This window comes from Nocardiopsis sp. TSRI0078, assembly GCF_001905145.1.
Classification (GTDB): domain Bacteria; phylum Actinomycetota; class Actinomycetes; order Streptosporangiales; family Streptosporangiaceae; genus Nocardiopsis.
In genome coordinates, this window is the sequence record NZ_LWLB01000033.1 from 1 (window position 1) to 461373 (window position 461373).

At 72.4% G+C, this 461373-nt stretch carries 405 protein-coding genes, 2 tRNA genes, 1 other RNA gene, 3 pseudogenes and 1 riboswitch (1 of these 412 only partly in view); of the genes and pseudogenes, 238 read left to right on the forward strand and 173 right to left on the reverse strand.

Annotation, left to right across the window (positions count from 1 at the left end; genetic code table 11):
- The 3 genes from A6A08_RS19200 to A6A08_RS19210 all read right to left on the reverse strand — a co-directional run.
- Window positions 1–390: biotin carboxylase N-terminal domain-containing protein (locus A6A08_RS19200; protein WP_274534004.1), on the reverse strand; the 390-nt coding region annotated here is incomplete at its 3' end.
- Window positions 391–471: 81 nt separating this feature from the next.
- Complete coding sequence (locus tag A6A08_RS19205) at window positions 472–696, reverse strand: acyl-CoA carboxylase subunit epsilon (protein ID WP_073704015.1); 225 nt, start codon at window positions 694–696, stop codon at window positions 472–474.
- Complete coding sequence (locus tag A6A08_RS19210) at window positions 693–2303, reverse strand: acyl-CoA carboxylase subunit beta (RefSeq protein WP_073704016.1); 1611 nt, start codon at window positions 2301–2303, stop codon at window positions 693–695. Before A6A08_RS19210 ends, A6A08_RS19205 begins: the two co-directional genes overlap by 4 nt.
- 349 nt (window positions 2304–2652) lie before the next feature.
- Between A6A08_RS19210 and A6A08_RS19215 the strand changes: the two genes are divergently transcribed.
- The gene (locus tag A6A08_RS19215) at window positions 2653–5211 is read left to right on the forward strand and encodes a phosphoenolpyruvate carboxylase (RefSeq protein WP_073704017.1); all 2559 of its coding nucleotides are present in this window, start codon (window positions 2653–2655) and stop codon (window positions 5209–5211) included.
- 78 nt (window positions 5212–5289) lie between these two features.
- Here A6A08_RS19215 and A6A08_RS28910 read toward each other — a convergent pair whose 3' ends face one another.
- Window positions 5290–5427, reverse strand: a complete 138-nt coding sequence (locus A6A08_RS28910; RefSeq protein ID WP_242422784.1) for a hypothetical protein — start codon at window positions 5425–5427, stop codon at window positions 5290–5292.
- Window positions 5428–5491: 64 nt separating this feature from the next.
- Window positions 5492–5650, reverse strand: a pseudogene (locus tag A6A08_RS29260) (Uma2 family endonuclease); the annotation flags it as partial.
- A 393-nt stretch (window positions 5651–6043) separates the two neighbouring features.
- On the opposite strand from A6A08_RS29260, the gene A6A08_RS19225 reads away from it, so the two are divergent.
- The 3 genes from A6A08_RS19225 to A6A08_RS19235 all read left to right on the forward strand — a co-directional run bounded on the left by A6A08_RS19225 (window position 6044) and on the right by A6A08_RS19235 (window position 8796).
- Entirely contained in the window at window positions 6044–6904 is an 861-nt protein-coding gene (locus A6A08_RS19225; protein ID WP_073704018.1) for a biotin--[acetyl-CoA-carboxylase] ligase, read from the forward strand.
- A gap of 182 nt (window positions 6905–7086) precedes the next feature.
- The gene (locus A6A08_RS19230) at window positions 7087–8073 is read left to right on the forward strand and encodes an adenylate/guanylate cyclase domain-containing protein (RefSeq protein WP_073704019.1); all 987 of its coding nucleotides are present in this window, start codon (window positions 7087–7089) and stop codon (window positions 8071–8073) included.
- 87 nt (window positions 8074–8160) lie between these two features.
- The gene (locus A6A08_RS19235) at window positions 8161–8796 is read left to right on the forward strand and encodes an MBL fold metallo-hydrolase (protein ID WP_073704020.1); all 636 of its coding nucleotides are present in this window, start codon (window positions 8161–8163) and stop codon (window positions 8794–8796) included.
- A 129-nt stretch (window positions 8797–8925) separates the two neighbouring features.
- Here the strand turns inward: A6A08_RS19235 and A6A08_RS19240 are convergent, their stop codons facing one another.
- From A6A08_RS19240 to A6A08_RS19255, 4 genes are all read right to left on the reverse strand, one after another.
- The gene (locus A6A08_RS19240; RefSeq protein WP_073704021.1) at window positions 8926–9717 is read right to left on the reverse strand and encodes a succinate dehydrogenase/fumarate reductase iron-sulfur subunit; all 792 of its coding nucleotides are present in this window, start codon (window positions 9715–9717) and stop codon (window positions 8926–8928) included.
- The gene (locus A6A08_RS19245) at window positions 9714–11678 is read right to left on the reverse strand and encodes a fumarate reductase/succinate dehydrogenase flavoprotein subunit (protein WP_073704022.1); all 1965 of its coding nucleotides are present in this window, start codon (window positions 11676–11678) and stop codon (window positions 9714–9716) included. The genes A6A08_RS19240 and A6A08_RS19245 overlap by 4 nt, the downstream gene beginning before the upstream one ends.
- Window positions 11679–11705: 27 nt before the next feature.
- Window positions 11706–12518: a hypothetical protein gene (locus tag A6A08_RS19250; RefSeq protein ID WP_073704023.1), complete on the reverse strand. Its 813-nt coding sequence runs from the start codon at window positions 12516–12518 to the stop codon at window positions 11706–11708.
- Between the two features lie 368 nt (window positions 12519–12886).
- Window positions 12887–13831 carry a LysR family transcriptional regulator gene (locus A6A08_RS19255; RefSeq protein ID WP_073704024.1) on the reverse strand — a complete coding sequence of 315 codons (945 nt, stop codon included), beginning with the start codon at window positions 13829–13831 and terminating at the stop codon, window positions 12887–12889.
- 131 nt (window positions 13832–13962) lie between these two features.
- Between A6A08_RS19255 and A6A08_RS19260 the strand changes: the two genes are divergently transcribed.
- From A6A08_RS19260 to A6A08_RS19270, 3 genes are read left to right on the forward strand one after another with little or no spacing between them, the layout of a single operon-like run.
- Window positions 13963–14619: a succinate dehydrogenase cytochrome b subunit gene (locus tag A6A08_RS19260; RefSeq protein WP_073704025.1), complete on the forward strand. Its 657-nt coding sequence runs from the start codon at window positions 13963–13965 to the stop codon at window positions 14617–14619.
- A complete protein-coding gene (locus A6A08_RS19265; RefSeq protein WP_073704026.1) occupies window positions 14620–16566 on the forward strand; it encodes a fumarate reductase/succinate dehydrogenase flavoprotein subunit in 1947 nt (648 codons plus the stop codon).
- Window positions 16563–17309 carry a succinate dehydrogenase/fumarate reductase iron-sulfur subunit gene (locus A6A08_RS19270; protein WP_073704027.1) on the forward strand — a complete coding sequence of 249 codons (747 nt, stop codon included), beginning with the start codon at window positions 16563–16565 and terminating at the stop codon, window positions 17307–17309. Before A6A08_RS19265 ends, A6A08_RS19270 begins: the two co-directional genes overlap by 4 nt.
- Window positions 17310–17379: 70 nt before the next feature.
- Here A6A08_RS19270 and A6A08_RS19275 read toward each other — a convergent pair whose 3' ends face one another.
- The 10 genes from A6A08_RS19275 to A6A08_RS19320 all read right to left on the reverse strand — a co-directional run bounded on the left by A6A08_RS19275 (window position 17380) and on the right by A6A08_RS19320 (window position 24972).
- Window positions 17380–17766 carry a type II toxin-antitoxin system death-on-curing family toxin gene (locus A6A08_RS19275; protein ID WP_073704028.1) on the reverse strand — a complete coding sequence of 129 codons (387 nt, stop codon included), beginning with the start codon at window positions 17764–17766 and terminating at the stop codon, window positions 17380–17382.
- Complete coding sequence (locus A6A08_RS19280) at window positions 17763–17963, reverse strand: Arc family DNA-binding protein (RefSeq protein WP_073704029.1); 201 nt, start codon at window positions 17961–17963, stop codon at window positions 17763–17765. The genes A6A08_RS19275 and A6A08_RS19280 overlap by 4 nt, the downstream gene beginning before the upstream one ends.
- Window positions 17964–18029: 66 nt before the next feature.
- Window positions 18030–18362, reverse strand: a complete 333-nt coding sequence (locus tag A6A08_RS19285) for a PRC-barrel domain-containing protein (RefSeq protein ID WP_073704030.1) — start codon at window positions 18360–18362, stop codon at window positions 18030–18032.
- Window positions 18359–18748 carry a hypothetical protein gene (locus tag A6A08_RS19290; RefSeq protein ID WP_073704031.1) on the reverse strand — a complete coding sequence of 130 codons (390 nt, stop codon included), beginning with the start codon at window positions 18746–18748 and terminating at the stop codon, window positions 18359–18361. Before A6A08_RS19290 ends, A6A08_RS19285 begins: the two co-directional genes overlap by 4 nt.
- Window position 18749: 1 nt before the next feature.
- Entirely contained in the window at window positions 18750–19979 is a 1230-nt protein-coding gene (locus A6A08_RS19295; protein WP_073704032.1) for an NRAMP family divalent metal transporter, read from the reverse strand.
- Entirely contained in the window at window positions 19976–20428 is a 453-nt protein-coding gene (locus A6A08_RS19300; protein WP_242422733.1) for a hypothetical protein, read from the reverse strand. The genes A6A08_RS19295 and A6A08_RS19300 overlap by 4 nt, the downstream gene beginning before the upstream one ends.
- Before the next feature lie 276 nt (window positions 20429–20704).
- Window positions 20705–21340, reverse strand: a complete 636-nt coding sequence (locus A6A08_RS19305; RefSeq protein ID WP_073704034.1) for a GNAT family N-acetyltransferase — start codon at window positions 21338–21340, stop codon at window positions 20705–20707.
- Between the two features lie 52 nt (window positions 21341–21392).
- Window positions 21393–22160 (reverse strand): TrmH family RNA methyltransferase, encoded by a 768-nt coding sequence (locus tag A6A08_RS19310; RefSeq protein ID WP_073704035.1) that lies wholly within the window; start codon window positions 22158–22160, stop codon window positions 21393–21395.
- 126 nt (window positions 22161–22286) lie between these two features.
- Window positions 22287–22673, reverse strand: coding sequence for a DUF3054 domain-containing protein (locus A6A08_RS19315; protein ID WP_073704036.1), 387 nt, complete (start codon window positions 22671–22673; stop codon window positions 22287–22289).
- A gap of 100 nt (window positions 22674–22773) precedes the next feature.
- Window positions 22774–24972, reverse strand: a complete 2199-nt coding sequence (locus A6A08_RS19320) for a S9 family peptidase (RefSeq protein WP_073704037.1) — start codon at window positions 24970–24972, stop codon at window positions 22774–22776.
- A gap of 156 nt (window positions 24973–25128) precedes the next feature.
- Between A6A08_RS19320 and mshB the strand changes: the two genes are divergently transcribed.
- Window positions 25129–25995: an N-acetyl-1-D-myo-inositol-2-amino-2-deoxy-alpha-D-glucopyranoside deacetylase gene (mshB, locus tag A6A08_RS19325; protein WP_199866986.1), complete on the forward strand. Its 867-nt coding sequence runs from the start codon at window positions 25129–25131 to the stop codon at window positions 25993–25995.
- A 38-nt stretch (window positions 25996–26033) separates the two neighbouring features.
- The gene (locus A6A08_RS19330) at window positions 26034–26528 is read left to right on the forward strand and encodes a hypothetical protein (protein WP_199866987.1); all 495 of its coding nucleotides are present in this window, start codon (window positions 26034–26036) and stop codon (window positions 26526–26528) included.
- A 182-nt stretch (window positions 26529–26710) separates the two neighbouring features.
- On the opposite strand, the gene A6A08_RS19335 is transcribed toward A6A08_RS19330, so the two are convergent.
- The 3 genes from A6A08_RS19335 to A6A08_RS19345 all read right to left on the reverse strand — a co-directional run bounded on the left by A6A08_RS19335 (window position 26711) and on the right by A6A08_RS19345 (window position 29777).
- On the reverse strand, window positions 26711–27757 hold the full coding sequence (locus A6A08_RS19335) for a site-2 protease family protein (protein WP_073704039.1): 1047 nt from the start codon (window positions 27755–27757) through the stop codon (window positions 26711–26713).
- 154 nt (window positions 27758–27911) lie between these two features.
- Window positions 27912–29273, reverse strand: coding sequence for a hypothetical protein (locus tag A6A08_RS19340; RefSeq protein ID WP_073704040.1), 1362 nt, complete (start codon window positions 29271–29273; stop codon window positions 27912–27914).
- A gap of 246 nt (window positions 29274–29519) precedes the next feature.
- Window positions 29520–29777 carry a hypothetical protein gene (locus A6A08_RS19345; RefSeq protein WP_073704041.1) on the reverse strand — a complete coding sequence of 86 codons (258 nt, stop codon included), beginning with the start codon at window positions 29775–29777 and terminating at the stop codon, window positions 29520–29522.
- A gap of 182 nt (window positions 29778–29959) precedes the next feature.
- Between A6A08_RS19345 and fdxA the strand changes: the two genes are divergently transcribed.
- Together fdxA and dapC are read left to right on the forward strand one after the other, a co-directional pair.
- Window positions 29960–30280: a ferredoxin gene (gene fdxA, locus A6A08_RS19350; protein WP_014908468.1), complete on the forward strand. Its 321-nt coding sequence runs from the start codon at window positions 29960–29962 to the stop codon at window positions 30278–30280.
- Window positions 30281–30448: 168 nt separating this feature from the next.
- Complete coding sequence (gene dapC / locus A6A08_RS19355) at window positions 30449–31555, forward strand: succinyldiaminopimelate transaminase (protein ID WP_073704042.1); 1107 nt, start codon at window positions 30449–30451, stop codon at window positions 31553–31555.
- Window positions 31556–31572: 17 nt separating this feature from the next.
- Here the strand turns inward: dapC and A6A08_RS19360 are convergent, their stop codons facing one another.
- Entirely contained in the window at window positions 31573–32454 is an 882-nt protein-coding gene (locus A6A08_RS19360; protein ID WP_073704043.1) for a hypothetical protein, read from the reverse strand.
- A gap of 210 nt (window positions 32455–32664) precedes the next feature.
- Between A6A08_RS19360 and A6A08_RS19365 the strand changes: the two genes are divergently transcribed.
- The 7 genes from A6A08_RS19365 (at window position 32665) to A6A08_RS19395 (ending at window position 39404) form a co-directional block, all read left to right on the forward strand.
- Window positions 32665–33501 carry a 2,3,4,5-tetrahydropyridine-2,6-dicarboxylate N-succinyltransferase gene (locus A6A08_RS19365; RefSeq protein WP_073704044.1) on the forward strand — a complete coding sequence of 279 codons (837 nt, stop codon included), beginning with the start codon at window positions 32665–32667 and terminating at the stop codon, window positions 33499–33501.
- A 186-nt stretch (window positions 33502–33687) separates the two neighbouring features.
- Window positions 33688–34752: a succinyl-diaminopimelate desuccinylase gene (gene dapE, locus A6A08_RS19370; protein ID WP_073704045.1), complete on the forward strand. Its 1065-nt coding sequence runs from the start codon at window positions 33688–33690 to the stop codon at window positions 34750–34752.
- Between the two features lie 145 nt (window positions 34753–34897).
- The gene (locus tag A6A08_RS19375; RefSeq protein ID WP_199866988.1) at window positions 34898–35707 is read left to right on the forward strand and encodes a TIGR00730 family Rossman fold protein; all 810 of its coding nucleotides are present in this window, start codon (window positions 34898–34900) and stop codon (window positions 35705–35707) included.
- Window positions 35708–35814: 107 nt separating this feature from the next.
- The gene (locus A6A08_RS27730) at window positions 35815–36363 is read left to right on the forward strand and encodes a hypothetical protein (RefSeq protein ID WP_073704379.1); all 549 of its coding nucleotides are present in this window, start codon (window positions 35815–35817) and stop codon (window positions 36361–36363) included.
- A gap of 204 nt (window positions 36364–36567) precedes the next feature.
- A complete protein-coding gene (locus tag A6A08_RS19385; RefSeq protein ID WP_073704047.1) occupies window positions 36568–37170 on the forward strand; it encodes a hypothetical protein in 603 nt (200 codons plus the stop codon).
- Window positions 37171–37659: 489 nt separating this feature from the next.
- Window positions 37660–37827 (forward strand): DUF3117 domain-containing protein, encoded by a 168-nt coding sequence (locus tag A6A08_RS19390; RefSeq protein ID WP_017570816.1) that lies wholly within the window; start codon window positions 37660–37662, stop codon window positions 37825–37827.
- 92 nt (window positions 37828–37919) lie between these two features.
- Window positions 37920–39404, forward strand: a complete 1485-nt coding sequence (locus tag A6A08_RS19395; protein WP_073704048.1) for a leucyl aminopeptidase — start codon at window positions 37920–37922, stop codon at window positions 39402–39404.
- A 39-nt stretch (window positions 39405–39443) separates the two neighbouring features.
- On the opposite strand, the gene A6A08_RS19400 is transcribed toward A6A08_RS19395, so the two are convergent.
- The gene (locus A6A08_RS19400; protein WP_073704380.1) at window positions 39444–40031 is read right to left on the reverse strand and encodes an O-methyltransferase; all 588 of its coding nucleotides are present in this window, start codon (window positions 40029–40031) and stop codon (window positions 39444–39446) included.
- Window positions 40032–40348: 317 nt separating this feature from the next.
- On the opposite strand from A6A08_RS19400, the gene sigE reads away from it, so the two are divergent.
- From sigE to A6A08_RS19420, 4 genes are all read left to right on the forward strand, one after another.
- On the forward strand, window positions 40349–40963 hold the full coding sequence (sigE, locus tag A6A08_RS19405) for an RNA polymerase sigma factor SigE (protein ID WP_073704049.1): 615 nt from the start codon (window positions 40349–40351) through the stop codon (window positions 40961–40963).
- Window positions 40964–40965: 2 nt separating this feature from the next.
- The gene (locus A6A08_RS19410) at window positions 40966–41634 is read left to right on the forward strand and encodes an anti-sigma factor (RefSeq protein WP_073704050.1); all 669 of its coding nucleotides are present in this window, start codon (window positions 40966–40968) and stop codon (window positions 41632–41634) included.
- Complete coding sequence (locus tag A6A08_RS19415; protein WP_073704051.1) at window positions 41631–42698, forward strand: transcriptional regulator; 1068 nt, start codon at window positions 41631–41633, stop codon at window positions 42696–42698. The genes A6A08_RS19410 and A6A08_RS19415 overlap by 4 nt, the downstream gene beginning before the upstream one ends.
- 470 nt (window positions 42699–43168) lie before the next feature.
- Window positions 43169–44236: a S1C family serine protease gene (locus A6A08_RS19420; protein ID WP_083609196.1), complete on the forward strand. Its 1068-nt coding sequence runs from the start codon at window positions 43169–43171 to the stop codon at window positions 44234–44236.
- A gap of 113 nt (window positions 44237–44349) precedes the next feature.
- On the opposite strand, the gene A6A08_RS19425 is transcribed toward A6A08_RS19420, so the two are convergent.
- Window positions 44350–45489 carry an Mrp/NBP35 family ATP-binding protein gene (locus tag A6A08_RS19425; RefSeq protein WP_073704052.1) on the reverse strand — a complete coding sequence of 380 codons (1140 nt, stop codon included), beginning with the start codon at window positions 45487–45489 and terminating at the stop codon, window positions 44350–44352.
- A 209-nt stretch (window positions 45490–45698) separates the two neighbouring features.
- Here A6A08_RS19425 and A6A08_RS19430 point away from each other — a divergent pair, with 209 nt between their 5' ends.
- Window positions 45699–46937, forward strand: a complete 1239-nt coding sequence (locus A6A08_RS19430; RefSeq protein ID WP_199866989.1) for a CPBP family intramembrane glutamic endopeptidase — start codon at window positions 45699–45701, stop codon at window positions 46935–46937.
- Here A6A08_RS19430 and A6A08_RS19435 read toward each other — a convergent pair.
- Entirely contained in the window at window positions 46917–47381 is a 465-nt protein-coding gene (locus A6A08_RS19435) for a GtrA family protein (RefSeq protein ID WP_073704054.1), read from the reverse strand. The genes A6A08_RS19430 and A6A08_RS19435 overlap by 21 nt on opposite strands.
- Before the next feature lie 233 nt (window positions 47382–47614).
- Here A6A08_RS19435 and A6A08_RS19440 point away from each other — a divergent pair, with 233 nt between their 5' ends.
- Together A6A08_RS19440 and purE are read left to right on the forward strand one after the other, a co-directional pair.
- On the forward strand, window positions 47615–48784 hold the full coding sequence (locus A6A08_RS19440; protein ID WP_073704055.1) for a 5-(carboxyamino)imidazole ribonucleotide synthase: 1170 nt from the start codon (window positions 47615–47617) through the stop codon (window positions 48782–48784).
- On the forward strand, window positions 48781–49356 hold the full coding sequence (gene purE, locus A6A08_RS19445; RefSeq protein WP_199866990.1) for a 5-(carboxyamino)imidazole ribonucleotide mutase: 576 nt from the start codon (window positions 48781–48783) through the stop codon (window positions 49354–49356). The genes A6A08_RS19440 and purE overlap by 4 nt, the downstream gene beginning before the upstream one ends.
- A gap of 100 nt (window positions 49357–49456) precedes the next feature.
- Here purE and A6A08_RS19450 read toward each other — a convergent pair whose 3' ends face one another.
- On the reverse strand, window positions 49457–50032 hold the full coding sequence (locus tag A6A08_RS19450; protein WP_073704056.1) for a TetR/AcrR family transcriptional regulator: 576 nt from the start codon (window positions 50030–50032) through the stop codon (window positions 49457–49459).
- Window positions 50033–50102: 70 nt separating this feature from the next.
- Here A6A08_RS19450 and A6A08_RS19455 point away from each other — a divergent pair, with 70 nt between their 5' ends.
- A complete protein-coding gene (locus A6A08_RS19455; RefSeq protein ID WP_073704057.1) occupies window positions 50103–51680 on the forward strand; it encodes an MFS transporter in 1578 nt (525 codons plus the stop codon).
- On the opposite strand, the gene A6A08_RS19460 is transcribed toward A6A08_RS19455, so the two are convergent.
- The 4 genes from A6A08_RS19460 to A6A08_RS19475 form a co-directional block, all read right to left on the reverse strand.
- The gene (locus tag A6A08_RS19460) at window positions 51668–51928 is read right to left on the reverse strand and encodes a hypothetical protein (protein ID WP_073704058.1); all 261 of its coding nucleotides are present in this window, start codon (window positions 51926–51928) and stop codon (window positions 51668–51670) included. The two genes, A6A08_RS19455 and A6A08_RS19460, sit on opposite strands and share 13 nt — an antisense overlap.
- 160 nt (window positions 51929–52088) lie before the next feature.
- A complete protein-coding gene (locus tag A6A08_RS19465; RefSeq protein ID WP_073704059.1) occupies window positions 52089–53420 on the reverse strand; it encodes a UDP-glucose/GDP-mannose dehydrogenase family protein in 1332 nt (443 codons plus the stop codon).
- A gap of 230 nt (window positions 53421–53650) precedes the next feature.
- Window positions 53651–54328: a YIP1 family protein gene (locus A6A08_RS19470; protein ID WP_073704060.1), complete on the reverse strand. Its 678-nt coding sequence runs from the start codon at window positions 54326–54328 to the stop codon at window positions 53651–53653.
- 22 nt (window positions 54329–54350) lie between these two features.
- Window positions 54351–55850 (reverse strand): LCP family protein, encoded by a 1500-nt coding sequence (locus A6A08_RS19475; protein WP_073704061.1) that lies wholly within the window; start codon window positions 55848–55850, stop codon window positions 54351–54353.
- Between the two features lie 324 nt (window positions 55851–56174).
- On the opposite strand from A6A08_RS19475, the gene A6A08_RS19480 reads away from it, so the two are divergent.
- From A6A08_RS19480 to A6A08_RS19490, 3 genes are all read left to right on the forward strand, one after another.
- Window positions 56175–56417: a TM2 domain-containing protein gene (locus tag A6A08_RS19480; protein ID WP_073704062.1), complete on the forward strand. Its 243-nt coding sequence runs from the start codon at window positions 56175–56177 to the stop codon at window positions 56415–56417.
- A gap of 129 nt (window positions 56418–56546) precedes the next feature.
- Window positions 56547–57542 (forward strand): glycosyltransferase family 2 protein, encoded by a 996-nt coding sequence (locus A6A08_RS19485; RefSeq protein WP_073704063.1) that lies wholly within the window; start codon window positions 56547–56549, stop codon window positions 57540–57542.
- 114 nt (window positions 57543–57656) lie between these two features.
- A complete protein-coding gene (locus tag A6A08_RS19490; RefSeq protein ID WP_073704064.1) occupies window positions 57657–58682 on the forward strand; it encodes a DUF4429 domain-containing protein in 1026 nt (341 codons plus the stop codon).
- Between the two features lie 25 nt (window positions 58683–58707).
- On the opposite strand, the gene A6A08_RS19495 is transcribed toward A6A08_RS19490, so the two are convergent.
- Together A6A08_RS19495 and A6A08_RS19500 are read right to left on the reverse strand one after the other, a co-directional pair.
- On the reverse strand, window positions 58708–59484 hold the full coding sequence (locus tag A6A08_RS19495; protein WP_073704065.1) for a glycerophosphodiester phosphodiesterase: 777 nt from the start codon (window positions 59482–59484) through the stop codon (window positions 58708–58710).
- Window positions 59481–60230 carry a 2-C-methyl-D-erythritol 4-phosphate cytidylyltransferase gene (locus A6A08_RS19500; protein WP_073704066.1) on the reverse strand — a complete coding sequence of 250 codons (750 nt, stop codon included), beginning with the start codon at window positions 60228–60230 and terminating at the stop codon, window positions 59481–59483. The genes A6A08_RS19495 and A6A08_RS19500 overlap by 4 nt, the downstream gene beginning before the upstream one ends.
- A gap of 414 nt (window positions 60231–60644) precedes the next feature.
- Between A6A08_RS19500 and A6A08_RS19505 the strand changes: the two genes are divergently transcribed.
- The 8 genes from A6A08_RS19505 (at window position 60645) to A6A08_RS19540 (ending at window position 67822) form a co-directional block, all read left to right on the forward strand.
- Window positions 60645–61493 (forward strand): ABC transporter permease, encoded by an 849-nt coding sequence (locus A6A08_RS19505; protein ID WP_073704067.1) that lies wholly within the window; start codon window positions 60645–60647, stop codon window positions 61491–61493.
- The gene (locus tag A6A08_RS19510; protein ID WP_073704068.1) at window positions 61493–62380 is read left to right on the forward strand and encodes an ABC transporter ATP-binding protein; all 888 of its coding nucleotides are present in this window, start codon (window positions 61493–61495) and stop codon (window positions 62378–62380) included. The genes A6A08_RS19505 and A6A08_RS19510 overlap by 1 nt, the downstream gene beginning before the upstream one ends.
- Before the next feature lie 177 nt (window positions 62381–62557).
- Entirely contained in the window at window positions 62558–63370 is an 813-nt protein-coding gene (locus tag A6A08_RS19515) for a hypothetical protein (RefSeq protein ID WP_073704069.1), read from the forward strand.
- The gene (locus A6A08_RS19520) at window positions 63367–64092 is read left to right on the forward strand and encodes a DUF5941 domain-containing protein (protein ID WP_073704070.1); all 726 of its coding nucleotides are present in this window, start codon (window positions 63367–63369) and stop codon (window positions 64090–64092) included. The genes A6A08_RS19515 and A6A08_RS19520 overlap by 4 nt, the downstream gene beginning before the upstream one ends.
- Before the next feature lie 33 nt (window positions 64093–64125).
- Window positions 64126–64857 (forward strand): sugar phosphate nucleotidyltransferase, encoded by a 732-nt coding sequence (locus A6A08_RS19525; protein ID WP_073704071.1) that lies wholly within the window; start codon window positions 64126–64128, stop codon window positions 64855–64857.
- A gap of 5 nt (window positions 64858–64862) precedes the next feature.
- Window positions 64863–65912: an iron-containing alcohol dehydrogenase family protein gene (locus tag A6A08_RS19530; RefSeq protein WP_073704072.1), complete on the forward strand. Its 1050-nt coding sequence runs from the start codon at window positions 64863–64865 to the stop codon at window positions 65910–65912.
- Window positions 65890–66660: a CDP-alcohol phosphatidyltransferase family protein gene (locus tag A6A08_RS19535; RefSeq protein ID WP_073704073.1), complete on the forward strand. Its 771-nt coding sequence runs from the start codon at window positions 65890–65892 to the stop codon at window positions 66658–66660. Before A6A08_RS19530 ends, A6A08_RS19535 begins: the two co-directional genes overlap by 23 nt.
- Before the next feature lie 295 nt (window positions 66661–66955).
- Window positions 66956–67822 (forward strand): glycosyltransferase family 2 protein, encoded by an 867-nt coding sequence (locus A6A08_RS19540; protein ID WP_073704074.1) that lies wholly within the window; start codon window positions 66956–66958, stop codon window positions 67820–67822.
- 270 nt (window positions 67823–68092) lie between these two features.
- On the opposite strand, the gene A6A08_RS19545 is transcribed toward A6A08_RS19540, so the two are convergent.
- Window positions 68093–68584: a MarR family winged helix-turn-helix transcriptional regulator gene (locus A6A08_RS19545; RefSeq protein WP_199866992.1), complete on the reverse strand. Its 492-nt coding sequence runs from the start codon at window positions 68582–68584 to the stop codon at window positions 68093–68095.
- A 160-nt stretch (window positions 68585–68744) separates the two neighbouring features.
- On the opposite strand from A6A08_RS19545, the gene A6A08_RS19550 reads away from it, so the two are divergent.
- The 6 genes from A6A08_RS19550 to A6A08_RS19575 all read left to right on the forward strand — a co-directional run bounded on the left by A6A08_RS19550 (window position 68745) and on the right by A6A08_RS19575 (window position 74524).
- Window positions 68745–69923, forward strand: a complete 1179-nt coding sequence (locus tag A6A08_RS19550; RefSeq protein ID WP_073704075.1) for a PP2C family protein-serine/threonine phosphatase — start codon at window positions 68745–68747, stop codon at window positions 69921–69923.
- Between the two features lie 163 nt (window positions 69924–70086).
- Window positions 70087–70959: an STAS domain-containing protein gene (locus A6A08_RS19555; RefSeq protein ID WP_073704076.1), complete on the forward strand. Its 873-nt coding sequence runs from the start codon at window positions 70087–70089 to the stop codon at window positions 70957–70959.
- 19 nt (window positions 70960–70978) lie between these two features.
- Window positions 70979–71374, forward strand: coding sequence for an STAS domain-containing protein (locus A6A08_RS19560; RefSeq protein WP_073704077.1), 396 nt, complete (start codon window positions 70979–70981; stop codon window positions 71372–71374).
- Entirely contained in the window at window positions 71371–71811 is a 441-nt protein-coding gene (locus A6A08_RS19565; protein WP_073704078.1) for an anti-sigma regulatory factor, read from the forward strand. Before A6A08_RS19560 ends, A6A08_RS19565 begins: the two co-directional genes overlap by 4 nt.
- Window positions 71808–72854, forward strand: a complete 1047-nt coding sequence (locus tag A6A08_RS19570) for an ATP-binding SpoIIE family protein phosphatase (protein ID WP_073704079.1) — start codon at window positions 71808–71810, stop codon at window positions 72852–72854. Before A6A08_RS19565 ends, A6A08_RS19570 begins: the two co-directional genes overlap by 4 nt.
- Window positions 72851–74524 (forward strand): PP2C family protein-serine/threonine phosphatase, encoded by a 1674-nt coding sequence (locus A6A08_RS19575; protein ID WP_073704080.1) that lies wholly within the window; start codon window positions 72851–72853, stop codon window positions 74522–74524. Before A6A08_RS19570 ends, A6A08_RS19575 begins: the two co-directional genes overlap by 4 nt.
- A gap of 113 nt (window positions 74525–74637) precedes the next feature.
- On the opposite strand, the gene A6A08_RS19580 is transcribed toward A6A08_RS19575, so the two are convergent.
- The 4 genes from A6A08_RS19580 to A6A08_RS19595 all read right to left on the reverse strand — a co-directional run bounded on the left by A6A08_RS19580 (window position 74638) and on the right by A6A08_RS19595 (window position 79962).
- On the reverse strand, window positions 74638–75243 hold the full coding sequence (locus tag A6A08_RS19580; protein WP_073704081.1) for a malonic semialdehyde reductase: 606 nt from the start codon (window positions 75241–75243) through the stop codon (window positions 74638–74640).
- A gap of 105 nt (window positions 75244–75348) precedes the next feature.
- Complete coding sequence (locus tag A6A08_RS19585) at window positions 75349–76506, reverse strand: glycosyltransferase family 4 protein (RefSeq protein ID WP_073704082.1); 1158 nt, start codon at window positions 76504–76506, stop codon at window positions 75349–75351.
- Between the two features lie 251 nt (window positions 76507–76757).
- On the reverse strand, window positions 76758–78128 hold the full coding sequence (locus A6A08_RS19590) for a nucleotide sugar dehydrogenase (RefSeq protein WP_073704083.1): 1371 nt from the start codon (window positions 78126–78128) through the stop codon (window positions 76758–76760).
- 103 nt (window positions 78129–78231) lie between these two features.
- Window positions 78232–79962, reverse strand: a complete 1731-nt coding sequence (locus A6A08_RS19595; protein ID WP_242422734.1) for a glycosyltransferase family 4 protein — start codon at window positions 79960–79962, stop codon at window positions 78232–78234.
- A 229-nt stretch (window positions 79963–80191) separates the two neighbouring features.
- Between A6A08_RS19595 and wecB the strand changes: the two genes are divergently transcribed.
- The 3 genes from wecB to A6A08_RS19610 all read left to right on the forward strand — a co-directional run bounded on the left by wecB (window position 80192) and on the right by A6A08_RS19610 (window position 85698).
- On the forward strand, window positions 80192–81304 hold the full coding sequence (wecB, locus tag A6A08_RS19600) for a non-hydrolyzing UDP-N-acetylglucosamine 2-epimerase (RefSeq protein ID WP_073704085.1): 1113 nt from the start codon (window positions 80192–80194) through the stop codon (window positions 81302–81304).
- A gap of 328 nt (window positions 81305–81632) precedes the next feature.
- On the forward strand, window positions 81633–83423 hold the full coding sequence (locus A6A08_RS19605) for a hypothetical protein (RefSeq protein ID WP_073704086.1): 1791 nt from the start codon (window positions 81633–81635) through the stop codon (window positions 83421–83423).
- Window positions 83424–83481: 58 nt separating this feature from the next.
- Entirely contained in the window at window positions 83482–85698 is a 2217-nt protein-coding gene (locus A6A08_RS19610; protein ID WP_242422736.1) for a glycosyltransferase, read from the forward strand.
- A gap of 16 nt (window positions 85699–85714) precedes the next feature.
- On the opposite strand, the gene A6A08_RS19615 is transcribed toward A6A08_RS19610, so the two are convergent.
- Entirely contained in the window at window positions 85715–87001 is a 1287-nt protein-coding gene (locus A6A08_RS19615) for a HAMP domain-containing sensor histidine kinase (RefSeq protein WP_073704087.1), read from the reverse strand.
- Between the two features lie 67 nt (window positions 87002–87068).
- Entirely contained in the window at window positions 87069–87737 is a 669-nt protein-coding gene (locus A6A08_RS19620; protein ID WP_073704088.1) for a response regulator transcription factor, read from the reverse strand.
- Between the two features lie 646 nt (window positions 87738–88383).
- On the opposite strand from A6A08_RS19620, the gene A6A08_RS19625 reads away from it, so the two are divergent.
- Window positions 88384–88977, forward strand: a complete 594-nt coding sequence (locus A6A08_RS19625; protein ID WP_073704089.1) for a hypothetical protein — start codon at window positions 88384–88386, stop codon at window positions 88975–88977.
- Window positions 88978–89082: 105 nt separating this feature from the next.
- Here A6A08_RS19625 and A6A08_RS19630 read toward each other — a convergent pair whose 3' ends face one another.
- Entirely contained in the window at window positions 89083–91221 is a 2139-nt protein-coding gene (locus A6A08_RS19630) for a bifunctional UDP-sugar hydrolase/5'-nucleotidase (protein WP_073704090.1), read from the reverse strand.
- Between the two features lie 339 nt (window positions 91222–91560).
- On the opposite strand from A6A08_RS19630, the gene A6A08_RS19635 reads away from it, so the two are divergent.
- Complete coding sequence (locus A6A08_RS19635) at window positions 91561–92121, forward strand: hypothetical protein (protein ID WP_073704091.1); 561 nt, start codon at window positions 91561–91563, stop codon at window positions 92119–92121.
- A 13-nt stretch (window positions 92122–92134) separates the two neighbouring features.
- Here A6A08_RS19635 and A6A08_RS19640 read toward each other — a convergent pair whose 3' ends face one another.
- Complete coding sequence (locus tag A6A08_RS19640; RefSeq protein ID WP_073704092.1) at window positions 92135–93226, reverse strand: serine/threonine-protein kinase; 1092 nt, start codon at window positions 93224–93226, stop codon at window positions 92135–92137.
- Between the two features lie 513 nt (window positions 93227–93739).
- Between A6A08_RS19640 and A6A08_RS19645 the strand changes: the two genes are divergently transcribed.
- The 7 genes from A6A08_RS19645 to A6A08_RS19675 all read left to right on the forward strand — a co-directional run bounded on the left by A6A08_RS19645 (window position 93740) and on the right by A6A08_RS19675 (window position 101666).
- The gene (locus tag A6A08_RS19645; protein ID WP_073704093.1) at window positions 93740–94165 is read left to right on the forward strand and encodes an MmcQ/YjbR family DNA-binding protein; all 426 of its coding nucleotides are present in this window, start codon (window positions 93740–93742) and stop codon (window positions 94163–94165) included.
- Between the two features lie 18 nt (window positions 94166–94183).
- Window positions 94184–96433, forward strand: coding sequence for an ATP-dependent RecD-like DNA helicase (locus A6A08_RS19650; RefSeq protein WP_073704094.1), 2250 nt, complete (start codon window positions 94184–94186; stop codon window positions 96431–96433).
- A 53-nt stretch (window positions 96434–96486) separates the two neighbouring features.
- Window positions 96487–96921: a (deoxy)nucleoside triphosphate pyrophosphohydrolase gene (locus A6A08_RS19655; protein ID WP_073704095.1), complete on the forward strand. Its 435-nt coding sequence runs from the start codon at window positions 96487–96489 to the stop codon at window positions 96919–96921.
- Window positions 96922–97031: 110 nt separating this feature from the next.
- Window positions 97032–98924, forward strand: a complete 1893-nt coding sequence (typA, locus tag A6A08_RS19660) for a translational GTPase TypA (protein WP_073704096.1) — start codon at window positions 97032–97034, stop codon at window positions 98922–98924.
- 91 nt (window positions 98925–99015) lie between these two features.
- Window positions 99016–99681 (forward strand): DUF6758 family protein, encoded by a 666-nt coding sequence (locus A6A08_RS19665; protein ID WP_073704385.1) that lies wholly within the window; start codon window positions 99016–99018, stop codon window positions 99679–99681.
- A 72-nt stretch (window positions 99682–99753) separates the two neighbouring features.
- Window positions 99754–100629, forward strand: a complete 876-nt coding sequence (locus A6A08_RS19670) for a PHP domain-containing protein (protein WP_073704097.1) — start codon at window positions 99754–99756, stop codon at window positions 100627–100629.
- A 113-nt stretch (window positions 100630–100742) separates the two neighbouring features.
- A complete protein-coding gene (locus A6A08_RS19675) occupies window positions 100743–101666 on the forward strand; it encodes an MBL fold metallo-hydrolase (protein WP_073704098.1) in 924 nt (307 codons plus the stop codon).
- A 136-nt stretch (window positions 101667–101802) separates the two neighbouring features.
- On the opposite strand, the gene A6A08_RS19680 is transcribed toward A6A08_RS19675, so the two are convergent.
- Window positions 101803–102711, reverse strand: a complete 909-nt coding sequence (locus A6A08_RS19680) for an alpha/beta fold hydrolase (RefSeq protein ID WP_242422738.1) — start codon at window positions 102709–102711, stop codon at window positions 101803–101805.
- Between the two features lie 146 nt (window positions 102712–102857).
- Entirely contained in the window at window positions 102858–104375 is a 1518-nt protein-coding gene (locus A6A08_RS19685; RefSeq protein ID WP_073704099.1) for a DEAD/DEAH box helicase, read from the reverse strand.
- Between the two features lie 559 nt (window positions 104376–104934).
- Here A6A08_RS19685 and A6A08_RS19690 point away from each other — a divergent pair.
- From A6A08_RS19690 to A6A08_RS19700, 3 genes are all read left to right on the forward strand, one after another.
- Entirely contained in the window at window positions 104935–105618 is a 684-nt protein-coding gene (locus A6A08_RS19690) for a ferritin-like fold-containing protein (protein WP_073704100.1), read from the forward strand.
- A 160-nt stretch (window positions 105619–105778) separates the two neighbouring features.
- A complete protein-coding gene (locus tag A6A08_RS19695) occupies window positions 105779–106090 on the forward strand; it encodes a DUF6401 family natural product biosynthesis protein (protein WP_073704101.1) in 312 nt (103 codons plus the stop codon).
- 270 nt (window positions 106091–106360) lie between these two features.
- Window positions 106361–106603, forward strand: a complete 243-nt coding sequence (locus tag A6A08_RS19700; RefSeq protein ID WP_073704102.1) for a hypothetical protein — start codon at window positions 106361–106363, stop codon at window positions 106601–106603.
- 115 nt (window positions 106604–106718) lie between these two features.
- Here the strand turns inward: A6A08_RS19700 and A6A08_RS19705 are convergent, their stop codons facing one another.
- The 3 genes from A6A08_RS19705 to A6A08_RS19715 all read right to left on the reverse strand — a co-directional run bounded on the left by A6A08_RS19705 (window position 106719) and on the right by A6A08_RS19715 (window position 108896).
- Complete coding sequence (locus tag A6A08_RS19705; RefSeq protein ID WP_073704103.1) at window positions 106719–107510, reverse strand: hypothetical protein; 792 nt, start codon at window positions 107508–107510, stop codon at window positions 106719–106721.
- 276 nt (window positions 107511–107786) lie between these two features.
- Window positions 107787–108425, reverse strand: coding sequence for a TetR/AcrR family transcriptional regulator (locus tag A6A08_RS19710; RefSeq protein ID WP_073704104.1), 639 nt, complete (start codon window positions 108423–108425; stop codon window positions 107787–107789).
- 267 nt (window positions 108426–108692) lie between these two features.
- Window positions 108693–108896 carry a hypothetical protein gene (locus A6A08_RS19715; RefSeq protein WP_242422739.1) on the reverse strand — a complete coding sequence of 68 codons (204 nt, stop codon included), beginning with the start codon at window positions 108894–108896 and terminating at the stop codon, window positions 108693–108695.
- Window positions 108897–109197: 301 nt separating this feature from the next.
- Here A6A08_RS19715 and moeZ point away from each other — a divergent pair, with 301 nt between their 5' ends.
- The 5 genes from moeZ to A6A08_RS19740 all read left to right on the forward strand — a co-directional run bounded on the left by moeZ (window position 109198) and on the right by A6A08_RS19740 (window position 118024).
- A complete protein-coding gene (gene moeZ / locus A6A08_RS19720; RefSeq protein WP_073704106.1) occupies window positions 109198–110361 on the forward strand; it encodes an adenylyltransferase/sulfurtransferase MoeZ in 1164 nt (387 codons plus the stop codon).
- Window positions 110362–110543: 182 nt separating this feature from the next.
- A complete protein-coding gene (locus tag A6A08_RS19725) occupies window positions 110544–110930 on the forward strand; it encodes an SPW repeat protein (RefSeq protein ID WP_073704107.1) in 387 nt (128 codons plus the stop codon).
- A gap of 102 nt (window positions 110931–111032) precedes the next feature.
- Window positions 111033–111359, forward strand: a complete 327-nt coding sequence (locus A6A08_RS19730; protein WP_073704108.1) for an MGMT family protein — start codon at window positions 111033–111035, stop codon at window positions 111357–111359.
- An 85-nt stretch (window positions 111360–111444) separates the two neighbouring features.
- Window positions 111445–114576, forward strand: a complete 3132-nt coding sequence (locus A6A08_RS19735) for an ATP-dependent DNA helicase (protein WP_199867003.1) — start codon at window positions 111445–111447, stop codon at window positions 114574–114576.
- Window positions 114569–118024, forward strand: a complete 3456-nt coding sequence (locus A6A08_RS19740) for an ATP-dependent DNA helicase (protein WP_073704110.1) — start codon at window positions 114569–114571, stop codon at window positions 118022–118024. Before A6A08_RS19735 ends, A6A08_RS19740 begins: the two co-directional genes overlap by 8 nt.
- A 62-nt stretch (window positions 118025–118086) precedes the next feature.
- Here A6A08_RS19740 and A6A08_RS19745 read toward each other — a convergent pair whose 3' ends face one another.
- On the reverse strand, window positions 118087–118419 hold the full coding sequence (locus A6A08_RS19745; protein WP_073704111.1) for an SRPBCC domain-containing protein: 333 nt from the start codon (window positions 118417–118419) through the stop codon (window positions 118087–118089).
- A 122-nt stretch (window positions 118420–118541) separates the two neighbouring features.
- Here A6A08_RS19745 and A6A08_RS19750 point away from each other — a divergent pair, with 122 nt between their 5' ends.
- Both A6A08_RS19750 and A6A08_RS19755 read left to right on the forward strand, forming a co-directional pair.
- Window positions 118542–118784, forward strand: a complete 243-nt coding sequence (locus A6A08_RS19750; protein WP_143181813.1) for a hypothetical protein — start codon at window positions 118542–118544, stop codon at window positions 118782–118784.
- A gap of 93 nt (window positions 118785–118877) precedes the next feature.
- Complete coding sequence (locus A6A08_RS19755) at window positions 118878–119039, forward strand: Txe/YoeB family addiction module toxin (RefSeq protein ID WP_274534054.1); 162 nt, start codon at window positions 118878–118880, stop codon at window positions 119037–119039.
- Window positions 119040–119123: 84 nt separating this feature from the next.
- Here the strand turns inward: A6A08_RS19755 and A6A08_RS19760 are convergent, their stop codons facing one another.
- On the reverse strand, window positions 119124–119672 hold the full coding sequence (locus A6A08_RS19760) for an EF-hand domain-containing protein (protein WP_199866993.1): 549 nt from the start codon (window positions 119670–119672) through the stop codon (window positions 119124–119126).
- A 178-nt stretch (window positions 119673–119850) separates the two neighbouring features.
- Here A6A08_RS19760 and A6A08_RS19765 point away from each other — a divergent pair, with 178 nt between their 5' ends.
- Together A6A08_RS19765 and nudC are read left to right on the forward strand one after the other, a co-directional pair.
- The gene (locus A6A08_RS19765) at window positions 119851–121233 is read left to right on the forward strand and encodes a dipeptidase (protein ID WP_073704114.1); all 1383 of its coding nucleotides are present in this window, start codon (window positions 119851–119853) and stop codon (window positions 121231–121233) included.
- 168 nt (window positions 121234–121401) lie between these two features.
- Window positions 121402–122352 carry an NAD(+) diphosphatase gene (nudC, locus tag A6A08_RS19770; protein ID WP_073704115.1) on the forward strand — a complete coding sequence of 317 codons (951 nt, stop codon included), beginning with the start codon at window positions 121402–121404 and terminating at the stop codon, window positions 122350–122352.
- 45 nt (window positions 122353–122397) lie between these two features.
- Here nudC and A6A08_RS19775 read toward each other — a convergent pair whose 3' ends face one another.
- Both A6A08_RS19775 and A6A08_RS19780 read right to left on the reverse strand, forming a co-directional pair.
- Window positions 122398–122868 (reverse strand): ANTAR domain-containing protein, encoded by a 471-nt coding sequence (locus A6A08_RS19775; RefSeq protein ID WP_199866994.1) that lies wholly within the window; start codon window positions 122866–122868, stop codon window positions 122398–122400.
- Window positions 122869–123016: 148 nt separating this feature from the next.
- The gene (locus tag A6A08_RS19780) at window positions 123017–123277 is read right to left on the reverse strand and encodes a mycoredoxin (RefSeq protein WP_073704388.1); all 261 of its coding nucleotides are present in this window, start codon (window positions 123275–123277) and stop codon (window positions 123017–123019) included.
- Window positions 123278–123534: 257 nt separating this feature from the next.
- On the opposite strand from A6A08_RS19780, the gene A6A08_RS19785 reads away from it, so the two are divergent.
- From A6A08_RS19785 to A6A08_RS19805, 6 genes are all read left to right on the forward strand, one after another.
- Window positions 123535–125661: an ATP-dependent DNA helicase UvrD2 gene (locus A6A08_RS19785; RefSeq protein WP_073704116.1), complete on the forward strand. Its 2127-nt coding sequence runs from the start codon at window positions 123535–123537 to the stop codon at window positions 125659–125661.
- On the forward strand, window positions 125654–126565 hold the full coding sequence (gene tesB / locus A6A08_RS19790) for an acyl-CoA thioesterase II (RefSeq protein WP_073704117.1): 912 nt from the start codon (window positions 125654–125656) through the stop codon (window positions 126563–126565). Before A6A08_RS19785 ends, tesB begins: the two co-directional genes overlap by 8 nt.
- 292 nt (window positions 126566–126857) lie before the next feature.
- On the forward strand, window positions 126858–127220 hold the full coding sequence (locus tag A6A08_RS19795; protein ID WP_073704118.1) for a hypothetical protein: 363 nt from the start codon (window positions 126858–126860) through the stop codon (window positions 127218–127220).
- A 205-nt stretch (window positions 127221–127425) separates the two neighbouring features.
- Window positions 127426–127704 (forward strand): WhiB family transcriptional regulator, encoded by a 279-nt coding sequence (locus tag A6A08_RS19800; protein WP_073704119.1) that lies wholly within the window; start codon window positions 127426–127428, stop codon window positions 127702–127704.
- Window positions 127705–127760: 56 nt separating this feature from the next.
- Complete coding sequence (locus A6A08_RS28300) at window positions 127761–127922, forward strand: hypothetical protein (RefSeq protein ID WP_199866995.1); 162 nt, start codon at window positions 127761–127763, stop codon at window positions 127920–127922.
- 305 nt (window positions 127923–128227) lie between these two features.
- Complete coding sequence (locus tag A6A08_RS19805) at window positions 128228–128800, forward strand: M48 family metallopeptidase (protein WP_073704120.1); 573 nt, start codon at window positions 128228–128230, stop codon at window positions 128798–128800.
- A 137-nt stretch (window positions 128801–128937) separates the two neighbouring features.
- Here the strand turns inward: A6A08_RS19805 and A6A08_RS19810 are convergent, their stop codons facing one another.
- Entirely contained in the window at window positions 128938–129504 is a 567-nt protein-coding gene (locus tag A6A08_RS19810; protein ID WP_073704121.1) for an NUDIX hydrolase, read from the reverse strand.
- Window positions 129505–130944: a zinc-dependent metalloprotease gene (locus A6A08_RS19815; protein WP_073704122.1), complete on the reverse strand. Its 1440-nt coding sequence runs from the start codon at window positions 130942–130944 to the stop codon at window positions 129505–129507.
- Between the two features lie 123 nt (window positions 130945–131067).
- Here A6A08_RS19815 and A6A08_RS19820 point away from each other — a divergent pair, with 123 nt between their 5' ends.
- The 3 genes from A6A08_RS19820 to A6A08_RS19830 all read left to right on the forward strand — a co-directional run bounded on the left by A6A08_RS19820 (window position 131068) and on the right by A6A08_RS19830 (window position 133786).
- Window positions 131068–132135 carry an NAD-dependent epimerase/dehydratase family protein gene (locus A6A08_RS19820; RefSeq protein WP_073704123.1) on the forward strand — a complete coding sequence of 356 codons (1068 nt, stop codon included), beginning with the start codon at window positions 131068–131070 and terminating at the stop codon, window positions 132133–132135.
- A 56-nt stretch (window positions 132136–132191) separates the two neighbouring features.
- Window positions 132192–132629, forward strand: a complete 438-nt coding sequence (locus A6A08_RS19825; protein ID WP_073704124.1) for a molybdenum cofactor biosynthesis protein MoaE — start codon at window positions 132192–132194, stop codon at window positions 132627–132629.
- Window positions 132630–132724: 95 nt separating this feature from the next.
- Window positions 132725–133786, forward strand: coding sequence for a PDZ domain-containing protein (locus A6A08_RS19830; RefSeq protein ID WP_073704125.1), 1062 nt, complete (start codon window positions 132725–132727; stop codon window positions 133784–133786).
- Window positions 133787–133812: 26 nt separating this feature from the next.
- Here the strand turns inward: A6A08_RS19830 and A6A08_RS19835 are convergent, their stop codons facing one another.
- On the reverse strand, window positions 133813–134310 hold the full coding sequence (locus A6A08_RS19835) for a PPA1309 family protein (protein ID WP_073704126.1): 498 nt from the start codon (window positions 134308–134310) through the stop codon (window positions 133813–133815).
- Between the two features lie 275 nt (window positions 134311–134585).
- On the opposite strand from A6A08_RS19835, the gene A6A08_RS19840 reads away from it, so the two are divergent.
- The 3 genes from A6A08_RS19840 (at window position 134586) to A6A08_RS19850 (ending at window position 138151) form a co-directional block, all read left to right on the forward strand.
- Window positions 134586–137585 carry a UPF0182 family protein gene (locus A6A08_RS19840; RefSeq protein ID WP_274534055.1) on the forward strand — a complete coding sequence of 1000 codons (3000 nt, stop codon included), beginning with the start codon at window positions 134586–134588 and terminating at the stop codon, window positions 137583–137585.
- A gap of 168 nt (window positions 137586–137753) precedes the next feature.
- Window positions 137754–137830, forward strand: a tRNA-Met gene (locus tag A6A08_RS19845).
- 244 nt (window positions 137831–138074) lie between these two features.
- Window positions 138075–138151: transfer RNA gene (locus tag A6A08_RS19850), tRNA-Met, on the forward strand.
- 83 nt (window positions 138152–138234) lie between these two features.
- Here A6A08_RS19850 and A6A08_RS19855 read toward each other — a convergent pair.
- From A6A08_RS19855 to hisN, 4 genes are all read right to left on the reverse strand, one after another.
- Window positions 138235–138954, reverse strand: coding sequence for an ABC transporter ATP-binding protein (locus A6A08_RS19855; protein ID WP_073704128.1), 720 nt, complete (start codon window positions 138952–138954; stop codon window positions 138235–138237).
- Window positions 138955–139974, reverse strand: a complete 1020-nt coding sequence (locus A6A08_RS19860) for an efflux RND transporter periplasmic adaptor subunit (protein WP_073704129.1) — start codon at window positions 139972–139974, stop codon at window positions 138955–138957.
- A 9-nt stretch (window positions 139975–139983) separates the two neighbouring features.
- Complete coding sequence (locus A6A08_RS19865; RefSeq protein WP_073704130.1) at window positions 139984–141246, reverse strand: ABC transporter permease; 1263 nt, start codon at window positions 141244–141246, stop codon at window positions 139984–139986.
- Between the two features lie 194 nt (window positions 141247–141440).
- Window positions 141441–142247 carry a histidinol-phosphatase gene (gene hisN, locus A6A08_RS19870; RefSeq protein WP_073704131.1) on the reverse strand — a complete coding sequence of 269 codons (807 nt, stop codon included), beginning with the start codon at window positions 142245–142247 and terminating at the stop codon, window positions 141441–141443.
- Window positions 142248–142383: 136 nt separating this feature from the next.
- Between hisN and A6A08_RS19875 the strand changes: the two genes are divergently transcribed.
- On the forward strand, window positions 142384–142965 hold the full coding sequence (locus A6A08_RS19875; protein WP_073704132.1) for a TetR/AcrR family transcriptional regulator: 582 nt from the start codon (window positions 142384–142386) through the stop codon (window positions 142963–142965).
- 14 nt (window positions 142966–142979) lie between these two features.
- On the forward strand, window positions 142980–143270 hold the full coding sequence (locus tag A6A08_RS19880; protein ID WP_073704133.1) for a DUF2087 domain-containing protein: 291 nt from the start codon (window positions 142980–142982) through the stop codon (window positions 143268–143270).
- A 12-nt stretch (window positions 143271–143282) separates the two neighbouring features.
- On the opposite strand, the gene A6A08_RS19885 is transcribed toward A6A08_RS19880, so the two are convergent.
- Window positions 143283–144170: an NAD(P)-dependent oxidoreductase gene (locus A6A08_RS19885; RefSeq protein ID WP_073704134.1), complete on the reverse strand. Its 888-nt coding sequence runs from the start codon at window positions 144168–144170 to the stop codon at window positions 143283–143285.
- A gap of 96 nt (window positions 144171–144266) precedes the next feature.
- Between A6A08_RS19885 and A6A08_RS19890 the strand changes: the two genes are divergently transcribed.
- The gene (locus A6A08_RS19890) at window positions 144267–144629 is read left to right on the forward strand and encodes a helix-turn-helix domain-containing protein (RefSeq protein ID WP_073704135.1); all 363 of its coding nucleotides are present in this window, start codon (window positions 144267–144269) and stop codon (window positions 144627–144629) included.
- Window positions 144630–144656: 27 nt separating this feature from the next.
- Here A6A08_RS19890 and rsgA read toward each other — a convergent pair whose 3' ends face one another.
- Together rsgA and aroA are read right to left on the reverse strand one after the other, a co-directional pair.
- Entirely contained in the window at window positions 144657–145658 is a 1002-nt protein-coding gene (gene rsgA, locus A6A08_RS19895) for a ribosome small subunit-dependent GTPase A (RefSeq protein ID WP_073704136.1), read from the reverse strand.
- Window positions 145655–146977 (reverse strand): 3-phosphoshikimate 1-carboxyvinyltransferase, encoded by a 1323-nt coding sequence (gene aroA, locus A6A08_RS19900; RefSeq protein WP_073704137.1) that lies wholly within the window; start codon window positions 146975–146977, stop codon window positions 145655–145657. Before aroA ends, rsgA begins: the two co-directional genes overlap by 4 nt.
- A 155-nt stretch (window positions 146978–147132) precedes the next feature.
- On the opposite strand from aroA, the gene A6A08_RS19905 reads away from it, so the two are divergent.
- Entirely contained in the window at window positions 147133–148317 is a 1185-nt protein-coding gene (locus A6A08_RS19905) for a cysteine desulfurase family protein (protein ID WP_073704138.1), read from the forward strand.
- Window positions 148318–148345: 28 nt separating this feature from the next.
- Here the strand turns inward: A6A08_RS19905 and A6A08_RS19910 are convergent, their stop codons facing one another.
- Complete coding sequence (locus A6A08_RS19910; RefSeq protein WP_073704139.1) at window positions 148346–149038, reverse strand: peptidylprolyl isomerase; 693 nt, start codon at window positions 149036–149038, stop codon at window positions 148346–148348.
- A gap of 219 nt (window positions 149039–149257) precedes the next feature.
- Window positions 149258–149665 (reverse strand): PLDc N-terminal domain-containing protein, encoded by a 408-nt coding sequence (locus A6A08_RS19915; RefSeq protein ID WP_073704140.1) that lies wholly within the window; start codon window positions 149663–149665, stop codon window positions 149258–149260.
- 262 nt (window positions 149666–149927) lie between these two features.
- Here A6A08_RS19915 and A6A08_RS19920 point away from each other — a divergent pair, with 262 nt between their 5' ends.
- Together A6A08_RS19920 and A6A08_RS19925 are read left to right on the forward strand one after the other, a co-directional pair.
- Window positions 149928–150746 (forward strand): helix-turn-helix transcriptional regulator, encoded by an 819-nt coding sequence (locus A6A08_RS19920; protein ID WP_073704141.1) that lies wholly within the window; start codon window positions 149928–149930, stop codon window positions 150744–150746.
- Window positions 150747–150825: 79 nt separating this feature from the next.
- Complete coding sequence (locus tag A6A08_RS19925) at window positions 150826–152040, forward strand: amidohydrolase (RefSeq protein WP_073704142.1); 1215 nt, start codon at window positions 150826–150828, stop codon at window positions 152038–152040.
- A 185-nt stretch (window positions 152041–152225) separates the two neighbouring features.
- Here A6A08_RS19925 and A6A08_RS19930 read toward each other — a convergent pair whose 3' ends face one another.
- Complete coding sequence (locus A6A08_RS19930) at window positions 152226–153041, reverse strand: TIGR03089 family protein (RefSeq protein ID WP_073704389.1); 816 nt, start codon at window positions 153039–153041, stop codon at window positions 152226–152228.
- Between the two features lie 261 nt (window positions 153042–153302).
- On the opposite strand from A6A08_RS19930, the gene A6A08_RS19935 reads away from it, so the two are divergent.
- Genes A6A08_RS19935 through A6A08_RS19945 form a run of 3 tightly spaced genes read left to right on the forward strand, consistent with a single transcriptional unit; the run spans window position 153303 to window position 157448 of the window.
- Window positions 153303–155351: a hypothetical protein gene (locus A6A08_RS19935; protein WP_073704143.1), complete on the forward strand. Its 2049-nt coding sequence runs from the start codon at window positions 153303–153305 to the stop codon at window positions 155349–155351.
- A 49-nt stretch (window positions 155352–155400) separates the two neighbouring features.
- Entirely contained in the window at window positions 155401–156336 is a 936-nt protein-coding gene (locus A6A08_RS19940) for a glycosyltransferase family 2 protein (protein WP_073704144.1), read from the forward strand.
- Entirely contained in the window at window positions 156333–157448 is a 1116-nt protein-coding gene (locus A6A08_RS19945; RefSeq protein ID WP_242422741.1) for a glycosyltransferase family 4 protein, read from the forward strand. The genes A6A08_RS19940 and A6A08_RS19945 overlap by 4 nt, the downstream gene beginning before the upstream one ends.
- A gap of 123 nt (window positions 157449–157571) precedes the next feature.
- On the opposite strand, the gene A6A08_RS19950 is transcribed toward A6A08_RS19945, so the two are convergent.
- From A6A08_RS19950 to A6A08_RS19960, 3 genes are all read right to left on the reverse strand, one after another.
- Window positions 157572–158660 carry a CU044_5270 family protein gene (locus A6A08_RS19950; RefSeq protein ID WP_073704146.1) on the reverse strand — a complete coding sequence of 363 codons (1089 nt, stop codon included), beginning with the start codon at window positions 158658–158660 and terminating at the stop codon, window positions 157572–157574.
- A complete protein-coding gene (locus A6A08_RS19955) occupies window positions 158657–159262 on the reverse strand; it encodes an RNA polymerase sigma factor (protein WP_073704147.1) in 606 nt (201 codons plus the stop codon). Before A6A08_RS19955 ends, A6A08_RS19950 begins: the two co-directional genes overlap by 4 nt.
- Before the next feature lie 215 nt (window positions 159263–159477).
- Complete coding sequence (locus tag A6A08_RS19960; protein ID WP_073704148.1) at window positions 159478–160434, reverse strand: lysylphosphatidylglycerol synthase domain-containing protein; 957 nt, start codon at window positions 160432–160434, stop codon at window positions 159478–159480.
- A 142-nt stretch (window positions 160435–160576) separates the two neighbouring features.
- On the opposite strand from A6A08_RS19960, the gene A6A08_RS19965 reads away from it, so the two are divergent.
- A complete protein-coding gene (locus tag A6A08_RS19965) occupies window positions 160577–163204 on the forward strand; it encodes a bifunctional FO biosynthesis protein CofGH (protein WP_073704149.1) in 2628 nt (875 codons plus the stop codon).
- Window positions 163205–163368: 164 nt separating this feature from the next.
- Here A6A08_RS19965 and A6A08_RS19970 read toward each other — a convergent pair whose 3' ends face one another.
- The 4 genes from A6A08_RS19970 to cofD form a co-directional block, all read right to left on the reverse strand.
- Window positions 163369–164640, reverse strand: a complete 1272-nt coding sequence (locus tag A6A08_RS19970) for a glycosyl hydrolase family 18 protein (protein WP_073704150.1) — start codon at window positions 164638–164640, stop codon at window positions 163369–163371.
- 235 nt (window positions 164641–164875) lie between these two features.
- The gene (locus tag A6A08_RS19975) at window positions 164876–166459 is read right to left on the reverse strand and encodes a Na+/H+ antiporter (RefSeq protein ID WP_073704151.1); all 1584 of its coding nucleotides are present in this window, start codon (window positions 166457–166459) and stop codon (window positions 164876–164878) included.
- Between the two features lie 186 nt (window positions 166460–166645).
- The gene (locus tag A6A08_RS19980; protein WP_073704152.1) at window positions 166646–167941 is read right to left on the reverse strand and encodes a coenzyme F420-0:L-glutamate ligase; all 1296 of its coding nucleotides are present in this window, start codon (window positions 167939–167941) and stop codon (window positions 166646–166648) included.
- Complete coding sequence (cofD, locus tag A6A08_RS19985) at window positions 167938–168924, reverse strand: 2-phospho-L-lactate transferase (RefSeq protein ID WP_073704153.1); 987 nt, start codon at window positions 168922–168924, stop codon at window positions 167938–167940. Before cofD ends, A6A08_RS19980 begins: the two co-directional genes overlap by 4 nt.
- A gap of 239 nt (window positions 168925–169163) precedes the next feature.
- Here cofD and A6A08_RS19990 point away from each other — a divergent pair, with 239 nt between their 5' ends.
- From A6A08_RS19990 to A6A08_RS20005, 4 genes are all read left to right on the forward strand, one after another.
- Window positions 169164–170585, forward strand: a complete 1422-nt coding sequence (locus A6A08_RS19990; RefSeq protein WP_073704154.1) for a hypothetical protein — start codon at window positions 169164–169166, stop codon at window positions 170583–170585.
- 231 nt (window positions 170586–170816) lie between these two features.
- A complete protein-coding gene (locus tag A6A08_RS19995; RefSeq protein WP_014908913.1) occupies window positions 170817–171104 on the forward strand; it encodes a WhiB family transcriptional regulator in 288 nt (95 codons plus the stop codon).
- Between the two features lie 315 nt (window positions 171105–171419).
- Window positions 171420–174836 (forward strand): glycosyltransferase family 2 protein, encoded by a 3417-nt coding sequence (locus tag A6A08_RS20000; RefSeq protein ID WP_073704155.1) that lies wholly within the window; start codon window positions 171420–171422, stop codon window positions 174834–174836.
- A gap of 3 nt (window positions 174837–174839) precedes the next feature.
- A complete protein-coding gene (locus A6A08_RS20005) occupies window positions 174840–176447 on the forward strand; it encodes a DUF5719 family protein (protein WP_073704156.1) in 1608 nt (535 codons plus the stop codon).
- A 123-nt stretch (window positions 176448–176570) separates the two neighbouring features.
- Here the strand turns inward: A6A08_RS20005 and A6A08_RS20010 are convergent, their stop codons facing one another.
- The gene (locus A6A08_RS20010) at window positions 176571–176966 is read right to left on the reverse strand and encodes a metallopeptidase family protein (protein WP_073704157.1); all 396 of its coding nucleotides are present in this window, start codon (window positions 176964–176966) and stop codon (window positions 176571–176573) included.
- A 280-nt stretch (window positions 176967–177246) separates the two neighbouring features.
- Here A6A08_RS20010 and A6A08_RS20015 point away from each other — a divergent pair, with 280 nt between their 5' ends.
- The 4 genes from A6A08_RS20015 to A6A08_RS20030 all read left to right on the forward strand — a co-directional run bounded on the left by A6A08_RS20015 (window position 177247) and on the right by A6A08_RS20030 (window position 180886).
- Window positions 177247–177648, forward strand: a complete 402-nt coding sequence (locus tag A6A08_RS20015; protein ID WP_073704158.1) for a DUF3499 domain-containing protein — start codon at window positions 177247–177249, stop codon at window positions 177646–177648.
- A 145-nt stretch (window positions 177649–177793) separates the two neighbouring features.
- Window positions 177794–179161, forward strand: a complete 1368-nt coding sequence (locus A6A08_RS20020) for a phosphomannomutase/phosphoglucomutase (protein WP_073704159.1) — start codon at window positions 177794–177796, stop codon at window positions 179159–179161.
- Window positions 179162–179231: 70 nt separating this feature from the next.
- A complete protein-coding gene (locus A6A08_RS20025) occupies window positions 179232–179408 on the forward strand; it encodes a Trm112 family protein (RefSeq protein ID WP_073704160.1) in 177 nt (58 codons plus the stop codon).
- 158 nt (window positions 179409–179566) lie between these two features.
- The gene (locus A6A08_RS20030) at window positions 179567–180886 is read left to right on the forward strand and encodes a serine/threonine-protein kinase (protein WP_073704161.1); all 1320 of its coding nucleotides are present in this window, start codon (window positions 179567–179569) and stop codon (window positions 180884–180886) included.
- A 7-nt stretch (window positions 180887–180893) separates the two neighbouring features.
- Here the strand turns inward: A6A08_RS20030 and A6A08_RS20035 are convergent, their stop codons facing one another.
- Window positions 180894–182042 (reverse strand): hypothetical protein, encoded by a 1149-nt coding sequence (locus A6A08_RS20035; RefSeq protein ID WP_073704162.1) that lies wholly within the window; start codon window positions 182040–182042, stop codon window positions 180894–180896.
- Between the two features lie 185 nt (window positions 182043–182227).
- On the reverse strand, window positions 182228–182644 hold the full coding sequence (locus A6A08_RS20040) for a MerR family transcriptional regulator (protein ID WP_073704163.1): 417 nt from the start codon (window positions 182642–182644) through the stop codon (window positions 182228–182230).
- Window positions 182645–182772: 128 nt separating this feature from the next.
- Here A6A08_RS20040 and ahcY (A6A08_RS20045) point away from each other — a divergent pair, with 128 nt between their 5' ends.
- A complete protein-coding gene (gene ahcY / locus A6A08_RS20045; RefSeq protein WP_242422743.1) occupies window positions 182773–184209 on the forward strand; it encodes an adenosylhomocysteinase in 1437 nt (478 codons plus the stop codon).
- Between the two features lie 103 nt (window positions 184210–184312).
- Window positions 184313–185575, forward strand: a complete 1263-nt coding sequence (gene ahcY / locus A6A08_RS20050) for an adenosylhomocysteinase (protein WP_073704165.1) — start codon at window positions 184313–184315, stop codon at window positions 185573–185575.
- A 13-nt stretch (window positions 185576–185588) separates the two neighbouring features.
- Here ahcY (A6A08_RS20050) and A6A08_RS20055 read toward each other — a convergent pair whose 3' ends face one another.
- Window positions 185589–186482 (reverse strand): RDD family protein, encoded by an 894-nt coding sequence (locus tag A6A08_RS20055; protein ID WP_073704166.1) that lies wholly within the window; start codon window positions 186480–186482, stop codon window positions 185589–185591.
- A 152-nt stretch (window positions 186483–186634) separates the two neighbouring features.
- On the opposite strand from A6A08_RS20055, the gene A6A08_RS20060 reads away from it, so the two are divergent.
- Window positions 186635–187639 (forward strand): stage II sporulation protein M, encoded by a 1005-nt coding sequence (locus A6A08_RS20060; RefSeq protein ID WP_073704167.1) that lies wholly within the window; start codon window positions 186635–186637, stop codon window positions 187637–187639.
- 40 nt (window positions 187640–187679) lie between these two features.
- On the forward strand, window positions 187680–187931 hold the full coding sequence (locus tag A6A08_RS20065) for a DUF397 domain-containing protein (RefSeq protein ID WP_073704168.1): 252 nt from the start codon (window positions 187680–187682) through the stop codon (window positions 187929–187931).
- A 20-nt stretch (window positions 187932–187951) separates the two neighbouring features.
- Here A6A08_RS20065 and A6A08_RS20070 read toward each other — a convergent pair whose 3' ends face one another.
- Genes A6A08_RS20070 through A6A08_RS20095 form a run of 6 tightly spaced genes read right to left on the reverse strand, consistent with a single transcriptional unit; the run spans window position 187952 to window position 195647 of the window.
- Window positions 187952–189964 carry a tetratricopeptide repeat protein gene (locus A6A08_RS20070; RefSeq protein WP_073704169.1) on the reverse strand — a complete coding sequence of 671 codons (2013 nt, stop codon included), beginning with the start codon at window positions 189962–189964 and terminating at the stop codon, window positions 187952–187954.
- Window positions 189965–189997: 33 nt separating this feature from the next.
- Complete coding sequence (locus A6A08_RS20075; RefSeq protein ID WP_073704170.1) at window positions 189998–191299, reverse strand: DUF58 domain-containing protein; 1302 nt, start codon at window positions 191297–191299, stop codon at window positions 189998–190000.
- A complete protein-coding gene (locus A6A08_RS20080) occupies window positions 191299–192282 on the reverse strand; it encodes a MoxR family ATPase (RefSeq protein WP_073704171.1) in 984 nt (327 codons plus the stop codon). The genes A6A08_RS20075 and A6A08_RS20080 overlap by 1 nt, the downstream gene beginning before the upstream one ends.
- Before the next feature lie 58 nt (window positions 192283–192340).
- Window positions 192341–193546, reverse strand: a complete 1206-nt coding sequence (locus A6A08_RS20085) for a DUF4350 domain-containing protein (RefSeq protein WP_073704172.1) — start codon at window positions 193544–193546, stop codon at window positions 192341–192343.
- A complete protein-coding gene (locus A6A08_RS20090; protein ID WP_073704173.1) occupies window positions 193543–194172 on the reverse strand; it encodes a DUF4129 domain-containing protein in 630 nt (209 codons plus the stop codon). The genes A6A08_RS20085 and A6A08_RS20090 overlap by 4 nt, the downstream gene beginning before the upstream one ends.
- On the reverse strand, window positions 194169–195647 hold the full coding sequence (locus tag A6A08_RS20095; protein ID WP_073704174.1) for a glycerophosphoryl diester phosphodiesterase membrane domain-containing protein: 1479 nt from the start codon (window positions 195645–195647) through the stop codon (window positions 194169–194171). Before A6A08_RS20095 ends, A6A08_RS20090 begins: the two co-directional genes overlap by 4 nt.
- Before the next feature lie 420 nt (window positions 195648–196067).
- On the opposite strand from A6A08_RS20095, the gene mtrA reads away from it, so the two are divergent.
- From mtrA to hpf, 6 genes are all read left to right on the forward strand, one after another.
- Complete coding sequence (gene mtrA / locus A6A08_RS20100; protein WP_017570965.1) at window positions 196068–196745, forward strand: MtrAB system response regulator MtrA; 678 nt, start codon at window positions 196068–196070, stop codon at window positions 196743–196745.
- Window positions 196746–196761: 16 nt separating this feature from the next.
- Complete coding sequence (mtrB, locus tag A6A08_RS20105; protein ID WP_073704175.1) at window positions 196762–198582, forward strand: MtrAB system histidine kinase MtrB; 1821 nt, start codon at window positions 196762–196764, stop codon at window positions 198580–198582.
- Window positions 198579–200465 carry an LpqB family beta-propeller domain-containing protein gene (locus tag A6A08_RS20110; RefSeq protein WP_073704176.1) on the forward strand — a complete coding sequence of 629 codons (1887 nt, stop codon included), beginning with the start codon at window positions 198579–198581 and terminating at the stop codon, window positions 200463–200465. Before mtrB ends, A6A08_RS20110 begins: the two co-directional genes overlap by 4 nt.
- 88 nt (window positions 200466–200553) lie before the next feature.
- Entirely contained in the window at window positions 200554–201396 is an 843-nt protein-coding gene (locus A6A08_RS20115; RefSeq protein ID WP_073704390.1) for a maleylpyruvate isomerase family mycothiol-dependent enzyme, read from the forward strand.
- A 294-nt stretch (window positions 201397–201690) separates the two neighbouring features.
- On the forward strand, window positions 201691–202443 hold the full coding sequence (locus tag A6A08_RS20120; protein WP_378701224.1) for a ComF family protein: 753 nt from the start codon (window positions 201691–201693) through the stop codon (window positions 202441–202443).
- A 697-nt stretch (window positions 202444–203140) separates the two neighbouring features.
- Entirely contained in the window at window positions 203141–203809 is a 669-nt protein-coding gene (gene hpf, locus A6A08_RS20125; RefSeq protein WP_073704177.1) for a ribosome hibernation-promoting factor, HPF/YfiA family, read from the forward strand.
- A gap of 259 nt (window positions 203810–204068) precedes the next feature.
- On the opposite strand, the gene A6A08_RS20130 is transcribed toward hpf, so the two are convergent.
- Window positions 204069–204593 (reverse strand): hypothetical protein, encoded by a 525-nt coding sequence (locus tag A6A08_RS20130; RefSeq protein ID WP_073704178.1) that lies wholly within the window; start codon window positions 204591–204593, stop codon window positions 204069–204071.
- 438 nt (window positions 204594–205031) lie between these two features.
- Here A6A08_RS20130 and secA point away from each other — a divergent pair, with 438 nt between their 5' ends.
- Entirely contained in the window at window positions 205032–207884 is a 2853-nt protein-coding gene (gene secA / locus A6A08_RS20135; protein ID WP_073704179.1) for a preprotein translocase subunit SecA, read from the forward strand.
- Window positions 207885–207998: 114 nt separating this feature from the next.
- Here the strand turns inward: secA and A6A08_RS20140 are convergent, their stop codons facing one another.
- From A6A08_RS20140 to A6A08_RS20150, 3 genes are all read right to left on the reverse strand, one after another.
- Window positions 207999–208493 carry a DM13 domain-containing protein gene (locus A6A08_RS20140; RefSeq protein ID WP_242422744.1) on the reverse strand — a complete coding sequence of 165 codons (495 nt, stop codon included), beginning with the start codon at window positions 208491–208493 and terminating at the stop codon, window positions 207999–208001.
- Window positions 208494–208808: 315 nt separating this feature from the next.
- Window positions 208809–210308, reverse strand: a complete 1500-nt coding sequence (locus tag A6A08_RS20145) for a PTS transporter subunit EIIC (protein WP_073704180.1) — start codon at window positions 210306–210308, stop codon at window positions 208809–208811.
- A gap of 45 nt (window positions 210309–210353) precedes the next feature.
- Window positions 210354–211091, reverse strand: coding sequence for a GntR family transcriptional regulator (locus tag A6A08_RS20150; RefSeq protein ID WP_073704181.1), 738 nt, complete (start codon window positions 211089–211091; stop codon window positions 210354–210356).
- Window positions 211092–211442: 351 nt separating this feature from the next.
- Here A6A08_RS20150 and A6A08_RS20155 point away from each other — a divergent pair, with 351 nt between their 5' ends.
- From A6A08_RS20155 to A6A08_RS20240, 18 genes are all read left to right on the forward strand, one after another.
- The gene (locus tag A6A08_RS20155; RefSeq protein WP_073704182.1) at window positions 211443–212486 is read left to right on the forward strand and encodes an SIS domain-containing protein; all 1044 of its coding nucleotides are present in this window, start codon (window positions 211443–211445) and stop codon (window positions 212484–212486) included.
- 79 nt (window positions 212487–212565) lie between these two features.
- Window positions 212566–212877 carry a PTS glucose/sucrose transporter subunit IIB gene (locus A6A08_RS20160; RefSeq protein WP_274534056.1) on the forward strand — a complete coding sequence of 104 codons (312 nt, stop codon included), beginning with the start codon at window positions 212566–212568 and terminating at the stop codon, window positions 212875–212877.
- 64 nt (window positions 212878–212941) lie between these two features.
- A complete protein-coding gene (locus A6A08_RS20165) occupies window positions 212942–213430 on the forward strand; it encodes a PTS glucose transporter subunit IIA (RefSeq protein WP_073704184.1) in 489 nt (162 codons plus the stop codon).
- A 158-nt stretch (window positions 213431–213588) separates the two neighbouring features.
- On the forward strand, window positions 213589–215274 hold the full coding sequence (locus tag A6A08_RS20170) for a glycoside hydrolase family 3 protein (RefSeq protein WP_073704185.1): 1686 nt from the start codon (window positions 213589–213591) through the stop codon (window positions 215272–215274).
- 188 nt (window positions 215275–215462) lie between these two features.
- A complete protein-coding gene (locus tag A6A08_RS20175; RefSeq protein WP_073704392.1) occupies window positions 215463–216137 on the forward strand; it encodes an HAD family phosphatase in 675 nt (224 codons plus the stop codon).
- Between the two features lie 101 nt (window positions 216138–216238).
- Window positions 216239–216703 carry a DUF6912 family protein gene (locus A6A08_RS20180; RefSeq protein WP_073704186.1) on the forward strand — a complete coding sequence of 155 codons (465 nt, stop codon included), beginning with the start codon at window positions 216239–216241 and terminating at the stop codon, window positions 216701–216703.
- A 250-nt stretch (window positions 216704–216953) separates the two neighbouring features.
- Window positions 216954–217703: a haloacid dehalogenase-like hydrolase gene (locus A6A08_RS20185; RefSeq protein WP_199866996.1), complete on the forward strand. Its 750-nt coding sequence runs from the start codon at window positions 216954–216956 to the stop codon at window positions 217701–217703.
- A 350-nt stretch (window positions 217704–218053) separates the two neighbouring features.
- On the forward strand, window positions 218054–222922 hold the full coding sequence (locus A6A08_RS20190; RefSeq protein WP_073704188.1) for an NAD-glutamate dehydrogenase: 4869 nt from the start codon (window positions 218054–218056) through the stop codon (window positions 222920–222922).
- Between the two features lie 96 nt (window positions 222923–223018).
- Window positions 223019–224137, forward strand: a complete 1119-nt coding sequence (gene prfB, locus A6A08_RS20195; protein ID WP_073704189.1) for a peptide chain release factor 2 — start codon at window positions 223019–223021, stop codon at window positions 224135–224137.
- Window positions 224138–224603: 466 nt separating this feature from the next.
- The gene (gene ftsE / locus A6A08_RS20200; protein ID WP_073704190.1) at window positions 224604–225293 is read left to right on the forward strand and encodes a cell division ATP-binding protein FtsE; all 690 of its coding nucleotides are present in this window, start codon (window positions 224604–224606) and stop codon (window positions 225291–225293) included.
- Between the two features lie 57 nt (window positions 225294–225350).
- Window positions 225351–226262 carry a permease-like cell division protein FtsX gene (gene ftsX, locus A6A08_RS20205; protein WP_206780079.1) on the forward strand — a complete coding sequence of 304 codons (912 nt, stop codon included), beginning with the start codon at window positions 225351–225353 and terminating at the stop codon, window positions 226260–226262.
- Window positions 226263–226335: 73 nt separating this feature from the next.
- A complete protein-coding gene (gene smpB / locus A6A08_RS20210; RefSeq protein ID WP_073704192.1) occupies window positions 226336–226800 on the forward strand; it encodes an SsrA-binding protein SmpB in 465 nt (154 codons plus the stop codon).
- A 23-nt stretch (window positions 226801–226823) separates the two neighbouring features.
- On the forward strand, window positions 226824–228812 hold the full coding sequence (locus A6A08_RS20215; RefSeq protein ID WP_073704193.1) for a penicillin-binding transpeptidase domain-containing protein: 1989 nt from the start codon (window positions 226824–226826) through the stop codon (window positions 228810–228812).
- A gap of 415 nt (window positions 228813–229227) precedes the next feature.
- Window positions 229228–229599, forward strand: a transfer-messenger RNA (tmRNA) gene (gene ssrA / locus A6A08_RS20220).
- Between the two features lie 320 nt (window positions 229600–229919).
- A complete protein-coding gene (locus tag A6A08_RS20225) occupies window positions 229920–230681 on the forward strand; it encodes a CPBP family intramembrane glutamic endopeptidase (RefSeq protein WP_073704194.1) in 762 nt (253 codons plus the stop codon).
- Window positions 230682–230695: 14 nt separating this feature from the next.
- A complete protein-coding gene (locus tag A6A08_RS20230) occupies window positions 230696–231028 on the forward strand; it encodes a PadR family transcriptional regulator (RefSeq protein ID WP_073704195.1) in 333 nt (110 codons plus the stop codon).
- Window positions 231025–231780, forward strand: a complete 756-nt coding sequence (locus tag A6A08_RS20235) for a DUF2812 domain-containing protein (RefSeq protein WP_073704196.1) — start codon at window positions 231025–231027, stop codon at window positions 231778–231780. The genes A6A08_RS20230 and A6A08_RS20235 overlap by 4 nt, the downstream gene beginning before the upstream one ends.
- A 134-nt stretch (window positions 231781–231914) precedes the next feature.
- Entirely contained in the window at window positions 231915–232700 is a 786-nt protein-coding gene (locus A6A08_RS20240) for a class I SAM-dependent methyltransferase (protein ID WP_073704197.1), read from the forward strand.
- A gap of 10 nt (window positions 232701–232710) precedes the next feature.
- Here the strand turns inward: A6A08_RS20240 and A6A08_RS20245 are convergent, their stop codons facing one another.
- From A6A08_RS20245 to nagA, 4 genes are all read right to left on the reverse strand, one after another.
- Window positions 232711–233511, reverse strand: coding sequence for a helical backbone metal receptor (locus tag A6A08_RS20245; RefSeq protein WP_073704198.1), 801 nt, complete (start codon window positions 233509–233511; stop codon window positions 232711–232713).
- A gap of 79 nt (window positions 233512–233590) precedes the next feature.
- On the reverse strand, window positions 233591–234559 hold the full coding sequence (locus A6A08_RS20250) for an aldo/keto reductase (protein ID WP_073704199.1): 969 nt from the start codon (window positions 234557–234559) through the stop codon (window positions 233591–233593).
- Window positions 234560–234758: 199 nt separating this feature from the next.
- The gene (locus A6A08_RS20255) at window positions 234759–235067 is read right to left on the reverse strand and encodes a hypothetical protein (RefSeq protein WP_073704200.1); all 309 of its coding nucleotides are present in this window, start codon (window positions 235065–235067) and stop codon (window positions 234759–234761) included.
- 104 nt (window positions 235068–235171) lie between these two features.
- Window positions 235172–236311: an N-acetylglucosamine-6-phosphate deacetylase gene (nagA, locus tag A6A08_RS20260; protein WP_073704201.1), complete on the reverse strand. Its 1140-nt coding sequence runs from the start codon at window positions 236309–236311 to the stop codon at window positions 235172–235174.
- 627 nt (window positions 236312–236938) lie between these two features.
- On the opposite strand from nagA, the gene A6A08_RS20270 reads away from it, so the two are divergent.
- Entirely contained in the window at window positions 236939–237454 is a 516-nt protein-coding gene (locus A6A08_RS20270; protein ID WP_073704202.1) for an NADPH-dependent FMN reductase, read from the forward strand.
- A 9-nt stretch (window positions 237455–237463) separates the two neighbouring features.
- Here A6A08_RS20270 and A6A08_RS20275 read toward each other — a convergent pair whose 3' ends face one another.
- Complete coding sequence (locus tag A6A08_RS20275; protein ID WP_073704203.1) at window positions 237464–238396, reverse strand: hypothetical protein; 933 nt, start codon at window positions 238394–238396, stop codon at window positions 237464–237466.
- A gap of 252 nt (window positions 238397–238648) precedes the next feature.
- Between A6A08_RS20275 and A6A08_RS20280 the strand changes: the two genes are divergently transcribed.
- The 8 genes from A6A08_RS20280 to thiC all read left to right on the forward strand — a co-directional run bounded on the left by A6A08_RS20280 (window position 238649) and on the right by thiC (window position 252694).
- Window positions 238649–240601, forward strand: a complete 1953-nt coding sequence (locus A6A08_RS20280) for a GDSL-type esterase/lipase family protein (RefSeq protein WP_073704204.1) — start codon at window positions 238649–238651, stop codon at window positions 240599–240601.
- Window positions 240601–242583, forward strand: a complete 1983-nt coding sequence (locus A6A08_RS20285) for a hypothetical protein (protein ID WP_073704205.1) — start codon at window positions 240601–240603, stop codon at window positions 242581–242583. Before A6A08_RS20280 ends, A6A08_RS20285 begins: the two co-directional genes overlap by 1 nt.
- Entirely contained in the window at window positions 242580–242720 is a 141-nt protein-coding gene (locus A6A08_RS28305; protein WP_199866997.1) for a hypothetical protein, read from the forward strand. The genes A6A08_RS20285 and A6A08_RS28305 overlap by 4 nt, the downstream gene beginning before the upstream one ends.
- Before the next feature lie 236 nt (window positions 242721–242956).
- Window positions 242957–244324: a glycosyltransferase family 4 protein gene (locus tag A6A08_RS20290; RefSeq protein ID WP_073704206.1), complete on the forward strand. Its 1368-nt coding sequence runs from the start codon at window positions 242957–242959 to the stop codon at window positions 244322–244324.
- Window positions 244321–248889, forward strand: a complete 4569-nt coding sequence (locus tag A6A08_RS20295; protein ID WP_073704207.1) for an alpha-(1->3)-arabinofuranosyltransferase — start codon at window positions 244321–244323, stop codon at window positions 248887–248889. The genes A6A08_RS20290 and A6A08_RS20295 overlap by 4 nt, the downstream gene beginning before the upstream one ends.
- Complete coding sequence (locus A6A08_RS20300; protein ID WP_073704208.1) at window positions 248886–249938, forward strand: DUF3068 domain-containing protein; 1053 nt, start codon at window positions 248886–248888, stop codon at window positions 249936–249938. The genes A6A08_RS20295 and A6A08_RS20300 overlap by 4 nt, the downstream gene beginning before the upstream one ends.
- A 10-nt stretch (window positions 249939–249948) precedes the next feature.
- Entirely contained in the window at window positions 249949–250800 is an 852-nt protein-coding gene (locus A6A08_RS20305) for an SOS response-associated peptidase (protein WP_073704209.1), read from the forward strand.
- Window positions 250801–250915: 115 nt separating this feature from the next.
- Window positions 250916–251027: riboswitch (TPP riboswitch) on the forward strand.
- Window positions 251021–252694 (forward strand): phosphomethylpyrimidine synthase ThiC, encoded by a 1674-nt coding sequence (thiC, locus tag A6A08_RS20310; RefSeq protein WP_073704210.1) that lies wholly within the window; start codon window positions 251021–251023, stop codon window positions 252692–252694. Its footprint overlaps the riboswitch before it by 7 nt.
- A 65-nt stretch (window positions 252695–252759) precedes the next feature.
- Here the strand turns inward: thiC and A6A08_RS20315 are convergent, their stop codons facing one another.
- Window positions 252760–253581: a class I SAM-dependent methyltransferase gene (locus A6A08_RS20315; RefSeq protein WP_073704211.1), complete on the reverse strand. Its 822-nt coding sequence runs from the start codon at window positions 253579–253581 to the stop codon at window positions 252760–252762.
- 315 nt (window positions 253582–253896) lie between these two features.
- On the opposite strand from A6A08_RS20315, the gene A6A08_RS20320 reads away from it, so the two are divergent.
- From A6A08_RS20320 to A6A08_RS28310, 5 genes are all read left to right on the forward strand, one after another.
- The gene (locus A6A08_RS20320) at window positions 253897–254610 is read left to right on the forward strand and encodes a sigma-70 family RNA polymerase sigma factor (protein WP_073704212.1); all 714 of its coding nucleotides are present in this window, start codon (window positions 253897–253899) and stop codon (window positions 254608–254610) included.
- Window positions 254607–254915 carry a mycothiol system anti-sigma-R factor gene (rsrA, locus tag A6A08_RS20325; RefSeq protein WP_073704213.1) on the forward strand — a complete coding sequence of 103 codons (309 nt, stop codon included), beginning with the start codon at window positions 254607–254609 and terminating at the stop codon, window positions 254913–254915. Before A6A08_RS20320 ends, rsrA begins: the two co-directional genes overlap by 4 nt.
- An 829-nt stretch (window positions 254916–255744) precedes the next feature.
- A complete protein-coding gene (locus tag A6A08_RS20330; RefSeq protein WP_199866998.1) occupies window positions 255745–257109 on the forward strand; it encodes an HD-GYP domain-containing protein in 1365 nt (454 codons plus the stop codon).
- Window positions 257109–258443, forward strand: a complete 1335-nt coding sequence (locus A6A08_RS20335) for an HD-GYP domain-containing protein (RefSeq protein ID WP_083609198.1) — start codon at window positions 257109–257111, stop codon at window positions 258441–258443. Before A6A08_RS20330 ends, A6A08_RS20335 begins: the two co-directional genes overlap by 1 nt.
- A 119-nt stretch (window positions 258444–258562) precedes the next feature.
- On the forward strand, window positions 258563–258859 hold the full coding sequence (locus tag A6A08_RS28310) for a biotin/lipoyl-binding carrier protein (RefSeq protein ID WP_199867005.1): 297 nt from the start codon (window positions 258563–258565) through the stop codon (window positions 258857–258859).
- On the opposite strand, the gene A6A08_RS20345 is transcribed toward A6A08_RS28310, so the two are convergent.
- Window positions 258820–259560 carry a GntR family transcriptional regulator gene (locus A6A08_RS20345; protein WP_073704217.1) on the reverse strand — a complete coding sequence of 247 codons (741 nt, stop codon included), beginning with the start codon at window positions 259558–259560 and terminating at the stop codon, window positions 258820–258822. The two genes, A6A08_RS28310 and A6A08_RS20345, sit on opposite strands and share 40 nt — an antisense overlap.
- Window positions 259561–259704: 144 nt before the next feature.
- Here A6A08_RS20345 and A6A08_RS20350 point away from each other — a divergent pair, with 144 nt between their 5' ends.
- Window positions 259705–261249 carry a sensor histidine kinase gene (locus A6A08_RS20350; RefSeq protein WP_073704218.1) on the forward strand — a complete coding sequence of 515 codons (1545 nt, stop codon included), beginning with the start codon at window positions 259705–259707 and terminating at the stop codon, window positions 261247–261249.
- A gap of 102 nt (window positions 261250–261351) precedes the next feature.
- Here A6A08_RS20350 and A6A08_RS20355 read toward each other — a convergent pair whose 3' ends face one another.
- Window positions 261352–261609, reverse strand: coding sequence for a WhiB family transcriptional regulator (locus A6A08_RS20355; protein ID WP_073704219.1), 258 nt, complete (start codon window positions 261607–261609; stop codon window positions 261352–261354).
- A 301-nt stretch (window positions 261610–261910) separates the two neighbouring features.
- Window positions 261911–262843, reverse strand: coding sequence for a diacylglycerol kinase family protein (locus tag A6A08_RS20360; RefSeq protein ID WP_073704220.1), 933 nt, complete (start codon window positions 262841–262843; stop codon window positions 261911–261913).
- A gap of 74 nt (window positions 262844–262917) precedes the next feature.
- On the opposite strand from A6A08_RS20360, the gene A6A08_RS20365 reads away from it, so the two are divergent.
- The gene (locus A6A08_RS20365; RefSeq protein WP_073704221.1) at window positions 262918–263307 is read left to right on the forward strand and encodes a hypothetical protein; all 390 of its coding nucleotides are present in this window, start codon (window positions 262918–262920) and stop codon (window positions 263305–263307) included.
- Between the two features lie 35 nt (window positions 263308–263342).
- On the opposite strand, the gene A6A08_RS20370 is transcribed toward A6A08_RS20365, so the two are convergent.
- From A6A08_RS20370 to A6A08_RS20400, 7 genes are all read right to left on the reverse strand, one after another.
- Window positions 263343–264101, reverse strand: a complete 759-nt coding sequence (locus tag A6A08_RS20370; protein WP_073704393.1) for an RNA polymerase sigma factor SigF — start codon at window positions 264099–264101, stop codon at window positions 263343–263345.
- 41 nt (window positions 264102–264142) lie between these two features.
- On the reverse strand, window positions 264143–264568 hold the full coding sequence (locus tag A6A08_RS20375) for an anti-sigma factor (protein WP_026122713.1): 426 nt from the start codon (window positions 264566–264568) through the stop codon (window positions 264143–264145).
- A 125-nt stretch (window positions 264569–264693) separates the two neighbouring features.
- Window positions 264694–265185, reverse strand: a complete 492-nt coding sequence (locus A6A08_RS20380; protein ID WP_073704222.1) for a GNAT family N-acetyltransferase — start codon at window positions 265183–265185, stop codon at window positions 264694–264696.
- An 80-nt stretch (window positions 265186–265265) separates the two neighbouring features.
- Window positions 265266–265853 carry a class I SAM-dependent methyltransferase gene (locus A6A08_RS20385; RefSeq protein ID WP_073704223.1) on the reverse strand — a complete coding sequence of 196 codons (588 nt, stop codon included), beginning with the start codon at window positions 265851–265853 and terminating at the stop codon, window positions 265266–265268.
- 164 nt (window positions 265854–266017) lie between these two features.
- A complete protein-coding gene (locus A6A08_RS20390) occupies window positions 266018–266848 on the reverse strand; it encodes an amino acid ABC transporter ATP-binding protein (protein ID WP_073704224.1) in 831 nt (276 codons plus the stop codon).
- Complete coding sequence (locus A6A08_RS20395; RefSeq protein ID WP_073704225.1) at window positions 266845–267810, reverse strand: amino acid ABC transporter permease; 966 nt, start codon at window positions 267808–267810, stop codon at window positions 266845–266847. Before A6A08_RS20395 ends, A6A08_RS20390 begins: the two co-directional genes overlap by 4 nt.
- A 40-nt stretch (window positions 267811–267850) precedes the next feature.
- Window positions 267851–268777, reverse strand: a complete 927-nt coding sequence (locus A6A08_RS20400; RefSeq protein ID WP_073704226.1) for an ABC transporter substrate-binding protein — start codon at window positions 268775–268777, stop codon at window positions 267851–267853.
- Between the two features lie 353 nt (window positions 268778–269130).
- Between A6A08_RS20400 and A6A08_RS20405 the strand changes: the two genes are divergently transcribed.
- On the forward strand, window positions 269131–270354 hold the full coding sequence (locus A6A08_RS20405; RefSeq protein WP_073704227.1) for an NADP-dependent malic enzyme: 1224 nt from the start codon (window positions 269131–269133) through the stop codon (window positions 270352–270354).
- Between the two features lie 106 nt (window positions 270355–270460).
- Here the strand turns inward: A6A08_RS20405 and A6A08_RS20410 are convergent, their stop codons facing one another.
- Together A6A08_RS20410 and A6A08_RS20415 are read right to left on the reverse strand one after the other, a co-directional pair.
- The gene (locus tag A6A08_RS20410) at window positions 270461–271480 is read right to left on the reverse strand and encodes a PadR family transcriptional regulator (protein WP_073704228.1); all 1020 of its coding nucleotides are present in this window, start codon (window positions 271478–271480) and stop codon (window positions 270461–270463) included.
- Complete coding sequence (locus A6A08_RS20415; RefSeq protein WP_073704229.1) at window positions 271481–272332, reverse strand: DUF4097 family beta strand repeat-containing protein; 852 nt, start codon at window positions 272330–272332, stop codon at window positions 271481–271483. It abuts the gene before it with no gap.
- 221 nt (window positions 272333–272553) lie between these two features.
- On the opposite strand from A6A08_RS20415, the gene A6A08_RS20420 reads away from it, so the two are divergent.
- A complete protein-coding gene (locus A6A08_RS20420; RefSeq protein ID WP_083609201.1) occupies window positions 272554–273096 on the forward strand; it encodes a hypothetical protein in 543 nt (180 codons plus the stop codon).
- Between the two features lie 124 nt (window positions 273097–273220).
- Here A6A08_RS20420 and A6A08_RS20425 read toward each other — a convergent pair whose 3' ends face one another.
- Together A6A08_RS20425 and A6A08_RS20430 are read right to left on the reverse strand one after the other, a co-directional pair.
- Entirely contained in the window at window positions 273221–273400 is a 180-nt protein-coding gene (locus A6A08_RS20425; protein ID WP_073704231.1) for a DUF6104 family protein, read from the reverse strand.
- Window positions 273401–273527: 127 nt separating this feature from the next.
- Window positions 273528–277184 (reverse strand): multifunctional oxoglutarate decarboxylase/oxoglutarate dehydrogenase thiamine pyrophosphate-binding subunit/dihydrolipoyllysine-residue succinyltransferase subunit, encoded by a 3657-nt coding sequence (locus tag A6A08_RS20430; RefSeq protein WP_073704232.1) that lies wholly within the window; start codon window positions 277182–277184, stop codon window positions 273528–273530.
- 531 nt (window positions 277185–277715) lie between these two features.
- Between A6A08_RS20430 and A6A08_RS20435 the strand changes: the two genes are divergently transcribed.
- Window positions 277716–278090, forward strand: a complete 375-nt coding sequence (locus A6A08_RS20435; RefSeq protein ID WP_199866999.1) for a BlaI/MecI/CopY family transcriptional regulator — start codon at window positions 277716–277718, stop codon at window positions 278088–278090.
- A gap of 48 nt (window positions 278091–278138) precedes the next feature.
- Here the strand turns inward: A6A08_RS20435 and A6A08_RS20440 are convergent, their stop codons facing one another.
- Window positions 278139–279224, reverse strand: a complete 1086-nt coding sequence (locus tag A6A08_RS20440) for a suppressor of fused domain protein (RefSeq protein WP_073704234.1) — start codon at window positions 279222–279224, stop codon at window positions 278139–278141.
- 197 nt (window positions 279225–279421) lie between these two features.
- Between A6A08_RS20440 and rlmN the strand changes: the two genes are divergently transcribed.
- Both rlmN and A6A08_RS20450 read left to right on the forward strand, forming a co-directional pair.
- On the forward strand, window positions 279422–280519 hold the full coding sequence (gene rlmN / locus A6A08_RS20445) for a 23S rRNA (adenine(2503)-C(2))-methyltransferase RlmN (protein WP_073704235.1): 1098 nt from the start codon (window positions 279422–279424) through the stop codon (window positions 280517–280519).
- A 31-nt stretch (window positions 280520–280550) separates the two neighbouring features.
- Window positions 280551–281024, forward strand: a complete 474-nt coding sequence (locus A6A08_RS20450; RefSeq protein WP_073704236.1) for a hypothetical protein — start codon at window positions 280551–280553, stop codon at window positions 281022–281024.
- Between the two features lie 26 nt (window positions 281025–281050).
- Here A6A08_RS20450 and A6A08_RS20455 read toward each other — a convergent pair whose 3' ends face one another.
- The 4 genes from A6A08_RS20455 to A6A08_RS20470 form a co-directional block, all read right to left on the reverse strand.
- The gene (locus tag A6A08_RS20455; RefSeq protein ID WP_073704237.1) at window positions 281051–281899 is read right to left on the reverse strand and encodes an alpha/beta hydrolase; all 849 of its coding nucleotides are present in this window, start codon (window positions 281897–281899) and stop codon (window positions 281051–281053) included.
- A gap of 200 nt (window positions 281900–282099) precedes the next feature.
- The gene (locus tag A6A08_RS20460; RefSeq protein WP_073704238.1) at window positions 282100–283698 is read right to left on the reverse strand and encodes an ABC transporter permease; all 1599 of its coding nucleotides are present in this window, start codon (window positions 283696–283698) and stop codon (window positions 282100–282102) included.
- Entirely contained in the window at window positions 283695–284618 is a 924-nt protein-coding gene (locus A6A08_RS20465; protein ID WP_073704239.1) for an ABC transporter ATP-binding protein, read from the reverse strand. The genes A6A08_RS20460 and A6A08_RS20465 overlap by 4 nt, the downstream gene beginning before the upstream one ends.
- Before the next feature lie 30 nt (window positions 284619–284648).
- Window positions 284649–285323 (reverse strand): TetR/AcrR family transcriptional regulator, encoded by a 675-nt coding sequence (locus tag A6A08_RS20470; RefSeq protein ID WP_073704240.1) that lies wholly within the window; start codon window positions 285321–285323, stop codon window positions 284649–284651.
- Between the two features lie 176 nt (window positions 285324–285499).
- On the opposite strand from A6A08_RS20470, the gene A6A08_RS20475 reads away from it, so the two are divergent.
- Window positions 285500–286309, forward strand: coding sequence for a carbon-nitrogen hydrolase family protein (locus A6A08_RS20475; protein ID WP_073704241.1), 810 nt, complete (start codon window positions 285500–285502; stop codon window positions 286307–286309).
- A 238-nt stretch (window positions 286310–286547) separates the two neighbouring features.
- Entirely contained in the window at window positions 286548–286790 is a 243-nt protein-coding gene (locus tag A6A08_RS20480) for a hypothetical protein (protein WP_378699274.1), read from the forward strand.
- Between the two features lie 238 nt (window positions 286791–287028).
- Here A6A08_RS20480 and A6A08_RS20485 read toward each other — a convergent pair whose 3' ends face one another.
- Together A6A08_RS20485 and A6A08_RS20490 are read right to left on the reverse strand one after the other, a co-directional pair.
- On the reverse strand, window positions 287029–288537 hold the full coding sequence (locus tag A6A08_RS20485; protein WP_073704242.1) for a CoA-acylating methylmalonate-semialdehyde dehydrogenase: 1509 nt from the start codon (window positions 288535–288537) through the stop codon (window positions 287029–287031).
- Window positions 288538–288766: 229 nt separating this feature from the next.
- Window positions 288767–290053: an aspartate aminotransferase family protein gene (locus A6A08_RS20490; RefSeq protein ID WP_073704243.1), complete on the reverse strand. Its 1287-nt coding sequence runs from the start codon at window positions 290051–290053 to the stop codon at window positions 288767–288769.
- 196 nt (window positions 290054–290249) lie between these two features.
- On the opposite strand from A6A08_RS20490, the gene A6A08_RS20495 reads away from it, so the two are divergent.
- The gene (locus A6A08_RS20495) at window positions 290250–291854 is read left to right on the forward strand and encodes a PucR family transcriptional regulator (protein WP_073704244.1); all 1605 of its coding nucleotides are present in this window, start codon (window positions 290250–290252) and stop codon (window positions 291852–291854) included.
- Window positions 291855–292050: 196 nt separating this feature from the next.
- The gene (locus tag A6A08_RS20500) at window positions 292051–292539 is read left to right on the forward strand and encodes an Lrp/AsnC family transcriptional regulator (protein WP_073704245.1); all 489 of its coding nucleotides are present in this window, start codon (window positions 292051–292053) and stop codon (window positions 292537–292539) included.
- Between the two features lie 55 nt (window positions 292540–292594).
- Here A6A08_RS20500 and gabT read toward each other — a convergent pair whose 3' ends face one another.
- A complete protein-coding gene (gene gabT / locus A6A08_RS20505) occupies window positions 292595–293932 on the reverse strand; it encodes a 4-aminobutyrate--2-oxoglutarate transaminase (RefSeq protein WP_073704246.1) in 1338 nt (445 codons plus the stop codon).
- A gap of 251 nt (window positions 293933–294183) precedes the next feature.
- Between gabT and A6A08_RS20510 the strand changes: the two genes are divergently transcribed.
- The 10 genes from A6A08_RS20510 to A6A08_RS20555 all read left to right on the forward strand — a co-directional run bounded on the left by A6A08_RS20510 (window position 294184) and on the right by A6A08_RS20555 (window position 308208).
- Window positions 294184–295644, forward strand: a complete 1461-nt coding sequence (locus tag A6A08_RS20510; RefSeq protein ID WP_073704247.1) for a PucR family transcriptional regulator — start codon at window positions 294184–294186, stop codon at window positions 295642–295644.
- A gap of 475 nt (window positions 295645–296119) precedes the next feature.
- A complete protein-coding gene (locus tag A6A08_RS20515) occupies window positions 296120–299239 on the forward strand; it encodes a DNA2/NAM7 family helicase (protein ID WP_073704248.1) in 3120 nt (1039 codons plus the stop codon).
- A gap of 123 nt (window positions 299240–299362) precedes the next feature.
- Window positions 299363–300253, forward strand: coding sequence for an Fpg/Nei family DNA glycosylase (locus A6A08_RS20520; protein ID WP_073704249.1), 891 nt, complete (start codon window positions 299363–299365; stop codon window positions 300251–300253).
- A 106-nt stretch (window positions 300254–300359) separates the two neighbouring features.
- Complete coding sequence (locus tag A6A08_RS20525) at window positions 300360–301379, forward strand: LacI family DNA-binding transcriptional regulator (RefSeq protein WP_073704250.1); 1020 nt, start codon at window positions 300360–300362, stop codon at window positions 301377–301379.
- Window positions 301380–301706: 327 nt separating this feature from the next.
- A complete protein-coding gene (locus A6A08_RS20530; RefSeq protein ID WP_083609202.1) occupies window positions 301707–303416 on the forward strand; it encodes an ABC transporter substrate-binding protein in 1710 nt (569 codons plus the stop codon).
- 186 nt (window positions 303417–303602) lie between these two features.
- On the forward strand, window positions 303603–304598 hold the full coding sequence (locus A6A08_RS20535; protein WP_073704252.1) for an ABC transporter permease: 996 nt from the start codon (window positions 303603–303605) through the stop codon (window positions 304596–304598).
- The gene (locus A6A08_RS20540; protein ID WP_073704253.1) at window positions 304595–305506 is read left to right on the forward strand and encodes an ABC transporter permease; all 912 of its coding nucleotides are present in this window, start codon (window positions 304595–304597) and stop codon (window positions 305504–305506) included. The genes A6A08_RS20535 and A6A08_RS20540 overlap by 4 nt, the downstream gene beginning before the upstream one ends.
- Entirely contained in the window at window positions 305506–306456 is a 951-nt protein-coding gene (locus A6A08_RS20545) for an ABC transporter ATP-binding protein (RefSeq protein ID WP_073704254.1), read from the forward strand. Before A6A08_RS20540 ends, A6A08_RS20545 begins: the two co-directional genes overlap by 1 nt.
- A gap of 8 nt (window positions 306457–306464) precedes the next feature.
- Window positions 306465–307373: an ABC transporter ATP-binding protein gene (locus A6A08_RS20550; protein WP_073704255.1), complete on the forward strand. Its 909-nt coding sequence runs from the start codon at window positions 306465–306467 to the stop codon at window positions 307371–307373.
- Window positions 307374–308004: 631 nt separating this feature from the next.
- Window positions 308005–308208, forward strand: coding sequence for a cold-shock protein (locus A6A08_RS20555; RefSeq protein WP_073704256.1), 204 nt, complete (start codon window positions 308005–308007; stop codon window positions 308206–308208).
- Window positions 308209–308300: 92 nt separating this feature from the next.
- Here A6A08_RS20555 and A6A08_RS20560 read toward each other — a convergent pair whose 3' ends face one another.
- From A6A08_RS20560 to A6A08_RS20590, 7 genes are all read right to left on the reverse strand, one after another.
- The gene (locus A6A08_RS20560) at window positions 308301–309869 is read right to left on the reverse strand and encodes a glycerol-3-phosphate dehydrogenase/oxidase (RefSeq protein WP_073704257.1); all 1569 of its coding nucleotides are present in this window, start codon (window positions 309867–309869) and stop codon (window positions 308301–308303) included.
- A gap of 374 nt (window positions 309870–310243) precedes the next feature.
- Window positions 310244–310993, reverse strand: coding sequence for an MIP/aquaporin family protein (locus A6A08_RS20565; RefSeq protein WP_073704258.1), 750 nt, complete (start codon window positions 310991–310993; stop codon window positions 310244–310246).
- A gap of 219 nt (window positions 310994–311212) precedes the next feature.
- Complete coding sequence (glpK, locus tag A6A08_RS20570; RefSeq protein WP_073704259.1) at window positions 311213–312712, reverse strand: glycerol kinase GlpK; 1500 nt, start codon at window positions 312710–312712, stop codon at window positions 311213–311215.
- A 251-nt stretch (window positions 312713–312963) separates the two neighbouring features.
- Complete coding sequence (locus tag A6A08_RS20575) at window positions 312964–313755, reverse strand: IclR family transcriptional regulator (protein ID WP_073704260.1); 792 nt, start codon at window positions 313753–313755, stop codon at window positions 312964–312966.
- 147 nt (window positions 313756–313902) lie between these two features.
- Window positions 313903–314907: a low specificity L-threonine aldolase gene (locus tag A6A08_RS20580; protein WP_073704261.1), complete on the reverse strand. Its 1005-nt coding sequence runs from the start codon at window positions 314905–314907 to the stop codon at window positions 313903–313905.
- A 94-nt stretch (window positions 314908–315001) separates the two neighbouring features.
- The gene (locus tag A6A08_RS20585; protein ID WP_073704262.1) at window positions 315002–315457 is read right to left on the reverse strand and encodes a MarR family winged helix-turn-helix transcriptional regulator; all 456 of its coding nucleotides are present in this window, start codon (window positions 315455–315457) and stop codon (window positions 315002–315004) included.
- A gap of 2 nt (window positions 315458–315459) precedes the next feature.
- The gene (locus tag A6A08_RS20590) at window positions 315460–316092 is read right to left on the reverse strand and encodes a DJ-1/PfpI family protein (RefSeq protein ID WP_073704263.1); all 633 of its coding nucleotides are present in this window, start codon (window positions 316090–316092) and stop codon (window positions 315460–315462) included.
- A gap of 225 nt (window positions 316093–316317) precedes the next feature.
- Between A6A08_RS20590 and A6A08_RS28920 the strand changes: the two genes are divergently transcribed.
- A complete protein-coding gene (locus A6A08_RS28920) occupies window positions 316318–316974 on the forward strand; it encodes a caspase family protein (protein WP_242422745.1) in 657 nt (218 codons plus the stop codon).
- 225 nt (window positions 316975–317199) lie between these two features.
- Complete coding sequence (locus A6A08_RS20605) at window positions 317200–318576, forward strand: GntP family permease (RefSeq protein ID WP_073704264.1); 1377 nt, start codon at window positions 317200–317202, stop codon at window positions 318574–318576.
- A 32-nt stretch (window positions 318577–318608) separates the two neighbouring features.
- On the opposite strand, the gene A6A08_RS20610 is transcribed toward A6A08_RS20605, so the two are convergent.
- Window positions 318609–319334 (reverse strand): FadR/GntR family transcriptional regulator, encoded by a 726-nt coding sequence (locus tag A6A08_RS20610; RefSeq protein ID WP_073704265.1) that lies wholly within the window; start codon window positions 319332–319334, stop codon window positions 318609–318611.
- A gap of 139 nt (window positions 319335–319473) precedes the next feature.
- Between A6A08_RS20610 and A6A08_RS20615 the strand changes: the two genes are divergently transcribed.
- Together A6A08_RS20615 and A6A08_RS28925 are read left to right on the forward strand one after the other, a co-directional pair.
- Window positions 319474–320004, forward strand: a complete 531-nt coding sequence (locus tag A6A08_RS20615; RefSeq protein WP_073704266.1) for a gluconokinase — start codon at window positions 319474–319476, stop codon at window positions 320002–320004.
- Window positions 320005–320104: 100 nt separating this feature from the next.
- Window positions 320105–320779 carry a hypothetical protein gene (locus tag A6A08_RS28925; RefSeq protein ID WP_242422746.1) on the forward strand — a complete coding sequence of 225 codons (675 nt, stop codon included), beginning with the start codon at window positions 320105–320107 and terminating at the stop codon, window positions 320777–320779.
- 28 nt (window positions 320780–320807) lie between these two features.
- On the opposite strand, the gene A6A08_RS20625 is transcribed toward A6A08_RS28925, so the two are convergent.
- A complete protein-coding gene (locus A6A08_RS20625) occupies window positions 320808–321221 on the reverse strand; it encodes a hypothetical protein (RefSeq protein ID WP_073704267.1) in 414 nt (137 codons plus the stop codon).
- 338 nt (window positions 321222–321559) lie between these two features.
- Between A6A08_RS20625 and A6A08_RS20630 the strand changes: the two genes are divergently transcribed.
- From A6A08_RS20630 to A6A08_RS20650, 5 genes are all read left to right on the forward strand, one after another.
- A complete protein-coding gene (locus A6A08_RS20630; RefSeq protein ID WP_073704268.1) occupies window positions 321560–323227 on the forward strand; it encodes an ABC transporter substrate-binding protein in 1668 nt (555 codons plus the stop codon).
- A gap of 168 nt (window positions 323228–323395) precedes the next feature.
- Window positions 323396–324400 carry an ABC transporter permease gene (locus A6A08_RS20635; RefSeq protein ID WP_073704269.1) on the forward strand — a complete coding sequence of 335 codons (1005 nt, stop codon included), beginning with the start codon at window positions 323396–323398 and terminating at the stop codon, window positions 324398–324400.
- On the forward strand, window positions 324400–325461 hold the full coding sequence (locus A6A08_RS20640; RefSeq protein WP_073704396.1) for an ABC transporter permease: 1062 nt from the start codon (window positions 324400–324402) through the stop codon (window positions 325459–325461). The genes A6A08_RS20635 and A6A08_RS20640 overlap by 1 nt, the downstream gene beginning before the upstream one ends.
- A 2-nt stretch (window positions 325462–325463) precedes the next feature.
- Complete coding sequence (locus A6A08_RS20645; protein ID WP_073704270.1) at window positions 325464–326585, forward strand: ABC transporter ATP-binding protein; 1122 nt, start codon at window positions 325464–325466, stop codon at window positions 326583–326585.
- Window positions 326582–327688 carry an ABC transporter ATP-binding protein gene (locus A6A08_RS20650; protein WP_073704271.1) on the forward strand — a complete coding sequence of 369 codons (1107 nt, stop codon included), beginning with the start codon at window positions 326582–326584 and terminating at the stop codon, window positions 327686–327688. The genes A6A08_RS20645 and A6A08_RS20650 overlap by 4 nt, the downstream gene beginning before the upstream one ends.
- Before the next feature lie 60 nt (window positions 327689–327748).
- On the opposite strand, the gene A6A08_RS20655 is transcribed toward A6A08_RS20650, so the two are convergent.
- Entirely contained in the window at window positions 327749–328798 is a 1050-nt protein-coding gene (locus A6A08_RS20655; protein WP_143181814.1) for a tetratricopeptide repeat protein, read from the reverse strand.
- 35 nt (window positions 328799–328833) lie between these two features.
- Entirely contained in the window at window positions 328834–330108 is a 1275-nt protein-coding gene (locus A6A08_RS20660; RefSeq protein WP_073704273.1) for a 26S protease regulatory subunit, read from the reverse strand.
- Window positions 330109–330480: 372 nt separating this feature from the next.
- Here A6A08_RS20660 and A6A08_RS20665 point away from each other — a divergent pair, with 372 nt between their 5' ends.
- The 3 genes from A6A08_RS20665 (at window position 330481) to A6A08_RS20675 (ending at window position 332412) form a co-directional block, all read left to right on the forward strand.
- Window positions 330481–330813, forward strand: a complete 333-nt coding sequence (locus A6A08_RS20665) for a hypothetical protein (protein ID WP_073704274.1) — start codon at window positions 330481–330483, stop codon at window positions 330811–330813.
- Window positions 330814–330977: 164 nt separating this feature from the next.
- Window positions 330978–331784 (forward strand): LPXTG cell wall anchor domain-containing protein, encoded by an 807-nt coding sequence (locus tag A6A08_RS20670; RefSeq protein WP_073704275.1) that lies wholly within the window; start codon window positions 330978–330980, stop codon window positions 331782–331784.
- A gap of 205 nt (window positions 331785–331989) precedes the next feature.
- The gene (locus tag A6A08_RS20675) at window positions 331990–332412 is read left to right on the forward strand and encodes a thiol-disulfide oxidoreductase DCC family protein (RefSeq protein ID WP_073704276.1); all 423 of its coding nucleotides are present in this window, start codon (window positions 331990–331992) and stop codon (window positions 332410–332412) included.
- Between the two features lie 6 nt (window positions 332413–332418).
- Here A6A08_RS20675 and A6A08_RS20680 read toward each other — a convergent pair whose 3' ends face one another.
- Window positions 332419–333303, reverse strand: a complete 885-nt coding sequence (locus tag A6A08_RS20680) for a 3-methyladenine DNA glycosylase (RefSeq protein ID WP_073704277.1) — start codon at window positions 333301–333303, stop codon at window positions 332419–332421.
- Between the two features lie 20 nt (window positions 333304–333323).
- Window positions 333324–335111: a hypothetical protein gene (locus tag A6A08_RS20685; protein ID WP_073704278.1), complete on the reverse strand. Its 1788-nt coding sequence runs from the start codon at window positions 335109–335111 to the stop codon at window positions 333324–333326.
- A gap of 382 nt (window positions 335112–335493) precedes the next feature.
- Here A6A08_RS20685 and A6A08_RS20690 point away from each other — a divergent pair, with 382 nt between their 5' ends.
- A complete protein-coding gene (locus tag A6A08_RS20690) occupies window positions 335494–336918 on the forward strand; it encodes an aldehyde dehydrogenase family protein (protein WP_073704279.1) in 1425 nt (474 codons plus the stop codon).
- 73 nt (window positions 336919–336991) lie between these two features.
- On the opposite strand, the gene A6A08_RS20695 is transcribed toward A6A08_RS20690, so the two are convergent.
- Complete coding sequence (locus A6A08_RS20695) at window positions 336992–338056, reverse strand: serine protease (RefSeq protein ID WP_073704397.1); 1065 nt, start codon at window positions 338054–338056, stop codon at window positions 336992–336994.
- A 162-nt stretch (window positions 338057–338218) separates the two neighbouring features.
- Complete coding sequence (locus tag A6A08_RS20700; protein ID WP_073704280.1) at window positions 338219–339907, reverse strand: CocE/NonD family hydrolase; 1689 nt, start codon at window positions 339905–339907, stop codon at window positions 338219–338221.
- A gap of 422 nt (window positions 339908–340329) precedes the next feature.
- Between A6A08_RS20700 and dxr the strand changes: the two genes are divergently transcribed.
- From dxr to A6A08_RS20735, 7 genes are all read left to right on the forward strand, one after another.
- Window positions 340330–341550, forward strand: a complete 1221-nt coding sequence (dxr, locus tag A6A08_RS20705; protein ID WP_242422778.1) for a 1-deoxy-D-xylulose-5-phosphate reductoisomerase — start codon at window positions 340330–340332, stop codon at window positions 341548–341550.
- Window positions 341551–341571: 21 nt separating this feature from the next.
- Window positions 341572–342924, forward strand: a complete 1353-nt coding sequence (locus A6A08_RS20710) for an RIP metalloprotease (RefSeq protein WP_073704282.1) — start codon at window positions 341572–341574, stop codon at window positions 342922–342924.
- Between the two features lie 294 nt (window positions 342925–343218).
- Window positions 343219–344376, forward strand: coding sequence for a flavodoxin-dependent (E)-4-hydroxy-3-methylbut-2-enyl-diphosphate synthase (gene ispG / locus A6A08_RS20715; protein WP_073704283.1), 1158 nt, complete (start codon window positions 343219–343221; stop codon window positions 344374–344376).
- 254 nt (window positions 344377–344630) lie between these two features.
- Window positions 344631–345743, forward strand: coding sequence for an oxygenase MpaB family protein (locus A6A08_RS20720; protein ID WP_083609203.1), 1113 nt, complete (start codon window positions 344631–344633; stop codon window positions 345741–345743).
- 368 nt (window positions 345744–346111) lie between these two features.
- A complete protein-coding gene (locus tag A6A08_RS20725) occupies window positions 346112–347605 on the forward strand; it encodes an amino acid permease (RefSeq protein WP_073704284.1) in 1494 nt (497 codons plus the stop codon).
- Between the two features lie 229 nt (window positions 347606–347834).
- The gene (locus A6A08_RS20730) at window positions 347835–348644 is read left to right on the forward strand and encodes a carbon-nitrogen hydrolase family protein (RefSeq protein ID WP_073704285.1); all 810 of its coding nucleotides are present in this window, start codon (window positions 347835–347837) and stop codon (window positions 348642–348644) included.
- Between the two features lie 108 nt (window positions 348645–348752).
- Window positions 348753–350462 (forward strand): NAD(P)/FAD-dependent oxidoreductase, encoded by a 1710-nt coding sequence (locus A6A08_RS20735; protein WP_073704286.1) that lies wholly within the window; start codon window positions 348753–348755, stop codon window positions 350460–350462.
- Between the two features lie 184 nt (window positions 350463–350646).
- Here the strand turns inward: A6A08_RS20735 and A6A08_RS20740 are convergent, their stop codons facing one another.
- On the reverse strand, window positions 350647–351111 hold the full coding sequence (locus A6A08_RS20740) for an Lrp/AsnC family transcriptional regulator (protein WP_073704287.1): 465 nt from the start codon (window positions 351109–351111) through the stop codon (window positions 350647–350649).
- A 166-nt stretch (window positions 351112–351277) separates the two neighbouring features.
- Between A6A08_RS20740 and A6A08_RS20745 the strand changes: the two genes are divergently transcribed.
- From A6A08_RS20745 to A6A08_RS20755, 3 genes are all read left to right on the forward strand, one after another.
- On the forward strand, window positions 351278–352915 hold the full coding sequence (locus A6A08_RS20745) for an alpha/beta hydrolase (RefSeq protein WP_073704288.1): 1638 nt from the start codon (window positions 351278–351280) through the stop codon (window positions 352913–352915).
- Window positions 352916–352994: 79 nt separating this feature from the next.
- Complete coding sequence (locus A6A08_RS20750) at window positions 352995–353837, forward strand: GNAT family N-acetyltransferase (RefSeq protein WP_073704289.1); 843 nt, start codon at window positions 352995–352997, stop codon at window positions 353835–353837.
- Between the two features lie 173 nt (window positions 353838–354010).
- Window positions 354011–355234: a multidrug effflux MFS transporter gene (locus A6A08_RS20755; protein ID WP_073704290.1), complete on the forward strand. Its 1224-nt coding sequence runs from the start codon at window positions 354011–354013 to the stop codon at window positions 355232–355234.
- A gap of 98 nt (window positions 355235–355332) precedes the next feature.
- Here A6A08_RS20755 and A6A08_RS20760 read toward each other — a convergent pair whose 3' ends face one another.
- The 5 genes from A6A08_RS20760 to A6A08_RS20780 form a co-directional block, all read right to left on the reverse strand.
- Window positions 355333–356949 (reverse strand): ABC transporter ATP-binding protein, encoded by a 1617-nt coding sequence (locus A6A08_RS20760; protein ID WP_073704291.1) that lies wholly within the window; start codon window positions 356947–356949, stop codon window positions 355333–355335.
- Window positions 356946–357833, reverse strand: coding sequence for an ABC transporter permease (locus A6A08_RS20765; RefSeq protein ID WP_073704292.1), 888 nt, complete (start codon window positions 357831–357833; stop codon window positions 356946–356948). Before A6A08_RS20765 ends, A6A08_RS20760 begins: the two co-directional genes overlap by 4 nt.
- The gene (locus A6A08_RS20770; RefSeq protein WP_073704293.1) at window positions 357830–358765 is read right to left on the reverse strand and encodes an ABC transporter permease; all 936 of its coding nucleotides are present in this window, start codon (window positions 358763–358765) and stop codon (window positions 357830–357832) included. The genes A6A08_RS20765 and A6A08_RS20770 overlap by 4 nt, the downstream gene beginning before the upstream one ends.
- A gap of 47 nt (window positions 358766–358812) precedes the next feature.
- Window positions 358813–360414: an ABC transporter substrate-binding protein gene (locus A6A08_RS20775; RefSeq protein WP_073704294.1), complete on the reverse strand. Its 1602-nt coding sequence runs from the start codon at window positions 360412–360414 to the stop codon at window positions 358813–358815.
- 398 nt (window positions 360415–360812) lie between these two features.
- Window positions 360813–361772, reverse strand: coding sequence for an ATP-binding protein (locus A6A08_RS20780; RefSeq protein ID WP_073704295.1), 960 nt, complete (start codon window positions 361770–361772; stop codon window positions 360813–360815).
- 338 nt (window positions 361773–362110) lie between these two features.
- Here A6A08_RS20780 and A6A08_RS20785 point away from each other — a divergent pair, with 338 nt between their 5' ends.
- Window positions 362111–362671 carry an ATP-binding protein gene (locus tag A6A08_RS20785; RefSeq protein WP_073704296.1) on the forward strand — a complete coding sequence of 187 codons (561 nt, stop codon included), beginning with the start codon at window positions 362111–362113 and terminating at the stop codon, window positions 362669–362671.
- A gap of 111 nt (window positions 362672–362782) precedes the next feature.
- Here A6A08_RS20785 and A6A08_RS20790 read toward each other — a convergent pair whose 3' ends face one another.
- From A6A08_RS20790 to hisS, 4 genes are all read right to left on the reverse strand, one after another.
- Complete coding sequence (locus tag A6A08_RS20790; protein ID WP_073704399.1) at window positions 362783–363631, reverse strand: AMP-binding protein; 849 nt, start codon at window positions 363629–363631, stop codon at window positions 362783–362785.
- Between the two features lie 396 nt (window positions 363632–364027).
- A complete protein-coding gene (locus A6A08_RS20795; RefSeq protein WP_073704297.1) occupies window positions 364028–366541 on the reverse strand; it encodes a LuxR C-terminal-related transcriptional regulator in 2514 nt (837 codons plus the stop codon).
- A 165-nt stretch (window positions 366542–366706) separates the two neighbouring features.
- Window positions 366707–369163 (reverse strand): LuxR C-terminal-related transcriptional regulator, encoded by a 2457-nt coding sequence (locus tag A6A08_RS20800; protein ID WP_073704298.1) that lies wholly within the window; start codon window positions 369161–369163, stop codon window positions 366707–366709.
- Between the two features lie 201 nt (window positions 369164–369364).
- Complete coding sequence (gene hisS / locus A6A08_RS20805) at window positions 369365–370720, reverse strand: histidine--tRNA ligase (RefSeq protein WP_073704299.1); 1356 nt, start codon at window positions 370718–370720, stop codon at window positions 369365–369367.
- 832 nt (window positions 370721–371552) lie between these two features.
- Between hisS and A6A08_RS20810 the strand changes: the two genes are divergently transcribed.
- From A6A08_RS20810 to A6A08_RS20820, 3 genes are all read left to right on the forward strand, one after another.
- Window positions 371553–372167 carry an ATP/GTP-binding protein gene (locus A6A08_RS20810; RefSeq protein WP_073704300.1) on the forward strand — a complete coding sequence of 205 codons (615 nt, stop codon included), beginning with the start codon at window positions 371553–371555 and terminating at the stop codon, window positions 372165–372167.
- 120 nt (window positions 372168–372287) lie between these two features.
- A complete protein-coding gene (gene secA2 / locus A6A08_RS20815) occupies window positions 372288–374594 on the forward strand; it encodes an accessory Sec system translocase SecA2 (protein ID WP_073704301.1) in 2307 nt (768 codons plus the stop codon).
- Window positions 374595–374773: 179 nt separating this feature from the next.
- A complete protein-coding gene (locus A6A08_RS20820) occupies window positions 374774–375043 on the forward strand; it encodes a DUF6406 domain-containing protein (protein ID WP_073704400.1) in 270 nt (89 codons plus the stop codon).
- Between the two features lie 885 nt (window positions 375044–375928).
- Here A6A08_RS20820 and A6A08_RS20825 read toward each other — a convergent pair.
- The 6 genes from A6A08_RS20825 to A6A08_RS20850 form a co-directional block, all read right to left on the reverse strand.
- Window positions 375929–376276, reverse strand: coding sequence for a hypothetical protein (locus A6A08_RS20825; RefSeq protein WP_073704302.1), 348 nt, complete (start codon window positions 376274–376276; stop codon window positions 375929–375931).
- Window positions 376277–376796: 520 nt separating this feature from the next.
- On the reverse strand, window positions 376797–377720 hold the full coding sequence (locus A6A08_RS20830; RefSeq protein WP_073704303.1) for a cytochrome d ubiquinol oxidase subunit II: 924 nt from the start codon (window positions 377718–377720) through the stop codon (window positions 376797–376799).
- A gap of 18 nt (window positions 377721–377738) precedes the next feature.
- Entirely contained in the window at window positions 377739–379007 is a 1269-nt protein-coding gene (locus A6A08_RS20835) for a cytochrome ubiquinol oxidase subunit I (RefSeq protein WP_073704304.1), read from the reverse strand.
- Window positions 379008–379187: 180 nt separating this feature from the next.
- Complete coding sequence (locus tag A6A08_RS20840; RefSeq protein ID WP_073704305.1) at window positions 379188–379856, reverse strand: response regulator transcription factor; 669 nt, start codon at window positions 379854–379856, stop codon at window positions 379188–379190.
- On the reverse strand, window positions 379853–381049 hold the full coding sequence (locus A6A08_RS20845; RefSeq protein WP_073704306.1) for a sensor histidine kinase: 1197 nt from the start codon (window positions 381047–381049) through the stop codon (window positions 379853–379855). The genes A6A08_RS20840 and A6A08_RS20845 overlap by 4 nt, the downstream gene beginning before the upstream one ends.
- 140 nt (window positions 381050–381189) lie before the next feature.
- Window positions 381190–382050 (reverse strand): spermidine synthase, encoded by an 861-nt coding sequence (locus A6A08_RS20850; RefSeq protein WP_073704307.1) that lies wholly within the window; start codon window positions 382048–382050, stop codon window positions 381190–381192.
- Window positions 382051–382213: 163 nt separating this feature from the next.
- On the opposite strand from A6A08_RS20850, the gene A6A08_RS20855 reads away from it, so the two are divergent.
- Window positions 382214–383950, forward strand: a complete 1737-nt coding sequence (locus A6A08_RS20855; RefSeq protein WP_073704308.1) for a proline--tRNA ligase — start codon at window positions 382214–382216, stop codon at window positions 383948–383950.
- Between the two features lie 77 nt (window positions 383951–384027).
- Window positions 384028–384201 (forward strand): hypothetical protein, encoded by a 174-nt coding sequence (locus A6A08_RS28050; protein WP_158069297.1) that lies wholly within the window; start codon window positions 384028–384030, stop codon window positions 384199–384201.
- Between the two features lie 16 nt (window positions 384202–384217).
- Here A6A08_RS28050 and A6A08_RS20860 read toward each other — a convergent pair whose 3' ends face one another.
- Together A6A08_RS20860 and A6A08_RS20865 are read right to left on the reverse strand one after the other, a co-directional pair.
- On the reverse strand, window positions 384218–384670 hold the full coding sequence (locus A6A08_RS20860; protein ID WP_073704309.1) for a ferritin-like domain-containing protein: 453 nt from the start codon (window positions 384668–384670) through the stop codon (window positions 384218–384220).
- A gap of 56 nt (window positions 384671–384726) precedes the next feature.
- Complete coding sequence (locus tag A6A08_RS20865) at window positions 384727–385230, reverse strand: ferritin-like domain-containing protein (RefSeq protein WP_073704401.1); 504 nt, start codon at window positions 385228–385230, stop codon at window positions 384727–384729.
- A gap of 339 nt (window positions 385231–385569) precedes the next feature.
- Between A6A08_RS20865 and rimP the strand changes: the two genes are divergently transcribed.
- The 7 genes from rimP (at window position 385570) to truB (ending at window position 392341) form a co-directional block, all read left to right on the forward strand.
- Window positions 385570–386052, forward strand: coding sequence for a ribosome maturation factor RimP (gene rimP, locus A6A08_RS20870; RefSeq protein WP_073704310.1), 483 nt, complete (start codon window positions 385570–385572; stop codon window positions 386050–386052).
- A gap of 24 nt (window positions 386053–386076) precedes the next feature.
- The gene (gene nusA / locus A6A08_RS20875; RefSeq protein ID WP_073704311.1) at window positions 386077–387090 is read left to right on the forward strand and encodes a transcription termination factor NusA; all 1014 of its coding nucleotides are present in this window, start codon (window positions 386077–386079) and stop codon (window positions 387088–387090) included.
- Window positions 387091–387103: 13 nt separating this feature from the next.
- Window positions 387104–387427 (forward strand): YlxR family protein, encoded by a 324-nt coding sequence (locus A6A08_RS20880; RefSeq protein WP_083609204.1) that lies wholly within the window; start codon window positions 387104–387106, stop codon window positions 387425–387427.
- 214 nt (window positions 387428–387641) lie between these two features.
- Window positions 387642–390554: a translation initiation factor IF-2 gene (gene infB / locus A6A08_RS20885; RefSeq protein ID WP_073704313.1), complete on the forward strand. Its 2913-nt coding sequence runs from the start codon at window positions 387642–387644 to the stop codon at window positions 390552–390554.
- 104 nt (window positions 390555–390658) lie between these two features.
- Window positions 390659–390955 (forward strand): DUF503 domain-containing protein, encoded by a 297-nt coding sequence (locus A6A08_RS20890; protein ID WP_073704314.1) that lies wholly within the window; start codon window positions 390659–390661, stop codon window positions 390953–390955.
- 2 nt (window positions 390956–390957) lie between these two features.
- Window positions 390958–391398 carry a 30S ribosome-binding factor RbfA gene (gene rbfA / locus A6A08_RS20895; RefSeq protein WP_073704315.1) on the forward strand — a complete coding sequence of 147 codons (441 nt, stop codon included), beginning with the start codon at window positions 390958–390960 and terminating at the stop codon, window positions 391396–391398.
- A gap of 55 nt (window positions 391399–391453) precedes the next feature.
- The gene (truB, locus tag A6A08_RS20900; RefSeq protein WP_073704316.1) at window positions 391454–392341 is read left to right on the forward strand and encodes a tRNA pseudouridine(55) synthase TruB; all 888 of its coding nucleotides are present in this window, start codon (window positions 391454–391456) and stop codon (window positions 392339–392341) included.
- A gap of 18 nt (window positions 392342–392359) precedes the next feature.
- Here truB and A6A08_RS20905 read toward each other — a convergent pair whose 3' ends face one another.
- Window positions 392360–393208, reverse strand: a complete 849-nt coding sequence (locus A6A08_RS20905; RefSeq protein WP_073704317.1) for an alpha/beta fold hydrolase — start codon at window positions 393206–393208, stop codon at window positions 392360–392362.
- Between the two features lie 147 nt (window positions 393209–393355).
- Here A6A08_RS20905 and A6A08_RS20910 point away from each other — a divergent pair, with 147 nt between their 5' ends.
- The 6 genes from A6A08_RS20910 to A6A08_RS20935 all read left to right on the forward strand — a co-directional run bounded on the left by A6A08_RS20910 (window position 393356) and on the right by A6A08_RS20935 (window position 399794).
- Window positions 393356–393646, forward strand: a complete 291-nt coding sequence (locus A6A08_RS20910) for a type II toxin-antitoxin system Phd/YefM family antitoxin (protein ID WP_073704318.1) — start codon at window positions 393356–393358, stop codon at window positions 393644–393646.
- Entirely contained in the window at window positions 393643–393927 is a 285-nt protein-coding gene (locus tag A6A08_RS20915; RefSeq protein ID WP_073704319.1) for a type II toxin-antitoxin system RelE/ParE family toxin, read from the forward strand. Before A6A08_RS20910 ends, A6A08_RS20915 begins: the two co-directional genes overlap by 4 nt.
- A gap of 161 nt (window positions 393928–394088) precedes the next feature.
- Window positions 394089–395036 carry a bifunctional riboflavin kinase/FAD synthetase gene (locus tag A6A08_RS20920; RefSeq protein ID WP_073704320.1) on the forward strand — a complete coding sequence of 316 codons (948 nt, stop codon included), beginning with the start codon at window positions 394089–394091 and terminating at the stop codon, window positions 395034–395036.
- A 415-nt stretch (window positions 395037–395451) separates the two neighbouring features.
- Entirely contained in the window at window positions 395452–395721 is a 270-nt protein-coding gene (gene rpsO, locus A6A08_RS20925; protein ID WP_073704321.1) for a 30S ribosomal protein S15, read from the forward strand.
- A 309-nt stretch (window positions 395722–396030) separates the two neighbouring features.
- Window positions 396031–398340 (forward strand): polyribonucleotide nucleotidyltransferase, encoded by a 2310-nt coding sequence (locus tag A6A08_RS20930; RefSeq protein ID WP_073704322.1) that lies wholly within the window; start codon window positions 396031–396033, stop codon window positions 398338–398340.
- A gap of 119 nt (window positions 398341–398459) precedes the next feature.
- Window positions 398460–399794 carry a pitrilysin family protein gene (locus A6A08_RS20935; protein WP_073704323.1) on the forward strand — a complete coding sequence of 445 codons (1335 nt, stop codon included), beginning with the start codon at window positions 398460–398462 and terminating at the stop codon, window positions 399792–399794.
- Between the two features lie 108 nt (window positions 399795–399902).
- On the opposite strand, the gene A6A08_RS20940 is transcribed toward A6A08_RS20935, so the two are convergent.
- The 7 genes from A6A08_RS20940 to A6A08_RS20970 all read right to left on the reverse strand — a co-directional run bounded on the left by A6A08_RS20940 (window position 399903) and on the right by A6A08_RS20970 (window position 406609).
- Window positions 399903–400583 (reverse strand): sigma-70 family RNA polymerase sigma factor, encoded by a 681-nt coding sequence (locus A6A08_RS20940; RefSeq protein ID WP_073704324.1) that lies wholly within the window; start codon window positions 400581–400583, stop codon window positions 399903–399905.
- Between the two features lie 298 nt (window positions 400584–400881).
- Window positions 400882–401544 carry a hypothetical protein gene (locus A6A08_RS20945; protein ID WP_338013135.1) on the reverse strand — a complete coding sequence of 221 codons (663 nt, stop codon included), beginning with the start codon at window positions 401542–401544 and terminating at the stop codon, window positions 400882–400884.
- A gap of 97 nt (window positions 401545–401641) precedes the next feature.
- Entirely contained in the window at window positions 401642–402850 is a 1209-nt protein-coding gene (locus A6A08_RS20950) for a Dyp-type peroxidase (RefSeq protein WP_073704325.1), read from the reverse strand.
- Window positions 402850–403434 carry a copper chaperone PCu(A)C gene (locus A6A08_RS20955; RefSeq protein WP_073704326.1) on the reverse strand — a complete coding sequence of 195 codons (585 nt, stop codon included), beginning with the start codon at window positions 403432–403434 and terminating at the stop codon, window positions 402850–402852. The genes A6A08_RS20950 and A6A08_RS20955 overlap by 1 nt, the downstream gene beginning before the upstream one ends.
- 191 nt (window positions 403435–403625) lie before the next feature.
- Window positions 403626–404099: an Hsp20/alpha crystallin family protein gene (locus A6A08_RS20960; RefSeq protein ID WP_073704327.1), complete on the reverse strand. Its 474-nt coding sequence runs from the start codon at window positions 404097–404099 to the stop codon at window positions 403626–403628.
- Window positions 404100–404129: 30 nt separating this feature from the next.
- Window positions 404130–405686, reverse strand: coding sequence for a BCCT family transporter (locus tag A6A08_RS20965; protein ID WP_242422780.1), 1557 nt, complete (start codon window positions 405684–405686; stop codon window positions 404130–404132).
- A gap of 404 nt (window positions 405687–406090) precedes the next feature.
- A complete protein-coding gene (locus tag A6A08_RS20970; protein ID WP_073704329.1) occupies window positions 406091–406609 on the reverse strand; it encodes a MarR family winged helix-turn-helix transcriptional regulator in 519 nt (172 codons plus the stop codon).
- Between the two features lie 156 nt (window positions 406610–406765).
- Between A6A08_RS20970 and A6A08_RS20975 the strand changes: the two genes are divergently transcribed.
- The 4 genes from A6A08_RS20975 to A6A08_RS20990 all read left to right on the forward strand — a co-directional run bounded on the left by A6A08_RS20975 (window position 406766) and on the right by A6A08_RS20990 (window position 411681).
- Window positions 406766–407938 (forward strand): polyprenyl synthetase family protein, encoded by a 1173-nt coding sequence (locus A6A08_RS20975; protein WP_242422750.1) that lies wholly within the window; start codon window positions 406766–406768, stop codon window positions 407936–407938.
- Window positions 407939–408118: 180 nt separating this feature from the next.
- Window positions 408119–409579: a phytoene desaturase family protein gene (gene crtI / locus A6A08_RS20980; RefSeq protein ID WP_073704330.1), complete on the forward strand. Its 1461-nt coding sequence runs from the start codon at window positions 408119–408121 to the stop codon at window positions 409577–409579.
- On the forward strand, window positions 409576–410553 hold the full coding sequence (locus A6A08_RS20985) for a phytoene/squalene synthase family protein (RefSeq protein ID WP_073704331.1): 978 nt from the start codon (window positions 409576–409578) through the stop codon (window positions 410551–410553). Before crtI ends, A6A08_RS20985 begins: the two co-directional genes overlap by 4 nt.
- A 117-nt stretch (window positions 410554–410670) precedes the next feature.
- Entirely contained in the window at window positions 410671–411681 is a 1011-nt protein-coding gene (locus tag A6A08_RS20990) for a DUF5914 domain-containing protein (RefSeq protein ID WP_073704332.1), read from the forward strand.
- A gap of 367 nt (window positions 411682–412048) precedes the next feature.
- Here A6A08_RS20990 and A6A08_RS20995 read toward each other — a convergent pair whose 3' ends face one another.
- Both A6A08_RS20995 and A6A08_RS21000 read right to left on the reverse strand, forming a co-directional pair.
- Window positions 412049–413704: an FAD-dependent oxidoreductase gene (locus tag A6A08_RS20995; RefSeq protein WP_073704333.1), complete on the reverse strand. Its 1656-nt coding sequence runs from the start codon at window positions 413702–413704 to the stop codon at window positions 412049–412051.
- Window positions 413694–414461, reverse strand: coding sequence for a class I SAM-dependent methyltransferase (locus tag A6A08_RS21000; protein ID WP_083609206.1), 768 nt, complete (start codon window positions 414459–414461; stop codon window positions 413694–413696). Before A6A08_RS21000 ends, A6A08_RS20995 begins: the two co-directional genes overlap by 11 nt.
- A gap of 62 nt (window positions 414462–414523) precedes the next feature.
- Here A6A08_RS21000 and A6A08_RS21005 point away from each other — a divergent pair, with 62 nt between their 5' ends.
- The 3 genes and pseudogenes from A6A08_RS21005 to A6A08_RS21010 form a co-directional block, all read left to right on the forward strand.
- Window positions 414524–415714 carry a lycopene cyclase family protein gene (locus tag A6A08_RS21005; protein WP_073704335.1) on the forward strand — a complete coding sequence of 397 codons (1191 nt, stop codon included), beginning with the start codon at window positions 414524–414526 and terminating at the stop codon, window positions 415712–415714.
- A gap of 255 nt (window positions 415715–415969) precedes the next feature.
- A pseudogene (locus A6A08_RS28315) lies at window positions 415970–416206 on the forward strand (NAD(P)H-binding protein); the annotation flags it as partial.
- A gap of 3 nt (window positions 416207–416209) precedes the next feature.
- Window positions 416210–417382: pseudogene (locus tag A6A08_RS21010) on the forward strand (MMPL family transporter); the annotation flags it as partial.
- Here the strand turns inward: A6A08_RS21010 and A6A08_RS21015 are convergent.
- Both A6A08_RS21015 and A6A08_RS21020 read right to left on the reverse strand, forming a co-directional pair.
- A complete protein-coding gene (locus A6A08_RS21015; RefSeq protein ID WP_073704336.1) occupies window positions 417352–418137 on the reverse strand; it encodes an aminotransferase class IV family protein in 786 nt (261 codons plus the stop codon). The pseudogene A6A08_RS21010 and the gene A6A08_RS21015 sit on opposite strands and share 31 nt — an antisense overlap.
- 341 nt (window positions 418138–418478) lie before the next feature.
- The gene (locus tag A6A08_RS21020) at window positions 418479–419654 is read right to left on the reverse strand and encodes a glycosyltransferase (RefSeq protein WP_073704337.1); all 1176 of its coding nucleotides are present in this window, start codon (window positions 419652–419654) and stop codon (window positions 418479–418481) included.
- Window positions 419655–419905: 251 nt separating this feature from the next.
- Here A6A08_RS21020 and A6A08_RS21025 point away from each other — a divergent pair, with 251 nt between their 5' ends.
- Window positions 419906–420574: a triacylglycerol lipase gene (locus A6A08_RS21025; protein WP_073704338.1), complete on the forward strand. Its 669-nt coding sequence runs from the start codon at window positions 419906–419908 to the stop codon at window positions 420572–420574.
- 68 nt (window positions 420575–420642) lie between these two features.
- Here A6A08_RS21025 and A6A08_RS21030 read toward each other — a convergent pair whose 3' ends face one another.
- Entirely contained in the window at window positions 420643–421350 is a 708-nt protein-coding gene (locus tag A6A08_RS21030) for a GntR family transcriptional regulator (RefSeq protein ID WP_073704339.1), read from the reverse strand.
- Between the two features lie 298 nt (window positions 421351–421648).
- Here A6A08_RS21030 and A6A08_RS21035 point away from each other — a divergent pair, with 298 nt between their 5' ends.
- The 6 genes from A6A08_RS21035 (at window position 421649) to A6A08_RS21060 (ending at window position 426774) form a co-directional block, all read left to right on the forward strand.
- The gene (locus tag A6A08_RS21035; protein ID WP_073704340.1) at window positions 421649–422899 is read left to right on the forward strand and encodes an NRAMP family divalent metal transporter; all 1251 of its coding nucleotides are present in this window, start codon (window positions 421649–421651) and stop codon (window positions 422897–422899) included.
- Window positions 422900–423044: 145 nt separating this feature from the next.
- Window positions 423045–423812, forward strand: a complete 768-nt coding sequence (locus A6A08_RS21040) for a LamB/YcsF family protein (protein ID WP_073704403.1) — start codon at window positions 423045–423047, stop codon at window positions 423810–423812.
- Window positions 423813–423873: 61 nt separating this feature from the next.
- Window positions 423874–424491: an allophanate hydrolase subunit 1 gene (locus tag A6A08_RS21045; RefSeq protein ID WP_073704341.1), complete on the forward strand. Its 618-nt coding sequence runs from the start codon at window positions 423874–423876 to the stop codon at window positions 424489–424491.
- Complete coding sequence (locus A6A08_RS21050; RefSeq protein WP_073704342.1) at window positions 424488–425357, forward strand: biotin-dependent carboxyltransferase family protein; 870 nt, start codon at window positions 424488–424490, stop codon at window positions 425355–425357. The genes A6A08_RS21045 and A6A08_RS21050 overlap by 4 nt, the downstream gene beginning before the upstream one ends.
- A 64-nt stretch (window positions 425358–425421) precedes the next feature.
- Complete coding sequence (locus A6A08_RS21055; RefSeq protein ID WP_073704343.1) at window positions 425422–426204, forward strand: putative hydro-lyase; 783 nt, start codon at window positions 425422–425424, stop codon at window positions 426202–426204.
- A gap of 75 nt (window positions 426205–426279) precedes the next feature.
- On the forward strand, window positions 426280–426774 hold the full coding sequence (locus A6A08_RS21060; RefSeq protein WP_073704344.1) for a ferritin-like domain-containing protein: 495 nt from the start codon (window positions 426280–426282) through the stop codon (window positions 426772–426774).
- Between the two features lie 94 nt (window positions 426775–426868).
- Here A6A08_RS21060 and A6A08_RS21065 read toward each other — a convergent pair whose 3' ends face one another.
- The gene (locus tag A6A08_RS21065) at window positions 426869–428287 is read right to left on the reverse strand and encodes a VWA domain-containing protein (protein WP_073704345.1); all 1419 of its coding nucleotides are present in this window, start codon (window positions 428285–428287) and stop codon (window positions 426869–426871) included.
- Window positions 428288–428447: 160 nt separating this feature from the next.
- Window positions 428448–429056: a hypothetical protein gene (locus A6A08_RS21070; protein WP_073704346.1), complete on the reverse strand. Its 609-nt coding sequence runs from the start codon at window positions 429054–429056 to the stop codon at window positions 428448–428450.
- Between the two features lie 302 nt (window positions 429057–429358).
- On the opposite strand from A6A08_RS21070, the gene A6A08_RS21075 reads away from it, so the two are divergent.
- The 8 genes from A6A08_RS21075 (at window position 429359) to ectA (ending at window position 435125) form a co-directional block, all read left to right on the forward strand.
- Window positions 429359–429673: a hypothetical protein gene (locus A6A08_RS21075; RefSeq protein WP_073704347.1), complete on the forward strand. Its 315-nt coding sequence runs from the start codon at window positions 429359–429361 to the stop codon at window positions 429671–429673.
- Between the two features lie 396 nt (window positions 429674–430069).
- Window positions 430070–431338 (forward strand): diaminopimelate decarboxylase, encoded by a 1269-nt coding sequence (locus A6A08_RS21080; protein ID WP_073704348.1) that lies wholly within the window; start codon window positions 430070–430072, stop codon window positions 431336–431338.
- On the forward strand, window positions 431335–431796 hold the full coding sequence (locus A6A08_RS21085) for a holo-ACP synthase (RefSeq protein ID WP_143181815.1): 462 nt from the start codon (window positions 431335–431337) through the stop codon (window positions 431794–431796). Before A6A08_RS21080 ends, A6A08_RS21085 begins: the two co-directional genes overlap by 4 nt.
- Complete coding sequence (locus A6A08_RS21090; RefSeq protein WP_073704349.1) at window positions 431780–432250, forward strand: 3-aminobutyryl-CoA ammonia lyase; 471 nt, start codon at window positions 431780–431782, stop codon at window positions 432248–432250. Before A6A08_RS21085 ends, A6A08_RS21090 begins: the two co-directional genes overlap by 17 nt.
- Window positions 432247–433764 (forward strand): class I adenylate-forming enzyme family protein, encoded by a 1518-nt coding sequence (locus A6A08_RS21095; RefSeq protein ID WP_073704350.1) that lies wholly within the window; start codon window positions 432247–432249, stop codon window positions 433762–433764. The genes A6A08_RS21090 and A6A08_RS21095 overlap by 4 nt, the downstream gene beginning before the upstream one ends.
- Before the next feature lie 57 nt (window positions 433765–433821).
- Window positions 433822–434082, forward strand: coding sequence for an acyl carrier protein (locus tag A6A08_RS21100; protein WP_073704351.1), 261 nt, complete (start codon window positions 433822–433824; stop codon window positions 434080–434082).
- A 43-nt stretch (window positions 434083–434125) separates the two neighbouring features.
- A complete protein-coding gene (locus A6A08_RS21105) occupies window positions 434126–434530 on the forward strand; it encodes an ectoine synthase (protein WP_073704352.1) in 405 nt (134 codons plus the stop codon).
- A 70-nt stretch (window positions 434531–434600) separates the two neighbouring features.
- Window positions 434601–435125, forward strand: coding sequence for a diaminobutyrate acetyltransferase (ectA, locus tag A6A08_RS21110; RefSeq protein WP_073704353.1), 525 nt, complete (start codon window positions 434601–434603; stop codon window positions 435123–435125).
- A gap of 100 nt (window positions 435126–435225) precedes the next feature.
- On the opposite strand, the gene A6A08_RS21115 is transcribed toward ectA, so the two are convergent.
- The gene (locus A6A08_RS21115) at window positions 435226–436221 is read right to left on the reverse strand and encodes a GlxA family transcriptional regulator (protein ID WP_073704354.1); all 996 of its coding nucleotides are present in this window, start codon (window positions 436219–436221) and stop codon (window positions 435226–435228) included.
- A gap of 71 nt (window positions 436222–436292) precedes the next feature.
- Between A6A08_RS21115 and A6A08_RS21120 the strand changes: the two genes are divergently transcribed.
- The 3 genes from A6A08_RS21120 to A6A08_RS21130 all read left to right on the forward strand — a co-directional run bounded on the left by A6A08_RS21120 (window position 436293) and on the right by A6A08_RS21130 (window position 439394).
- Window positions 436293–437630, forward strand: coding sequence for an MFS transporter (locus A6A08_RS21120; protein ID WP_073704355.1), 1338 nt, complete (start codon window positions 436293–436295; stop codon window positions 437628–437630).
- Complete coding sequence (locus A6A08_RS21125; protein WP_242422752.1) at window positions 437627–438184, forward strand: hypothetical protein; 558 nt, start codon at window positions 437627–437629, stop codon at window positions 438182–438184. Before A6A08_RS21120 ends, A6A08_RS21125 begins: the two co-directional genes overlap by 4 nt.
- A 214-nt stretch (window positions 438185–438398) precedes the next feature.
- Window positions 438399–439394, forward strand: a complete 996-nt coding sequence (locus tag A6A08_RS21130; protein ID WP_242422753.1) for a LuxR family transcriptional regulator — start codon at window positions 438399–438401, stop codon at window positions 439392–439394.
- 50 nt (window positions 439395–439444) lie between these two features.
- On the opposite strand, the gene A6A08_RS21135 is transcribed toward A6A08_RS21130, so the two are convergent.
- Complete coding sequence (locus A6A08_RS21135; protein WP_073704356.1) at window positions 439445–440215, reverse strand: alpha/beta fold hydrolase; 771 nt, start codon at window positions 440213–440215, stop codon at window positions 439445–439447.
- 57 nt (window positions 440216–440272) lie between these two features.
- Between A6A08_RS21135 and A6A08_RS21140 the strand changes: the two genes are divergently transcribed.
- Window positions 440273–440626, forward strand: coding sequence for a MerR family transcriptional regulator (locus A6A08_RS21140; protein ID WP_073704406.1), 354 nt, complete (start codon window positions 440273–440275; stop codon window positions 440624–440626).
- Between the two features lie 54 nt (window positions 440627–440680).
- Here the strand turns inward: A6A08_RS21140 and A6A08_RS21145 are convergent, their stop codons facing one another.
- From A6A08_RS21145 to A6A08_RS21160, 4 genes are all read right to left on the reverse strand, one after another.
- The gene (locus A6A08_RS21145; RefSeq protein WP_073704357.1) at window positions 440681–441649 is read right to left on the reverse strand and encodes an arsenic resistance protein; all 969 of its coding nucleotides are present in this window, start codon (window positions 441647–441649) and stop codon (window positions 440681–440683) included.
- A gap of 317 nt (window positions 441650–441966) precedes the next feature.
- A complete protein-coding gene (locus tag A6A08_RS21150) occupies window positions 441967–443136 on the reverse strand; it encodes a glycoside hydrolase family 1 protein (RefSeq protein WP_073704358.1) in 1170 nt (389 codons plus the stop codon).
- Window positions 443137–443148: 12 nt separating this feature from the next.
- Window positions 443149–445374 carry a glycoside hydrolase family 3 C-terminal domain-containing protein gene (locus tag A6A08_RS21155; RefSeq protein WP_073704359.1) on the reverse strand — a complete coding sequence of 742 codons (2226 nt, stop codon included), beginning with the start codon at window positions 445372–445374 and terminating at the stop codon, window positions 443149–443151.
- Window positions 445375–445384: 10 nt separating this feature from the next.
- Window positions 445385–446008, reverse strand: a complete 624-nt coding sequence (locus A6A08_RS21160) for a TetR/AcrR family transcriptional regulator (RefSeq protein WP_073704407.1) — start codon at window positions 446006–446008, stop codon at window positions 445385–445387.
- A 228-nt stretch (window positions 446009–446236) separates the two neighbouring features.
- On the opposite strand from A6A08_RS21160, the gene A6A08_RS21165 reads away from it, so the two are divergent.
- The 5 genes from A6A08_RS21165 (at window position 446237) to A6A08_RS21185 (ending at window position 453068) form a co-directional block, all read left to right on the forward strand.
- On the forward strand, window positions 446237–447763 hold the full coding sequence (locus A6A08_RS21165; protein ID WP_073704360.1) for an ABC transporter substrate-binding protein: 1527 nt from the start codon (window positions 446237–446239) through the stop codon (window positions 447761–447763).
- A 56-nt stretch (window positions 447764–447819) separates the two neighbouring features.
- Window positions 447820–448761, forward strand: coding sequence for an ABC transporter permease (locus A6A08_RS21170; protein ID WP_073704361.1), 942 nt, complete (start codon window positions 447820–447822; stop codon window positions 448759–448761).
- Window positions 448758–450521: a dipeptide/oligopeptide/nickel ABC transporter permease/ATP-binding protein gene (locus A6A08_RS21175; protein ID WP_073704362.1), complete on the forward strand. Its 1764-nt coding sequence runs from the start codon at window positions 448758–448760 to the stop codon at window positions 450519–450521. Before A6A08_RS21170 ends, A6A08_RS21175 begins: the two co-directional genes overlap by 4 nt.
- The gene (locus A6A08_RS21180; protein ID WP_199867000.1) at window positions 450518–451435 is read left to right on the forward strand and encodes an ATP-binding cassette domain-containing protein; all 918 of its coding nucleotides are present in this window, start codon (window positions 450518–450520) and stop codon (window positions 451433–451435) included. Before A6A08_RS21175 ends, A6A08_RS21180 begins: the two co-directional genes overlap by 4 nt.
- 283 nt (window positions 451436–451718) lie before the next feature.
- Window positions 451719–453068 carry a family 20 glycosylhydrolase gene (locus A6A08_RS21185; RefSeq protein ID WP_242422756.1) on the forward strand — a complete coding sequence of 450 codons (1350 nt, stop codon included), beginning with the start codon at window positions 451719–451721 and terminating at the stop codon, window positions 453066–453068.
- Window positions 453069–453269: 201 nt separating this feature from the next.
- On the opposite strand, the gene A6A08_RS21190 is transcribed toward A6A08_RS21185, so the two are convergent.
- On the reverse strand, window positions 453270–454094 hold the full coding sequence (locus A6A08_RS21190; protein ID WP_143181816.1) for an NmrA family transcriptional regulator: 825 nt from the start codon (window positions 454092–454094) through the stop codon (window positions 453270–453272).
- 91 nt (window positions 454095–454185) lie between these two features.
- On the opposite strand from A6A08_RS21190, the gene A6A08_RS21195 reads away from it, so the two are divergent.
- Both A6A08_RS21195 and A6A08_RS21200 read left to right on the forward strand, forming a co-directional pair.
- Window positions 454186–455142: an AraC family transcriptional regulator gene (locus tag A6A08_RS21195; protein ID WP_073704364.1), complete on the forward strand. Its 957-nt coding sequence runs from the start codon at window positions 454186–454188 to the stop codon at window positions 455140–455142.
- An 82-nt stretch (window positions 455143–455224) separates the two neighbouring features.
- Window positions 455225–456025 carry a class I SAM-dependent methyltransferase gene (locus A6A08_RS21200; protein WP_073704410.1) on the forward strand — a complete coding sequence of 267 codons (801 nt, stop codon included), beginning with the start codon at window positions 455225–455227 and terminating at the stop codon, window positions 456023–456025.
- Window positions 456026–456076: 51 nt separating this feature from the next.
- On the opposite strand, the gene A6A08_RS21205 is transcribed toward A6A08_RS21200, so the two are convergent.
- Both A6A08_RS21205 and A6A08_RS21210 read right to left on the reverse strand, forming a co-directional pair.
- Window positions 456077–456535: a GNAT family N-acetyltransferase gene (locus A6A08_RS21205; RefSeq protein WP_073704365.1), complete on the reverse strand. Its 459-nt coding sequence runs from the start codon at window positions 456533–456535 to the stop codon at window positions 456077–456079.
- A gap of 114 nt (window positions 456536–456649) precedes the next feature.
- Complete coding sequence (locus A6A08_RS21210) at window positions 456650–457276, reverse strand: HAD-IA family hydrolase (RefSeq protein WP_073704366.1); 627 nt, start codon at window positions 457274–457276, stop codon at window positions 456650–456652.
- A 119-nt stretch (window positions 457277–457395) separates the two neighbouring features.
- Here A6A08_RS21210 and A6A08_RS21215 point away from each other — a divergent pair, with 119 nt between their 5' ends.
- Window positions 457396–457632, forward strand: coding sequence for a hypothetical protein (locus A6A08_RS21215; RefSeq protein ID WP_073704367.1), 237 nt, complete (start codon window positions 457396–457398; stop codon window positions 457630–457632).
- A gap of 88 nt (window positions 457633–457720) precedes the next feature.
- Here A6A08_RS21215 and A6A08_RS21220 read toward each other — a convergent pair whose 3' ends face one another.
- The 3 genes from A6A08_RS21220 to A6A08_RS21230 form a co-directional block, all read right to left on the reverse strand.
- Window positions 457721–458557 (reverse strand): TIGR03619 family F420-dependent LLM class oxidoreductase, encoded by an 837-nt coding sequence (locus A6A08_RS21220; protein ID WP_073704368.1) that lies wholly within the window; start codon window positions 458555–458557, stop codon window positions 457721–457723.
- A 107-nt stretch (window positions 458558–458664) separates the two neighbouring features.
- Window positions 458665–459627 (reverse strand): endonuclease/exonuclease/phosphatase family protein, encoded by a 963-nt coding sequence (locus A6A08_RS21225; RefSeq protein ID WP_242422757.1) that lies wholly within the window; start codon window positions 459625–459627, stop codon window positions 458665–458667.
- Window positions 459628–459814: 187 nt separating this feature from the next.
- A complete protein-coding gene (locus A6A08_RS21230) occupies window positions 459815–460771 on the reverse strand; it encodes a LysR family transcriptional regulator (protein WP_242422758.1) in 957 nt (318 codons plus the stop codon).
- Between the two features lie 100 nt (window positions 460772–460871).
- On the opposite strand from A6A08_RS21230, the gene A6A08_RS21235 reads away from it, so the two are divergent.
- On the forward strand, window positions 460872–461373 hold the 5' portion of the coding sequence (locus A6A08_RS21235) for an NADP-dependent oxidoreductase (RefSeq protein WP_073704370.1). 509 nt of this gene lie beyond the right edge of the window; the window shows 502 of its 1011 coding nt (coding positions 1–502); the start codon lies at window positions 460872–460874; its stop codon lies beyond the right edge, outside the window.

Consider the following 461373-nt stretch of genomic DNA (forward strand, 5'->3'; position numbering starts at 1 on the left):
CACCAGCGGGGCGCCGACCCTCTGCGCGATGTGCCGGGCCTGGACCTTGTCGCCCAGGGCGGTGATCGCCGCGGGCGGGGGGCCGATCCAGGTCAGCCCGGCATCGATCACGGCCTGGGCGAAGTCGGCGTTCTCGGCCAGGAACCCGTACCCCGGGTGGACGGCGTCGGCGCCCGTGCGGTGGGCCACGTCCAGGAGCTTGTCGATGTCCAGGTAGGAGTCGGCGGGGGTGGACCCGCCCAGGGTGTGGGCCTGGTCGGCGATCTTGACGTGCAGGGCGTCCAGGTCGGGCTCGGCGTAGACCGCGACGCTGGCCAGCCCCGCGTCGCGGCAGGCACGGGCGATACGCACGGCGATCTCACCGCGATTGGCGATCAGTACTTTACGCACGGTGGTCAATCCTTCTGCTGTGGCGTGGGACGGACAGCGCGCCGGCCGCGCCGTGGGGAGTCCGGGGACGGGAGGGCGGGGTCATCGCGTGCTCATCCGCCAGGTACCGGGCCCGGGCCGCAGGGGGGCGCGCAGCTCCCGTGAGCGGTCCCGCCACCCGGACGGGCGCTCCGGCTCCGGCTCCTCGGCGGCCCGGCGGGCGGCGGCCGCGCGCGCACTGAGCACCGCGGTGAGGACCGCGACCTCCTCGGCGGTCGGCTCGCCGCGCACCACGGCCAGGTGCGGTGGGTTCTCCGGCGCGCTCACAGCGGGATGTTCCCGTGCTTCTTGGGAGGCAGCTGCTTGCGCTTGTTCCGCAGCGCCCTGAGCGCCTTGGCGATCTGGACGCGGGTCTCGGAGGGCATGATGACCCCGTCCACGTACCCCCGCTCGGCGGCGGAGTAGGGGTTGAGGAGGGTGTCCTCGTACTCGCCGATGAGCCGGGCGCGCTCGGCCTCGACGTCGTCGGCCGCGGCCAGGGTGCGCCGGTGCAGGATGTTCACAGCCCCTTGGGCACCCATGACCGCGATCTGCGCGGTGGGCCAGGCCAGGTTGACGTCGGCGCCCAGGTGCTTGGAGCCCATGACGTCGTAGGCGCCGCCGAAGGCCTTGCGGGTGATCACGGTGATCAGGGGGACCGTGGCCTCGGCGTAGGCGTACAGCAGCTTGGCGCCGCGCCGGATGATGCCGTCCCACTCCTGGTCGGTGCCGGGCAGGAAGCCGGGCACGTCCACGAAGGTCAGCACCGGGACGTTGAAGGCGTCGCAGGTGCGCACGAAGCGCGCGGCCTTCTCGGAGGCGTCGATGTCCAGGCAGCCCGCGAAGCTCATGGGCTGGTTGGCCACGACGCCGACGGAACGGCCGTCCACGCGGCCGTAGCCCACCACGATGTTGGTGGCGAACTGGGAGTGGACCTCCAGGAAGTCGCCGTCGTCCAGGACGGTCTCGACGACCGTCCTCATGTCGTAGGGCTGGTTGGCCGAGTCCGGGATGAAGGCGTCCAGGGCCAGGTCGGCGTCGGTGGCCTCGTCGCCGGGGGCGTCCTCGGGGGGCAGGACCGGCGGGTCCTCCAGGTTGTTGTCGGGCAGGTGCGAGAGCAGCGTCTTCACGTACTCGATCGCGTCCTGCTCGTCGGCGCCCATGTAGTGCGCCACGCCCGACCTGGTGTTGTGGGTGCGGGCACCGCCCAGCTCCTCCATGGAGACGTCCTCGCCGGTGACCGTCTTGATGACGTCGGGGCCGGTGATGAACATCTGCGAGGTCTCGTCGACCATCACGATGAAGTCGGTGAGGGCGGGGGAGTAGACGTGGCCACCCGCGGCGGCGCCCATGATCAGGGAGATCTGCGGGATGACACCGGAGGCGTGGGTGTTGCGCTTGAAGATCTCGGCGTACAGGCCCAGCGCGACCACGCCCTCCTGGATGCGCGCTCCGCCGCCCTCGTTGATGCCCACGACGGGGCACCCGTTGGTGAGGGCGTGGTCGAGGACCTTGACGATCTTCTCGCCGTAGACCTCGCCCAGCGACCCGCCGAAGACGGTGACGTCCTGGCTGAACACGGCGACGGGGCGCCCGTCGACCGTCCCGTGGCCGGTGACGACGCCGTCGCCGTAGGGGCGGTTGCTCTCCAGCCCGAAGCTGGTGGAGCGGTGTCGGGCCAGGGCGTCGAACTCCACGAACGAGCCTGGGTCGAGCAGTGCGTCGATCCGCTCCCGGGCGGTCATCTTGCCTTTGACGTGCTGTTTCTCAACGGCTCTGGCCGACCCTGCGTGTACGGCCTCGTACCGGCGTCGTTGCAGGTCGGCGAGCTTGCCCGCGGTCGTGTGGATGTCGATCTCGTCCGCGGACAGTGGTTCAGGGGCTTCGGTGGCCATAACTAGGCAGGTTAACCGCGCGCCGACCGCGTCCGGGAACCGAGCCCTGGGTTACTGGTCGGTAGGTGTGCTTCGGCGCGGTCGGCCCCGGGTCCGCCCCCGGGACCGGTTCCGCACGCGAAACGAGGGTGCGCGCACCGGGAAAACGGCGTGAGGGAATGTGCATCCTTTTCTCATCAGCAACAATTCTTAACGCCCGGGCAAAACATCGAAAATGTGCCCCCGCGCACCTGGCGGCGGGTGCGATCTCTGTAGGGTCGGGGCCATGACAGCGGTAAGCGCAGAACGTGACAGTGCCCGGCAGGAAGTTCCCGAACAACTCAGGAATGACGTCAAACTGCTCGGCGAGATGCTCGGAACGGTCCTCGCCGAAAGCGGTGGCGAGGAGCTGCTCGCCGATGTCGAGAAGCTCAGGCGCGCGGTGATCGGCGCCCGCGACGGATCCGTCACGGGGGAGGAGATCACCGCGATCGTCGCCGCGTGGCCCCTGGAGCGGGCCAAGCAGGTGGCCCGCGCCTTCACCGTCTACTTCCACCTGGCCAACCTGGCCGAGGAGCACCAGCGCATGCGGGCCCTGCGCGAGCGCGACGACGCCGCCAACCCGCCCCGGGAGTCCCTCGCGGCGGCCGTGCGCGCCATCCGCGAGACCGACGGCGAGGAGCGCCTCGACGAACTGGTCGCGGGCATGGAGTTCCACCCCGTGCTCACCGCGCACCCCACGGAGGCCCGCCGCCGCGCCGTCTCCACCTCCATCCTGCGCATCAGCGCCCAACTGGACGCCTGGCACGCCTCCCACGAGGGCAGCACCGCCGCGGTCGAGGCGCACCGCCGCCTGCTGGAGGAGGTCGACCTGCTCTGGCGCACCTCCCAGCTGCGCTACACCAAGCTCGACCCGCTCGACGAGGTGCGTACCGCGCTGTCCGCCTTCGACGAGACGATCTTCTCGGTCATCCCGCAGGTCTACCGGAGCCTGGACACGGCCATCGACCCCGAGGGCGCCGGTGCGCGCCCGCCCCGCGCCAGGCCCTTCGTCCGCTACGGCAGCTGGATCGGCGGCGACCGCGACGGCAACCCCTACGTCACCCACGACGTGACCCGCGAGGCCATGCTCATCCAGTCCGAGCACGTGCTGCGCGGCCTGGAGAGGGCCTGCGACGGGGTGGCCCGCACCCTGACCGCCTACTCCAACCTCACCCCCGCCAGCCCCGCCCTGCTCGACGCGCTCTCCGTGGCCAAGGCCGGACACCCCGCACTGACGGCGGAGGTCGAGAAGCGCTCGCCCAACGAGCCGCACCGCCAGATGCTGATGCTGGCCGCCGCGCGCCTGCGCGCCACGCGCGAGCGCGACGCCGACCTGGCCTACCCCGACGCCGACGCCTTCCTGGCCGACCTGCGCACCGTGCAGGAGTCCCTGGTCGCCGCCGGCGCCCTCCGCCAGGCCTACGGAGAACTGCAGCACCTGGTCTGGCAGGCGGAGAGCTTCGGCTTCCACCTCGCCGAACTGGAGATCCGCCAGCACAGCGAGGTGCACGCCGCGGCGCTCGCCGAGCTGCGCGGGGGCGGGGCCCTCTCCGAGCGCACCGAGGAGGTCCTCGCCACCATCCGGGTCATCGCCTGGATCCAGGAGCGCTTCGGCGTGGAGGCCTGCCGCCGCTACATCGTCAGCTTCACCCGCTCGGCCGAGGACATCGCGGCCGTGTACGAGCTGGCCTCCCACGCGCTGCCGTCCGAGCGCGTGCCCGTCCTCGACGTCATCCCCCTGTTCGAGACCGGCGCCGACCTGGACGCCTCGCCCCACGTGCTCGACGGCATGCTGAAGCTGCCCCCGGTGCACAAGCGCCTGGAGGAGACGGGGCGCCGCGTGGAGGTCATGCTCGGCTACAGCGACTCGGCCAAGGACGTCGGACCGGTCAGTGCCACCCTGCGCCTGTACGACGCCCAGGCCCGCCTGGCCGCGTGGGCGCGCGAGCACGACGTGCGCCTGACCCTGTTCCACGGCCGCGGCGGCTCGCTCGGCCGCGGCGGCGGACCGGCCAGCCGCGCCCTGCTGGCCCAGGCGCCCGGCTCGGTCGGCGGCCGGTTCAAGGTCACCGAGCAGGGCGAGGTCATCTTCGCCCGCTACGGGCAGTCCGCGATCGCCCGCCGCCACATCGAGCAGGTCGGCCACGCGGTGCTGATGGCCTCCACCGACGCCGTCCAGGAGCGCGAGCGCTCCGCCGAGCGCAGGTACCGGGGCCACGCCGACACCATCGCCGAAGCCGCCCAGGAGGCCTACCTGGAGCTGATCAACACCGAGGACTTCGCGGTGTGGTTCTCCCGGGTCAGCCCGCTGGAGGAGCTGGGCGAGCTGCGTCTGGGCTCGCGCCCCGCACGGCGCGGCGCGGCCCGGGGGCTGGGTGACCTGCGCGCGATCCCGTGGGTGTTCGCCTGGACCCAGACCCGGGTCAACCTGCCCGGCTGGTACGGACTCGGCACGGGCCTGGCCGCGGTGGAGGACCTGGGCATGCTCCAGGCCGCCTACCGCGAGTGGCCCATGTTCTCGTCCCTGCTGGACAACGCCGAGATGAGCCTGGCCAAGACCGACCGCACCATCGCCGAGCGCTATCTGGCCCTGGGCGGCCGGCCGGAGCTGACCGAGCGGGTGCTCGCCGAGTACGACCGCACCCGGGAGCTGGTGCTGAAGGTGACCGGGCACAGCCGCCTGCTGGAGAACCGCGCGGTGCTCTCCCGCGCGGTCGACCTGCGCAACCCGTACGTGGACGCGCTGTCCCACCTGCAACTGCGCGCCCTGGAGGCCCTGCGGGGCGCGGAGGCCGACGCCCTGTCCGCACAGGACCAGCAGCACCTGGAGCGTTTGCTGCTGCTCTCGGTCAACGGCGTGGCCGCCGGCCTGCAGAACACCGGCTGACCGCCGGCCGGCCCGTGCGCGAGGGCGCCCCGCACCCGGAAGGGGGTGCGGGGCGCCCTCGCGCACGGGCGGAGCCCGTTACCCGGGGAAACCGCTGGTGTCGATGGTGAGGTCGAACGGCTCGGGGAGGTGGATCTCCTTGCCGAAGGGCACCTGCGTGGCGCTGGTGTACCTGCCGTTCTCCGGGTCGGAGTAGAGGGTGAACTCGCCCCCCACCGGTCTGCGGGTCCCAGCGTTCCACCAGCAGGTACAGGGGGATCCCGGCGTGCGCGTAACCCCGGAGCTTGGCCTTGCGGTCCCTCTCAGCGGTGCTCTTGGACGTCACCTCGGCGACGAGGAGGGCGTCGGCCGCGGAGCGCTCGGGGGAGCGGTCGAGTACACGCCCTGGCAGAACCACGAGGTCAGGGATGTACAGGCTGTTGCGTGTCGGCACCCGCACGTCGATGTTCTGGTGGATGGTGCATTCGCTGACCGCGCTGCCCTCACGGAACTTCTCACGGAAGAGCCGCGTCCGGAGCAGGTCGATGATCTCGCTGCGCTCGTCCTTGGGGGAGTCATGATGCTGATCGCGCCTTCGATGATCTCGGCCCGCCAACCCTCGGGCAGGTCCAGCTCTCGCCAGGCGCGCAACACGACTTCCCAGTGGGACGGCATACCGACTGATGCCTCCGATACCTCCGGGGCCGCTTCCACGATCGTCATCCGTCGCGTCACCTCCGGTAGCTGAATGTGACAGCGCACGGTCACCGACGTGCTGCTTTCAGCGTAACCGGCGGGCTCCTCCCGCACACGGGTTTGCCGGACCGGGTCGCGGCCCTGCTGTAATGGGGACATGGCCAGTGCACCCGACCCCTTCCCGCGGCCCCCGCTCGACGCGGCGGCCCTCGACGCCGCCCTCGTCCACCCGGGCGGCATGTGGCAGCGGATCGAGGTACTCCCCGAGGCCGGTTCCACCAACACCGAGCTGGCCGGACGGGCCCGGCGGGGCGCCCCGCACGGGAGCGTGCTGGTCACCGAGCACCAGACCGCCGGGCGCGGCCGCCTCGGCCGCGGCTTCTCCACACCGCCGCGCGCCGCCCTCACCTTCTCCCTCCTGGTCCGGCCCGGGGTCCCCGCCGCGAGGCTGGGCTGGCTGTCCGCGCTCATGGGCGTGGCCGCCGTCGACGCGGTGCGCCGGGTACCGGGGGCCGGGGCGGCGCTCAAGTGGCCCAACGACGTCATCGTCCCCGAGGGCCTGCGCGCCGATCCCGGGTCAGGCGACGGCAAGCTCGCCGGAATCCTGGCCGAGGCCGACTTCTCCTCGGAAGCGGCGGGCGTGGTCGTGGGGATCGGGATCAACGTCTCCCAGGACCGGGCCGAACTGCCCGTGGACACCGCCGTCTCCCTGCGCGGCGAGGGCTTCGGCGACCTGGACCGGGGCGCTCTGCTCGCCGCCGTCCTGGGCGGGTTCGAGGAGCTGTACACGGTGTGGACCGCCGCGGGGGGTGACGCCGAGGCCAGCGGCCTGGCCGCCCTCTACCGGGGCATGTGCACCACCATCGGCCGCCGCGTGCGGGTGCACCTTCCCGGGGAGCGGTTCCTGGAGGGCACCGCGACCGGTGTCGACTCCGACGCCCGGCTTCTGGTGGAGGGTCCCGAAGGAGAACGGGCCCTGAACGTGGGCGACGTCGTGCACGTGCGTCCCGGCGCTTGACCTGCCCGTACGGGACGACCGGCCGCCCGCGCTGCGGGGGCCGTCCGGCCCCTGGACGGCGCCCGCCCCTGCGGGGGAGCGGACGCGGGCGTAAGCTGGAGGGGAACCCAGTGCCGCGCCACCGGCCGGTGACGAAGTGACTGTTCCCCGTTCCGGCGGGGATGGCCCGTGAAAGAGAACGTATGTCGTCGCGTCCCGACCCGAAAGCGATCGAGTCCGCCCTGCTCGGCGGTGAGGCGGTCTACACCAGGGAGCAGGCGATCGAGCTCGCCGGAGCCGACGCCGAGCTGGCCGGACGCATCTGGCGTGCCCTCGGCTTCCCCAACCAGGGCGACGACACGGTCACCTTCGCCGAGAGCGACGTCGAGTCGCTGCGCATCGCCAACTCCCTGCTCCAGGAGGGCGTCCTGGACGAGGAGGGCGTGGTCCGCTTCGCCCGCGCGATGGGCCAGACCATGGCGCGCCTGGCCGACTGGCAGACCAGCATCCTGAGCACGCTCATCTTCCGGGAGGGCGAGGACTCCGTCAGCCCGCTGATGGGCCGGGTCAAGGAGCTGCTGCCGGACGTCGAGCGGCTCCTGCTGCACATCTGGCGCCGCCAGCTCTCCGCCTCCGCGGCCCGCACACTCGCGGTGATGTCCAACGGCCAGGACAGCGTGCCCAACTACTACCCGCTGATCGTGGGGTTCGCCGACCTGGTCTCCTTCACCACGCTGAGCCGTGAGCTGGACGAGGTCGAGCTGGCCGGGGTGGTCGAGGGCTTCGAGGCCACCGCCGCCGACATCGTCGCCTCCGGGGGCGGCCGCGTCGTCAAGACCCTGGGCGACGAGGTCCTCTACGTGGCCGACTCCCCGGCCGAGGCCGCCGACATCGCGCTGCGCCTGGCCTCGGGCGTCAAGACCCACGTGGAGGTGCCCGACGTCCGGGTGGGCCTGGCCTCCGGCCCGGTCCTGACCCTGCACGGCGACGTGTTCGGCACGACCGTCAACCGCTCCAGCCGCCTGACCTCCTTCGCCCGCCCCGGCACGGTCCTGATCGACGACAACCTCGCCGAGAGCCTCGCCGACGAGGAGGGCCTGCAGGTGGTCAGGGTGCGTGCCCGCCACGCGCACGGTCTCGGACTCATCCAGCCCTACGCGCTGCGCCGCAACTTCGAGCCCGGGGGCTGAACCGTACCCGCCGCACGTGTGCGTCCGGGCGCGGAGGGATAGGCTCGAAGGCGTCGGACCAGCCCGCGAGAGACCAGGTGGTGAGCCGTGAGCGTTCCTTCCCCCGTCCAGCGCCTGCGTACCTCGGGTGTCGTCAGCCTGGAGGGAGGCGAGTTCGGTGTCGAGAACAACGTGTGGATCGTCGGGGACGAGGACAGCGCGATCGTCGTCGACGCCGCGCACGACCACGAGGCGATCGCCCGCGCCCTGGGCGACCGCGAGCTGATGGCGATCGTGTCCACCCACGGGCACAGCGACCACGTCGACGCGGCCGTCGCCCTGGCCGACCTCACCGACTGCCCGATCCTGCTGCACCCCGAGGACGCCGAGCTGTGGCACCGGGTGTATCCGTACCAGGAGCCCGACGCGCCGCTGCTCCACGGTGAGGCGCTCGTGGTCGGCGGCGTGGAGCTGAACATCCTGCACACACCGGGGCACACCCCCGGCGGTGTGTGCCTGTACGCGCCCGAGCTCGGGGCGGTCTTCACCGGGGACACCCTCTGCGCGGACGGACCCGGCGCCACCGGCCAGCCCCTCTCGGACTTCCCGACGCTCATCGCCTCGATCCGCGACCACCTCGCGGGCCTGCCGGGCGACACGGTCGTCCACCCCGGCCACGGCGAGTCCACCACCGTCGCCGAGGCCGCCGAGCACATCGACGACTGGGTCGCCCGCGGCTTCTGACCCGGCACCGCCGAGGTCCCGCGCCACCGCGCCGGATCCCGGCGGGGGAGCGGGCGCGCCGCGGCGCCCCGCGGGGGAGGGGCCCTCCGCCCGCGGTGGCGGCCGCGCACGGCGCCGCCGCGGCGCCCCTCAGGTCCTGTCGGAGTGGCTCCCGACGTTGGGCACCGGCGGGGTGTCCTTCGGACGCACGCCGATCTTCGACCCGAGCCACACCAGCGGGTCGTACTTGCGGTCGGCCACCCGCTCCTTCAGCGGGATCAGCGCGTTGTCGGTGATGTGGATGTTCTCGGGGCACACGTCCGAACAGCACTTGGTGATGTTGCAGTAGCCCAGCCCGAACTCGTCCTGGGCGATGAGCCTGCGGTCGGCGGTGTCCTCGGGGTGCATCTCCAGCTCCGCCACCCGCATGAGGTAGCGCGGGCCCGAGAAGTGCTCCTTGTTCTCCTCGTGGTCGCGGATCACGTGGCAGGTGTTGTTGCACAGGAAGCACTCGATGCACTTGCGGAACTCCTGCTGGCGCTCCACGTCCTCCTGCTGCATCCGGAAGTCGCCCGGCGACTTGTTCGGGTCGGGGGTGAAGGAGGGGATCTCCCGTGCCTTCTGGTAGTTGTACGACACGTCGCACACCAGGTCCCGGACCACCGGGAAGGTGCGCATCGGCGTCACCGTCACCACCTCGTCCTCGTCGAACACGCTCATCCGCGTCATGCACGACAGCCGCGGGTGGCCGTTGATCTCCACCGAGCACGAACCGCACTTGCCCGCCTTGCAGTTCCACCGCACCGCCAGGTCGGGGGTCTGCGTGGCCTGGAGGCGGTGCAGCACGTCGAGCACCACCTCGCCCTCGTTGGCCTCCACCCGGTACTCGGCGAGTCCTCCCTCACCGGAACCGCGCCACACCCTGAACACACGCTCGCTCATGACTGGCCCTCCTCGGCCGCGTCGTCCGCCGCCCCGGCCTCGGGCAGCTCCTCCTCCGTCAGGTACTTGGCCAGCTCCTCGCGTCCGAAGAGGGCGAGCAGCCCGGCGGGGATGTCGGCGACCGGACGCCGGGACAGCGACACCCGTCCGGACGCGTCCGCGCGCACCTCCAGGTTGACCCTGCGCCACTCCGCCGACATGTCGGGGAAGTCGTCCCGGGTGTGCCCGCCGCGCGACTCGGTCCGCTCCAGCGCGGCCGCGGCGACCGCGCGCGAGACCAGGACCATGTTGGGCAGGGCCAGCGCCAGGTGCCATCCCGGGTTGTACACCCGGTCGCCGGGCGCGCTGAGCAGGCGCGAGCGCTCTCCCAGCGCGTCCAGGCGCTCCAGGGCCCGCTCCATCTCCGGGCCGCGCCGGATGATGCCGACCAGGTCGTTCATCGTCTCCTGCAGCTCGGTGTGCAGCGTGTACGGGTTCTCCCCGTCGCCCTGCTTGAGGAACTCCAGGGCGTAGGAGGCGGCCTCCTCCGCGACGCGGTCCACGGTCCGCCTCGGGATCTCTCCGCCGCCGAGCCCGTCCAGGTAGGCGGCGGCGCCCATACCGGCCCTGCGCCCGAACACCAGCAGGTCCGACAGCGAGTTGCCACCCAGCCGGTTGGAGCCGTGCATGCCGCCCGCCACCTCCCCGGCGGCGAACAGCCCCGGCACGTCGGAGGCGGCGGTGTCGGCGTCCACCCGCACCCCGCCCATCACGTAGTGGCAGGTCGGGCCCACCTCCATGGGCTCCGCGGTGATGTCCACGTCCGCCAGCTCCTTGAACTGGTGGTGCATGGACGGCAGGCGCCTGCGGATCTCCTCGGCGGGCAGGCGCGAGGACACGTCCAGGAAGACGCCGCCGTGCGGTGAGCCGCGCCCCTCCTTGACCTCGGTGTTGATCGCCCGCGCGACCTCGTCGCGCGGCAGCAGCTCCGGCGGCCTGCGGTGGCCCGCGGGATCGGAGTACCAGCCGTCGGCCTCCTCCTCGCTCTCGGCGTACTGGGAGCGGAACACGTCCGGCACGTAGTCGAACATGAACCGCCTCCCCTCGGAGTTGCGCAGCACGCCGCCGTCGCCGCGCACCGACTCGGTGACGAGGATGCCCTTCACCGACGGGGGCCAGACCATCCCCGTGGGGTGGAACTGGACGAACTCCATGTTGATCAGGGAGGCCCCGGACCGCAGCGCCAGCGCGTGGCCGTCGCCGGTGTACTCCCAGGAGTTGGAGGTGGTCCGGAAGGCCTTGCCGATGCCCCCGGTGGCCAGGATGACCGCGGGCGCCTCGAAGAGCACGAACCCGCCGTCCACCCGGCGGTAGCCGAACGCGCCGACGATCCGGCCCGGCCTCCCCCCGCCGCCCTCGCCCTCGTCCTCGGTGATCAGCCGGGTGACCGCCGTCTCGGCGAACACCCGGATGCGGGCCTCGGGGTCGCCCAGCTCCGCGGCGTCGGCCTGCTGGAGCGCGACGACCCGCTGCTGGAGGGTGCGGATCATCTCCAGGCCGGTGCGGTCGCCCACGTGCGCCAGCCGCGGGTACTCGTGGCCGCCGAAGTTGCGCTGGCTGATCCGTCCGTCCCCGGTGCGGTCGAACAGCGCGCCCCAGTACTCCAGCTCCAGGATGCGCTCGGGCGCCTCGCGGGCGTGCAGCTCCGCCATGCGCGGATCGTTGAGGAACTTGCCGCCGCGGACGGTGTCGCGAAAGTGCACGCGCCACTCGTCGTCGGCGTTGGCGTTGCCCAGGGCGGCGGCCGCGCCGCCCTCGGCCATCACCGTGTGGGCCTTGCCGAACAGCGACTTGGAGATGACCGCCGTGCGCTTGCCCTGCTCGCGGGCGGCGATCGCGGCGCGCAGCCCGGCTCCGCCCGCCCCGATCACCACGACGTCGTAGGTGTACCGGGTGATCTCGGGCTCTGCTGTGGGGGGCATGTGGTCGTGCCTTCCTCTCCCCTTGGCTCAGTTGATGATGCGGAGGTCTTCGATGGTGCCGCTGGCGATCAGGGCGATGTAGGCGTCCGTGAGCATCAGGGTCGCGATGCTGAGCCAGCCGTAGAGCATGTGCCGGTTGTTCAGCGTGGAGACGCGGCTCCACATCCAGTAGCGGACCGGGTGCGTGCCGAAGCTGCGCAGCCGCCCGCCGAAGACGTGGCGGCACGAGTGGCAGCTGAGCGTGTAGGCCCACAGCATGAGCACGTTGAGGAGCATGATGAGGTTGCCGAGCCCGACGCCGAAGCCGCCGCCGGTCCCGTGGAGGAAGGCGACCAGCATGTCCCACGTGTTGATGCCGGTGATGACGAAGGCGGCGTAGAAGAAGTAGCGGTGGCCGTTCTGGAGCCGCATCAGCGGCCGGGTCTCACCGGTGTAGGTCCGGTGGGGCTCGCGCACGGCGCACGCGGGGGGCGCCAGCCAGATCGAGCGGTAGTAGGCCTTGCGGTAGTAGTAGCAGGTCAACCGGAACAGCAGCAGGATCGGCAGGCTGACCAGGGCGTAGGGGAAGAGCGGCGGGAACTCCACGGGCAGGCGCCCGAACAGCGCCGCCTCGGGCACGCACTGCTGGGCGACGCAGGGAGAGTAGAACGGGGTCAGGTAGTGGTGCTCCGGGACCCAGTAGTGGTCCTGCTGGAACACCCGCAGGGTCGCGTAGACGACGAAGGCGGCCAGGCCCAGCGTGGTGAGGAGCGGGCCGATCCACCAGCGGTCGGTGCGCAGTGTCCGCTGGGGGATGCGCGCCCGGCCGCCTTCGGACTGCGTGCTGTCGGTCGAGGTCACCGTGCTCTTCCACCTCCTGGAAGGCCCCGGCCGGGCGGGTCGCGGTACCCGCCTGCCGTCAGCCGTGGCCGTGTCTGGAGCCCTACGGCTGCGGGGAGGAGCCGTAGCGAACCGGTCTGCAACGCAACGTTAGGCCGTTGTGATCACGGTCACGTCATGGAGCGGGGGGTGCGACGGAGAAGGAGGTGTGAATTACGCCACTTTTGAGCGCTTACTTGGGGGATTTTGACACTTAACAAGAGAGAAAGTCCTTTATGTCTCTCTTGGTCTGTCTGGGGTGCAAGTGGCATGTGGTATATATCCGCCCCAGAGGGTCCGGCGGTCGCCGGCGGCGCGCCCCGACCGCCTCCCCGCGCCGGGGAGCGGGGCTATCCGGCCTCCCCGGTGATCAGCACCTCCAGGTCCGGCCCCAGGTCCTGCGGCGACATCCCCAGCAGGTAGCCGTTGAGGTGGCGGCGGAACGCCTCGGCCGAGTGCGAGGGCTCCACGTCCTTGCGCCGCGCCAGCGCCACAGTCCGCAGCAGGCGCGGCCTGGCCAGCGGCGTCCCGCGCAGGCCCGGCCGGTTCTTGAGCACCATGCTCGGCACCACCGCCAGCCCCAGGCCCGCCTCGACGAACCGCAGCACGGCGTCCATCTCGCCGCCCTCCACGGCCAGCTCCGGCTCGAACCCCGCCGCCCGGCACGCGCGCAGCGTCGCCTCCCGCACGTCGTAGCCGCGCCGGAACATCACCAGGGGGCGCCCCTCCAGTTCGGTGATGCGGATCGACGCCCGCCCGTTGGGAGAGGGCCCCGACATCGGGCTCGCCACCACCAGGTTCTCCCGCAGGATCGGCGTGGTGGAGAAGTCCGGGTCGCTGCTGTGCAGCGGCAGGATGATCAGGGCCAGGTCCAGCTCGCCCCGCCCCAGGTCGCGGATCAGGTCGCGCGAGCCGCTCTCCTCCACCTGCAGTTCGATCCCCGGGTAGCCGGTGTGGAAGTCGGAGAGCACGTCGGCCAGCAGGCCCGCGCACAGCGACGGGGTCGCGCCGAGGCGCACGCGGCCCCTGCGCACCCCGGCCAGCTCCGCCACCTCGCGGCGGGCCGTCTCCAGGTCCGTGAGCATGCGCTGGGCCAGCGGAAGCAGCGCCTCGCCCGCCGGCGTGAGTGTGATGTTTCCCCTGGCACGACTGAATAACGGTGCACCCAACTCCCGCTCAAGGCTGCGGATCTGTTTGCTCAAACTCGGCTGGGCGACGCGGGAAAGCTCTGCTGCGCGGGTGAAATGGCGTGTGCGGGCGACGGCGACGAAGTAGGACAGCTGCTGGAACTGCATGGTTCATAGCCTATGGCTATCGACGCCAGCGTCGTGATGACTTGGACGTCAGACTTAACCCGAATTTAAAGTGGCAGGCTGTGGCGAACAGTACCTTGACCAAGAAGCGGTCTACGGCCTACGGGTCCACGGTGGCGCTCAAGGCAGCGATGGCGATCACCGGGGCGATCCTCGTGCTGTATTTGATCGCGCACATGTACGGCAACCTCAAGATCTTCTCGGGTCAGGAGGCCTTCGACGGCTATGCCCACAGCCTCCGCGAGCTGGGCTACCCGATGCTGCCCGAGGGCGGATTCCTCTGGATCTTCCGACTCGTCCTGCTGGCGAGCGTCCTGATCCACATCTACGCGGCGGTGACGCTGTGGGCCCGTGCCCGCAGGGCGCGCCCCGCGGCGCAGCGCTACAAGGTGAACAAGCGGGTGGCCCGCAGCTACTCGTCCTACACCATGCGCTACGGCGGCGTGCTCGTCGCGCTCTTCGTGGTCTTCCACATCCTGCACCTGACCACGAACCACATCGCTCCCGGCGGTCGGTCCGACAGCCCCTACGAGCGGCTCGTGAACGGGTTCCAGCCCGAGTTCTGGTACGTGACCCTGTTCTACGTCCTGTCCGTGATCGCTGTGGGCCTGCACCTGCGGCACGGCATCTGGAGCGCCCTGGCGACCCTCGGTGCCAACATGTCGCGGCGGCAGGGCACGCTCAACGCCGTCGCCCTGGGTATCGCGCTGATCGTGACCGTGGGCTTCCTGCTTCCGCCTCTGGCGGTCACCTTTGGACTGGTGAGTTAATTGTCTGAGTACGACTTCTTCATCGAGGGCGACCCGATCCGGGACGAGAAGGCCCCCGAGGGCCCGATCAACGAGCGCTGGGACAAGCGCCGCTTCTCGGCCAAGCTGGTCAACCCCGCGAACCGGCGCAAGCTCTCGGTGATCATCGTCGGCACCGGCCTGGCCGGCGCCTCCGCGGCCGCGACCCTGGGCGAGGCGGGCTACAACGTCACCTCGTTCTGCTACCAGGACAGCCCGCGCCGCGCGCACTCCATCGCGGCGCAGGGCGGCATCAACGCCGCCAAGAACTACCGCAACGACGGCGACAGCATCTACCGGCTGTTCTACGACACCGTCAAGGGCGGCGACTTCCGCTCCCGCGAGTCGAACGTCTACCGCCTGGCCCAGACCAGTGTCGAGATCATCGACCAGTGCGTCGCCCAGGGCGTGCCCTTCGCCCGCGAGTACGGCGGCCTGCTCGACAACCGCTCCTTCGGCGGCGTGCAGGTCTCCCGCACCTTCTACGCGCGCGGCCAGACGGGCCAGCAGCTGCTCATCGGCGCCTACCAGGCCCTGGAGCGCCAGGTCGCCGCGGGCACCGTCCAGATGAACACCCGCCACGAGATGCTGGAAGTCATCGTCGTGGACGGCAAGGCGCGCGGCGTCATCGTCCGCGACATGGTCACCGGTGAGATCGAGACGCACTTCGCCGACGCCGTGGTGCTGGCCACCGGCGGCTACGGCAACGTGTTCTTCCTGTCGACCAACGCGATGGGCTCGAACGTCACCGCGACCTGGCGCGCGCACCGCAAGGGCGCGCTCTTCGCCAACCCGTGCTACACGCAGATCCACCCGACCTGCATCCCGGTCAGCGGCGACTACCAGTCCAAGCTGACCCTGATGAGCGAGTCGCTGCGCAACGACGGCCGCATCTGGGTCCCCAAGAAGCACGGGGACACCCGCGACCCGCGCCAGATCCCCGAGGACGAGCGCGACTACTACCTGGAGCGCATCTACCCGGCCTTCGGCAACCTGGTGCCGCGCGACATCGCCTCCCGCGCCGCCAAGAACGTCTGCGACGAGGGCCGCGGCGTCGGCACCAGCGGCCTGGGCGTGTACCTGGACTTCGCCGACGCCATCGGGCGCATGGGGCAGGAGGCCGTCGAGGCCAAGTACGGCAACCTGTTCGACATGTACCAGCGCATCACCGGCGAGAACCCCTACGAGGTTCCGATGCGCATCTACCCGGCCGTGCACTACACCATGGGCGGGCTGTGGGTCGACTACGACCTGCAGAGCTCCATCCCGGGCCTGTTCGTGACCGGTGAGGCCAACTTCTCCGACCACGGCGCCAACCGCCTGGGTGCCAGCGCGCTGATGCAGGGTCTGGCGGACGGCTACTTCGTCCTGCCGAACACCATCAACGACTACCTGGCCGACGGCCCGTTCGAGGCGCTCGACGAGTCGCACCCGGAGGCCGTGGCGGCCAAGGAGCAGGTCACCTCCCGCATCGACAAGCTGCTCTCCATCCAGGGCTCCCGCACCGTCGACTCCTTCCACAAGGAGCTCGGCCACATCATGTGGGAGTACTGCGGCATGGAGCGCAACGAGGAGGGCCTGACCAAGGCCATCGAGCGCATCCGCGAACTGCGCGCCGAGTTCTGGCGCGACGTCAAGGTGCTCGGTACCAACGAGGAGCTCAACCAGGCTCTGGAGAAGGCCAACCGCGTGGCCGACTTCCTGGAGCTGGGCGAGCTCATGTGCATCGACGCCCTGCACCGCCGCGAGTCCTGCGGCGGCCACTTCCGCTCCGAGAGCCAGACCGAGGACGGCGAGGCGCTGCGCCACGACGACGAGTTCGCCTACGTCGCGGCATGGGAGTTCGGCGGCGAGGACAGCAAGCCCGTGCTCCACAAGGAAGCCCTGGAGTACGAGTACGTCGAGATGAAGCAGCGGAGCTACAAGTGAACATCACCCTGCGCGTATGGCGTCAGAAGGGGCCGGACGACGAGGGCCGGCTGGCCACCTACAAGCTCACCGACGTCTCCCCGGACATGTCGTTCCTGGAGATGCTCGACGTCCTCAATGAGAAGCTCACGCTGGAGAACGAGGAGCCGGTCGCGTTCGACCACGACTGCCGTGAGGGCATCTGCGGTGCCTGCGGCGTCGTGATCGACGGCGAGGCCCACGGCCCCGAGCGCACCACGACCTGCCAGCTGCACATGCGCAGCTTCAAGGACGGCGACACCATCACGGTGGAGCCGTGGCGGGCCCAGGCGTTCCCGGTCGTGAAGGACCTGGTTGTGAACCGCAGCGCGTTCGACCGCATCATCCAGGCGGGGGGCTACATCAGCGCCCCGACGGGTACCGCGCCGGACGCCCACGCCAACCCGGTCCCGAAGCCGGACGCGGACCGCGCGTTCGACGCCGCGACCTGCATCGGCTGCGGCGCGTGCGTGGCGGCCTGCCCGAACGCCTCCAGCATGCTGTTCACCGCCGCGAAGGTCACCCACCTGGGCATGCTCCCGCAGGGGCAGCCCGAACGGGCCTCGCGCGTGGTGAAGATGATCAACCAGCAGGACGAGGAGGACTTCGGCGGCTGCACCAACATCGGTGAGTGCGCCGCGGTCTGCCCGGTGGGCATCCCGCTGGACACGATCTCGCAGCTCAACCGCGACCTGCTGGGCTCGCTCAGCAAGGGTGTCGGCTAGTCCGACGGCCCGTGTCGCACGGGGCCGTACTCCCTCGGGAGTGCGGCCCCTCGCCGTCTTTCGGGGCCGGTCACTCCGCGGTCGGCATGAGTCTTCTGAGCCGCTCGGCGATCTCGGGGACGTCCACCAGGTCGCCGGTGGTGACGGCGATGACCAGGTCGTAGGCGGCGTCCTGGTCGGGACTGCCCACCTTCTGGCCGTTGAGGCGAAGGAACACCTTGGCGCTGGTCCAGGCCAGTCTCTTGTTCCCGTCCGACAGGGGATGGCCGATGAGGATCGACTGCATGAGGGCGGCGGATTTCTGCCACGGGTCCGGATAGGCGTCATCACCGAAGGCGGTGGTCCGCGGGCGCAGTAGTGCCGCGTGGAGCTGGCCGATGTCCCTCATCGTCACATACGGGGGAAGGGTCGCGTCGATGATCGCGGAGATGTCGGCCTTCGTGAGGTAACGCGTCACTCGGCCAGCCTCGCCAGCAGTTCGGCGTCCTCTTCGGCGATCTCCAGGGCGTACTGACGCACCTTCTCGGTCTGACGGCGCGCGATGAAGTCCTTGAGGGCGATGACGGCTTCGGTGTTGACGCTGTTGCCGTCCTCCTCGGCGATCTCCTTGATCTGGGCATGTACGTCGTCGGGCAGGCGCAGATGCATGTTCATACCAGGATGGTACCTAAACTTGATATCCGTAGTAGGTACCAACAAAGATCTGGATGATGGTGCTCCTCAGTCCTCGCGGGCGCGCCAGTGCCGGGGCAGGGAACTGTGCTCGACGCCGATCACGACGGCCTCCCCGTCCAGGCGCTCGATGTCCTCCCACTCCACGTAGCGCTCGTGGCGGCGCATCCAGCCCAGGACGTGCCGCCACGGGGTCGGCGGATCCAGCGTGCCCTCGTAGCCGAAGCGGCCCGCGAGCGCGGAGCGGCCCAGGACCAGGCCCAGGACGGTGTAGGCGTCCCCGTCGCGCCGCACGACGACGTCCCGGACCGTTCCGGTCCTCTGCCCGGAGCCGTCCACGACGTGGCGGCCGATCAGTTCGCTGGCCTGGAACGTACTCATCGCCGTGCCCCCGGGATACGGCCGATGAAGTTCCGGCGCAGCCAGTTCTCCAGGGTACGGCTCCCCTCAGGGACGGGCGTGGACAGCCGGGTGGTGGGGGAGAACGCCTCGACGTCGTTCACCGGGATCCGCACGGGTTCGTGCTCTGAGGGCCGCAGCCTGTTCAGCATCGTTCGCCACAGCCTTCCCAGGGGGCCCGTGAGCCTCGGGCCCAGGGCGGCGGAGTCGGTGAGCAGCGCGGTCATGGTCGGCGGACCTCCCTCTTCCCAGGAGAACTCGACGTCGTCGGTCTTGCCCACGTACTGGCCGTCGCGGTCCACGATCTGGCGGTCCAGCACGGTGAAGCCGATCCGGAACACGTCCCCGTGCGCCTGGTCCCTCGACATCTCACTGCCCCGCTTTCGTGTAGACCATCAAGGGGAGGGCGGCGACCGACACCACGACCAGGAGCACCAGGTAGACCGACCCCAGGATGTTAGTGAACCGTGAGTTGACCCGGTCGCCGAGGTAGCCGCGGTCGTTGGCGACCACGAAGATCGGCAGGTAGGTGAGCGGCAGCGCCGCCGCCGACAGTACGAGGCTGTACTCGGTGACCTTGATCGGGTTGATCCCGGTCAGCATGAAGAGGACTCCCACCAGGAGGCTCAGCAGGAGGACGGTCTGGAAGGACGCGGTCCGGGACGGGGAGACGGACTCGCCCCACGACCAGCCGAGGTACTGGGCCACGCTGTAACCCGCGGCCAGCCCCGACTCCAGCGCGGCGCCGAAGGTGGCCGCGAAGAAGCCCACGATCACCACGACCAGGCCTAGCCTTCCCAGCGCCGACACGACCGGGAGCGCGACCTGGTCCAGGTCCGTCACCTGGACCTCGGCGGGCATGAGGAACACCGCCGCGCAGGCCATGATGGCCAGGGCGAGGAGGAGGCCCAGCGAGAAGCCGAAGAAGATGTTGACCCGGGCCGTGCCCAGGTCCTTGGCCGTCCACTCCTCCTCGACACCGCTGGAGGAGAAGAACAGGACTGTGTAGGGGGTCATCGCCGAGCCGAACAGCGCGATCGCGTAGTACCACCAGACCGACCAGTCCTCGTCGGGCGGCGGGGCGAGGGTGGTCGCGCTGGCGAGGAGCCCGCTCCAGTCGGGGCTCAGACGCCACAGGGCCACGCCGAACACGACGAGGGCGAGGCCGAGCAGGCCGTAGGACTTCTCCATCCACTCGAACGGCATCCGCCACAGGACGATCCAGACCAGGACCCCGGCCACCGGGACCCACAGCAGGTAGTGGACGCCGCTGGCCAGTTCGAACGCGAGCGCGATACCGCCCATCTGTGCCGACAGGACCAGCAGGGTGATGAAGTAGGACGCCAGCAGGTTGGCGAGTCCGGCCCGGGCGCCGAGGCGCTCACGGACCAGGTCGAAGGTGGCCCGGCCGCTGACCGCGGTGACGCGCGCCGACATCTCGGTGAACAGCATCAGCCCGATGATGCCCACGGGGAGCACCCAGGCCAGCGACATCCCGAAGCGGGAGCCGACGATGGAGTTGGCGACCAGGTCGCCGATGTCCAGGCACCCGCCGATGGCGGTGAGCAGGCCCAGGGTGAAGGCCGTGACCCACTTCACCGGAGGTCCTTCCGGACCTCGGTCAGGCCGGAGGCGGTCTCCCGGAGGGACTCGGCCGCCTTTTCCCGCCCGGCGCGGTCGCCCCGCCGGATGGCGATGCGCAGGTCGGACAAGCCGCTGGTGGCGGCGCTGGTGAGGCCGGTCATCCTCTCGCGCAGCCCGTCGCAGCGCGGCGTGGGCGGTTGGAGGACCCCGAAGGTGTCGGCGATGGAGCGGGCGGCCCCCTCCGCGTTGCCGACGCTGACGTCGAGGTAGGGCTGGAACGCCTTCTCGTCCTCGGCCAGTTCCGCGACCAGCACGCCCGTGCGGACGACCGCCAGCAGGTCCACGGCGCTCTGCCGGGCGTCGTGGCGGTAGGCCTCCGCGGTCAGGGCCGGAGCGGTGCAGGCGGTGGCCGCCAGCGCGAGGGCGGCCAGAACCCCCGCCAGGGCGGCGCGAGCGCCCCGCACGGGCCGGAGGGTCCGCGCTCCCCGGAAGCGTCCTGGCCGTGGCGGCTCGCTACCGTTCATGGCTCAGGACCCTAGTCACGTGGCTGTCCGTGACATTCTCCATACGCGAAGTGTCTGAATTTCGGTGGTCACCGGGAACACCGGGCTCAGGAGGCGGTCGGGCGGGTCACGCGCCGTGTCTCCTTCTCCGTCACGGGAGGTCCGGACCACCGCCCATGGCGGAACGCGCGGACGCCGCGGGCGGGGTGCCGTCCGGGAGGAGGGGGAGGAGCGGACTCAGGACGGGTCACGCAGCAGGAAGTAGGTGGTCCCCGCGTCCGGGCTCTGCGCCTCGCGGACCACCTGGAAGCCGAACCGCTCGTAGAAGCCGACGGTCTTGTCGTTGAGCGTGTGGGTGAACACCGGGAGCCGCTCGGAGTCCGCACGGTCCAGCCCGCGGGAGAGCAGCCCGCCCCCGATCCCGGTGCCGGTGACCGCGGGGTCCACGCCCAGCGCGGCCAGGTACAGGTGGGGTTCCTGGGGCGCGGCCAGCTTCCACTCGGCGAACACGCGCACGAACGCGGCCAGCCGGGAGCGGCCGATCAGGGTCGCCCAGTGCGGCCAGGTGCGCAGCGACACCAATTGGCCCTCGGGGTTGGCGGTGGGCGGTGCCCACAGCGCCGCGCCGCGCACCACCGGCGCGTCCTCGGTCTCGTCCCGGGCCTCGGTGACCCGGGTGTCGCCGGAGGGGACGTAGCCAAAGCCCGCGGTCAGGGCGAAGAAGCGGCGGGTCCTGGCCACCCGCAGCTCGTCGTCGGGGAACAGCCAGTGGAAGAACGGGTCCTCCTGCGCCGCTCTGCTCAGGACGCGTGCGATACCGGCCACGTCGTCGATCGTGGCGGGGCGGGCTGCTGCTGTGACGATCGAACTCATCCCTGGTTCTCTCCGGGTCGGGGCCTTTCGCCCATGGTAGATCACGGAACTGTCACGACGGTGCGGTGGTGGGCTCCGGAGCGGTGGAGGCGGCGGAGGTGCCATCCGGGACCGGCTGGTCGAACACGTGCGCGCGCACCCAGGCGTGCATGGCGATCGCCGCGGCGGCCCCCGCGTTGATCGACCGGGTGGAGCCGAACTGGGAGATCGACAGCACCGCCCGGCACACCCGCCGTACCTCCTCGGACAGGCCGGGGCCCTCCTGGCCGAACACCAGGACCGCGTCCCGGGGCAGGGGATAGGTCTCCAGCGGTACCGCGCCGGGCAGGTTGTCGATCCCGATCAGCGGCAGCCCGCGCTCGTCCGCCCACGCCACCAGCGCCTCGGTGCCGGGGTGGTGGTGGACGTGCTGGTAGCGGTCGGTCACCATCGCGCCGCGCTTGTTCCAGCGGCGGCGGCCCACGATGTGCACGGCCGCGCACCCGAACGCGTTGGCGGTGCGCACGACCGAGCCGATGTTGAAGTCGTGCGACCAGTTCTCCACGGCGACGTGGAAGGGGTGGCGCACGGTGTCGAGGTCGGCCACGATCGCCTCGCGCCGCCAGTACCGGTAGCGGTCCACGACGTTGCGGCGGTCGCCCCCGGCCAGGAGTCCGGGGTCGTAGTGGTCGCCCTCGGGCCAGGGGCCGACCCACGGGCCCACGCCCACCTCGCGTGCCTCGTCCTCGCCGTCCGCCGGCGCACGGGAGGCGGGCCCGTCCCCCGTGCCGGACGGGGCGGGAGACGGGGCGGCGGACCAGGGTGCGGGATGCTCGTTCATCCGTTCCAGCTTACGAACGTCCCGGGGCGGGACCTCACGAGGTGGTCCCGTACACCGCGCCGGCGGTGGCGGCGGCCGTGGAGGGCGTGCTCCCCGCGTCGGGCGCTCCGCCTCCGGCCCCTCCCGTCAGGGCCGGTGCCGCCGCGTCCGTGCGGTCAGGAGGCGGGCCGCCGCGCGCCAGCCGAGCATGGTCGCGGCCAGGAACAGGGAGGTGACCAGGACGAAGCCGAGCGGGGCGCCCTCACCGGTGAGCAGGCGCAGCACCATCCCCCCGGCCACGGTCACGGCCCACACGAACACACCGGTCGGCCAGACCCGGGCGGGGGCGGTCCAGGCGAGGGTGACCACCCAGCCCAGGGCCGTTCCGGCGGCGAACGGCCACGCGGTCGAGACGATCGGTGCCAGCGCCGTGCCGGTCCCGTGGTCGGCCCTGCCGATCACGACGAAGGCGAGCACGCAGGCCAGGTCGGCCAGCAGGGAGGCGAGGGCGCGTGAGGCCGTGGAGGAACGCATGCGGCCAGGTTACGCGTGGTCCCCCTCGTCCTCCCGGCGGGTCGTGGCGGTGTCCCGGATCCGGTGCCGTGCGCGGGGGCGCGCACGGCACCGGTGGGTCCTACACCTCGACCCGGAGGCCCTCCTTGAGGAACTCCACCTGGAGCAGCACCAGGTTCTCCGCGACCGTCGGGTCCGAGGGCGAGTGCGTCACCCCCGACAGCGGCAGCACCGTGTGCGGACGGCCCGCCGCCATCAGCGCCGACGACATCCGCTGCGTGTGCGCGAACGCCACGTTGTCGTCCGCAAGCCCGTGGATCATCATCAGCGGCCGCTCCAGCTTGGCCGCCTCCGCCAGCAGCGAGCTGCGCTCGTAGGCGCCGGGCCGCTCCGCGGGGGTGCCCAGGTACCGCTCGGTGTAGTGGGTGTCGTACAGCGTCCAGTCGATGACCGGAGCGCCCGCCACAGCCGCGTGGAACACGTCCGGGCGGCGCAGCACCGCCAGCGCCGACAGGTACCCGCCGAACGACCAGCCGTGGATGCCCACCCGGGACAGGTCCAGGCAGTCGAACCGCTCCGCCGCGTCCTCCAGCGCCGCCACCTGGTCCTCCAGGACCGGACCCGCCAGGTCGAGGTGGATGCTCTGCTCCCACTCCACCCCGATGCCGGGGGTGCCGCGGCCGTCCGCGATGAGCACCGCGAACCCCTGCTCGGCGTACCACTGGGCGGTCAGGTACGCGCCGCGCGCGTTCAGCACCCGCTGAGCGTGCGGACCGCCGTAGGGCGCCACCAGCACCGGAAGCGGGCGCTGGTCCCCGTGGTACCAGGACGGCAGCACCAGCGCGGACGGGATCCGCCGCTCGCCGGCGCGCCAGAACTCCACGCGCGGCTCCGGCAGGTCCGGGACCTCGGCGAGGCTCTCGATCTCGGTGCAGGACCGGCGCGTCTCGGTGCCGGCGCCGCGCAGCACCATCGTGCGCACACCCGTGAACTCCATCGACCGGTGCTGTACCACCAGGGTGTCGCCGCGCAGTCGCCCCGAGCGCACCCCGCTGTGCGCGCCCGAGTCCGCGGCCCTCGTGCACCCGTGCCCGGGGACCTCCACCGGCGCGGACAGGCCCGTGTCCAGCTCGACCAGCCACAGCGACACGTCCCCGGGGCTTCCCGCGGGCGAGCCCGAGTACAGGACCCGGTCGCCGTCCACGTCCACCACGCCGCGCACGTACACGTCGGCGGGGCTGACCGGGCGGTCCCCCACGTGGACCCGGCGCTCACCGCCGGCCTCCCGGCCGATCCACACCAGTTCGCCCGAACCGGTGTGGGCGGGCACGCCCGGCATCAGCTCGACCCACACGTCGTCGGTCTCGGTGCGCACCCGCGCGACCAGGCCCGTGGCCGGGTCGGCGCTGAACAGGTCCAGCGTGCGCTGGTCGCGGCTCTGCGCGGTGAACACCAGGGTCGGCGTGCCGTCGGGTCCGGTGGTCCAGCCGACCGTCGCCAGGTAGGGCAGGGCCTCGCGGTCCCACTCCACCCAGACGGGTCCGGGCCGCTCCCCCGTGTTCCGGCCGACCGGGAACACGGCCAGGCGCACGTCCGCGTTGGTCCCGCCGGCGGGCGGGTAGCGCAGGGAGGCCGGCTCCTGGTCGGGGCGGCCGGGGTCGGACACGTACCAGGTGTTCACGTCGGACTCGTCCACGCGCGCGGCGGCGAGGGAGGAGCCGTCCGGGGCCCACCAGAAGCCCCGGTAGCGGCCCATCTCCTCGGCGGCCACCAGCTCGGCCAGGCCCCACGTGACGTGGGGGCCGTCCGGTTCGGCGACCACCCGGTCGCCGTGGCCGGGCTCGGCGCCGGAGACGTCGATGACGCGTACGGCACCGCCGCTGACGTAGGCGACCCGGTCGCCCGCCGGACTGATCCTCGGATCCACGACGGGGGTGGTGGCGGGCAGTTCGCGGGGCGTGGTGTCGTCACCGACGAGGTCCACGTAGAACAGCCGTCCGGACAGGGTGAACACGGCGCGGGTGAACGCCTCGTCCACCGTGTACGACACGATGCCGCCGCCGCTCTCGCGCAGCCTCTCGCGGCGGGCCCGCTCCTCGGGGGGAAGGTCCTCGTCGTCGGCGCCCAGGGTCCTGGGGTCGGCGATCACCGTGGCGGTCCCCGATCCCTCCGTCTCGTGGATCCACAGGCAGGTGGCCGTGTCCACCCCGTCGCGTCCCCGGAGGAAGGCGACGCGGCGTCCGTCCGGCGAGATCTCGAACGCGCGCGGAACACCGGTCGTGAAGCGTTGGGTGCGGGCCTGTTGGCGAGGAAAGCTCATAAGCAGATTGTGTCCCATCGCCGCGGGCACCGGGGCGCGTCACCCGCACCAGGACGCGGGATCGGCCGGAGGAGGCGGACGGGGCGCCCTCCCTTTCCGGGGCGGTTCGCGCGATGCGGGAGGTGCCGCGCGTACGCGGCCGGTATCGTTCCCCACGTGACTGACAGGCGACTGATGATGGTGCACGCGCACCCGGACGACGAGAGCATCGTCACCGGTGCCACCCTGGCCAAGTACGCGGCGGAGGGAGCGGGCGTCACCCTGGTGACCTGCACGCTGGGGGAGGAGGGGGAGGTCATCCCGCCGGACCTCGCGCACCTGGCCTCCGACCGCGAGGACACCCTCGGCGAGTACCGGATCGGCGAGCTCGACAAGGCCTGCCTCGCCCTGGGCGTGCGCGACCACCGCTTCCTGGGCGGCCCGGGCCGCTACCGGGACTCGGGGATGATGGGCGCGCCCGGCAACGACCACCCGAGGGCCTTCTGGGGCGCGGACGTGGAGGAGGCCGCCGCACGGCTGGCGGAGATCGTCCGCGAGGTCCGCCCGCACGTGCTGGTCAGCTACGACGAGCACGGCGGCTACGGGCACCCCGACCACGTCCAGGCCCACCGGATCACCCGCCGGGCCTTCACCCGGGCCGCGGACCGCTCCGTGCCCGGCACGCCCTGGCAGGTACGCAAGCTCTACGCCATCGCCCAGCCGGTCTCGCGCATCGAGGAGTCCATCGCGCGGCTCAACGAGGAGGCGGGACCCTTCACTCCGCCCGCGCGGGTGTCCGACATCGCCCGGGGCACCCCCGACACGGCGGTGACCACCCGTGTGGACGCCACCGGCCACTGGGCGGCCAAGGCGCTGGCGATGCGCTCCCACGCCACCCAGATCACGGTGGAGGGCGAGCGCTTCGCGCTGTCCAACGGCATCGCGCAGGAGATCGACGCCGTCGAGTACTTCACCCTGCTGAGGGGCCCGACACCGCGCACCCACCGCGGGGAGTACGAGACCGACCTGTTCGCGGGGCTGTGACCGCGGCCGGTGGGACGGACCGTCTACCCTCGTCTACCGTGACCACACCTGAGACCGCACCGTCCCCGGAGGGCGAGACCTCCCGGGGGATCCTGTCCCCGGCACTGACCGCGGCCACCCTCGTGGTCCTGCTGCCGCTCGGCGCCGCGGTGGGGCTGTTCTCCGTCACCGGCGCGGGCTGGCTGACCCTCTACTGGGCGGCGGGACCGTGGGCCCGGACCCTGGCGGTCGTGGGACTGCTGGCCTTCCTGGCGCTGCTGTACGCCGCCTGCCGCCTGTGCGCGTGGGGCGGCCGCCGCCCCTCCGCGTCGGTGGCCTTCGCGGTCGGCTTCCTGGCCTCGGTGGTCGCCGTGGTCGGCTACATGCCGGGCGGGGACCTGCTGCTCACCAACCACATCATGCACAACGCCTACCTGTTCGGGGCGATGCTGGTGCTGGTGTTCGCGGTCATCCACAGCGGGGTCTTCGCCTTCCTGACCGAACCGCGGCCCGTGGCGCCCCCGGGCTACCGGAGCATGCGCTCCCCGGAGTAGGCGCCGTGTTCCTTCGGGGCCCCGCTCCGCCCCGTGTCCGGGCGCCCCGAAGGCGGGAACCCTCGGCGCCTCCGGGCGGGTTCACTCGTCCCTCATGAACCCGCCTACGGCACCTCCGGAACCCCGCTGGCACCCGAACGGTGCTTGCTCCGGGGCTCCGCTCCGCTTCGCCCGGCTCCCCGTCAGACCCAGAACTGCAGGAGCAGCTCGCCGTAGAAGGCGATCCCGGCGAACACCGGGTTGGGCAGGACCAGGTCGAACAGGGCGTAGACCAGGTTCACCAGGGCGTCGTTGAGGCCCGGGAACCACAGGACCGCGAACACGGCGACCGATCCGAACAGCGCGTTGGCGCGCGCGGTCCGGATCCACGGGCTCCGTGCCCGGGCGGCCAGCACCTCGAAGCCGTCCAGGCCCGGGACCGGCAGCAGGTTGACCAGGGCGGTGGTCAGGTTCGCGAAGCACAGGAGCGCCATCGCCGAGATCGCCCAGTTGGTGGTGTCGTTGCCCGGGGGCACCAGGACCGACACGGCGGCGGCGAGGGCGGCGGCCAGCAGGAGGCTGGCCAGGGGTCCGGCGAGCGCCACCAGCGCGCGGCGGCCCCGGGACGGGATCCGCGCCCAGTCCACGTAGGTGGGCGGGCCGGTCAGGCCGAAGGCGCCGAGGCAGAGGTAGACCGAGGGCAGGACCAGGCCGGCGAAGGCCTGCCGGTAGGCGAACGGGTTCAGGCGCAGGTAGGCGCTGCCGCGCAGGGACCGGTCGCCCGCCAGGTAGGCGGCCAGCGCGTGCGCGAACTCGTGCACGGCCAGGGAGGCGATCCAGCCGAGCAGGATGAGCAGCGGCGGGATCAGCGGGGTGACGTTCGTGCCGTCGGCGGCCCAGTCCAGTTCGACGGCCTGCCACGACAGCCAGCCCGCGAAGCCGGTCAGGCCCAGCAGCAGGACGAACACCGGGCTGGGCAGGAAGTCGGCCCAGCTCCCGGACGGAGCGCGGCCGGAGTCCCCGCCGGGGTCCCCGTCCACGCCGTCCGCGGAGGGCTCCCCGTCCGGTTGCACCGCGCCCCCCGCCTCCGCTCCGGTCCCGGAGGCGCCGTCGTCGGCGCTCCCCAGGTTCGGACGGTTGAGGGCGTCCTCGGGCATCTGCTCCCACGGGTCGGATCCGACCGCCCCGGCCTGTTCGGGCTCGGGCACGTCGGTCGTCTCCGCCTGCTGCGACGGCTCGGGCGTGGGCATGGTGCTCCTGCTGCTCGCGGGTGGTCCGCGTCCAGATTAGGCCCTGCGGAGCACCTCTCCGCAGCGGGTGCCCCGCGGGGCCCGTGCCGTGTCCGCCGGTCCGCGCCCGACGCTCCCGCCCGCCGCCGGGCCCGGCGGCGGACGGCCGGACCGGCTACACCACGGCCCGGGGGGCCACCGCCGACTGGTGCAGGCAGGCGATCGCGAAGGCCCGGCCCGGCACGGTCAGCTCCCGGCGCCCCGAACCGTCGTCGTCGGTGAGCAGCCCCAGGGCCTCCAGCAGCCAGCTGACCGCCATCACCAGCGCGCGCACCTGGTCCGAGGCCGTCTCCGCGGTCCGCCGGTGCGATGCCGCGTGCCTTCCCGCGGTCACCGGCGGCTCCACCGGGACCCAACCCGACTCGGTCAGCGCCCGCTCGGCCGTCTCCACGTCCGACTCGCCGCGGCGCACGTGGGACCCCGTGCCCTGCGGGGTGCGCGCCAGCAGCATGCCCAGCAGCGTCTCCGCGGCGGCCTGCTCCAGCCCGCCGGTGCGGCACGGCGCCTCGGCGGCCGCCTGCCACAGCGCCTCGGGGTCCTCCCGCAGCTGGCGGCCGCGCCGGGTCAGCACCAGGCGCCGGCCCGACCTGCGCACCGCGCGCATCCCCCGCAACGCCTGGTGCAGGGCGATCAGCTGGGTGGCGTCGGTCTCGCTGCGCGGCGGCTCGGGCGAGGTCCGCCATCCGAAGTCCACGCACATCTGCCGCACCACGCTCGGCGAGATGTAGCCGATCTGGGTGAGCGCGATGCCCTCCGCCGCCAGGTCCAGCAGCCGCTGCAGCGGCGCCATCACCGCGTCCGCGGCGCGCGGCACGTCCGCGCCCGCGATGATCTGGCCCACCAGCGGCCACAGGCGCTGCCGGTGCGGGTGCGCGGACGAGCTCAGCCAGGCCCGTACCCGCTCCTCGCGGATGCGGTCCAGGTGGCTCAGCCCCCGGTTGTCCGGCTGGGTGAGGAAGGAGCGGGCGAACCGCTCCTGCGCGGGGCGCCATCCGCGCTTGCCGGGGCGCACGTCACCCAGCGAGATCGCCAGCTCCAGGGCGGACGCGGTCTCGTGGCGGGCCCGGATCTCCGCGTCGCCGACCGCGGTGCCCCAGGTCAGCTCGGGCAGGTCCGGCGGCTCCACCCCCGACTCCCACATGAGCCGCTCGTACATGGCCAGCCCGGCGGCGTGGTCCTCGGCGTAGACGGTGAGCAGGGTCGCGGTCGCCGGGGCCGAGCAGATCTGCGCGTACCGGTACAGCTGCAGGAGGGAGAAGAGGTTGCCGAGGGAGCGGGCCGCGAACAGCTGGTCCTCGGCGGAGTTCTGGAAGCGGACCGGCAGCTCGTACCAGCAGAACCGCTGGACGGTGTGCTGGTTGAGTCCCTCGATCCTCTGCTCCGGTGCCAGCGTGTCCAGCGCCGCCCGGGCCATGTCGGCCGCCCGCTCGTCCCGTCGGGCCAGTTCGGCGAGGGCGGACGCTACTGCTTCGCGCATGATGGGCGCTCACCACCTCCCCGCGTACCTGGCGCCCGTTCCGCGTGGGTGTGCCGCCGGGGGGCGCGATGCTTCGTTGTCGGTTCCGGCGGGTCGGCTGGGCCCACCCCCGGGACTGTGCGTCTTCTACCCCGCATGGGAGGAAGAATGCCTCTGTTCAGGCGCGACATGCGCGCCGGGCACCGCTCCACCGGGTGGACGGTGCCCTCGTCACGTCAGTGTCGTGAGGTCCGGGACGGCACGGGGTCAGGGCGCCTGCGGAGGGCGCCCGCCGCGACGGCGCGGGGGAACGGGGGGAACGACACGGCTCGCGGCGATGGCCGACTCCACGACCTCCACCGCGGAGCCGTCGCGCCGGCGCACGGTGAGAACGCCGTCGTCCCAGGACTCCACCACACCGACGATATCGGTGAACCCGCCCTCGGGGAGGCGAATTCGTACAGAGACCCGCCGACCGATGTCCTCCGGGGAGATCCGGTGGACGAGACGTCCCCTCATGTGCATGGAAATGCCCCCCGAATGTGCGCTGGGTGTTCTCCGCCGTCATACTAGGAGTACGACATCTGTGCCAATCGCTTGCAGAGCCCGGGAGCGGGGGCAGGGCGCCCGCACGCCGACCCCGCCGAAGGCTCTGAAAGGTCCCCGCCTCCCCCGTGGGTAAGCGGGGGTGAGACAAGGAGTACGACGTGACCTACGTCATCGCGCAGCCCTGTGTTGATGTGCTGGACAAGGCGTGCATTGACGAGTGCCCCGTGGACTGCATCTACGAGGGTGACCGCATGCTCTACATCCACCCGGACGAGTGTGTGGACTGCGGTGCGTGCGAGCCGGTCTGCCCGGTCGAGGCCATCTACTACGAGGACGACCTGCCCGAGCAGTGGTCCGAGTTCTACAAGGCCAACGTCGACTTCTTCGACGACCTGGGCTCCCCGGGCGGCGCCTCCAAGGTCGGCAAGATCGACCGCGACCACCCGATCGTCGCCAAGCTGCCGCCGCAGGCCGAGTAGTCCGGCGGCGCGCCGGGCGGGTCCCGGCGGCCCCTTCCGAGCGGCGCGCGCCCCGATGGCGCAGAGGGGCGCACGCGCGCGGCCCCGAGGCGACGTGTCGCGCCGGCCCCCGTGCACGGGGGCCGGCGCGTTTCTTGTGCAGACCCGAACTGGATGGAGTGTGTACCGATGGCCGAGCGGCGACCCGTGGCGGACCGGCTTCCGACCTTCCCGTGGGACCGGCTGGCGCCGTACAAGCAGAAGGCCTCGGAGCACCCCGACGGCATCGCCGACCTGTCCGTCGGCACCCCCGTCGACCCGGTGCCCGCCCTGCTCCGCAAGGCCGTCGCCGACGCCGCCGACGCGCCCGGGTATCCGCAGACGTGGGGCACCCCGAAGCTGCGCGCGTCCATCGAGGGGTGGCTGGAGCGCCGCCACGGCGTGCGCGTGGCCGAGGGAGCGGTCCTACCCACCGTGGGGTCCAAGGAGCTCGTGGCCTGGCTGCCCACCCTCCTGGGGTTGGGCGCGGGCGACACGGTCGTCCATCCCGAACTGGCCTACCCCACCTACGACATCGGCGCGCGCATCGCCGGGGCGACCCCCGTGGCCTCCGACGGCCTGGCCGCCCTCGGCCCCGCCCCGGTCGGCCTGGTGTGGGTGAACTCACCGAGCAACCCGACCGGGCGCGTGCTGGGCGTCGCGCACCTGCGCAAGGTCGTCCAGTGGGCCCGTGAGCGCGGGGCGATCGTCGCCTCCGACGAGTGCTACCTCGACCTGGGCTGGGACGGCACCGAGCCGGTGTCCATCCTGCACCCGGACGTGTGCGGCGGCTCCCACGAGAACCTGCTGGCCGTGCACTCGCTGTCCAAGCGCTCCAACCTGGCCGGGTACCGCGCGGCCTTCGTCGCCGGCGACCCCGCGCTGGTCGGGGAGCTGCTGGCGGTGCGCAAGCACGCCGGGATGATCGTCCCGGCGCCCGTCCAGGCCGCCATGGGGGCCGCGTTGGACGACGACGCGCACGCCGCCGAGCAGAAGGAGCGCTACCGGTTCCGCCGCGCCAGGCTCCGCGAGGCCTTCGAGGAGGCGGGCTGGCGCATCGAGCACTCCGAGGCCGGCCTGTACCTGTGGGCGAGCCACCCCGACCACGACGCCTGGGGCGCGGTCGCCCACCTCGCCGAGCGCGGTGTGCTGGTGGCCCCCGGCGACTTCTACGGCTCCGCGGGGGCCGGCCACGTGCGTGTGGCGTTCACCGCCACCGACGAGCGGGTGGAGGCCGCGGCCGGGCGCCTGGCCTGAGCCCGCGGGGCCGCGCCCTACTTCAGGACGACGCGGCCCCCGGTGCCGGCGCCCTTGTTCGTGCTCCAGCCCTCGGCGCCGTCCACGCCGTCCGACGCGTGCCACTGCTGGTCGCCGTACGCCACCGAGGCCAGTCCGTACTCCTGGGCGTGGGCCACCGCCCACAGGGCCATCGCCCATCCCAGGTCGCCGGTCCGCGGCTCCTGGTCCCCGGCCACCGGCAGGTCGTCCGGAGCGGTGCCGAACACCCGGGCCATCTCCTCCTCGGCGCCGGCGACGTCCGCGTCGCCGGCCCGCAGCTCCTCCACGGTCTCGGCGTCGTACCAGCAGGTCACCGCCGGTCCCCGCTCGCCGGTGAACACCTCGGCCATCCGCTTGGACAGGGGTTCGTGCTGGTCGTAGGCGTAGCCGTCCGCGCTGTGCTGCACGGCCTGGGCCGCCTCGAACACCGGGATGGTCCTCCAGCCGTCGACCTCCACCAGCTCGTCGTAGAACGAGCGGCTGGAGAACACCGGGTCGAGGATCTCCTCCGGCTCGCCCCACTCCTGCGAGGGGCGCTGCTGGAACAGGCCCAGGGAGTCCCGGTCCCCGTACTCCACGTTGTAGAACGCCGACTCCTGCCACACCGTCGCGTAGGCGACGGTCACGGCCTCCGGCGGCAGGTCCCGGCTGAAGGCCACCCCGCCCACGGTGGTCGCGCTCATGGCCTGTGCGCCCTCCATCGGGTACTTGCCGTCGGCCAGCTCCAGGCGGCACCCCGGCTCCGGGGGAGGGGTGGTGTCGAGCGGCTCGAACGTGGTCAGCACGTAGTAGGCCCCGGCGACGAGGAGACCGCACACGAGGGCCAGGGAGAGGAGGATCTTGACGAAGGCGGAGAGCCTCCGGCGCTTACTGGGCACAGGCGAACCAAAGGTCGGCGACAGGATGGGCGCGCCGCCCGGGGAGGCGGGTCCTTGCCGTCTCCCGTGCCGCGCGAGGGGCGCACGCGGCGCCACCGCCGCATTGTAGTCGCCGCCGCGAGAAGCGGCAGTGCGCCCGTACGGAGGCGATCGGCACATCCGCGGCGGCGGTTCTCCGTCACTCCCGGGGAGCGGCTAACGTGGGTGCACATGACCAGCTCGTACTCCAGCCCGCTGCCCGACCAGATCGACGAACTCTGGGAGAGGCGCGCCGAACTCACGCCCGGCCACGCCGAGGCGCGTGAGACCATCACCGGCGCGATCGACCAGATCGACGAGGGCAAGGCCCGTGTGGCCTTCGTAGACCCCTCCACCGACGAGGTCGTGGTCGACGAACGCGCCAAGCGCTCCATCCTCCTCGGCTTCAAGGTCCTGGACATGCAGGAGTCGCAGGTCGGCGACTTCTACTACCACGACCGCATGCCGCTCAAGACCCGCTTCGACGGTGTCCGCGTCGTCGCGGGCGCCGTCGCCCGCTGGGGCTCCTACCTCGCTCCCGGCGTCGTCCTGATGCCGTCCTTCACCAACATCGGCGCCCACGTCGGTTCGGGCACCATGGTCGACACCTGGGCCACGGTCGGCTCCTGCGCCCAGGTCGGCGAGAACGTCCACCTGTCCGGCGGCGTCGGCGTCGGCGGTGTCCTCGAACCCCCGCAGGCCTCCCCGGTGGTCATCGAGGACGACGCCTTCCTCGGCTCCCGCAGCATGGTCGTCGAGGGCGCCCGTGTGCGCACCGGCGCCAAGCTCGGCGCGGGCACCATCCTGACCTCCTCCACCCGCGTGTTCGACGCCGAGACCGGCGAGGAGCTCCCGCGCGGCGAGGCCCCGGCCTGGTCGGTGTGCGTCACCGCCAACCGCACCAAGAGCTTCCCCGGCGGCGACTTCGGCATGCCGGTGCTGCTCGTGCTCAAGCGCCTGGAGAAGGGCCAGGAGCACGACAAGCTCGCCCTGAACGACCTGCTCCGCGAGCACGGCGTCAACGCCTAGCGGTTCCCGCACCTTCCAGGGGCGCCTCTTTCCGTACACGGGGGGCGCCCCTCGTGTCTTCCGGGGCCGCGGGGGCACGGGGGTGCGCGGGGGCGGGGATGCGGTAGATGTAGGGGCGAAGAGAAGACGCGGCCTCCCGCCCCCGCGGCGCGGCGGCCTTCCGACCTCACCGAAACGGGGCGACACATGCTGGACCTGACCTCGGACGCGGCGGCACTGACCGCCTCCCTCGTGGACATCCGCTCCGAGAGCGGTGACGAGAAGGTCCTCGCCGACGCCATCGAGAACGCCCTGTCGGCCCTGCCCCACCTCGCCGTCACCCGCGACGGCGACGCCGTCGTCGCCCGCACGGACCTCGGCCGTGCCCGCCGCGTCGTCGTCGCCGGGCACATCGACACCGTCCCCATCGTCGACAACGTCCCCTCCCGCACCGTCGACGGCCGCCTCTACGGGTGCGGCACCTCCGACATGAAGGCCGGTGTCGCCGTCCAGCTCAGGCTGGCCGGACTGGTCGCCGAGCCGGTGCACGACCTCACCTACGTCTTCTACGACAACGAGGAGGTCGACGCCTCCCGCAACGGCCTGCTCCGCCTGGCCCGCAACCACCCCGAGTGGCTGGCCGGGGACTTCGCCATCCTCATGGAGCCCACCGACGGCGTCATCGAGGGCGGCTGCCAGGGCACCATGCGGGTGGAGGTCACCGCCAGGGGCAAGCGCGCCCACAGCGCCCGCTCCTGGATGGGAGAGAACGCGATCCACGGCGCCGGTGCGGTCCTGGACGTCCTACGCGCCTACACCCCCCGCGAGCCCGAGGTGGAGGGACTGCGCTTCCATGAGGGCCTCAACGCCGTGTTCATCGAGGGCGGCGTCGCGGGCAACGTCATCCCCGACGAGTGCGTGGTCAAGGTCAACTACCGGTTCGCCCCCGACCTGTCGGTGGCCGACGCCGAGGCGCACCTGCGGGAGGTCTTCGACGGGTTCGAGGTGACGGTGGTGGACGCGGCCGCCCCCGCCCGTCCCGGGCTGGACGACCCGTCGGCCGCCGCGTTCGTCGCGGCCGTGGGGGAGGGCCGGGCCCGCGCCAAGCTCGGCTGGACCGACGTGTCCCGCTTCTCCGAGCTGGGCGTACCCGCGGTCAACTACGGCCCCGGCGACCCGATGCTCGCCCACACCAAGGACGAGTACGCCGAGACGGCCAGGATCCACGAGGCCGAGGAGCGCATGGCCGCCTGGCTGACCGGAGCCCGCTGAGTCCGCCGGGCCGCCCGCCGCGGCCGTGTCCGGCTCCGTGGTCGGCCACGGTCGCGGAGGCCGCGGACGAGGCGGCCGTTTGTGGTCATCGCCGCGTTACGCGTGGTTCAGGTGTGAGCTGGTCCGGCGCGGATAGCTTTACGGCATGACGGAACCAACGGAACCAGAAGAGCGGGAACCGGAAGAGAACGTGCGCCGGGCGGGCCCCCTCACCTACCGGGGCAGCTCCATCCCCAACACGACGACGGACCAGCGGCTCCTCGACCAGCGGGGGCCCACGGACTGGGTGCACACCGACCCCTGGCGTGTGCTGCGCATCCAGTCGGAGTTCGTGGAGGGCTTCGGCCTGCTGTCGGAGCTGCCCTCGGCGGTGAGCGTGTTCGGGTCGGCCAGGATCAGGCCCGGCAACCGCTACTACGACATCGGCGTCGAGATGGGCGCCAAGCTCGCCCAGACGGGGTACGCGACCATCACCGGCGGCGGGCCGGGGATGATGGAGGCCGTCAACAAGGGCGCCCAGAAGGCGGGAGGGCTGTCCGTCGGGCTCGGGATCGAGCTGCCGTTCGAGCAGACGCTCAACGACTACATCGACATGGGCATGACCTTCCGGTACTTCTTCGTCCGCAAGACGATGTTCGTGAAGTACTCCCAGGCCTTCGTGGTGCTGCCCGGGGGCTTCGGCACCCTGGACGAGCTGTTCGAGGCCTCCACCCTCGTGCAGACGAGCAAGGTCACCCGGTTCCCCATCGTGCTGGTCGGCAGCGAGTTCTGGGGCGGGCTGAGGGACTGGATCCGGGACAGCCTGCTGGAGAACGGGCTCATCAAGCCGCACGACATGGAGCTGGTCCAGGTCGTCGACGACCCCGACGAGGTCGTCGACATCATCCGCAAGTCCCACCTGGACATCGCCCGCCAGCACGAGGAGTCGGAGGAGCGGCCCGGCCCCGAACAGTAGGGGAGCGGTACGGCGGGTCGGCGCGTACGGGCCGTCACGGTCCGGGGACCCGCCGTGCCCCTTCCGCGCGGCCCTCCCGGTCGGCCGGGTGTGGCACGATCGTGTCCGTGCCTGTTCTCATCATGGTCCTCGTTGCCGCCGCCGCGCTGGCCGTGCTCGTCGGCGTCGTGTACGTCGTGCTCGGCAAGGGCGGCCAGCTCGCCCGCTTCGAGGCCGACTACCCCCCGCTGGCCCTGCCCGACGACCGTCCCGTCCAGGCCTTCGACCTCGGCCGCCTGATGCTGCCCCTCGCCATGTGGGGCTACCACGTGCGCGCCGTCGACGAACTGCTGCTGCGCCTGACCGCCACCCTGCGCGAGCGCGAGGAGCGCATCGAGGACCTGGAGTGGCGCCTGTCCCGCCTCGACCCGTCGTACGTCCCCGAGGGGACCGGTCCCCGGCCCGGCTCGCGCCTGCCCGGCGACGCCTACGCCCCCGAGAGGGAGGGAACGGCGGGCGCCGGGCGCGGCGCGTCGGTCCCGTCGCGGGCCGACGGCGGAGCGGAGGAGGCCGTGACCGCCGACGGCGGTGCGCGTGAGGCTGACAGCGGTGCGCGTGGGTCCGAGGGCGGTGCGCGTGGGTCCGACGGCGCCCCGGCCAGCGGCGGCAACCGCTGACTCCCGCGGTGTGCGCGCCCGGCCGGGGTTCCCCACGCCGGGGCGCTCCGGCCTGACCTGGTGCTTCTTCGGCATGTGTCCTGCATCACACCAGCGGTGCCGTTCCTGGGCGAATCGGTGCGTTCGCGTGCCCTATTCTCAATCGCTGTACTTGTGTACCCCCGCTTCGCCGGAGCGGGCGCAGCATCGTTGAGGATGGCGAGGATGGACACAGCAGCCGAACTGGAGTCGGGAGCTGGGGACAGGCGCGAACAGCCCGCTTCCTCCGCCACGGCCGTTTCCCCCGTGCAGCAGCTGTCCCTGTGGCCACCGCCCAGGTCCACCCGGCACAACGGCAGGCGCCGCCGCCAGGTCATCGCCTCGGCCTCGGCCGTGCTGGCCGTCCTGCTGATCGGCGGAGGCGCCGCCGCCTGGGCCCTGCTCGCCGAGCCCGCCGACGGGGGAGCGGAGGAGATCACGGCACCGGCCGAGGAGTTCGTCGGATCCTGGTCCGGTGAGATGGTCCAGGTGGACACCGAGGGCGACCACGTCGCCGACTGGCACGCCGAGGTCCGGATCGAGGAGGGCGCCGAGCGCGGCAGCACCGCCTGGACGACCTTCTCCTGCTCCGGGACGCTCGTGCTGTCGGCGGGCGACAGCAACCGGCGCGTCTACCTCTACACGGAGACCGCCGACCCCCAGGAGCGCTGTGTGGACGAGGCCGAGCTGACCGTGTGGCCCGCGGCGGACGGCGCTGGACTGAGGGCGGAGTGGTCGTCGGTCACCCGCGAGGGCACTCGGATGATCTCGACGGGCGACCTGGTCTGAGCGGACCGAATCGAATCCGTCGGTCCGGCTGGACGCGGTCCGGGCCACCTGGAGGCGTCCCCTGCGGAGGAGACCCGACGGGCCCCTCCCCGCCGTGCCCGCCGGTGTCCCCGGGTATGGAAAAGCGCAGGTCGGAGTTGTTGCCGGAGCGTCCTTGACCGGTGCGGTTCAATTCCCCGTCCCGGGGCAGGAGTCCGGTCGGCCCTCGCGCTCTCAGCGGGTTTCGGTCAGGACCGATATAACCTTACTGACCAATGATTCCTCGTGGGTGGGTGCCCGTGACGGCGGTCCGGCCGCTGCCTGGCGCACACACGGGGGCGAACCTCCGAGATAATGGTCGAAGAGTGATTCACGTCCCTTAAGCCACACGGGCACGAGTCACACGGAACCGGCCTACGGTTCCGGAGCCGAGACGGGCCGAGCGGATCGGCGCCGGTGCTGTGGGTCGGCCCCGGTCACCCGCGAGGAACACCTAGAAAGGGGAATGGCATGGCGGCCATGAAGCCGAGGACCAGCGACGGGCCGATGGAGGTCACCAAGGAGGGCCGCGGCATCATCATGCGGGTACCGCTGGAGGGCGGCGGACGCCTGGTCGTCGAACTGACGCCGGACGAGGCGACCGAACTCCGGGACGCGCTCAAGGGCGTCGTCGGCTAGACGCATCCACGTTCTTCCCCCACCGGGCCGGAACGCCCCGACGACCCCCGAGGTCGTAGACCCCCACGACAGCGAACGATTGTGAGCGACCTGTGCCATTCGCCACGGAGATCCGCCCCCGCCCGGGGAGTCTCGCCGAATCCGCCGCGGACCTGCTGGTCCTTCCCGTGCTCTCGGGAGACGGCGGACCGACGGAGGACGAGGGGGTCGCCGACGGCGGCCTGACACAGGTGCTTCCGGCTCCGCTCACCGACCTGTTCGCGCACTACTCGCTCGCCGGGAAACCCGGTGAGCTGGCCCAGTTCCCGGTGCCCCGTGACCAGGGCCTGGCCCGCCTGGCGCTTCTGGGGGTCGGTTCGGGTTCCCCCGACGACCTCCGGAAGGCCGGCGCCGCCCTGTCCCGGGCCGCCCGGGGAAACGAGCGCGTGGCCTTCGCCTGGCCCGGAGTCGGAGGCGACGCCGCGACGGCCTTCGCCGAGGGCGCGCTCCTGGCCTCCTACACCTTCAGCCTCAAGACCGCCGAGACCCCGGCCGGGAAGCGACCCGCCCCGGTGATCGACGTGGTCGGCGCCGGCGACCTCGCCGACGCCCTGGCCCGCGGGACCCGGCTGGCCGAGGCCACCGCCCTGGCCCGCGACCTCATCAACACCCCGTCCCTGTCCAAGGACCCCGAGTGGATGGCCTCCCGCGCCCGCGAGGTCGCCGGGGACTCCGGCCTGCGGGTGCGGGTCTGGGACGAGGAGGAGCTGGAGAGGGACGGCTTCGGCGCCATCCTCGGCGTCGGCCGGGGATCGTCGCGCCCCCCGCGGCTGGTCCAGCTCTCCTACACCCCTGAGAACCCCGCCGCGCACGTCGTGCTGGTCGGCAAGGGCATCACGTTCGACACCGGCGGCCTCTCGCTCAAGCCCAACGACAACATGTCGCTGATGAAGACCGACATGAGCGGCTCGGCGATCGTGCTCGCGGTCCTCTCGGCGCTGTCAGCCGTGGGCGCCCCGGTACGGGTGACCGGCCTGCTGGCGCTGGCGGAGAACGCCTTCTCCGGTGACTCCGTCCGGATCGGCGACGTGCTCACCACCTACTCCGGCACGACCGTCGAGGTGCTCAACTCCGACGCCGAGGGCCGCCTGGTCCTGGCCGACGCCATGGGCTACGCGGTCGCCGAGCTGGCCCCGGACGTGCTGGTGGACGTCGCGACCCTGACCGGCGCGGCGAAGGTCGCGCTCGGTACCGGCACGGGCGCGCTCTACAGCACCGACGACGCGCTCGCCGCCGAGCTGGAGAACGCCGGCGCGGCCTCCGGCGAACCCCTGTGGCGGATGCCGCTGACCGAGGAGTACACCGAGACGACCAGGTCCCGGGTGGCGGACCTGGCCAACATCGGGACCCGCTCCGAGTTCGGCCCCGCCGGGGCCACCGACGCGGCCCTGTTCCTGCGCGAGTTCACCGGCGGTGTGTCCTGGGCCCACCTGGACATCGCCGGTCCCGGCCGGTCGATGAAGGAGGACGGCCTGCTCACCAAGGGAGGCACGGCCTTCGCCACGCGCACCCTGCTGCGCTGGCTCGCCGACCGCTAGCCCGCTGTGCCCGCCCCGGGCCCCGGGGCGGGCGTGCGCTCAGCGGATGGCGGCCAGCAGCCCCTCGCCGACGGGCATCAGCATGGGGATGAACTCCTCCTCCTCGCGTACCCGGCGGATCACCTCGCGCACGGCGGTCTCTCGCGGGTCGGGTACGCGCAGCGGCCCGTCCGGCTCGGAGGAGGCCACCATGGCGCCGTTGAACACCACCATCCCGCCCGGGCGGAGCAGGCGCAGCGCCTCGTCCAGGTACAGGGGATAGGACACCGTGTCGGCGTCCACGAACACCAGGTCGTATCCGCCGTCGGTCAGCCTCGGCAGCACCTGCAGGGCGGTCCCCCGGATCAGCCGGGCGCGCCCGGGTCCGAAACCCGCGCGGGCCAACGCCGAGCGCGCGTAGTCCTGGTAGGCGGCGTTGGTGTCCACCGTGGTCAGGATCCCGTCCGGGGCCATCCCCCGCAGCAGCCAGATCCCCGAGGCGCCGCACCCCGTGCCGATCTCCACCACGGACCGCGCGCCGATCGACGCGGCCAGGAAGCGCAGGGCGGTACCCGTCGCTGCGTCCACCGGCGGCGCCGACGAGCGGCTCCCCGCCTCGTAGGCGTCCGCCAGGGGCTCGTCCTCCATGGCGTTGCGCTCGAACTGAGCCTGTTCGGCGCGGACCCAGGTGATCCGGGCCGCGGTCTCCTCCGGGCTGGCGATGACGGCCTCCCACTGCGGTGTTCCTATGTCTGGTGGGGCTCTGACCAGGAAATGGTCACCCACCGTAGAATGACGGTTGCGGCCAGGTCATGTCCCTGGCAAAAGACTAGCCTGATCCGGACCGAACTCCGAGCGTGGCGACGGGAACTTAATCCACGTCCCCCGGCGTTGAATCGGGATGAACGCACGTTGATCGCCACGAAGCAAACTCCCCCCGACCAGCCTGGTGGCGAATCGACGGGATGAAGGGAGCAGCGGTGCCAGAGTCCGGCCCTGCCGTGGAATTCGAGGCATGGGAACCCCCGAGCTGGGACGAGGTCGTCCGGACCCACTCTCCGCGCGTGTACCGGCTCGCCTACAGGCTGACCGGCAACAAGCACGACGCCGAGGACCTCACCCAGGAGGTCTTCATCCGGGTCTTCCGCTCCCTGGCCAACTACACCCCCGGAACCTTCGAGGGGTGGCTGCACCGCATCACCACCAACCTCTTCCTCGACATGGCCCGGCGCAGGGCCCGCATCCGCTTCGAGGGCCTGGCCGACAACGCCGACGAACGCCTGGAAGGCCGTGAGCCCTCGCCCGCCCAGCGCTACGACGACCGGCACTTCGACGCCGACATCCAGTCCGCGCTGGACGCGCTGCCCGCCGAGTTCCGCGCCCCCGTCGTCCTGTGCGACATCGAGGGGCTCTCCTACGAGGAGATCGCGGCGACGCTCGACGTCAAACTCGGCACCGTCCGCAGCCGCATCCACCGGGGCCGCGCCCAACTGCGCAGGGCCCTGGAGCACCGGCGGTCCCTGGCCGCCGACAGCGAGGCGCGCAGCGGTGGAAACGTGATCAACGGGGAGGCGGAGTGAGTATGGAACACCTCGGAGAGCGTCTCTCCGCGCTCGTCGACGGGGAACTGGGCCCGGCCGAGCACGAGAGTGCCCTCATCCACCTGGCCAAGTGCGAGCCGTGCCGTTTCGAGGCCGACATGATGCGTCGCCTCAAGCGCCGGCTGAACGGCCTGTGCGAGCCCGAACCCGACATGGACTTCATGGGGCGGCTCACCAGCCTGTCCCGCGACCCCGGGCCCTCCGGCCGGGACCCCTTCGACCCGCCGCCCGGCGGCGCGGGCTTCGGGGCCGGCCCGCCCCTGGGCTCCTCGCGCCCCCTCGGCGGCCTTCCGGGGGGCGGACACCCGGCCACCGTGCCCGGAGCCGCCCCGGCGCCCGGTGGCGCGTCCCCGGTCCAGCCCGGACGCACCGAGCGGTCGGACCGCCGACGCTTCGGCGGCGACCGCCTCGCCCACCTGTTCCCGGACTTCCCCGGCGGCCGCTACGCCGTCGCGGGCCTCGCCGTGGCCACGGCCCTGATCGGCAGCGCCTTCGTCGCCGGGGGCGACTCCGAGGAGGCGCCGGTGGTCGAGCCCCGCCTGTCCGACTACGCGTTCGAGCACGCGGTGACCAGCCGCAGCATGCCGGTGGTCGACCCCTCTCCCGCGGCCTCCGACGTCCCGCACGGCTCCTCCGAAACCACCCGGTGAGCGCGGAGGGACACTCCTCCGCGCACTCCGCCCCGGTCGTACTCCTCGTCGTGGTACTGCTGTGCGCGCTCCTGCTCACCGCCGCCACCTGCCCCGGCTCCGCCGCGGTTCCCGCGGAGGGGCCGGACAAGGGGATGCCGGTACTGCGCCGCGCCGCCGCCGCGGAGGACGAGGTCGCCTACTCCGCCGTGCGGGAGATGACCGGACCGGAGGGCGTGGAGGACCGGGAGGTCCGCGTACGCGTGGTGAGCAGGCCCGGAGTCGGCATGGCCCTGGCCCCCGTCGGCGACGAGGGGTCCGCCCTCGTGGTGCGCTCCTCCTCCGCCCTGGAGTCGCTGGACGAGCGCCTGCTGAGCATGCTCCAGGACACCTACGCCGTCTCGGACGCGGGCGTCGCCGACCTGGACGGCAGACGGGCCCGCGTGGTGGAGGCCGAACGCGCCGACGGCACCGTCGCCGGGCGGTTCTGGGTGGACACCGACACCGGCCTGCTCCTGGGCCGGACGGTCTACGGGGCCGACGGAGAGCCCGCGCTCAGCGTCCGCCTCACCGGCCTCGTCCTGGGCGGGGGCCGGTGGCCCGACGGCGAGACCGGGGGAGCGCCCTGGGGGGACGCCCTGACCGAGGCCGAACGCGCCGACCTGCGCAAGCGGGGCTGGTACCTCCCCGAGTACCTGGCCTGGAACCTGCGGCTGGTCGACGCGCGGTCCACCCGGCACGCCGGGCGCCGGGTCGTGCACCTGGTCTATTCGGATGGCTTGTCCCAGGTGTCGGTTTTCGCCCAACGTGGGAAGCTGGACACCGGCCATTCCCCCGCACTCCGGAACGGATACGTCGGAACCGGAACGGGGGGAGACGGCGTCACACCACAACATGACACGATCTTCGGCGGCGACACGGGCCAGTACCAGAGCATGTGGCAGGCGGACGGCTTCGTCTACACGGTGCTCGCCGACGCCCCCGCGGGGCTGGCCTCGTCGGCCGTGACCGCGCTGCCGGAGCCCGGGGGTTCCGGCTTCTGGGCCAGAGTGCAGCGCGGCCTGTCCCGGTTGGGGTTCGTCTAGTCCCTCGCCGAGCCGCGTGTCGACCGAAAGCCAAGCGACATACGGAGCAGGTCTTGAGCGAGGAAAGCGGCCGTCCGGAGCATCGCGGGGAGCCCGGACGGGCGATCCCGCCGGGCGGTGGAACACCCCCTGAGCGTGCCGCGCCGGACAGGGCGCGTGCGCGGGGTCAGGCGCCCGCGGAACACCCCCCGCATCCGGGGCGGGCCGCCGCACCGCCGCCCGGCCCCGGGACCCACGGCGTGCAGGCCCCCCGTACCCCCGCCCCCGGCGGCCCCGTGAACCACACCCCGCCCCCCGGGGCGGGCGGGCAGCGGCCCGGTGTCCCCCCGGCCCCGGGAGCACCCCCGGCCCCCGGTGTCCCCCCGGTCCCCGGTGGCCCCGAGGTCCAGGCCCAGCACGCCCAGCACGCCCAGTACGCCCAGTACGCAGTGCCGCCCCCCGCGGCCCGACGGCGCGGCATCCCGGCGTGGATGGCGCTGTCCGGCATGCTCGTCGTCGCGCTCATCGCCGGTGGCGCGGGCGGTGTCGCGGGCACCTTCCTCAGCGGCTCAGGGACCGCCGAGGCGGAGCCGGAGGAGGGACCGGTCATCAACGAGCCGCCGCCGGAGGCCCCCCGGCGCGACCCCGACAGCATCGCGGGCGTGGCCCAGCGGGTGAGCCCGAGCGTGGTGGCGATCCAGAGCGCCGACCCCCGGGCGCAGGGGGGCGGATCCGGGTTCGTCATCGACGGCGACTACGTGGTGACCAACGACCACGTCTCCTCCGAACTGCAGGCGGACGGCATCGTCGTGGAGTACAGCGACGGCAGCCGCTCCGACGCCTCCGTGGTCGGCGCCGATCCCAGTTCCGACCTCGCGGTGCTGTCGCTGACGGACCCCATCGACGTCGAACCGCTGGAGTTCGGCGACTCCGAGCAGGTCATCGTCGGGGACGAGGTGATCGCCATCGGCGCGCCCCTGGGACTCAACACGACCGTCACCCAGGGCATCATCAGCGCCGTCAACCGCCCGGTCACCTCCGGGGAGGGCGAGAACGCCAGCCGCTTCTACGCGCTGCAGACCGACGCCGCCATCAACCCGGGCAACTCCGGCGGTCCGCTGGTGGACCTGCGGGGGCGGGTCATCGGGGTCAACTCGATGATCGTGACCATGGGCTACATGGGTGAGCCCTCGGGCAACATCGGCCTGGGCTTCGCGATCCCGTCGAGTGAGGTCGAACGGGTCGTGGAACGGCTCATCGAGCACGGGGAGGCCGAGTACGCCGACATCGGGGCCGACATCGACCTGGACAGCCCGATCGCGGGCGCGGTCATCGCCGAGGGCTCCGGAGCGGTGGAGGAGGGCGGCCCGGCCGACGAGGCGGGCCTGCGGTCCGGCGACGTGATCGTCGCCCTGGACGGGGACCGGGTGGACTCGGGCCAGGAGCTGCTCGCGATGCTGCGCGGTCTCAGTCCGGGCGACGAGGTCGAGGTCGAGTACGAGCGCGACGGGGAACGGGACACCGCCACGGTCACACTGGGCTCCTCCGACGAGGACTGATCGGGCGCTCCCCGGCCCCGGCACACGCGTGAGGCCCCCGAGCGGCTGCTCGGGGGCCTCACGCGCGTCCTCTCGCCGGGGCCCGACCGGGACGGGGCCCGAAGGCGAACGGGTCAGCGGCCCGCCGGGGAGATGCCCAGCTGCATGCCGGCCAGTCCGCGCGGCTTGCCGACCAGCGTGTCGGCGACCGAGGTGATCACCTTGCTGGCCTCGGCCTCGGGCTCGGTCAGCACCAGGGGCCTGCCCTCGTCGCCGCCCTCGCGGAGGCGGGTGTCCAGCGGCACCTGGCCCAGCAGCGGGATGTCCATGCCCAGGGTGCGGCTGAGGGCGTCGGCGACCGTGCGGCCACCGCCCTCGCCGAACAGGTGCACCGGCTCCCCGCCGCCCGGCGGGACGTAGTACGACATGTTCTCGATCACGCCCGTGATCCGCTGGTGGGTCTGGGCGGTGATGGCGCCCGCGCGCTCGGCGACCTCGGCGGCGGCCTGCTGCGGGGTGGTCACCACGAGCAGCTCGGCGCTCGGGAGCAGCTGCGCGGTGGAGATGGCGATGTCACCGGTGCCCGGGGGCAGGTCCATCAGCAGGACGTCCAGGTCCCCCCAGAACACGTCCGACAGGAACTGCTGCAGCGCGCGGTGCAGCATCGGGCCGCGCCAGACCACGGGCTGGTTGCCCTGGGTGAACATGCCGACCGAGATGACCTTCACGCCGTGCGCGGTGGGCGGCAGGATCATGTCCTCGACCTTGGTCGGGAAGTCCGTCGCGCCGAGCATGCGCGGCACCGAGTGGCCGTAGATGTCGGCGTCGACGACACCGACCTTGTGGCCCTGGGCGGCCATGGCCGCGGCCAGGTTCACGGTGACGGACGACTTGCCGACGCCGCCCTTGCCGGAGGCGACGGCGAAGACCCTGGTGAGCGAGTTCGGCTTGGCGAAGGGGATCTCCTTCTCCGCCTGGCCGCCGCGCAGCTTGCTCTGCAGCTCCTTGCGCTGCTCGTCGCTCATCACGTCGAGTTCGACGCGCACGGAGGTGACCCCGGCGACCTTGGTCACCGCTTCGGTCACGTCCTTCTCGATACGGCCCTTCATCGGACATCCGGCCACCGTGAGGTAGATGCCGACGTTCACGACACCGTCATCGGCGATGTCGACGCTCTTGACCATGCCTAGGTCGGTGATGGGACGGTGGATCTCCGGATCTTGCACCGTGGCCAGGGCTTTGTGCACCTGCTCGGTGGATGGTGTGGAGGACATGTACTCAATCGTAGGTCAGCGGGACGAGGTCAACGGCCTGCGGTGTCGCTCCGGCGGGCCACCCTGTTCAACCAGGGCGGCGCACGCCGCATTCCGGGGAGCGGGACGGGCGCCGGTCACGTCCACCGGCCTGTGCGTACCGTGGTCGGGTGATAACGGCATGGCCTTAACGCTGGCGATACATGCCCGGATAGTAGTCTCGGCGCACGATGGGAAATGTGCCGCCACCGCCTGGTTCGTCCTGGCCCGCCGCGCCCGAGGGGCCCGAGGGGCGGGCCGCCGGTTCCTACACGCAGGAGCAGACCTGGGCGGGCCCGCCGGGCGGGGGAGGACTGACGCCGCCGGGGGGCCACCCCGTCGCCGGCGCGGATCCGTCCGTGTGGGCCTGGCCGCCGCCGAGACCGGTACGCACCAGCGAGTTCGCCTGCGCGGAACTCCCCGAGGGTGAGTCCTACCACAGGCTCGGCCGCACCTCCCGCTTCCGCTGGTGGACCACGCCGCTGACCCTGGCCGTCTTCGCGGTCCTGGCGTTCTTTCTGTGGATGGCGATCCTCCTGTCCGTGACGATCGTGGCGATCATCGGCGGCAGCGGCCTGGCCCCGGAGTCGGTCACCATCAGCACGATCGCCGAACTGGCCTTCGGCCTGCTGTCGTCGGCGCTGTTCATACCCATCGTCCTCTTCCTCGTGCGCGTGGTGCAGTGGCGCCGGATCGGCTCCCTGCTGTCGGTGGAGGGCCGCCTGCGCTGGGGCTGGCTGGCGCGCTGCACGGTGGTGGCCGTCTTCCCGGTCGCCCTGTGCGCCGCGGCGTTCCTGCCCCTGGCCAAGGCCCTCCACCCGGGCCTGGTGCCCAGCGAGGCGACCGGCGGAACCGAGGTGTTCGCCGCGGCGATGACGGTCATCGTGCTGCTGGTGCCGTTCCAGTCGGCGGCCGAGGAGCTCACCATGCGCGGTCTGCTCATGCAGCTGGTGGGCGCGATCGGCGCCCGGTCCGGCGAGCGGGGCGGCGGGTCGGCGGTGTCGCGGGTGCTGCGCTCTCCGGGACCGGCCATCCTGGCCAGCGGGACCCTGTTCGCGGCGCTGTACCTGGCCACGCACCCGGACGAGGTGTGGACGACCGCGGCCCTCGCGGTCATGGGGCTGGGAACGGCCTGGCTGACCTGGCGCACCGGCGGTCTGGAGGCCGCGGTCGGCCTGCACGTGGTCAACAGCCTCGTGCAGTTCACGCTGTGCGTCTTCGAGGGGCGCATGGAGCAGATCGGCACGGGCCTGGTGGTCGGCTCCGGCCTGCCCCTGGGAGCGGGTTCGCCGCTGATCCTGCTCCTGACACTGGTCCAGGTGGGGCTGTACACGCTGGTGGTGGTGTGGTTGGCGAACCGGCGCGGGGTGCGCCGCAGGAGCGCGGAGGTCCCGGCCGCGGCCCCCCGGCTACGTGGCCGGTTCGCGTGAGGGGTTCTCCGGCTGTTCGGGGAAGACCCACGTCCGGTAGGAGAAGAACCGGAAGAACGTGCCGAGCCCCACGCCCACCACGTTGCCCGCGATGTTGCGCGCCAGCGGGCCGTCGAGGCCCAGCGCGTACACGGAGAAGCCCAGGCAGGCCAGCTGGATCAGCATGCCCACACCGTTCATGGCCAGGAACAGCACCGTCTCACGGCCGTAGCCGGTACGGGTCCGGTCGCCGAAGGTCCAGAACCGGTTGCCGACAAAGGCCACCGCGATGGAGCACAGCGTGCCGACCACCTGGCCGGTGAGGGGGGCCGCCCCCGCCGCGCTCCACAGCAGGTTGGTCGTCCCCAGCTGCACCGCGTAGGCCGCGGCGCCCACGGAGCCGAACCTGCCGACCTCCCGCGCGAGCTTCGCGAGTCCGGGGTGGCGGTCGAGGAAGTCGCGCACGGGACTGTGCCTCCTGGGATGGTCGGGCGGCCCCCACCTCGGAGGGGGCCGCCGGCTGGGGTGCCGACCGGGCGGTGGGGCCTGAGCCCGCCGCGCGCGCACGCCCTAGACTCTAGCCGGGGACCGGAGCAAGGACCCCGGCCGCGGGTTCCGAGCCGAAACCGGCCAGGTCCCGCCGTGCGCGGGGCCGTCCCGTCACCGCGGTTGACGAGCAGCATGTGAGTTGAGGAACTGTGAGCGAGCGTAACCGCACCGTCCCCCGCGTGGGAATGGTGGGAGGGGGCCAACTCTCCAGGATGACCCACCAGGCGGGCATCGGACTGGGCGTGGACTTCTCGGTACTGGCGGCCGGTCCCACCGACAGCGCCGCGCTGGTCTGCGGCGACGTCGCCCTGGGCGACGACCGGGGCCTCGACGACGTCCTGGCCTTCGCCAAGGCCAACGACGTGGTCACCTTCGACCACGAGCACGTGCCCGAGCCGGTCCTGCGCGCGGTGGAGGAGGCGGGCGGCCTGCTGCGGCCGGGCCGGGACGCCCTGCGCTTCGCCCAGGACAAGCTGCGCATGCGCACGCGCATGGCCGAGCTGGGCGCCCCCTCGCCGCGCTGGCGGGCCGTCACCACCCTGGAGCACGTGGTCGGCTTCGCCGAGGACGGGGACACCGGATCCGGCTGGCCGGTCGTCCTCAAGGCCGCCCGGGGCGGCTACGACGGCAAGGGCGTGTGGGTCGTGGACGGCGCGGAGCAGGCCCGCGGGGTCGTGGACCGCGCGGCCGCCGAGGAGGTGCCGCTCCTGGTCGAGGAGAGGGTCGACTTCTCCCGGGAGCTGGCCGTGCAGGTCGCCCGGTCCCCGCACGGGCAGGTCGCGGTGTACCCGGTGGTGGAGACCGTGCAGCGCGCAGGCATCTGCCACGAGGTGATCGCCCCCGCCCCGGACCTTCCCGAGGAGAAGGCCGTCCGCGCCCAGCAGCTGGCCATCGAGATCGCCCAGGCACTGGACGTGACCGGGGTGCTGGCGGTGGAGCTGTTCGAGACCGCCGACGACGTGATCGTCAACGAACTGGCCATGCGCCCGCACAACTCCGGCCACTGGAGCATCGAGGGCGCGCGCACCTCCCAGTTCGAGCAGCACCTGCGGGCCGTGCTGAACCTGCCGCTGGGTTCGCCGCGCACCAACGCCCCCTACACCGTCATGGCCAACCTGCTGGGCGGCGAGGACCCCGAGGTCTACCGCCGCTACCTGCACGTGATGGCCAAGGACCCCGAGGTGAAGGTGCACTTCTACGGCAAGGACGTGCGTCCGGGCCGCAAGATCGGGCATGTCACCGTGATGGGCGAGGACCACCGGGACCTCCTGGAGCGCGCCCGGGACGCCGCCACCTACCTGCGAGGAGACGACCAGTGACCGACAACGCCAACGGGCGGGAGCAGGACCGGGACAGGAGCCCCGCGGGCGATCCCGTGGTGGGCATCGTGATGGGCTCGGACTCCGACTGGCCGGTGATGCGGGAGGCGGCCGAGGTGCTGGGCGAGTTCGGCATCCCCTTCGAGGCCGACGTGGTCTCCGCGCACCGCATGCCGCACGAGATGGTCGCCTACGGCACCGAGGCCGCCGGGCGCGGGCTGAAGGCCATCATCGCCGGTGCGGGCGGCGCCGCCCACCTGCCCGGCATGCTGGCCTCGGTGACGACCCTGCCGGTGGTGGGCGTCCCGGTGCCGCTCAAGTACCTGGACGGCATGGACTCGCTGCTGTCCATCGTGCAGATGCCCGCCGGTGTGCCGGTGGCGACCGTGGCGGTGGGCGCCGCGCGCAACGCCGGCCTGCTGGCGGTGCGGATGCTGGCCGCGGGCGATCCCGGGCTGACCGAGCGCATGGCCCGCTTCCAGGAGGAGCTCAAGGAGCAGGCCCGGGCCAAGGGCGAGCGGCTGCGCCGCGAGGTCGCGAGCGGCGACAGGCCCACCGGGTTCGGTTTCTAGCGGGTACGCGCAAGCGGGACACTGGGTCTTCGAAGGAGGCCGCGGGAGGGGCGGGGAGGGGACGATCCCTCCTTCGCCCCTCACCTTTGCGCCTCGTCTCTCATTCCCGCGCCGCGGGGATCAGGACGCGCAGGCCCTCGATCGCCTGGTCGACGGTCGGGAGGGCCTCGGGGTCGACGAGGTACTGCAGCACGTAGCCGGTGACGAAGTTGTAGGCCATCGATCCCAGCCCGGCGACGGCGGCGGGGTCGACCCGGTCGGGCTCCACGTTCAGGAGGAGGGCGGCCAGTTCCCGGCGGCCCTCCCGGATGCCCCGGGCGAGGTCGTCACGGATGCCCTCGTCGAACTGGGCCTGGGCGTAGGCCTGCACGCTGGCGACGAGGAGGCCGCGCTGTTCGGGCAGTTGCCGGAACAGCGAGTGGAGCAGGACGCGCAGCCTGTTCGGGGGGTCCTCGGCTCGGGAGGCGCTGACGGCGGCCTCGATGGCGTCGCCCCATTCGCTGACGGCCTCCAGCACCGCGGTGTTCATCAGGTTGTCCTTGGACCCGAAGTGGTAGCCGATGGAGGCCAGGTGCGCTCCTGACGCGGCGGCGATGTCGCGCGCGGTCGTGCGGCCGTAGCCCTTCTCCACCAGGCACGTCCTGGCGCCCGCCAGCAGGTCCTCACGTTGGCTCATGGCGCCGATCCTAGCATTTGAACGTACGTACATATTGACGCCGGATTTTGACGTACGTACGATCAACGCCATGCGAACACCACCGAAACCGCCGATCCGGACGCGGGCCGAGCACGCCACCACCCGTACCTGGGCCGGTCTGGCCCTCCTCCTGGTCCCGGCCCTGCTGGTGTCCATGGACATCTCGGTGCTCTTCGTCGCCGCGCCGGCCATCGCCGAGGCGCTCGCGCCCACGGCCACGCAGTGGCTGTGGATGATGGACGCCTACGGCTTCGTGCTCGCCGGGCTGCTCGTCGTGATGGGAGGCCTGGGCGACCGGATCGGACGACGGCGGCTGCTGCTGACCGGGGCCGTTCTCTTCGGCGCCGCGTCCGCGCTGCTGGCCATGGCACCCACGGCGGGACTGTTCATCGCGGGGCGGGCCCTGCTCGGGGTGGCCGGGGCGACCCTGGCTCCCTCCACGCTGTCCCTGGTCCGCGGGATGTTCGCCGACCCCCGGCAGCGCGGTATGGCGGTCGGGGCGTGGACGGTCGCCTTCACCGGCGGCGCGGTGGCCGGGCCCGTCCTCGGCGGCGTGCTCCTGGAGTTCTTCTGGTGGGGCTCGGCCTTCCTCGTCAACCTTCCGTTCATGGTCGTGCTGGTGATCGCCGCGCCCCTGCTGGTCCCGGAGTCGCGCGACCCCGCGGCGGGCGGCTTCGACCTGCCGGGCGCGGGCCTCTCGCTGGCCGCGGTGCTCGCCCTGGTCTACGCGGCCAAACGCGTGGCCGAGCACGGGATCGGGGCCTGGGCGGCCGTCGCCCTGGTGTCCGGGGCGTTCCTCCTGGTGCTGTTCGTGGTCCGCCAGCGCCGTGCCGCACATCCCCTGGTGGACGTCTCTCTCCTCACCCGACCCGCGTTCGCCGCCGCGGTCGGCGGCAACACCGCCGTGTCCTTCGCCGCGGCCGGGCTGGGACTGCTGACCTTCACGTTCCTCCAGACGGTGCACGGCCTGAGCCCGCTCCACGCGGCACTGTGGGCGCTGCCCACGTTCGCCGGTACCGCCTTGGGCGCCGCACTGGCCGGCCCGGCCGCGCCCCGGGTCCGTCCCGGAGCACTCATGGCGGCGGGCCTGGTGACCGGTGCGGCGGGCCTGGCCGTCGTCGGGTTCGTGGACACGGACACGCACCTGGCGGTGTTCGTCGGCGGCTACACCCTGCTGACCTTCGGCATCGGTATCGTCGCGACCCTGGCCAACACCCTGGTCCTGGCCACGGCCCCGCCCGAGCGCGCCGGGGCCGCCGCCGGGATCTCCGAGACCAGCACCGAGTTCGGCGCGGCCCTGGGCATCGCGGTCCTGGGCACCACCGCGGCCACCGTCTACCGCGCCGCCATGGAGCACGAGGCGGACGGGGCCGCGGCCGAGACCGTCACCGGCGCCTTGGCCGCGGCCCCGCGCGCGCAGGATCCGGCGGCCCTGCTCGACACGGCCTTCACCGCCTACACCGCCGGGGTCAACGCCGCCGCCCTGACCGGAGCGTGCCTCCTGGCCGCCTTGGCGCTCCTGACCGCCGTCGCCCTGCGCGGGCTGCCCGCCGGAGGCGGTGAGCCCGCCCCGGAGGCTCGGCGTCCGGGGCGCGGACGCCCCTCGCCCGCGGATCAGCCGAGGTAGTCGGCGTAGCCGCGCGGCACGGCGCAGTCCTCGGCGGGCCGCTGCTCCAGGCAGCCCCACTCCAGGAGGACGCCCACCGGGGCGTGCTCCCCGTCCGCGGCCTCCCCGGCCTCCGCCATCCCCTCGGCGGGGACGAGCACCTGCTCACCGCCGCCGGGCTGCTCGGAGTGCGGCGCGGTCACCGCGTGGGCGGGTGAGGCCGCCAGGAGCAGGACCAGTGCGGCGGTGACCGTCGCGGAGAGCTTCACGGGTGGACTCCGTTCGTCCTCGGGCACCCGGCCGGGCGCCAGGCGCACGCAGATAACTACGGAGAGTAGTGAAGCACGGAGGGGAGGACGACACCGCGAGACCGCCGGAAAAGCCGGACGGCCGGACCTTCGCGGTCCGGCCGTCCGTGGACGCGGCGGGCTACTGGCGGCCCAGCGCCCGGTAGGTCCACCCCGAGGCGCGCCAGTACGTGGGGTCGAGCGCGTTGCGGCCGTCCACGATGCGCTTACGGGCCACCACCTCGGCCAGCTCGTCGGGGTTGGCATCACGGAACTCCGCCCACTCGGTGAGCAGCAGCACCACGTCGGCGCCGCGCGCCGCCGCCAGCATGGAGTCCGCGTAGTTCAGCTCCGGGTGCGCCTCGCGCGCACGCTCCAGCGCCGCCGGGTCGTACACCGTCACCTGCGCGCCCAGCGAGGCGATGGTGGAGGCCACGTCCAGCGCGGGCGAGTCGCGGATGTCGTCGGAGTTGGGTTTGAACGCCGCGCCCAGCACGGTCACCGTGCGGCCGGCGAAGCTGCCGCCGATCAGCTGGCGGGCGATGTCGATGGTGCGCGCGCGGCGGCGCTGGTTGATCGCGTCCACCTCGCGCAGGAAGGACAGCGCGGGCTCCACGCCCAGCTCGTCGGCGCGGGCCATGAACGCGCGGATGTCCTTGGGCAGGCAGCCGCCGCCGAAGCCCAGGCCCGGCCCGAGGAACTTGCCGCCGATGCGGTCGTCGTAGGAGAGCGCCTCGGCCAGCTGGATGACGTCGGCGCCGGCCACCTCCGACACCTCCGCCATGGCGTTGATGAAGGAGATCTTCGTGGCCAGGAAGGCGTTGGCCGAGACCTTGACCAGCTCGGCGGTCTGGAGGTCGGTCACCAGGAAGGGGACGCCGTCGTCGATCTGCTGCTGCCACAGGGCCCGCACGGCCTTCTCCACCCGCGGGGAGTCGGTGCCGATCACGATCCGGTTCGGGTGCAGCGTGTCCTCCACGCCGAAGCCCTCGCGCAGGAACTCCGGGCTCCACCCCAGCTCGGCCTCCTCGCCGGCGGGGGCCAGCGCGGCCAGCCGGGCGGCCAGGGTCGCGGCGGTGCCCACCGGGACGGTGGAGCGGCCCACGACCACGGAGGGCCGGGTCAGGTGCGGGGCCAGCTGGTCCACAGCGGCGTTCACGTAGCGCAGGTCGGCGGCGCCGGAGTCGTCGCGCTGCGGGGTGCCCACGCAGATCAGGTGCAGGTCGGCGAACTCGGCGGCCTCCGCGAAGGACGTCGTGAAGCGAAGGAGCCCGGTCGCGAGCTTGGCGGTGAGCAGCTCGTCGAGGCCCGGCTCGTAGAAGGGCACCTTGCCCGAGCGGAGCATGTCGATCTTGGCCTCGTCGACGTCGAGGCCAAGGACCTCGAACCCCATCTCGGCCAGACAGGCCGCGGTGGTGGCACCCAGGTATCCGGTACCGATGACGGAGACGCGCATACGGTCCGCTTCGATCACTGGTGGTGTCCTTCCTCGCTTTCGCCCGCTCCCGTGTGGTGTTGTGCCCGCTGAAGGCGGTCAACACCCTGTTCCAGGGCAGGAAACGGACATGATTCGGCCTGCGGCTGGTATCCGGGGCGCGGGGAATCACCCTACGCGTCCGGGTGTGGCGCACGACCGAACGCCGCGTGAACAGTCAGGCGCTCAGGTTACCGGTGGGTCGGTGATCTCCGGCACGGGGACGCGGTTCAGCTCCGACGGCCCCGCGGCGCCCCGGCCTCCCCGGGCCCGTCGTCCAGGGGAGTCCACACCGCTCCGCTCCCGCCCCGGCTGAAGGGCGTGGTCGTCTTGTCCGGGTCGCCGTCGAGGCCGCTGCCCGGTGGCGGCGGAGCGGGGTCGGGGACCGCCTCCGGGACGGTGTCGCCGCCCGCACCGTCCCACGGCGGGTCGTACGGATCCGTCCCGCGCTGGTACTCCTCCCGGCTGGTGGCGGCCACGACCCGGCCGCCGGGGGACGCGTCCGCGCCGTGGGCGGCCCGCCACCGGAGGGGCATCACGGCGGAGAACAGCAGCAGAGTCCCCAGCGGCAGTGCCACGGCCAGGCCGGCGCCGGACGGGTACAGGAAACTGTCCCCGTTCAGCCAGGACAGCGCCGGTTCCATGGACGCCGGGTGCACGGACGGCCACAGGCACAGCGCCGTGAGCAGGGCCCCGGCGGCCCCGGCGACCAGCGGTGAGACCCGGGAGGCCACGAGGTAGGCGCACACGGTCCCAACCAGGCACAGCACCACCACCGACAACACCGTCGCCACGGTCACGTCACCCTCCGCGATTCGCGGGATCAGGCCGGCCGACCACGCGGCGGCGACCCACAGCACGGGGGCCAGGGCGACGCCGGCGAGCAGTCCGACCAGGTGATGGAGCACGGTAAACCCTCCTTGCCCGGGATCATCCGCAGATGTTCTCCCGTGCGGTCGAGACGGCCGTGGAACCCTCACCGGAGGAGGGCTCCCCCTTCGGCGAGGCCTCCTCGGTCCCGGTCCGCGGGGCCTCGAACGACGTGTAGTTGAATCCGATCACGATCTGCAGTTCACCGTCCAGGGTGCCGTCCTCCACCGTCTCCGCGCCCGGGACCATCCCGGCCAGGTACTCGGCCTCCTCCCGGTCGCCCGGCCCGTGGCGCACCTGGCTCGTGGAGACGTTGGTGGAGCTCCAGTTCTGCGCCGGGGCGGCCACCTCGAACCCCGCGGAGGCCAGCGCGCCGTCCAGCTGTGCGCCCAGGCCCGGCGCGCCGATCCCGTTGAACACCTGGACCCGGATGTCGCCGGGCCGGGGCCCGGACTCCTCCCCGGGTTCCTGCGAGGGGTCGGTGAGCGGCTCGTCGGCCGCGATCGCGGCGAACAGCTCGCGTGCGGCGGGCTCGTCCCACAGCAGGGCGACGTCCCCGCGCGGCGTCCAGTACTCCGTGTCGGCGAGGGGCACCTGGGTGAAGGTGACCGAGCCCATGCTCAGGTCGCGCATCTGGTAGGCGAGGTCGTTGATCGTGCGGGTGTCCAGCCCCTGGTCCACGGTCACCGACGACAGGGCGCTGTCCACGAAGTCGGTCAGCTTGGCCGGGTCGGAGAGGGTCTCGGTGCTCAGTGCCTTGTCGAGCATCGCGGCCAGGACCTGCTGCTGGCGCTCGATCCGGTCCAGGTCGCCTCGCGAGGTGGCGCGGGTGCGGGCGAAGGCCAGGGCCTCGGTCCCGCCCACCTGGTGCGTTCCCGCGGCCATGTCCAACTGGGCCTTGGGGTCCCTGATCGGCTCGGGCAGGCACACCTCGATACCGCCCAGCGCGTCCACCACGTCCACGAAGCCCTGGAAGTCCACCTCGACGTAGTGGTCGATGCGGACGTCGGTCAGCGACTCCACGGTCCGCACGGCCAGCTGCGGGCCGCCGTGACCGTAGGCGGCGTTGATCTTGTCCGGGCCTTGGCCGGGGACCTCCACCCACAGGTCCCGGGGGATGCCCACGACGGTGACGCGGTCGCGCTCGTGGTTGAGCCGCACCAGCATCATGCTGTCGGAGCGCTGGCCCGGGGCGTGGCCCACGCTCAGCTCCTCCTGGGACTCCTCGCTCATCGCGTCACGGCTGTCGGAGCCGATCACCAGGAAGGTCAGGCCGCCGGTCGACTCGGGGCGGTCGCCCTCGGAGAGCCCGCCGAACACGTCGAACCGGTTCAGAGTCCCCGACATCCAGCCGGTGAGCGCCCAGGAGGTTCCCGAGGCGAACAGGACCAGTACCGAGAACACGCCCATCAGCAGCAGGCCGGTGCGACGGCGACGGGCGGCGCGGCTGGGTACGGTCACCCGTCCGGACCTGGGGGAGCGCTCGGGCGGAAGGGGCTGCGAGCGCTCGCGGTGGAACCCCTCCACCGGTTCGTGCCGTCCCGCGCTGTCGTCGCTCATCGGCGTCCCCGTCCCACCCGATCAACGGTGTCCTTATCTCTAGGTTGTCACCCGTTGCGCCCAAGAGCGCGAGATGTCGACTCCCGGCGTGTTGTCCCTTCCTCTGCGTGTACGTCCTGTACATGGGACGCGACCGAAGGCGGAGCGGTTCCGCGCGCCGCGCCATCCTGAGGCGTATCCGGTATCTCCACGTGACCGAAATCGTGGTTTGAACGGTGAAAATAGGCTGGCTCGGTACGCACCGGACATAAAGCCCGAATGGCTTCGTTTGGTAACCCGTTGCACACCGGCATCCCTCATCTCTTCAGAAACACCGGAGCACCAGTGAGTTACCAGCAGCCCCATCCCGAGGCCGTCTCCAGCAGGAACTGGCTCGTCGCCCTCCTGCTCTGCCTCTTCCTCGGCACGATCGGGGTCCACCGCTTCTACACCGGCAAGACCGGTACGGGCATCCTGATGATCGTCACCTGCGGCGGTGTCGGCGTCTGGACGCTCATCGACCTGGTCATGATCATCGTCGGCTCGTTCAAGGACGCGGAGGGCCTGCCCGTCAAGAACCAGGGCTGAGCACCGCCCGGCCCGGCGGGGTTCCGCCGGGCCGCCCGGGCCGTGCGGGTGCAGTACCGTTGACGCGCGTACGACCAGCAGCCCTGGTCCCCACGCAGTTCCGACACGTCTTGACCCTGGGAAGTGCCCGTGTCCTGGCCGCCTGTCTCCGTCGTCATGCCCGTACTCAACGAAGAGCGCCACCTCGCCGCCGCGGTGGAGCACGTCCTCGCCCAGGAGTACCCGGGCGAACTGGAGGTCGTGCTCGGGGTCGGCCCCTCCTCGGACCGCACCCGCGAGGTCGCCGACGGGATCGCCGCCGCCGACTCCCGGGTGAAGGTGGTCGACAACCCCACCGGTAGGACGCCCTCCGGGCTCAACGCCGCCATCGCGGCCTCCTCGCACGACATCGTCGCCCGCATCGACGGGCACGCCATGATGCCCTCGGACTACCTGCGGGTGGCCGTCGAGACGCTCCGCGAGACCGGTGCCGACAACGTCGGCGGCATCATGGCCGCCGAGGGCACGACCCCCTGGGAGAAGGCCGTCGCCGCCGCGATGACCTCCAAGGTGGGGGTGGGCAACGCGCGCTTCCACACCGGCGGCGAGGGCGGTCCCGTCGACACCGTCTACCTCGGCGTCTTCCGGCGGTCGGCGCTGGAGCGGGTCGGCGGCTACGACGAGGCGTTCCTGCGCGCCCAGGACTGGGAGATGAACCACCGCATCCGCACCACCGGCGGCACGGTCTGGTTCCAGCCGCGCATGCGGGTCTCCTACCGCCCCCGCCGCAACGTGCGCCTGCTCGCCAAGCAGTACTTCCACTACGGCCGCTGGCGCCGCGTGGTCGCCCGCCAGCACAAGGGAACGATCAACCTGCGCTACCTGGCCCCGCCCGTGGCCCTGGCCGGGGTGGTCGCGGGGCTGGTCGGCGGCTTCTTCCTCTGGCCGCTGTTCCTGGTCCCCGCGGCCTACCTGCTCCTGGTCACGGCCGCGTCGGTGCCGCTCGGCCGCGGTCTGCCCGCCGCGAGCCTGCCGATGATCCCGCTCGCGCTGGCCACCATGCACATGTCCTGGGGCGCCGGGTTCATCACCAGCCCCCCCGGACTCGGCTCGGACTCGCGCACCGCGCAGGCCGCCCGTACCTGAGGGCCGTCGCCGCCGGCGGCACGACTGGCCGGTTCCGGTCCCGGTCCGCCCCTCGTACGCGCGGGGGACCTCTGCTAGGCAAGGGAGGGACCGGGAACGGGAGAAGCGGAAGCCATGGACGAGTTGCGCGGCGACCAGGCCGTCTGGGTGTTCGACGGCGAGTCGATCACCATCAGGTACGAGAGCAGGCGCTGGTTCAAGGACCCCCTGCTCAAGCGGATCGGTCGGCTCGAACTCCCCGTGGGCGCGATCGACGGGGTCGGCTTCCGCCCCGGGGCGGGCCGTGGGAAGGGGTGGCTCCTCCAGTTGCGCCTGCGCGACCGGACGGACCCCTACGCGGAGGTCGGCGCCATGCTCCGGGAGAGGTCCCAGCCGTTCCGGCTCACCGGCGAGGCCGGTACCGAGCTGGTCGCCGAGTACCTGGCCGACCAGATCCGGTTCGCCGCCGAACAGCACACCGGCCCCCCGGCCCCCGACACGGGCACCCGCCTGGTTCCCCGGCCGCCCTTCCACGTCCGCACCTCCGAGGGCACCGCGAGCTTCGACGGCTCCGGCGTGCGCCTGGTCTGGTCGGGCAGCGACGCCGGCGGCCGCAAGCGCAAGGTGCAGCGCCGCGAGTACGCCCTCGCCGAGATCACCGGCGCGGAGTGGACGCCCTCCGACGGCTGGGAGCGGGGCTACCTGAGGGTGGTCACCGGAGCCGGCGGCGGAGAGGGCCCCGCCAAGCCCAAGCACGATCTCCACGTCCTCCTCGCCCGGGAGGGGGACGAGTCCCACGACACCCTGCTGATGGCCGCCACCATCACCGCCCACAAGTGGGCCGACGCGGAACGGGGCTCCGGCGGCCCGGAGGGCGGGAGCGCGATCACCAGGCTCGGGGATCCGCGCTGGTGGCTGGACAGGGCCAGGGCCGTCGGCCGGATCGGTGGCGCGGGGGACGGGCGCGCCGAGCCCCCGGCGGCGGAGGGGCCGGCGGGGGACCGCCCGGTGCCGGCAGCCGCCTCGGGCGGGGCGGGCGGGGGCGCCGACACCGAGTGGGTCTTCCGGCAGATCGAGGGCCTGGGCGCGCTGCACGCCAAGGGCCTGCTCACCGACGAGGAGTTCTCCGCCAAGAAGGCCGAGCTCCTCGACCGGATCTGAGGCGCCCGCAGGAGGCGCGAGGCGCTCAGGGGCCCCCGGCGCCGCCGGGCGCCTTGAGGGCGGACACGGCCCCGGGCACGTCGTCCACCACGACGGCGTCCATCCCCGCCTCGGCGAACCGGGCCGTGTCCACCGGGTCCGGACACCACGACAGCACCTCGATCCCGGCCCGGTGCGCCAGGTCCACGGTGTACCCCACCGAGCGGCGGCCCGGACGGGGCGCGTCCCCGGTCAGCCCGAACGAGCGCGCGTCGATCGCCACGACCGGGCACCCCATCGCGGCGGCGCCCGCCACCGCCTGGTCCAGCGGACCGCGTACGAACGGCATCCACGCCGTCGGCACCCCGGGAGCCCCCTCCCGGACGCTCAGCAGGACACCGGGGTCGAAGGAGCAGACGAACACCCGGCGGCGCCGCGCCTCACGGCGCAGGTACGGCAGGAGCAGGGACACCGTCCGCCGTGACGGAGCGTCGACCGCGTCCTCCATCACCGTCTTGACGTCCACGTCCAGGCCGATCCCGTCCGGGAGCGCCGCCAGCCCCTCGTCGAGCCCGGCCAGGCCGGCCTCGGCGCACTCGCGCGCGGTCACGTCCACGACCGCCCGGCCGTCGTCCAGGGCGGCGTCGTGGTGGAGCACCAGTGCCCCGTCCGCGGTGCGGCGCACGTCGATCTCGACCCAGTCCGCCCCGGCCCGCGCCGCGGCGGCGTAGGACTCCACCGTGTTCTCCCGGACGCCGTCGACCACGCCGCGGCCCGCGCCGCGGTGGCCGATCACCTCGGTCGCCTCGAACACCCGGTTCACGCGTCCACCTCCGGCGCGGCCGTGCTCGCGCGCATCCGGCGCAGCAGCGTCTCGGCGACCTCGATGTCGCCCGGGTTCGTCACCTTGATGTTGGCCTCCTCGCCCGGCACGATCCGCACCTCCTCCTCCGGCAGGTAGCGCAGCACCACGCCGCAGTCGTCGGTGGCGACCAGGTCCGGGTCGGCCGCCGCGAGTGCGTAGGCGCGGCGGGCCACGCCGAGCCGGAAGCCCTGCGGGGTCTGCATCCTCCGCAGCTCGGCGCGCGGAGGCACCTGCGTGACCGCCTCACCGCCGGACCGGCCCGGGGCCACCCGCACCACGGTGTCGGCGCTGGGCACCGCCACCCCGACCGCTCCCGCCTCTCCGAGCGCCGCCACGCACGCGCTGATCGTGGCCGGGCTCACGAGCGGACGCGCGGCGTCGTGCAGGAGGACCAGGTCGGTGTCGGCGGCGTGGCCGGCCGCGGCCAGGGCGGCGCGGGAGGTGTCGGTGCGGGTCGCGCCGCCCGGAAGCACCGCGCCGACCTTGGCGAACCCGGCCGAGGCGACGATGTCCCCCACCCTGTCCAGGTACTCCTCCACCATGAGCACCACGATCTCGTCCACGTCCGGGCACGCCTCGAACGCGGCGATCGCGTGCTCGATGACGGGCCGCCCCGCCAGGGGCAGCAGTTGTTTGGGGGAGGGGGCGCCCATCCGCGCGCCGACCCCTCCGGCCAGAACCGCCGCGATCACGCGCGGACGCATGGCCCTGTCTCTTCCGTCGTCCACGGCCCCGTACCCTTTTCCCGTTCTCCGTCGTCGCTCCGGCCGAGGCTAGCGGACCGCCCCGGTCCGCGGTCCCCGCAGGCCACCGGGCCGCGACCGCCGGAGCCGTACCGAGCGAGGGGACAAACCACACATTCGTGACGTGCGGGGTGGCGCGACCCGTCGTTCGCAGCGGTAACCTATGGACGCCTGTATGGCGTGCCCGGTACAGACCTCCCCAGAGTGCGGTCGTGGAACCGGGCGCGGTCCGTGACATCCCCCGGTCGCCCGGACACGCTCCCCCGTCTCGGTACACGTGCGGGGTGGACCGCGTATGTCGGCCGGTGCGCACAGGCGAGTACGAGCACGAGCACGCCTGTCCGGCACACCGTGGACCGGGCGGGACACCGATCCTTGGAGGTGGCGGTGGCGTCAAGGGCGCTGGCCGTCTGGGAGCACCGGAAGGTCGTCGGCCTCCTGGTCCGGCGCGACCTGAAGGTCAAGTACCAGCAGTCCGTACTGGGGTACGCGTGGACGATGTTGGAGCCACTGGCTCTGACGATGGTCTACTTCTTCGTCTTCGGCGTCATCCTCAACGCCAAGCGGGGCATGCCGGAGGAGGCGATGGCCCAGGGCGGCTTCCTGCTGTTCCTCGTGGCCGGGATCCTGCCGTGGAACACCTTCGGGGCGATCATGTCCGAGGCGCCGCGCGCGATGATCACGCACTCCAAGCTGATCACCACGATGAAGGTGCCCCGGGAGATCTTCCCCACGGCCACCGTGGGCACGAAGTTCATCGAGTACCTGCTCACCTGGCCGGTGCTGATCGTCTTCGTGATCTTCCTCGGCGGCAGGCCCTCGTGGGAGGGCGTGCTGATCTGGCTGCCGCTGGCCATCGTGCTGCAGTTCACGTTCGGCCTCGGCCTCACCCTGTTCCTGTCCGCGGTCAACGTGCTGCTGCGCGACGTGGAACGCCTGGTGCGCATCGTCTCGCGCCTGCTGTTCTACGGTTCGGCGATCCTGTTCCCGGCCGCGCTGGTGCTCACCTCCGACGCCGTTCCGGGCTGGGCCAAGACGCTGTACCAGCTCAACCCGCTTCTGGGTATCTTCGAGATGCACCGCGCCGTGTGGTTCGCGGGCTTCGAGGAACTGACCCCGACCACCCTCGCGTTGTCGTCTTCGGTGGTCGGTTCGGTCCTGATGCTGATCATCGGATACTGGACGTTCCGCCGCCTGGAGATGTCCGTCCTGAAGGAGTTGTGATGGCGCAGACGACCTACGGCGCCGGGCTCACCGCCGGGCCGGTCATCGAGGCCAAGGGGCTCGGCGTCAAGTTCGCGGTGAACCGCCGCCGCAAGCGCAGCCTGCGCGAGATGTTCATCCACGGCACCAAGCGCGATCCCAACGCCGAGGGCGACGAGTTCTGGCCGCTGCGGGACGTGACGTTCGAGATCGACCGGGGCGAGTGCGTCGGTATCGTCGGCAAGAACGGCACCGGCAAGTCGACCCTGCTCAAGCTGATCGCCGGGGTGCTCCTGCCCGACGAGGGCGAGGTGCACGTCCACGGCAAGGTCGCTCCGCTGCTGGAGCTGCGCGCCGGGTTCAACGACAACCTGACCGGCCGCGAGAACGTGTACCTGGTCGGCTCCCTGCACGGGATGACCGAGAAGCAGATCGACGAGCGCTTCGACGAGATCATCGACTTCGCCGAGATCAAGTCGAAGTTCGTGGACACCCCGGTACGCCACTACTCCAGCGGTATGAAGGTGCGGCTCGGCTTCGCGCTGATCTCCCAGCTGGAGCACCCGATCATGCTGGTCGACGAGGTGCTCGCGGTCGGAGACAAGGCCTTCAAGGGCAAGTGCTACGAGGCCATCGACCGGATGCTGGCCAACAACCGCACGATGGTCCTGGTGTCGCACAACGAGAAGGACCTGCGCCGGTTCTGCAACCGCGGCCTGTACGTCAAGGACGGCGGCCTCGCCCTGGACACCGACATCGCCGCCGCGCTCGCCGCCTACAACGACGACACCAAGGCCGAGATCGCTGAGCGCGAGAAGCGCGACGCGGAGAGGAAGAAGCGGGCGGAGGAGGCCAGGAAGCAGAAGGAGCAGGGCCGGGACGGAACCGGCGGCGGCCAGACCGCCTGAGCGGTGGCGCGCACCGTCGGAGGACTCCGGCGTCGCGCGCCCTCGTGTTCCGCACCCGCCCGAAAGGGTGCCTACCCCCTCCACCGCGGCTTGTCGGCCACAGGGTGTGTCAGTGTTTGAATCACTACACACCGTGAGAAACGGTGTCTCTCAGCAGAGACTGGGGAGGGCACGTCCATGGTCGACGGCGGCACGGTGACGCGGCTGGCCGCGCGGGTGCTGGAGCGAGGAAACCTCACCCGGGCCGCGGTGACCCGGATCAGCGCCCTGGCGGCGGTCGGCGCCGCGGTCTGGTTCTCCCGGGCCGACACGGTCGGCGGCCTGGCGGGATCGGCGTTCCTGGGCGCCGTCCTGTTCTGCGACGCCGTCCGCGACCGCATGCGCGCCCACCGCCGCGACGCCCTCACCCTGTGGCTCGCGGCGATGCTGTCGAGGCTGCGCGAGTACGCGGTCCACCTCGGGCTGGCGCTCGGCGCCGCGGCCGCCGGGGTCGGCGGCGCGTGGGGATGGGCGGCGGGCGCCCTCATCGCGCTGGCCCTGCGCGACTCGTTCCTGGCGGCCGGATCCGCCCCGGCGGCCCCGGTGCCCGGTCCGGAACCGAGACGGTCCGCCCCCTCCGCCCAGAGGCGAACTGGCGGCCTTCTGGGTGATCTCACGCCACAACCGCCCCAAGGGTCCCGTGTCAACGATCCCGTGCTGACCTCGCGCCTGTTCGGCACCACCGTGGTCACCGCCCCCGGTGCCACGGGGACGCGGTCCGCGGGGGAGCGGGAGAGCAGGACCGAAGGGCGCCTCGAAGACTCCGCGGCGGCCACGTTCGCGCCGGTCCGCCGCCTCCTCTCCTTCTCCCAGCCCGCACGCTTCCTGACCGTCGCGGTCACCGCCACGCTGTGGGACGCACGCGTCGCCTTCGTCACTCTCGTCATCGGCTGTGCCGTCGCGGTCACCGCCCGGCTCGTCGACCCCTCCGACCGAGGAGCGTGCCCGTGAACGCGGGAGGCCGGGAGCACCGAGGGGAGCGGCTCGACCCCGTCCGCCCCGACCTGCGGGTCCTCCGTGACGACAGCCGCCTCTCCCGCCTGCTCGGCAGGATCGCCCCGGGGGCCGTGCCGCCCCTGCCCTCCGCGCTCACCGGCGCCCTGATCGTCGGGACGCTCCTCGCGGCGGAGCACGGACGGCTGACAGGCATTACCCTGTTCGCACCGGTCGCCGCCCTGCTACTGTCCGGACTGGCCTCGGGCCACCCCCACGACGGACGGTTCGACCGGCTCGTGCCACCAGTCCTGCGCCTCACCGAGTACGGGTACCTGGCGGTCCTGGGCCTGGCGTCCGGCGTACCGGGTCCCCTGGTGTTCGTACTCTTGATGGTGGTCGCCTGCCACCACCGCGACGACGTGGCACGTCCCGCGGCCGGAACGGTCCGGCCGCAGGGAGTGCGCACGGCGGCTCTGGGCTGGGACGGCCGCATGCTCGTCACGGCGGTCGGGGGTGCGTTTCACGCGCTCACCCCGGTCTACGGCATACTCGCCGGATACCTGGCGGTGCTGCTCGTCCGCGAGGCCGCGCGTACCTGGAGTGCGACACCCGTGGCCGACGTGCGCGCCGACGCCGCCCCCGGTGACGGCGGCACCGGCCGGGCGGGTTCCGCGGCCACCAGGACAGGCCACGCAGACGGAGGCCGACCGGCCACCGGAACGAACGGGGAGGCGTGAGAGCCTTCCCGACCTAAGGAGGAACACGCCCTCATGCTCGGAATGGTTCTCGCCGCAGGCGCGGGGCGCCGTCTACGCCCCTACACCGACACCCTTCCCAAGGCCCTGGTGCCCGTCGACGGTGAGACGACCATCATGGACATCTCACTGCGCAACCTGGCGGCGGCCGGGCTCACCGACGTCGTCGTCGTGGTCGGCTACCGCGCCGAGGCGGTCGAGGCGCGCAAGGAGACCCTGGAGGAGCGCCACGGCGTCAGGCTCACCCTCAGTTACAACGACAAGGCGGAGGAGTGGAACAACGCCTACTCCCTGTGGACCGCGCGTGAGTTCTTCTCCGAGGGCGTCCTCCTCGTCAACGGTGACACGGTCCACCCTGTGAGCGTCGAGGAAACGCTACTCGCCGCACGGGGTCCGGAACTCCTCCTCGCGGTGGACAACGTGAAAAGCCTCGCCGAAGAGGAGATGAAGGTGACCCTGGACGAGGAGGGACACCTGCGCGACATCACCAAGCTCATGGACCCGGCCACCGCCGCGGGCGAGTACATCGGCGCCACCCTCATCGAGGGCTCCCTGGACGCCCGTCTCGCCGACGCCCTCAAGGCCACCTGGGAGCGCGACCCGCAGCTGTACTACGAGGACGGCTACCAGGAGCTGGTCAACCGCGGGGAGAAGGTCGCCGTGGCGCCCATCGGCAAGGTGGACTGGGTCGAGGTCGACGACCACGACGACCTGGCCAAGGCGAGGGAGATCGCGTGCCGCTACTAGCCCGTATGCTCCCCTCCCCCCTGGCGATCGACGTCCGGCGGGGAGCCGTCGCCTCCCTGGGGACGCTGCTCGCCGACCGGAGGATCGCCACCGAGGGCCGCGTCGCCGTCGCCGTGGGCCCCGGCCAGGGCGAGCAGATCGCCGCGGACCTGGACCTGCCCAACTGCGAGGTCTTCCAGGTGGGCGAGGGCACCGTCGACGCCGCCACCGAGCTGGGCAAGAAGCTCCGCTCGGGTGCCTACGAGGCGGTCGCCGGGATCGGCGGCGGCAAGACCATCGACGTCACCAAGTTCGCCGCGACCATGGCGGGCATCCCCATGGTGGCCGTGGCCACGAACCTGGCGCACGACGGTATCGCCTCCCCCGTCAGCTCGCTGGAGCACGAGGGCGGCAAGCCGTCCATCGGCGTGACCATGCCCATCGCCGTGGTCATCGACGTGGACTACGTCCGGGCGGCCCCCTCCCACCTGGTCCGGTCCGGCATCGGTGACGTGGTCAGCAACATCTCCGCCATCGAGGACTGGGAACTGGCGGGCCGGGTGAACGGCGAGCCGGTGGACGGCATGGCCGTCACCTTCGCCAGGGTCGCGGCCGAGGCCGTGCTGCACCGGCCCGACTCGGTGGACTCCGACGCCTTCCTCACGGTGCTCGCCGAGGGGCTGGTGCTCTCGGGCATGGCCATGTCGGTGGCCGGCTCCAGCCGTCCGGCCAGCGGCGCGTGCCACGAGATCCTGCACGCGATCACCCATCTCCACCCGGGCACCAGCAACCACGGTGAACTCGCCGGGCTGGGTGCGCTGTACGCGTCCTTCCTGCGGGTGCGGCACATGGACTGGCCGAAGGCGCGGATGGGCGAGATCCGCGACTGCCTGGTCCGCCACGAGCTGCCCGTGGTGCCCTCCGACGTCGGACTCGACGAGGCGGAGTTCGCACGGGCGGTGGCCCACGCGCCGGGCACCCGTCCGGGCCGGTTCACCATCCTGGAACACCTGAACCTCTCCGAGGACGAGATCGGACGGAGCGTCAAGGACTATGTCGAAGCCGTCGGTCGCTGAGGTCCGGGCGGGCGGACAGCCCGTCGGCATCAAGGAGAGAACGAACGAGGAGCACTGGGCGGGCCGCCTCTACATGCGCGACCTCTCCCCGTACCTGACCACGCTCTTCGTCCGGCTCGGCGTCCCCCCCAACCCGATCACCTACCTGATGATGGTGTTCGGGGTGCTGGCCGGGGTGGTGGTCGCCTTCGGCGGCCTGTGGTCGGCGATCGTCGCGGCGCTGTTCGTGCAGGTGTACCTGCTGCTGGACTGCTCCGACGGCGAGGTGGCCCGCTATACCGGCCGTACCAGCGTCGCCGGGATCTACCTGGACCGGATCGGCCACTACGTGTCCGAGATCGCGCTCCTGATCGGGTTGGGCGTGCGCGCCCAGGGCGAGTGGGAGGCGGGCGGCTGGGTGGTCCTGGGTATGGCCGCCGCGATCGGTGTCGCGCTGATCAAGGCCGAGACCGACAACGTCGTGGTGGCACGCGCCAAGGCGGGCCTGCCGGAGAAGGTCTCGGACGAGGCGATGCGTCCGCGCTCGTCCGGTCTGAGCCTGGCCCGCCGCGCGGCCTCGGCGCTCAAGGTGCACCGCCTCATCCAGGCGGTGGAGCTGTCCCTGGTCGTCGTGGTGGCGGCCGTGGTGGACGCCCTCCTCGGCGACCTGACGGCCACCCGGGTCCTCGTGGCGGCGTGCGCCGCGGTGGGGGTGCTGATGAGCTTCGCGCACTTCGTGAGCGTGCTCGCCTCGCGGCGCCTCGAGTAGTTCGCCGGGGACACGGGCAACGCGCCAGTGACGATGACGCCATGTACGGGGCTGTGCAGGTTACCCTGTTCACAGCCCCGTCTACCTTTCCTTTATCCTTTCGTTAGTCTGTTCCTGCGAGCGTTGGCATGTGTCAACCTTCCAGCAACATGTCGTCCACTGAACGGTCGCAAGCATGGCCACACCCGTGACTCCGTCCTCGTCTGGCTCCGGAAACCCCGACGCCGAGGTCTCTTTCCGAGTGCCCGGCGACGAGCACTCCCGAGCACCCCGAGCCGAACGGAGCCGCCCCCAGGTGTCCGCGCCCACCCTGTCCTGCGTCCTGCTCACGATGGGCAACCGTCCCGCCGAACTGCGCCGTGCGATCACCAGCGTGTTCGAGCAGGAGGACGTGGACGTCGAGGTCGTCGTGGTCGGCAACGGCGCGGACCTGCCGGAGCTGCCCGAGGGCGTCACGCGGGTGCGCCTGCCGGAGAACGTGGGCATCCCCGAGGGACGCAACCACGGGGTGCGCGCGACCAAGGGCGACATCATCCTGTTCCTGGACGACGACGGCTGGTACCGCTCCACCGACCTGGCCCGCCACGTGCGCGAGCGCTTCGCCGCCGACCCGTCGCTGGGCGCCCTGTCCTTCCGGATCGCCGACCCCGACGGCGGTCCCGACCAGCGCCGCCACGTGCCGCGCCTGCGTGTGGGGGACCCGCGCAGGTCGAGCGCGGTGACCACGTTCCTGGGCGGGGCGTGCGCGATCCGCCGTACCGCCTTCGAGGCGGGGGGCGGCCTGCCCGGCGACTTCTTCTACGCCCACGAGGAGACCGACCTCGCCTGGCGGATCATGGACGCGGGATACGGAATCGAGTACGACGCCGAAGCGGTGATGTACCACCCCGCGGTGGCGCCGACCCGGCACGAGAACTTCTACCGGCTCAACGCCCGCAACCGGGTGTGGCTGGCCCGGCGCAACCTGCCCTGGCTCCTCGCCCTGGTCTACCTGGTGACCTGGATGGGGCTGACCGTGTTGCGCGAGCGGAACCGGACCGCCCTGCGCTCCTGGTTCGCGGGCTTTCGCGAGGGCTGGCGTGAGAACGCCGGTCCGCGCACCCCGATCAGCTGGTCGACCGCCTGGCGGATGGCCCGCGCCGGACGCCCTCCGATCATCTGACCGGGCGCGCGGCCCCGTACCCGCGGCGCACGTGAAGGAGGGGCCGGACACCCGGGAGCGGTGTCCGGCCCCTCCTTCACGCGTGCGGCCAGGGTATCGTTCCGTCGCGGCTAATTGTTGCCGCTTGACAATAGTTGTTCTTGTCGGCATTGTTTGCCCCTGGGGGGCGCCCGCCTCAGAGGCGGTCACGACCCCGGGCGGCGCAGGGACGCGGAGTCTTCCGTTCGCGGGTGCTGCCGGGTCGCCCTTCCGGTTCGTGTACCGGCGACCTCAGGCCGTACGGAAGTTCGGCCGTTCGGAGTCGCCGGAGTGCGCGCCGGAGCGGCTCGCCGCCTCGCTGAAGGACGTGAGTCCTTCCAGCAGCATCGCCCGCTTTCGCGGGGGCATGCGGGCGATGACCTCGTGGAGCTCCGCCTCCCTGCGGGCCCTGAGGTCGCGCAGGAAGGACCGGCCGCTCTCGCTCAGCCAGAGCCTCAGCTCCCGCCGGCTGTTCGGACTCGCCGTCCGACTGACGAAGCCGACCGCCTGGAGGCGGTCGCACAACCTGCTCACGGATGGAGGGGTGGATCCCAGGCGATCGGTCACGGTTCGCAGGTTGACGCCGTCCTCTTCCTCCAGGACGAAGAGGACCTTGAGTTGCGAGGGAGAGACCGGGGAGGAAGCTACCTCACGCCCACGCCCCCAGAGCACTTCCATCAGTTCGGTGAGGGCGGAGGCGGCACGGGCCGCCTCGGCCGTCTGCTCCTGCGATTCAGGACTCACTTTCCACTCTCACAAATCAGTCTGTGAGTCGTACCCGACCGTGATCGGTAATCGGGTATGTCTACGACCATAACGGAACACCCTGTTCCATGCCCGCCGACCGTACCCGTGCCGGTGGGCGGGCATTCCCCATCCGGCACAGAAAACGCAGGTCGACACAGTGAACAGATCCGAGGCCGTAGCGCGGGCTCTGCGCGGTGCCGCATCCCACGAGCTGCTGGCGGTTCTGCGCGGGGCGCTCGCGGAGAACTACGGGGCGGTGTCCGCCGAACTCTTCCTCGCCGACTATGGGCTCAAGGTACTGTGCCATGTCTCCGAGCGGCCCGTGGTGTGCGCCGAGGAGCTCTCCGTGTTCAACAGTGTCGTGGGAAGGGTCTTCGGCGCCCAGGAGGGCTTCCTGGAGGAGGACCCCGAATCCGCCGTCACGGCGGTCCACCTCCCGGTGAGCGCGCGCGGTGACCGTTTGGGCGTCCTCACCGTCGGGCTGAAGGCGGACGACGCCCCCGAGGAGATGCTCGACGACCTGGCGCACGTCGCCAACGCCCTCGGGCACGAGATCCTCGTGGCCGAGCGCGACACCGACATCTACCGGACGGTCCGCCGCAGGGACCGCCTCACCCTGGCCGCCGAGATCCAGTGGGACCTGCTTCCCGGACGCGCCTACGAATGCCCCGAGTACAGTCTCGGCGCCCAGCTCGAACCCGCCTACGCGGTACGCGGCGACAACTTCGACTGGTCCGCGGACCCGGACCGGCTCAATCTCAGCATCACCAACGGCATGGGGGCGGGCATCGAGGCCTCGCTTCTGTCCAGCCTCGCGGTCAACGCCCTGCGCAACGCGCGCCGCGGAGGACTGCCGATCGCCGACCAGGTCGCCCTCGCCGACAAGGCCGTCTACGCTCAGCACCGGGGCGAGCGCTACCTGGAAGTCCTCTCCCTCGGCTTCGACCTCGACACGGGCGAGGTGGAGGTGGTCGACGCCGGCTCGCCCCGCCTCTACGTCCTGCGGGGCGACCAGGTGAACCAGGCCCCCTTCGAGGCGCAGCTCCCCCTGGGAATGGCCGAGGACACGGTGTACACCGCGCAGAGCTTCCGCGTCGAACCCGGGGACCGGCTGGTCTTCGTCAGCGACGGGGTGTTCGACGCCCGGGGCGGTGCGAAGGAGGCCTTCGGCGACAGGGCGCTGTCCCGGGCCGTCCTGGCCACCAGGCTGCTGCCCGCCGTCTCCGTTCCCCAGGAGGTCCTGCGGCACCTGTCCACGTACCAGGGCGGGCAGGAAGCGACCGACGACGCACTCGTGGTCTGCCTCGACTGGAGGGGGAGGCAGACCCGGGAGTAGGCGGGTGGGGACGATCCCCCACCCGCCGCCGCTCCCCACCGGGGCTCCGGGCTTTCCCGGAGCCCCGGCCGACCACCGCCGTTCGTCTGGTACATAGTTGTCAGGCGGCAAGCAACGTGTGCGGTGCACTGTTCCGGTGACACCGAGCGACCACGGGAGACGTATGACTGACGGAGCAACCGGCCGTGCGAGGGCGGGTGCGAAGACCGTGGCGGACCTTCTCAGGCGCCGCGGCGAGCAGATCGCCCAGCGGTGGGCGGACCTTCCCTTCTTCCAGGCCGTGTTCACGGTCACGCGGGACGAGGCCGTCGAGGCCTGCCACGCGGTCGTCGACTCCCTCTCGGCCGTCGCCGAGAGCGGACGCGTCGACGACCTGGAGGCCCCCGGCTTCCAGCCCATCCGGGAACAGCTCATCGCGATGACCGCCTCGCGCGCACGGTCAGGCCTGTCCACGGCCCAGGTGGACCGCGAGGTCGGCGCCCTGCGCGAGGCCGCGCTGGAGCTGTTGGCGGCGGACGCCCCCGAGGAGGCGGGTGAGGCCCGGGTCCAGCTCGTCACGCTGTTCGCGACCCTGCGGGTCATGGTCGTCGACACCATGCTCCAGGAGAACCAGGAGATCGTCCTCCGACAGCGGCAGCAGCTGCTGGAGATGGCGACCCCGGTGATCAAGCTCTGGGACCGCCTCGTCGCGGTGCCACTCATCGGCATGCTCGACAGCGCGCGCAGCCAGGTGGTGATGGAGAACCTCCTGGAGGCCATCGTCGAACACAAGGCCACCATCGTCATCCTCGACATCACCGGGGTGTCGACGGTGGACTCGCTCGTCGCGCACCACCTCATGAAGACCGTCGCCTCGGCACGGCTCATGGGCGCCGAGTGCGTGATCTCCGGCATCCGCCCCGCCATCGCCCAGACCATCGTCCAGCTCGGGCTCGACCTGGGGCCGGTCACCACCCGCGCCAGCCTCGCCGACGCGCTGGAGTGGGCCCTGGAACGCCGGGAAGGCAGGGATCTGCCCACCCGAGGAAACCCCTGAGAGCCGATTGGACAGGTACTTGACCAGCTCTTCCACCATCCCCGTCCTCGACCTCGGGGGGCTGCTGCTCGTCAGTATCCAGGGCGAGCTCCCCGACGACGCGGCCGTCTCCCTCCAGAAGGACGTCACGGCCGCGGTGGCGAACACCGGTTCGCGCGGGCTCATCATCGACATCAGCGCGCTCGACATGGTCGACTCCTTCCTCGCTCGTGTCCTCGCCGAGGTCGCGGCGTCCTCGCGCCTCCTCGCGGCCAGGACGGTACTGGTCGGCATGCGCCCGGCGGTGGCCATCACCCTGGTCGAGCTGGGCCTGAGCCTGCCCGGCATGGACACGGCTCGCACGGTCACCGAGGCGGCGGCCAGTTTCGGGGTCACCATCGAACAGACGGACCGGCCGGGACGGGGCACGTCGTGAACCATGCTGCCCAGGAGTCGATACGTGTACCCATCCGCAAGGACACGGACCTGACGGTGGTCCGTCAGCAGGTGCGCGCCCTGGCGCAGCGGACCGGTTTCGGCCTGGTCCAGCAGACCAAGCTGGTGACCGCGGCCAGTGAGCTCGCCCGCAACACGCTCCTGCACGGGGGCGGGGGAGCCGCGGAGATACGCGTCGTCCACGGCCAGGCGGGCGCGGGGCTGTCCGTGAGCTTCGTCGACTCCGGACCGGGCATCCCGGACGTGGACCTCGCGCTGAGCGACGGCTACTCCACCGCGGGCGGGCTGGGCATGGGGCTGAGCGGCTCCAAACGCCTGGTGCAGGAGTTCGAGATCGAGAGCGGTCCCGACGGAGGGACGAGGGTCACGGTCACCTCCTGGGCCGATCCGTACTCCGTGGGGCACGGTGTCCGATGACCAGGGTCTGGGAGGCTGAGGTCCGCGACGCCACGCGTGTGCCCGAGGCGGCCCGGATCGCGGGCGAGGCGGCGCGCAGTCTCGGCCTCGACGAGGCCAGGACGTCCGCCGCCGTCCTCACCGCATCCGAGCTGGCGACCAACATGTGCAGGTACGCCGGAGGAGGCCGCTTCGTGGCCGAGGCGGCCCATGAGCCCTGGGGGAGGGCCCGTGCGCTGCAGATGCTCGCGCTGGACCACGGCCCGGGCATCCCCGACGTGCCCCGGGCCATGGAGGACGGCTTCTCCACCGCGGACTCCCTGGGCACCGGGCTGGGGGCCTGCGCGCGGGCGGCCGACTTCTTCGAGCTCCAGAGCAGGCCCGGGAGGGGCACGGTCGCCGTGGCCCGGTTCGCCCGGAGCGAGGACCGCTCCCACTTCGACGCCCGGGCCGCGACCGGCGGGGTGCACGTGCCGCTGAGCGGCCACAAGCGCTCCGGGGACGCCCTGGCCTTCCGCAGCGGCGCGGGCCGCCGCACGGTCATGCTGGCGGACGGGCTCGGCCACGGAGACGCCGCCGCGGAGGCCTCGAACCTGGCGGCGCGCTTCGTCCTGCACAGCGGGGGAGAGGCCCCCGAGGTGCTGTTGAGGGGGCTGCACGAGGCGCTGCGCCGCACGAGGGGCGCGGCCGTCGCGCTCGCCGAGATCGACGAGCCCAGGCGCCGCCTCACCTTCTGCGGCGTCGGCAACGTCGGAGCCCGCCTGTACCGCGGCGGGCGCTGGGAGACGCTGATCTCCCGGCCCGGGATCGTGGGGGCCTTCAGCCTGCGCACGCCGCAGCCGGTCCGGTACGAGTGGGCGCCGGGGGACATGCTCGTGTTACACAGTGACGGACTGCCCGGACGGTGGGCGCCCGAGGGCATCGAACGCCTGCGCGACCGCGACGCGGCGGTCGTCGCCGGAGCGGTGTTCCGGGACTCCGGCAGCGCCGCCCGCCTGGTGCGGGACGACACCAGCATCGCGGTGGTCACGCACACCGTACGACCCGACGGGGAGGGACGATGAGGGAACCTTTGCTCGACCTCTCCTGCCACGGCATGGTCGACGTGGCGCTGGCACGGGTGGCCATGGCACGCGTGCTCGATCCGGCGTGCGTCTCCGACGAGGCGGAGCTGGAGTTCCTCGACAGCGCCTCCTCACGCGTGCTGCGGGAGGTCGAGGAGGCGGGGGAGGCCGCGCTGGTGGTGGAGCTGGCCGAGGACGGGCTCGCCCTGCGGGCCACGGTCCGCGACGGCTCCGGCGCGAACCTCTGGTCCTCCACACTCGGTCTCTCCGAGCCCCTGACGGAGGCGGGGGAGGGGGCCGGGGCGCTGAGCCCGGACCCCGAGCTGCTCTCGGCGGAGCTCCTGCGCACCTCCGGCCGGGCCGGTGCGGTGGCCGCGGTGTCGGGCGAGCGCGCACGTGACCTGGAGTGGCACCAGCACGAGCTGGAGGAGACCAACCTGGGAGTGCTCGCGCTGCACGCCGAGCTCGCCGAGGCGAGCGACGAGCAGAGGAGGCTCCTGGCGGCCGAGCGGTCGGCCAGGGACGAGGCGGAGGCCTCGCGCAACAGGCTGACGTTCCTCTCCACGGCCAGCGCCAGGCTGATGACGTCCCTGAACCAGTCGGAGATCTTCTCCCGCCTCCGGGACCTCCTCGTGCCGCGGTACGCGGACTCGGTCCAGGTGTGGCTCCTCGGGGAGGACGGACGGCTGTGCTCCTCCGACGCCGACGAGGACGATCCGCCGGAGGCGGTGCTCCGGGCCGCGGCCCGGAAGCGGTCGGCGGACGCCCTGGCGGAGAGGGGGCACCTGGCCCTGCCGCTGCTCACGGGCACCGACCTCCTCGGCGTGATGCTGCTGCGGCGCGAGGCCGCGGTGGACTCCGACGACGAGGTCGTGCTGGTCGAGTTCTCCCACAGGGTCGCGGTGTCGCTGGACAACGCGCGCCGCTTCGAGCGCGAGCGCGACACGGCCGCCGCCCTGCAGCGCGCGATGCTCACCGACATCCCCCGCACCCCGGGAATGGAGCTGACCGCCCGCTACCTTCCGGCCACGCGGGGGATGAACGTGGGCGGCGACTGGTACGACGTCTTCCCCCTGGGGGACGGCGAGTTCATCGGCGTGGTGGGAGACGTCACCGGGCACGGCATCCACGCGGCGGTGACGATGGGCCAGCTGCGGACGGCCCTGCGCGCGTACGCCCTGGAGGAGCGGAGCCCGGCCGCGCTGATGGAACGCCTGGACCGGGTCCTGGGCCACCTCGAGCCCGACCTGTTCGCGACCGCCGTCATCGTGCGCTTCCGCCCGGGCGACCCGGAGATGGTGATGGCCGGCGCGGGCCACCCGCCGCCGCTGTGGCGGGACGGCGAGGGCAGGGCCAGGGCGGTGGAGCTCCCGTCCGGCGGAATGCTGGGCCTGCCCGTGGAGCAGAGCTACACCGACCACACCATCGAACTGCCGCCGGGCGCGGCCCTGCTGCTGTACACCGACGGACTCGTGGAGCGGCGCGGGGAGTCCATCGACGACGGGATCGCCCGGCTGCTGGAGGGCTTCGGCGGTCCGCCCTACTGGGAGAGCGGCCCCGAGGGCGCGGCGGACGCCCTGCTGGACTCCATGGTCAAGCAGCAGGACTGCGACGACGACGTGTGCCTGCTGGTCCTCCTCGCCGGGGAGGCGCCGAACCCGGCCGGGTGAGGTCCGGGGATCTTGGGGGAGGGGCTCTCGGGGGGTGGACGCGCCGGGGGCCGGGCACCCGGCGGTGCCCGGCCCCCGGCGGGCCGGATTCCCGGAGGTCCGGGTCCGGTGGATCAGATCTCGGTGAAGACCTCGTCGTGCTCCAGGCGCGGCAGGCGGTCGAACCACGCGTCCGGGCCCGGCCGGCCCACGTTCATGACCACGAGCGGCCGCAGCGGGGAGTCCTCGCCGAAGAACTCCCGGCGGACGCCCTCGGCGTCGAAGCCGCTCATCGGCCCGGCGGCCAGCCCGGCGGCGCGCACGCCCACGATCAGGTAGGCGATCTGCAGGAGCGCGTTCTGGTCGGCCGCCTCCCGGCGGGCCTCGACGGGCATCCCGGCGAAGTCGTCCCGCACGGTGGGCGCGATCGGGAAGGTCTTCGGGAAGTGCTCGTGGAAGTCGGAGTCCGAGGACAGGATCAGCGTCAGCGGCGCCGTCAGGGTCTTCTGGGCGTTGTTGCCCGCCATGTGCGGCACGAGGCGCTCGCGGGCCTGGCGGGAGCGCACCACGGTGACACGCAGGGGCTGGTTGTTCATGGCGGTGGGCCCGTACTTGACCAGGTCGTGGATGGCGCGCACCTGCTCGTCGGTCACCGGCTCGTCGGTGAAGCCGTTGGCGGTGCGGGCGTCGCGGAACAGGAGGTCCTGTGCCGCCTTGTCCAGAACCAGCGTGTCAGTCATGTTCTTCCTCGGTCGTGCTCGTGCTGCGGTGGTGCCGGGCCGGCCCGGCACGGGCGTCAACACTTGTTGCGGAGGAAGATATTTCCTGGAACCTAAGATGTGGGTTCAATCACCGACGGGCGCGCCCTGGCGCTGGCGCCCCCTCTGACGCGGGACGACGGGGACCGGGTCGGCGGCCTCGTCCACCCACGCCTCCAGCCGCTTGACGAACAAGCGTGCCTGGACCGGCCAGTGGAAGGACGTCCGCGTGATCTGGTGCCCGGTGCGCGCCAGGCTCCGGCGCAGCTCACCGTCACGGCGCAGCCGCAGCACCGCCTCCGCCGCCGCGGGCACGTCGTCGAACGGCACCACCAGGCCCGCGGGGCCCTCCGGGCGACCGGTCACCAGTTCCTGCGCCATCGGGTTGGGCGTGGTCACCACCGGAAGGCCGTGCGCCATGTACTCCACGACCTTGGTCGGCATCGAGTGCCGGTAGTTCGGGGTGTCGTGCAGCAGGCTCAGCCCCGCCGTGGCACCCGCGCAGATCCGCAGGGCCCGGTCGTTGGGCACGAACCCGTACCAGTGCAGGACGTCCTCCTGCTGGGCCCGGCGCAGCAGCGGCCGCACGCCGACGTCGGCGCCGCCGATCACCTCCAGGCGCACCCCCTGCGGGCGCAGCATGCGGCCCAGTTCCACCAGCTCGTGCGCGCCGCGCGCCTCCGATACCTGGCCCAGGTAGACCACCCGGTCGTCCCCGGGCTCGCGTGCCGGCGCCTCGGGCACCTCGGTGGTGTTGGGCACCACCGGGTGGTCGCAGCGGAAGCGGGAGCGGTAGCCCTCCTCGGCCAGCAGCAGCCGCATCCGGCGCTCGGCGCGCCGCTCGAAGGAGCGCACCACCATGCCCAGCGGGCGCCGCAGCGGCCTGGGCACCCACGCCTTGGTGAGCAGGGCGGCGGCCGTGTCCTCGTGCACGTCCCACACCGTCACCGGGCGCCTGGGCGGCAGGGCCAGCAGGAGCTCGGGGTCGTGGAAGAGCAGCAGGTCGGCCCCGGGGGCCTGTTCGGCGAGCACCGCCCGTGCGGCGCGCAGGGAGGACAGGCGCTCGCGACCGGAGGCGCGCGGCACGTCCACCGAGTGCAGTTCCTTCCACGGGGTCACCCCGCACTCGCGGAACGGCGCCACGTAGGTCACCGTGTGTCCAGCGTCCAGCAGGGCCCGGATCTGGCGGTGCAGGATCCGGGCGTCCTCAGGATGGTGCACAACCGTGGCCACAAGCGCGTGCATCGAGTTCACCTACCTGTGTCACCGTATGGGCAGTTTGTGGCGACCTATGACGATCATCCACTTCGGAAGAGCCGTAGGGGCCTTCCGACACGGTATTCAGCGGGGAAGACGTGCCGAGGAAAGCCCGGTGGCCGGTCGGAGTGCAGCGGGTGAACCTTCGGTCAGGGAAGGGTGAACACGAAAAGGCACGCCGGTGGACACCGCGGGTGTCCGGATCGGCGTGCCCCTCGTGGCGGGTGGACCCGGTCAGGTCACAGGACCTGCAGCCCCTCGCGCGTGGTGTGCCGGCGTACCTGGGCCGGGATCGCCGGCGAGGTGTCGGCCTCGGGGTCGGGGCGGCGCAGCACGCCCCGCGTGTCCAGGAGCAGCCGCGCGTACTCCTCCAACCGCTTGGGCCGGTACTCGCTGTGGTCGGTGAGCAGGATGGTCAGGTCGGCGTCGGCCAGCGCCTGGTCCAGGTCGGTGGACCGGGGCACGTCCACCCCGTCGACCTCCCACGTCTCCACGTGCGGGTCGTGGTAGGTCAGGGTGGCGCCCTTGGCGGCCAGCTTGCGCGCCACCGGCCGCGCCGGGGACTCGCGCTGGTCGGCGATGTCGGCCTTGTAGGTCACTCCCAGCAGCAGCACCTTGGACCGCGACAGAGCCAGACCCGCGTCGTTGAGCAGCTCCTGGGCCCGCTGGATGACGTAGGACGGCATCCGGCCGTTGATCTCCTGGGCCAGCTCCACGAACCGGAACGGGTACCCCAGGGTCTTGACCTTGTACGACAGGTAGTTCGGGTCGATGGGGATGCAGTGCCCGCCCACGCCCGGACCCGGATAGAAGGCCTGGAAGCCGAACGGCTTGGTGGCGGCCGCCGCGATGGAGTCCCACAGGTCGATGCCCAGCTCCTGGCAGAAGACGGCCATCTCGTTCACCAGCGCGATGTTGACGTGCCGGTAGGTGTTCTCCAGCAGCTTGGCCATCTCGGCCTCGCGGGTGCCGCGCGCCCGCACCACCGTGTTCACGAAGGCCGCGTAGAAGACCGCCGCGGCCTCACCGCACTCGGGGGTGAGCCCGCCGACCACCTTGGGCGTGTTGGCCACGCCGAAGGTCGGGTTGCCGGGATCGATGCGCTCGGGCGAGAACGCCAGGTGGAAGTCGGCGCCCGCGACCAGGCCGGACTTCTCCAGCAGCGGGCGGACCACCTCCTCGGTGGTGCCGGGGTAGGTGGTGGACTCCAGGATGACCAGGGTGCCCGGTTGCAGTTGCGCGGCGATCGCGGTGGCCGCCGAGGTGACCGCGCCCAGGTCCGGGCCGCCCTCGGGTGAGAGCGGCGTGGGGACGCAGATCACGATGGTGCGCGTGGTGGACAGGCACGCGGGGTCGGTGGTCGCGGTGAAACCGCGGTCCAGCATCTGGCGGACGTCCTCAGAGGAGAGGTCGTCCACGTGCGACACCGCGTTGTTGAGCCCGTCGACGACGTTGCTGCTCACATCGAGGCCGGTGACCTTCAGTCCCGCGGACACGGCCTCGGCCGCCAGCGGCAGGCCGACGTAGCCGAGACCGAGGACGACGAGATCGCTGACCGCGCCGGCGGACTGCTCGGAAACAGGTGCTGGGTTGGAGGCTGCGGCATCCACTTCGTGGTCACACTCGCATTCATTTCGTGAACGGGCGTAAATAGCGGGGAGTGCCATTGCTCAGTGCGTCGGACGTCTGAGTGTAGGTAGGCGTTGTCCCCGATTACGGGTTCTGGCCTGGTTCGGTCATTTTCCGAATGAGAACCCGATACGCCTGGTTGTAGCGGTATGCGGCCTCGGTCCAGGTGCGGTCCGCGCCGACGAGGCTGCGACCTGCACGGCCGTAGGAAGCCCGCTTTTCACGACTGTAAGCGAGTTTTGTCAGGACATCGGCTAGGCATGCCGATTCGCCCGCAGGAATTAACTCTCCTGTCACTCCCGGTTCCACGATCTCTCGCAAAGCAGGAAGATCACTGGCAACCACGGGGAGTCCGCCCGCCATGGCCTCCACGGGCTTGAGCGGGGTGACCAGACGGCACACCCTCTCGTCCCGCCGCGGCACGGCGAACACGTCCAGCGCGGCGTGGTGGGCGCGTACCCGGTCGGCGGGGACCCGGCCGGGGAAGTGCGCGGCACCCTCCAGTCCCAGGGAGGCCGCCCGGGCGCGCAGCGCGGGCAGCTCCGGGCCGTCCCCCACCACCAGGGCGTGCGCCGACTCCCCGCGCTCGCGCATCAGGGCCACCGCCTCCAGCAGCACGTCCAGGCCCTCGTAGCCGAAGCAGCTGGTGGTGGTGCCCACCACGAACTCCTCCGCGCCGATCCCCAGCTCCCGGCGCACCCCCTCGCCCGGCGGCAGCGGTTCGAGGAAGGAGGCGTCCACCGCGTTGGGGACCACCAGCAGGCGCTCGCGTGCCACCCCCCGCGCCTCGATGTCGGCGCGCATCGCCTCGCCCAGCGTCACCACCAGGTCGGCGGACAGCATGCACTCGGTCTCGCTCGCGCGCTCGGCCCGGTAGAAGGCGTCGTCCACGCTGCGCGAGGGGTCACGGGACAGCCACGACTCCTCCAGGAAGCCCCGGACCTCGTACACCACCGGCAGGCCGAACCTGCGGCCCAGCTCCAGCGCCAGGCGGGCGTTGTGGTGGTTGCTCGCGGCGTGCAGCACGTGCGGTCGCACCGTCTCCACCAGCGCCGACGCCAACCGCACCCCCGCCTCCAGTTCGCGGGCGGAGTCGGCCGGCGCCGTCCACGGGATCAGCCGGTGGTAGGAGACGCCGTCCAGCCGCACCAGCGTGCGCGGATCGGGCACCCCCTTGGTGAGCGGATACCCCGCTCGCGTGGCCACGTGCACGTCCATCCCGGCCTCGCGCTGGGCGACCGCGATCCGGTGGGTGCGCTGGGTGTATCCGGCGTTGGTGTGCGGCAGCGCGTTGGTCACCAGGTGCAGCACCCGCAGCCCCGACCCGGGTGAGGACGGATCACCGGCCACACGCCAGCGTTCACCGGAGGGAACCTCCGGTCGCCGAGCGTTCACCGTGTCGTCGGGCCGCGTTCGGGCATCGCGGGTTAACGTGATCCCGTGACGGTCAGGCGACGTGGACGGGGACGCGGGAACAGCGCGTCCCGTGGCCAGGGCCGTCCGGTACTCCGCGGCCTCCCGGAGGGCACCCTCCGGGAGTCGTTCGACCAGCTCGCGGGCGGTGTCCGCGTCTCCCGCCGCCAGACAGGCCGCCACCAGGCGGCCCACACGGCGGGGAGGGGCGCCGCTCGCCGCGGCGAGCACCGCCTCGCGGGCGTCGTCGCGTCGGCCCTGGTCCCACAGGGCGTAGGCGCGGGCCCGGCCACCCGCACGGGTGGCCAGGGCGCGGGCCGCACGCCGCGGCGGGCCGGGCGCCAGCCGCAGCGCCAGCAGCGGCAGCCGGGCCGGATCGGACCGCAGGTGTTGCCAGGCCAACGACAGGATGAACGTCACCGCCCGCGGCCAGCGGGTACGGGGACGCGGAACCTGGGATTCGGAAGCTTGGGTGTCATGCACGGTCAGTCACACAACCACGCCGACGTGACCATGTGGTGACACCACGGCGACACGGACGGGACGGCTCGGGCAAAGAACGTCGCCGGACCACACCAGCCTCGCCGGTCACGGCGGGAACATCACCCCAACAGAAGGAAACGTGAGAGTCGTGGCAACGAGCGCCCCCCTGGGGAGCCAGGACACAGGGATCGTGCACGTCGTCGGCGCGCGCCCCAACTTCGTCAAGGCCGCGCCCGTCGTCTCCGCCCTGCGCGGGCGCGGCGCCCACCAGTCGGTCGTGCACACCGGTCAGCACTACGACGACCGCATGTCCGCCGTGTTCTTCCGCGACCTGAACCTACCCACCCCCGACGTCGACCTCGGTGTGGGATCGGGCTCCCACGCCGCCCAGACCGCCGCCCTCATGGTGGGCCTGGAGAAGGAGTTCGTCGCGCGCCGGCCCGGCATGGTGGTCGTCTACGGCGACGTCAACTCCACCGTCGCCGCAGCCCTGGTGGCCGCCAAGCTGCAGATCCCCGTGGCCCACGTCGAGGCGGGCCTGCGCTCCTTCGACGACACCATGCCCGAGGAGATCAACCGCCGGGTCACCGACCAGCTCAGCGATCTGTGCTTCGCCACCAGCCCGGAGGCCGTGGGCCACCTGGCCGCCGAGGGCGTCGCGCCCGACCGCGTCCACCTGGTCGGCAACCCCATGATCGACACCCTGCTGGGCAACCTCGACCGCTTCGACGCCGAGGCCCTGCGCGCCCGCCTCGACCTGCCCGAGCGCTACGTCGCCGCCACCCTGCACCGGCCCGCGAACGTGGACGACCCCGACAACGTCGCCCGCCTCACCGAGCGCCTGCACGAGATCGCCGAGATCGCCGACGTGGTCATGCCCGTGCACCCGCGCGGCAGGGCCGCCTTCGACCGGGTCGGCCTCGGCGACCACCCGCGCGTGCGGCTCCTCGAACCCCTCGGCTACCTCGACTTCGTCGCCCTCACACGCGGCGCCGCCGCCGTGGTCACCGACTCCGGCGGCGTACAGGAGGAGACCACCATCCTCGGGGTCCCCTGCCTGACCCTGCGCCCCAACACCGAACGCCCCGTCACCATCACCCACGGCACCAACCAGCTCGTCACGGAGGCCGACCTCCTCCAGGCCGTCACCAAGGTCCTGCACGGGCAGACACCCGAGCGGATCGGCGACGACACCCCGCCCCTGTGGGACGGGCGCGCCGGGGAGCGCATCGCCTCCGTCCTCACCCAGTGGTCCAGGTGAACCCCGATGACACACGAGAACCGCAACCCCGTACCCGAACCCAGACACGCCCGGGAGGGGACCCGGGAACGCGCCGTTCCCGCCCCGGCCCCGCCGGGCGGCCGCGGCACCGTCCCGATCCCCCCACAGCGGTCCAGGTAACCCACCATGGCAAACGTCCTTCAGCCCTCTCCGCCACGACGCCCGGCCGGACCCGCGACACGCCTCGCCAAGGGCATCCGCACCCGGCCGGGCACGCGCCGGGGGTACCGCCCCGCGACGCCGGCCCCACCACGGCCGACCGACGCAGTGGTTTCGCCGATCCGACCAGAACACAAGGTGGCAGACCGTGAAACGGCGTGAACAGAGCCAGACCGAACAGCTCCGTCAGGCGCTGGCCGAGCGCGAGGCCCAGCTCCAGGAGGCACGCGCGCGGCTGGCGGCCGTGGAGGGCTCCACCTCGCTCCAGGTGGGGCGCGCGCTCACGGCCGCCGCGAAGAAGCCCGGTCGGTCCCTGGTCAAACTCCCACGTGACCTCTACCGCCTCTGGCGGCGCAGCGGAACCACCCGGCACACCGAGCGCCGCCGCGGCGTCGAGCCGGTCCGCTCCTTCGACGCGGACCGCCAGGAGGCCCGCCTCCTCACGGGTGTGCCGGGCGGCGGCGAGAACCTGCTCGTGGCCGCCACCGTAGTCGGCCCCGCCATCGCCGAGGCGATCGACCCGTACGTGCACCCGGTGTCCCTGCGGCCGCACGACGCCCAGATCGTCATGGACGGCGTGGACGTGGACCTGGTCCTGGTCTCCGCCTCGGCCGCAGCACCGGGCTCACCGTGGGCGCACGTGGGCGATCCCGCGGTCGTGGACCGCACCCGCGCCCTGCACTGGGTGCTGGAGTCCGCCGCCGCGAGGGGCATCCCCACCGTCCTGATCGACGACGCCCCCGCCCCGCCCGCCCTGCGCGAACTGGGCTTCGACCGGGTCCACAAGGGGGACGCCGGCGTCCCCCTGCACCTGTTCAACCCGGTGGCCGCCCACCTGACGCCCGGGCCCAAGGCGGTGTTCGTGCGCGGCCACCGCGACGAACCCGTCCCGGAGGTCCTCACCGAACTGGACGCGGGCGTGGTGGACGCCGACTCCTCCGGTCTGGCCGACGCGCTGCGCGCCGCCAACGTCGCCGTCGTCCCCGCGTTCCCGAGCGAGGACACGCGCCTGCGCCGCCGCGCCTGGGCGTGCGGTACCCGCGTGGTCGCCCACGCGGCGGTCCCGGACCCGGCCGACCCCGCCGCGGAGGGGCTGGCGGTCACGGTGCCGCGCCTGCGCGCCGAGGAGCCCACGCCCTCCGAACAGCGGGGCATGCTCCGGCAGGTCTTCCTGCGGGAGGCCACGCCGGTCCGCCTCGCCGAGATCCTGGACGGCCTGGACTTCCCTCCCGGAACCCCGGGGGCGGAACTGCCGCTGCGGGGCCGTTCCGTGGCCGTCCTCGCCGACCCGGCGGGGGAGAGCGACGCCGAACTGCTCGCCGACGACCTGCTGGCCGCGGCCCTGAGGCCCACCGAGGTGATCGTGCCCAGCACGGCCTCGCGCCTGCCCGGGATCCGACGGCTGCGGGCTGAGGGCGTCACCGTGCGCACCGCGCGCTTCAGCACCCCGGACACACCCGAGGAGCTGACCCGGAGCACGCCCGACGTGCGGGTCGGCGGCCTCGGCCCGGAGAGGTGGGCGGTCCTGGCCGAGCGGGCCACCGCGCCCTGGGCGCACCTGTGGACCGCACCGGTGGGACGCAGGCGGCTCGCCGACCTGGTGTGCGCGGTCGAGTGCTCGGACGCCGACGCGGTCGGCGCCGTGGACCTCGGCGCCGGAGAGGAGGGCGGCGACACGGGCGGCCGGCCGCAGGAAGGCGGGGCACGCGGGTTCTTCGACCGCCCGAGCACCGGCGGGCAGCAGTACGTCTTCGTCAGCGCGGTCGTCCCGGAGCTGGCCCGTACCGGACTGCTGCGGCGCGGCTGGGATCCCGCGGAGTGGAACCGCCGCGGCACCCGGCTCCTGGCCCTGGGGCCCGACCACGGTACGGGCACCGACCCCGACGCCGAGGACGCCGTGTACAACACCACGGACGCCCCGACCGGTGCGGTCGGTTGACCACCGACCGCCCCGACCGCCCCGCACGGGCAACGAGAAAGCATCCGAAGGGAAGAACGTGAGTACACCGCCTCCGCGCGCACTCCTGTACGGGGACGTGGACCTCAACATCATCGACGGTTCCGCGATCTGGGCGCAGTCGATGGCGCAGGCCCTGGCCGCCGCCGGATGCGAGGTCACCCTGCTGCTGAAGGCGCCCGTGCGCACCGACCGGCTCACCGAGCCCCTCACCAGGGTGCCCGGGGTCCGGCTGCTGAATCCCCACGAGGACAAGGCGCTGCCGGACCTGGGGCCGCGGGGGCTCACCCCGGAGCAGGCCGTGACCCTGATGACCAGGCACCACGAGCGCAGGGCCTTCGACCTGGTGGTCGTGCGCGGCCGCCGCCTGGCCGGCCTGGCCGCGCAGGAGGAGGCGCTGGCGGGACGCCTGTGGACCTACCTGACCGACTTCCCGCACAGCGTGGGGGAACTGTCGGCGACCGCCACCGCCGAGCTCACCGAGATCGCGCTGGCCTCCCGGTTCCTGCTCTGCCAGACCGAGGAGCTGCGCGCCTTCCTGGAGTCGTCGGTGCCCGCCGCCTGCGGCCGGTCGGTCCTGTTCCCGCCCGTGGTGGTCGTCCCCGAGGACGTGCGCGCGGACGGGGAGGTACACGCGCGGGCCCGCCTGGCCTACACGGGCAAGTTCGCGCCGCGGTGGAACACCCTGGAGATGACCGAGCTGCCCGCCGAGCTGGCGCGGCGCGGGGTGGACTCCGAACTCGTGATGATCGGTGACAAGATCCACGCGGAGCCCGCCGACTGGGCCAAGCGCATGCGCAGGGCCCTGGAGGACACCCCGGACGTGGACTGGCGCGGCGGGATGCCGCGTGCCGAGGCGCTTCGCCAGGCCGCCGAGTGCGGCTTCGGGCTGTCCTGGCGCGACCCGTCCATGGACGCCAGCCTGGAGCTGTCCACCAAGGTGCTGGAACTGGGCGCGCTCGGACTGCCGGTGGTGCTCAACCGCACTCCCATGCACGAGACGATGCTGGGCGCCGACTACCCGCTGTTCGCCGGCGCGGACGTCGCCTCGGTCGCCGAGGTGGTGGCCCGCGCCCACAACGACCGCGCGGTCTACGCGGACGCCGCCGCGCGCTGCCGCGACGCCGCGGCCGACCACACCCTGGAGCGGGCCGCCGAGCGGCTGCGCGGCTACCTCACCGAGGCCCTGCCCCCGGCGCCGGCGGGCGCCGACCCGGACCGGCCGCTCAAGGTGGTCGTGGCGGGGCACGACATGAAGTTCTTCACCCGGCTGGCCGAGTACCTGGACTCGCTGCCCGGGCTGGAGGTGCGCATGGACGAGTGGGAGGGGCTGAGCACCCACGACCAGTACCGGTCCCGCGAGCTGGCGGGCTGGGCGGACGTGGTGATCTGCGAGTGGTGCGGGCCCAACGCCCTGTTCTACGCCAAGTGGAAGCGGCCCGACCAGCGGCTGATCGTGCGGCTGCACCGCTTCGAGCTGTACGCGGAGTGGCCGCGCAAGCTCGACATCGACAAGGTGGACGCCGTGGTGTGCGTGAGCCCCCACTACGCCGACCTGACCCGGGAGCTGACCGGGTGGCCCGCCGACAAGGTGGTCGTGGTGCCCAACTGGGTGGACGACGAGCAGTTGGACCGGCCCAAGCTCTCCGGTGTGGAGTACTCGATGGGCATGGTCGGGATCGCCCCGTCGCGCAAGCGCCTGGACCGGGGACTGGACGTGCTGGCGGAGCTGCGGCGCATGGACCCGCGGTACACGCTGGCGGTGAAGACCAAGCAGCCGTGGGAGTACTGGTGGATCTGGAACCGCCCGGAGGAGCGCGCCTACTTCGAGCGCGTGTACCGGAGGATCCAGCGTGACGACCTCCTCGCCTCCGGGGTGGTGTTCGACCCCTTCGGGCCGGACGTGGCCACCTGGCTGCGGCGGGTGGGGTTCATGCTCTCCACCAGCGACGACGAGTCGTTCCACCTGGCTCCGGCGGAGTGCGCCGCCTCGGGCGGCGTGCCCGCGCTGCTGCCGTGGCCGGGCGCGGACACCATCTACGACCCGCACTGGATCCACGACGACGCGGTGGCGATGGCCGAGTCCATCCACGCGACCGTGAGCGAGGGGCGCTTCGCCGCCGAGGCGGAACGGGCGCGCGGGGAGGTCACCAAGGCCTACGGCCTGGGCCGGGTGCGTTCGCTGTGGAGCGACCTGGTGGTGCGGGGCAAGGCTCCCGACCAGGCGCAGCAGTCCACCGCCGGGGCGGGCGCCTGAGTCCCGTCCCGGGAGTTCAGACCGGGCCGGTCATCTTCGACAGGCCGCCCGCCCCGGCGGGCAGGAACAGCGCGAAGGTGGTCGGCCTGGTCTGCACCAGCTCGATCCGCGCGCCCTCGGACTCGGCGATGTGCCGGGCCAGTGCCAGCCCCAGGCCGGTGCCGCCGGTACCGCTGACCTCGCGTTCGAAGATCCGGCCCGCCAGGTGCTCGGGAACCCCCTCGCCCTCGTCGCTCACCTCGATGCGCACGGACTGGTCGGTGTCGAGGCGGCGGATGGTCACCGTGCCCGCGCCGTGTTTGTAGGCGTTCTCCACCAGGGTCGCGATGATCTGCGCCAGGTCGCTGGGGACGGTCATGGCCGTCAGCCCCGACACCCCGGTGACCAGCAGCCTGCGCTGCTCGGCGTGGAAGACCGGCTGCCACTCGGCCTGGATGTGGTTGAGGACGGGGTCGACCTCCACCGCCTCCACCTCGGGGTTCTGGCTCTTGCGGGCCCGCCCCAGCAGGCTCTCCACGGTCTCCACCAGGCGCTCGGTCTGGGCCAGGGCGGCCTCGCCCTCCTCGCGGACCACGTCGGGGTTGCCGGACTCGGCGATGATCTCCTCCAGGCGCATCATCAGCGCGGTCAGCGGTGTGCGCAGCTGGTGCGAGGCGTCGGTGGCGAAGTGGCGCTCGGTGGCGATCAGCCCGGCGATGCGCTCGGCGCTGCGGTCCAGGACCTCCGCCACCCGGTCGGCCTCCGGGATCCCGTAGCGGTGGCCCCACGGCGTGGTCACCCCCGATCCCAGCCGCTCGGCGGTGACCGCCAGGTCGATCAGGGGCAGTGTGAGCCTGCGGGCCTGGAACATCGACAGCCCCACGGCGACGCCGATGGCCAGCAGGGACAGGGAGGCGATCCCCAGCCAGGCGCGGACCACGCTCTGCTGCACGCCCTCGGCGTTCATCCACACCTCGACGAGTGTGCCCCGGCCGGTGGTCGCCGTGGCCTTCAGCATGCTCGGGGAGTCGGGGGCCTCGGGGTCGAGGGCGGGGTCGCCCGCGGTCACCGCGGTGGACGCGTCGGCCGGGGTGATCCGGATGAAGCGGTTCGGGTGGTCCCGGTCGAACTCCGCCAGGTTGAGCTCACCGTGGGCCTCCAGCATGGTGTCGCTCTCGGCACCGATCAACTCCGCCTCGCCCTGGAGCTGGCGGGTGCTCTCGTCGTACACCAGCTTGTACGTGAGCGCGCCCAGGGGCAGCCCGAGCAGCATGACGGCGATGACGGTCACCACCAGGGTGGAGAAAACCATCCGCCTGCGCATGTCACCTCATGTCCGTCCGACCCGGAGGCGGCCGACCGGCGCGGGGCGCCTCGGACCCGGGGCCGTGTCAGTCTCGTTCGAACCGGAAGCCCACACCCCGAACGGTCGTGATGTACGACGGCTGGTTGGCGTCATCGCCCAGCTTGCGGCGCAGCCAGGAGATGTGCATGTCCAGGGTCTTGGTGGAACCCCACCAGTTGGTGTCCCAGACCTCGCGCATGATCTGCTCGCGGGTGACCACCTTGCCCGCGTCGCGGACGAGCACGCGCAGCAGGTCGAACTCCTTGGTGGTGAGCTGCAGCTCGCGTTCGCCCAGCCAGGCGCGGCGGGAGTCGTTGTCGATGCGCACGCCGTGCACGACGGGCACCTCGGCGCCGCCCCGGCGCAGCAGGGCGCGGACACGGGCCAGCAGCTCGGCCAGCCGGAAGGGCTTGGTGACGTAGTCGTCGGCACCCGCGTCGAGGCCGACGACGGTGTCGACCTCGTCGGCGCGCGCGGTCAGGATGAGGATCGGCGTTCCGTGACCCTCGGTCCGGAGCCGACGCGCCACCTCGAGTCCATCCATTTCGGGCAGCCCGAGATCCAGGACCATGAGGTCGATGTCTCCCGCACGGGCACGGTCGAGTGTCTCAATGCCGTTGACGGTCACGTCCACCGTGTAGCCCTCGCGTCGGAGTGCGCGCGCGAGAGGCTCGGAGATCGAGACATCGTCTTCGGCCAGCAAAACGCAGGTCATGGTGCCGATCGTAGGTCCGGGGTCGTGCATTTCCCTATTATGCGCGCCGGATGTGCCAAGGTTGGCCGAAAATACGCTAATCACATATCGGGCAAATCGTCCAATTGGCCACCTTGTACCCTTTCTTTGTACTTGCATGGTGAAACTGGGAAGCCTGTGGTGCGTGTGCTCCAGATGCCGTACCGCTCGGGTCCATGTCTCCCCCGCATGGCCATCGTGTTCGGGAAAGTGGCAGGATTCGTAACAAACAGGCAATAAAGCGGCGTGGAACAGGCGCCGAAACGCGAGGGGCGCCCGTGGCCCGCCGGCGGGCCACCGCCGACGCGCACCGCCTGGTCCGGCACCCCAGACAGCGAGGAGACCGTACGTGAACTCCCACGAAGCGCCCGGGCACGGCGACGGATTCGGGCCGCCACCCCAGCGGCCTCCGCAGGGCCCGCCCCCGGGGTCGCGGGGAGGCCATCCCGGCCAGGGGCGGCGGGGCCCGCTCCCCCAGGGCCCGCCTCCGCCGGGCCCGTCGGCTCCCCAGGGGCCCCAGGGGCCTCCTCCGGGATCTCCGGGGCCGCCCCAGGGGTTCCAGGGGCCTCCGGACCCGCAGGGACCCTTCGGTCCCCCGCCCCGGCCGGGCCGCTACGGCACCGGTCTGGTGGCCGTCCTCGCCGTGATCGCGGTACTGGCGGGGGCCTCCTTCCTCGGCGGCGGAATCGCCCTCGGCGGGATGCTGACCGACCGTGTCGCGGCGGGCGGCGACCCCGGGCCGTCGGAGGAGCCCGGCGTGGCGCCGTCGGAGTCGGCGCCGCCGACCGGGTCCCCGTCCCCCACCGAGGAACCCCCCGTCCCGTCCGACGGGCCCACGGGGGAGCCGGAGCCGACCGGGGCTCCGACCTCGGAGGAGCTCATGTCCTCCGGGGAACTGGTCGACGGGCTGCGCGACGACTTCGGTATCGACGCACGCCAGGACATCACCGACGAGGTCTGCACCCCGTCCGAGGGGGAGGAGTACACCGCCTTCCAGTGCACCTCCTCGATGGACACCAACCTGGTGCGGGTGGCCGCCTTCGCGAGCGACGGGATCGCCATGTTCACCGCGATGGCCATGCAGGAGAGCGAGGAGACCACCGCGGAGGACGTCCAGGACGCCTGCCACTTCGTGCTGGTGTGGTTCGAGCACAACGGCCTGGACCAGGGCGAGCGCGACGACATGGCCGAGGCCGCGCGGGAGATCGCGGGCTGCCTCTGACGAGGCCGGAGCCGGTCCCCCCGCACCGGACGGCCGCCGGACACGGAGGCGGGCCCGCCCCGGGGTCGACACCCGGGGCGGGCCCGCCTCCTCGGCCGCGCGGCTTCAGGAGTCCAGTTCCGCGGCCCCTCCCTCGGAGGCAGCCCTGCGCCTGCGGCCCAGGTAGAGCGCGGTACCGCCCGCGCCGACGGCCACCGCGGCGGCGGCGACCAGCCCGAACAGCGCGCCACCGGTCGTCGGCAGGGAGCCGCCGGCGTCCCCGCCGGGCCTACCGGGCTTGCCGGAGCCGTCTCCCGGATCGGTCGGGTCCGCGGTCGGCGGGTCCGTCGGGCCCGGGGTCGGCGGGTCGGCCGGGTCCGCGGGGTCGCCGCTCGGCGGGTCGGTGGGCTTCCCGCCGCCGTCGCCGTCCGGCACGGTGGCCTGCTCGCCCACCACGATGCGGCCGGAACCGCCCTCGGGGTAGGCGGCCTCGGTGACCTCCCCCTCCAGCGTCCCGGTGAGCAGGTCCTCCAGGGCGCCCTGGTAGGTCGCGCCCACCACGGTGAAGTCCGCGCCGCGGAACGGGTACATGTCGCCGCCCCGGGCGGAGAAGTCGTTGGTCACGATCGTGATCGGGTCGCCCTCCACGACCTCGCCGTCCTCGACGAGCACCGTGCCGTCGTGCAGGACCACGTTGCGGACCCGCTCGCCGGGGGTGAGGACACGGCCCCCCTCGTCGACCACCTGCGCGGTGCGCTCGGGGTCGTAGGCGAAGTTGACCCCGGCGACCTGCATGAACGCGCCGCTGGCCGCGGGCGCGGCGGCCACGCCCTGCTCCAGCAGCTCCTTGACCTGCGAGCGCGGGATGTCCGGGACCACCGCCACCTGGTTGGCGAACGGGGCGATCGAGTAGGTGTCCAGCGAGGTCAGCGGCCCCGCCGGGATCACCGAGGAGTTGCGGATGCCGCCGCCGTTCTGGATGCCGATCCGCGGTGCGGGGACCCCGTACTCGTCGGCGTTGCGGACACCGGTGTCCAGCAGTGCGTCCGCCACCAGGTCGCCCAGGTTGGTCTCCTGGGTGCGCACGCCTGGGTCCCGGACGCCGTTCAGGTCGACCTCGCTCAGGGCCACCTCGGCCTCGGCCAGCCCGGCCACGTACTCGGAGACCGGCCCGGTCACCTGCGCAGCCACCTCGGGGTGGGGTTCGACCGCGTCCTCCTCGACGCCGGAGACCCGGACCGGACCGGAGCGGTCGGAGACCGACACCTCGTCGCCGTCGAAGTTCAGGACCAGGCGGCCCACGTACTTGTAGTTCGACCCGGCGGTGACGATCGGCACCCCGACGCCCTCCGGGTTGGTGGCCATCAGGGGGTAGGCCAGCGGTTCGCCGGTCTCCGGATGCGCGGTGACCTCGTCACCGGGCACCAGGGCGTCGTCCGGGTCGGCCATCACCTCGTGGCCGCCGCCCGCGACGATGGCGTCGACGCCGGTCAGCTCCTGGGCGACCCTCTCCTCGTAGGCGATGTTCTGCAGGTGCGAGATCAGGATGACCTTGTCCACGCCCGCCTCGGTCAGCCGGTCGACCTCGTCCTGGACCGGCTGGACGACGTCGTCCACCACCACGTCGCGCGGGCTGGTGATGGTGGCCAGCGGCGGGTACAGCGCGCCGACGACGCCGACCTCGTGCCCGGAGGCCTCCACCACGGTGCTGGGCGCGATCCGGCCCTTCCCCTCCAGCGCGGCCAGGCGGGGCTCGGCGGACACGTCCACGTTGGCGGCGACCACCGTGGTGTCCCCGTCCAGCTGTTCGAGGAAGTCCGCGTACACGTCCGGGCCGAAGTCGAACTCGTGGTTGCCCATGGAGATCGCGTCGTACTCCGCGTGGTCGGCGGCGACGGCGTCGTAGAAGGGCGCGCCGTCCTCGCGGGAGGCGGCCAACTCCGGGCCCGGAAGGTACATGTCGCCGGAGTTGACGGTCACGACACCGCGCTCGGCGGCCTCGTCGACCCCCGCGCCGATACCGCTGCTCTCGTCGTCGCGCAGCCGGTCGAGCAGCGCGGTGAAGCGGTCGGCGCCGCCGAAGCCGTTCTGCTCGGGGGCGGGCAGCAGCTGGGACTCGGGGTCGTTGGCGTGCAGGATCGTCAGGGTGAAGTCGGCGCCGTCCGCGGGGTTCGCGGGGACGGACGCGCTCGCTGTGGGTGCGAACGGGACCACCAGGGCACTCGTCAGCACCAGTGCGGCCGAGGCGCGCACGAGTCTGGACATCTTTCCGGGGCTCCTTCGGAGGATGAACGTCGTCGGGGGACGAACGGAGGTTCCGCCGGGGCGGGCGGGGGTCGGAGTGGTTCACCCTAGAGGCGGACGGACAAGGGTTCACGTGCCTCGGGGTTACGATTTGCAGAATCTGAGGCACCAATACGGCTTTCTGGCCCGTCCGTATCGCGCTGAGCGGCTCGGCGGCCCCTCGGCCGCTCCGGGTGGGGCGCACGCGGGGCCCGCCGCCCGCCGTGACGGGAGGGTTTCCCGTCCGGTTTCCGCGTCCCCCGCTCCGCGCCCTCTACGATGGAGGGGACAAGCCGGTTCGACACCCCTCGGAGGACGTCCGTGTTTTCCTCTGGCCAGGACCCGTACGACCCCGACGGGACACGGGACGGAGACGGCGTACCGCCGCGGGGGATGCCCGACTTCGGTGCCCACTTCGACGCGCTGCGCCCCGACGCGCCCCTACCCAGGAAGGTGGCGCTCGTCCGCGTCCTGATGTTCGTGGGCGGCGCCTGCGGGCTCGCGCTGTCGGCCCTCTTCCTCATGGGGCTGAGCGTGCCCTCCGAGACCATGGCCGAGGCCATGCGGCAGCAGGCCGACGCCGCCTCCGGGCAAAGCGCCGAGTTCTTCGCCGACGTCGGTGCGGTGCGCGCCATGATGGTCGCCATGGCGGCGATCACCGGTGTGTACGGGGCGCTGTCCACGCTCCTGGCCGCCAGGATCCGCCACCGCACGGTCGGCGTGTTCTGGGGCGTCGTGCTCTTCCAGTCCGCCGCGGGCGCGCTCCTGCTGTGGAACCTGTACGCCGGGGACCTCCTCGCGGTCGTCCCGCTGGGCTTCGCCGCCACGATGGTGGCCCACATGTTCTCCCGCGAGGCCCGCGCCCACTACGGGCTGCTCTGAGCGGCGGCCGTCCTCAGTCCCTCCCGGGGCCGAGCGCGCGGCCCAACAGCCCGCGCCCCTCGCGCGGGGGCAGCGGCGGGCGCACCGCGACCTCCGTCCACCGGCGCTCCAGCAGCCCCCGCACGGCCGCCGCGCCCGACGCCGCCGCGGAGCCGCCGGCCTCCGCCGCGCGCACCCCGCCCTCCGGGCCCTCCAGGGCCAGGGCGGCGCGCAGCAGTTCCGCGGTGTCGGGCCGGTCACCGGGCTCCTTGGCCATCGCGGCCACCACCAGCCGCTCCAGGCCGGGCGGCAGGTGGTCCAGGTCCGGTTCCTCGAACATCACGCGCCGGGCCATCTCCTTGACCCCGGCCCGCCCGAACGGGTCGTGCGCGGCGGCGGCGAAGGCCACCGTGGCCCCCCACAGGAACACGTCGGCCCTCTGCGTCGTGGGCTCGCGCCGGTACTGCTCGGGGCTGATCCACCCCGGCGTGCCCAGCTTGTCGACCTGTTCGGCGACCCGCGCGTCGGGCAGCGACTCCGGCGACGGCAGCCTGAGGTCGCGGTAGGCCCGGCGCATCCTGCGCAGCCGGATCCACTTGGTGGGGTCGGGATCCTCCACCGGGTGCGCGATGCCGAAGTCCAGCAGCTTGGGACCCCCGCCGGAGAGCACCACGTTGCCGGGCTTGAGGTCGCGGTGGACCACCCCGGCGGCGTGGATGGCCCGCAGCGCCTCCGCGATGCCCACGGCCAGCCCCAGCAGCATCCCCCCGCGCAGGCGGCCGTGCCGTTCCACGTGGCGGCGCAGAGTGGGGCCCGGCACGTACTCGGTGATCATCCACGGCGGGTCCGCCTCCACGTCGGCGCGCACGAAGCGCGCCACCGAGGGGCTGTTCACCCGGGACAGCAGGCGGGCCTCGTGCGCGAACCGCTCCCGGAAGCGCCGGTCGGCCGCCTGCTCGGCGTGGACGACCTTGACCGCCAGGTAGCCGTGTACGCCGGGGGAGTCGGCGGCGTAGACCGTGCCCATACCGCCGGAGCCGACCCGTCCCCGCACCCGGTGCCCGCCGACCTCACGGGGGTCGCCCGGCTCCAGGGGGTCGAGTCTGCGTACGCCGCGCGCCTTCATGGGGGCTCCCGTTTCGCTGGTGACACAGGGAACGCTGCTGCGCCGGATCCTATCCGCCTCCGGCACGGTGGCCGGAGGGCACGCATGGTCGCGGATCCCCGCGCGGCGGGAGGTTGCGCCGCAAGGGCGTCCGCCAGTAGGTGCCGGCTTTGGACGGGCCGGAAACGTTGCTGATGTGGAGCGAGGGTCCTGACCTGCGTTGATCTTGTACCTATAGCGAGTGTGGGCGCCCAAACCCGCTATAGGTACAAGATCAACGGCGAACGGGGGCGCTGCCACCGCACGGAGGGTCCTGATCCCGAATCGAAGCCGGGGCCGGTGCCGTGCACGGGCGGAGCGGCGGGACGCCCGACTCCCTCGTGCGGGCCCGGGAGGTCGCCCCGCGGATCGCCGCCCCGGCGGACGGCCCGCACCGAGCGCCCCGCGGGCGGGGCCCTCCACAGGGGCGGGGCGGGCACTCCCGAACGTCGGCGGTCTCTGGCACTGTCGGAGGCGGAGGAAGGGAGCCCCGCCATGACCCCCGAACAGTTCATCGACGCCGCCCTGTGGTTTCCCGAGGCCGGGGAGAGCGAGCCCTTCGGCCCGGGCGCCCTGGTATACAAGGTGGCCGGACAGAAGATGTTCGCCCTGCTCACCGGGGGAGGCGACGGGAGCGGCCCGGCCACGGCCAACCTCAAGTGCGATCCCGACCTGGCCCTGGAGCTGCGGGACCAGTTCCCCGCCGTCACGCCCGGATACCACATGAACAAGAAGCACTGGAACTCCGTGCTCCTGGACGGCACGGTGCCCGAGGACGAGGTCCTGGAGATGCTCAGGCACTCCTACGTCCTGGTGGCCCGGAGCCTGCGCCGGGCCGACCGCGACCGCGTGCTCGCGGTCCTGGGCGAGGACGCGCCGCGGATCGACGGGGCGGCCGCGGAGGCGCCGGAACGTACGTGACCCGGAGAGGACGACCGCGTGCCCGACAAGACCGCCCCACCAGCCGTTGTCCAGGGCGTCCTGGAGCGGATCACCTACGCCAACGAGGAGACCGGGTACACCGTCGCCCGCGTCGACACCGGTCGCGGCGGCGACCTGCTCACCGTGGTCGGCTCCCTCCTGGGCGTCCAGCCCGGTGAGGCTCTGCGCATGCGCGGCCGCTGGGGCTCCCACCCCCAGTACGGCCGCCAGTTCCACGTGGACGACTACACGACCGTCCTGCCCGCCACGGTCCAGGGCATCCGCCGCTACCTCGGCTCCGGGCTGATCAAGGGCATCGGCCCGAAGATGGCCGAGCGGATCGTCGGCCACTTCGGCACCGACGCCCTGGAGGTCATCGAGGAGCACCCCGAACGGCTCATCGAGGTCCCTGGCCTGGGCCCCAAGCGCACCAGGCTCATCGCGGACGCCTGGGAGGAGCAGAAGGCCATCAAGGAGGTGATGGTCTTCCTCCAGGGGGTCGAGGTCACCACCTCCCTGGCCGTGCGCATCTACAAGAAGTACGGCGACGCCTCCATCGACATCGTGCAGAAGGAGCCCTACCGCCTGGCCACCGACGTGTGGGGGATCGGCTTCAAGACCGCCGACACCATCGCCCAGGCGGTCGGCATCCCGCACGACAGCCCGCAGCGGGTGATGGCCGGGATCCAGTTCACCCTCTCGGAGTCCACCGGGGACGGGCACTGCTACCTGCCCGAGGAGAAGCTCATCTCCGCGGCCGTGAAGATCCTCCAGGTGGAGGCCGGGCTGGTGATCGAGTGCGTCGCCGAGCTCGTGGCCACCGAGGGCGTGGTCCGGGAGACCGTCCCCGGGCCCGGGGACGAGCCCGTGCGCGCGGTCTACCTGGTGCCCATGCACCGCGCCGAGGTCGGCCTCACCTCCGGGCTGCGCACCCTGCTCTCCCACCCGGAGGACCGCATGCCCGCGTTCGCCGGGGTGGACTGGGACGTGGCCCTGGACTGGCTGCGCTCCCGCACCCGCGCCGAGCTCGCCGACGCCCAGCGCGAGGCCGTGCGCCTGGCGCTCTCCGAGAAGGTGTGCGTGCTCACCGGCGGCCCCGGCTGCGGCAAGTCCTTCACCGTCGCCTCCGTCGTCACCCTGGCCACGGCCAAGCACGCCAAGGTCATCATGGCCGCGCCCACCGGACGCGCCGCCAAGCGCCTCACCGAGATGACCGGGATCGAGGCCTCCACCGTGCACCGGCTCCTCGAACTCCGGCCGGGCGGCGAGGCCGCCTACGACCGCGACAACCCGCTCGACTGCGACCTGCTGGTGGTGGACGAGGCCTCCATGCTGGACGTGCTCCTGGCCAACAAGCTGGTCAAGGCGGTCCCGCCCGGAGCACACCTCCTGTTCGTCGGGGACGTGGACCAGCTGCCCTCCGTCGGCGCGGGCCAGGTGCTGCGCGACCTGCTCGACGAGGACTCGCCCGTTCCGAGCGTGCGCCTGACCCACGTCTTCCGCCAGGCCCAGCACTCCGGCGTGGTCACCAACGCCCACCGGATCAACGGCGGCGAACCGCCGCATTTCCAGGGCATGGCCGACTTCTTCCTCTTCCCCTGCGAGGAGTCCGAGGACGCCGCGGAGATGACCGTGGACGTGGTCGCCCGCCGCATCCCGCGCCGGTTCGGCCTCGACCCGCGCCGGGACGTGCAGGTCCTCACCCCCATGAAGGGCGGCCCGGCCGGGGCCGCCAACCTCAACACGGCGCTCCAGGCCGCCGTGACCCCCTCGGGCGAGCACATCCCGGAACGCCGCTTCGGCGGCCGCGTCTTCCGCGTCGGCGACAAGGTCACCCAGATCCGCAACAACTACGAGAAGGGCGCGAACGGGGTGTTCAACGGAACCCTCGGCGTGGTCGCGGGCATCGACTCCGTCGCCCAGGAGATCCTGGTGCGCACCGACGAGGACGAGGAGATCGCCTACGACTTCGCCGAACTCGACGAGCTCGCCCACGCCTACGCCATCACCGTGCACCGGTCCCAGGGCAGCGAGTACCCCGCCGTGGTCGTCCCCGTCACCACCAGCGCCTGGATGATGCTCCAGCGCAACCTGCTGTACACCGCCGTCACCAGGGCGAAGAAGCTGGTCGTCCTCGTCGGCTCCCGGCGCGCCCTGGCCCAGGCGGTCCGCAACGCCTCCTCCGGGCGCAGGCACACGGCCCTGGCGCACCGGCTGCGGTCCGCCCGCCGGACGCCGCAGGAGGCCGCCGGCCCGGGCGCCCCCTGACCGCTCCGCCGCCGGGTCCGGGAACGTCGTAGGGCGTCGCTACGCTGGGCACCGTGGAGCAACAGACCCTGATCGTGGTGGGCGCCGTCGTCATCCGCGACGGCCGCGTCCTGGCAGCCCAGCGCGCCGAGCCCGAGGCCCTGCGCGGTCGGTGGGAGTTCCCCGGCGGCAAGGTCGACCCGGGGGAGACCCCGGCCCAGGCCGTGGTCCGCGAGTGCCGTGAGGAACTCGGCGCCGACGTCCGCCCCCTGCACCAGCTCGGAGAGGACGCGCCCTTCCCCGCGCCCGGCCGGGGCCACACGCGCCCCGCCGTGCTGCGGCTGTGGCGCGTGGAGCTGCTCTCCGGCGAGCCCGAGGCACTGGAGCACCTCTCCCTGCGCTGGCTCGCCGCCGCCGGCCTGCGCGCCCTGGACTGGCTCCCCGCCGACGTGCCCTTCCTCGACCTCGTCGAACCCCTGCTCGCGCCGGGTGCGGCCGCCCGGCTCTGAGAGGTCGTGGCCTGCACGTTTCCCCAAGGGGCCGCTATCACCCCATAAACTGGTAACGGGCCGTGGCAATCTGCGGTCTCTTCCCAGCATCAGGAGATCGAGACTTTCCCATGTCCAGCGCTACGCCCGTCGAGGGCTCCGCACGCCGCAGCGACCTCCGCAACGTCGCGATCGTGGCCCATGTGGACCACGGCAAGACGACCCTCGTTGACGCCATGCTCTGGCAGTCCGGAGTGTTCCGGGAGAACCAGGACGTCGACGACCGTGTGATGGACTCCAACGACCTGGAGCGCGAGAAGGGCATCACCATTCTCGCCAAGAACACGGCGGTCCACTACACCACGCCCGAGGGCGAGGACGTGGTCATCAACATCATCGACACCCCCGGCCACGCCGACTTCGGCGGCGAGGTCGAGCGCGGCCTGTCGATGGTCGACGGCGTCGTGCTGCTCGTGGACGCCAGCGAGGGCCCCCTCCCGCAGACCCGCTTCGTGCTCCGCAAGGCACTCCAGGCCAAGCTGCCCGTCATCCTCGTCATCAACAAGGTCGACCGGCCCGACAGCCGCATCGCCGAGGTCGTGGACGACACCTACGAGCTGTTCATGGACCTGGACGCGGACGAGTCGCAGATCGAGTTCCCGATCGTCTACGCCTGCGCGCGCGACGGAAAGGCCTCCCTGGAGCGCCCCGCCAACGGCGCCGTGCCCGAGAACGACAACCTCGTGCCCCTGTTCAGCACCATCCTGGACACCATCCCGGCTCCCGAGTACGTCCCCGGCGCACCTCTCCAGGCCCACGTCACCAACCTGGACGCCTCCCCGTTCCTGGGCCGCCTGGCGCTGTGCCGCATCCAGCAGGGCGAGCTGCGCAAGGGCCAGCAGGTCGCGTGGATCCGCACCGACGGCAGCGTCCAGCAGGTCAAGCTCACCGAGCTGCTCATGACCGACGGCCTGGAGCGCAAGCCCGCCGAGAAGGCCGGCCCCGGTGACATCGTCGCCATCGCCGGTATCGAGGACATCATGATCGGCGAGACCCTCGCCGACCTGGAGAACCCGGTTCCGCTGCCGCTGATCCGGGTGGACGAGCCCGCGATCTCCATGACCATCGGCACCAACACCTCGCCGCTGGTCGGCAAGGTCAAGGGCGCCAAGGTCACCGCCCGCCTGGTCAAGGACCGCCTGGACAAGGAGCTCGTCGGCAACGTCTCCCTGCGCGTGCTGCCCACCGAGCGCCCCGACACCTGGGAGGTGCAGGGCCGCGGCGAGCTGGCGCTGGCCATCCTGGTCGAGCAGATGCGCCGCGAGGGCTACGAGCTGACCGTCGGCAAGCCGCAGGTGGTCACCAGGGTCGTCGACGGCAAGGTCCACGAGCCCGTCGAGCGCCTCACCGTGGACGCCCCCGAGGAGTACATGGGTGCCATCACCCAGCTGCTCAGCGTCCGCAAGGGCCGTATGGAGAACATGGTCAACCACGGCACCGGCTGGGTGCGCATGGACTGGCTGGTGCCCTCCCGCGGCCTCATCGGTTTCCGCACCGAGTTCCTCACCGAGACCCGGGGCTCGGGTATCGCCCACCACGTCTTCGAGAAGTTCGAGCCGTGGTTCGGCGAGCTGCGCACCCGCCCCAACGGCTCCCTGGTGGCCGACCGCGCCGGCGTCGCCGTCGCGTTCGCGATGTTCAACCTGCAGGAGCGCGGCACGCTCTTCGTCGAGCCGGGCACCGAGGTCTACGAGGGCATGATCGTGGGCGAGAACTCGCGCTCCGACGACATGGACGTCAACATCACCAAGGAGAAGAAGCTCACCAACATGCGCTCCTCCACCGGTGACGAGCTGGTGCGCCTGGTGCCGCCGCGCAGGCTCTCCCTGGAGCAGGCCCTGGAGTTCTGCCGTGAGGACGAGTGCGTGGAGGTCACCCCCGAGCACGTGCGCATCCGCAAGGTCGTCCTCGACCAGAAGGAGCGCGGCCGGATGACGGCCAACAAGAAGCGCCAGCAGCGGTAGCGCCTCCGCGCCCGGACGCGGGCGGGCCGCACAGGCGGTCCGCCCGCGTCGCGTTTTCCCGGCGGACGCGTCGGGTAGACCCGTGATCAGCATGAAGTCCGAGCCCACGTGTCCCCGCTGCGGGCGCGCGGTCCAGCCTCCGGGGCTGTGGACCAGCGCCTGGCAGTGCGACGCCCACGGACCGGTGGCGCCCCTGCACCCGGTGCGGGCCCCCGGGACCGCGGCCCTGGAGGCACTCCTGCCCCAGGCGCACGTCCCCGTCTGGATTCCCTGGCCGCTGCCCACCAGCTGGGTGGTCACCGGCTTCGCCGAGTGCGGGGACGAGCGCAGCGGCACCCTCGCCACCGCCGTGGCCCTGTCCGGCCCCGATCCGCTCGGCGGCGTCGGCGAGGCCGTCATCGTCGCCGAGGACCCCGGTGTGGGACTGGGCGCACGCCTCGCCGGGCTGGAGGGACCCGACCCCGGCGACGGCTTCGACACCTCCGCGGCCGACGCCAAGGTGCGCTTCGACGGCCACGAGATCGCGCTGTGGAACCTGGACGTGGGTCGCGACCGGGCCGTCTACACGGGAGAGGCGCTCGCCCACTGGCTGTGGCTGGTGTTCGCCTCCGCGGACACCGGCATGCTCATGTGCGAGATCAACGCGCTGCGCGACCTGCGCGACATCAGGAACGGGGGGATCGCGCTGGAACCGCCCTTCGGCGCGCCCAGCCCCTTCCTGACCCAGAGCCTGGCACCCCGGGACGAAACGGACTGAGCCCGGCCGCGCGGCCCAGCCCGGTCCCACCCGTGCGGGGCGCGGAGACCGGGACTTACGTACAATCGCCCGGTGACACGTATCGACCTGCACTCACACAGCTCGGTCTCCGACGGAACCGACACCCCCGCCGAAGTCGTCGAGTACGCGGTCGCCGCGGGTCTCGACGTGCTCGCCCTCACCGACCACGACACGGTCGGCGGCGTCGAGGAGGCCGCCAAGCACCTGCCCCCCGGGTTCACCCTCGTCCCGGGGATGGAGCTTTCCTGCGCCTACGCCGGGTCCAGCGTGCACCTGGTGTCCTACCTGTTCGACCCCGAGGACTCGGGCCTGGCCGAGGAGCTGCGCCGTGTCCGCTCCGACCGGGCCTCCCGCGCCGAGGAGATGGTCCGCAAGCTTCGCGACCTGGGGGTGGACCTCACCTGGGAGCGGGTGCTGGAGATCGCCGGCGCGGGCCGCGACGAGTACGCCGACGCCAACACGATCGGCCGCCCGCACCTGGCCCGCGCGATCGTGGAGGCGGGCGCGGCCAGGGACGTGCAGGACGCCTTCGACCGGTGGATCGGCTCGGGAGGTCCGGCCTACGCCTCGCGGTACGCGATCGACCCGGTCCGCGCGGTGGAGCTGGTGCGGGCGGCGGGCGGTGTGTGCTCGCTGGCCCACCCGGCGCGGGCGGAGGGCGCCCTCAACGGCGCGGTCCCCCTCGAACTGGTGGAGCGCATGGCCGCCGCGGGCCTGGGCGGGATCGAGGCCGACCACCCCTCGCACAAGCGGACCCAGGCCGCGTACTGGCGCGGAGTGGCCGGGGACCTGGGCGTGGTGGTCACCGGTTCCAGCGACGACCACGGGAGCCTGTCCGGCCACAGGCTGGGGTGCAGGACCACCGACCCGGAGGCCTTCGAACGGCTCATCGCGCCCGCGACGGGGGTACCACTTCTGCGGGGGTGAACCGTGTGTCGGCGCCCCGAAGTCCGGTACGGTACCGACCACTGGGCGGGAGCGCGACAATGGGTCGCAAAGCAACCCCCTCGTAGTCGGACGAAATCGAAAGGTCGGACACCGTGTTCTGGAAGCGGAAGCCGAAGAAGCAGGACGGCCAGGAGGCCACCGACTCCGCTGCGGAGTCCGCGGTGGACCAGGAGGCCACGGAGGAGGACTCCGGGGAGTCCGCCAAGGCCGCCGGGGCCGACACGGCTGATGCGAAGGCCGGGGAGTCCACCGGGGCCGACGCGGTCGAGGAGGCGGACACCGGGACCGACGACGCCGACGCCCCGGAGGAGTCCGTGAAGGAGCCGGCCGAGGCCGACGCGCCCGCCGACGTCTTCGCCGACGAGGGCGAGGAGACCGGGGTGACCGGTCCCGACGCCGACAAGATCACCCGCGTGCGCACCGCCGGGGTCTTCGAGTTCGACGGCGAGAAGCACGACGTCGTCAGCAACACCTGGATCGTCGAGGCCGACGACGAGGGCGTCGTCGTCATCGACCCCGCCCACGACGCCGAGGCCGTTCTGGAGGCCGTCGGGGAGCGCGAGATCTACCTCGTGGCCTGCACCAACGCCTACAGCCCCCACATCGAGTCGGCCATCAAGGTCGCCGAGGAGTCCGAGGCCCCGATCGCCCTGCACCCGCGTGAGATGCGCGCCTGGCGCCGCCACCACGGCGCCGAGCACCGCCCCGAGATCGAGGTGGAGGGCCAGGGCGCCCTCGACATCGGCGACCTGCACATCGACGTCCTGGCCCTGCCCGGCACCGCGTCCGGCACCGTCGGCTACTACATCAGCCAGCTCGGGGTCGTCTTCAGCGGTGACACCCTGCGCAAGGGCGAGCCCGGCATGGTCGGCAGCACCTACATCGACTACACGACGCAGCTCGCCTCCATCGGGGAGTCGCTGCTGTCCCTGCCGCCCGACACCCGCATCCTGCCCGACCGCGGCCCCGCCACCACGGCGGGCGCCGAGAGCAAGAACTTCGACTCCTGGGTCTAGGCGTACTGACCTGAGAGGTGAGGAACGCGGGAGGCGGGCTCCCACCACCAGCACCACGACGACCTGCGCTTCGGCCGCGCCTGACCCGTCCACGGCCGTGCCGCCGTCCCTGCGGCGGCGCGGCCGTGCGTCACGGTCAGCGGGGGCCCACCGACTCCGTCTCGTTCCAGAACGCGGTCAGCGCGCTCGCCGTGGTCTCGGGAGCCTCCACGTTGGGGGAGTGGCCCGCGCCGGGGACCACCAGGCGTTTGGCCTCCAGGCGCTCGGCCATCCGGTCCTGTTCCTCCAGCGGCCACGCCTCGTCGTTCTCGCCGTACAGGACCAGCTTGGGGACCTCCACCCGGGACAGCTCGTCCACGCGGTCGGGCGCGGCCAGCATCTCCTCGGCCATGTGCATGAGGCCCACGGCGCTGCTGGCCAGCAGCCGCTCGCGCAGGAAGCCGCGGATCTCGGCCTGGGGGGTGCGCCCCTGCGCCACGGCGTCGAACTGCTCCTCCCACAGCTCCCGGAGCCGCTCGGGGGTGGGGTTCATGGACACGGAGGCGATGAGGCCGCGCGCGGTGTCCGCGCTCGGGCCGCTCAGGGCACCGGGGCCCGAGCACATCAGGGTGAGCGAGGCCAGCGGCGCCATCTCGACCAGCGCGGCCTCGCGTGAGACCAGCCCGCCGAAGGAGTGGCCCAGCAGGTGGACGGGGCCGCCGTCGCCGACCTGGTCCAGGACCTCGGCGACCACCGCGCCCAGGGAGGACAGGCGGTAGTCCGGGCGCCGTACGCCGGGCGGGAGGACGAGGGACTCCAGGCCCGGCGACTGGTAGGTGCCGGGCAGGTCGATCGCGACCACCTCCCGGCCGGCCTGGGCCAGGCTCTGGAACAGGGCGATGAAGTCCTCCTTGCTGCCGGTGAAACCGTGCACCAGGACAGCGGGGGCCAATTCGGGGCCGCCGGAGGTGGGAAGCGCCCGCAGAGCGGCGACGGGACCGTACGACAGGGTCAGGTCCGCGCGCCGCACGCCCGGGGGCAGGTCGATGAACTGAGGTGTACTCACGTCGGGCCACCCTAGACGATCGGTGGCCCGGGCCGGTCGAACCGGGCCGTGGCCGTGGCCGCGACGGCCACCGGCACCGCGGGGAAGGCCCGTCGCCCGCCCCGCGTCGACCGCGGCGCCCGCACGCGTGAGCGGGCGCCCGTGCGTCAGGTGTTCTCCGGGTCCCGCCGGGCGCCGGCGCCACCGCGGGTCCGGCGGCGTCGCCGCACCTTGCGGGTGCCCTCCTCGGAGGACCTGCCGCCCCCGCGCGCCGTGTCCGGGGAGGCCGGGGCTGCTGCGCCCGCCTTCTCCGCGGAGCCCTCGGCCCCGGCCGCCTCGCGGCCACCGCGGGTCCGGCGGCGCGAGCGGCCCCGGTCACGGCCGCGTCCGCCCTCACCGCGGCCCCGGTCACGGTCGCGGCGACCGCCGCGGTCGCCGCGGGGAGCACCGGTGTCGCCGATGTCCTCGATCTCCTCGGCCTCCAGGCCCGCGTGCTCGTCGCGTTTGTCCGCGGCCAGCTTGCCCTTGGTCCCGGCCGGGATCCGCAGCGCCTCGAAGAAGTGCGGCGAGGTGGAGTAGGTCTCCTCCGGCTCGCTGAAGGGCAGGTCGAGGGCGCCGTTGATCAGCTTCCAGCGCGGCATCTCCTGCCAGTCCACGAAGGTGACGGCGGTGCCGCTGCGCCCGGCCCGGCCGGTGCGGCCGATGCGGTGCGTGTAGGTCTTCTCGTCCTCGGGCGTCTCGTAGTTGACCACGTGCGTGACGTCGTCCACGTCGAGTCCCCGGGCCGCCACGTCGGTGGCGACCAGGATGTTGATCTTGCCGTTGCGGAAGGCCCTCAGGGCGCGTTCGCGCTGGCTCTGTCCCAGGTCGCCGTGGACGGCCGCGACGGCGAAGCCGCGCGCCTTCAGGTCGCCCGCCACCCGGTCGCAGGTCCGCTTGGTCTGGCAGAACACCATGCTCTGGCCGTGGTCCTCCGCCTGGATCAGGCGGGCGAGCATCTCGATCTTGTCCATCTGGTGGGTGCGGAACGCGTGCTGCGTGATCCGCCCCGTGATGGACGAGCCGTCGATCTCGTTGTCGTCACCCGCGCGCACGTGGGTGGGGCGGGTGAGGTACTTGCGCGACAGGGAGACGATCTCGCTCGGCATGGTGGCCGAGAAGAGCATGGTCTGGCGCTCGTTCGGGGTCTTGGTGAGGATGCGCTCGATGTCGGGCAGGAAGCCCAGGTCGAGCATCTTGTCGGCCTCGTCCAGCACCACCGCGGACACCCCGTCCAGGCGCAGGTGCTTCTGGTTCTCCAGGTCCAGCAGGCGGCCCGGGGTGCCGACGACGACGTCGGTGCCCTCCTTGAGGCCGTTGACCTGCGGCTCGTAGGAGCGGCCGCCGTAGACGGTCAGGATGCGGCCGCCGCTGCGCTTGCTGGCGGTGGTCAGGTCCGCGGCGACCTGGATGGCCAGCTCACGGGTGGGGACCACGACCAGGGCGCGGGGCCGCTTGCTCGTTCCGGGGGCCTCCTGCGCCTTCTGGAGCAGGGGGAGGCCGAAGGCCAGGGTCTTGCCGGTACCGGTCCGGGCCTGGCCGATGATGTCGCTGCCGTGCAGCGCGATCGGCAGGGCCAGCTCCTGGATGGGGAAGGGTTCGACGATCCCCTCCGCCTCCAGGGCGTCGGCGAGCTCGGCGTTCACACCCAGGTCGCGGAAGGTCGTCTTCGGTTTGGTCGTCTCGTCTGTGTTGCTCAGGGCTCAAGCCTCCATCTTGGCGGGCCGCAACGTTGGCGTGGCCGCGGCGGGATGCGGTAGTGGTCGGTCCCTCGCCGCCGTACGGGCGCGGCTCACCGCTCGCCTCCGTTGTGAGGCGCCGCGATGGCGCTGCCCTGCCGGATCCGTGCGGCGCGGGGGTTCCCCGCCGCGGAGAGGGACCGTCCCCGTGTTGGACGGGGAGCATCCGTGGTTCGTCGTTGTCCTCGCGCGGCCTGGGCCACCGTGGTGGGGGTCCGCGCCTGTGCGGGCGCCGCCTCCGCGACGCCGCTGCGTGGGAGATCCCCGCGTGTGTGAGGAGAGTTCGTGTCGGACGCACACGCCGGTCATCACGCAGAGTCTAGCTGGTGACGCGCCAGGTGGACATAGCAGTTCACCGGGCTGTGGACGGCATGGACCGTACCCGCTCCCAGCGAGTGCAACCGTGTCAGCGGTTCGTTTAGTCCCCCGTTCGGTGCCCGTGCGGTCGGGCGATACGCTGGCCGGCATGACCCAAGGCCCCTCTGCCAGCCCCGGTGTGATCGATCTGCTCGGGCTGCTCGCCTACGCCGAGCTCGGTTCCTTCTTCCGCCTCGCCGACGACGCGGGGCTGGCCCCCTCCCTGCGGTCCAAGGGCCAGCTGGCCGCCCTCGCCGCCGCCGAGCAGGCGCACTACCAGACGCTGCGGGACCGGCTGGAGGAGCTGGGAGTCGACCCGGAGGAGGCCATGGCGCCGTTCGTGGGCCCGCTGGACGCCTGGCACGCCCGGACCGAGCCGCAGAGCTGGCTGGAGAGCCTGGTCAAGACCTACGTCGGCGACGGTATCGCGGGGGACTTCTACCGCAAGGTCGCCGCGCTGGCCGACGAGGAGACGCGGACCCTGGTGGAGGGCGTGCTGGCCGAGACGGGGCGCGCCGAGTTCGTCTCGGAGACGGTGCGCGCCGCCGTGGGGGAGGACCCCAAGCTGGCCGGGCGCCTGTCCCTGTGGGCCCGCCGCCTGGTCGGCGAGGCGCTCAGCCAGGCGCAGTCGGTGGCGGTGGCCCGCCCCGACCTCGCGGCGCTGCTGGCCAAGGACCCCAAGGCCGCCGATGGCGGCACCGGCCTGGGCGACCTCGCCGCGGTCAGCAGGATGTTCGCCTCGCTGACCGACCGCCACTCGGCCCGCCTGGAGGCCATGGGGCTGTCCGCCTGACCCTCTGGGCGCCGGCTCCAGGTATTACGCAAACTTGGCCCAGACTTGGGATGTCTTGGTCAAGTGCGGGTAATATCCAACGCTTTCGTGACGATTCGTTGGCTGGTGCCCGTAAAATCGGTGGAGCTTCCGTCTCCTGACCACCCGAGTAGGTACTTCCATGCCCAGTGGGACCTCCGTGCGCCATCCGCTGGCCGGACTGACCCGTGACTTCCACCGGATCGGCCCCCTCGACGGGCCGATCGAGCCCTGGATGTGTGCTGAACTGGACCAGCACGCCGCACAGGTGTGCGAAGGCATCACCGCCTCCGGCGACGAGCTCAACGCGCGCACCCTCGGTACCTACCTCCACGGGTTCCTCGACGGCTGCCTCGAACGGGGCTGGGACTCCGAGGCGGTCGAGTACGACTGGGAGACCCTCCGCATCCTCGCGATCTGCCGCCTGGCCAAGGATCGCGGTTTCGTCCGCTAGGTTGGTGACGTCCGCAGGCCGGTACGGTCCACAATCCGAGCTCCTCGTGGCCACCAGCCCTGCCAGTTCTCCGGTGGAAACCCCACGCTGGGCGTACGCTGAGAAGTACCGGTGACTCCCAGCGGCCGAGTCCGGCCCGGCGCACCGTGGTCGAACCAGGGCCCTGCGGAATGCAACGTGGGACTGGCGGCGTTATGGAGGTCCGGTAACCGGACCGGCATGCGCCGTAACTGGCGGAGCGGCTCGCGGAGCCGCAAGAAAGGAAGGCGAATGAGGAGCGGTCGGCATGGGGCGGCGCGCCCACCGGTCGGCGTCCTGATTCAACAGGACCGCGTCGACTTCGCGCTTTTCGCACTGATCTTCGTCGTCGCGCTGGCGTCGATGGTCTTCACCGGGCCCGGGAGTGTCGCCTTCTGGCTGGCCTTCCTCCCGATCATCGCCTCCGTGGTACTGGCCTTCCGGCGGATCGAACAGCTCTCCCGTCTGGAACTGCGGGACTCGGAGTTCCTCTAGGGACCTCGGCGGGGCCTCCCCGGGCGGGCACGGAAAAGCACGCGCGCACGACGAAGGGCGGGACCGGTCGGTCCCGCCCTCACTGGTGTCCGCGGCCGTGTGCCGCGCGGTCCGGTTACGGGGTGGGCGTCTCACCGCCCCCGCCGCGGCGCGCGGCCTGGGACGTGGCCCCCTCGCGCCGCTCCGCGCGCTCGGCGGGACGGCTCATGGCAGCCTCGTGCCCGGCGCGGTAACTGCGCTCCTCGCTGATCCGGCCGGTCTCACGCTCGGCGACGTCCAGCCAGCGGGACCAGCGCGACCGCATCGGTTCGATCATGCCGCCGCCCACGCCGACGACGAGGATGCCGCCGACCGTGGCCAGGACCGTGATCAGGACCGGCATGGTCACGCTCACGGCGACGCCCATCTGGTTCAGCGCGGCGATGACACCGAGCGCCATGATGAACACGGCCGCCACGTTGGCCAGGACCCGGCCGTAGGACAGCCCGCCCAGCGCACCGGAGATGATGTTGTGGACCGCCTTGGCGATCATCGCGGTCACCACGACGATCACCAGCGCCACGATGCCGCGTGGGATCCAGGCGATGACGTCACTGAGCAGCGTGCTGACCGGGTTCGGTCCGAAGACGTTGAACGCGAGCGTGAACACGAACAACAGTCCGACGTAGTAGATGATCTTTCCGCACAGCTCGCTGGCGCTCCAGCGGCTGCGCTCGAAGTACTCGCCCACACCCCCGCGGTGGAGCGCGCGGTCCAGTCCGACGCTGTGCAGGCCCTTGGCGACGGCCTTGCCCACGATCCAGGCGACAAGCCAGCCCAGGACCAGGATCACCAGGAAGCCGATCAGCAGCGGAACGAAGCTGACCACCGCCTCCCAGGCCGTCGTCAGTCCCTGACCCACGTTCATAACGTCTTCACCCCCAAATCGCTTGCTCCGCCGGGGGTCCGAGCAGGGACCAGGCGGATACGGCGAAGAGAAGCGCGTTACTTCTCATTTCGCCGATACCCGTGGGGCGAAAATTGAATCGCCTGTCCCGCGCGAGTCGGGACGGTTACCTTTTCTTTGGGAATTCCTTGCGAAATGATGGGTGGATGTTTTCCGCGTTTCGCGACGGAAGGACCCCATCGCGACGGAAGGACCCCCGGGCGCACTCGGCGCCCGGGGGTCCTTTCCGCGGAACGGTCAGTCCTGTTCCCCCGCCGCGCGGTGCAGGTCCCAGCCGCTGATCCCGCGCCAGGCCAGGCGGGCCACCAGCTGCTCCGCGGCGTCCTTGGGGACGGAACCGTGGTTGTTGAGCCAGTACCGGGCGCTGGTCTCGGCCATGCCGACCAGCCCGATGCTCAGCAGGTGCGCCTCCTCGTCGGAGATGCTGGTGTCCTGCCGGATCACCGCGCCGATCAGCTCGGCGCAGCGCTGGAAGGTCTCCTCGCTCTTCTCCCGCACGGCGGGCAGGTTGCGCAGGTCGGACTCGAACACCAGGCGGAAGGCCTCGCCGTCGCCCGCGACGAAGTCGAAGTAGGCGCGAAAGCTCGCGATGACGCGCTGGCGGTTGTCGTCGGTGCTCTCCAGGGCCTCGCGCTGCTTTTCGACCAGCACCTCGGAGTGCTCCTCGAGCAGGGCCAGGTACAGCTCCAGCTTGCCTGGGAAGTGCTGGTAGAGCACGGGCTTGCTGACCCCGGCGCGGTCGGCGATCTCGTCCATCGCCGCCGCGTGGTACCCGCGTGCGACGAAGACCTCCTGGGCAGCGGCCAGGAGTTGACGGCGGCGCCTGACCCGGGGCAAGCGGGTACCCCGGGCGCGGGCGTCTGAAGGAGCTGTCACACCCACACCCTCCGAACTCGGCATGGCAGATGCACGCCATCACCGGACATCTGCGTGGCTAGTGCCGTCGAACGCCGCCGGTGGCGCGTTCCACAGCTTTCCCCCTCATCTTACTCCGGCGTAGGTTCCCCCCGGGCAGGACGGAGTACGTTCCGGGGCCGCGCGACCCGCTCCGGACACCCGTGGAACAGGCGGTCGGGGACGTGTCGGCGGCGGAGGGCGTCCTGAGAAACTCCGGAGAAAAGCGGGGAACGGATCCGGACGCGGTCACCTTCGTTCGTCGTCCTCGTCCCCGACGTCGAGCGCCTGCTCCACCACGTCCGCCTCGGACGCCTGGTCGAAGCTCTCCGCGGGCGGTTCGTTCCACCCGTTCCCGGCGTCGTCGTCCCCGGCCGGTGTGCGCTGCTCGGCCGCATCGGCCTCGGGCACCTCGGGAACGGGGAGCTCGTCGGCGTCCGGGCGCCGTCTCACGGAACGGTTCTCCTGTGCCACAGGGGCCTCCCAACGTCGTCGCCGACCGTACAGGCGACCACTACCCACCGCCTGGAACGGTACGCCGGCCGCGCGGGATGAACTCGCGGCCGGCGGTGGTTGCCGTAGGGAGGACGTGCGCGGGCGCGTGTGTGCTCCCACACCTCCCGGAGGTGGGAATGGAAAACCCCACCCGTTAGGTTGGGTATGAGTGCAAGCACGCTTCGCGCCCTCCGTCCCCCGCCCGGTGCTCCCTTGGTACGGGTGGTGCGAAGCAACCGAACAGACATGAGGAGTCACCGTGTCGCTGCCGCCGCTGGTGGAACCAGCTGACGAGCTGACCGTGGACGAGGTGCGCCGATACTCGCGCCACCTGATCATCCCCGACGTGGGTATGGACGGGCAAAAGCGCCTGAAGAACGCCAAGGTCCTGGTCGTCGGCGCGGGCGGCCTGGGCTCCCCGGCGCTGCTCTACCTGGCCGCCGCGGGTGTGGGCACGCTCGGCATCATCGACTTCGACGTCGTGGACGAGTCCAACCTCCAGCGCCAGATCATCCACGGACAGAGCGACGTCGGCCGCCCCAAGGCCGAGTCCGCCCGGGACAGCGTCAAGGAGGTGAACCCGGGCACCCGTGTGGTCCTGCACCAGGAGCGCCTGGAGTCGGACAACGCGTTGGAGGTCTTCGCCGACTACGACCTGGTCCTGGACGGGACCGACAACTTCGCGACCCGCTACCTGGTCAACGACGCCTGCGTCATCCTGAACAAGCCGTACGTGTGGGGTTCCATCTACCGCTTCGACGGCCAGGTCAGCGTCTTCTGGAACGAGTACGGGCCCCAGTACCGCGACCTGTACCCCGAGCCCCCGCCGCCCGGCATGGTGCCCTCCTGCGCCGAGGGCGGTGTCCTGGGCGTGCTGTGCGCCTCCATCGGCTCGGTCATGGTCAACGAGGCCATCAAGCTGATCACCGGCATCGGCGACCCGCTGGTGGGCCGCCTGCTCATCTTCGACGCCCTGGAGATGAGCTGGCGCGAGGTCAAGGTCCGCAAGGACCCCGACACCGAGCCGGTCACCGAGCTCATCGACTACGAGGCGTTCTGCGGAGCCGTGTCGGAGGAGGCCACCGAGGCCGCCGCCGGCGCCACGATCACCGCGGGCGAGCTCAAGGAGCTGCTGGACAACAAGCCCGAGGACGTCTTCCTCGTGGACGTCCGGGAGAAGAACGAGTACGAGATCGTCAACATCCCGGGGGCCACGCTCATCCCCAAGGGCGAGTTCCTCAACGGCAAGGCGTTCGAGCAGCTGCCCCAGGACAAGCGCATCGTCCTGCACTGCAAGTCGGGAGTGCGCTCGGCCGAGGCGCTGGCGGCGGTGCACGCGGCCGGGTTCTCCGACGCCGTCCACGTGGGTGGCGGCGTCCTGGCCTGGGTCAACCAGGTCGACCCGAGCCTGCCCACCTACTAGGCGGCGTCCCGCGGGGACGCCCTCCCCGCCGTTCGCGGGGCGGCACCGGAAGATCCCTTCCGGCGCCGCCCCGCGTGTTTTCGCGCCCTCCCGCGCCTGTGGGAGCCGTGACTGGGTAGGAGTCCGTGCAGAGGCCGCCGGCTGACCGCCGGCGGCGGTCCCCGACGCTGGGAGGTGGCTCCATGCGATGGCAGGGACGCTGGGCGGACTGGGCGGCGATCCTCGCCGGTCTGGCCCTGGGACTGAGCTGGCTGTGGCACGGGATGTACGGCTTCGGCGGGGGCGCGATGTTCGTCCTCGGCCTGGCGGTCATCGTGGCCGCCGTCGTCTCCATCACCCGTCCGGGAGCGCTGTCGAGCGAGGCGGGAGTCCTCGCGATCGGTGTCCTGACGTTCGCCATGCCGTGGCTGCTGGGCTTCACGGACCTCACCGCCGCCGCCTGGACGGCGTGGATCCTCGGCGCGGGCATCGCCGCGCTGGGGGCGTTCGGCCTGGTACGGGCGCGCCAGGCGCGCAGGCGCGACCCCGAGCTCGCCTGGGGGTCGCAGGCCTACCAGGTCCACAACTGATCCGAAGGCCCTCCCTTCCGGGGCCGTCCCGCCCACGCGGGGCGGCCCCTCCCCTCACGTCCGAGCCCCTCTCCCGTCGGCGGTCGGCGCTACGCTGCGGGGGTGTTCACGGACGAGGAGGGCGGACCCGACGACTACGCCGAGGAGGTCCTGGCGCTGGTCGAGCGGATTCCGCCCGGACGGGTGATGGCCTACGGCGACATCGCCGAGTACGTCGGCCGGGGAGGGCCCCGGCAGGTCGGCTCGGTCATGTCCTCCTGGGGAGGGGGAGTGCCCTGGTGGCGTGTGGTGCGCGCGGACGGGCGCCCGGCCTCCGGGCACGAGGTCCGAGCCCTGTCCCACTACGCGGCGGAGGGCACCCCGATGCGCCCGGGGAGCGACCGCGTGGACATGCGGCGGGCCCGGTGGGACGGGGAGGGCGGGAGCTGAGGAACCCCCTGTGGCAAGGATGACGTGCGGGATGGTCGCCGACCTCTGGTGAACTGGTGGGGTGAACACATCTCCGTACCGTCTCGTGCGGCGCGCCCACCAGGTGCAGCCGCCGCCGGTGCTGGACGACAACCAGCGGCGCGTGGTCGAGCACGAGGGCGGCCCCCTCCTGGTGCTGGCCGGGCCCGGCACCGGCAAGACCACCACCATCGTCGAGGCCGTCGTCGACCGCATCGACCACCGTGGCCTGGACCCCTCGCACGTGCTGGTGCTCACCTTCAGCCGCAAGGCCGCCCAGGAACTGCGCGAGCGCATCACCGCACGGCTGCGCCGCACCACCCGCGAACCGCTGGCCCTGACCTTCCACAGCTACGCCTACGCCCTGATCCGCCGGGAGTTCCAGCGCATGGGCGACCTGCCGCCGCGCCTGCTCTCGGGCCCCGAACAGCTGATGGAGGTCCGCGAACTCCTCGCCGGAGAGGCCCTGGACGGCGCCGCGGAGTGGCCCGAGCGCCTGCGCCCGGCCCTGGAGACGCGCGGGTTCGCCGAGGAGCTGCGCGACTTCCTCATGCGCGCCCAGGAGCGCGGCATGGGCCCGGCCGAGCTGGAGCGGCTGGGCCGCGAGCGCGACCGCGACGACTGGATCGCGGCCGCCGGGTTCCTGGACCGCTACACCGGCCGTTTCGACATCGCCCCCGTGCCCACGCTCAACTACGCCGAGCTGGTGCGGGTCGCCGCGAACCTGCTCTCCGACCCCGCGGTCCAGGAGCGCGAGCGCGCCGCCCACGAGGCCGTGTTCGTCGACGAGTACCAGGACACCGACCCCGCCCAGGAGGAGCTCCTGCGCGCACTGGCCGGAGACGGCCGGGACCTGGTCGCGGTCGGCGACCCGGACCAGTCCATCTACGCCTTCCGCGGTGCCGAGGTCCGGGGCATCCTGGACTTCCCGCGCCGCTTCCCGACCGCGCGGCGCACCGAGGCCCCCGTGGTCGCGCTGCGCACCTGCCGCCGCAGCGGCCCCGCCCTGCTGTCGGCCTCGCGCGCCCTGACCCGGCGCCTGCCCGCGGTCGCCTCCGCCCGCGGCCACGTCAACGAGCACCGCGACCTGCTCCCGGCCGAGGGCCTGCCCGAGGGCGAGGTCCGCGTGCTGCTGGCCGACAGCGCCACCCAGGAGGCCGCGGTCGTCGCCGACATCCTGCGCCGCGCCCACCTGGTCGACGGCGTCCCGTGGTCGGACATGGCCGTGCTGGTGCGCTCCGCCAGCCGCCAGGTGCCGGTACTGCGCCGCGCCCTGACCGCCGCATCGGTCCCCGTCGCGGTCGGCGCCGACGACCTCCCCGTGGCCGCCGAGCCCATCGTCCGGCCCATGCTCGCGCTGATCCGCTACGGCCTGTCCCCCGAGGAGCTGGACGAGGACGCCGCGCGCGAACTGCTCACCAGCCCCTTCGGCGAGGCCGACACGGTACGGCTGCGCAGGCTCGTGCGGGCGCTGCGCCGCCTGGACCTGGACCGCGCCCACACCGCTCCCGGGGAGGAGACCGCCTACCGGCCGGCCTCCCAGCTGCTCGTGGACGCCCTGCGCGACCCGGCCGAACTCACCCTCGTCGATCCCGAGGTCGCCGCTCCCGCCACCCGTGTGGCCGAGGCGCTGCGCACCGTCCGCGACCTGTCCGCCAGGGGGGCCGACGCCGAACAGGTCCTGTGGGAGCTGTGGCGCGACAGCGGCCTCGCCGACCGGCTCCTGCGCCACAGCCTGGCCGGGGGCCGCCGGGGCGCCGCCGCGGACCGCGACCTGGACGCCGTGGTCGCCCTGTTCGAGAGCGCGGCCCGCTACTGCGACCGGCTGCCCCCCGGCAGCCCCGCCGGGTTCCTGGAGGACCTCGCCGCCCAGGAGATCCCCGGCGACAGCCTCGCCGAGCGCGCGCCCGAGGGCGAGGCGGTGCGCATCCTCACCGCCCACCGCTCCAAGGGCCTGGAGTGGGGCCTGGTCGTGGTCGCCGGAGCCCAGGAGGGCGACTGGCCCGACCTGCGGCTGCGCGGCTCCCTGCTCGGCGTGGAGGAACTCGTCGACGCCGACGTGCACTCCGCCGACTCCTCCGGCGCCGCCCTGGCCTCCAAGCTCCTGGACGAGGAGCGCCGCCTGTTCTACGTGGCCCTGACCCGTGCCCGCCGCACCCTAGTGGTGACCGCCGTGGGCGGGGAGGACACCGACGAGCGCCCCTCGCGCTTCCTCACCGAGATGAACGTCGGCGACCCCGAGCCCGTCAGCACGGGCCTGCGCTGGCTGTCCCTGCCCTCGCTCGTCGCCGACCTGCGCTCGGTGGTCACCGACCCCGGAGCACCCGAACCGCTGCGCGAGGCCGCCGCCGCACACCTGGCCCGCCTGGCCGAGGAGGGCGTGCGCGGCGCCGACCCCTCGGAGTGGTACGCGCTCACCCCCTTCACCGACGATCGCCCCCTGGCCGACGCCGAGGACACCATCCGCGTCTCGCCCTCCCAGGTGGAGAGCTTCACCAACTGCCAGCTGCGCTGGCTCCTCGAACGCGCCGCCGGGGCCTCCTCCGGGGACTCCGCCTCGGCCCTGGGCACCGTCGTGCACGCCGTCGCCGTCCTGGTCGCCCAGGGCAGCACCCCCGAGGAGATCAGCGGTCGCATGGACGAGATCTGGGCGGACCTGGACTTCGGCGGCCCCTGGCAGTCCAGGGCCCAGCGCGACCGCGCCGACACGATGGTCCGCAAGCTCGTCGACTGGGAGGCGGCCAACGACCGCGAGCTGGTCGTCACCGAGGAGGGCTTCCGGGTGGACCTGGGGGGCATCGAGATCATCGGCCGCGTGGACCGCCTCGAACGCGACGACCAGGGCCGCGCCGTGGTCGTGGACATCAAGACCGGCAGGAACAAGGCGGACGACCTGGCCCGCCACCCCCAGCTCGGCGTCTACCAGATGGCCGTCCTCAAGGGCGCCTTCGCCAGGCTCGGCCTCACCGAGCCGGGCGGAGCCTCGCTCGTACAGGTCGGCGAGAAGATCAAGAAGGCACGGGAGCAACCCCAGCCGCCCCTGGGCGAGGACCCCGATCCCGGGTGGGCAGGGACCCTGGTGCGCGAGGTCGCCACCGGTATGGGCGGGTCCCGCTTCACCGCCACACGCAACAAGGGCTGCAGATCGTGCGCCGTCCGCGCCTGCTGCCCGGTCCAGGACGAGGGCAGACATGTCTGAAACCCAACCCCGACAACCCCACTCCCACCCCGAACCGGGCCCCCAGCCCCACCTTCCGCCCCATCCCCGCTTCTCCCCCTCAGAACTCGCCCGCCTCCTCGGCCAGCCCGAACCCACCGCCGAGCAGTCCCAGGTCATCTCCGCCCCCCTGGAACCCGGCGTGGTCATCGCGGGTGCGGGGTCGGGCAAGAGCGAGACCATGGCCTCCCGGGTGGTCTGGCTGGTGGCCAACGGCCACGTGCGCCCCGAGCAGGTCCTCGGCCTGACCTTCACCCGCAAGGCCACCGCCGAGCTGGCCGAGCGCGTGCGCAGGCGCCTGGAGCAGCTGCGCGCCACCGAGCAGCTGCCCGAGGAGCTGCTCGACGGCGAGCCCACCGTGTCCACCTACAACGCCTACGCAGGGCGCATCGTCTCCGACCACGCCCTGCGCGAGGCCGTCGAGCCCACCTCCCGCCTGCTCAGCGAGGGCCAGGCCTGGCAGCTGGCCTCCCGGATCGTCGGCGAGTACGACGGCCCCATGGACCTGATCACGGTCGGGGCCGACACCGTCACCCGCCGGGTCCTGGACCTGTCCGGGCAGATCGCCGACCACCTCACCACCACCGAGCAGGTGCGCGGTATCGGCCGGTGGCTGCGTGCGGCCGTCGACGCCCTACCGCGCAAACCCACGGTGCCCACCCGCAACCTGCTCAACGCCCAGCTGCGCCGCGAGCAGCTCCTGCCGCTCGTGGAGCGCTACGAGCACGCCAAGCACGCCCGCGAGGCCATGGACTTCGGCGACCAGGTGTCCCTGGCCGCCCGCATCGCCCAGAACCACCCCGAGGTCGGCCTCATCGAGCGGGGCCGGTTCCGCGTGGTCCTGCTGGACGAGTACCAGGACACCAGCCACGCCCAGCTCGTGCTGCTGCGCGCCCTGTTCGGCGAGGGCCACCCGGTCACCGCCGTCGGGGACCCCTGCCAGTCCATCTACGGCTGGCGGGGGGCCGTCGCCGCCAACCTCACCAATTTCCCCAACGACTTCCCGGCCGCACCGGGCCGTGCCGCGCCCGTGCGCCGACTGGCCACCAGTTTCCGCAACGGCGAGCACGTCCTGGAGGTCGCCAAGCACATCTCCGAACCCCTGCGCGCCGAGAGCGCCGAGGTGCCCGTCCTGCACCCGGGGCCGGCCCGGCGCGGTCGCGGCACCGTCCGCACGGGCCTGTTCGTCGGGCAGAAGGACGAGGCCGCGTGGATCGCCGAGGAGATCGGGAGGTACCTTCGCGCGGCCCCCGGCGAGCCGGGCGGCGCCGAGACCGCGCCGGACGGGCTGCCCTGGCCCCCGGGGGAGTCCGGCGGCGCCGCGGACGGCGGGATCAGCCCCGGCGACGTCGCCGTGCTGTGCCGCAAGCGCTCCCAGTTCCCGGCGCTGCGTGAGGCCCTGGAGGAGCGCGGGATCCCCGTGGAGGTCGTCGGCCTGGGCGGGCTCATGATGGTCCCCGAGGTCCGCGACATCATCGCGACCCTGCGCGTGGTCCACGACGCCTCCGCGGGCAACGAGCTCGCACGCATCCTCACCGGTCCGCGCTGGCGGATCGGTCCGCGCGACCTCGCCGCGCTCGGCGCCCGCGCCGCGGAGCTGGCCCGCCACACCCGGCGCGACCTCACCTCGCCCGACCCCGGCGAGGAGCCCGAGGACGACGTCCTGCGCCGCACCGTCCTCGACCTGACCGCCGAGAGCGGCAGCCTGGTGGACGCCCTGGACGATCCGGGCCCGGCCTCGAACTACTCCGAGGCCGCCCGCGAACGGCTCGGCCGCCTCGCCGAGGAGCTGCGCACCCTGCGCAAGCTCATCGGCCAGCCGCTGCCCGACCTGATCAGCGAGACCGAGCGGATGCTCGGCCTGGACATCGAGGTGGGCGCCCGCATTCACCGCGACCCCCTGTCCGCGCGTGCGGACCTGGACGCGTTCGTCGACCACGCGGTCCGCTTCGCGGGCAACAGCGAGGACCCCACACTGGGCAGCTTCCTCAGCTACCTCAGGGCCGCGGCCGAGAGGGAGAGCGGCCTGGCCCCCGGCGAGCGCGTCAGCGGCAGCGACACCGTCAAGCTCATGACCATGCACGCCTCCAAGGGGCTGCAGTGGCCCGTGGTGGTCGTGCCCGGCATCAGCGGCGGCAGGTACGCCCCGCTGTTCCCCACGAGCCAGTCCGAGGGCGACATGTGGATCAAGGGCGAGCACCTGCTGCCCTACCGGCTGCGCGGAGACCGGCGGAACCTGCCCGAACTCCTGTCGGTCGACAAGTCGGGTATCGACGAGTTCAAGGCGGCCGAACAGGAGCGCCACCTGCTGGAGGAGCGGCGCCTGGCCTACGTCGCCGTCACCCGCGCCTCCTTCGCCCTGCTGTGCACCGGCCACTGGTGGGGAAGCGACGCCGCGAGCGAGCGCGGGCCCTCACAGTTCCTGGAGGAGATCCGGCAGGCCTGCGGTGACGGCTCCGGTGGCCCCAGGAGGGTCGAGCGCTGGGAGCCCCGGCCCGACCCCGACGACAACCCCTACGAGGAGGAAGAGGACGACACGGCCGTGTGGCCGCCCGAGGAGGACGCCGGTCCGGGCGCGCCGGACGGGGAGGACACCAGCCGGGGCGGGCGGCACGGCCGCCGCGCCGAGATCCTCGCCGGCGCCGACATGGTCGAACGCGCCCGCGCCCGCATGCTCGCGGGGGAGACCGATCCCGAGCGGGAGAGGGCCGCGCCGCCGCCCAAGCTGAGCCGCCGCCTCCAGGGCTGGGAGCGCGACACCGAGCTGCTGCTCGCCCACCGCCGCGCCGAGGAGGCCGGGACCGCGGGGGGGACCGTCCAGGTCGAGCTGCCCGGCCACCTGTCGGTGTCGTCCATGGTGTGGCTGGCACGCGACCCCTCCGCCCTGGCCCGGCAGATCCGGCGCCCGCTGCCCCGCCCGCCCGCGCCGCACACCCGGCGCGGCACCGCCTTCCACTCCTGGCTGGAGCAGCGCTTCGGCCAGCGCGCGGCCCTGCTGGACGAGCTGCCCGGCGCCGCGGACGAGACCGCGGGGGAGGACGAGGACCTGGCCGAGCTCCAGAGCCGCTTCGAGGAGAGCGAGTGGGGCTCGCGCGTCCCGGTGGAGGTGGAGGTGCCCTTCGAGACGGTCATCGGTGACCGGCTGATCCGGGGCCGCATGGACGCGGTCTTCCACGACCCCGGAACGGGCCGCTACGACGTGGTGGACTGGAAGACCGGCCATCCGCCCTCCGGCGACGCCGAGCGCCGCGCCGTGGGCGTGCAGCTGGCCGCCTACCGCCTGGCCTGGGCGGACCTGGCGGGGGTGGAGCCGGAGGAGGTGCGCGCCGCCTTCCACTACGTGCGCGCCGGACTGACCGTGCGCCCCGCGGACCTGCTCGACGCCGAGGGCCTGGCCGCGCTCATCGAGTCCGTCCCCGAACCAGGGTGAGGAAGGGGGCGTCCGGACGCCCACGGGGCCTTCCGCGCCGCGGGCGCCCGAGGGGGCGGGCCCTACCCGGTGGGCAGGGCGTCCATCTGTCCGACCGACTGCTCCAGGCCCTCCACCATGCCCATCCTCGCGAGCTGTTCCCTCTGCTCCAGCGACGCGAGGACCGAGCGCAGCACCATCCGGTTCCCGTCACCGTCCCCGGTGGTCTCCACCCGCGCCGTGGCACTGGGCATGCCGGCGGACGGGGCGCCGTCCTGGTCCGAGAAGCCGTCGACGAACTCCAGGGAGGTCGGCGGGTCGACCGACACGACCTTCCACCAGCCGTGGTGCCCGTCGCCCTCGGGGCCGGTCATGACATAGGCGACGCCGCCGGGAGCCAGGTCGTGCTCCTCCACGGTCGCCGGGCGGGTGGGCGGGTCATCGGGGCGCGGGGCTGGAGGCCGGCCCCCGATCGTGGTGGCGCCTGCCCACCTTGGTACTGCGGTTTATGCCCACACAGGTCAAGGGGATAGGGGAGATGGAACTGGTCAGAACCGGCAGCAGAGGTCGGACCACCCTCGGGGAGAAGCTGGCCACCAGCGAGTACTGCGAAGTGGAGAAGGGCGGGGACGGCACCATCGCCCTTCGTTCTGTGCGTGTCGTCCGTACTGCTGCCCCCACTCCGGAGGACATCCGTCGCCGAAGTGAGGATGTCGACGCCGGGCGCAACGTCATGAGCGCCACCCTCGACGACATCGACCGGATGCTGGGGGACGGCTGAGGAAACCGGCCTTCCACGCCGAAGGCTGGGGCGACTTCATGTGGTGGGTGGAGAACGACCGCCGCACAGCGAAGAAGGTTCGCAAACTCGTCGATGAGCCTCTTCGCACTCCCTTCTCGGGAACGGGAGAAACCCGAGCCTCCCGAACACCTGGGCCCGAACCGGTGGTCACGCCGGATCACCGGTGAACACCGCTTGGTGTACGTGGTGACGGACGAGGAGATCACGGTGGTGAACGCCCGGGGCCACTACTGAGGGGGAGGGGCGCCGGGACCGCTCCCGACACCCCTTCCCGTCCCGCCCGCCCGTGCCCGGTCGGGTCGGCGCCCGAAGGAGCGGTCAGACCACCCCGGAGACGAAGCCGCCCGGGGACCGCGTGTCGTCCCCGAACAGGTACTCCCGCGCCGAGAGCACGAACTCCTCGCGGCTGATGAACCCGTCCTCGTCGGCGTCCACCCCCGCGAACCGCTCCTCGGCGTCGGCGGCCTCCGCGCCGAGGGCGTTCGCGTACCGCAGGAACTCCTCCCGGCTGATCCGGTCGTCGCCGTCGGTGTCGAGCAGGTCGAACACCGCCTCGGCCACACCCTCCGCGGCGTTGAACCGGCTCCGGTCCTCCGACGCCGCGCGCATGGCCGCGACGAACTCCTCCCGCTCCAGGCGCTCGCCCTCCGCGCCCGAGTGGCGCAGCAGCTCCTGCCAGAGCATCTGGTACGACACCCGGATCGCCTGCGCCCGGCGCTCCTGCGGGTCCAGCCCGTACCCGTGGACGTAGCGCTCCACGAGCCGCTGGTAGTCCGCCCAGGTCACGAAGGCGTCGTCGTCGGAGTCGAGCGCGGCGAAGAGCCGTCCGAACCTCTCGGTGATCGGGGCGGCGGGAACGGTGTCCACGGGGATTCCTCTCGTCTGCGGAAGGGGCGGGCGGGTCCCGCCCCGTGCCCTTCGAGTGTCCCGCGGGTGAAAAGGTTCCGTCCCGGCCTCCTCCGGCTGGGAAGGACGCGGCGTCTTCGACGGTTCGTCCAGGTTCTAGGCTCGATTCCGACAAGGACGTCGAGGAAGGACGGGCCATATGGACGTACGCGCCTACATCGAGGCACACCGGGACGAGTTCGTCTCCTCCCTCAAGGAGTGGCTGGAGATCCCCTCGGTCTCCGCCGACCCCGCGCACCACATCGACGTGCGCCGGTCCGCGCTGTGGCTCGCGGACCACCTCACCGCCACCGGGTTCCCCACCGTCGAGGTGTGGGAGACCCCCGGCCTGCCCGCCGTGTTCGCCGAGTGGCCCGCGGCCGACCCGGCCGCCCCCACCGTGCTCGTCTACGGCCACCACGACGTCCAGCCCGTCGACCCGGTCTCCGAGTGGGAGACCGACCCGTTCATGCCCACCGAGCGCGGCACCTCCCTGCACGCGCGCGGGGCCTCCGACGACAAGGGGCAGGTGCTCTTCCACGCCCTCGGCGTGAGCGCCGCACTGGCCGCCTCCGGGGCCGACGCGCCGCCGGTCACGGTCAAGCTGCTCGTGGAGGGTGAGGAGGAGTCGGGCTCGGTGCACTTCGCCGAGCTGATGCGGGCCAACAGGGACCGCCTCGCCTGCGACGTCGCCGTCATCTCCGACACCACCATGTGGGCGGCCGACACCCCGTCCATGTGCGTGGGCATGCGCGGCGTCACCGACGCCGAGATCAGCCTGTACGGCCCCGAGCGCGACCTGCACAGCGGATCCTTCGGCGGCGCGGTCCCCAACCCGCTCAAGGCCATGAGCGACCTGCTGTCCGGCCTGCACGACGAGGACCACCGCGTCGCCGTCCCCGGGTTCTACGACGGGGTGGTCGAGGCCGGCCGGGCCGAGCGCGACCTCATCGCCCAGCTGCCCTTCGACGAGCGCGAGTGGCTGGCCACCGCCGGCTCCACCGCCACCTGGGGTGAGAGGGGGTACACCACGCTGGAGCGGATCTGGCTGCGCCCGACCGCCGAGATCAACGGCATGTGGGGCGGCCACACCGGTTCGGGCGGCAAGACCATCGTCCCCCGATCCGCGCACGCCAAGGTCAGCTTCCGGCTGGTCCCCGGCCAGGAGCCGCTGCGCGTGCAGGAGTGCGTCCGCGCCTACGTGGAGGCCAGCACCCCGGCGGGCCTGCGCGCGGAGACGGAGTTCAGCGGCCCCGGCGTGCGCGCCTGCGCCTCCGACCTGTCCTCCACCGCGCTGAAGGCGGCCCGCTCGGCCATGGAGCGCGCCTTCGGCACCCAGGTCCTGTTCACCCGCGAGGGCGGCAGCGGACCCGAGGCCGACATCGCCGACATCCTCGAGGCCCCGCTGGTGTTCGTCGCCGTCGGCCTGGACGAGGACCGCATCCACGCCCCCAACGAGAAGGTGGAGGTCCCCCTGCTGCTCAAGGGAGCCGAGAGCGCCGCCTACCTGTGGGAGGAGCTCGGTACCGTCGGACTGGACTGAGGCCCCGGGGCGGCCGTGCCCGAGCCCGTCCGCCGAGGGCGTGGAGGGCGGCGGGCGAGGGGCACCGCGACCGTGCGGGCCCTTCTCCGGATGCGCGCGGCCGCCACCGGTGTTATCCCTGTTGGAGACGGACCGTGCCCGGCGGCCCCGCAGACCCCGGAAGGACCCATGGACGCTGACGCGACTCCCTCCCTGTCCCGCTTCTCCGTCGACCCCGCGGCGCACCGGCGCCTGGACGACGCATGGCTGGCCGAGGCGTGGGCGGACCCCGGAACGCGGGTCCTGGTCCTGGAGGGCGGCGACCCCGGCAGCCACGGCTGGCGGGCGCTCATGGCCAGGCAGTCCCGGGCGCTGGTCACCACCGGCCCCGCCCCCGAACTCGTGTTCACCTCCCCGGCCGACGCGCCCGCGGGCGAGCGCTACCTGCTCGGCACCGACGGGGAGCACGCCTACTTCGCGGTGCGCTCCACCGAGGAACCGGCCCCCGCGCCGGGGGCCGAGCCCGCGTCCCTGCGCGAGGTCGGCGCCCTGCTCGGCGACCGCGACACCGGTCTGCTGACCCGGGCCGTGGCCCTCGCCAACTGGAACGCCACCCACGGTTTCTGCCCCCGCTGCGGCTCTCCCACCACGCAGGCCGCCGCCGGACACGTGCGCGTGTGCGACAGGGAGGGCACGGAGCAGTACCCCCGGACGGACCCCGCGGTGATCATGCTGGTGCACCGCGAACGCGACGGGCGCGAGGAGGTGCTGCTCGGCAACAACCCCAAGTGGGACGCCCGCCGGTTCTCGGTGCTAGCCGGGTTCGTCGACGCGGGGGAGTCACTGGAGCAGGCCGTGGTCCGCGAGGTCGCCGAGGAGGTGGGGGTCGTGGTCGAGCGGCCGTACTACCTGGCCTCCCAGCCCTGGCCGTTCCCGCGCAGCCTCATGGTGGGCTACACCGCGCGCGCCGTGGGCGAGACCGAGCGGACCGACGACGAGATCGCCGTCGCCCGCTGGTTCACCCGCCCCGAACTGGCCGAGGCCGTGTACTCCGAGGAGGTCGTGCTGCCCGGCCGGGTCTCGATCGCCCGCACCCTCATCGAGCACTGGTACGGCGCCGAGCTCCCCGGCGGCTGGTGAGGGGACGGCGCCCGGCCCCTCGGCCCGGGCCGGCCGCCCCCGCTCTCAGCGGGGGCCGGCCGGGGAGTCCAGCTCGTCGGGCAGGGCGGTGAGGGGGCTGGTGCTGCTCTCCACCACGTCCCGTGCCAGGTCGGCCACCTTCCTGCCGCGCGAGCGCGCCGAGGAGCGCAGCCGCTCGAAGGCCTCGCGCGGCTCCATCGTGTGCCGCTCCGCCAGGACCCCGATCGCCTGCTCCACCACCACACGCGAGTGCAGGGCGTGCTCCAGCTGCGCGATGGTGTGTCGCAGCCGCTCGACCTCGGACGCCCCCTCGGGGGCGCGGCCGGGCGCCTGCGCGCGCGGGAGCCGCGTTCCCGACTCCCGGGACAGCAGGTCCGCCAGGACCATCGCGCTCACCAGGTCGGGCACCTCCTCGCCGCCGTCCACACGCCACCCCCGCGGGGTGCGGCGGACCACGCCGACGTCCGTCGTGCCGACGTTCGCCGTGTCGGCGACCGCTGTGTCATGAGGCCGCATGTCCTCCCCCAACTCCACACTCCCCGTCGTCATCATCCGAGCCCTCCCAGGCCCGAGCGCCGTCGGAGGGTGCGCCGCCGGAGGCGGGCCCCATGACGGGGCGGCGGCCGCACCCCTCACGGGGCGCGACCGGCGGTCCGCGTCCGTCCTACGACAGCTCGGCCAGTTTCTGCTTCACCTGAGCGAGGGACGGGTTGGTCATCGCCGCTCCGTCAGTGAAGACCAGCGTCGGGACCGTCTGGTTCCCTCCGTTGGCCTCCATCACGAGTTCCGCGGCCTCAGGGTTCTCCTCGATGTTCACCTCACGGCCGGTGATCCCCTCACGGGCGAGCTGGCTCTTGAGCCGTTTGCAGTACCCGCACCACGGGGTGGTGTACATCGTGAACTGTTCGGTCGCAGTGCTCGTCATCTCGCTCACGTCCTTCTTCCTCGTCGACGGTCCGTGGATGTGTCCGGTCATCTCAACACCGAGCGGGCCGGAGCGCTTCCCGCGACCGTGCGACACAACGTGGGACGCCTCACAGGCCCAACTGGTTCTGGAATGTCCGGCACGCCACGTGACCAGCGGTCCGCCGGTGCGCGGCGACCGATCCGCTCCCCGGCACGTCCGATACTTGAGAGACTGGGCCGCCAGACCCATCCGCCCCGACCCGATGCAGGAGCACCATGGACCCCGACCGCGTCCTGGAGGGACTGGACCCGGAGCAGACCCAGGCGGCACGCGCCCTGCGCGGCCCCGTGTGCATCCTGGCCGGTGCCGGAACAGGGAAGACCCGCGCCATCACCCACCGCATCGCCTACGCGGTCGCCAGCGGGGTGGTGTCCGAACAACAGGTCCTCGCGGTCACCTTCACCGCACGCGCCGCCGGAGAGATGCGCGGCCGCCTGCGCGGCCTGGGCGCCCCGCGCGTGCAGGCCCGTACCTTCCACGCCGCCGCCCTGCGGCAGCTGGCCTTCTTCTGGCCGCAGGTCATCGGCGGTGAGAAGCCCACCCTCATCGAGAGCAAGATCCAGGCCGTCTCCCGCGCGGCCCACTCGGTGGGCCTGCAGCCCGACCGCGCCGGCCTGCGCGACCTGGCCAGCGAGATCGAGTGGGCCAAGGTCACCCAGGTGCGCCCCACCGACTACGACAAGGTCGTGGTCAAGGCGGGCCGCCAGCCCCCGATGCCCGCGGGCGAGGTGGCCCGCGTCTTCGAGGCCTACGAGGAGCTGCGCCGCGAGCACAACCTGCTCGACTTCGAGTCGATGCTCGAACTCACCGCGGGCATGATCAACGAGTACCCGGCCATCGCCCAGCGCGTACGCGACCAGTACCGGTACTTCGTCGTCGACGAGTTCCAGGACGTCAACCCGCTCCAGCAGCTCCTGCTGGACGCCTGGCTGGGCGACCGCGACGACCTGTGCGTGGTGGGGGACCCCAGCCAGACCATCTACTCCTTCGCGGGCGCCACCCCCGGCTACCTGACCGGGTTCTCCGCCCGCTACCCGCACGCCACCATGGTCGAACTGGTCCGCGACTACCGCTCCACCCCCCAGGTGGTGCGGGTGGCCAACCACGTCATCGCCCAGGCGCGCGGCACCACCTCCGCCCAGTACCTGACCCTCCAGGCGCAGCGCCCCGACGGCCCCGACCCGATGTACCAGGAGTACGACGACGAGCCCGCCGAGGCCACCGGGGTCGCCCGCAAGATCAGCGTCCTGATGGAGGGCGGGACCCCGGCCAGCGAGATCGCGGTGCTGGTGCGCACCAACGGCCAGTCGGCCGCCTACGAGCAGGCCCTGACCGACGAGGGCGTGCCGTTCACGATGCGCGGCACCACCCGCTTCTTCGAGCGCCCCGAGATCAAGCAGGCCGTGCACACCCTGCGCGGTGCCCGGCACGGCGCCGCGGGGGAGGAGGCCGAGCCCCTGGTGCGCACGGTCCGCCAGCTGCTCGGACAGCTCGGCCTGACCGAGAGCGCCCCCGAGGGCCGCCAGGCCCGCGAGCGCTGGGAGTCGCTGTCCGCGCTCGCCCAGCTGGCCGAGGACATGGCCGCCGGGCCCGGGCCCGAGGGCCGTCCGGCGACCATGGCCGACTTCGTGGACGAGCTGGACATGCGTATGGCCACCGAGCACGCACCCGGCTTCGAGGGCGTCACCATCGCCTCCCTGCACGCCGCCAAGGGCCTGGAGTGGGACGCCGTCTTCCTGGTCGGCCTCACCGAGGGCATGGTGCCGATCATCTACGCCGAGACCGACGAGCAGGTGGAGGAGGAGCGCCGCCTGTTCTACGTGGGCGTCACCCGGGCCCGCGAGCGCCTGATGATGTCGTGGTCCCTGGCCCGCTCGCCCGGCGGCAGGAGGACCCGCAAGCCCTCCCGGTTCCTGGACGGGCTGCGGCCCGCCTCGCCGTTCACCTCCTCCCGGCGCGCCGAGCGCCGCAAGGGCGGTGTGACCCGCTGCCGGGTGTGCGGGACCACCCTCACCGACGCGGCCGAGCGCAAGCTGGGCCGCTGCCTGGACTGCCCGTCCAGCTACGATGAGGCGCTGCTGGAGCGGCTGCGCGACTGGCGCCGTGAGATCGCGCAGGAGCAGAAGGTGCCCGCCTACGTGGTCTTCACCGACGCGACCCTCCAGGCCATCGCCGAACAGGAGCCCACGAGCCTCACCCAGCTCTCGGCCGTGTCCGGTGTCGGAGCCGTGAAACTCGATCGCTACGGTGATGCGGTACTCGCGCTGGTGTCCGGGGCCGAACCGGCGGACGTCCTGGAGGGCCCGGCGGAGGAGAACGGGGAGGAAGCAGCGGATGAGTGATCGCGCCGACGCGCAGTTGCGGGGACAGTCCCTCGCCGACCTGTTGACGGTGCTGGACCTGGAGCGGATCGAGGACAACATCTTCCGGGGCAGCAGCCCCGCGGAGGGGCCGCAGCGGGTCTTCGGCGGACAGGTCGCCGGCCAGGCGCTGGTCGCGGCCGGGCGCACCGTCCCGGTCGAGCGCTACGTGCACTCCCTGCACGCGTACTTCATCCGCCCGGGCGACCCGTCGGTGCCGATCGTCTACGAGGTGGATCGGGTCCGCGACGGGCGCTCGTTCACCACCCGCCGGGTGGTGGCCATCCAGCACGGCAAGCCGATCTTCACCCTGTCGGCCTCCTTCCACAAGGAGGAGCCGGGACTGGACCACCAGATCCCGATGCCCGACGCTCCCCCGCCCGAGGACCTGCCGAGCACGCGCGAACGCCTGCAGGACGCGTTCGGGAGGGTGCCCGGCTTCGTGCGCTGGCACCCCATCGAGCTGCGCCCGGTGGGCCCGATGTCCTACGAGGCCGAGCGCGACCCGCGCCTGCGCACCGAGAACAACCCGGTGTGGCTGAAGGTGGACGGCAAGCTGCCCGACGACCGGCTCACCCATGTGTGCCTGATGACCTACGCCTCGGACATGACCCTGCTGGACACCGTGCTGCTGCGGCACGGCCGGTCCTTCGCGGGCATCTCCATGGCCAGCCTCGACCACGCGATGTGGTTCCACCGGCCCTTCCGCGCCGACGAGTGGCTGCTGTACGCGCAGGAGGCCCCGTCCGCGCAGGGCGCGCGCGGGCTGGCGCGCGGCCTGGTGTACACGCGCGACGGAGAGCTCGTGTGCTCGGTCGTGCAGGAGGGGCTGATCCGCGTGGTGGACGCGGAGGGGTGGTCCGACGCCCTGCCCGGTCCGTCCTAGCGGACGCGCTTTGCCCACCACGTACGAAGGCCCTGGTCACCGACGGTGACCAGGGCCTTCGTACGTGGTGGGGCCGACCGGCCGGTCCGGGCGGGGCGCGGACGCCGGGCGGTAACGCTCCCGAGGGCCGTCCCATTCCCGTGAATCCGTGGCCGGATGCGGACGTTTTCGCAGGTCAAAAATAGGTTGCTCTCTTTGTGGGCCAGTCATAGTGTGTACACCGTCGCAATGACCGCTCCCGGCGAGGGTGAAAGATTCCCGTCGCCCGACCGTGAAGGAGGTGCCCGATCTGATGATCAGCATCACGGAAACCATCGGCTTCATCGCTGGCTCTGCCATGCCGTCGCGTCAGCTGTCCCTGACCGCTGCTTCGGGCACCGCCCTGGGCGGTCGCGTGCGCGTCTTCGCCGCGTTCGGCGAGTGCACCACCACGGGTACCGGCGTCGGCGACGGCGGCACCACCGGTGGGTTCGGAAGCCTCGGCCTCCGTCTCCCGCTGCTGGGGTCCCGGTTCGAGCAGTCCGGCCACGGCAGTGGTGTGCCCGCCGAGGCCCAGCCGGCCCTGGATTGGGCCAAGCCCATGGCGGAGCACGCAGAAGCCACCCAGCGCCGCTACGGCGTACCGGGGGAGTGTCCACGGAGGATTCCGGCCTAGAGCAGGACAGGCCGAGAGTTTCGACCGTGGCCGCGGACCCCGACACAGGGGCCGCGGCTTTCTTTGTATCTCCGTCCGCTTCCTCCTCCCCCAGGGATGAGGAGAGGACGGCGGCATCGCAAGTCCAGGTCCCTCACCGGATCGGTTCCGGTGACCCATCACCGACCGCGTTGTACGAAACGATCAAAGATCTTGGAGGGCACCGATGCTTGCGTCGGTCCTGGAAACGCCCTGGCTGTCCGACACCGAGGTTCCCTGCCGCCTGGAGCCCGACCTGTTCTTCGCGGAGGCTCCCGCCGACGTCGAGGCGGCCAAGGCCGTCTGCGGCGCGTGCCCTGTACGGGAGCAGTGCCTGGCCGACGCGCTGGAGCGCCGGGAGCCGTGGGGCGTCTGGGGCGGGCAGCTGCTCGTCTCCGGGCAGGTCGTGGCGCGCAAGCGCCCCAGGGGCCGCCCCCGGAAGAACCCCGCTCCGGTCGCGGCCTGACAGAGCCCGTACAGAAGACCTCCGAAACCACACATATCCCAAAGGACCGAAGACTGATGACGATGTTGGAACTCATGCGCGTGGTCGAGCAGATGGACGTCGAGACCCGGCACGTGCAGGACAGAAAGCTCACCGCCCGGCAGCTGCGCGCCCGCCAGCGCGAGGAGCGCCGGATGGAACTGGCACTCATGGAAACCGCGTGGTCACGTCTGTGTTGACGTCGCGCCGCGCGGTGGAGTGACGGGACGCCCGGCGTCCTGAACCGGTCCGGGGCCGGACGGGGACCCCTCCAGGAGGGTAACCGTCCGGTCTTTTTTGTGTATCCGAATGATAACCAGGGGGCTTCGGAAACCCTCGTGGTGGCGCGTCACACAGCCGAAAAACGGCGCTGGTCAGAGCGGAATGTGCTACGGGGCCGGATTTTTCGGTCGCGTTGCGAGAATCGGAGATCCGGTGAAACCGGTGACATAACCGAACAAGGCACACCTGTGCGAGAGCGCCTCGCTCGGCTACCGTAAACTTCGTGCCCTCGAACACCAAAGTCGAGGTACGACGCAGTCCTCGTCGCCGACGCACGGTGTCGGCCTACAGGGACGGGGACACCACGGTCGTCCTCGTGCCCGCCACGTTCTCCCGCGCTGAGGAAAAGCGCTGGGTGGGCCGCATGCTGCAGCGGCTGGAGGCCCGCGAGGGGCGCCGCCACCCCGGTGACCGCGAACTCCACGAGCGCGCGCTGGAACTGGCCCGGCGCTACCTGGGCGGCACCGAACTCCCCGACAGCGTGCGCTGGGTGGACAACCAGAACTCCCGCTGGGGGTCGTGCACCCCCGACACCCGCACGATCCGCATCTCCCGCCGCGTCGCCGGAATGCCCTCCTGGGTGGTCGACTACGTCCTCATCCACGAACTCGCGCACCTGTTCATCCCGCACCACGGCCGGGAGTTCTGGGACCTGGTGCGCCGCTATCCCAAGGCCGAGCGCGCCCGCGGCTACCTGGAGGGGTTCAGCGCCGCATCGCGCGGGGAGGCCTGCGACCCGGCCGCCGACGAGGACGACGAGGAGCTCGACACGGCCGAGGTCGCCTTCGAGGAGTGAGGGCGCGCTCCGAGCACGCCCGCGGTGGGTGACCAGCCACAGGGTGCGTGTCGGCGTCCCACAGGGCGTGGAGGCAACGGACGGACGCCACGCCGCCCTCCTGCCGCGGTCATCCCCGCCCCGGCGGTGGGAGGGGGCTAGGCGGTCCGTGCGGCCCCGCGGTGCGCGGCGACCGCCTCGGCGGCGGCACGGACCAGGGCGCGGCACGCGTCGTCGGTGGGTTCGGGCAGGTCGTCGACCGGGAACCAGCCCAGGTCGGCCGACTCGTCGGGGTCGCGCACCAGTACGGCGTCCTCCGGGGCGACCGCCGCGTACTGAACGTCCAGGTGGAGGCTCCCGCCGCCGCAGGGCACCGAGTGCCGGTCCAGCCGGACCGGCTCGGGAAGCAGTGTGATCCCCCCGATCCCCGACTCCTCGGTGGCCTCGCGCAGGGCGGCCGCGCCCAGGGTGGCGTCCCCCGGCTCGCAGTGGCCGCCGGTCTGCAGCCATATCCGGTGGATCCGGTGCAGGGTGAGCACCGCCCGCGAGCCGTCGGCGGACACGATCGCCGCGCTCGCCGTCACGTGGCCGGGCAGGCACTCGCGCCACATGCCGTCCTCGTGCGCCTCCAGGTGCTCGATGTAGGAACGGCGCAGCTCCTCCTGCCGGGCGTCGGGCGCCGTCCACGTGCCCAGCACCGCCCGGGCGTCCGCGTGCAGCGACACCTACGCGCCCTCTCCCCGGCCGTTCCCGGTCCCGTCGTCCTCGCCGCCGTCCCCGGAGTCCTCGTCCCTGCTCTGCCCGGGAGCGTCCCCGGTCAGGGCGGAGATGTCGAAGTCGGCGTCGCCGAACTCACCGGACCCGTGGACGAACGCGTCCGGGTCGTCCAGGTCGTCGCTGGTGGGCATCAGGTCGGGGTGCTGCCACACCGCGTCCCTGCCCTCCACGCCGCGCGCCTCCTCCAGCGCGGACCACAGGACGGAGGCCTCGCGCAGGCGGCGCGGGCGCAGCTCCAGGCCGACCAGCGCGGCGAACGTGTGCTCGGCGGGCCCGCCGGTCGCCCGGCGGCGCCGGGTCGCCTCGGCCAGGGCGTCCGCCTGCGGCAGCCGTCCGGACACCGCGGACGAGACCACGGTGGACACCCAGCCCTCGATCAGCGCCAGGGCCGTCTCCAGCCGGTTCAGCGCCGCCTTCTGCTGCGGAGTGTCCTCGGGCTGGAGCAGCCCCTCGCCCCCGGCCCCGCCCAGGACCTCCTGGAGCGCCTCGGGGTTGGTGAGGTCGATCTCACCGAGCCGGTCCTCCAGCCCGCTGACGTCGAACGACATCCCGTCCGCGTACTCGTTGACCAGGCGGGACACGTGCGAGCGCAGCCACGGCACGTGCGAGTACAGCCGGTGCACGGCGGCCTCGCGCGCGGCCAGGTACAGCCGCACCTCGTCCTCGGGGACCCCGAGGCCCTCGGTGAACCGCTCCACGCCGGAGGGCAGCAGCGCGGCGTTGCCCTCACCGGCCAGCGGCATCCCGATGTCCGCGGTGCCGACCACCTCGCGGGACAGCTCGCCGACGGCCTGGCCCGCCTGGCGGCCGACCATCATGCTGCCCATCTGCTGGATCATGCCCAGCAGCGGGCCCGCGACGGACTGCATCTCCTCGGGCAGGTTCTGCGCCATCGAGTGGACGGTCTTGCTGGTCAGCGGGTCGCACAGCTGCACCCACGAGTCCATCGTCCGCTCGATCCACTCCGACCGGCTCCATGCCTGGGCGGTGTGGACCCCCGAAGGCAGGTCGGTAGCCTGGTCGAGCCACAGGTCGGCGAGGCGCAGCGCCTCCTCGATCTTGGCGTAGTCGGACACCGGCACGCTCGGATCGCCCTCCTGGGCGACCGTCTGGCGCGCGACGTCCTTGGCCATCTCCCAGTTCACCCCGGACGACGGCGCCTCCGCGCCGCCGGTCCCGGGACCGGGCTGGGCCGACATCATGTCGGCGAACTGACGCAGCATGTTGGCCATCTGCTGCGGGTCGCCGAACGGGAAGCCGTCCGGCATTCCGGAGCCTCCTCCGCCCGGGCCGCCGCTGCCGGCACCCGAGCCGGAGTCGCCAGAGTGGCGTCCGGACTCGTCATCGGGATCGTTCGGCATGCTGAAACCGAAAGGCAGGTCGCTCACAATCAGACCTCAGGCAGGATTAGGTTTGGTCTCCACTGTCACGTTAGCTGGGAGTCGCCCGGAGTGAATACCGAAAGCAGCCAGGTTCGCCCAGAGCACAGCCCTCCGGACGGCGCGGGCAGGGTGATCGCCGTCACCGGTGCCGCGTCCGGCGTGGGCCGACTCCTCGTGCAACGCCTGGCCACGCCGGAAGGTTCCGCGGCCCCCCGCGAGGTCGTCGCCATCGACGACGAGTTCGCCGACCTGCGCGGGGTCACGTGGCGTATCGCCGACGTGTGCGACCCCGGCCTCGTCTCCCGCCTCGGCGGGGTCGACGTGCTCGTGCACACCGCCGACGACCGCTCCCTGGAGACCCGCCCCTCCCGGCGCCGCGCGCACAACATCCGCGCGGCCCAGACGGTCCTCACCGCCGCGGCGGCCTCAGGAGTCCCGCGCGTCATCCTCGTCACCAGCACCATGGTCTACGGCGCGGCCCCGGACAACCCCGTGCCGCTCGCGGAGAACGCCCCGCGCGTGTCCGACAACAGCGAGGGGCTCATGGGCGACTTCGCCGAGATCGAGGCCCTCGCCGAGCGCGCCCGCCGCGCCCACCCCAGCCTCACCGTGACCGTCGTGCGCCCGGCGCCGCTCGTGGGACCCGGGCGCGACACCCTCCTCAGCCGCCACTTCTCCGCGCCCCGCCTGCTCACCGTCAAGGGGCACGAGCAGCACTGGCAGTTCTGCCACGAGGACGACCTGGCCAGCGCCCTGGCCTTCTGCGCCGTGCACGGGGTGGACGGCCCCGACGGCGTGGTCGCCGTGGCCAGCGAGGGCTCCCTCCCCCAGGGCGAGGTGGAGAGCGTGGCCGGGATGAAGCACTTCGAGGTCCCCGCCAACCTGGCCTTCGGCGCCGTCCGCCGCCTGCACCAGGCCCGGATCACCCCGGCCGCGGAGGGGGAGCTGAAGTTCCTCGTCTACCCGTGCGTGGTGGACTGCTCGGTGCTGCGCGGCGCCGGGTGGAAGCCCGGCTACGACAACGGGGCCGCCCTCGCGGCCCTGCTGGAGTCCAGGAGCGGCAAGCCCGCCCTGGTGGGCCGCAGCCTGGGCCGCAAGGAGGTCACCATCACCGCGGCCGGTGCCGCCGGCGCCGCCGCCGCGGCCATCGGCACCGCCGCCGCCATCCGCCACCTGCGCAGGCGCAAGGGCGTCTGACCCGCGGCGTGTGACCGTGCCGACATGGGACGACGTCCGATTGGTACGGTCGTGTCGTGGAAGAGATCACTCTCGCGTCCGTACGCGACACTCCCCTCTCGGTGGACGAGGTCCTCGCCGCGGTCTCCGACCCGCGCGCGGGCGGCACCGCCGTGTTCGTCGGCACCGTCCGCGACCACGACCACGGTCGTGACGTCGCCCGGCTCGCCTACACGGCTCACCCGACGGTGGAGGGGCAGCTGCGAGCCGTCATGGAGAAGGTGCTCAGCGACACCTCCGTTCCGGGCCGCCCGGTGGTGAGGATGGCCGCGACGCACCGCGTCGGTCGACTGGAGATCGGTGACATAGCCGTGGTCGTGGCCGCCGCCGCCGAACACCGGCAGGAGGCCTTCGAGGCCTGCCGCCGCCTCATCGACGACCTCAAGGCCCAGGTGCCCATCTGGAAGCAGCAGGACTTCGGAGACGGCCGGAGCGAGTGGGTCGGCTCGCCCTGAGCGGACGGCGCGGGGCGGGCCCTCCCGCGTGCGCACGCGGACGGACGCCTTCGGGCCTTCGTCCGCAATAGGCTGTGCGCATGCTTCGTCGCGTCATGACCCTCGTTGTCGCTCTCGTCCTCCTCGTCGGGCTCGGCATCGGCAGCCTCTTCCTCCCCGTCCCCTACCTGGTGGCCGCGCCCGGCCTCACCGTGGACACGCTCGGAGAGGTCCAGGAGGAACCGGTCATCCGGATCGAGGGCGCGCGGAGCTACGAGCACGAGGGCTCCCTGTCCATGGTGACCGTGCAGTACGCGGGCGGACCCCAGCACCGGCTCGACTTCCTCACCGTCGTCACCGCGTGGCTCTCGCCCACCCAGGCGGTCCTGCCCGAGGAGCTCCTCTTCCCCGCGGGGCGCACGCCCGAGGAGGTCACCGAGCGGCAGACCGTGCAGATGAACGACTCCCAGACCGACGCCACCGCCGCCGCGCTCAACGAGCTCGGCATGGAGTACGAGGCCGTCCCCGCGGTCAGCGGCACCGTCGAGGGCATGCCCGCGCACGGCGTGGTGGAGGAGGGCGACCTCATCCTGGCCGTGGACGGCGAACCCGTGCCCACCGAGGGCGGCGGTGACTCCGGAACCCCCGCGGGCAGCTCCGCGGTCGTGGAGATGGTCGGCGACCGCGAGCCCGGCGATCCGGTCGCGCTCACCCTGGAGCGGGACGGCGAGACCGTCGACGTGGAGGTCGCCACCGAGGAGGGCGAGTCGGGCGGCGCGGCGGTCGGTGTGCTCATCACCGACCGGATGGACTTCCCCGTGGACGTGGAGATCACCATCGGCGACATCGGCGGGCCCAGCGCGGGCATGATGTTCGCGCTCGGGATCATGGACCGGCTCAACGAGGAGAGCCTCACCGGCGGGGCGGCCGTCGCCGGCTCCGGCACCATCACCGCCGACGGCCGGGTCGGCGGGGTCAGCGGCATCCAGCAGAAGATGGTCAGCGCCCAGCGCGACGGGGCCGAGTACTTCCTCGTGGCCGCCGACAGCTGCTCCCAGGTGTCCCAGTCGGCCGCCTACGGGGAGCTGGACGTGGTGCGGGTGGAGACCCTCACCGACGCGGTGGACGCACTGGAGACCATCCGCGACGGCGAGGGCGAGCTGCCCCGCTGCGAATAGCGGGGCGCGGGCGGGGGCGAGGGGCCTCAGTCCTGGCCCGGCTCCTCCTCGACGTCCAGGGTCAGCGCCAGCGCCGAGGTCAGCGCGGGGACCAGGTCCGCGCCGTTGAGCACCTCCGACTCGCTGTCGTGGCTGCGCATGCGCATCGCGCAGTGCCGGGAGCCGTCGCGCAGCACCCCGGCGACCATGCGGATCTCCTCGGTCTCCTTGCCGGAGGAGTCCGGGTCCTCGCCCGGGGTCAGGGTCTCGTCCGAGCCCTTCACCACCAGGCGCTCCATCACCAGCGCGCACCCGGCGACGCCTTCGGGCCACATGATGCGCCCCAGCGCCTCCTCCAGCGGAACGTCGTCCGGCAACTGCTCCTGCTCGACCGGGGTCAACTCGTCGGGGTCCACCGGGGAGTCGATCCCCAGCAGCTGGGCCAGCGCGGGCTCCGCTTCCAGCAGGTCGGCGGTGGGCACCAGGGCGTACAGGCCCAGCGGCCGGTCCCAGCCCTGCTCCGCGGCGTGGCGTTCGAGGTCCATAACGGCTTCGCGAATGTTCGACACGTTTCCATAGTGACCGATGTGGAAACCCCTACGCTTCCGTTTCCGGCCAGTAGGGTCGCCACGGGGCCCCGGATGCCACTCCGATACACCAACGATGCAGCCTTGTCATGCGTGCGAGGGTGGTTTCGGGAACCCCGGGGCCACCGTTTAAGTTTTCAGTAATAGAGCGCCACACGCGCACCGAACGCACCTACCAAGCCAAACGAGGGGGAGGCGTGAGCTTCCGATCGCCCGGCGCACCACCTGCGCGTATGCCTCGCCGATCAAGGTTGCTCGCGCCAGTCGCAGCGACCGTGGTCGTCATCATCGCGGGGCTGATGCTCGCCGCGAACTTCTGGACCGACTACAAGTGGTTCAGCTCCGTCGGATACACCTCGATCTTCCTGACCGAGCTGTGGACCCGTGTACTGCTGTTCGCCGTATCCGGCCTGGTCATGGCCGTCATCGTCGGCGCGAGCATCTTCTTCGCCTACCGCTCCCGGCCCGGCATCCGGCCGATGAGCCTGGAGCAGCAGGGCCTGGACCGCTACCGGCAGTCCATCGACCCGCACCGCAAACTGTTCTTCTGGATCGCCGTGGGCGCCCTCGCCCTGCTGGCCGGAATCGCGGCCAGCGGTGACTGGCGCTCCTACCTGCAGTTCATGAACAGCGCCGAGTTCGGGGTGAACGACCCCGAGTTCGGGATGGACGTCGCGTTCTTCGCGTTCACCTACCCGTTCCTGCGCGTCCTGCTCGGCTACCTGTACGCGGCGGTCATCCTGGCGTTCATCGCCGCGGTGGTCGTCCACTACCTGTACGGCGGCGTCCGCCTCCAGAACGACTCCGGCCAGCGCGCCACCCCCGCGGCCCGCGTGCACCTGTCGGTGCTGCTGGGGGTGTTCGTGCTGCTGCGCGCCTGCTCCTACTGGCTGGACCGCTACGGGCTGGTCTTCTCCGAGCGCGGCTACACCTTCGGCGCCTCGTACACCGACGTGAACGCGGTCAAGACCGCCCTGCTGATCCTCACGGTCATCTCGGTCATCTGCGCCGTGCTGTTCTTCGCCAACATCTACTTCAAGAACACCATGGTCCCCATGGCCAGCCTCGGACTCCTGGTGCTGTCCGCCGTGCTGGTCGGCGTCGCCTACCCCGAGATCGTCCAGCGCTTCCAGGTCGCCCCGAACGAGCAGCGCCTGGAGAGCCCCTACATCGAGCGCAACATCGAGTACACGCGCGACGCCTACGGCATCTCCGACGCCGAGGTGCAGGCCTACGACGCCTCCACCGAACTCAGCGCGCAGGACCTGGTACAGGAGGCCGAGGGCACCAAGGTGCGCCTGGTCGACCCCTCCGTGGTCTCGCAGACCTTCCAGCAGATGCAGCAGGTCCGCGGCTTCTACCAGTTCCCCGACGTGCTGGAGGTCGACCGCTACCCGGACTCCGGCGGCAACCTGATCGACACGATCGTGGCTGTCCGCGAACTGGACGGGCCGCCCTCGGACCAGGACAACTGGCTCAACCGGCACCTGATCTACACCCACGGCTACGGCATGGTCGCCGCCGCGGGCACCCAGATCGACGCTGAGGGCCGCCCGGTCTTCACCGAGTACAACATCCCGCCGCGCGGTGAGCTGAGCGAGACCGTCGGCGAGTACGAGCCGCGCATCTACTACGGCCGCGAGGGCGCCGACTACGTCATCGTCCAGGCCGAGGAGGAGTACGACTACCCCCTCGACTCCGAGGAGGACACCGGCGACGTGCCGACCCCCGAGGACGCCGTGGAGCCCGAGGCCAGCCCGAGCCCGGACGAGGCGCGGGCCCCGGCCGACGCCGACCAGGAGGGCGCGGACCAGGAGGCCCCCGCGCAGCCTGAGGAGGAGGCCCCCGCCGAGGGCGGTGAGGGCGCCGAGGGCGCGTCCGGCGGCTCCCAGGCCTACAACCGCTACGAGGGCGAGGGCGGCGTCCAGCTGAGCAGCTTCTTCGACCGGGTCCTGTACGCGATCAAGTACCAGGAACCGAACATCCTGCTCAACAGCGCCATCGCCGACGACTCGCGCATCATCTACGAGCGCGACCCGGTGGAGCGCGTCGAGAAGGTCGCCCCGTTCCTGACCACGGACAGCCGCCCCTACCCGGCGGTCGTCGACGGCAGGGTCGTGTGGATCGTGGACGCCTACACCACGTCCAACGGCTACCCGTACGCGAAGCCGATCGACTTCACCCAGGCGGTGACCGACACCTTCACGGACGGTTCGGCCCAGCAGGTCGGGGCGCTTCCGGGCAACGAGGTCAACTACATCCGCAACTCGGTGAAGGCCACCGTCGACGCCTACGACGGCTCGGTCACCCTGTACGCGTGGGACGAGGAGGACCCGGTCCTCCAGACGTGGATGGACTCGTTCCCGGGGGCCATCACCCCGAAGGACGAGATGAACGAGGAGCTCGTCGACCACCTGCGCTACCCGGACGACCTGTTCAAGGTGCAGCGCGAGATCATGCGCGAGTACCACGTGACGGACGCCGCCGCCTACTACGGCGGTCAGGACTTCTGGTCGGTTCCCAACGACCCGACCGGAGGTACCGACGCTCCCGAGCCGCCCTACCGCCAGACCATCCAGTACCCGGGTGAGGAGGAGGCCACCTTCTCGCTGACCAGCACGTTCGTGCCGCGCGGCCGTGAGAACCTGGCGGCCTTCATGGCGGTGGACAGCGATCCCCGCTCGGACGACTACGGCCAGCTCAAGCTGCTGGAGCTGCCGCGGAGCACGGTGATCTTCGGTCCCGGACAGGTGCAGAACGCCTTCGACGCCGACGCGGACGTCCGCGAGGTGCTGCTGCCGCTGGAGCAGTCCAACGCGGAGGTGACGCGGGGCAACCTGCTCACGCTGCCGTTCGCGGGCGGCCTGCTCTACGTCGAGCCGCTGTACGTGCAGGCCGGCGGCGGCGGGGCCGCGTCCTTCCCGCTGCTGCAGCAGGTCATGGTCGGCTTCGGTGAGGAGGTCGCGATCGGCAGCAGCCTGCCGGACGCGCTCAGCAACCTCTTCGACGGTGAGGCGCAGCCGGCGGAGGAGGGCTCCGAGGAGCCGCCGCCCGAGGAGGAGGAAGCCGGAGCCGGTGACGGCGGCGGTGGCGGCGGCGGTGGCGACCAGGAGCTCACCGACGCCCTCAACGAGGCCGTCGAGGCCTGGGAGGAGGCCCAGGAGTCGAACGAGGAGGCCAACGAGCGCCTGCGTGAGGCCCTGGAGGCCCTTGAGGAGCAGATGAACGAGTAGTCCGTCGTTCCTCGCTTGGTGCGGGGCGGGGCCCCGGGTCCCGCCCCGCACGCCTGTCTCCGCCCCCCGCCGCGCCCGGTACGGGAGCGTCCGCCGGCCGGGTGGCCCACGCCTCGATCCGCTGATTTGGGTTCTCGCCCGGAGCGCGCTAATGTGGAGACACAACGACGCGGGGTGGAGCAGTTCGGTAGCTCGCTGGGCTCATAACCCAGAGGTCGCAGGTTCAAATCCTGTCCCCGCTACCAGACCCGGACCCGGGAGAAATCCCGGGTCCGTTGGTTTTCCGGGTTTCCGCCTTTTCGGCCTATCCCGGTGAGGATGCGCCCGAAAGGGAGTGTCCACACGGTCAGACCGGGGTTCAGGCCCTGGTAGGCTGGTCTCAGGCCGGTGGGGAAACCGACGGGCCGAAGGGGGAGTCTCCACGGTTTTCCAGACGGAAAGCCGATTTGCTCCCGGAGGTGAGAACCTCTAGAATAGGGGACACAACGACGCGGGGTGGAGCAGTTCGGTAGCTCGCTGGGCTCATAACCCAGAGGTCGCAGGTTCAAATCCTGTCCCCGCTACCACGGAAACACCGGGTGCGAAATCGCACCCGGTGTTTTTTCGTGTCCGCACCGGTGCGCCGCCCGGTTTCCCGGGCGGCGCGCGCTCAGCGGGTGCGGCCCTCCACCAGCTCCACCACGCGGTCGGCCCGCGCGGCCACCTTGGGGTCGTGGGTCACCACGACCACCGCCGCGTCCCGGATCCTGGCCTGTTCCAGCAGCTGCTCCATGATCATGGTGCTGCTGGCGGCGTCCAGGGCGCCCGTGGGCTCGTCGGCGAGGATCAGGGCGGGTTCCCGGCTCAGTGCCCGGGCCAGGGCCACACGCTGCTGCTCACCGCCGGAGAGCTGGTGCGGCTGCGAGTGCAGCCGGTGCCCCAGCCCCACCGCCTCCAGCAGTTCTCGGGCCCTCGCCCTCCGGCGCAGCAGCGGCACGCCGGCGAGCACCATCGGCACGCCGACGTTGGCCAGGGCGGTCCGCCGCTCCAGCAGGTGGAACTGCTGGAACACGAAGCCGACGCCCTCGCCCCGCAGGCGGGACCGAGGCCCCTCGCCCAGGCGGGTGGTGTCCACCCCGTCGAAGGTGTAGGTGCCGCCGCTGGGCCGGTCGAGCAGGCCCAGCAGGTTCAACAGGGTGGACTTGCCCGAGCCGGACTGGCCGACGATCGCCACGACCTCGCCGCGCTCCACCTGGAACGTGCAGTCGTGCAGCACGTCGATCCGGGCCCCCGACACAGTGAAGTGCCGGGTCACCCCCTCCACGCTCAGCAGGGGCGCGGAACCGGGACGGGGCGCGAAGGCCCCGGGGGCCGCCGTGTCGAGGGACACCTACTCCACCTCCATGGGGAGCTCCTCGTCGGGAACGTGCTCCCCGGGAACGTCGAAGCGGGGGTCGAGCGGCACCGGGTCCAGGACCATGTCGCCGACGCTCAGCCCCTTGGTGACCTCGATGAGCGAGCCGTCGGACACCCCGAGCTCCACCTTGCGGGTCTCCTCGGTCCCGTCGTCGGCGACCACCACGACCTCACCCGCGTCGACGTTGCCGCGCACGGCGGTCACCGGGACGACCAGGACGTTCTCCGCCTTGCCGGTGCTGACCGACAGCTTGCCCCGGACCCCGTCGAAGACCTCCAGGTCCGCGGGCACCCGGCAGGACAGCTCCGCGCCGCCGCCACCGCTGCCGGCTCCCTCACCGCCCTCCTCGGGGGCCGCGGGGGCCGCGCCACCGCCGCCCTCGACCGAGCCCAGGGACAGGAACGCGCACTCGGAGGCGGGCGGGCCCTGGTCGATCTGGAGCAGGATGTCCCGGGGCTCCTCGTAGAACCGGTAGAGGTCGTTGGGCGGGATGGAGGCGACGGCGCGGAACTCGTCCGGGGCGACCGTGGCCACCACCGCGCCGGGCTCCAGCACGTCGCCGACCATCACGTCCTCCAGCCCCGACACCGTGCCGGCCGACGGCGCGTACAGGGTGACCTCCCTGGTCGCGGGGGCGGCGGGGGCCTCCGCGCCGTCCCCGGCGGCGGGAGCCGAACCTTCGGGCACCTTCACGTTCACGATCGGCGCCCCGGTGTCGACCTCGGCGCCCTCACCCACCCACAGGTGGGCGACCGTCCCGCCGTTGCGGGCCTTGACCTCCTCGCCGGGCTCGGCCCGGACGACGGCGTCCAGTACCAGCTCGGAGCTGATCTCGCCCAGCGTCACCTCGACCGGTGCGCCCTCCGTGTCCAGGGCGACCTCCTCCGGGGGAGGGACCGCCCCGCCGACCAGACGCGACACCAGCAGGTAGCCGGACCCGAGCAGTCCGAGGACCACGACCAGGACAGCGCCGATGATGATCCACTTCTTCACGTGTGTCTCCTATTCCCGGAGTCCGGCGACGACGGACGCTCGCAGTGCCCGCATCGCGGGGATGATTCCGGCCAGCAGCCCGACCAGCGCGGCGCTGCCCAGGCCGACGAGTACTCCGGAGGCGGGGATGTTCAGGGGGACGCCCTCGGGCAGCGACACGAAGTGCTCCAGCACCGCGCCGCCCGCGAGCACCGCGGCCCAGCACCCGGCGAGGGCGATGAGCCCGGCCACCAGCGACACCACCACCGCCTCCATGACCACGGCCACGAACAGGGTGGACCGGCTCGCGCCCAGGGCGCGGTAGGTGGCCAGCTCGCGGCGGCGCTCGCGCACGGTGACCAGGCCGACGTTGAGCACGCCGAGCAGGCCGGTGGCGAGGGTGATGACGGCGATGCCCATCAGGCCCCAGGACATGTAGGTGATGATCTGGTCGACCTCCTCGGCGTAGTCCGCCCGGTAGGCCGAGATGCTCTCGGGGTCCTCGACGCCCCAGCGCCACGACGCCGACGCCAGGCGGTCGGTGAAGACCTGGCCCCACGGATCCTGCGCCGCCGGGTCCTGGGGGTCGATCCGTACCTGGTAGGTGGTCTGGGAGCCCATCATCGCGAACGGATCGCCCTCCTCCTCCCCCGACCCGCCGGTGTCGGAGGAGGCCCCGAAGAGCAGTTCCTCGGAGGCGGGGGAGCGCAGGAGGTAGGCGCTGTACCAGCCGATGTCCAGCGCGGAGCTCTCCAGGACGCCGACGACGCGCACGTCCATCCACCGGTCGGTGCCGACCTGGATCCGCGTGAGGTCGCCGAGCGCGTCGGCGAGCGGCTGGTTGACGACCATGACCGGCGCCAGCGACCCGGTGTCGGCCTCGGTGAACCAGCGGCCCTCGGCCATGTTCATCCGCCGGATGTCGCCCAGTGAGGGGTCCACGCCGAGGAACTGCACGTCGGGGACCACCGAGCCGCCGGAGCGGACCGTCGGTGCCTGGGAGGGCGAGTGGTAGATCGAGATGTCCTGGCCGCCCGCGCGGAACAGGTCCTCCTCGAAGGCGGCGCGGTCGGTGACCTGGCCGAACACGGTGACCTGGAGGGTGGCCGGGCGGCCCGCGTTGGCCTCGCTGTAGGCGGTGGCGAACCGCTGGCCGAAGTCGCTGGCGGTGACCACCATGATCAGGGCGCCCACACCGACGACGATGCCCGCGCAGGACAGGATGGTCCGGGCGACGTTGGCCCGTGAACCGGCGAAGGCCAGCACGATCCCGGCTGTGAGGGAGCGCAGCATTCGGCCCCTTCCCGTGATGTCTGTGAGATCCGGCCACCGCGAGGGCGGCGCCGGGATACCCGCGGGGGTGGCGGGGTTTCAACAGGCTTATCACTGGGAAAGGCGGATTCGGTTCATCCCGGCGCGGGGAATTTCGGGTCGCTGGCGCCGACCCCGCACCGGGAAGGGGACCGGAATCGGGGAGAGGGTGCGGCTCAGCTCCGGCGCAGGGGGGTGGGGCCTCCGTTGAGCCAGGTCAGCACCTGGTCGTGGATCACGCCGTTGGTGCACACGAGCTGCCCGCCGTCCTCGAAGCCCTCACCGCGCAGGTCGGTGGCCCGCCCGCCCGCCTCCTCCAGGATGATCGGCAGCGGTGCGGCGTCCCACAGCGACAGCTCCGGCTCGGCGGAGACGTCCACGACGCCCTCGGCGACCATCACGTGCGACCAGAAGTCGCCGTAGGCGCGGGTGCGCCACACCGAGCGGGTCAGCCCGAGGAAGGAGTCGAGGCGGCCCTGCTCCTCCCAGCCGGTCAGCGAGGAGAAGCTCAGGGAGGCGTCCGACAGCTCCGACACCTTCGAGACGTGGCAGCGCGCGGCCTTCGACAGGCTGCGGCCCTGCCAGGTGCCGCCGCCCTTGGAGGCCCACCAGCGGCGGTGCAGGGCCGGGGCGGACACCACGCCCACGACGGGGCGGTCGCCCTCCAGGAGGGCGATCAGGGTCGCCCACACGGGCACGCCGCGCACGTAGTTCTTGGTGCCGTCGATGGGATCGATGACCCACACCCGGTTGCTGTTGCCGGTCCTGCCGTACTCCTCGCCCACCACGGCGTCACGGGGACGGGCGCGGGAGAGTACGCCGCGCAGCGTCTCCTCGACCATCCGGTCGGCCTCGGTGACGGGGGTGAGGTCGGGCTTGGTGTCGACCACGAGGTCGAGCGCGCGGAAGCGCTTGAGCGCGAGGTCGTCGGCAGCGTCGGCGAGCACGTGGGCAAGCCGAAGATCATCGTCAAAGGACGCCATGACCGGTAACGCTACCCTCCCGGGCATGAACATGGCCAAAGGGACGCACGCGCGTGACCAGAGCGTTAGCCGCGCCGGAGAGGCGGGGGACGCGGCGGGGGTGCCGCACACGGGGTCGGATGCGAGGATGGGGGACATGGACACCGGAAACGGGCAGAGCCGTGTCGAGGGCGCCTCGGCACGGGAGCGGTTGATGGACGCCGCCTACGCCGAGGTCGTCTCCGGCGGATGGGCCGGCCGGCGCATGGCGGACATCGCGGCGGTCGCCCAGGTGTCGCGCCAGACCCTGTACAACGTGTTCGGCAGCAAGGAGGGCCTGCTCCAGGCCGTGGTGGTGCGCGAGGTCAACGCGCTGCTCGACAGGGTGGTGCGCCTCCTGGAGGAGGGCGGGGACCCGCCGCACGCGGTGAGCCGGGCGACCCGTCTGGTGCTGCTGTCCGCCCGGGACAACCCGCTGCTGCGCGCGGTGGTCACCGGCGACCACGGCCTCCTCCCGGTCCTCACCACGAGGTCGGAGCCCCTCCTGGAGGTCCTGGGCGAGCGCATCACCGACCTGCTGGGCCAGCACTACCCGGACCTGGCGGACTCCGCGGCCGAGGCCGCCGCCGACGTCGCCCTGCGTCTGACGGTGTCGTACTCGCTGCAGCCGATCGACCCGGACGAGGCCGCGGACCGGGTCGAGACGGTCGTGCACGGGATGCTGCTGGTCGGTCGCTGAGGGAGGTGGCGCGCGTGCCGGAGGGGCCGCTGACGGAGCGCGAGCGCCAGGAGGTGCTGCGCTCCCACATGCCGGACGGGCGGATCACCGCGATCCCGGTGCGCCGACCCGCCCGCCTGGTGCTGCTCGACCAGGTCGCCCGTGCCTTCGAGCCCGGGGTCCGCTACAGCGAGGCCGAGGTCAACGCGGTCCTGCGCGGGTTCAGCGCGAACGTGTCGGTGCTCCGCCGCGGGCTGCTCGACGAGGGTTTCCTGGAGTGCGACCGCACCCGCTACTGGCGGTGCGGCGGGACCGTCGAGGTGTAGGCGCGCCGGGCCTCAGCCCCGGGACGCGGAGAGCAGGTCGACGACCCCCGTGCCGTCCTCGTCGCCGTGCCCCCGGGCCAGGCGGCGCTCCATCAGTTCCGCGTACGGGAGCAGGAGCGCGGGGCTCACCCCCTGCTCCTCAGCGGTGCGCAGCAGCGTCCGGTTGCCCCGTACCTGCATGGCGAGGTTGGAGACGACACCGGTGGTGTAGTCGCCGCTCTCCAGCTGCTCGGCGCTGGTGTGGACGCCGGCGGTCATCGCGGTGAGCCAGTCGGAGAGCAGGGCGGCGAACTCCCTCAGGCGCACGTCCTCGCCACGGGCCAGGGCGAAGGCGTGCGCGACCCCGGCGAACATGCCGTTCATCGCGCTGAGCAGGGCCACGTCGTGCAGGTCGGCCAGTCCGGCGTCCTCGCCGACGAACACGGCGCCCGTGGCGGCGGAGAGGGCCTCCCGGTGTTCCCCGAAGGCCTCCCGGGAGCCGCTGTAGAACACGTAGCCGCCCGAGTCCGGAGCGCCGATCATGGGCGGGACGGCCATGATCCCGCCGCTGACGAAGCGGGCGCCGCGTCCGCGCGCCCACTCCGCCCGGGCCCGGGCCTGGCCGGGGGTGCCGGTGGTGACGTTGAACAGGTCCCTGCCCTCCAGGTCGGCGTCGGCCAGGACGGTGCCGACGGAGTCGTCGTCGAGCAGGCAGGTGACCACCAGGCGGCTCGCGGCGGCGGCCTCCGCGGCCGTGGCGGCGACGTCGGCGCCCTCCGCGGCCAGCGGCCCGGTGCGGGCGGGGCTCCGGTTCCAGACGGTCAGCGGGTACCCGGCGGCGAGCCAGGCGCGGGCGAGCGCGGTACCCATGTCCCCGAGCCCGAGCAGTGAGATACGGGACTTCACGGTGTGTTCGGCCATGTCGACTACGCTCGTCGCTCGTTGGAGCACGGACAAGTACGCACCTCGAAGTGGGTGCCCACTTCGGGGTGAGTGTGCAGGTGGGAGGGGGCGGCGATGGCCACCGCGCGAAGGCCCGGCGCGTACCACTGCGGTATCGACGCGGCGATGGACGTGATCGGCGGCAGGTGGAAGGTGCTGATCCTGTGGGCGCTGGAGGAGGGGCCGCGCCGCTTCGGCGCGCTGCGCCGGACGCTCGACGGCGTCACGGAGAAGGTCCTGGCCTCCCACCTGCGCGAGATGGAGGAGGACGGGATCGTGCGCCGGGAGGACTTCGGCGAGGTGCCGCCCCGGGTGGAGTACTCGCTGACCCCGCTCGGCAGGTCCCTGAACGAGGCCCTGGGCCCGCTCGGCGACTGGGGGCGGGCGCACGTCATCGGTACCGCCGCCCCGGCCCCCGGGCGTCCCACGGCCGGCTGAGGCCCGAGGCCCCGCACACCGTCGGCCTCACACCTCGTCGGTCTCGCCCTCGCGGCTGACGAGCAGGCGGCGCAGCGACGCCACCCGGTCCGGGTCCAGAGCCCCGCGCTCCAGGGCGGCCTGGACCGCGCAGTCGGGTGCGTCGGGCTGGTGGGAGCACCCGGGCGGGCAGTCCTCCGCGGCCTCGGCCAGGTCCGCGAAGCCCTCGACGATGTCCTCCGGGGCGATGTGCGCCAGGCCGAAGCTGCGCACGCCCGGGGTGTCGATCAGCCAACCGCCCTCGAACGGCAGCGCCGCGGCCGACGTGGAGGTGTGGCGGCCGCGGCCGGTGACCGCGTTGACGTGGCCCACGGCCCGGTCGGTGCCCGGGACGAGTCGGTTGACCAGGGTGGACTTGCCCACGCCGGAGGAGCCGACGAACACGGTGGTGCGGCCCTCCAGGCGTGCGTGCAGGCCGGTGAGCCCGCTCTCGGGGGCGAGCACCTCGTAGGGCACGCCCAGGGGCTCGTACACGCGCAGCAGCTCGTCCGGGCCGGCAAGGTCGGCCTTGGTCAGGCACAGGAGCGGGTCGAGCCCCGCGTCGTAGGCGGCGACCAGGCAGCGGTCCACGAAGCGGGGCTGCGGGGCGGGGTCGGCCAGGGCGCACACGATCGCCAGCTGGTCGGCGTTGGCGACGATCACCCGCTCGACCGGGTCGGTGTCGTCGGCCGTGCGCCGCAGTACGGACTCGCGCTCCCTGACCCGCACGATCCTGGCCAGGGTGTCGGGCCTGCCGGACAGGTCGCCGACCAGGTCGACGCGGTCGCCGACGACGATGGAACCCCGGCCGAGTTCGCGGGCCTTCATCGCCACGACGGGGACGCCGTCCACCAGGCAGCGGTACCGGCCCCGGTCGACCGCGGTGACCATGCCCTCCACGGCGTTCTCGTGCTTGGGTCGGTTGCGGGTGCGCGGCCGGGAACCGCCCCGGGCGCGCACGCGGATGTCGTCCTCGTCCAGATGGCGCCCTCCGCCCCGCGTGCGGCTCATGCCAGGGCCTCCGCCCACAGGCCCGGGAAGTCGGGCAGGGTCTTGCGCGTGGTGGCGATGTTCTCCACCTCCACACCGGGCACCGCGAGCCCGATCACCGCGCCGGAGGTGGCCATCCGGTGGTCGTCGTAGGAGTGGAACACCCCGCCGTGCAGCGGCCGCGGACGGATGACCAGGCCGTCGGGCAGTTCCTCGGCGTCGCCGCCCAGCCGGTTGATCTCGGCGGCCAGCGCGGCGATGCGGTCGGTCTCGTGGCGGCGCAGGTGCGCGATGCCGGTCAGCCGGGAGGGGGTCGAGGCCAGCGCGGCCACGGCGGCGATGGTGGGGGTCAGCTCGCCCACGTCGCGCAGGTCGGCGTCGATGCCCAGGATCCGGCCGGTGCCGCGCAGGGTGAGCCCCTCGGGGGAGAGCGACACCTCGCCGCCCATGCGGGTGAACAGCGGACGCAGCGCGTCGCCGGGCTGGGTGGTGTGCTCCGGCCAGCCCCCGACGGTCATCTCGCCCCCGCTGACCAGTGCGGCGGCGAGGAAGGGTGCGGCGTTGGACAGGTCGGGCTCCACGGTGATGTCGGTCGCCTTGACCGGTCCGGGCCCGACCCTCCAGGAGTTCTCGGCCGTGGACACGGCGACCCCGACCGAGCGCAGCATCTCCACGGTCATGTCCAGGTGCGGCTGCGAGGGCACGGGCGGGCCGGAGTGGCGCACGTGCACGCCCTCGGTGAAGCGTGCGCCGCTCAGGAGCAGGGCGGACACGAACTGGGAGGAGCCGGACGCGTCCAGGGTCACCTCGCCGCCGCGTACGGCGCCGGTGCCGTGGATGGTCATGGGCAGGGCTCCGCGGCCGCCGTCGTCGATGTCGGCGCCCAGCGCGCGCAGGGCGTCCAGGAGCTCGCCCACCGGCCGCTCGCGGGCACGCGGGTCGCCGTCGAAGCCGACGGTTCCGGAGGCCAGGGCGGCCAGGGGCGGCACGAACCGCATCACCGTGCCCGCGTTGCCGACGTCGACCGAGGCCGGGCCGCGCAGCGGAGCGGGGGTGACCGCCAGGTCCCCGCCCGAGTCCCCCGCCGGGGCGACCCCCACGCCCAGGGCGCGCAGGGCGCCGGCCATCAGCTCGCTGTCCCGGCTGACCAGGGGGCGGCGCACCAGGCAGGGGGTCTCCGACAGCGCGGCCAGGATCAGCGCGCGGTTGGTCATCGACTTGGACCCCGGCAGGGAGATCCGGGCGCGCACCGGACGCCCGGCCGTGGGCGCTGGCCAGTGGCCGCCGGGGGAGGCGGGGTCGGCGGGCTGGACGGGCTGCGAGGACGCGGAGTCAGGCATGACACAAGGTTATCGGGATCGGGGCGGGCGGAGGAGGACGGCCTCGCGCCTGCGGCCGGCACCGCCGGCTCCCCGCCGCGCCGGCGGCGCCGGCCGCACGACGTCGGGGGTACGGGGCCGCGGGCGAACCGGGACGGACGTATCCTTGGTGGGCCATGGTGTATCTGGATCACGCTGCAACGACCGAGGTCCGCCCCGAGGTCGTCGCCGACGTCGCGGCCGAGCTCGGCGCCCTCGGCAATCCCTCGTCCCTGCACGGCCACGGGCGCGCCGCCCGGCGCACGGTCGAGGAGGCGCGCGAGCGCGTCGCCGGGGCGCTCGGCTCCACACCGCACGAGGTGGTCTTCACCGGCGGCGGTACCGAGTCGAACAACATCGCCCTCAAGGGCCTGTACTGGGCGCGCAACGCCGGGGACGCGGAGCCGCGCAGGCCGCGGATCCTCACCAGCGCCGTCGAGCACCACGCCGCCCTCGACCCCGCCCACTGGATGGCCGAGCACCAGGGCGCGACGCACGAGAAGCTGCCCGTGGACGCGCTGGGCCGCGTGAGCCCGTCCTCGCTGCGGGAGGCGATCGAGAGCGGCCCCGGCCCCGACTCGGTCGCGCTCGTGTCGGTCATGTGGGCCAACAACGAGGTGGGCACGGTGCAGCCGGTGGCCGAGCTGGCCGCCGTCGCCGCCGAGTACGGCATCCCCTTCCACACCGACGCCGTGCAGGCCGTGGGCGTGGAGCCGGTCGACTTCGCCGCGAGCGGGGTGAGCGCCCTGACGGTCACCGGCCACAAGCTCGGCGGGCCGGTGGGCGCGGGGGCGCTGCTGGTCGAGCGCGGCCTGAACCCGGTACCGGTCCTGCACGGAGGCGGGCAGGAGCGCGACATCCGTTCGGGAACCCTGTCCGCGCCGCTGCTGCGGGGGCTGGCCACGGCCGTCCACCTGGCGGTCGCCGAGCGCGAGGAACACGCCAAGCACCTGGCGGACCTGCGCGACGAGCTGGAGGAGCGGGTCCTGGCCGCGGTCCCCGACACGGTCGTCAACGGCGACCCCGGGCACAGGCTTCCGGGGATCTCCCACCTGTCCTTCCCCGGCTGCGAGGGCGACGCGCTGCTGATGCTGCTCGACGCCAGGGGCATCTCGTGCTCGACCGGTTCGGCCTGTTCGGCCGGGGTGGCCCAGCCCAGTCACGTGCTGCTGGAGATGGGGGCCGACCCCGACACGGCGCTGAGCAGCCTGCGCCTGTCCCTGGGACGCACCTCCACCAGGGAGGACGTCGCGGCGCTGGCCGAGGCGATCGGCCCGGCCGTGGAGCGCGCCCGGACCGCGCGCGCCAAGCGCCGCCGCTGACGGCGGGAGCCCGCGGTCCCGGCGGCGGTCACTCCGCGCGGTGGACGGTGACCGACTCCAGGACCACGTCCTCCACCGGGCGGTCGCTCGCGTCGGTCTCCACGCCGGCGATGCCGTTCACCACGTCCATGGACTCCTCGTCCGCGACGTGCCCGAAGATCGTGTGCATGCCGTTCAGGTGCGGGGTCGGGGCGACCGTGATGAAGAACTGCGAGCCGTTGGTGTCCGGGCCGCTGTTGGCCATGGCCAGCACACCCGGCTCGTCGAACTCGCGGCCGGACCCGACCTCGTCCTCGAAGGTGTAGCCCGGGCCGCCCCGGCCGGTGCCCCGGGGGTCCCCGCCCTGGATCATGAACTCGTCGATCACCCGGTGGAACACGGTGCCGTCGTAGAACGCGGCCTCGCCCGTCTCCGGGTTGGGCACGCCCTCGCCCTCGGCCAGGCCCACGAAGTTGGCCACCGTGAGGGGGGCGTCCTCGGGGAACAGCTCCACCTCGACGTCGCCCTCGCTGGTGTGCAGGGTGGCGCCCTCGACGCCGCTGACGTCCACGTCGGCCGGGCCGCCGGTCCCCTCGCTCGGCTCGGAGCCGCCGGTCCGCTCCGAGCCGGTACCGCCGCCGTCGGAGGCGTCCTGGGCGTCTGCGCCGTTGGAGCACGCGGAGGTGGCGAACAGGGCGGTGCAGGCCAGCAGGGCCGTCACCGGGAGGGTCAGACGCTTCATCGGTTCACTTCCGAAAGAGGAGGTTCGCAGCGGGGCGGCACACAGCGTACTCGGCCGGGCCGGGTGACACCGCCGCGGGGTCGCGTTCCGTCATTGTGCGGACACAGTGTGCTCCGCTCGCCGGATCACCCCGTGTCCGGACCTCTTCGGACCCCGCCGGACCCCGCCGGACCCCGCCGGACCCCGCCGGACCCCGCCGGACCGCGCCCGGCCCGGGGCTCAGGCGGAGTCCCCGGCCGCCTCGCCGTCGTCCCGTGCCCCGCCCTCCCGCCGCCTGCGCTCCTGCGCCTCCCGGGCGCGCCGCCTCTGTTCCTCCGCGCGCTCGCGGCAGCGGCGGAGGAACTCCTCGTCCTCCTCGGGGGTGGCGGCGCGGGCACGGTTCGGGTGGTCGTACTCGGGAAAGGCCGGGGGAGGGCCGTCGGGGGCGGCCACCGCCGGATCGCGGTGCGGGCGGCCCAGGGCGAACCACAGCAGTGCCCCGAGCTTGGGCAGGAGCAGGACGACCACGGTCCAGGCGGGTTTGGGCAGCAGCCGTACGGAGCCGGCGTCCGAGCCGATCACGTCGAACAGGGCGTACACCCAGACGCAGATCGCCAGCACGGTGAGCAGGAGGAGGAAGTGGGCCACGGGGGACCGTCCAATCGGGGATCGGGGCGCCGTTCTCGGGCATGATGGGAACCGGGCGCCGGGGGACCGGCCGGCCGTGCCGGGCTCCTGACGGCGTCGCCGGCCCTTCCGGGACGGTCAATGAACTACCACGGATCGCCGTGCCCGTCCCGTCGCTTGACCGGCGGCCCGGCACGGTAGAGGGTCGTAGGAACGGCGGCGGGGCCGGTGGCACCGGCCCGAAGGTGTGCCGGTCCGGTCCCGTCGGGCGACGGAGGAGGTTATGGGAGTGAACACTGCACTGCCGTCCGCGATGTGGCTCCCCTTCGCCGCGCAGGTACTGCGCGCGCGTTCCGACAGAGGGCTCTCGCGCGCCGAACTCGCCGCGACGGTGGGGGTGACCGACGACAAGCTCCGCGAGGTGGAGAGTGCCCACTGCAGGCCGGCACGGTCGCTGGTCGAGCGGGTGGACACGGCCCTGGGCGCCGACCACGAGCTGGTCGACGCGTGGGCGATCACCCTCCAGGCCGAGGCCTTCCCCAACGAGTTCGGCGACCAGCGCGAGCTGGGCGTCCACGCCACCCACCTGTGGGAGCACCAGCCCATGGCGGTCCCGGTGTTCCTGCGCACCCGGGAGTACTCGCGCGCGGTCCTGCGTCCGCGCCACCCCGACCTGTCCCCGGACATGGTCGAGGCGATGGTGGAGGAGGAGATGGCCCACCGGGCGGCGATGACCGGGCCTGAGGGGCCCGTGCTGCGGGTGGTCCTCAACGAGTCGGCGCTGCAGCGCCCCCAGGGCGGCGCCGACGTGCTCAACGCCCAGCGCGGCTTCCTCTCCGACCTGATCGAGGCGGGCATCGTCACCATGGGCGTGATCCCCGAGCAGACCTCGCACCACCCGGGGCTGGGTGGCGCCTTCCGGATGATGGACTTCGCCGACCGGCCCAGCATGGTCTACGCGTTCGCGGCCGAGGGCGGCGACCTGACCGCCGACCCCGAGCAGGTGGGCCGCTGCACCATGGTGCGCGAGGCCATCGAGAACGCCACGGTGGAGCTCACGCCGCAGTCGGAGCTGCTGACCGCGCGCTGGCCAGCGGGCTGAGGACCCGGCCCGTGCCGGGCGGGCCCGCGCACCGGCCCGCCCTTGGGGAGACACCCGATGATGGGCTAGGTTGCCCGCCATGGATATCGCGATCACATCCGGATACGTCGTGCCCGTCGACGGGGACCCCATCGACGGCGGCACCGTCCTCATCACCGACGGCAGGATCACCGCCGTCGGCGCGGACGCCGACGTCACGGTTCCCGAGGGCGCCACCGTCGTCGACGCCTCCGGCAGGTGGGTGCTCCCCGGCTTCGTGGAGGCCCACGGCCACATCGGCATCGACGAGGAGGGCATCGGCTGGGCCGGTGACGACACCAACGAGATGACCGACCCCAACGGCGCCCGCATGCGCGCGCTGGACGCCATCAACCCGGCCGACCGCGGCTTCGCCGACGCCCTCTCCGGGGGTGTCACCAGCTCCGTCGTCAAACCCGGCTCGGGCAATCCCATCGGCGGCCAGACCGTGGCCATCAAGTGCTGGGGCCGCAGCATGGAGGACAGGCTGGTCAGGCACCCGGCCAGCGTCAAGAGCGCCCTGGGCGAGAACCCCAAGCGGGTGTACGGCAACAAGGACAAGCTCCCCTCCACCCGCCAGGGCGTGGCCGCGGTCATCCGCGACGCCTTCACCCGGGCCCAGGACTACAAGGCCAAGCGCGAGCACGCGTCGGCCGAGGGCACCCCCTTCGACCGGGACAACACCCTGGAGGTGCTGGTCAGGGTCCTGGACGGCGAACTCCCCTGGTGCCAGCACACGCACCGCGCCGACGACATCCACACCGCGATGCGCCTGGCGGACGAGTTCGGCTACCGGCTGGTCATCAACCACTGCACCGAGGGCCACCTGCTGGCCGACGAGATCGCCGAGCGCGGTATCCCCGTCATCACCGGCCCGCTCATGACCAGCCGGTCCAAGGTGGAGGTGAACAACAAGACCCTCGCCAACCCGGGCATCCTCGACAGGGCGGGCGTCAAGGTCGCCCTGACCACCGACCACCCGGTCGTCCCGATCGAGTTCCTGGTCCACCAGGCCACCCTGTGCGTCAAGGAGGGCATGGACCCCGCGTCCGCGATCCGCGCGCTCACGGTCAACCCCGCCGAGATCATGGGCATCTCCGACCGGGTCGGCTCCCTCAAACCGGGCCTGGACGGCGACGTGGTCGTGTGGTCGGGCGACCCGCTGGACGTGATGAGCCGTGCCCTGCGCGTGTTCGTCGAGGGCCGCGAGGTCTACACCTACGACGAGGAGAGCCGCGAGCGCACCGTGCTCGACGCCTACTACCGGGAAGGCTAGGGGGAACTTCCGGAGTGTTCCGGTCCCGCCGTCGGACCGCGGTCCGACGGCGGGACCGGAAACGTTGCGGGTGTGGAGCGGGAGGTTGATCTCGTACCTGTGGCGGGTCCGGGCGCCCAAACCCGCCACAGGTACAAGATCAACGCCGGTCGGGACCGGCCCGGCGCACCTTCGCGGTCACCGCACTAGGTCAGCTCCACGGTCCGGAAGGGGAACCCGTCCGGGAACGGCGGTCCGCCCGGTCCGCGGACCGCCACGGTGACCTTCTCCATGCCGGCCCTCCTCAGCGACTCCTCCGGACCCGCGGACTCCAGGGGCGTCAGGACGACGGGGGACCCCGCGGCGACCGGGGCCAGCAGCAGCTCCACGCCCTCGCCGAGCACGGTCATCGGTGCGTCGGGCTCGGCGAACAGGCCCACACGGTCCTCGGCGGTCAGCTTCCACCGGTCCGCCAGGTGACGCGCGCCCGCGGCCAGGGCGGCGCCGGTCCGGGGGCCGTGGCCGTCCAGCGCGGGCGCCTCCGGGTCGATCGGATACGGCGAGAAGTGGTCCCCGTACCCGCGCACCTCCACCGAGTAGTCGAGCACCATGGGCGGTACCTCGGCCAACGGCAGGCCGAGCGGGTGCAGGGAGGTGCCCACGACCTCGTCCGCGCCGCTGTCCAGGGCGGCCTCCAGGCGGTCGGCGCCGGCCACCGCGACCTGCGCCCCCTCGGGCGGGTCCGCGTCCGGTCGGACGAACTCCGCCACGGCGCCCACCGACCAGCACGAGAGCAGCCACACCAGCGACTGCCAGTGCACCGGCAGGGCGATCACGACGCGGTCGCCGGGCTGCGCGCCGAGCCCGTCCACCAGCATGTTCGAGGTCTTGGACACCCAGTTGTCGAAGGTGGTGCGGGACAGCTCCACCCGGCCGCCCGAGGCGTCGTAGGAGGTCACGAACGGTCGGGACGGGTCGGCGGACACCAGGGCGCGCCACAGCTGCGCGGGAGTTTCGGACATGACCGCCACTCTAGGACGTGCCCGCCGGACGCGCGCGGGAGGCCGCCGCGCCGACGGCTCCCCGCGGCCCGGCGGTGACCTGGCCGGGGCCGTAAGGCAACGCAACGGTGACGTCGCCCGGACCCCGTGCGCGCCACCGGGTGCTGACCAGCGCACACGCCTCCCGCGGCGGTCCGGACCGGGGGTTCGAAGACGCCCCGCGGAGCGTTCGGGGACACCACGGTGTGTGCGGCGGGTTCCGGGAACTGCCACAGTTACCTCATGCGCTTGCCTCCCGGACGATTCCTCGCCCGTGTCACCGCGCTCCCCGCGATCGCCCTCTCGGCCTGGCTCCTGGTGGCCTTCCCCCTCCTGGCCCTGGGCTCCTTCACCCCGCTGGCGGCCGCCGTCCTCGGGGCGCCCGCCGTGGTGGCGGCCTGCGCGCTCGTACCCCGGCTGGTCCCGGACCCGCCGGAGGAGGAGAACGTGCCCTGGTGGCCGGTCGTCCTCGTCCTGGTGATCGCGGTCGCCTTCGCCGCCGTGCAGGTCGCCTACCACGCCGAGGCCCTGGTCATCCGCCGCGACCCGGCCTCCTACGCCATGTACACCGCGTGGATCGCCGAGAACGGCTCTCTGCCCATCCCGCAGCAGCGGGAGCTCATCGCGGGCGACGACCCCTCGCTCAGCTACCAGAGCCTGGCCCACTACGAGCGCGGCGACGTCATCTGGCCCCAGTTCATGGCCGGGGCACCGCTGGTGACCTCCATCGGCTACTGGCTGGGCGGGCTCGACGGGATGCTCGTGACCACCCCGGTCCTGGGCGCGCTGGGCGTGCTCACCTTCGCGGGGCTCACCGCACGCCTGGTCGGGGCCCGCTGGGCGCCGCCGGCGGCCCTGGTCCTGGCCGTGTGTCTGCCCCAGCAGTGGGTCAGCCGCTTCACCTACAGCGAGCCCCTCACCCAGGTCCTCCTGCTCGGCGGACTGGTCCTGGCCCACGACGCGCTCGTACGGCGCACGCGCATCACCGACCGCTGGTCGTCCGCCCACACGCTGGCCGCCGCGGCCGGACTGGCGTTCGGCCTGGGGCTGGTGGTGCGCATCGACGCGATCCGCGACCTGCTGCCCGTGGTCGGGTTCGTCGGACTGCTGCTGCTCGCCCGGCGCGGACAGGCGCTGCCGCTCCTGGGCGGACTGGCCGTCGGCGCCGGCCTCGGCCTGTACGCCGGATACGGGCTGTCCCTGCCCTATCTGGAGTACCTGTCCGACTCCCTCGACCCCCTGCTGCTGATCAGCGCCGCCGTCATCGCGGTCACGGTCGTGGCCACCGCGGCCCTGTGGCGCCACGGGATCCCGCACGTGGAGCGCGTCCGGTGGCTGCCGGACGTGGTCGCCGCGCTCGTGCTGCTCACCATGGTGCTGCTCGCCGTCCGCCCCCTGCTGTGGCCCGACTACGGGCACGGCAGCGACTTCACCAACGGCTGGGTCGCCTACGTCCAGCAGCGCGAGGGCCTGCCCGTCGAGGGCAGCCGCACCTACTACGACATGAGCCTGTACTGGGTGGGCTGGTACGTGGGCCTGGCCACCGTCCTGTTCGCCTCCCTCGGCGTCGCCCTCGTACTGCGCCGCCTCTTCCAGCGGCGCGACCCCCAGTGGCTGCTGCCCGCCATGCTGCTGGTGTGGACGGTGACCACCACCCTGCTGCGCCCCGCCATCACCCCCGACCACCCCTGGGCCAGCAGACGGCTGATCGCGCTGGTCATCCCGGCGTTCATCCTGTTCGCCGTCTGGTTCCTGGCCTGGCTCACCCGCTACTGCGCGGTCGCCTCCCACCCCGACCGGCACACCGCCCCGGCCCGCGCGTTCCCGGCCGTGGTCGCCGCCGTCACCACGGTGGCACTGGTCGTGCCGACCGTCGCCACCGCATCCGGGATCATGGGCTACAGACAGGACATCGGCAGCGTCGACGCGACGCACCGGCTCTGCGGCGCGCTGCCCGAGGACGCCTCGGTGGTCGTGGTCGACTCCGACATGGCCGGGAACTACATGCCGCTGCTGCGCAACGTCTGCGGCGTGCCCACCGCGGCCATGAACGAACCGACCCCGCAGGACGTGGACCGCGTCGTCTCCGAGATCCACGAGCGCGACCGGGACGCCGTGCTCGCCGCGTCGGACTGGGAGCGGCTCGAACAGCTGACCGACGGCGGGGCGGAGCCCGAGCGGCCCTTCCACGTCGTCGCACGGATGGATCCGAGTACCCTCATGGAACCGCCCACCGGTTCCTGGACCTTCATGGGAAGCGTGTGGGTGTCCGTCCTCCCCGACGGGGGATGAGCCGCTCCCCCCGCCCTTCCCGCCCGACCGCACCCCGCTGAGAAGAACCATGAGCGACACACGCGACGACGTCCCCCGGCAGCACGAGCAGGACCCGCCGGTCCGCGTCACCATCGTGCTGCCCTGCTACAACGAGGAGGCCCACGTCGTCGACGAGGTCAAACGGATCTGCTCCGCCATGGACGGGTCCGGGTACGGCTACGAGCTGCTCGCGGTGGACGACGCCTCCACGGACGGCACCCTGGCCCGGCTGCGCGACGTGGAGGCCCTCTACCCGCACATGCGCGTCATCGCCTTCGGGCACAACGGCGGATCGGGCACCGTCCGCCGGATCGGCAGCCAGCGGGCGCGCGGCGAGTTCGTCGTGTGGACCGACGCCGACATGAGCTACCCCAACGAGCGCATCCCCGAACTGGTCGCCATGCTCGACGCCGACCCCGGGACCGACCAGGTCGTGGGGGCGCGGAGCCAGGAGATGGGCAGCCACAAGGCGCTGCGGGTGCCCGCCAAGTGGGTCATCCGCAAGATCGCCGAAGGCCTCACCAACACGCGCATCCCCGACCTCAACTCCGGACTGCGCGTGTTCCGCCGCGACATCGCCCGTCCCTACCTGCGACTGCTGCCGCCCGGGTTCTCCTGCGTCACCACCATCACACTGGCCTTCCTGTCCAACCAGCACCCCGTCAAGTACGTGCCCATCGAGTACGCCAAGCGGGCGGGCAGGTCCAAGTTCCACTTCGTCAGCGACGCCTACCGGTACATCCTCCAGGTGCTGCGCATGGTGATGTACTTCAACCCGCTCAAGGTGATGATGCCGCCCGCCCTGGCACTGCTCGGCCTCGGCGCGGCCAAGTTCGTCTTCGACCAGGTGCGCCACCCGCTGTACGTCCCCAACAACACCGTCATGATCCTCATGACCGGACTGATCATCGCCGCGATCGGGCTGCTGGCCGACCTGATCGTGCGCTCCCGGGAGAGCGCGTGAGGGCTGTGCCCCGGGTCGCCCTGGTGGGGCCCGCCCACCCGTACAAGGGCGGTGGCGCCCGGCACACCACCGAACTGGCGCACCGGCTGCGGGCGCTCGGCCACCCGACGACCGTGGAGTCCTGGCGGGCCCAGTACCCGGCCGCCCTCTACCCGGGGCGGCAGACCATCGACGCCCCCGAGGGGGAGCCCTACCCCGGCACCCGCCACGGGCTGGCCTGGTACCGGCCGGACGGGTGGTGGCGCACCGGGCGGCGCCTGGCCCGCGACGCCGACCTGGTGGTGCTCACCCTCTTCTCCCCCGTCCAGGTGCCCGCCTACCTCGGCATCCTCGCGGGGGTGCGCTCCCGGCGGGGCGCGGGGGCGCGGGTGGTGGCGCTGTGCCACAACGTGCTGCCGCACGAGCGGCGGGCCGTGGACGTGTCCCTCGTGCGCTCCCTGCTGCGCCGGGTGGACGCGGTGGTCACGCACTCGCCCGAGCAGGCCCGCATCGCCGAGGGGCTGAGGGGGCCAGGCCGCGGGGGCGTGGCGGTCGCCGAGATGCCCCCGCACCTGCCCGAGACCGGCGGCGCCCCCGCGCTGCCGCCGGGCGAGCGGCGGCACCTGCTGTTCCTGGGCATCGTCCGCCCCTACAAGGGGGTCGACCTGCTGCTGAGGGCCCTGGCCGACGGCGCGCCCGACGACGTGGCGCTCACCGTGGCCGGGGAGTTCTGGGGCGGCACCGAAGAGCTGGAGGCGCTGGCCGGGGAACTGGGGATCGCCGACCGGGTGCGGCTGCGGGACGGGTACGTGCCCGCCGGCGAGCTGCCGGAGCTGTTCGCGTCGGCCGACGCCGTGGTGCTGCCGTACCGGACCGCCACCGCCACCCAGAACGTGTGGCTGGCGCACGAGCACGGGCTGCCGGTCGTGGCCACCCGGGCCGGGACCCTCGCCGACCACGTGCGCGAGGGCGTCGACGGGGTGCTGTGCGAGCCGGGAGACTCCGCCGACCTGGCCCGGGCGCTGGGAGCGTTCTACGCGCCCGGCGAGCCCGAGCGGCTGCGCGCCGGGGTCCGCCCGGTGGACGCCGAACCGTACTGGCGGGCCTACACCGGGCGGCTGCTCGGGGCCTGAGGCCGCCCCGCGGGGGAGGACGCGGGGCGGCTGGTCCGGTTTCCGCACCGGCCCGGAGCGATCGGCTGGGGCCGAGGGGGAGAGGGGGCAGCCGGTGGACCCGGGGTCCGGGACCGATCCAGGTCACTGGGGCCGCTCGTCGGTCCAGCCCATGGACTCGTAGAGGTCGTACCGGACCACGTCGCCGGGTCTGTTCCAGTCGGCGTTTGCCTCTGCGGGCTCGACCACGACCAGCTCGGTGGACAGCAGCATCCCCGTCTGCGGGTCGAAGAGGATGCGCTGCTCGTACCCTCCCAGCGGAGATGCGTCGACATCGTAGGCCACACCGACCGCCGGACGTCCGGAGACGTCGGTCACGCCCTCCACGGTGCGGACACCGGCCGCACGCGTGAGCAGGGTGTACACGCCCGCGCGGACCTCGGGCGGAAGCGGGTATTCCAGAACCGGCCTGAGGAGCATGGCCTCGTTCCGGGGCCCGTCAGGGCTCTCCTGGTCCAGCAGCAGCTCCGCCAGTTCCTCCGGGTCCGAGGGCAGCGCCTGGACTTGTCCGAGCGTCAGCACACGTGTGCCGAAGGCGTACTCCGCGGGCTGGTCCTCGTAGGGAGACCCGAGGTCCGACATGTCCTCGGGGACCGCCTCCTCCCCAGTGTCGGGATCGTAGGGCCATCGGGTGGGGCTCCCGTCGCGCTCCCAGGAGTCCCGGTCGTCCTCCCGCAGGAGCGACCAGTCCGTGGACACCGCCCGGCTCGTGATGGTGCCCTCCTCCATGACCGTCCACGTCTCCCAGGTCCGGAGCCCGTAGATCCCGTAGCGGTCCTCCGCGTCGCCCACGCCCCGAGCGTCGCCCTGTACGAGGTGCGTGTACCAGGTCCCGCCGTCGACGTTCTGGGACCGGGCGGCCTCGATGACCGGTTCCATGACCTCCATCACGTCGTCGGTGCTCCCGGAGCCGTCGGAGGACTCGGGAGCAGGCCCCACGGAGACCGTGTCCGGCTCCGTGACGTCGACCGGGCCCAGGACCAGGAAGGCGAACACGGCCGCGGCCGCCAGCACGGCGGCGCCGGACAGGGCCAGGGGGAGCAGGGACACCGGGCGGGCCCGGGACACGGGGCGTTCGCCGTCCGGACGCCAGCCCGTGCGCATGGCCAGTTCCTCGGGTCCGGGTTCGGGGACGTCCGCCCTCATCCGGCGCAGGTGGTCGAGCTCGTTCACCGGTGGTCCTCCTTCGCGGGCGTGGCGGTGGCGGCGAGCGCGGCGCGCACGCGTTTGCGGGCGCGGTGCAGCCGGGAGCGCACGGTGCCCACCGGGATGCCGAGCACCAGGGCGGTCTCCTCGTAGGTCAGCTCTCCCCAGGCGACCAGCAGCAGGGCGTCCCGATCGCCCCTGGAGAGCCGGGCCAGGGCGGAGGCCAGGCTGCCGGACAGCGACGTGGCGTCCACGCGCTCGGCCGCGCGGTCGGCGAAGCTCTCCAGGACGGGGTCCACCCCGGTCCGGGCCAGGGCCCGGTAGTGGCGCGTCTCCGCCCGGTGGTGGCGGCGCACCAGGTTGGCGGCGATCCGCCACAGCCAGGGGCGGGCGTCGGGCCGGGAGGGGTCGTAGCGGTGGCGCTTGCGGAAGGCGATGTGGAAGGTCTCGGCCACCACGTCGTCGGCGTCCGGTCCGCCCAGCCGCCGGGCGGCGTAGCGGTGCAGTGCGGGCGCGTGGCGGCGGAAGATCTCGCCGAACCGCGTCGGCTCCTCCAGTGACCGCTGGATGACGGCCGCGTCGGGTTCCGGGCCGCCGGGCACGGCGGCCCGCGAGGCGGCAGGGGGCATGGGGGATCCAATCGCGTCGGGTCGGGGCGGGGGTGGTCTCACACCCGTACTAGCCCGATCCCCGCGAAAGGGTTCGCGGGCTGTCCGGCCTCGCGTGTGTGATGGTCGGCACACTTCCCACGGGGCGGGTGCGTAAGGGGCGGCGGCCGCCGGGGACCGAGGGCCGGAGTCCGCTCCCGCGCCGGGCGCGCCCCGCCGCCCCGGACGGCGGCGGATCAGGCGGGCGGCGCGTCCACGGTCTCCGGCGGTCGGGGGGCACGCCCCGACAGCAGCACCGACAGTCCCGCCCAGCCCACGTCCGCGGCCGTCATCACGAGCCGTGACAGCATCGCCACCACCAGCGCCGCGCCGGCGTCCACCACCGGTGACAGCGCCACGACCAGCACCGCCTCGCGCACTCCCAGGCCCGCCGGGGCGAACACCACCAGCAGCCCCAGCGTCCACGCCAGCGCGTACGCGCCCACCGCCGGGCCGACCGACCGCAGCGCGTCTCCGCCCGCGGCCCAGGTCAGCACCCACACGTGCAGTCCCAGGGGCGCCCACGCCACCAGGGTCCACCCCACGGCGGCGGCCACGGCCCGGCCCCGCACGTCCAGGGGACCGGCCTCGGCGACCTCGCGGAACCGGGCGAACGGGCGGGCCGCCAGCCGGATCCCCCAGCCCAGCACACGCGGGTGCAGCGCGGCGAGCAGCAGAGGGGCCAGAGCGAGGGCCCACCACCAGCGGCGGGCGGCCTCCGCCGACGACAGCGGCAGCGCCGCCGCCGCGACCGCCAGGCTCACCGCGACCGTCACCGCCACCGCGAGCAGGGTCGCCGCCGCGCCCCGGGACCTGGGCACCCTCCAGTCGCGGGCCAGCTCCACCTGGGCGACGAACGCCCACACCGAGCCCGGCAGATACTTGCCGAGCTGGCCCACGAACATGACGCGGGCCGCCACCCGGTAGGGCAGCGGTGACCCCATTCCGGCCAGCAGCGCGCGCCAGGCGAGCATCTGGGCGGTCAGCCCCGCCATGCCCGCGAGCACCGCCGCGGGCAGCACCCACAGGGGCAGCGACGCCGCGGCCTCTCCGGCCTGCTCCCAGTTCGCGTGCAGGGCCAGCCCCGCGCACGCGCACACCACCAGGAACAGCGCCGCCCGCACCCACGGGTCGCCGCGCAGCCGACTCAGCACGTTGCCTCCCTCCGTACGTGCCGACCCTACGCCGCGCGCGCCACCTCCCCGTTCCCCGCGCGCGGCTCCGCTCCCCCGGCGTTCCCGCGCTGACCGGTGGTGCGTCCGCAGGTGGGAAAGGCAGGGGCGTAGGGTGCGCTCTATGAGTGGTGTGAACGACCCGGCCCCCGGCCCCTCCCCGACCCCGTCCGCCATGCGCAGGGCGCTGGCCCGCGCCAGGGACGGCAAGACCCTCGACGTCACCGAGGCCGAGGTGCTCCTGCACGCCCGGGGCGAGGACCTGGAGGCCCTCCTCGAACACGCCGGAAGGGTGCGCGACGCCGGACTGGAGGCCGCGGGCCGCCCCGGTGTCGTCACCTACAGCCGCAAGGTGTTCGTCCCCCTGACCCGCCTGTGCCGCGACCGCTGCCACTACTGCACGTTCGCCACGGTGCCCGGCCGCCTCGAGGCGCCGTTCCTGTCGCCCGACGAGGTGCTGGAGATCGCCCGGCAGGGTGCCGCCATGGGCTGCAAGGAGGCCCTGTTCACCCTCGGCGACCGGCCGGAGGACCGCTGGAAGCAGGCCGCCGAGTGGCTCAACGCCCACGGCTACGACGACACCCTGTCCTACGTGCGGGCCATGGCCATCATGGTGCTGGAGGAGACCGGCCTCCTCCCGCACCTCAACCCGGGCGTGCTGGGATGGGCCGACTTCCAGCGGCTCAAGCCCGTCTCCCCGTCCATGGGGATGATGCTGGAGACCACCTCCACCCGGCTGTTCACGGAGAGGGGCCAGGCCCACTACGGCAGCCCCGACAAGGACCCGGCGGTGCGGCTGCGCGTGCTGGAGGACGCAGGCCGCTCCAGCGTCCCCTTCACCACCGGCATCCTCCTCGGCATCGGCGAGAACACCAGCGAACGGGCCGAGTCGATCTTCGCGATGCGCGGGGCCGCCCGCCGCTACGGCGGCATCCAGGAGGTCATCGTGCAGAACTTCCGGGCCAAGCCCGAGACCGCGATGATGCACCGGCCCGACGCCGAGCGCGAGGAGATGGCCGCCGCCATCGCCGTCACCCGCCTTGTCATGGGGCCCAGGGCGCACGTGCAGGCACCGCCCAACCTGATCGGCGCCGAGCACGGCGGTGCGGACGAGTACGGGCTGATGCTCCGCGCGGGCATCGACGACTGGGGCGGCGTCTCCCCGCTGACCCCCGACCACGTCAACCCCGAGCGGCCCTGGCCGCAGATCGACGACCTGGCCGAGCGCACCGCCGCCCACGGCTTCACGCTGCGCGAGCGGCTCACCGTCTACCCCGAGTACGTCAGGGCCGGGGAGCCGTGGCTGGACCCGCGCGTGGCCGGGCACGTGGCCGCGCTCGCCGACCCCGAGACCGGCATGGCCCGCGAGGACGCTCCGGTGGTGGGCCGCCCCTGGCAGGAGCCCGAGGCGGTGCTGGTCTCCTCCGGCCGCACGGAACTGCACACGGAGATCGACACCGAGGGCCGCACCGGCGACCGCCGCGGGGACTTCGACGCCGTCTACGGCGACTGGGACGAGCTGCGCTCCGGCGTGGACCGCGAGGGGGCCGTGCCGCGCAGGTTCGACCCCGACATCGCCGCCGCGTTGCGCAGCGCCGAGTCCGACCCCGCGGGGCTGTCCGACGACGAGGCGCTCGCGCTGCTGCACGCCGACGGAGCCGAACTGGAGGCGCTGACCTCCCTGGCCGACCGGGTGCGCCGGGACGCGGTGGGCGACGACGTCACCTACGTGGTGACCAGGAACATCAACTTCACCAACGTCTGCTACACCGGGTGCCGGTTCTGCGCGTTCGCCCAGCGGCGCACCGACGCCGACGCCTACACGCTCTCCCTGGAGCAGGTGGCCGACCGCGCCGAGGAGGCGTGGAGGGCCGGGGCGACCGAGGTGTGCATGCAGGGCGGCATCCACCCTGACCTGCCCGGCACCGCCTACTTCGACATCGCCTCCGCCGTGCGCGACCGCGTCCCGGACATGCACGTCCACGCGTTCAGCCCGATGGAGGTGGTCAACGGGGCGTCGCGCACGAACCTGCCGGTCCGCGAGTGGCTGACCCGTGCCCGCGAGGCCGGGCTGGGCTCGATCCCGGGGACCGCGGCGGAGATCCTCGACGACGAGGTCCGCTGGATCCTCACCAAGGGCAAGCTGCCCGCCAGGGAGTGGATCGACGTGATCACCTCCGCGCACGACCTGGGCATCCCCACCACGTCCACGATGATGTACGGGCACGTGGACTCGCCGAGGCACTGGGTGGCGCACATCAAGCTGCTGCGCTCCCTGCAGGAGCGGTCGGTGGAGCGCAACGGCCGCCGCGGGTTCACCGAGTTCGTGCTGCTGCCGTTCGTGCACACCAACGCGCCCATCTACCTGGCCGGGCTGGCCCGCACCGGGCCGACCGTGCGGGAGAACCGGGCGGTGCACGCCCTGGCCCGCCTGCTGCTGCACGGGCACATCGACAACATCCAGTGCTCGTGGGTCAAGCTCGCCGAGGACACCTGCCGCCAGCTGCTCGCGGGAGGGGTGAACGACGTGGGCGGAACCCTCATGGAGGAGACCATCAGCCGGATGGCCGGGTCGGGGCAGGGCTCGTTCAAGACCATCAGCGACATCCGCGCCCTGGTCGGCCCGACGGGCCGACCCGTCCGCCAGCGCACCACCGCCTACGGGCCGGTGCCCGAGGAGCGTCAGCGCGCCGCCGAGGCCAGCGACGGCGTGGCGCCCAGCGTCCTGCGGCCCACCCTGCCCGTGGTCTGACGCGCCGGGTCCGGGACGCGAGGCGAAGGGGCGAAGCGCCGGGGGACGGCGCTTCGCCCCTTCCTTCGGGGGCGGCGGCCCGTCGCCGAGGGGAGTGTGCGACGGGCCGCCGGGGAGCCGCGTGTAGCGGGAGAGGGACGGGGGTCCCTCCACGCGGCTTCGGGTCAGCAGGTGCCGACGAGCCTCCAGACGCCCCACTCGCCGGTCGTCCCGGGCTCCTCGCCCCGGGTCCACCACTGGGCGCGGTACTCCGAGCCCCCGTGGGAGACCACGTCGCCGCTGGTGTAGACGGTGTCGGAGGACCACGCCGGGGAGGTGCAGTCGCCGGGCTCGTCAGTGGGCTCGTCGGTCGGTTCGTCGGTCGGCTCGTCCGTGGGGCCGCCGTCGCCCGGGCCGCCGGCGAGGCGGGCCGAGATCGTGTCGGCGAAGGCGTAGCCGCTGGTGGCGTCCCAGTTGATGGACCAGGTCATCACGCCGCCGATGGGACCGTACGGGGTGTCCGGCGAGAAGGATCCGCAGTTGGTCCCCGCCTCCAGGCAGTCCAGGGCCCGGACGACCTGGCTGGGCGCCATGTAGCCGCCTCCGGCGGCCGACTGCACGGCGGGCAGGCCGAGGCCCACCTGGTCCGGGCTCAGTCCCATCTCCAGCTGGATGCAGGCCAGCGCGGCGACGAAGTCGGGGGTGCCCTGGGAGTACACCTGGTCGTCGCACCCCAGCATCGAGCCGGAGTTGTAGTACTGCATGTTCACGATGGTGAGGATGTCGGAGATGTTCGACGCCAGCTTGTAGTACTCACGGTTCGGGCTCTGGAAGTCGATGGTCTGCGGCGCCATCGTGATGATCAGGTCCGAGCCGGCCCGGCCGCTCAGGTCGTGCAGCGCGTCGGACATGTACTGGGCGTTGATGCCGTGCTCCAGGTCGATGTCGACCCCGTCGAAACCGTACTCCTGCATCAGCGCGTACGTGGTGTCGGCGAAGTTGCGCGCCTGGGTCGCGTTGGTGACGTCCACGTGCCCGAGCTCGCCGCCCACGGAGATGATCACCTTGCGGCCCTCGGCCTGGACGGCGGCGACGTCGTCGCGGAACTGCTGGTCGGTGTAGCCGCCCAGCTCCTCACTGGCGAGGTCGAACGTGATCCCGCCGTCGAGGGTGGGGTGGTTCTCGGCGAAGGCGACGGCCACCAGGTTGTACTCGGAGGGGATCTCGGACAGCGGCATCACGGTGGAGCCGTTGTCGAAGTTGTGCCAGTATCCGGTGAGCCACTGGCCGGTCTGCTGCGCCTGGAGGGACTCGCTGTCGGACACGGTCTCCACCTCGGCGGGGGCGGGGGAGAGCTGGCCGAAGCCGGCGAGGAGCCCCGCGGTCAGGAGGGCGAAGGCACCGGTCAGCGCGGCCTTCGCACCTCGGGGGGTGGTCCTGCGGCGGTGTTCGAGCATCAGGGGGTGCTCCTTTCGTCGAGCGGGGGAGACGAAGGGGCTCTGGGAGCCATGTAATTGTTAAGAAACCTTAAAGTTGTCCCGAAGCCGCGTCAACGGAAACCGGAAATAAAGTTTGTAGTTTTTCTCCGGGACTCAGTACCGTTCACGAGGCTCAGAAACCCCGCCAGTACCCGGTTTCGGACCGGCCTCGTGCTCCTCGTGCTGATCGCGGGCGCAGGCCCCGGCGCTTTCCTCAGGAACCGTACGGACCCGTTCCCGTGTCGCGGATGTCCAGGTCCCGGCTCATCTCCTGGAACACCTCGTGGTCGATGCCGCCCTCCCGGTACATCGACACCAGCGCGTCCCTACGGGCCTGCGTGATCTGGGCGTGCACGGCCTTGCCGCCCTCCACCCGCTCGCGCGCCCGGCCGTCCTCAGTCTCCATCAGTCCCCGCACATGGGACAGCCGCCGCGTGTACACGCTCCGCAGGGAGTCGGCGGTCCTCTCGTCCACCTCGCCCTCGCGGAGCAGTTCGTCCACCTTGTCCAGAGCCGCGCAGCTCATCTGCTCGTCGGCCCTCAGGAACTCCAGCCGCCGCGCGTCCCCCTCGGACATGCCGAGCCGGCGCAGCAGAGGCGGAAGCGTCATTCCCTGACCCACCAGGGTCCCGAGCACCACGACGCCGGCCACGAAGACCAGCGAGCCCCGGTCGTCGAACGGGTCACCGCCCACCGCGGCGGGCAGGGACAGGGCGATCGCCAGCGACACGGCCCCGCGCATCCCGCTCCACCCGATGACGATCCGCTCGCGCAGGTTCGACACCTCCAGGTGCAGGAACGGCAGGAGCCGCTGTACCGGGATGGCCGCCAGCATCAGCGCCATGCGCAGGACGACCGCCGCGGCCGTCGTCACCAGCGCCACCCACACCAGGTCCAGGAAGGTGAAGCGCTCGCGCACCGCCGCGATCACCGCGTCCAGTTGCAGCCCCAGCACCACGAACAGCATCGACTCCAGCAGGCCCACCAGGGTGCCCCAGACCGTCCGCCCGCTCACCCGTACCCGCGGCGGGAGCAGCCCCTCGCCGCGCGTGCCCAGGTAGATCCCGGCGACCACGGCCGCCAGCACACCGGAGAACCCCGCCATCTCCGCCGGGATGTAGGCCGCGAACGGTGTGACCAGCGCGATCATCAGCTGCGGGGACGGGTCCCGCATGCGGGTGCGCGACCACGACACCGCCAGGGCCACCGCCGCGCCCCAGAGCAGGCCGCCCGCCACGACCCTCACCAGCTCCACCGCGCCCTCCCCGGGCGTGAGGGGGTGCGCCATCGCGGTGAGGGCCAGGCTGAACAGGGTCAGCGCCACCCCGTCGTTGACCAGGGACTCGCCCTCCAGGATGGTCAGCACCCGGCGCGGCGTGCCCGACCGCCTGAGGATCGCCGACGCCGCCACCGCGTCCGTCGGCGCGATCGCCGCACCCAGGGCGATCGCCGCGGGCCAGCCCAGCGACGGCACCATCAGGTGGACGATCCACGCCAGTCCGAGGGCGGTCGCCAGCGTCACACCCACGGCCATCACCGCGATGGGGCGTATCTGCTCGCGCATGTCCTTGGGGGAGGAGAAGAACGCGGCGTTGTAGATCAGCGGCGGCAGGAACACCATCAGGATGATCTGGGGGGAGACCGTCATCGAGTGCATCCAGGGCACGACCCCGAGCGCCATCCCCAGCAGCACCAGCACGACCGCGACCGGAACCCGCAGCCGGCCGGCGACCAGGTGGCCCCCGATCACCGCGAGCACGATCACCAGCGTCGCGACCACGTACTCCTCGACGGACACCCCGCACCTCCCCGTCGGTTCCCCGGCCGAACCAGCATGACGCCGTGCGCCCCACCGGCCGCACTGACGCGCCGGTCCGGCCCCGCGGACGCCTTTCCGAGAACGGGCCCCGCCGTGGAGGAAGCGCGGCGGCCTCCCCGGAACCCGTGTCCCGGGGAGGCCGCCGCACAGGGAGCGGTAGGGGGGTCACCGCACGGCGACGAAGTCCTCCGGATCGCGCGGCGGACGCTCCTTGGGCGCCTCGGCCGCGTACCCCACGGCCACCGCGCCCATCGGCTGCCACTCCGCGGGCACCTCCAGCACCTCGCGCACCACGTCCGCGCAGAACATGGTCGAGGAGATCCAGGCCGACCCCAGCCCCTCCATGGCCAGGCCCACCAGCAGGCTCTGCACCCCCGCGCCCATCGCCACCAGGAACATCGACCGCTCGGCGTCGGCCCGGCGCTCGTCCGGGTACGGATGGGCGCCGTCGGCCACCAGGAACGGCACCACCAGGTACGGCGCCCCGCGCAGCACGTCACCGCGTCTGGTGCGCCGGGCGATCTGCTCCTCGGTGAACCCGTCGCCGCGCAGGTCCGCCACCCACGCCTGGAGCATCGCGTCCAGCAGCCGCTTCCTCGTTCGCGCCGACTCCACCAGCACGAACCGCCACGGGGTGGTGTGGTGCGGCGCGGGCGCCGTCACCGCCGTGGCCACCGCGCGCCGCACGAGCGCCCCGTCCACCGGATCGTCCGTGAACGACCGCACCGTCCGCCGGGCGGGGACCACGTCCCGCGACCCGTACCGGAACAGGTCGGCGTCGGCCGGACGGACCAGCGCCGCGGCGCCCGGCCCGTCCTCCTCGGTGACCAGACCGCCCAGACCGCTGACCACCGCGACCGGGACGCCGTCCGTCTTGCCCTTGACCAGTTCGCCCGCGCCGGCGATCTCGTCGGCCACCGCGTTGACGGTGGCCTCCATCAGGTTTCCGTGGGCGTCGGCCGTGCCCCGCAGGTCCTGCACGGCGGGCAGCCCGGCCGCGCCGATGGCCACGTCCGTCTGCCCCACCCGCCACGGGCGCCCGAAGGTGTCGGAGACGACCACCCCCACGTTCACGCCCAGGCGGGCGCGCAGACCGGCGCGCAGGGCGCGGGCGGAGGCGTCGGAGTCCTCCGGCAGCAGCAGCACCGTGCCGGGCTCGACGTTGGAGGCGTCCACGCCGGCGGCGGCCATGACCAGCCCCTGCCGGGTCTGGACGATCCTCGTTCTCCCCGCGCGGGCGACCACCCGCGCGGTCTCGGCGTCGATCGCCTCCTCGCGGTCCATGCGGCGGGAGCGGCCCTCGGCCTTGCTGACGATCTTGGAGGTGACGACGAGCACGTCGCCGTCGGCCAGCGGGGTTCCGGAGGCCTCAGCGGCGTCGGCGACCAGGGCGGTCAGGTCGTCGCCCGGGCGCACCTCGGGGATGCCGCCGAGCCCGCGTACACGCAGTTCGGCGCTCACCCGCGGTCCTCCCGTCCCTCGGCCAGCTCCACGGCCAGGTCCACGGCGGCCCGTGCGATCGCCTCGGTGGCGGCGGGGTCGCTCATGTACAGCGGGCGCGAGCGCACCTCGACCCCCTCCACGCCGGTGCCCGCGTCGGCCTCGTCCACCAGCCAGCCGTCCAGCAGGTCCGACCCCAGGTGCTCGGCGACCGCGCCCGCGGTGGTCTCCACGCCGATCGCGCTCAGGCAGGCGTCGGCCATGCCGCGCACGGGCGCCCCGCCGATGATGGGGGAGACGCCCACGACGGTCTTGGCGGCCATGGCCTCCCGGATACCGGGGACGTTGAGGATGGACCCCACGCTGACCACCGGGTTGGACGGGGGCAGGATCACCGCGTCGGCCTCGGCGATCGCGGCCAGCACGCCGGGACCCGGCTCGGCCTTCTCCGCGCCGACGCTGACGATCTGCTCGGCGGGCAGCGCGGCACGGTGCCTGATCCACCACTCCTGGAAGTGGATGGCCCGGCGCCCCTGGCCGTCGTCGACCACCACGTGCGTCTCGACCTGGTCGTCGGTCATCGGCAGCAGCCGCACCCCCGGCCGCCAGCGGTCGCACAGCGCCTCGGTGACCGCGGACAGCGGGTACCCGGCCGCGAGCATCTGCGCCCGCACGATGTGGGTGGCGGTGTCGCGGTCGCCCAGGCCGAACCAGGTGGGTTTCATCCCGTAGGCCGCGAGCTCCTCCTTGACGGTGAAGCTCTCGTCGGTCCTGCCCCAGCCCTGTTCCTCGTTGATCCCCCCGCCCAGGGTGTACATCACCGTGTCCAGATCCGGACAGATCCGCAGCCCGAACAGGGTGATGTCGTCACCGGTGTTGCCGATGACGGTGATGCTGCTGTCTGTGGTCCGTTCTTCGGTCGACGCGTCGGTTCCGAGTACGGCCCTGAGGCCCCGGAGGAACCGCGCACCGCCGATACCGCCAGCCGGTACGACTATCCGCATGCGTCCAAGTCTGGCAGGCTGGGGGCGTGTATGGACCGTCTGCCCCACCGGGGCACGGCCCATACGTGACCGTTCCGGTACCGGGAGTCCGCGAACCCCGGGGCGGCGGTCGCCATCCCACCCTTCGGCCCGCCCGGTGTCCCCACGCTCCTGTCCCGGACGTGGCCGATCCACCTGACAGCCCGACGCCGCTTCCACCGACGTGACGGCGAAGTAGCAGCAGCAGAGGGGAACCTCTTTTGAAGAACGAAACACTGGAACGCCTGCGCCTGCCCGGGGCATGGGCCCTGCTCGCGGCCGCGGGCGTACTCATGCTCTCCGGGCTCATCCAGGTCATCGTCCTGTCCAGCGACCTGGGCGCGCGCACGTCCTTCGCCAGCGCCATGTACGGGGCGGGGGCCGGCCACTTCTTCGGCGTGGGACTGACGGTCCTCGTCGCCGCCGCCGTGCTCCTGGTGCTGACCGGCGAGAGGGCCCGTCCCAACGCGTCGCCGGTCGTGCTGACCGCGATGATCATCACAGGTGTGGGCCTGCTCTTCTGCCTGATCACGGTGATCTGCGGGTTCATCGGCGCGCTCAACGTCGGCCACGGTTTCGCCCGGATGCTGGAGACGGTCGCCCAGGGCGCCGTGCTCGGCTTCGTGGGCTTCGCGGTGCTGAAGGCCTACAACGACCCCGCTCTGGTCCCCCGCGCGATGCCGCAGCAGGGTGCCTACCCGCAGCAGTTCCCGCCCCCGACCGGCGCGCAGCAGTCCTTCGCCCAGCCCGGCTACCCGGCGCAGGACGCCGCGCAGCAGCAGGCCGCCCCCGCCCAGGCCGCCGCGCAGCAGGCCTACGGCCAGTACGGGACGGACGCCTCGCAGCAGCAGTACGGCACGGGCGCCCAGCAGGCCTACGGGCAGTACGGGGCGGACGCGGCCGCGCAGCAGCAGGCCGCCTACGGCCAGCAGTACGGCACCGAGGCCGCGCAGCAGGGCTACGACGCGGCGGCCCAGCAGGGGTACGACGCCGCCCAGCAGGCCGCCTACGGCCAGCAGCAGGCCTACGACGCCGCCCAGCAGTACGGCACGGGCGCCCAGCAGCCCTACGGGCAGTACGGCACCGACGCCTCCGGCCAGCAGCAGGCCTACGGCCAGCAGTACGGGGCGGACGCGGCCGCGCAGCAGCAGGCCGCCTACGGCCAGCAGTACGGCACCGAGGCCGCGCAGCAGGGCTACGACGCGGCGGCCCAGCAGGGGTACGACGCCGCCCAGCAGGCCGCCTACGGCCAGCAGTACGGTGCGGGCCCCGCCCAGCAGTACGGCACCGGCGCGCAGCAGGCCTACGGCCAGCAGGGCGAGTACTCCTACGACCCCTCCCAGTACGCCCCGCAGGGCACCGAGCAGCAGGCCTCCTCGGGTGAGCAGGCCGCCCAGGACGCGATCCAGTACGGCTGGTACCAGGGCGCGGACCAGGGCCAGCAGGCGCAGGAGGCACAGCCCGAGGGTGGACTTGATCCTTTCTTTAACTCCGGTGAGAACAACGGTTCCGAGACGCCCGGACAGGGCGGGGGGCCGTACGGAGGCCAGTACGGTTCTGGGCCTGGATACGGCTCTGACCAGCAGGGACAGGGCGGAACCGGCGACCAGCAGGGCTGGTACGGCGGCGACGACAAGCGCTGACCCCGGGCCTTCGCTCCCCGCCGCCTTGAAAGGGTGTGAATTGCGTGGTGATCCACATAACGGACACTCCGGGGCTGTCGTCGCCGGTTTGTCGCGTGATATTCAGGGGACTACCACACAAGGCGCTTGACTCACGGCAAGCGACCCGCGTGTAATTTCAAGGTGGGATTCCACCCGGCCCGGGGGACGAAAAGGGCCGGGGACATCTATGGGGGGCAACAGGAGGTGCGCATGAGCGAGGTCATCCCGCTGGCGCACGGCTCAGACGAAGATCTGGGCTGGCAGGAACGTGCCCTGTGCGCGCAGACCGACCCGGAGGCGTTCTTCCCCGAGAAGGGCGGCTCCACGAGGGAAGCGAAGAAGGTCTGCCAGTCGTGCGAGGTACGTGCGGAGTGCCTGGAATACGCACTGGAGCACGATGAGCGCTTCGGTATCTGGGGGGGACTCTCCGAACGCGAGCGCCGGAGGCTGAAGAAAGCCGCCGGGGGAGATTTCGATTTCCTGGCGGACATGCTCTAGGACCGCGTACAAGGCGCGCGGCCGGGCCACGGGCCCGGCCGCGCGCCTTTCGTGTGGGCGGCCCCTCGCGGCCCCTCGCCGCCCGCGGCGTTCGCGTCGGCCGTGGTCACGCCCGGCTAATGCGCTGATATGGGACGGTCGGGGCGGCGTGTGACGAATAGGCCCCTAATGGTGACGCGTGGCGTATCGTGATGCCCTGACGCCTGTGCCCACGGGCCACGTCCGACGCGCACACGCGCCCGCCGACCCCTCCCGGTCGGACCCCGGACCCGAACGGGACCCCGCCCCTTCTCCCGGAGAGAACCCACCACAGCCGTGCTTGACCAGGATTTCGCCCGCCACGTCGTCACCGCGGTCATCGTGTCCCACGAGGGCGCGCGCTGGCTGCCCGAGACGATGGAGGCGCTCCGGGCCCAGTCCCGGCCCGTGCAGCGCGTCGTCGCCGCCGACACCGGCAGCACCGACGGCAGCACCGACGTCCTGGCCGGGTTCCTGCCCTCCGACGCCGTCGTCGGCCTGCCCGCGCGCACCGGGTACGGCGACGCCGTCCGCGCCGCCCTGGACCTGCCCCGCTCCACCAGGGCCGTGCGCGGCTCCGACGAGGACGCCACCGAGTGGATCTGGCTCATCCACGACGACCTCACACCGGAGGGGGACGCCCTCGCCCACCTGCTCGCCGCGGCCGACCAGGACCCGCGCGCCGCGGTCCTGGGCCCCAAGCTGCGCGACTGGTTCGACCGCCGTCTCCTGGTGGAGGCCGGCGTGACCATCGACGGCGCGGGCCGCCGCGAGACCGGTCTCGAACAGCGTGAGTTCGACCACGGCCAGCACGACGGCACCCGCCAGGTCCTCGCGGTGTCCAGCGCGGGCATGCTCATCCGCCGCGACGTGTGGGACCGGCTCGGCGGCTTCGACCGGGCCCTGCCCCTGTTCCGCGACGACATCGACTTCTGCTGGCGGGTGGGCGGCGCCGGACTGCGCGCCCTGCTCGTCACCGACGCGGTCGCCTACCACGCCGAGGCCTCCGCCCGGCGCCGCCGCCCCATCACCGCGACCCGCAACCACCCGCGCCGGATCGACCGCCGCCACGCCGTCTTCGTGCTGCTGGCCAACCTGCCCCTGGGCGGGATGGCGGCCGCCCTGGTCCGCAACTCCGTCGCCTCGCTGCTGCGCGTGGTGATGTACCTGCTCATCAAGCAGCCCGCCAACGCCCTGGACGAGGCCGCGGCGATCACCCTGGTGTACCTGCGCCCCTTCCGGCTGGTGCGCGCCCGCTTCCGGCGCCGCCGCGACCGCCGCCGCACCTACAGCGCCATCCGGCCCTTCCTCGCACGCGGCGTGGCCCTGCGCCAGTTCCACGACGCGGTCACCGGCGTCCTGTCCGGCGAACCCGTCCTCAACACCCCCGGCCGCCACCAGGCCGTCACCGTCCCGCCCTCCGGAGAGGACGACGACGAGGCGCTCACCGACAGCACGGGCTTCGTGCGCCGCGTGGTGCTCAGGCCCGGGGTGCTGCTGGTCATCGGCCTGACCGCGGTCACGGTCGCCGCCGAGCGCTCCCTGCTCTTCGGGGACCTCCTCGCGGGCGGTGCCCTGCCCCCGGTGGCGGGCACCGCCCGCGACATGTGGGGCCTGTACCTGTCCGCAAGCCCCGACAGCGGCCTCGGCTCCGCCGGAGCGGTCCCGCCCTACGTCGGCCTGCTCGCCCTGCTGTCCACACTCACCCTGGGCAAGCCCTGGCTGGCCGTCACCCTCGTCCTGCTGGGCTGCGTGCCCCTGGCAGGGCTGACCTCCTACCTGCTCGCCCGCCAGGTTCTGGGATTCGGCCCCGCACGCCTGTGGATGGCCGCGACCTACGCGCTGCTGCCGGTGGCCACCGGAGCCGTCGCCCAGGGCCGCCTGGGCACCGCGCTGGTCCACGTCCTGCTGCCGGTGCTGGGACTGCTCCTGGTACGGCTGGTGTCGATGCCGCCCCGGCCCTCCCGCCGGGCGGCCTGGGGGCTGGGCCTGACCCTGGCGGCGGCCACCGCGTTCGTCCCGATGGTGTGGCTGCTGTCCCTGGTCACGGGGCTGCTGGTGGCGGTGGCCTTCGGACACCTGGGCCGCCGGATCTACGTCAGCATCGCGCTGGGCCTGGCCGTCCCCGTCGTGGTGCTGCTGCCGTGGTCCCTCGAACTGCTCGTGCACCCCACCCTGTGGCTGCTGGAGGCCGGACTGCACCGGCCCGAGCTGTCGGAGCCGGGTGCCACCCCGCAGGAGCTGCTCATGCTCTCCCCGGGCGGCCCCGGCACCCCTCCGTTCTGGGTCACCTCCGGATTCGCCGTCGCGGCCCTGTGCTCCCTGCTGCTGCTCCGCAACCGCATGATGGTCGCCGCGGGATGGTCGCTGGCCCTGTTCGGCATCCTGATCGCCGTCCTGACCAGCCGACTCGTCATCGAACCCCACTTCGGCGGGCCCCCCGCCCCGGTCTGGCCGAGTGTGGCCCTGTCCTTCGCCGCCACGGCGGTGCTGCTGTCGGCGGCGACCGCCGCGCGCTCCTTCGGCGACATGTTCCGCCTCGGAGGGCTGCGGCGCGTCTTCGCGCTGGCCGTGGCCGTACTCGCCCTGGCCACTCCGCTCTGCGCCTCCGCCCTGTGGGTGGTCGAGGGCGTCCGGGGCCCGATCACCAGCCGCGCCACCCCCGTCTTCCCCGGCGCGCTCTCCAGCTCCGGCGGGGACGGGACCGAGCCGCGCACCCTCGTCCTCACCTCCGACGGACGGGGCGGTGTGGACTACACGGTGGCGCGCGGACGCGAACCGCGCCTGGGGGAGGAGCGCCTCGTTCCCGAACCGGAGGTCCGCAGGGCCCTGGACCGGGCCGTGGCCGAGCTCACCGCGGGCCAGGGCGGCGACCAGACGCACACCCTGGCCGACCTCGGCATCCGGTACGTGCTCTACCCGGACCCGCTGGTCAGCGAGTCCGGCGGCGTCACCATGGTCGACACCCTGGACGGCACACCCGGCCTCACACGGCAGTCGCTGTCCCGGCACTACGCGCTCTGGCGGCTGAACACGCCCACCGGCACACTGCGCGCGGTCGCCGAGGACGGCGTCGAGGCCGAGGTCCTCGCGGTGGAGGGCTCGGGGAAGGACATGACCGCGCGGATCGCCGACGGCGGCACCGGCAGGCGGCTCGCGCTGGCCGAGAGCGCCGACAGCGGCTGGCGGGCCACCCTCGACGGCGCCGAACTGGCCCCGGTGGACACCGAGAACGGCACCCAGGCGTGGACGCTGCCGGCACGGGGCGGCGAGCTGCGCGTCTGGCACACCGACTACGTGCACGCGGCCTGGCTCCTCACGCAGGGGGTCCTGTTCCTGGTGGTGGCCGTCCTCGCCGCGCCCGGCGTGCGCACCGAGGAGGAGGCGCGGCTGATCGACTCCACGCCCGCGCCCCGGCCGCGGCGCCCCGCGGGGCTGCGCGTGGCCTCGCGCCGGGGCGCGCGGGCCGCCCGCAGGGGTGCGGAGGCGAGGAGCGCGGGCCGCGACGCGGACGCGGTGCCTGAGGGAGCCGGCGGTCCCGTGACGTCCGAGCGGCCGGCCGTGGCCGCCGGCGCCGCCCGGGACGGTGGCCGCCGCAGGGGTGCCCGCGGCACCAGGCGCGCGCCGGGGCGGCGGCGCGCGGGCGGCGGGCCCAGGAGGGGCGGCAGGAACGACGGGGGCGCCGGGGCGTCCGGGACCGAGCGGGGGGAGTAGGGCGTGCGGCTGATCGTGGAGAACCGGTTCGCGCTGTTCGGACTGGTCGCGCTGGCCCTGGCCGCGCTGTTCGGTATCGCGTTCGCGGTCAGCCCGGTGACCGCCGAGCTGGGCGTCACCGAGCCGGGCACCGTACGCCCCGACCACGCGGTACGGGTGTGCCCCGCGCCGCACGAGGAGGGGGAGAGCTCCGTGACCGCGTTCGCCCCGAGGGTGAGCCGCGACGACGAGGGCGGACTGAGGGCCGAGCAGGTTCCCGCAGCCCCGGAGAACGAGGGCGGGGACGAGGACGCGGGCCCCGAGGACGCGGACGGGGAGGCCGGGACGGGCGAGGCGGCCGGAGCCGGGCAGGGCCGGTCCGTCGGCGAGGAGATGACCGAGCCCGGCCACGTGTGGAGCGCCGACACCGGCGGGGCCGCCGCTCCCACGGCCGTCCGCGCCGAGGGCGCCCTGGCCTCCGGGCTCGACGCCGCCCAGACCACCCTGTCCGACGGCTCGGTCACCGAGGTGCGCTGCGCCGCGCCCTCCATCGGGACCTGGTTCGCCCTGCCCGGAGGCGACGACACCGAGGGAATGCGGATCGCGTCGCTCACCGCGCACCTGGCCAACCCCGAGGGCTCCCGGGCCACGGTCAGCGTGGACGTCTACACCGAGGGCGGTCCCTCCTACTCGGCCGAGAGCCGGGGCATCTCCCTGCCCGCCGGCCAGTCGACCGAGCTGGACCTGACAGAGCTGATCCAGAGCACCAGCGCCATCGGCGTCCACGTGCGCACCAGTACCGGGAGGGTCGCCGCCTCCCTGCTCGCCGAGCACGCCTCCGGCCCCGCCGACTGGGTTCCGCCCACGGCCGCGCCCGCCCGGGAGCACGTGGTCCCGGGAGTCCCCGGAGGCGGTGGACGGCGCCGCCTGCTCGTGGCCGTGCCCGGCGACGAACCCGTCGAGGTGCGCGTCCACGCCGTCGCCTCCGCCCCGGAGGAGGGGGAGGAGGCCCCGGAGGGGGACGGGGACCCGGGGAGCGCCGGGGACCCGGTGGTGCTCAACGTGCCCCCGGCCGCCTCCGCCTGGCTCACCCTGGAGAGCGTCCTGGGCGGCGAACCGGGCACGGTCGTGCTGGAGTCGGACGCACCCGTGGTCGCCGGCGTCGCCGCGGAGGCGGTCGCCGGCGAGGGCGAGGACGTCGAGGTGGTCGAGACCGCCTACACGTCCGCCGTGCCGCCGCTCGGCTTCCCGCTGGACACCACCGCGGTCCTGCCCGACGTCCCCGCGGGGGCCGGGACCGAGCTCGTCCTGGGCGCGGTCGGAGGCGACGCCATGCTGATGGCCACACCGATCGGCGCGGACGGAACGCAGGGGGACGCCGTGCGCCTGGAGGTCGCGGCGGGCGGCACCGCGGTGTTCGGTGCCGGGGACGACGGCTGGACGGCGCCCGCGGGCACCGACCCGGAGGACGGCTACACGGTCCGCCTGGAACTCCTGGAGGGCTCCGCGCCCGTCCACGCCGCCCGTGTGCTGCGCGACGGCGACGGGCTCAGCGTGCTGCCGGTACGGCCCGCCCCGGTGCGGACCGCGCTCCCGGCGGTGCGCGACAGCATGGTGGGGATCGTCCCGTAGGGAGCCGCACCGGGCACGCGGGGCCCGATGAAGCGGGGCCGCGCCGTCGGCCGCGGGCACCGCTTCATCGGGGCACACGGGAAGCCTGCTCCGTCCGGGGCCGGGCGGAGCAGGAGGGGCCGGTCAGCCCTCGGGGTCGACCGACTCGGGTTCCACACCGAGCAGGTTGGCGACCTCCTCGACGACCGTCTCGTGGACGAGGAGGGCCATCTCCTCGGGGTCCTTCGTCCGGATCTCCACCGGGCGCCGGTACACCACGATGCGGGCCCGGCCCGAGGGATCGGTCTCCAGGCGGGAGAAGGGGATCGCCTCGGTCAGCGGTCCGCGGTGCGGGACCGGGGGGACGTCCTCCACGAGGAAGTCGACATTGGCCAGTTCGCGCGCCCACAAGCGCTCCAGGCGTTCGACGGCGTCCAGGACAAGGTCGTCGAACGCCTGCGCTCGGCTGCGGAAAACCGGCAGGTCGGACGGCACGAGAGGACCGCGGATGCCTCGGCCGCGGCGGTCCCGGCGCCGCACTCGGTCTGGTTGGCCACTGGAAAGGCGCACTCGTCGCACACTTCGAGACTAAGCCATCACACGCCCCGCGCGTAGTCCTATCGGAACCGAAAGCGGTTTCGGGGGCCCACAGGGCGCCTTCCGGGACCGGGTGGGCCGAGGCGGCACAGGCGTCGCGGAGGCGGCGAAGCGGTGCGCACGGGCATCGAAGGGGCGCACCCGGGCGCTGGAGGGGCGGAAACGGACCAGCTCATGGAACGATGCTGGCGTGTCCCTCAGTAAAGGCATACAGTCGAACGCTGTGAGCCCTGTTCGACGCTGCTCCCGTACCGCCTGCAGGCAGCCTGCCGTCTTCACGCTCACGTACGTCTACGCAGACTCGACGGCCGTCCTCGGCCCTCTCGCCGCCTACGTGGAACCGCACTGCTACGACCTCTGCGCCGTGCACGCCGACCGGCTGACGGCCCCGCGCGGCTGGGAGGTCGTCCGGCTCCCGGTGGAGACGGCGGGCGGTGGCCCCGGCAGCGACGACCTGGAGGCCCTCGCGGACGCCGTACGTGAGGCGGCCCGCCCGCCTGCCCGCAAGAGCCCCTCCGGCGACGAGGTCGGCGAGGGCACCGAGACGCTGCGCCGCGGACACCTGCGCGTGGTCAAGTCCGACCCCGGCCGCGGCGAGCAGCAGACGCCCCGCCGCCCCGGCTGAGGTCCGGGGGGAGGGCTCCCGGTTCCGAGGGGGCCGGCGGTGGTGCCGACGGGGGACCGCGGGAACGGCTTGCTAGTTTTGTAGCGTGCGCGGCCCGGCCGCGCGGGACCGAACGTGGAGCAGAACCGAACTGGCCGGAGAAGACGTGGCTGACCTCGCAAGCATCTTCAAGGCATACGACGTGCGCGGAGTGATCCCCGACACCCTCAACGCGGACATCGCACGGGCGATCGGGGCGGCCTTCGCCCGGGTGGTCGGCGGCGATGCCGTCGTGGTCGCCCACGACATGCGTCCCTCATCTCCCGAACTGGCCACCGCCTTCAGCGAGGGCGTCACCAGCCAGGGCCTCGACGTGGTGTTCACCGGACTCGGCTCCACCGACCTGCTCTACTACGGGTCGGGCCACCTGGACCTGCCCGGCGCCATGTTCACCGCCAGCCACAACCCGGCCGAGTACAACGGCATCAAGATGTGCCGGGCCGGGGCGGCGCCCATCAGCGGCGACACCGGCCTGGACGAGGTCCGCCTCCTGGCCGAGGAGAGCCTGAGCAGCGGGGGAGTGCCCGCCCACGACGGCCCCGCGGGGACCGTCACCGAACAGGACCTCCTCCCCGGGTACGCCGCCTACCTGCGCGAACTGGTCGACCTGTCCGGCATCCGGCCGCTCAAGGTGGTCGTGGACGCGGGCAACGGCATGGGCGGCCACACCGTCCCCGCCGTCCTGGAGAAGGGCCTGCCGCTGGAGGTCGTCCCCCTCTACTTCGAGCTGGACGGCACCTTCCCCAACCACCCGGCCAACCCCCTGGACCCCGACAACCTCGTCGACCTCCAGGCGAGGGTCCGCGAGAGCGGCGCCGACATCGGCCTGGCCTTCGACGGCGACGCCGACCGCTGCTTCGTCGTGGACGAGAACGGCGACGCGGTCCCGCCCTCGGCCATCACCGCGCTGGTCGCCTCCCAGGAGCTGGACCGCGAGCCGGGCGCCACGGTCATCCACAACCTCATCACCTCCAAGGCCGTGGCCGAGATCGTGCGGGAGAAGGGCGGCAAGCCCGTGCGCACGCGCGTCGGCCACTCCTTCATCAAGGCCACCATGGCCGAGACCGGCGCGATCTTCGGCGGTGAGCACTCCGCCCACTACTACTTCCGCGACTTCTGGCGGGCCGACACCGGTATGCTCGCGGCGATGCACGTCCTGCGGGCGCTGGGCAACGACGACCGCCCGCTCTCGCGGATCGCCGAGGCCTACTCGCGCTACAGCGGATCCGGCGAGGTCAACTCCAGGGTCGACGACGCCCCCGGGCGGATGGCCGCGGTGCGCGAGGCCTTCGCCGGCAGGGACGGCGTCACCGTCGACGAGCTCGACGGGCTGACCGTCTCCCTGCCCGACGGGTCGTGGTTCAACGTGCGCGCCTCCAACACCGAACCGCTGCTGCGGCTCAACGTCGAGGCCCCCGGCGAGGACTCCATGGCCGCCCTGCGTGACGAGGTGCTGGCCATCGTCCGCGCCTGAGCGGGCATCATGGTGGGGGAGGGAGCCGCACGGAGGCCCTTCCCCGCCCACCACCACGAGGAACGAGAACATGAGCACGAAGATCGACGGCTGGCTGCTGGAGATCCTGGCCTGCCCGCAGAGCCAGGCCCCGCTGCGCCACGACCCCCAGACCGACGAGCTGGTCTGCGACGAGAGCGGCCTGGCCTATCCCATCAGGGACGGCATCCCGGTCCTGCTGGTCGACGAGGCGCGGAAAATCGGTTGAGACGAAAAGGGAACGCCGTGGGCGTTCCGGCAGTCATAACGGGTGCGGCAGGGTAGAAGGCCCCCTTCGGGCCATGGCGGGACGCATCCCCGCGTTCCCCGCAACCCGTACCCTGTTCCTGCGCTCCCCGCCCACGACGACCTCCCTGGAGGACACCGATGCCAGGTCCCGAATCGCTACAGCCGAGCGACCCCTCCGCGTTCGGCGAGTACAGCGTGACCGGACGCCTGGGCAAGGGCGGGCAGGGCATCGTCTACCTCGCCGAGGACGCGGACGGGGAGCAGTACGCGGTCAAGGTCCTCAACGACCAGTGGTCGCAGGACAGCGACCTGCGCAAGCGGTTCGAGAAAGAGGTCCGTGCCGCCCAGAAGGTCGCCTCCTTCTGCACCGCCGCGATCATCGACGCCCAGCTCGACAGCGACCCGCCCTACGTGGTCAGCGAGTTCGTCCCGGGCAAGGACCTGCAGGAGACCATCGCCAAGGGCAGCACGCAGAAGGGGTCCACCCTGCAGCGGCTCGCGGTCTCCACCGCCACCGCCCTGGTCGCCATCCACAAGGCGGGCATCGTCCACCGCGACTTCAAACCCGGCAACGTGCTGCTCGGCCCGGACGGGCCCCGCGTCATCGACTTCGGCATCGCCCGGGTCGACGACGGCACCGCCACCATGACCAACTCGATCGTCGGCACGCCCTCCTACATGGCGCCCGAGCAGATCGAGGGCCGCGGCATCACCGACAAGTGCGACATCTTCGCCTGGGGCTGCGTCATCGCCTTCGCCTCCACCGGCCGCGCCCCGTTCGGCTCCGACACCGTCCCCGCGGTCGTGCACCGCGTGGTCAGCGCGCCGCCGGACCTGAGCGGCATGGACGAGGCACTGCGGCCGATCGTGGAGTCCTGCCTGGACAAGAACCCCGACAACCGGCCCAACGCCCAGACGCTGCTCATGCGCCTGCTGGGCCACGAGGGGCCGGACGACTCCGCGCCCTCCACCGACGACGCCGTCAGGCAGGGCGAGAAGATCGCCCAGACCGGCCTGATCACCGGCGGCCAGCTGCCCTACCGCCCCCAGCAGCCGCCCACCGGGCCGCAGGCGGGCGCCGCCGCCTACCCGCCGGGCACCTCCAACCCGAGGCCGGGCATGCCGGGCCACCCGGGAAGCTCCGACCCCCGCCACGGGTTCGCGCACCCGGGCACCTCCAACCCGAGGCCGGGCGTACCCGGCCACCCCGGTACGTCCAACCCGCGTCCGGGCGCGCCCGCCTACCCGCCCCCGCCGCACGGGCTGCCCCCCGCCGCGAACCCGATGGCCACGGGCATGAACCCGAACCAGACCTACGCCCGGCCCGGAGTACAGCAGCCCGTGCCGCGCCCGGCCCAGCAGGACTCGGTGCTCCAGCAGAGCTGGGTGATCCCCGCGGTCCTCATCACCATCGTGATCCTGCTGCTGGTACTGCTCCTCATCGCCCTCAGCAGCTGACCCGGCCTCACCCCCGGGTGAGCTCGTTCATGGCGCGGGAGACGGCCTCGTCCACGAGGTCGCGCACCTGCGGCCAGCGGTCGTCCACGCAGTCCGTGGGCATCACGGTCACGCTGTCGGCACCGGACATGCCCAGCGCGTCGCGTACCCCGTCCGGGGTGGCCATGCGCGCGTCGGCGGTGACCGCCAGGACCCCCGTCCGGGGCCGGCCCACCTCCTGCACCACCACGAACAGGCACAGCGACACCTCGTCCACCACCAGTTCCAGCGCCGTCCACCAGTGAGCGGCGCCCGGGGTGAGCAGTGACCGGGCCACGGTGTCCTCCGTACCCCCGGGCTCGGCCTCGTCCGAACCGCCCGAGTACACCGAGGTGCGCGCCCCGGGGTCCAGCGCCCGCAGGATCAGGGCGACCGACTCCCTGCGCGAGCGCACGTAGTCCAGTACGCGGCGGCGGGTCACCGCGGCGAGCGGGGACACCGGCGACCGCGGCTCGGGAACGGGCTCGGGGGTCCAGCTCAGCTCGTCGAGCAGCGTTCCGGTCACCAGCCGCGCGAAGTGGCGCACCACCCCGGCGAGGCGCTCGTCGGGGTCCGCGGCGGTCCGCGGCGGCGGGGAGAGCGGGTCGGGAAGCAGCGGCGGGAAGTCCGCCCGCCGCAGCACCAGTGAGGCCAGCACCCACGGCAGCACCCACAGGTGCCAGTCCCGCCCCCCGTCCGGGTCCGGTTCGGCCAGCGCCGCGACGCACTCGGCGTAGGTGTGGGCGGCGCGCACCACCGGGTGGGCGGGAACCGAGGCGGCCTCGGCCACCCGCAGCGCCCGGGCGGAGTCCAGGGGGCCCGCCGGAGAGCGCGAGGGGTCGTCCTCGGGCAGGGCGCGGGCACGCTCGGCCAGCTCCGCGACGAACGCGGCGGTGACCGGCTGCCCGGAGGTCCCGTCCACCGAGACGGACACCACCAGCTCCTCCAGGGCGGAGCCGCCGCCCAGCTCACGGACGCGGCGGCGCACCAGCTCCCGCCGCGCGGCCGCGCGCGCGTCCCGGGGCTGGCTCTGGCGGTGCTGGGCCCAGATCGCCCGCAGCCGGTCGACGTCCATGAGGTCTTCGCGTACCAGGCCCGGGAGCCGGTCCAGGTCCGCACCGCAGCGTAGGGTATCCACGCTGTCTCCGTAGCCAGTGGGCAGTCGGCCAAAACATGCCGTGCGGCCCCGGCCCGTGGCCGCTACCGGCCGCGTCCGGAGGTAAACCGGATGTGCTCCAGGGGTGGGGAGGCCGGGCCCGGAGGACGGAGTCCCGGGAACGGGCGGTGTCCAAAAGGCCGGGGGCGGGCGGTCTTCGACGGGGGTCAGCGCCGGCGGCCGTGCAGCAGCCGCATCGCCTTCTCCTGCTCGAAGTCCAGCGCGCGCGTGGGCGCCGCCGCGAGCCTGCCCAGCCGCTCCCCGTGCGCGCGCACCCGGGCCAGCACCTCGGGCTCGGCCAGGACGCGCAGTGCGAAGGCCAGCGCCGCGGGCGGGATGTCGAACTCGCGCTCCAGCTCCAGGCCCACCGCGATCGTGCGCAGGTCCTCCTCGGTGAACCTGCGGTGCCGGTGGCCGCGTCCGGTGGGCTGCTCCTGGGTACGGGGCAGGAGGCCGAGGCCCTCCCGGTAGCGCAGCATCCGCGCGGTGGTGCCCACCCGTTCCGCGGCCGCGGAGATCGGCACGGGCCCGGTCGGCCGGGAGGGCCGGTCGGGCGGGGGCGGGGCGTCGTCGAGGGCGGCCATGGAGGCGACCCTAACCGAACTCCACCACCGATGAAAGCAAATCTGACATAGCAATGTCAGTTTCTCTCCGAAGACGGGGCGGCGGCCCTAGAATCGGGGAGGCCACGACCATCACGAGTGAGGAACGCATGGCTTTCGACTTCAAGGTCGCCGATCTTTCCCTGGCCGCCTTCGGCCGCGACGAGATCCGGCTCGCCGAGCACGAGATGCCCGGCCTCATGGCCACCCGCGCCGAGTTCGGGGACAGCAAGCCGCTCCGGGGCGCCCGCATCATGGGCTCGCTGCACATGACCATCCAGACCGCGGTCCTCATCGAGACCCTGGTCGCCCTGGGCGCCGAGGTGCGCTGGGTCAGCTGCAACATCTTCTCCACCCAGGACCACGCCGCCGCCGCGGTCGTCGTCGGCCCCGACGGCACCCCCGAGGACCCCAAGGGCGTGCCGGTCTTCGCCTGGAAGGGCGAGACCCTCGAGGAGTACTGGTGGTGCACCGAGCAGGCGCTGACCTGGCCGGGCGCCGAGGGCCCCAACATGATCCTGGACGACGGCGGCGACGCCACCATGCTCGTCCACAAGGGCGCCGAGTACGAGAGGGCGGGCGCGGTCCCCGACCCCGAGAGCGCCGACAGCGAGGAGATGGCGGTCGTCCTGCGCCTGCTGCGCGCCAGCCTGGAGCGCGACGCCACCAAGTGGACCGAGATCGCCAAGGGCATCCGGGGCGTCACCGAGGAGACCACCACCGGTGTCCTCCGCCTGTACGAGATGCGCCGCGAGGGCATCCTGGCCTTCCCGGCGATCAACGTCAACGACTCGGTCACCAAGAGCAAGTTCGACAACAAGTACGGCATCCGCCACTCGCTGCCCGACGGCATCATGCGCGCCACCGACGTGCTCATCGGCGGTAAGGTCGCCGTGGTCTGCGGCTACGGCGACGTGGGCAAGGGCGCGGCCGAGGCGCTGCGCGGCCAGGGCGCCCGCGTCATCGTCACCGAGATCGACCCGATCAACGCCCTCCAGGCGGCCATGGACGGATTCCAGGTCAGCGTCCTGGACGACGTGCTGGACACCGGTGACATCTTCATCACCACCACCGGCAACTTCAACGTGATCATGGCCGACCAGATCGCCCGCATGAAGCACCAGGCGATCATCGGCAACGTCGGCCACTTCGACAACGAGATCGACATGGCGGGCCTGGCGAAGATCCCCGGCATCACCAAGAAGGAGATCAAGCCGCAGGTCCACGAGTGGACCTTCTCCGACGGCAAGTCCGTCCTGGTGCTCTCCGAGGGCCGTCTGCTCAACCTGGGCAACGCCACCGGCCACCCCAGCTTCGTGATGTCCAACAGCTTCACCAACCAGGTCATCGCGCAGATCGAGCTGTTCACCAAGCCCGACGAGTACCCGACCGACGTGTACACGCTGCCCAAGGTCCTGGACGAGAAGGTCGCCCGGCTGCACCTGGACGCGCTCGGCGTCAAGCTGACCACGCTCACCAAGGAGCAGGCCGCCTACATCGGTGTGGACGTGGCGGGCCCGTACAAGCCCGACCACTACCGCTACTGATCCGGCGGTCCCCGGGAAGCACCGGCGCGGGACGGCTCCCCGGCCGTCCCGCGCCGCCATCCCCCGCGGGCCCGAGGGCCCGCAAGACGAATCCGGGTGGTAGATGACACTCCCCTCACACGAGGTGGCCGACCTCGGCCTCGCGCGGGCCGGGGTCCGCCGCGTGGACTGGGCCGAACGCTCCATGCCGGTGCTGCGCAGCGTACGCGAGCGCTTCGCCGCCGAACGCCCCCTGGAGGGGCTGCGCGTGGCCGCGTGCCAGCACGTGACCGCGGAGACCGCCAACCTGCTGCGCGCCCTGCGTGCGGGCGGCGCCGAGGTCTGGCTGGCGGCGTCCAACCCGCTGTCCACCCAGGACGACACCGCCGCCGCACTGGTCACCGAGTACGGGATCTCGGTCCATGCCTGGGCCGGGATGGACGCGGCTTCCTACGACCGGAACCTGGTCACGGTCCTGGAGTCGCGGCCGCACCTGCTGATCGACGACGGGTGCGACCTGGTCAACACGGCCCACCTGGTCCGCCCAGACCTGCTCGACGGGGTGCTGGGCGGCTGCGAACAGACCACCACCGGGGTGATCAGGCTGCGCCGGATGAGCGCGGAGGGCGAGCTGCGGCTGCCGATGGTCGCGGTCAACGACACCGCCACCAAGCGCATGTTCGACAACCGGTACGGCACCGGCCAGTCCACCATCGACGGCATCCTGCGGGCCACCAACAGCATGCTCGCGGGGCGCACCGTCGTGGTCGCGGGGTTCGGCTACTGCGGTCGCGGCCTGGCCGAGCGCGCCCGCGGCATGGGCGCCCGCGTGGTCGTCACCGAGGTCGACCCGGTCAAGGCCCTGGACGCGGTCATGCAGGGCTACACCGTCACCACGATGGAGGAGGCCGCCTCCGCCGGGGACGTGTTCGTCACCGTCACCGGCAACCGCGACGTCATCCGCGCCGAGCACTTGAGGCGGATGAAGGACGGCGCGATCCTCGCCAACTCGGGCCACTTCGACCTGGAGATCGACCTGTCCGCCCTGGAGGAGCAGGCCGTGGAGGTCGACCGGGGCGTGCGCGAGCACGCCGACGAGTATGTTTTCGCCGACGGGCGCCGCGTGCTGCTGCTGTCCGAGGGGCGCCTGGTCAACCTGGGTGCGGCCGAGGGGCACCCGGCCGCCGTCATGGACATGTCGTTCGCGGTGCAGGCCCTGACCACCGTGTGGCTGGCCCGCAACGCCGCCGACCTGGCGCCGGGCGTGGTGGAGGTGCCCGCCGAGACCGACACCGAGGTGGCGCGCCTCGAACTGGCCGCGCTGGACGTGCGCATCGACGCCCTCACCCCCGAGCAGGAGGTCTACCTGAACTCCTGGCGCCTCTGAGCCGGGGCGCGTGTCAGGGGTGCTGGTTCCCCGGGCCCCACTGACCGGGCTGGGCGCCGTATCCGGACTGGTGGCGGCCGCCCCGCGGGTGACCGCCCTGGGACCGGTCGGCCTGCCGCGCGGCGGCGGCCTCGTGGCGGCGGCGCCGCTCGGCGAGCACCGCGGCCAGGAAGTAGGGCGGGGTGGTGCCGGGCGGCGGGGGCGGACTGATCTGTGAGGCCACCGCGTCGGCGAGCCGGACGCCCATCTCGTGGCGGGTGTGCTCGGCCAGCTCCCCGTACCGGAGCACGTACTGCCGGGCCGTCGCGACGGTCTCCGGGGACAGGCGCGACAGCTCCACGCCCGCCGCCCAGCCCGCCAGGTGCGGAGGCATCGGGACGCCCTCCTCGCGGGGTCCGCCGGCGCGCTCCTCCACGACCATCGTCCCGGCCACGAAATCGCCCACACGGCGCCCGTCCCGGTTGATCATCGAGGTGATCAGCGCGATCACGCCGGTCGTCATCCAGATCTCCACGAACGACGCCAGCGCGCGCCCCAGCGCCTGCCGGAACCGCTCGGGGGAGCCGTCGGTGCCCACCACGCGCAGGCCCAGTGCCATCTTGCCCAGGGAGCGGCCGCGCGAGACGGTCTCGAAGACCGTCGGGTAGCCGACCAGGACCAGGATGGCGCCCGCCAGGGAGACGGCGGCGGTGATCGCGGGGTCCAGGTTGCGGCCGATCCACGAGGCGAGGACACCCAGCGCGATCAGGGCTATGACCTGGAGGATGGCGTCGATGGCCAGGGCCGCGGCCCTGGTGGCGAAACCGGCCGGACGCAGGTCGAGGACCACCGCGTCACCCGTGACCAGCGGAGTGACGCCGTACACGTCGCCGCGGGCGTCGCCGTTGCCGGGATAGGACACCAGCACTCGCTCCCTCAGGGCCGTCTGAAACCGTCCACCCGACATTACCCGCAGCGCGGAACGGGTGTTCGCTGAGGCCGGTCCCCACGCGGACCGGTCGGGAGGGCGGACGGCCCGGGCCCGGGCCGGGGGTCACCCGAACCGGTAGGGTCCGATGCGTGGATATCGACGTGTTCGCCGCGGCGCACGCCCGGGAGTGGGAACGGCTCGACAGACTGGTGCGCAGGCGCCGCTCGCTGGACGGTGAGGAGATCGACGAACTCGTCGAGCTCTACCAGCGCGTGTCCACCCACCTGTCGGTGGTGCGCTCCTCCGGGCAGGACCCCGCGCTGGTGGGCAGGCTGTCCGCGCTGGTCGCGCGGGCCCGGTCGGCGGTGACCGGAGCGCACGCGTCCGCGTGGCGCGACGTCGGCGGGTTCTTCACCCGGGTGTTCCCCGCGGTGCTGTACCGGCTGCGGTGGTGGTGGATCGGCACCACGGCGGGCACGGTGATGGTCTCGGGAGCCACCGCCGCCTGGGTCGCGGGCAACCCCGACGTGCTGCACGCCCTGGGTACGCCGGAGTTCATCGCGCAGTACGTCGACTACGAGTTCGCGAACTACTACATGGAGAACCCCCGGGGCTCGTTCGCCGCCCAGGTGTGGACCAACAACGCGTGGGTGGCGGCGCAGGCGATCATCTACGGGGTGGCCCTCGGTTTGCCGACCCTGGCGGTGCTGTTCGTCAACGCCCTCAACGTGGGTGTCGGAGCCGGGATCATGATCGCCCACGGCCAGGGCGACGTGTTCTTCGGATTGATCCTGCCGCACGGCATGCTGGAGCTGACCGCCGTCTTCGTCGCGGGCGGGGTGGGGCTCAAACTCGGCTGGACGATCATCGCGCCGGGCGACCGCACCCGCATGCGCGCCCTGGGCGAGGAGGCGCGCGCCGCCATCGCGGTGGCCCTCGGACTGGTCGTGGTGCTGTTCGTGTCCGGCCTCATCGAGGGCCTGGTGACAGGCAACGCGGCGGCGGGCCACATCCCGGTCCCGGTCGCCCTGGGCATCGGCGGCCTGGCGGAGGTGCTGTTCCTGGCCTACGTGTTCACGGTGGGTCGCAGGGCCCACCAGGAGGGCGAGACGGGCGACATCGAGAACGCCCCGCAGGCCGTGCCGGTGGCCTGAGGCCTGTCCCCACCGGGCCCTCCGTGGCATCGTCGGGGCTATGGACACCGACGTGCCCCGCTGGTTCAAGAGCAGTCATAGCAGCTTCGAGGGCGGTTGTCTGGAGGTCGCCTTCACCAGCTCCAGCCGGTTCAGGAGCCGCTACGGAAGCTTCGAGAGTGGCGCATGCGTCGAGGGGGAGTTCGCCGACCGTCCCGTGGTGCTGGTGCGGGACACCCAGAACCGGGAGGACGTGGTGCTCGATGTCGGTGTGGGCGAGTGGGCGGAGCTGCTGCGTCTGCTCACGGCCTGACGGGACGACCCTTGGCGATGTCATTCCTCGTCGAGCTGACGGAGGGACCCCTCCCTCTGCTTCAGTGCCAGCAGGGTGTGGGGGTGGTCCTCTCCTAGCAGTGACGTACGTACCTCGGCCACGCGGCCGAACATCATGGCGGCCGCCGCGTGGTCTCCGCGAGCGGAGGTGACCCGAGCCAGGTAGTAGTCGGACATGACCGTGTCCGGGTGCCGTTCGCCCAGAGTGCGCGTCCGGGCCCGACGCACCCGCTGAAAACCGTCCTCGGCGGTGTCCAGGTCGCCTTTGAGCATGCGGACGTAGGCCAGGTTCTCCAACGCCTGCAACGCAGTCGGGTGCTCGTTCTCCTCCCCATGGGCCTCCCAGAGGGCATGGAACTCCGCCGCGGCTGTGTCCAGGTCGCCGAGCATCCCGGTCATCAGGGCGAGCTGGTGCCGGGTGCTCAGGGTGTCGGGGTGCGCGGGCCCGAGCACGGCTGCCCGGTCGCGGTACACCGACCGGTAGACCTCCTCAGCCTCCTCGATCCGCTCCTGCGCACGAAGAGTGTCTCCCAGTTCGTGTCTGGCTCGGAGAGTGGCCGGATGCTTCTCTCCCAGGAGCTCTACCGCTCTCGCCAACGCCGGTCGGATGACGTCGAGCGCGAGCTCGGGAAAGCCGAGTACGGTCAGAGACCGGACACCGGACACCATGCTGTCGATCAGGACTGGGTCGTCCTCGGAGCACAGCCGGGTGTACAGCTCGGCGATCGTGGAACGGGCGCGTACCTCGAAGCCCAGATCCTGGTCGCGCTGCCGGTCGAGCAGTTTCCGGGCCTCGTCGAGCAGGGGGAGGTCCGCCTCCCCGAACCCGGCGCGGACGGTCTCCGAGACCAGCGGATGCAGGCGCAGCGCGGTCTCGTCCCGGAGCGAAACGACGGAGACCAGTCCGTGGACCGCCAGCGCGTTCACGGCTCTGGCCAGACCGGCTTCGTCCAGGGGTCCGAGAACGCCGCCGTCCAGCTCCGGGAGGGGCAGGCGGCGCAGGGGGACGGACGCGGCGTCCGGACCCAGCACGGACAGCAGCCTCAGCAGCGGAGCGGCCGTGGGCTCCCTCTCCGCCACCAGCCGCAGGGACAGCTCCCACACCCCCGCCAGCAGCCCGCGCTCGGCGTCGGTGCCGCTGACGAGGGGCGCGGCCAGCTCGTCCAGCGTGCCGATGCCCCCGTCGAGCCGCGCCAGCAGCGCGTGCGCGTCGGGGAACAGCACCCGGTGCGTGGCCAGGATGCGCCCGGCCAGGTGCAGGGCGAGCGGCACCCCGCCCAGACGTCCGGCCAGCTCCGCAGCACCCGGAAGCTCCGTGAGCCCCGCGTGGTCGGCCAGGGCCGCGGCCGCCGCCGACACCTCCAGCTCACCGACCCGGTGCACCCGCGCGGGCGCCCACTGCGCGGGGTCGTCCACCCGGCTGGTCACCAGCACGAACCCGCCCGGGCTCGCCCGCATCCACCCCAGGTGGTCTCCCGGCCGGTTCTCCGGATCCAGCTCCTCGGGCCGGTCGGCGTTGTCGATCACCAGCAGCCACGGCCGGGGAGCGGCGTCCAGGTGCCGCCACACCCACCGCGCCGCCTGATGCCGGGCCCCTTTGACCTGCTCGGCCTCCCGCCGGGAGCCGCCCACCTCCACGGCGGCCTCGACCATGCTCGCCTCGACGCTTCCGGGCCGCACCCAGAACACCGTCCACCCCCGGGCCCGCGCCCGCTCGGCCAGCGCCGCCGCCACCGTGGTCTTGCCGAAGCCGCCCGGCCCGGTCAGCACGTGCGGAACCGGCGCGCCCGTCTCCATGGCCTCGCCGAGGGCCTCCAGGAGCTCCTCGCGGCCGCGCACGGCGGTCGCCGGCCGGGGCGGGTCCAGGGACACGTCCGCGGGCGGCGGAGGCGGCGCCGGGGACGCATGGACGGTCACGCCGCCGTGGATGTCGCGCGCCTGGATCAGCTGACCGTGGACGGCACCGGAGGAGGCGTTGCGATGGGCGTCGGGGGGAGGGGCCATGTTCCCCATACTGCCCGCACGAGCGCCGGTCCGTAAGGTCTCCTACAGCCTTCCCCGCGCCTTGAGGTTGATGTAGGCGTCGGCCAGCGCCGGCGCGATGTGCTCGGGGTCGGCGTCGACCACCTCCACGCCCATCCGGCGCAGCTCCGCGGTCACCCGGCGCCGCTCGCCCAGCGTCCGCTCGGCCGCCGCCGCCCGGTACAGCGCGTCCGCGCCACCGCGCTCGGCGGCCATCCGGTCCACCGCGGGGTCCCTGACCGCCGCCACCAGCAGCAGGTGCCGGGAGGTCAGCGCGGGCAGCCTCGGCAGCAGCCCCTCCTCCAGGGCCGCCGCGTTCAGGTCGGTCAGCAGCACCACCAGCCGCCGGGTCCGCCCCTGCGTGCCCAGGACGGTCCCCACCAGCCCCGCCGGATCGGACTCCACCAGCTCCGCCTCCAGCGGCGCCATGGCCTCCACGATCCGGCCCACCTGGCTGCCCTTGCCCGACGAGCGCACCTGCGCGCGCGTGCGCCGGTCGTAGGCCATGAAGTCCACCCGGTCGCCCGCCTTGCCCGCCAGCGCCGCCAGCAGCAGCGCCGCGTCCATGGCGTGGTCCAGGCGCGGGGTGTCGCCCACCCGCCCGGCCGACGTGCGCCCGGTGTCCAGCACGATGAGGATGCGCCGGTCCCGCTCGGGCCGCCACGTGCGCACCACCACGCCCTCGCCCCGGGCCGTGGCCCGCCAGTCGATCGACCGCACGTCGTCTCCGGGCACGTAGTCGCGCAGCGAGTCGAACTCGCTGCCCTGACCGCGCACCATCGCCGTGTGCTGGCCCTCCAGCTCGCGCAGCCGCGACAGCTTGCCCGGCAGGTGGCGCCTGCTGTGGAACGGGGGCAGCGTGCGCACCGTCCACGGCGCCGGCAGCGTCCGCTGCCTGCCCGCCAGCCCCAGCGGTCCCACACTGCGCAGGGTCACCCCGGCGGCCCGGGCGTCGCCGCGCCGTGTCGGGGTCAGGGTGGTCCTCACCCGGCGCCGCTCCCCGGCGGCCACCCGCAGCGGCTGCCTGCGCGGCGCGGCGCGCGCGCTCGGCGGCCAGGCGTCGCGCACCGATCCGCGCAGGTTCCGCCGCGTGGGGTTGGCGACGGTCACGGACACCGTCGCCGAGTCGCCCAGGCGCAGCGACGTGTCGCCCTCCCGGGACAGGCGCATCGCCTTGGGGCTGGCCGCCAGCACGACGTCCACCGCCAGCAGCGCCACCAGCACACCCATGGCGACCGCGGTCACCTCGGCACCGATCAGACCGGACAGCGCCACCGCGACCGTCGCCGCCAGCGCCAGCAGGACCGCCCGGCCGGTGACCACCATCAGCGCGGCACCGGGACGGAGGCGAGCACACCGTCCAGGATTCCGTCGGTGGTGGCCCCCTCCAGCTCGGCCTCCGGGCGCAGCGAGATCCGGTGCCGCAGCGTCCCCTTGGCCAGGGCCTTCACGTCGTCGGGGGTGACGTAGTCGCGCCCCGACAGCCACGCCCACGCCCGGCTGGTGCGCAGCAGCGCCGTCGCACCGCGCGGGGAGGCGCCCAGCTGCAGCGACGGCGACTGCCGGGTGGCCCGGCACAGGTCGACGATGTAGCCCAGGACCTCGGGCGCCACCCGCACCCCCTCCACGGCGAGCCGGCCGGCCCGCAGCTCGGCGGCGCCCGCCACGGGGCCCACCCCGGCCGCCTGCAGGTCGCCCGGGTCGAAACCGGCCGCGTGGCGGCCCAGCATCTCCACCTCGGCCTCCCGCGGGGGCAGGGGGATGGTCACCTTCAGCAGGAAGCGGTCCAGCTGCGCCTCGGGCAGCGGGTAGGTGCCCTCGTACTCCACCGGGTTCTGGGTGGCGGCCACCATGAACGGCTCCGGCAGCGCGGCGGGCCTCCCCTCCACGGTCACCTGCCGCTCCTCCATGGCCTCCAGCAGCGACGCCTGGGTCTTGGGCGGGGTCCGGTTGATCTCGTCCGCCAGGAGCAGGTTGGTGAAGACCGGTCCCTTGAGGAACTCGAACTTCGCGGTGTGCTGGTCGTAGACGAGCGAACCCGTCACGTCACCCGGCATCAGGTCCGGGGTGAACTGCACCCGCTTGTGGTCCAGGGACAGCGCCGCCGACACGGTGCGCACCAGCAGCGTCTTGGCGACACCGGGCACGCCCTCCATCAGTACGTGGCCGCGGCACAGCAGCGCCACGACCATCGCGGTCACCGTCTCGTCCTGGCCCACGACCGCCTTGGCCACCTCGCGGCGCAGGGCGACCAACGCCGCACGCGCCTCGTCGGCGGATGGCAGTGCCTCGGGTGTGAAGGCGCTCACGTGCCGTCTACCTCTCTCGATACCTCAGTGGTCGTTCTCCGGTCCGCGCGCACGGGCGTCACCGCAGCCTCCGAGCGCGTTCGTCGAGCTCGTCGGCGAGCCGGACCAGGGAGTCGTCGTCTCCCGCGTACGGGTCCGGCCGCCCGGGGTGGAGCAGGGACCGCAGGTGCCCGGGATCGTCGCCGGTCCGCTCCGCGACGGCCGCCACGACCGCCTCGGGCGCGGCGTCCGCGCTCAACCCGAGCTTGGGCACCGTCCGCTCCAGGAACCCGGAGCGCAGCGCGGCCGCGGCCCGGTCCCGGGCCTTGCGCGACTGGTACAGCCCCGCCCGGCCCTCGGTGGTCTCCGAGGCGCGCACCACCACGGGCAGTGACTCGGAGACCAGCGCGCCCATCCGGCGGCCCCGCCACAGCGCCAGCAGCGCCAGTGTCGCCACCAGCGGGACCAGGGACCAGCGCAGCCCCGACGGAAGCAGCTCCCACAGGCCGGCGCCGCCCTCCTGCTGGGGCGGGTCCGGGCGCAGCCACACCACGTCCTCGGCGGCCAGGAGGTTCAGCGCCAGCGCGGCGTTGCCCGCGGTGTCGAGCGCGGTGTTGGTCAGCGGCCTTCCGGTGCCCAGCACCGTGGTGGTCGTTCCGTCCCCGCGCACCCGGACCAGCGCGTGGCCGTCCTCCGCCGGGTAGCAGCCCACGGCGCCGGAGGGCGCCGTGTACAGCTCGCCGGCGACGTGGGCGTCGCCCGCAGCCTCGGCGGCCGGCAGGTCGCACCCGGGGGAGGGGGCCGTCTCCAGGAACCCCTCGGACTCCTCACGCCCGGTCATCTCGACCCCGGGCGCGAACGCCTCCAGGGACCGTGTGGACGGCCGGACGAGGACGGTGTCCACGTCGAGGGCGGCCAGGGAGTCCAGCTCCTCGGGAAGCAGCCGGTGGTCCAGGAAGACCGCCAGCACCGTGTCGTCGCCGGCCGCCGCCACGGCCTCCTCGGCGGCGGCCGAGGAGCGCGTCACGTGCACGTCGCGGTCCTGCTCCAGCACGTTCACCAGCGCCCGGGTGCCGTCGGGGGAGACGGACTCCGGCTCCAGGTGTCCCGTGGGGAACCGCTCGGCGCCCAGGGACAGCAGCACCGACACCGTGACGAGCGCGGCGACCACGGCGGCCGGGACGCGCACCGAGCGCCACACGCGCAGGGCGCGCGAGCCCTCGGGCGGCGGCGTGCGGTCGGGCGGGGGAGCCTGGGGCGGCGCGGCGGGGGCCTCGGCCGTCATTCCCTCACCTCCTCGGCGGGACGGGCGGCCCGCAGCCGCGCGTCCAGCTCGCGCAGCACGCGCGCGGAGTCGGCGGTCGCCGGGCGGTCGCCGTAGGCCACGTCGTTGAAGATCCGGGCGCCCTCGCGCAGGCCCCCGGCCTCGCCGGGCAGCACGGCGGAGGCCTCGGACGCCAGCTCGGTGGCGGTGCGCCCCGCGCGCGGGGTGATGACCGCCCTGTCCTCCAGGTCCACGCTGATGGCCCTCAGCCTCTCGGTGACGGCGGCGGCGAACTCGCCCGCGGCCTCGTGCCGGTCGGCGGCGGCGCGGTGGTCGGTGGCCGTCATCGGCGCGCTCTCGTGCACGGGCGGACCCGCCGCGCGGCCGCGGGACGGGCGCAGCCAGAAGACCAGCCAGACCACCAGGGCCGCGACCACGGCCAGGACCGGCCCCAGGACCGCCCAGCCGCCGACGAACTCCGGTGCCCCTTCCGTGAACCCCGCGATCAGGTCGCCGAGCCAGTCGAGGAAGCGGTCGATCAGCGACGGCTCCTGCTCACCGTAGAGGGGGTCGCTCAGCTCCTCGACGGCGCGGCGCCGCCCCTCCTCACGGGACACCTCACCGACGGCTGCGAGGTGTGTCCTCACGTCCGCGGCTCCGGCAGGTAGATCTCCGGGCCCGCCTCGTAGCCGGCCAGGGCGGCCTCGTGCAGCCTCAGGTCGAGGCCCTCGCGGCGCATCCGCAGGTCCACGTAGAGCAGCGTCGCCACGCCCACGGTGAAGGGGGCGGTGACCGAGGAGACCAGTACCTCGCCCACGTAGATGACGGCGCCCGCCACGACGGCGGCCCAGGTCTCACCGGGGGCGGCGAAGCTGGGGATGACCGCGACGATGCTGAAGGGCGTGCTCAGCAGGCTGCCGACGAAACCGATGAGGACGGTGGCCAGCAGCACGATGCCGAAGACCCGCCACCAGCTGCCCTGTGTCAGGCGCCAGGAGCGGGCCAGGGCCCCGCCTACGCCGAGGCGTTCGAGCACCACGACGGGCATGGCGAAGTAGATGCGGACGTAGATCCAGGCGGCCAGCGCGATACCGCCGCCGAACCCCAGGACCACCGCGGCGATGATGACGGCCACGCCGACGGCCTCGCTGCCCGAGGCGGCCAGGAAGATGCCCAGGAACAGGCCGACGAGTCCCACCACCGTGATGACGAGGGTGAGGCCGAAGAAGATCAGCAGCTGCAGGAGCGCCAGGCCGACGACGGCCCCGATCCGCCCCTTCACCGCGGCCCAGGCCTGCGACGGGTTGAGCTTGCGGCCCAGGACGGCCATGCCGATCACGGCGGTGAGCAGCCCGGTGATCAGGACGGTCCCGGCGTAGCTCAGGAGTGTGCCGCCGTACAGGGCGATGATCGACCAGGCGCTGAACGGCAGCGGGTCCTCGGGGTCGACCGAGGCGGGGTCGTTCATGGCCTGGTCGAGGAAGATCCCGTAGTCGGACATGTAGCCGCTGAAGCCGACCGAGCTGACGATGCTGGCGATCGCCATGACGACCAGCGAGAGCCCGACGGTGGTCCTCGGGTTGTTGCGGATGACGCTGAACGCGCCGTTGAGGATGTCCCCGAGGGTCATCGGGCGCAGCGCGACGACCCCGGGCTTGGGCGCGCGCGGCCCGCCGTGGGGGGCGCCGTGGCCGTACGGGGACTGCTGCCCGTGACCGGGGGGCGGGCCGTACCCCGGGGGAGCCCCGGCGTACGCCTGCTGCTGTCCGTACCCGTACTGCGCGTACTGGCCGGGAGCCTGGCCGTACCCCTGCTGCCCGTAACCGGCCTGGTCGTACTGGCCCGGGCCGGGAGTCTGGCCGTACCCCTGCTGTCCGTACCCCGGCTGTCCGGGGGGCTGCTGCTCCGGACCCGGTCGCCACCCGTGGTGCGCCTGTCCTCCCTGCCCGGGCGGTGCGAACTCCGGCTGCCCTCCCGTGCCCGCGGCGGGCTCGGAGGGGTCCTGGCCGGGCGCCGCCCAGCCACCGGGCTCCGGTGGGGGAGCGGACTCGGGAGTTCCACCGCCGCCCGGCCCGTCCGGGGAGCCCCCCGACGTGTCCCGGTGGTCGTCCTCCTGGGTCATCTGCCCCGCCCTCCATGGGGTTCGTTCGCACCGCGTGAACGGGTCGGCGCGATTCCTGCCGTACGGAAAACCAACCTACCCGCCGGTTCCACCGCTCCTCAGCGGTGTTGGGGTGTATACAGGCTCAACCCACCCACTTCATTCCTTTTGTATGCTTTCTGTTATCAACAGGCCAAGTCGTGAGGGTTCACGGGCCAGTTCAGCAGGGCCGACGCGCCTGTGGCCGCGACCGGTCGGCAAGGACCGAAAAACATCGACCACTCTCCCAACACCGCCCGAAGGTGGCAAGGTGGGGAGAAGAAGCAGTTCTTTGCGTCGAGGGCGCACCGAACGTTTGTGCCGCTGAGTGTTTCCAGAGAGAGGAGTAGGCGCCGCCTACCCGCCCGCGGGCGGGTCTGACTCCCGGCGCCGGACACACCGATGAAGGGACGTGTACTGGTTGTCGACGACGACCTCGCCCTCGCCGAGATGCTCGGTATCGTTCTGCGGGGCGAGGGGTTCGAGCCCTCGTTCGTGCATGACGGAGACAAGGCCCTGGAGGCCTTCCGCGAGACCAAGCCCGACCTGGTCCTCCTCGACCTGATGCTGCCCGGGGCCGACGGGATCGACGTGTGCCGCCAGATCCGCGCCGAGTCCGGTGTGCCCATCGTGATGCTCACGGCCAAGAGCGACACCATCGACGTCGTCCTGGGGCTGGAGTCCGGCGCCGACGACTACATCGTCAAACCCTTCAAGCCCAAGGAGCTCGTGGCCCGCGTCCGCGTGCGGCTGCGCCGCACCGAGGAGCCCGCTCCCGAGGTCCTGCAGATCGGGGACATCACCATCGACGTCGCCGGGCACGCCGTGCGCCGCGACGGCGAGCAGATCAGCCTCACCCCGCTGGAGTTCGACCTCCTGGTCGCCCTGGCCCGCAAGCCGCGCCAGGTCTTCACCCGCGAGGTGCTGCTGGAGCAGGTCTGGGGTTACCGGCACGCCGCCGACACCCGCCTGGTCAACGTCCACGTGCAGCGCCTGCGCGCCAAGATCGAGAAGGACCCGGAGCATCCCGAGGTCGTCGTGACCGTCCGCGGTGTCGGCTACAAGGCCGGTACCGCCTGATCCCACCGAGCCTCACATGACCGCAGGTACACCCGAGGAGGAGCGGACGACCGCCTCCGAGGGGCAACGGTCCGGAGCGTCCTCCGGACCGCCCGAGACCGGGGGACGCTGGCGCGACAGCGGCACGGGGCTCACCCGTGCCTACCTGTTCGCCCAGCGTGCCGCCCGCGCCCTGGTACGCGGCGTCCACACCAACTGGCGCCGTTCGCTGCACCTCAGGGTCATCTCCACCACCCTGGTGCTGTCCCTGGTGGTGATGGCGGGCCTGGGGTACGTCCTCATCTCCCAGGTGCGCAGCGGCCTGCTCGACGCCAAGATCGCCACGGCCGCCACCGACCACCGTGCCGGGCTCGGCTACGCGCTCACCGAGCTCCAGGAGAACGAGACGGCGGACCGCAAGCGGCTCCTGTACGACCTCGCCAACGAGCTCACCAGCCGCAGCGGCGACACCGGTCTGTACAGCGTGGTCATCCTGCCCTCGGTGGGCGACGAGATCGGATGGGCCACCGGCGAGGGCAGCGTCCCGAAGCGCCTCATCGACCAGGTCCGCCGGTCCGAGGTCGACGATCAGCAGTACCACACGTACACGCGCATCACCACCGAGGACGGCGGCACCGAGGAGCCCGCGCTGGTGGTCGGATCGCAGCTCACGCACGCCTACGAGCTGTACTACCTCTTCCCGCTCCAGCACGAGCAGGAGATCCTCGACCTGGTCCAGAACACGGTCGCCCTGGTGGGGATCCTGCTGGTCATCCTCCTCGGGCTGATCGCGTTCGTCATCACGCGGCAGGTGGTCACACCGGTGCGCTCGGCGGCCCAGTCCGCCGAGCGGCTCTCCTCCGGCGACCTGACCGAGCGCATGACCGTGCAGGGGGAGGACGACCTCGCCAGGCTGGCGCTGTCGTTCAACGACATGGCGGGCAACCTCCAGGAGAAGATCCAGGAGCTGGAGGAGCTGTCCAAACTCCAGCGCCAGTTCGTCTCCGACGTCTCCCACGAGCTGCGCACCCCGCTGACCACGATCAAGATGGCCGGGGACGTGCTCTTCGACGAGCGCGAGGAGCTCGACCCCACCATGCGCCGTTCGGTGGAGCTGCTGCAGGGCCAGGTGGAGCGCTTCGAGGAGCTGCTCGCGGACCTGCTGGAGATCAGCCGCCACGACGCCGGAGCCGTCACCCTGGGCATCGAGTCCCTGGACATCCGGGACGCGGTCATGAAGGCCGTCGGCGACGCCGAGCAGATCGCCGAGCGGCGCGGGATCAAGGTCATCCTGCGCCTGCCCGCCGAGCCCTGCACGGCCGAGTACGACGCCCGCCGGATCAACCGCATCCTGCGCAACCTGGTGGTCAACGCCATCGAGCACAGCGAGGGCCGCGACGTGGTGGTCACCGCCGCGGGCGACCGCGACGCGGTGGCCGTGGCCGTGCGCGACTACGGGGTGGGCCTCAAGGAGGGGGAGGAGCACCTGTGCTTCGACCGCTTCTGGCGCGCCGACCCGGCCCGCGTGCGCACCACCGGCGGCACCGGCCTGGGGCTGTCCATCGCCAAGGAGGACGCCATGCTGCACGGCGGCTGGCTCCAGGCGTGGGGCATGCCCGGACAGGGCTCCCAGTTCCGGCTGTCGCTGCCGCGCCGCTCCGGCGCCGAGCTGCGCGGGTCCCCCCTGCCCCTGGTGCCGCCGGAGATCGCGCTGGGCCGCAGCTTCGCCCCGTTCGCGGGCGAGGGCGGCAACGGAGCGGCCCGTGCCGAGAGGGTCCCCTCCAGGGGCGACCAGGGCGCCACGGACAGCGGTGACAGGGGAGCCGACCAGCGTGAGGACGAGGAGAACCTGTCATGAGCGCACCGAACCGCTTCGGCCGCGCCGCCCGCTCCTGCCTGGCCGCGGCCGTGGCGGGTGTGTCCATGTCGGCGTGCGCGTCCGTCCCGATGACCGGCCCCGTCGTGACCAGCGACGGCAACGGCGCCGAGGGCGACCCGTACGGGGGCTACGTGCGCCTGCTGCCCGCGGGGCCGCAGGAGGGCGTGGACCCGGCGGGCCTGGTCAGCGGCTTCCTCCAGGACATGGGCAGCTTCGAACAGGACTACGCGGCCGCCCGCAGCTACATGCTGTCCGAGACCCGCCAGGAGTGGTCACCGGACGGCACGGTCAAGGTCTTCCCCGACCTCGACACGGTCGACCTGGACACCGAGATCAGCACCGACGGGCTCACCGCCACCGTGCGGATGCGCAGCTCGCTGGTGGCCACCATCGACGAGGGCGGCAAGTACCTCCCCGGCGACCCCGAGAGGCTGCTCGACGAGACGTTCGTCATGGCCCGCGAGGACGGCTCCCTCGAGGGGGAGTGGCGCATCCAGAGCCTTCCCGAGGAGCTCATCCTCAGCAGGCTCGACGTGGAGCGCACCCACCGGCCCTTCAACCTGTACTTCTTCAACCCCGAAGAGAACGCCCTGGTCCCGGACCCGGTCTATCTGCCGGTGAGCAACGACGACCTGGCGGAGCGCCTGCTGCGCAGGCTCATCAGCGGGCCCAGCGACTGGCTGGACCCGGCGGTGCACTCCTCCTTCCCCGAGGGGACCCGCGCCGCTCCGGACGCGGAGGAGGAACGGGTCTCCGTCAACGTGACCAGCAGTGGCGAGGTCGACGAGTTCGGCATGGGGGCGCAGATCGCCTGGACCCTGCGCCAGCTGCCGGAGATCCAGGAGTTCACCCTCAGCGTGAACGGCTCCGAGGTCGACTTCCCCGGATCCGAGGGGGCGAGCGCGGACCGGCCGCGCCCGGGCAGCGTCTACTGGGCCGACGTGAGCCCCGGGGTGACCACGACCGAGACACGCGCCTACTACTCGCACGAGGGCCGGCTGTGGTCGGCCTCGGACTGGGACTCCGACACCTTCGGCGAGGCGGACCCGGTCCCCGGCCCCCTGGGCACGGGGGAGGTCCCGCTGGAGCAGTTCGCTGTGTCGCTGGACGAGCGGACCCTCGCCGGGGTCACCACGGGCGGCGGCGAGGTGGTCACGAGCCCGATGACCTCGGGCGCCGCGGTCCGGGAGGTCCTGTCCGACGGGACCTTCACCGATCTGTCCTGGGACGTCGACGGCGACCTGTGGGTGGTCGAGGAGATCCCCGACGAGGACGAGGGCAACGAGGAGGACGACGAGGACGAGGAGGAGACGACGGACGAGCCCGCCGATCCCCCCAACCTCAACGGCACCCAGCCCGCGCCGGACGCCACCGCCCTGTGGCTGCTGCGCGGCGGCGAGGAGGTCGTGCGGGTGGACGTGTCCGACCTGGGCGGCCCGCTGGTGGACTTCCAGATCGCGCGGGACGGCACCCGTGCCGCCGCGGTGACCGAGGTGGACGGACGGCGCTCGCTCCAGGTGGGCCGCGTGGTCGAGGGCCCCGACGGACAGGTCCTCCTGGAGTCGTTCGTGCCCCTGGCCGGCGAGCTGGAGCAGATCACCGCGGTCTCCTGGCGCTCGGCCGACCAGCTGGTCGTGCTGGGCAGCCGCGAGGGCGGCACGAGCCAGGCGCTCCTGGTCTCCCTGGACGGGGGCACGTCCTCCGCCAGCGCCGGATCCCCCGTCGCGAGCATGGTGACGATCTCGGGCGCCCCGGGGCAGCCGCTGATCGCCGGTTCGGACGACGGCAACGTCTGGATCTCCAACGACCCGCTCAACTGGCAGCCCGCGGGAGAGGGCGGCTCGCCCACCTTCCCCGGCTGAGGCGTGCCCTTTCGCGGGGCGGGCGGCACCGCCCGCCCCGGAGGAGACCGGGATGCGCCGCACGGGGCGGCCTGGGATCGTGGGGCCCATGAACGACCTCACGCGGCTGGGTGCCCCGATCGACGCGCGCCCCCACCTCGCCCGGGAACGGGAGTCCCTGCTCGCGCTCCTGCGGAGCCTCGGCCCCGCGGAGTGGGAGGCCGAGGCCGTGCCCGGGTGGAGCGCGCGCGACGTGGCCGCGCACCTGCTCGGCGACGACTACTGGCGCATCGCGGGGATGCGCGACCGCTACCGGGCGGCCCCGGCCCCGGCGCCCGGGGAGCCGCTGGCGGCGTTCGTCCACCGCAACAACCAGGAGTGGGTGCGGGCCACCGCCAGGATCAGCCCGGAGGCGCTGGTCCAGACCCTGGAGATGACCGGACGCGAGGTGGTGGGGCTCTGGCGCGCCGCGGACCCGCATGTCCTGGGCCTCGGGGTCTCCTGGGCGGGCGCCGACCCGGCGCCGGTCTGGCTGGACTGCGCCCGCGAGCTGACCGAGCACTGGGCCCACCGCCAGCAGATCCGGCACGCGACCGGGCGGCCCACCGACCCCGGGCCGCAGGGCGGCCTGGTGCTGGACACCCTCATGCGCGCGCTGCCCCACACCCTGCGGGACACCCCGGCGGAGACGGGAACGCGCGTGCGCGTGGCCGTGGACGGCCCGGACGGCGGGGAGTGGACCGCCACCCGTACCGGTGCGGGCTGGTCGCTGGCGCACGCCGGCCCCGGGCCCGGCGGCGCGCCCGCGGCGACGGTGCGGTGGGACTTCGAGACCGCCTGGCGGCTGTGCGTGCGCGGGATCGGGCCCGAGGAGGCCGCGCGAAGGGGCGACCTCTCCGGGGACCCCGGGCTGGCCGGGGCCTGCTGCCGGATCGTGTCGATCATCCGCTGACCCGCGCCGCCCCGCTTTCGGGCCTGTCGTCCGCGGGCCGCTCGTGCGGCGGTGGGCTTCCGTGGGCCCTGCGGTGTGCGGTCCTCGCGGATGTCGAAGTGCATGCCGCCCCTGAGCCGGGGCGCTGCGACCGCCACCGGAAACCGGGCCCCGAGGCGGTCGTCCGCGGCGGGGCCGTCCCCGAGGCGGGCGCTGCCTCGCTGCCTCGTACCGGGACGCCCGTCCGCGGCCGCCGTCGTCCACAGGTCCCGGAAGGGGCTGGTGAAGGCCGGGGCGGGAGCCGATCCTGGACTGGTGAACGACGCGATCCGCCGTACCGGCGTGCTGCGGCGGATGCTCGCCGCGCTGCTCGACCTGCTCCTCCCGCACCCCTGCGCCGGGTGCGCGGGCCCCTCGGGGCCGCTGTGCGGGGACTGCCTCGCCGTGCTGGAGCGCCGCCCCCTCCGGTGCGCGCCCCGGCCGGGCTGCCCTCCCGTCTGGGCGGCCGGCCCCTACGCCGGGCACCACCGCCGCGTGCTGCTCGCCTACAAGGAGGGCGGCGCGGACGCCCTGGCCGCGCCGCTGGGCGAGCGGTTGGCCGCCGCCTACACCGCGTCGGGGCTGGCCGCTCCGGGCACCCTGCTGGTCCCCGTTCCCGGCCGCGGCCCGCCGCGCGACCCCCGCGCCCCGGTCACCCGGCTGGCGCTCACCTGCCTGGCGGACGCGGGCGGCGCGGACGCCGGAAGGGTGGTGCCGCTGCTGCGCTACCGGGGTCGGCGCCGGCGCCAGGCCGGCCTGGGCCGGGCCGAGCGCCTGGCCAACCGGGCGGGCGCCTTCGTCGCCGACCTCCCGGGAGCCGGCGCGGCGGAGTCCGGGGCGGCTCCCGGGGGAGCGGCGGTCGTGGTGGACGACGTCCTCACCACGGGCGCCACGGTGGCCGAGGCGGCCCGCGCCCTGCGGGCCCGCGGGATCAGGGTGGCGGGAGCGGTGGTCCTCGCCGAGCGCCTTCCCGAACGTGCGTCCGGCGGGGTGCCGGGCCGGGCAAGAAGGTTTTACGAAGCCACGTGAGCAGGGGAAAAGTCCATGTACACAGGGATTTGCGATGGTTACCGGCGAGTTGAGCGGGTGATCACTACCTGACATCCTCGTCAGGACAGGTTACGGTCACGGTATGGCACCCGTCCGGGTCCGTGGTTGCGTCGGAGAGTCTGAGCCCCCGGGAACACCGGGGCGCCACTCCGGCAAGCCGATGCCAGGCGCAGGCGAAACGGCCCACGTAAGGCGACTTTTCGTCGACCGATCACGGTGCGCCTTAGAGGTAAGTCCTGCCCCGCGGAGGGTCCAGATGTCCCTCATGACAGGGAGAAGAGCAGTAGTCGCGTACAAGAGCGGCGACACTCTCAGCAGGCGGATGTGGGGACGAAGACCAGGTCGGCCGGACGGGTGGCATCCCACCATCCGGGAGTCCGCCAACGGCGGGCTCCCGGGGGCACTCCCCCCCATCCCCCGGGGCCACTCTGCCCTGGTTGTGGCAGAAAGCCCTTTTCCCAGTTCGGAGGCCGTCACCAATCGTGTCCATGGGGCGCGTGATGACGGCGCCCATGGTGGGTATACGCACTTCCAACCAAGCCGTGCCCCCTACAGGACCGGGGCACCAGCGGAAGGGGGCTAGCGCGGGACACCCCTTTCGCCCCCCTGGCGGCGGAAGGGATGCAGAGCAGCCTGGCCGTCGCCACGGCGGCGGCCACGCGATGAAGGGGGTCCTATGGACATCATCGTCAAGGGTCGACGCACCGATGTGAGTGAGAAGTTCCGACAGCACGTCGACAACAAGCTCGACAGGCTCTCCAAGTGGGAGAAGAAGGGCATGATCGTCGACGTGGAGGTGTCCGAAGAGCGCAACCCCAGGCTCGCCGACGTCCGCGAGAGGGTTGAGCTGACCATCCGGACCAACGGTCCGGTCATCCGCAGCGAGGCCGCTGCATCCGACCGCTACGGTGCCCTCGACCTCGCGATCGACAAGATCGAGGCCCGTCTCCGCAAGGCCGCGGACCGGCGCAAGGTCCACCGCGGCAACCACAGCCCCGTCTCCGTCGCGGCAGCCACCGCCGACCTCCCCGGAGACATGCCCTCGGTCACCGCCACCGCCACGCAGGCGCCCCCGGCCCAGCGCAGCGGGGAGGAGGCCGACGGTACCGAGGCGGGCGGAAGGTTCTCCGACGAGTTCGTCGAGCTGGAGACCCAGGGGGAGGCCCCCGTCATCGTGCGGGAGAAGTTCCACCGGGCCAAGCCCATGAGCATCGACCAGGCGCTGATGGAGATGGAACTCGTCGGCCACGACTTCTACCTCTTCCACGACGAGGTCAAGGACGCCCCGAGCGTCGTGTACCGGCGCAAGGGCTTCAACTACGGCGTGCTCAGGCTGGTCGACTAGATGACGTCCCCGGGGCCCGGCCTCGCTTCGCGGGCCCCGTACCCGTAGGGGCCCCGGGGGCCGCGCCCGACCGGTGAAGGCCCGTGTTCGCACGGCCGCCCGCCGTCCGACGCCTTCGGCGCGGTCCCCTTCCGGCCCCGCCCCCCGCGCGAGAGCGGGCAGTCCCCCCGGCGGGCGACACGCCCCGCCGACGACACCGCCGCGGCGGATCCTCCCGGACCCGCCGCGGCGGTGTGCTTCGTCGTGGCCGTGGGTGCGGCTACTCCGGGCGCCCCTCGGATTCCTCGTGCTTGATCCGGTGCAGCGGGGTGTCGTGCGGCTCCTCCGACTCCTGACGGGGCGTGTCGAGGACGACGTCGCTCATCATGTCGAAGAACAGGGCGACCGCACCCGCCGCGAGCAGCAGGACCCCGGCGATCACCAGAAGGGTCACGGACATCCCCATGACGATGCCCAAGGCGCCCACGGTGAACCCGGCGCAGGCCAGCACCACCGCCACCCAGGAGCTCAGACGCCCCCGGTGCGCGTTGCTCGGTGCCATACTGCCGCCCTGGCGCTGAAAGCCCTGGATGCGCCCGAACCGGCTGTCGCCGTCGGGATGCTCCCCCTCCCAGGCCAGCGCCGGGTCGTCCTCGACCGGGTCACGCCGCAGGACGGGTGTCTCACCGACCACCTCCTTGGCGACGTCGTCGGGAGAACGCGGGGAGGGTGTGGTCAGATCCTTGGCGTCGGGAGCCTTCCTGTCCTCGGCTCCGCGGCCCTTCCTGTTTCGCTTCGTTCGCATGGTGATCCCCCTGGGAACACGTTCGCGTTCGACGGGCCGCGGCCGTCCGACCGCGGCCGCCCTCCTGTGGGATGCCTACCCACGAAAGCCGGAAGGCATCGGGGACGGTGGGCAAACGGCGGGAAAGTTCCCGCGCCCGGGCCCGGAACGGCGCTCCCACCGGTACCGGGTGCCGCGGAGGCCCCGTCCACCATTCGGCTCCCCGTGCGTGTGACCTGCGGGAACATATCAGCCGGTTTGCTTCGTTCCTCAGAGGGAAACGTGCGGGCGGACCCCTCTCCCGAGAGGGTGGGGTGTATGGTTCGCGTCCTCTAGGATGTAGGCCCGAGGGCCCAGGAACCCCCCGCCGTCCTCCGCGGCCACGGGAAAGCGGTCAGCGGGCCCAGAGGGTCTCCACACGCGTGGAGCCAACCGCGATCTGCGAGGAGCGCATAGGAAGTGCCAGGGATACTCAACAAGCTCCTGCGCGCGGGTGAGGGAAAGATCCTGCGCCGGCTCAACAAGCTGAAGGACCAGGTCAACTCACTCGAGGACGACTACGTCGACCTCACCGACGAGGAGTTGAGGGACCTCACCCGGGAGTACAAGGAACGCTACGCGGACGGCGAGTCTCTGGACGACCTGCTGCCAGAGGCCTTCGCGACCGTCCGCGAGGCGGCCAAGCGGACCCTGGGCCAGCGCCACTTCGACGTCCAGATCATGGGCGGTGCCGCGCTCCACCTCGGCAACATCGCCGAGATGAAGACCGGTGAGGGCAAGACCCTGACCGGTACGCTCGCGGTCTACCTCAACGCCCTCGCGGGCGAGGGCGTGCACGTCATCACGACCAACGACTACCTGGCCCGGCGCGACGCCCAGAACATGGGCCGCGTCTACCAGTTCCTCGGTCTCGACGTCGGCGTCATCAGCCCCCAGATCACCGCGGCCGAGCGCCGCAGGGCCTACCAGGCCGACATCACCTACGGTACGAACAACGAGTTCGGCTTCGACTACCTGCGCGACAACATGGCGCTCTCGCTCAAGGACACCGTCCAGCGCGGGCACTTCTTCGCCCTGGTCGACGAGGTCGACTCCATCCTCATCGACGAGGCCCGTACCCCGTTGATCATCAGCGGCCCCTCCGAGCAGAACTCCCGCTGGTACGCCGAGTTCGCCAAGATCGCCCCGCGCCTGAAGCGCGACACCGACTACGAGGTGGACGAGAAGAAGCGCACTGTCGGCATCACCGAGTCCGGTGTGGCCAAGGTCGAGGACTGGTTGGGCATCGACAACCTCTACGAGGCCGTCAACACCCCGCTCATCAGCTTCCTCAACAACTCGCTCAAGGCCAAGGAGCTCTACAAGCGCGACAAGGAGTACATCGTCAAGGACGGTGAGGTCCTCATCGTCGACGAGTTCACCGGTCGCGTCCTGGCCGGACGCCGGTACAACGAGGGCATGCACCAGGCCATCGAGGCCAAGGAGCGCGTCAAGATCAAGGACGAGAACCAGACGCTCGCCAAGGTCACGCTCCAGAACTACTTCCGCCTCTACGAGAAGCTCGCCGGTATGACCGGTACCGCGCAGACCGAGGCGGCGGAGTTCTCCCAGACCTACGAGGTCGGCGTGGTGCCCATCCCCACCAACAAGCCGATGATCCGCGAGGACGTCAAGGACGTCGTCTACAAGCACGAGGACGCCAAGTTCCAGGCGCTCGCCGAGGACATCGCCGAGCGGCACGAGGCCGGCCAGCCCGTCCTGGTCGGCACCACCAGCGTCGAGAAGTCCGAACTGCTGTCCCGGATGCTCAAGCGCGAGGGCGTCCCGCACGAGGTCCTCAACGCCAAGAACCACGCCCGTGAGGCCGCGATCATCGCCCGCGCGGGCAAGCTCGGCGCGGTCACCGTCGCCACCAACATGGCCGGTCGCGGTACCGACATCATGCTGGGCGGCAACCCCGACTTCCTCGCCGACGAGGAGCTCCAAAGCCGCGGCCTGAGCCCGCTGGAGACCCCGGAGGAGTACGAGGCCGCCTGGCCCGAGGCGCTGGAGAAGGCCAAGGCCGACTACGAGGAGGAGCACCAGAAGGTCGTCGAGGCGGGCGGCCTGTACGTGCTCGGCACCGAGCGGCACGAGTCGCGGCGCATCGACAACCAGCTGCGCGGCCGCTCCGGCCGCCAGGGTGACCCGGGTATCTCCCGCTTCTACCTGTCCCTCCAGGACGACCTGCTGCGCCTGTTCAACAGCAGCCGCCTCGAAGCGTTCATGAACCAGCTGAACATCCCGGACGACCAGCCCATCGAGTCCGGAATGGTCAGCAAGGCGATCGCCTCGGCGCAGGGGCAGGTCGAGACCCAGAACTTCGAGATCCGCAAGAACGTCCTCAAGTACGACGAGGTCCTCAACCGGCAGCGCAAGGTCATCTACGCCGAGCGCCGCAAGGTCCTGGAGGGCCAGAACCTGCGCGACCAGGTCGTCAGCATGCTGGAGGAGGTCCTGCGCGGCTACGTCGTGGAGGAGACCGCCGCCGGCGACCCCAGCGACTGGGACCTCGACAGGCTCTGGCGGGCGTTCAAGCAGGTCTATCCGATCAGCTTCACCGTCGACGAGTTCATCGAGGAGAACGGCGACCTCCACACGCTGACCACCGAGATGATCGCCGACCGCGTGGTGGAGGACGCCAACACCGCCTACGAGGCGCGTGAGGCGGAGCTGGGCGAGGAGGCCATGCGCGAGGTCGAGCGCCGGGTCATTCTGCAGGTCATGGACCGCAAGTGGCGTGAGCACCTCTACGAGATGGACTACCTCCAGGAGGGCATCGGGCTGCGGGCCATGGCGCAGCGCAACCCGCTGATCGAGTTCCAGCGCGAGGGCTTCGACATGTTCCAGCAGATGCTGGAGGCCATCAAGGAGGAGTCGGTCGGCTACCTCTTCAACGTCGAGGTCCAGGTCCGCAAGAAGGAGGAGGCCTCGCTCACGCCCGCCGCCGCGGCGCAGACCGCCGCGGCCGTCGGCGGCTCCGCCAGTGCGACGGCCGTCGCCACCGCGGTGGAGGAGGGCGAGGAGTCCGAGGAGGCCAAGGAGGCAGCTCCGCCCGAGGAGGAGGCCGAGCCCGCCGAGGACGTGGTCGTCCCCGGTTTCGGCGAGGGCCAGCCCGACAGGCTCCAGTACTCCGCGCCGAGCGAGGACGGCACCGTCGAGCGGCACAGCGAGACCGCAGACGAGTACGCCGGCACCGCGCGCAACTCGCCCTGCCCGTGCGGCTCCGGAAAGAAGTACAAGAAGTGCCACGGTGACCCGGCCGCCAAGTAGGCGGCGGTAGCCGAAACGCGCGTGGGCGCGGCCCCTCACCAGGGCCGCGCCCACGCGCGTTCGTGTGTCCGGCTCGGGCGGGCTCCTGGGGCCCCGGGGCCGGCCCGGACGACGTCAGAGCCGGACGGGCGCCGAGCCGAAGGCCACCGAGAAGCGGTCGCACCAGATCACCACGCTGGTCATCCCGCCGAGGTCGGCCTCCGGCAGGATCTCGTAGTCGGCGTCCCCCTCGTCGCCCTTGAGCGGGCCGAGCGCCACGTGACGCCCGTCGCGGTACTTGGACCAGTCACCGCCCGCCTCCTGGTCGGTGATCCACACGTGCAGGTCGGGGCCGTCGCTGGTGGCCAGGTCCGTCAGGCGTACGTGACGCGAGCCGTCGGCCGGTTCCAGCACGGTGGCCGTACCCGAGGTCCCGTGCTCCTGGGTGAGGAACCCGCCCTCGCCCAGCACCACGGGCCCGGTGTCCTCGTCCGACCCGGCCTCCTCGCCCGGTTCGGACGACTCCGCCGACTCGGCAGGCGCCGACGGTGCCGCGACAGGGGGTGCCTCCCGCACCGTCCGGGAGGTGAGCAGCCGCCAGGGCTGGAACGCCCACAGTCCGATCGCCACCAGGAAGCAGGGCCGGCCCCGCCGCGGACCAGAGCAGCAGGGGGCGCCGACCGCTCGTCGAAGTACCGTTCCTCGTCATACCGCCTCTTTCGCGTGGGAGCTCACCGCCCCGTGTTCGGAGCCGGGGGTCCCGAGGCGACCTCCGAGGCGGGGTGTTCTTCCGCGGGAGGGCGGGAGGGGACCGGGACCCCCTCCACGCCTGCGGGCAGAGGTGATGAGGGGGCGCGGGACCCCCTTGCCGAGCCTTGTACTCCAGCGTCCCAAGGGCGGCCCCGCCGCACCAGACCGTTCTCCGTCCTGTGGACGGCCCCGGGGTCAGCCGGAGGAACCCGGCCCGGAGCCCTCCGACGGGTCCTTCGCCCCCGGCGGCCTCCCGGAGCCCGGGGGGTCCTCGCCGGTGTTGGTCTCGGTGTGCGCCCGCACGGTCTCGCCCGGGTCGTCCGGGTCCTGCTCACGGCCCGGGGTGGGCAGGTTGAACCGGGTGATGAGCACGTAGAAGATCCCGAAGTAGAGCGCGAAGTAGACCAGCCCGAGCAACAGGATCAGTCCCAGCCCGGTCGTGTTCTCCTTCGTCGCGTTCAGCAGCAGGTCGATCAGTCCCGCCGAGAACCCGAAGCCCAGGTGGGCGTCCAGCGCGTTCAGGACCGCCATCGAGACGCCGGTCAGCACCACGTGCACCGCGAACAGCGCCGGGGCCACGAAGATGAACGCGAACTCCACCGGCTCGGTGATACCCGTCGCGAACGCGGTCAGCGCCGCCGGGATCATGATCGACCCGATCTGTGCCCGCCGCTCCTTGTGGGCCGTCAGCCACATCGCCAGGGCCGCGCCGGGCAGGCCGAACATCAGCACCGGGAAGAACCCGGACAGCAGGCCGCCCGCGTCCGGGTCGCCGGCGAAGTACCGGGTGATCTCGCCGTGCGTCACGGTGCCGTCGGGGGCGGTGTAGGTGCCCGACACGAACCAGATGAACGAGTTCACCACGTGGTGCAGGCCCATCGGCAGCAGGAGGCGGTTGATCACGCCGTAGGCACCCGCGCCCAGCGCGCCGGCGCCGATGATGCCCTCGCCCAGGTCCTGGATCCATCCGCCGACGACCGGCCAGACCAGGCCCAGCGCCACACCCATCAGCAGACCGGCCAGCGCCGTCACGATCGGCACGAACCGGCGGCCGCCGAAGAAGCCCAGCCAGGTCGGCAGCTTGATCCGGTGGTAGCGCTGCCACAGCAGGGCCGCGACCAGGCCCACCGCGATGCCGCCGAGCACGTCGGTCGGGTTCTTCACCGCGTGGTTGATGACCGGCATGACCGCGTTCACGGCCTCCGGGTCGGTCACCGGCTCCCGCGTCACCGGGTCGACCGGCAGGGGATAGGTGGTCAGCCGCGACCCCAGGTCACCGGTGGGGCCGTCGAAGGTCACCATCGTCCACGTGGCGACCCGGTCGAACACCAGGTATCCGACCACCGCGGCCAGCGCGGTCGATCCGTCGGCGCGCTTGGCGAAACCGATCGCCACACCGATCGCGAACAGCAGGGGAAGGGCCTGGAACACCGCGTCGCCCGCGGTGCCGACGGCGCCCGCGACCGGTTCCATCCACCCCATCCCGGGGAACCCGGCCAGGCCGTCGGCGCCGAGCAGGTCGGGCTGGCCGAGGCGGAGGAGGATCGCCGCGGCGGGCAGTACCGCGATCGGCATCATCAGGCTGCGGCCGAGCCGCTGGAGGACGGCGAGGGTGGAGGAGGGGCGCTTCGTCCTCCTCGCGGTGCCGCCCGGCGGTTCCGGCGCGGCTGTTGCGGGGTTGTGGTCCGAACTCATGGTGGGGGGTCCTCCCTCGGACACGCGCCTCGTGGGCGCGGGGCGTCAGTCGCCGTGCCGCCGCGGGTCCAGCCGGGAATGCAGCTGGTAGCGGTCGGCGCGGTAGGTGGACAGTGCCAGTTCCACGCACTGTCCCTTGGTGAAGCTTCGGCGCTGCATCACCAGCACCGGGCTTCCGGCGGGCAGGCCAAGGAGCCGTGAGTCCGCCGAGTCGCAGATTCCGGCCTCGATGGTCTGTTCCCCGGAATCCAACAGGATGTCGAACTCGTTTTCCAGCACTTCGTAGAGGGACCGTTCGGCGAGGTCGAAGTCCTCCAGGCCCGGGACCATGGCGGCGGGGATGTTGGAGCGCTCCACGGCCATGGGCTCGTCGTCGGCGGTACGCATGCGCTCGATGTGGTGCACCAGGGTGCCCGGAGCGATGTCGAGCATGCGGGCGGTGTGCCCGCTCGCCGGGATGACCTGGCGGATCAGCTCGCGCGCCCCGGGCTCGAAGCCGCGGGCGCGCATGTCCTCGCTGAAGGAGGCCAGTACCAGGGACATCTCGATCTTGGGACGGGCGATGAAGGTCCCCTTGCCGGGGACCCGGTACAGCCGCCCCTCGGCCACCATCAGGTCGATGGTCTGGCGGACGGTCATCCGCGAGAGCCCGTAGGTGGCGCTGAGCTCGCGCTCGGAGGGGATCATGTCGTCCACGCCCAGCCCCGCCTCGGTGATCCAGTCCAGGAGGAGGTCGCGTAGCTGGCTGTACTTGGGCAGCGGGTTGCTGGGGTCGATCGACATGGGCGGGCGGCCTTCTCGGTCGGCGGGTGGAGTTGGCGTCAGACCTTAGCGCGGGACGGGCCGCCCGCGCTCCGGGTACCCGGCCCGGGGCCTGTGCCGGGGCACGACGGACATAACTGGTATAGTCCGGACTAGACCACAGCTGCGTTCGCGTGTCAATCCGCCCGGGAGCAGGCGGTTCGCGCCGTTGCCGGGACTCCGGGAGGCGCGCTCTCCCCGGTCCGAAGGGCGTCCGGTCCGGTCCGAAGCGGGTCCGGGTGAACGGCACACGGCCGGGGCAGCCTGGCACCCACCATCCGTCGACGTCCCGTACGACCGCCCGTCAACGCCTCACACAGGGGAAGGCCCTCCATGACCACCACGACGAGCGTGATGCGCTCCGAGATCGCCGAGCAGCCGGAGGCGCTGCGCCGCACCTTCGCCGAACTGCTGCCGCTGCGTCCGGAGATCGAGGCCCTGGGCCGCTCCACCAGGCAGGTGCTGTTCATCGCGCGCGGCTCCTCCGACAACGCGGCGGTCTACGGCAGCTACCTCCTCCAGGCGCACGCCGGCCGCCTGGCCACACTGGGATCGCCGTCCATCGCCACCACCTACGGCGCCCGGATCGACCTGTCCGGCGTCCTGGCCGTGGCCATCTCCCAGTCCGGCAGGACCGAGGAGATCGTCGAGACCATGCGCTGGGCCGCCGACTGCGGCGCCCGCACCGTCGGCGTCACCAACGGCGCCGGGTCCCCGCTGGCGCAGGAGGCCGACGTCGCCCTGGTCACCCGCGCCGGGAACGAGGTCGCGGTGCCCGCCACCAAGACCTACAACACCCAGCTGGCCGCCCTCGCGGTCCTGGCCCTGGGACTGGGGGCCGACCTGGACCCCGGCGACCTGACCCGGGTCTGCGAGGGCATCGAGGAGACCCTCGCCGCCCCCGCCGACGCCCTGGAGGAGATCGTCGAGCGGATGGTCGCCGTGCAGGGAGCGGTCATCTCCGGGCGCGGTATGGCCTTCTCCACCGCGCTGGAGGCCGCGCTGAAGCTCAAGGAGGCCTGCTACCTCCACGCCATGGGCCTGTCCTACGCGGACCTGCTGCACGGCCCCATCGCCGTCGTGGACCCGCGCACCCCGGCCCTGCTCGTGGCCGCCCCCACCGGTCCGACCCTGCAGGGCACGGTCGCCCTCGCCGAGCGCGTCCGCTCCGCCGGTGCCCCGGTGTTCGGCTTCGGCGGCGGCGACGCCCTGGCCGCCGCCAGCAACCTGTCCGTTCCCGTCCCGGACGTGCCCGAGTGGGTGGCCCCGATGAACCTGATCGTCCCCGCGCAGCTGCTCACCGAGCGCCTGGCCCGCCGCCTGGGGTACGACCCCGACGTCCCGCGCGGCCTGAACAAGGTCACGCAGACCTCCTGAGGGCACCCTCCCGGCTTCCCGGCCCCCCGCCTTCCGGGAGCGCCCTCCCAACACCCCGTTCGGCCGCGGGCTCTGGTGTGTGCGCCGTCTCACCCATAAGCTCGCCCTCAGGCCTCGGGGGACACCCCGTTCCACGGCAGAACATGGAGGACACATGGCTGACAAGGCAACGGCGATCGTCGCCGGTCTGGGCGGCGCGGACAACATCGAGGACATCGAGGCCTGCATCACCCGCCTGCGCACCGAGGTGGCCGACCCCGGCCTGGTGGACGAGGACGCGCTCAAGGCGTCGGGCGCACACGGGGTCCTGGTCTCGGGCAACGTCGTCCAGGTGGTGGTCGGCCCCGAGGCCGACAGCCTCACCGACGACATCCGGGACCTGCTCGACTGACACAGCGGCGGTACCGGGACCCCACCGGACGGATGAAGCACCTCTGAGAGGGAAGGCACCCCCCATGTCAGACGTGACCGGCGCGCTGCGCGTGCTCTCCCCCGTACCCGGAACGGCGCTGTCCCTCGAGACGGTGCCCGACCCCGTGTTCTCCCAGTCCATGGTCGGCCCCGGGGTCGCCGTCCACCCCGAGCCCGGCCAGGAGGGCGGGCAGGAGGGCCTACAGGAGGCCGTGTCCCCCATCGGGGGGACCCTGGTGAAACTGCATCCCCACGCGTTCGTGGTGATGGCCCCGGACCACCGCCGGGGCGTGCTCGTCCACCTGGGCATCGACACCGTCCAGCTGGCGGGGGAGGGGTTCACCCTCCTCGCGGCCGAGGGCGACGAGGTCGAGGCGGGCACCCCGGTGGTCCGCTGGTCCCCGGGCATGGTCGCGGCCCAGGGGCGGCCGTCGGTCGTGCCGGTGGTCGCGCTGGACGCGTCGCCCGACGCGCTCGGCGAGGTCGCCGACGGCGCGGTCCAGCACGGGGACCCCCTCTTCACCTGGAACTGAGCGGCCGGCGCGCGTGCGGGGCCCGCGCCCGGCCGCCCGGCTTCTCCGGTTTCCGGCCCCACCGCCCGGGCCCTCCCCGTGGCGACAGGCGCTCTGGCCTCCGAAAACGGGTATTCTCCAGCGGCGAACCCGCGATTCGCCGGAAGATGAGACCTGCCATGAGACTGTCCGTTCCGCACGCCCTGGCTCCGGCCTGCGTGGGGCTCGCCCTGATCGCCACCGCATGCACCACCGAGGAGGTGGGTTCCTCGCCGGAGGAACAAGAACCCCAGCCGTCGGCCAGCGCGGAGCCCTTCGAGCCCGTACTCGCGCCCCGGATGCTCGCCGAGATGGACCTGGACGACAAGATCGGCCAGCTCCTCGTCCTGACCGCCCAGGGCACCTCGGCCGCCGACAACGCCGCCCAGATCGAGTCCTACCGGCCCGGCGGCCTCATCTACTTCGACGCCAACCTCGAAGACGCCGGGCAGATCGCCACCATGTCGGCGGGCGTGCAGGACCTCGCCGCCGAGCAGGGGCGGGGCGTGCCCCTCTTCGTGGGCATCGACCAGGAACAGGGCCTCGTGGCGCGGCTGCCCGTGGGCACCCGCTTCCCCGACGCCATGGCGGTCGGCGCCACCCGCGACACCGAACTGGCCGAGCTGCGCGCCTCCACCACGGCAGAGGAGCTCACCGCGCTCGGCATCAACCTCAACTACGCGCCCGACGCCGACGTCAACACCGACCCCGACAACCCCGTCATCGGCATCCGCTCCTTCGGCTCCGACCCCGACCTGGTCGCGCGGATGGCCGTCGCCGAGGCGGGCGCCTACTCCGCGAACGGCGTGGCTTCGGTGGTCAAGCACTTCCCCGGCCACGGCGACACCGACGTGGACAGCCACAGCGGCCTGCCCGTCATCGACCTGCCGCGCGACCGCTGGGAGGCCGAGCACCTGCCGCCGTTCGAGGCGGCCGTCGACGCGGGCGTGGACGCCATCATGACCGCGCACGTGCTCATGCCGAGGCTGGACACGAGCGAGGACCCCGAACCCGCCACCATCTCGCCGGAGCTCATCGACGGCATCCTCCGCAAGGAGCTGGGCTACGACGGCGTGGTCACCACCGACGCCCTCAACATGGAGGGCGTGCGCCAGCGCCACGCCGACGGCGAGATCGCCGTGCGCGTCCTGGAGGCGGGCGTGGACCAGCTGCTCATGCCGCCGGACCCGGCCGCCGCCGTGTCCGCGATCCGCGAGGCCGTCGAACAGGGCCGCCTGACCGAGGAGCGCATCGACGAGTCCGTGCTGCGCGTGCTGGCGCTCAAGGAGAAGCGCGGGGTCCTGGAGGCCGAACCGGTGGACGCGGAGGACGCCGCGGCCGCCCTGGAGGACCCCGAGCACGCCGATGCCGCCCAGCGCGTGGCGGACGCCTCGGCGACCCTGGTCCGCAACGAGGGCGACCTGCTGCCGCTCGCCGAGGGCGCTGGTGTCAGGGTCCAGGGCGTGGGCGCGGAGCAGATCGCCGCCGCGCTCACCGAGGCGGGGATGAACGTGGTGGACGGTGCGGGCGGCGCGGCCGACGCCGTCGTCGTGGGCACCGGGGGAGGCAGCGGAGCCTCGGAGCAGCGCGGTCTGGTCGACACCGCGCGCGCCGGGGGGCTCCCGGTCGTCGTGGTGTCCCAAGGCACGCCCTACGACCTGGCGGCCTTCCCCGAGGCGGAGGCGTTCTTGGCCCTCTACTCGTCCGTGGACGTGTCCCGGGCGGCGGCCGCACGGGTCATCGCGGGCCGGGTGAAGCCCTCCGGGAGGCTGCCGGTGGACATCCCCGCGGCCGATGTCGAGGCCGGGGCCGGGCTGACCACCTGATCCGGGCCCGGGCCCTCCGGTGCTCCGCGTGCTCCCGGAAGGGGGCCGCGGTGGTTGAGACGGGCGGGGAACGGGAAGAACCGTTGCCCGCCCGACCTCTCGGGCGTCCGAGGAGCGGGCGGCGGTCCGAACGGACACGCACGACCACCGACGACCAAGGAGGGGATCGGATGGACGGCAACCGATGTGTGGGCGGAGCCCGGCGCGGGGTCATCTGCGACTGGGGCGGTGTGCTCACGCCGCCGCTGCGCGACGGCATCCGGGCCTGGCTGCACGCCGACCGCATCGACATCGAGCACTACCACGAGGTCATGCGCCCCTACTTCGAGGACAGCTGCGACGGGGACAACCTCGTGCACGCGCTGGAGCGGGGCGAGATCGACACCTGTGAGTTCGAGCGCGAGCTGGCGGCCCTGCTGCGCTGCACCCACGGCGGCCCGGTGGTGGCCGAGGGGCTGATCGACCGCATGTTCGGCAGCTTCGACCCGGTGCACGACATGTACGAGGTACTGCGCGAGGCGAGGGACAGCGGAGCCGGCACCGCCCTGCTGTCGAACTCCTGGGGCAACTGCTACCCCCGTGAACACTTCGACACCGCCTTCGACACGGTGGTGATCTCCGGTGAGGTGGGGATGCGCAAACCCGAGGAGCGCATCTACCTGCACACCTGTGAGCGACTCGGCCTGCGCCCCGAGGACTGCGTGTTCATCGACGACCTGGAGCACAACGTCCGCACCGCCGAGGAGCTCGGCATGACCGGCATCCTGCACACCGACGTGGGCGCCACGCGGCTGGAGCTGGAGCGGTTCCTGGCGCCGGACGGCGACGGCGCACCCCCGGTTCCCGACGAGCGGGCGGCCTGACCACCCCGCACGCCCCTCCCCGGCTCCGCGCCGGAGCACCGGGGCGGAGCCGGGTTTGGCACACTTGACGTGATCAGACCACGTTTCGGAGAGCCGCCCACATGCACGTCTTCCTGCCCAGCACCATCCCCGCCCTGGCCCGCCTGTTGGAGGAGGGACGGCTGGAGGAGGTCCCGCTGACCGCCTTCGCGGCCGACCCCGGCCCCGGCGCGGACACCGAGGAGGTCGAGTACGAGGCCATGTACGCCGCCGCGGAGGAGTCCCTGGCGCTGCTGGCCGCCGACCCCGGCGCGCCCCGCCGCCGGGTGGTGCTGGTCGCGGACATGCCCGACCGCGTGGTCGAGCACGAGGGCCGCGCGGGGGAGGGCGTGGCCCGTGTGAGGGTCACCGGGGCCGTCCCCTACAAGAAGCTGGCCTCGGCGCACGTGGACGACGCCGACGCCGCCCGCGACATCGCGGTGGCGGTCCAGGACCCCGCCTCGGAGGCCGCTGAGGACCACGAACTGATGTGGTTCGCCGTCCAGGAGCTGCGCTACCTCGTCCAGGAGGGCCAGGGCGGAGCGTGACCGCACGCCGGCCCCGGCCGGAGGGGCGCGGTGGGAGGGCTCTTCGGGGCCGCCCGCACCGCTGGGGCCGGACGGAGCGTCTCGGGGCCTCTGCCGCCGGTGCCGGGGCTCGCTGCGAGCTCCGCCCACGCCCCTTGCGGGCCGTGCCGCGCGCCGACCTGACCGTCGGCTCGTAGGGGCCTGTCCGGAACCACCTGTTCATGGCCGGGCCCGGGCGGAGGTTTCTGCCTTTCTCGTGCCATACGGCAAGATGGAGTCGTCCCCGACCGGTCCGTCTTGCGAGGAGTCAGCCATCAGCCGCCTGGTGCTATGGAACATCGACCTCACCCTCCTCGACGTGGGGCAGGTGATGAGGGCCGCCTACGCCGAGGCCTTCGAGAAGGTCACCGGTGAGCCGCTGGTCTACCTGACCTCGGCGGCGGGCCGCACCGACTCGGAGATGTTCTTCGAGTTCTGCGCCCGCAACTACGTCGACGTCGAGCCCGACAACGACATCCTGGCCGAGTTCCTCGCCGCCCTGGAGGAGTCCTTCGGCAACCGCTCGGGCGAACTCCTGTCCAGGGGCCGGGCGACGCCCGGGGCGGCCGCCTCCCTGGCGGCCGTGGCCTCCATGCCCGACACCGTCCAGACCGTGGTCAGCGGCAGCACCCGCGCCAACGCCACGGCCAAGCTGGTCGCGTTCGGGCTGGACACCCACCTCGACCTGTCCATCGGCGGATACGGTTCGGTCAACTACCCCAAGTCCAGCCTGATCCAGTCCATCCGACTGCACGCGTCGGGCGAGGGCGGACGGGTCTACACCGAGGAGGAGACGGTGTTCGTCACCGACTCCGTACCGGACGTGCGCGCCGCCGTGATCGGCGGCGCGGCCCCGGTCGCGGTGCTCAGCGGTTCGGCTACGGAGGGTCAGCTGCGCGAGGCCGGAGCGGCCGCCGTCCTGCCCGACCTGACCGATCCGCGCGCCGTGATGACCGCGGTCCACCAGGCGACGGCCCGGTAGCGACATGTTCACCGGCCCCGGGGGGTAGGTGGTGGCCCATGTACGCAGTCACCGATCACCGCAATCTGGCTATAACAGTAGGTAATCACCATGTAACGGTGTCGGTCCTGTTTCCGGGGTCGAAAGCCAGTAGCCTGGGCAGCGAGCGGGGCTGGGACAACGTGGTCCGAAGCCCCGCGTTCCGACGGCCTGTGCGCACAGGCCCATTCCCAACCGCCATGCCGGTGGGTTCCTTGCGGCCCAAGGAACTCACACGAAATAACACGACAGCACACGAGTTCACAGGTCACGTGACCGTTCGTTCTGCCAGTGCGCGTGCGACGTTGCTCACAAAGGAGTGAGAGATCCCTATGTCCGGGCAATCCGACGTCCATCTCCAGAAGCTGCTCAGCGACGCGGCCGCCAAGTGGTCCCCGGGGGCGCGCATCAGCCCCGAGGAGGCCGACGCGGTCCGGCGCTTCCTCCCCGTCTACTACCGCCACACGGACCCTGAGGAGATCAGCGGCCGTGCCCCGGAGCAGATCTGCGGACCCGCCGAGGCCCACCTCGCCTTCGGCGCCCACCGCGCCCCCGGAAGGGCCAAGGTCCGCGTCTACACCCCCGACGCCGAGCGGAACGGCTGGGACCAGCAGACCAGCGTCCTGGAGATCGTCACCGACAACGCCCCCTTCCTCGTCTCCTCCGTCACCATGGCCCTCGCCGACCTCGGTGCCGGAGTCCGGCTGATCGTCCACCCGCAGATGACCGTCGGCCGCGACCTGGGCGGGCGCCTGTGCCAGGTCGACCCCGAGGTCGGCGGCGAGGACCTGCTGCCCATCGACGAGTCCTGGATCCACATCGAGATCGATCCGCAGTCCGATCCCGGACGCTTCGAGGAGATCGCCGCCCGCGTGGAGAGCGTCCTGGCCGACGTGCGCTACGTGGACGAGGACGCCGCCAAGATGAGCGACCGGGCCATCCGGATCGCGGACGAGCTGGCCGCCTACCCCGACCGCCTCGTGGCCGGGGGAGTGGACCCGCGCGAGATCGGCGAGAGCGTCGACTTCCTGCGCTGGACCGCCGGACGCCACTTCACCTTCATGGGCTACCGCGAGTACAGCCTGGTCACCGACGAGAACGGCGACGACTCCCTGCGCCCGGAGCCCGGCTCCGGCCTCGGCATCCTGCGGATGGACTCGCCCGCCTCCACCAGCTTCGCCGCCCTGCCCCCCGAGATCCGCGCCAAGGCGCGCGAGCCCTACGTCCTCGTGCTGACCAAGGCCAACTCGCGCGCGACCGTCTACCGCCCCAAGTACCTGGACTACGTGGGCGTCAAGAAGTTCGACGCCCAGGGCAACATCGTCGGAGAGCGCCGCTTCCTCGGCCTGTTCACCTCCCAGGCCAACACCACCAGCATCTCCCAGATCCCCATCATGCGCCGCAAGCAGGCCGAGGTGCTGGCCCTGGCCGGGTTCGAGGCCGACAGCTACGACGGCAGGGACCTCGTCGAGCTCCTGGAGACCTTCCCCCGCGAGGAGCTCCTGCAGATCCCCGTGGGCGAGCTGTACAACATCGTGCGGGGGGTCCTGCGCCTGCGCGGCCGCCGCGGCACCAAGCTGTTCATGCGCCGCGACCCCTACGGCGGCCGGTACATGTCGTGCTTCGTGTACATGCCGCGCGACCAGTACAGCACCCGGGTGCGCCTGGACATCCAGGACGTCCTCGCCGACGCCTTCAAGGGCGCGACCATGGACCACAACGTGCTGATCGGCTCCGCGCCGCTCGCCCGCCTGTACCTGGTGGCGCGGGCCCGGCACGGGCAGACCCTCGCCGACATCGACCAGGTCGCCCTGGAGGAGAAGGTCCGCCAGGCCGCCCGCTCGTGGGACGCGGACTTCGACGAGGCCCTCACCGGGGCCTTCGGTCCCATGCGCGCCACCGAGCTCAAGGACCGCTACTCCGACGGCCTGAACGAGGCCTACAAGGTCGACAACAGCCCCGCGACCGCGGCCGCCGACATCGGTCAGCTGGAGAGGCTCCTCAGCAGGACCGATCCCGAGCGGCGGCACGGCGAGTTCTCGGCCGTCCTGTACCAGCGCGAGGACGCCGAGCCCGGCTGCTACCGGTTCCGCCTCTACCGGATCGGGGAGCCCGTCTCGCTCTCGCGCGTCCTGCCCGTCCTGGAGAACCTGGGCGTGGAGGTCGTCGACGAGTGGCCCTACGACATGACCGTCCAGGACGTGGGCCGGGTGTGGGTCTACGACTTCGGCCTCGGCCCGATCCCCGGCTCCGACCTGGCGCCCGAACGCCTCAAGGCCCTGTTCGAGGAGGCCTTCGACGCCTCCTGGCGCGACCTCGGCGAGAGCGACCGGTTCAACGCCCTGGTGGTGCGCGCGGGGCTCGACTGGCGCCAGCTCACCGTGCTGCGCGCCTACGCCAAGTACCTGCGCCAGACCGGTTCCACGTTCACGCCCGAGTACCTGGCCGACGTCCTGACCGCCAACGTGGGCATCGCCAACCTGCTGGTCGAGCTGTTCGAGACCCGGTTCGACCCCGACCAGCCCGACGAGGGCCGCGACGACCGCACCGGCGTCCTCGTCCGCAAGATCGAGGGTGAGCTGGAGGCCGTGGCCAGCCTGGACCACGACCGCATCCTGCGCTCGTTCCTGGCGGTCATCCGAGCCACCCTGCGTACCAACCACTACCAGGGCCACCCCTACCTGGTGCTCAAGCTCAACCCGCAGGAGATCCCGGACCTGCCGCACCCGCGGCCCCGGTACGAGATGTACGTGTACTCCCCGCGCGTGGAGGGCGTGCACCTGCGCTTCGGCGCCGTCGCACGCGGCGGGCTGCGCTGGTCGGATCGCCTGGAGGACTTCCGCACCGAGATCCTGGGCCTGGTCAAGGCCCAGATGGTGAAGAACTCCGTCATCGTCCCCAGCGGCGCCAAGGGCGGCTTCGTGTGCAAGCGGCTGCCCCAGAACGGCACCCGCGAGGAGGTGATGGCCGAGGTCGTGGCCTGCTACAAGCAGTTCGTCAGCGGCCTGCTGGACGTCACCGACAACCTCGTGGACGGCGAGACCGTCCACCCCGAGCGCACCGTCCTGCACGACGGCGACGACTCCTACCTCGTGGTCGCCGCCGACAAGGGCACCGCCACCCTCTCCGACACCGCCAACGCCATCTCCACCGAGCGCGGCTTCTGGCTCGGCGACGCCTTCGCCTCCGGCGGCTCGGTCGGCTACGACCACAAGGCGATGGGCATCACCGCGCGCGGCGCCTGGGAGTCGGTCCGGTACCACTTCCGGGAGATGGGCGTGAACGTGCAGGAGGAGCCGTTCACCGTCGTCGGCGTCGGCGACATGTCCGGTGACGTGTTCGGGAACGGGATGCTGCTGTCCCGGCAGATCCGGCTGATCGCGGCCTTCGACCACCGCCACGTCTTCCTCGACCCGGACCCGGACCCGCACACCTCCTGGGTGGAGCGCAAGCGGGTGTTCGACCTGCCCCGCAGCACGTGGGAGGACTACGACCCGAAGCTGATCTCCGAGGGCGGCGGCGTGCACCCGCGCACCGCCAAGTCCGTGCCGGTCACCCCGCAGGTGCGCGAGGCGCTCGGCATCGAGGAGGGCGTGGAGGCCCTCACCCCGGACGAGCTGATCCGGTGCGTGCTCACGGCCCCCGTCGACCTGCTGTGGAACGGCGGCATCGGCACCTACGTCAAGGCCAGTACCGAGACGCACGCCGACGTGGGCGACAAGGCCAACGACCAGTTGCGCGTGGACGCCTCCGACCTGCGCGTCAAGGTGGTCGGTGAGGGCGGCAACCTGGGGCTGACCCAGCCCGCGCGGATCGAGTTCGCGCGCGAGGGCGGCCGGGTCAACACCGACTTCATCGACAACTCCGCCGGTGTGGACACCTCCGACCACGAGGTCAACATCAAGATCATGCTGGACCGCGAGGTGCGGGCCGGGACGCTGGACAAGGACGACCGCGACCAGCTGTTCATCGACATGACCGACGAGGTCGCCGACCTGGTACTGGACAACAACTACGCGCAGAACACCGCGCTGGCCGCCTCGCGCAAGCAGGACACCCAGATGCTGCACGTCCACGGCCGGTACATGCGGCACCTGGAGCGCACCAAGGTCCTCAAGCGCAAGCAGGAGGACCTGCCCTCCGACAAGGCGATCGCGGAGCGGCGCGCGGCGGGCGGGGGGCTGACCAGCCCGGAGTTCGCCACCCTGCTGTCGTACACCAAGATCAGCCTCAAGGAGGAGATCGGCCTGTCCGACCTGGCCGACGACCCCTACCTGGCCGACACGCTGACCGGGTACTTCCCGACGCCGCTGCGGTCGGAGCGCTTCGCCCCGGGCGTGGCCTCGCACCCGCTGCGCCGGGAGATCATCGTCAACCAGGTCGTCAACCACATGGTCAACCACTCGGGGGTGACCTTCGCGTTCCGGCTCAACGAGGAGCTGGGCGCCAACGCGGCCGACATCGCCCGCGCCTACCTGGTGGTGCAGGACGTGCTGGGGCTGCGCCGGTTCTGGGGCCGGGTGGAGGAGCTGAACCACGAGGTCTCGGTGGACAGCCAGCTCGCCCTGCTGCTGGAGACGCGCAAGCTCGCCGAGCGCTCCGCCCGGTGGCTGCTGCGCAACCGCACCTTCCCCTTCGACATCAGCAGCGAGATCGGCTACTTCGCCGAGGGCGTGGGCGAGGTGCTGCCGCGGCTGGTCCAGCTGCTGCGGGGCCGTGACCGGGAGGCCTTCGTCGAGCGCCGCGACCGCTACACGTCGATGGGCGTGCCGACCGATCTGGCCGAGCAGGTGGCCGTGATGGTGCCCGCCTACTCCACGCTGGACCTGGTGGAGATCGCCCACCGCACCGGGCGCCCGGTGGAGCAGGTCGCCGAGCTCTACTTCGAGCTGGCCGACCGGCTCAACATCAGCTGGTGGCGCGAGCGGATCATCGACCTGCCGCGGGACGACCGCTGGGCCACCACGGCGCGGGCCTCGCTGCGCGACGACCTGTACGCGGCGCACGCCGACCTGACGGCCCGGGTGCTGGAGAGCGGCCCGGCGGAGGCTCCCCCGGAGCTGATCGCCGAGTGGCTCGACCAGAACCGGGACCGGGTGGAGCGCGCCGGGATCACCCTGTCGGAGATCCAGGAGAACGAGCGGTTCGACCTGGCCACCCTGTCGGTGGCGCTGCGGGCCTTCCGCGGGCTGGTGGACTGAGCCCGGCCGCCCACGGCGGCGGACACCAGGCACACGGGTTCCCCGCGCGCACTCGCGCGGGGAACCCGTGTGCGTTTGGCCCCTACACTGGGGTCCGTGGCAGAACTGGACCCAGCAGAGAAGATCAAGGACCTCGCGGCGACCCTGGCGAGTGTCACCGCCGTGTTGGACCTGGAGGCCATGCACACCCAGATCGCCGAGCTGCGCGAGCAGTCCGCGGACCCCGAGCTGTGGTCCGACCAGGACAACGCGCAGCAGGTGACGCGCCGGCTCTCCAGCCTGGAGTCCATGGTCAACAAGGTCAACGGCATCAGCCAGCGGCTCGACGACCTCGGCGTGCTCTACGAGCTGGCCGAGGCCGAGGACGACACGGACACGCGCGCCGAGGCCGACCGCGAGCTCGAACAGCTGCGCAAGGAGATCGGCGAGCTGGAGGTGCGCACCCTCCTCAACGGGCCCTACGACGAGCGCGAGGCCATCGTCTCGATCAACTCCCAGGCGGGCGGCGTGGACGCAGCCGACTGGGCGCAGATGCTCCAGCGCATGTACCTGCGCTGGGCCGAGCGGCACGGCTACCCCACGGAGGTGTACGAGACCTCCTACGCGGAGGAGGCGGGCATCAAGTCCACGTCCTTCGCGGTCAAGGCCTCCTTCGCCTACGGCACCCTGCGCGGTGAGCACGGCACGCACCGGCTGGTGCGCATCTCGCCGTTCGACAACCAGAACCGGCGCCAGACCTCGTTCGCCGGCGTGGACGTCGTGCCGATGGTGGAGCAGAGCGACCACATCGAGATCGACGAGAGCGATCTGCGGGTGGACGTGTACCGCTCCAGCGGCCCCGGCGGCCAGGGCGTCAACACCACCGACTCGGCGGTGCGCATCACCCACCAGCCGACCGGCATCGTGGTGTCCTGCCAGAACGAGCGGTCGCAGCTGCAGAACAAGGCCACCGCGATGTCGATGCTCCAGGCCAAGCTGCTGGCGCGCAAGCGCGAGGAGGAGCGGGCGGAGCTGGACGAGATCCGCGGGGACTCGGTGAGCAGCTGGGGCACCCAGATGCGCAACTACGTGCTGCACCCCTACCAGAGCGTCAAGGACGTGCGCACCGGCGCCGAGACCGGCAACACCTCGGGCGTCCTGGACGGCGACATCGACGACTTCATCGACGCCGAGATCCGCTGGATGCGCAGCCGCGAGCGCTCCGGCGACAACTAGGGCGACCGGACGGTGCCCTCCGAGGCCCCCGTCGCGCTCCGGCCCGGGTCCGGGCTCCCCGGGGGCGGGAGCCCCCGGCGCCCGGACCGCACTCCCGGGGGCCGGGTGGGCGTCCGCCGCGCAGATCCCGACGTTGCGGGCCGCGTACGGTGACACGCCCGGTCGTACGGCGCGTACCAGGAGTGATGCACGCGGGGCGCATGCGGAGGTTGTATCCCAATGGTGATGATCACGACTCCGCAGTTTTACCGAAAATGCTATATGTGAACGTTATCATCGGTTGACACCTCCGATATGCTCGTGGCTGCTGTCCGATAGGGCACTGATCCGCGGGGCGTGACGCGACTTGGACAATCCGGGCCGCTCCCCCCTCTAAACTGTCGGTTGGCCATGCGGCCGGTACGATCCCGCGCGGAGAGCCCTCCACGGCGGGTGCCCATACCTTCGAGAACCTTGTGATGCGCCTGTGATCCACTTCGATAACGTCACCAAGGTCTACCCGACCCAGAAGCGCCCCGCGCTCGACGGCGTTTCCATTGACGTAGACAAGGGCGAGTTCGTCTTCCTCGTCGGCCCGTCCGGCTCCGGAAAGTCGACCTTCCTCCGCTTGGTGCTCAAGGAGGAGAAGCCCGACAAGGGGCGCGTCAACGTCGCCGGCAAGGACCTGGCGCGCCTGTCCAACTGGAAGGTGCCGCACCTGCGCCGCCGTATCGGCTGTGTCTTCCAGGACTTCCGCCTGCTGCCGAACAAGAACGTCTTCGAGAACGTCGCCTTCGCCCTGGAGGTCATCGGCAAGCCCCGGCGCTTCATCAAGAGGGTCGTACCCGAGGTCGTCGAGCTCGTCGGCCTGGAGGGCAAGGCCGGACGCATGCCCCACGAGCTCTCCGGTGGCGAGCAGCAGCGCGTGGCCATCGCCCGCGCCTTCGTCAACCGCCCGCAGATCCTGCTGGCCGACGAGCCCACCGGAAACATCGACCCCGCGACCTCCATCGGCATCATGAAGGTGCTGGACCGAATCAACCGCACGGGCACCACAGTCGTCATGGCGACCCACGATGCCGCCATCGTCGACTCGATGCGTAAGCGCGTGATCGAGCTTGAAGAGGGCCTGGTAGTGCGCGACCAGACGCGCGGCGTCTACGGCCAGGCGTACTGACCTCTTGCTGCGAGGACCGGCGCGGCGAAGCCCCAAAGGATGGACCTTTAACAGATCATGCGAGCACAATTCGTTCTCTCCGAGACGTGGATCGGCCTTCGCCGAAACCTGACGATGACCATCGCCGTCATCACGACGGTGGCCATCTCACTGACCCTGTTCGGCGCCGGTCTGCTGGTCAACCAGCAGGTTTCCGAGATGCGCAGCTACTGGGACGAGCGGATCACGCTCACCATCTACATGTGCACCGACATCTCGCCGACCCAGGTCTGCCAGGAGAACGGTGCGGCCACCGAAGCGGACCGTGAGTCCCTCGAAGGCACCCTGAACGGCCTGAACGAGGTCGCGAGCTTCGACTACCTCACCGCGGCCGAGGCCTGGCAGGACTTCCAGGACCGGTTGGGCTCCTCCAACGAGGCGCTGGCCAACGCCGCGCAGGAGGGCGACATCCCGGACAACTACCGGGTCCAGCTCACCGACCCGGCCCACTACGACACCGTGCGCAACGCGGTCGAGGGCGCTCCGGGTGTGGACACGGTCTCCGACGACCAGCGTGTGCTCGAACAGTTCTTCGGTCTGCTGGACGGTCTGCGTGCGGCCGCGCTGGTGCTCGCGGGCGTCCAGCTGGCCGCCGCCGCGCTGCTGATCGGCAACACCATCCGGCTGTCGGCCTACAGCCGCCGCCGGGAGACCGGCATCATGCGCCTGGTCGGTGCGTCGAACTTCTACATCCAGCTCCCCTTCCTGCTGGAGGGCGCGGTCGCGGGTCTCATCGGTGGTCTGATCGCCTCCGGGTTCATCGTGGCGACCCGGTACACGCTGCTCACGCAGATCGAGGACTGGTTCCAGTTCGACGTGGCCCTGGGCACGGGATCGCTGCTGTACGTCATCGGCGTGTCGGTGATCCTCGGCGTCCTGCTGTGTACCATCACCTCGTTCCTCACCCTGCGCCGCTACCTCAAGATCTGACGGGGCCGCCGGGAGCGGAAGATTTGTCAGCCGGGGGGCCTCGTGCCCCCCGGACGTATGAAGGGACACATCTGTGGCACGGGAAACCGGGCGCAAGCTCATCGCGCAGAATCGGCGGGCCCGGCACGACTACCACCTCGACGAGACCTACGAGGCGGGCCTCGTCCTCACCGGTACCGAGGTCAAGTCGCTCCGACAGGGCCGCGCCTCCCTCGTGGACGGGTTCGCCCACATCAGCGACGGCGAGGTGTGGCTGGAGAACGTGCACATCCCGGAGTACTCACAGGGAACGTGGACGAACCACTCCGCCCGACGATCGCGTAAGCTACTCCTGCACCGCGAGCAGATCTCCCGGCTGATCGGCAAGACCCGAGAGCCCGGCCGCACGCTCGTCCCGCTGTCCCTGTACTTCAGCGACGGACGCGCCAAGGTCGAGATCGCTCTGGCCCGCGGTAAGCGCGAGTACGACAAGCGCCACGACATCGCCGAGCGCGAGGCGAAGCGGGACATTGAACGCGCGCTCCGCCGCCGTCGATGAGGCGCCCGAAAGGAACACACACGGTGTCCCCCCGTCCCCTTGGCCGGCTCACGGCCGCCGGCAGCGGCCTGCTCCTCGCCGCGACCCTGGCCGCGTGCACACCGCATCCCAGTCCCGAGGTGGCGGTCAGGTCCTTCCTGCTCGCCTGGCAGGACGGGAACCACGCGGAGGCCGCCACCTACACCGACGGCGATCCCGAGCAGGTGGCGGCGGCGCTCACCGACATGCGCGAGCAGCTCGACCTGGCGTCCCTGCGGTTCGACCTGGGACCGATCTCCCGTGAGGGCGAATCCGCCGACGCCGAGTTCGGGGTGCACGCCGACCTCGGTATCGGCGACCCGACCTGGAACTACACCGGTCGCATGCCCCTGGAGTGGGGCCCCGACGGCTGGCGGATCTCCTGGTCGACGAGCGTCCTGCACCCCGACCTGAGCGAGGACGAGCGGCTCGCGATCAGCTACGAGAGCCAGGAGCGCGGCCAGATCCTCGACCGTGAGGGCGAGCCCCTGGTCACCGCCGACAGCGTGACGGCCTTCGGCGTCCTGCCCGGCGAGATGGAGGACAAGGAAGCGGGGGTCACCCAGCTCGCCGAACTCCTGGACGAGGACCCCGACCCGCTGCTGAACCGGGTGCGCTCGGCGCCGCCCGAGCAGTTCCAGCCGCTCGTGCTCCTGCGCGGTTCCAGCGTGGACGGGAAGCTGCTCAGCGAGGCGGGCGGTATCTCCGGCGTGGACACGCGGGAGGTCGAGGTCAACATGACGCCGTCGGTGGCGCCGTTCCTCCTGGGCGAGGTCGCGGGCACCGCCGAGCACAGGGTGTCCTCCCGGGTCCCGGGCCCCTACCGGGCGGGTGACACCGTCGGCCTGAGCGGGCTGCAGAACATCTTCCAGCACGAGCTGGCCGGTTCGGGCACCACGCAGGTCGTCTCCCTGGACCGGGCCGGCGGGATCACCGACGTCCTGGAGGCCTGGGAGGGCGAGCGCAGCGGCGTCATCGGCACCACCCTGGACATCGAGGTGCAGCGGGCCGCGGAGAACGCCCTGCAGGCGCTGCCCGGGGACGGGTACCTGGTCGCGGTGGACACCGCCAGCGGTGAGATCCTGTCCGCCGCCAGCGCCTCCGGCAACACCGCCGACGACAACGCGTTCACCGGCTCCTACGTACCGGGAGGCGCCTTCACCCCGGTCTCCACCCTGGCCGCCCTGGAGTCGGGCGCGGCCGGGCCGGACGACGTGGTGCCCTGCGGCTACTCGACCGAGATCGGCGGGCGGACCTTCGTCAATCCGAGCTCCGGTTTCCTGTCCGGTCAGCCGGACCTGGCCCGCAACCTGGCCTTCAGCTGCAACGTCGGGTTCGCCGACCTGTCCGCCGACGTGGGCCGGGACGCCGTCGCCGCGGCCGCCGAGCACCTGGGGATCGGCGCCGAGTGGCAGCTGCCGGTCCCGGCGTCCTCGGGGACGGTCTCCATCGGCGGCGAGGACGTGGACGTGGCCTCGGCGATGATCGGCGAGCACGGCGTGCGCGTGAGCCCGCTGTCGATGGCGCTGGCGACGGCGGCGATCGCGGACGGTACCTGGCACGCGCCGACCCTGGTGCCCGAGGAGGGGCCGGCCCCGGACAGTGAGACGACCCTGGACGAGACCCGCCTGGAGGTGGTCCGCGAGGGGATGCGCGACGCGGTGGCCAACCGGATGCCCCAGCTGCTCGCCACCGGGGGAGAGGTGTACGGGCAGGCGGCCCGCACCGAGCAGGACGGTACCGCCCTGCACTGGTTCGTCGGCTACAAGGACGGCGTCGCCTTCGCCGTGCTGGCCGAGGTGGACCCGGAGATGACCCAGTGGTCGCAGTACGCGGTGGACGCCGCGGGCACCTTCCTGGCCTCGATGGCCAACGGCGTGCCCGCCGGGGAGAGCGGTCCCACGCCGGAGGAGTCGGCCGCTCCGCCCAACGAGGCCGACCTGACCGGCGGCGAGGGGATCGGGGGAACGGACGCCCAGGGGACCGGCTGGTAGCGGTCCGACCACCGGTCGAAGGCCCACACGGGCCGTTCCTTCGACCGATCGGGAAAAGGGCGGGTCCCCGGGGCAACCCTCCGGGGACCCGCCCGCGTCTTCCCCTATGACTGGGCCGCGACAGGGGGTAGCGGACCAGCGAGAGGCAGGACCTCATCTCGGGGGAGATCCTGTCGTTTCCCAAGGTCGGCCCGACCCTGCCGACCGCCCCCGCGGGCCGCGTCGACCACCTCTTGAGTCCGCGCCCGCGGGGGTTTCTCCCTGTTCGGGGAGGCGGGAGTGATTCTTTTCCCCGGCAGGGAATCAGCTTGGCCCCCGTACTGTTCAACAGGTAGAGTGACGAACGCGCAAGCGGTTCGCCGCTAGCATGCCGGCCGCTCCGCCCGCCAGACGGGGAGGCCGTGACAACTCCACAGGGGGTGATCGGTTTCGACTTCGGTAGTCGTTCCAGGGGAAGCGGGTCGAGGGTTGCGTTTGTGACCTCGTTAATCCTGCATTCGCGTAAACACAAGTGCCAATTCCAAGCGCACTGAGTTCGCTCTCGCTGCCTAAGCGATAGCGTCTCTGTCGGCCTGGGCTCGTCATCGGCCCAGGTACCGGCATCAGCTAGATGACTTACCGCTCAGATCAGGCCACGGGGCCTGAGCGGGACATTCACGTGGCTGGGCCTGTCAGCGATGTGTCCGTGCAAGCGCTGGGGCCGAGTAGAACGACAGCGCGGACTGCACCCGGAGAAGCCCTGGCTCGGTGCTGAAGGACGCGGGTTCGATTCCCGCCACCTCCACGAGACGCGGGCTGCTGCTCGGCGGGCTTCGTCCGCCTCGCGGCAGCCCGCGCTTCTTTTTGGGGGGACGACCCCCCAGGCCCCCCGGTGTGCCGCTCGGCCTTCGTGCTTCGCGGCGCGGTCGCGGCCGGGGTTCGCCGTGGCCCCGGTCCTCGCGGTCCCTCTCTGTACGCCCCTGACCTGCTCACCCGTGAGCGGCCGGGGGCTTTTCCATGTCCGGAGGGCGGCGTGCGCATGGGATCTGCATGGCCACCTAGGTTGTATACCTAACTAGATAGCTCTATGGTCTAGGTAGTACAGGCGACCATCCGGAGGTGGCGGAGATGGCGTTCCCCGACAGCATGGAGTTCTCAGCGCTCGGCCTGGGGCTGGCCGCGGTGGTCGTGCTCTACCTTCTGGCCGTCGAACCCTGGTGGGGCAGGCGCGCCTACGCCCGGTTGGAGCGGGTGCGCGACACCGATCCCGGTGCGCTGGTGCGGATGTTCGGCACGAGCGCCGCCGTCTGGTGGGGGCTCACCGCGGTCACCGTGCTGATCGTGGCCGTCTCGCCCGGCCTGCGGTTCGCGGACGCGGGGTTCGCGGTCCCCGAGGAGGGGATGGGCGAGGCCCTCGGGACGATGGCCGGCATGCTCGTCGGCCTGGTGGTGGTCCTCGTGCTGCTGCGGGTGACCGGACTGGACCGCGGGCTCACCGCCGGGCAGCGGGCGGTCTCCGCGCTGCTGCCGCGCGACCGGCGCGAGCGCTGGGCCGCCGCCGGGGGCTCGGTCACCGCGGGCGTGTGCGAGGAGGTCGTCTTCCGCGGCCTGCTCATCGCCCTCGGGGTCTCCCTGGGGCTCGACGTCGCCGTCGCCGCCGGGATCAGCGTGGCCGTCTTCGCCGTCGCCCACGTCTACCAGGGCCTGCTCGGGGTCCTCTTCGTCACCCTGATGGGCTTCGCCCTCACCAGCCTGTACCTGAGCACCGGGAGCCTGCTGCTCCCGGTCTTCCTGCACATCCTGGTGGACCTGCGCGCCCTGCTGTTCGCCCCCGGGCGGGAGGGGGCGCGCCCCGGGTCCGGGAGAATCGGTGCCGACAGCGCCCGATGAAGGGGGAGACACGTATGGACCGCCGTGCGAGCTGGCTCAAGGGGGTGCTCGACCTCCTGGTCCTGGCCAGTCTGACCGGGGGCGAGAGCTACGGGTACGCGATCGCCAGGCGGTTGGACGAGTCCGGCTTCGGCCGGATCCGCGGCGGAACGCTCTACCCCGTGCTCAACCGGCTGGAGGAGGCGGGGCTGGTGACCGCCGAGTACCGCGCCGCCGACAAGGGCCCCGGCCGACGCTACTACGTACTGACCGACGAGGGACGCGCGGTGCTGGGGGAGCAGGGCGCGGCCTGGATGGAGTTCGACGCATCGGTGCGCTCGGTGCTCGCGGACGGAGGGATCCGATGAACGACTACTTCACCGCGCTCGCCGCCCGGCTGCGCGAACGCGGCGTGGACGGCGGGCGCTCCCGCGCCCTGCTGGAGGAGCTGGCCGAGCACACGGCCGCGAGCGGCTCCGATCCGGTCGAGGAGTTCGGCCCGGTGGAGGAGTTCGCCGCCGCGCTGACCCCCTCCGCCGAGGAGGAGTCCGCCGACGGGGGAGAGGACGTCCTGGTCTGGTCCGCCGACGCCTTCGAGGGCCCCGCCCGCCTCAACGAGATGGGTGGACAGGGCTGGGAGGTGGAGCGGGTGGACCGGCTCGGCCGCTTCGTCAGCCGCCGCGCCTCCGAGCGTCCGCAGACATGGGAGTACCGCCAGGAGTTCAGCCACGGCCGGGGCGACCGCGAGCGCCTCGCCGAGCGCCTGGCCCCCGAGGGATGGGAGCCGTGCGGCCACTGGTCCGTCCTGGCCTACTTCAAGCGGCCCGGCTCCGTCACCTCCGGCCCCGCCGCCGAACTCGACTCCCCGCCCGTGCCCGGACGCCGCCGGTACTTCCTGGGCGCCAGGGGTGCGCTGGCCATCGGCGCCAGCCTGCTGGTGGCGGTGGGCGCGTTGGGCTGGTCGCTCCTGCGCCTGGCGGAGGCCCCCGCGAAGACGGGGAGCGCCGCCGACTGGGCCGGGTACGTCACCGGTGCCGTGACGGGCGCACTCGTCGTGCTGGGCCTGGCCTGGGGCGCGGCACGGCTGGCGGCGGTCCGACGCGACCGGGCGCGGGACTGAGCCCCGGGCCCTCCCCGCGGTTACGATGGGCGGGCCGACGGCCCCTGTCGCGGGCGCCTTCGAGGAACTAGCCTCGGGTCCTCACCGGCCCCGTGCCGCGAGGGCGCGGGCCCCCTGGACGGAGAGCCCTTCCGATGCCGAAGAAGACAGCAGCTTCTCTCAACGCCGACCGATCGTCCCTGGTCCACAAGGTGCGCTACGCCCTGCGCAACCCCGGACGGGTGGCGCCGTACCTACGCCGCTCCGCACGGGACCTGAGACTGCGCCTGACCCACCGCGACCACGTGGACTACTACCGGGCGGTGATGGCCGCCGACGCGGCCCGCGACCCCAAGGCCGCGGTGGGCAGCCGGAGCGAGGAGCGCTGGCTGGCGCTGGGCCGGATGCAGTTCGACTACCTCGTCGAGCACGGGCTCAGCCCCGGGCACCGGATGCTGGACATCGGCTGCGGGAACCTGCGCGCGGGGTGGCGGCTGATCGACTACCTGGACCCGGGCGGCTACTACGGGATCGACATCTCCCCGGACATCCTCATCGCGGCCAAGGACGTGCTGGCCGAGCGCGGGCTGCAGGACAAGCTGCCGCACCTGACCCTCACGCGCGACCTGACCTTCTCCTTCCTGCCGGAGGGGTACTTCGACGTGGTGCACGCGCACAGCGTCTTCTCGCACTCGCCCGTCGAGGTGATCGACGAGTGCCTGGCCCACGTCGGTCGGATCCTGGCGCCGGACGGGTTCTTCGACTTCACCTACGACCGGACCGAGGGAGCCGAGCACCACGTGCTGCGGGAGGACTTCTACTACCGGACCGAGACGCTGGTGGGGCTCGCGGAGCGGCACGGGCTCTCGGCCCGGTTCATGCAGGACTGGGAGGAGCGGCCGCACGGCCAGTCCAAGATCCGCGTCACCGCGCGCGGCTGACCCCGGCGGCTCACCCGCCGCCGCACGGCCCGTCGGGCGGGGAGAAGGGGGCGAGCACGGACGCCAGCCGCTCCCGCGCGGCCGTCATCGACGGCCCGTACCAGGTCAGGTCCCTGCCCTCGATGAGCACCACGGGCAGCCCGGGGAAGGCGTCCGGGCCGTCGTCGGCGGTGAAGCGGTAGGGCTCGTCCGGCAGCACCACGACGTCGGGTCCGGCCGCGGCGGCCTCCTCGGGCGCGAGGCGCGGATAGCGTCCCCCGGCGAGCACGTTCACCGCGCCCAGCCGGGACAGCACGTCGTCGGCGTAGGTGTCGCCGCCGACCCACATCCACGGGTCCCGCCAGACCGGCACGGCCACCCGGGGGCCGGAGGGCGCCGGTGCCGACCACGCGGCCTCGGCCCGCGCCAGCCAGTCCGGGGACGCGAGGGCGCATGCCGCGAACAGGCGGTGCAGGGAGGCGAACGCGCCCGGGACGGTGCGGATGTCGGTCACCCACACCGGGATCCCGGCCCTCCTCAGTTCCCGCACGTGCGGTTCCCGGTTCTCCTCCCGGTTGGCCACCACCAGGTCCGGCGCCATGTCCGCGATCCGCCGCACGTGCGGGTTCTTGGTGCCGCGCAGCCGCTCCACCTCCAGGCCGGCCGGACGCGTGCACCACACGGTCGCGCCGACCAGCACGTCCGGGGCGGTGTGGGCGATCGCCTCGGTCAGCGAGGGCACCAGGGACACGACCCGCCGTACCGGGTCCGGCAGGACGACGGGGTGTCCTAGGTCGTCGACGGGGACCCCTCGGGCACGGGAGCTGCTCATGTGGTCGAGTATGGCGCGGCGGCGCGGAGGAGTCGCCCCCGGGTCCGGAGCGTCCGCTCCCGTGGCGGGCGGCGCGGGCTCAGAAGCCGTCGGCCGGGCGCGGGGTGTAGTGGCGCTCCAGCTCCTCCACCTCGTCGTCGGTCAGTTCCAGCGACAGCGACGCGACCGCGTCGTCCAGGTGGTGCGGCCTGGTGGCGCCGATGATCGGCGAGGTCACCGCGGGATGGCGGGACACCCATGCCAGGGCGACCTGCGCCCGGGGGACCCCGCGCCTCCCGGCGACCCGGCCGACCGCGTCCACGACCGAGCGGTTCGCCTCCTCGTACAGCCTCTCGCCGAACGCGTCGCCGCGGGTGCGCGCCGTCTCGGTGCCCCACTCGCGGGTGAGGCGGCCGCGCGCCAGGGGGCTCCACGGGATGACGCCGATGCCCTCGTCGGCGCACAGCGGCAGCATCTCCCGCTCCTCCTCGCGGTAGAGCAGGTTGTAGTGGTTCTGCATGGTGGCGAACCTGGTCCAGCCGTTGACGTCGGCGACGCGCAGCGCCTTGGCGAACTGCCAGGCGTACATCGAGGACGCGCCCACGTAGCGGGCCTTGCCCGCCTTGACCACGTCGTGCAGGGCCTCGACGGTCTCCTCGACGGGGGTGTGGGGATCCCAGCGGTGGATCTGGTACAGGTCCACGTAGTCGGTGCCCAGGCGCCGCAGGCTGTGGTCGATCCCGGTCATGACGGCCTTGCGCGAGAGCCCGCCGCCGTTGGGGCCCTTGCGCATGCGGCCGAACACCTTGGTGGCGAGCACGATCTCGTCGCGGTCGGCGTACTCGGCCAGGGCCCGGCCGACGATCTCCTCGCTGCTGCCGTCGGAGTAGACGTCGGCGGTGTCGAAGAAGTTGACGCCCGCCTCGACCGCCTGGCGGATGAAGGGCCTGGCGGCGTCCTCGTCCAGGGTCCAGTCGTGGTTTCCCCTGGCGGGGTCGCCGTAGCTCATGCACCCCAGGGTGATGCGGGAGACGTCCAGTCCGGTCCGGCCCAGCTTGACGTGGTCCATGGGCTCGCCTTCCGTGGAGGGTGGTGCGGAACGGCACCGACTCTAGGGCGACCCGGTTCCGGGACCGCTGCCGGGGCCGTCGGCCAGAAAGGCAATCTACGTCGTAAAGCTCCGCGGGGGTCCGATCCCTCCCCCGCCGGGGCTCCGGACGCGGGACGGGGGCGGAGCCGGTCGGCTCCGCCCCCGTCCCGCGCGGATGTCACTCCTCGGTGGCTCCCACGAGCCACGCGACCTTGTGGGCTGTGACGCCGAGGCTTCCACTGCCGCCCAGGTGGACCCCGAACGAGGCGATGAACGCGTAGTCGTGTTCCCGGCGTTCGCAGAGCACGTCCTCGACCGCGCAGGCGGACGACGGATTGCGCACCCGCAGGCAGGGTGACTGGCCGTCGACCATGTCCGCCCGCAGGTCGTAGCGGGACAGTTCGGCGGCGAGCTTGTCGAGGTGCTGGTGCTCCTCGGAGTCCGTGCGGGCCGACTGTCCGTCCTTCGCCTGTCTCGACTGGGTCATGGCGCAGATCCTTTCGTGTCGAGCGTGGTGGCTCTGCTCGATGCCCCGCCGCCATTGTTGCTCAGTGTTATGTTACTAGTCCGTAACGAGGCGACGACACGCCGTTACGCTACCCACTCGCCCCGATACATCACGTCACGGACTGTGAGGTTCTCGTCGAGCACGACCAGGTCGGCGCGGCCTCCGACCTCGATCCGGCCCGCGCCCTCCAGGCCCAGGGCCGCCGCCGGAACCGACGACGCCGACCGCACCGCCTCGGGCACGCCCACGCCCAGTCCCTCCACCGCGTTGCGCACCGCCTGCGGCAGCACGATCGTGCTGGAGGCGATCGCGCCGTTCTCCACCAGGCGCGCCTCGCCGTTGCTCACCCGCACCCGCAGGTCGCCCAGCGTGTACTCGCCGTCTCCCAGGCCCGTCGCCGACATCGCGTCCGTCACCAGCGACACCCGGCCCGCGCCCGCGGCGCCGAACACCAGCCCGGCCGCGCCCGGGTGGACGTGCACGTTGTCCAGGATCAGCTCGACCGTCACCCGGTCGTCGCCCAGTGCCGCCGCGATCGGTCCCGGATCGCGGTGGTTGAGCGGACGCATCGCGTTGTACAGGTGGGTGGCCACCGACGCCCCCGCGTCGAAGGCCGCCAGGGTCTGCTCGTAGGACGCCTCGGTGTGCCCCACCGCCGCCACCACGCCGGAGGAGGCCGCGGCTCGGATCAGCTCCAGCGCGCCCGGCAGCTCCGGTGCCACCGTGATCATGCGGACGTGTCCCCGCCCGGCCGCGAGCCAGCGGTCGAACTCCGCGGTGTCCGGTTCGCGCAGCAGGTCCGGGTCGTGCGCACCGCACTTGGAGCGCGCGATGAAGGGGCCCTCCAGGTAGATGCCCGCCAGCTCCTTGGCCTCGCACAGCTCGGCCAGCGCCGACACCTGGCGGACGGTGTCCTCGGGCGTGGCCGCGACCAGGCCGCCGACCAGCGCCGTCACCCCGCGGGCCCGGTTGAAGGCGATGATCTCCGCGGCGCCCTCGGGGTCGGCCTCGGGGAAGGCGTGCCCGGCGCCGCCGTGGATGTGGGTGTCGACCAGCCCGGGTACGACCCAGGCGCCCCCGACGTCGCGGCCCCCTCCGGCCGGGGCGTTGCCTCCGGAGCCGAGCGCGGCCACGCGGCCGTCCTCGACCCGCAGCCATCCGTCGTGGACTCCGTCGGGGGTCACGACGCGCGCGTTGGTGAGCGTGACGGGGGTGTGGGCCATGTTCGGGCTCTCTCCTGCTGTCGTGGGCGGGCGTCCGGCGGACGGGGCGGCCGGGGGTGTGTCGCACATTACACAGGCGCGCGCGAGGCGGTCCCACAGGGGGAACGGCCCCCTCCCGGGGCCTTCGTTTTCCCCGTGGAACTGGGGAAATCCCGCTTCCTGGGACGGCTGTCCGCGGGCTGGACCACTCCGCGTGCGGCGCGGCCGCCCCGACGAGGGGTGCGCGCACGCATTGACGATAGCGGCCGGGGAGCCGCATGATGGAGGCATGTCCGCCGGTGAGCTGCTTGTCCAGCGCCTGCATGTCGATCTGAGGCAGCAGGCGAGCGCGCTCTGTCGTAGCTAGCGCCTTGCGGGGCCCCGCCCCGCGCCACGGGTGTACCCCCGTGCTCCGTGCCCTGACGCAGACACCGGACGCTCATCTCTCCCACCCTCTGGGTCCCGGGCCCCTCTTCGGCCCGAGGAGCAACCCTGCCAGGCCCGACACACCGAGTCCCGGACGACGAGGTCCGCTCCCCGTGTCGGAAAGAGGAACGACGTCCTCTCCGGTGTCAGTCCCGATCACCGTCCCCCGACGCTTCCTCCGGTCGAACCCGGCTCGCTCTGACCGAACCCAGGAGTCCTCGCATGACCCGCTTCACCGTGCTCGTCGCCGCACCCCAGCCCCGTTCCTCCGTGTACGCCGCCGCGCTGCGCGCCGCCTCCGAGGTGGCCTCCCGCGCCGGTGTCGATTCCCGGCCCGACGTCGTCGACATCGCCGAACTGGGCGCCGAACTGCTCTCGGACTCCTCCGCCGCCGCCGAGGCCGCCCTGGACCGGGTGAGCCGCAGCGACGTCCTGCTCGTCGCCTCCCCGCAGGTGCACGGCACCTACACCGGCCTGCTCAAGGTCTTCCTCGACCGCCTGCCCGAGCTGGGGCTGGGGCACACGGTCGCGGTGCCGCTGGCCGTGGTGGAGGACCTGCGCAACAGCCGCGGTATCGAGGAGGACCTGCGCATCCTCCTGGCCGACCTGGGCGCCTGGGTGGCCGAGCCCGGCCTGATCCTGGCCGAGGAGGAGACCGACGCGCCCGACAGCGTCGTGCGCGCCTGGGCCGACGTCGCCGCCCCCGGCCTGCGCCAGGCCGTGTCGGTGGCCGCCTGAGCGGGGCCTTCAGGACCCTTCGGCGCGGGTGCCCGCGGGGGCGGGACCCGCGCCCTGCGCGCGCCTGCGGCTGGTGTCGGCCTCGGCCCGGGCCACGTTGCCGCGGACCAGGACGACCACCACGAGGGTCAGGGCGAACCCGCCGATCCGCAGGCCCAGCGTGGCCGGGTCGTCGGGGAGCCGTTCGCCGAACAGGAGCGTGCCCATGACGACCATGAACACGTTGCCCGCGACGTTGGCCACCGGTGCGGTGATGGAGGCTCGGGAGCGCTGCATCGAGGTCTGGAAGAGGACGATGCCCACCGCCCAGCCGACCGCGTACAGGTAGGGGTGGGGGGACAGCAGCGCGGGGACGACGGCGTTCCACAGGCCGTGGTCGGCCAGCAGGCCGCCCAGCCCCTTGCCCTGGAGGCCCGCGCTGCCCTGGGCGAAACCGGCGGCGATGCCCATCGCGGCGGCCGACATGTACCGCCCCCGGCCCCCGGCCAGGCCCACGACGGCCAGGCAGGCCGCCACGGTGGCGAGGCTGACGAGGACCAGCAGCGGGATGTGGGCGGTGGTCCCGGTCTCGGCGCCGTCGGCGGTGGACAGGCTGAGCAGGCCGAGAGCGACCGGCATGACGCCGAGCGCCACGTACTCGCCCCGTGTGAGGCGCTCGCCCAGTACGAGGGTGATGACGAGGATGCCGCAGGCCACTCCGGCGGCGAAGGCGGGCTGGGCCACCGACACCGGGGCCAGGCCGAGCGAGACGATCAGGCCGACGCTGCCCAGGGCGGCGAAGGCGCAGCCGGACACCCAGCGGGGGTTGGTGAGCAGCACCCGTGCCAGGTGGAGGGGCCGGTTGACCGAGATCGGCTCCGATCCGTGCAGTGCGCGCTGTTCCACGGTCAGGCCGACGGTGTAGACCACGGCGGACAGCAGGGCGACCAGGAGTCCGATCACGGGGCGGGCCTGCTTTCTTGTGGACGGTCGCGACCGGTTGCGCACCGGGCCGCCGAGACGGGGGGAGCAGCCGCTAACGTCGTTGTCGGCGGTCTGTTCGGCCGGGGGCCGGCGGAAGGTTGACGGCCTCCATATAACCAGTTCTAGTCTGGTCTGACGAGCCCCTGCCCTTGCTTGGTCGGTGCCATGGTCAGCAGGGGTGCTGGAGCTGGGATAGAACCTGTTCCGGAAAACACGGTCCGACGGTGAGGGATGGGCACGGTGCAGGACCCGCGTGAGCCCGACGAGAAAGCCCCGAACCCTCCGGGAGAGGGGACCGGCGAGCCGCGCACGGCCCGCCCCTCCGAGTCCTCCGGGACCCCGGAGCCTCCCGAGCCCTCCGAGACCCCGGAACCTCCAGAACCCTCCGAGTCCTCCGAGACCACCGAGGCCCCGGGGCCCGAGGGGGAGCACCCGCGGGGGACGGCCGTCCGATCGCTCCGGCTGCGCTGGAAGCGGTGGGCACCCGACCCGCGGGACCTGTCCTGGCGCGGCCTCGTCCCGTGGCGCCACCGCTCCGCGCGCTTCGAACCCGGGCCCCTCGGGCTGCTCGGCGTCATGCTCGCGGCCATGGCCGCGACCCTCCTGCTCATCCAGAGCGGCTCGGGCGGGATCGGCGGCGCGGGCGGTGACCGCGCCGACGGGCCCGTCACCGTTCCCGGACCGCCCGCGGGCGAACTGCGCGTCATGGTCGTCGGCGACTCCCTGACCCAGGGCAGCAGCGGCGACTACACCTGGCGCTACCACCTGTGGTCGCACCTGCGTGAGACGGGGGTGGAGGCCGACTTCGTCGGTCCCTACGACGGCATGTACGGGCTGGACGAGGGGGAGCTGGGCAACCAGGACTACGCCGACCCCGACTTCGACACCGACCACGCCGCCCTCTGGGGCGCCTCCTCCGGGGAGCTGGCCTCCGACGTCGCGCGGGTGGCGGCCGAGCACGACCCGCACTACCTGCTGCTCCTGGCCGGGACCGAGGACATCCTGTCCGGGGACGGCGCCGACCGGGCGCTGGAGGGCATCGGCGAGGCGGTGTCCACGGTGCGCGTCGTGCGGGGGGACACCCGGTTCGTCCTCGGGGAGCTGCCTCCGGTGGAGGGCACCGGGGACGACGGCCGGATCAACGCCGAGATCGACCGGTTCAACATGGGCGTGGTCGACCTCGCCGGGCAGCTCACCGCCAACGACTCGCCCGTGGTGGTCGCCAGGGTCGCCGACGGGTACGTCCCCTCCCGTGACAACTGGGACGAGGTGCATCCGAACACGCGCGGCGAGGTGAGGATCGCCGCGGCCTTCGCCGACGTGCTCGCCGATCCCCTGGGGGTCGGCCGGGCCTACCCGCGCCCGCTGCCGGACCCTCCGGTCGGGCCGCAGGCCGCTCCCGAGCCGGTCGCGGAGGAGTCCGACGAGGGTCTGCTGCTCAGCTGGGAGGCCGTGCCGGGGGCGACCGACTACCGGGTGGCGCAGCGCCGGGTCTCGCCCGACCCGGACGGGCCCTCCGTGCTGCCCGTGGGCGTGGAGAGCGACGGCGACAGCCGGTCCGTGCTGGTGGAGGCGCTGTTCAGCGGTGCCCGGTACGAGTTCGTGGTGCGTCCGTACAAGGGCCGGGACGAGGGAGCGGAGTCCGAGCCCCTCCAGCTGGTGTGGGACGACGACCCGCCGCCGGCGCCGTCCTGGGTGCGGGTCGCCGACGGCGGGGCCACCGTGGAGTGGGAGGAGGTGGAGGAGGCCTCCCACTACGAGGTGTGGGCGCGCGTCCTGGAGTGCTCGGTGGCCGATGACAGGCGCGTACCCGCGGACACGGCGGACAGCGAGCCCCCGACGGGTGAACCGACCGACGGGGACGGGGCAGGTCCGTCCGCGGGGGACGGTGAGCCTCCCCGGACCGAACCGGATCCCACGCCCGGCCCCCGTCCGGATCCCGAACCGGCCCCCGAGCCGGGCCCCCCGCCTCCCGCGCCCAGCACTCCGGGGCCGGACGTGAGCTGCGAACCGCGTGACGGGCACGGCCCCGAGGAGGGGCGGGGATGGCGCACGCTGGGGTCGGTCGGGGAGGAGCCGCACTGGTCGGCGACGCTGTCCGGCTCCTACGAGATCGTGGTCCGCTCCTACCGCGACTACGTGGAGGGCGGCTACTCCGGCAGCGTCCTGCTCTCGGAGAGCTGATGGCCTCCGTACACGGGGACGGGGCCTGGAGCGGCGCCGCGGGCCGGTGGACGGCCCGGCTGCTGCCGTGGGCGGTGGGGCTGGTGGCCGGGGTGCTGGCGCTCGGCCCGGCGCTGGGGCCGGGGTACGTGCTCCGCTACGACATGGTGTTCGTGCCGGACCCGTCGCTCGGCACGGTGCTGAGGGGCGCGGACGGGTTCCCCCGGGCGATCCCCAGCGACGCCGTGGTGGCGGTGCTGTCCCTCGTCCTGCCCGGGGACCTCGTGCAGTCGCTCGCGCTGTCGGCGGTGTTCGCCGTGGGCGGGGCCGGTGCCGCGCGCCTGGCCTCGCGGGCGGTGTACCGCGGCGGGGCGGCCGGAGGGCCGGCCGCGGGTTCGCTCGGGGCGGTGCTGGCGCCGGTCGCCGCCGGGCTGGCCTATGTGTGGAACCCGTTCGTGGCCGAGCGCCTGCTGCTGGGGCAGTGGGCGGTGCTGCTGGGCTACGCGGGTCTGCCGTGGGCGGTGGGGGCCGCCGCCCGCTTGGCCACGGCCCGCCCGGTGGCGGGGTTCGCGGGTCTGGTGCGCGCGCTCGTCCCGGCCGCCGTGGGCGGGTTCTCGTCGGTGGTGCTGACCGCGCTCACCGCCGGTCCCGTCGCGCTGAGGACCGACGGCGCCGGTGGGAACCGCGCGGGCACGGCGGGGGAGGCCGACCGGGGCGTGCGCTGGTGGGGGCGGGCGGGCCTGTTCGCGCTGGCCCTGGTGACGGCCTCCCTCCCGTGGCTGCTGCCGTCCCTGTCCAGTGGCGCGGACACCGACCCGGCGGGGGTGGAGGCGTTCGCGGCCCGCTCGGACACCCCGTTCGGGGTGGTCGGCTCCCTGCTGCTCCTGGGCGGGGTGTGGAACTCCGGTGCGGTCCCGGCGGGCTACGGCGAGCCGGTGACGGCCTCGGTGCGGCTCCTGCTGTGCCTGGTGGCGCTGGCGGGCTGGGTGTGGTGGCTGCGCCGGGAGCGCCCGGGGTTCGGTACCGGCCTGTCGGCGGCCGCCCTCCTGGGGTTCGCGCTCGCGCTGCTGGGCGCCACCGGGCCGGGGCGCGAGCTGCTGACCTGGCTGATCGGCCTCTGGCCGGGGTTCGGGCCGCTGCGCGACGGCCAGTTGTACGTGGCGCCGCTGGCGCTGGTGCAGGCCCTGGGGCTGGGGGCCTGCGTCCGGTGGCTGGCCGGGGGCCGGTCCCTGCGGGGGGCCGAGGCGTCGGACGGGTCCGGTGAGGGGCACAGGGCCTTGGGGAAGGGCCGGGGCGGCATCGGATCGCTGGGGCGGGTGGGGCTCGCGGTGTTCGCGCTGCTCCTGCCGGTGGCGGTCCTCCCGGGGCTGCTGTGGGGCGCGGGCGGACGGCTGACCCCGGTGCACTATCCCGAGGAGTGGCGGGCGGCGCAGGCGGCGGTGGCCGCCGACGACCGGCCCGGCGCGGTGCTGGTGCTGCCCTGGAGCGCCTACCGCGGCCCGGACTGGTCCGGGCGGCCCGTGGTCGTGCTCGATCCGGCGACCAAGCTCTTCGACCGGCGCACCCTGTGGAACGACGACCTGGTGGTCGGCACCCCGGACGGCGGCTCCGTCGTGGTGTCCGGCGAGGACGCCCGGGCCCGCCGGGTCGCCCGCGTGCTCGAACCGGATCCCCGTACCGGCATGCCGGAGCGGCTGGAGGCCGGGACGCTGGGCGCCCTGGGTGTGCGCCACGTGGTGGTCTCCGCGCCGGTCGATAACCGGTTCTGGTCAGGGGTGGAGGGTCTGTCCGTGGTGGTGGAGGGGCCGGACATGGTTCTTCTGCGGGTGCACGAACAGCATGTAAGCCCCGATAAAGCTGTCATTCCGGGGTTGGAAGTTACCGGGGGGTTAGTTACAGTTGGGGCAATCATCTGGTCTGTGGCTAGATCAGGTTCTAGTCTCGTTTTCCAGCGCTCCGGACCCAGCGCGGGATCGGGCGCGCGGAAGGAGATCCCCAAGTGATCAAGGTAATCGCCGCCTGCGTCATCGGCGCGGCACTGGCGGGAGGCGCCACCTTCGTGGCCACCAGTCTCGCCACGGAGTCGACCGCCACCGCGGAACCGGTGAACGAAACCCTCTACAACTACGGCGACCGCTAGGTCTTCCGTACGGCGGAGGCCGCGGACGTCCCGTCCCCCCGGCGGGGCGTCCCACCCCGCGACCCCCGCGGCCCCGGGCGCCCGTTCCCGGGCCGCGCACCACCACTGACGTCCGGCCCACGGGCCTGTTCGGCGTGCGCTCTGCCCTTCCCCCGGAACGTCGCCGTCCGTGTCCGCCACGAAGCCGAGGGTGTCCGTGCCCGCGTTCGGCCGGACACCGCGCGGAAGGAGAGCGTGTGGTCTTCCAGAAGGTCCACCGGGCCCGCCCGGACGCGGAACCCGACCTGTCCGCGGTCGCGGCGGTCGCCCCCTCCCCGGCGCCGGGGGCCGACGCGGGCGTTCGCACCGGCCCGAAGGACCGCGCCGACCTCGGACCGCGCCTGGACGGCGTCCGCCTGGTCATGATCAACTGGCGCGACCCCTGGCAGTCCGCCGCGGGGGGAGCCGAGGAGTACGCCTGGCGGATCAGCCGCCATCTGGCCGAACGCGGCGCCATCGTCACCTTCCTCACCAGCCGCGAGCCCCACCAGGCCCGCGTGGAGACCCGGGACGGCATCGTCATCCGCCGCATGGGCGGCAGGTTCACCGTCTATCCGCGCGTCATGGCGTGGCTGGCCCTGTGGCGCCGCGAGTACCAGCTCGCCTTCGACTGCATGAACGGCATCCCCTTCCTGTCCCGGCTCGTGCTGCGCCGCGGCACCCGGGTGGTCAGCATCGTCCACCACGTCCACGACCTGCAGTTCAACGCCTACTTCTCGCCGCCGCTGGCCTGGCTGGGCCGGTTCGTCGAGTCCGCCGTCGCCTCGCGCGTCTACCGCCGCTGCACCACCGTCACCGTCTCGGAGTCCTCCCGAAGGGCCATGCGCGACAAGCTCGGCTGGCGCGCGCCCATCGAGATCGTCCACAACGGCGGGCTCCCCGGGGCCGGGCCCCTCGACGGTGCCTCCGAGTCCCCGGCGCACCCCTTCCCGGCGGTGGTGAGCCTGGGCCGCCTGGTGGTCCAAAAGCGCGTCTCCCGGGTCGTCGACCTCGCCCGCCGGCTCCGCGAGGCCCACCCCGGCCTGAGGGTGCACATCATCGGCCGCGGCCCCGAGGGCGCCCCGCTGGCCGAGCGGATCGAGCGCGACGGAACCGGCGACCGCGTCGTCCTGCACGGCTTCCTGCCGGAGGAGGACAAGAACGGCGTCCTGTCCTCCTGCCACCTCCACGTCACCGCCTCGGAGTTCGAGGGCTGGGGGCTGACCGTCATCGAGGCGGCCCGCCTCGGCGTGCCCACCGTGGCCTACGATGTGGACGGACTTCGCGATTCGGTCCGCGACGGTGAGACCGGGTGGCTGGTGCGCGAGGGCGAGGACCTCGCCGACGTGGTCGACCGCGCCCTCAAGGAGCTCTCCGACCCCGGGCGGGCCGAAGAGGTCCGGCGCGCCTGCCGCGCCTGGGCGTCCCGGTTCACCTGGGAGGCCAGCGGCGCGCGGATGACCCGGATCGTCGCCCGGGAGCTCGGACTCCCCGGCGGCACGGCCCCCGACACCCCCGGCACCCCGGAGGACCCGGGCACCACAGGCGTTCCGCGAACGGCGGCAGGCAGGAAAGCGGCAAGGTGACTTCGACGGAATCCACCGCCAGGCGCGAACCGGAGGATTCCAGTACACCGTCCTCCCCGACCCCGGCCTCCGCCGGGAGGGTGGACGAGCGGCTGCTCACGCGGCTGAAGCTCGTCACGGTGTGCCTGCTCCTGGGCGCCCTGGCGGCCAGCATCGACCCCGGCAGGATCGTCAGCGACACCAAGCTCGACCTGACGGCCAACCCCCTGGGGTTCCTGGAACGCGCCCTGCACATGTGGGACGCCTCCTACTTCGGCCAGATCCAGAACCAGGCCTTCGGGTACTTCTTCCCCAACGGCCCCTTCCACCTGCTGTTCGACCTGCTCGGCATGCCCGACTGGCTCATCCAGCGCCTGTGGATGGCCGTCCTGCTCACCGCCGCGTTCACCGGTGTGTACAAGGTCGCCGAGGCGCTGGGCATCGGCACGGTCAACACCCGCATCCTGGCCGGGGTCGCCTACGCCCTCGCCCCGCGCGTGCTGACGCTGCTGTCGTACAACTCCGCCGAGCTGCAGCCCATGCTGCTCATGCCGTGGATCCTGCTGCCGCTCGTGCTCGGCACCAGGCGCGGGTACTCCCCGGCCCGCATGGCCCTGCTCTCGGGGCTGGCCTTCCTGCTGTGCGGCGGCACCAACGCCGCCTCCGAACTGGCGGTGCTGGTCGTTCCCGGCCTGTACCTGCTCACCCGGCGGAACGGCCCCCGCAAGTGGCGGCTCACCGCCTGGTGGGCGGCCGCCCTGGTCCTGGCCTCGTTCTGGTACGTCGTGCCGCTGCTCGTCATGTCGCGGTACGTGTTCTCGTTCATGCCCTACACCGAGCACGCCGCCGTCACCACCGGCGTCACCTCGCTGCTCAACACGCTGCGCGGCACCTCCAACTGGATGGGCTTCCTCCCCGACCAGGGCAACACCGCCCTGCCCTCGGGCGCGGAGCTGTCCCTCGCGCCCTGGCTGATCGCGATGACCGCCCTGGTCGCCGGGCTCGGCCTGGCCGGGCTCATCAACCGGCGCACCCCCGAACGGCTCTTCCTCACCGCGAGCCTGCTCACCGGTACCGCGATCATCGCCGCGGGCTTCACCGGCGACCTCACCGGCCCCTTCGCGGGGACGGTGCAGGAGCTGTTCGACGGCGCGCTGTCCCCGTTCCGCAACGTGCACAAGTTCGACGCGCTCGTGCGCCTGCCCCTGGTCCTGGGCCTGGCCCACCTGCCCGTGGTGGTGGCCCGGGACCGGGCGGACCGGTACGGCACGCCGGTGCCCGGCAGGGTACGCCGCGCCGTCGCGGGCGGTACCTCCGCCGTCTTCCTGGTCACCCTCGTGCCCATCGGCACCGTCGGGATCGCCCCCGCGGGCGCGTACATGGAGATCCCCGACTACTGGTACGAGGCCACCGACTGGCTGGAGGAGCGCTCCGAGGAGCGCGGCATGACCATGGCCCTGCCAGGCTCGGCGCGCGGCGAGTACGAGTGGGGCCGCCCCATGGACGAGCCCATGCAGCCGCTGCTGGAGGGCGCCTGGACCAACCACCAGATCGTCCCGTGGGGTTCGGCGGGCGTCTCCCGCATCACCCACGAGATCGACCAGCGCGTCTCCTCCGGGCGCGGCTCGGCCGGGCTCACCGCCACCTTCGCCCGCATGGGCGTCACCCACCTCATCGTGCGCAACGACCTCCAGCGTGTCGGCAACAACGGCGGCTGGCCCGCCCGTGTCCACCACGCCCTGCAGGACTCGCCGGGGATCACCCGCGCGGCCGAGTTCGGCCCGTTCATCGGCTCCCTGGACCACGAGTCCGCCTCACAGTGGTTCGACCAGCCCTACCGGAGCCTGACGATCTACGAGGTGGAGGACGCCGCGCCCACCGTCGGCACCGTGCCCGCCGACGAGGTGCTGCGGGTCACCGGCGGCCCCGAGTCCGTACTCCACCTGGCCGAACAGGGACTGGTCGACGACGACCGCCCGATCCTGCTCGGCGACGACCCCGGAGCCGCGCGGGTGGCCGCCGGGGACACGGTCGTCACCGACACGGCGCGCCGCCGCGAGGTCGTCTACCCCGACGTGCGCCGCAACGTGTCGGCCACCCTCACGGAGGACGAGGAGTTCGAACGCGACGTCCCCGCCCCCGACATCCTCGACCCGGCGTGGCGGGACTACCTCGCCCACGCCGAGGACATCGGGATCGCCTCGGTGCGCGCCTCCTCCTCCGAGAGCGGGGCGGGAGCGCGCGCCACCGACCGCGACCCCGGGCACGCCCCGTACGCCGCGCTGGACGACGACCTCGCCACCTCTTGGCGGTCCAGCGCCTTCACCGGTGCCCTGGGCGAGTGGATCGAGGTCGAGTTCACCGAACCGCAGGACCTGACCGGGCTCAGCGTCGCCTTCGAGCAGATGGCCGACGACCCGCCGCCCTCCCGGGTCACCCTCATCACCGACGACGGTGAGGCGCAGGTGCCCGTCGCCGAGACCGGAGAGCCCCAGGAGCTGGTGGCTCCGCCGGGGACGACCACCACGCTGCGTGTGCGTGTGGACGAGCTCGCCTGGGAGCCGGAGTACCGCTTCGGCACCCGGGTGGGCGTCTCCTCGATCTCCGTGCCCGGCCTGGAGCCGGCCCGGACGCTGCGGGTGCCCGGTCCGGCCGACACCGGAACCCTGCTCTTCACCGGCTCCACCGGCACCGCGCCCGGCTGCATGGAGGGCTCCCACGTGTGGGTGTGCAACCCCCGCCTCCAGGTGCAGGGCGAGGACGCGCGCCGCCTGGACCGCACGTTCGAACTGTCCGCGGACGCGGCCGCCGCGCCGCACACGGTCTCGGGCGAGGTCGTGCTCACCGACCCGCGCGAGGCGGAGAACGCCGCCAACCGTGCCGGACCCCCTCCGCACGTGACCTCCTCCTCCGCCGCCGTGCAGCATCCCGCCGCCATGGGCCGCGGTGCGCTGGACGACGACGAGAGCACCGTCTGGTACCCGGACCCGGAGGAGAAGAACCCCTGGCTCGACATCGAGCTGGGCGCACCCACCGCGATCGACCACCTGGAGGTCGACTTCCCCCGCGCGGACAGCGTGCTGAGGCCGATCCGGGTCACCGTCGAGGGCGGGGACACCGTCCGCGAGGGGTGGCTGGACGGCAGCGGCCGGGTGGACTTCGCCGAGTTCACCGCGCGGTCGCTGCGGGTGACCTTCGAGCGTCCCGAGGGCCAGTCCCTGGAGATCGGCACCATCACCCTGCCCGGGGTGGACCCGGTGGACCCGCTGCCCGAGGGCGAGGCCTCCACGCCCTGCGGGCTCGGCCCCACCCTGCGGGTCAACGGCCGGCGGGTGGAGACACGCATCAGCGGGGGCACCCTCGCCGACCAGCTCACCGGCCGTCCGCTGCGCTACGAGAGCTGCACCGACCTGGACCTGGCAGAGGGCGGGAACCGGATCGTGGTCGACCCCGGCAACCGCTACGAGGTGCGCTCGGCCCTGGTGGAGAGCACCGACCCGGTCGCGGACCGGCCCGAGGTCACCATGGCCGGGGTGGAGGCCCTGCACGAGTGGGGGCCGGGCGAGCGCCGCTTCGACGTGGACGTCGACGAGGACAGCCTGCTCGTGGTCAACGAGAACTTCAACGAGGGCTGGGATGCCCGCCTGGAGGGGGCCGACGGGCCGCTGGAGCCGGTCCGCCTGGAGGGGTGGAAGCAGGCCTGGGTGCTCCCCGAGGGCAGCGCGGGCACCGTCACCCTCACCTACGCCCCCGACACCGCCTACCACCGGGCCCTCGCCGTGGGCGCGGGGATGGCGGTGCTGCTGGTGGTGCTGGCCCTGTGGCCGAGGCGCCTGCTGCCCGGGGGAGCGCCGCCGCGGACCTTCGCGCAGCGCGGCTCGCGCGCCCTGCCCGGCGCCGGGGCCGGGTGGATGGGGCGGCGTGCGGTGCTGCCGCTCGGGCTCGCCTACGGGGTGTGGGTGGCCGGCGCCGTCGGTGCGGCCCTGGTCGGGCTGATCCTGCTGTGCATGTGGTGGCTGGGCCGGCAGGCTCCCCGGGGGCTGCGGCACGCCAAGCCGGGGCGGCCGTCCATGGGCGGACGGTTGCTGCCCCACCTGGCGGGTCCGTGGCCGGTGGTGGCGTCGCTCGGGCTGGCCGGGCTGGCCATGGCCGTGGGCACCCACCTGGCGCTGTACATGCCCTTCCACGACGTCACCGAGGTGTTCGGTTCGGCGCTGCGCGGCTGGGTCCCGCAACTGCTGTGCCTGCCCGCGCTGGCCCGGCTCGTCCTGGCGCTGGGGCAGCGGGGCGACGGTGAACCCGCCGACGCCGACCCGCCCTCGGTCCGTGCCCGGGACCTCGCCGCCCCGGGTACGCACGCGCCGTCCGGGACCGTGGTGTCGTCCGGGACCGCCGTGCCGTCCGTGGCCGACGCGAACGGTGAAGCCGTCAGGGTGCGCGCCGAAGACGGGTCCGGCGGCACGGCCGCGGCGCACGCGGCCGACGGCGCCTCCGACGGCGACGCGGGAGTCCGCTCCGGCGGCGGGGAGCCGTCCCGGGGCGGGGACGACCTGCGTGAGAGCGACCCCGAGGAGGCCCGGACATGAGCGTGCTGGAGGCCGACGAAGCGACCCGCCACCGGAGCGGCCCCGGCGGAACGGGACCGGGCGCCGCCCCCTCCCCGGGCACCGTCCTGGTGGCCGTGGGCGCGTTCCTGCTCACCCTGGCCGCCCTCCTGCCCCTGTACGTGCACGACCGGGTGGCCCTGCTGCCCGCCGAGGCCGAGTTCGACGTCCGCATGGTCGACGACGGGGGCGCCTGGTACCTGGACACCTCCACGTGGTCGTGGGTGGAGGCCCCCGAGCTCACACGGACCACCCGGGTGGACGCCTCGGCGCACGGCGGCGACTGGTCGGCGTGGGAGGTGTCCGTGGACACCGCGGTGCCCGACCGGATGATCGACCACTGGAGCCGGCGGGTCATCGTCGACCGGGAGACCGGCCGGGCGGTCAACTGCTGCGGCGAGCACGTCGACGGCGACCGCGCGGTCCGGCAGGCGGGGCTCGTGTTCTTCTGGCCGCCCGGCGCCGAGGAGGGCGACCACCCGTTCTACGACGCCGAGGTGCGCGCGGCGCCCTCGGTGGAGTTCCGGGCGGAGGAGGAGGTGGCCGGCGTGCCGGTCCGCCGGTACGAGCAGACGATCGGGGCCACCCAGGTGCCCGACTCCGCGCGCCCGGTACCCGCCGACCTGTTCCGTCCGGGGGCCGCTGGTACGGTCACCGCCACCCGCTGGCTCGAGGTCCGCCGCACGTTCTGGGTGGAGCCGGTCAGCGGGACCGTCGTCAACGCGCACGAGACGCGCTCGGAGACCCTGCGTCCGCGGAACGACTCCGGCGAGGCGCCCCTGCTGTACGCCGAGCTGGCCATGGTGGACCACCAGGTCTCGGCCTACGCCGAGCAGGCCCGCGTCCGCTCGGTACTGCTGCTCTCCCTGGGCTCCTGGGCGCCGTGGACCCTGGCTCCCCTGGGGGCCCTGGCCGTGCTGGCCGGTGTGGTCCGGGCCTGGCGCGCCCGGAACGCGGCCGAGAAGGAGGAGGGGCGTGTGGAGCCGGGGAACACGGGTGTTCCGGGGGAGGACGGGCCGGCCACGTCGTAGGATCAAACACATGTGCGGTCGTTATGCCCAGTCCCGGAACGTGCACCAGCTGCAGCTCGCCTTCGGCCTGCCGGAGCAGGCCCTGCCCGAGGAGGCCGACCCCCGGGCGTGGCCCCCGCTGGAGGAGCTGGCGCCGGACTACAACATCTCGCCCGGCAGGCCCGTGTACGCGGTGCTCGGCCCGCCGCCCCGGGCCGGGGACCAGGGGCCGCCCGGGCCGCGCTCCCTGCACACCATGCGCTGGGGCCTGATCCCCTCCTGGGCCAAGGACCGCAACATCGGCTACCGGATGATCAACGCGCGCAGCGAGACCGTCGCCGACAAGCCCGCCTTCCGCACGGCCTTCCGGCGCCGCCGCTGCCTGCTCCCCGCCGACGCCTACTACGAGTGGCAGCTGGTCGGCAGGGACGGGTCGGTCCAGGCGAGCACCTCGCCCGTCACCGACCCCCACCACAAGAAGCGCAAGTCCAAGGCGGACAAGAAGCCCTACTCCATCCACTACCCCGACGGCCGGCCGCTGGCCATGGCGGGGATCTTCGAGCGCTGGCGCGACCCGGAGGTGGCCGAGGACGACCCCGCCGCGTGGGTGTGGAGCTGCGCCGTCATCACCACCGCCGCCGCTCCCGAGCTCGCCCACATCCACGAGCGCATGCCCGTCGTCGTGCCCCCCGAGGACTGGGCGGCCTGGCTGGACCCGGAGACCGGAGCCGACGACCTGGCGCACCTGCTGGAGGACACCCCGGCCGACCGGTTCGGGGTCGACGAGGTCTCCACCGACGTCAACAGCATCAAGAACAACCGCCCCGACCTGCTCGAACCCGTCCCCGCCACCGGGGGTGGCGGGGCGGAGACACTTTTCTGACCCAGGGGACGGTAGACGGGCCCGGGGCGGACCCCGGTATGGTGTCCGGAGCCACGGCGGGACCGGCGGACCGGTCCCGCGGCCCGGGACACGTCCCACGTGTTCCGCACATCTTCATACGCAACGCGGGAGCTCGCGCCATGGCGGGCTGAGAGGGCGGCTCAACGGTGTCGCCGACCGCAGAACCTGTTCGGGTAATTCCGACGTAGGGAGGCATGCCATGACGGCTCTCGACGGCCGCGACACCGGTTCCACCGGCGAGCACCGGGTGACCACCGGTCCCATCACGGGATCGACCAAGGTCTACCGGGAGATCGACACCCCCGAGGGACACACGCTCCGCGTCCCGCAGCGCCGGGTGGAACTCAGCAACGGCAGCCACTTCGACCTGTACGACACCTCCGGCCCCTACACCGACGACACCGCGCGCGTCGACGTCCACCGGGGCCTTCCCCCGACCCGGCGGGAGTGGGCCGCCGAGCGCACCCCGGCCGGCGGCGCGACCACCCAGCTGGCCCACGCCAAGGCCGGGACCATCACCCCGGAGATGCGCTTCGCCGCCGCCCGCGAGGGCATGGACCCCGAGTTCGTCCGCCAGGAGGTGGCCATCGGCCGGGCGGTCATCCCCGCCAACCGGTGCCACCCCGAGTCCGAGCCGATGATCATCGGCAAGAACTTCCTGGTCAAGATCAACGCCAACATCGGCAACTCCGCCGTCACCTCCTCCGTCCCCGAGGAGGTGGAGAAGATGGTGTGGGCCACCCGCTGGGGCGCCGACACCGTCATGGACCTGTCCACCGGCAGGCGCATCCACGAGACCCGCGAGCGCATCCTGCGCAACTCGCCCGTCCCGATCGGCACCGTGCCCATCTACCAGGCGCTGGAGAAGGTCGACGGCGACCCGGCCGCGCTGAGCTGGGAGGTCTACCGGGACACCGTCATCGAGCAGTGCGAGCAGGGCGTGGACTACATGACCGTGCACGCGGGTGTGCTGCTGCGCTACGTGCCGCTCACCGCCCGCAGGGTCACCGGCATCGTCTCGCGCGGCGGCTCCATCATGGCGGCCTGGTGCCTGGCCCACCACAAGGAGAGCTTCCTGTACACCCACTACGAGGAACTGTGCGAGATCCTCCGGGAGTACGACGTCACCTTCTCCCTGGGGGACGGGCTGCGTCCGGGCTCGATCGCCGACGCCAACGACGAGGCCCAGTTCGCCGAACTGCGCACCCTCGGCGAGCTCACCCACATCGCCCGCGCGCACGACGTGCAGGTGATGATCGAGGGGCCCGGGCACGTGCCGATGCACAAGGTCGCGGAGAACGTGCGCCTGGAGGAGGAGCTGTGCGGGGAGGCCCCGTTCTACACGCTCGGCCCCCTGGCCACCGACGTCGCGCCCGGCTACGACCACATCACCTCGGCGATCGGCGCCGCCCAGATCGGCTGGCACGGCACGGCGATGCTGTGCTACGTCACGCCCAAGGAGCACCTGGGCCTGCCCAACCGGGACGACGTCAAGACCGGTGTGATCACCTACAAGCTCGCCGCGCACGCCGCCGACCTGGCCAAGGGCCACCCCAGGGCGCAGAAGTGGGACGACGAGCTGTCCAAGGCGCGGTTCGAGTTCCGCTGGCAGGACCAGTTCCACCTGGCGCTGGATCCCGACACCGCTCAGTCCTTCCACGACGAGACCCTGCCCGCCGAGCCGGCCAAGACCGCGCACTTCTGCTCCATGTGCGGGCCGAAGTTCTGCTCCATGAAGATCACCCAGGACGTGCGCAGGTACGCCGAGGAGAACGGTCTGGAGACGGTCGCCGCCATCGAGAAGGGCATGGCCGACAAGTCCGCGGAGTTCGCCGAGCACGGCAACCGCGTCTACCTCCCCCTCGCGGAGTGACCCAGGCGTGCCCGGGAGCCTCTCCGGCTCCCGGGCACGCCCGCTCATGCCCCGCGGGCGGCGCGCTAGCGGGGCTTCCTCGCGCTCGCCACCAGGTGCACCCCCACGTAGTCGTCGGACTCGGTGGCGCGCAGTTCCATCTCCACCAGGTGCCCCATCGCCCTCGGATCGCGCGCCAGCACCATCTCCACGGTGGAGGCGGACAGCACCGTGCGCGGCTTGACCCACTCCAGTTCCAGACCGGCGTCGGTGAGCGTGTCGGTGAGCTGCTCGGCCGTGAAGCACCGCGTGATGGAACCGTCCGGCCAGGGCACCAGGAGCACGTCCGCGGTGGGCGCGTGGCTCAGCTCGGGCCAGCAGTCCTGCTCTGCCAGCAGGGCCATCCCCAGCACCACCGAGTCCACGCACAACAGCGTCCTGCCGCCGGGGCGCAGCACACGGGCGACCTCGGCCAGGGCCGCCTCGGTGGCCAGGTGCCGGGACAGGATCCGGTTGTCGGCGATGACCCCGTCGAAGGCCCCGGAGGCGAAGTTGCGCAGGAACGCGGAGTCGCCCACCACGTGGCGCAGCCGGCCGCGCGGCGCGGGCGCGGGCACCATCGCGCGGCCGTTCACCAGGGTCAGCGGGCGGCGTACCGCCATGTCCGCGGAGGGCAGCAGCGTGACCACGTCGTGCCCGGCGGCCACCGCGCGCGGGGTGCCCTGGTAGTCGGGGCTGGACACGTCGAGCAGGCGGGAGGGGGCCTCCGGGAGCCACCGGGCGATCTGGGCCTCGGCGACCGCCCAGTAGAAGCGCCAGTAGTCCGACAGCCGGTCGGGGGTGGCGAACTGGGCCGTCGGAGACCGGGGGCGGTCGGAGGCCGGGGTTGAGGACGGTCGCACGTGCACTCCTCTCCCATCCTTCAAGTGGTCCTACCCGCACTCTGCCATGCCTCACCACCGATGACGGAGCCAAACGACGAAGTCGCGGGCGGCGGGAGGTCCCCGCTGGCGCCCGGCGCGGAATCAGCTCGTGGAGAGCGTTGTTGTCACCGACATCGCGCCCCGCAGGCGAAGGACATCCGGGCGCGTGACACGCGAGTATCTGGGGAGGGTCGTCAGACCATGCCGACTGCCGGGGCGTGCCTTGCGCACGAGGAAGCGGTGTCGGCGCCACGCGGCGCCGATGCGCGGGTCCGTGCCACGGGACCGTATCGTTGGGGTATGGATGCCCCAGCTGGGACCAGCGCGAGGAGGCCGACGGGCTTGGAACAGGGCCAGGAGCAGGAGACAGCCGAGGAACGGGACGAGCGCTTCGAGAGGGACGTGCTTCCCTACCTCGACCAGCTCTACTCCGCGGCGCTGCGGATGACCCGTAACCCCGCGGACGCGGAGGACCTCGTCCAGGAGACCTTCGCCAAGGCGTTCGGTTCGTTCCACCAGTTCAAACAGGGAACGAACCTCAAGGCGTGGCTCTACCGCATCCTCACCAACACCTTCATCAACTCCTATCGCAAGAAGCAGCGCGAGCCCAAGCAGGCGGGGAGCGAGGACGTCGAGGACTGGCAGTTGGCGCAGGCCGCGTCGCACACCGCGGCGGGCCTGAAGTCGGCTGAGGCCGAGGCGCTCGAGCACCTCCCTGACACCGACGTCAAGAGGGCGCTCCAGGAGCTGCCCGAGGACTTCCGGATCGCGGTGTACCTCGCCGACGTCGAGGGCTTCGCGTACAAGGAGGTCGCCGAGATCATGGCGACCCCCATCGGGACGGTCATGTCCCGGCTGCACAGGGGGCGCCGCCAGCTCCGGTCCCTTCTTGAGGAGTACGCGATGGAGCGGGGGTTCCTCCCGGCGAGGGCGGCGGAGACCGCCGCGGCCGCCTCGGGAACCTCCGCGCGTGGGCGGGGACAGGACGGCCCGGATCGAGGAGATCGGCAATGAGCGGTGGCCACGAAGAACACAGCGGCACCCCGTGTAGCGAGGTGCTCGACAAGCTCTACACCTACATCGACGGTGAACTCGAGGAGCCCAACTGCGAGCAGATCCGGCGGCACCTGGACGAGTGCGGCCCCTGCCTGGAGGAGCACGGGCTCGAAGAGGCGGTGAAGAAGCTCGTGGCCAAGCACTGCGGCTGCGATCCGGTACCGATGGACCTGAGGGACAAGGTGCTCGGGCGCCTGTCGCAGGCGCGGACGGAGCAGCTGGCCCGTGAGGCCCGGGCGGAGACTCCCGGCACACGTGCCTGAGGGCACTTCCACGGGATCCCCGTAACCTGGAACGCACGGTGGCGGAAGCTGGAATTCCAGCTTCCGCCACTTTTTAATGCCATTAGTGTCTTTCTGTCGCATTGATGGACTGTGCTGTGGTGTGCGACTTTTGTGCGGTTTTGTGTAGATGTCGTACTGGAACCCCTGTGCCTGTCGGGGTTTTGGTCACGCGCCCTTCGAACGGTCCTCCCGGTGCTTCTGTCGACACGCCCGGCGCGCCCGGGGCGTTCCCGCCCGTGACCGACTCGGAATGATTTTTCCTGCGGGTTCCGGGACGTGTTTACTACAGTTACTATCTGTAGTCATGCCTGGTGGTTCCGTCTGGAGGGGGAGTGTGCAACCGGCATTGCCGTGGAGCTTTGGTGTCTGGCGTCCGGTGTGCCATGATTACGCATAGTAATCAGGTGGCGTCACTAATTGAATTCGTAGTTCCATATTCCGGAACTTGACGCCGTTCGGAGGGTCCGAACTGAGGGTGGTTCGGGTTGGTGGTAATCAGGAGGCCGTCGTTGGCCGTTAAACTGGACGCCATATCCAACGAATGGGGTAATTTACGCGGCGTGCCCGGGGAAATGTCGGTGCGCCTGCGTTCGGGAGAGGGGAGAACGATGTTCGTCGGTATGCTCTACGTCGCGATGGCAACTGTTTGGGCGACAGCCGCCTTCACCGGATGGTCCTGGTGGTAGAACAGAACCGGTGAAACCATGACAGTCCGGTTGTTGTCGGCGGGGGGTGAACGGGGGTGCGGGCTCTTCCTGGGGGCGCGCGTGTCTACGTCGGAATCATCGTTGTCAGTGCTGTCACCATCATGCTCATCGGGCCCTACGAGGGTATCGATCTGCGTACGCTGGCCCTGATCGCGATCCTCTTCGTGGTCGCGGAGTCGATCAGCACACTCGTCCTCACGGGCGTCAAGGCGGGGATCTCCCCGAGTTCGGCGGTGTCCCTGGCCGCGGTCGTCCTGGTCGGGCCGGTGGGGGCGGCGGTGGTCGGTTTCGCCTCCTGCTTCTCCATCCGCAAGCAGAGCCTCGTCAAGAGGGCCTTCAACGGGGCACAGTTCGCACTGGCGGCCTACGCGGCCGGACATGTCTACCTTCTGCTCGGCGGAACCGCGGGGGAGCCGGGGAGGGAGGACTTCCCGGCTCTCGTCCTCCCCTACGTCGCCGCCGTCCTGGTGCACTCGCTGGTCAACTCGGTGCTCATCGCCGTCCTGATGTGGACACTGGGCGCCGTGCGGCCCGGCGGCCCCAAGGGCAGGTTCCACTGGCGCCCCCTGGTGGCGGTGGAGCTGTCCTCCATGGGGTACCAGATGCTCGGGCTGGCCATCGCCGCGGTCTGGGGCGGGGTCGGCCTCGTCGCACCGCTGCTGGTGCTGCTGCCCTTGTTCATCGCGCGCTGGACCTTCGCCCAGCAGCTGGACGAGACCCGCGCGCACGAGGCCACCCTGGCCACGCTCTGCCAGGCGGTCGAGACCAAGGACTACTACACCCGGGGCCACTGCATGCGCGTCGCGGAGGGCGCGGCCATGATCGCCCGGGAACTGGGTATGCCCGCCGAACGGGTGCAGAAGATCCGGTACGCCGGGATGCTGCACGACATCGGCAAGCTCGGAGTACCCACCAAGGTGTTGCAGAAGACCGGAAGGCTCACCGACGACGAGTACGCGGCCATCAAGCTGCACCCGACACGGGGCTACGAGATCGTGCGGGAGATCAGCTTCCTGGACGAGGCCCTGGCCGGAATCCGGCACCACCACGAGCGGTTGGACGGGCGCGGATACCCCATGGGGCTGGTCGGGATGGAGATCCCCGAGTCCGCGCGCGTCATCAGCGTCGCCGACGTGTTCGACTGCCTGACCTCCACGAGGTCCTACCGCAAGGCGTGGTCGGTGGACGACGCCATCGCCGAGCTGAGGGCCTGCGCCGGGACCCAGTTCGACCCCAGGATGGTCGAGGCGCTCGTGCGCGCCGTGGAGCGCGAGGGCTGGGAGACCCCGGACATCGCCGAGCCCCCGGGCGGCTGCTACGGGGCCGGGGCCGCCGACGAGTCCGACGCCCGCGCCGTGGAGGCCGCCCAGGCGGCCGAGGAGGTTCCCGCCGTGGCGGACGCGATCGCCGGCCCCGAGGACTCCGGGGCCTCCGCCGAGGCAGTGACGGGCGGGCGTGACCGATGATGACGCAGAGACAGTCGGAGGGGCCTCGCTCGTCCGGTCCCGTGCTGCACGGACCGGAGGGCGGGGCGCTGAGCCACCAGCGCCCGCGCGGGCCGATCTGGCGGACCTCCCGCCCGGTGAGCGCCGTGCTGGTGGCCGCGGTGGGCGGCGGCGCCCTGGCGGCTCTGGTCTGGACCGCCGCGACCGGGTTCGTGGAACCGTACGTGGCGCTGGCGTTCTGCCTGGTCATCGCGGTCGGTGAGCTCGCCAGGATCACCCTGCCGGGACACCGGGAGGCCGCGCCCATCGCCTCGGCCGGCGCGATCAGCTACGCGTTCCTGCTGACGCTGGGCGCCGGGCCCCTGCACCACTCCGCCTGGCAGGTGGTGGCGGTGGTCGCCCTGGGGGTGGCCCTGGGCGAGCTGCCCCACATCGCCGTGGGCCGGGGCCCGCGGGTGGAGGACGTGGCCCGCCGGGTGCTCGTCGCGGTGCTGCTCGCGGTCGCCTTCCGGCCCCTGGCCGAACAGCTCGGCCTGTCGGGCCCGTCGGTGACGGCGACCCTGCTGATGGCCGCACTGGTCATGCTCGCCTGGCTGGTGGACGCCCTGGTGGCGGCGGTGCTGCGTGCCGAGCGCCTGCGCACCCGCCTGGGGGTGGCGGTCCGCGACGAGCTGCGGGCCCAGTTCGCCATGGGCGCGGCGATCGGCTCCAGCGGTGTGCTCATCGCGCTGGCCTGTACGGTGACCGGTCTGGCGGGCCTGCTGGTGTTCACCGCTCCGCTGCTGGTCTCGCAGGCGGCCTTCCGCCGCCACGCGGAGGTGCGGCGGACCTACCTGGAGACGGTGCGGGCGCTCTCGCGCGTCACCGAGGTGGGCGGATACGTGGAGAACGGGCACTCCCGCCGCGTCAGCCACCTGGCGCACGGGATCGCCTGCGAGCTGGGCCTGGCCGAGGCCGAGCTGCTGGAGCTGGAGTACGCCGCCCTGATGCACGACATCGGCCAGCTGTCCCTGCGCGAGCCCATCGCGGGCGGCGCCACCGTGCTCGCCTCGCCGAGGGAGCAGCGCCGGATAGCGGAGCTCGGCTCGGCGATCATCCGCGAGACCGGTGTGCTGGACAACGTGGCCGAGATGGTCCGCCGCCAGTGCGAGCCGCTCGCCGGCGACGGGGACGAGGGCGTGCCGCCGCTGGGCAGCAGGATCATCAAGGTGGCCAACGCCTTCGACGACCTGGTCGGCGAGAACGGCGACCGGGAGCGCCGGACCGCCGTCCTGGAGCGCCTGCGGATGGACACCGGCAGCGAGTACGACCCCCGTGTGGTGGACGCCCTGGCGTCGGTGCTCTCCCGCCTCTGAGGCCCGCTCCGCAACCGGCGGGGACCGGCCTGGGAGCGGCACGCCAGCCCCGGGAGACGTCCACAAGCGGGCGAACCGGCCAGTCAGTCGGTTCGGGAAGGGGGCACCCCACGGCGCGGATCCACGCCGAGACGGTCGCCGGCGTCTTCGAGCCCCGGGACGCCGGGGGCGACCGGGTCGAGGCGGGGGACGCCCTGCTCCTGCTGGAGTCCATGAGGATGGAGATCCCGGTCCCGGCCGGGGAGGCGGGAACCGTGTCCCGCGTCGCCGTCGCCAAGGGCGGCGTCGTGCGGAAGGGCGGCCTCCTGGCCGTCGCCGGGTGGCGGCGGGGAGCCGCGGCGCCTCGCGGGCGCTCCCCGCGCCGACCCGCCGTCCGTCAGTCCATGGGGGGACGCAGGCGTGTGACGAACTTGTAGCGGTCCCCCCGGTACAGCGAGCGCACCCACTCCACCGGGTGCCCGTCACCGTCGAAGCTGTGCTGGCAGTGCAGCACCAGCGGCAGGCCCACGTCCACGCCCAGCAGGCGGGCCTCGTTGGGGGTGGCGAGGACGGTCTCGATCGAGGCCTCCGCCTCGGCCAGGGAGACGTCGTAGGCGCTCACCAGAGCCTCGTAGAGGGAGGCGTAGCGGTCCAGCTGCCGCCGCAGGCCCGGAAAGCGCCGTGCGGCCAGGTGGGCGGTCTCCACGGCCATCGGCTCGCCGTTGGCCAGCCGCAGCCGCTCGATGCGCAGCACGCGTCCGCCGGAGCGGATGGCCAGGAGCTCGGCGAGCTGGTCGTCGGCGTTGATGTAGCTCACGTCCAGGATCCGCGTGGCGGGGTGCAGGCCGTGCGCGCGCATCTCCTGGGTGTAGCTGGTGAGCTGGAGGATCTGGGCCACCTTCGGCTTGGCCACGAAGGTGCCCTTGCCCTGGATGCGCAGCAGGCGGCCCTCGACCACCATCTCGGTGAGGGCTTGGCGCACCGTGGTCCGCGAGGTGCCGAACTGCGCCGCCAGGGCACGCTCCGGAGGGACCGGGTTGCCCGCGGCCATGGCCTCGATCAGCTCCAGGAGCTGCTTCTTCACCTGGTAGTACTTCGGCACCCGGGGGTTGCCGTCCAGTGTGCGCTGACCAGTCATCAGTCTCCTCCGCCGAGTTCCGCGCTTGCCACACACACCCCTCCGGTGTGGCCGGCACGGCGGGTTCGCGGCCGCCGATTGGTGTGGACCACTGGTCGAGTGCGTATCTCTTGAGTATGCACGCCTTCATGGGATGATTTGTGAGTGCCTCACCTCAGCGATCTCATCAGACGCCACACGTCCCTCAAGCAGGCCGACCTGGAGTGGATCCACTCCCTGGTCTCGGACTGGCAGCTCCTGGCCGACCTGTCCTTCGCGGACCTCGTGCTGTGGGTGCGTCTGCGCGAGGACGACGGCTGGGTGGCGGTCGCCCAGATGCGTCCCACCACCGGACCGACCGCCTTCCAGGACGACCTGGTCGAGACGGTCCTGCGCGACGACATGACCGATGTCACATCCCGTTCCGCACCGCGCGTGGTCGGGCGCAGGGCCCTCATCGACCGGGCCTGGGAGGAGGGCCGCATATGCCGTGACGGCGACCCGGACTGGTCGGGCGGCGTCCCGGTGCGGGAGGAGACCATCCCGGTGCGCCGCCAGGGCAGGCTCATCGGGATCATCCAGCGCAGCACCAACCTCAGCTCGGCGCGCACGCCCAGCCGCCTGGAGCTCACCTACCTCCAGAGCGCGGGCGACCTGGCGCAGATGATCGCCGAGGGCGCCTTCCCGTTCAGCGACCAGGGGCCGCTGATGGTGCGCTCACCCCGGGTCGGCGACGGGCTGCTGCGGCTGGACCAGAACGGCGAGGTGGTCTATGCCAGCCCCAACGCGCTGTCCGCCTACCGCAGGCTCGGGCTGACCGCCGACCTCGTGGGCGCCCGCCTGGACCGCACCACGCTGGAGCTGTCCGCGCCGGGGGAGGCGCGCGACGAGGCGCTGACCTACACGGCGAGCGGCCGTGCGCCGCAGGAGGCGGAGGTGGACGCGCGCGGGGTCACCGTGCAGTTGCGCGCCATCCCGCTGGTCATCGACGGGGTGCGGATCGGCGCCCTGGTGATGGTGCGCGACGTCACCGAGCTGCGTCGCCGCGAGCGCGAGCTGATGACCAAGGACGCCACCATCCGGGAGATCCACCACCGGGTGAAGAACAACCTGCAGACGGTGGCGGCGCTGCTGCGCCTGCAGGCGCGGCGCCTGGACGTGCCCGAGGCGCGGGCCGCGCTGGACGAGGCGGTGGGCCGGGTCGGCTCCATCGCGATCGTGCACGAGATGCTCTCGCACACCCCCGACGAGGTGGTGGACTTCGACGACATCGCCGACCGGGTGATGCAGATGGCGGCCGAGGTGTCCTCGACCGGCAGCGCGGTGGTGCCGCGCCGGATCGGCGGGTTCGGCCTGCTGAACGCGCTGGTGGCCACACCGCTGTCGATGGTGCTGGCCGAGCTGGTGCAGAACGCGGTGGAGCACGGGCTGGGCCAGGGGCCGGGCCGGATAGAGGTGCGGGTGCGCAGGTTCGACGCCGTACCGGGCAGTTCGGGACCGAGCAGCCTGGAACTGGCCGTCTCCGACGACGGCGGGGGGCTGCCCGAGGACTTCGACCTGGAGGGGACCACGAGCCTGGGCCTGCAGATCGTACGGACCCTCATCGTGGGCGAGCTGGGGGGAACCCTGGCGATCAAGCCCAAGGAGAGCGGGGGGACCGAGGTGGCGATCACCCTGCCGCTGGAGCACGAGGAGGGGGAGGTGCCCTGAGGGGGTCCCGCCGGGCGGTCGGCCCCGCCGGGAGCGGACCGCCTCCGGGCGGCCCCCGTCCTCGGGGCGCGCCCGCCGCGTGTTCGGCCGGAAGGGGGTGTGTCAGCTGCGGACCATGGTGCGGTACGCGCTGCCGCGGCGCTTCTTGAGCATACGGCGCTCGTCCTCGCTGGTACCGCCCCAGACCCCGCCGTCCTGGCCGCTCTCCAGGGCCCACTTCAGACATGCGGAGCTGACCGGGCAGCGCTGACAGACCGCCTTCGCCTCCTCGATCTGGATCAGGGCAGGGCCGAAGTTTCCGATGGGGAAGAAGAGTTCGGGGTCTTCGTCACGGCAGGCTGCGTCATGGCGCCAGTCCATGCGGTCCACTCCTCACGGTGAGGCGATCGGGGGCTTGTGAAGCTTTTCACGATCGTGCGCGTGTCAGGATTGTGCGGAGGGCGCCCGATGGGTGGGGCCCATCGAGGGTGATCCAGGCCGGGGTGGTCCGGGTTTCATCCCACGGCCATGTGGGAAGCGCCCAATTAACTCGCCCGTAACTCGCGGCGATATCTTGAGCGTGACAGGATCGAACGACCCATGCAAGAGCTCACGAGGCCGAAGGTCCTGTTCGGCGTGTCGGGTGCGTCACAGTGCCTGGGAATGGCCTCTTCCGGCGCAATTAACAGATGATTCGTAATGCCTTCGGTACAGACTGGAAGTTGACCTGTTGACGGTCTCCCAGGTATTCACCGTCGATTTGGAACGCCCTGGGATGGGACGACGTGATCTGGAGAGAGTCCTGGTCATGCCAGGTCACGTAGCCGTCCCCCCGGCCCGGGAGGCCTTTGGGGAAGAACATTTGGGAAAGGATCCAGCCGGTGAGCGCGGGCGAGGAGTGGGTCAGCGCGAAAGCGTCCAGTCCCAGCTCGAAACGCGAGGACGGGGTCGGTTGAAGCGGGAGCGCCCCGGCGTAGGTCCAGGGCGTGGTGTTGGTGACGATCGCGAAATACGCCCCGACAAGGGACCTTCCGCGGCTGACCACGCTTAGTGACGGGTCCCGGATATCGCCCTGGAAGAACAGCTTCACCGCCACTTCCGCGTACAGCGCCGGGGTGGCCCTGCGGCCCTGCGCGCGCTCGTTCTCCACCTGTTGGACCACGTCGGCGTCCCAGCCGAAGCCGGCACAGAAAGTGAAGTAGCGGTCGTCCTGGTCGCTGGTGATCCGCCCGAGGTTGATCTCGCGCTCGCGCCCCTCCCGGAGAGCCTCCAGGACCACGCCGGTGGCCTCCACCGGGTCGCCGGGCACGCCGAGGGAGCGGATGAAGACGTTGGCGCTGCCGCCGGGGATCACCGCGTAGCGCGGGCGCTTGAGCTCCTCCGGGGTGGCCAGGAGCCCGTTGACCACCTCGTTGACGGTGCCGTCGCCGCCGAGGCTCAGCACCAGCTCGTAGCCGTTCTCGGCGGCCTCGCGGGCGAACTCTCCCGCGTGGTCGCGGTACTCCGTCGCGGCGACGGTGACGTCCAACTCCGACGCCAGGGCGCCCAGGATCACCTCACTCGTACGCGAGGTGGTCGTGGTCGCCTGGGGATTCACGATGAAAAGGGCGCGCACCGGGCCAGTCTAGGTGTTCGTTCCGCCCCGGGGGGCGGGGGGAGGGCCGCCCGGAGCGCGTATAGGCTCGTCAGGTGTCCTCTCGTCCCGTCACCATCGTCATCGCCGCCGCGCTGGAGGCCCTGACCGGACTGGCCGCGGCGGCCGGCGGCCTCTACAGCCTCCTCAACGCCGTCAGCGGCCGTGCCCTCGACCTCACCAGCGCGATCCCCCTGGCCGCCCTGGGCCTGGGTGTGGGCGCGCTCCTGGTGTTCGCCGCCCGCGGGCTCTGGCAGCTGAGGAACTGGGCGCGGACGCCGGTGTTCCTCACCCAGCTCTTCCTCGCCGTGGTCGCCTACTACATGTTCACCAGCCAGCAGTACGTGTACGGCGCGGTGCTCCTGGGCGTGGCGGTGTGCGCCGCGGCGGCGGTCCTGTCACCGCCGACGACCGCGGCGCTCTTCCCCGAGGAACGGGAGAGGTAGCGCCGCGGCCGTCCGCGGAAGGGACCGTCCGCCGGTCAGTCGTCGGTGGTCAGCGCCTGGCGCAGCTGCGCCAGGGTGCGGGCCAGCAGCCGGGACACGTGCATCTGGGATATCCCCAGCTCCTGGGCGATCTGTGACTGGGTCATGTTGCCGAAGAAGCGCAGCAGCAGGATGCGCTTCTCCCGGGGCGGGAGCTGCTCCAGGAGCGGTTTGAGCGACTCCCGGTACTCCACGCCCTCCAGGGACTCGTCCACGATGCCCAGGGAGTCGGCCACCGCGGGGGCGTCCTCGTCCCCGCTGTCGGGCGCGTCCAGCGACACCGTCGAGTAGGCGTTGGCGGACTCCAGGCCCTCCAGCACCTCCTCCTCGGACATCTGCAGGTGCGCGGCGAGCTCGGCGACGGTCGGGGAGCGCCCCTCCCGCTGGGACAGGTCGCTGACCGCCTTGGTGAGCGAGAGCTTCAGCTCCTGCAGGCGGCGGGGTACCCGTACCGCCCAGCCCTTGTCGCGGAAGTGCCGTTTGATCTCTCCGACGATCGTCGGGGTCGCGTAGGTGGAGAACTCCACCCCGCGGTCCAGGTCGAATCGGTCGATGGACTTGATCAGCCCGATCGTGGCCACCTGGGTGAGATCGTCCAGCCACTCACCGCGGTTGCGGAACCGGCGGGCCAGGTACTCCACCAAGGGCAGGTGGAGCTCCACCAGTTCGTCGCGGATCCGCCGGCGCTCCTCGGAGTCCGGGTCGAGCTCGCCAAGGCGCTCGAACAACTCTCTGGCGCGGGCCCGGTCGGGCACCGCGTGCTCGGTCTTCGCTGTCAGAGCGGGCCCCCTCTCGCTCACGCCGACTCCAGGGTGCCGCGGCGTTTGTACAGGACGATGTGGACGCGGTCGTCCGGGCCGACCCCCGCGTCGACCTCCCCCGCCAGGGCGGACAGGACGGTCCAGGCGAAGGTGTCGCGTGCGGGAAGGCGCCCGTCGGCGGTGAGCACCGAGACGGATATGCGCATCCCCTCGGGGGTGAGTTCGAACTCCGTGGTCAGTTCCGTACCGGGCAGCGCCTGGGAGAGGAGCATCGCGCAGGCCTCGTCGACACCGATCCTCAGGTCCTCGATCTCGTCGAGGGTGAAGTCGAGCCGCGCGGCCAGACCCGCCGTCGCCGTCCGCAAGACGGACAAATAGGCGCTGTCCGCGGGCATGTTGACGGTGACAGCGTCCCGGACGCCGATGGCGTCGGCCGTGGGTACAGCGGTTTCTTCGGTCACGTCCCTCCTTCGGGGGGCGGGGTTGCCGCTTGAGAGCAATGTATCTGGTTTCACCCTGCCACCGCCGCAGGGAGAACGGATCGTGTCCGCACGATCTGGGATGAAAGCAAGACGGATGGCATGTCTCAGTCCTGTCCGGTACCCAGTGCGGCCAGCGCGTCGCCGTCCAGGCGGCGGACCGTCCACCCGTCCATCGGCTGCGAGCCCAGGGACTCGTAGAACCGGATCGAGGGTTCGTTCCAGTCGAGCACGGACCACTCCAGGCGCGAGTAACCGCGTTGCACGCAGATGCGCGCCAGGGTCCGCAGCAGGGCCAGCCCGTGTCCCCGGCCGCGCGCCTCGGGGCGCACGTACAGGTCCTCCAGGTGGATCCCGTGCCTGCCGGTCCAGGTGGAGTAGCTGCGGAACCAGAGCGCGAACCCGACGACGGGGGTGTCCCCGTCGTCGCCCCCGTGCTCGGCCACGTGGGCGAACACCGCCGGTTCGGGGCCGAAAAGGGCCGTGCGCAGGTCCTGCTCGGTGGCCACGGCCGCCTCCGGCTCCTTCTCGTACTCGGCGAGCTCCCCGATCATCGCGTGGATGACGGGAACGTCGTCGGGACGGGCAGGACGGATCATCGGACCACCTCGGAGCGGGGACAGCGTCCCTTTCAGGGTATGCGCTGGACCGGAGGTGTCTCGCGGCCGGAACGGGCCGCTCAGGGACGGTGGGCGACCACCCGCTCGACCAGCCCGAGGAACAGGCGGTCGTGGTGGCCGACCTGGAACCCCACCTCGGCGGCCACGTCCCGGGGCAGGCGGCGCGGGTGCTCGCGGCGTTGTTCCAGGAGCCGTCCGGGGAAGCCGGCGTACTCGACGTGGTCGACCATCAGGAGCCTGCCGCCCGGCACCAGCACCCGGTACATCTCCGCCAGGGCGCGGTGCTGGTCGGGGACGGCGCACATGGCCAGCGTGCACACGACCGTGTCGAAGCTCTGGTCGGGAAAGTCCAGCGCCTGCGCGTCGCCCTCCAGGAACCGGGCGGCCATCCCCAGCCCCTCGGCCCTGCTCCGGGCGCGGTCGAGCATCTCCGGGCTGAGGTCGATGGCGGTGAGGCGGACCTGGGGCGGGTAGTGGGGCAGGTTCCGGCCCGTTCCGACCGCCACCTCCAGGGTCCGGCCCCGGGCCCCCGCGCACAGGATCTCGCGTGTGCGGCGCATGGCGGGGCTCTGGAGGCGCTCGCCGTGCTCGCAGTAGGAGGCCATGCGGTTCCAGCGCCTGCGTGTGTGCTCCGTGCGCGCGTCCATGTCCCTCCCCGGGCGGTTCCTACCCCATGACTCTGGGCGTACGCCACCGTGCGGTCAAGAGTTCCGGCGGCGTTTCCCGGACCGGCCGCGGGGGCCGCGCGACGCCGGTGCCCCGTACCCCGCGGCGGGGGTGCGGGGCGCCGGCGGAGCAGTGCCGTGCCTGGTCAGAGCACCTTGGACAGGAAGGTCTGGGTGCGCTCGTGCTGTGGGTTGGAGAGCACCTCCGAGGGCGCTCCCGACTCCACCACCATGCCGTCGTCCATGAAGACCAGGGAGTCGCCGACCTCGCGGGCGAACCCCATCTCGTGGGTGACGACCATCATCGTCATCCCGCCCTCGGCCAGGTCGCGCATGACGTCCAGGACCTCGCCGACCAGTTCCGGGTCCAGGGCGCTGGTGGGTTCGTCGAACAGCATCAGCGACGGCTCCATGGCCAGCGCGCGGGCGATCGCCACGCGCTGCTGCTGGCCGCCGGAGAGCTGCTCGGGGTAGGCGTCGGCCTTGTCCGGCAGGCCCACCCGCTCCAGCAGGTCCATGGCCCTGGCGGCGGCCTCGGCCCTGGGCTTGCGCTTGACCTGCACGGGCGCCTCGGTGATGTTGCCGAGGACGCTCAGGTGCGGGAACAGGTTGAACCGCTGGAAGACCATGCCGATGTCGCTGCGCTGGGCGGCGATCTCGTTGTCGCGCAGCTCGTACAGCCGTCCGCGCCTTTGCCGATAGCCCATCAGCTCGCCGTTGACCCACAGGCGGCCCGCGGTGAGCTTCTCCAGGTGGTTGACACAGCGGAGGAACGTGGACTTGCCGGATCCGGACGGGCCGACGATGCACATGACCTCACCGCGCTTGACGTGCAGGTCGATGCCCTTGAGCACCTCCAGGCGGCCGAAGCTCTTGTGCACGTCCTCCGCCACGACCAGCGCGTCGACGGGCGGCTCGGTGCCCCCGACCGCCTCCACGGCGGCCCCGTCCCGGCTCTGCTCGCTCAGCTCGCTCATCTGTGCGCCCCTCCGACGATGCGGTTCCGGATGCCGCCCTGCTGTTCCGGGTTGAACCTGCGCTCGATGAAGTACTGGCCGACCATCAGCACACTGGTGATGGCCAGGTACCACAGGCACGCCGCGACCAGCATCGGGAAGATCTGGTAGGTCCGGGCTCCGATGGCCTGCAGCTGGTAGAACAGCTCGATGGTCACCGGCACGTACGCCAGCAGCGCGGTGTCCTTGAGCATGGCGATGGTCTCGTTGCCCGTGGGCGGGATGACCACCCGCATCGCCTGCGGGAGGGTGATCCTGCGCAGGACCCTGCTCCGGCTCATGCCCAGCGCCTGCGCGGCCTCGGTCTGGCCCTTGTCCACCGACTGCAGGCCCGCGCGGATGATCTCGGCCATGTAGGCGCCCTCGGACAGCGACAGGGCGAGCAGGCCCGCGGTGTAGCCGCTGAGCACGGTGCGCGTGTCGATCTCGAAGAAGCGGGCGTCGCCCTCCAGGCCCAGCCACGCCATCCAGTAGTTGTCGAAGGGCAGACCGAGCTCGACGGTCTGGTACAGGATGGCGATGTTGCCGAAGAGCACCGCCAGCACCAGGCGGGGCACGCCCCGGAAGAACCAGGTGTACAGCCAGGAGACGGACACCAGGACGGGGTTCCCCGACAGCCGCATCACCGCCAGGACGATGCCCAGGACGATGCCGATGACCATCGACAGCACGGTGGCGCTGAGGGTGATCCACACACCGCGTACGACCGGCTCCGAGAACATGTGGTCGAGCATGAACGGCCAGTTGAACGCGTCGTTCGTGAACAGCATGTGCACGAACATGGCCGCGAGGACCAGGATGGCACCGGCGGCGATCCACCGTTCGGGATAGCGCACGGGGACGGCGGTGACGGGATCGGACGAGCGGTCCGGGGTCGAGGTCTTCGACACCGGACCGCTCACCGGTTCGGTCGGTGAGGACACGGGTCAGTCTTTCGCTCGGTGGGTGGCGGTGGAACTCGTCCTACTCCGAGAGCTCGGGGTTGACCTCGGCGGTCTCCAGTCCGCCTGCGTCCACCCCCCACTGCTCCAGGACCTCGGCGTAGGTGCCGTCCTCCATCAGGGCGTTGAACGCGGCGGCGACGGCCTCGGCCAGCTCGTCGTCGTCCTTGTGGGTGAGGATGCCGTAGGGGGCGGCGTCGTACTGCTCGCCGACGAACTCCAGGACGCCCTCGCCGGTCTGGTCCAGCGCGTACGCGGAGGTCGGCATGTCGGCGAGGGAGGCGTCGTTGACACCGGAGACCACGGTCTCGGTGGCCAGCGGCTGGCTCTCGAACTTCTGGATGGTGATGGCCTCTTCGCCGGCATCGACACAGGCCGCGCTGCGCTCCTCGATGTCGGTGTCGTGGGTGGTGTTGGACTGCACCGCGATCCGCATGCCGCAGGCGTTGTCGGGGTCGACGTCCTGGGGGTTGCCCTGCTGGGCGAACCACTGGGTGCCCGAGGAGAAGTAGCTGATCATGTTGACCTGCTCCATGCGCTCCTCGGTGACGGTGAAGGAGGAGGAGCCGAGGTCGTAGGTGCCGGTGTCCACACCGATGATGATGGAGTCGAAGGCGGTGGGCTCCCACTCCCCCTCCAGGCCGAGCTTGCCCAGGGCGGCGTTGAGGAGATCCACGTTGAAGCCCTGGACGGTCTCGCCGTCCTCCTCCAGGAACTCGCCCGGGGGATAGGAGGCCTCGACGCCGATCGTGACGGTCCCGGCCTCGGCGATGTCGGCGGGGACGAGGGCGGCGAGCTCCTCGTCGGCCTCGACGGCGGGCGCCTCGGGCGCGGCGGTCTCCTCGGTGCTCCCGCCGTCGCCGCCACCGCAGGCGGACAGCGCCAGGACGCCGGCGAGGGAGAGGGCGCTGAGGGAGAGCGGCGCGGACAAGGGCTTGTGCAGGACCATCGTGGTTGTCTCCTTCGGGGGCGCGTAGCGCCTGGTCGGAGGCGGGTTCGTGACCTCACCGCCCGAGCCATAACGACATTCAGGACATTATGCTTCAAAAGCTGATAAGTCGGTGCTGTCTCATCGTGCCGACCCGCGATTTTCCTGTGGTCACCGTTGTGAGAGGATTGCGTAACGGGTCATCCCCGTGAGAGCGACCGCGCAGTAACTCGCATAGGAGTCCAGCGAAGAACGACTCTCCCCGGCGACACCACCGGTCATGGCCGACCGGCGCCGAGGAGGAGTCCCCCTAGCACCTTCACGTCTTCGCGCGCGGTTCGCACCACTGCCGGTCCGTCCCGCCGTCATGGCCGATGGCAGGGTGGAACACGCAAGACCTTGAGGGGTTTGAAGTAGTGACCACCGTTTCGCGTTCCCAGAACCTGGATGAGGACCCCGCCTTCGCGCTGCACCGCGGGGGCAAGCTCCACGTGACCTCGTCCGTCGACGTCCACGACCACGAGGGGCTGTCCCTCGCCTACACCCCCGGTGTCGCCCGCGTCTGCGACGCCATCGCCGAGTCCCCCGAACTCGTCGGGACCTACACCTGGAAGAACAACCTGGTCGCCGTCGTCACCGACGGCACCGCGGTCCTGGGCCTGGGCGACATCGGCCCCGAGGCCTCCCTTCCGGTCATGGAGGGCAAGTCGCTGCTGTTCAAGCAGTTCGGCGGCGTCGACTCCGTGCCGATCGCGCTGGGCTGCACCGAGGTCGACGAGATCGTCGAGACCGTCGTGCGCATGGCCCCCTCCTTCGGCGGGATCAACCTGGAGGACATCTCCGCTCCCCGCTGCTTCGAGATCGAGCGCCGGCTGCGCGAGCGCCTGGACATCCCCGTCTTCCACGACGACCAGCACGGCACCGCGATCGTCACCGTGGCCGCCCTGCACAACGCCGCCCGGTTGACCGGGCGCACCCTGGGCGACCTGCGCGTCGTGGTCTCCGGCGCGGGTGCCGCGGGCGTGGCCGTCACCAAGATGCTCATCGACGGCGGGATCGGCGACATCGCCGTGGCCGACTCCAAGGGCATGATCCACGACGGCCGCGAGGGCCTGACCCCGGTCAAGCAGGAGCTGGCCTCCATCAGCAACAAGGCGGGGCTGAGCGGGTCCATCGAGAGCGCGCTCGCGGGCGCCGACGTGTTCGTCGGCCTGTCCTCCGGGGAGGTCCCCGAGTCCGTGGTCGCCACCATGGCCGAGGACGCGATCATCTTCGCGATGGCCAACCCCAGCCCGGAGGTGCACCCCGACGTCGCCCGCAGGTACGCGAGCGTCGTCGCCACCGGGCGCAGCGACTTCCCGAACCAGATCAACAACGTGCTGGCCTTCCCCGGCGTGTTCCGGGGCGCCTTCGACGCGGGTGCGACGGACATCACCGAGAACATGAAGCTGGCCGCCGCCACGGCGCTGGCGGACCTGGTCGGGGACGATCTGTCCGCCGACTACATCCTCCCCAGCTCCTTCGACGAGCGGGTGGTCCCGGCCGTGTCCGCCGCGGTCGCCGCCCAGGCCCGTGAGGACGGCGTCGTCCGCCGCTAGAGGCGCGCGAAGGGGGCCCGGCACCACTCGGTGCCGGGCCCCTCGCCTTCCGCCGGGCGGTGTCCGGGGACGCGCCCCTGCGGCGTCCTCCGGGCACATCGCCGGACTACCTGTCGTCGCCGGTGTCGTCGACCGCCTGGCTCCACGGGTCGCCGCCGGAGGGCGGCGCCGACCGCGGCCCGGGCTTCTCCCCGGGACCGTCGGCGGCGGGCTTGCCACCGGCTCCCTCCGCGGGCCGCTCGGCGGCGGGCTCCTCGGCGGAGGGCCCGGCCCCGGTGCCTCCCTCTCCGGAGGCGGCGGGCCCGCCGGCGGTCTCCGGGCTCTCCTCCGGGCGGTCGGAGGGCGGACCCCAGTGCCTCAGGTCCCGGCGGATCACCTCGACCGTGTCGTCCAGGATGCGCCGCAGGTCGTTGGCTGCGGCCTCGCCCACGTGGCCCGCCTCGCGGAACGTGTCGCGCACCCGGTCGCCGAAGTCGCGCAGCGCCCGCTCGAACTCCGGGGCCTGCGACGCGCGCTCGGAGTCGCCCCGGCCCCAGGCGGCGCCGAAGGAGCCGAGGCCCTGGGAGAAGCGCTCCCACTCGCGGGCCCACCGCGAGCCCTCCTCGCAGCCCTGCTTCCCGTGCTGGTCACGGTGCTCCCCGGACGGCTCCCCGGCCTCCCTGGCCTCCCCGGCCTCCTCGGAGGCCCGGGAGCCCTCGGAGTCCCCGGGGTCGCGCGGGGCCTCCCCGGACTCGGGGCGGCGCGTCCCACCGGAGGAGAACTTCAGCTCCTCGCGCAGCGAGCTGATGGTCGCGCGCACGTCCTGCTTGACCGCGCGGGCGATGTCGCGCACCGAGTCGGTGATCTCCCGCTCCAGGTCGTCCAGGTCGCCGCTGCGCTCACGCAGTTCCTGGCGGCCCTTGTCGGTGAGGCGGTAGACCTTGCGGCCTCCCTCCTCGGTGTGGGTGACCAGCCCCTCCTCCTCCAGCCGCGCGAGCCGGGGGTAGATGGTCCCGGGAGAGGGCGAGTACACCCCGAGGAAACGGTCGCGGAGCAGGCTGATGATCTCGTAACCGTGCCGCGGGCTCTCGTCCAGCAGCTTGAGCAGGTAGAGCCGGAGTCTTCCGTGGCCGAAGATGGTGCTCATTCAGGCCCCCTCGGGAATCGCGGCCGGCGACTCGGGCGCGCGCCGCAGCAGCGCGGCCCGGCCGGACGCGGAGTTGATGGTGATGGACGCGGGATCGACACCGCTGCCGATCTTCCCGCTCAGGACCGTCCTGGCCGGGGCGCTGCGGCGGTCCAGACCGAAGTCGGACTCCACCGGTGCCTTCGCGGTGCGCAGCTCCACGGCCGCCGAGGTCTCGGAGGGCACCCGCAGGGCGATCTCGCCGGAGACCGAGTTGAGCCGGACCCGCCCCGCCGGGGCGATGTCGGTGTCGGCCAGCAGCTGCCCGGAGACGGTCTTGGCCTTCAGCGCGGAGAGCCGCCCGCCCGCCACCGCCAGTTGGCCGCTGACGCTGTTGAACCGGAGGGCGCCGTGGGGGTTGCGCACGGCGGTGCTGCCCGAGACGGTGCCGATCTCGGTCTCACCCGCGGTGTCGTCGAGGGTGATCTCCCCGGTGGCGGTCCGCAGGTGGCTGCGGGCGCTGAGCCCTGCGGCCACGATCGACGCGCCGACCGTGCTGACCTCGACCGGGCAGTCCTTGGGCAGCCGCAGGTTCACGGTGGCCTTGCGGTTCTGCACGCCCTTGTAGCCGCCGAGCTGGGCGGGGCGCAGCCGCTCCAGGAGCCCCTGGCTGGTGAGGTCCTCGTAGTGGATGGTGAGGATGCCCGCCTCCTGCGTGACCAGGAGGGGTTCGCCGACGATGTCGGTGACCTCGAAGGTGACCGGGTCGTCGGTGGGAAGGATGTTGACGTGGCCCCCGATGATCCGGACCCGCAACGCGACGATGCCGTCCAGTGTCTGGGTCATCGGCCTGTCGATGGTCCAACGTGCCATCGTGTGACCCCTTTCGCTCGCTCCGTGTTCTCACGATATGTCGCGTATCGGGGGAACTCAAGATATGTCGTGGATTTGCGGGTCGGTTCAGGGGGACCTCCGGGCGAACCCCGAGGCGTTCCTCCACCACGCTCAGGGCCGGGGAGAAGGTCTTCGCAGGTCCGTGCTTGAATGGCTGGTCGGCCCGACCGGGCCGACCGTACGACCTGGAGAAACCGAGAATGCACCATCCCCCGGAGCCCTCCCTCCTCTCAGAGGAGCCGATCCCCCTCGGAGCACCACCGCCGGCCCGCCCCCCGATGCCCCGCTCCCTCAGGTTCCTGCGCGTCATGTTCAGCCTCTGGGGCACCATCTCCGCGCTGGCCGCCCTCCTCTACGTGTTCCTGCTGCTGAGCCTGTACGTGTACACCCCGCCGAACTTCGAGGAGTGGCTCAGCGCCAAGGGCTTCTTCGTGGCCGAGCTCTGGGTCATGCCGTTCGTGCACGGTCTCAGGGCGGTCTTCTACGCCGTCGGCGCGGTCCGGCTCGGCAGGGGAGGGCGTACCGGTCACAGGTGGGCGCTCGTCGCCGTGTACGTGGAGGCGGGAGCGGTCGTGTCCGGCACGCTCCTGAGCGTGCTCGTGCTCGGCGTCGTCTCGGTACTCGACCTCATCGCCGTGCTGCTCGTCACCGAGGTGTCGCTGGTCTTTCCCGGGCTCCTCCTCCTGCTGCTACCGCTTTCCCTGCACTCCAGCCGGGAGTGGTTCCGCGCGACCGGCGGCTGACCCGGCCCCGGACACGCGGGAGGGGCCCGGGTCGTGGTGACCCGGGCCCCTCCTCGCCTCCCGCCACGGCCTCGCACACCCGGCTCGGGGCGGTGCCCCTCACCGTCCGTGCCGTGAACGGTCCCTACTCGTCGTCCTCGTCGTCCAGCCGGGCCAGCCAGGTGGCCAGCCGGTCGACCGGGGTCTCGAACTCGGGGTTGATGTCGGTGAACGCCCGCAGCTGCTCGGCGAGCCAGGCGAAGCTGACCTCCTCGTCGCCGCGGCGGTTCTCCAACTCCTCGATTCCGCGATCGGTGTAGTACACGCTGCTCCTCCTACGTGCTCACGAGCTCGCACCGGGGCTCGGAGCGCGAAGAACCGGGCCCTTCGGCGTCGCCGGCGGTGCCGACTCCTCCCGCAGGGCCCGGTACGCTCCTCGCTTCCCGCCTGCGTCAGTCGGCGGGCGGGAACACCGTGTCCACCAGGGCACGCTGCTCGGCCTCGTGGCGCTTGGCCGAACCGGCCGCGGGCGCGGAGGAGGCCGGACGCGAGATCCGGGTGAACGGCCGGTCGAGCTGCTCGGAGAAGACCAGCGCGACGAAGGGCCACGGGCCCATGTTCGCCGGCTCCTCCTGCACCCACAGGACCTCGCCCGCGTTCGGGTAGGCCCTGAGCTGCTCCCGGATCTCCTCGATCGGCAGCGGGTAGAGCCGCTCCGTCCGGATGATCGCGGTGTGCTTGTCACCGCTCTTGCGGCGAGCCGCGTCCAGCTCGTAGTAGACCTTGCCCGTGCACAGCACCACGCGGCGCACCTTGTCCGGCGCGATCGAGTCGTCCGTGATCAGCGGCTGGAAGTGGCCCGTGGTGAAGTCCTCGGCGGCCGAGGTGGCGGCCTTCAGGCGCAGCAGCGACTTGGGCGTGAACACCACCAGCGGACGCTGGAACGGCGACTTGGCCTGCCAGCGCAGCAGGTGGAAGTAGCTCGCCGGGGTGCTCGGGTAGGCCACCGTCATGTTCTCCTGCGCGCACAGCTGCAGGAAGCGCTCGATGCGCGCGGAGGAGTGGTCCGGCCCCTGGCCCTCGTAGCCGTGCGGCAGCAGCAGGGTCACGCTGGAGCGCTGGCCCCACTTCTGCTCTCCCGCGCTGATGTACTCGTCGATGACGGTCTGGGCGCCGTTGACGAAGTCGCCGAACTGGGCCTCCCACATCACCAGCGCGTCGGGGCGGGTGAGCGAGTAGCCGTACTCGAAGCCCAGCGCCGCGTACTCGCTCAGCAGTGAGTCGTGCACGTGGAACCGGGTGATGCCGTCGTCGAACTGCTTGAGCGGCGTGTGGGTCGCGCCGGTCTCGCGGTCCATCAGCGTGGCGTGGCGCTGGCCGAAGGTGCCGCGCCGGGTGTCCTGGCCGATCAGGCGGACCGGGTGCCCGTCCAGCAGCAGGCCGCCGAAGGCCAGCAGCTCGCCGGTCGCCCAGTCGATGGCGTCGTTCTCGACCATCGTCGCGCGGCGTGACAGCTGGGGCGCCAGCCGCGGGTGCGGGGTGAAGCCCTCGGGCAGCGACACCTGGGTGTCCACGATCCGCTTGACCGCCTCGGTGCTGATCGCGGTCTCGACCGCGGTGTGGTCCAGGCGGCTCTCGGTGAACACCTCGGGCTTGACCACGGCGCCCGGCTCGATCGGCTTCTTCTCGACCTCGCGGGTCTCGGTGAAGGCCCGTTCCAGCTCGGACTGGTAGTCGCGCAGCGCCGACTCCGCGTCCTCCACCGTGATGTCGCCGCGGCCGATGAGGGCCTCGGTGAACAGCTTGCGGGTGGAGCGCTTGGCGTCGATGACGTCGTACATCAGGGGCTGGGTGAACGCCGGGTTGTCGCCCTCGTTGTGACCGCGGCGGCGGTAGCAGACCAGGTCGATCACGACGTCCTTGTTGAACGTCTGCCGGTAGGCGAAGGCCAGGTGCGCGACCCGGACCACGGCCTCGGGGTCGTCCCCGTTGACGTGGAAGATCGGCGCCTGCACCATCCGGGCCACGTCCGTGGCGTAGACGCTGGAGCGGCTGTCGTCCGGCGAGGTGGTGAAGCCCACCTGGTTGTTCACGATGACGTGCACCGTGCCACCGGTCCGGTAGCCGCGCAGCTGCGACAGGTTCAGCGTCTCGGCGACCACGCCCTGCCCGGCGAACGCGGCGTCGCCGTGGATCAGGATCGGCAGCACCGTGAAGCCCTGCGGGCCCTTGTTGAGCACGTCCTGCTTGGCGCGCACGATGCCCTCGGCGATCGGGTCGACCGTCTCCAGGTGGGAGGGGTTGGCCGCCAGCGAGATGCGGATCCTGTCGCCCTCGCGGGTCTCGAAGGTGCCCTCGGTGCCCAGGTGGTACTTGACGTCGCCCGAGCCGTGGGCGCTGCGGGGGTCGAGGTTGCCCTCGAACTCACCGAAGATCTGCCCGTAGGACTTGCCGCAGATGTTGGCCAGCACGTTCAGGCGGCCGCGGTGGGCCATACCGATGACGGCCTCGTCCAGCTCGGCCCTGGCGGCCTTGGAGATCACGCCGTCCAGCAGCGGGATCAGCGACTCGCCGCCCTCCAGGGAGAAGCGCTTCTGACCCACGTACTTGGTCTGCAGGAAGGTCTCGAAGGCCTCGGCGCTGTTGAGCCGGTGCAGGATGTGCAGCTGCTCGTCGCGGTCGAGCTTCTCGTGGTCACGCTCGACGTGCTTTTGGATCCACTCCCGCTCCTCCGGGCTCTGGATGTGCATGTACTCGATACCCACCGTGCGGCAGTAGGTATTGCGGAGCACGCCCAGAACGTCGCGGAGCTTCATGACCTGCTTGCCGCCGAAGCCCCCGGTCGGGAACTCGCGGTCCAGGTCCCACAGGGTCAGGCCGTGTTCGAGCACGTCCAGGTCGGGGTGCTTGCGCTGCTCGTGGTCGAGGGGGTTGGTGTCGGCCATCAGGTGGCCGCGCACGCGGTAGGCGTGGATCAGCTCCTGGACCCGGGTGGCCTTGTCGAGCTGGGTGGCCTTGTTGACGTGGATGTCCTGCACCCAGCGCACCGGCTCGTAGGGGATGCGCAGCGAGTTGAAGATCTCGTCGTAGAAACCGTCCTCGCCCAGCAGCAGCTGGTGGATCCGGCGCAGGAACTCGCCGGACTGCGCACCCTGGATGATGCGGTGGTCGTAGGTGGAGGTCAGCGTCATGACCTTGCTGATGCCCAGCTCGGCCAGGGTGTCGGAGGAGGCGCCCTGGAACTCGGCCGGGTACTCCATCGCGCCCACGCCCAGGATGGTGCCCTGGCCCGGCATCAGGCGCGGGACCGAGTGCACGGTGCCGATGCCGCCGGGGTTGGTGAGGCTGATGGTGGTGCCCTGGAAGTCCGGCACGCCCAGCTTGTTGTTGCGGGCCTTGCGGACCAGGTCCTCGTAGCCGCTCCAGAACTCCTTGAAGTCCATCTCGTCGGACTTCTTGATGGAGGGGACGACGAGCTGGCGCGAGCCGTCGGGCTTTTGCAGGTCGATCGCCAGTCCGAAGTTCACGTGCTCGGGCTTGGCGACGCCGGGCTTGCCGTCGACCTCCACGTAGGAGTGGTTCATCTCCGGCAGGGACTCGAGGGCCTTGACCATCGCGTAGCCGATGAGGTGGGTGAAGGAGACCTTCCCGCCACGGCCGCGCCGGAGGTGGTTGTTGATGACGATCCGGTTGTCGAAGAGCAGCTTGACCGGCACCGCGCGCACACTCGTCGCGGTGGGCAGCTCCAGGCTCGACTCCATGTTGGTCGCGGTCCGCGCGGACGCTCCGCGCAGGCGCTCCTGCTTGACCTGGAGAGCCTCGTCCTTGCTCTCCTCTTCGTCCTTCTTGCCGCTCTGCTTGGAGGCAGGGGCGCTGGGGGCACTCGGCTTCTTCTTGGGTGAGGAGGCCGTGGGGGCCTTCTCAGCCTGCGCCTTCGCGCCGCCCCCACCCTTCACACCAGCAGTCTCCGCGGGCTTGTAGTCCGCGAAGAAGTTCCACCAGGCCTTGTCAACGGAGTTCGGGTCGTTCAAGTACTTCTGATAAAGCTCCTCGACCAACCACTCGTTGGGACCGAAATCTGTCAGGGGTTGAGACGCCTCAGACGACACGGCGGAGATCGCCCACTTCCGCAGCTCGCTTGTGAATGTGTAGGAAGACGGGTGGCTGCTGGCAAGGCGGCTCAAAGGAACGTGGGAGCTGTCCCGCGCATGCGGGAAGCATCTGCCCTGGCCAGCACTCGTCGGTTACCAGGCTACTTGTAGCGGCCTGCCCGCGGGGAACGCGTGCGTTGACGAAACTAGGAGATAGGTAACAATCTTTCACATCTACGTTGCCTCTACGTGTGGGTAACCAATCCCAGAGTAGCAGCAGTGTCAGTTTTGTGGTGATTTAAGGCGATTTGAAGGTGTGAAGACACTGGCCGCCACCGGCCATGCGGAGTGTGGCGTGTAACACGGCGTGCCGACGGAAACCCGCCCGCCGCCTCTTTCCCGTGTGTCCTGGGGCCGTTCGCAGGCGAAACGCCGGTGACCGATGCCGAGGATGTACGGATCTGTGCGCTCTTCGGCGTTCGCCCACGCCGGAGGCCCCGCCCTGCCTACGATCTCCGGGACGAGCACAACCGAGGGCGGGGGATACCCATGAAGGGGCTGGGGGAACTGGAGGCGGCCATCATGGACGCGCTGTGGCGGTCCGACGAGCCGCTTTCGGTGCGCCGGGTCCGCGAGACCATGGTCTACGACCGGGAGGTCGCCTACACGACCGTCATGACGGTCGCCAACATCCTCTTCCACAAGGGACTGCTGGACCGGGAGAAGAGCGGACGCGCCTGGATGTACTGGCCGCGCGAGTCACACGCCGAGTACACGGCCCGGATGATGGACGAGGTGCTCAACACCGGCCCGGACCCCGGTGCGACCCTGCTGAGCTTCGTGGAGCGCTTCAGCGACGAGGACATGGCGCATTTCCACCGCCTCCTGAGCCAGGCCCGGGGCCGCCGGGGCGTCCCGAGCTAGGCGCCCGCCCCCAGGGGTGTGGACGGAGCCTCCCGGGTCGGTGCGCACCTATCCCAGGACCCAGCTGCGCCCCTCGGCGGCCAGTTTCTCCACCAGGGTGGCGCTGTCGTGCTCCTTGGCGAACAGGTGCTCGGGGCGGGTGATCGGCACGATCCACAGCCACCGCACGGGATCGCCGTGGAAGGAGAGGCCGGAGGTGTCCGGAGGCCGGTGGTCGGGGCGGGTGACCAGGGGAGAGGGGTCCTCCAGCAGCAGGACCGCGCCCGCGTCGCCGCGCATGGCCCGGTCCTCGGGGTTGTCCAGCCACTTGACGGTGTGCCCGGTGCCGAACCAGGTCACCGCCCGCCAGGGGAAGGCGCCGATCCACCGGAAGACGCGGGCGGCGTGGTGCGCGGGCATGGTCGTGGCCAGGGCCAGCTCCACCCGGGCGTACCGCGAGGTGTCGGCCATGTAGCGGTCCAGGGTCGGCATCCGCTGGCCGCACATGCCGACGGTGGACAGCACCGTGAACGGGCGCTCCGCGGTGGGCGGGCGCTCCGAGAGGCGCAGCAGCGGCGGGTGGCCGTCGGACACGTCCCAGTAGTGGCCGGGCTCTCCCACGTGCCGGTTCAGGTGGCTGAGCACGGTGCGCTGCACGCTGCGCCAGGCGCCCGAGGCGCGCCGCCAGTCCCAGTAGGCCTCGGCGTGGACCACGCGAGGCCACAGCTGGTCGCGGACCGGGTCCAGCTCCCAGGCGTAGGCGCTGCGGCCGATCGCCTCACGTGCGTACCCGAGCAGGCCGCTGTCGGCCTCGGCCCAGCCGGGGATGACGGCGAGCAGCCCCTCCCCGTCCACGAGGGCGACCCCGTCGCCCTCCTCGAACCACACGGCGCGCAGGCGGTCGGGGTCGAGCCGGGGCAGGCCCTGGGGGTGCTTGGTGTAGGCCTCGGGCATGAGCGGGGCCCGGCCCTCGTACAGCCCGCCGGACTCGCTGGTGCGGGGGGCGATCTCGTGGTTGGCCAGCCACACCGGGACGCGGATGCGGCCGCGCGCGTCCAGCAGGTAGGCGGCCGTGGTGTGGGAGTCGCACTCGACGACGACCCTGCGGCTCTGGTACGGGCTGATCTCGTCGAGAAGGACGTCGATCCCTGTCACCGGCCCTCCCACACGCCGATCCCGGTCGTCGCGATCCGGCGGACCCGTCCGGTCCGTCCACGCAGTGCGTAGAATCGACGGTAGTGCCCTGACAGGCGGAGCTGCAGCGCGGCGGCGTATAGGTCGTATAACGACCCGGGTCGCCGCGGTCCCGCGCCGGGCGCAAGACCACCGACTCCACTTCCTACGGACTGTCTATGCCCGCCGAGCTCACCTTCGTCGCGCCCCGCCGCGCCAAACCGCCCCGGCACCTGGCCGACCTCAGCCCCGAGGAGCGGGCCGAGGTCGTCAGCGAGCTGGGGGAGAAGCCCTTCCGAGCCAAACAGCTCGCCCAGCACTACTTCGGCGCCCTGGAGTCGGACACCGCGGCGATGACCGACCTGCCCGCCTCCTCCCGGGAGCGGCTGGGCGAGGCGCTGCTGCCCACCCTGCTCACCCCGGTACGCCACATCACCTGCGACAACGGGATGACCCGCAAGACCCTGTGGAAGGCCTTCGACGGGGTGCTGTTCGAGTCGGTGCTCATGCGCTACCCCGACCGCGTCACCCTGTGCATCTCCTCACAGGCCGGGTGCGGCATGAACTGCCCGTTCTGCGCCACCGGCCAGGCGGGCCTGACCCGCAACCTGTCCACCGGAGAGATCGTCGAGCAGGTGGTCGCCAGTGCCCGCGACCTGGCGCGCGGCGAGGTCGCCGGCGGCCCGGGCCGGATCAGCAACATCGTGTTCATGGGCATGGGCGAGCCCATGGCCAACTACAAGCGCGTGCTGCAGACCGTGCGCCGCATCACCGACCCCGTCCCGAACGGCCTCGGCATCTCCCAGCGCGGCGTGACCGTGTCCACGGTCGGCCTGGTGCCCGCGATCAACAAGCTCATCGACGAGAGGATGCAGGTCCGCCTCGCGATCTCCCTGCACGCCCCCGACGACGAGCTGCGCGACGAGCTGGTGCCGATCAACACCCGCTGGAAGGTGGAGGAGGTCCTGGACGCGGCCTGGCGCTACGCCGGAACCACCGGCCGCAGGGTCTCCATCGAGTACGCGCTGATCAAGGACATCAACGACCAGGCGTGGCGGGCGGACCTGCTCGGCGAGCTCCTCAAGGGGCACCTGGTGCACGTCAACCTCATCCCGCTCAACCCCACCCCCGGGTCCAAGTGGACGGCCTCGCGCCCGGAGGACGAGCGCGAGTTCGTCCGCCGGCTGCAGGCGCACGGGGTGTCGGTCACCATCCGCGACACCCGCGGGCAGGAGATCGACGGGGCGTGCGGGCAGCTCGCGGCGGCCGAGAACTGACCGGCGGCCGGACGCGGCCCGGGGGAGCGGCGTGACCGAGACCGTGCTGGCCTTCGCGGTCGCCCTCGTCTCCGGGGCCGTGCCGGTCGTCAACATCGAGGTCTACCTGGTGGGCGCCGTCCTCGCGGTGGACGACGGCGCCCTGGCCGCGATGGCGGTCGCGGCGGGGGCGGGGCAGACGCTCGGCAAAGTGCCCTACTACTACGCTGGCCGCGGGTCGCTCTCGGTTCCGTGGATCCGGCGCCGGGCGCGGACCCCGGGCAAGTGGGCCGTGCGTGCCGAGGGCTGGCGGCGCAGGGCCGAGGAGCAGCCGGTGTGGGGCGCGGGCCTGCTGGCGCTGAGCTCCTTCGCGAGCGTTCCGCCGTTCATGGTGGTGTCCGTACTGGCCGGGGTGGTGCGGATGAACGTCGGGCTGTTCTGCGCGGTCACCTTCCTCACCCGCACGGCGCGCTTCCTCGTCGTGGTGTTCGCCCCCGCGTGGGGGCTGTCCTTCCTGCCGGGCTGACGGCGGTCCGGCCTGGCGGCACGGGCTCACCGGACGCGGTCGGCCAGGCGGGTGAACGCCGCCACCACCTCCGGCCCGTACACCATCTCCGCGTCGTTGTGCCCGGCGCCCTCCACGACGACCTCCTCGACCAGGTCCGGGCTGGCCCCGGCCACCTCCCTGCTCTGCTCCACGGGCACGATCGTGTCGGCCTCACCCATCGCGACGGAGGTGGGCACGTCGACCTCCCCGATGGTCTCGGCCACCGGGTAGGTGTCGCGCAGGAGCGCACCCGGCACGAACGGGTAGTGCACCCGGGCCATGTCGGCCAGTGAGCTGAACGGCGAGCGCAGGAACAGCCCGGCGGGCGGGCGCTCGGCGGCCAGGCCGACCACGACGGCGGCGCCGAGGCTCTCGCCGAAGTAGAGGGTCTCTTCCGGGCCGTGGCCGCGCTCGGCCAGGGCGTCGGCGGCCGCCCGCGCGTCCGATGCCAGGCCCTCCTCGGAGGGGGCGCCGGGATTGCCGCCGTAGCCCCGGTAGTCGAACAGCAGCACCGAGAAGCCCTGCCCGGACAGCGCGCGGGCCAGCGGCGCCCGCGTCCGGCGGTTTCCCGCGTTGCCGTTGGCGACCAGGACCGCCGTCCCGCGGTCCCCGTCACGGGCGGGGACGTACCACGCGCCGAGTCCCAGCCCGTCGTCCGTGTGCAGGCGTACGTCCTCCGCGCCCTCGACCACCTCCCCGGCGGAGGGCGGTTCACCGCCCGTCGGAAGGTAGATGAGTGAGCGCTGCAGGCCCCACACGAGTCCTCCCAGCAGTACGAGCACGACGACGGCGGCGGCCGCGGCGACGGCGCGGCGGAGGGGCCGCCGGGGACGCTCCCCGTCCGTCACGGTCATGACGCGGCCCCCTCCCGAAAGCGGTCCGCCGTGTGGATACCCGCCTCTCCCGGCCGTTCACCCGACTTTCCCGGGGCGGTCCGGTCAGGCGTCCGGCGGCTCCGGCGGCGGGGCCTGACCGGAGGGATCCGTCACACACGAACGGACGCGCCGCCGGTCCCGGAGGGGCCGACGGCGCGCCCGTACGGGGCCGTGCCCGGTCAGACGGTGGCCAGGTCCCGGCGGCGGAAGCCCGCCAGGGCGACCGCGCCGACCACGAGCACGGCCCCCAGCGCGACGGTCACCGAAGCGGCGTCGAACTCCTCGTTCGGCAGCTTGGGCAGCAGTTCGAACGCGCTCATGTTCAGCAGCCACTCGTCCAGGCCGAGCAGGGCGCCGAACATGGAGACCAGGAGGCTGTAGCCCAGCCACGCCCACACGAGCGGGACCAGGCGCGGCGCCGCTCCCACCAGCAGTGCGGTCAGCGCCGCGAACAGCAGGGCCACCGGCAGCTGGGCCAGCGCGGCCCCGAGCATCGTCCAGGTCCAGGAGGAGTCCTCCAGGGCCGCGGCCGCGCTCAGTCCCATGCCGAGGCCGCCCATCGCCACGATCAGGGCCGAGGAGAGCGCGCTGACCAGCAGGGCGCTGCCGAACCAGCGGACCCTGCCGACGGCCGTGGACAGGGTGAGCTCGGCGCGTCCGGAGGTCTCCTCGGTCCGCGTCCGCAGCACCGAGATGGCGGCGTAGGCCGACGCGGCCATCAGTACGTAGCCGCCCATGACCCCCAGGAAGCCCTTCGTGGCGTCCTCGGCGGAGCCGCCCACGATGGCCACCAGGTCGGGGTTCTGCTCCAGCATCGCCTCCACCTCGGTGGCCAGCGAGCCGAACGAGAGGGCGAAGAGGAAGGTGGCGGCCGTCCAGGCCAGGACGGCCCCGCGCTGCTGGTGCAGGTGCAGGGCGAACGCGCTGTTGAGCAGCCCGCCCGCGCCGGCCGGGCCGGGCCGGGAGGCGACCAGGCCCGCGCCGAGGTCGCGCCGCCTCGCCAGGGCGTAGGTCAGCGCGAAGAGCACCGCGATGAAGGCCGCGTACAGCGCCAGCGGCCACCAGCGCAGGTCGTCGAACACGCGGGTCTGCTGGGCCCAGGCGAACGGCGACAGCCAGGACAGGGCGTTGCCGCCGTCCTCGGCCATGTCGCCCACGACCCGGGACATGAACAGCACGCCGATGACCAGGAAGGCCAGTCCCGCGGCGCTGCGACCGTGCTCCACGATCTGGGCGCACACGGCGGCGATGGCGCCGAAGGAGATGCCCGCCAGGGCCAGGCCCAGGCCGTAGGCGACCGAGTCGGCGGTCTCCAGGCCGTTGCCGACCAGGGTCAGGGTGGTCAGGCCGCCGATGAGCAGGTTGACGAGCGAGACGGTGACCAGGGCGGCCGTCATCTGGGCGCTCGCCCCGAGCACGTTGGCGCGCAGCAGTTCGGCGCGGACGCTCTCCTCCTCGGCGCGGGTGTGCCGGACCACGTGCAGGATGCTCATGACCGCCAGGGCGATGAGCATGCTCATGGTCAGCTCGTTGACGACCATCGGACCGAGCTGGTAGTCGTCCAGCCCGTATCCGGGGCCGCCGAAGACGACTCCGGTCGGGGTGTCCATGATCGCGGCCCGGGCCTGGCGCTGGGCGTCGGTGGAGAACATGTCGTTGAGCGCCGGGATGGTCCCGACGACGGTGCCGACCAGGGCGAGGGTCCAGACCGTCAGCCGGACGCGGTCGCGGCGCAGGACGAACCGGACGAGGGTGCCGGTGCCGGTGAGCGCGCTCATGCCGCCGCGCTCCCGTCGCCGCCCCGAGCGGCCGGCTCGTCGCCGTAGTGGCGCATGAACAGCTCCTCCAGGGAGGGCGGGTTGCTCACCAGGGAGCGGATCCCGAGGCCGGTGAGCGCGCGCATGACGGTGTCCATGCGGGTGTTGTCGACGTCGAGGGTGACGGTCTCACCGTCGATCCGCAGGTTGTGCACCCCGTCAGCGCCCTCCAGGGCCCGTGCGTCCCCGGCGACCGTGGCGCGCACGGAGGAGCGGGTCAGGTGGCGCAGGTCGTCCAGGGTCCCGGACTCGACCGACCGCCCCTTGCGGATGATGGTGACGGTGTCGCACAGCTTCTCGACCTCGGACAGGATGTGGCTGGAGAGCAGCACGGTGCGGCCCTGGGCCTTGGCCTCCAGGACGCACTCGGTGAAGACGGCCTCCATGAGCGGGTCCAGGCCGGAGGTGGGCTCGTCCAGGATGAGCAGCTCGGCGTCGGAGGCCAGGGCGGCCACCAGGGCGACCTTTTGCCGGTTGCCCTTGGAGTAGGTGCGTGCCTTCTTGGTCGGGTCCAGCTCGAAGCGGGAGAGCAGCTCCCTCCTGCGCCCGGAGTCGAGCCCGCCGCGCAGCCGGCCGAGCAGGTCGATCGCCTGCCCCCCGGTCAGGCCCGGCCACAGGGTGACGTCGCCGGGCACGTAGGCCAGGCGGCGGTGCAGGGTGACGGCGTCCCTCCAGGGGTCGCCGCCGAGCAGGCCGACCGATCCGGCGTCGGCCCTGAGCAGGCCGAGCAGGACGCGGATGGTGGTGGACTTCCCGGAGCCGTTGGGCCCGAGGAAGCCCGCGACCTGGCCCGTGCGGACGGTCAGGTCCAGCTTGTCCAGGGCCTGGAAACGGCCGAAGTACTTGTCGACGCCGCGGACTTCGATGGCGGTGGATGGCATGGTCGGGGTTCCTCTGTACGTGGTCGGGGGTCAGGTCCGGTCAGCGGGGTCCTCCGGCGGATCGCTGACGTACAGGAGATAGGCGTCGAGCATGGTGCGCTCGGTGAGCAGGCCCTCGGTGTACACCTCCAGGGCCGGGAGCATGTACTCCTCCGCCCACTCGCGGATGACGCGGGCGAAGTCGACCTGCCGGCCGGGCTGCTGGAGGGTGACGAGCACGAGCATCGCCCCGAAGGAGTTGGCGGCCATCCAGCGGGCCCGCTTGGCCGGATCCCGGCTGGGACAGATCGTGCCCTCGGCCTCGCCCGCGGCGAGGTAGCGCTCGACGTCGGCGACCATGCGCTCGTAGAGCGCGGCCGCGAACGGCCCCCCGGCCTGGACCGCCCGGAAGAGGTAGGCGATGTAGGGGGTGTACTCCTCCATCGTCGCGAACTGGTGGAGGAAGGTCTGGCTGTCGTGGCTGGTGACCGACTCCGTCTTGATCTCGTTGACGAGGTTGACGATGTAGTCGTCGCAGGCCCGCCTGAGCTTGTCCTTGGACCCGAAGTGGTGGATCACCAGACCGGGGGAGACCCCGGCCTGCTCGGCGATCGCCCGCACGGTCACGTCGAACCCGCGCTGCCCGAAGCACTCGATGGCCGCGTCGCGGATACGGGCGCGCGCCGTCAGGTCCGGCTCCCGGTCCGGAGGCGTGGCTGAACTCATGTTCAATAGATTAAACGCTTGTTCAGTCCCCTGGCAAGGGGTGGGGCGCCGGGAGGCGGACACCGGGGAGGCCGTTGCGCGCCCTGCTCCTCGGGTGCGGACGCGGCTCCGGGAGCCGGCCGTACACTCGGGACACGGCGCACGCCGGAACGCCCACACCGACGAGGAGAGGTCTGATGGTGCAGGTCGCGGTCGCCCAGTTCGCCCCCGGGCAGGACAAGGCGGAGAACCAGCGCTCGGTGGCGGAACTGACCGCCCGCGCGGCGGCCGGGGGTGCCGACGTGGTCCTGCTGCCCGAGTACACGATGTTCACCGCCTCGCGCGTGGACCGCCGCTACGTGGCGGCGGCCGAGCCGCTGGACGGGCCCTTCGTCGCCGCGGCGGCCGACACCGCCCGCCGGGAGGGCGTGCACCTGGTGCTGGGGGTCGGCGAGGCCCAGGGCGAGGACACCCACTTCACGAACACGCTCGTGGCGCTGTCGCCGGAGGGCGAGCGGGTCGCGCACTACCGCAAGATCCACCTGTACGACGCGTTCGGGGCCAGGGAGTCGGACGTGCTGCGGCCCGGTCCGATCGCCGAGCCGGAGACCTTCACCGTGGACGGCGTGGTGTTCGGCCTGCAGACCTGCTACGACCTGCGCTTCCCGGAGGTGACGCGGCGCATCGCCGAAGCCGGCGCGCACGCGGTGCTGCTGGCCGCGCAGTGGGTCCCGGGGCCGCTGAAGGAGGAGCACTGGCGGACGCTGCTGCGGGCGCGCGCCATCGAGAACACCGTGTACGTGGCGGCCTCCGGGCAGGCCGCGCCCACGGGCGCGGGCAACAGCATGGTGGTCGACCCCATGGGGACGCCGCTCGCGGCGCTGGGGGAGCAGGCCTTCGCCGTCACCTCGGCCGGGGTTTCGGCCGCTCGGGTGGACGAGGTGCGCAACATTAATCCGGCGCTGGCGCTGCGCCGTTTTTCGGTCTCTGAGCGGGCGGAGAGCTAAGGACCGACGCGCTTCTGCTTGGTAGATACTCGGGCAAAACGGATGAAAATCTTCCTAGTGGGCAGGGCCTTCCCAGGCTTCGTCACATACGGTTATGATTCACCTGCATGATGTGATGTAAATCGGTCCGGAACCTTCCAGGCGCTCAAAGCTTCTGATTCAATAAAGAGCCGGTAACTATCGGCCCGCCAGACTGTCCTAAACCACGGGGGGAGCAAGGACATTGCGCGGAACGAGCATGATGTGCGAACCAGACACGCGGCCCGCAATCGACGCCTACGTCTACGACCCGAGCCTGCTCAGCTGGGCGCAGTGCATGGGGGATGCCTGCGTCGTCTGCCACGCCAAGTGGCCCAGGCCCCGCCGGCTCCTCGGTGAGCTGCCGGACGGGAGCCACGTGTTCGGTTGTGAGGAGTGCGCGGGCATCATCGGCGCGGAGCCGCGGCTCTCCGCCGGTGAGCGGCTGTTCGCGGCCCGCTAGGAGGAGTACGGTCGCGCTCCGGGTCCAGGGGGAGAGGCGGACCCGGAGCGCTTCCGTTGACGCGCCCGCTTCCATCGGGGAGGAGGGGAAATGAGCGCGTCCTTCCCAGGATGGTTCGTGTGTCGTCGGCAGCGCCGACCACGCCCCGTGAGGGGCGCCTGACGACAACGATACTCCCTGTCGTCCGTGGCCGACCGACAGTGAGGCAGATCCATCCGCTATTTCCGTGAAATCCCGTTCACCCGTTGGTGGGGAAGCCCAGGTCGACACCTCCCTCGGGCCGTCGGCCCGGGTCCGTCCAGCGCGCGGTGACCGCCTTCGTACGGGTGTAGAAGTGGACACCCTCCGTGCCGTGCGCGTGCGAGTCGCCGAACAGCGACTGCTTCCATCCGCCGAAGGAGTAGTAGGCCATCGGCACCGGGATGGGGACGTTGATCCCCACCATGCCGACCTCGATCTCGTTCTGGAAGCGCCGTGCGGCGCCGCCGTCGTTGGTGAAGATCGCCGTCCCGTTGCCGTAGGGGTTGCCGTTGACGAGCTTCACGGCCTCGTCGTAGTCGCCCACGCGCACCATGCTCAGCACCGGACCGAAGATCTCGTCCCTGTAGCAGGACATCTCGGGGCCGACGTGGTCCAGCAGCGAGGGGCCCAGCCAGAAACCGTCCGGGTCCCCGCCCAGCACCGGGTGCACCCGTCCGTCGATCGCCAGGGTCGCGCCCTCGCGCACCCCCGACTCCAGGTAGGAGGCGACCTTGTCGCGGTGCTCGCGGGTGACCAGCGGGCCCATCTCGCTGCGGTCGTCGTCGCCGGGGCCCACGCGCAGGCGCGCGACCCGCTCGCGGATGCGCTCCAGCAGCTCGTCGGCGACCGAGTCCACCACGGCCACCGCCGAGATGGCCATGCACCGCTCGCCCGCCGAGCCGAACCCGGCCGAGACCGCCGAGTCCGCGGCCAGGTCCAGGTCGGCGTCGGGCAGCACCACCATGTGGTTCTTCGCCCCGCCCAGGGCCTGTACGCGCTTGCCGTGCTCGGCGGCGGTCCGGTAGATGTACCGGGCGATCGGGGTCGAGCCCACGAAGCTGACCGCCGCCACGTCCGGGTGCTCCAGGAGGGCGTCGACCGCGGCCTTGTCACCGTGCACGACGTTGAACACCCCGTCGGGCAGCCCCGCCTCGGCCCACAGCTCGGCCAGCACGACGGCCGCGGACGGGTCCTTCTCGCTGGGCTTGAGCACGAACGTGTTGCCGCAGGCGATGGCCACCGGGAACATCCACATCGGCACCATCGCGGGGAAGTTGAACGGCGTGATGCCGGTGACCACGCCGAGCGGCTGCAGGATCGAGTAGGAGTCCACGCCCGTGGACACGTTCTCGGAGTAGCCGCCCTTGAGCAGGTGCGGGACGCCGCAGGCGAAGTCGACGACCTCCAGGCCGCGGGACACCTCGCCCAGGGCGTCGGAGAAGACCTTGCCGTGCTCGGCGCTGATCAGCTCCGCCAGCCGCTCCTTGTTGCCGTTGAGCAGCTCGCGGAAGCGGAACAGGACCTGGACCCGCTTGGAGAGCGAGGTGTCGCGCCACCCCGGGAAGGCCTCCCGTGCCGCGGTCACCGCCGCGTCGACCTCCTGAGGTCCCGCGAGGTCGACCGTGCCGGTGACCCGGCCGGACGCGGGATTGTGGATGTCCCCCCGGCGCTGGGCGGGCCCCTCGTGGGCGGCCCCGCCGATCCAGTGGGTGACGTGCTTGCTCATATCTGTCCTCTTCCTTGTCCACAGGCGGGGGCGCCCGCTTGTACGGGCGGGGGTCGGGGAATCCCCTGTGATGGGGGACTCCGGTTCACATCGGCCCCAGGAGCCCAGGGGGCCGAGAAGGCCCGGACCGGGGGGCCGGGGCCCGGCAGTTCCAGGGCCCCACAAGCCCCAGGAGTTCCAGGTGCCTTGGGCACGCCAGGGGCCCTGGGGCCGGGCCGCAAAGGCCCGGTCAGGCCTCGGCGTCCACCGAGCGCACCGCGTCCAGCAGTGCGTCGCGGCCCTCCGCGGCCTCCTCCTGGGACAGCGTCAGCGGCGGTGCCATCCGCAGCACGTTGCCGTGCACGCCGCCCTTGCCCACCAGCAGCCCGCGCTCGCGCGCGGCCTCCAGCACCTTCCCCGCGAGCGGCGACGAGGGCGCGCCCGTGGCGGGGTCGGCCATCTCCACGGCGAACATCAAGCCCTTGCCGCGCACGTCCCGCACGCTCGGCAGTGCGGTCAGCGCCTTGAGGCCCTCCAGGATCAGGGACCCCTGCCGCCGCGCGTTGCCCTGGAGGTCGTGCTCCAGGACGTAGTCCAGGGTCGCCCCGGCCGCCGCCATCGACACCGGGTTGCCGCCGAAGGTGGCCACGCCCAGCGCGCCCAGCCGGTCCATCAGGTCGCCGCGCGCCACGACGCCGCCCACGGCGAAGCCGTTGCCCAGCCCCTTGGCGAAGGTCATGGCGTCCGGGGTCACGCCGTGGTTGCCGATGCCGAAGAAGCTCGTGCCGGTGCGGCCCCACCCGGTCTGCACCTCGTCGGACACGAACAGGATGCCGTGCTCGTCCAGCACCTCCTTGTAGGCGGCGTACAGCCCGTCCGGCGGCATCGCGAACCCGCCCACGCCCTGGACCGGCTCGGCGATCAGGCACGCCACGTTCGGCGCGGTGGTGTCCAGCACGTCGCGCAGGTCGGCGACGCACGCCTCGATGTACTCCTGGTCGGTCATCCCGCGAAAGGCCGGGGACGCGTGGTCGGTGCCGTGCAGGTAGTGCACGTTCAGCGGCGACAGCGAGGAGTTCTTCCACGCCCGGTTGCCGGTCACCGCCACGGTGCCGAACGAGCGCCCGTGGTAGCTGCCGCGCATCGCGAGCACCTCGTCGCTGCCGCGCGCGTACGTGGCCAGCAGCAGGGCGGTCTCGTTGGCCTCGGTGCCGGAGTTGGTGAAGAAGACCTTGGCGTCCGGGATCCCCGACAGGCGGGCGATCTTCTCCGCCAGCTCGACCTGGTTGCGGATGAGGTACAGGGTGGAGGTGTGCACGACCCCCTTGGCGATCTGGCGCTCCACGGCCTCACGCACCTCGGCCACGTCGTAGCCGAGCATGTTGGTCACGATGCCGGTGAAGAAGTCCAGGTAGGTGTTGCCGTCGGCGTCCGTGACACGGGCGCCCTTGCCGCTGGTGATCTCCAGCGGGGACTCGTAGTACAGGGGCAGCCAGGAGGGCATGACCGCGCGGTGGCGCGAGAGAAGTTCCGACATGCCCCCAGTCTCGCCCCGCCCTCCGCGCTTGGCCAGGATCAGCATGTTGACAACATGGCGGCCGGGATTACGACATGTAAGGATCCCCGGGTGGCTCCGCGACCTGGGGTCGGGGCGCGTGCCGACGTACACACTGTAAGTGGAGAAGTCCGGTACCTGACACTACGTTCGGTGCGGCCTCCCTAGAATGGAAGCCGTGCTTCCCACCCTTGCCGAGGTCCTCCAGCTGCCCGCCCTCCAACGCGCCCGCCCCCGGGTCGTGGTGGGCTCCGAACACCTGGACGTGGCCGTGCGCTGGGTCCACATCGCCGAGGTCACCGACCTCGCCCACCTGCTGCGGGGCGGTGAGCTGGTGCTCAGCACCGGTATCGCCATGCCCGACGACCCCGACGCGCTGCGCCGCTACATCGACGACCTCGCCGCGGCCGGGGTCAGCGGTATCGCGGTCGAGCTCGGCCGCAAGTACCACGCCGAGCTCCCGCACGCCTTCCTCGCCGCCGCCCGCGACGCGGGCGTGCCGGTCGTCCTGCTCGACCGCGAGGCCCGCTTCGTGGAGATCACCGAGGCCGTGCACATCCGGGTGGTCAACGAGCAGCTGGAGGAGCTGCGCGAGTCCGAGAAGCTGCACTCGGTCTTCACCCAGCTGTCGGTGGAGGGCGCCGACGCCGGGCGCATCCTGCACGAGGTCGCCCAGCTCTCGGGCTGCCCCGTGGTCCTGGAGAACCTCACCCACCAGGTGCTGGCCTGCGACCTCAACGGTGAGGACCCCGGCACCCTGCTCACCTCGTGGGAGAGCCGCTCGCGCGCGGCCCGCTCGGGTTCCCGCACCGTCCACACGCCCGCCACCGGATGGCTGGTCACCACGGTCGGCGCGCGCGGCCAGGACTGGGGGCGGCTGATCCTCATCGTCGGGGCCAACCCCACCCCCCGCCAGAGCATGCTCATCGAGCGAGCCGCCACCACCCTGGCCCTGGGCAGGCTGCTGGAGCGCCACCAGGAGAGCCTGGAGCGGCAGACCCACCGCACGATCATCGCGGGCATCATCGACCGCGCCTACTCCGACCCGGAGGAGGCCCTGGTCCGGGCCCGGGCGGTGGGCGTGCCGCTCAAGGGCCGCGAACTGGTGGGGCTGGTGCTGCGCCTGCGCGAGAGCGGCACCGGCCTGGCCGCCCAGGCGCGCCTGTCCGACACGGCCGAGGGCGCCGCGCGCGCCTGCCGAGAGCTGCGCCTGCCCGCCCTGGTGGGCTCGCTCGACGACCTCCGTGTGGGCATCCTGCTGGCCCTGCCCGGGCGCCAGAGCCTGGACACGACCCTGCACATGCTCGCCGACCGCATCCGGGCGGCCGTGGGCGACGCCGCGGTCCTGGCCGTGGGCTCCTCCGCGGACGGCGTCCGCGAGGTACGGCGCTCCTTCCTGGAGGCCCGCCAGGTCGGCGACGTGGCCATCCGGCAGAGCGACCGGCGCCCCTTCTACAGGCTGCCCGACCTGCACCTGCGCGGCCTGCTGCACCTGTTCCGCGACGACGAGCGGCTGCAGACCTACGTCGAGCGCGAGCTGGGGCCGCTGCTGGACCACGACGCACGGCACGGCGGCGACCTGACCGACATGCTCCGCCACTACCTGGGCGCGGGACGCAACAAGGCGCTGGCGGCCGGACGCGCCCACCTCTCCCGGCCCGCGTTCTACGACCGGCTGCGGCGGATCTCCCACGTGCTGGACGCGGACCTGGAGTCGGTGGAGACCTGCCTGTCCCTGCACGTGGCGCTGCTGTCGCTGGACTCGGTCCGCGACGAGCGGTGAACCGGCGGCTCCCGGGGCGGCGCCCGGGCGAAACGCCCCCGAACAGGGCAAACCCCGGTTTCACGCACGCGCCCCGACCCCGTTACACGCGTGCAGTACCTTGGAATCCGTTGCCCGGTGCGCAGGCAACAATGAAATCCGCTGGTCAGCGCACTGGCAGAAACTGGATTCCATGTACCGAAAGCCGAGGGACCCCGTGACCGAGCAGCCGGACCCCAGCCCCACGCGCAGAGCCAACGGCGTTGTCCTCGACGACACCGCCAAGCGCATCATCGAGGTGCTGCAGGAGGACGGGCGACGGTCCTACGCGGCCATCGGCAAGGCCGTCGGCCTGTCGGAGGCGGCGGTGCGCCAGCGTGTGCAGCGCCTGCTGGAGGCCGGGGTGGTCCAGGTGGTGGGCGTCACCGACCCCATGATGCTGGGCTTCAGCCGCCAGGCCATGATCGGGGTGCGCACCACCGGCGACCTCAACGCCGCCGCCGACGCCGTCTCGGAGGTCGAGGGCGTGGAGTACGTGGTGATCACGGCGGGCTCCTTCGACCTCCTGGTCGAGGTGGTCGCCGAGGACGATCCCAAACTGCTGGACATCCTGGCGAACATCCGCGCCATCGACACCGTGGCCGCCACGGAGACGTTCCTCTACCTCAAGCTGCGCAAGCAGACCTACGCCTGGGGCACCCGGTAGGCCGGTCCGGCGGGGGCCGGGGCCGGGGAGGACCCGCCGGCCCCGGCCCCGGACCTCACAGCCGGGCGAAGGCCTCCTCCAGGATGTCCAGGCCCTCGTGCAGCAGCTCGTCGCCGATCACCAGCGGCGGCAGCATGCGGATCACGTTGCCGTAGGTACCCGCGCTCAGCAGCACCAGGCCACGGGAGTGGCAGTAGGACAGCACCTTGGCCAGCGCCTCGGGGGCGGGCGTCCTGTCCTCGTCCCCGACCAGCTCGATCGCGATCATCGCGCCGCGTCCGCGCACGTCGCCGACGACCTCGTACCTGGCGGCCAGCTCGCGCAGGCGTCCCAGCATCAGGTCGCCGATCTCGCGGGCCCGCTCCACCAGGCCGTCGGACTCGATGGCCTCCAGCGCGGCCAGCGCGGCGGCGCACGCCGCCGGGTTGCCGCCGTAGGTGCCGCCCAGGCCGCCGCCGTGCACGGCGTCCATCAGCTCGGCGCGGCCGGTCACGGCGGCCAGCGGCAGGCCGCCCGCGATGCCCTTGGCGGTCGTGATCAGGTCCGGGACCACGCCCTCGTGCTCGGAGGCGAACATGTGGCCGGTGCGCGCGAAGCCGGTCTGCACCTCGTCGGCGACGAACACGACGCCGTTGGCGCGGCAGAACTCCGCCACGGCGGGCAGGAAGCCCGGCGCGGGCTCGATGAAGCCGCCCTCGCCCTGGATCGGCTCGACCACCACGGCCGCGACGTTCGAGGCGCCGATCTGCTTGGTGATCTGGTCGACCACCATGGCCGCGGCCTCGGGCCCGCAGTTCTCCGGGCCGGTCGGCCAGCGGTACGGGTAGGCCATCGGCATCCGGTGGATCTCGCCGGCGAACGGGCCGAAGCCCTGCTTGTAGGGCATGTTCTTCGCGGTCAGCCCCATGGTGAGGTTGGTGCGGCCGTGGTAGGCGTGGTCGAACACCACCACCGCCTGGCGGCCGGTCGCGCTGCGGGCGATCTTCACCGCGTTCTCGACCGCCTCGGCGCCCGAGTTGAGCAGGATCGACCGCTTCTCGTGGTCGCCGGGCGTGATCCGGTTCAGTGCCTCGCACACGTCCACGTACGCCTCGTACGGGTTGACCATGAAGCAGGTGTGCGTGAACCGGCCGAGCTGCTCGGCCGCGCGCTCCACCACGCGTGGGTCGGCGTTGCCGACGTTGGTCACGGCGATGCCGGAGCCGAAGTCGATCAGGGCGTTGCCGTCGACGTCCTCGACGATGCCGCCGCCCGCGCGCTCGACGTAGACGGGCAGGACGCTGCCGACGCCCTGGGCGACGGCCGAACGGCGGCGCTCCTGGATCGCGCGGGACTTGGGGCCGGGGATCTCGGTGACGACCCGGCGGGACTGGGCGACCTCGGTCGCTGCCATGCGGCTGCCTCCTTCTGCGGTGGACGGGGAGCGGGAGAGTCGGGGGTGGGCTCCCCGACCCGCATGACACTAGGGCGCTCCGCGTTCCCCACACATGGACACAGTGGATAATCGATACAGGGCCTTGCGCCAACGCGTCAGGGTCCGTAAGGGCGCACGTCCCAGAACGGAGGCGGGCGGCCCGCCCGCGTCCGGCCCCGCCCGCCGGACGGGAGACGTCCCGACCGCCGGGCGGAGTAGGGGGGAGAGCGATGCCACCGACCCTGGGCGCCCTGGTGCGGGCGCCGCGCCTGCGGCTCAACCCGCTCACCGGACAGGAGGGCCTGGACCGGCAGGTGGAGTGGGTCGCCGTCAGCGAACTGGAGGACCCCACCCCCTACCTGGCGGGCGGCGAACTCCTCCTCACCACCGGTGTGCGCTGGGCGACCGGTGTCCCCGACCTGCGCGACTACACCCGCCGCCTGGCCGAGCGCCGGATCGCCGGACTGGGCTTCGCCGTCGGCGTGGTCCTGGACGAGACCCCCGCCGAGCTCCGCGAGGCCGCCGCCGAGTTCGGCCTCGCCCTGCTGGAGGTCCCCCGGGACACCCCCTTCATCGCGATCGGCAAGGAGGTGTCCCGCCTCCTGGCCAAGGAGGAGTACGAGGGCCTGAGCCGGGCCTTCGCCGCGCAGCGCGACCTCACCCGCGCCGCGCTCACCGGGGCCCCGGCGGTCGTGGACCGGCTCGCCCGCGAACTCGGCGCCTGGGTGCTGCTGCTCTCCGCCGACGGCACGGTCCAGCACGCCGCTCCCGCCGGGGCCGCCGCGCGCGCCGCGGGACTGGTCGACGAGCTCGACCGGCTGCGCGGGGCGGGCGTGCGCTCCAGCGCCTCCCTGACCTCCGGGGACGAGAACGTCTCCGTGCAGCCCCTCGCCGTCGGCCGACGTGCCCGCGGGTTCCTCGCCGTGGGCACCGGCGGCCGGCTCGGCTCGGACGAGCGCACCCTGGTCAACGCCGCGGTCTCCCTGCTCTCCCTCGAACTGGAGCGCACCGTCCACAACGTCACGGCCCGGGTACGGGAGGGGGTGCTCGCGGCGCTGCTCACCGGGGCCCTGGACCCCCTCCACCCGGGGGCGGAGCGGCTGCGGGAGATCCTGCCCGCCGAACCCGTCGTGGTGGCGGCGGCCGACGGGACCGGGGCCGCACCGCCGCCCGAGGGCGTCCTGGTCACCGAGCACGGCGGGCGCGCGCTGCTGCTGGCTCCCGCGGGCACGGCCACGGGAGTGCTCGGCGAGGTGTTGGAGGGGCCGGTCGGCGTGAGCGATCCCTGCCCCTACGCGGAGCTGTCCGCGGCGCTGTCCCAGGCCGAGCGCGCGCTGGAGGCCGCGCGCGGCGCGGGGGAGGACCTGCTCCGGGTCGGCGACCTGCCGGGAGGCCTGCTCGGCCTGGCGGACACCCCCGCCGGGGCCCGTATGGCCGGGGACCTGCTCGCTCCGCTCATGCGGCAGCGGACCTCGGCCGAACTGCTCGCCTCGCTGCGCGCCTACCTCGCGGCCTCGGGGCGGTGGGACGCGGCCGCGGAGGCCCTGGGCGTCCACCGGCACACGCTCCGCTACCGCATGCGGCGCATCCGCGACCTCCTCCCCGGGGACCTCGACGACCCCGACTACCGGGCCGAGCTCTGGATCGCCCTGCGCGTCCACGGCGCCGGGGGAGCCTCCGCGAACCGCTAGCGGGCCGGCCGTAAGCGTCGCGGGCGTGGAGCAGGAGGTTCCACGCTCGTCGGTCTTGCACCTGGAGCGAGGTCGGGCGCCCGACCTCGCTCCAGGTACAAGACCACGCCGGACAGGACCGGCCCGGCGAATCCTCGCGGTCATCGCACCAGAGACCGTTCTCTGAACCGGGTCCTGTGCCCATGGAGGTTGCCGGGGCGTCCGCGGGGCTTCGGAGGCGGCGCGTGCGGGTGCGCGAGGAACGGGCGGGCCCGCCGTGGGCGCCGGGGTTCCCGCTCCTCGGGCGCCCGGACACGGGCCGAGGCGAAGCGGAAGGCCCTGAGGAGCGCCGCCTGGCCGCACCTGGCCGTCACGCAGGGTGAAAGTGGGGGCGGTTTCCGGTATTCCGCGGGTCCGGTGCGGGCCCATCCACCACAATGGGCGTTGCTAGCGGAGGGTAGCCGCCCGGTCACGAGACCGGGGTCCGGGGGGATACGTGAGGTCACTACGCGACGACGGGCACGCGGTCGGACACGGGTACGTGCCGGGAGCGGAACAGGGGGTCCTCGGGGGCCCGCCCGCCGCCGGCCAGGTCAGCCGGTCGGGGGTCGGTAGCGCCTCCCTGCGCTGGAAGCCGCCGATCGACCGCGACGAGGTCCGGTCCCTCCTGGCCTACCTGCGCGCCTGCCTGCGCCGCGAGGCCGTGCACACCCACCCCGTCCGCGCCGACGAGCTCGGCTCCGACAGCTGCGCCTGCCTGCCCGCGGGGCCCGAGGCCCTGTTCAGCGGAGCCCGGGAGACCCTCATGCTCTCCCCCGAGGCCGCGCGGGTCCTGCGCCTGGCGCGGAGCCGGGGCCAGGCGCCGCGCTACGGCTACCCGCTGGTGCTGCTGGGAGAGGGCGAGGACCGCCTCGCCCTGCCCCTGCTCGTCGTCGACGTGCTGGCCGTGGAGGACGGCGGCGACCCCCGCGCCGAACCCGGGGGCACACTGGTCCGCGCGGTCGGCCCGCCCGACGTCAACCCCGCCCTGCTGGAGCGGCTCGGCGTCACCGACCCCGAGGACCTGTTCGAGCTGCGCACCCGGCTGCGCTCGGGGGCGCCCGACCCCCTGCGCCGCCCCGCCGCCGTCGCCGACCTCGCGGCCAAGGTCCGCGCCCTGCTCGCCCGGCTGGAGGTCGAGAGGGTGGACGACATCGCCCCCCTGGGCACCCGGAGCACCCCGCGCACCGACACCGACGGCGCCCACAACGTCGCCGTGTTCCTCCGCGCCGGTCCCGGAGGCCGGCACGGGGCCGACGGGTACGGCCCCGGCGGCGTCGAGGGCGTCCTCGCGGATCTGGACCCCTCCGAACGGGACGGCCTCGATCCCGAGGCCATCGGCGGGACGGCGCTGGAGCCCCTTCTCGGGCGGACCACGACGGCCCGACGGGCCGACACCACCGCACCGGCTCCCCCCGGACGGCTCTTCGGCGGCCGGGGGAGCCCCCGGCGCACCGCCCGGGCCGTCCCCCCGTCCGCCGACACCGACGGCTCCACCGTCCCGGTCTGCGCGCTCCCCCTCCGCCAGTCCCAGTACGCCGTGCTGGACTCCGCCATGCGCGAGCGGCTCACCGTGGCCGCGGCTCCCCCCGGAAGCGGTGTGCACGACCTGGTGGACACCCTCGTCCGCACCGCCGTCAGCAACGGCCGGCGCGTCCTGGTCTGCGGGCGCACCGAGACCGACATCGCCGAGATCGGCGCCCGCGCGGACATCCCGCCCGCGCACTCCCTCGTCCGTGCGGGCGGAAGCGAGCACCGCGCCGCCGAGGTGCTGCTGCTCACCCGGCTCCTCACCGAGCACGCCCGGAGCATGTCCGCGGCCCGGGCCGACTCCGGCGGGGAGGACCTTCCCGCCCACCGGGCCGACCCGGCCGAGGACTGGGCGCGGGTCCGCGAGGCCTGGCGGACGATGGACACCATGGCCTCCGGCGGGCACGCGCTCGCCTACCTGGCGGAGGAACGCGGCCGCGCCATCGCCCGGGGGTGGGACCCCGACTCCCTCTTCACCCCGGAGCGCGGCGGTCCCGAGTACTGGCTGCGGCGGGCCGAACGCGCCCGGGCGGGCGTCCTCTCGGGGCTGCGCCACCGTGGCGCCGTCCGCCGTGAGCTGGGGGTGGACACCGACCCCGACAGCCTCGACCGACTGTGCGCGGTCGCCCGTCTGGAGAGCGAGTGGCGGTCGGCGGTGGACCGGCGCACCCGCTGTGCGCCGCTGGGCGAGCTGACCGCCGAGCTGGCCGACGCCCTGGACCGGCACCGCGGCTCCAGCGCCGCCCGCCTGCGCTCGGTCGCCGAGCCCCGGCTGTGGCGGGGCCGCGCCGCCATCGAGAACCGGCTGGAGACCCTCAACTGGTACCACGGCAACGGCTGGCCCGGACTGGACAGCCTGCTCGACACCCTGCCCGCGTGGATGTGCCGCACCGACCAGGTCAGGGCGCTGCCGCCGCAGGCGGGCCTGTTCGACCTGGTCGTCGTGGTCGGTGCGGAGCGCACCCGGGTGGCCGAGCTGCTGCCCGCGCTCTATCGCGCCCACCGCGCCGTGGTCCTCGGCGACCCGGCGCACCCGGGGCCGGCGAGTTCGCTGGAACCGGAGGAGGAACGCCGTGCGCTGGCCACCGCGGGGCTGGCCGTGGACCAGTTGGACGACCGGGGACTGCGCCACGGCATGGGTTCGGCGATACGGGCCCTGTACCGGGCGGCGCCGCCCCTGATGTGGCTGGACGAGCACGACGGGGCACCGCCCCGGCTCGCCGAGGCCGCCTCACGGCACTGCTACGGGGGCAGGGTCACGGTGCGCACCACCCCCGACCCCGCCGGGGGCCCGGCGTTCGAGTGGCGCGACGTCGCCGGTGTCTGCGAGACGGCCCCCGGCGCGTCCTACGTCAACCGGGACGAGGCCTACCGGGTGGCGGTGGTGGTGGACGAGATCGACGAGCACCTGCCGCGCGGACGGGTGGTGGCGGTCGTCGCGCCGGCCCAGCCCCAGGTCGCCCTGATCCGCCGCCTGCTGCGCACGCGCGTCCTGCGGCATGAGGTGCGGGTCGGCGGCCCCGACCTCCTGGCGTGCGACCGCGACGCGGTGGACGTCACCGTGCTCTCGCCGATGCTCACCTTCGGCGCGCCCACCATCGCCGAGCGCCGGATCCGCCGGATGGGCCACCTGTGGTCGTCGGTGCTGACCCGTACCCGCCAGCGGCTGGTGGTGGTGGGCGACCGCGGGTACTGGTCGGGTGACGGAGGGCCGCTGGGCGACCTGGACGCGGTGGCCTCGGGCGCCTGCGCGGTGCGGGCCGACCCGGCCGCCTCCGCTCTGGTGGCGGAGCTGCGCCGGGTGGGTACGGAGGTGACCCTCCAGCAGACGGCCGAGGGCTGGACCGCCGACATGGTGGTCCGGTTCGGGTCCCGCCGCCTGCTGCTCCTGCTCGACCGCGAACCCGACGGCCGGTCCCTGCGCCACCTGCTCGCCCGGGGGGAGTCGCTCAACCGCGTCACCGGGGATCCCGTGGTGCTGGTGCCCGCATGGCGCTGCCTGGCCGACCCGCGCACCCTCGTGGAGGAGATCCTCACCGCCCGCTGACGCACCGTCCGGGCGGCCCGCGGACCGGCCGGACGGGCCGCGCGGGAGCACTACCCTGGGGCCGAACGCCCGGAACGCGGTGGTTCGTCCACTGCTTCGGGCTGAGGGGAGAGGGGAACACGGGTGCCTGAGGGCCACACGCTGCACCGGCTGGCGGCGCACTTCGACAAGACCTTCGGCGGCGGCACGGTGCGTGCGAGCAGCCCGCAGGGCCGTTTCGCCGACGGCGCCGCCCGCGTGGACGGCCGGGTCCTCACCGAGAGCGAGGCGCACGGCAAGCACCTCTTCCTCGGGTTCGACTCGGGGGAGTGGCTGCGGGTCCACCTGGGCCTGTACGGCGCCTGGTCCTTCGGCGACGCCGACGGCGAACGCCATCTGGGCGCGCCGCGGGCCGGGGGCGGCGCCCGACGGGAACTGGCCCGCGACGACGAGGGCTTCGTCCTGCCGCCCGCACCGGTCGGCGCGGTACGCGCCCGGCTGGTCAACTCCTCCGGCTGGGCCGACCTGCGCGGCCCCTCGGCCTGCGAGGTCCTCACCGAGGAGGAGAAGCGGGCCGTCCAGGACCGGCTGGGCCCCGATCCCCTGCGTGCCGACGCCGATCCCGAGCGGGCCTGGCGCGTGGTCGGCCGCTCCCGGACCAGCATCGCCGCGCTGCTCATGCGCCAGGACGTCGTGGCGGGGATCGGCAACATCTACCGGGCCGAGTCGCTGTTCCGGGCGGGCCTGGACCCCACGACCCCGGGCCGCGACCTCACGTTCGACCAGTGGACACGGCTGTGGGACGACCTCGCCGGGCTGCTCCGCGACGGCGTGCGCGACGGCTACATCATCACCACCCTGCCCGAGCACCGCCCCGACCCCGAAGCCCGTCCCGTGCCCCGACCGGACACCCTCTACGTCTGCTACCGCACGGGCGACCCCTGCCGCGTGTGCTCCTCGCCGATCGCCTCCTCCGCACTGGCCGGGCGCACCCTCTACTGGTGCCCCGGGTGCCAGGGAGGCTCACGGGATTGACGGGAGGCTTTGTTCGGAGAGCTCCCCGAGCCCATGCAGTACAATCCCTAGCCGTCTGCTTAACCGGTTCAGTTTTCTGTGATCAGGGGGACGAATGGGGGGACTGATGCGGCGTCCGACCATCATGGACATCGCCAAGGCCGCCGGGGTGTCCAAGGGTGCCGTGTCGTACGCCCTCAACGGGCGCCCGGGGGTCTCGGAGGAGACCCGCGGGCGCATCCTGGCGATCGCGCGCGACCTGGGATGGGCGCCCAGCAGCCCGGCGCGGGCGCTCTCGCCCGGCGGCCGGGTCGGGGCGATCGGCCTGGTGGTCGACCGCCCCGCCCACTCGCTCGGCCTGGAACCCTTCTTCATGCAGTTGGTCTCGGGTATCGAGACGGAACTGGCCTCCTCGGGGGTGGACCTCCTGCTGCAGGTCACTGAGGACATGGGCGCCGAGATCGCGGCCTACCGGCGCTGGTCGGCCGAGCGCCGCGTCGACGGCGTGATCATGGTGGACCTGCGCGTGGACGACCCCCGCGTCCGGGTGGTGGAGGAGCTCTCCCTGCCCGCCGTGCTCCTGGGCGGCCCCGAGGGCACGGGCTCCCTGCCCTGCCTGTACACCGACGACGCCGGAGCCATGCGCGAGGTCGTCCACTACCTGGCCGCGCTCGGCCACCGTCGCATCGTCCAGGTGGCGGGCCCCGAGGAGTTCATGCACACCCGGGCGCGGGTGAGGGCCTTCCTGGACGCGGCGGAGCAGGCCGGGCTGGGCGAGGCCCGCTCGGTGTACGCCGACTACACGGGCGAGGCGGGCACGAGGACCACGCGCAGGCTGCTGGCCGCCACGGACCGGCCGACCGCCCTGGTCTACGACAACGACCTGATGGCCGTGGCCGGACTGGGCGTGGCCCACGAGATGGGCGTCGACGTGCCCTCCCAGCTGTCCATCGTGGCCTGGGACGACTCCGTGCTGTGCCGATTGGTCCGCCCGTCGCTGACCGCGATCGTCCGCGACGTGGTCTCCTACGGCCGCCAGGCCGCCCTGATGCTGGGCGCGGCGATCGGTGGCGGGGCGGTGGAGACCCGGGAGGCCCCCCGGGGCGAGCTGTACCCGCGGGCGAGCACGGGCCCCCTGGGGGCGTGACACGGCGGGCTCCGGTCCCGCTCCGCCCTCCCCGTCGGAGGAGCCGGGAGCGCGGGCTCCCGTCCGCCCTGCCCGGAGGGGGCACGGGAAGGTGTCCGGAACCGGTTCAGTAGGGGCGAACTTACTGACATACCCGCATCTGTGCTGTTACAAGCGAATAACAGCGAAGTGTCGGGCATTGACGGGCTTCCGGCGGACGTGTTGTTGTTAACGTCACTTACCCGGTTCAGCAACGACCCTGCGCGCTCACTACTGGGAGCGCTCCCACCCCTCCGGGTCATGGAGGGGGTCCCCCCACGGGTCGGCCGGGTGGAAGGAGGAGTCGAGATGAAATCTCTGCGGCTTCCGGCGGCACTCGCGGCACTGGCCATCACGGCCACTGCGTGCTCGGGTGGCGGCGGGGACGACGGCGGCACTTCGGGGCAGTACCCCCGGAGCGAGACCCTGTACACCACGGGTACCGCATGGGGTCCGCCCACCAGCTGGAACCCCATGATGAGGGGTCAGTACGCGGTCGGCACCATCGGCCTGGTCTACGAACCGCTCTTCCTCTTCGACACGGAGGCGGGCGAGTACATCCACTGGCTCGCCGAGAGCGACGAGTGGACCTCGGAGGACGTCCACGAGATCACCCTGCGCGAGGGCGTGACGTGGACCGACGGCGAGCCCCTGGTCGCCGAGGACGTGGTCACCACACTGGAGCTCGGCCAGCTCGACGGGGTCCCCTACGGCAACGTCTGGGACTACGTCGAGAGCGTCGAGGCCACCGACGAACGCACGGTCACCGTCACCTTCTCGGAGAGCCGTCCGCAGGAGTGGATGAACTGGGCCTACTCCAACCCCATCGTCCCCGCGCACATCTGGGGCGACATGGCCGAGACCGACATCACGGACAGCGCCAACGAGAACCCGGTCGGCACCGGCTCCTACGTCTACGAGTCGCACACCGACGACCGCATGGTCTGGGAGCGCAACGACGACTGGTGGGCCGTCGACGCCCTCGACATGGACATGGACGCCCGGTACATCATCGACATCGTCAACGCCTCCAACGAGGTGACGATGGGCATGCTGAACCAGGACGAGGTCGACCTCTCGAACAACTTCCTTCCGGGGATCGACCAGGTCCTCAACAGCAACGAGAACGTCACCAGCTTCTACGACGGTCCTCCGTACATGAAGAGCGCCAACACGGCGTGGCTGATCCCCAACCTCACCCGCGCGCCGCTCGACGACACGGCCTTCCGCCAGGCCCTGGCCCACGCCATCAACATCACCGAGATCGTCGAGGGCCCCTACGCCAACCTCGTCCAGCCGGCCAGCCCCACCGGCCTGCTGCCCGAGTGGGACGCCTACATCGACCAGGAGCTGGTCGCCGAGGAGGGCTTCAGGTACGACGCGGACCACGCGGTGGGCCTCCTGGAGGAGGCCGGCTACCTCGACGAGGACGGCGACGGCTTCGTCGAGACGCCCGACGGCGAGCCCATCGAGCTGACCCTGGAGGTCCCCTCCGGATGGACCGACTGGATGGAGGCGGCCCGCCTGATCGAGTCGCACGCCCAGGCCGTCGGTATCAACGTCACGGCCGAGTTCCCCGAGTTCGACCTGCTGGTGGACAACCGCAACGCCGGTGAGTTCGACCTGCTCATCAACAACGAGCGGCAGCTGAGCAACACGCCGTGGACCTACTACGACTACCTCTTCCAGCTGCCCGTCCAGGACCAGCAGAGCACGGTGAACTTCCACCGCTACGAGAACGAGGAGGCGTGGGACCTCACCGAGCAGCTCGCGGCGGTTCCCGTGGGCGACACCGAGGCCGCGGCCGCGATCACCTCGCAGCTGCAGGAGATCCAGCTGCAGGAACTCCCGGCCATCCCGCTTTGGTACAACGGCCTCTGGGCTCAGTCCACCAACTCGAGCTGGACCAACTGGCCCAGTGAGCACGAGGACACGCCCAACACTCCGGCCACGCTCTGGAACGGCTGGTTCGAGCTGGGCGCCATCACCACCCTCGCGGAGATCGAACCGGTCGAGTAGGGGGCGGGGAGGAGAGCCTCCCCTTCCCACCGCTTGCCACTCCCCATTCCCGGCCGGGCCACGGCGCGAGAAACGCCCGGCCGGGGAAGCCCCGGGCGAGCGGGCACGGTGCGGCCCCCCACGGGATCCGCACCGTGCCCCCGCCGGGGCCACTCGACTGTCCGCCGCCATCACCTGGAGGAACGTGTGTGGCGCTACATCGGTCGTAAGCTCTTCGTCTACCTGCTTACGTTCATCGTCGCGGTCACCATCAACTGGATGATCCCGCGCTTCATGCCGGGCGACCCCGTCCGGAGCATGCTCTCCCGTGCCCAGGTCAGCGACCCCGAGGCCCTGGAGCGCATGACCAACTACTACAACGACGTCTTCGGACTCGACACCCCGCTGCACCAGCAGTACCTGAGCTTCTGGTCGGGACTGTTCCGCGGCGACCTCGGCATCAGCACGATGCTCTACCCCGAACCGGTCCTCGACATCATCCTGCGGTCGGTTCCCTACACCCTGGGGCTGCTGCTCCCCGCGATCATCCTCAGCTGGATCGTCGGCAACCGCTTCGGCGCCTTCGCCGCGCGGAGCAAGGTCCTGGACAACACGGTCCTGCCGGTCGGGTACGTCCTCACCGCCACCCCGTACATGTGGCTGGCCCTGCTGCTGGCCTGGAGCCTGGGCATCATCGCCGGGATCTTCCCCGTCGCGGGCGGTTACAGCTTCTCCCTGCGCCCCGAGTTCAGCTGGCTGTTCATCTCCGACCTGCTCGCCCACTGGTTCCTGCCATTCCTGTCCCTGTTCATCGTGGCGCTCGGCGGCTGGGCGATCGGTATGCGCAACATGATCATCTACGAGCTGGAGGCGGACTACGCCAACTACCTCCAGGCCCTCGGCGCCCCGCGCAAGCTGATCCGCCGCTACGCGTTCCGCAACGCGATGCTGCCGCAGATCACCGGTCTGGCGGTGCAGCTGGGCACGCTCATCGCGGGTGCCCTGCTCACCGAGATCGTGTTCAACTACCCCGGCCTCGGCACCCTCATCCTCAGCTCCCTGAACAGCCGCGACTTCTTCCTCCTCCAGGGGATCTTCCTGTTCGTGGTCGTCGGGGTGCTGGTCGCCAACTTCATCATCGACATCGTCTACGTGCTGATCGACCCGCGCACCCGGGTCCAGATGACGGGAGGCTCCTCATGACGAACGTCGCTGGAGCACCGGGAGCCGCGGACAAGGCCGGCTCCGCGGAGCCGGCCGGCGAGCGCAAGGTCTCCGAGACCCTGCACTTCGCCCGGCGCAACCCCAAGCTGCTCATCGGCCTGGGCATCGTCCTGGTCTTCCTGCTGATCGGGATCATCGGCCCGTTCTTCGTCGACCACGACCCCAACGAGTACGTCGGCCCCAAGAGCCAGCCGCCCAACGGCGAGTACTGGTTCGGCACCACCACGTTCGGCCAGGACATCTGGGCCCAGTTCGTGATCGGTGTGCGCTCCACGTTCCTCATCGGCGTGTTCGGCGGCGGCGTCGCCTTCCTCATCGGCACGGCGGTCGGCTTCGTCGCCGGATACAAGGGCGGGATCGTCGACGAGATCCTCAACATGATCACGAACGTGGTCCTGGTCCTGCCCGCCCTGGTCGTCCTCATCGTCGCGATCGCCTACCTGGACGTGCGCGGCCTCTTCGTGCAGGGCGTGTTCATCGGCCTGACCACGTGGCCGTGGGCGGCGCGCGCGGTCCGCTCGCAGGCGCTGTCGCTGGCCACCCGCGACTACGTGGACCTGGCCCGGCTCAGCGGGCGGCGCACGTGGAGGATCATCACCGCCGAGATCGCGCCCAACATGAGCTCCTACCTGGTGATGTCCTTCATCCTGCTCTTCGGCGGGGCCGTTCTCACCGCGGCGGGCCTGGACTTCATCGGCCTCGGTCCCTCGAACGGCGTGTCCCTCGGACTGATGCTGGAGAGCGCCGTCGCCTGGAGCGCCCTGCAGCTCGGCATGTGGTGGTGGTTCATCCCGCCGGGGCTCGGCATCACGGTGATCGTGGGCTCGCTGTACATCCTCAACGTCGGGTTGGACGAAGTGTTCAACCCCAAGCTGCGGGAGCTGTAATGACCCTGCGCGTCAACGACCTGAAGGTCTACTACCAGACCCTGCGCGGGGACGTCCACGCCCTCGACGGCGTCACGTTCGACCTCGCGGACGGGGAGATCATGGGCCTGGCCGGCGAGTCCGGCTGCGGCAAGACCACCCTGGGCAAGAGCCTGATCCGCCTGGACTCGCGGATGCGCCACGTCGGCGGCACCATCGAGCTGGACGGCAAGGACGTGCCCATCGCGGACGACAACGCGATGGTTCCCCTCCGGTACCACGAGATCTCGCTCATCCCGCAGTACGCGATGAGCGCCCTCAACCCCACCCGCAAGATCGGGCGGATGGTCGACGAGCTGCTGCGCGCACGCGGTGTGCGGCCCGCCGACGTCGCCGACGAGCTCCGGCGCCGCCTGGAGCTGGTCGGCCTGGACCCGGACGTGCTCAACCGGTTCCCGATCGAGCTGTCCGGCGGCATGAAGCAGCGCGTGGTCATGGTGATCTCGACCCTGCTCGACCCGTCGCTGCTGATCGCGGACGAGGTCACCTCGGCCCTGGACGTGTCCACGCAGCGGGCCGTCGCCGAGTCGATGGTGGAGTTCCGCGACCGCGGATACGTCAAGAGCATGATCTTCGTGACCCACGACATCTCGCTCGTGTACCAGATGGCGGACACGATCATGGTGATGTACGCGGGCCACGTCGTGGAGAAGGCGCCGGCCGGGACCGTCATCAACGAGCCCAGGCATCCCTACACCCAGATGCTCATCGGCGCCCTGCCCGAGGTCGGCACCACCACGGTGCAGGGCCGCCTGGAGGGCATCCCCGGTACCCCGCCGGGCCTGCTCGACCCGCCCACCGGCTGCCGGTTCAAGGACCGCTGCCCGATGGCGTTCTCCAAGTGCTCCGAACAGCCGCCGCTGGTGGAGATCGAACCCGGCCACTGGGCCGCATGCTGGAAGACGGGGTGAGGTAGACCGTGCTGGAACTCAGCCACGTGCACAAGGTGTACAGGGTGGGCGCGTTCGGCGGTGGCCGCCTGCGCGCCGTACGCGACGTCAGCCTGACGGTGGAGCCGGGCGAGGTCGTCTCGCTGATCGGTGAGAGCGGCAGCGGCAAGAGCACCATCGGCAAGATGGTGCTGGGCCTGTTCAGGCCCTCCGCCGGACGGATCACCTTCGAGGGCACCGACATCACCACGATCCGGGGCCACGCCGCGCGCAAGGAGTACTACCGAAGGGTGCAGGGGGTCTTCCAGGACCCGTTCAGCTGCTTCAACCCGATCTTCAAGGCCGACCGGGTCTTCGAGATGGTCCGCAGCTCCTACTTCCCGCGGACGTCGGACGCGGTCTGGAAGGACAAGGTGCTGGACGCGCTGGCCACGGTGCGCCTGGACCCGGGCAACGTCCTCGGCAAGTACCCGCACCAGCTCAGCGGCGGCCAGCTGCAGCGGCTGCTGATCGCGCGGGCGCTGCTGCTGGACATCAAGCTGCTGGTGGCCGACGAGATCATCAGCATGTTGGACGCCTCCACGCGTATCGACGTGCTGAACCTGCTCGCCGACCTCAAGGAGCGCGGGCTCGGCATCCTGTTCGTCACCCACGACCTGTCGCTGGGCAACTACGTCAGCGACAAGTCGGTGATCCTGCGCAAGGGCGCCATCGCGGAGATGGGGCCGACGGCCAGGGTGTTCGACAACCCGCTGCACCCCTACAGCCGTCACCTGCTCTCCTGCGTGCCGCAGCTGCACCGCACCTGGGCCGAGGTCGACGCCGAACTGGAGGCGAACCCGCCCGAGGACGTCACGCTGCCGACGGCGGACGACGGGGAGTCGGCACCGCTCATCGAGGCCGAGGAGAACCACTTCGTGGGGATCGACCAGGGCTGAGGTCCCTGCCTTCCCCCGCCCGGCGCCCGTCCACCCCCCGCGGGCGCCTCGGCTTTTCCGCGATCCTCTCCGTGAGCGCGGTAGCGGCCGCCGAAAGGCGGAAATTCGACGCCCGAACCCGGGAGTATGGTCCGGATTCGCGGGCGGGTGTGCGGGTTCGGGTGCTCTTGCGGGCGCTGTCCCGAACGCCGCCGGACCCGGCCCGCGTCCCGGCCGCCGGACGCCGCCCCGGCGGCACTCCGCCCGGGGGCCGCGCGCCCTTTCGATCACGGCCGGTGCGCGCCCGCCCCGGGGGAGGACGCGGGCGTACGCGTCCTGACGTGCGCGAACGGCACGCCGGTACCCGCGGTGTGAACAGAGGGTGACATCGGCGTGGCCATCACGTGCGTCACACGCGTACCCCGTTCGCTCCGCGAGTATTCCTCGGCGTGACGTGCGTGTTGCCACACCGAGATCCTTCGCCGGGGCGTCCGGCTGTGGTAAGTTCGAAGAAGATTGTTAGTCGTTGAATTTCGCAGTTGGTGTCTTGCCCGCGGAGTTTGTGACCGGCGGGCGGTTTCTCTTGGAGTCGGCTCGCGGCAATTTTCGGACGTGAGTATGCGTCCGTGTACACCGAGCTGAAGGAGAAAACATGGCTCAGGGAACTGTGAAGTGGTTCAACGGCGAGAAGGGCTTCGGCTTCATCTCCCCCGACGACGGTGGCCCCGACGCCTTCGTTCACTACAGCGCGATCCAGGGTAGCGGCTTCCGCAACCTCGAGGAGAACCAGCGCGTGGAGTTCGACGTCGTCGCCGGCACGCGCGGCCCGCAGGCCGAGAACGTCGTCGCCATCTAGGACGTAGACGTCGCAGAACGCCCCGGAAGGCAGAGCCTCCCGGGGCGTTCGCGTGTGCCGGGGCCTCCGGGGCCGCGGCGCCCCGCGGGGGCTCACACCCCCAGCAGGGCCTCGGTACGCCGGCGCACCTCCGGGGTGTCCAGGCCGCGCACGGTCACGGTGGTGCGGCGGCGCAGCACGTCGTCCGCGGTCACCGCCCACTCGTGGTCCCGGGCGAACACCACCTGCGCCCAGATGTCGGGGCCGTCGGGGTGGATGCGCTCGCCCAGCTCCGGCTCCTCGCGCACCAGCGCCGCGATGTCCATCGCCAGGCTGCCGTAGTGCGACGCCAGGTGCCGGGACACCAGCGGGTCCATCCGGGCGCCGGGAGCACGGTCGATGATCAGCCGCTGGGTCACCGCGTCCGGGCTGGCCAGGCCGGGCAGCGGTACCGTCCGCAGAGGGTCGGCCATGTCCTCGGCCAGCGGTACCGCGCTCACCCGGCGCAGCTCCTCCAGGACGGTCCGGCCGATGTGCCGGTAGGTCGTCCACTTGCCGCCCGCCACAGAGAGCATTCCGCCCCGGCCCTGGCTGACCACGGTCTCCCGCTTGGCCGCGCTGGTGCCGCCGGGTCCTCCGGGCAGGACGCGCAGGCCCGCGAACGAGTAGTCGACGTGGGAGGCGTCCAGGTAGGGGGCGTCGATGCCCAGCTCCGCCTCGCCCAGGATCTGGTCGACGTCCGAGGGCAGCACCGACACATCGGCCGGGTCGCCGGTGTACTCCTCGTCGGTGGTGCCCAGGAGCAGCCTGCCCTCCCACGGGATGGCGAACGACACCCGGTACTTGTCCACGGGGATGGTCAGCGCGGCACGCCACGGCTCCGGGGTGCGCAGCACCAGGTGGGCGCCCTTGGACAGCCGGACGCTGGGTGAGGCGGACGGGTCCTCCATGCGGCGCAGCCGGTCCACCCACGGGCCGGTGGCGTTGAGGACCACCCGCGCGTCGATCCCGAACTCGCCGCCGTCGACGCGGTCGCGCAGGTCGGCGCCGCTGACCCGGCCCCGGGTGGTGCGCAGGCCCGCGACCTCGGCGTGGTTGAGGACCACGGCCCCGGCGTCCACGGCGGCGCGCACGGTCATGACGGCCATCCGGCTGTCGTTCATCTGGTGGTCGCTGTAGGCGGCCACCGACCGGAGGCCGTCGGTGCGCAGGCCGGGGGCGAGCCGCCGCGCCTGGGCGGGCGAGAGCAGGCGGCCCACGCCGTCGCCGAAGGCCGACAGGGCCGAGTACAGGAAGACCCCGGCGCCCATCTTCGCCGCGCCGTGCGGACCGCCGGAGTAGACGGGGACCAGGAACGGCATGTGGTTGACCAGGTGCGGCGCCACGTCCGAGGCCAGGGAGCGGCGCTCGCGGTGGTTCTCCGCGACCAGGCGCACCTGGCCGCTCTGGAGGTAGCGCAGGCCGCCGTGCACCAGCTTGGAGGAGGCGCTGGAGGTGGCGCCGGCGAAGTCCCCGGCGTCGACCATGGCCACGCGCAGACCCGCCTGGGTGGCGGTCCAGGCGACGGAGGTGCCGAGGATGCCGCCGCCGATGACCAGGAGGTCGAAGGTCCCCCGGGTGAGCTCGTCCCGGGTGCGGGAGCGCGCGGAGGCGGTGCGGTTCGGGGTGGCGTGGGTGGTCATGGCTGGTGCTCCGTCCGTTCGGAGGGATGGCGGGGGTCTCGCGTGCAGCTGAACGGGCTCCGCGTTTCAGGCGAGTACCGGTCACATAATACGACAATGCCGAACGCTAGTGAAGAAGGAGGGGTGGTCTGGCTCCGCTGGGGGTCCCATGTCGAGATTCTGGTGGAGGAACGAGCGCTCTAGAGTTGCTGAGGGGATGCATGTGAACACATGGTGCGTAAGAGGTGCGGCATTGTCGAACGTCATGTGTTCATGAGCCGAAGCGGTCGCCCGCCGGTCTCCCCGCGCCACGGGGGACGGCGGGGAGGGGTACCCGACAGGGTGAGGGCGCCCGGCGAACACGCCGGGCGCCCTGGGTGGCGCGGGGGGACGGATCAGGCTCCGAAGCCGGTCAGCCGCCAGATCCACGCGCCGATCACACCGCCCACCAGCGGTGCCACCACGGGGAGCCAGGCGTAGCCCCAGCCGGACGGGCCCTTGCCCGGGATGGGCAGCAGCGCGTGCGCGATGCGCGGACCCAGGTCGCGGGCCGGGTTGATGGCGTATCCCGTCGGACCGCCCAGCGACAGTCCGATCGCCAGCACCAGCAGACCGATCAGCAGTGGTGCGAGGCCGTTGGTGAACAGGCCGCTCAGGTCGACGCCGTCGACGGAGACGTACCCCGAGTTCGAGCCGATGCCCAGCACACCCAGGAGCAGCATCGCGGTACCGATGACCTCGGTGACGAAGTTGGCGACCGTGCTGCGGATGGCCGGGCCGGTGCTGAACACGCCCAGCTTCGTCTCCGGATCCTCGGTCACCTTCCAGTGCGGGAGGTAGGCCAGGTAGACGAGGACGGCGCCGGTGAAGGCGCCGGCCATCTGGGCCAGCACGTAGCCGGGCACCTGGGTCCAGTCGAACTCGCCGATGCTGGCCAGGCCGAGTGTGACCGCCGGGTTGATGTGGGCGCCGCTGGTGGCGCCGACGACGTAGACGGCTATCGCGACCGCCATGCCCCAGCCGAAGGTGACGACGATCCAGCCGCCGTCGAGGGCCTTGGACCGTGCGAGTGAGACACCGGCGACGACGCCGCAGCCGAGCAGTGTCAGGATCGCCGTGCCGATGAACTCTGCCAGATACACCATGGGGACCTCCGCCCCGTGAGGGGGAAACAGGGTCACGGGGGGTCTCATCCTCCGGTGCGGACCGAGGGGTCGGGGCACAGGAGGGATAATCAGACACACCCGTCACAGGGATGGGATGGGGCGGGGCGCGTTCGGCGCCCCGCGGGCCGCTCCCAGGGGCCGAAGGTGGCAGCCGGGGCCCCTGGGAGTCGGTCGTTCGGTGGGGGTGTGCGCCCCGCGCTACTCGCCGTCCTCGTGCTCGACCCAGTCCAGGGTGCGGCGCACGGCCTTGTTCCAGTTGTGGTACTCGCGCTCGCGGACGGCGGGATCCATCTTCGGGGTCCACTCGGCCGCCTTGTGCCAGTTGACGCGCAGGGTCTCCACGTCGGGCCAGTAGCCCACCGCCAGGCCGGCGGCGTAGGCGGCGCCCAGGCAGGTGGTCTCGGCGACCATCGGCCGGACGACCTCGGTGTCGAGCACGTCGGAGAGGATCTGCATGAGCAGGTTGTCGGCGGTCATGCCGCCGTCCACCTTCAGCGTGGTCGTCTCCGTCGGCGCGTCGGCGTTCATCGCGTCGACGACCTCGCGGGTCTGCCAGGCGGTCGCCTCCAGGACCGCGCGCGCGATGTGGCCCTTGTTGACGTAGCCGGTCAGGCCCGCCATGACGCCGCGCGCGTCGCTGCGCCAGTGCGGGGCGAACAGGCCGGAGAAGGCGGGCACGATGTAGCAGCCGCCGTTGTCCTCCACGGTGCGGGCGAGCGTCTCGATCTCCGGCGCGGTGGAGATCAGGCCCAGGTTGTCGCGCAGCCACTGCACCAGGGACCCGGTGACGGCGATGGAGCCCTCCAGGGCGTACACGGCCGGCTCGTCGCCGAGCTTGTAGCCCAGGGTGGTGAGCAGGCCGTTCTCGGAGGTCACCGGCTCGGTGCCGGTGTTCATGACCAGGAAGGTCCCGGTGCCGTAGGTGCCCTTGACGTCGCCGGGGTCGAAGCAGGTCTGGCCGAACAGGGCGGCGTGCTGGTCGCCGAGCGCGGACGCGACGGGGGTTCCGGCCAGGTGGCCGCGGGCCTCGCCGTAGACCTCCGAGGACGAGCGGATCTCGGGAAGGATGCCCGCGGGGATGCCCATGGCGTCCAGGATCTCGGGGTCCCACTGCAGGGTGGACAGGTTCATCAGCATGGTGCGGCTGGCGTTGGTCACGTCGGTGACGTGGCGGCCGGTCAGCTTCCAGATGATCCAGGTGTCCATGGTGCCGAACAGGACCTCGCCGCGTTCGGCGCGCCCGCGGAGGCCGTCGACGTTGTCGAGCAGCCAGCGCAGCTTGGGGCCGGAGAAGTAGGTGGCCAGCGGCAGCCCGCACTTCTCCCGGAAGCGGTCCTGCCCGGCCTCGCCGCCGAGCTCGCGGACCAGGCCGTCGGTGCGGGTGTCCTGCCAGACGATGGCGTTGTGGACGGGCACGCCGGTCTCGCGGTCCCAGACCAGGGTGGTCTCGCGCTGGTTGGTGATGCCGACGGCGGCGATCTGGTCGGGGGTGATCTCGTTCTTGACGAGGGACTCCCGGATGACCACCTCCACGTTGGCCCAGATCTCCTCGGCATCGTGTTCGACCCATCCGGGCTTGGGAAAGATCTGCCTGTGCTCGCGTTGGTCGACCGAGACGATACGTCCGTCGCGGTCGAAGAGGATGCAGCGGCTCGACGTGGTGCCCTGGTCGATCGCGGCGACGTACTGCTGACTCATCGGGTGCTCGCCTTCAGGGTGGGGAGGGCTCGGGACGGGGCCGCACGGACGTGGATCCGGTTATACCCGCACGTTGTACGACATTGACGTATGATTAGGCGTTAGTTTCATCCGTCTTTCCTTCCCATGTCAAGGCCGTGTGACCCAATCGTGTCGCGTGCGTCACGTCGTCCGTCGGGCAACGGTGCCAGGGAAGGGGGAGTGTGCGGAAGCCGCCGCGCTGGAGTGGCGCGGCGAAGGGGGCGGGGGCCTCAGTACGGCGTGGCGCCGAGCTCACGGGAGATGGCGCGGGCGGCGTCGCGCACGTAGGAGACCTGCTCCATGTCGGGCTTGCCCCCGTCCTCGCGCAGGCGCTCGACCGCGCCGCGGATCCCGATGGCGCCGACCGTGGTGCCGCGCCGGTCCCGGATGGGCGCGGCGACGGACACCTCGCCGTCCACGAGTTCCTCGGCCTCCCAGGCCCAGCCGTTGTCCCGCACCTCGTCCAGCTGCCGCTCCAGCGCGGCGGGGGAGGTGACGGTGTGCCGGGTGAAGGAGGTCAGGAACGCGGCCCCGCCGGCCTCGGCGGCGGCCGGGTCCTCCTCCGGGGCGGCCAGGGGGTCGAAGGCCATGAGCACCTTGCCGATGGCCGTGGCGTGCAGGGGCAGGAGGGCGCCCACGTCGAGGGTCTGCTGGGAGGCGTCCGGGCGGAACACGTGGTGCACCACGAGTACCTGGTGCTTGTGCAGCGTGCCGATCCGCACGCTCTCGCCGCTGCGCGAGGCCAGGCTGTCCGCCCAGTTCAGGGCGCGCGTGCGCAGCTCGTTGCCGTCCAGGTAGCGGGTGCCGAGGCTGAGCATGCCCCCACCCAGGCGGTAGTGCCCCGACTCGGGGTCCTGCTCGACGAAGCCGACGTGCTGGAGGGTGCGCAGGATACCGAGGGCGGTGCCCTTGGGCAGTTCCAGGGACCGGGAGATCTCCGCCAGGCTCAGCCCCCGGGCGCCGGTGGCCAGGATCCGCAGGATGGACGCCGCGCGTTCGATCGACTGGATTCTTCCCGGCATTGCGGTGCTACCACTCTCTAGTACGACAATGTCATACGCGCATGCTACTACGCGATGTGACGCGCGGCATGTCCCGGTCGGCGGCGGCGCGGGCGGTCGGCGCAGTCTAGCCGTCGGCCACCGCGCTGACCTGCGCGGCCGTGGGGGTCACAGTTCCACGGCGGCCTTGGCCACCTTCCGGGCGGCTTCCTCGACGTCGCGGTCGGTGGTCTCCAGGTGCACCACCAGGCGGACCGCGTCGCCGATCCCCAGCCCCGCGACCCCGTGCCGCGCGAAGGCCTCGGCGTAGCGGGCCCCCTGCCCGGCCGGCGCCTGCACCAGCACCATGTTGGTCCGCGCCCGTGCGTCCAGTCCCGACAGCTCGGTGACCAACCGGGCCAGCTCGGCGGCGCGCTCGTGGTCCTGCACCATCCGCTCCCGGTGGTGGCGCAGCGCGTACAGGGCCCCGGCGGCGATGATGCCGGCCTGGCGCATTCCCGCGCCGAGCATCTTGCGCCCGCGCCGGGCCCGCAGCACCGTGTCGGCGTCCCCCGCCAGCGCCGAGCCCACGGGGGCGCCCAGACCCTTGGAGAAGCACACCGACACGGTGTCGAACCCGTCGGCGACCTCGGAGGGCTCCGCCCCGAGGGCGGCGGCCGCGTTCCACAGCCGTGCCCCGTCCAGGTGGGCGCGCAGCCCGTGCCGGTGGGCGAAGCCGGTCACGCGCCGCTGCTCGGCCAGGGGCACCACCCGGCCGGTGAAGGTGTTCTCCAGCCACACCAGGGCGGGCTCGGCCCGGTGGATGTCGCCCCGGCCCGCGATCCACGACTCCAGCAGCTCCTCGGGCGGGGCGGTCCCGTCCGAGTACAGGCGCGGCAGCGCCCGCGACAGCACCGCAGTGGCGCCCTGCTCGTCCCCGATGAGGTGGTGGTGCTCGTGCGCCCACACCTCCTCGCCGCTGCGGGTGGACACGTACAGGCCCAGCTGGTTGGCCATGTGCCCGGAGGGCACGTACAGCGCGGCCTCCTTGCCCAGCAGCCCGGCGGTCTCCTCCTCCAGCTCACGCACGGTCGGGTCCTCACCCCAGACGTCGTCGCCGACCTCGGCCTCGGCCATGGCCCTGCGCATGGCCGGGGTGGGGCGGGTGACGGTGTCGGAGCGCAGGTCGATCATGGCGGCTTCCTCCTCGTGGGACGTGTGCCCGGCCGGCCTCGGAAAGGGCGGGGCCGCGGAGACGGAGCACACCACCGACGATACTGCCCGCGACTCACCCGCCTCCGATCCGGTCCAGGGCGCGCGAGAGCCGGCGCAGCGTGTCCAGTGCGCGTGCGGTGTCCTTCTCCCCGAGCTCGGCCACCAGGGCCTCGGCCACCCGGCTGTGGTCGGGATCGATCCGGCGCAGGGCCGCCAGGCCCCGCCCGGTGGGCGCGAGCAGCTTGGCCCGGCTGTGCGCGGGGTTGGGGTGGTACTCGGCCAGCCCCTGCTCCACCAGCAGGTCGGCGATGCGCTGCACGCTCTGCCGGGTGGTGCCGAAGCGGCGCGCGACCGCCGACACCGGCAGGGGCTCGTCGGTCACCGCGCCGAGCACCTGCCAGCGCGCGGCCGTCAGACCGGCGGTGCGGGCCAGGTCCTCGGCCACGGAGAGGAATTGGCCGTTGAGGCGGAAGACGGTGAGCGCGGCCCCGGTGAGCAGCTCGGAGTGACTCTCCTCGGACTGCGCCATCCTCAGGCCCCCTCCAGCAGAACGTGGTAGGCGCCCGGGTCGTGCTCGGCGTGCAGCCGGTACCAGGCGTCGAGGACGCGGGGCGTGTAGAGGTCCAGGGCCGCGAAGATCTCCCGGGCGAACTCCAGGGGGGCGGTGGGCCCGGCGGTGATGAGCCCGTCGTCGGTGACCGCGAGGGCGGAGCGGTAGCGGCCGGTGCCGGCGTAACCGGTGGACAGCAGGTACTCGGGTGCGGCGCTGGTGTGGTCGCGGTAGTCGAGCAGGCCCTCGCGGGCGAGCCCGGCGGTGGCGCCGCAGATGGCGGCGACCGGCACTCCGGCGTCGAGCCAGATCCCCGCGGCCGAGGCGAAGGGGGAGAGGGACTCGGGGTCGGTGTCCCAGCCGTCGGCGCCGGGCAGGATCAGCATCGCGCTGGAGGAGGGCTTGAGCTGGGGGAGGGTGATGTCCGGCAGGATGGTCAGCCCCCCGGCGGTCGTGACGGGGGCACCGGTGAGGCCGACGGTCACCACGTCGTAGCGGCCGGGGTCGCGCTGCCAGTCGCCGTTGCGGACGGTGGCGACGGCGTGCCCGATCTCCCAGTCGGCGAGCTGGTCGTAGACGGCGAGGTGGACGGTCTTCCTGGTGTCTGCGTTCATGGCAGCATGCTGTCAAAATGACAGCGTACTGTCAATGCGGAAGGGGAATGGACCGCGAAGGTGCCCAATGTGTCTTATGGGACCCATTCGGGCATATGCGCTGCACCAAAGGCCTGGGGCGCCGGAGCGCACACAGGCATAATGGATCAGGTAGTGCCCGTCGTGCTTTTTCGGGCCTTCTGCGAGCGCATAACCTCTCGTGAAGAAAACCGAGAGGTTGCCCCCTTGCCGAGTGAAACCGGCCGCCGCATCTTCCTTGCCATCGGTGTTTCCAGGTGCCAGCACCTGTCCCGGGAGGAGCAGCTGCCCGGCGTGGGAGACGATGTGCGCACTGTCCGGAACCTGTTCACGGGTTTCGGTTACGCGCCCGTTCTGGAAGGGATCGGCGACTACGGGAGCGCCAACGATATCCGTGAGAAGGTCCGGCGCTGGATGGCCGATGTCGAACCGGGCGAAGAGGATGTCGTCGTCCTGTATTTCGCGGGACACGGACACGCGCCCGACCGGGACCGGCACCACCTCTGCTGCTGGGACACCCGGGAGGAGACCCCGGCGGCGACCGCCCCGGCCACCGAGGACCTGGTCCGGATCCTGTGCGAGGGGCGGCTGCGGCGGCTGCTGCTCGTCCTGGACACCTGCGCGGCCTGGTCGCCTGGATGCCGTCTGCCGGAGGCGGGGCGGGGGGTACGCCCGCCGATGGTGCGGGTGTGGACCAACGTCGCCGACCGGCGCGACGTCGTCGCCCTGGCCAAGGAGCTCGCCCCGCTGTTCGGCGACGTGGTGGACCTGCCGGTGGGCAACGGTCCCAGGGCCCACGACGCCTCCCCCTATCTCACGTCCGAGGAGGTGGGACGGGCGGTGGCCGCCGCGCTCGCGTACTGACGCCCCGGAACGCGGCCGACCGTGGCGCACATCACCTCGTCCCGGAAGCCGCCCGGAATCCGGGTCTCCCAGTGACCCAGGTCTCGCGGGCGTAACAGAACGGAACGGCGACGTTCACAGAAGCTCACAAATGGTATTACCATTCTCGGAGCCTGCCCCCAGAGCAGGTCGGGCTCGCGCTCCGGCGCGACCCCGCACCACCGCACACCGACGGAAGGCTCCGGCGTGGAGAACTTCGAACCCGTCTACGGAACGGGCCCCCTCCTCGGAATCGCTGCGGGCGCCATCGCCCTCCTGCTGTTCCTGATCATCCGCCTCAGACTGCACGCGTTCGTCGCGCTCATCCTGGTCAGCGTCCTGACCGCACTCGCGGCCGGTATCCCCGTGTCCGGGGTGGTGCCCACCCTCCTGGACGGCTTCGGCGGGACCCTGGCCAGCGTCGCCCTGCTCGTGGGCCTCGGTGTGATGATCGGTCGCCTGCTGGAGATCACCGGCGGCGCCGCCGTCCTCGCCGGTGTGCTGATCAGGGCCTTCGGCGAGAGGCGGGCGCCCCTGGCACTAGGCGTGGCCTCGCTGCTCTTCGGCTTCCCGATCTTCTTCGACGCCGGCCTCATCGTCATGCTGCCGATCGTCTTCAGCGTGGCCCGCCGCGTCGGCGGTTCCGTGCTCATGTACGCCCTGCCCACGGCGGGCGCCTTCGCGGTCATGCACGCCTTCGTGCCCCCGCACCCCGGGCCGGTCACCGCCGCCGTCGAGATCGGCGCCGACATGGGCCTGACCCTGCTCGTCGGCCTCCTCCTGGCCATCCCCACCTGGTACCTGGCCAGCTACCTGTTCGGCCTGTGGTCGGGCCGCAAGTGGGAGCTCCCGGTTCCCGAGGACATCATGTCCGACGGCACCGTCAAGCACGAGAACCCCCCGAGCCTGGGTACCGTCCTGGCCATCCTCCTGCTGCCGATGCTGCTGATCTTCGCCAACACCGGCGTGAGCACCCTGGTCTCCGTCGGCACCCTTCCCGAGGGCGCCCTGTGGGTGCAGAGCCTCCAGCTGATCGGCCAGACCCCGATCGCACTGCTCATCACCGTGCTCTTCGCGATGGTCGTGCTCAGCAGCGGCCGCTTCACCCGCCAGCGGGTGGAGGAGATCGTCGGCGGTGCGCTCGGCCCGGTCTGCGCGATCATCCTCATCACCGGCGCGGGCGGCATGTTCGGCGGTGTGCTGCAGGCCAGCGGTATCGGCGGCGCCCTCGCCGCCACCCTGGAGTCCACCGGCCTGCCGGTGATCGTGGCCGCCTTCGTCATCGCGCTCGCGCTGCGTGTGGCCCAGGGGTCGGCGACCGTCGCCCTCACCACGGCGGCCGGACTCATCGCCCCGGCCGTGCAGGCCTCCTCGGGCCTGTCCGCGATCGACCTGGCCCTGGTCGTCATCGCGATCGCCTCCGGCGCCACCGCCCTGTCGCACGTCAACGACTCCGGGTTCTGGCTGGTCGGCCGTTTCCTGGGTATGGACGTCAAGACCACACTCAAGACCTGGACCGTCATGGAGACCCTGATCGGCTTCATCGGGTTCGGGCTCGCGTTCGGCCTCAGCCTGGTGCTGTGACGCGGGGGCGGGCGGTGGCCCCGCCCGCCCCTTCAGAGCGCGGTCCGCGCACTCCGGTCGCCGTCCGGCTCCTCCAGGGCGACGGCCACCTCGGTGACGATGGAGCGCATCGCTGCCTCGGCGACGTCGGGGAGGCCGTCCCGGATGGCCTGGGCCACGGCCTTGTGCAGCCGGAGCGCCTCGGGGCGCGGGCTGCTCGGCATCAGGTGGTAGGAGGTGCGTCCGACCAGGACCTCCGACACCACCTGGGCCAGGCCGACGAACATCTCGTTTTCGGACAGCTCCAGGATGCGGCGATGGAAGGTGATGTCCAGCTCAAGGAAGGTCTCCAGATCACCGGCGCGGCCGGTGCGGACCATCTGCTCGGCGACCACCACCAGCTGGGCCCGCTCCTCGGCGCCGCCCCGCTCCGCGGCGAGGGCGGCGGCGCCGGGTTCCACGGCGGCGCGCAGCTCGTTGAGGGAGCGCAGCTGCTCCATCCGCCGGGGCCCTGCCAGGCGCCAGCGGATCAGCTGGGGGTCGAAGACGCTCCAGTCCCTGCGGGGGCGCACGCGGATACCGGTGCGGGGGCGGCTGACCACCAGCCGCATGGACTCCAGGACGCGGACGGCCTCGCGCGCCACGGTCCGGGAGACGCCGAAGTCCTGTTCGAGGCCCTGGAGGGTGAAGGTGTGGCCGGTCGCGTACTCGTCTGCGGCGATGGCGGGCCCGAGCACCGCCAGCACCCGGTTGTGCAGCGTGCGGTGGTCAGTGCCCATCGTTCTCCTCGCGCTCCGGGACCTTCCCGATCCGGCCACAATCGGCCGGGGGTCAGGCTGCAGCCTAGCCGGATTGATTGATATCACTATTAATGGTGGCGCTTGCGGCCGCGCAGGGGCACCACGACACGGAGAAACCATGCATTTCGTCTTCATGGGCGTCTCGGGCAGCGGAAAGACCACCGTCGCCAAGGGCGTGGCCGAGCAGCTCGGACTCCCCTTCGCCGAGGCCGACGACTTCCATCCCCAGACCAACATCGACAAGATGGCGGTGGGGGTCCCCCTGACCGACCACGACCGCTGGCCCTGGCTGCGCAAGCTGGCCGGGTGGATCGCCGAGCACGACGCCCGCGGTGTGTCCACGGCCATGGCGTGCTCCGCCCTCAGGCACAGCTACCGGGACGTTCTGCGCCAGGGCGCTCCCGGGGTGCACTTCCTGCACATGCACGGCGGCTTCGAGGTGATCTGGGAGCGCATCGAGGCGCGCCAAGACCACTTCATGCCGCCCGCGCTGCTGGAGTCGCAGTTCGAGACCCTCGAACCGCTCGGCCCCGACGAACCGGGCCGGGAGTTCGACGTGCGCGACGACATCGGGACGATCACCGGGCAGGCCCTGGAGTACGTGGGGCGGCGGCTGGGATCGGTGCGCACCCCCGCCGCCGGGGACTGAAGGCCCCGCGGGCGGCGGGCACGTCACCGTCGGATCACCATTCGCACGCGGGTTCGCAGGAACCTTGCACGGGCGCGCTCGGCACGCGACCCTGTTCGTCATGCAAGATTCCGTTTCGTCCCCCGTGGCGTCCCCCGAGGAGACCTCCGCCGCGTCCGCCGAGGGGTCTTCGGAGGCCTCCTCCGAGGCGCCCGTCGAAGAGTCCTCGCGAGCGTCCTCCGAAACGCCCTCCGCGGCGCGTTCCGTGACGTCCTCCACGGCGGCCGCGGCGACGACCGCCGTGAAGGCCGCCGCGGGGACCATAGCGACGGCCGCCCTCCGGTTCCTCCGCTCGGCCCCGTCCCTGGCCATGGGCCTCGTGGCGGTGCGCCGACCCGGCGTGCGCCCCCCGCTGGACGTCCGGCAGACCTGTGTCCTGATGCTCGCCGTGCTGCCCGCCTACGGGCTGCTCGCCTACCTGGCCTGGGAGCGGGCGGGCTCCGGCCTGCCCGAGAGCTTCGCGGACGACCTGGACACCCTGATGGTCTGCGCCGCCCTGGCGGGCCTCGCCCCGGCGCTCCTGGCCCTGCCGGTGCGCCGCGGCGGCCACGTCCTGTGGCGCACCGCCCAGGTCGTGGCCGTGGCCGCGCTGGGCGTCGCCCTGTCCGCGCTGTACATGGCCGCGCGGCTGGCGGACACCCCGCTGCTGCTGGCCGGAGCCCTCGTGGCGGCCGCCGCCATCGTCGTGAACATCGCGCTGTGGAGTACCGAGGTCCGCCGCTGGTGCGGCCTGTAGGGCCGCGTCGGCGCCGCTCCCGGCCCGGCTACCGGTCGTCGTCCTCGTCCTCCTCGCCGTCGGCGATGGCGTGCAGCCGTGCCAGGCACTCGCCGCCGTCCTCCCCGTGGCGCCCGAGGTAGATCTCGCGCGCCTCGTCGGCGATGTCGGCCGACTCGTCCTCGAACCCGTAGTCGGCGAGGTCGTCCAGCAGGTCCAGGAGCCGGTGCAGGGCGTCGTCACCGGAGTCCCCGGCGGTCTCCCCCGGCACATGGTCGGCCACGCCGGCGAGGACGACGGTGCGCGCCCCGTCCACGGCGCTCTCGGATCCGGCCGCGGCGGTCAGCCGGATCCGGGTGATGGGGTCCTCGTCGGCGACCAGCATGAGCTGTTCGGCCAGCCAGGTGGACTCCTGGCCTTCGAGGAACGCGGTCAGCGCCGCGTCGTCAAGGGGTGTGGTCATCCGCAGATCATAGGACGGGCGGGGCCCGCCGACGACATCGGAGCCCGGAAACCGTAAACGGACACCGGGTCGGAAACATTTATTCATCCCATGACGGGATAATTTGTGCTCCATTGCGCGGGAGTACCGCGCACAAAACAACGGGGGTGTTGCCCGAGAGGTTTCCGTGGTAGAGCGATCCGTTCGACATGTCGTAAGCGAAAATGTGCCTATGGATCACGGCACAGATGTGAAACGGTTGTATTAATACCCAGCCGTCTACCTTCACAGTCGCTCGCGACGCGGTCTAGGGTCCACTCAATCGTTCCAGGGCCCACGCCCCCACATTGAGGTGGACCATGTTCGCGAAGTCTTCCCGAAAGCCGCTGGCCCTCCTGGCCACCGCGGCGGCGCTCACGCTGGTGGCCACGGCGTGCGCGGAGAGCACCCGAGACGACGGCGGCACCGACGAGTCGGAGCCGTTCGTCTTCGCCTCCGCAGGCGACATCAAGACCCTCGACCCCTTCCTCACCAGCGACGGGGAGACCTTCCGCTACAGCCGGCAGGTCTTCGAGACCCTCCTGGAGCACGAGTCGGGCGGAAGCGAGATCGTCGGCGGACTGGCCGAGGAGTGGGAGCAGTCCGAGGACGGCACCGAATGGACCTTCGAACTGCGTGAGGGCGTGCTGTTCCACGACGGCGACGAACTCGACGCCGAGGCGGTCTGCGCCAACTTCGAACGGTGGTACAACCTCTCGGGCGGTTACCAGAGCTCGAACAACTCCTATTACTGGCAGTCGATCTTCGGCGGTTTCGCGGAGAACGAGAGCGAGGACATCCCCGAGCCCCGGTTCGTCTCCTGCGAGGCCCCGGAGGAACTGACCGCGGTCATCACGATCGACGAGTACTCCTCGGTCTTCCCGGGTGGTTTCAGCCTCGCCGCGTTCGGCATCATGAGCCCCAGCACCCTGGAGGCCGTCGCCGACCAGGAGATCACCGGCGAGGAGGGCAACTACACCCTGCCCGAGTACAGCCAGACGGCCGGGACGGTCGCGGGCACCGGTCCGTTCACCGTCGAGGAGTGGGACCACGACCAGGCCGAGGTGACCCTCAAGCGCTTCGACGACTACTGGGGCGACTCCGCGGGCTTCGAGACGATGATCCTGCGCGCCATCCCCGACGAGACCGCCCGCCGCCAGGCGCTGGAGGCCGGTGACATCCACGGCTACGACCTGGTCGCGCCCGCCGACGTGGAACCCCTGACCGAGGCCGACTTCCAGGTGCCCACCCGCGACGTGTTCAACGTCCTGTACATGGCCTACCAGCAGGAGGCCGACGAGGCCCTCGCCGACCTGGAGGTGCGCCAGGCCCTCGCGCACGCCGTGGACCGCCAGCGCATCGTCGACACGATCCTCCCCGAGGGCGGTGAGGTCGCGACGCAGTTCCACCCCGACACCCTCGACGGCTGGTCCCCGGACGTGCAGACCTACGAGTACGACCCCGAACGGGCCGAGGAGATGCTGGCCGACGCCGGGCAGGAGGACCTGACCCTGGAGTTCTGCTACCCGACCGACGTCACCCGCCCCTACATGCCCGCGCCGCGCGACATCTTCGACGTCATCGCCTCGGACCTGGAGGCGGTCGGCGTCACCGTGGAGCCGGTCACCTACGAGTGGACCGAGTACATCCCCAAGACCAACTCCGGCGAGTGCCCGCTGTACCTGCTCGGCTGGACCGGCGACTACAACGACGCCTACAACTTCATCGGCACCTGGTTCTCCGGCTACAACAGCGAGTTCGGCTTCCGTGACGAGGACCTGTTCGCGGCCATGGAGGAGGCGAGCAGCAACCCGAACGACGAGGAGCGAGTCGCCGCCTACCAGGACCTGAACGAGCAGATCATGGACATCCTGCCGGGGCTGCCCATCTCCAGCTCCCCGCCGTCCATCGCCTTCGCCGAGAACGTCAACCCGCCCAACGTCAGCCCGCTGACCCAGGAGAACTTCGCCGAGGCCTCCTGGAAGTAGCCTGACCCGCTCCCCGGACGGGGAGAGGGAGGGCCCGACCGGCCCGACACGGCCGGTCGGGCCCGTGCACTGCCCGGGGGCGGACCCCCGCACCCCCGAACTCCCCGCCCCACCCCGGCGGGGACGCTTCGCGTCCATCGTTTCCACCACTGGCGAAAGGCGGCGAAGGTGCTGCGATTCATCGTCAGGCGTCTCCTCCAGCTGATCCCGACACTGGGCGGCCTGTCGATCCTGCTGTTCGTCTGGCTGCAACGGCTGCCGGGCGGACCGGAGTACGCCCTCCTCCCCGACGACGCGACGGCCGAACAGCGCGCCGCGCTGCGGCGGTCCCTGGGCCTGGACGAGCCGATCACGGTCCAGTACCTGGCCTTCCTGCGCCGTATCGTCCAAGGCGACCTCGGTACCTCGCTCGGTACCGGGCGGCCGGTCACCGAGGAGTTCTTCACACGCTTTCCGGCCACGTTCGAACTGGGCGTCACCGCGATGCTGATCGCGGTCTCCGTGGGCGTCCCCCTCGGCTATCTCGCCGCGCGCAGGCGGGGGACCGTGCTGGACTTCGCCGCCGTCGGCGGTTCGCTGCTGGGCATCTGCACGCCGGTGTTCTTCCTCGCCTTCATCCTGAAGGTGGTCTTCGCCGAGCGCCTCGGCCTGTTCCCCTCGGCCTTTCGGCTCTCGCCCGGCATGAGCCGCACCGACCTCACCGGCTTCGTCGTCCTGGACGGCCTCAGGACCGGGGAGTTCGACGTGGTGTGGGACGCCCTGCTCCACCTGGCGCTGCCCGGGCTCGCCCTGGCCTCGATCCCGCTCGCCGTGATCGTCCGCATGACCCGCGCCAGCGTCCTGGAGGTGCTCGGCGAGGACTACGTGCGCACCGCCAACGCCAAGGGGCTGCACCGCAACACCGTGCGCACCCGCCACGTGATGCGCAACGCCATGCTCCCCGTGGTGACCGCCGTCGGCCTGCTCACCGGAAGCCTGTTCGCCGGGGCGGTGCTCACCGAGAGCGTCTTCGCCTTCCCCGGCATCGGCTCCTTCGTCTACGCCGCCACGCAGGGGCGCGACTACCCGGTGCTCACCGGGTTCATCCTGCTCATCGCCACCATGTACGTGCTCATCAACCTTCTGGTGGACATCTCCTACAGCCTCCTCGACCCGAGAGTGCGGGCCCAGTGATGCCGACGACACCGAGCTCCCAGAACCGGTCCGAGCCCGGGAACGGCCCGGAGCACACGGACACCCCGGAGAACACGGACGCCCGGGACGGGCACGCGCCCCTCCTCGGACGCAGGGCGGCCAGGATCGACCGTCTGGCCGAGCTCATGGGCCGCCAGGAGGAGAGCGACCACGGCGCCGGGGTCTGGCGGACCGCGTTCGCCCGCATGCGCCGCAGCCCCATGGCCATCAGCGGGGCCGTCATCGTCGTGGTGTTCCTGGTCGTGGCGCTGTTCGCCCCGCTCATCGCCCCCTACAGCCCCACGTCCCAGGCCTGGGGCGCGGAGGTCTTCCCCAACCGCAACGTGTTCGTCGGCCCGCGCGCCGAGAACTGGCTCGGCCTGGACAACCTCGGCCGCGACCAGTTCTCCCGCATGGTGATCGGAGCCCGGCAGACCCTCCTGGTCGGCGTGGTCGCCACGCTGGTCGGCTTCGGAGTCGGCGCGCTGCTCGGCGGTGCCGCGGGCGCCGCGTCGGTCCTGGGCGGGCGGTGGGGACGCCAGGTCGACAACCTCGTCATGCGCGTCATCGACATGATGCTGGCGCTGCCCACCCTGCTGCTCGCGGTCACCATCGCCGCCCTCGTCGGCTCCAGCCTCACCACGGTCATGATCGCGGTCGGTGTCGCCCAGGTCCCGATCTTCGCGCGCCTGCTGCGGGGCGCGATGCTCTCCCAGGGCAGCCGCGACTACGTGCTGGCCGCCCGCGCGCTGGGCGTGCGCAAGCACAGGATCGCGCTCACGCACATCCTGCCGAACTCGCTCGGCCCGGTGATCGTGCAGTCCACGCTCACCCTGGCCACCGCCATCATCGACGCGGCGGCCCTGTCCTACCTGGGTCTGGGCAACCCGGACCCGTCCTTCCCCGAGTGGGGCACGATGCTCGCCGACGCCCAGCGGTTCCTGTCCAGCGCACCGCAGCTGGCCGTGTACCCGGCACTGGCCATCATCGTCACCGCCCTGGGCTTCACCCTGCTGGGTGAGGCGATGCGGGAAGCGCTCGACCCCAAGCTGAGGAAGTGACCATGAGTTCCAGCACGCCGCTCCTGGCGGTGGACGGGCTGTCCGTGGTGTTCCGCGGACGCGGCTCCGACGAGGTGCGGGCCGTGGACGGGGTGTCCTTCACCCTGGAGGAGGGACGGGTGACCGGCCTGGTCGGCGAGTCCGGCTGCGGTAAGAGCGTCACCTCGCTCGCCCTCATGGGCCTGCTCCCCGACCGGGGGGTGGAGGTCGGCGGCAGCGCCGTCATGCGGCTGCCCGAGGGCCCGGCCGACCTCCTGAGGCTGCCGCAGCGGCGCATGCGCGACCTGCGCGGCTCGCAGATGGCGATGATCTTCCAGGATCCGCTCAGCTCCCTCAACCCCGTGGTGCCCATCGGCCGCCAGGTCACCGAGATCCTGCGCAGGCACCGGGGCATGCGCGGACCGGCCGCCGAGAAGGAGGCCGCCGAACTGCTGCACCGGGTGGGCATCCCCGACCCGGGGCGGCGTCTGCGCGAGTACCCGCACCAGCTGTCGGGAGGCATGCGCCAGCGCGCACTCATCGCCATGGCGGTGGCCTGCCGTCCCCGGGTGATGATCGCCGACGAGCCCACCACCGCCCTGGACGTCACCATCCAGGCGCAGATCCTGGAACTGCTCAGGGACCTGGTCACCGAGGAGGGCACCGCCCTGCTGATGATCACCCACGACCTGGGCGTGGTCGCCGGGCTGTGCGACGACATCAACGTCCTGTACGCGGGCCGTGCGGTGGAGAAGGCGCCCCGCGCGCCGCTCTTCGCCGGCCCCACCCACCCCTACACGGTCGGCCTGCTGGGCTCCATCCCCCGGTTGGACGCACCGCGCGGCGAGCCGCTCACCCCCATCCGGGGATCGATCAACGACAACATCGCCTGGACGCAGGGGTGCGCGTTCGCCCCCCGCTGCGACCACTACACGATGGAGTGCCTGCAGGGGCCGCCCGAGCTGGTGGCGGCGGGCGCCGCCGCCGGGACGCGGACCCGCGGACCGGACGGCGGTTCCGGCGGGGAACCCGTCGCCGAACACGTGCACCGGTGCGTGAACCCCCTCCGCGGTACGGACACGGCGGACCGGTCCGCGCCGGAGGGCCCGGCCGCGGCCGGCGAAGACGAGGAGGCGCAGGGATGAGCCTGCTGCGGATCAACGACCTCAAGGTGCACTTCCCCATCAAGCGGGGGGTGCTCTTCGACCGCACCATCGGCCACGTGCGCGCGGTCGACGGCGTGAGCCTGCAGATCCGGAGGGGCCAGACCTACGGCCTGGTCGGAGAGTCCGGGTGCGGCAAGACCACCCTGGGCCGGGCCGTGCTGCGGCTGGTGGACATCACCGGGGGCGAGGTGCTCTTCGACGGCCGGGACCTGGCCGGGCTGGACAGCGAGTCGATGCGCCGCGAGCGCAAGAACCTGCAGATGGTGTTCCAGGACCCGCTGGGCAGCCTCAACCCCCGGCAGGACGTCGGTTCCATCCTCCTGGAGGGGCTGCAGACCCACGGGATCGGCGGACCCGCCGAGGGGGAGGGCCCGCCGGAGGGGAGGCGGCGGCGCGCCCTGGTGCTGGAGGACCAGCGCAGGCGCGTGGTCGACGCCCTGGAGAGGGTGGGCCTGTCGGCGAAGGCTCTCACCCGCTACCCGCACGAGTTCTCCGGAGGGCAGCGCCAGCGCATCGGCATCGCCCGCGCCCTGGTGCTGGAGCCCGACCTGATCATCTGCGACGAGCCGGTGTCGGCGCTGGACGTGTCGATCCAGGCCCAGGTGCTCAACCTGCTGGAGGAGCTGCAGCGGGAGCTGGGGCTGACCTACCTGGTGATCGCGCACGACCTGGCGGTGGTCCGCCATGTCAGCGACGTGGTCGGGGTGATGTACCTGGGCGGGCTGGTGGAGGAGGCCTCCGGCGACGAGCTGTACGAGACGCCGATGCACCCGTACACGCGGTCGCTGATGTCGGCGGTGCCCGTCCCGGACCCGCAGGTGGAGGACTCCCGCGAGCGCATCCTGCTCGCCGGGGACCTGCCCTCGCCCGCCGACCCGCCGACGGGGTGCCGGTTCCACACCCGCTGCCCGTGGCGGCAGGAGGAGCGGTGCGACACCGAGCGGCCCGAACTGCGCCCGGTGGAGGGCGCCGCGGAGGGCGGTACCCACCGCGTGGCCTGCCACTACGCCGAGCAGATCCTCTCCGGGCAGATCCGCCCCAACGAGGAGGCGGCCGGGCGCATCGTGCACGGCGCCGACTGAGCCGGCCCGGCGGGGCGGGTCACCGCGTGCCGGGACGACCGCCCCGCCGCGCGGGGCGGGTCACCGGGCGGCGGCCCGCTCGTTGGCGGCCTCCACGTCCAGGATGTCGGCCCACATCAGGCGCCGGCCGTAGCGCTGCCACAGGTAGGCGGCCAGGATCAGGGCGAGCCCGTACAGCCCCCAGGGGTCGGGCACCAGCCCCAGGACGAGGAGCGAGACGGGCATGAGCACCAGCCCCACCATCCAGCCCGTGAACCCCTCGAAGCCGCGCAGGTAGCGCCGCACGTTCGCGGGGATGCCGATGACCCCGGCCAGGTGCCACACGGAAGGGGCGGTCACCCCCAGGGTCACCACGACCGTGAGGAGGAGCAGGCCGGGGTCGTCGAACGTCGTGAGCGCCCCCATCAGCAGGGCGAACGGCGCGGCGACGGCGGAGGAGCGGTTCACCCGCAGGCCGGCGTTGGCGATGCCCACGTACAGGGTCCTCGCGGCTCTCCCGGCACGCGGGTTGAGCGACATCAGCAGGGCGCTGTGGTCAGCCGCGCCGCGCGGCCTGCCCCGCAGCGCGTCGACCGCGCCCAGGCCCGACACCGCGTCCTCGTACTGCGGATCCAGCTCCAGCGCCCGCCGGTAGGCGGTCTCCGCGTGCGCGAGCAGGCCCAGCCGTCGGTACATGTCCCCCGCGTGGCCGTGGGTGGAGGCACTGTCCGGGTCGAGTGTGCCCGCGCGCGTCAGCGCCTCGTGGATGGTGTCGAGCGACCGGGGGTCGCGCACGCCCATGGACAGGTGCATGCGGGTCAGGGCCCTGGCCGCCAACAGGTGGTTGTGGCTCTCCTCGGGGTCCCTGGCCACCAGGTCGTTGAAGACCCGGAGGGCCTCGTAGGCGCGTCCGTCCAGCAGCAGGGACTGCCCCAGCACGTTGAGGGCCGTGGGGTCGTCGGGATCGGTCCGCAGGCACCGGCCGGCGGCCTCGTAGGCGTCCGAGGACTGGAGCAGACCCAGGTGGCAGGCGGCCTTGATCCGCCATCCGGCCGAGGCGTCGGGGTTCCTCCCGAGGAAGGGGTCGACCTCGGCCAGCGCCTGCTCGTACCGCCCGGCCCGAACCAGCATGTAGGCCCGCTGCAGTGGCTCGGCGGCCCCTTCGGTCACCGTCGGAACCCGCCGCGTCCGCGCAGGTACTCGGCCAGCTCCTGGTAGCTGCCGTCCTTGTTGGCGAAGGCCACGGCTGCGCGGGCGCCCTCGAACCAGTCGCCGGTCGAGGCGCGCACCTCCGCCAGGGCGTGCTCGAAGTCGGACATGTCGATGGGGCGGACCCGGCCCAGCCGGGAGGAGTCCAGCAGCGCGCGTTCGGCGGCGCTCTCGCACAGGTGGGACAGGTCGGCCCCGGACAGCCCCTCGGTGCGCCGGGCCAGCGTGGTGACGTTCAGCCCCTCGGCGGGGCGGTCCCGAAGGCCCGAGGCGAGGATGGCGGCGCGGGCGGGCTCGTCCGGCGGCGGTACGAACAGCATGCGGTCGAGGCGGCCCGGCCGGCGCAGGGCCGGGTCGATGTCCCAGGGGTGGTTGGTGGCGGCCAGCAGGAACACGCCCTCGTTGTCCTCGGCGACCGAGTCCAGCTCCGTGAGCAGCTGGGTGACGACGTTGCGCAGGTAGGGGCCGACCTTGTTGCGGCGCCCGCCGATGGCGTCGAGCTCGTCCAGGAAGACGACGCACGGGCTGTACTCGCGGGCGCGCTGGAACAGCGACTGGATGTTGCGCTCACTGTTGCCGATGTACCGGTCCAGGACGTCGGCGAGGGAGACGGTGAGGAAGTCCGCGCCCATCTCGCCGGCGACGCCCCGGGCGAGGAAGGTCTTGCCGCAGCCGGGCGGCCCGTACAGCAGCAGGCCGCCGCGCAGGCTCTTGCCGAAGGCCCTGCGCAGCTCGGCGTTGCGCATGGGCGCCAGGAACGCCGCCTCCAGGCGGTCCTTGACGGCCTGCATGCCCGCGACGTCGGCGAGGGTGACGCGCGAGGAGGTGAACTCGTAGTCGTCGGGGCGCAGGGGAGCCCCGTCGTCCTGGGAGGCCCCGTGGCGGTCGCGGCCTTCGGCGGGAGGTGCTGGAGGGGGGTCCGTGGGGGTCCGCGCGGTGGACGGGGGAGGCGGCGCGGGCGCGGCCTCGGGAGAGGGCTGGGATCCGGAGGGGCCGGAGGCGGCCGCGGGGGCGGGTCGCGGACCGGAGCTCAGGGCACGCGCCATCAGCTCCTGGGCCGGTTCCGATCCGGGGTCCTGCCGCAGGGCCGTGGCCAGGTGGGGGATGGCGGCCTGGGAGTCCCCGGAGTCCAGCAGCAGCTCACCCAGGTGCAGCCGCAGGACCGGGTCGTCGGGGGCCGCCGCCACGGCGGAGGCCATACTGGTGATCAGCCGGGGGTCGGGGGAGGCCATCACTGCCCTTTCGTGGTCACGGTGCAACGGATCCTCGCGGTCGGAACCTTATCCACGGCCGGGGACAGGAGGTGCTCCGCCCCGTCCGGAAGGGGCGGCCACCGCCGTCGCCGGTGGACGTGCGGACCGGACGAGGACCCCGCCCGGGCGTCGGCGCAGCGTGCGGACGGCGACCATGACAGGTGTCATCCCGAAGCCGACGAATCCTCACGGTCCGCAGGTGACAGCGACGACTTCCGCCGGAGTACCGTTCGCGGCAGTCTGGGAACACGGATCCCGCCCGACCCCCGCTTCCGGGCCCCGCCCGGAACCCCGTTCCCGATGGACGCGTCCGACCTGTGACGACTCTTCCGATGGTGGTGCCTTCCGTCCATGCTGCTGATCTCCCTCATGCTGCGCCGACGTGCCCTGATCGCCCAGCGACTGCTGGGACGGCTGCGGGCCGTGTGCCTGTCCCTGGGGTCCACCGCCTGGCTGGCCGCGGACCGGCGCTGGGGCGACTGGCCGGCCGTGCCGATGATCCTGTGGGCGCTGGGCGCGGGCCTGGTGGCCGCCGGGATCGCCGTCGGCGTGCTGTACCTCCGCGGGGCCCCGGCCGAGGGCGGGGAGTGGCGCCGGACGCACGTGTCGGTGTTCGTCCTGTCGGTGGTGTTCTCCCTGACCCTCGGCTCCCTGATGGTGTGGAGCGCGGCAGTCGCGGCCTGACCTGGCGGGGAGGAGGGCGGCGGACGCGGTCGGGAGACGGCGTTTCTTTGGTGATCTGTGATGCGTGTAGTGATGCGAGGGGCGGGGAAGGAAGATAGGTTTGACTCGCTCTGTAACGTGAGCCCGCTGTGTTCACGCGGGCATCTCTACCAACAGGAGTCCCCTTGTCCCCCAACCCTGGTACGGGCGCGCTCGGTGCCCGTCTCCTGCTCGGTGCCGCCCTCGTCGCGGGCACCGTCCTCGGCGGTACCTCCGCGGCCTTCGCGAGTCCCAACCCCGGTGCTCCCGGCGACAACGGAACCGTCAAGATCCACGACCCGTCGACCTCCGAGGACGACAACCGCAACGAGCCCAAGGTCTGCGACTTCGAGATCACCGCCGACCACTTCGACGGTCTCCAGGAGGTCTCCTGGGAGATCAAGGCCAAGAAGGAGAAGGGCGGCTGGTCGAAGGAGCCCGTGCTGGAGGGTGCCATCACCCTGGACGGCGAGGGCGCGGGCACCACCGAGGTCCTCGAACTCCCCAACGGCCACTACAAGCTCTACTGGACCTTCGAGGGCCAGAACGGCAAGGCCAAGCACAAGGTCTTCAAGGTCGAGTGCGAGGAGGAGCCGGAGAACCCGGAGCCCACCCCCGCTCCCGAGGAGACCCCCGGCGAGGAGCCCTCCACGCCTCCGGGCGAGGAGGAGACCCCGGGCGAGACCCCCGAGCCGACCGACCCGGCCGACCCCGCCGACCCGACCGTTCCCGAGGAGACCGACGGCGGGACCGAGCCGGCGACCGACCCCGAGGTTCCGGAGGCCGACGAGGAGAAGGCTCCGGCCGACGAGGACGAGGAGGCCGCTCCCAGCCTCCCCGTGACCGGCTCGGCCCTGACCGCCCTGGTGGCCGCCGGAGCCGTCGCCGTCGCCGGTGGTGGCGCGGCCGTCTACTTCACCCGCAAGCGTAAGAACGCCGGCGCGCAGGAGTAGCAGCCAGGAGTCCTGAGGGGGTGGCCGCCGTCGCGGCCACCCCCTTCGGCGTTGTCGGGGTCCGCGCGGCGACGGTTGTGCCGTTGCCCACGCCGGCACACGGAGCAGCAGGTGGGGACGGGCGGGGCTCCTTTCGTCCCCGGCGGACCGGAGAAACAGCGGGCGGGGCCGGGAGAGACCGACCGGCACCGGGCACGATGGTGGTATGAAGCCTTCGCTGGACACCGTCCCCGGCGCCGGGGCGTTCCTGTACGACCGGGACTGCGGTTTCTGCAGGCGTTCGGTCGTCTTCGCCCGCGACCGGCTGCGCGTGCGCAGCCGCTTCGTGGCCTGGCAGGACTTCGACCTCGACTCGGCGGGCCTGACCCCGGAGCAGACCGACGCCAGCGCCTGGTACGTGTACGCGGACGGGCGCCGCTTCTCGGGCGGCGACGCCGTCGCCGAACTCCTGCTCCACGGGCGGCCCCTCACCCGGCCGCTCGGCCGCCTGGCGCGCTTTCCGCTGCTGCGCGTGTTCAACCGGGCCGCCTACCGCTGGGTGTCCGCCAACCGCCACCGCCTGCCCGTGGGCAGCCCCTCCTGCGGCCTCGATCCCCAGCCGCCGGAGGGCGGCCCGGGAGGCGGGTGAACCCGCTCAGGCGGCGCGCAGGGCCCGGCACACGTCGAGCAGGCGCTCACGCAGCACCGCGCCGCGCTCGGCGAAGCCCTGCTGCGCCTCCATGTACGCGGCCTTGCCCTCGGCGGTCTCGATCCGTACCGGCTCGTACCCCCACTCCGTCAGGTCGTAGGGGGAGGCGCGCATGTCCAGCGTCCGGATCTCCCGTGAGAGCTCGAAGCAGTCCACCACCAGTTCCGAGGGGACCGCGGGGGTGAGCTTGTACGCCCACTTGTACAGGTCCATGTTGGCGTGCAGGCACCCCGGCTGGTCCAGTTCGGCCTGCCGCTCCCGGGTGGGCTGCAGGGTGTTGCGCGGGCGCGCGGGCTCGGTGAAGAACCGGAACGCGTCGAAGTGCGAGCAGCGGATCCGGTGCGACTCCACCACCCGGTCGGTGCCCTCGCGTCCCAGCCGCAGCGGTACCTGTCCGTGCCGGACCTCCTCGGTCCGGTACACCATCGCCCACTCGTGCAGCCCGAAGCAGCCCAGGTGGGCGGGGCGCGAGGCGACCGACGACAGCAGCCGCTCCACGAAGTCCAGCACCGGCCGGGCCGCCAGGAACGCCCCGGTGTCCAGGCCCACCGCTCCGCCGGGCAGCTCCGTGTAGAACCGCTCGTCCAGGCGGGAGCGGGCGCCCCCGCCCAGCAGCACCGTCCCCGCACCCGGGTGCCAGCGCCGCAGCTGGGCGGGCTTGAGGTTGTAGTAGGTGAACAGGAAGTCCTCCACCGGGTGGCGCACACCCTCCCGGCGGCGCCGCAGGTGGTCGGCGACCAGCGCGTCCACGCGGCGCCCGTGCCGGTCGGCGCGCTCGCGCCACAGTTCCTCGGCGAGGGCGGTCGGTGCCTGAGTAGTCGTTCCCGTCACGGCGCCCAGGGTACGCGGAGTCAGTTCGACTGCTGTACGGGCAGGTGGCGGCCCAGGTAGCCGACGTACACGCGGTTGGTGGTGCCCGGCCCCAGGTGGGGGTAGAAGTACAGCCTCGGGCAGATCCCGTACTCGATGTCGAGCTTGATGTGCGCGTACATGGGCACGCGTCCGCTGGGCTCGACCTCCTCGGGGACCCGGAAGAGGCGCTTGTCGTTGAGCTTGCCCCGGTTGCGCACGTAGTCCGACTCCTGGGAGGCCAGCCGTTTGACGGGGATGACCTGGTACCCGTCGGGCGTCTCCCGCAGGTAGGAGTGGAAGCCCAGGCCGCTGCCGGGGTTGTCGAACTGGTAGCGGGCGTAGTCGTTCAGGGCCAGCAGCGCCTCCCAGGCGCGGGTGACCCACAGGGACTCCTTGCGGCTGTCGGACAGCTCGTACACCGTCTGGTCCTCGATGGTGAAGTACAGGTGCGGCAGTACGGAGTTGTCGGTGATCCGCTCCAGGAGTTCGCTCACGCTCGCCGGCGGCCGCTGCTGCGGGTCGCGGGGCGCGGGCGCGGCGGCCAGCCGGAACAGCCCGGCCTCGCGCGCCTGCTCGCGCAGCCAGCGGACCTCGTAGCGGGCGGCGCGCAACCGCTCCCGCGCGGTGCCGAGCTCCTCGCCCAGGTCGGCGGTCTCGGCCAGGAGCTCCTGGCGCTCCTCGGAGAGCTCGCTGATCCGCGTGCCGAGCCGGGTGACCTCCTCACGCAGCCGCTGGGTCTGCTGCTCCAGCGCCTCGCGCTCCTGCGCGGAGACGGTGTCGGAGGGCCCCTGCGCCGCGCGGTGGGCGGCGGCCGCGCCCCGGGGCCGGGCTGCCGTGCCGTTGCACGCCGGGGCCCGGCGCACGTCGTCGGTCTCCTCGTCCAGGAGGGCGTCCACCGCCTGGAGCGGTTCGGGCAGGCACACCTCCAGGGCGTTGTCGCGTACCCGCCGCGACAGGGCGGAGCCCACCCAGTTGCGGATGCGCCCGCCGTCGCGGGCGGTGTCGAGCGTGGCGGGGCTCATCCGGGGGTGGCGCGCCGCGTCCTCCTCGTCGACCAGGTCCACGCGGGGTAAGAACGTGCGCACCCCGCCGGAGGGCACGTCCAGGATCCGGGGCAGGAGGGCGCCGACGCGCTCCTGGGCGGCGGCGTCGAGCACGTATCCGGCGCACATACCGGTGCACCGGGACAGGGCGCCGGCCATGGCGCTGCGCCAGTCGGCGACGGTGACGTCCTTGGGGGCGCCGGTGGCCACCACCGCCATCCGCCGCCGGGGATCGCGGATCGTGGCCACGAGCGTGTCGACGAGGGCGTCGTCGCGCCCGCGCACGATCCTGGGCGCGGGCGGCAGCGGGTGGTCGCCGTCGTGGCCGTTCACGGCGTCCAGGAGCATGCGGGCCGCCTCGGGCGGCATGACGTCCAACCGCGGCGACTCGGCGCCGAGCCGGACGGAGGCGGCCGGGTCCACGGTCATGTCGATCCACACGTACTGCCAGGGGGACAGCGCGGGGTCCACGACCGCGGTGGCGACGGTCCGCCATGTCCCGTCGGTCTTGTCGGACTCCGTGGTCAGCCGCAGGAAGGACAACCCCTCGTCGGGGTTGTCGTGCCGGACGACCAGTGCGCGGGAGCGGTTGCTCAGCTCGAAGCGGCCTGATACCGCGAAGTCCACCCGCGCACCCGAGTTCCCGCGCTTGCTCAGCCACCGGGACAGGACCGTGGAGGTGGCGGCGACCAGGTCGCCGTCGTGTTCCGGGACTGCGACGAGTGTGCGGTAGACAAGCGGCAATGAGCACTCCCGGGCTCCCGGCGGCGGCGGTGGACCCGAGGGTCCGGCCGAACAGACTGGCAGAGCCCTCCTGACCACTCTGAACGAAGGAGCCCGCCGACGCCAGTCGGTCGGCCGAAGATCCCCGGCCGGGCGGTCGGTTCCGTGGAGGAAGGGCGTGGCCGCGGATCAGGCCCGGCATTGGTGGTACTCAACGTACTCCTTCTCCGGTCGCGCCGTACCCGTCAACCATGTGGCGGGAGAGAACCGTGGTGCGGGAGGGGTTGACGTTCCACCGGAGGGAGTTCCCGGTGGTGGTTGCTCCACTGTGGCCAACTCCCGAGCTCGGGTTGGCGAACATGGACAAGGTGTCCGGGCGGAACGGGGCACTAGCGTCACGGTCATGTCTACGCGTCCGTTCTGGCTGGCCGGCACCGCCGCGACCGGCGACACCGAGATCACCGTCGTCAACCCCTACACCGGCGAGGACGCGGGCACGGTCTCCGTCCCCGCCGTCGAGCAGATCGAGGAGGCCGTGGCCGCCGCGCACTCGGTCGCCGACGAGGCCGCCGCCCTGCCCGCCCACGTGCGGGCCGACGCCCTCAGCCACATCTCGCGGCGTATCGGTGAGCGCACCGAGGAGATCGCCCGCACCATCACCGCCGAGAGCGGCAAGCCGATCAAGTGGGCCCGCGCCGAGGCGGGGCGCGCCGTGTCCGTGTTCCGCTGGGCGGCCGAGGAGGCCCGCCGCGACAGCGGGGAGCTCCAGCGCCTGGACACCGACCCCGGCGGCGCCGGGCGCATGGCCGTGGTCCGGCGCGTCCCCAAGGGGCCGGTCCTGGGCATCTCCCCGTTCAACTTCCCCCTCAACCTGGTCGCCCACAAGGTGGCCCCGGCCATCGCCGTCGGCGCCCCCGTCATCCTCAAGCCCGCGCCCGCCACCCCGATGACCGCCCTGATCCTGGGCGAGATCGTCGCCGAGACGGACCTGCCCGGCGGCATGCTCTCGGTGCTGCCCATGCCCAACGACCGCGCCGCCCCGCTGATCACCGACGAGCGCCTGCCCGTCATCTCCTTCACCGGCGGCCCGTTCGGCTGGAAGCTGCCCGAGCTGGCCCCGCGCAAGCACGTCACCCTGGAGCTGGGCGGCAACGCCGCGGCCGTGGTGCTCTCCGACGCCGACCTGGACTGGGCGGCCCGGCGCGTGGCGCTGTTCGGCAACAACCAGGCGGGACAGGTGTGCATCGGCGTGCAGCGCGTCATCGTCGAGGACTCCGTCTACGACGAGTTCGTACGGCGCCTGGTGGAGCAGGTGGAGGCCCTCGGCACGGGCGACCCCGCGGACCCGGCCACCGACGTGGGCCCGCTCGTGGACGAGGCCGCCGCCGAGCGTGTGGCCGCATGGATCGACGAGGCCGTCACCGCCGGGGCCGAGCTCCTGACCGGCGGCACCCGCGACGGCGTCACGGTGGCGCCGACCGTGCTCGCGGACGCTCCCGCCGACGCCAGGGTGGTGCGCGAGGAGGTCTTCGGCCCGGTGCTGGTCCTCCAGCGCGCGGCCGGCGTCGACGCCGCCTTCGCCGCGGTCAACGACAGCGACTTCGGCCTCCAGGCGGGCGTGTTCACCCGCGACCTGCCCACCGCGTTCCGCGCCCACCGCGAGCTGGAGGTCGGCGGCGTGGTGATCGGCGACGTGCCCAGCTTCCGTGCCGACCAGATGCCCTACGGCGGCGTCAAGGGGTCGGGCGTGGGCAAGGAGGGCGTGCGCGCCGCCATGACCGACCTGAGCTACGAGCGGGTCATGGTGCTCACCGGCATCGACCTCTAGAAGCGGCGACGGCGGTGCCCGCTCCGGGGCACCGCCGTCGCACCGCGCGGGCGGCGGGAGAGGAGCCGGGCTCCTACAGCCGGGCCGCGCGGTCGTACAGCTTGCGCGCCTGCTCGCCGAGTCGGGGGCCGTACTGGGTGTGGCGGTCGTCGGCGTACTTGAAGCTGACCACCGAGGAGATCGTCCCCCGGCCGGTCCGGGGGTCGAAGCCGGTGAACCAGGGGCCGCCGCTGGATCCCTGCGTCATGGCGCAGCGCACCCCGTTGGCGGTGGTGCCGCCGGTGTCGGGCTTGGTACGGCCCGAGCAGTAGTGCAGGTACCTGCCCCTGTACGGCGACGACGCCGGGTACCCGAACGCGTACACCTGCACCCCTTCGCGCACCCGGTCCTCGGTCCAGGAGTCGAAGGCGATCCGCTGGGAGCCGACCCTGTCCTGTACGGGCGTGCCCCCGTCGGTGTTGACCACCACCATGGCGAAGTCGTAGCTGTCGTCGGCCTGGCGCGACCACTGGGGTGCCACCAGCATGTCGCGGGCGGTGAACCTGCCGTACGGGTCGTCCCCGGCCGAGTAGGCGGGCACGAAGGTCCAGTTGCGCGCCCAGGAGCCCCTGCCGTCCTTGGCGCAGTGCCCGGCGGTGACCAGGGTGCTCTTGTTCGCGGCGTCCACGACCGACGCCGAACAGGTGAAGTCGCGCCCGTCCATGGTCAGGTAGACCTTGCCCGTGGTCCTGGTGACCAGGCCGTCCGCGGGCCAGCGCTCGCCCCCGCTGTCGGAGCGCGGCGAGGCCTGGTGCTCGACTCCGCCTCCGGGGACCGCGTCGTCACCGGTCAGGGGGAGGGCCCCCTCAAGCATGCTGGTGATGGGCTTGGCGGCGGCCATGCGCTCGGCGGTCCAGTAGTCCAGGACGGCCTGGCTCTCGGCACCGGTCACGGCGGCCGCCTGGTGGGAGACCCCCTCCACGTGCGACAGCTCTTCGCGCTCCTGGTCGGCCGTCGCCCCGGGAGCGTACTCCGTGTGTACGGCCTGGGTGACGGCGGAGGCCGCCGCGGGGAGCTTGTCGGCGAGGGCGAGGCCCCCCAGGGCGACCGCGGTGGCGGCCAGGGGGGCGAGGATCTTGTGTGCGGTGGACGAGGTCATGACCAGATCCTTGCACACTTACAGTAACCATACTGCTACTTCACGTTTGTGTCGTGGACCTGGGGGGAAAGTGGCCGCCTCCGGCGCAGGGGTCCCGCCGGAGACGGCCCGAAGGTGTCCGGGACGGGCGCCGCGGGAGTTGGCGCGCGTCCCGGGCACCGGTCAGGCGAGCGGCACCGTGATCTGGGCGGGCGCGTCCTCGGGGGAGGACACGCGCACCCGGTCGCCGAGGTCGCTCTCGCTTCGGTAGCGGCCGTCCCGGCTGTCCACCACCACGGCCAGGCGGTGCCCCGCGGGCACGTCCCACACCACCGGGGCCAGTTCGGTGTCCACCGTGACCGGCTCGCCGGGGACGGCGTCCCGCAGGGTGTGGGGGACGTGCGAGAGGAGGGATCCCGTCCCGTTGCCGTCGACCGCGTACAGGTAGACGTACACCGACTGGTCCCTCGCGGTCGGGGTGAGCGTGAACGATACCTCCGGCGTGCCCGCCACACGCGCCCCCTCGGGGTAGGCGGGGCCGGTCCACACGGCCGCCCTGTAGCGGTCCACCGTCGGCAGCAGCACCCCGGTCGGAACGTCGAAGAACTGCTGGAGCGCCCCGGACAGCATGACCGTGCCGCTCTCGGCGGAGGTGCCGATCCCGGTGCGGAAGCCGTAGCTCCAGCCGGTGGAGGGCTCGGACTCCATGGCGCCGCTGCTCCGCCAGCGAAACCAGTCGGTGCTCGGCCTGGCCAGGTAGTACCGCTCGGTGCCGCCGGTCACCGACGGCCAGTCGGCGTGCGAGGTCCAGCCCCCGCGCCCGTTGTTGGGCCTGACGTGCACGGGGCCGGCGGTGTCCGTCTCGCTGTGCCGGCCCCGGAGGTGGTGGTCGAACCAGTCGCCCAGGGCCTCCCAGACCTCGTTGGGCAGCCCGGCGGCGCCGAACAGCTCCTGTGTGGCGTGGTCGCCGGGGGAGAGCATCAGCCGCTTGGGGACATCCAGCTCCTCGTAGAAGTCGGTGATGTGGCCGACGGGGAAGATGCCGTCGTTCCAGGCGTGGGCCATCATCACGGCCGTGCCGTTGGCGTTGATGGCGTCGACCTTGGCGGCCGCCGAGCGGTCGGGGGCGATGTCCAGGGCGGGTTGGATGTTGCCGCGCCGGTACTCGCGCTCGACCTCCCGCAGCTCCTCGCCGGGCCTGCCCGTCAGGTTGCCCGCCGCCAGGAGCAGCTCCGCCGACTGCATGTCGACGGTCTCGTGGGGGTACAGCGAGGCGGCCAGGTCGGCCCAGCCGCTCAGCGACGCCACGGCCCGGACCCGGTCGTCCTCGGCGGCGGTCAACAGGCTGATGCCGCCGCCGTAAGAGATCCCGGCCATGCCGATGCGCTCGGGGTCGGCCTCGGTGTTCTCCAGGGCCCAGTCGATGACGGCGCCGGCGTCGGCGCGGTCCTCGGGGCCGGCGACCCCGATCCCGCCGCCGGAGTCCCAGAAGCCGCGCGAGGTGTAGGCCACGACCTGGTAGCCGGACTCGTGGGCCAGCTTGGCGGCGGCGCCGACGTAGAGCAGGTGGGGCGTGCCCCACGCCGAGGGCATGACCAGCAGCGGGTGCGGGCCCTCCACGCCGGTGGGGGTGATGACCTTGGCCCTCAGCTCGGTGCCGTCATGGCCGGTGATGGTCTCGTAGCTGATGGTGGCGCCGACGGCGGCGGCCGCCGGGGCGGGGGAGAGCGTCGCGGCGGCGACCACGGCCGCGAGGACGCAGGACAGCGTGTGGGGGAGGAGGCGCGTGAGGGCGCGGGATCCGGATCCGGGCCCGCCTGATGCGGAGGCGGGGCCGGATCCCGGGGGAGCGGGGGTTGTGGCATGACGCATGGCGGGGGACCTCGGGGCTGGCGGGGGAGGGGAACCGATGGGTCGTCGCGCCGTCTCGCCATCGGGAGGGGCCGGTGTTTGGTGGGGCCGGCGGATCGGGGGAGGGGGCTTCTTGACTGTGAGGTAACTTACTCACCGGTTAAGTTAGGCCAACGGACACCGGTTGTAAAGACCCGGTGACAACCGGGGTCCGACTTCTCCCGCCGGGAGGGGAGGACGGGGCCCCGGGTGGGCTCCTCCGCCTGTGCGAAGGTCGGTGCGGCCGCCCGCCGCGGCTTCCACGGCGGGGCCGGGCCCCTCCCCCCGTCTGCGCCCCGGCAGGGGCGGGCACCCGCCCCGCGGCCCCTGGGGCGGTCCGCTCCGGCGCGGTTCCCCGGGTGCGGAACAATGGAGCCGTGCGAGAAGAACAGCAGCGAACAGTAGTGATCCTCGGCTCCACCGGCTCGATCGGAACCCAGGCCGTCGACATCGTCCAGCGCAATCCCCACCGCTTCCGCGTGGCGGGTCTGGCGGCGGGCGGCGGGCGCGCGGACCTGCTCGCCAAGCAGGCCGCCGAACTCGACGCCTCGCTGGTCGCGGTCGCCGACGCCGACCGCGCCGCCGAGCTCTCGCGCTCCCTGGCCGAACACGGAAGCCGCGCCGCCGTCCTGGCCGGCCCCGAGGGGGTCGCCGAACTCGCCGGAAGCGAGTGCGACGTCGTCCTCAACGGCATCACCGGAGCCCTGGGGCTGGAGTCCACCCTCGCCGCGCTGCGCGCCGGGAGCACCCTCGCCCTGGCCAACAAGGAGTCCCTCATCATCGGCGGGCCGCTCGTGCGCGGCCTGGCCCGGCCGGGCCAGATCGTCCCCGTCGACTCCGAGCACTTCGCCATCGCCCAGTGCTTCCCCCACCTGCCCGAGGGCGAACTCGCCAGCCCCGCCCAGGGACACGTGTACGCCCGCCGCGACGAGGTGCGCCGCCTCGTCGTCACCGCCAGCGGCGGCCCCTTCCGCGGCAGGGGCCGGGACGAGCTGGCCTCCGTCACCCCGGCCGACGCCCTCAACCACCCCACCTGGAGCATGGGGCCCGTCATCACCGTCAACTCCGCCACCCTGGTCAACAAGGGGCTGGAGGTCATCGAGGCGAACCTGCTGTTCGACGTGCCCTTCGACCGGATCGACGTGGTCGTCCACCCGCAGTCGATCGTCCACTCCATGGTCGAGTACGTGGACGGCTCCACCATCGCCAAGGCCAGCCCGCCCAGCATGATGATCCCCATCGCCTACGGCCTCGGCGCTCCCGACAGGGTGCCCGACGCCGCGCCCGGCATGGACTGGACACGCGCCCAGACCTGGACCTTCGAACCCCTGGACCACGAGGCCTTCCCCGCCGTCCGCCTGGCCTGTGAGGTCGGCGCGGCGGGCGGGACGGCGCCCGCGGTCTACAACGCGGCCAACGAGGAGGCGGTCGACGCCTTCCTCCGGGGAAACCTCGCGTTCACGGCGATCATGGACACCGTCTCCCAGGTAGTCTCGGAGCACCAGCGAACAGACCGTCCCGGGAGAGCGTCCCACCACCGCGGGGAACTGAGCCTGGACGACGTGTACGCCGCTGACACCTGGGCCCGCTCGCGTGCGCGCGAGCTGCTCGCACGCCGGGCCTGACACCGCCTTGAGGAGAGATGCATGGTCGCTCTGATGACCGTGGTCGGGATCGTCCTGTTCGTCTTCGGCCTGCTGTTCTCGATCGCCTGGCACGAGCTGGGGCACATGTCCACGGCCAAGATGTTCGGGATCAAGTGCACGGAGTTCATGGTGGGCTTCGGCAGGACCCTGTGGTCCGTCCGCAGGGGTGAGACCGAGTACGGCATCAAGGCCGTTCCTCTGGGCGGATTCGTGCGCATGGTCGGCATGCTCCCGCCCGCACGGCAGGCCGCCGGGGGCTCCCGCAAGCTCTCCCGCTGGCGGGCCATGGCCGAGGACGCCCGCGAGGCCTCCTACGTCGAACTCTCCCCGCAGGACCAGGACCGGCAGTTCTACCAGCGGGCGCCCTGGAAGCGGCTCATCGTGATGTTCGCCGGCCCCGGCATGAACGTCGTCCTGGCGGCGATCCTGCTCGGCGTGCTGTTCATGGGCATCGGCGTGCCCCAGAGCACCACGCGGATCGCCCAGGTCAGCGAGTGCGTGGTGCCCGCCGGCAGCGCCGTCACCAGCTGCGAGGACGCGCCGCCCACCCCGGCCGCCGAGGCGGGGATCCGGCCGGGCGACGTCATCGTCTCGGTCGACGGCGAGCCCACCCCGGACTGGAGCGCCGCCAACCAGCAGATCCGCGAGGCCCTGGGCAGTACCGAGATCGTGGTCGAGCGCGACGGCGAACGCCTGCCGCTGGACGTCGACATCGTGGAGAACGAGCTTCCGGCCCGCGACGCCGAGGGCGAGATCGTCTACGAGACCGACGCCGACGGCGACTACCTCTACGACGAGGACGGCTACCGGGTCTACGAGACCGAGACCGTGGGCTTCCTCGGCATCGTCTTCGCCACCGAGCGCGCCCCGCTCACCCTCGGGGAGTCCGCCGCCGAGATGGGCGGCATGATGGCCGGCGTCTTCGACGCGCTGGTCTCCCTGCCCGGCAAGGTCCCCGACGTGTTCGCCGCCGCCTTCCTCGGCGAGGAGCGCACCCAGGACTCCCCGGTGGGCATCGTCGGCATCTCCCGCATCGGCGGCGAGATCATGGCCCAGGGCCTTCCGGTGGCGGACACCGCCGCGATCATGATCCAGATCCTGGCCGGGGTGAACCTCTTCCTGTTCGCCTTCAACATGCTGCCGATCCTGCCGCTGGACGGCGGGCACATGGCCGGTGCCCTCTGGGAGTGGATCAAGCGCGGGTGGGCCAGGCTGCTTCGCCGCCCGGAGCCGGCGCCGGTGGACGTGGCGATGCTGACACCGGTGGCCTACGTCGTCGTGGCCTGTTTCCTGGTGTTCAGCGTGGTCCTGCTGGTGGCCGACCTGTTCAACCCGGTCAGGCTCTTCGGCTGACCCGCTGCCCGGTGTCCGCGCACACCGGGCCGCGGGCGGCCGTCGCGCGACCGCCGCCGGACACCCCGGTGACACCGGGCGTTCACGCTGGTCCCGGACGCGTTCTCCGAAGGCGAGGCACCCCTCGGAAGGCGGGTAACCTGGGGATCGCGATCCGGGAACGACGGTGTCGCCGAGGCCGCCGCGCACGGTGGCCCCCGGACGCGTCTTCCGCGCTCTGTGCCGGACACCCATTCCCGAAACGGACGAATCAAGTGCCGCCCTCTCCCCGGCGGTAGACGAGGTGAATCAAGCGTGACCGTCGATCTCGGTATCCCCGCCACACCGCCGCGCCCGCTGGCGACCCGGCGCAAGACGCGGCAGATCATGGTCGGAAACGTCCCCGTCGGCGGGGACGCCCCGGTGTCCGTGCAGTCGATGACGACCACCCGTACCTCCGACATCAACGCGACCCTCCAGCAGATCGCGGAGCTGACCGCCGCGGGCTGCCAGATCGTCCGCGTGGCCGTGCCCACCAACGACGACGCCGAAGCCCTGCCGATCATCGCCAGGAAGTCGCAGATCCCGGTGATCGCCGACATCCACTTCCAGCCCAAGTACGTGTTCGCGGCCATCGACGCCGGCTGCGCGGCCGTGCGCGTCAACCCGGGCAACATCAAGAAGTTCGACGACAAGGTCGCCGAGATCGCCAAGGCGGCCGGTGAGGCCGGTACGCCGATCCGCATCGGCGTCAACGCCGGTTCGCTGGACAAGCGCCTGCTGGAGAAGTACGGCAGGGCCACCCCGGAGGCCCTGGTCGAGTCGGCGCTGTGGGAGTGCTCCCTGTTCGAGGAGCACGGCTTCCGCGACATCAAGATCTCGGTCAAGCACAACGACCCCGTGGTCATGGTCAACGCCTACCGGCTGCTGGCCGAGTCGTGCGACTACCCGCTGCACCTGGGCGTGACCGAGGCCGGACCGGCCTTCCAGGGCACCATCAAGTCCTCGGTGGCCTTCGGCGCGCTGCTCTCGGAGGGCATCGGCGACACCATCCGCGTGTCCCTGTCCGCGCCTCCAGCCGAGGAGGTCAAGGTCGGCAACCAGATCCTGGAGTCGCTGGGCCTGCGTGAGCGCGGCCTGGAGATCGTCTCCTGCCCGAGCTGCGGCCGTGCCCAGGTGGACGTGTACACGCTCGCCGAGGAGGTCACCGCGGGCCTGGAGGGCATGGAGGTGCCGCTGCGCGTGGCCGTCATGGGCTGCGTCGTGAACGGTCCGGGCGAGGCGCGCGACGCCGACCTGGGTGTGGCCTCCGGCAACGGCAAGGGCCAGATCTTCGTCAAGGGCGAGGTCATCAAGACCGTGCCCGAGTCCCAGATCGTGGAGACCCTCATCGAGGAGGCCATGCGTATCGCGGAGGAGATGGGCGAGGCCGGGGCCGAGGCCGGCGAGCCCACCGTCTCCGTGGCCGGCTGACCCCTCCACGGCCGCGCCGACCCCTGTGGTCCGGCGCGGCCGTTCGCGTGTGCGGCCCCGGAGGAGGGCCCGGCGGGGCCGCGGTCTCCCCGCGCTCCCGGACCGAAAGCTGGTACGCCAGGTGCGCTCCGGGCGTTTGCCGTGGTGGGCGCGGAAATCACCGGCCGTGGGTGCGCACGGTAACCGGACGAGAGTCGGGAGCGATCGTCTGGTCCGGTGCGCCCCGCCCCCTTCCGCGCCGTGAGGAGGCCGACATGACCATGACCTACGCCGACTTCCACCGTGACCTCAAGGACCTCGGAGACCCGCAGGCCGACGCGGTGGTCCGGGAACTGCTGGACGAGGGCCAGGCCAACGCCGTCAACCAGCTCTTCCGCCAGATCAGCACCGCGGACACCCCCGTCCCCCGGCAGGCCCCCGCCGCCCTGCGCGAGTCCATGGACTCCACACGCGCCTTCCCCGGCTGGATGGACTCCGCGCTCATCGGCCAGGCCTCCGACTTCTTCCGGCACCACCACCTGGAGGCGTCGGCCATGCAGGCCACCGTGGGCCTGGTGGGCACCTACCTGTCCCCGGTCGGAGCCTTCACCCTGCACTCCACGCACCAGCTGGCCGACAATCCCCACCGGCGCCTGTCCCAGTCCACCCGCCTGTTCACGGGCATGGGCGACCGCGACGCCTTCACCGAGCACTCCAAGCTCGTGCCCACCTGCCAGAAGGTCCGCCTGGTCCACGCGGCCATCCGCGAGCTGCACCGCCGCTCCGGCCGGTGGGACTACGAGGAGATGGGCATGCCGGTGTCCCAGCTCCACACCGCCGGGGCCGCCCTGGTCTTCTCCGTACAGGTTCTGGAGGGCATGGAGAACCTGGGCCGCAGGCCCGACCCCCGGGAGGCCGACGGGTTCTTCCACGTCTGGATGGTCATCGCGCACTTCCTGGGCGTGCCCGACGACTGCATCCCCCAGGTCGGGTCCCGGCGCGAGGCGACCGACCTGTGGCACGAGGGCCGTCGGACGGAGTGGGCGCGCAGCGAGGCCGGGGTGGTCCTCACCCGCGAGTGCGTCGAGCTGTACCAGCGCGAGGTGGCCAGGGACGTCCCCGGACTGAAGGACGCGGTGCCCGTCTTCATGCGCGTGGCCCTGACCGACGAGTACGCCGACATGGTGGACATCCCGTCCACCGGGTTCGACCTGGGGGCCAAGGCCGCCACCACGCTCACCGAGCCGCTGCTGGGCGGCCCCGTCGGCAGGAACCCCGTCACCGACGAGGTGTTCGGGGCCCTGGGCAGGGCGGTCGAGCGCGTGGCCCGTGAGGCGTTCACCCACGGTCAGGAGACCGAGCCGCAGATGACCCAGCGCATCGGCTGAGTCCAGCCGGACGGGACCCTCGGCCAGGGGGTCGGGGCGCGTCGACCGAAGGCGCGTCCCGACCCCCTGCCTCGTGCTTTCGAACCTGTGACCAGTGTGTTCGCTGTCCGAAGTGGTGGCCGTCACGCAGGGTGATTTCATGTGGCGTCACTCACAGAAGCGTGCGTTATGTTGCGCGGGAACGCACGATCGCGCTGTTTATTCCCGACAGACGCAACGAATGTGGGTCATGTTACGCAGATAACGCGGCTACCGTTGCTGAGGGCATTTTTCGGGTCGTCGCAGGTACGGGCGACCCGTCCCGCCCCCCACCGTCCCTTCTCCCGGGGAACCGGTGTGCCCGTGTACAGGAACGAGGAGTAGTCAACGTGGTGGACCAGAAGAGCCCGGCGGGTACCCGCGGGCCCGACAGCCCGGGCGGTGTGCCCGCGCTGGGGGAGCGCCTCACCCGGCGTAAGCCGATCGAGAAGCTCGTCGCCGAGACACAGGACAGTGAGGGCACCGGCCTCCAGCGGCACATGGGCTTCTGGCAGCTGTCCATGATCGGCATCGGCGCCACTCTCGGCACCGGAATCTTCGTCGTGCTGGGCGAGGCCGTGCCCGTCGCCGGACCCGCCGTCATCCTGTCGTTCGTGCTCGCCGGGATCACCGCGCTGTTCTCCGCGCTCGCCTACGCCGAGATGGCCGGGATGATCCCCGCCTCCGGGTCGGCCTACTCCTACAGCTACGCCACCATCGGCGAGTTCATGGCCTGGGTGTGCGGCTGGTGCCTCATGCTCACCTACGGGGTGTCGGTCGCCGCCGTCGGCGTCGGCTGGGGCGAGTACATCAACGAGCTCCTCCATCTCACCACCGGCCTGTCCATGCCGGACGCCGTGCTCGCCGGTCCGATGGAGGGCGGCCTGATCAACCTGCCCGCCGCCGTCGTGGTCCTGCTGTCCATGTTCGCCCTGCTCGTCGGAGTCCGCGAGAGCAGCCGCGTCAACGCCGTCATGGTCGCGATCAAGGTCGTCATCCTGGTCATGTTCGTGGCCATCGCGATCACCGCCGTCCAGGACGGCAACTTCGCCCCGTTCATGCCGATGGGCATGGCCGGTGTCAGCGCCGCGGGCGCCACGCTGTTCTTCTCCTACATCGGCTTCGACTCGGTCTCCACGGCGAGCGAGGAGGCCAGGAACCCGCAGCGCGACCTGCCCCGCGCGATCATGTTCTCGATGATCCTGGTGACGGCGATCTACTGCCTGGTCGCCTTCGCGGCGGTCGGCGCGCTCGACTGGACCGGCTTCGTCGACGGCGAGACCTCGCTGGCGGGCATCCTGACCAAGGTCACCGGCACCCCCGTGTGGGCGGTCATCTTCGCCGCCGGCGCGGTCCTGGCCCTGGCCAGCGTGGTCCTGGTCGTGCTCTACAGCCAGACCCGCATCCTCTACGCGATGTCGCGCGACGGGCTCATCCCCAAGGCCTTCTCCACGCTGGACGCCAAGGGCACCCCGCGCACGAACACCCTCATCACCTCCCTGCTCATCGCGGTGCTCGCCGCCCTGGTCCCGCTCGGCCCGCTCGCCGACGCCACCGCCATCGGCACGCTCTTCGCGTTCGCCCTGGTCAACGTGGCCGTCCTGGTGCTGCGCCGTACACGTCCGGACCTGCCGCGCGCCTTCCGCGTGCCCGGTTCCCCGGTCACCCCGGTCCTGGGCGTGCTCGCCTGCGCCTACCTGATGTTCAGCATGTCGCTGAGCGTGTGGGTCGCCTTCCTGGTCTGGCTGGCCGTGGGTGTGGCCATCTACTTCGGCTACAGCATGCGCCGCTCCGCGCTGGAGACCGAACCGGCCGTCGAGCCGGTCGCCGAGACCCGTTCCTGACGGGTACGCGCATCCGACGAGGGGCCGGGGAATCTCCCCCGGCCCCTCGTGCGTTACCCCGAGGCTCCGGGCGCACCGATGTCGGCACGGATCCGCGGTATCACGCAAGAAAACCCCTCGGATCGGCGAAAAGACGCGGGATCACACAGGTTCGGCGCACTGTTCCGACGCCTTCGCCCGCCTAGAGTGGACGCGGCCCCGAAGCGACGGAAGAAACAGGAGGTGAGGCGTGACACGCGGACCCCTGCGCGTGGCCCTGGACCAGGGCACCGGACACAGCGGCGACCCCGCCGACGCCCTCGACCGGCTCGCCGTCCGTGCCAAGGCCGCCGCCGACGCGGGAGCCCGCCTGCTCGTCGGCCCCGAGATGTCGCTGACCGGCTACAACCTCGGCCCGAGGGCCCTGGCCGGACTCGCCGAGCCCGCTGACGGCCCCCTCAGCGAGGCCGTCGCCGCCGTCGCCGCCGACTCCGGCGTCGCCATCGTCCACGGCTTCCCCGAGCGGGCAGACGGCGCCGTGTACAACTCCGTCCAGCTCGTGGACGCGACCGGCACCCGCCTGGCGACCTACCGCAAGACCCACCTGTTCGGGGACCTGGACCGCGGCGCCTTCGCCGCGGGCGCCGACCCGGTCGTCCAGGCCGACCTCGGCGGAGTCCGCGTCGGCCTGCTGGTCTGCTACGACGTCGAGTTCCCCGAGGCGGTGCGCGCCCACGCCCTGGCCGGCACCGAGCTCCTCGTGGTCCCCACCGCGCTCATGCTGCCCTTCACCGAGGTCCCCGACCGGATCGTGCCCGTGCGCGCCCTGGAGAACCAGCTCCACCTGGCCTACGTCAACCGCTGCGACAGCGAGGGCGACCTGCGCTACGCGGGCCGGAGCGTCCTGCTCGCCCCCGACGGCTCCGAGACGCTGCGCGCCGGATCCGGAGAGGAGCTCCTGGTCGGCGACGTCGACCCGGACGCGGTCGCCCGTGTCCGCCGGGAGCAGTCCTACCTGGACGACCGCCGTCCGGGCCTGTACCGGACGCTCACCGCCTGACCGTGCCCCGGGGCAGCCCGGGACACCCCACGCACCACACCACGAACACCACTCGCACGCAACCGACCGGCACTCCGCCGGACGACACCCATGTGAAGGAGGGGCCTGATGACGTCTGCCGTGCCCACGGCCGCCGGTGCCGCATCCACGCAGAGCACACCGCTGAACATGTGCGGGCCGGACTTCCCGTTCGCCTACGACGCCTACCTGGAGCACCCCGCCGGACTCGGGCAGGTCCCGGCCGAGCGCCACGGCACCGAGGTCGCCGTCATCGGCGGCGGGCTGTCGGGGATCGTCACCGCCTACGAGCTCATGAAGATGGGCCTCAAGCCGGTCGTCTACGAGGCCGACCGCATCGGCGGGCGGCTGCGCACGGAGAAGCTGGAGGGCTGCCCCGACGACGTGGTCGCCGAGATGGGCGCCATGCGCTTCCCGCCCTCCTCCACCGCCTTCTGGCACTACGCGGACCGGGTGGGCCTGGAGACGACGCCCTTCCCCAACCCGCTCTCCCCGGCCACCCCCAGCACCGTGGTCGACCTCAAGGGGAGGTCCCACTACGCCACGACCCTCGACGACCTGCCCGAGGTCTACCGCGAGGTGGCGCGCGCCTGGGACGCCACCCTGGAGCAGGCCCAGCACACCCGCATGCAGAAGGCCATCCGCGAGCGCGACGTGGCCACCCAGAAGGAGATCTGGAACGAGCTGGTCACCCGGCTCGACAACCAGACCTTCTACGGCTTCCTGTGCGAGTCCCCGGCCTTCGCCTCCTTCCGCCACCGCGAGATCTTCGGCCAGGTGGGCTTTGGCACCGGCGGCTGGGACACCGACTTCCCCAACTCCATCCTGGAGATCCTGCGCGTCACCTACACCGGCGCAGACGACGACCACATGGGCATCGTCGGCGGTGTGGAGCAGCTGCCGCTGCGCCTGTGGGAGGACGCCCCGGACAAGCTCGTGCACTGGGCCCAGGGCACCACCCTGGCCTCCCTGCACGAGGGCGGCCCGCGGCCGGCCGTCACCGCCCTGCGCCGCACCGCGGCCAAGGGCTCCCCGGCCGGGAACATCACGGTCACCGACGCGTCGGGGTCCACCCGCACCTACGCGGCGGCCGTGTTCACCGCGCAGAGCTGGATGATGCTGTCCAAGATCGACTGCGACGAGGACCTGCTGCCCATCGACCACTGGACGGCGATCGAGCGCACCCACTACATGGAGTCCTCGAAGCTGTTCGTGCCGGTGGACCGCGCGTTCTGGCGGGACAAGGACCCCGAGACCGGCCGCGACGTCATGAGCATGACGCTCACCGACCGCATGACGCGGGGCACCTACCTGCTGGAGGGCTCCGATCCGGAGGGCCCGGCGGCGATCTGCATGTCCTACACCTGGTGCGACGACTCGCTCAAGTGGCTGCCGCTGTCGGCCAACGAGCGCCTGGAGGTCATGCTCTCGTCGCTGGCCAAGATCTACCCGGGCGTGGACGTGCGCTCGCACATCACCGGCGACCCGGTGACGGTGTCGTGGGAGGACGAGCCCTACTTCATGGGCGCGTTCAAGGCCAACCTGCCGGGCCACTACCGCTACCAGCGCCGCCTGTTCACCCACTTCCGCCAGGACGACCTGGAGGAGCGCCACCGCGGCCTGTTCCTGGCCGGCGACGACGTGTCCTGGACGGCGGGCTGGGCCGAGGGCGCCGTGCAGACCGCGCTGAACGCCGTGTGGGGCGTGGTCCACCACTTCGGCGGCGGGACCGACCCGGGCAACCCGGGCCCGGGCGACCTGTTCGACGAACTCGCGCCGGTGGCCCTCCCGGAGGACTGAACCGGTACTCCTCCGGGGGCGGGGGTCCCGGGGCCGTGGGCGAGGGCTCCGGCCCGCCGCCCCTGACGGACGTGTGCGCGCGGCCCCGCCCGCCCGGAGTCCGGACGGATCCCCGGTGCGACGACGACGGCCCCGGCCGCACGACGAGGTGCGGCCGGGGCCGTCCTCCGTGTCCGGCGGCGGGTCAGGGCAGGTCGGCGGTCCCGGCGAGGATGGGCTGGTCCACCAGGCGGGACAGGACCAGCGTGCTCTTGGTCCGCACCACGAACGGCTCGGCGCCCAGCCGCTCGATGACCTCCTCCAGGTGGTGGGTGTCGCGGGCCCGGACCTGCACGACGGCGTCCGCGTCCCCGGTGACCGTGTACGCGGAGGTGATCTCGGCGTACCCCGCCAACCCGGTCCGGATCTCTCCGGGAGAGGTGCGGGCGCGGCAGTACAGCTCGATGAAGGCCTCGGTGGTCCACCCGACGGCCTGGGGTTCCACCACCACCGTGAATCCGCGTACCGCGCCGGACTCCACCAGCCGGTCCACGCGGCGCTTGACCGCCGAGGGGCTCAGTCCGACCTGTCCGCCGATTTCGGCGAAGCTCATCCGCGCGTCCGCGCCGAGTATCGCGATGATCCGCTCATCGACACGATCCAGCCGCATGGTGCCCCTTCGCCCCGTCTGTTTTGTCGTGGTCTGCTCCAGGCAGGGCACATGCTACCGGGGCGTGCCGGCCTGGGTTCGGTGTCGGTCCGTGTCGCCTCAGTTTGTAACTCTACGGATTGGTAACAATGCATAGAGTAACAACAGAGTGCGAGGGGGTAGCCAAGTGCGAGCACGAACCTGGGCCGCGGCCTCGGCCGGGGCGGTCCTGGCCTCCCTGGTCGCCGCGATCCCCGCGCAGGCGGGACCGGTCGAGCAGGTCCGCGAGAGCGTCCGTGTCGACCAGGGGGCCCTCACATGGGGGCCCTGCCAGGACCTGCGGCCCGTCGCCGACGAGGACCTGGAGTGCGCCACCCTCACGGTCCCCCTCGCCCGCACCGCCGACGGCGGCCGGGCCGGCGAGGACGACGTCCGGCTTGCCCTGTCCCGGGTCCGGGCCACCGGAAAGGCCCGGCACACCCTCCTGGTCAACCCCGGCGGCCCCGGCAGCGCCGGACGCATGTGGGCCTCCTACACCCACCAGCGCATGCCCGCGCGACTGCGCGAGACCCACGACGTCGTCTCCTTCGACCCGCGCGGCGTCGGCGCCTCCACGCCCTCCATCACCTGCGACCCGGGCTTCTTCGCGCCCGTGCGCCCCGACACCGTGCCGGCGGACGCCACCGCCGAGGCCGCCCTGCGCGCCGACGCGGCGGACTACGCCCGGTCCTGCGCGGCCAACACCGGCCCCCTCCTCCAGCACGCGCGCACCGAGGACACCGCCCACGACATGGACGCCATCCGTGCGGCCCTGGGGCTGGACCGGATCGACTACCTCGGCTACTCCTACGGCAGCTACCTGGGTACCGTCTACTCCGCGCTCTACCCCGACCGGGTCCGCGCCCTGGTCCTGGACAGCGTCGTCAACCCCGACAACCCCTGGTACGAGAGCAACCTCGTGCAGAGCCGGGCCCTGGACCGCGCGGCCCGGAACTTCTTCGACTGGACGGCCCGCCACGACGGCGTCTACGGGCTCGGTACGACCGGGGAGGAGGTCGCCGAGGCCTACTACTCCCTGCGCTCGGAGCTGGCCGACGAGCCCGCCGCGGGCACCGTCGGCCCCACCGAGCTGGAGGGCGCCGTCCTCCCCATCGCCTACAGCGCCGCCGCCTGGCCCTCGGCCGCCGGCGCGCTCTCGTCCCGGATCAACGACGGCGACGACGCGCTGCTGCTCGCGCTGCACGAGGTGCACGGCGAGGACGCCGACTCCGACCGGGGCTACGGCGGCTACCTCGCGGTCCAGTGCACCGACTCCCGCTGGCCCGAGGACTGGTCCACCTGGCGCGCCGACGCCGAGGAGGCCCACCGGGAGGCCCCCTTCATGGCCTGGAACAACGTCTGGTACAACGCTCCGTGCGCGACCTGGGACGCCGAGGCCGACGACTGGTTCCAGGTCGGCGACGGCCCGGGTGAGCACCCCGCCTACGACGGCGACGCGCTCCTCGTCCACGCCACCGAGGACGGCGCCACCCCGGTGGAGGGCGCCTTCGCCCTCCGCGAGCGCCTGCCCGGATCGGTCCTGGTGACGGAGGAGGGCGGCCTCACCCACGGCGTCGCGTTCACCGGCAACGCCTGCGTGGACGAGGTCGTCACCGCCTACCTCGGCGACGGGGAGCTGCCCGTACGCGCCGGGGGCGCCGGCCCCGACCTCACCTGCGAGGGCCGTCCCGAACCCGCTCCCGGCATCGTGCGCGAGGAGCCCGGGAGCGCGGCCGCGCCCGCCGTGCACGGAATGCGGGGGGAATCCGGGCAACCGGTCGAATAGGCTGGAAACAGCGCGAACAGGCTCGACCAGTCGTCCTCCGGGACCCGCCCGAGGGAACCGGGAAGATGGGGGAGATGCGATGCTGCGGACCTCGCCGGTACGGATCCTCGGCGAACGCGACCGGGAGTCCGTCCGTGCGCTCCTGGACACCGATCCCGTCGGCAACGTGTTCGTCGCCTCCCGCCTGATGGCCACGGGCATCTCCCCCAGGTCCGGTGGTGCCGAGGTGTGGGGGCACGTGGAACGGGGCCGTCTGAGCGCCCTGTGCTACTCCGGCGCCAACATGGTCCCCGTCAACGCCGGACCGGCCGCCATCCGCAGCTTCGCCGACCACGCCCGCTGGCGCGGCCGCCGCTGCTCCTCGATCGTCGGCCCGGTCGACGCGGTCAGCGACTTCTGGCAGCAGGTCACCCCCGCGTGGGGGCCCGCCCGCGCCATCCGCGCCAGCCAGCCGGTCCTGGAGATCAGCGGCGAACCCGACGTGTCCGCCGACCCCCTGGTACGCCGGGTCCGCCTGTCCGAGCTCAACGCCCTCGTACCCGCGTGCGTGGCCATGTTCACGGAGGAGGTCGGCGTCCCGCCGGACTCCGGAGACGGCGGCGCGCTCTACCGGGCCCGGGTGGAGGAGCTGGTGCGCACCGGCCGGGCCTTCGCGCGCATCGAGGACGGCCGTGTGGTGTTCAAGGCCGAGATCGGCGCGGTCACCCAGCACGCCTGCCAGGTCCAGGGGGTGTGGGTGCACCCGGACCTGCGCGGCCGGGGCCACTCCACCGCGGGGATGGCGGCCGTGGTCAACTACGCGCTCGCGGAGATCGCGCCCCGCGTGACCCTCTACGTCAACGACTACAACGCCCCGGCCCGTGCCACCTACCGGAAGGTCGGCTTCCGGCAGGTGGGCGAGGTGATGTCGGTGCTCTTCTAGGGCGTGTCCGCCGGACACGCCCCCGCCGCGGCCCGCTCCCGTCCCGGACCGGACGCTTTCTGACGGACTCGTGTCAGTCCCGCCCCCGACGGGCCGCCGGAGACGGCCGTCGCGGTTAGCGTGGCCTCAGGTCAGCGGCGCCCAGCGCCCTCCACCCTCACGAGAGAGCGCCGATGCAGCACAACCCGACCGGCCGGGCGCGCCTGGGCCTGGCCCTCCTCCTCGGCATGCTCGCCGTCCTGGGCCCGCTCAACATCGACATGTACCTGCCGGCCTTCCCCGAGATCGCCGCCGACCTGGGCGCCGGCGCCTCCCACGTGCAGCTGAGCCTGACCACCTGCCTGGTGGGACTCGCCGTCGGCCAGGTGGTGGTGGGTCCGGTCAGCGACGCCCGGGGCAGGCGCGGGCCGCTGATCGTCTCCCTGGTCCTGTTCGTGCTGTCGTCGCTGCTGTGCGCGCTGGCCCCCGACATCACCGTTCTGGCGGCGGCCCGCTTCCTCCAGGGGTTCACGGCCTCCGCCGGGGTCGTGCTCTCCCGCGCGGTCGTGCGCGACGTGTTCTCCGGCAACGAGCTGACCAGGTTCTTCGCCCTGCTGATGGTGGTCAACGCGGTCGCCCCCCTCGTGGCGCCGATCGCGGGCGGCGCCATCCTGTGGCCGTCCTCCGCGGGCTGGGAGGCCGTCTTCCTGGCCCTGGCGCTGCTCGGCGCGGTGATCGTCCTGGTCGTGGCGCTGCGGCTGGAGGAGACCCTGCCGGTGGAGCGGCGCATCCCGGGCACGGTCGGCGGCACCCTGCGGACGGTGGGCGCACTGCTGCGGGACCGGTCCTTCCTCGGCTACGCCCTGGTGGTCGGCCTCGTGCACGGCGGCAGCTTCGCCTACGTCGCCGGGACGCCGTTCGTCTACCAGGACCTGCACGGGGTGTCCCCGCAGGTCTTCGGGGTCCTGTTCGGAGTCAACGGCGCCGCCATCATCGCGGGGAGCTGGGCGGTGGGGCGGTTCAGCGCCCGGTTCGGCGAGCGCCCCCTGCTGCTGGGCGCCGTGGCCGCGGCGGTGGCGGCGACCGGTGCGCTGCTCGTGGCGACGCTGGCCGACGGCCCCCTGATCACCCTCGTGGTGCCCGTCTTCGTGTACATGACGTGCATGGGGATGATCCTCACCAGTTCCTTCGCGCTGGCCATGCACGGCCAGGAGCGGCGGGCGGGCAGCGCCGGCGCGGTGCTGGGCGCGCTGTCCCCGCTGTTCGGCGCGGTGGTGGCACCGCTGGTGGGGCTGGACGAGAGCACCGCCGTACCCATGGGCGCCGCCCTGTTCGCCACCTCCACCCTCGGCCTGGTGGTCCTACTGGCCATGACCTCGCCGCGTGCGCGCGTGCCGGAGGCCGGCCGGGCGCGGTGAACCGTCGCCCCGGGCCCCGGCGGCCCCGGCCCGCCACGCAGGAACCAGCGGGCGCCGCGAGGCTGTGGGAATCGCCGGGGCCCGCCCCGGTGAGGACGTCAATCCGCGGTCTCGGCGAGGGCGGGCCGAAAGTCCGGTGTGTCCGCGATCAGCGCGCGCGTGTACTCGTGCTCGGGCGCCGACATCACCCGGCCGACCGGGCCGTACTCCACGATCCTCCCGCGGTTGAGCACCGCCACCCGCTGGGCGATGTTGGACACCAGCGCGATGTTGTGGGTGACGAACAGCAGCGCCATCCCGTCCTCCTGCAGGTTCTGCAGCAGCCGCACGATCTCCGCCTGCACCGACACGTCCAGGGCGGAGGTGATCTCGTCGCACACCAGCAGGTCCGGCCGGGTGGCCACGGCGCGCGCGATGCACACGCGCTGGCGCTCACCGCCGCTGAGCTGTTCGGGGAAGCGGTCGGCGTAGGAGGCGGACAGCGCCGCCCGCTCCAGCGCCCCGGCCACCACCGCGTCGGGGTCCTCGGGCCTGCCCACCAGGTGCCGGTAGGGTCCCAGGATCTGGTCGCGCACGCGCTTGCGCGGGTTGAGCGCCTCGTAGGGGTTCTGGAACACGTACTGCACCCGGCGCCGCTGTTCGGCGGTGCGCCGGTAGCTGCTGGGGGCCAGCGGACCGCCGTCGAAGAGCACCTCGCCGGTGAACTGGTGGTGCAGCCCCGCCACAGAGCGCGAAAGGGTGGTCTTGCCCGAGCCCGACTCGCCCAGCAGCGCCACGCACTCCCCCCGGGAGACCGACACGTCGATGCCCTCCAGCACCCGCGTGCGCCCGTATCCGGCCGAGAGCCCCGAGACCCGCAGCAGCGGTTCCTCCTCCGGCTCGCCGCCCCCGCCGTGCCCGTCGGTGCGCAGCAGCGGCACCGCCCGCAGCAGCCGACGCGTGTAGTCGTGCTCGGGCGAGGTCAGCACCGCGTCGGTGCGCCCGCGCTCGACCAGCTCGCCCCGGTACATGACGGCGACCTCGTCGGCCAGGTCGGCGACCACCGCCATGTCGTGGCTGATGTAGACCCCCGCCGTCCCGTACTCGCGGGTCATCCGGCGGATCGTCTCCAGTACGTGCGCCTGGGTGGTCACGTCCAGGCCCGTGGTCGGCTCGTCCAGCACGATCACGTCCGGGCGGCCCACGAAGGCCATCGCGATGGCCACCCGCTGCTGCTGCCCGCCGGACAGCTGGTGCGGGTAGCGGGTCAGGAAGGCGTCGTCGTCGGGCAGCGCCACCTCGCGCAGCACCTCGCGCACGCGAGCGTCGGCGTCGGCCGCCGACAGCGACGCGTCGTGCAGGGCCTCGCCCAACTGCGTGCGCAGCCGCAGGGCCGGGTTGAGCGCCGAGGCGGGCGACTGCGGAATGTAGGCCACCGCGCGCCCGCGCAGCTCGCGCACGCCCCGCTCCGACAGAGACGCCAGGTCCTTTCCGGCCACCTCCACGGTCCCGGCGCTGATCTGCGTGGCCCGCTTGCAGTGCGCCAGCAGCGACAGCCCCAGGGTGGTCTTGCCCGAGCCGGACTCGCCCACCAGGCCGAGGATCTCGCCCCGGCGCACCGAGACCGACACCCCGCTGATGATCTCCACGTCCGAGGGCCGACCGATCACCGTCAGGCCGTCCACCGCCAGAACGGTGTCCCCTCCGGCCGTGTCCTTCGCCTTGTCCCGCGTCACTTGCCGACCCCCCGGTCGATACCGATGGCCGCCCGCGACAGCCCGTCGGTGATGAGGTTGACTCCGATGGTCAGGACCGCGATCGCCGACACGGGCAGCGCCACCGCCCACGGCTGCACGGCCATGCCCTGCCGGTTCTCGTTGATCATCAGGCCCCAGTCGGCGGTCGGCGGCTGCAACCCCATGCCCAGGAAGCCCAGTACCGCGACCACGCCGATCGAGTAGGTCAGCCGCAGGCCCAGCTCCACCAGCAGCGGACTGGTCACGTTCGGCAGGATCTCCACCGCCATGATCCGCCAGCGCGGCAGGCCGATCGCCTCGGCGGCCTTCACGTAGTCCTGCTCGATCACCTTGCGCGTCGCCTCGCGGACCACCCGGGCCACGCGCGGCATGTGCGAGACCGCGATGACCGCCACGATCAGCCACACCTTCGGGCCCAGGACCGACATCACCAGCAGCGCGGCAATCAGCTGGGGGAAGGCCAGCAGGACGTCGTTGGCGCGCATGACCACGTCGTCCAGCCAGCCGCGCTGGTAGCCCGCGACCACGCCGACCACCGCGCCCGCCACCACGCCGATCCCGGCGGCGGAGCCGGCGAGCAGCAGCAGCGTCCACCCGCCCCACAGGAAGCGAGTGAGCACGTCGCGTCCGCGGTTGTCACCGCCGAACACGGTGCCGTCCACACCCGTCTCGAAGGGCTTGGCCACGAACTCGGTGGGCGTGTACGGGGCGACGAAGGGCCCCGCCACCGCGACCAGGACGACCAGGCCGGTCAGGACCACGCCCAGTTTCGTGCGGCCGAAGCCCCACGCGCCGCGCAGCAGTCCGGCGCGGCGCGTGCGCGCCGCCGCGGACCTCGCGACCGCCGTCGAAGGGGTACTCATCGGTTCGCCACCCTCACCTTCGGGTTGGCCGCCAGACCGATCACGTCGGCGAGCAGGTTGACGAGGATGTACACCCCGGCGATGAGCAGCACCACGGCCTGGATCAGGGGCACGTCGCGGTTCTCGATGGCGTCCATGAGGATCTTGCCGACGCCGGGGAAGTTGAACAGGAACTCGACGGCCACCACGCCGCCCGCCAGCCAGGCGAGCTGCAGGGCGACCACCTGGGCGACCGGTCCGATGGCGTTGGGCGCGGCGTGCCGCCACAGCACCGTGCGCTCGTCCAGGCCCTTGAGCCGCGCCTGCTGCACGTACTCGCTCTCCAGGACCTCGATCATCGTCGCCCGCATCATCCGCACGATCGGCGGCGCCACGGCGAAGGCCAGGGTCAGCACCGGGAGCACCCACTGGTCGGGGCCGCCCACACGGGAGTACACCGACGGGAGCAGGTCGAACCCGCCCGGGCCCAGCAGCAGGATCAGCAGGATCCCGACCACGAACTCGGGGATGGAGGCCACGACCAGCGTCCCCAGCGAGGAGGCGTGGTCGAAGGCCCGGTCGCGCCGCAGGGCGCTGAACGCGCCCACGGCCAGGGCCACGGGCGTGGCCACCAGGGCGGCCAGCCCCATGAGGGCCAGCGAGCTGCCCACCGGCGAGGCGAGGACCTCGTCCACGGGCATCCGGTTGGAGTAGGAGGTGCCCAGGTCGCCCTGGAGGATCCCCTGGAGCCACTGCAGGTACTGCACGGCCACCGGCTCGTGCAGGTTGAGCTGGTCGCGCAGCGCCTCCACGCGCTGCGGCGTCGCGTCGCGGCCCAGGATCATCTGGGCGGCGTCGCCGGGCAGGGCCTGCGTGGCCGCGAAGACCACGAGGGACACCGCCCAGAGCGTCAGCGCGCCGAAGAGGAGGCGGACGACGATGAGTCGGGTCATGGCGAGCTTTCGGTAGTGGTCGGCTTCGGTGGGGCGCGGGCGCCGGCCTACTGCTGCATCCAGACCCGGTGGAAGGCGTAGGAGCCCAGCGGGTGCCCGGAGACGGCCGGCTCAAGCCCGTGCACGGCGGTGCTGTGGCCGTCGAGCAGGTTCACGAAGCCCCACACGATGTAGCCGCCCTTCTCGTACTCGATCCGCTGAGCCTTGCGGATCAGCTCGTTGCGCGCCTCCTCGTCGGCGGTGCGGCGGGCCTCCTCCAGGTGGCCCAGCCACTCCTCGTCCTCGCCCCACATGGTCTCGTTGTAGGGGGCGCCCACCACGGAGCCCTGCGCCGCCTGGGTGATGTAGTTGCGCGCGCTCCAGAAGTCCTGGCCGAAGGCGTAGGGGAAGCCCTCCTCCTCGTTCCAGTAGTCGCTGGGGTTGACGCGGCGCAGGTTGACGGTGACCCCGGCCTCGCGGGCCTGCTCCTGGAAGACCTCGGCGGCGGCGACCGTGCCCGCGCTGATGTCGGAGGTGACCAGCTCGACCTCCAGGCCGTCCTCGTGCCCGGCCTCGGCCAGCAGACGCTTGGCCTCGTCGATGTCCTGCTCGCGCTGCTCGAAGTCCTCGGGGTAGGAGGGGTCCATCCGCGCGTACATGTCGTTGCCGACCTGTCCGTAGCCGGCGAGGGCCTGGTCGACCATCTCCTGCCGGTCCACGATGAGGCGGAAGGCCTGGCGGACCCGGACGTCGTCGAAGGGCGCCCGGTCCACGCGCATGGTGAACGGCAGCCACATGCCGGTCTCGGACTCCATGATGTCCAGGTCCGGGTTGCCCTCGATCACGGGCACCTGCGCGTGCGGGACCTGGGAGATGAGGTCGACGCTGCCGCTGTTGAGGGCGTTGACGCGCGCGTCGTCCTCGGGGAAGTCCACGATCTCCAGCTCGTCCACGTAGGGCAGGCCCTCCTCGTGGTACCCCTCGTGGCGCTCGAAGAGGCTGTACTCGCCCGCGGTGAACTCCACGTGGCGGAACGGGCCGCAGCCGACCGGGTCCTTCGGGTCGTAGCCCTCCGGCACGACGCAGTTGTAGTACTCCGCCAGAGCGTCGGGCAGGGTGACCGTGGGCTCGGTGCAGCGGATGAGGACGGTGCGCTCGTCGACGGCCTCCAGCGCGTCGGGGTCCACACCGGCCATGTCGCCCGCGCCGCGCAGGGGGTTGTCCGGGTCCAGGATGCGCCGGAGCGAGAAGATGACGGAGTCGGCGGTGACCGGGGAGTCGTCGTGGAAGGTCAGGCCCTCCTTGAGCACGACGGTCCACTCGGTGGCGTCCTCGTTGGGCTCGAAGGACTCGGCCAGGTGGTTCTCGACGGCACCGTCGTTGGTGTAGCGCACCAGGGTGGCGTAGAGCGCGTGGTTGCGCGCGATGTCCACGTTGTCGGTGGGCTCGTGCGCGTCCAGGGTGTCGTTGACGCCGCCTCCCGCCACACCGACGCGCAGCCGGCCGCCCCGCTGGGGCTCGCCTCCGCCCGAGCCCCCGGAGCCGGAGTCCCCTCCGCAGGCGGCCAGCACCGGGGCGACGGCCGCGCCCGCGGCGGACGCGCGGAGCAGGGAGCGGCGGCTGGGCGCGAGGGCACGGGGGGTCTGGGGGTCTTCGGGCAGGGACGGCACTGGGCACCTCGTGTGGGGACGGGGACTTCGGCTGTCCGGCACCGGGGAGGCGCCCGAGGGGGCGGCGCCTGGGGGGCACCGGCGGGTGTCGGACCCGAACGATCCTTGTTCTCCCACCTGGAGGCGTCAAACCCGCCCGGAACGGATGCGGAGGCGAACACGGGGTTTGGCCCCGGTATCACGGGTGCGGGTTCCGAGAGGCGACGATATTCGCTGTGGCCTGGGGCTTCGCGGGGGTCCGGGCGGGCGCCGCACGCTGCCACGCGCGTGCGGCGCCCACCCGTCCGACGCGCCGTGCGACGCGGCGCGTGCGGTCCCGTTCGTACTCCAATCGATGTCGTCGGGACGCGAAACCGTGGTGTTTAGTGTCTTGTTTGACCGTTTTGTCTGTTTCGAGGCTAATTGGTGAGAGCCGTGGGGCCCATGAGGAAATCGGGGTCCAACTGGGCGGTCAGGTCCGCGCCCTTGGCCTCGTTGGCCCACGCCCGCGCGTTGCGCAGGTGGAACTCCGCCGACTGCCGCGTGAACTTCTCCCAGTCCTTGGGCGCGGCGTCCACCATGTCCCGCATCCGGGCCAGGGTCTTGACGTTGTCCTCCTCCAGGTCCGACAGCTCCGGGTGGCGGCCCTTCTCCATCGAGCGCACGAACCCCGAGTGCGTCATCCACCCCGACAGCGCCTCGCCGACGTGCTCGCGCAGGAACTCCACGTCCGCCTCGTCCTGCACCTTGTTGCCGATCACCCGGATGGCCACGTCGTGGTCCCGGGCGTACTCGGCGTACTGGCGGTACACGCCCACGCCGCGCACGGTGGGCTCGGCCACCAGGAAGGTCATGTCGAAGCGGGTGAACATCCCCGACGCGAAGGAGTCGGCGCCCGCGGTCATGTCCACGACCACGTACTCGCCGGGGCCGTCCACCAGGTGGTTGAGGTACATCTCGGCCGCGCCCACCTTGGAGTGGTAGCAGGACACGCCCAGGTCCCCCTCGGCGAACGGGCCGGTGACCATGAGCGTGGCGCCCCGGACCCGGGCGCCGAAGCGCGAGTGCAGCGGATTGTCCCCGGTCACGGTCAGCAGGCGCGATCCGCGGCCCGGCGGCGTGGTCTTGACCATCGCCTGCGCCGAGGCGATGCGCGGGTTGTCCCCGCGCAGCAGGTCCTTGATCTCCTCCAGGTGGGCTCCCAGGGGAGGGAGCTCGGCCAGGCGCTCCTCGGGTACGCCCAGGGCGGCGCCCAGGTTCTGGTTGATGTCGGCGTCGATGGCCACCACGGGGACGTGCTGGGCGGCCAGGTGGCGGGTGAACAGTGCGGAGAGGGTGGTCTTGCCGCTGCCGCCCTTGCCCGCGAACGCGATCTTCATCTGAGTCCTTCGTGTCGGCGCGTGGGCGGACGCGCCCACGGCGGATGGGGGCCGTGGACGGCCCGGACATGGGAACGATTATCGTTCCTGGCAGCCGTCCTGTCAGCGAAACCGCCGTTCAGGGGCGTGTATTGCCAACGTGTTACACCTCACATGGGTCACCCTGGGGTCCGGACTGTTTCCTTTGTCCACATCGGGGAGGACACGTGACGGGGTTTTGTGGCCGATGACGGGCAGGGGGAACCCGGGTGTGCTGTTCTGGAGCCAGTACACCCTTGTCTAAGGTGAGTGCAGGCGGCGCAACCCGCGCGCCCGTCGCGGGTGATTGGAGTGACCGGATGGCTGAGGCGAGGCAACTCCGGGAATACGTGCCCGCGGAGGTACCGGAGAGCATGGCTCCGACCGCACCGACCGTCGAGACGGGGGACCTCACCGGCGGGGTCACCGACCACACGGTGTGGAGCTGTGCGGGGAACCTGACCGCGGTACGCTCCATCCGTGCGCGCGTACGCGAGTTCCTCGCCCGTACGGGCCACGCCGAGAGCGCGCTGGAGGACGCCGAGCTGGCCGTCAGCGAGCTGGCCACCAACGCCCTGCTGCACTCGCGCTCGGGGCAGAGCGGCGGCGTCATGACGCTCTTCATACGCTCCGACGCCGGGCGCCTGCGCGTGGCCGTCGCCGACCAGGGGGCGCGCGACGGCGAGGGCCTTCACTCGCGCGAGGACGGCGGTGACTTCGGCCGGGGCAAGCTCATCGTCGACAGCTGCGCCACCCGCAGCGGCGAGTACTGGAGCGAGGCCACGCACGTGGCCTGGTTCGAGATCGACGACCGGCCGCCCGAGGCCGACCCCGACACCGGTGGGGAGTCCCCGGCGGAGGAGATGGCGGTCGGGGACTGAACCCGGTCCGCGGCCGACCCCCGGCCAAAGCCCCCGGATCCCCCCGGAGAGGCCCCCACGGGCGCGTCCTCGCCGGACCCGCCCCCGAGCCCCCTGGACCCACCCCGGCGGTCAGTACGCCCCGCCGACCGGCGGATCGGCGACCCGTACCGGGTCGGGGGCGCAGCGCACCGTCACCTGGCGCCCCTCGGGCGGCGGACACCCCGCGCCCGCCACCACGCACGCCCCCGTCCACAGGGCCAGTGCCACCAGGACCACCCGTGCCACCTCGTCCCCGCTCTCGTCCACCGCCACGACGTCGTCGGAGGTGAGCTCCAGCCGGTCGCGCAGCTCCGCGAAGCGCGCCATCAGGTCGCTGTACGGGTACAGCGTGGTCAGCAGCCCGTTGCCGGTGCGCTCATAGCCCAGGATGCCGTTGTCGAACAGGCCGCGGGCGGGACTGTAGCCGCTGCCGTCCGGGCTGGGCTGCAGCAGCTCCCTGAAGGGCGTGGTCCCCAGCGCCGTTCCGAAGGAGATGACCTGCCGCACCCTCGAGCGCTCCGCGAGCTCCAGCGCGGTCGGAGCCATGTCGGCGCTGACGAACAGCAGGCGCGTGTCGGTCTCGGTGAGCACGGCGCACTGGGTGTCCCTGTCGGAGGTGACCGACAGGGGCAGCGCGCGCCCGCCCACGGCCTTCACCGTGTAGGTGGCCAGGAAGCGGTGGGGGGAGACCGGGGCGAGGATCCCCACCACGTCGCCGAAGCATATGCCGCGGCGGCTCAGCCCGGCGGCGGCCCGCTCCACCTCGGTCGCGAAGGAGAGCGCGTCCACGCGGTACCCGTGCCCGCGGACCGTTCCCACCCGTCCGGAGCGCAGACGCAACCGCTCGCACAGGCCACCGGTCAACGAGCCGATCGGGTCCTCCCGACGCGGCAGGTGGCGTCCTGGTCGTCCGGTTCCTGAAGACAGCCCTACCCCCATACGTACCCCCAGCTCGCCCATCTGTCGGTGGCACCGCCGCCCGGGCTCGTCACGCCCCCTCCACGTGGCGAACCCGGCGGCGGCGCTCCGGTCGGCGGATACGGTCTTCCTCCCCAGGACGCACCTCGCGCCGACGCGGTCTCCCCCGGCCCCGAAGGCCTCCTCCGGAGCCGACGGTCCGCGGCGCCCCCGGTTCTGGACCCGGTCCCGACGGCCGTTCCCAGGACCCGCGCGATCGTGTCACCGCGGTGTCACGAACGTGGTGTCCCATGGCGTGAAGCCTAGCGCGTTCACAGCCATATGCACATGCATATTGCCATGCACATGCATATGTAGATTCGGCGGAGAAGGTGGTTGCCGGCTCGGGAGCCGGGCGGAAACGGGCAGATCGGACAGTCAGTCCGACCTCTGATGGCGCTGTACCCACGCCGCGATCTGCGTACGCGAATTGAAGCCCATCTTACGGTTGATGTTGGCCACGTGCCGTGCCGCCGTCGACGAGGTGATGAACAGGGTACGCGCTATCGCGGGGTTGCTCTCCCCCCGGCTCACCAGGAGCGCGACCTCCAGTTCGCGTTTGGTCAGCAGTTCCTCGGGGGCCACCGACTCCGGTGAGGGAGGCGGCCCCTTCCGTGCCCCGCGCCCGGTGCTCCCGGCCTGAGGCGGGGCGGGGCGGCGCGACGGAGGGCGCCGGCCCTCCTCGGCCAGCCGCTCTCCCTCGCGGACCGCGCCCGACAGGCTCAGGCCCCGGCCCTGCTCCCACCAGTGCACCAGGCGGCGGCGCTGGCGGCGCGTCCTCTCCGCGTCCGTGAACGGCCACGGGGCCGCGTACGCGGGCAGTCCCAGCCGCTCGCGCACGCTCGTCGCCGCGCCCGCCAGGCGGCAGGCGGACTCGCGCAGCCCGGAGTCGAAGGCCACCCGGGCGATCGCGGTCAGGGCGCGGGCCGCGTCGGCGCGCTGCCCCGTCGAGTGGCTCAGCAGCAGCCCCTCGCTCAGGTAGTCGTAGGCCTGGCCCGTGGACCCCTGGGCACGGGCCACCCTGCCGATGCCGGCCAGGCAGCGCGCCTCCTCGGCCACCGCGCCGATCAGCCGCTGGGTGTCCAGCGCCTCCCGGTAGCAGCGGTCCGCCGTCACCAGGTCCCCGCCGGCCTCGGCCGCGTACGCCTGGCCGATGAGGGCGACGCCCACCCCCCACCGGTGGTCGATGCCGCGCAGCAGGGTCAGCGCGGCGTTGTAGTGGTGGTCGGCCGTGGGGTGGTCGCCCTGCTGGGCGACCAGGGCCGCCCGGGTGCCCAGCGCGACCGCCTCGCCCCACAGGTCGCCCGCCTCACGGCACAGCCGCAGCGCCTCCTCCACCCGCACCGCGGCCCGGTCCGGCACGCGGTTGCGCACCTCCACCAGGGCGAGCAGGTTGAGCGCGGTGCGGACGAAGACCTCGTCCCCGGCCTCGCGGCACAATCGCAGGCCCTCCTCACCCAGTGACAGGGCCAGCTCGTGGTCGCGCCGCACCCGCGCGAGCTGGGCCCGGCCCACCAGCGCCCTCGCCCGCGAGGGCGCCTTCGCCGCGTCCTCCAGCTCCAGCAGCCGGTCCATCCAGTGGGCGCCCTCGGCGTAGCACTGGTGGCTCACCCAGTGCGCGACCAGGCTGACGCACAGCCGCAGCCCCGACTCGGCCGCGCCGTGGTCCAGCGACCAGCGCAGCAGTGAGCGCAGCGTGCCGTACTCGGCGATCACCCGCCGCCGTCCGGCGTCGCGCTCGCTCCAGGGCATGGACCGGCTCGACTCCAACTTGAGCCCCAGGTCCTCGACCAGGTGCAGCATCCGCTCCAGGAGCCGCTCCTGGAACAGCTCCGCCTCGCCCTCGGCTACCAGCCGGGAGTGCGCGAACCGCCGTACCGCCTCCGGCAGCCGGTAGCGCACACGCCCCTCGAACTCACCGGTCACCGTGATCAGCGAGCGGTTCAGCAACGACGTCGACAGGTCGAGGATGGCCGACTCCGGCAGCGCCTCGTCGGCGCACACCTGCTCGGCCAGCTCCAGGTCCCACCCCCGGAACACCGACAGGCGCCGCAGCAGCACCCGCTCGGCCTCCGGCAGGCCGCTGTACACGAAGTCCAGCACCAGGGGCAGCATCTCGATGCGCGAGACGGCCTGGCCCGGCCCCGGCCGGGCGGCGGGGGAGGACAGGTACGCGCGCAGCTTCCCGACGAGCGCCTCGGGGCCGATCCCGGGCGCGCTCGCGCCCAGCACCTCGATCCCCAGCGGGATCCCGCCCGCCAGGTCGCACAGCTCCGTCACGGTCTCCAGCTCCCGGGCCGAGACCGAGAAGCGCGGGTCGCACGTGCGCGCGCGGTCCAGGAAGAGCCGTACCGCCTCCGAGCCGGAGGGGTCGGGCGGCGGCCCCTTGCGCGCGGGCAGCGGCAGGGCCATCGGGGTCACCCGCCACACCGTTCCGCCCGACAGGCGGAAGGGGGCCTCGCTGGTGAGCAGGACCGACACCGAGGGGCAGGCGGCCAGCAGGGCCTCGCCGACCTCCGTCACCTGGTCGGCGACGTGCTCGCAGGAGTCCAGCACCAGCAGCAGGCGGCGGTCGCGCAGGGCCTCGGTCACCGTGGCCGACAGCGGCTGTCCGGGCTCCTCGACCACGCCCACCGCGGCGCACACCCGCGCGTACACCTCCAGGGTCGTGCGCGCGTCCGCCAGGTCGGCCATCCACACGCCGTCGGGGAAGGAGACGGTGGACTGCTCGGCCAGGCGTATCGCGAGGCGGGTCTTCCCCATCCCGTCGGTTCCGCACAGCGTGACGGAGCGGCTGGAGCCGAGCAGGCGAAGCAGATCGCTCAGGTCCCGTTCGCGGCCCACGAATCCGGTGCCCGGACGGGGGAGGTTGTGCCGCGCGGGCGCGGTCAAAGGTGCCATGGCCTTCACATGTAGGGGCGGTCGGGGAAGGTTCTCACCAGGGAGGGGGAGAAGGTCGGCAGGGTGGATACGGTCGGGTGGGCGTTGGTACCTGAAGTTCTGTCTTAGCGGGTGCACGCGCACTGTGCAAGTGCTTCCCGGCGTTCGCGGGCCCTCTCAGACACCGTCCTCCGACACGGCCCAGCCGGTCAACTGCACCCTGGAGGAGATCGAGAGTTTTCTGAAGATGTTCGCGATGTGCCGGGCCGCGGTCGCCTGGCTGATCGTCAGCCGCTCGGCGATCTCCCGGTTGGACAGGCCCCGCTCGGCGAGCTCGGCCACCTCCCTCTCGCGGGGGGTCAGGGTCTCCGGCCCGGCGGCACCCGGGGACGGGGGCCGGGGAAAGGCCAGCGCCCGGTCGAGCACCTGCTCCAGGGGCAGGGGGCGCCACGCGTTCCAGGCCTCGGCGGTCCGCGTCCCGCCCACCCGGCGCTCCACCGCCGACCGCAGCCGCAGGGTCTCGGCCGAGGGCCGGTCCAGCGACGTGCGGAGGTCGGCGGCCACACCCACCAGGGCGGCGGCCCGCTCCGCCTCCTCCTCGGCCAGCGCCAGCTCCGCCAGCGCCTCCAGGGCGCGCGCCACGGCGATGCGCTGACCGGAGGTGAAGCTCACCCGCAGGCACGTCGCCAGGGGCTCCCTGGCCCGCAGCGCCTGGCCCTCGGCCAGGTACAGGCGGCCCAGCTCCCGGGCGCAGTGCGCGGTCGCCGGGGCCGCCTCCAGCTCGCCGAAGACCGACAAAGCCTCGGCGAACAACGCGCGGGCCCGCGCGAAGTCCCGCCGTTCGGCGGCGATCGAGCCCAGCCCGTGCAGGCAGCGGGCCACGTTCCACCGGTCGCCCAGGTTCTCGGCCACCGAGATGCTCTGCTCCAGGTAGCCGCTCGCCAGGCCGGCCTCGCCGCGGCGGCGCGCCAGCTGCGCCAGCACGTCCAGCGTGGTCACCTCCGTGACGGGGTCGTCGACCTGGGAGGCCCACTCCCCGGCCCGATCGGCGTGCCGCTGCCCCTCGTCCAGCGCGCCGGTGCGCAGGGACAGCACCGCCATGGTGGTCAGGGCCGAGGCCGCGGCCCCCGCCTCGCGGCAGGCCCGCGCCGCCTCCAGGGCGCACATGGCCAGGGCGGACACGCGCGGCGCCGTGTCCAGGTCCAGGCGCAGCTCGGCGTGCAGAGCCAGGGCGCGCGCCCTCAGGTGCGGCGACTGCCCGTCCGGGTCGGTGCCCAGCGCCCGCTCCAGGACGCGGCTGCCCTCGGCGGCCAGGCCGCGCACCATCCAGTAGGAGCGCAGCGCCACGCACACCCGCAGGGCCTCGTCCACGCGCCCCCGCGACAGCGCCCAGTCCACCACCCGGACGTGGTTCTCCCTGTGGTGGTCGAGCAGCCTCAGGCGCGCCAGGCGCTCGCTCCAGGGCAGCGGCGCGCAGTCCTCCTTGGCCCACTCCTCCAGGTGGGTGACGCAAAAGCGCAGGTAACGCTCCCACCGGTCGTCCCCGCCTCCGCTCCGCGCCAGGCGCTCGGCGGCGTAGGCGCGCACCGTCTCGGTCAGCCGGTAGTGGGTGGTGCCGTCGATCTCGGCGTCCATCACCACCAGCGACTTGTCCAGCAGGGAGAAGTGCAGCGGCAGGATGTCGGAGGGGTCGACGCCCTCGCCCGAGCAGACGTCCTCGGCGGCCTCCAGGTACCAGGTGGAGAACACCGACAGGCGGTGCAGCAGGAGCCGTTCCGCGTCGGTGAGCAGGTCGTGGCTCCACTCCAGGACCGCGCGCAGGGTGCGCTGGCGCGGCGGAAGGTCGTCGGACCCGTCGCTGGTCAGGAGCTGGAAGCGGTTGTCCAGGCGGTGCAGGATCTGCTGCACCGACAGCAACCGTACACGGGCGGCGGCCAGTTCGATCGCCAGCGGCATGCCGTCCAGCATCCGGCAGATCTCCGCGATGTAGCCGGAGTTCTCCCTGGTCATCTCGAACCCGGAGCGGGCGGCGTGCGCGCGGGTGACGAACAGGCGCACCGACTCGTAGCGCTGCGTGTCGCGGCGGGGGATGGGATCGGGACCGGAGGCGTGGGGATCGGTGGGGGTGGGCCGCGCGGGCAGGGACAGCGGGGGCACACGCCAGATGGTCTCCTCGGGCACGTGCAGCGGCTGGCGGCTGGTCGCCAGGATGCGGACCCGGGGGCAGTCGCGCAGCACCGCCTGGCACAGCTCGGCCATCGGCCCCACGGCGTGCTCGCAGGTGTCCAGGAGCAGCAGCAGGTTGCGGGTGCGCAGCGAGGTGATGACGGCGTCCATGGCCGTGCGCGAGTCGTCCTCCACCGCCTGCAGGCCGACCGCCACCGCGCGCAGCGCCTGGTCGTGGGTGGAGGCCTCGCTGAGGTCGATGAAGCGCACGCCGTCGGGGAACCGGCGCATGACGCGCTCGGCTAGGTGCAGGGCCAGGCGTGTCTTGCCGATGCCTCCGGTACCGGTCAGCGTGACCATCCTGGCGGTACCGAGGAGGCGGCCCAGGTCGACGATGTCGCGTTCACGCCCGACGAAGCTGACGAACTCGCCGGCGGACAGGGGCAGGTTGTGGCGGGGAGGAGACATGGCCTCGATTACTAGGACACCGAACCGGCCCGCACGCCGCGCCGGACGCGGCACGCGGGGAACGCCGTCCCCAGTGTCGCACCCGCGGGTCGGACCTGTCCCCACGATGGCCGGTTCCGGCACGAGCGGGCCGAAACCGCCCATCACGGCCGGGAAGGTGGTAGGGCGTGTCCCGCGTGCGCCGGACACGCCCCGGGGCGGCTACTCCGCGGCGCCCGTGCCCGCGTCCGGGCCCGTCTCCGCGGCGGGGGTCCAGGTGCCGGGGTCGGCCGGGCCCTGCTCGCCGGAGCCCATGTCCTTGACCTCGTGGTCGCCGCCGTCGTCGAAGGGCGGGAACCACACGAAGGGGATGCCCTTCTTGGCGGCGTACTGGATCTGCTTGCCGACCTTGGCGGTGGAGTGGAACACCTCGGTGTTGAACCCGCGGCCGCGCAGCAGCTCGCCGGTGCGCAGGGCCTCGCGGCGGCGCTCGGCGCCGGGGACCACGACCATCACGTCGGTGGGGCAGGACCGCCCCTCCCGGACCCGGCCCTCCGCGACGAGCTTGGCGAAGATGCGGGTGAGGCCGATGGAGATGCCCACGCCCGGCAGCCTCCTGCGGATGAACTGCCCGGCCAGGTCCTCGTACCGGCCGCCCGCGCAGATGCTCCCGTAGCCGGGGTCGTCGTCGAAGGAGGCCTCGTAGACCGTGCCGGTGTAGTAGTCCAGGCCGCGGGCGATGGACAGGTCGGCGACAACGCTGTCCCCGGGCAGGTCGGCCAGGTCGTCCATGACGAAGGTGAGCTCCTCCAGACCCTCGTCGAGCAGCTCGGAGGAGACCCCCAGGGCGCGGACCCGCTCGGCGACCTCGGCCCCGGTGCCCCGGACCCGGGCCAGCGCCAGGCACGCGTCGGCCTGCTCGTCGGCCAGGCCCCCGTCCAGCAGGATCCGGCGCACGCCGTCGTCACCGATCTTGTGGAGCTTGTCCACGGCGCGGATGACCGCGACCGGGTCCTTGACGCCCAGGCCCTCGTAGAAGCCCTGGAGGACCTTGCGGTTGTTGACGTTGAGCGTCCAGGCGGGGATGTCCAGGCCGCTGAGCACCCGGTGCACGATGCGCGGCAGTTCGGCGTCGAAGTGCAGCGGCACGGAGTCGACGTTGATGACGTCGATGTCGCACTGGGTGAACTCGCGGAAGCGCCCCTCCTGGGGGCGCTCGCCCCGCCACACGCGCTGCATCTGGTAGCGCTTGAACGGGAAGGTCAGCTCGTTGAAGTGCTGGGCGACGTACCGGGCGAAGGGCACGGTCAGGTCGAAGTGCAGCCCGAGCCTGGCGTCGGAGTCGTCCTTGGCATCGGCCTGGAGGCGGTGCAGGGTGTAGACCTCCTGGGAGGTCTCGCCCTTGGCCATCAGCACGTCCAGGTTCTCCACGGACGGGGTCTCCACCGAGGCGAAGCCGAAGGACTCGAACCCGGCGCGGATATGGTCCAGCCAGCGCTGCTCCACGGCCCGGACCTGAGGGGTCCACTCGGGGAAACCGCTGATGGGAGTGGGGCGGACGACGCGCTGATCGGACATGTGGGGTTCTCGGCTCACAGTTTCGTCTCGGACTTGCTTGCCCCGGCCGCGCCCTCGCGCACGTACGCGCGCGGGTGTGCTGGAACGGACGGGGAGGGCCAGCCCATACTACGGCCAACGCGGGCGGCGGGTCGCGGATACGCCGCTCCGCCCTCCGGGTTCGCCGGGCGCGGGGCCGGCCCGCGGAAGGGAGGGCCCGGCGGGGGAGCGCGCGGTGCGGGGGAGCGGCGGGGAAGGCCGCCACCGGCCCACGTGGACGGTTGTGGGCCGGTGGGGCGCCGGAGCGCCGACCGGGGGGTGTGGACCGGCCGACGCCGAAGAGCGAGGCGTCGGCGGGTGGTCGTCCACCCGGGACGCCGCCGGGGCTCCCGCGCATGGTCGCGTCCTCGTGCCAGGAGTCTTTTCCGCGACCGCACTTGCCGGTGCGGGGGCCTGCCTCCACCGTAGACTCCGGGGACCGCGCCAGACAGGGATCGGCGCGGCCGAAAGCGGCCGAAAACGGCCGCTCACAATGTCGTAAAGTCGCCTCTTCGGGGTACAAACGTGTGCTTATCTGGTTACGGTCAGTCCCCGGCGAGGGGCCCGCCGCCACGGGCGGCCACCGCCACCCGCGCCCCCGGGCTGTCCGCGCTCCACGGCTCCCCGCCCCACGAAAGCTGTGTTCCGTTACACCAAAGAGCCGAAACGCCGTTCCTGACGGCCGTCCGGTGTTAGGTTCCAGGAGCGGTGCCTCTCGCGGCGGTACCCAACCCGGCGAGTCCCGTACCCCTCAGGACCGGGTCGTGCGAGCCCCGCGGCTCCCACCGGCCCGGCACTCCCTCTAGGACTAACTGTGATCGATCCAGCAAACAGCACGAACCATGTCCACGCATCCAACGAGCTGTCCACCAAGATCATCGTCGCCGGGGGCTTCGGGGTCGGGAAGACCACGTTCGTCGGCGCCGTCTCGGAGATCCCGCCCGTGCGCACCGAGGCCGCCGTCACCGCCGCCAGCGTCGGCGTCGACGACCTCTCCCACACGCCGGACAAGACGAGCACCACGGTCGCGATGGACTTCGGCCGCATCTCGCTGGACACCGACCTGACCCTGTTCCTGTTCGGGACCCCCGGCCAGCAGCGATTCTGGTTCATGTGGGACGACCTGGTGCGCGGTGCGCTGGGCGCGGTGATCCTGGCCGACACCCGCCGCCTGGAGGACACCTTCCAGGCGCTGGACTACTTCGAGCGCCAGTACCGGCTGCCCTTCGTCGTGGCCGTCAACGAGTTCGACCCCGAGGCGCTCTACAGCCCCGACGAGTTGCGCGAGGCCCTGGACCTGCCCCCGGAGGTGCCCGTCGTCTACTGCGACGCCCGCGACCGCAACTCCGTCGTCCGGGTCCTGGTGACGCTGGTCAAGCACGCCATGGTCCTGGAGGCCCGCCAGAGCCACCACCGCCAGCTCGCCTGAGCCGCGGGTGCCCCCATCGACGCCGGGGAGAGGCCGAGGCCGAGATATCCGGCATATGCGGGCACCCGCGGTGCTCCAAACATGTGTGTCCGGCGTTACTCTGTGGTGGTGTTCGGACGAATGGCGGAAAGCGTCCGCCGCTTCCTGGGTAAGCCCGGCGCGGTGGATCTACGGCCCTATACCAAGCTCCTGTCGGCGATCGAGGCCGAGGAGGATGGTCTGCGTGAGCTCGGCGACGCCGAGCTGACGGACAAGGCCATCGAACTCGGCAACGCCGAACTCCCCTACGGTCGTGACGACCTCGTGCTGCTGTGCGCCGTCGGCCGCGAGGCCGCCCGGCGCACCCTGGGCGAGCGACCATTCGACGTTCAGCTCCTCGGTGTCATGGCCCTGCTCGACGGCCACGTCGCCGAGATGGCCACGGGCGAGGGCAAGACCCTCTCGGGCGCCCTGGCCGCCGCCGGGTTCGCCCTGCGCGGCCAGCGCGTGCACCTGCTGAGCGTCAACGACTACCTGGCCAAGCGCGACGCCGAGTGGATGCGCCCCCTCTACGACATGCTCGGCGTCACCGTGGGCTGGATCAACGAGGACTCCACGCCGCGGGAGCGCCGCGCCGCCTACTCCTGCGACGTCACCTACGCGGCCGTCAGCGAGCTGGGCTTCGACGTCCTGCGCGACCGCATGGTCACCGACATCGACGACCGGGTCGTGCCGCCGCCCAACGTGGCGATCGTCGACGAGGCCGACTCGGTGCTCGTCGACGAGGCCCGCGTCCCGCTGGTGCTGGCCGGCGCCGCCGAGAGCGTGGCCGCCGACGTGGAGATGGCCGACGTCGTCCGCACGCTCAAGCCGCGCCTGCACTACGAGGTCGACGGGGAGGGACGCAACGTCCAGCTCACCGACGCCGGGATCGACGCCGTGGAGAAGGCGCTGGGCGGGGTGGACCTGTACTCCGAGGACGACACCTCCGTCCTGCCGCAGGTCAACCTGGCCCTGCACGCCCACGTCCTGCTCCAGCGCGACGTCCACTACGTGGTGCGCGACGGCGAGGTCCGGCTCATCAACGAGTCGCGCGGCCGCATCGCCCTGCTCCAGCGCTGGCCGGACGGCCTGCAGGCCGCGGTCGAGGCCAAGGAGAAGGTGGCGCTCAGCGAGACCGGCGAGGTGCTGGACTCCATCACCGTGCAGTCGCTCGTCCTGCGCTACCCCACGCGCGGCGGTATGACCGGTACCGCGATGGCCGTCGCCGAACAGCTCCGCGAGTTCTACGAGCTGGAGGTCGCGGTCATCCCCTCCAACAAGCCGAACATCCGGGAGGACCACGGCACGCGCCTGTACGCCACGCGCGAGGAGAAGGAGGACGCCCTCGTCGCCAAGGTGGAGGAGGTCCACAAGACCGGGCGGCCGATCCTCATCGGTACCCAGGACGTGGCCGAGTCCGAGCTGCTGGCCGGGCGCCTGCGCGAGGCCGGGCTGGAGTGCGTGGTCCTCAATGCCAAGAACGACGCCGACGAGGCCTCGATCATCGCCGAGGCGGGCACCTACGGCGCCGTCACCGTCTCCACGCAGATGGCCGGCCGCGGTACCGACATCCGCCTGGGCGGCAGCGACATGGCCGACCGCGACCGGGTGGTGGAGGCCGGCGGCCTGTACGTGATGGGCTTCGGCCGCTACCCCAGCAGCCGCCTGGACGGGCAGCTGCGCGGCCGCGCCGGGCGCCAGGGCGACCCGGGCGACTCCATCTTCTTCGTCAGCATGGACGACGACCTGGTGGTCAACCACGCCTCGGAGACCACGGGGTACCAGACCACCGCCGAGGGCGAGATCACCGACGAGGGCTGGCTGAACATGGTGGACCACGCGCAGCGGGTCGCCGAGGGGCAGCTGCTGGAGGTGCACCGCAACACCTGGCGGTACAACCAGCTGATCGACGTGCAGCGCGACGTGGTCCTGGAGCACCGTGAGATGGTCCTGACCGGCGACCAGGGCGACCGGCAGGTCAGGGCCGACCGCAAGGAGCGGCACGCGGAGCTGGTGGAGGAGCTGGACGAGGAGAAGGTCGCCCAGGCGGCGCGCCTGATCACCCTGTACCACCTGGACCGGGGCTGGACCGACCACAACGCCTTCCTGTCGGAGCTGCGGGAGGGCATCCACCTGCGCTTCCTGGGCCGCCGCGACCCGCTGGACGAGTTCAACCGCGAGGCGGTGCCGGTCTTCAAGGGCTTCCTGGACCAGGCGCGCGCCCGCGCCGCGGAGAGCTTCGAGGAGCTGGAGGTGGAGGACGGCGAACTCGACGTCGGCTCGGTGGGCGTCAAGCGCCCGTCGATGACGTGGACCTACATGGTGCACGACCACCCGTTCAGCTCGGCGTTCGAGACCCTGGTGGGCAGGCTCAAGGGCGGACGGGGCTCCTCCTCGGGGGGCTGATAATTCGACTATTCGCCGATGCGCGGGTCAGGACCAAAGTCCCGGCCCGCGCATTACTTTTGTCAGCTACTCTGGCCAAAACACCGGACAGGCCTGAAAACGGCGTCCTCAATTGCTCTGTCCGGGTTAGCATGGCGGGGCTTTCAATGGAATCCGAGACGGTTGGGACTGAATCCACTGTGGTCCACGAGGTCGGCGCGCAGGAGAAGATCAGTTACGGGCGGAACGACCGCTTCGCGGGAGGTCCGGTCGGCGGGGGCAGCTTCTGGACCGATGACGACGGCCAGCCCGTCGCCAAGATCGGCGGGCCCCGGGAGTGGCGCCCCACGCCCATGATCGACGTCCGTGTGGGTGACGTGTTCAGCGTCGGGGGACAGGCGTGGAGGGTGACCGATATCGTCGACGCGGACAGCCCCTCCGCATATCTGCTGGCCACGCGGATAAGCTGACTCCGCGCCCGGGGTGGACACCCCGGGCCTTCGTCTTTCTTGTTCGGCCGGGAATCGCAACCACGTGCAACCTTCCCCCGGGTTGGCGCTTTCGGTTCCCGGTTTTACTGTTGCCGCCTCCTTCGGGGGAAGGGCGCGTTCCCGTGTGGTTTCCGGGGCTTTTGTGGCCTCTGTGGGCACGGGGGTTTGGGGGGCGGGAGGCGGAAGAGGGGGCGCTTCCGTGCAGGTCAGGGAAGAGGGCGAGGCACCAACCAGGAGGAATCGAGACGTTCCGGTTATCTGATGGAGGGTGTTCGTGTTACCGGCGCCTCGTTAACGTCTGTTGGGCAGGGCGCGCCCCGGCCGGGAGGTTCCCCCACTCCCAGCGGATCTCGGGCCGCTGCGCCCTGTCGCCCCCAAGGTTGGTCCCAGGGGCTGTCCCCCGCCCCTGGGCCTGACCGCCCCCGCGGCGGCGGGGAGGAGTTCCCCCGGCTCCGACCGCGCCGTCGCCGGGCGGGGCCGTGCCGACGCACACGGCCCCCGCATCGCCGCCTCCGCACGGGCCCCGTGGCGGAATCGGGTTCCCCGCCGACGGCGCACTCAGGCCAGATCGGGTAGATCCTGTTCCATCACCTCGACCGCTCCTGGCTGTCTTGGTTCACCTCGTATGCGGATGCAGTTGCGACTCTTGCGGTAGAACGCGTTCCAGTATTAACCTCTGGGTATGCCTGACCCGGTGAGGGCACCCGTGCGGTTCGTCCGCGGGGTGTCAGCGGGCGGCAGGCGAGAACCGTCGCCCGTCGAAGTCGGATCGCGCCCCGACTTCGGCGGGCGACGTCCGTTGCGGGCGGTCGGAGCCGCGGCGGGCCCCGGCGGCACGGCGTGCCCCCGGGCCGCGCAAGGCTCCTAGGGGATGAGGCGGCGGATCCGGGCGAAGGTGGGGCAGGGCCAGGTCAGGAGGCATCCCCGGCAGCGGCACTCGCCGTGCTCTCCCGCGTCGGGGGCGTGCAGGTGCAGCAGGTCCACGCACACGTCGGCCAGGGAGGACACCTCCTCGCGGGCGTTGGCGTAGAAGGCGACGTCGTTGATGCGGGCCAGAGCGCTGGGGGACCTCGCGGCCGGGATCCCGACCGTGTCCGGTTCCCAGGGGGCCGCCCGCGTCGAGCGCTCCCGGATGCACAGTACGCACTGGAGCAGCCTCGCGTGTTCGAAGAGGGGACCCCTTCCCGACGCTGGTCTGGTGAACGGCGGCATCGCTGATCTCCCCCAACGGGTGGATACGCAGCTTCACTGTGATCACACAGCGTATACCTATCGTCGCCCGATGTCGCGACATGCCGGTGCGGGGGAGCGGGGCCGGTACGGGGTGCGGTGACGGGGACGGGCCGCCCGGGAGGGGCGGCCCGCGGAAGGGGACGGGGTTCTCCGGTTCCCAGCGGACCTGGGAACCCGGTGCTCTAGCTGCAGGAGCCGCCGCAGCTGCAGGAGCCGCCGCTCTGGCAGCCGCAGCCGCAGCCAGATCCGCAGCTGCATCCGCTCAGGTCGGGGGTCGTGGTCAGGGGGTGAGTCACAGTCCCTCCTCAGGGGCTCGACGACGCCCGTGCGCGATCACGCCGTGGCCTCCCCCGGTGGGAGGGGCGTCACGGGCGTGTTTCCCGGACGGGAGCGTGCCCGCTCTCCCGATCCTCCAACCCGGCGGGGGTGCCCCGGCAGGCGCCACGGAGCCGCCGTGGAACGGCCGTACCCGCGCGACCTGGGGGTTCACCTCCTCCGGTCAGGCGAAGAAGGTCGGGGCGCCCGCCGGGCGGCGTGTCATTCGGTAGAGCCAAACCTGCCCGACGAACATGACCGGAACCACGGGAACCAGGGACGCCCACACGAACACCTCGACCGTGGAGGGGATCTCGGTGGAGGGCAGCCGGGCCGCCAGCGCCACCAGCAGGCCCGGGACCGCGATCGCCGCCGCCGACGTGTGCCGGGACAGCATCGGGCCCGCCAGACCGCTGGTGGCCGCCAGGGCGACCAGCAGCGCCGCGGTCAGGGCGGCCGCGACGGGGAGCGCGGACAGCGCGGGACCGCCGGGCAGCGGTGCCGACGCCGCCGCCAGCGCCACCGTCCCCAGAGCGGTCCTGGCGAACACGCGGGTGTCGCGTGCGGCGACGTCCGCGCACTCGGAGTCCGCCGGGCCGACCAGCCGCTCGGCGCCGAAGGCCGCGCCGCGCAGCGCGAACAGCGCCATGACGGCGACCGCGCACAGCACGGTGAACGGGCTCGCGGTGAGCCCGTCCGTGAGCAGGCCCGCCACCGTCAGCCCCCACGCGGAGGCGAGGCTCCAACTGCCCGCGACGACCGCGCCGTCGCAGGCCAGCCGCCACCGGTCGCCGTCCACACGGGCGCGCAGCCACAGTCCGGCGTCGCGCACCAGCCATCCGGCCAGCAGGACGGCGAGCACCGGCCACAGCCCGGTGACCACGTGGTGCTCCAGGACGGGGAACAGGCCCGCCAGGACGCCGACGGCGCCGACCAGCCACACCTCCGAGGCGAGGAAGTAGGGGGCGATCGCGGCGACCACGCGGCGGCGCTGCTCCGTGCCGCGCGCCACGTGCGGCATCAGCATGCCGAGGCCCACGTCGGCGCCCGCGAGGACGAGGTAGCCCACGAGGAGCAGGGCGAGGAGTGCGGGGGAGAGGGGGTCCATGGCAGCGGCCTTCCTGGCTCAGAACGTGTGGACGGGGGCGGCGGGCTCCTGGGGGGCCTCGGGGTGCTCTGTGCGGCGCTCGGCCAGCGGACCGCCCTCGGGGCCGCGCCGCGCGTAGCGCACCAGGAGCCAGTAGGTGACCGCGGCCAGGACCGCGAAGGCCACGGTGAAGAACCCGAAGGAGAGCACGGCCGTGCCCGGGGACATGGGTGTCACCGCGTCGGCGGTGGTCAGGTGGTGCACCACCACCCAGGGCTGGCGGTTGGTCTCCCGGAACACCCAGCCGGCGACGATCCCGGCGTAGGGCAGGACCGGTGCGGCGACCAGCGGGGCGAGCAGCCACCTCCGCCGCCGTACCCCCTGGACCCGGCGGCTGACCAGCCAGCCCAGCAGCATCGTCGGGCCGATGAGGAACATCACCGCGTACACCGTGAACATGAGGATCTCGCCGGTCGAGTTGGCGGCCCGCACGAGTCCTCCCTCCGAGGCCGCCTCGACCGCCTCGATCTCCGCGGCGGTGTAGGTGAGGCCGCTGGTGGGCGGATCCTCCCCGAAGTAGCCGAACTGCATTCCGCCGAAGACGGCCACCAGTTCGGACGTGAGCGCCATCGTGATCGCCGTGTACCGGACACCCCGTCCGAAGACGCCGTGCGGGTCGCCGCGGCGGATCAGGTGGTAGGCGCTGACCGCACCCACCACCAGGGCGCCGACCACCAGCGAGCTGGTGACGATGTGCCCGAACGCCATCACGGCCGCCGGATTGGTCATCAGCGCGACGGGATCGGTCATGTGCGCCACGCCGTCGACCATCTCGAAGCCCACGGGGTTGCGCAGGAAGCCGTTGGAGACCAGTACCCACCACGCCGACGCGTACGCCGTCGCGGTGACGACGGCGAAGCAGGCCAGGTGCGCCCACCGGCCCATGCGGTCCCAACCGAAGATCCACAGCCCCAGGAACGTGGACTCGACGAAGAACGCCGTCATCGTCTCCAGGGCCAGGGGCGCGGCGAAGGTGTAGCCGAACATCTCGTGCAGACCGCTCCAGTTGAGCGCGAGCTGGAGCTCCATCACCAGGCCGGACAGGACCCCCATGCCGTAGTTGACCAGGTACAGGCCGCCCCAGAACCGCACGGCGGTCATCCGGGAGCGGTCGCCGCGCAGGGTGGCGACCAGCTGGGTGGTGAGGATGTACGGGGCGAGCCCGAGGGTCAGTGCCACGAACGTGTAGTGCGTGGCCGCGGTCAGCGCGAACTGCAGCCGTGCCAGGAGAAGGGGGTCTTCGAACATCGTCGGGCCTCGCGTTCGGCGGTGGGAACGCGTCCAAGCATCCGGCGGGGGCGGGGACGGGCGCATCGTCCCGGCGGGGACTCCTCACGGCCGCCTCCGGGGGTAGGAGCGCGGGAGGAGGTACACCGGTGGGTGTACGGGTGATCCCCGAGGCGGCCCCGGGGTTGCCTGGGGCCGGCCCTACCGGCTCCACCGGGGCGTGACGAGGGCGGTCTCGTAGGCGATGACGACCAGTTGGGCGCGGTCGCGCACGCCCAGCTTCACCATGGCCCGGCTGACGTGGGTCTTGGCGGTGGCCGGGCTGACCACCAGGCGGGCGGCGATCTCCTCGTTGGACAGGCCGCCGCCGACCAGGGCGACCACCTCGCGCTCGCGCTCGGTGAGCCCGTTCAGCCGCACGGAGGGGTCGGGTGCGCTCGGCGGGCGGCGTGCGTAGTCGGCGATCAGCCGCCGGGTGATCCCGGGGGAGAGCAGGGCCTCGCCGCCGTGCACCACCCGTACCGCCTGCAGCAGGTCACGGGGCTCGGTGTCCTTGACCAGGAACCCGCTGACCCCCGAGCGCAGCGCCTCGAAGATGTACTCGTCCAGGTCGAAGGTGGTGAGGACGACGATCCGCGTCGACTCCAGGCCGGAGTCGGAGAGGATGCGCTCGGCGGCGGCCAGGCCGTCCACGCCGGGCATGCGGATGTCCATCAGGACCACGTCGGGGCGCTCGGCGCGCGCCAGCCGGACGGCCTCCTCGCCGTCGGCGGCCTCGGCGACCACCTCGATGTCGGGGGCGCTGTCCAGCAGCGCGCGAAACCCCGCGCGCACCAGGGCCTGGTCGTCTGCGAGCAGTACCCGGATCAACGGGCCCTCGTTTCCTCGTCGTGGGGGACGGACTCCGGCCCGGCGCCGTTGAGGGGGAACCGGGCACGCACCCGGAATCCTCCCCCCTGCAGGGGCCCGGCGTCCACCGTGCCGCCCACGAGCGCGGCGCGCTCGCGCATCCCGGTGATGCCGTTGCCCGGCACCGGGGGCCCGACGGTCCCATGGCCGTCGTCGTCGACCTCCACGACCAGGAGGGACGGGTGGTGCTCGATCCGGACCTTCGCCGCAGAGGCCCCGGAGTGGCGGACCACGTTGGTGAGCGACTCCTGGACCGCGCGGTAGGCGGCGGACTCGGTGCCCACGGGCAGGTGCCCGGGGACTCCCGCGGCCTCGACGGTCACGTGGACCCCCGCGCCGCGTGTGCCCTCGGCCAGCTCCTCCACGCGGTCCAGGCCGGGGACGGGCGACCTGGGCGCGGCCTCGTCCACCGCGCGCAGCACGCCGAGTATGCCGCGCAGCTCGGTGAGGGTGTCCTTGCTGGTCTGCTTGATGGTGGCCAGCGCCTCGGCGGCCCGTTCCGGCTCGGTCTCCATGAGGTACAGGGCGGTCCCGGCCTGCACGTTGATGAGGGAGATGTTGTGCGCGACCGTGTCGTGCACGTCCCGGGCCAGCCGGACCCGCTCCTCGGAGGCCCGGCGCAGCAGCTCCTCCTCCCGCGTGCGGGTGCTCTCGGCCTCGCGCTCGCGGTCGGCCCGCATGTACTCGTGCCGCCAGCGCACGACCTCGCCCGCGCACAGCAGGACGATGACCCAGGCGATGAGGCCGACCGCCTCGGGGCGGAAGGATCCGACCAGGGCGATCTCGTAGGCGTTGACGATGAGGAACTGGCTGATGCCCAGCACCCATCCGAACTTCCGGTAGCCCCACCGGACCAGGGTGTAGAGCATGACGGCGGCGCACAGCATGACCAGGCCGTCGGGGAAGCCCAGGGGGTAGTACGAGGTCGAGGCGAGGACCGAGACCAGCCCGGTGACGCACGGCCAGGCGGACCGCCACAGGACCGGCAGGCAGGCGGCCAGGACGAGTGCGTATCCCCACGGCCACGGGTCACGGTTGACCGTCGGCACCGGGTCGACCAGCTCGATCACGAAGGTGCTGCCCAGGGACAGGAACAGCAGGACCAGGGTGATCCAGGCGTCGGCGCGTGTGGGACGCGGAGGTAGTGCTGCCACACCATCGACAGTACGGGGAGCCCCTCCGGGGCGCGCGTCACCCGAGGGGAGGGTTTTCCGGCGGCGGCGTACTCCCCGTGGAGTACGGGGACGGGAGCCAGGGGGCGGGGAGCAGAGGAGGACGAACGCCCTCCTCCGGGCTAGAAGACGCCGTCCGGCGGGGCGGGGGAGTCGACGGCGTCGGCGTCGTGGACGGGCGCGCGGCCCGAGACGAAGCGGTCCAGGTCCTCGCCCTCCAGCAGGCGGGCCATCTCCGGGTCCCGGTGGGCCCGGCGGCCCAGCTCGTCCAGGGGGAGGGGCCGGTGGGAGGCGGTCAGGACGAGGTTGCCGAACCGGCGCCCGCGCAGCACACCGGGAGGGGCGGACAGCGCCGTGTGCGGCAGCGCCGTCCGCGCGGTCGCCACCTGGCTCCGGGCGTGGACCAGGCTCCCGCCGTCGCCGATGTTGACCACCAGCATCCCGGTGGGCCGCAGGACACGCGCCAGCTCGGCGTAGAACTCCGCCGACGTCAGCCGGGCCGGGGTGCGCGCGCCGGCGAACACGTCGCTGACCACCAGGTCCGCGCTGTCGGCGTGCCGGGCGGTGATCCACTCCCGGGCGTCGCCGATGCCCACGCGCAGCTGCGCCCTGCGGTCCCAGGGCAGGCGCCGGCGCACCATGTCGACCAGGGGCGCGTCCACGTCCACCGCGCGCTGGCGGGACCCGGGTCGGGTGTGCGCCACGTAGCGGGCCAGGGTGAGCGCGCCCGCGCCCAGGTGCAGGGCCTCGACGGGCTCTCCGGGGGGAGCCACGAGGTCGGCGGCGTGCGCGATCCGGCGCATGTAGGAGAAGTCCAGGTAGGAGGGGTCGGACAGGTCCACATGGGACTGGGGTGTGCCCTCCACGACCAGGAACCACGAGTCCGGCCGGTCGGCGTCGGCGAGCAGCTCCATGCCCGGCTCCACGCCGGACTCCTCCCGCTCGTGCCCACGCTCCTGCTCCCGTGCGCGGCGTCTGCCCACTTCCGCCTCCCGTTCCTCGGCTCCAGGTTATGCTCAGCGCCCGCGCGGGCGCTCCCGCACTAGCGCTAGCCTGGGATCCCGACTCCTTCTGGACCTCTCCAGATGTGTTCGGGCCTTCCAAGTTTTCCTGCGTATCCCACGAGGAGTGGCCGTGCTACTGCGGATGTCGACCCTGTTCCTGCGCACCCTGCGTGAGGACCCGGCGGACGCCGAGGTGCCGAGCCACAAGCTGCTCGTCCGCGCCGGGTTCGTGCGCCGCGCGGCCCCCGGCATCTACTCCTGGCTGCCCCTGGGCAGGATCGTCCTGGAGAACGTCTCGCGGGTCGTGCGCGAGGAGATGGACGCCATCGGCGCCCAGGAGGTCCTCCTCCCCGCCCTGCTCCCCAAGGAGTACTACGAGGCCACCGGCCGCTGGGAGGAGTACGGCGACACCCTGTTCCGCCTCAAGGACCGCAAGGGCGCCGACTACCTGCTCGGCCCCACCCACGAGGAGCTGTTCACGCTCCTGGTCAAGGGCGAGTACTCCTCCTACAAGGACTTCCCGGTCATCCTGTACCAGATCCAGGAGAAGTTCCGCGACGAGGCCCGTCCCCGGGCCGGCGTGCTGCGCGGCCGCGAGTTCCACATGAAGGACTCCTACTCCTTCGACATCGACGACGAGGGCCTGCAGACCTCCTACGACAAGCACCGCGACGCCTACATCCGGATCTTCGACCGGCTGGGCCTGGAGTACGTGGTCGTGTCGGCCACCTCGGGCGCGATGGGCGGCTCGGCCTCCGAGGAGTTCCTGGCCGTCGCGCCGAACGGTGAGGACACCTTCGTGCGCAGCACGGAGTCCGACTACGCCGCCAACGTCGAGGCCGTGTCCGTCCCGGCCCCCGACGCGCTGCCCGTCGAGGGGCTGCCCGAGGCCGTGGTGCACCACACCCCGGACACCGCCACCATCCAGACCCTGGTGGACTTCCTCAACAACGCCGGCCTGGGCCGCGACTTCAGCGAGGCCGACACCCTCAAGAACGTCCTGGTCAAGACCCGCGCCCCCGGCTCCGAGGAGTGGGAGCTGCTGGCCATCGGCCTGCCCGGCGACCGCGAGGTGGACTTCAAGCGCCTGGAGGCCGCGCTGGAACCCGCGGAGGTCGCGCTCCTGGAGGAGTCCGACTTCGCCGCCAACCCGTTCCTGGCCAAGGGCTACATCGGCCCCCGCGCGCTGTTGGACAACAAGGTCCGCTACCTGGTCGACCCGCGGGTGGTCACCGGTACCGCCTGGGTGACCGGCGCGGACAAGGCCGACCACCACGTCATCGACCTGGTCGCGGGCCGCGACTTCACCCCGGACGGCACCATCGACGTCGCCGAGGTGCGCGACGGCGACCCCTCCCCCGACGGCAGGGGCACGCTGTACACCGCGCGCGGCATCGAGATCGGCCACATCTTCCAGCTGGGGCGCAAGTACACCGACGCCTTCCAGGTGGACGCTCTGGGATCGGACGGCAAGCCGAAGCGGATCACCATGGGCTCCTACGGGATCGGCGTCTCGCGCGCCGTCGCCTCGATCGTCGAGCAGTCCCACGACGACAAGGGCATCGTCTGGCCGCGCGAGATCGCGCCCGCCGACGTGCACGTGGTCGGTACCGGCAAGGGCGAACAGGTCGAGGAGGCGCTGCGCATCGCACGGGAGCTGGAGGCCAGGGGCCTGCGCGTGCTGGTGGACGACCGCAAGGGGGTCTCGCCCGGCGTGAAGTTCACCGACGCCGAGCTGCTGGGCATCCCGACCGGCGTCATCGTCGGCCGCGGCCTCAAGGACGGCGTGGTCGAGCTGCGCGACCGCGCCACCGGCGACCGCGAGGAGGTCGCCCTGGCCGAGATCGTGGAGCGCGCCGTCGCCGCCTGCCGCGGCTGAGGCGCCCGCCCCGCCCTCGGGCCGCGTCCCCACCGGGACGCGGCCCGAGGGCCGGGGGTGGCGCCTAGGGTGCCGCCATGACCGTTTCCGACCATGAGCGCCACTGCACCGGGATCATGGCGCAGACCGAACTGCTCCTGCTCGTGTACCGCCGGCGCCCCGTCCGCGGCGGGGGCGTCGGGGTCCTCGGCGACGAGCGGCTGCTGGACTTCTGGCCGGACCGTCGGCTTCGGACGAGGCGGGCCGTGTGAGCGGCCTCCCGACCCCCTATCCGGCCTCGTCGAAACCGGGCAGGGCGTCCAGCACCCCGCCCCACTCCAGGGCGCGCACGGTCGCCTCCTGCAGGGCCCTGGCCCCGGTCACCCGGAGATCGGTGTCCCGCGAGGCCGTCAGCCACAGGTAGGCGCGTACCGTCGTCTCCTCCAGGCCCACGGCGTAGGAGTCGACGGCCTTGCCGCCGTGTCCCTGTGAGACCGGGTAGGACGCCAGGGCGGGCGGCGGGTCGAGGCCCCGCTCCACGGCGGCCGCGTGCAGCGCGTCGCGCAGCGCCTTGTGCTGGTAGGCGTTGTCCTTCGCGCGCTCGCGGCGGTCCTCGTCCTCGGCCGCCCCGCCGACGTACTCGTACCCGTACACGGCCGCGTGTTCGGCGCGCAGCGCCTCGGCCAGCGCGTCCGGACCGGCGTCCGGGGCCTGTCCGGGGGACGCGGATTCCTCGCTCACCTGCCACCTGCCTCTTCCGTCTCGGGGTGCTCGCCCCGTCCGTCGCTCCCGCTCCGCTAGGCCTCGGCCAGCAGGTGCGCGTGCCCGGCCTCGCAGGCACCGATCGCGCTGATCAGCTGGGACAGCCCGGGGTCGGTGACGGCACCCGCCTGGTCCAGCCGGGCGCTCGTGGCGGCCGCCTCCAGCACGCCGAGCCCGGCGGCGCCCGGGGCCGTGTCCGGCGCGGGGTCCTCCTCGGGGGCCGACGGGGAGGCGTCCGCCTCCGCCGGGGGTGTGGGGGAGGAGCTCTCGGGCAGGGCCTCCAGCAGCGCGTCCAGATGGGACAGGTGGTGCTCCAGGAACCGCTCCAGGAGCTCCTGGGGCCCCGCCCCCTCGGCGACCGCGGCCTCGTAGCGCGCGACCATCCGCTCCTTCTCACGGACCACGGAGCGCAGCACGTACTCGTCCGGGGTCACGTCCGAGGGGTACCACTCGGTGCGGCCGCACCCGGCCAGGATCCCGGTACCCACCGCGGCCGTCGCGCCCAGCACCGTGCGACGGCTGACGCAGCCGATCCCCACGCGCTCTCCCTCCGTGCCTCCCGGACCGCCCTTGGCGGTGGACGGTCCCATCTTTCCACGCCCCGCGCGGGGCGCGGTCCGCCGCCGCACAGGCCCTTCCCGCGTTCGGGAGGCCGCACGGCGACGCGCCCCCGGCACTGACGGCGACCTGGAAGGGGTCCGGGTGTGGATACCCTTGCAGCACAACCGCCGTCGTACGCGACGCGCGGGCGGTCCGCGTCCCCGTCCAAGGGGAGGCGGACCGGTTTCAGACGAAGACTACGTACAGAGCTGGACCGCCCCGTACACCGGCCCGACGGCCGAGCGGGCGGGATTTCGCCGTTGGAGGGGCCACACCACATGGGAGCGCAGTCGCGCGAGGAGCGCATCGCCGAGCTGCTGGAGCCGGTACTGGCCGAGGTCGGGCTGGACCTGGAGGCCGTCGAACTGACACCGGCGGGCAAACGGCGCGTTCTGCGCGTGGTCGTGGACTCCGACAACGGGGTCGACCTGGACACGGTCGGCGAGGTCAGCCAGGAGGTCAACACCGCCCTGGACTCCTCCGACGTCATGGGCCAGCAGCCCTACGTCCTGGAGGTCACCTCACCCGGGGTGGACCGTCCGCTGACGCAGCCGAGGCACTGGCGCCGCTCCCGCGGCCGCCTGGTGCAGGCCTCCCTCGCCGAGGGCGGGCAGGTCACCGGCCGCGTCACCGACGCCGACGACGAGGGGGTCACCCTGGACGTCGAGGGCCGGCCCCGCACCTTCGCCCACGCCGAACTCGGCAAGGGCAGGGTCCAGGTGGAATTCCGTCGCGAAGCCGACACCGACGCGGCGGACTAGAGGGGGAGCCCCGTGGATATTGACATGAGCGTCCTGCGCAGCCTCGAACGAGAGAAGGACATCTCGGTCGAGCTGGTGGCCAAGGCCATCGAGGACGCGCTGCTGATCGCCTACCACCGCGAGGAGGGGCCCGAGAAGCGGGCGCGCGTCGAGCTCAACCGCTCCAGCGGCCACGTGACCGTGTGGGTGTCCGACACCAACGAGGACGGAGAGGTCGTCGGCGAGTTCGACGGCACCCCCACCGGGTTCGGCCGCATCGCGACCTCCACCGCCAAGCAGGTCATCCTCCAGCGCCTGCGCGACGCCGAGGACGAGCTGACCCTCGGCGAGTTCGCCGGCCGCGAGCACGACATCGTCTCCGGCATCATCCAGCAGGGCAAGGACCCCCGCAACGTGCTGGTGGACCTCGGCAGGATCGAGGCCGTCCTGCCCCCGCAGGAGCAGGTGCCCACCGAGACCTACACCCACGGCGAGCGCCTGCGCGCCTACGTCGTGCAGGTCCGCAAGGGCCACCGCGGCCCCTCGGTCACCCTCTCCCGCACACACCCCAACCTGGTGCGCAAGCTCTTCGAGCTGGAGGTGCCCGAGATCGCCGACGGCACCGTCGACATCGCGGCGATCGCCCGCGAGGCCGGGCACCGCACCAAGATGGCCGTGCGCTCCAACCGGGGCGGCGTCAACGCCAAGGGCGCCTGCATCGGCCCGCTGGGCAGCCGTGTCCGCAACGTCATGGCCGAACTCCACGGAGAGAAGATCGACATCGTCGACCACTCCGAGGACCCGGCCGAGTTCGTGGCCAACGCCCTGTCCCCCGCACGGGTCAACTCCGTGGAAATCCTTGACATGGCCGCCCGGGTCGCACGCGTGGTCGTGCCCGACTACCAGCAGTCCCTGGCGATCGGCAAGGAGGGCCAGAACGCCCGCCTGGCCGCGCGTCTGACCGGTTGGCGTATCGACATCCGCTCCGACGCCGACCCCAGCGAGAGCATCCGCGACCAGGGTGCGACCGAGGGCGACGACGCCACCGCGACCGGTTGATCGGACCGCGGGGATGCCTCGACGCGATAGAGTGGCCCAAGACGGTCCTGACCGTCCCGTGCGTACGTGCGTGGGGTGCCGGTCGCGGGCAGTCCAGTCCGACCTCGTGAGGCTGGTGGCTGTGGGCTCGGCCATCACGCCCGACACCCGGGGTCGACGTCCGGGGCGCGGCGCCTACCTGCACCGCGACCGGCGATGCTTCGAGCTCGCCGAGCGCCGCAGGGTGTGGTCCCGCGCGTACCGGAGGGGAGCGGGTGACGCCGGATGGGACACCTCGTCCGTGGCGGCCCTGCTCGACGCCGCCCCGTGTGGCGGATCGGGTCAGCGCTCCCGATAGGGTTGGAATGTCTGGGCCGATCTCCGGTGTTGTACTGACCGAGGTCGGCGTACCAGTGCTGTGTCGGCACCTAAGAACCGGCCCATTGTTGTGTAGCGATGAGGAAGCAGGTCGAGATTGCGATGAGCGCCTGATGAGTACGCAGCGATGAGTAACTCAAGCTAACGACGGTCCGGCACGAGCCCATGTCCCGGACCGAAGCTGAAGGAGAGTAGTGGCGAAGGTCCGGGTGTACGAACTCGCCAAGGAGTTCGGTGTGGAGAGCAAGGCCGTCCTGGCCAAGCTCAACGAGATGGGCGAATTCGTTCGTTCGGCGTCCTCGACGATAGAGGCCCCCGTCGTGCGACGCCTGCAAGAAGCTTTCAACAACGGTTCCGACGGTGGACGCAACAAGGGTTCGGCTCCCAAGCCCGGCCCGCGTGCCGCCGCGGACAGCGGCGCCGCCCCGAAGCCGGGTCCGGCGCCTAAGCCGGGTCCCAAGCCGGGGCCGGCCCCCAGGCCGTCCGCCCAGGGTGACAAGCCCGCGGCGCAGGGCGACAAGCCGACCGCGCAGGGCGAGTCCGCCCCGCGTCCCGGTGCGCCCAAGCCCGGTCCCAAGGGCCCCCGCGGCGACGCGGGTTCCCGTCCCGGCGGCGCGCCCAAGCCCGGTGCTCCGGCGGGCCGCCCCGAGGGTGGCCGTCCTGAGGGCGGCCGTCCCGAGCGCCCGCAGCGCGGCGACCGTCCCCAGCGCGGTGACCGCGCCGAGCGCGGCGGTCCCCGTCCGGGCCCGCGTCCGACCGGCCCGCGTCCGGGCAACAACCCGTTCGCGTCCAACGCCTCCGGCATGGGCTCCAAGCCCGCTCCGCGTCCGGGCGGCGGCGCCCCGCGTCCGGGCCCGCGTCCCGGTCCGCAGGGCGGCGGCGACCAGCGCGCCCCGCGTCCCGGCGGTGCCGGCGCTCCGCGTCCGGGCGGTGCCGCGGGCGGTCCGCGTCCGGGCCCCCGTCCCGGCGGTCCGCGCCCCAGCCCGATGAACATGCCCTCGTCCCGTCCGACCCCGCCCGCGGGCGCCGGTCGCGGCGGTGGCGGCGGCCGTCCCGGCGGCGGTGGCCGCGGTCGCGGGGGAGCCCCCGCGGGTGCCGGTCCGCGTCCCGGTGGCGGCGGTGGCCGTCCGGGCGGCTTCGGCGGTCGTCCCGGTGGCGGCGGCCGCGGCCGCGGCGGCGGTACGGCCGGTGCGTTCGGTCGCCCCGGCGGCCGTCCCGGGCGTGCCCGCAAGTCCAAGAAGCAGCGGCGCCAGGAGTTCCACGACCTCCAGGCACCGTCCTTCGGCGGCGTCAAGATCCCGAGCGGCAACAACCAGACCATCCGCCTGTCCCGCGGCGCCTCGCTGTCGGACTTCGGTGACAAGATCGACGTCAACCCGGCGTCGCTGGTCCAGGTCATGATGCACCTGGGCGAGATGGTCACCGCGACCCAGTCCCTTCCGGACGAGACCCTCCAGCTGCTCGGCGAGGAGCTGAAGTACCGGGTCGAGGTCGTCAGCCCGGAGGACGAGGACCGCGAGCTGCTGGAGTCCTTCTCCATCGAGTTCGGTGAGAACGAGGGCACCGACGAGGACCTGCGTCCGCGTCCCCCGGTGGTCACCGTCATGGGTCACGTCGACCACGGTAAGACCCGACTGCTGGACACCATCCGCAAGACCAACGTCGTCAGCGGCGAGGCCGGCGGTATCACCCAGCACATCGGTGCCTACCAGGTCGCGACCGAGGTGGACGGCGAGGAGCGCAAGCTCACCTTCATCGACACCCCCGGTCACGAGGCGTTCACCGCCATGCGTGCCCGTGGTGCGAAGGTCACCGACATCGCGGTGCTGGTCGTGGCGGCCGACGACGGCGTCAAGCCGCAGACGGCCGAGGCCATCGACCACGCCAAGGCGGCCGAGGTCCCGATCGTGGTCGCGGTCAACAAGATCGACGTCGAGGGCGCCGACCCGCAGCGGGTCCGCGCGCAGATGACCGAGTACGGCCTGGTGGCCGAGGAGTACGGCGGCGACGTCCAGTTCGTGGACATCTCCGCGCTCCAGGGCACCAACATCGACGCCCTGCTGGAGTCGGTCGTACTGACCTCCGACGCGGCGCTCGACCTCCAGGCCAACCCGGAGATGGACGCGCAGGGCCTGGCGATCGAGGCCTACCTGGACCGCGGTCGCGGTTCCATGGCCACGGTGCTGGTCCAGCGGGGCACGCTCAACGTCGGCGACTCGATCGTCTGCGGCGACGCCTTCGGCCGCGTTCGCGCCATGCTCGACGAGCACGGCCAGAACGTGCAGAGCGCCGAGCCGTCCCGTCCGGTGCAGGTGCTGGGTCTGACCAACGTTCCCAGCGCCGGTGACAGCTTCCTGGTCGTCAAGGACGACCGGGTGGCGCGGCAGATCGCCCAGCAGCGTGAGGCGCGTGAGCGCTTCGCCCAGCAGGCGCGTTCGGCCCGCCGTGTCACCCTCGACAACTGGCAGAACGCCCTGAAGGAGGGCGAGCGCTCCGAGCTGCTCCTCCTCATCAAGGGCGACATGTCCGGTTCCGTCGAGGCGCTGGAGGAGTCCCTGCTCAAGATCGACGCCGGTGGCGACGAGGTGAGCATCCGGGTCATCGGGCGCGGTGTCGGTGCGATCACGCAGAACGACATCAACCTGGCGGCCTCCGCGGACGCGATCATCGTCGGCTTCAACGTTCGGCCCGAGGGCAAGAACAGCGAGCTGGCCGACCGCATGGGCGTGGACATCCGGTACTACTCGGTGATCTACCAGGCCATCGACGAGGTCGAGGCCGCGGTCAAGGGTCTCCTCAAGCCGGTCTACGAGGAGGTCCAGCTCGGCAGCGCCGAGATCCGCGAGGTCTTCAAGGTGCCCAAGATCGGCAACATCGCCGGTTCGATCGTCCGCAGCGGCCTCATCCGCCGCAACGCCAAGGCGCGGCTCATCCGCGAGGGCGTCGTCATCTCCGAGAACCTCAACGTGGACTCCCTGCGCCGGTTCAAGGACGATGCGACCGAGGTCCGCGAGGGCTTCGAGTGCGGTATCGGTGTCGGCTACAACGACCTGCGTATCGGTGACGTCATCGAGACCTACGAGATGCAGGAGAAGCCCCGCGACTGATTCTCGCGGAGCATGATCCGACGGGGCCCCGGCCGTGTGGCCGGGGCCCCGCGTTTGAAGCCGGACACGGCTTCCCCACAACTCCACACACCACAGGTGATCACTTGTACGTTGGGGCGCTGACCCTGGACGTCCTTCTCGGTGACGTCCACTCGCTCAAACAGAAGCGTTCGCTGGTGCGGCCGGTCGTCGCCGAGCTGCGCCGCAAGTTCTCGGTCTCGGTCTCCGAGGTGGGGGACCAGGACCTGTACCGCCGGGCCAAGATCGGCGTCGCGGTGGTCGCGTCGACGGCGGCACACGCCCGGGACCTGATGGACACCTGCGAGCGCTTCGTCGCGGGCCGTCCCGAACTGGAGCTGCTCTCCGCCAGGCAGCGGCTCTTCAACGAAGAGGAAGACTGACGATGGTTGACGCCGCACGCGCGCGGAAGATCGCCGACCGCATCCAGCGCATCGTCGCCGAGATGCTGGACCGGCGGATCAAGGACCCGCGCCTGGGATTCGTCACCGTGACCGACGCGCGCATCACCGCCGACCTGCGGGACGCGACGGTGTACTACACGGTGTTCGGCAGCCCCGAGGAGAAGGAGGCCTCCGCCGCCGCCCTGGAGAGCGCCAAGGGCGTGATCCGCACGGAGGTGGGGCGCCAGACCGGTATCCGCCACACGCCGAGCCTGACCTTCGTCGTCGACGAGGTGCAGGAGAACGCCCAGCACATCGAGGAACTGCTGCTCAAGGCGCGCCAGTCCGACGCGGAGCTGGCCGCGCGTGCCAGCGGAGCCGAGCCCGCGGGCGAGGCCGATCCCTACCGGGCCCCGCGCGAGTACGAGGACGAGGACGAGTAAGACCCCCGGCGGCGGCGCGGTCCGCGCCGCCGCCCCACCCCTTTCGAGGAGTCCCATGGCCGAGAGCGGCGTCGTGGTCGTCGACAAGCCCGCCGACTGGACCTCGCACGACGTGGTCGCCAAGACGCGCGGGCTGGCGCGCACCCGCAGGGTGGGCCACGCGGGCACCCTGGACCCGATGGCCACCGGTGTCCTGGTGCTGGGGATCGAGAAGGGCACCAAGCTCCTCGGTCACCTGACCCTGACCGAGAAGGTCTACGAGGCCACCATCCGGCTGGGCCTGACCACCAACACCGACGACGCCGAGGGCGAGCCGGGTGTCCGGGTGGACGCCTCCGGTGTCCCCGCCGAGGCCGTCCGTGCGGCGGCCGGGAAGCTCACGGGCCGGATCCAGCAGGTTCCGCCCCAGGTCAGCGCGATCAAGGTGGACGGCAAGCGCGCCTACAAGTCGGCGCGCGAGGGCAAGGAGGTCGTCCTCAAGGCCCGCGAGGTCACCGTCTCGGAGTTCGCCGTCACGGACGTGCGCCGGGTGTCCGGGGCCGACGGGGAGTTCGTGGACGTGGACGCCTCCGTCACCTGCTCCAGCGGCACCTACATCCGCTCGCTGGCCCGCGACATGGGCGCCGGCCTGGGCGTGGGCGGCCATCTGACCGCGCTGCGGCGCACCAGGGTGGGTCCCTACGACCTGTCCCGGGCCCGGACGCTGGACGAGTTGGCCGTGGAGTTCACACAGGTCCCGCTGGCCGAGGCGGTCGCCGCCGCCTTCCCCGCGCGTGCGCTCACCGAGCAGGAGGCACGCCGTATCCAGCACGGCAACAGGATCGATCCCGACGGGTCGGGGAGCGGGCCGGTCGGCCTGTTCGCCCCGGACGGCCGTGTGATCGCCCTGGGGGAGAACCGCCGGGACCACATGAAACCCGTGGTGGTCTTCGAGCCCGCCTGAGCCCCGCGCCAGGGCCGGTCAGGGGGAGGCCAGGAACTCCCCGAGCGCGGCGGTCAGCTCACCGGGGCGCTCGACGGACGGCAGGTGGCCGGTGTCGGGCATCTCCAACAGCCGCGCGCCGGGCACGCCCTTGGCGTACAGGTCCGCGACCTCCTGTACCTGCGCGACCTCCGCGAGCCCCTTGACCACCAGCGTCGGGACGGCGATCTCGCCGAGGCGCTCCCTGGTGGGCCGCTCGGGAGGGCGGACGGTGTGGACCGGGCCGGACCATCGGCGTGCGAACAGCTCCCGCAGCATCAACAGCGTCAGGTCCCACGCCTCGGTCGGCATGTCCTCGGGCAGGCGTCCGGGGCCCAGCACCATGAACCGGGCCTGGGCCTCGGCCATCGCCGCCACGTCGCCGGGGTCCGGGTCGGCGCGGCCCGCGCGGTAGACCTCCAGCCGCTCGTGGGGGACGGCGCCCAGCACCATCTTCCGCGCCTCCCGGGTGAAGGCCTCCGGCCACTCGTGCCCCGACATGCCCGGGCACACCAGGGCCAGCGCCTCCACACGCTCGGGGGCGGCCAGCGCGGCGTCCGCGCAGTAGGCGCCTCCGAGGGAGGCGCCGACCAGGGCCGCCCGGCCGATGCCCAGCGCGTCCATGAGGGCGAGCAGGTCCTCGTGGTGGGCGGCGGGCCCCTCCTGGTCGGCGGAGCCGCCGTGGCCGCGCCAGTCGTAGCGGACCACGCGGTGGGTCCTCGCGAACGCGGTGAACTGGTGGTCCCACATGCGCCGGTCGCCCAGGCCGGCGTGCACGAACACGATCGCGGGGCCGGAGCCGGCCTCGTCGTAGGCCAGACGGGTCGTACCCGTGTCGATCATCGCCATCCGGGCACGGTAACCGCCGCCCGCGCGTGTGCCAACCCGGATCCGCGCAGGGCGGAGCGGGTACGTGTGCCGGACGCCATCGAAGATCCCGGAGGCGTTGGCGCGAATCCTGTACATCCGGGAGGCTTCTTGGCTGGCATCAGCGCCATGACGACGCTTCCGCTGGCGGATGCCAGGAACAACCTGTCCAAGATCGTCGACGAGGTGGAGAGAACCCACGACGCGGTCACCATCACCCGAAACGGCAGGCCCAGCGCCGTGGTGATCTCCGTGGACGACTACGAGTCGATGATGGAGGCCTTCGCCCTGTTGGACAGTCCGGAGGAGCAGAAGCGGCTGCGTGAGGCCGAGGATTCGCTCGCGGCCGGGGACCTGACGACCGGTGAGGAAATGGCCGAGCTGATGCGTGAGCGGATGAAGCGGGAAGGCCCGGAGTGAGCGACCGCCACGATCCCGTGCTCGCCCGCCCAGCACGGCGGGCGCTCACGGACGAGCTTCCCCTCAAGATCGCCTCAGCGGTCTGGGAGCTGGTCAACGGAGACCTCCTGGACGAACCCCGCAAGATCGGCAAACCCCTGAACCCCCCGTTCTCCGGACGATGGGTGGCCCGGCGCTCCTCGTACCGGGTGCGCTACCGGATCGACGAGGACGCGCACCGCGTCACGGTGCTGGACGTCCAGGGCCGTTCCGACGCCTACCACTACTCGGGAAGACGCTGATTCCAGGAAGCCCGGAAGTGGCTCGGCGTGTGCCGGGCCACACACCCCTCGTGTCGGTGGGGGACCCGCGGACGTGGCACCCTTGGTTCGGGCGGAACCCGGACGCGCCGAGCACGGCGGGATCCGCGGACCACGAGGAGCGACGAGCAGGGGAGCCGGACGTGCGGCGATGGGACGGGCTGGAGGGCGTGCCCTCCGGATGGGGACGCTCCGTGGTGGCGGTCGGCGTGTTCGACGGGGTGCACCGGGGCCACCAGGCCATCCTGGAGACCGCGGTCGGACACGGCCGCGAACTCGGGCTCCCGGTGGTCGTGGTGACCTTCGACCCCCATCCCGAGGCGGTGCTGCGCGGTACCACCCCGCCGGTGCTCACCCCGCTGGAGCGGCGCCTGGCGCTGCTCGGCGATCACGGTGCCGAGGCCGTGTGCGTCCTGTCCTTCAGCAAGGACCTGTCCTCGCTGACCCCGGAGGAGTTCGTCCAGCGGGTCCTGGTCGACCGCCTGCACGCCTCGGCCGTGGTCGTGGGCGAGGACTTCCGCTTCGGGCACCGCGCGGCCGGCGACGTCGCCGCGCTGGCCGGGCTGGGCGCCGAGTACGGTTTCACCGCCGACGGGGTCGCGCTGGTCGCGGACGGCGACACCATCACCTCCACCCGCGTGCGCGGACTGCTCGCCGAGGGCTCCGTGGCCGAGGCCGCCGAGCTGCTCGGACGCCCGCACCGGGTCGAGGGCGAGGTCGTGCACGGAGCCGCGCGCGGACGCGAGCTGCTGGGCTTTCCCACCGCCAACATGGACCTGCTCCCCGACACCGCGGTCCCCGGCGACGGCGTCTACGCGGGTTGGCTGAACCGCACCGTCCCGGTCACCGGGGAGGAGGCGCGCTGGCCCGCGGCCATCTCCGTGGGCACCAACCCCACGTTCGACGGCGCCGAGCGCACCGTGGAGGCCTACGCCCTGGACCGCGACGACCTGGACCTGTACGGGCTGCGCATGTCGGTGGACTTCACCGTGCGCATCCGCGGCCAGGAGCGCTTCGAGAGCATCGACGAACTGATCGTGGCCATGCACCGCGACGTGGACCGCTGCCGCGAGGTCCTGGGGGCCGGCTAGCGGACCGGCCGTGAACGTTGCGGGTGTGGAGCAGGAGGTTCCACGCCCGTTGTCTCGTACTCGTGGCGGGGTCGGGCGCCGAAGTGCGCTACAGGTACAAGATCACGCCGGTCGGGGCCGACCCGGCGGATCCTCGCGGCGCCGCACCAGGCGGACGGGCGGGCGTGAGACCCGCCCCCTCGGTACGGGCCCGTCACCCCACTGTCTGCGGTAGGGTGGTCGATGTCCACGTGTGCCCCACGGCCGGTCGCCTCGCCGCGACACGCCGGGCGGGGAGCGCGGTGCACCCACGCCGTCGGCGGCGGGCCGCGCGCACCACACGCGACGGCGACTGTTCGTACGCGCGGTCGCCGCGTCTGATCCCGGTCGTGAACCGGGTTCGCCCTGCGTACCGACTTTCTAGAGAAGGAGCGTTGTGTCGATCGACACCGCCACCAAAGAGAAGATCATCGCGGAGTACGGCACCAAGGAAGGTGACACCGGCTCCCCCGAGGTCCAGGTCGCGCTGCTCACGCACCGCATCATCGAGCTGACCGAGCACCTCAAGGACCACAAGCACGACCACCACAGCCGTCGTGGCCTGCTTCTGATGGTCGGTCGCCGCCGCCGTCTGCTCAAGTACGTCGCCAAGCAGGACATCACCCGGTACCGCTCGCTGATCGAGCGCCTGGGTCTGCGCCGCTGAGGCCGACCGGCGGGAGTGGCTTCGGCCGCTCCCGCTTTGTTAGTAAGGTGTAACGCGACGGGGGTCACACCCGCCGTCCGTGCACAATTCCACAGAGAACCACCCGCGCCTCTCCCTCGGCCGCAGAGTCGAGGCCGGTCCTCGGTAGTGGCCTCCGGACATCCCCTCCAGGGCATGCCGTGGGCTTCGATCGATGACCGGCCGTCATCAACTCCGGGGCACGGACGCGGGAAGACGAACCATCAACGCGCACAGGGCACACCGTGTCCGGCGCGTCGAACGCGAACACGTGTTAGTAGGAGGTCGCCCATGGAGGGCGTGTACTCGGCCGAAGCCGTCATCGACAACGGCTCCTTCGGCTCCCGCACCATCCGCTTCGAGACCGGTCGCCTGGCCCGCCAGGCCGCCGGATCGGCCACGGTGTACCTGGACGACGAGACCGTCGTGCTGTCCGCCACCACCGCCTCGAAGCGCCCCAAGGAGAACCTCGACTTCTTCCCCCTGACGGTGGACGTCGAGGAGCGCATGTACGCCGCGGGCCGCATCCCCGGCTCCTTCTTCCGGCGTGAGGGCCGTCCCTCCGAGGACGCCATCCTCACCTGCCGCCTGATCGACCGGCCGCTGCGCCCGTCGTTCAGGAAGGGCCTGCGCAACGAGATCCAGATCGTCGAGACGATCCTGGCCCTGCACCCCGAGCACCTGTACGACGTCGTCGCCATCAACGCGGCCTCGATGTCCACGCAGATCTCCGGGATCCCCTTCTCCGGTCCGATCGGCGGCGTGCGCGTCGCCCTCATCGACGGCCAGTGGGTGGGCTTCCCGACCCACGCCGAGCTGGGCAGGGCCACCTTCGACATGGTGGTCGCCGGCCGCGTCCTGGAGGACGGCGACGTCGCCATCATGATGGTGGAGGCCGAGTCCACGCCCTCGACCCTCAAGCTGGTCTCCGAGGGCGCCGTCGGCCCCAACGAGCAGACCGTCGCCGAGGGCCTGGAAGCCGCCAAGCCCTTCATCAAGGTCCTGTGCAAGGCCCAGCAGGCCGTCGCCGACCAGGCCAGCCGCGAGCAGGCCGAGTTCCCGATCTTCCTCGACTACGAGGACGACGTGTACGCCGCCGTGGAGGGCGCCGTCCGCGAGGAGCTGTCCAAGGCGCTCACCATCGCCGACAAGCAGGACCGCGAGGCCGAGCTGGACCGCGTCAAGGCCGCGGTGGGCGAGAGGCTCGCCGAGGACTTCGAGGGCCGTGAGAAGGAGGTCGGCGCCGCCTTCCGCTCCCTGAGCAAGCAGCTCATGCGTGAGCGCGTGCTGCGCGAGCAGGTCCGCATCGACGGCCGCGGCCCCAAGGACATCCGCCAGCTCAGCGCCGAGGTCGGCGTGCTGCCGCGGGTGCACGGCTCGGCCCTCTTCGAGCGCGGTGAGACCCAGATCCTGGGCGTCACCACGCTCAACATGCTGCGCATGGAGCAGATGGTTGACACGCTCAACCCGGACAAGACCAAGCGCTACATGCACAACTACAACTTCCCGCCCTACTCCACCGGCGAGACCGGCCGGGTGGGCTCGCCCAAGCGGCGCGAGATCGGGCACGGCGCCCTCGCCGAGCGCGCCCTGCTCCCGGTCCTGCCCTCCCGCGAGGAGTTCCCCTACGCGATCCGGCAGGTCTCCGAGGCGCTGGGCTCCAACGGCTCCACCTCGATGGGCTCGGTCTGCGCCTCCACCATGTCCCTGATGGCGGCCGGCGTGCCCCTGAAGGAGATGGTGTCGGGTATCGCCATGGGCCTGATCAGCGAGGGCGACAAGTTCGTCACGCTGACCGACATCCTCGGTGCCGAGGACGCGTTCGGCGACATGGACTTCAAGGTCGCCGGTACCCGTGACCTCATCACGGCCCTGCAGCTGGACACCAAGCTCGACGGCATCCCCGCCGAGCAGCTGGCGCTCGCGCTCCAGCAGGCCCGCGGAGCCCGCCTGGCCATCCTCGACGTCATGAAGGAGGCGATCGAGCGTCCGGCCGAGATGAGCCCGTACGCTCCGCGCATCCTGACCGTCAAGGTCCCGACCGAGAAGATCGGCGAGGTCATCGGCCCCAAGGGCAAGATGATCAACTCGATCCAGGACGACACCGGCGCCGAGATCACGATCGAGGACGACGGCACCATCTACATCGGTGCCACCGACGGCCCCTCGGCCGAGGCCGCGCGGGACACGATCAACCAGATCGCGAACCCGACGATGCCCGAGGTCGGCGACCGCTACCTGGGCACCGTCGTCAAGACGACCACGTTCGGCGCGTTCGTGTCGCTGCTGCCCGGCAAGGACGGCCTGCTGCACATCTCGCAGATCCGCAAGCTGCACGGCGGCAAGCGGATCGAGAACCTCGACGACGTGATCAGCATCGGCGAGAAGATCCAGGTCGAGATCCGCGAGATCGACGACCGCGGCAAGCTGTCGCTGGTCCCGGTCGAGGTCGTGGAGGCCGAGTCCGCTCCCGCCCCGGCCCCGGCCGAGGACGGGGACTCCCAGGACGAGGACGGCAACGGCGGGGAGAAGGCCGAGCGCAACGGGGACGCCCCGCGTCGCCGTCGCCGCCGCAGCTCGGCGCGTTCGGAGAACACCTGATCCTGACTGACGCCTGAAGGGGGCGGTCGCACCGTGGGGTGCGGCCGCCCCCACCGCGTATCCTCGGCCGGGCCCGCCGGGTGGGCCGGCCGCCGACCTCCGACGAAGAAGAAGGTTCTATGAGCTCTGTCCCCATCGCCGCCGAGCAGGAGCCGGGTACGACCGTGACGCTGCTGGAGCCGGACGGCGGCTCCGGCCTGGTGCGCCGCACGGTGCTGCCCGGCGGGTTGCGCGTGGTCACCGAGGCCGTCCCCGGGGGGCGGTCCGCCGCGTTCGGCATCTCGGCGACCACGGGGTCCCGCGACGAGGACTCCGCGCACGCGGGGTCGGCGCACTTCCTGGAGCACCTGCTGTTCAAGGGGACCAAGACCCGCTCGGCCCTGGAGATCTCCGCCCTGCTGGACGGTGTGGGGGCGGACCACAACGCCTACACCACCAAGGAGCACACCTGCTACTACGCCAAGGTGCTCGACCGGGACCTGCCGCTGGCCATCGACGTGGTGGGTGACATGGTGGCCGAATCGGTGCTCGACGAGGGCGAGGTGGAGACCGAGCGGGGCGTGATCCTGGAGGAGATCGCCATGTACGAGGACGAGCCCGCCGACCTGGTGGACGACGTCTTCGCGGCGCACTTCTTCGGCGACTCGCCCCTGGGGCGCCCGATCCTGGGCACCAACGACACCATCCGGGCGCTGTCCCGGGACCGGATCGCCGAGCAGTACCGCGACGCCTACGTGCCCGGCGGGCTGATCGTGACCGCCGCGGGCAGCCTGGACCACGACCGTGTGGTGGAGCAGGTCCGGGAGGTCTTCGCCGAGCAGCTGGCCGCCGCCGGCGACGCCCGCCCGGTGCCTCCCCGCGCGGGCGGCTCCCCGGCGGCCACCCACGGGGGCACGGTGGTGGAGTCGCGCGAGACCGAGCAGGCGCACATCATCCTCGGCTCGGAGGGCCTGACCCGCAACGATCCGCGCTGGAACGCGCTGCGGCTGCTCAGCGCCGCCCTGGGCGGCGGTATGTCGTCCCGGTTGTTCCAGGAGGTGCGCGAGAAGCGCGGCCTGGCCTACGCCGTGCACGCCTACCACACCAGCTACGCCGACACCGGAATCTTCCAGATCTACGCCGGCTGCCTGCCGGAGAAGGCCGACGAGGTCATCGGTGTGTGCCGCGAGGAGCTGGCGAAGGTGGCCGCCTCGGGGCTCACCGACGAGGAGCTGCGGCGCGCCAAGGGCCAGATCCAGGGGTCGCTGGTGCTGGGCACCGAGGGCACCAACGCGCGGATGGGGCGGCTGCTCTCGCACGAGCTGAACCGTCCCCGCCACTTCTCGATCGACGAGGACCTGGCGCTGGTCGAGGCCGTGACCGGGGCGGAGGTGGCCGAGGTGGCCGCCGACCTGCTGGTGAAGCCCCGCGCGCTGGCCGTGATCGGTCCCTACGAGGCCGACCGGACCTTCTAGGGACCGGCCCCGCCGGTCCTCCCGCTCTTCCGGACGCCCCGGGCCCCGCCGTTCACACGGCCGGGGCCCGGGGCGTCGGCGTCGCGCGCCCTCGCCGCCACGCCGTCCTCAGGCGGTGAACCCGCGCAGCAGCTCGCCGCGGGCACGGGCGACCCGCGAGCGGATCGTGCCCACGGGCACGCCCGCCGACCGGGCGGCCTCGGCGTAGGTCAGGCCCTCGACCTGGGTGAGGACGAACGCCTGCCGCCGCTCGGCAGGGAGCCCCTCCAGCAGGGCGCGCAGGACGACGTACTCGTCGAACCGGGCCGACCGCTCGGGCAGCAGGTCCCAGTCGGTCGGGCGCACGCAGTCGGGGCGTGCGGCGTCGCCGCGGTAGCGGTCGACGACGGTGTTGCGGGCGATGGCCAGCAGCCAGGCCCGCGCCGGGGCGCGTCCGGCGAACCGCGGCAGGCCGTGCAGCGCCCGCAGGTAGGTCTCCTGGGTGAGTTCCTCGACCCGGTCGGAGTGGACCCTGCGGGCGATGTAGCGGGTGACGCCGGGACGGGTGCGCCGGACGAACGCCTCCAGCGCGGTGTCCGAGCCCCTGCGCGCGGCGAGCGCCAGCCGGTCGAGTTCGCGGTCGTGCTCGCGGCCGTGTTCCTCGGGGGAGGGGGACTCCTCCTCCTGGGCCGGTGCGGTGTTCGGGGGCCCGCCCGCGGGTCGGTCGGTCCGCGGGCGGCGCGTGGGACGTGGGGAGGGGTGTCGCGCCCGCAGCGGGCGCTGTTCCTGGGACATGGTGTCGGTGGGCATCGGTGCTCCGGGTTCCGGGCGCGCACGACCGGCCCGGCGGCGGACGGCCCCGGGCGGGGTGGTGCGCGCGGTGGCGGAAGGCGTGCGGGACCGGCCACGCGTAGGGAGGCCGGACACGGGCACGCGGGGACCGCGCGTGCGGGGAAGCCGCGTGTGGCGCGGCGGGGCCGCGGCACGGCGCGGACAGGGCACGCCGGGGGAGTGCCCTCAGCAGGCTTTCGGGTCGGCGAGCGGGCCTCGCTCCCGCCGCGCACCGCCTCGTAGGATCGGCGGGACCGCACAGCGGGGGCCCGGCCCTCTACGAGGTGCGGAGTCCGGCCTGGTCGTGCTTCACGAGCGCGAAGGCGCGGCGGGAGGCAGCCTGGCGGACGCGAGCCCGAGATGACGCGGAGAACACGTCCCGGAGCGCGGGCGGGCCCCTCAGGACCAGGCTGTGCCGCAGGTAGGGCATGACGGGCGCGGGTGCGTCCCGATCCGGGAACGGGGCCGACGGCGCCCGTACGGGCGTCAGGCGCGGTACCGCGAGTACCAGGACGGGCAGCAGCGCGGCGGCGGTCAGGCGCAGGTGGGAGAAGAGCGCCGCCTCGCCCTGGCGGAGCCACCAGGCGCACACGGCTCCCGCCACCACGTGGGCGGCGAGCATGTCGGCGCCGCCCGAGGCGGCCTCCACGGCGGCGGGTGCGGCCGCGTGGGCGACGTGGGCGCCCGCCGACTGGGCCGTGGAGAACACCAGGTGCAGGGCCAGCTGGCCCCACGCCATCCACCCGGCGATGGCGCCGAGCCCGCGTTCGCGGCCGGTCCCGGCCCAGGAGAAGGCGTAGACCAGGGCGGCGCCCACGAGCAGGCCGCCGAGCGGAACGCCGTGGTCCGAGGTCAGGGTGTGGCCGCCCACGGACACGGCGGTGCACACCGAGGTGAACACCCCGGTGCGGGCCGCGCGCAGGGGTGGCCGCTCCGTCATGGGTTCATCGTCGCACCCGCTCGTCCCGTCCCGTGTCCGGGGCCCGTCGGAGGCCGACGACGGCTCCCCCGCCGGCGACGGTGCGCGGGCGGGGCCTTCAGCCCTCGAACAGGGACTGGCCCACGTACCCTTCCTCCCCGCAGCCCGGCGGGACGGCGAACACCGCCGACCCCACGGCGGTCACCCACTCGTCGAGCAGGTCCAACTCGTCCAGGCGCTTCTGGACGGGGACGAACTGGCGCAGCGGATCGGCCTGGTAGGAGGCGAACAGCAGCCCCGCGTCCTGGCCGCCGGAGTCCCGGTGGTCGTAGTTGTAGCCGCGGCGGAAGATCCGCTGGTCCGGGTCGCCGGTGCGGGCCCGGCGTATGTGGGCGAAGTCGGCGATGACGGCCAGGCCGGAGTCGTCCGTGGCCTCCAGGTCCGCCTCGTCGTGCTCCTCGGTGCCGGTCAGCGGCGCGCCGTTGTCCATGCGGCGGCCGATGACCGCCTCCCGCGCGGGCCGGTCCAGCTCGTCCCAGGTGTCCAGGTGGGTGGTGATCCGGCGCAGCACCAGGCTCGTGCCACCCTCCGGCCACCCCGGTCCGCCGCCGCCCCACACCAGCCGGTCGAAGTCCTCGGTGCCCGGCGCCGGGTTGACGGTGCCGTCCACCTGCCCCATCAGGTTGCGCATGGTGGTGCCCCCGGGCCGGGACCCGTGGGCACGGCGGAAGCCGGTCTGCACCCACCGCACCCGCGCGAAGGACCGCGCGTCCTTGAGCATCATCCGCACCGCGTGGGAGACCGTGACGGGATCGTCCGCGCACACCTGGAGCAGCAGGTCCGCCTCGCCCCAGGCCGGGTCGAGCCGGTCGTGGCCGAAGTCCGGCAGCGGCCTCAGCCAGTCCGGTACGGCGGCGGTGTCCACCCGCTCCACCAGCCCCCTGCCGAACCCGAACGTGGTGGTGAGCCGGGCCGGGACCTCGGCGAGTTCGGGCTCGGTGTCGGCCAGGGCGGGTTCGCCCCGGGACATGCGCGCCGCGTCGTCGCTGAGCAGCCGCATGAGCCGGCGCACCCCGTCGGCGCCGGTCCGCGGTTCCAGGTCCAGGGCGACGAAGATGCCGTGCGCCTGCGGCGGCGTCTCCACCCCCGCCTGATGGGCGCCGTGGAACGGTACGGTCAGCGTGCCGTTGAGGGCGCGGGCCTCGGGGGCCGGCGCCGGTTCCGCGGCCCACCGGTGGGCGAGCGCGCCTCCGGCGGCACCGGCTCCGGCGGCGGCGCCGCCGAGGAGCAGGCCCCGGCGGCTGAACTGTGCCTTGCCGTCACCCATCAGTGGTCCTCGTGCCCCTCGTGGCCCCCGCTCCGGGACTCCTCCTGCTCCTCGCCCTCGTACTCCTCGTCGGCCCCGGCGTAGTCCTTGACGGCCGCGGTGAACTCGGCCGTGGAACCGTCGGAGAACTCCACGGTGACGTTCGCCTCGGCACCCGGTTCGAGGTCCTCGGCCAGGTCCATGAGCATGATGTGGTCGGCGCCGGGCTCCAGCAGGTGGCTGCCTCCGGCGGGGATGGTGAAGCCGCCCTCCTTCTCGCGCATGGTGGAGTCGACCCCCTCGGTGGAGGACTCGTGCAGCTCGACCGCTCCGGCGGCGTCGTAGCCCGCGGAGACGAGGGTGACCTCCTCGCCGGAGCCGTTGACCAGCTCCCCGAAGACGCCGGTCATCCCCTCCTCGGCGGTGGCGGCCTTGATCCAGGGGTCGGTCACCGAGAAGGAGTCCGCGGCGGTCGCCGCGGCGCCGGCCTCCTGGTCCGCCGGGGCGGCGCCCTCCTGCCCGGACCCGGTCCCCCCGCAGGCGGTGAGGCCGAGGCAGAGCAGGGCGGCGGCCCAGGCGGTACGGACGGTGCGTGCGCGGTCCATGTTCTCTCCGTGGGGTGCGGGCCGCGTTCTCGCGGCCGTTCCCCCTACGGGTCGGTCCGGGGCGCCGTTCGGTTCCCGGCCTTCGGGTGCCGGTCTCCGCACACGGCGGGGTCCCCCGGGAACACTCCCGGGGGACCCCGTCGGCACCGCGGACGAGCGGCCGTGGAGCCGCCGGCCGCCTCGCCGGGCGGTCAGGACCTGTTCTGCGACCGCTTTCGGATGGTGATGCGCCGGGGACCGCGCGAGTTGGCGGCGCCGTGTACCACCACCTCCAGCAGTCCCTCGCCGTAACTGGCCTCGATGTCGTTTTCGTCCACGGCCTCCGGGAGGCTGATCTCCCGGCGGAACGTGCCCATGAACCGCTCCGAGGAGTAGTAGACGACGTCGTCGGAGTCCCGTTGGCGCTCACCGCTGATGGTGAGGATCCCGTTGTTGAGGCTCACGGACACGTCCTGCTCCTGCACCCCCGGCACCTCGCAGCGGATGACCAGGTCGTTGCCCCGGGCGAGGATGTCGGTGGGCGGGCTCCACGCGTCGGCGTGCCCGCGTTCGCGCTCCCCGGCCTGACCGGTCTCCATCGAGGACATGCTGTCGGAGATGCGGTTCATCTCGGTGATCATGTCGACCACACCGTGGAAGGGGTTGTGGAATCGCTTGGGCGCCACGGCGGCCTCCTTTCTTCGTGCTGTCCGTACCTACCCGCGCGGCTGCTTCGTCGGCGCCGGACCGGAGGGCTGGCGGTCCTCTGCGCGCTGCTCCCTCGGGCCTCCCGGCGCGGGTTCGTTCGACAGCGCCTTGACCAGGCCCCACACCATGAGCAGCAGGATGATGGCGAAGGGCAGGCCGGTGACCACCGACGCCGCTTGGAGCGCCGAGAGCGCGTTCTCGCCGCCCAGCACCAGCAGGACCAGGGTGATGGCGCCCTCGCTGATGGCCCAGAAGGCGCGCGGGGCCTTGTACGGGTGGATGCTTCCGCCGCTGGTGAGCGTGTCCACCACGAGGGAGCCGGAGTCGGAGGAGGTGATGAAGAAGACCGCCACCACGATGATCAGCAGGACGGCGATGATGTCGCCCACGAGCGAGGGCACCGGCAGCAGCTCCAGGAGCCGGAAGGAGCGGGCCTCCTCGCTCAGCCCGCTCAGGCCCGCGTTCCCGAACAGCTCGTAGTACAGGCCGGAGCCGCCGAAGGTCCCGAACCACAGGATGGACACCGCGACCGGTGCGAACAGGGCGCCGATGACGAACTCGCGGATGGTGCGGCCGTAGGAGATCCGGGCGAGGAAGATGCCGACGAAGGGCGCCCAGGAGATCCACCAGCCCCAGTAGAAGACGGGCCACGCGGTGGTCCAGGCGGCGGCCTGCTGGTCGATGAGCGGGCTGGGGAAGGCCAGGCTCCACTCGACGATGTTGCTGAGGTACTCGCCGGCGCCCGTGGTCATGATGCTGGCGATCCAGATCTTGGGACCCACGGCGAAGACCACGATCAGCAGCAGGAACGCCAGCCACAGGTTGATCATCGACAGGCGACGGATGCCCTTGTCGATGCCCGAGAGCACGCTGACGAGCGCGACCGAGGTGATCAGGATGATGATGATCGCCTGCACGGTGGAGTTGACCGGGATGCCGAAGACGTGGTTGAGCCCGCCGTTGATCTGGAGGGTGCCCAGGCCCAGTGAGGTGGCCAGGCCGAACAGCGTGCCGAAGACGGCGAGGATGTCCACGATGTGCCCGGGCCAGCCGAAGACGCGGTCGCCGAGCAGGGGGTGGAGCGCGGAGGCCGGACGAAGGGGCAGGCCCTTGCGGAAGGCGAAGTAGCCCAGTGACAGGCCGAGCGCGATGTAGATCGCCCAGGGGTGGAAGCTCCAGTGGAAGTAGCTCAGCGCCAGGGCCTCGGTCGCCGCCTCGGCCAGGGGCGGATCCCCCTCCGCGGGGAGGAACTCGGCCGTGCGCGGCCAGGTCAGGTGGTGGATGGGCTCCGAGACTCCCCAGAACACCAGGCCGATGCCCATGCCGGTGGTGAAGAGCATGGCGAACCAGGCCAGCGTTCCGAACTCGGGCCGGGAGTCGTCCGGGCCCAGGCGGACCCTGCCGAACCGGCTGAGCATCAGGAAGATCGCCAGGCCGAGGAAGAAGGTCGTGGACAGGACGTAGATCCAGCCCAGCTTCTCGCCGATCCAGTCACGGGCGGTGGTGGCCGCCTCCAGCATCGGTTCGGTGGCGACGATGCCGAGGACGACGAAGGCGATGACCACGATCCCGGACACGCCAAAGACCGTGGGGTTGGTGTGTTCTCGGATGTACTCGCGTAGGGATGAGATGGTGGCTCCTTCCCAGCCCCGGAAGGGTCGGGCCCCCGGTGTGGGGATGGCGGGGACGGGCCGGACCGGGTCCGGCCCATGGACATGTCCCGTGGGATGGTAGGGGCTGAGCGCCATGTCGTGAAGCAACCGCACAACTGCGGAGTGTTGGCCTACGAGAGACGAAGTGTGCTTTGGGGGGCCATAGGCCTTGTTCGGTCACATCGGGCCATGCGGTGCCATAAGGGAGGACGAAACCGTTGGGGCGCGCGTGCACGCGGCATGTCCCGGCACGGGTGTCCGCGGGAGCGCGCTCCACGGGCGTCCGTGCGGCGAGGGACCGCGCGCGGTGTTCCGTCCTAGTCCGGTTCCCCGGACAGCCGGTCGAGGGTGCCGCCGATCCTGTCCAGCCAGTCCGCGATCGTGGCCAGCTCCTCCACCGAGTAGCCGGAGTGCGCGGCGGTCATCGCCTCGCCCACCCCCAGCGCTCCGGCGCCGCCCATGCGCTCGGCGTCCTCCGTCAGCCGGACGGTCACCTTGCGCCGGTCCTGGGGGTGGCGGGCCCGCTCGACCAGGCCGTGCGCCTCCAGGCGGTCGACCACACCGGTCACCGAACCGGTGGACAGGCACAGGTTGTCGGCGATCTCCCCGGGCGTCAGGGAGCCGCTCACGCGCAGCAGCGTGAAGCACTGGAAGTCGGTCGGGTTCATCCCCGAGCGCTCGGCCATCCGGTGCAGCAAGCGGATGAGGCGTACGGCGAGTCGCTGCCCGTCGACCTGGAGAGCGTCGTAGAGTTCGGCGCGCGACCTGGTCTCCGCCTCCGCCGGGCGGGGCTCTCCGGAGCCGGGTGGAGAGGACGCGGTCGACGCGGTGTCCATGGTCCCTCTCTCGCACTCGCGCGACCGGTACTTCCGGCCGCCCCTGGAAGTCTAGGGCGCCGCGGCCCGCGGAGCCCCTCCCGGAGGAGGAGCGCCCCCGTGAGGGGAGGGGATTCGTCCTCGGCGAGGGGGGAAGTGGTGCGCCTACCAAGATTCGTGGAATCCGCGCCTTCCGTGCGCGGGGTCCGGGACCGTCCCGGGGAGGACACCGTCAATCCCATCCTGAACACCCACAGACACACCGACCACGGAGACGGCGCGGCCGGGGACGACCGCGCCGCCCTGGACGACGCGCTGCGGCGCTACCTCGACCGCAGGCTCGGCGAGGCCGAGCGCGTCGACGGAGAGTTCGGCGGGGAGCTGGCCGGGACGACCGTCCGCTTCACCCTCGAGGGGGGCAAGCGGATGCGGTCCCGGCTGGCGTGGTGGGGATGGACCACGGGCGGGGGTGCCTCCTGCGGGGACGCGGCGCGATCCGCCCTCCAGGCCTGTGCCGCACTGGAGCTCATCCAGACCTGTGCGCTCGTCCACGACGACGTGATGGACGGCTCCCCGACCCGCAGGGGCCGCCCCTCGGTGCACGCCGACCACATCGGCGAGCACCTGCGGGACGGTCTCGCCGGAGAGCCCCGCCGCTACGGCGAGGCACTGGCCGTGCTCGTGGGGGACCTGGCCCTGGTGTGGGCCGACGACATGCTGGGCGAGGCCCTGCCGGGCGTCCCCGAACCCGAGCGGGCCAGGGCCGTGTGGCGGAAGCTGCGCACCGAGATCATGGCCGGGCAGTTCCTCGACGTGCGCACCCAGGCACGCCGGGAGCGATCGGAGGAGGCGGCCCTGCGCGTGGACCTGCTCAAGACCGCCTCGTACAGCGTCGAGCGCCCCCTGCACCTGGGTGCGGCGATGGCCGGGGCCGGCCCGGGGACGGTGGACGCGCTGCGCGGGTACGGCAGGGACGTCGGCACGGCCTTCCAGCTGCGCGACGACCTCCTCGGCGTGTACGGGGACAGCGACCGGACCGGCAAACCGGTGGGCGAGGACATCCGCGAGGGCAAGTGCACCCTGCTGCTCGTGGCCGGCATCCGCCTGGCCCGGGAGCGCGGGGACACCGCCGCACTGCGGCTGCTCGATCTGGTCGGCGCCCCCGGCGCGGACGCGGACCCCGCCGAGGTGGCCGACGCGCTGGACCGTGTCGGCGCCCGCGACCTGGTCCGGCGCAGGTGCCGGGAACTCGCCGCACGGGGCGAGGCCCGACTGGAGGGGCTCGACGCGCCCGGAACCGCGCTGGAGGGGCTGCGCGCTCTGGCCGCACTGACGGCGGACCCCCCGTGACCCGCCGTGCGTGACCACAGTGCGGGGAAGGCGCCCGCCCGACCGGAGAGGAGTACCGCCGTGCCCGATCCCGAGAGGCCCGGTCCTGAGAAGCCCGCTCCAGGGGAGCCCGGCCCCGAGAGCCGCGAACCGCGAACGGCCCCGACCGGGTCGCGCCCGGGGCCGCGCGGGCGCGACCCCGTGGTGGTCGTGGGCGCCGGGCTGTCCGGACTGGCCTGCGCACTGCACCTGCTGGGCGCCGGACGGGAGGTCACCGTGGTCGAGCGCGAACCGTATCCGGGCGGTCGCGCGGGGCGGCTCGACCTGGACGGCTTCCAGATCGACACCGGCCCCACCGTGCTCACCATGCCCGAACTCCTCGACGAGGCCCTGGGCGCGGTCGGCGAGACCGTGGCCGACCGCCTCGACCTGGTGCCGCTGAGCCCCGCCTACCGGGCCTCCTTCGCCGACGGCTCCTCGATCGACGTGTACACCGAGCGCGAGGCGATGGCCGCCGAGGTCGCCCGGGTGGCCGGACAGCGCGAGGCCGACGGCTACCTGCGGCTGCGGGACTGGCTCACCCGGCTGTACCGGGTGGAGATGCGCTCCTTCATCGACGCACAGTTCGACTCGCCGCTGGACCTGGTCCGCCCCGACCTCCTCCGGCTCGCCGCGATGGGGGGCTTCGGCAGACTGGCCCCGGCCGTGGGCCGCCACGTGCGGGACGAACGGCTGCGCCGCGTCTTCTCCTTCCAGTCGCTGTACGCGGGGGTGGCGCCGGAGAGCGCGCTCGCCGCCTACGCCGTCATCGCCTACATGGACACCGTCGCGGGCGTGTACTTCCCCCGGGGCGGGATGCGGGCACTGGGCGAGGCCCTGGCGGGCGCGGTCGTCAAGGCCGGGGGGACCGTGCGCTACGGTGACGCGGTCGCCCGGCTCGAACGCGCCGGTACGCGGGTCACCGCCGTCGTCACCGAGGAGGGGGACCGCCTGGCCTGCGACCAGGTGGTGCTCACCACCGACCTGCCCGCCGCCCACAGGCTGCTCGGCCACACGCCCCGGCGCCCCGTGGCCGCGCGCTACTCGCCCTCGGCGGTCGTCCTGCACCTGGGCACCGACCGCACCTGGGAGCGGCTGGGCCACCACACCATCTCCTTCGGCGGCGCCTGGAAGCGCACCTTCACCGAGATCATCCGCCAGGGCCGCACCATGAGCGACCCCTCCCTGCTGGTCACCCAACCCACCCGCACCGACCCCGGCCTCGCCCCCGAGGGCCGCCACCTGCTGTACGTGCTCGCCCCGGCGCCCAACCTGGCCGCGGGCGGCATCGACTGGGACCGTGAGGGGCCCCGCTACCGGGACCACCTGGTCGGGGTGCTGGAACAGCGGGGCCTGGACGGACTGGACGCCTCCGTACGCACCGAGCACCTGGTCACCCCGGCGGACTGGGCGCGGCAGGGGCTCGCCCACGGCACGCCGTTCTCGCTGGCGCACACCTTCGCGCAGACCGGGCCCTTCCGTCCCCGCAACACCGTCCCCGGAACCTCCAACGCCGTCCTGGCCGGGTGCGGGACCACGCCGGGGGTCGGCCTGCCGACCGTGCTGATCTCGGGCAAGCTCGCCGCCGCCAAGGTGGTCCGACGGACGGGAGGGCGTCGATGAGCGCGGGGACCGCGGAACTGGACGCCGCCGGGATCACCGGGCGGCCGCTGCGGGAGGCCTACCTCAGGTGCCGGACCCTGCACGCCCGCCACGGGCGCACGTACTACACGGCCACGCGGGTGCTGCCTCCCGAGCGCCGGCCCGGGGTGCACGCGCTGTACGGGTTCGCCCGGTGGGTGGACGACATCGTGGACGAGCCGCCGCCCGGCACCACCCCGGAGAAGCAGGCCGCGCGTCTGGACGGCATCGACGCCGACCTCGCCCGGGTGCTGGCCGGCGGGCGGGCAAGGGACGCCGGGAACGCGCCCGTGCTCAGCGCCCTGGCGCACACGGTGGACCGGTACGGGCTGCCGCACGCCTACTTCACCGCCTTCATGGCCTCCATGCGCATGGACCTGGACGTCACCGGCTACCGCGACCTGGACCACCTGCGCGAGTACATGTACGGCTCGGCGGCGGTGATCGGCCTGCAGGTCCTGCCGGTCCTGGGGACCGTGGTCCCGAGGGAGGAGGCGGCCCCGCACGCCGCCGCGCTGGGCGAGGCCTTCCAGCTCACCAACTTCCTGCGGGACGTGGCCGAGGACCTGCGGCGCGGCCGCGTCTACCTGCCCCGGGACGTGTTGGCGGCGCACGGTGTGGACCGGGAGCTGCTGGAGCAGTGCGAACGGGCCCGGGAGCCCCATCCGCGCGTGCGCGACGCACTGGCGGACCTGGTGGAGGCCAACCAGGGCTTCTACCGGCGGGCCGAGCCGGGCATCGCCATGCTCTCGCCGGTGGCGCGCCCGTGTGTCGCCACCGCCTTCCGGCTCTACCGCGCGATCCTGGACGAGGTGCGCGCGGCCGACTACGACGTGTGGAGCATCCGGCACCGCGTCTCGGACACCCGCAAGGCGGCAGCGGCCGTGCCCGCCCTCGCGCGCTCGCTGCTGGCCCGGTCGCTGCGGGGCCGGGTGCCGAGACCCCGGACCGGCTGAGGGCGCGGCCCCCGGCCCGGCCGGTCCCGTCGGTCCCGACCGGCCCCGGACGGATCCGGTCCCGGGGGACCCGGCCCCGGCTTCAGGTCCCACGGCCCGACGTATCTGGAGGACTCCGTGACACTGCCCGATCCCCGGCCGCGGCGACTGCCCCTGCGCCGCATGCCCCCCACCACGTGGAAGGCCCAGGAACCCACCTGGAGGGAGGGGTCGCCCGCCGTCATCGGGGCGGCGCTCAAACGCGCCCTCGCCCGTCCCTCCGGGAACTGGTTCGTGCTGGCCGCGAGCACCGAGGTGCGCGCGGACCGGCCCTTCGGACGTGTCGTGGCGGGGACCGAACTGGTGGCCTGGCGCACCCCGGACGGGACCGCGCACGCGGGGCCGGGCGCCTGTCCCCACCTGGGCGCCCCGCTGTGCCGGGGGGCGGTGGACTCCGGACGGCTGGTGTGCCGGTGGCACGGGCTGTCGCTGGACGGGGACGGGTTCCCCGGGTGGGACCCCTATCCGGTCCACGACGACGGCTTGTTGGTGTGGGTGCGCCTGGACCACGCGGGCGGCGAGGAGCCCCTGGACGCGCCGGTGGTGCCCGAGCGCCCCGATCCCGGCGGGAGCCTGGCCGCGGTGGAGAGCATGGCCGGGCGGTGCGAGCCGGAGGACGTGGTGGCCAACCGGCTCGACCCCTGGCACGGCTCGTGGTTCCACCCCTACTCGTTCGTGGGGCTGAAGGTGACCGAGGTGCCACGGGGAGCCGACCCGGACCCGGACCGGATGGTGGTGGACGTGGGTTTCCGCGTGGCGGGCCGGTGGGGCGTGCCGGTACGCGCGGAGTTCCACTGCCCCGAGCCGCGCACCGTGGTCATGCGCATCATCGAGGGCGAGGGGACGGGCAGCGTGGTGGAGACGCACGCCACCCCGCTGGGCGTGGACGGGCGCGGGGTGCCGCGCACGGCGGTCGTCGAGGCCACGGTGGCGAGTTCGGAGCGGACCGGGTTCGCGATCGCCAGGAGGGTGGCCGGGGCGGTGGTGCGCCCCGCCATGCGGATGGCCGTCCGGCGCCTGTGGAGGGACGACCTGGCCTACGCCGAACGCCGGTACCTGCTGAGGAGCACCGGCCGCTGGCCCGGCTGACACGGTCGGCGCGGCTTTCGGCCCCGGTGGCCGGGAACCCCGGGACGGCCCCGCTTCCGGCGGTCGACCCGCGCCCCCCTGTGCGCCGCCTCGCACGGCGGCCCGACCCTCCCGCGCGAGACGCGGCGCGCGGCTCAGCCTGGTCGTGCTTCGCGGGCGTCGTCGGCACGGCGGGAGGCGGCCTGGGGCGCGAGCCCAGAACGAGCCGAACGGTATGCCTGGTGCTGTGGCCGGGAAGGTTCACCGGATCGGTCCTGTCCGGCGTGATCTCGTACCTGGAGCGGGTTTCGGCGCCCAGACTCGCTCCAGGTACAGGGTCACCCCGGGATGGAGCACTCCAGCCGCACCGGCGACGTATCCGGTCAACTCACCAGCGCGGGCGGCGGGCCCAGCGGGCGAGTGCCCGCAGCGGGGTCGACCTGCCCCGCCGGGGCACGGTCCACACCGTGTGTCCCGGCCTTCCCCAGCGCGACAGCAGCGCGTTGGCGGCGAGCAGGCCGCTGGTGGCCGCGCGTTCCATGAGCGCCACGGGCAGGTCCGTGCGCACGTGGTCGCCCGCCACCGCCACGAACGGGTCGGGGGTGGCCACCCCGCAGCGGTCGCGGTGGCCTCCGGGGGCGAACAGCGGGCAGTCCGCGCGCATCTCGTGCCGGGAGTCCACCGCCCGGGCCCGCGCGAGTTCCGGGTAGACGGCCCGCGCCTGCTCCCACAGCCTGCGCCGCTCGGTCCCGGGGTCGCACCCCTCCTCCAGCGCGTAGGCGTGCAGCTCGACCACGGAGCCGCCGGTGCGCCGCGCCCACTCGCGGGCCTCGTCCTCGTAGCGCTCCAGCACGCTGACGTTGTCCAGCGTCGGGTAGCCCGCCGTGCCCAGGAAGGCGGGTCGGTGCGGACGCACGGGCCGGTCCAGCCAGTAGCGCGACACCAGGAACGGGGGAGCCGTCTCCACCCGGGCCATCCGGCCGCGCCACTCCCGGCCGCCCGGTCCCGCCTCGCCCAGCCCCGGCGAGGCCGCCACCAGGTCGCGCGTACCGGCCGGGGTGGCGGCGAGCACCACGGCGTCGGCCCCGGCCTCGAAGGGCGCGCCCTCGGGCGTCCGGCCGCGCACCGAGAACCGGTGCTCCCGTCCCGGGTGGACCGCCTCGACCGGGCAGGCCGTGCGAAAGCGCACCCCGAGCCTGGCGAGGTGGCGCTCCAGGGGGTCCCACAACGCCTGGGGGAACGGCGAGCGCGGCACGTCGAACACCAGCCCCTCGGACGAGCCGAGGAAGTAGACGTGGAACATCACCGCCAGCTCGGCCGCCGACAGCCGTCCCGGGTCGGCGAAGAAGCTGCGTGTGAACACCTCGAACGCCAGGTGCCGTGCCGTGGGCGGGAAGCGCACCGCGTCCAGCAGGTCCCGGGCGCTCAGGTGGTCCAGGCGCTCGTACACGCCGGGCACGTCCACGTCGAGCAGCTGCAGCGCCGCGGGCACGTTGACCCGGGCCAGGTCGCGCGGCGGGAAGCTCGGGCTGGTCGCCGCCAGGACGGCGGCGTTCCACGGCGGTGTCGGGGGCAGCCCCGAGAAGCGGTCGCGCGGGCCGTCCCGGTGCACCAGCGGATAGTCGGGGAGCGGGACCAGGCGGTCGAGCCCGGGGTCCGCGCGGCGCAGCAGGGCGCGCAGGTTGTAGTACTGGCGGAAGAACGCGTGGAAGCCCCGGGTCATGGTCGCGGGTGAGCCGTCGGAGAGCGTCGTGGCCCAGCCGCGCAGGCGGCCCCCGAGTGAGGGCTCGCGCTCGAACACCGTCACGTCCACATCCCGCTCGGCCAGCGCGCAGGCCGCGGCCAGACCGGCGATGCCGCCGCCGACCACGGCGACGCCGGGCACGGACGCCGTACGCGGACCGGAGGGCGGCTCGGGCACGACGGCCTCGGCCAGGGGGTCGCGGCCACCCCCGGGCGGCGCGGTGCTCCCGTTCCGGGACGCGCGGCCGGTACCTCCGGCGCGGCCCGCGCCGCCGGCACGGCCGGTACCGTCAGCGGCCATCGGCGGGGTCCTCGCGGGTGCCGGTCGGCCGCTGGCCGACGAAGGTGTGCGTGACCCCGTACTGCCAACCCGGCAGCGGCGCGTCGGCCACCGGCGCGAACCCCGCGCGGCGCATCCGCTCCAGCAGCGCGGTCCGGCCGTCGAACTCCAGGACGCTGCGCCACAGGTACCGGAACAGGTCGGCGCGGCCGGTCAGCACCCGCCCCGCCGGGATCACCACCCCCCAGCACACCGCCGACCACACCATCCGGGCCGGCGCCGAGTCGGCCACGGAGTACTCGTGCAGGGCGACGCGCCCGCCGGGCCGCAGCAGGGCGCGCACGGCCCGCAGCAGGGCGTCGGGGTCGGGGCAGTTGCGGATCAGGTAGGCGCCGAACACCGCGTCCACGGGTCCGTCCAGGTGCTCGGCCGCCCACCCGGGGGTGAGCTCCTCCGCCCGGGCCCGGTGGAAGGAGACCGAGGCGGGCCAGCGCTTGGCGCGGGCGGCCTCCAGCATGCCGTCCGAGGCGTCCACGCCCGCGATCCGGGCACGGGGCAGCGCGTGCAGCAGGGCGGCGGTGGAGGCCCCGGTGCCGCACCCGAGGTCGAGCAGGCGCAGCCCCGATCCGTCGCCGGGCAGCCCCAGCCGCCTCGCGGAGATCCGCAGGTGGGCGTGGTATCCGGGGTTGGCGGCCACGAGCCGGTCATAGGCCCCGGCGGCGTGGTCGAACTCGTCGGTGACCGCGCCGTCCTTCATCGCGTGTGTCGTAGTGTTCACGGACTCTCCCGTGGCGGGTGTTCACAGCGGGCACGGACGGCCTCCCGGTGCATGCTGGGAACATGGCCGACTACGACGTGGCGATCATCGGCGGGGGAGCCGCTGGCCTCAGCCTCACCCACCAGCTCCGCGGGGTCAACGACCGACGTGGCCGACCGCTGCGCGTCGCCCTGGTGGAGCCGCCGCCGGGCCCGCACACGCCCCCTCCGCGCACATGGTGCTTCTGGGAGCCCGACGGCGGCCCCTGGGACGACCTGCTGGCCGCCCGCTGGGAACACCTGTCGGTGGTGGCGGCCGACGGGTCCGAGCACTCCTCTCCGGCCTCGCCCTACGTGTACAAGATGCTGAGGTCGGCCGACGTGGACGCGCACGTGCGCGCCTCGGCGGGCGGGCACGTGGACCAGCTGCCGCTGCTGGTCACCGAGGTCCGTGACGGCGCGGACCACGCCGTGGTCCGGGGCGGGGAGCCCGGCGGCGGGACGTCGGCCCTGACCGCGGAGTGGGTGTTCGACTCGCGGCCTCCCAAGCCGGTCCCGCGGGGGCGGACCCACCTGCTCCAGCACTTCCGGGGATGGTTCGTGCGTGCCTCATCCGACGCCTTCGACCCCGGTTCGGCCGTGCTGATGGACCTGCGCCCTCCCCAGCCCCCGGCCGGGGTGGCCTTCGGCTACGTGCTGCCGCTGTCCCCGCGCGAGGCGCTCGTGGAGTACACCGAGTTCGGCCGCGAGGCGCTCACCACCGCCGAGTACGAGCGCGCGCTCAAGGACTACTGCGGACTGCTGGGGCTGGCGGACGTGGAGGTGACGGCCGCCGAGCAGGGGGCCATCCCGATGACCGACGCCCGTTTCCGGCCCCGGGCGGGGCGGCGCGTGTTCCGGCTGGGCACGGCGGGCGGCGCCACCCGGCCCTCGACGGGGTACACGTTCAGCGGGGTGCGGCGCCAGACGGCCGCCGTGGCGCGGGCGCTGGCCGAGGGGCGTGTCCCGGTGCCGCCGGTGCCGCACCGGCGCCGCCACCTGGCCATGGACGCGGTCATGCTGCGGGCCCTGGACACCGGCCGGGTCCGGGGAGCGGAGTTCTTCGCCGGGCTGTTCGCGGCCAACCGCCTCGGGGACGTGCTGGCCTTCCTCGACGGGGGGTCGCGCCTGCACCGGGAGCTGGCCATGGGGTTGACGACCCCGGTGGCGGCCATGTCGCTGACCAGCGCGGACCAGGCGTGGTACTCGCTGCGCACGCGGCTCTCCCGCTCCTGAGGCCTTCCGGCGGCGAGCGGTTCGCCGGAGGGCGCGGAGCGGGCGGCGTCGGCGGCGGGGCCCAGACGTGCGGCGGGCTCCCCGGGAGCGGGCGCGCCGAACACGGACACGAGGCCGTCGACCAGGCGGTTCGGCTTGTGATGCGCGCCCCGGTGACCGACTCTTTCCGGGAGGGCACCGAGGGAGGCGGCACATGGACACGGACATCAGGCCTTCGGACGGCCACCGCCGTACCGGCACGGTCGGGACGGAGGAATGACGGCGGGAACGGCCCTGGTCACCGGGGCCACCGGCTACATCGGTGGGCGCCTGGTCCCGGAGCTGCTCGACGCCGGGTACCGGGTCCGCTGCCTGGCCCGCACCCCGGACAAGCTGCGCGACCAGCCCTGGCGCGACCGCGTGGAGGTGGTCCGGGGCGACGTCGTCGGCGGTGGTGGCCTCGACGAGGCGTTCCGGGACGCGGACACCGCCTACTACCTCGTGCACTCGATGTGACGCACGGCGTTCTGGCCCGCGATCCCGCACGGGGCGTCCGGACCGGAGGGGGGCTTCGGGGAGGTCGTCGCCCGCCACCGGTTCTGGGGCCGCCTGGCCATGACCGTCGCCCGCAGGCCCCGGACGTACTGGATCCTCACCACGGCGGCCCTGGCGGCCGCGGCGGTGCTCGCGCCCCGGTTCGACGCGGGAGGAACCGGACAGGCCGAGGTCTTCCGCACCGAGGCGGAGGCGGTGGAGGCCCAGGAGGTGCTGGAACGGGGATTCGGCTCCGACGCCGCCGCGGCCCCCGCCCTCGTGGTCGCCGACGCCGACCGCGTGGACGAGGTCGTCCGGGCCGCCGAACGGCTGCCGCGGGTGGAGAGGGCCGTGCCCGTCACCGAGCCAGGCCCGCCCGGGACCGACCCGCCGCCCCTGGAGGAGGACGGTCGCGTCCTGGTCGAGGCCGTCCTCACGGTCGGTCCCGAGTCCCCCGAGGCGGTGGACGCGGTGCGGGGCCTACGCGAGGGACTGCGCGCCGTGGAGGGCGCCGACGCACTGGTCGGCGGGGTGAGCGCCACCGACCTGGACACCCTGGAGACGGCGCAGCGCGACTTCGCGGTCGTGGTGCCGCTCGTACTCGTCGCGGTCTTCCTCGTGCTCATCCCGCTGCTGCGCTCGCTGGTGGCGCCGCTGCTGCTGATGGCGGTCAACGTGCTGTCCTTCGCGGCCGCGCTGGGTGTGGGAACCCTGGTCTTCGACCACCTGCTCGGCCTGCCCGGCGCCGACCCGGTGGTGCCGCTGTTCGCTTTCGTGTTCCTGGTGGCGCTGGGGATCGACTACAGCATCTTCCTGATGTCCCGGGCGCGGGAGGAGTCCCTGGAGCACGGGCACCGCGAGGGCGTGCTGCGCGCGCTGACCGTCACCGGAGGGGTGATCACCTCCGCCGGTGTGGTCCTGGCCGCGACCTTCGCGGCGCTGGCGGTGATCCCGCTGCTGTTCCTGCTCCAGCTGGCGTTCCTGGTGGCGTTCGGTGTCCTGGTGGACGCCCTGCTCGTGCGGACGGTACTGGTGCCCGCACTGTCGCTGGACGTCGGGCCGCGCGTGTGGTGGCCCGGCAGGGCGCGGTCGGCGGGGAACCGCCCGGCGGGGGAGCCCGCGGGTCACAGCGGTTCTCCGGAAAGCCCGGAGTAGGCGGCGGCGATCTTGTGGACCAGGGCCGACTGCGGCAGGTGGACGCCGTCGATGGCGGCCACCGGCCGTACCCCGGTGGTGGCGTTGGTGACGAACGCGCCCGCCGTGCGGGTGCTCGCGGCCGCGGCGATCGGCCGGGTGCTCACCGGGACGCCCAGCTCCCCGGCCACCCGCTCGACCAGCCGTGTCGTCACGCCCGGGAGGCAGGGGGCCTGCGGCCAGACGAGGCCGCCGCCGTCCAGGAAGCCGATGTTCCAGGTGGGGCCCTCCGAGACCCGGCCGTCCACGCCCGTGAACAGGGCGTCGTCGTAACCGTCCAGCTGGGCGGCGCGCCTCTGGTGGACCGCTCCGAACAGGCCGGTGCTCTTGACCTGGGGGGCGTCGCGGGTGAACCGCCGGGTGCCCAGCCGCACGGGCGGCGGTGCGGCGCCGGGGGCGGGGCGGGTGGTGACCAGGATGTGCGGGAGCTGGCGGGCGGAGGGACGGCCCAGGTCCATGCGGGGGTCGAACACGGTCACGCGCACCACCGAGGGGGAGGGGTGCGCGCGGGCGGAGCGGCGGGCGAGCTCGCGGACCCGGGGGATGTCGAGTTCGGCGTCGAAGAGGGCGCGGCAGTCGCGGCTCAGGCGTTCCATGTGCAGGTCGAGCCCGCGAACGCGCAGGTCGGTGACGAGCATGGTGGTGAAGTGGCCGTAGCCGTACAGGGCGAGGCCCGCGAGTTCCCCGGTGCTGACGGGGCGTCCGTTCAGTTCCATCGTGCCCTCATGATGGCACTTCGGGACCTCGGTCACGGGGCTTTCCGCGCCCGGCCTCCCGGGGCCGGGAGCCCGCGGCGGACCGCGGCCGGGCACCCGTGGAGTCCGGGCTGGTGTGCGACCACGGCCCGTTCGTGCGCGGGGGAGGCGGTCGTCCGCCGCGGGGCTTCGTTCCGGCCCTCCTCGCGGCCGCTGTTCCTGGGACGCACCGTCCCGGTCCCCGTGGGGCGGCTCGCCGTTGGAGTCCCCGCCCCGCACCGCCGGGGCGGCCCGCCTCCACCGGTTCCACCGATCTCCTCGGGCGGGCCGCCCCCACAGGTGTCCGGTCCGACGGGGCCGTCCTAGCCCCGGGCGGCCGCCAGCACCACGTCGACCAGGCGGGCGGCGGCGTCGGGCCGCCCGTGCTCACGGGCCCGCTCCGCGATCCCGGCACGCCGCTGCGGGTCGTCCAGCAGCGGCTCCACCGCCTTCTGGAGGTCCTCCGCCGTGACCTCGTCCAACAGGGCCACCGCGGCGCCCGACTCCTGGAGGTGGCGGGCGTTGTGCCGCTGCTCGTCGCCCGCGGAGGAGGCGAGCGGAACCAGCACGGCGGCCTTGCCCAGCGCGGTCAGCTCCGCGATCGTCCCGGCCCCGCTGCGGGAGACCACCACATCCGCCAGGGCCAGCACGTCGGGCAGCTCCGGGCCGACGAAGTCCGTCAGGTGGTACCGCCCGGCGAGGTCGGGCGGAAGGCCGGCCGCGCCGCGGCGCAGCCCCTCCAGGTTCGCCGCCCCGCACTGGTGGACCACGTTCGCGCGCGTGAGCAGCCACGGCAGGACGGCGCGGACCGTGTCGTTGATCTGCGCCGACCCCTGCGCCCCGCCCGTGACGTAGACGGTGGGGAGCGCGGGGTCGTGCCCCTCGAACCCGAGTTCCCCGGCGGCGAGGTCGGCCTGTCCGGACAGCACCTCCGGGCGCACCGGGTTGCCGGTCACGGCGGCGCGGGCGCGCGCGGAGCCCGGGAGCAGTTCGATCGTGGACGGGGAGGACACGGCGACACGGGCCGACACACGGGCGAGGACCTTGTTGGCCAGGCCCAGGCGGACCGTCTGTTCGTGCACCACGAGCGGACGGCGGCACAGCTTCGCGGCCAGGCCCACGGGCACCGCCACGTAGCCGCCGGTGGCCAGCACCGCGTCGGGCGCGAAGCCGGCGACCAGGCGCCGGGCCTGCGCGATCCCCCGGGGCACGTTGGCCATGTCCCTGATGTTGGCCGCGGAGAGGAGCTTGAGCGGGTTCTTCGAGCGGCGGATCTTGCCGGTCGCGACCGGCTCGAAGGCGATCCCCTCGGCCGCCGCGACCCGGGACTCCAGACTGTCCGCCGTACCCACCCACAGCACGTCCAGGCTGCGGCCGACGGCCTCCAGCCGGTCCCGCAGCGCGCGGACGGAGGTGAGGGCGGGATAGGTGTGTCCGCCCGTTCCCCCTCCGGTCACGATCAGACGGATATCCCGCAGGGGGAGGTCGTCGCTGCTCACATGGTTCCCATCTGGTCGCCCCGAGGCGGGGCAGAGCGAGGATATGGCAAGGAGAGGGGCACATGCGGGCGATGCGGTGCCCGGGACGTGCCCCACAACACCGTAGCCCTCGGCGGACCCGTCGCAGAACACGAGTTCCCGTGCCGTCCTGGTGGACGGAGGCGGAGTGCGCGACCGCCCGTGGTTCGCCTGATGCGCGCCGGAGCGGTCGTCACGGACAATCAGGGCTCCCCTACGGAAAGGAGCCGACGATGCGATCCTCCCTCGCACCCGTCCTCGCCGCGCTGACCCTGGCCTTCGCGGTCATGGCCCCGGCGACCGCCCACGCCCAGGAGCGCGACCCCGTCCTCTTCGTGCACGGCTACGGCGGGAGCGGGGACAACTGGGACCCGATGATCGCCGACCTCACCGACCACGGATGGGACGGCGACCGGCTGTACACCATCAGCTACGACTACGACGCCTCCAACGAGGTGACCGCCCGGCTGATCGGACAGGAGGTCGACAGGATCCTCGACGAGACCGGACACGACGCGGTGGACCTGGTCACCCACTCCATGGGCGGGCTGTCCTCCCGCTGGTACCTGAGGTTCCTCGGCGGGCACGAGGACGTCGACGACTGGGTCTCGCTCGCCGGGCCCAACGAGGGCTCCCTCGTGCGGCTGCCGTGCGTGGAGACCTCCCCGTCGTGTCAGGAGGTGGTCGTGGGGTCGGAGTTCCTGGAGGAGCTCAACTCCGGCGACCCGACCCCCGGGGACGTCACGTACACGACCTTCCGGTCGTTGTGCGACCTCATCGTCCGGCCCTCCACCAGCGTCACCCTTCCCGGGGCCGACAACCACCGGGTCGGCTGCGTCGGACACGTCTCGTTCCTCACCGACCCCGAGGTGTCCGAGGGCGTGCGCGACACGCTGTCCTGACACCTCTCGGCGCACGTCCCCTCAACCCGGAGCGGCGTCGCGGGCGGGCCTGGCGGCGCTCGCCGCCGTCAGGCCCGATCCTCCATGGCGGTGAAGGCGGTGACCAGCTGGTCCTCGGAGGCGTCCAGGTAGGTCGTCAGCTCCTCCGCCGCGCCCCGCGCGTCACCCGAGGCCAGCAGCGTGTGGATCCTGCGGTTCCAGTCCAGGTACGGGGCGTGGAACTCCCGGGGAGCGTCCATCACGTGGAACACGAGCCGCGTCTCGGCCAGCACCTGGCTCATGAACCCGTTCACCCGCGCGCTCTCCGCGAGCCCGGCGACGGCCTGGTGGAAGCGCATGTTGGCGGTACCCATCCGCCACCAGTCCTCCCGCTCCCGCGCGGCCTCGCCCTCGTCCACGGCCGCGCCCACCTGGCGCACCGCCTCCTCGGAGGGGGCCGCCGCCCCGCGCAGCGCGGGGAGCTCCAGGATCCTGCGGGCCTTGAACAGGTCGCGGACGTCATCGCTGGTCGGCAGGCCGACGAACACACCCCGGTGCATCTGGTGCACCAGCAGCCGCTCGCGCACCAGCAGCCGGAACGCCTCGCGCAGGGTGTTGCGGGAGACCCCGAACTCCTCGCACAGGCGCTCCTCCGACAATCGCTGCCCCGGCGGGTACACCCCGTCGATGAGGGACTCGCGCAGCAGCTCGGCGACCCGTTCCGCCTGGGTCGGCAGCGGGGGGAGGAGGCGCGTACGGCCGGTGGGCCGGTCGGCGCGGGCGTCCGTGGCCGTCACAGGTTCTCCTTCGGGGCCGGCGTCGGTCCTTTCCATTGTCGCCGACGCGGCGCACTCCCGGGGGGCCAGGGCTCCGGAGAGGTCGGTTCATCTGATGGGCGGATCCTCCCAACGGGCTTTCCGGAGGGGTCTCTGAGGCGGGTGAGGCAGGTGTGGACTCCCCTGGCGCAGGTGACCTGGCGTTTTGTCGGCCCACTCTTTACCTACATCGTTGTATTGAAGTATCGTTCAACAATCCAACGATGGCGCGGCCGGTCATCGCGCCACCGCCCCCTTTCCGCACCCCCTGGAGAACCCCATGGGCGACACGCCCCCCGCACCTTCCGAAGTGCGTCCCCGTGCCGGGCGGATCGCACTGAGCAGCAGCCTGCTCGGCGCGATGTTCCTCATGGCGACCAGTGCCATCGGTCCCGGCTTCATCACCCAGACCACCACCTTCACCGCCCAGCTCGGCGCGACCTTCGCGTTCGCGATCCTCGTCTCGGTCCTGGTCGACATCGCCGTCCAGCTGAACATCTGGCGGATCATCGGGATCGCCGACATGCGCGCCCAGGACCTGGCCAACAAGGTCGTTCCCGGCGCGGGCTACCTGCTGGCCGTCCTGATCGTCTTCGGCGGCCTGGTCTTCAACGTCGGCAACCTCGCGGGCACGGGCCTCGGCCTGGACGCGATGGTCGGGTTCGACCCCAGGTTCGGCGCCGTCCTCTCCGCTCTCCTCGCCGTCCTCATCCTCGGTGTCAGGAGGCTGGGCGTGGCCCTCGACCGCATCCTGATCGTGCTCGGCCTGGCCATGATCTGCCTGACCGTGTACGTCGCCCTCGTGTCCCGGCCCCCGGTCGGCGACGCCCTGAGGCAGGCCGTCCTGCCCGAGCAGCTGGGCGCGGACGTCTTCCTCGCCACGGTCACCATCATCGGCGGCACGGTCGGCGGCTACATCACCTACGCGGGCGTGCACCGCCTCGTCGAGTCGGGCCAGGGCGGCCGCGACAACGTCCGGGCCATCACGCAGACCTCCGTCACCGGCATCGTCGTCACCGGGATCATGCGCGTGGTCCTGTTCCTGGCCATCCTCGGCGTCGTCACCGGCGGAGCCGACATCCTGGCGGCCGCCAACCCCTCCGCCGAGGCCTTCCGCCAGGCCGCGGGCGAGGCCGGGATGCGCCTGTTCGGCATGATCATGTGGGCCGCGGCGGTCAGCTCCGTCATCGGCGCCTCCTACACCTCGGTCTCCTTCGTCACGAGTTTCCACCCGTGGCTGGAGAGGCGCCGCGGCGTCCTGGTCACCGTGTTCATCGGCGTCTCGCTGGGGATCCTGCTGCTGTCCGGGCAGGCCCCGAACACGCTGCTGATCCTGGCCGGTGCGCTGAACGGCGTGATCCTGCCGGTCGGCCTCGGCGTCATGCTGTGGGTCGCGGCCCGCCGCTCCGGCGACCTGCTGGGCGGCTACCGCTACCCGCGTCGGCTCATCATCGTCGGCGTCGCCGCCTGGGCGCTCACCGCCTACATGGCGGTCAACTCGCTGGGCGGTATCGCCGCCCTCTGGCAGTAGGAGCCGAAGGGCGCGGGCCGTGCCGGTCCGCCGCCGGAGCGGCCGCGCCCCGCACCCGACCGTCCCCCCCGCCCCGCCCGGTCCACGGGCCGGGCGGGGTAGGAACCCCGTGAGGGACCAGAAGAAGAACGAGGGAGCACCGACGTTGCGCATCGACCTCAACTCCGACCTCGGCGAGGGCTTCGGCCGCTGGGAGCTCGGTGACGACCGGGCCCTGCTGTCCATCGTCACCAGCGCCAACGTCGCCTGCGGATTCCACGCCGGCGACCCGTCCGTGCTGCGCCGCACCACACGCGAGGCCGCGGCCGGGGGCGTGGCCGTCGGTGCGCACGTGGGCTACCGCGACCTGGCCGGCTTCGGCCGCCGCTTCGTCGACGTGCCGCCCGACGAACTGACCGACGAGGTCCTCTACCAGCTCGGCGCCCTGTCCGCGTTCACCCGCCTGGCCGGGGACCGCATCCGCTACGTCAAGCCGCACGGCGCGCTCTACAACGCGATCGTGCGCCACGAGAAGCAGGCCGCCGCGGTCGTCGCGGCCGTGCGGGCCTTCGACCCCGGCCTCCCCGTGCTCGGCCTGCCCGGCTCCGAGTTCCTGCGCCTGGCGGAGGAGGCCGGACTACCCACCCACCAAGAGGCGTTCGCCGACCGTGCCTACACCCCGGAGGGCGAACTGGTGCCCCGGCGCGAGCCCGGCGCCGTGCTGCACGATCCGGAGGAGATCGCCGAACGCTGCCTGCGCATCGCCCGCGGCGAGCCGGTCGAGGCGGTCGACGGCACCCGGATCCGTGTCGAGGCCGACTCCCTGTGCGTGCACGGCGACAGCCCCGGAGCGGTGGACATCGCCCGGGCCGTGGCCGGGAGGCTGCGCGCCGAGGGTGTCACCGTCGCACCCTTCACGGGGGAGGGCGCGTGATCCCCGCAGGCACCAGGTCCGCCCGCTCCGCCCCGTACCGCGACCACGCCGAGGAGTCCCCGTGCGTTTCCTGAGGTGCGCCGACACCGGTGTGCTCGTGGAGGTCGCCGACCTGGCCGAGGTGATCGCGCTGCGCGCCGCCCTGGAGGCGAACCCCGTCCCCGGCGTCGCCGACGTCGTCCCGGCCGCCCGCACACTGCTGCTGCGCGTCGAGCCCGGCACCGACCCGGACGCGGTCGCCGAGGCCGTCACCGGACTCCCGCTCGAACCCGGGGCCGACCAGGGTCCCGGCGAGACCGTCACCATCCCGGTGTCCTACGACGGTGAGGACCTGGACGACGTCGCCGAGCTGACCGGCCTGACCAGGCGCGGGGTGGTCGAGGCGCACACCGGCGCCGTCTGGACCGTCGCGTTCTGCGGTTTCGCGCCCGGGTTCGGCTACATGGTCGGCGACGACCCGCGCCTGCACGTGCCCCGGCGCGGAGAGGCGCGCACCCGCGTGCCCGCGGGGTCGGTGGCGCTGGCCGGGGAGTTCACGGGGGTGTACCCGCGCAGCTCGCCCGGGGGCTGGCAGCTGCTCGGCCGCACCGACGCCAGGATCTGGGACCTGGACCGCGAGCCGCCCGGCCTGCTCAGACCCGGTGTCCGTGTGCGCTTCACCGAGGCGGAGGCATCATGAGCGGTGTCCGGACCCGCGCCCTGGAGGTCCTGGCCGCCGGACCCATGACCACGGTCCAGGACACGGGCCGGTTCGGCCACGCCGGCCTGGGCGTGGGCCGCTCCGGTGCCGCCGACGCCGCCTCCCACGCCCTGGCCAATCGGCTGCTCGCCAACCCCCGGGACGCCGCCACCCTGGAGACCACCCTGGGCGGACTGCGCGTGCGCGCCCGCGGCCCGGTGACGGTCGCCGTCACCGGCGCGGAGGCACCCCTGCGGGTGGACGGGCGCGGCGCGGCCGCCAACACGGTGCTGCACCTGCCCGACGGCGCGGAGCTGGCCATGGGCGTGCCCGAGCGGGGGCTGCGCTCCTACCTGGGGGTGCGCGGCGGGGTGGACGTCCCGCCGGTCCTGGGCTCGCGCAGTACCGACGTCCTGGCCGGCCTGGGCCCCGACCTCCCCGTGCCCGGGGCGCTGCTCCCGGTCGGACCCGCGCCCGCCGCGCCGCCGAACACGGACCACGCCCCCACCGCGCCCGTCGGCGGACCCGAGGCGGTCCTGCGGGTCGTCCTGGGCCCGCGCGACGACTGGTTCACCGAGAGGGCCGTCGACACGCTGCTGTCGGGCCGGTACGAGGTGACCCCCCGCAGCGACAGGGTCGGCGCCCGCCTGTCCGGCCCCGTCCTGGAACGCGCCCGCACGGGCGAACTCCCCAGCGAGGGCATGGTCGCGGGATCGGTCCAGGTCCCGCCCGGCGGTGAACCGGTGCTGTTCCTGGCCGACCACCCCGTGACCGGCGGCTACCCGGTGGTGGCCGTCGTGTGCTCGGAGGACCTGCCCGGGGCGGCCCAGGCGCGTCCGGGCACCCGCGTCCGCTTCACCCTCTGACGGTCCGGGCGGCCCCGGACCGGACCCCGAACCAGACCCCGCAAGGAACGAAGGGCAGGAAACGATGACCCCGCCGGCCGACCTCTCCCCGGCCCGCGCCCGCGCGCTGTTCCGCGACGGGCTGCGGGTCCCCACCTCCGGATACAGCGCGGGATACGCGCAGGCCAACCTCATCGCCCTCCCCCGCGAGGCGGCCTTCGACCTCCTGCTGTTCGCCCAGCGCAACCCCAAGCCCTGCCCGGTCCTGGACGTCACCGAGCCGGGGGAGACCAGCGCCTCGGTCTTCGACGGCGACCTGCGCACGGACCTGCCCGCCTACCGGGTCTACCGCGACGGCGAGCTGGTGGAGGAGCGCACCGACGTCACCGACCTGTGGCGGGAGGACCTGGTGGCCTTCCTCATCGGGTGCAGCTTCACGTTCGAGGCGCCGCTGCTGGAGGCCGGTGTCCCGGTCCGCCACATCGAGACGGGCGGCAACGTCGCCATGTACACCACCAACCGGATGTGCCGTCCGGCGGGTCGGTTCCGCGGCCCGCTGGTGGTGTCCATGCGGCCGGTCCCCGCCGACCGGGTGGCCGACGCGGTGCGCGTCACCTCGCGCTACCCGGCGGTCCACGGCGCCCCGGTGCACGTGGGCGACCCCGCCGCGCTGGGCATCGAGGACCTGGGCAGGCCCGACTACGGCGACCCGGTGGAGGTGCGCCCCGGGGAGATCCCGCTCTTCTGGGCGTGCGGGGTCACCCCGCAGGCCGCCGTGGCCGCCTCCGCGCCGGAGTTCGCCATCGGCCACGCCCCCGGCCACATGGCCGTCACCGACGTACGCGACTCCTCCTACCAGGTGCCCTGACGGGTTTGCGGCCGGGCCGCCGGGGTAGCCGCGGTGCTGAGGACATGTCGGACCGCAACCTGAGGGGGACGCACAGTGGATGCCCGTGAGCAGTTCATCTCCTGGCTCAACGACGCCTATGCGATGGAAAAGTCGCTGGAGGAGACCCTGGAGCGCCACGCCAAGGACGCGGAGGGCGAGCCTGAGGTTCACGCGCGCATCACCCGCCACATCGACGAGACGCGTAGCCAGGCGGAGACGGTCAAGGGGTGCATCGAGTCCCTGGGCGGCAGCGTCTCGAAGGTCAAGAGCGCGCTGTCCGGGATGATGGGCGCCGCGCAGGGCATGGCGAACAAGCCCGCGGGCGACACGATGGTCAAGAACGCCCTCGCCGACTACGCGGCCGAGCACTTCGAGATCGCCTCGTACCGCGCGCTGATCGAGTCCGCCCACGCGCTGGGCGAGGAGCAGATCGCGCTCAAGCTGACCTCCATCCTGCACCAGGAGGAGGACATGGCCCGCTTCCTGGAGGAGAAGCTCCCGGACGCGGTGCGCGGAGCGCTCGCCTCCGCCCAGTCCTCCCAGAGGTAGCGGCACGGCGGGAGGAGCCGCCGCATCCGCCACACCGTGTCCGAACGCCCCGGCAGGCCGCGCCCGCCGGGGCGTTCGTGCGCCGCGGCCCGGTTCAGTACGTCGGCGGGGGCGTGTCCCCCTCGTCGAGGGTGGGACGGCCCCTGTCGGTCTGCTCGCCCCGGATGCGGCGCCCCCGACCGCCCGAACCGCGGTCGCCGTCCCCGGTCTGCCGTCCGCCGGACCGCGGCGGCCGCTGGCGGCCGCTCTTGCGCGAGTGGCCCGCCTGGCTGGCGAACAGCGTCTTGGAGGCCCGGGAGGCGTCCTCGTTGCGCGCCATCCGCGCCATCCGCCGCAGCTCGGTGGCCTGCGCGGTCACCTCCGCGGAAGCGGACACCGGCGCCGCACCCGCTTCCTCGTCCTGGGACGCGGACGGCTCCAGCAGATCGCGCCGGGCCCGTTCCAGCCTGTCGACGGCGGCGACGCGGTCGCCCCGGCGCATGGCCTCACTGGCCTCGCGTTTGGCGGTCTGCGCCCGCTGCAGGGCCTCCTCCGTGCGCACCTCGGGCCGGGGCACCCGATCGGTCGCCTCCTGCCCCGGAACCACGTTGACCGTGACGGGCAGGGCCGCGGTGTAGGTGGTCAGTGTCGCCGGGTCCACGTAGGTGGCCTCCAGCGTGGTGACGGTGGCCGTGCCCAGGGAGGCCTTCCCGGGGACGTCCAGGTGCAGGAGCAGCCGTCGCTTCTCACCGGAGTGGAAGTCGCCCAGTTCCACCACCACCGACCGGTCCGACAGCTGGTGGGAGGGCATCTCACCCGCCACGCCGACGCCGCGCAGGTGCGGGTCGACCGGAATCCGCAGCGACACGGCCTGGACGGTCTTCGACAGCAGGTAGTCGGCCTCCTGGGCGATGAGGCCGACCGCGGTGTCGGGGTCCTCGGCGAACAGCGCGCTGCCCGCGCCGCCGTCGGCCACCGCACCGAGCAGTTCCTCGTCGTAGCCCAGCCCGTACCCCAGGGTCGTGGTGGTGACCCCGTGCGCGTAGGCGTCGCCCGCCACCTGCTGGAGCAGGCCGTGGTCGGTGACACCCTGGTTGGTGTGCCCGTCGGAGACCAGCAGCAGGGTGGCACCCCTGTCGGCGCTGGCGCGGCGGGCCTCCTGCACGCCGCGCAGCAGACCGCTGGACAGGTCCGTGCCCCCCGACGCGCGCAGCTCCGAGATCGTGCGGCGCACCCCGGCCTTGTCGTCCAGCGGCCCGCACGGGATCTCGACGCGGGCCTGGTGGTCGAAGGACACCAGCCCGAAGTTGTCGGAGGGGGACATGCGGTCCACCAGGTCGAGCAGCGCCCGCACCACCCCCTCCAGTCTCCCGTCGCCCATGGAGCCGCTGCGGTCCAGCACGACCTGCAGCGTCGCGGGCGGGCGTTCGGCGTCCTCCTCGCGTTCGGGAGCGGTGACCTCCAACAGGAGGGATACGGCGTCGTCGGTGTCCAGGGGTACGGCGTCGAAGTCCAACAGCGCGGACAGGTGCATGCGGTCTCCTGGGTGTGCGGTCGGCTCCGGAGCAGCGCCCATCCCGGTGTGGAAGGCGGTACGGCTGTGGCCGAGGACCCCGTGTGAGGGCACCGTCCGTTCCGGGCCGCCGGCCGGGGATGGACACTCTCGACGGTACCCCGACGGGGAGCCGGACTCCTCAAAGCCCGCGCAGTCCCAGGCGGCGCAGTTCCAGGGAGGCCAGCTCGCGCACCGCCTCCCGGTCGCCGGAGTGCCAGGCGCCCGCCGGGTCCTCGTGCACGTCGGCGAGCCTGGACGGGGACACCGACGAAAGGGCGCGCAGGGCCAGCAGCCGGGACCGCGCCTCGGGTGCGAGTCCGCGCATCCGCCGGACGGAACCGGCCTGGCGCATCCACCGCACACGTGCGGGCAGCCACGTCGCGGCGAGCAGCAGTAGCGGCAGCGCCGCGGTGAGCAGCGGCAGGGTCAGCCCGAGCGAGGCCACCGACTCCTGGAAGGACGCGCCCGCGGCGGAAAGGGTCTCGCCGGTCCCGCTCATGCTGGTGAACGGGGTGGCCAGGGCGTCCCCGGCCAGGGGCACCTTCAGGGCCTGTCCGGCCGCGCTGTCCATGTGCTCGCTGAAGCCCTCGCCGGTGCTCACCATCAGCTCGCCGGGGCGCTCCAGGGCCATGAGGACCTCGCGCAGCGACAGCGCCGCACCGACCCACAGGTACACCCAGGCCAGGGCGAGCAGGTCGGCGGCGATCTGGAGGGACATTCGCACGGGGGTGTCGGCGTACGGCTTCACGGTTGCTCCGGGAGGTGGGGAGGGAACGGGTGCGCGGGTCCTCGGGGCCCGTGGTCGTCCGTTACCCGCTCCGCGGCCCCGGCACGCCGCGGACGTGCTCCCCCAGCGGCTCGGGACCGCCCCCCACCGTCGAAACCTCCCCCGGCCGTATTGGCGGCGTCCGGCCGGCGCCGGAACAAAAGCGTGGCTCCGGGTCTCTTTGAAAAAACTGCTATTACCTGCTAAAAAGACTTTCACCCTTCGCTGCGCTGCCCAGGGTTCCACCCCGGTCAATGGGGTGATGTTCAAATCGAGGTCACACCATGTACCTGGTCCAACTCTCTTTCCTTCCCTCCGTGGAGGGTCGGGAGTTCCCCGGCGATGTCCGGGAAATGCTCTACTCCAGCGCACGCGCGGAGGACGGTCTCGAACACGTGAGTGTCAGTGAAAAGCCCGGGGCCGACCCCGTGATCGGGCTCTTCCTCCTTTCCCCGGACCTCGCCGGGGCCGAGCGCACGGCGGCCCTCCTGTGGGGCCGGGCCGCCGAACGGCACCCTGAACTCGCTGATCACCAGCTTTTCAGGGCGGAGGTCCCCCTCATCGACGACGGCGGGGACTGGCCTGGGGAAGGGGTGTAGCCGTGCGGCCCCCGGGGCCGCCGAGGGGTGGACAAAAGGGGCCATGGACCGTTTAGGACACGGCTGGATCCTTCACTTCATTTCGCGGCTGTGCTCATAATGGACATCGCAGGGGCAGCAGCAGGCAAGAAGGGAAATACCAGTGTCCATTCGTGTGAACGCTCTTTCCGTGGCAGTTTCCTCCACATTCGTTATCGCCTTCTCGGCTCTCGCGGGATTTTCTCCCGCTGTGGCGGCGGACGGCGGCGCGGAAACGCTCCGGACCGCCTCCGCGGTCACCTCCGACGACTCCGGCTGGCAGTCGGTCGGCACCGGCCTCCAGTCGGGCGACTCGGGCTGGCAGTAGGGGCCGAAGCGGTCCGCCACATCCCACGCACGACCGACGGAAGGTGAAAGGTGCCCACCACCGAGTCCCCCGGACCCGACCACGCACGACTCGCGGAGGAGTTCGGAACCCCGCTCTTCGTCTACGACGCCCAGACCGCCGAACGCTCCTACGCCGCCCTCAGACGGGCGCTCCCCGAGGGCGTCGACATCATGTACTCCCTCAAGGCCAACCCGAACGTCAGCGTCTGCGCGCTGCTCGGCTCACTCGGCGCCGGCGCCGAGGTCAGCTCCCACGCCGAACTCGTCACCGCGCTGCGGGCGGGGATCGCACCCGAGGACGTCATCTTCCTCGGACCGGGAAAGTCGCACCAGGAACTGGAGGCATGCCTGGACGCGGGGATCGCGGCACTGGTCTGCGAGTCCCTGGACGAGGTGGAACGCGTCGACGCGCTGGTCGGCCAGCGCGGTTCGGCGCCCTTTCCGGTGATGCTCAGGGTGAACCCGTCCTTCGCCGCCAAGGGACAGGGCCTGGCCATGGGCGGCAAACCCCGCCAGTTCGGGATCGACGAGGCGGTGGTACGCGACGCCAAGCACCGTCTGGGCGACCTCGCCGGCGTCCGGATCACGGGAATCCACGCCTACATGGGCACGAGGTTCCTCGACCACACCAGTGTCGTCCGCAACACCGAGCGCATCCTCGGCCTGGCCGAGTCCCTCGCCGCCGACCTGGGGATCGACCTGGAGTCGGTGGACTTCGGCGGCGGCCTCGGCGTCGCCTACTTCGCGGGCGAGGGCGATCCGGACATGGCGGCCCTGGGCCGGGGCATGCACGAGGCGATCGCCGACTTCCGCGGCCGCAACCCCCGCTGCCGCCTGATGATGGAGTCCGGACGCTACCTGACCGCCGCGTCGGGCACCTACGTGGTGCGCGTACGCGAGGTCAAGGAGTCCATGGGTGAACTGTTCGCCGTGGCCGACGGGGGGACCAACCACCACATGGCCGCCGTGGGCGTCGGCAGCTTCGCCAAGCGGAACTTCCCCGTGCGCCGCCTCGGCCCGGCGGAGTCGTCCGCCACGCACGAGTACTCCGTCACCGGGCCGCTGTGCACGCCCAACGACCTCATCGCCAAGAAGGTCGTCCTGCCCGAGCTGCGTGCGGGCGACCTGCTCGGAATCGGGCGCTCGGGCGCCTACGGGCCCACCGCCTCACCCGGGCTGTTCCTCAGCCACGGCTATCCCGCCGAGGTCATGGTCCACCGGGGCCGCGCCCACCTGGTGCGGCTCCCCGACACCACCGGAGACCTGCTGGGCAGGCAGCGTCTCGTCGACCTCCGGTGAGCACGGGCACCGGCTCCACCGCCCTGCGCGTCGGCGTCGACGTCCTGGACCGGCGCGAACTGGACCGGCTCACGCGCCGACCGTGGTTCCTGCGCTTCGGGTACGCGCCGGGCGAGGTGGAGGAGGCCGCCGGCATGGGTACGCGGCGCCGGGCGGAGTTCCTGTCGGGGCGCTTCGCCGCCAAGGAGGCGGTCCTCAAGGCACTGGGACACGGACTGCTCCAGGGGGTGGCGCCGCGCGACATCTGGGTGGTCCGGGAGGAGGGGGGCGCACCAAGGGTCGTCTTCCTCGGGGAGGCCGCGCGGATGGGCCTGCCCCCCGTGTCCCTGTCGATCTCACACAAGGAGAACGTCGTCGTCGCCGTGGCCCTGTGCGTGCGTGGAACCGACGCACCGCGGCCCCCGCGGACCGGCCCTGACGACGAGAAGGAGGTAGGAGCACATGAGCACCACCACTGAACGGACCGAGCGGCGGGAAGCGCCCGCCGCCCCGGCGGACGAGGACCGGGAGGCCGGCGAGACCACGGCGTTCCTGCGGGTGCGCCTGAACGAGGCCGACGCCTACTACGGCGGGAACGTGGTGGAGGGCGCCCGCGTCCTGCGCCTGTTCGGCGACCTGGTCACCGAGATCACCGTCCGGGAGGACGGGGACGAGGGCCTGCTGGCCGCCTACTCGGACGTGCGCTTCACCGCTCCCGTCTCGCCCGGCGACTACCTGGAGGTCCGCGGCCGCCTCGTGCGCCGGACCCGGTTGCGCAGGGTCGTGGAGATGACCGCCCACAAGGTGATCGCCGCCGATCCCGGGACGCGTCCCAGCGCGGCACGCCTCCTCCCCGAACCCCGGCTCGTGTGCGCCGCGACGGCCACGACCGTGGTCCCCCACGAAGCAGTGAGAAAGAAGGAGTCCCCGTGAACACCGAGCCGCGACTACTGCACGACCTGCTCGACCGGGCGGCCGAGCGCGACCCGCACACCCCCTTCCTGTCCTTCCGCGACCAGGCCACCGGCCTCGGCGAGCTCGCCGACACCAGCACCCGCATCGCCCACCACCTGCGTGCACGCGGCGTGAGGCGCGCGGACCGGGTGGTCGTGCGGACCGGGAACCCGCTGGCGGCCGTCTCCGCGCTCTTCGCCGTCTCCCGCGTCGGCGGGGTGTTCAGCCTCCTGCACGAGAGCGTTCGCGACGGCGCCCTGTCCCACGTCCTCAAGGACTGCGAGCCCGCGGTCGTGGTCTGCGACACCGACGAGGCCGAGGACGAGGCCACCGCGGGGGGCGCCGACTTCCTGACCACGGACGAGCTGCTCGGCACGGACGGCGGGCCCGCTCGGGCCCCCGCGCCCGCCGGCTCCGGCCACGACCGGGCGCTGGAGGTGGACCCGGTGTGCATGATCTACACCTCCGGCACCACCTCCCGGCCCAAGGCCGTGGTGAGCACGCACCAGCAGGTGCTGTTCTCCGCCCGGGCCATCCAGCGGCGTCTGTCCTACCGGTCCGACGACACGGTGTACTGCCCGCTGCCGGTCTCCTTCGACTACGGGCTCTACCAGGTCTACCTGGTGCTGCTGGCCGGGGCGCGGCTGCGTTTCGGCACGGCCGCCGAATCCGGGCCGCCGCTGTTGCGCAGCCTGGTCGAGAGCGGGGCGACCGTCCTGGCCGGTGTGCCCGCCGTCTCCGACCGGCTGGCGTGGCTGGCGGCCCGCACCGAGCACAGGCCCACCTCCCTGCGCCTGCTCACCAACACCGGCGCCGCGCTCTCGGAGAAGACCGTCGCCTCACTGAGGAGCTCTCTTCCCGGGCTGCGGGTGCAGGTGATGTACGGCCTGACCGAGTGCAAGCGTGCCACCATCATGCCGCCCGACGGCGACCTGGACCATCCGGGCTCGTGCGGCCTGCCGCTGGACGGGACCGAGGTCTTCGTCACCGGCCCCGACGGTGAGCGGCTCCCGCCCGGTGAGACCGGCCAGATCGTGGTACGCGGCCCCAACGTCATGGCCGGCTACTGGAGGCGCGAGGAGCTGACGGCCGAGCGCTTCCACCGCCGGGACGGGCTCTTCCCGGAGCTGCGGACGGGCGACTACGGATGGCAGGACGAGGACGGCTACCTGTACTTCGACGGCCGCAGGGACGACATCTACAAGGAGCGCGGCTTCCGGGTCAGCGCGACCGAGGTCGAGGCGGCCGCCCACCGGGTCGACGGCGTGACCTCCGCGATCGTCCTCCCGCCGGAGGGCCGCAGCCCCGCCCAGCTCGCGGTCATCGCCGCCATCCCCAGGGAGGAGGTCCTGGTGAGGATGCGCGCGGAGATCGAGGAGTACAAGATCCCCCGGGTCTGCACCCGGTTCGACGACCTGCCCACCAACGGCAACGGCAAGGTCGACCGCAAGCGGCTCGCCCGGCTGATCTCGGCCGGACGGGGCCGTGACTGAGGAACGACCGCACACGAGCCAAGACGACACCCGCACCGACACACCAAGGAGACGAACATGCAGCGCAACGACGTGACCAAGGCTCTTGAGACGGCCCTCTCGGAGGCCCTGGAGCGAGAGGTCGCCGACCTGGACGGCGGCGTCCGCCTCTTCGACGACCTGCACCTGGACTCCACCTCGATGCTGGAGGTCCTCATGGGTCTGGAGGAGTCCATCGGACTGGAGGTCGCCCCGGAGGACCTGGAGATCGAGGCGTTCGAGTCCGTGGACACCCTCACCGACTTCGTCCTGGCCGCCACCCGGCCCGCCGCGGTCTGAGCACGACGCCCCCCGCCGAACCGCCACCCCCAGAGAGGCCGCCATGCTGATCCGTTCCTTCGCCGAGATCGAGGACACCGAACGCCACGTCAAGGGTGCCAAGGGCACCTGGGAGAGCAAGCGGATCGTGCTCGCCAGGGAGGGCGTCGGGTTCTCCCTGCACGAGACCACCGTCTACGCGGGCACCGAGACGTCCCTGTGGTACGCCAACCACTACGAGGCCGTCCTGTGCGTCGAGGGCGAGATGGAGCTGACCGACGACGAGACCGGTGAGAAGCACTGGATCACCCCCGGGGTCATGTACCTGCTCGACGGACACGAGCGGCACACCCTGCGCCCGACCAAGGACTCCCGTTTCGTCTGTGTGTTCAACCCCCCGGTCACCGGCCGCGAGGACCACGACGAGAACGGCGCCTACCCCCTCCTGACCGACGCGGCGGACGCCTGAGGCCGCCCCCGTCCACCGGCCGCGGCCCCGCGGGCGAGGACCCCGACACGACCAGGACCAAGGAGTCACGATGACCGTCACGATGGAAGACCGGACCGCCCTCCCCGCGCGCGACCGGGTCGTCTTCCGCCGGCCCGAGCCCTCCGACGCCCACGCCGTCCGGGAGATGGTGGAGGCCTCCGAGGAGCTCGACGACAACAGCGAGTACTACTACATGATCTGGTTCCGCGACTTCGCGCGGACCTCGATGGTGGCCACCCTCGACGGGGAGGTCATCGGTTTCCTCAGCGGCTACCGCCGCCCCGACCAGCCCGACACCTACTTCGTCTGGCAGGAGGCGGTCACACCCAGGCACGGCATCCCCTTCCTCGGGGTGAAGCTCTTCGACCACGCCGTGGAGCAGGAGCTCCTGGCCGGAGCCAGGTACGTGGAGGCGACCGTCTCCGAGGCCAACACACCGATCGTGATGGTGCTCAAGCGGTTCGCCAAGCGGTGGGGCGCCGGCATCGACAGGAGCGTGCTCTTCACCAGCGCCGACTTCGGCGGCGGCCACCACGAGGAGACCCTGTACCGGATCGGCCCGGTCGCGCCCTGACACGGCGGCCGCGCAACCGGTGAACAGCGCACCGGGGCGGTGGGAGGACCCACCGCCCCGGTGCTCGTGTGCGTGGGGCCGCGCACGGGCGCCGGCGTGGTCAGGCCGCGTGCGACGTGCCCCGGAAGGTGCGCCGGTAGGCGCTGGGCGACACGCCGAGTTCGGCGTGCATGCGCTGGCGCAGGGACGCCGCCGTACCGAAACCCGCCTCGTACGCGATCCGGTCCACCGGCAGATCCGACTCCTCCAGCAACTGCCGGGCCCGGTCCAGGCGCTGCTGGGCGATCCACTGGCCGGGTGAGAGCCCCACCTCGTCGCGGAACCGGCGGGTGAAGGTGCGCACGCTCATGGACTCCTGGCCGGCCATCTCCCGCAGGCTCGGCTGGAGGTGGAGGTGGCCCAGGGCCCAGGATCGCGCGCGGCCGGTCGCGGCCCGTTCCGGTGCGGGCACGGGGTGGCGGATGTACTGGGCCTGGCCGCCGTCCCGGTGGGGCGGCACGACGGTGCTGCGCGCCACCTCGTTGGCCACGGCGGCGCCGTGGTCGACACGGATCATGTGCAGGCTCAGGTCGATACCGGAGGCGACCCCGGCGGCGGTCAGCACGCGCCCGTTGTCGGTGTACAGCACGTTCGGGTCCAGGTCGATGCCGGGGTACATGGCGCGGAAGAAGCCCGCCGACTTCCAGTGGGTGGTCACACGGCACCCGGTCAGCAGCCCCGCGGCGGCGAGCACGAACGCCCCGGTGCAGATGGAGGCCACACGCGCGTCCGGTCGGATGCCGGCGACGGCCGCGGCCAGGGCCGGGGAGAGGGGGTCGTGCGGGCGTTCGACGTAGTCCTCGTCGGCGGCGGGCAGGATCACCGTCCGGGCATCGCGGAGCGCCTCCGGGCCGTGGGCGACGTTGACGGTGAAGTCGGTGTCGGTCCTGATCTCACCGGGCTCCAGGGCGCAGGTGAGGACCTCGTAGAGCAGTTCTCCCCCACTGTCGCGGGCCTGGCCGAAGAGGCGGTGGACGATGCCCGCCTCGATGGGCAGCACACCGTGCCGGACGAGTACGGCCACGCTGTGGCGTTCGGGATGGGTGAAGACGCTCATGGCCCGATTCTTTCGCATGTTGGCTTTCCGGACACTGTCGGGGGCGGGGGTCCCCGAAGGACTCTGGAGGCATGGTTGAGGACACCGCTTCCGCACGGAAGCCCGCACACACCCCGTTCCACCGCGCGTGGCTGATCGCCCTGGTCGCGTGCCTGACCATCGTGGCCGCGGCGGCCTTCGCCGCGATGCCCGGGCTGCTGACCGACCCCCTGCACACCGAGTACTCGTGGTCCCGGGGGACGATCGGTGCGGCGGCCTCGGTCAACATGATCGTCTACGGCCTGATCGCCCCGTTCGCCGCCGCTCTGATGGACCGCTTCGGTATCCGCCGCATCGCCCTGGTGGCGCTGGCGACCATCGTCGCGGGCGCCGGGCTGACCACCCTCATGACCGCCGCCTGGCAGCTGACCCTGTACTGGGGGCTGCTCATCGGCGCGGGCACCGGATCGCTGGCGATGACGTTCGCCGCCACCGTCACCAACAACTGGTTCGTCGAGCGCCGCGGGCTGGTCATCGGGACCCTGACCGGCGCCAGCGCCTTCGGGCAGCTGGTGTTCCTGCCCGCGCTGGCGTGGATCATCGACCACCAGGGATGGCGGCCGGCCGTCGTGACCCTGGCGCTGACCGCGGGCGTGATGATCGTCCTCATCGCCTTCGTGCTGCGGGACCATCCGGCCGACCTGGGCCAGCGGCCCTACGGGGCGACCGCCTTCGTGGAGAAGCCCAAGGTGGACCAGGGCGCGGCGCGCCGGACCCTGGGGGTCCTGTACTCCTCGGTCAACAGCCGTCGGTTCTGGCTCCTGGGCGGGACGTTCGCGGTGTGCGGTGCGACCACCAACGGCATCCTGTGGACCCACTTCGTGCCCGCCGCCCAGGACCAGGGGATGGCCGTCACCGTCGCCGCCGCGCTGGTGTCGACGGTCGGTGTGTTCTCCCTCGTGGGAACGGTTCTGTCGGGGTGGCTCACCGACCGGGTGGACCCGCGTGTGCTCCTGGTCGTCTACTACGCGAGCCGGGGCGCCCTCCTGGCCATGCTGCCCGCGCTGCTGGGCCCCGACGCGGGGGCGGCGATGATGGCCTTCGTCGTGGTGTTCGGCCTGCTCGACGTCGCCACGGTCCCACCGACCATCATGCTGTGCCACCGGATCTTCGGCGCGGACGGGGCCATCGTCTTCGGCTGGGTCAACGCCGTCCACCAGGTCGGCGCGGGGACCATGGCGGTCTTCGGCGGCTTCACCCGTGACGTGACCGGCGGCTACGGGCCGGTGTGGCTGCTCGCGGCCGCCCTGTGCGGTGTGGCCGCGGTGCTCGCCCTCCAGGTCGGCCGCAACGGTGGGAACGGCGCGGAGAAGCCCGCCGGAGAGAAGCCCGTGGGGGACGACCGCGAGGACGAGGGGGCGAGGGTATGAGCACCACGAGGAGGGCCGGCACCGGCACCGCCGGAACCGGCGCCATCGACCCCACCGGAACGGACGCCGACACCGACACCACCGGAGGCACTGACACCGGCCATGCCGACGGACACGGCGCGCGGGGGCGTCGCCGGCGCCCGTCGCCGCAGTTCTCCGTCGTCATCGTGGTCCTCGCCGCGCTGGTGGCCTACGTGGGTTCGGCCGGCCTGGAGCAGGGGCTGCGGGCGGCGCGCGGCGAGGGCGCCCCGGGAGTGTTCACTGTGAGCAGCATCACGTGCGTCCAGCATCCGGGGCACGAGTCGTGCACCTGCAACGGGTCCTTCGCCGACGCCGGGGGAGGGGAGCCGCGGGCGGTGTACCTGCACGCGGCCGGGCGTGACACCTGCGAGGAGGGCGCGCGGATCCCGGCCGTGGACGTCGGGGCGTCCAACCGCGTCTACGGGCCGGACGGCTCCCGGGAGTGGCTCCTGTCGTCGCTCGTCCTCGCGGCGTGCCTGGCCGTCGTCGGCGGCGTCGCGGTGAACTGGGTGCGCTATCTGCGGAGAACGTGAAGGACCAGGTAATTCCCTCCGGTGGGTAATGTGTTTCGGGCCCTCTTTCTTCTTCGTGAACCACTCGGTAAGTGTCAACCAGCAGCAAAGTACATAAATTGGTACATTTGTGTTCTAAATATACAAGGCTGCCTTTCTCGTGATATAAGAACATTGGTTCTGGAAACGGCCGTCGGCGGTGCCTTGGCGGCGTTCACGAGGGTGGTAAACGGAGTTGAACGGTCTTGGCATCGACCCTGTGGCCGAGTCGGTCTACCGGCGCATGCTGTCCCACCCCGACGACGGGGTCGCGGAGCTCGCGGCCGGGTTGGACGTTCCCGAGAGCCGCGTCCGTGAAGCCCTGGACCTGCTGAACGAAATGGCGCTGGTCCGCTCCTCGAACCGTGCCGGAGGGCGGCTGCACGCCGTCAACCCGCAGCTGGGAATGGAGATCCTGCTTTCGCACCAGCAGGCCGACCTGGCCCGGAGGCAGCAGCGCCTGGAGGAGAGCAGGGCGGTGGCGGTCGAGCTGATCGCCGAGTTCTCCGGGTCCGGGAACGCGGCACCCGAGGACTCGGGGCTGACGGTGATCTGGGGACTGGAGCAGATCCGGGACAACCTGCGCATGATCAACGAGCAGGTGCGGGAGGAGTTCCTGACCTTCGCTCCCGGCGGATCGCAGACCGCCGAGAACATGAAGGCGGGCCAGCCACTCAACCGCAGGCTCCTGGAGCGGGGAGTACGGATGCGGACCGTGTACCTGGACAGCCTGACCAACGATCCCGACAGTGTCGCCCACGCCAAACACCTCGTGGAACTCGGGGCGCAGGTGCGCACCGCGCCGACACTGCCCACGCGGATGATCGTCTGCGACCGCAGTGTCGCGGTCGTCGCCGCGGACAACGAGGACACGGGCAAGGGTGCGGTCCTGATCAGGGCGCCCGGTCTGGTGACGGCGCTGTGCACGCTCTTCGACGCGGTGTGGCGCGAGGCCCGGGAGCTGGCGCCCACGCAGAGCAAGGACCCCGACGACGACATGACTCCCCAGCAGGCCGAGGCGCTGCGTCTGCTCGCCGAGGGGCACACGGACGAGGTGATCGCCCGCAGGTTGGGGGTCTCGCCCCGCACGGCACGCAGGTTCGCGTCGGAGATCATGGTGAGGCTGGGCGCGAGGAGCCGTTTCCAGGCGGGCGTCAACGCCGTGCGCCAGGACCGCCTGCCCGCCGAGTGAGGAGCCCTTTCCGGCGCTCCCGCCCGCCGGACGACGGGAGCGCCGCGGGGTCAGGGGTGGCGGTCGAGGAAGTCGCGGACGGTGGCTCGCCACTGCTCCGGTGCCTCGGCGGCGATCAGGTGTCCGGACTCGACCTCCACCAGTTCCGCGCCGGGGATGCCGGCGGCCAGCTCCCGGGAGAGCTCGGGCGAGGCGAGGCGGTCCAGGGTCGCGGCGACCACCAGTGCGGGCACGGTGATCCCGGAGAGCTCGGCGCGGGTGTCCACCGCCGCCACCAGGTCCACCTGCTCCGGGGAGCCCTCCGGGACGAAGGCGGCCAGGTCGGCCACCGCCCGCTCCAGTTCCGCGACCTCCATCGACTCCAGCGAGGGGGTGCCCTGGGCCACCAGCAGCAGGAAGCGGGCCAGCAGCTCACGGTCGCCCTCCAGCAGCTCCCGCCACACGCGTACCGCCAAGCGGATCCGGTTGTCCGGCCGGGCGAACCCGGCGGTGAGGACCAGCCCGGTGACCCGGTCCGGGTGACGGGACGCCGCGCGCACCGCCACCGCCGTCCCCAGCGAGTAGCCGAGGACGGTGAAGCGCTCGACCCCGGCGCCGACCGCCGTGGCCACCAGGGTGTCCGCCACCGTGTCCAGGTCCAGCGCCACGGTGCTGCGCGGGGTCGCGCCCGACCCGGGCAGGTCCGGGGCGACCACGGTGTGCGTGGAGGCCAGATCCTCCATGAGCGGCCCGAAGTTGGCCTCGGCACCGCCGCCCCCGCCGTGCGCGAGGAGGATGCCTGGGCCGGAGCCCTTGACTGTGTGGGAGAAGTGTTCGACCATGCGGCGACGGTAGGCGGTAACACCAGTGTGAAGGTCAACTGTGAGGTGGGGCACCCCATGCTGATCGGGGAGCTGTCGGAACGTACCGGAGTGAGCCGGCGCCTGCTGCGCTACTACGAGGAGCAGGGGCTGCTGGACTCCGCGCGCTCGGCCAACGGCTACCGGGTCTACACGCCCGAGGCGGTGCGCACGGTCCGCCACATCCGCGCCCTGCTGGACATGGGCCTGACCACCGGGGTGATCGCGTCGGTGCTGCCCTGCGTCCGCAACGGGGAGGAGGAGCCGCTCGACCTGGAGCTGTGCCCGAGCCTGGTCGGCACCATCCAACGGGAGCTCGCCGCGCTCGACTCCCGCATCGACGAGCTCCAGCGCCACCGGGGCGCCCTGTCCGAACAGCTCGCGGGCTGCTGACCCGGGCCCGGCCGCGGTCGGGGCCGGAACGCGCGGCACCGCGCGGGACGGGGGTCAGGACCGCGGGGAGGAGGCCCCGGGGCGCACCCGCACCAGCTGGCTGAGCAGCGCCAGCACCGGAAGCTCCAGCAGCGGTCCGGCCACCAGCGCCACCGCGACGAGCGGCCGGCCGGGGAAGGCGGCCACGGCGATGGCCAGGGCGACCGGCGAGTTGCGCGCCACCGTCGTCATCGTCAGCGTGACCCGCTGGTCGGCGGGCAGCCGCAGCAGCCGTGCGGCGAGCAGGGCCGCCAGCGGCGCGACCGTGAAGAACACCGCCAGGGACGGCAGCAGCGTCACCAGGTCGCCCAGGTGGGAGAGCACCGTGCGCGCCTGCCAGGCGAACATGGCCAGCACCGCCGTGTACAGCAGCGGCAGCACCGCGCCGGAGGCCCGTGGGACCAGGACCGCGTCGCGCCAGACCTCACCCCTCCACCGGCGGACCGCCTCCCGGAGGAGCACCGCCAGCACCAGCGGTACCACCAGAACCAGGAGCACGGCCTCTGCCAGGGTTCCGGCGCCCACCATCGCCGCCTCGCCGCCGAGCAGCAGCACGTACACCGGCAACAGCAGCAGCTGGAGTATCAGGTTCACCGGCAGCACCGCGGCCGCCGCACCCATGTGCCCCCGCGCCAGCCCGGTGAACACCAGGTACCAGTCCGTACACGGTGTGACCAGCAGCAACAGCAGGCCGATCCGCAGGTCGGGGGAGCCGCCCAGGAGCCCGGCGCCCAGGGCCCATGCCAGCAGTGGGGTGAACACGAAGTTGAGCGCGAGGCTGGCGGCGACCACCGTGCGCGCGGACCGGGCCCGGCGCACCTGGCCGGCGTCGACCTGCGCGAACACCGCCGTCAGCATCAGCACCAGGGCGGGGAGCACGAGGCGGCCGGCCGCCTCGCCGACCGGCCACAGCAGGCCGACGCCCAGTCCGGCGAGGGCGGCCAGCGCCACGAACACGCTCTGGAACTTCTCTGACGTGGACACGGGCGGCTTCCTGGGGCAGGGGCGTGGGACGACGCCTCCACGCTAGCGGGCCGACCGGAACCGTTGCTGGTGTGGACCGGGGGGTCCACGCCCGTTGATCTTGTACTTATAGCGAGTTTGGACGCCGAAACTCGCTGTAAGTACAAGATTGCGCTGGTCGAAGCCGAGCCGGCGGTGGCCGTCGCGGGCAGCGCGGTGCGGTCGAGGGGTGGGATCCCCCCGTTTCCCAGTCAACCGCGAGACGGGGGAGGGGCGCCAGAGCCGGTCCGCCCCTGTGGACGGCCCGGCCCCGGCTCCCCGCCGCGCCCGCGCCCCGGCTACTCCGGGAGGCGGCCGCTCCGCGCGAGGCCCCCGTACCAGCGCGCGCTCGGCTTCACCGTGCGTGCGAAGGTCCCGCGGTCCACCGCCGCCAGCCCGAACGTGGGAGCCCACGACCCCCACTCGTAGTTGTCCAGCAGCGACCAGTGCAGGTACCCGCGCACGTCCACCCCGTCGGCGACGGCGCGTCCGAGCCCGGCCAGGGCCTCCCTGGTGTAGGCGGTCCGTTCGCCGTCGTCGGCGGTCGCGATGCCGTTCTCGGTCACCAGCACCGGAACGCCGCCCGTCCGCTCGGCCGTGTGCCTGACCGCGCCCTCCAGGGCCTGCGGGTAGAACTCCCATCCGGTGAGGGTGCGGCGCGCCTCCGGAGCGGGGGCCACCGGCCCGTCCGGGCCGATCACCACCCGCGTGTAGGCCTGCACACCCACGAAGTCGTCGTTCCTCGCGGCGTCCAGGAACTGGTCCTCGCGCGTGTACGCCCACTCCTCGGCCAGCGCCTCGGCGCCGTCCAGGGCCTGGAAGTTCTGGTTCGCGACGGTCCACCCGCTGCGTGTGCCCGCCAGGCCGGACAGCTCCTCGCGAGCGGCCCGGTGAGCGGCCATGAGCGCCTCGGAGGTCTCCTGGTCCGGGGGCGGCATCGCCCCGGCCACGTTCTCCCTGCGCTCACCCCCGCGGCGCATGCTCGTGATCATCGCGAGCATGTTGGGCTCGTTGACCGTGCACACCCAAGGCACGCCGTCCAGGATCGCCCGCACCTGCCGCACGTACCGGCGGAACGGGGCGATCCCGTCCGGGCCGGTCCACCCGCCCCCGGCGCTGAACCACCGGGGGCACGTGAAGTGGTGCAGGGTGACCACGGGCGTCAGCCCCCGCTCGGCGCATCCCTCGATCATCCGCCGGTAGTGCGCCAGCGCCGCCGACGAGAACCGCCCCGGCTCCGGCTCGATCCGCGCCCACTCCACGCTGAACCGGTACGCGTTCAGCCCCAGGTCGCGGACGATGTCCATGTCCTCGCGCCAGCGGTGGTAGCTGTCGCATGCGTCGCCGCTGCGCTCGGGCAGGATCGACTCGGGCGCGTTCTCCAGCGCCCAGACGTCACTGCCGGTGTTGTTGCCCTCGACCTGGTGCGCGGCGGTGGCCGCGCCCCACAGGAAACCCTCGGCCAGCATCGGAAGTCCCCCTCAACCCGTGATCTCACCGCGGGCGATCGCGGCCTGGCGCCGGGCCTCCACGTCCTCGACCAGCAGGTCGATCATCTCGGCGGTCACGCCCAGGCCGAACGTGCCCAGGGTGGCCAGCGGCATGGAGTCGGCCATGCGCAGCAGGTCCTCGGGCACCTCGGAGAGTTCCGGCATGCCCGCGCTCAGCTCCGCCATCACCGGTCCGCCGACCGGGTGGTCACGCCACTCCCCGACGGTCGAACGCGCGGTCAGCGGCGGAACGAACCGGTCCCCGGGCGTGCTCACCTCGGCGGTGAGCCGGATGTCGCGGGAGGAGGCGCCCACGGCCACGGTGTAGGTCCCCCCGGCCAGAGACCACCGCCGGTGCTCGGGGTCCCACGTGGACAGGTCCCTTCCGGTCAGCGTCAGCTCGACCCGCTCGGCGCGCCCGGGCTCCAGGAACACCTTGGCGAAACCGCGCAGCTCGCGGCGCGGCCGGGTCGGGTAGTCCTGCTCCACGCCCGCGTAGAGCTGGGCGACCTCGGCGGCGGCCCGCCCACCGGTGTTGGTGACGGTGAAGGCCACCCGCCAGGAGTCCTCCCCGTCGGGGACCACCGCCAGGTCCGAGTACGCGAACTCCGTGTAGGTGAGCCCGTGCCCGAACGGGTAGGCGACCGGCCGCTCCAGGGTGTCGAAGTACCGGTAGCCGACGAACACGCCCTCCCCGTACACCGACCTCCCGTGCTCACCGGGGAAGGCCAGGTAGGAGGCGTGGTCGCTCAGCCGCAGCGGAACGGTCTCGGTGAGCCTGCCGGACGGGGACGCCGCCCCGGTCAGGACGTCGGCGACGGCGGCGCCGCCGGCCTGTCCGAGCAGCCACCCCTCCAGGACGGCGTCGGCGTCGTGCTCCCAGCCGGCCACCGACACCACGCCCCCGTTGGACAGCACGACCACCACGCGTTCGCTGACCTCCCGAACCCGGGCCAGCAGGGCGAGCTGGTCGGCGGGCAGGTCCAGGGTGGTGCGGTCGTAGCCCTCGGACTCGGCGGCCTCGGGCAGGCCCAGGAAGACCACGGCGGTGTCGGCGGCGGCCGCCACGGACACGGCCTCCTCCACCAGTGCCGGGTCGGCGGTGCCGTCGAGCCGGAACCCGGGCGCGAACGCCACCCCGCCGGGAACGGCCCCGGTGAGCGACTCCAGCGCGCTGTGCACCCGGGTCGGCACCACGTGGGAGGAACCGCCGCCCTGGTAGCGGGGGGTGCGGGCGAACTCGCCGATGACCGCGACCGGCCGGGCCGGGTCCAGGGGCAGCGCGCCGCCGTCGTTCTTCAGCAGGACGAGCGCCTCACGGGCGGCCTCGCGTGCCAGCGCGTCGTGCGCCTCGTGCTCCAGCGGCCGGGAGGTGTCGGCGGACACCCTCTCCTGCAGCCGCCCCAGCCGCTCCATGACCGTGTCCAGCACGGACTCGTCCAGCTCGCCCCGCTCGACGGCGTCGACGACCTCCTGGTCGGTGCCGCTGGGCGGCATCTCCAGGTCCAGCCCGGCGCGCACCGCCGCGACGCGGTCCACCACGGCGCCCCAATCGGAGACCACGACCCCATCGAACCCCCACTCGCCGCGCAGCAGCTCGGTGAGCAGCCACGGGTCCTGGCTGGTGTGCACGCCGTTGACCCGGTTGTAGGAGCACATCACCATCGACGGCCTCGTGGTGGTGATGACCTCCTCGAACGCCCTGAGGTAGATCTCGCGCAGGGTGCGGTCGTCCACCTCGGCGCTGACCCGCATCCGGTCGGTCTCCTGGTTGTTGGCGGCGAAGTGCTTGACGCACGCGCCGACCCCCTGGGACTGGACGCCCTCCACCAGCGCGGCGGCGATCCGCGCCGTGACGTGCGGGTCCTCGGAGACGTACTCGAAGTTGCGCCCGCACAGCGGCGACCGCTTGATGTTCATACCCGGGCCCAGGAGCACGTCCACGCCCATGGCGCCGGCCTCGGCGCCCAGCGCCTGGCCGACCCGGCGCACGAGGGCGGGGTTCCAGGTGGCGCCCAGGCCGACGGCGGGTGGGAAGCAGGTGGCGGGCCGGCTGTCGCCGATGCCCAGGTGGTCGCCCTCCTTCGGCTGCTGGCGCACGCCGTGCGGGCCGTCGGCCAGGTGCAGCGAGCGCAGGCCGGTGCCGACGGCGGTGGTGTGCCAGGTGTCGGATCCGGAGGTGGCGGAGGCCTTGGCGGCCAGGTCGGGGGTATTCATCTGTGGCCTTTCAGGATTGGTTGGTCGGTCCGGGGGACTCCGGTCCGGTCAACCCGAGGGTGTGGATGAAGGACACGATCGCCGCGCGCATGTCGACGGCGTCGGGGTCCAGGAGCCACTGGGTCTGGAGTCCGTCCATCAGCGCCAGGAACTGCTGGGCGGTCACGGCGGGGGAGGGGCCGGGGCGGTCGGAGAGCAGCACGGCGAACGCCTCGGTGAGCCGGTCGCGCAGGATGCGGTAGCGGCCCTGGAAATACGCGTGGGCGGGGTGTTCGGGGTCGGTGGCCTCGACGGAGAGCTTGGCGTAGAGCGCGACCAGGCCAGGGGTGCCGGTGTTGCGTTCGATGATCGCGACGAGGTTGTCGACCAGCTTTCGGGGGGCCACGTCCGGGCCCAGTACCAACGGGGCGCTGACCTCGTCCCTCCTGCTCAGGACGCGTAGGAGCATCGCCTCCTTGTTCGGGAAGTGGTGGAGCACCCCGGCGTGGGTGAGCCCCGCGTGGGCCGCGATGTCACGCAGGGAGACCGCGAGGTAGCCGGACTTGGCGAAGAGTTCGCTCGCGGAGTCGATGATGCGCCGCCGGGTGCGCTCTCCCTTGGTCATGCGCGGCTGGGCGCGCTCTGGCTCGGTCACGGGGGTGTTCTCCTCGCGGGGTTGTGCGTTGCGCACGGGCTTGTCGTCCTGAGGCTGTCGGCCGATCCGAGCGTAGGGCTCCGGCGGTCCTCCACTCGGCCTTCCGGCTCCCTGACCTGTTGGTGTACGGTGACCGACACAAAACCTACCATGTGGTTAGATTGTGATCCCCACCTCGTTCGAACTCCCGGAGCGGTCTCCGCCCGGGCCTCCCCCACGGAGTGAGCCATGCAGAGGAAAAGCCGTGTCAACGCAGGAGTCGCCGCCGCCGGAGCGGTCGCGCTCATGCTGACCGGATGCACCGGATCCGGGGACACCCCCGACTCCTCGACCCTGGCCATCGCGACCATGACCCTGCCCCAGAGCCTGGATCCGGCCGAGGCGATGGGCTCGGCCCTGCCCCACTTCCAGGCGGTCTACGACACGCTCGTCAAGCGCGAGCCCGACGGCGCCTACGCACCGATGCTCGCCACCGAGTGGTCCTACGACGACACCCTCACCGAGCTCAGCCTCACCCTGCGTGATGACGTCCTCTTCGACGACGGCAACCCCTTCGACGGGGCGGCGGTCAAGGCCAACCTGGAGCGCTTCCGCGACGCGGGCGGCGGCCAGGCCCAGACCATGGCGGACCTGGAGGAGGTCGAGGTCGTGGACGCCACCCACGTCGTCCTGCACCTGAAGCAGCCCAACCCCGCGATGCTCTACTACCTCAGCGACGCCGCTGGGCTCATGGCCAACCCCGCGTCCTTCGGTGACGACAGCCTCTCCACCGACCCCGCTGGCACCGGCCCCTACGAACTCGACGCCGACCGCACCGCCGTCGGCACCACCTGGGTCTACACCCGTACCGACGACTACTGGGGTGAGGACCTGCCCTACGACGAGGTCAGCATCAGCGTCTTCGACAACGAGACCGCCATCGTCAACGGCCTGCGCACCGGTCAGGTCAACGTCTCGCTGATCCAGACCGTCGACCAGCAGAAGGTGGCCGAGTCCGAACCGGACCTGGTCACCACCCCGCAGCTCATCGACTACCAGGGCCTCATCCTGTTCGACCGCGACGGCGCCATGGTGCCCGCGCTCGGCGAGCCCGAGGTGCGCCAGGCGATCAACCACGCCATCGACCGCGAGACCATGCTCGAACAGCTCCGGGGCGGCCAGGGGGAGATCACCGACCAGATCTTCGGCACCGAGTCGGAGGCCTACGACCCCGAGCTGGACACCTACTACGAGTACGACCCCGAACGCGCCCGCGAGCTCCTCGCCGAGGCGGGGTACCCCGACGGCTTCGAGATGAACCTGCCCCGCATGCAGGCGATCTCCTCCGACGCCATGGCCACCAGCATCAGGAGTGACCTGGAGGACGTCGGTATCGAGCTGACCTGGGACACCCTCGACCAGGCCAACGCGCTGTCCAGCATCTTCACCGACCGCGCCTACCCCGGCATGGTCATGAACAACGCCCAGCCCGCCGAGGAGTGGGTGACCATCGTCGAACTCGTCCTGCCCGGGACGTTCAACCTCCTCGGCACCACCGACGACACCGTCGAGGAGACCGTGGCGGAGATTCGCACCTCGCCCGAGGGCGAGGGCGTCGAGGCCGCCCAGAGGCTCAACCGGCACCTGGTCGAGGAGGCCTGGTTCGTGCCCTTCTACCGGATGAGGTACCTGCACGCCTCCGACGGCACCGTGGACATCCAGCCCCAGTCGGGCATGGCCGTCCCCTCCCTGTACAACTACACCCCCGCAGAGTGACCCCCGCCCCGGCGGACCCCGTGTCCGCCGGGGCGGCGGGGCGCCATGGAGCCGCCATGACCTCCTTCATCCTCAGACGGGCAGCCTCGGGGCTCCTGCTCCTCCTCGTCATCTCCGCCCTGTCCTACGTCCTGCTGTCGATCCCCAACGCCGACGTGGGACGCCAACTGCTCGGCCCCCACGCCGCCCAGGAACTGGTGGACGCACGCAACAGCGCCCTGGGCCTGGACCAGCCGGTGGCCGTGCGCTACCTCGACTGGCTGTCCTCCGCGCTGCGGGGCGACCTCGGCACGTCCTGGTTCACCAACGCGGACGTCGCACAGGCGATGGGCAACCGGCTTCCGGTCACGCTCAGCCTGATGGTCGGCGTCACGGTCGTCACCGCCGTGGCCTCCTTCGTCCTGGGAGCGTGGGCCGGTGTGCGGCGCGGCGCCGTCGACCGCGCCGTACAGGTCATCGGCGTGGTCGGCTACGCCCTGCCGGGCTTCCTGGTCATGCTGGTGATCGTGCTGGTCTTCGGGGTCCAGCTGCGCTGGTTCCCGGCCATCGGCTACGTACCGCTGTCCGAGTCCTTCAGCGGCTGGCTTTCCACGGTCACCCTGCCGATCCTGTCCCTGTCGGTCGCCGCGATCGCCGGTGTCTCCCAGCAGGTGCGCAGCTCGATCATCGAGGTGATGGGTCGCGACTACGTGCGCACCCTGCGCGCCCGGGGCCTGCCCGCCTCACGTGTGGTGTTCCGGCACGTGCTGCGCAACGCCGCCACCCCCGCGCTCACCGTGCTCGGTATGCAGTTCGTCGGCCTGCTCGGCGGAGCCGTCCTGGTGGAGCAGATCTTCGGCCTGCCCGGCATCGGGGCGATGACCGTCCAGTACACGACCCGAGGCGACGTCCCGGTGATCATGGGCCTGGTGATGATGACGGTGGTCGTGGTCATCGTGATCAACCTGTTCGTGGACATCCTCGTCGGCTGGCTCAACCCGAAAGCGAGGACCTCATGAGCGCACCCGTCGCCGCGTCGACCGCCCCGCGAAGGTCGGGCACGGCACGCCGCTTCCTCACCAACCCGCAGGCCATGCTGTCCCTCCTGGTGCTCATGGTGATCGCGGGACTCGTGGTTTTCGCGCCCCTGATCACCCAGCACAGTCCCACCACCGCGGAGCTGAGGAACGCCTTCGGCCCGCCCGGAGGCGGCCACCTGCTCGGCTTCGACTCCGCCGGCCGCGACGTGTGGGCACGGCTGCTGTACGGAGGTCGCAACACCCTGGGCGGGGCGGCGCTCGCCGTCGCCGTCGCCCTGGTGATCGGCGTCCCCAGCGGCCTGGCCGCCGGATACCACGGGGGCTGGTTCGACTCCCTGGCCAGCTGGTGGGTCAACATGATCATGGCGCTGCCCGCCATGGTCGTCCTGCTTGCCTCCCGCGCGGTCCTGGGCCCCACCGTGTGGGTGCTGATGGTGGTGCTGGGAGTCCTCGTGGCACCGAGCTTCTTCCGCCTGGTCAGGGGAACCGTCGCCGGAATGCGCGGCGAACTGTACGTGGACGCCGCCCGCGTCTTCGGGCTGCGCGACTCGCGGATCATCGCCCGCCACGTCCTGGCGGTGGTGCGCGCCCCGATCATCATCCAGGTCGCCCTGGTCGCGGGCATGGCCATCGGGTTGCAGGCCGGGCTGGAGTTCCTCGGCATCGGCAGCGGCTCCCTGCCCACGTGGGGCGCCATGCTCAACGAGGCGTTCACCAACATCCACCGTGAGCCCCTGCTCATGCTGTGGCCGGGCCTGGCGCTGGGAGTGACCAGCGCCGCGCTGGTCCTCCTGGCCAGTGCGCTGCGCGACGTGCTGGAGGACCGCGGGACCGCCCCCGCGACCGGGCGGCGCGCCCGCCGCGCGGCGGCCGTCCCGCCCACCGAGCGGGACGGCGTGGGTGAGCGCGCCGATCTTCTGTCGGTCCGCGACCTGGCGGTCGCCTACACACTGGCCGACGGCACGTCCACGGAGGTCGTACACGGCGTGGACCTGGACGTGCGCCGGGGCGAGGTCCTGGGGCTGGTCGGGCAGTCCGGTTCCGGCAAGACCCAGACCGCGTTCTCCGTGCTCGGCCTGCTCCCGGAGGGCGGGCGGGTCTCGCGCGGCAGCGTGCTCCTGGACGGCACCGAGGTCGTCGGAGCGGCGGAGCGGACCCTGCGAGGACTGCGCGGCGACACGGTCGCCTACGTCCCCCAGGAACCCATGAGCAACCTGGATCCCGCCTTCACCGTGGGGGACCACCTGACCGAGCCCCTGAGGACCAAGCTCGGGCTGTCCCGCGCCCAGGCCCGCGAACGGGCCCTGGACCTGCTCCAGCAGGTGGAGATCCCCGACCCCGCACGCGTCATGGCGAGTTACCCCCACCAGATCTCCGGGGGGATGGCCCAGCGGGTGCTCATCGCGGGCGCGGTCTCCTGCGACCCCGACCTGCTCATCGCCGACGAGCCCACCACCGCGCTGGACGTCACCGTGCAGGCCGAGGTCCTGGCACTGCTGCGCAGACTCCAGGCCGAACGGGGCATGGGCGTGCTGCTCGTGACCCACAACCTGGGCGTGGTCGCCGACCTGTGCGACCGGGTGGCGGTCATGCGGGAGGGCGGGATCGTGGAGGTCGGCGCCACCGCCGACCTTCTCACCAGCCCCCGCGATCCCTACACGCGCGAACTCCTCGACGCGGTACTCGACGACGCCCCGGCCCGCGCGCCGTGGCGGCCCCGGGAGGTGGGCACACGATGACCGGTACGAGCCAGGGCGAACAGCTCCCGACGGTGTTCCCGCCGGACGGAACCGGGACGGCGGAGGAACGCGTGAGGGCCCGGGACGCGCTGCTCGACGTCAGGGACCTGCGGGTGTCCTTCCCCGGACGGGGATGGCGGGCACCCCGCGTGGAGGTCCTCGACGGGGTCTCGCTGCGGATCCGACCGGGTGAGACCCTGGGGCTGGTGGGCGAGTCGGGTTCGGGCAAGTCCACCATCGGCCGCGCCATCCTCGGGCTCGCCCCGGTGGCCGGGGGCACGATCACCTTCGACGGCGAACGCGTCGACAACGCGTCCCGGCGCAGGAGGCGCGCGCTGAGCAGGGACGTCCAGGTGGTGTTCCAGGACCCCTACACCTCACTCAACCCCTCCCTTCTCATCGGCGACACCCTCGCCGAGCCGCTTCTGGCCCAGGGCGTGTCCGCCCGCGAGGCCCGGGGGACGGTCGCCGACCTGCTCGACCGCGTGGCGCTGCCCCGCGACACCGTGCACCGGCTGCCCCGGGAGTTCTCCGGAGGGCAGCGCCAACGCGTGGCGATCGCCCGTGCGCTGGCGGTCTCGCCCCGCCTGATCGTGTGCGACGAACCCGTGTCCGCCCTGGACCTGACCACCCAGCGCACGGTCATGGACCTGCTGACGGACATCCAGGAGCGGACGGGGGTGGCCTACCTGTTCGTGTCGCACGACCTGTCGGTGGTGCGGGCGGTGAGCCACCGCGTGGCGGTGATCCACCGCGGCGCGATCGTGGAGTCCGGTGAGGCCGACATGATCACCCGTCGACCCGGACACCCCTACACCCGGCGGTTGCTGCTGTCGGCCCCGGTTGCGGACCCGGACCGACAGCGTGAGCGCCGCGCCGAGTACGAGAGGCGGTTCCATGCCGGCGCGTCCTGAACCCCTGCCCACCGACGGGGACACCGGGGGCGGGTCCGCCCCGGTGAACGGACTCGTCCCGACTCCGGTCGTCCATCCCGGCGGACCGTCGGTGCAGGTGGGCCGGGGCGGACGGCTGTCCCTGGCCGGGGCCGAACCGGCGGCACACGAATGGTTCGCCTGGGCGGCGCAGACCCTTCACGGCCTACGGGTGGAGCCGGTTCGCGCCGGAGCCGACGTCAGCGTCCGTGTGGACGGTGATCGGTGGAGACCGGGCGGAGACGGTGCCTCGGAGGAGGCGTGCGTGGGGCCTGTGACGGGAGTGGATCCCCGTCCCGTTCCGGGAGCGGACGAACGCCACCGGATCGGGATCGAAGAGGGACGGGTCGCGGTCAGCGGTGCGAGCGGAGAGGCGGCCTTCCGCGCGCTGACCAGCCTGGTCCAGCTCCTGCGGGTGGACGCGCGGGGCGACGTGTGGGCTCCCTCCGGGGTCCTGGAGGACGGTCCCCGATACGCCTGGCGGGGACTGTCCCTGGACGTGGTCCGCCACTTCCTCACCGCCGCCGAGGTCACCAGGGTCATCGACCTCCTGGCCCTGCACAAGTTCAACGTCCTGCACCTGCACCTCACCGACAGCGAGGGATGGCGGCTGGAGTCGCGGCGCCGGCCGCGGCTCACCCGCACGGGCCCGGACGGCGAGCGGGAGTACTACACTCGGGAGGAGTTCGCCGACCTGGTGGAGTACGCGGCCCTGCGGCACGTCACCGTCGTCCCCGAGGTCGACCTGCCCGGCCACACCGGCGCCGCCTTCGACGCCTACCCCGAGCTCCACGGCCACGTGCGGCCCCCGCACCCCCGGGTGCGGTTCCTGCGTCCGGACGTGGAGGAGGCGCGGACCTTCGCGCGGGACGTCGTCGAGGAGTTCGCCGAGCTCACACCGGGGCCGTTCCTGCACCTCGGCGGTGACGAGCCCTTCGGGATGGACCACGGCGACTACGTGGAGTTCGTCCGCCACACCCACCGGTACGTGCGCGAGGCGGGCAAACGGGTGGTCGGCTGGCAGGAGGCCGCCCGCGCCGGGGTGCTGAACGGCGAGGACGTCCTCCAGTACTGGATCGGTGCTCCGGACGAGTTCGACCCCGAGGCCCTCAAGACGGCGGTGCCGGAGGAGTTCCACCCCCTGGTGGACCAGGCCGCGGAGACCTTCCGGATCTCACCCGGCGACGTCCCGGCGGCGGCGGGATCGGGGGTGCCGGTGCTGCTCTCCCCGAACTCGCTGGTCTACCTGGACCGCCCCTACGCCGACGCCGCCGAGCCCGATCAGGAGGCCGACCGCCTCAGACTCGGACTGCCCTCCTACGAGCCGGTGACGGTCGCCGGGGCCTTCGACTGGGACCCTGGCGAGACCGCCCGGTCGCTGGCCCCGGGCGTCATCGTCGCCGGGGTGGAGGCGGCGGTGTGGGGTGAGACCCTGACCGGGTTCGACGACCTCGCGTTCCTGTTGCTGCCACGGCTGGCGGGGGTGTCCGAGAAGGCGTGGTCACACGACCCCGCCACCTGGGAGGAGCACGCCGCGCTCCTGGACGGGTACGGCCGGTTCTGGACCGCACTGGGGTTCGGGGCGCATTTCCGGGCGGCGGGAGCACCACGGTAGTCGTGGAGACGCCGGTGACACGCGGAGGTCGTGGACTGGGGCGGGCAGCATGGTGCGGTCGTGGGGTGGGGCCCCGTTTTCCAGTCAACCGCGGAACGGGCCGGGGACGCCAGGGCCGGTTCGTCCCTGTGGACAACCCCGCCCCGGTGCCCCGGCCCCGCCGGAGGGCTCCGCCCGGTCAAGCCCCGGGCACCGCCGTGGTCACCGGTCCCAGGCCCCGGCGGCCCCGGCCCGGCGGACGTACTCGTCGAAGCCGGCGGCCGGACGGCCCAGCGCCCGCTCCACGCCGTCGGCGGGCTCGGCGTTGCGGCCGTCCAGGATCTCCACGAGCAGGTCGGCCAGCCCCCGGGCCTCCTCCTCCGCGACCCCGGCCGCGACCGCCCCGGCGACGAAGTCCTCCGACGACACCTCCCGGTACACGACCGTGCGCCCGGACGCCTCGCCGAGCAGGCGAGCGGCCTCGGCGAACGCGACCGCCTTCGGGCCGGTCAGCTCGTACAGCTCCCCGGCGTGCCCGTCCTCCGTCAGCACCCGGGCCGCGACCTCGGCGACGTCGTCCAGGTCGATGAAGGGCTCGGGCATGTCCGGGGCGGGCAGGGCCACGGTGCCGTCCAGGACCGGCCCGCGCAGGAAGCTCTCGGAGAAGTCCTGCGCGAACACCGCGCAGCGCAGCACGGCCAGGTCCGGGAACTCCGCGCGCACGGCCCGCTCCGCGCGCTCGGACCCCGCTTCACCGCGCCCGGACAGCAGCGCCATCCGCCGGACGCCGTGCCGGGCGGCGCGGGCGGCGAACGCGGCGACGGTCGCGCCGGCCCCGGGGAAGCCCAGGTCGGGGTGGTAGCACAGGTAGACGGAGGTGATCCCCTCCAGGACGGGGTCCCAGGTGGCACGGTCGTGCCAGTCGAAGCGGGGGCTGCCGGACCGGGAGCCCACCCGGGCCCCGACGCCGCGCTCACGGAGCAGGCGGGTGACGCGGCGGCCGGTCATGCCGGTGCCGCCGGTGACGAGGACGTGTTCTGTGGTCATGCCCCCAGTCCACCAACCCGGGTTCGGACGGAACATAGTCCAGGATCTGGTCTCCATAAGAGAACGTCCGACACTGGTTAGGGTGGGGGACATGGACCCCCTCGTACACCTCCTGGACGGGCCCCGCGCACGCGGAGCCTTCACCCTGCACACGGTCATGAGCCCGCCCTGGGGCATCGACAGCCGCGACGAGTCCGCCCTCACGCTGATCGTGGTCGTCTCCGGCGGCGCATGGGTGGGCACCTCCCGCGGCGGGGTCGACGCCGGGCCCGGAGACCTGGTGCTCGTCCGCGGCCCGGAACCCTACGTGATCGCCGACAGCAGGGAACGCGAACCCACCATCACCGTCTTTCCCGGGCAGCGGTGCGTGGCCCACGACGGCGAGGAGGTCCACGTGACCATGAGCCACGGGGTGGGGACCTGGGGAAACGATCCCGACGGCACCGACACCATGGTGGTGGGCGCCTACCAGGACGACAGCGAGGTCGGCCGCCTGGCCCTCTCGGCGCTGCCTCCGCTGGCGGTGCTGCCCGGCGGGCGGGTCGACCCGGCGCTGGTGGCGCTGCTGGCCGACGAGATCACCGCCGGCCACGTCGCCCAGATCAGCCTCAACGACCGGCTCCTGGACTGCCTGCTGGTGATGGCGGTGCGCGCCTGGCTGGAGGACAACCCCGACAGCGCCCCCAACTGGCTGAGCGCCCAGCACGACCCCGTCGTCGCGCGGGCGCTGGAGCTGTTGCACGAACGCCTCGCCGAGCCCTGGACCCTGGAGGCGCTGGCCCGCGAGTGCGCGGTCTCCCGGGCCACCCTGGCCGCGCGCTTCCAGAGGGCCGTGGGCACCCCGCCGATGACCTACCTGCGCACCTGGCGGCTCACGGTGGCCTGCGACCTGCTCACCGCCCGCCCGGAGCTGGGCCTGGAGGCCGTGGCCGCGCGGGTGGGTTACGGGAGCGCGTTCGCCTTCAGCTCCGCGTTCAAGAACCGCATGGGGACGAGCCCGTCCGCCTACCGCGCCGGAGGCGGGAAGCGCGTGCCGCAGGGGGCGTAGCGTGCACCGGTTTCCGGAAGGGCCCGGGACCGGACCCGGTAGGTTCGTGTCCGAGGGCGGACCCGACGGGAACGAGGACCCCATGAGCACGAGCGACGGGACGGACGACAGGACCCAGATGTTCGACCGGCTCAGCGACCACTACCGCCGCTTCCGCCCCGGGTACCCCGACTCCGTCCTCGACCGGCTTCGCGCACACGTCCTCGACGGCGCCCGTGGGTCCTGGCCCTACCCCTGGCTCCTGCTCGACGTCGGCTCCGGTACCGGCATCTCCACACGGAGCCTGCGCCACGGCTTCGGCCCGGGGCCCCGCGTGGTCGGTGTCGAACCCGGCCACGCGATGCGCGGCGCCGCCGGGGGCGGCGAGGACGTCGAGTACGTGGACGGCCGTGCCGAGGAGGTCCCCTTCCCCGACGCGTCCGCGGTCCTCGTGCTCGCCGCGCAGGCCGTCCACTGGTTCGACCGGCCCGCCTTCTACGCCGAGGCCGCCCGCCTGCTCGTGCCCGGGGGCACCGTCGCCGTGCTCGACAACGACCGCGACTGGACCGCCAGCGCGTTCGTCGACGCCTACGAGGCCCTGATGGAGGAGCACGGCGACGACTACCGGCGCGACTACCGGGCCTTCGACACCGCGGGGGAGATGGAGGCCCAGGACGGACTCGCCGACGCCGTGGAGTTCACCGCCGCCTGGACGCGGGAACTCGATCCCGACGGGCTCGTCGGCACCGCGCTGTCCTCCAGCAGGATGGCCGCCGTGGTCCGCAACATCGGCGAGGAGCGCGTCCGTGCCGCCGTCACAGCGCTCGCCGCCGAGCACTTCCCCGACGGGAACGTGCGCATCCCCTACCTCACCCGGCTCCGCCTCGCCCGCCGGGTGCCGTAGCGGGGGGCGGCGTCCTTCCCATGACCGGGAGGCCCCGTATGACCCCGGGGCTCAGCCGAGCCCCTTCTTGAAGCCGACGTGGGAGGCTGTGTAGCCCAGCCGCCCGTAGAAGCGGTGCGCGTCCCCGCGGGAGGCGTCCGAGGTCAGCTGGAGTATGGCCGCGCCGCGGCGCCGCGCCTCCTCCTCGGCCCAGAGCAGCAGGCCGGTGCCCAGGCCGCCGCCGCGCTCGTCCGCGTGCACCCGCACCGCCTCCACCTGGGCGCGGGTGGCCCCCCGGCGGGACAGTCCCGGGATGAACGTGAGCTGGAGGGTCCCCACCACCCGGCCGCCGCGCCGGGCCACCGCCAGGAACTGGTGCGGGTCGGCGTCGATGTCCTCGAAGGCCGACAGGTAGGGCTTCGGATCGTCCGGGCTCTCACGCCGGGCGCCCAGGACGTCGTCGGCGAGCATGGCGACGATCGCCGCCACGTCCTCGGTCCGGGCACGGTCGATGGTGACGCCGTCGTCCATGGGTGCTCCTCGTGGTGGGTGCGGGTCGGCACCGGCATGGTGCCGTGGCGGGAACGATCGGGCCGAACCGGGTCCCGGTGAGGGGCCGGCCGGCAGCAGGGCCCGGCCGGTGCCTCAGAGCAGCAGTTCGGCCGCGGCTTCGAGGTCCTCCACCACGGTGCTCGCGTGCGCGAGGTCATCCGGTCCGGTCGTGGACGCCACGGCTATCACGGGCATCCCCGCGTCCAGCCCGGCACGGACGCCGCTGGCGGCGTCCTCCACCACCACGCACCGGCCGGGCTCGGCCCCCATGCGCTCGGCCCCCAGCAGGTAGGGACCCGGGTGGGGTTTGCCCTCGGCCACGTCGTCGGCGGTCACCAGTACGCGGGGGAGGGGCAGCCCGGCGGCCTCGATGCGGGAGTGCGCGATCCGGTCGCCCCCGGAGGTGACGATCGCCCAGGGGCGTTCGCGGCCGTCCAGTTCGGCGAGGAGTTCGCGTGCGCCGGGGACGGCCCGCACGCCGTCCCCGGCGGCGGCCTCGTGGGCCTCGATCCGCGGCGCCTCGTCGGCCGGGTCCAGGTGCGGGGCCAGGAGGCGCACCAGGTCGGCGTCGGTCCGCCCGTGGTGGTGCGCGAGCACGGCGTCGACGTCCAGGCCGCGCTCCACCGCCCACGCGGTCAGCCCCGAGCGGATGCTCTCGGCGGAGTCCACCAGCACACCGTCCAGGTCGAACAGCACCGTCATCTCGTCGTACACGCCCACGTGGTGTCTCCGTCCCAGTCGTCGTCCGGATGCTCCAGGATGCCATCGGCGCTCCCCGGAAGGCCCGGCGGAACGGCCGGTCCCCGGGCCCGCGGCCGTATGTCAATTACAGTTGACCCATGGACGCCGAAAAGCTGACCGCCCTCGCCCGCGCCACCGAGGCCGACGATCCGCTGGTGGGCCTGGACGCCGCCCTCCAGCTCCGCCGGGAGATGGAGCGGGTCGAGGCCGTCCTCGTCCGCCGCGCCCGCAACCAGGGCTCCACCTGGACCGAGATCGCCGAGGTCCTCGGCGTGTCCAAGCAGGCCATCCACAAGAAGTACGGCGGCCGGGGCCTTCTCGGCTCGCAGAAGTGACGCCTGGGGCGCCGAGCCCCGCACCCGGTCCGGTGGGACGCGCCCCGAGGGGCGCCCGGCCGGGCCCGCCTCAGCGCAGGCCCGCCGGTCAGTGCAGGGCCGCCGCGAACCGCTCCATGCGCTCGCCGAAGCCCTCGACGCCGCCGAACCACACCGCCACCGAGTCCGCCCCGGCCGCGGCCAGCCCGCGGAACAGCCCCACGGCGCGGTCGAACTCCTCCTCGCCCCCGGACCAGGCGATCCTGGTGCCCGCCCGCACGGGCCGGCGGGTGAGTTCACGCAGCCGGTTGCGGGCCGCCACGAACCCCTCCGTGTCCAGCCCCACGCCCTGCCATGCGTCGGCCCACTCCGCGGCCCGCCGCAGCGCCCGGTCCGACGTGCCGCCCACCATCACCGGTACACGCCCGGCCGGAAGCGGCTCGAACACCCCGCTCCCGTAGGAGTGGAAGCGTCCCTCGAAGGCACCCCCTCCCCCGAACAGGTGGCGCAGCAGCCGCAGCGCCTCGTCCGTCCGGGCGCCGCGCGTGGTGAAGTCCGACCCCAGCGCGGAGAACTCCTCCCGCGACCAGCCGGTCCCCACGCCCAGGACGAACCGGCCCTCCGACAGGGCGTCCAGGGTCGCCACCTGCTTCGCGAGGAGGAGGGGGTCGCGCAGCGGCACCACCAGCACCGACGTGCCCAGGCGTATCCGCTCGGTGCGGGCAGCCAGGTGAGCCAGGGTCACCAGCGGCTCGTACACGCCGCCGAAGGTCCTCCCGTACGGCGCGGGCGGCAGCAGGTGGTCCGGCAGCCACACCGCGTCCACGCCCAGCTCCTCGGCGCGTGTCCCCAGCTCGACGAGGGTCCTCGGGGGCATCTCCGGCGACTCGTCGGGCAGGACCACCTGCAGGCGGGTTCCCGTCATCGGTTCGGTCAGCTCGCTCATGGGCCGACGTTAGACCGTGCCACCGGTGTGAGGGTCAAAGCCCGGGAGCCCGTGTCCCCGTACCGACGGCGCGCGTGCCTCCCGTGCCGCTTCCGCTCCCCGGCGGATCACCTCGGCTCTCCGGGCAGGGTCACCTCGACGAACACCGCGCGGTGGTCGGTGCCCGGCACCTCCAGGACCTCCAGCCGGTCGACGCCCATCTCGGGGTCCACCAGCACGTGGTCGATGGCCAGACCCGGCACGAGGCGGCCCGAGGGCCACGTCGGCTCCAGCCCCCGGCCCAGGACCTCCGCGGCGTCGAGGTATCCCGAGTTCAGGACGGCGCGCATCCTCGCGTGGTCCAGCGTGGCGTTGAAGTCCCCCGCCAGCACGCGCATCGCGCCCGGCTCCGCGTCCTCGGCCAGGGCGCCCAGTTCCCCGCTCCAGGCCGCGGTGAGGGAGGGCGTCAGCGGCGGTGGGACGTGCACGGACGTCACCTCGACGACGTCCCTGTCCCCGTCCCCGTCCTCCGGCAGCCTCACGGCGGAGGTCGGCATGGTGAAGGAGCCCCCGCCCGCCGCCGCGTCGCCGAGGTCGGTGAGCGGGAAGGCCGAGTGGATGGTGCTCCCGTGTACGCCGCGGGGATCGGAGTGGTCGTCCACGTGGGGCAGGAGTTCGTCCAGTCCCGCCGCGGACAGGTCCCGCACCAGGCCCGGGGTGATCTCCTGGAGGGTGAGCACGTCCACCCCGCGGTCGCGCACCAGCGCCACCACCTCCGCGGTACCGGCCCCGCCGCCGAGCATGTTCAGGGTCATGACCCGAACGGCCGTGCCGCCCGCCGAGGTGACCCCGAACGGCACCGCGCGCGGCACGACCAGGGCGGACAGCACCGCCACCACCGCAATCAGCGCCCCCATGGACACCCACCGCCGCAGCAGGCCCGCCCCAGCTGCCGCCGGCACGGCGAGGCACAGCAGGTAGGGGGTGAAGGACAGCGCCGGCACGAGGGGCCAGCCCCGTTCCAGGCCCGACAGCCGGATCAGCGCGAACACCGTGAACCCGGTCGCGACCAGGGCCGTCAGGGCGGTCACCAGAGGTGAACGCCCCCGGGGCCGCTCCGCGCCGGCCCCGGTCACGGATCCCCGCGGCACTCGTTCGGTTCGTCTCATGGGCTGGACTTCCTCGCATCCCGGGCGGACACCCGCCGCCCGTGAGTGGGACACGACCGCGGGTCCCGCGGTTCGCGCACGGCCGCCCCCCATTCCACGGCGGCGGCCCTCACCAGCCGCGGGCGGCCGACACCAGGTGCTGGTGCACCATGTCCAGGTGCGCGCTGTCCGACACACCCGGGCGCCGCACCAGGTACAGGGTGTTGACCGGCGGTTCCTCCGGCTCCAGCAGTGCCACCAGCCGCCCTCGGTCCAGCGCCTCCTGGCACAGGTAGCGCGGCAGCACCGTGACCCCCGCCCCGTTCTCGGCGGCCGCCATCATCCCGCGCAGGTCGGGCACGGTGACCGCGGGCCCGCACGTCAGCCGCACCCCGAACACGTGCCGCCAGTAGCGGCGCAGGATCGGCAGGTCGTCGCCGTAGGCCACCAGCGGGGCCTCGCACAGCGAGGACGCGCCCTGCCGGGCGAGCCGGTCGCGGCGGATCCGGTCCGCCCACGCGGGCGACGCCACCAGCACGAACTCCTGGTCCGCCAGGGGGTCGGCCACCAGCGAGCGCCCGCGCGGACACAGCGGGGACAGCACCAGGTCGTGCCTGCCCCCGCGCAGTTCCTCCAGCAGGTCGTCGACCGGTCCGGTGCGCACCCTCAGCCGTACGCCCTCCTCCACCAGCGGGGCGAGCGCAGGCAGCACCAGTCCGTGCAGCACCTCGGCGGGGCCCGCCACGCGCAGGGGCGCGGGCGGAGCGGACGCGTCGCCGCCGCCCGGACCGGCCACCACCTCCAGGGCGTCCAGGGGCTCGGCCACCCGGGCCGCCAGCTCGTTGGCCTCCGCGGTCGGCGCCACCCCGCGGGGCAGCCGCTCGAAGAGCGTGTGTCCCAGGCGCTGTTCCAGGGAACGGATCTGGGTGGTGACCGTCGGCTGCGACAGCCGCAGCAGCTGGGCGGCGGCGGTGAAGGACCCGGACCGGTGCACGGCCAGGAAGGTCCTCAGCTGCTGGAGATCGAGCGGTCCGGCGGACCGGGGGGCGGCCGCCGTGCCCGAACCATTGACATTCCTATAGCTCACTTCGCCGATTTTATTGGTGGGCGAATGGGTCACCGGACTAGTGTCGGTTCGGTCCGCAGGTCACCGCACCAACACACAGCGAAGTCACGGAGGCTCCACCATGTCCGTCACCAGCAGGGAGGTCCACCTGGCGGCCCGTCCCGTCGGAGAGCCGAAGCCCGCCGACTTCTCCCTCGTGGAGACCACCGTCGGGGACCCGGGGCCCGGGGAGGTCCTGGTACGCAACGACTGGATGTCCGTGGACCCGTACATGCGCGGGCGTATGAACGACGTCAAGTCCTACGTGCCGCCGTTCCAGCTCGGCGAGCCGATGGAGGGCGGCGCGGTGGGCGTGGTCACCGCCTCCGGCAGCGACGAGGTCCCGGTGGGCACCACCGTCCTGCACATGGGCGGGTGGCGCGAGTACGCGCTGCTGCCCGCGAAGGCCGTGCGCGCGGTGGACGCCTCGCTGGCCCCCGCCGAGGCCTACCTCGGCGTGCTGGGCATGGTCGGCCTCACCGCCTACGCGGGCCTGACCGAGGTCGCCCCGGTCCGCGAGGGCGACGTGGTCTTCGTCTCCGGCGCCGCGGGCGCGGTCGGCTCCATCGCCGGACAGGTCGCCC

Bases quoted from the DNA above. Each gene is read 5' to 3' on its own strand.
- hisS (WP_073704299.1), bottom strand. From the start codon at position 370,720: ATGTCCGATCAGCGCGTCGTCCGCCCCACTCCCATCAGCGGTTTCCCC.
- A6A08_RS28300 (WP_199866995.1), top strand. From the start codon at position 127,761: ATGACGATGTTGGAACTCATGCGCGTGGTCGAGCAGATGGACGTCGAG.
- A6A08_RS21135 (WP_073704356.1), bottom strand. From the start codon at position 440,215: ATGGTCGAACACTTCTCCCACACAGTCAAGGGCTCCGGCCCAGGCATC.
- rimP (WP_073704310.1), top strand. From the start codon at position 385,570: ATGGGAGCGCAGTCGCGCGAGGAGCGCATCGCCGAGCTGCTGGAGCCG.
- A6A08_RS19580 (WP_073704081.1), bottom strand. From the start codon at position 75,243: ATGACTGACACGCTGGTTCTGGACAAGGCGGCACAGGACCTCCTGTTC.
- A6A08_RS20790 (WP_073704399.1), bottom strand. From the start codon at position 363,631: ATGGGGGTAGGGCTGTCTTCAGGAACCGGACGACCAGGACGCCACCTG.
- A6A08_RS19630 (WP_073704090.1), bottom strand. From the start codon at position 91,221: ATGTCCAGACTCGTGCGCGCCTCGGCCGCACTGGTGCTGACGAGTGCC.
- A6A08_RS19700 (WP_073704102.1), top strand. From the start codon at position 106,361: ATGAGGAGCGGTCGGCATGGGGCGGCGCGCCCACCGGTCGGCGTCCTG.
- sigE (WP_073704049.1), top strand. From the start codon at position 40,349: ATGAAGGGAGCAGCGGTGCCAGAGTCCGGCCCTGCCGTGGAATTCGAG.
- A6A08_RS20185 (WP_199866996.1), top strand. From the start codon at position 216,954: ATGGAGTCGTCCCCGACCGGTCCGTCTTGCGAGGAGTCAGCCATCAGC.
- dapE (WP_073704045.1), top strand. From the start codon at position 33,688: ATGCTGGACCTGACCTCGGACGCGGCGGCACTGACCGCCTCCCTCGTG.
- A6A08_RS20740 (WP_073704287.1), bottom strand. From the start codon at position 351,111: ATGCGGCTGGATCGTGTCGATGAGCGGATCATCGCGATACTCGGCGCG.
- A6A08_RS19515 (WP_073704069.1), top strand. From the start codon at position 62,558: ATGGTCGACGGCGGCACGGTGACGCGGCTGGCCGCGCGGGTGCTGGAG.
- A6A08_RS21125 (WP_242422752.1), top strand. From the start codon at position 437,627: ATGAGCACCACGAGGAGGGCCGGCACCGGCACCGCCGGAACCGGCGCC.
- A6A08_RS21055 (WP_073704343.1), top strand. From the start codon at position 425,422: ATGACCCCGCCGGCCGACCTCTCCCCGGCCCGCGCCCGCGCGCTGTTC.
- A6A08_RS20785 (WP_073704296.1), top strand. From the start codon at position 362,111: ATGGCTGAGGCGAGGCAACTCCGGGAATACGTGCCCGCGGAGGTACCG.
- A6A08_RS19995 (WP_014908913.1), top strand. From the start codon at position 170,817: ATGAGCGAGGTCATCCCGCTGGCGCACGGCTCAGACGAAGATCTGGGC.
- A6A08_RS20565 (WP_073704258.1), bottom strand. From the start codon at position 310,993: ATGGTGTATCTGGCAGAGTTCATCGGCACGGCGATCCTGACACTGCTC.
- A6A08_RS19705 (WP_073704103.1), bottom strand. From the start codon at position 107,510: ATGAACGTGGGTCAGGGACTGACGACGGCCTGGGAGGCGGTGGTCAGC.
- A6A08_RS21190 (WP_143181816.1), bottom strand. From the start codon at position 454,094: ATGACCACAGAACACGTCCTCGTCACCGGCGGCACCGGCATGACCGGC.
- A6A08_RS20030 (WP_073704161.1), top strand. From the start codon at position 179,567: ATGCCAGGTCCCGAATCGCTACAGCCGAGCGACCCCTCCGCGTTCGGC.
- A6A08_RS20070 (WP_073704169.1), bottom strand. From the start codon at position 189,964: ATGGGGAACATGGCCCCTCCCCCCGACGCCCATCGCAACGCCTCCTCC.
- A6A08_RS20700 (WP_073704280.1), bottom strand. From the start codon at position 339,907: ATGCGTCATGCCACAACCCCCGCTCCCCCGGGATCCGGCCCCGCCTCC.
- A6A08_RS19800 (WP_073704119.1), top strand. From the start codon at position 127,426: ATGCTTGCGTCGGTCCTGGAAACGCCCTGGCTGTCCGACACCGAGGTT.
- A6A08_RS19410 (WP_073704050.1), top strand. From the start codon at position 40,966: ATGGAACACCTCGGAGAGCGTCTCTCCGCGCTCGTCGACGGGGAACTG.
- A6A08_RS28925 (WP_242422746.1), top strand. From the start codon at position 320,105: ATGCAAGATTCCGTTTCGTCCCCCGTGGCGTCCCCCGAGGAGACCTCC.
- mtrA (WP_017570965.1), top strand. From the start codon at position 196,068: ATGAAGGGACGTGTACTGGTTGTCGACGACGACCTCGCCCTCGCCGAG.
- A6A08_RS20770 (WP_073704293.1), bottom strand. From the start codon at position 358,765: ATGACCCGACTCATCGTCGTCCGCCTCCTCTTCGGCGCGCTGACGCTC.
- A6A08_RS20800 (WP_073704298.1), bottom strand. From the start codon at position 369,163: ATGTCTCCTCCCCGCCACAACCTGCCCCTGTCCGCCGGCGAGTTCGTC.
- A6A08_RS20580 (WP_073704261.1), bottom strand. From the start codon at position 314,907: ATGATCGACCTGCGCTCCGACACCGTCACCCGCCCCACCCCGGCCATG.
- A6A08_RS20995 (WP_073704333.1), bottom strand. From the start codon at position 413,704: ATGGCCGCTGACGGTACCGGCCGTGCCGGCGGCGCGGGCCGCGCCGGA.
- A6A08_RS19695 (WP_073704101.1), top strand. From the start codon at position 105,779: ATGCCCAGTGGGACCTCCGTGCGCCATCCGCTGGCCGGACTGACCCGT.
- A6A08_RS19755 (WP_274534054.1), top strand. From the start codon at position 118,878: ATGAGCCTCTTCGCACTCCCTTCTCGGGAACGGGAGAAACCCGAGCCT.
- truB (WP_073704316.1), top strand. From the start codon at position 391,454: ATGGCCGAGAGCGGCGTCGTGGTCGTCGACAAGCCCGCCGACTGGACC.
- A6A08_RS20320 (WP_073704212.1), top strand. From the start codon at position 253,897: ATGGATGCCCCAGCTGGGACCAGCGCGAGGAGGCCGACGGGCTTGGAA.
- ftsX (WP_206780079.1), top strand. From the start codon at position 225,351: ATGCGAGCACAATTCGTTCTCTCCGAGACGTGGATCGGCCTTCGCCGA.
- A6A08_RS20170 (WP_073704185.1), top strand. From the start codon at position 213,589: ATGAGACTGTCCGTTCCGCACGCCCTGGCTCCGGCCTGCGTGGGGCTC.
- A6A08_RS19430 (WP_199866989.1), top strand. From the start codon at position 45,699: ATGGGAAATGTGCCGCCACCGCCTGGTTCGTCCTGGCCCGCCGCGCCC.
- A6A08_RS19375 (WP_199866988.1), top strand. From the start codon at position 34,898: ATGACGGAACCAACGGAACCAGAAGAGCGGGAACCGGAAGAGAACGTG.
- A6A08_RS21205 (WP_073704365.1), bottom strand. From the start codon at position 456,535: ATGGACGACGGCGTCACCATCGACCGTGCCCGGACCGAGGACGTGGCG.
- A6A08_RS19640 (WP_073704092.1), bottom strand. From the start codon at position 93,226: ATGAAGGCGCGCGGCGTACGCAGACTCGACCCCCTGGAGCCGGGCGAC.
- A6A08_RS19905 (WP_073704138.1), top strand. From the start codon at position 147,133: ATGGTGTATCTGGATCACGCTGCAACGACCGAGGTCCGCCCCGAGGTC.
- A6A08_RS19615 (WP_073704087.1), bottom strand. From the start codon at position 87,001: ATGCGCAGGCGGATGGTTTTCTCCACCCTGGTGGTGACCGTCATCGCC.
- A6A08_RS19340 (WP_073704040.1), bottom strand. From the start codon at position 29,273: ATGCGCGAAGCAGTAGCGTCCGCCCTCGCCGAACTGGCCCGACGGGAC.
- A6A08_RS20330 (WP_199866998.1), top strand. From the start codon at position 255,745: ATGCTCATCGGGCCCTACGAGGGTATCGATCTGCGTACGCTGGCCCTG.
- A6A08_RS21025 (WP_073704338.1), top strand. From the start codon at position 419,906: ATGCGATCCTCCCTCGCACCCGTCCTCGCCGCGCTGACCCTGGCCTTC.
- A6A08_RS20110 (WP_073704176.1), top strand. From the start codon at position 198,579: ATGAGCGCACCGAACCGCTTCGGCCGCGCCGCCCGCTCCTGCCTGGCC.
- A6A08_RS20660 (WP_073704273.1), bottom strand. From the start codon at position 330,108: ATGGCCTCCCCCGACCCCCGGCTGATCACCAGTATGGCCTCCGCCGTG.
- A6A08_RS20130 (WP_073704178.1), bottom strand. From the start codon at position 204,593: ATGCGAACGAAGCGAAACAGGAAGGGCCGCGGAGCCGAGGACAGGAAG.
- A6A08_RS20930 (WP_073704322.1), top strand. From the start codon at position 396,031: ATGGAGGGCGTGTACTCGGCCGAAGCCGTCATCGACAACGGCTCCTTC.
- A6A08_RS19285 (WP_073704030.1), bottom strand. From the start codon at position 18,362: ATGAGTACGTTCCAGGCCAGCGAACTGATCGGCCGCCACGTCGTGGAC.
- A6A08_RS20630 (WP_073704268.1), top strand. From the start codon at position 321,560: ATGTTCGCGAAGTCTTCCCGAAAGCCGCTGGCCCTCCTGGCCACCGCG.
- A6A08_RS21215 (WP_073704367.1), top strand. From the start codon at position 457,396: ATGGACGCCGAAAAGCTGACCGCCCTCGCCCGCGCCACCGAGGCCGAC.
- A6A08_RS19575 (WP_073704080.1), top strand. From the start codon at position 72,851: ATGAGGGAACCTTTGCTCGACCTCTCCTGCCACGGCATGGTCGACGTG.
- A6A08_RS20470 (WP_073704240.1), bottom strand. From the start codon at position 285,323: ATGAGTTCAGCCACGCCTCCGGACCGGGAGCCGGACCTGACGGCGCGC.
- A6A08_RS19665 (WP_073704385.1), top strand. From the start codon at position 99,016: ATGAAGTCCGAGCCCACGTGTCCCCGCTGCGGGCGCGCGGTCCAGCCT.
- A6A08_RS19970 (WP_073704150.1), bottom strand. From the start codon at position 164,640: ATGCTCGAACACCGCCGCAGGACCACCCCCCGAGGTGCGAAGGCCGCG.
- A6A08_RS20690 (WP_073704279.1), top strand. From the start codon at position 335,494: ATGTCTACGCGTCCGTTCTGGCTGGCCGGCACCGCCGCGACCGGCGAC.
- A6A08_RS19690 (WP_073704100.1), top strand. From the start codon at position 104,935: ATGACCCAAGGCCCCTCTGCCAGCCCCGGTGTGATCGATCTGCTCGGG.
- A6A08_RS20085 (WP_073704172.1), bottom strand. From the start codon at position 193,546: ATGACGGCCGAGGCCCCCGCCGCGCCGCCCCAGGCTCCCCCGCCCGAC.
- rsrA (WP_073704213.1), top strand. From the start codon at position 254,607: ATGAGCGGTGGCCACGAAGAACACAGCGGCACCCCGTGTAGCGAGGTG.
- A6A08_RS20025 (WP_073704160.1), top strand. From the start codon at position 179,232: ATGAGCACGAAGATCGACGGCTGGCTGCTGGAGATCCTGGCCTGCCCG.
- A6A08_RS19875 (WP_073704132.1), top strand. From the start codon at position 142,384: ATGGACACCGGAAACGGGCAGAGCCGTGTCGAGGGCGCCTCGGCACGG.
- A6A08_RS20880 (WP_083609204.1), top strand. From the start codon at position 387,104: ATGCCTCGACGCGATAGAGTGGCCCAAGACGGTCCTGACCGTCCCGTG.
- A6A08_RS20165 (WP_073704184.1), top strand. From the start codon at position 212,942: ATGTCAGACGTGACCGGCGCGCTGCGCGTGCTCTCCCCCGTACCCGGA.
- A6A08_RS20400 (WP_073704226.1), bottom strand. From the start codon at position 268,777: ATGGTCCTGCACAAGCCCTTGTCCGCGCCGCTCTCCCTCAGCGCCCTC.
- A6A08_RS19840 (WP_274534055.1), top strand. From the start codon at position 134,586: ATGCCTCGCCGATCAAGGTTGCTCGCGCCAGTCGCAGCGACCGTGGTC.
- tesB (WP_073704117.1), top strand. From the start codon at position 125,654: ATGAGTGATCGCGCCGACGCGCAGTTGCGGGGACAGTCCCTCGCCGAC.
- A6A08_RS19785 (WP_073704116.1), top strand. From the start codon at position 123,535: ATGGACCCCGACCGCGTCCTGGAGGGACTGGACCCGGAGCAGACCCAG.
- A6A08_RS20225 (WP_073704194.1), top strand. From the start codon at position 229,920: ATGGCGTTCCCCGACAGCATGGAGTTCTCAGCGCTCGGCCTGGGGCTG.
- A6A08_RS20475 (WP_073704241.1), top strand. From the start codon at position 285,500: ATGGTGCAGGTCGCGGTCGCCCAGTTCGCCCCCGGGCAGGACAAGGCG.
- A6A08_RS19475 (WP_073704061.1), bottom strand. From the start codon at position 55,850: ATGAGCGACGACAGCGCGGGACGGCACGAACCGGTGGAGGGGTTCCAC.
- A6A08_RS21050 (WP_073704342.1), top strand. From the start codon at position 424,488: ATGAGCGGTGTCCGGACCCGCGCCCTGGAGGTCCTGGCCGCCGGACCC.
- A6A08_RS19835 (WP_073704126.1), bottom strand. From the start codon at position 134,310: ATGGACCTCGAACGCCACGCCGCGGAGCAGGGCTGGGACCGGCCGCTG.
- A6A08_RS20765 (WP_073704292.1), bottom strand. From the start codon at position 357,833: ATGAGTACCCCTTCGACGGCGGTCGCGAGGTCCGCGGCGGCGCGCACG.
- A6A08_RS19570 (WP_073704079.1), top strand. From the start codon at position 71,808: ATGACCAGGGTCTGGGAGGCTGAGGTCCGCGACGCCACGCGTGTGCCC.
- A6A08_RS20250 (WP_073704199.1), bottom strand. From the start codon at position 234,559: ATGGACCACGTCAAGCTGGGCCGGACCGGACTGGACGTCTCCCGCATC.
- nusA (WP_073704311.1), top strand. From the start codon at position 386,077: ATGAGCGTCCTGCGCAGCCTCGAACGAGAGAAGGACATCTCGGTCGAG.
- A6A08_RS21170 (WP_073704361.1), top strand. From the start codon at position 447,820: ATGACCTCCTTCATCCTCAGACGGGCAGCCTCGGGGCTCCTGCTCCTC.
- A6A08_RS19645 (WP_073704093.1), top strand. From the start codon at position 93,740: ATGACCCCCGAACAGTTCATCGACGCCGCCCTGTGGTTTCCCGAGGCC.
- A6A08_RS21195 (WP_073704364.1), top strand. From the start codon at position 454,186: ATGGACCCCCTCGTACACCTCCTGGACGGGCCCCGCGCACGCGGAGCC.
- hisN (WP_073704131.1), bottom strand. From the start codon at position 142,247: ATGGCGTCCTTTGACGATGATCTTCGGCTTGCCCACGTGCTCGCCGAC.
- A6A08_RS19510 (WP_073704068.1), top strand. From the start codon at position 61,493: ATGGCGCAGACGACCTACGGCGCCGGGCTCACCGCCGGGCCGGTCATC.
- A6A08_RS20910 (WP_073704318.1), top strand. From the start codon at position 393,356: ATGACGACGCTTCCGCTGGCGGATGCCAGGAACAACCTGTCCAAGATC.
- rbfA (WP_073704315.1), top strand. From the start codon at position 390,958: ATGGTTGACGCCGCACGCGCGCGGAAGATCGCCGACCGCATCCAGCGC.
- A6A08_RS19215 (WP_073704017.1), top strand. From the start codon at position 2,653: ATGCTCGGAACGGTCCTCGCCGAAAGCGGTGGCGAGGAGCTGCTCGCC.
- A6A08_RS20415 (WP_073704229.1), bottom strand. From the start codon at position 272,332: ATGGCACGTTGGACCATCGACAGGCCGATGACCCAGACACTGGACGGC.
- A6A08_RS19775 (WP_199866994.1), bottom strand. From the start codon at position 122,868: ATGCGGCCTCATGACACAGCGGTCGCCGACACGGCGAACGTCGGCACG.
- A6A08_RS20180 (WP_073704186.1), top strand. From the start codon at position 216,239: ATGCACGTCTTCCTGCCCAGCACCATCCCCGCCCTGGCCCGCCTGTTG.
- A6A08_RS20240 (WP_073704197.1), top strand. From the start codon at position 231,915: ATGCCGAAGAAGACAGCAGCTTCTCTCAACGCCGACCGATCGTCCCTG.
- A6A08_RS19555 (WP_073704076.1), top strand. From the start codon at position 70,087: ATGACTGACGGAGCAACCGGCCGTGCGAGGGCGGGTGCGAAGACCGTG.
- A6A08_RS21180 (WP_199867000.1), top strand. From the start codon at position 450,518: ATGACCGGTACGAGCCAGGGCGAACAGCTCCCGACGGTGTTCCCGCCG.
- A6A08_RS20095 (WP_073704174.1), bottom strand. From the start codon at position 195,647: ATGACCCAGGAGGACGACCACCGGGACACGTCGGGGGGCTCCCCGGAC.
- dapC (WP_073704042.1), top strand. From the start codon at position 30,449: ATGGCCGAGCGGCGACCCGTGGCGGACCGGCTTCCGACCTTCCCGTGG.
- A6A08_RS21120 (WP_073704355.1), top strand. From the start codon at position 436,293: ATGGTTGAGGACACCGCTTCCGCACGGAAGCCCGCACACACCCCGTTC.
- rlmN (WP_073704235.1), top strand. From the start codon at position 279,422: ATGCCCGCCGAGCTCACCTTCGTCGCGCCCCGCCGCGCCAAACCGCCC.
- A6A08_RS20410 (WP_073704228.1), bottom strand. From the start codon at position 271,480: ATGAGCACCATCTTCGGCCACGGAAGACTCCGGCTCTACCTGCTCAAG.
- A6A08_RS20530 (WP_083609202.1), top strand. From the start codon at position 301,707: ATGAAATCTCTGCGGCTTCCGGCGGCACTCGCGGCACTGGCCATCACG.
- A6A08_RS20305 (WP_073704209.1), top strand. From the start codon at position 249,949: ATGTGCGGTCGTTATGCCCAGTCCCGGAACGTGCACCAGCTGCAGCTC.
- A6A08_RS19335 (WP_073704039.1), bottom strand. From the start codon at position 27,757: ATGCCCACGCCCGAGCCGTCGCAGCAGGCGGAGACGACCGACGTGCCC.
- A6A08_RS21155 (WP_073704359.1), bottom strand. From the start codon at position 445,374: ATGAATACCCCCGACCTGGCCGCCAAGGCCTCCGCCACCTCCGGATCC.
- A6A08_RS20735 (WP_073704286.1), top strand. From the start codon at position 348,753: ATGACGTCTGCCGTGCCCACGGCCGCCGGTGCCGCATCCACGCAGAGC.
- A6A08_RS19530 (WP_073704072.1), top strand. From the start codon at position 64,863: ATGCTCCCCTCCCCCCTGGCGATCGACGTCCGGCGGGGAGCCGTCGCC.
- nudC (WP_073704115.1), top strand. From the start codon at position 121,402: ATGGACGCTGACGCGACTCCCTCCCTGTCCCGCTTCTCCGTCGACCCC.
- A6A08_RS19310 (WP_073704035.1), bottom strand. From the start codon at position 22,160: ATGAACGAGCATCCCGCACCCTGGTCCGCCGCCCCGTCTCCCGCCCCG.
- A6A08_RS20610 (WP_073704265.1), bottom strand. From the start codon at position 319,334: ATGGGCACTGACCACCGCACGCTGCACAACCGGGTGCTGGCGGTGCTC.
- cofD (WP_073704153.1), bottom strand. From the start codon at position 168,924: ATGCGGATAGTCGTACCGGCTGGCGGTATCGGCGGTGCGCGGTTCCTC.
- A6A08_RS19320 (WP_073704037.1), bottom strand. From the start codon at position 24,972: ATGAGCTTTCCTCGCCAACAGGCCCGCACCCAACGCTTCACGACCGGT.
- ectA (WP_073704353.1), top strand. From the start codon at position 434,601: ATGACCGTCACGATGGAAGACCGGACCGCCCTCCCCGCGCGCGACCGG.
- A6A08_RS20540 (WP_073704253.1), top strand. From the start codon at position 304,595: ATGACGAACGTCGCTGGAGCACCGGGAGCCGCGGACAAGGCCGGCTCC.
- A6A08_RS20385 (WP_073704223.1), bottom strand. From the start codon at position 265,853: ATGGACGCGCGCACGGAGCACACACGCAGGCGCTGGAACCGCATGGCC.
- mtrB (WP_073704175.1), top strand. From the start codon at position 196,762: ATGACCGCAGGTACACCCGAGGAGGAGCGGACGACCGCCTCCGAGGGG.
- hpf (WP_073704177.1), top strand. From the start codon at position 203,141: ATGGACATCATCGTCAAGGGTCGACGCACCGATGTGAGTGAGAAGTTC.
- A6A08_RS21220 (WP_073704368.1), bottom strand. From the start codon at position 458,557: ATGAGCGAGCTGACCGAACCGATGACGGGAACCCGCCTGCAGGTGGTC.
- A6A08_RS20230 (WP_073704195.1), top strand. From the start codon at position 230,696: ATGGACCGCCGTGCGAGCTGGCTCAAGGGGGTGCTCGACCTCCTGGTC.
- A6A08_RS20750 (WP_073704289.1), top strand. From the start codon at position 352,995: ATGCTGCGGACCTCGCCGGTACGGATCCTCGGCGAACGCGACCGGGAG.
- A6A08_RS19830 (WP_073704125.1), top strand. From the start codon at position 132,725: ATGACCCTCGTTGTCGCTCTCGTCCTCCTCGTCGGGCTCGGCATCGGC.
- A6A08_RS20985 (WP_073704331.1), top strand. From the start codon at position 409,576: ATGAGCGCGGGGACCGCGGAACTGGACGCCGCCGGGATCACCGGGCGG.
- A6A08_RS20355 (WP_073704219.1), bottom strand. From the start codon at position 261,609: ATGGACTGGCGCCATGACGCAGCCTGCCGTGACGAAGACCCCGAACTC.
- A6A08_RS19935 (WP_073704143.1), top strand. From the start codon at position 153,303: ATGCGCTTGCCTCCCGGACGATTCCTCGCCCGTGTCACCGCGCTCCCC.
- thiC (WP_073704210.1), top strand. From the start codon at position 251,021: ATGACGGCTCTCGACGGCCGCGACACCGGTTCCACCGGCGAGCACCGG.
- A6A08_RS20720 (WP_083609203.1), top strand. From the start codon at position 344,631: ATGACCATGACCTACGCCGACTTCCACCGTGACCTCAAGGACCTCGGA.
- A6A08_RS20575 (WP_073704260.1), bottom strand. From the start codon at position 313,755: ATGCCGGGAAGAATCCAGTCGATCGAACGCGCGGCGTCCATCCTGCGG.
- A6A08_RS21165 (WP_073704360.1), top strand. From the start codon at position 446,237: ATGCAGAGGAAAAGCCGTGTCAACGCAGGAGTCGCCGCCGCCGGAGCG.
- A6A08_RS19885 (WP_073704134.1), bottom strand. From the start codon at position 144,170: ATGGCCGAACACACCGTGAAGTCCCGTATCTCACTGCTCGGGCTCGGG.
- A6A08_RS19315 (WP_073704036.1), bottom strand. From the start codon at position 22,673: ATGCGTTCCTCCACGGCCTCACGCGCCCTCGCCTCCCTGCTGGCCGAC.
- A6A08_RS20855 (WP_073704308.1), top strand. From the start codon at position 382,214: ATGTCGACCCTGTTCCTGCGCACCCTGCGTGAGGACCCGGCGGACGCC.
- A6A08_RS19390 (WP_017570816.1), top strand. From the start codon at position 37,660: ATGGCGGCCATGAAGCCGAGGACCAGCGACGGGCCGATGGAGGTCACC.
- A6A08_RS19750 (WP_143181813.1), top strand. From the start codon at position 118,542: ATGGAACTGGTCAGAACCGGCAGCAGAGGTCGGACCACCCTCGGGGAG.
- A6A08_RS19400 (WP_073704380.1), bottom strand. From the start codon at position 40,031: ATGGAGGACGAGCCCCTGGCGGACGCCTACGAGGCGGGGAGCCGCTCG.
- A6A08_RS20695 (WP_073704397.1), bottom strand. From the start codon at position 338,056: ATGACCTCGTCCACCGCACACAAGATCCTCGCCCCCCTGGCCGCCACC.
- A6A08_RS20560 (WP_073704257.1), bottom strand. From the start codon at position 309,869: ATGACCACCCACGCCACCCCGAACCGCACCGCCTCCGCGCGCTCCCGC.
- ahcY (WP_073704165.1), top strand. From the start codon at position 184,313: ATGACACTCCCCTCACACGAGGTGGCCGACCTCGGCCTCGCGCGGGCC.
- A6A08_RS20075 (WP_073704170.1), bottom strand. From the start codon at position 191,299: ATGGTGGTCACCGGCCGGGCGGTCCTGCTGGCGCTGGCGGCGACGGTC.
- A6A08_RS19305 (WP_073704034.1), bottom strand. From the start codon at position 21,340: ATGAGTTCGATCGTCACAGCAGCAGCCCGCCCCGCCACGATCGACGAC.
- ahcY (WP_242422743.1), top strand. From the start codon at position 182,773: ATGGCTTTCGACTTCAAGGTCGCCGATCTTTCCCTGGCCGCCTTCGGC.
- A6A08_RS20435 (WP_199866999.1), top strand. From the start codon at position 277,716: ATGAAGGGGCTGGGGGAACTGGAGGCGGCCATCATGGACGCGCTGTGG.
- A6A08_RS19585 (WP_073704082.1), bottom strand. From the start codon at position 76,506: ATGCACGCGCTTGTGGCCACGGTTGTGCACCATCCTGAGGACGCCCGG.
- A6A08_RS19765 (WP_073704114.1), top strand. From the start codon at position 119,851: ATGGACGTACGCGCCTACATCGAGGCACACCGGGACGAGTTCGTCTCC.
- A6A08_RS20270 (WP_073704202.1), top strand. From the start codon at position 236,939: ATGACCCGCTTCACCGTGCTCGTCGCCGCACCCCAGCCCCGTTCCTCC.
- A6A08_RS20405 (WP_073704227.1), top strand. From the start codon at position 269,131: ATGGCAGGGTGGAACACGCAAGACCTTGAGGGGTTTGAAGTAGTGACC.
- A6A08_RS20825 (WP_073704302.1), bottom strand. From the start codon at position 376,276: ATGCCGCCGTTCACCAGACCAGCGTCGGGAAGGGGTCCCCTCTTCGAA.
- A6A08_RS19865 (WP_073704130.1), bottom strand. From the start codon at position 141,246: ATGCTGCGCTCCCTCACAGCCGGGATCGTGCTGGCCTTCGCCGGTTCA.
- A6A08_RS19450 (WP_073704056.1), bottom strand. From the start codon at position 50,032: ATGAGCCAACGTGAGGACCTGCTGGCGGGCGCCAGGACGTGCCTGGTG.
- A6A08_RS20285 (WP_073704205.1), top strand. From the start codon at position 240,601: ATGGCCTCCGTACACGGGGACGGGGCCTGGAGCGGCGCCGCGGGCCGG.
- A6A08_RS19225 (WP_073704018.1), top strand. From the start codon at position 6,044: ATGGCCAGTGCACCCGACCCCTTCCCGCGGCCCCCGCTCGACGCGGCG.
- rsgA (WP_073704136.1), bottom strand. From the start codon at position 145,658: ATGAGCCGCACGCGGGGCGGAGGGCGCCATCTGGACGAGGACGACATC.
- A6A08_RS19290 (WP_073704031.1), bottom strand. From the start codon at position 18,748: ATGTCGAGGGACCAGGCGCACGGGGACGTGTTCCGGATCGGCTTCACC.
- A6A08_RS20335 (WP_083609198.1), top strand. From the start codon at position 257,109: ATGACGCAGAGACAGTCGGAGGGGCCTCGCTCGTCCGGTCCCGTGCTG.
- A6A08_RS20280 (WP_073704204.1), top strand. From the start codon at position 238,649: ATGGGCACGGTGCAGGACCCGCGTGAGCCCGACGAGAAAGCCCCGAAC.
- A6A08_RS20585 (WP_073704262.1), bottom strand. From the start codon at position 315,457: ATGGCGCAGTCCGAGGAGAGTCACTCCGAGCTGCTCACCGGGGCCGCG.
- A6A08_RS20420 (WP_083609201.1), top strand. From the start codon at position 272,554: ATGCACCATCCCCCGGAGCCCTCCCTCCTCTCAGAGGAGCCGATCCCC.
- A6A08_RS20380 (WP_073704222.1), bottom strand. From the start codon at position 265,185: ATGATCCGTCCTGCCCGTCCCGACGACGTTCCCGTCATCCACGCGATG.
- A6A08_RS21005 (WP_073704335.1), top strand. From the start codon at position 414,524: ATGGCCGACTACGACGTGGCGATCATCGGCGGGGGAGCCGCTGGCCTC.
- A6A08_RS20615 (WP_073704266.1), top strand. From the start codon at position 319,474: ATGCATTTCGTCTTCATGGGCGTCTCGGGCAGCGGAAAGACCACCGTC.
- A6A08_RS20675 (WP_073704276.1), top strand. From the start codon at position 331,990: ATGAAGCCTTCGCTGGACACCGTCCCCGGCGCCGGGGCGTTCCTGTAC.
- A6A08_RS28050 (WP_158069297.1), top strand. From the start codon at position 384,028: ATGACCGTTTCCGACCATGAGCGCCACTGCACCGGGATCATGGCGCAG.
- A6A08_RS20115 (WP_073704390.1), top strand. From the start codon at position 200,554: ATGAACGACCTCACGCGGCTGGGTGCCCCGATCGACGCGCGCCCCCAC.
- A6A08_RS21105 (WP_073704352.1), top strand. From the start codon at position 434,126: ATGCTGATCCGTTCCTTCGCCGAGATCGAGGACACCGAACGCCACGTC.
- A6A08_RS19740 (WP_073704110.1), top strand. From the start codon at position 114,569: ATGTCTGAAACCCAACCCCGACAACCCCACTCCCACCCCGAACCGGGC.
- A6A08_RS20905 (WP_073704317.1), bottom strand. From the start codon at position 393,208: ATGGCGATGATCGACACGGGTACGACCCGTCTGGCCTACGACGAGGCC.
- A6A08_RS19385 (WP_073704047.1), top strand. From the start codon at position 36,568: ATGGACACAGCAGCCGAACTGGAGTCGGGAGCTGGGGACAGGCGCGAA.
- A6A08_RS20590 (WP_073704263.1), bottom strand. From the start codon at position 316,092: ATGAACGCAGACACCAGGAAGACCGTCCACCTCGCCGTCTACGACCAG.
- A6A08_RS20665 (WP_073704274.1), top strand. From the start codon at position 330,481: ATGCTGCTGATCTCCCTCATGCTGCGCCGACGTGCCCTGATCGCCCAG.
- A6A08_RS19535 (WP_073704073.1), top strand. From the start codon at position 65,890: ATGTCGAAGCCGTCGGTCGCTGAGGTCCGGGCGGGCGGACAGCCCGTC.
- A6A08_RS19725 (WP_073704107.1), top strand. From the start codon at position 110,544: ATGCGATGGCAGGGACGCTGGGCGGACTGGGCGGCGATCCTCGCCGGT.
- A6A08_RS20640 (WP_073704396.1), top strand. From the start codon at position 324,400: ATGCCGACGACACCGAGCTCCCAGAACCGGTCCGAGCCCGGGAACGGC.
- typA (WP_073704096.1), top strand. From the start codon at position 97,032: ATGTCCAGCGCTACGCCCGTCGAGGGCTCCGCACGCCGCAGCGACCTC.
- A6A08_RS20950 (WP_073704325.1), bottom strand. From the start codon at position 402,850: ATGGGTGACGGCAAGGCACAGTTCAGCCGCCGGGGCCTGCTCCTCGGC.
- A6A08_RS20935 (WP_073704323.1), top strand. From the start codon at position 398,460: ATGAGCTCTGTCCCCATCGCCGCCGAGCAGGAGCCGGGTACGACCGTG.
- A6A08_RS19940 (WP_073704144.1), top strand. From the start codon at position 155,401: ATGAGCGACACACGCGACGACGTCCCCCGGCAGCACGAGCAGGACCCG.
- A6A08_RS20190 (WP_073704188.1), top strand. From the start codon at position 218,054: ATGTCCGGGCAATCCGACGTCCATCTCCAGAAGCTGCTCAGCGACGCG.
- A6A08_RS20465 (WP_073704239.1), bottom strand. From the start codon at position 284,618: ATGCCATCCACCGCCATCGAAGTCCGCGGCGTCGACAAGTACTTCGGC.
- gabT (WP_073704246.1), bottom strand. From the start codon at position 293,932: ATGGCAGCGACCGAGGTCGCCCAGTCCCGCCGGGTCGTCACCGAGATC.
- A6A08_RS20485 (WP_073704242.1), bottom strand. From the start codon at position 288,537: ATGAGCAAGCACGTCACCCACTGGATCGGCGGGGCCGCCCACGAGGGG.
- A6A08_RS20300 (WP_073704208.1), top strand. From the start codon at position 248,886: ATGAGCGTGCTGGAGGCCGACGAAGCGACCCGCCACCGGAGCGGCCCC.
- A6A08_RS20940 (WP_073704324.1), bottom strand. From the start codon at position 400,583: ATGCCCACCGACACCATGTCCCAGGAACAGCGCCCGCTGCGGGCGCGA.
- A6A08_RS19890 (WP_073704135.1), top strand. From the start codon at position 144,267: ATGGCCACCGCGCGAAGGCCCGGCGCGTACCACTGCGGTATCGACGCG.
- A6A08_RS19345 (WP_073704041.1), bottom strand. From the start codon at position 29,777: ATGCACATGAGGGGACGTCTCGTCCACCGGATCTCCCCGGAGGACATC.
- A6A08_RS20710 (WP_073704282.1), top strand. From the start codon at position 341,572: ATGGTCGCTCTGATGACCGTGGTCGGGATCGTCCTGTTCGTCTTCGGC.
- A6A08_RS20650 (WP_073704271.1), top strand. From the start codon at position 326,582: ATGAGCCTGCTGCGGATCAACGACCTCAAGGTGCACTTCCCCATCAAG.
- A6A08_RS20655 (WP_143181814.1), bottom strand. From the start codon at position 328,798: ATGCTGGTTCGGGCCGGGCGGTACGAGCAGGCGCTGGCCGAGGTCGAC.
- nagA (WP_073704201.1), bottom strand. From the start codon at position 236,311: ATGGCCCACACCCCCGTCACGCTCACCAACGCGCGCGTCGTGACCCCC.
- A6A08_RS20145 (WP_073704180.1), bottom strand. From the start codon at position 210,308: ATGAGTTCGGACCACAACCCCGCAACAGCCGCGCCGGAACCGCCGGGC.
- A6A08_RS20970 (WP_073704329.1), bottom strand. From the start codon at position 406,609: ATGGACACCGCGTCGACCGCGTCCTCTCCACCCGGCTCCGGAGAGCCC.
- A6A08_RS19525 (WP_073704071.1), top strand. From the start codon at position 64,126: ATGCTCGGAATGGTTCTCGCCGCAGGCGCGGGGCGCCGTCTACGCCCC.
- A6A08_RS20490 (WP_073704243.1), bottom strand. From the start codon at position 290,053: ATGTCGGAACTTCTCTCGCGCCACCGCGCGGTCATGCCCTCCTGGCTG.
- A6A08_RS20945 (WP_338013135.1), bottom strand. From the start codon at position 401,544: ATGACGGAGCGGCCACCCCTGCGCGCGGCCCGCACCGGGGTGTTCACC.
- glpK (WP_073704259.1), bottom strand. From the start codon at position 312,712: ATGAGTCAGCAGTACGTCGCCGCGATCGACCAGGGCACCACGTCGAGC.
- A6A08_RS20510 (WP_073704247.1), top strand. From the start codon at position 294,184: ATGCCACCGACCCTGGGCGCCCTGGTGCGGGCGCCGCGCCTGCGGCTC.
- A6A08_RS21015 (WP_073704336.1), bottom strand. From the start codon at position 418,137: ATGGAACTGAACGGACGCCCCGTCAGCACCGGGGAACTCGCGGGCCTC.
- A6A08_RS19230 (WP_073704019.1), top strand. From the start codon at position 7,087: ATGTCGTCGCGTCCCGACCCGAAAGCGATCGAGTCCGCCCTGCTCGGC.
- A6A08_RS20555 (WP_073704256.1), top strand. From the start codon at position 308,005: ATGGCTCAGGGAACTGTGAAGTGGTTCAACGGCGAGAAGGGCTTCGGC.
- A6A08_RS21035 (WP_073704340.1), top strand. From the start codon at position 421,649: ATGGGCGACACGCCCCCCGCACCTTCCGAAGTGCGTCCCCGTGCCGGG.
- A6A08_RS19620 (WP_073704088.1), bottom strand. From the start codon at position 87,737: ATGACCTGCGTTTTGCTGGCCGAAGACGATGTCTCGATCTCCGAGCCT.
- A6A08_RS20955 (WP_073704326.1), bottom strand. From the start codon at position 403,434: ATGGACCGCGCACGCACCGTCCGTACCGCCTGGGCCGCCGCCCTGCTC.
- A6A08_RS20480 (WP_378699274.1), top strand. From the start codon at position 286,548: ATGATGTGCGAACCAGACACGCGGCCCGCAATCGACGCCTACGTCTAC.
- A6A08_RS19920 (WP_073704141.1), top strand. From the start codon at position 149,928: ATGGGAGTGAACACTGCACTGCCGTCCGCGATGTGGCTCCCCTTCGCC.
- A6A08_RS19365 (WP_073704044.1), top strand. From the start codon at position 32,665: ATGACCAGCTCGTACTCCAGCCCGCTGCCCGACCAGATCGACGAACTC.
- A6A08_RS21200 (WP_073704410.1), top strand. From the start codon at position 455,225: ATGAGCACGAGCGACGGGACGGACGACAGGACCCAGATGTTCGACCGG.
- A6A08_RS19455 (WP_073704057.1), top strand. From the start codon at position 50,103: ATGCGAACACCACCGAAACCGCCGATCCGGACGCGGGCCGAGCACGCC.
- A6A08_RS21065 (WP_073704345.1), bottom strand. From the start codon at position 428,287: ATGCACCTGTCCGCGCTGTTGGACTTCGACGCCGTACCCCTGGACACC.
- A6A08_RS21075 (WP_073704347.1), top strand. From the start codon at position 429,359: ATGTACCTGGTCCAACTCTCTTTCCTTCCCTCCGTGGAGGGTCGGGAG.
- A6A08_RS19930 (WP_073704389.1), bottom strand. From the start codon at position 153,041: ATGTCCGAAACTCCCGCGCAGCTGTGGCGCGCCCTGGTGTCCGCCGAC.
- A6A08_RS19240 (WP_073704021.1), bottom strand. From the start codon at position 9,717: ATGAGCGAGCGTGTGTTCAGGGTGTGGCGCGGTTCCGGTGAGGGAGGA.
- A6A08_RS20235 (WP_073704196.1), top strand. From the start codon at position 231,025: ATGAACGACTACTTCACCGCGCTCGCCGCCCGGCTGCGCGAACGCGGC.
- A6A08_RS20780 (WP_073704295.1), bottom strand. From the start codon at position 361,772: ATGAAGATCGCGTTCGCGGGCAAGGGCGGCAGCGGCAAGACCACCCTC.
- A6A08_RS19955 (WP_073704147.1), bottom strand. From the start codon at position 159,262: ATGCCCCCTGCCGCCTCGCGGGCCGCCGTGCCCGGCGGCCCGGAACCC.
- A6A08_RS21150 (WP_073704358.1), bottom strand. From the start codon at position 443,136: ATGCTGGCCGAGGGTTTCCTGTGGGGCGCGGCCACCGCCGCGCACCAG.
- A6A08_RS19210 (WP_073704016.1), bottom strand. From the start codon at position 2,303: ATGGCCACCGAAGCCCCTGAACCACTGTCCGCGGACGAGATCGACATC.
- A6A08_RS20460 (WP_073704238.1), bottom strand. From the start codon at position 283,698: ATGAGCGCGCTCACCGGCACCGGCACCCTCGTCCGGTTCGTCCTGCGC.
- A6A08_RS20545 (WP_073704254.1), top strand. From the start codon at position 305,506: ATGACCCTGCGCGTCAACGACCTGAAGGTCTACTACCAGACCCTGCGC.
- A6A08_RS20525 (WP_073704250.1), top strand. From the start codon at position 300,360: ATGCGGCGTCCGACCATCATGGACATCGCCAAGGCCGCCGGGGTGTCC.
- A6A08_RS20645 (WP_073704270.1), top strand. From the start codon at position 325,464: ATGAGTTCCAGCACGCCGCTCCTGGCGGTGGACGGGCTGTCCGTGGTG.
- A6A08_RS19425 (WP_073704052.1), bottom strand. From the start codon at position 45,489: ATGTCCTCCACACCATCCACCGAGCAGGTGCACAAAGCCCTGGCCACG.
- A6A08_RS19965 (WP_073704149.1), top strand. From the start codon at position 160,577: ATGAGTGGTGTGAACGACCCGGCCCCCGGCCCCTCCCCGACCCCGTCC.
- A6A08_RS21115 (WP_073704354.1), bottom strand. From the start codon at position 436,221: ATGAGCGTCTTCACCCATCCCGAACGCCACAGCGTGGCCGTACTCGTC.
- secA2 (WP_073704301.1), top strand. From the start codon at position 372,288: ATGGCGGAAAGCGTCCGCCGCTTCCTGGGTAAGCCCGGCGCGGTGGAT.
- A6A08_RS19795 (WP_073704118.1), top strand. From the start codon at position 126,858: ATGATCAGCATCACGGAAACCATCGGCTTCATCGCTGGCTCTGCCATG.
- A6A08_RS19280 (WP_073704029.1), bottom strand. From the start codon at position 17,963: ATGAACATGCATCTGCGCCTGCCCGACGACGTACATGCCCAGATCAAG.
- A6A08_RS21090 (WP_073704349.1), top strand. From the start codon at position 431,780: ATGAGCACCACCACTGAACGGACCGAGCGGCGGGAAGCGCCCGCCGCC.
- A6A08_RS20150 (WP_073704181.1), bottom strand. From the start codon at position 211,091: ATGTCGATCGACCCCAGCAACCCGCTGCCCAAGTACAGCCAGCTACGC.
- A6A08_RS20390 (WP_073704224.1), bottom strand. From the start codon at position 266,848: ATGAGCGAGCTGAGCGAGCAGAGCCGGGACGGGGCCGCCGTGGAGGCG.
- A6A08_RS19420 (WP_083609196.1), top strand. From the start codon at position 43,169: ATGGCGCTGTCCGGCATGCTCGTCGTCGCGCTCATCGCCGGTGGCGCG.
- A6A08_RS21100 (WP_073704351.1), top strand. From the start codon at position 433,822: ATGCAGCGCAACGACGTGACCAAGGCTCTTGAGACGGCCCTCTCGGAG.
- A6A08_RS20245 (WP_073704198.1), bottom strand. From the start codon at position 233,511: ATGAGCAGCTCCCGTGCCCGAGGGGTCCCCGTCGACGACCTAGGACAC.
- A6A08_RS19910 (WP_073704139.1), bottom strand. From the start codon at position 149,038: ATGAAGCGTCTGACCCTCCCGGTGACGGCCCTGCTGGCCTGCACCGCC.
- A6A08_RS21175 (WP_073704362.1), top strand. From the start codon at position 448,758: ATGAGCGCACCCGTCGCCGCGTCGACCGCCCCGCGAAGGTCGGGCACG.
- A6A08_RS20835 (WP_073704304.1), bottom strand. From the start codon at position 379,007: ATGTTCGAAGACCCCCTTCTCCTGGCACGGCTGCAGTTCGCGCTGACC.
- A6A08_RS19925 (WP_073704142.1), top strand. From the start codon at position 150,826: ATGGATATCGCGATCACATCCGGATACGTCGTGCCCGTCGACGGGGAC.
- A6A08_RS19500 (WP_073704066.1), bottom strand. From the start codon at position 60,230: ATGCGTCCGCGCGTGATCGCGGCGGTTCTGGCCGGAGGGGTCGGCGCG.
- A6A08_RS20755 (WP_073704290.1), top strand. From the start codon at position 354,011: ATGCAGCACAACCCGACCGGCCGGGCGCGCCTGGGCCTGGCCCTCCTC.
- aroA (WP_073704137.1), bottom strand. From the start codon at position 146,977: ATGCCTGACTCCGCGTCCTCGCAGCCCGTCCAGCCCGCCGACCCCGCC.
- A6A08_RS20065 (WP_073704168.1), top strand. From the start codon at position 187,680: ATGGACACCGACGTGCCCCGCTGGTTCAAGAGCAGTCATAGCAGCTTC.
- A6A08_RS20625 (WP_073704267.1), bottom strand. From the start codon at position 321,221: ATGACCACACCCCTTGACGACGCGGCGCTGACCGCGTTCCTCGAAGGC.
- A6A08_RS20040 (WP_073704163.1), bottom strand. From the start codon at position 182,644: ATGGCCGCCCTCGACGACGCCCCGCCCCCGCCCGACCGGCCCTCCCGG.
- A6A08_RS19490 (WP_073704064.1), top strand. From the start codon at position 57,657: ATGGACGAGTTGCGCGGCGACCAGGCCGTCTGGGTGTTCGACGGCGAG.
- A6A08_RS19255 (WP_073704024.1), bottom strand. From the start codon at position 13,831: ATGCAGTTCCAGCAGCTGTCCTACTTCGTCGCCGTCGCCCGCACACGC.
- A6A08_RS19780 (WP_073704388.1), bottom strand. From the start codon at position 123,277: ATGACGAGCACTGCGACCGAACAGTTCACGATGTACACCACCCCGTGG.
- A6A08_RS20830 (WP_073704303.1), bottom strand. From the start codon at position 377,720: ATGGACCCCCTCTCCCCCGCACTCCTCGCCCTGCTCCTCGTGGGCTAC.
- A6A08_RS20155 (WP_073704182.1), top strand. From the start codon at position 211,443: ATGACCACCACGACGAGCGTGATGCGCTCCGAGATCGCCGAGCAGCCG.
- A6A08_RS21140 (WP_073704406.1), top strand. From the start codon at position 440,273: ATGCTGATCGGGGAGCTGTCGGAACGTACCGGAGTGAGCCGGCGCCTG.
- A6A08_RS20255 (WP_073704200.1), bottom strand. From the start codon at position 235,067: ATGACCCAGTCGAGACAGGCGAAGGACGGACAGTCGGCCCGCACGGAC.
- A6A08_RS20345 (WP_073704217.1), bottom strand. From the start codon at position 259,560: ATGACTGGTCAGCGCACACTGGACGGCAACCCCCGGGTGCCGAAGTAC.
- A6A08_RS20455 (WP_073704237.1), bottom strand. From the start codon at position 281,899: ATGACCGTGACGGACGGGGAGCGTCCCCGGCGGCCCCTCCGCCGCGCC.
- A6A08_RS19245 (WP_073704022.1), bottom strand. From the start codon at position 11,678: ATGCCCCCCACAGCAGAGCCCGAGATCACCCGGTACACCTACGACGTC.